Annotated in this window: 410 protein-coding genes, 4 tRNA genes, 2 other RNA genes, 1 pseudogene and 1 riboswitch (1 of these 418 only partly in view); of the genes and pseudogenes, 253 read left to right on the top strand and 164 right to left on the bottom strand. The window is 66.2% G+C overall.

Features of this window, described 5'->3' with window-relative positions; genetic code table 11:
- The 5 genes from PKE80_RS07035 to cobA (PKE80_RS07015) all read left to right on the top strand — a co-directional run.
- On the top strand, positions 1-909 hold the 3' portion of the coding sequence (locus tag PKE80_RS07035) for a hypothetical protein (RefSeq protein ID WP_271181885.1). It extends 312 nt beyond the left edge of the window; the window shows 909 of its 1,221 coding nt (coding positions 313-1,221); its start codon lies off the left edge, out of view; its stop codon occupies positions 907-909.
- 228 nt (positions 910-1,137) lie between these two features.
- A complete protein-coding gene (gene nirB / locus PKE80_RS07030) occupies positions 1,138-3,663 on the top strand; it encodes a nitrite reductase large subunit NirB (protein ID WP_271181884.1) in 2,526 nt (841 codons plus the stop codon).
- A gap of 5 nt (positions 3,664-3,668) precedes the next feature.
- Positions 3,669-4,019, top strand: coding sequence for a nitrite reductase small subunit NirD (gene nirD / locus PKE80_RS07025; protein ID WP_271181883.1), 351 nt, complete (start codon positions 3,669-3,671; stop codon positions 4,017-4,019).
- Positions 4,019-6,628: a nitrate reductase gene (locus PKE80_RS07020; protein ID WP_271181882.1), complete on the top strand. Its 2,610-nt coding sequence runs from the start codon at positions 4,019-4,021 to the stop codon at positions 6,626-6,628. Before nirD ends, PKE80_RS07020 begins: the two co-directional genes overlap by 1 nt.
- Positions 6,615-7,421: a uroporphyrinogen-III C-methyltransferase gene (cobA, locus tag PKE80_RS07015; protein WP_271181881.1), complete on the top strand. Its 807-nt coding sequence runs from the start codon at positions 6,615-6,617 to the stop codon at positions 7,419-7,421. The genes PKE80_RS07020 and cobA (PKE80_RS07015) overlap by 14 nt, the downstream gene beginning before the upstream one ends.
- Here cobA (PKE80_RS07015) and PKE80_RS07010 read toward each other — a convergent pair.
- The 3 genes from PKE80_RS07010 to PKE80_RS07000 form a co-directional block, all read right to left on the bottom strand.
- Entirely contained in the window at positions 7,418-8,617 is a 1,200-nt protein-coding gene (locus tag PKE80_RS07010) for a dicarboxylate/amino acid:cation symporter (protein WP_271181880.1), read from the bottom strand. The genes cobA (PKE80_RS07015) and PKE80_RS07010 overlap by 4 nt on opposite strands.
- A gap of 173 nt (positions 8,618-8,790) precedes the next feature.
- Positions 8,791-10,353 (bottom strand): sensor histidine kinase, encoded by a 1,563-nt coding sequence (locus tag PKE80_RS07005; protein ID WP_271181879.1) that lies wholly within the window; start codon positions 10,351-10,353, stop codon positions 8,791-8,793.
- A complete protein-coding gene (locus PKE80_RS07000) occupies positions 10,353-11,015 on the bottom strand; it encodes a response regulator (protein ID WP_271181878.1) in 663 nt (220 codons plus the stop codon). The genes PKE80_RS07005 and PKE80_RS07000 overlap by 1 nt, the downstream gene beginning before the upstream one ends.
- A gap of 367 nt (positions 11,016-11,382) precedes the next feature.
- Between PKE80_RS07000 and PKE80_RS06995 the strand changes: the two genes are divergently transcribed.
- The 3 genes from PKE80_RS06995 (at position 11,383) to PKE80_RS06985 (ending at position 17,913) form a co-directional block, all read left to right on the top strand.
- Entirely contained in the window at positions 11,383-13,725 is a 2,343-nt protein-coding gene (locus PKE80_RS06995; RefSeq protein WP_271181877.1) for a TonB-dependent receptor, read from the top strand.
- Between the two features lie 16 nt (positions 13,726-13,741).
- Positions 13,742-15,019 (top strand): M20/M25/M40 family metallo-hydrolase, encoded by a 1,278-nt coding sequence (locus tag PKE80_RS06990; RefSeq protein WP_271181876.1) that lies wholly within the window; start codon positions 13,742-13,744, stop codon positions 15,017-15,019.
- A 98-nt stretch (positions 15,020-15,117) separates the two neighbouring features.
- Entirely contained in the window at positions 15,118-17,913 is a 2,796-nt protein-coding gene (locus tag PKE80_RS06985) for a M14 family metallopeptidase (RefSeq protein ID WP_271181875.1), read from the top strand.
- Between the two features lie 11 nt (positions 17,914-17,924).
- Here PKE80_RS06985 and PKE80_RS06980 read toward each other — a convergent pair whose 3' ends face one another.
- Positions 17,925-18,818, bottom strand: coding sequence for an EamA family transporter (locus PKE80_RS06980; protein ID WP_271181874.1), 894 nt, complete (start codon positions 18,816-18,818; stop codon positions 17,925-17,927).
- Positions 18,819-18,902: 84 nt separating this feature from the next.
- Between PKE80_RS06980 and PKE80_RS06975 the strand changes: the two genes are divergently transcribed.
- Positions 18,903-19,385 carry an Lrp/AsnC family transcriptional regulator gene (locus PKE80_RS06975; protein WP_271181873.1) on the top strand — a complete coding sequence of 161 codons (483 nt, stop codon included), beginning with the start codon at positions 18,903-18,905 and terminating at the stop codon, positions 19,383-19,385.
- 1 nt (position 19,386) lies between these two features.
- Here PKE80_RS06975 and PKE80_RS06970 read toward each other — a convergent pair whose 3' ends face one another.
- From PKE80_RS06970 to PKE80_RS06955, 4 genes are all read right to left on the bottom strand, one after another.
- A complete protein-coding gene (locus PKE80_RS06970) occupies positions 19,387-20,796 on the bottom strand; it encodes a hypothetical protein (protein WP_271181872.1) in 1,410 nt (469 codons plus the stop codon).
- A gap of 111 nt (positions 20,797-20,907) precedes the next feature.
- A complete protein-coding gene (locus PKE80_RS06965; protein ID WP_271181871.1) occupies positions 20,908-22,449 on the bottom strand; it encodes an EAL domain-containing protein in 1,542 nt (513 codons plus the stop codon).
- Between the two features lie 94 nt (positions 22,450-22,543).
- The gene (locus tag PKE80_RS06960; RefSeq protein ID WP_271181870.1) at positions 22,544-24,328 is read right to left on the bottom strand and encodes an IlvD/Edd family dehydratase; all 1,785 of its coding nucleotides are present in this window, start codon (positions 24,326-24,328) and stop codon (positions 22,544-22,546) included.
- 139 nt (positions 24,329-24,467) lie between these two features.
- On the bottom strand, positions 24,468-26,039 hold the full coding sequence (locus PKE80_RS06955; RefSeq protein WP_271181869.1) for an aldehyde dehydrogenase (NADP(+)): 1,572 nt from the start codon (positions 26,037-26,039) through the stop codon (positions 24,468-24,470).
- A 264-nt stretch (positions 26,040-26,303) separates the two neighbouring features.
- Between PKE80_RS06955 and PKE80_RS06950 the strand changes: the two genes are divergently transcribed.
- Genes PKE80_RS06950 through PKE80_RS06940 form a run of 3 tightly spaced genes read left to right on the top strand, consistent with a single transcriptional unit; the run spans position 26,304 to position 30,183 of the window.
- Positions 26,304-27,368: a glycoside hydrolase family 95 protein gene (locus PKE80_RS06950; RefSeq protein WP_271181868.1), complete on the top strand. Its 1,065-nt coding sequence runs from the start codon at positions 26,304-26,306 to the stop codon at positions 27,366-27,368.
- Positions 27,329-29,200, top strand: a complete 1,872-nt coding sequence (locus PKE80_RS06945; protein WP_271181867.1) for a hypothetical protein — start codon at positions 27,329-27,331, stop codon at positions 29,198-29,200. The genes PKE80_RS06950 and PKE80_RS06945 overlap by 40 nt, the downstream gene beginning before the upstream one ends.
- Positions 29,197-30,183, top strand: a complete 987-nt coding sequence (locus PKE80_RS06940; RefSeq protein ID WP_271181866.1) for a pectinesterase family protein — start codon at positions 29,197-29,199, stop codon at positions 30,181-30,183. Before PKE80_RS06945 ends, PKE80_RS06940 begins: the two co-directional genes overlap by 4 nt.
- A 78-nt stretch (positions 30,184-30,261) precedes the next feature.
- On the opposite strand, the gene PKE80_RS06935 is transcribed toward PKE80_RS06940, so the two are convergent.
- Positions 30,262-32,769, bottom strand: coding sequence for a putative bifunctional diguanylate cyclase/phosphodiesterase (locus PKE80_RS06935; protein WP_271181865.1), 2,508 nt, complete (start codon positions 32,767-32,769; stop codon positions 30,262-30,264).
- A 167-nt stretch (positions 32,770-32,936) separates the two neighbouring features.
- Between PKE80_RS06935 and PKE80_RS06930 the strand changes: the two genes are divergently transcribed.
- A complete protein-coding gene (locus PKE80_RS06930; protein ID WP_271181864.1) occupies positions 32,937-34,301 on the top strand; it encodes an FAD/NAD(P)-binding protein in 1,365 nt (454 codons plus the stop codon).
- Between the two features lie 7 nt (positions 34,302-34,308).
- On the opposite strand, the gene PKE80_RS06925 is transcribed toward PKE80_RS06930, so the two are convergent.
- Both PKE80_RS06925 and PKE80_RS06920 read right to left on the bottom strand, forming a co-directional pair.
- Positions 34,309-34,974, bottom strand: coding sequence for a peroxiredoxin-like family protein (locus PKE80_RS06925; RefSeq protein WP_211149887.1), 666 nt, complete (start codon positions 34,972-34,974; stop codon positions 34,309-34,311).
- 104 nt (positions 34,975-35,078) lie between these two features.
- The gene (locus PKE80_RS06920; protein WP_036523180.1) at positions 35,079-35,918 is read right to left on the bottom strand and encodes a LysR substrate-binding domain-containing protein; all 840 of its coding nucleotides are present in this window, start codon (positions 35,916-35,918) and stop codon (positions 35,079-35,081) included.
- Positions 35,919-36,209: 291 nt separating this feature from the next.
- Between PKE80_RS06920 and PKE80_RS06915 the strand changes: the two genes are divergently transcribed.
- The 9 genes from PKE80_RS06915 (at position 36,210) to PKE80_RS06875 (ending at position 47,004) form a co-directional block, all read left to right on the top strand.
- Positions 36,210-36,992, top strand: coding sequence for an ABC transporter permease (locus PKE80_RS06915; protein ID WP_271181863.1), 783 nt, complete (start codon positions 36,210-36,212; stop codon positions 36,990-36,992).
- 38 nt (positions 36,993-37,030) lie between these two features.
- Entirely contained in the window at positions 37,031-37,825 is a 795-nt protein-coding gene (locus PKE80_RS06910) for an ABC transporter ATP-binding protein (protein ID WP_271181862.1), read from the top strand.
- Entirely contained in the window at positions 37,822-38,442 is a 621-nt protein-coding gene (locus tag PKE80_RS06905) for a cysteine dioxygenase family protein (protein ID WP_271181861.1), read from the top strand. Before PKE80_RS06910 ends, PKE80_RS06905 begins: the two co-directional genes overlap by 4 nt.
- On the top strand, positions 38,439-39,665 hold the full coding sequence (locus PKE80_RS06900) for a rhodanese-like domain-containing protein (RefSeq protein WP_271181860.1): 1,227 nt from the start codon (positions 38,439-38,441) through the stop codon (positions 39,663-39,665). The genes PKE80_RS06905 and PKE80_RS06900 overlap by 4 nt, the downstream gene beginning before the upstream one ends.
- 22 nt (positions 39,666-39,687) lie before the next feature.
- Positions 39,688-40,776, top strand: a complete 1,089-nt coding sequence (locus PKE80_RS06895) for an LLM class flavin-dependent oxidoreductase (RefSeq protein ID WP_271181859.1) — start codon at positions 39,688-39,690, stop codon at positions 40,774-40,776.
- A gap of 287 nt (positions 40,777-41,063) precedes the next feature.
- On the top strand, positions 41,064-42,398 hold the full coding sequence (locus PKE80_RS06890) for an LLM class flavin-dependent oxidoreductase (RefSeq protein WP_271181858.1): 1,335 nt from the start codon (positions 41,064-41,066) through the stop codon (positions 42,396-42,398).
- A 24-nt stretch (positions 42,399-42,422) separates the two neighbouring features.
- Positions 42,423-43,283 carry a TauD/TfdA dioxygenase family protein gene (locus PKE80_RS06885; protein ID WP_271181857.1) on the top strand — a complete coding sequence of 287 codons (861 nt, stop codon included), beginning with the start codon at positions 42,423-42,425 and terminating at the stop codon, positions 43,281-43,283.
- Positions 43,284-43,286: 3 nt separating this feature from the next.
- Entirely contained in the window at positions 43,287-44,225 is a 939-nt protein-coding gene (locus tag PKE80_RS06880) for an ABC transporter substrate-binding protein (RefSeq protein WP_271181856.1), read from the top strand.
- Between the two features lie 229 nt (positions 44,226-44,454).
- Entirely contained in the window at positions 44,455-47,004 is a 2,550-nt protein-coding gene (locus tag PKE80_RS06875; protein WP_271181855.1) for a TonB-dependent receptor plug domain-containing protein, read from the top strand.
- Positions 47,005-47,007: 3 nt separating this feature from the next.
- Here PKE80_RS06875 and PKE80_RS06870 read toward each other — a convergent pair whose 3' ends face one another.
- Positions 47,008-47,895, bottom strand: coding sequence for a nucleotidyltransferase family protein (locus PKE80_RS06870; RefSeq protein WP_271181854.1), 888 nt, complete (start codon positions 47,893-47,895; stop codon positions 47,008-47,010).
- A 159-nt stretch (positions 47,896-48,054) separates the two neighbouring features.
- Here PKE80_RS06870 and PKE80_RS06865 point away from each other — a divergent pair, with 159 nt between their 5' ends.
- The 3 genes from PKE80_RS06865 to PKE80_RS06855 all read left to right on the top strand — a co-directional run bounded on the left by PKE80_RS06865 (position 48,055) and on the right by PKE80_RS06855 (position 52,422).
- Positions 48,055-50,028 carry an OPT family oligopeptide transporter gene (locus PKE80_RS06865; RefSeq protein ID WP_271181853.1) on the top strand — a complete coding sequence of 658 codons (1,974 nt, stop codon included), beginning with the start codon at positions 48,055-48,057 and terminating at the stop codon, positions 50,026-50,028.
- 178 nt (positions 50,029-50,206) lie between these two features.
- A complete protein-coding gene (locus PKE80_RS06860; RefSeq protein ID WP_271181852.1) occupies positions 50,207-52,252 on the top strand; it encodes a carbon starvation CstA family protein in 2,046 nt (681 codons plus the stop codon).
- A gap of 2 nt (positions 52,253-52,254) precedes the next feature.
- Entirely contained in the window at positions 52,255-52,422 is a 168-nt protein-coding gene (locus tag PKE80_RS06855) for a YbdD/YjiX family protein (RefSeq protein ID WP_271181851.1), read from the top strand.
- 44 nt (positions 52,423-52,466) lie between these two features.
- On the opposite strand, the gene PKE80_RS06850 is transcribed toward PKE80_RS06855, so the two are convergent.
- From PKE80_RS06850 to PKE80_RS06830, 5 genes are read right to left on the bottom strand one after another with little or no spacing between them, the layout of a single operon-like run.
- Positions 52,467-53,252 carry an SDR family oxidoreductase gene (locus tag PKE80_RS06850; protein ID WP_271181850.1) on the bottom strand — a complete coding sequence of 262 codons (786 nt, stop codon included), beginning with the start codon at positions 53,250-53,252 and terminating at the stop codon, positions 52,467-52,469.
- A gap of 12 nt (positions 53,253-53,264) precedes the next feature.
- A complete protein-coding gene (locus tag PKE80_RS06845) occupies positions 53,265-54,023 on the bottom strand; it encodes an SDR family NAD(P)-dependent oxidoreductase (RefSeq protein ID WP_271181849.1) in 759 nt (252 codons plus the stop codon).
- Complete coding sequence (locus PKE80_RS06840; RefSeq protein ID WP_271181848.1) at positions 54,020-54,820, bottom strand: NAD(P)-dependent oxidoreductase; 801 nt, start codon at positions 54,818-54,820, stop codon at positions 54,020-54,022. The genes PKE80_RS06845 and PKE80_RS06840 overlap by 4 nt, the downstream gene beginning before the upstream one ends.
- Positions 54,813-55,595, bottom strand: a complete 783-nt coding sequence (locus PKE80_RS06835) for a carboxymuconolactone decarboxylase family protein (protein ID WP_271181847.1) — start codon at positions 55,593-55,595, stop codon at positions 54,813-54,815. Before PKE80_RS06835 ends, PKE80_RS06840 begins: the two co-directional genes overlap by 8 nt.
- Positions 55,592-57,058: an aldehyde dehydrogenase family protein gene (locus PKE80_RS06830; protein ID WP_271181846.1), complete on the bottom strand. Its 1,467-nt coding sequence runs from the start codon at positions 57,056-57,058 to the stop codon at positions 55,592-55,594. The genes PKE80_RS06835 and PKE80_RS06830 overlap by 4 nt, the downstream gene beginning before the upstream one ends.
- Positions 57,059-57,212: 154 nt before the next feature.
- Here PKE80_RS06830 and PKE80_RS06825 point away from each other — a divergent pair, with 154 nt between their 5' ends.
- Positions 57,213-57,899, top strand: coding sequence for a transcriptional regulator (locus PKE80_RS06825; RefSeq protein WP_271181845.1), 687 nt, complete (start codon positions 57,213-57,215; stop codon positions 57,897-57,899).
- A 1-nt stretch (position 57,900) separates the two neighbouring features.
- Here the strand turns inward: PKE80_RS06825 and PKE80_RS06820 are convergent, their stop codons facing one another.
- Positions 57,901-59,364, bottom strand: a complete 1,464-nt coding sequence (locus PKE80_RS06820; protein WP_271181844.1) for an alginate export family protein — start codon at positions 59,362-59,364, stop codon at positions 57,901-57,903.
- A gap of 38 nt (positions 59,365-59,402) precedes the next feature.
- Positions 59,403-60,722, bottom strand: coding sequence for a dicarboxylate/amino acid:cation symporter (locus PKE80_RS06815; protein WP_271181843.1), 1,320 nt, complete (start codon positions 60,720-60,722; stop codon positions 59,403-59,405).
- A 241-nt stretch (positions 60,723-60,963) separates the two neighbouring features.
- Between PKE80_RS06815 and PKE80_RS06810 the strand changes: the two genes are divergently transcribed.
- The 5 genes from PKE80_RS06810 to PKE80_RS06790 all read left to right on the top strand — a co-directional run bounded on the left by PKE80_RS06810 (position 60,964) and on the right by PKE80_RS06790 (position 69,151).
- Positions 60,964-62,676: a sensor histidine kinase gene (locus PKE80_RS06810; protein ID WP_271181842.1), complete on the top strand. Its 1,713-nt coding sequence runs from the start codon at positions 60,964-60,966 to the stop codon at positions 62,674-62,676.
- A gap of 13 nt (positions 62,677-62,689) precedes the next feature.
- Positions 62,690-64,009: a sigma-54-dependent transcriptional regulator gene (locus tag PKE80_RS06805; RefSeq protein WP_271181841.1), complete on the top strand. Its 1,320-nt coding sequence runs from the start codon at positions 62,690-62,692 to the stop codon at positions 64,007-64,009.
- Between the two features lie 195 nt (positions 64,010-64,204).
- Positions 64,205-65,440 (top strand): CDP-glycerol glycerophosphotransferase family protein, encoded by a 1,236-nt coding sequence (locus PKE80_RS06800; protein WP_271181840.1) that lies wholly within the window; start codon positions 64,205-64,207, stop codon positions 65,438-65,440.
- Complete coding sequence (locus PKE80_RS06795) at positions 65,433-66,587, top strand: glycosyltransferase family 4 protein (RefSeq protein WP_271181839.1); 1,155 nt, start codon at positions 65,433-65,435, stop codon at positions 66,585-66,587. Before PKE80_RS06800 ends, PKE80_RS06795 begins: the two co-directional genes overlap by 8 nt.
- Positions 66,588-66,769: 182 nt before the next feature.
- Complete coding sequence (locus PKE80_RS06790) at positions 66,770-69,151, top strand: hypothetical protein (RefSeq protein ID WP_271181838.1); 2,382 nt, start codon at positions 66,770-66,772, stop codon at positions 69,149-69,151.
- 3 nt (positions 69,152-69,154) lie between these two features.
- Here PKE80_RS06790 and PKE80_RS06785 read toward each other — a convergent pair whose 3' ends face one another.
- The 6 genes from PKE80_RS06785 to PKE80_RS06760 are packed head-to-tail and all read right to left on the bottom strand — an operon-like array spanning position 69,155 to position 74,188.
- Entirely contained in the window at positions 69,155-70,270 is a 1,116-nt protein-coding gene (locus PKE80_RS06785) for an alpha-hydroxy acid oxidase (protein ID WP_271181837.1), read from the bottom strand.
- Positions 70,267-70,947 (bottom strand): Fe2+-dependent dioxygenase, encoded by a 681-nt coding sequence (locus tag PKE80_RS06780; protein WP_271181836.1) that lies wholly within the window; start codon positions 70,945-70,947, stop codon positions 70,267-70,269. The genes PKE80_RS06785 and PKE80_RS06780 overlap by 4 nt, the downstream gene beginning before the upstream one ends.
- Positions 70,948-70,992: 45 nt before the next feature.
- A complete protein-coding gene (locus PKE80_RS06775) occupies positions 70,993-71,979 on the bottom strand; it encodes an FAD:protein FMN transferase (protein WP_271181835.1) in 987 nt (328 codons plus the stop codon).
- Between the two features lie 22 nt (positions 71,980-72,001).
- On the bottom strand, positions 72,002-72,907 hold the full coding sequence (locus PKE80_RS06770; RefSeq protein ID WP_271181834.1) for a DUF4198 domain-containing protein: 906 nt from the start codon (positions 72,905-72,907) through the stop codon (positions 72,002-72,004).
- Between the two features lie 37 nt (positions 72,908-72,944).
- A complete protein-coding gene (locus PKE80_RS06765; RefSeq protein ID WP_051586661.1) occupies positions 72,945-73,445 on the bottom strand; it encodes a DUF2271 domain-containing protein in 501 nt (166 codons plus the stop codon).
- A gap of 14 nt (positions 73,446-73,459) precedes the next feature.
- Positions 73,460-74,188 (bottom strand): PepSY-associated TM helix domain-containing protein, encoded by a 729-nt coding sequence (locus PKE80_RS06760; protein ID WP_370424193.1) that lies wholly within the window; start codon positions 74,186-74,188, stop codon positions 73,460-73,462.
- Positions 74,189-74,358: 170 nt separating this feature from the next.
- On the opposite strand from PKE80_RS06760, the gene PKE80_RS06755 reads away from it, so the two are divergent.
- Complete coding sequence (locus PKE80_RS06755) at positions 74,359-75,144, top strand: energy transducer TonB (RefSeq protein WP_271181833.1); 786 nt, start codon at positions 74,359-74,361, stop codon at positions 75,142-75,144.
- A gap of 44 nt (positions 75,145-75,188) precedes the next feature.
- On the opposite strand, the gene PKE80_RS06750 is transcribed toward PKE80_RS06755, so the two are convergent.
- From PKE80_RS06750 to PKE80_RS06740, 3 genes are all read right to left on the bottom strand, one after another.
- The gene (locus PKE80_RS06750) at positions 75,189-75,572 is read right to left on the bottom strand and encodes a response regulator (RefSeq protein ID WP_271181832.1); all 384 of its coding nucleotides are present in this window, start codon (positions 75,570-75,572) and stop codon (positions 75,189-75,191) included.
- Between the two features lie 84 nt (positions 75,573-75,656).
- The gene (locus PKE80_RS06745) at positions 75,657-79,301 is read right to left on the bottom strand and encodes a PAS domain S-box protein (protein WP_271181831.1); all 3,645 of its coding nucleotides are present in this window, start codon (positions 79,299-79,301) and stop codon (positions 75,657-75,659) included.
- Between the two features lie 112 nt (positions 79,302-79,413).
- Positions 79,414-80,538: a GGDEF domain-containing protein gene (locus PKE80_RS06740; protein ID WP_271181830.1), complete on the bottom strand. Its 1,125-nt coding sequence runs from the start codon at positions 80,536-80,538 to the stop codon at positions 79,414-79,416.
- 433 nt (positions 80,539-80,971) lie between these two features.
- On the opposite strand from PKE80_RS06740, the gene PKE80_RS06735 reads away from it, so the two are divergent.
- The gene (locus tag PKE80_RS06735) at positions 80,972-82,345 is read left to right on the top strand and encodes an ATP-grasp domain-containing protein (protein ID WP_271181829.1); all 1,374 of its coding nucleotides are present in this window, start codon (positions 80,972-80,974) and stop codon (positions 82,343-82,345) included.
- Positions 82,342-83,130 (top strand): sulfite exporter TauE/SafE family protein, encoded by a 789-nt coding sequence (locus PKE80_RS06730; RefSeq protein ID WP_036522392.1) that lies wholly within the window; start codon positions 82,342-82,344, stop codon positions 83,128-83,130. Before PKE80_RS06735 ends, PKE80_RS06730 begins: the two co-directional genes overlap by 4 nt.
- 3 nt (positions 83,131-83,133) lie before the next feature.
- Here PKE80_RS06730 and PKE80_RS06725 read toward each other — a convergent pair whose 3' ends face one another.
- Both PKE80_RS06725 and PKE80_RS06720 read right to left on the bottom strand, forming a co-directional pair.
- Positions 83,134-84,195, bottom strand: coding sequence for an acyltransferase family protein (locus PKE80_RS06725; protein ID WP_271182144.1), 1,062 nt, complete (start codon positions 84,193-84,195; stop codon positions 83,134-83,136).
- A 175-nt stretch (positions 84,196-84,370) separates the two neighbouring features.
- The gene (locus PKE80_RS06720; protein WP_271182143.1) at positions 84,371-86,125 is read right to left on the bottom strand and encodes an acyl-CoA dehydrogenase; all 1,755 of its coding nucleotides are present in this window, start codon (positions 86,123-86,125) and stop codon (positions 84,371-84,373) included.
- 139 nt (positions 86,126-86,264) lie between these two features.
- On the opposite strand from PKE80_RS06720, the gene PKE80_RS06715 reads away from it, so the two are divergent.
- Positions 86,265-86,840 (top strand): TetR/AcrR family transcriptional regulator, encoded by a 576-nt coding sequence (locus PKE80_RS06715; protein WP_271181828.1) that lies wholly within the window; start codon positions 86,265-86,267, stop codon positions 86,838-86,840.
- On the opposite strand, the gene PKE80_RS06710 is transcribed toward PKE80_RS06715, so the two are convergent.
- From PKE80_RS06710 to PKE80_RS06690, 5 genes are read right to left on the bottom strand one after another with little or no spacing between them, the layout of a single operon-like run.
- The gene (locus PKE80_RS06710; protein ID WP_271181827.1) at positions 86,822-87,694 is read right to left on the bottom strand and encodes an acyl-CoA thioesterase; all 873 of its coding nucleotides are present in this window, start codon (positions 87,692-87,694) and stop codon (positions 86,822-86,824) included. The two genes, PKE80_RS06715 and PKE80_RS06710, sit on opposite strands and share 19 nt — an antisense overlap.
- On the bottom strand, positions 87,687-88,106 hold the full coding sequence (locus PKE80_RS06705) for a MerR family transcriptional regulator (RefSeq protein ID WP_008832270.1): 420 nt from the start codon (positions 88,104-88,106) through the stop codon (positions 87,687-87,689). Before PKE80_RS06705 ends, PKE80_RS06710 begins: the two co-directional genes overlap by 8 nt.
- Positions 88,103-89,821 carry a long-chain-fatty-acid--CoA ligase gene (locus tag PKE80_RS06700; RefSeq protein WP_271181826.1) on the bottom strand — a complete coding sequence of 573 codons (1,719 nt, stop codon included), beginning with the start codon at positions 89,819-89,821 and terminating at the stop codon, positions 88,103-88,105. Before PKE80_RS06700 ends, PKE80_RS06705 begins: the two co-directional genes overlap by 4 nt.
- Positions 89,821-91,119 (bottom strand): OmpP1/FadL family transporter, encoded by a 1,299-nt coding sequence (locus PKE80_RS06695; protein ID WP_271181825.1) that lies wholly within the window; start codon positions 91,117-91,119, stop codon positions 89,821-89,823. The genes PKE80_RS06700 and PKE80_RS06695 overlap by 1 nt, the downstream gene beginning before the upstream one ends.
- A gap of 54 nt (positions 91,120-91,173) precedes the next feature.
- Positions 91,174-91,614 (bottom strand): DUF2147 domain-containing protein, encoded by a 441-nt coding sequence (locus PKE80_RS06690; RefSeq protein ID WP_271181824.1) that lies wholly within the window; start codon positions 91,612-91,614, stop codon positions 91,174-91,176.
- Between the two features lie 219 nt (positions 91,615-91,833).
- Here PKE80_RS06690 and PKE80_RS06685 point away from each other — a divergent pair, with 219 nt between their 5' ends.
- From PKE80_RS06685 to PKE80_RS06675, 3 genes are all read left to right on the top strand, one after another.
- Positions 91,834-92,970: a thiolase family protein gene (locus PKE80_RS06685; protein ID WP_271181823.1), complete on the top strand. Its 1,137-nt coding sequence runs from the start codon at positions 91,834-91,836 to the stop codon at positions 92,968-92,970.
- Entirely contained in the window at positions 92,967-95,291 is a 2,325-nt protein-coding gene (locus PKE80_RS06680) for a 3-hydroxyacyl-CoA dehydrogenase/enoyl-CoA hydratase family protein (protein ID WP_271181822.1), read from the top strand. Before PKE80_RS06685 ends, PKE80_RS06680 begins: the two co-directional genes overlap by 4 nt.
- A gap of 190 nt (positions 95,292-95,481) precedes the next feature.
- Positions 95,482-97,272, top strand: coding sequence for an acyl-CoA dehydrogenase C-terminal domain-containing protein (locus PKE80_RS06675; RefSeq protein WP_271181821.1), 1,791 nt, complete (start codon positions 95,482-95,484; stop codon positions 97,270-97,272).
- A gap of 195 nt (positions 97,273-97,467) precedes the next feature.
- Here the strand turns inward: PKE80_RS06675 and PKE80_RS06670 are convergent, their stop codons facing one another.
- Positions 97,468-98,517 carry a Leu/Phe/Val dehydrogenase gene (locus tag PKE80_RS06670; protein WP_271181820.1) on the bottom strand — a complete coding sequence of 350 codons (1,050 nt, stop codon included), beginning with the start codon at positions 98,515-98,517 and terminating at the stop codon, positions 97,468-97,470.
- A gap of 135 nt (positions 98,518-98,652) precedes the next feature.
- Here PKE80_RS06670 and PKE80_RS06665 point away from each other — a divergent pair, with 135 nt between their 5' ends.
- The 6 genes from PKE80_RS06665 to PKE80_RS06640 all read left to right on the top strand — a co-directional run bounded on the left by PKE80_RS06665 (position 98,653) and on the right by PKE80_RS06640 (position 105,646).
- The gene (locus PKE80_RS06665) at positions 98,653-99,114 is read left to right on the top strand and encodes an Lrp/AsnC family transcriptional regulator (protein WP_008832262.1); all 462 of its coding nucleotides are present in this window, start codon (positions 98,653-98,655) and stop codon (positions 99,112-99,114) included.
- A 32-nt stretch (positions 99,115-99,146) separates the two neighbouring features.
- Positions 99,147-100,469, top strand: coding sequence for an MFS transporter (locus PKE80_RS06660; RefSeq protein WP_271181819.1), 1,323 nt, complete (start codon positions 99,147-99,149; stop codon positions 100,467-100,469).
- 321 nt (positions 100,470-100,790) lie between these two features.
- Positions 100,791-101,429: an aldehyde dehydrogenase iron-sulfur subunit PaoA gene (gene paoA / locus PKE80_RS06655; protein ID WP_008832260.1), complete on the top strand. Its 639-nt coding sequence runs from the start codon at positions 100,791-100,793 to the stop codon at positions 101,427-101,429.
- Complete coding sequence (locus PKE80_RS06650) at positions 101,426-102,376, top strand: FAD binding domain-containing protein (protein ID WP_271181818.1); 951 nt, start codon at positions 101,426-101,428, stop codon at positions 102,374-102,376. The genes paoA and PKE80_RS06650 overlap by 4 nt, the downstream gene beginning before the upstream one ends.
- The gene (gene paoC / locus PKE80_RS06645; protein WP_271181817.1) at positions 102,373-104,568 is read left to right on the top strand and encodes an aldehyde oxidoreductase molybdenum-binding subunit PaoC; all 2,196 of its coding nucleotides are present in this window, start codon (positions 102,373-102,375) and stop codon (positions 104,566-104,568) included. The genes PKE80_RS06650 and paoC overlap by 4 nt, the downstream gene beginning before the upstream one ends.
- Positions 104,569-104,740: 172 nt before the next feature.
- The gene (locus PKE80_RS06640) at positions 104,741-105,646 is read left to right on the top strand and encodes a LysR family transcriptional regulator (RefSeq protein ID WP_271181816.1); all 906 of its coding nucleotides are present in this window, start codon (positions 104,741-104,743) and stop codon (positions 105,644-105,646) included.
- Between the two features lie 4 nt (positions 105,647-105,650).
- Here PKE80_RS06640 and PKE80_RS06635 read toward each other — a convergent pair whose 3' ends face one another.
- Positions 105,651-106,637: an aldo/keto reductase gene (locus PKE80_RS06635; protein WP_271181815.1), complete on the bottom strand. Its 987-nt coding sequence runs from the start codon at positions 106,635-106,637 to the stop codon at positions 105,651-105,653.
- A gap of 193 nt (positions 106,638-106,830) precedes the next feature.
- On the opposite strand from PKE80_RS06635, the gene fumC reads away from it, so the two are divergent.
- The 19 genes from fumC to PKE80_RS06540 all read left to right on the top strand — a co-directional run bounded on the left by fumC (position 106,831) and on the right by PKE80_RS06540 (position 127,526).
- Positions 106,831-108,213 carry a class II fumarate hydratase gene (gene fumC / locus PKE80_RS06630; protein ID WP_370424211.1) on the top strand — a complete coding sequence of 461 codons (1,383 nt, stop codon included), beginning with the start codon at positions 106,831-106,833 and terminating at the stop codon, positions 108,211-108,213.
- Between the two features lie 271 nt (positions 108,214-108,484).
- Entirely contained in the window at positions 108,485-108,661 is a 177-nt protein-coding gene (locus PKE80_RS06625; protein ID WP_271181813.1) for a DUF4089 domain-containing protein, read from the top strand.
- The gene (locus PKE80_RS06620) at positions 108,658-110,007 is read left to right on the top strand and encodes an AtzE family amidohydrolase (protein ID WP_271181812.1); all 1,350 of its coding nucleotides are present in this window, start codon (positions 108,658-108,660) and stop codon (positions 110,005-110,007) included. Before PKE80_RS06625 ends, PKE80_RS06620 begins: the two co-directional genes overlap by 4 nt.
- A 5-nt stretch (positions 110,008-110,012) precedes the next feature.
- On the top strand, positions 110,013-111,380 hold the full coding sequence (locus PKE80_RS06615; RefSeq protein ID WP_271181811.1) for an NCS2 family permease: 1,368 nt from the start codon (positions 110,013-110,015) through the stop codon (positions 111,378-111,380).
- Complete coding sequence (locus PKE80_RS06610) at positions 111,380-112,321, top strand: 5'-methylthioadenosine/S-adenosylhomocysteine nucleosidase (protein WP_271181810.1); 942 nt, start codon at positions 111,380-111,382, stop codon at positions 112,319-112,321. Before PKE80_RS06615 ends, PKE80_RS06610 begins: the two co-directional genes overlap by 1 nt.
- Positions 112,322-112,329: 8 nt before the next feature.
- On the top strand, positions 112,330-113,907 hold the full coding sequence (locus PKE80_RS06605; RefSeq protein ID WP_271181809.1) for a gamma-glutamyltransferase family protein: 1,578 nt from the start codon (positions 112,330-112,332) through the stop codon (positions 113,905-113,907).
- Positions 113,901-115,142: an allantoate amidohydrolase gene (locus PKE80_RS06600; protein WP_271181808.1), complete on the top strand. Its 1,242-nt coding sequence runs from the start codon at positions 113,901-113,903 to the stop codon at positions 115,140-115,142. Before PKE80_RS06605 ends, PKE80_RS06600 begins: the two co-directional genes overlap by 7 nt.
- A complete protein-coding gene (gene pucG, locus PKE80_RS06595; RefSeq protein ID WP_507763579.1) occupies positions 115,132-116,379 on the top strand; it encodes a (S)-ureidoglycine--glyoxylate transaminase in 1,248 nt (415 codons plus the stop codon). Before PKE80_RS06600 ends, pucG begins: the two co-directional genes overlap by 11 nt.
- Positions 116,380-116,524: 145 nt before the next feature.
- Positions 116,525-117,412 (top strand): allantoinase PuuE, encoded by an 888-nt coding sequence (gene puuE, locus PKE80_RS06590; protein ID WP_271181807.1) that lies wholly within the window; start codon positions 116,525-116,527, stop codon positions 117,410-117,412.
- Positions 117,402-117,782: an oxalurate catabolism protein HpxZ gene (hpxZ, locus tag PKE80_RS06585; RefSeq protein ID WP_271181806.1), complete on the top strand. Its 381-nt coding sequence runs from the start codon at positions 117,402-117,404 to the stop codon at positions 117,780-117,782. The genes puuE and hpxZ overlap by 11 nt, the downstream gene beginning before the upstream one ends.
- On the top strand, positions 117,779-118,219 hold the full coding sequence (uraD, locus tag PKE80_RS06580) for a 2-oxo-4-hydroxy-4-carboxy-5-ureidoimidazoline decarboxylase (RefSeq protein WP_271181805.1): 441 nt from the start codon (positions 117,779-117,781) through the stop codon (positions 118,217-118,219). Before hpxZ ends, uraD begins: the two co-directional genes overlap by 4 nt.
- Positions 118,216-119,646: an FAD/NAD(P)-binding protein gene (locus PKE80_RS06575; RefSeq protein ID WP_271181804.1), complete on the top strand. Its 1,431-nt coding sequence runs from the start codon at positions 118,216-118,218 to the stop codon at positions 119,644-119,646. The genes uraD and PKE80_RS06575 overlap by 4 nt, the downstream gene beginning before the upstream one ends.
- Complete coding sequence (gene uraH / locus PKE80_RS06570) at positions 119,643-119,975, top strand: hydroxyisourate hydrolase (protein WP_008832244.1); 333 nt, start codon at positions 119,643-119,645, stop codon at positions 119,973-119,975. The genes PKE80_RS06575 and uraH overlap by 4 nt, the downstream gene beginning before the upstream one ends.
- 7 nt (positions 119,976-119,982) lie before the next feature.
- The gene (gene xdhA, locus PKE80_RS06565; protein ID WP_271181803.1) at positions 119,983-121,395 is read left to right on the top strand and encodes a xanthine dehydrogenase small subunit; all 1,413 of its coding nucleotides are present in this window, start codon (positions 119,983-119,985) and stop codon (positions 121,393-121,395) included.
- Positions 121,388-123,694: a xanthine dehydrogenase molybdopterin binding subunit gene (gene xdhB / locus PKE80_RS06560; protein ID WP_271181802.1), complete on the top strand. Its 2,307-nt coding sequence runs from the start codon at positions 121,388-121,390 to the stop codon at positions 123,692-123,694. The genes xdhA and xdhB overlap by 8 nt, the downstream gene beginning before the upstream one ends.
- Entirely contained in the window at positions 123,691-124,614 is a 924-nt protein-coding gene (gene xdhC / locus PKE80_RS06555) for a xanthine dehydrogenase accessory protein XdhC (protein ID WP_271181801.1), read from the top strand. Before xdhB ends, xdhC begins: the two co-directional genes overlap by 4 nt.
- Positions 124,615-124,774: 160 nt before the next feature.
- Positions 124,775-126,043 carry a guanine deaminase gene (gene guaD / locus PKE80_RS06550; protein ID WP_271181800.1) on the top strand — a complete coding sequence of 423 codons (1,269 nt, stop codon included), beginning with the start codon at positions 124,775-124,777 and terminating at the stop codon, positions 126,041-126,043.
- Complete coding sequence (locus PKE80_RS06545) at positions 126,040-127,050, top strand: adenosine deaminase (RefSeq protein WP_271181799.1); 1,011 nt, start codon at positions 126,040-126,042, stop codon at positions 127,048-127,050. The genes guaD and PKE80_RS06545 overlap by 4 nt, the downstream gene beginning before the upstream one ends.
- On the top strand, positions 127,047-127,526 hold the full coding sequence (locus tag PKE80_RS06540; protein ID WP_271181798.1) for a DUF4269 domain-containing protein: 480 nt from the start codon (positions 127,047-127,049) through the stop codon (positions 127,524-127,526). Before PKE80_RS06545 ends, PKE80_RS06540 begins: the two co-directional genes overlap by 4 nt.
- Before the next feature lie 99 nt (positions 127,527-127,625).
- Here PKE80_RS06540 and PKE80_RS06535 read toward each other — a convergent pair whose 3' ends face one another.
- From PKE80_RS06535 to PKE80_RS06525, 3 genes are all read right to left on the bottom strand, one after another.
- On the bottom strand, positions 127,626-128,204 hold the full coding sequence (locus PKE80_RS06535) for an LOG family protein (RefSeq protein ID WP_008832237.1): 579 nt from the start codon (positions 128,202-128,204) through the stop codon (positions 127,626-127,628).
- A gap of 2 nt (positions 128,205-128,206) precedes the next feature.
- On the bottom strand, positions 128,207-128,740 hold the full coding sequence (locus tag PKE80_RS06530; RefSeq protein WP_036522491.1) for a phosphoribosyltransferase: 534 nt from the start codon (positions 128,738-128,740) through the stop codon (positions 128,207-128,209).
- 82 nt (positions 128,741-128,822) lie between these two features.
- Positions 128,823-129,764: a LysR family transcriptional regulator gene (locus PKE80_RS06525; protein ID WP_008832235.1), complete on the bottom strand. Its 942-nt coding sequence runs from the start codon at positions 129,762-129,764 to the stop codon at positions 128,823-128,825.
- Between the two features lie 292 nt (positions 129,765-130,056).
- On the opposite strand from PKE80_RS06525, the gene PKE80_RS06520 reads away from it, so the two are divergent.
- From PKE80_RS06520 to PKE80_RS06505, 4 genes are all read left to right on the top strand, one after another.
- Positions 130,057-131,166 carry a purine nucleoside permease gene (locus PKE80_RS06520; RefSeq protein WP_271181797.1) on the top strand — a complete coding sequence of 370 codons (1,110 nt, stop codon included), beginning with the start codon at positions 130,057-130,059 and terminating at the stop codon, positions 131,164-131,166.
- On the top strand, positions 131,163-132,698 hold the full coding sequence (locus tag PKE80_RS06515) for an adenosine deaminase family protein (RefSeq protein ID WP_271181796.1): 1,536 nt from the start codon (positions 131,163-131,165) through the stop codon (positions 132,696-132,698). The genes PKE80_RS06520 and PKE80_RS06515 overlap by 4 nt, the downstream gene beginning before the upstream one ends.
- 146 nt (positions 132,699-132,844) lie before the next feature.
- Positions 132,845-135,328 (top strand): TonB-dependent siderophore receptor, encoded by a 2,484-nt coding sequence (locus PKE80_RS06510; RefSeq protein WP_271181795.1) that lies wholly within the window; start codon positions 132,845-132,847, stop codon positions 135,326-135,328.
- Positions 135,329-135,395: 67 nt separating this feature from the next.
- Positions 135,396-136,514, top strand: coding sequence for a purine nucleoside permease (locus PKE80_RS06505; protein WP_271181794.1), 1,119 nt, complete (start codon positions 135,396-135,398; stop codon positions 136,512-136,514).
- A 146-nt stretch (positions 136,515-136,660) separates the two neighbouring features.
- On the opposite strand, the gene PKE80_RS06500 is transcribed toward PKE80_RS06505, so the two are convergent.
- From PKE80_RS06500 to accD, 9 genes are all read right to left on the bottom strand, one after another.
- Positions 136,661-137,347, bottom strand: a complete 687-nt coding sequence (locus tag PKE80_RS06500) for a cytochrome b/b6 domain-containing protein (RefSeq protein WP_271181793.1) — start codon at positions 137,345-137,347, stop codon at positions 136,661-136,663.
- Positions 137,348-137,355: 8 nt separating this feature from the next.
- Complete coding sequence (locus PKE80_RS06495) at positions 137,356-137,832, bottom strand: c-type cytochrome (RefSeq protein ID WP_271181792.1); 477 nt, start codon at positions 137,830-137,832, stop codon at positions 137,356-137,358.
- A gap of 31 nt (positions 137,833-137,863) precedes the next feature.
- On the bottom strand, positions 137,864-139,168 hold the full coding sequence (locus PKE80_RS06490) for an ankyrin repeat domain-containing protein (RefSeq protein ID WP_271181791.1): 1,305 nt from the start codon (positions 139,166-139,168) through the stop codon (positions 137,864-137,866).
- Between the two features lie 130 nt (positions 139,169-139,298).
- Positions 139,299-140,636 (bottom strand): DUF1552 domain-containing protein, encoded by a 1,338-nt coding sequence (locus tag PKE80_RS06485; RefSeq protein ID WP_271181790.1) that lies wholly within the window; start codon positions 140,634-140,636, stop codon positions 139,299-139,301.
- Positions 140,633-143,260: a DUF1592 domain-containing protein gene (locus PKE80_RS06480; RefSeq protein ID WP_271181789.1), complete on the bottom strand. Its 2,628-nt coding sequence runs from the start codon at positions 143,258-143,260 to the stop codon at positions 140,633-140,635. The genes PKE80_RS06485 and PKE80_RS06480 overlap by 4 nt, the downstream gene beginning before the upstream one ends.
- Positions 143,261-143,612: 352 nt before the next feature.
- Positions 143,613-144,560, bottom strand: coding sequence for an acetyl-CoA carboxylase carboxyltransferase subunit alpha (locus PKE80_RS06475; RefSeq protein WP_211149935.1), 948 nt, complete (start codon positions 144,558-144,560; stop codon positions 143,613-143,615).
- 148 nt (positions 144,561-144,708) lie between these two features.
- The gene (gene accC, locus PKE80_RS06470) at positions 144,709-146,061 is read right to left on the bottom strand and encodes an acetyl-CoA carboxylase biotin carboxylase subunit (protein WP_271181788.1); all 1,353 of its coding nucleotides are present in this window, start codon (positions 146,059-146,061) and stop codon (positions 144,709-144,711) included.
- 13 nt (positions 146,062-146,074) lie between these two features.
- Positions 146,075-146,536, bottom strand: coding sequence for an acetyl-CoA carboxylase biotin carboxyl carrier protein (accB, locus tag PKE80_RS06465; RefSeq protein ID WP_008832223.1), 462 nt, complete (start codon positions 146,534-146,536; stop codon positions 146,075-146,077).
- Positions 146,533-147,381 carry an acetyl-CoA carboxylase, carboxyltransferase subunit beta gene (accD, locus tag PKE80_RS06460; protein WP_271181787.1) on the bottom strand — a complete coding sequence of 283 codons (849 nt, stop codon included), beginning with the start codon at positions 147,379-147,381 and terminating at the stop codon, positions 146,533-146,535. The genes accB and accD overlap by 4 nt, the downstream gene beginning before the upstream one ends.
- A 449-nt stretch (positions 147,382-147,830) precedes the next feature.
- Between accD and fdhD the strand changes: the two genes are divergently transcribed.
- From fdhD to PKE80_RS06440, 4 genes are all read left to right on the top strand, one after another.
- Entirely contained in the window at positions 147,831-148,703 is an 873-nt protein-coding gene (gene fdhD, locus PKE80_RS06455) for a formate dehydrogenase accessory sulfurtransferase FdhD (protein WP_271181786.1), read from the top strand.
- A 37-nt stretch (positions 148,704-148,740) separates the two neighbouring features.
- The gene (locus PKE80_RS06450) at positions 148,741-149,949 is read left to right on the top strand and encodes a toxic anion resistance protein (protein WP_271181785.1); all 1,209 of its coding nucleotides are present in this window, start codon (positions 148,741-148,743) and stop codon (positions 149,947-149,949) included.
- 6 nt (positions 149,950-149,955) lie between these two features.
- Positions 149,956-150,666, top strand: a complete 711-nt coding sequence (locus PKE80_RS06445) for a hypothetical protein (RefSeq protein WP_271181784.1) — start codon at positions 149,956-149,958, stop codon at positions 150,664-150,666.
- 73 nt (positions 150,667-150,739) lie between these two features.
- Complete coding sequence (locus PKE80_RS06440) at positions 150,740-151,093, top strand: EthD domain-containing protein (RefSeq protein ID WP_271181783.1); 354 nt, start codon at positions 150,740-150,742, stop codon at positions 151,091-151,093.
- A 36-nt stretch (positions 151,094-151,129) separates the two neighbouring features.
- Here the strand turns inward: PKE80_RS06440 and PKE80_RS06435 are convergent, their stop codons facing one another.
- The 3 genes from PKE80_RS06435 to PKE80_RS06425 form a co-directional block, all read right to left on the bottom strand.
- Positions 151,130-151,684 (bottom strand): nuclear transport factor 2 family protein, encoded by a 555-nt coding sequence (locus tag PKE80_RS06435; protein WP_271181782.1) that lies wholly within the window; start codon positions 151,682-151,684, stop codon positions 151,130-151,132.
- The gene (locus tag PKE80_RS06430; protein WP_271181781.1) at positions 151,681-152,490 is read right to left on the bottom strand and encodes an SDR family NAD(P)-dependent oxidoreductase; all 810 of its coding nucleotides are present in this window, start codon (positions 152,488-152,490) and stop codon (positions 151,681-151,683) included. Before PKE80_RS06430 ends, PKE80_RS06435 begins: the two co-directional genes overlap by 4 nt.
- A gap of 175 nt (positions 152,491-152,665) precedes the next feature.
- Entirely contained in the window at positions 152,666-153,565 is a 900-nt protein-coding gene (locus PKE80_RS06425) for an SMP-30/gluconolactonase/LRE family protein (protein ID WP_271181780.1), read from the bottom strand.
- Between the two features lie 166 nt (positions 153,566-153,731).
- Between PKE80_RS06425 and PKE80_RS06420 the strand changes: the two genes are divergently transcribed.
- From PKE80_RS06420 to PKE80_RS06405, 4 genes are read left to right on the top strand one after another with little or no spacing between them, the layout of a single operon-like run.
- Positions 153,732-154,496, top strand: coding sequence for an SRPBCC family protein (locus PKE80_RS06420; protein ID WP_271181779.1), 765 nt, complete (start codon positions 153,732-153,734; stop codon positions 154,494-154,496).
- Entirely contained in the window at positions 154,493-155,362 is an 870-nt protein-coding gene (locus PKE80_RS06415; protein ID WP_271181778.1) for an FAD binding domain-containing protein, read from the top strand. Before PKE80_RS06420 ends, PKE80_RS06415 begins: the two co-directional genes overlap by 4 nt.
- Positions 155,359-155,835, top strand: a complete 477-nt coding sequence (locus PKE80_RS06410; protein ID WP_271181777.1) for a (2Fe-2S)-binding protein — start codon at positions 155,359-155,361, stop codon at positions 155,833-155,835. The genes PKE80_RS06415 and PKE80_RS06410 overlap by 4 nt, the downstream gene beginning before the upstream one ends.
- Positions 155,832-158,543: a xanthine dehydrogenase family protein molybdopterin-binding subunit gene (locus PKE80_RS06405; RefSeq protein ID WP_271181776.1), complete on the top strand. Its 2,712-nt coding sequence runs from the start codon at positions 155,832-155,834 to the stop codon at positions 158,541-158,543. Before PKE80_RS06410 ends, PKE80_RS06405 begins: the two co-directional genes overlap by 4 nt.
- Positions 158,544-158,666: 123 nt before the next feature.
- On the opposite strand, the gene PKE80_RS06400 is transcribed toward PKE80_RS06405, so the two are convergent.
- Together PKE80_RS06400 and PKE80_RS06395 are read right to left on the bottom strand one after the other, a co-directional pair.
- Positions 158,667-159,560, bottom strand: coding sequence for an SDR family NAD(P)-dependent oxidoreductase (locus PKE80_RS06400; RefSeq protein ID WP_271181775.1), 894 nt, complete (start codon positions 159,558-159,560; stop codon positions 158,667-158,669).
- Positions 159,561-159,750: 190 nt separating this feature from the next.
- Entirely contained in the window at positions 159,751-160,221 is a 471-nt protein-coding gene (locus PKE80_RS06395; protein ID WP_008829557.1) for an Lrp/AsnC family transcriptional regulator, read from the bottom strand.
- A 99-nt stretch (positions 160,222-160,320) separates the two neighbouring features.
- Between PKE80_RS06395 and putA the strand changes: the two genes are divergently transcribed.
- Together putA and PKE80_RS06385 are read left to right on the top strand one after the other, a co-directional pair.
- Positions 160,321-163,932: a trifunctional transcriptional regulator/proline dehydrogenase/L-glutamate gamma-semialdehyde dehydrogenase gene (gene putA / locus PKE80_RS06390; RefSeq protein WP_370424160.1), complete on the top strand. Its 3,612-nt coding sequence runs from the start codon at positions 160,321-160,323 to the stop codon at positions 163,930-163,932.
- Positions 163,933-164,110: 178 nt separating this feature from the next.
- On the top strand, positions 164,111-164,647 hold the full coding sequence (locus PKE80_RS06385; protein WP_271181773.1) for a dihydrofolate reductase family protein: 537 nt from the start codon (positions 164,111-164,113) through the stop codon (positions 164,645-164,647).
- Between the two features lie 3 nt (positions 164,648-164,650).
- Here PKE80_RS06385 and PKE80_RS06380 read toward each other — a convergent pair whose 3' ends face one another.
- Positions 164,651-165,853, bottom strand: coding sequence for an MFS transporter (locus tag PKE80_RS06380; protein ID WP_271181772.1), 1,203 nt, complete (start codon positions 165,851-165,853; stop codon positions 164,651-164,653).
- A 177-nt stretch (positions 165,854-166,030) separates the two neighbouring features.
- Between PKE80_RS06380 and PKE80_RS06375 the strand changes: the two genes are divergently transcribed.
- Positions 166,031-166,372, top strand: coding sequence for a hypothetical protein (locus PKE80_RS06375; protein WP_271181771.1), 342 nt, complete (start codon positions 166,031-166,033; stop codon positions 166,370-166,372).
- Between the two features lie 171 nt (positions 166,373-166,543).
- Here the strand turns inward: PKE80_RS06375 and PKE80_RS06370 are convergent, their stop codons facing one another.
- The 5 genes from PKE80_RS06370 to cobA (PKE80_RS06350) are packed head-to-tail and all read right to left on the bottom strand — an operon-like array spanning position 166,544 to position 170,533.
- Positions 166,544-167,362 (bottom strand): phosphoadenylyl-sulfate reductase, encoded by an 819-nt coding sequence (locus PKE80_RS06370; RefSeq protein ID WP_271181770.1) that lies wholly within the window; start codon positions 167,360-167,362, stop codon positions 166,544-166,546.
- 28 nt (positions 167,363-167,390) lie between these two features.
- Entirely contained in the window at positions 167,391-167,825 is a 435-nt protein-coding gene (locus PKE80_RS06365) for a DUF934 domain-containing protein (RefSeq protein WP_008829551.1), read from the bottom strand.
- Positions 167,818-169,452 carry a nitrite/sulfite reductase gene (locus PKE80_RS06360; protein ID WP_271181769.1) on the bottom strand — a complete coding sequence of 545 codons (1,635 nt, stop codon included), beginning with the start codon at positions 169,450-169,452 and terminating at the stop codon, positions 167,818-167,820. The genes PKE80_RS06365 and PKE80_RS06360 overlap by 8 nt, the downstream gene beginning before the upstream one ends.
- A complete protein-coding gene (locus tag PKE80_RS06355) occupies positions 169,452-169,748 on the bottom strand; it encodes a DUF2849 domain-containing protein (RefSeq protein WP_069707433.1) in 297 nt (98 codons plus the stop codon). Before PKE80_RS06355 ends, PKE80_RS06360 begins: the two co-directional genes overlap by 1 nt.
- The gene (gene cobA, locus PKE80_RS06350) at positions 169,745-170,533 is read right to left on the bottom strand and encodes a uroporphyrinogen-III C-methyltransferase (RefSeq protein WP_271181768.1); all 789 of its coding nucleotides are present in this window, start codon (positions 170,531-170,533) and stop codon (positions 169,745-169,747) included. Before cobA (PKE80_RS06350) ends, PKE80_RS06355 begins: the two co-directional genes overlap by 4 nt.
- Positions 170,534-170,740: 207 nt before the next feature.
- Here cobA (PKE80_RS06350) and PKE80_RS06345 point away from each other — a divergent pair, with 207 nt between their 5' ends.
- Both PKE80_RS06345 and PKE80_RS06340 read left to right on the top strand, forming a co-directional pair.
- On the top strand, positions 170,741-171,418 hold the full coding sequence (locus PKE80_RS06345) for a helix-turn-helix domain-containing protein (protein ID WP_271181767.1): 678 nt from the start codon (positions 170,741-170,743) through the stop codon (positions 171,416-171,418).
- A gap of 319 nt (positions 171,419-171,737) precedes the next feature.
- Positions 171,738-172,646, top strand: a complete 909-nt coding sequence (locus PKE80_RS06340; protein ID WP_271181766.1) for a GGDEF domain-containing protein — start codon at positions 171,738-171,740, stop codon at positions 172,644-172,646.
- A 68-nt stretch (positions 172,647-172,714) separates the two neighbouring features.
- On the opposite strand, the gene PKE80_RS06335 is transcribed toward PKE80_RS06340, so the two are convergent.
- Positions 172,715-173,836, bottom strand: a complete 1,122-nt coding sequence (locus PKE80_RS06335) for an acyl-CoA dehydrogenase family protein (protein ID WP_271181765.1) — start codon at positions 173,834-173,836, stop codon at positions 172,715-172,717.
- Positions 173,837-174,003: 167 nt separating this feature from the next.
- Here PKE80_RS06335 and PKE80_RS06330 point away from each other — a divergent pair, with 167 nt between their 5' ends.
- On the top strand, positions 174,004-174,777 hold the full coding sequence (locus PKE80_RS06330; protein WP_008829544.1) for a helix-turn-helix transcriptional regulator: 774 nt from the start codon (positions 174,004-174,006) through the stop codon (positions 174,775-174,777).
- A 308-nt stretch (positions 174,778-175,085) separates the two neighbouring features.
- Here PKE80_RS06330 and PKE80_RS06325 read toward each other — a convergent pair whose 3' ends face one another.
- Positions 175,086-176,720: a GMC family oxidoreductase gene (locus PKE80_RS06325; protein WP_271181764.1), complete on the bottom strand. Its 1,635-nt coding sequence runs from the start codon at positions 176,718-176,720 to the stop codon at positions 175,086-175,088.
- A 171-nt stretch (positions 176,721-176,891) separates the two neighbouring features.
- On the opposite strand from PKE80_RS06325, the gene PKE80_RS06320 reads away from it, so the two are divergent.
- From PKE80_RS06320 to PKE80_RS06265, 12 genes are all read left to right on the top strand, one after another.
- Positions 176,892-177,287 carry a Zn-ribbon domain-containing OB-fold protein gene (locus tag PKE80_RS06320; protein WP_271181763.1) on the top strand — a complete coding sequence of 132 codons (396 nt, stop codon included), beginning with the start codon at positions 176,892-176,894 and terminating at the stop codon, positions 177,285-177,287.
- The gene (locus PKE80_RS06315; RefSeq protein ID WP_271181762.1) at positions 177,284-178,447 is read left to right on the top strand and encodes a thiolase family protein; all 1,164 of its coding nucleotides are present in this window, start codon (positions 177,284-177,286) and stop codon (positions 178,445-178,447) included. Before PKE80_RS06320 ends, PKE80_RS06315 begins: the two co-directional genes overlap by 4 nt.
- A complete protein-coding gene (locus PKE80_RS06310) occupies positions 178,447-179,655 on the top strand; it encodes an acyl-CoA dehydrogenase family protein (RefSeq protein ID WP_271181761.1) in 1,209 nt (402 codons plus the stop codon). Before PKE80_RS06315 ends, PKE80_RS06310 begins: the two co-directional genes overlap by 1 nt.
- A gap of 151 nt (positions 179,656-179,806) precedes the next feature.
- Positions 179,807-180,796: a thiamine pyrophosphate-dependent dehydrogenase E1 component subunit alpha gene (locus PKE80_RS06305; protein ID WP_271181760.1), complete on the top strand. Its 990-nt coding sequence runs from the start codon at positions 179,807-179,809 to the stop codon at positions 180,794-180,796.
- A gap of 17 nt (positions 180,797-180,813) precedes the next feature.
- A complete protein-coding gene (locus PKE80_RS06300; protein WP_271181759.1) occupies positions 180,814-181,827 on the top strand; it encodes an alpha-ketoacid dehydrogenase subunit beta in 1,014 nt (337 codons plus the stop codon).
- A 13-nt stretch (positions 181,828-181,840) separates the two neighbouring features.
- Entirely contained in the window at positions 181,841-183,298 is a 1,458-nt protein-coding gene (locus PKE80_RS06295; RefSeq protein WP_271181758.1) for a dihydrolipoamide acetyltransferase family protein, read from the top strand.
- Positions 183,299-183,418: 120 nt separating this feature from the next.
- Positions 183,419-183,979 (top strand): VOC family protein, encoded by a 561-nt coding sequence (locus tag PKE80_RS06290; RefSeq protein WP_008829536.1) that lies wholly within the window; start codon positions 183,419-183,421, stop codon positions 183,977-183,979.
- A complete protein-coding gene (locus PKE80_RS06285; protein ID WP_271181757.1) occupies positions 183,979-185,178 on the top strand; it encodes an acyl-CoA dehydrogenase family protein in 1,200 nt (399 codons plus the stop codon). Before PKE80_RS06290 ends, PKE80_RS06285 begins: the two co-directional genes overlap by 1 nt.
- A complete protein-coding gene (locus PKE80_RS06280) occupies positions 185,175-186,248 on the top strand; it encodes a phosphotransferase (RefSeq protein ID WP_271181756.1) in 1,074 nt (357 codons plus the stop codon). Before PKE80_RS06285 ends, PKE80_RS06280 begins: the two co-directional genes overlap by 4 nt.
- A 240-nt stretch (positions 186,249-186,488) precedes the next feature.
- On the top strand, positions 186,489-186,833 hold the full coding sequence (gene rpoZ, locus PKE80_RS06275) for a DNA-directed RNA polymerase subunit omega (RefSeq protein WP_008829533.1): 345 nt from the start codon (positions 186,489-186,491) through the stop codon (positions 186,831-186,833).
- A 167-nt stretch (positions 186,834-187,000) separates the two neighbouring features.
- Positions 187,001-187,726, top strand: coding sequence for a ParA family protein (locus PKE80_RS06270; RefSeq protein WP_271182141.1), 726 nt, complete (start codon positions 187,001-187,003; stop codon positions 187,724-187,726).
- Between the two features lie 72 nt (positions 187,727-187,798).
- The gene (locus PKE80_RS06265) at positions 187,799-188,860 is read left to right on the top strand and encodes a DUF3667 domain-containing protein (RefSeq protein WP_271181755.1); all 1,062 of its coding nucleotides are present in this window, start codon (positions 187,799-187,801) and stop codon (positions 188,858-188,860) included.
- An 18-nt stretch (positions 188,861-188,878) separates the two neighbouring features.
- Here PKE80_RS06265 and PKE80_RS06260 read toward each other — a convergent pair whose 3' ends face one another.
- The 3 genes from PKE80_RS06260 to PKE80_RS06250 all read right to left on the bottom strand — a co-directional run bounded on the left by PKE80_RS06260 (position 188,879) and on the right by PKE80_RS06250 (position 192,356).
- Positions 188,879-189,082 carry a hypothetical protein gene (locus PKE80_RS06260; RefSeq protein WP_271181754.1) on the bottom strand — a complete coding sequence of 68 codons (204 nt, stop codon included), beginning with the start codon at positions 189,080-189,082 and terminating at the stop codon, positions 188,879-188,881.
- A gap of 176 nt (positions 189,083-189,258) precedes the next feature.
- Positions 189,259-191,187: an ATP-dependent zinc metalloprotease FtsH gene (gene ftsH / locus PKE80_RS06255; protein ID WP_008829529.1), complete on the bottom strand. Its 1,929-nt coding sequence runs from the start codon at positions 191,185-191,187 to the stop codon at positions 189,259-189,261.
- Between the two features lie 122 nt (positions 191,188-191,309).
- The gene (locus PKE80_RS06250) at positions 191,310-192,356 is read right to left on the bottom strand and encodes a sensor histidine kinase (RefSeq protein ID WP_271181753.1); all 1,047 of its coding nucleotides are present in this window, start codon (positions 192,354-192,356) and stop codon (positions 191,310-191,312) included.
- Between the two features lie 211 nt (positions 192,357-192,567).
- On the opposite strand from PKE80_RS06250, the pseudogene PKE80_RS06245 reads away from it, so the two are divergent.
- From PKE80_RS06245 to PKE80_RS06235, 3 genes and pseudogenes are all read left to right on the top strand, one after another.
- Positions 192,568-193,750 (top strand): annotated as a pseudogene (locus PKE80_RS06245) (aminotransferase).
- Positions 193,732-194,253: a GNAT family N-acetyltransferase gene (locus PKE80_RS25310; protein WP_271181752.1), complete on the top strand. Its 522-nt coding sequence runs from the start codon at positions 193,732-193,734 to the stop codon at positions 194,251-194,253. The pseudogene PKE80_RS06245 and the gene PKE80_RS25310 overlap by 19 nt, the downstream one beginning before the upstream one ends.
- Positions 194,254-194,352: 99 nt before the next feature.
- On the top strand, positions 194,353-195,858 hold the full coding sequence (locus tag PKE80_RS06235; protein ID WP_271181751.1) for an NCS1 family nucleobase:cation symporter-1: 1,506 nt from the start codon (positions 194,353-194,355) through the stop codon (positions 195,856-195,858).
- 4 nt (positions 195,859-195,862) lie between these two features.
- Here PKE80_RS06235 and PKE80_RS06230 read toward each other — a convergent pair whose 3' ends face one another.
- Positions 195,863-196,603 carry an SDR family NAD(P)-dependent oxidoreductase gene (locus PKE80_RS06230; RefSeq protein WP_271181750.1) on the bottom strand — a complete coding sequence of 247 codons (741 nt, stop codon included), beginning with the start codon at positions 196,601-196,603 and terminating at the stop codon, positions 195,863-195,865.
- Positions 196,604-196,752: 149 nt separating this feature from the next.
- The gene (locus PKE80_RS06225) at positions 196,753-198,267 is read right to left on the bottom strand and encodes a replicative DNA helicase (RefSeq protein WP_271181749.1); all 1,515 of its coding nucleotides are present in this window, start codon (positions 198,265-198,267) and stop codon (positions 196,753-196,755) included.
- 235 nt (positions 198,268-198,502) lie between these two features.
- Here PKE80_RS06225 and PKE80_RS06220 point away from each other — a divergent pair, with 235 nt between their 5' ends.
- From PKE80_RS06220 to PKE80_RS06205, 4 genes are all read left to right on the top strand, one after another.
- Positions 198,503-198,985 (top strand): UPF0262 family protein, encoded by a 483-nt coding sequence (locus PKE80_RS06220; RefSeq protein ID WP_008829108.1) that lies wholly within the window; start codon positions 198,503-198,505, stop codon positions 198,983-198,985.
- A 7-nt stretch (positions 198,986-198,992) separates the two neighbouring features.
- The gene (locus tag PKE80_RS06215; RefSeq protein ID WP_370424208.1) at positions 198,993-199,709 is read left to right on the top strand and encodes a glycoside hydrolase family 25 protein; all 717 of its coding nucleotides are present in this window, start codon (positions 198,993-198,995) and stop codon (positions 199,707-199,709) included.
- Positions 199,706-200,149 carry a cytidine deaminase gene (locus tag PKE80_RS06210; protein ID WP_008829106.1) on the top strand — a complete coding sequence of 148 codons (444 nt, stop codon included), beginning with the start codon at positions 199,706-199,708 and terminating at the stop codon, positions 200,147-200,149. The genes PKE80_RS06215 and PKE80_RS06210 overlap by 4 nt, the downstream gene beginning before the upstream one ends.
- Before the next feature lie 137 nt (positions 200,150-200,286).
- Complete coding sequence (locus tag PKE80_RS06205) at positions 200,287-200,898, top strand: RBBP9/YdeN family alpha/beta hydrolase (protein ID WP_271181747.1); 612 nt, start codon at positions 200,287-200,289, stop codon at positions 200,896-200,898.
- A gap of 211 nt (positions 200,899-201,109) precedes the next feature.
- On the opposite strand, the gene PKE80_RS06200 is transcribed toward PKE80_RS06205, so the two are convergent.
- The 3 genes from PKE80_RS06200 to PKE80_RS06190 form a co-directional block, all read right to left on the bottom strand.
- Positions 201,110-202,252 carry a M14 family metallopeptidase gene (locus tag PKE80_RS06200; protein WP_271181746.1) on the bottom strand — a complete coding sequence of 381 codons (1,143 nt, stop codon included), beginning with the start codon at positions 202,250-202,252 and terminating at the stop codon, positions 201,110-201,112.
- Positions 202,249-202,854, bottom strand: coding sequence for a DUF4136 domain-containing protein (locus tag PKE80_RS06195; protein WP_271181745.1), 606 nt, complete (start codon positions 202,852-202,854; stop codon positions 202,249-202,251). Before PKE80_RS06195 ends, PKE80_RS06200 begins: the two co-directional genes overlap by 4 nt.
- A gap of 121 nt (positions 202,855-202,975) precedes the next feature.
- Entirely contained in the window at positions 202,976-203,740 is a 765-nt protein-coding gene (locus PKE80_RS06190; RefSeq protein WP_271181744.1) for a DUF4136 domain-containing protein, read from the bottom strand.
- A 206-nt stretch (positions 203,741-203,946) separates the two neighbouring features.
- Between PKE80_RS06190 and ykgO the strand changes: the two genes are divergently transcribed.
- From ykgO to PKE80_RS06160, 6 genes are all read left to right on the top strand, one after another.
- Complete coding sequence (ykgO, locus tag PKE80_RS06185; protein ID WP_003046794.1) at positions 203,947-204,072, top strand: type B 50S ribosomal protein L36; 126 nt, start codon at positions 203,947-203,949, stop codon at positions 204,070-204,072.
- Positions 204,073-204,157: 85 nt separating this feature from the next.
- On the top strand, positions 204,158-204,799 hold the full coding sequence (locus tag PKE80_RS06180) for an HAD family hydrolase (RefSeq protein WP_271181743.1): 642 nt from the start codon (positions 204,158-204,160) through the stop codon (positions 204,797-204,799).
- Between the two features lie 120 nt (positions 204,800-204,919).
- Entirely contained in the window at positions 204,920-206,356 is a 1,437-nt protein-coding gene (locus tag PKE80_RS06175) for a circularly permuted type 2 ATP-grasp protein (RefSeq protein WP_008829100.1), read from the top strand.
- Between the two features lie 31 nt (positions 206,357-206,387).
- The gene (locus PKE80_RS06170) at positions 206,388-207,335 is read left to right on the top strand and encodes an alpha-E domain-containing protein (protein ID WP_271181742.1); all 948 of its coding nucleotides are present in this window, start codon (positions 206,388-206,390) and stop codon (positions 207,333-207,335) included.
- Positions 207,336-207,347: 12 nt separating this feature from the next.
- A complete protein-coding gene (locus PKE80_RS06165; RefSeq protein ID WP_271181741.1) occupies positions 207,348-208,211 on the top strand; it encodes a transglutaminase family protein in 864 nt (287 codons plus the stop codon).
- A gap of 60 nt (positions 208,212-208,271) precedes the next feature.
- Positions 208,272-209,036 carry a proteasome-type protease gene (locus tag PKE80_RS06160; RefSeq protein ID WP_271181740.1) on the top strand — a complete coding sequence of 255 codons (765 nt, stop codon included), beginning with the start codon at positions 208,272-208,274 and terminating at the stop codon, positions 209,034-209,036.
- A 199-nt stretch (positions 209,037-209,235) separates the two neighbouring features.
- Here PKE80_RS06160 and PKE80_RS06155 read toward each other — a convergent pair whose 3' ends face one another.
- The gene (locus PKE80_RS06155) at positions 209,236-210,531 is read right to left on the bottom strand and encodes a cytochrome P450 (protein ID WP_271181739.1); all 1,296 of its coding nucleotides are present in this window, start codon (positions 210,529-210,531) and stop codon (positions 209,236-209,238) included.
- 191 nt (positions 210,532-210,722) lie between these two features.
- Here PKE80_RS06155 and PKE80_RS06150 point away from each other — a divergent pair, with 191 nt between their 5' ends.
- Entirely contained in the window at positions 210,723-211,988 is a 1,266-nt protein-coding gene (locus tag PKE80_RS06150) for an amidohydrolase family protein (protein WP_271181738.1), read from the top strand.
- A 132-nt stretch (positions 211,989-212,120) separates the two neighbouring features.
- On the opposite strand, the gene PKE80_RS06145 is transcribed toward PKE80_RS06150, so the two are convergent.
- Positions 212,121-212,810, bottom strand: a complete 690-nt coding sequence (locus PKE80_RS06145) for a DUF2490 domain-containing protein (RefSeq protein WP_271181737.1) — start codon at positions 212,808-212,810, stop codon at positions 212,121-212,123.
- Positions 212,811-212,953: 143 nt separating this feature from the next.
- Here PKE80_RS06145 and PKE80_RS06140 point away from each other — a divergent pair, with 143 nt between their 5' ends.
- Positions 212,954-213,142: a hypothetical protein gene (locus PKE80_RS06140; protein ID WP_008829093.1), complete on the top strand. Its 189-nt coding sequence runs from the start codon at positions 212,954-212,956 to the stop codon at positions 213,140-213,142.
- Between the two features lie 4 nt (positions 213,143-213,146).
- Here the strand turns inward: PKE80_RS06140 and PKE80_RS06135 are convergent, their stop codons facing one another.
- The 7 genes from PKE80_RS06135 to PKE80_RS06105 all read right to left on the bottom strand — a co-directional run bounded on the left by PKE80_RS06135 (position 213,147) and on the right by PKE80_RS06105 (position 218,423).
- Complete coding sequence (locus tag PKE80_RS06135; protein WP_271181736.1) at positions 213,147-213,686, bottom strand: nucleoside 2-deoxyribosyltransferase domain-containing protein; 540 nt, start codon at positions 213,684-213,686, stop codon at positions 213,147-213,149.
- A gap of 2 nt (positions 213,687-213,688) precedes the next feature.
- Positions 213,689-214,450 carry a hydroxyacylglutathione hydrolase gene (gene gloB, locus PKE80_RS06130; protein ID WP_271181735.1) on the bottom strand — a complete coding sequence of 254 codons (762 nt, stop codon included), beginning with the start codon at positions 214,448-214,450 and terminating at the stop codon, positions 213,689-213,691.
- Between the two features lie 31 nt (positions 214,451-214,481).
- Positions 214,482-214,883, bottom strand: a complete 402-nt coding sequence (locus tag PKE80_RS06125) for a VOC family protein (protein WP_271181734.1) — start codon at positions 214,881-214,883, stop codon at positions 214,482-214,484.
- A 132-nt stretch (positions 214,884-215,015) separates the two neighbouring features.
- On the bottom strand, positions 215,016-216,728 hold the full coding sequence (gene rpsA / locus PKE80_RS06120; protein WP_271181733.1) for a 30S ribosomal protein S1: 1,713 nt from the start codon (positions 216,726-216,728) through the stop codon (positions 215,016-215,018).
- A 263-nt stretch (positions 216,729-216,991) separates the two neighbouring features.
- On the bottom strand, positions 216,992-217,240 hold the full coding sequence (locus tag PKE80_RS06115) for a hypothetical protein (protein ID WP_271181732.1): 249 nt from the start codon (positions 217,238-217,240) through the stop codon (positions 216,992-216,994).
- 12 nt (positions 217,241-217,252) lie between these two features.
- Entirely contained in the window at positions 217,253-217,381 is a 129-nt protein-coding gene (locus PKE80_RS06110) for a hypothetical protein (protein ID WP_256434545.1), read from the bottom strand.
- Positions 217,382-217,418: 37 nt separating this feature from the next.
- Positions 217,419-218,423 carry a beta-1,6-N-acetylglucosaminyltransferase gene (locus PKE80_RS06105; RefSeq protein ID WP_271181731.1) on the bottom strand — a complete coding sequence of 335 codons (1,005 nt, stop codon included), beginning with the start codon at positions 218,421-218,423 and terminating at the stop codon, positions 217,419-217,421.
- A gap of 217 nt (positions 218,424-218,640) precedes the next feature.
- Between PKE80_RS06105 and PKE80_RS06100 the strand changes: the two genes are divergently transcribed.
- Positions 218,641-219,144 (top strand): Mpo1 family 2-hydroxy fatty acid dioxygenase, encoded by a 504-nt coding sequence (locus PKE80_RS06100; protein WP_271181730.1) that lies wholly within the window; start codon positions 218,641-218,643, stop codon positions 219,142-219,144.
- Here PKE80_RS06100 and PKE80_RS06095 read toward each other — a convergent pair.
- Together PKE80_RS06095 and aroA are read right to left on the bottom strand one after the other, a co-directional pair.
- Positions 219,132-219,758, bottom strand: coding sequence for a (d)CMP kinase (locus PKE80_RS06095; RefSeq protein WP_271181729.1), 627 nt, complete (start codon positions 219,756-219,758; stop codon positions 219,132-219,134). The two genes, PKE80_RS06100 and PKE80_RS06095, sit on opposite strands and share 13 nt — an antisense overlap.
- 4 nt (positions 219,759-219,762) lie before the next feature.
- Positions 219,763-221,085 carry a 3-phosphoshikimate 1-carboxyvinyltransferase gene (gene aroA / locus PKE80_RS06090; RefSeq protein WP_271182140.1) on the bottom strand — a complete coding sequence of 441 codons (1,323 nt, stop codon included), beginning with the start codon at positions 221,083-221,085 and terminating at the stop codon, positions 219,763-219,765.
- A 221-nt stretch (positions 221,086-221,306) separates the two neighbouring features.
- Here aroA and PKE80_RS06085 point away from each other — a divergent pair, with 221 nt between their 5' ends.
- The 8 genes from PKE80_RS06085 (at position 221,307) to PKE80_RS06050 (ending at position 226,801) form a co-directional block, all read left to right on the top strand.
- Positions 221,307-221,630 (top strand): TIGR02300 family protein, encoded by a 324-nt coding sequence (locus PKE80_RS06085; protein ID WP_008829084.1) that lies wholly within the window; start codon positions 221,307-221,309, stop codon positions 221,628-221,630.
- Between the two features lie 418 nt (positions 221,631-222,048).
- A tRNA-Ala gene (locus tag PKE80_RS06080) sits at positions 222,049-222,124 on the top strand.
- 161 nt (positions 222,125-222,285) lie between these two features.
- The gene (gene ffh, locus PKE80_RS06075; RefSeq protein ID WP_036522535.1) at positions 222,286-223,740 is read left to right on the top strand and encodes a signal recognition particle protein; all 1,455 of its coding nucleotides are present in this window, start codon (positions 222,286-222,288) and stop codon (positions 223,738-223,740) included.
- Positions 223,741-223,777: 37 nt separating this feature from the next.
- Positions 223,778-224,212, top strand: a complete 435-nt coding sequence (gene rpsP / locus PKE80_RS06070) for a 30S ribosomal protein S16 (RefSeq protein WP_271181728.1) — start codon at positions 223,778-223,780, stop codon at positions 224,210-224,212.
- A gap of 3 nt (positions 224,213-224,215) precedes the next feature.
- Positions 224,216-224,731: a ribosome maturation factor RimM gene (gene rimM, locus PKE80_RS06065; protein ID WP_271181727.1), complete on the top strand. Its 516-nt coding sequence runs from the start codon at positions 224,216-224,218 to the stop codon at positions 224,729-224,731.
- A 354-nt stretch (positions 224,732-225,085) separates the two neighbouring features.
- Positions 225,086-225,832, top strand: coding sequence for a tRNA (guanosine(37)-N1)-methyltransferase TrmD (gene trmD, locus PKE80_RS06060; protein WP_271181726.1), 747 nt, complete (start codon positions 225,086-225,088; stop codon positions 225,830-225,832).
- The gene (rplS, locus tag PKE80_RS06055) at positions 225,829-226,194 is read left to right on the top strand and encodes a 50S ribosomal protein L19 (protein ID WP_008829168.1); all 366 of its coding nucleotides are present in this window, start codon (positions 225,829-225,831) and stop codon (positions 226,192-226,194) included. The genes trmD and rplS overlap by 4 nt, the downstream gene beginning before the upstream one ends.
- 334 nt (positions 226,195-226,528) lie before the next feature.
- A complete protein-coding gene (locus PKE80_RS06050) occupies positions 226,529-226,801 on the top strand; it encodes an HU family DNA-binding protein (RefSeq protein WP_008829169.1) in 273 nt (90 codons plus the stop codon).
- Between the two features lie 222 nt (positions 226,802-227,023).
- Here PKE80_RS06050 and PKE80_RS06045 read toward each other — a convergent pair whose 3' ends face one another.
- A complete protein-coding gene (locus tag PKE80_RS06045) occupies positions 227,024-227,863 on the bottom strand; it encodes a TrmH family RNA methyltransferase (RefSeq protein WP_271181725.1) in 840 nt (279 codons plus the stop codon).
- 188 nt (positions 227,864-228,051) lie between these two features.
- Between PKE80_RS06045 and PKE80_RS06040 the strand changes: the two genes are divergently transcribed.
- From PKE80_RS06040 to pssA, 3 genes are all read left to right on the top strand, one after another.
- Positions 228,052-228,137: transfer RNA gene (locus PKE80_RS06040), tRNA-Tyr, on the top strand.
- 212 nt (positions 228,138-228,349) lie between these two features.
- Positions 228,350-229,099: a phosphatidylserine decarboxylase gene (locus tag PKE80_RS06035; RefSeq protein ID WP_271181724.1), complete on the top strand. Its 750-nt coding sequence runs from the start codon at positions 228,350-228,352 to the stop codon at positions 229,097-229,099.
- Positions 229,100-229,176: 77 nt separating this feature from the next.
- Positions 229,177-229,953, top strand: coding sequence for a CDP-diacylglycerol--serine O-phosphatidyltransferase (gene pssA / locus PKE80_RS06030; RefSeq protein WP_271182139.1), 777 nt, complete (start codon positions 229,177-229,179; stop codon positions 229,951-229,953).
- A 358-nt stretch (positions 229,954-230,311) separates the two neighbouring features.
- Here pssA and PKE80_RS06025 read toward each other — a convergent pair whose 3' ends face one another.
- A complete protein-coding gene (locus tag PKE80_RS06025) occupies positions 230,312-230,581 on the bottom strand; it encodes a hypothetical protein (protein ID WP_271181723.1) in 270 nt (89 codons plus the stop codon).
- 411 nt (positions 230,582-230,992) lie between these two features.
- On the opposite strand from PKE80_RS06025, the gene rpsB reads away from it, so the two are divergent.
- From rpsB to PKE80_RS06010, 3 genes are all read left to right on the top strand, one after another.
- Positions 230,993-231,751 (top strand): 30S ribosomal protein S2, encoded by a 759-nt coding sequence (gene rpsB / locus PKE80_RS06020; RefSeq protein WP_271181722.1) that lies wholly within the window; start codon positions 230,993-230,995, stop codon positions 231,749-231,751.
- A gap of 121 nt (positions 231,752-231,872) precedes the next feature.
- Positions 231,873-232,796: a translation elongation factor Ts gene (gene tsf, locus PKE80_RS06015; protein WP_036522544.1), complete on the top strand. Its 924-nt coding sequence runs from the start codon at positions 231,873-231,875 to the stop codon at positions 232,794-232,796.
- Between the two features lie 165 nt (positions 232,797-232,961).
- A complete protein-coding gene (locus PKE80_RS06010) occupies positions 232,962-233,501 on the top strand; it encodes a carboxymuconolactone decarboxylase family protein (protein WP_271181721.1) in 540 nt (179 codons plus the stop codon).
- A gap of 192 nt (positions 233,502-233,693) precedes the next feature.
- Here PKE80_RS06010 and PKE80_RS06005 read toward each other — a convergent pair whose 3' ends face one another.
- Entirely contained in the window at positions 233,694-234,302 is a 609-nt protein-coding gene (locus tag PKE80_RS06005; protein WP_271181720.1) for an NAD(P)-dependent oxidoreductase, read from the bottom strand.
- Positions 234,303-234,356: 54 nt separating this feature from the next.
- On the opposite strand from PKE80_RS06005, the gene PKE80_RS06000 reads away from it, so the two are divergent.
- The 12 genes from PKE80_RS06000 (at position 234,357) to PKE80_RS05945 (ending at position 245,387) form a co-directional block, all read left to right on the top strand.
- Complete coding sequence (locus PKE80_RS06000) at positions 234,357-234,788, top strand: winged helix-turn-helix transcriptional regulator (RefSeq protein ID WP_271181719.1); 432 nt, start codon at positions 234,357-234,359, stop codon at positions 234,786-234,788.
- Positions 234,789-234,889: 101 nt separating this feature from the next.
- Positions 234,890-235,609: a UMP kinase gene (gene pyrH, locus PKE80_RS05995; RefSeq protein ID WP_008831813.1), complete on the top strand. Its 720-nt coding sequence runs from the start codon at positions 234,890-234,892 to the stop codon at positions 235,607-235,609.
- Between the two features lie 3 nt (positions 235,610-235,612).
- A complete protein-coding gene (gene frr / locus PKE80_RS05990) occupies positions 235,613-236,170 on the top strand; it encodes a ribosome recycling factor (protein ID WP_271181718.1) in 558 nt (185 codons plus the stop codon).
- A 31-nt stretch (positions 236,171-236,201) separates the two neighbouring features.
- Entirely contained in the window at positions 236,202-236,891 is a 690-nt protein-coding gene (gene uppS / locus PKE80_RS05985; RefSeq protein ID WP_271181717.1) for a polyprenyl diphosphate synthase, read from the top strand.
- Positions 236,878-237,651, top strand: coding sequence for a phosphatidate cytidylyltransferase (locus tag PKE80_RS05980; protein ID WP_271181716.1), 774 nt, complete (start codon positions 236,878-236,880; stop codon positions 237,649-237,651). Before uppS ends, PKE80_RS05980 begins: the two co-directional genes overlap by 14 nt.
- Positions 237,648-238,811 (top strand): 1-deoxy-D-xylulose-5-phosphate reductoisomerase, encoded by a 1,164-nt coding sequence (locus PKE80_RS05975; RefSeq protein ID WP_271181715.1) that lies wholly within the window; start codon positions 237,648-237,650, stop codon positions 238,809-238,811. The genes PKE80_RS05980 and PKE80_RS05975 overlap by 4 nt, the downstream gene beginning before the upstream one ends.
- Positions 238,812-238,824: 13 nt before the next feature.
- Complete coding sequence (gene rseP / locus PKE80_RS05970) at positions 238,825-240,204, top strand: RIP metalloprotease RseP (protein WP_271181714.1); 1,380 nt, start codon at positions 238,825-238,827, stop codon at positions 240,202-240,204.
- Between the two features lie 174 nt (positions 240,205-240,378).
- Complete coding sequence (bamA, locus tag PKE80_RS05965) at positions 240,379-243,039, top strand: outer membrane protein assembly factor BamA (RefSeq protein WP_271182138.1); 2,661 nt, start codon at positions 240,379-240,381, stop codon at positions 243,037-243,039.
- A complete protein-coding gene (locus tag PKE80_RS05960; RefSeq protein ID WP_271181713.1) occupies positions 243,039-243,755 on the top strand; it encodes an OmpH family outer membrane protein in 717 nt (238 codons plus the stop codon). Before bamA ends, PKE80_RS05960 begins: the two co-directional genes overlap by 1 nt.
- Positions 243,756-243,770: 15 nt before the next feature.
- Positions 243,771-244,223: a 3-hydroxyacyl-ACP dehydratase FabZ gene (gene fabZ / locus PKE80_RS05955; RefSeq protein ID WP_271181712.1), complete on the top strand. Its 453-nt coding sequence runs from the start codon at positions 243,771-243,773 to the stop codon at positions 244,221-244,223.
- Positions 244,224-244,368: 145 nt separating this feature from the next.
- Positions 244,369-244,596, top strand: coding sequence for a 50S ribosomal protein L31 (gene rpmE / locus PKE80_RS05950; protein ID WP_008830262.1), 228 nt, complete (start codon positions 244,369-244,371; stop codon positions 244,594-244,596).
- Between the two features lie 221 nt (positions 244,597-244,817).
- Positions 244,818-245,387, top strand: a complete 570-nt coding sequence (locus PKE80_RS05945) for a superoxide dismutase family protein (protein WP_271181711.1) — start codon at positions 244,818-244,820, stop codon at positions 245,385-245,387.
- Positions 245,388-245,409: 22 nt separating this feature from the next.
- On the opposite strand, the gene PKE80_RS05940 is transcribed toward PKE80_RS05945, so the two are convergent.
- Positions 245,410-246,042, bottom strand: a complete 633-nt coding sequence (locus PKE80_RS05940) for a prolyl hydroxylase family protein (protein ID WP_271181710.1) — start codon at positions 246,040-246,042, stop codon at positions 245,410-245,412.
- A gap of 178 nt (positions 246,043-246,220) precedes the next feature.
- On the opposite strand from PKE80_RS05940, the gene PKE80_RS05935 reads away from it, so the two are divergent.
- The 10 genes from PKE80_RS05935 to PKE80_RS05890 all read left to right on the top strand — a co-directional run bounded on the left by PKE80_RS05935 (position 246,221) and on the right by PKE80_RS05890 (position 254,688).
- Positions 246,221-246,297: transfer RNA gene (locus tag PKE80_RS05935), tRNA-His, on the top strand.
- A gap of 134 nt (positions 246,298-246,431) precedes the next feature.
- Positions 246,432-247,166: a heme ABC transporter permease CcmC gene (gene ccmC / locus PKE80_RS05930; RefSeq protein ID WP_008830265.1), complete on the top strand. Its 735-nt coding sequence runs from the start codon at positions 246,432-246,434 to the stop codon at positions 247,164-247,166.
- Complete coding sequence (locus tag PKE80_RS05925) at positions 247,166-247,306, top strand: hypothetical protein (RefSeq protein WP_271181709.1); 141 nt, start codon at positions 247,166-247,168, stop codon at positions 247,304-247,306. Before ccmC ends, PKE80_RS05925 begins: the two co-directional genes overlap by 1 nt.
- Complete coding sequence (gene ccmE / locus PKE80_RS05920; RefSeq protein WP_008830267.1) at positions 247,306-247,776, top strand: cytochrome c maturation protein CcmE; 471 nt, start codon at positions 247,306-247,308, stop codon at positions 247,774-247,776. The genes PKE80_RS05925 and ccmE overlap by 1 nt, the downstream gene beginning before the upstream one ends.
- Positions 247,777-247,789: 13 nt before the next feature.
- On the top strand, positions 247,790-249,757 hold the full coding sequence (locus PKE80_RS05915; protein WP_271181708.1) for a heme lyase CcmF/NrfE family subunit: 1,968 nt from the start codon (positions 247,790-247,792) through the stop codon (positions 249,755-249,757).
- A complete protein-coding gene (locus PKE80_RS05910; protein ID WP_271181707.1) occupies positions 249,754-250,305 on the top strand; it encodes a DsbE family thiol:disulfide interchange protein in 552 nt (183 codons plus the stop codon). Before PKE80_RS05915 ends, PKE80_RS05910 begins: the two co-directional genes overlap by 4 nt.
- Entirely contained in the window at positions 250,302-250,715 is a 414-nt protein-coding gene (locus PKE80_RS05905) for a cytochrome c-type biogenesis protein (RefSeq protein WP_008830270.1), read from the top strand. The genes PKE80_RS05910 and PKE80_RS05905 overlap by 4 nt, the downstream gene beginning before the upstream one ends.
- Entirely contained in the window at positions 250,712-251,392 is a 681-nt protein-coding gene (locus PKE80_RS05900) for a tetratricopeptide repeat protein (RefSeq protein ID WP_271181706.1), read from the top strand. Before PKE80_RS05905 ends, PKE80_RS05900 begins: the two co-directional genes overlap by 4 nt.
- Before the next feature lie 124 nt (positions 251,393-251,516).
- The gene (locus PKE80_RS05895) at positions 251,517-253,469 is read left to right on the top strand and encodes a potassium transporter Kup (RefSeq protein WP_036522556.1); all 1,953 of its coding nucleotides are present in this window, start codon (positions 251,517-251,519) and stop codon (positions 253,467-253,469) included.
- 103 nt (positions 253,470-253,572) lie between these two features.
- On the top strand, positions 253,573-254,688 hold the full coding sequence (locus tag PKE80_RS05890) for a TonB family protein (RefSeq protein WP_271181705.1): 1,116 nt from the start codon (positions 253,573-253,575) through the stop codon (positions 254,686-254,688).
- 119 nt (positions 254,689-254,807) lie between these two features.
- Here PKE80_RS05890 and PKE80_RS05885 read toward each other — a convergent pair whose 3' ends face one another.
- The gene (locus PKE80_RS05885) at positions 254,808-255,473 is read right to left on the bottom strand and encodes an extensin-like domain-containing protein (RefSeq protein WP_271181704.1); all 666 of its coding nucleotides are present in this window, start codon (positions 255,471-255,473) and stop codon (positions 254,808-254,810) included.
- Positions 255,474-255,671: 198 nt separating this feature from the next.
- Between PKE80_RS05885 and PKE80_RS05880 the strand changes: the two genes are divergently transcribed.
- From PKE80_RS05880 to PKE80_RS05870, 3 genes are all read left to right on the top strand, one after another.
- The gene (locus tag PKE80_RS05880; RefSeq protein WP_271181703.1) at positions 255,672-256,817 is read left to right on the top strand and encodes a phosphoserine transaminase; all 1,146 of its coding nucleotides are present in this window, start codon (positions 255,672-255,674) and stop codon (positions 256,815-256,817) included.
- A 180-nt stretch (positions 256,818-256,997) separates the two neighbouring features.
- Positions 256,998-258,581: a phosphoglycerate dehydrogenase gene (serA, locus tag PKE80_RS05875; protein ID WP_271181702.1), complete on the top strand. Its 1,584-nt coding sequence runs from the start codon at positions 256,998-257,000 to the stop codon at positions 258,579-258,581.
- Between the two features lie 139 nt (positions 258,582-258,720).
- Entirely contained in the window at positions 258,721-259,629 is a 909-nt protein-coding gene (locus PKE80_RS05870) for a bifunctional helix-turn-helix transcriptional regulator/GNAT family N-acetyltransferase (RefSeq protein WP_271181701.1), read from the top strand.
- 4 nt (positions 259,630-259,633) lie between these two features.
- Here PKE80_RS05870 and PKE80_RS05865 read toward each other — a convergent pair whose 3' ends face one another.
- Entirely contained in the window at positions 259,634-260,386 is a 753-nt protein-coding gene (locus PKE80_RS05865) for an EF-hand domain-containing protein (protein ID WP_271181700.1), read from the bottom strand.
- Between the two features lie 158 nt (positions 260,387-260,544).
- On the opposite strand from PKE80_RS05865, the gene PKE80_RS05860 reads away from it, so the two are divergent.
- Positions 260,545-261,669: an ATP phosphoribosyltransferase regulatory subunit gene (locus PKE80_RS05860; protein ID WP_271181699.1), complete on the top strand. Its 1,125-nt coding sequence runs from the start codon at positions 260,545-260,547 to the stop codon at positions 261,667-261,669.
- On the opposite strand, the gene PKE80_RS05855 is transcribed toward PKE80_RS05860, so the two are convergent.
- The gene (locus PKE80_RS05855) at positions 261,666-262,529 is read right to left on the bottom strand and encodes an alpha/beta hydrolase (protein ID WP_370424720.1); all 864 of its coding nucleotides are present in this window, start codon (positions 262,527-262,529) and stop codon (positions 261,666-261,668) included. The genes PKE80_RS05860 and PKE80_RS05855 overlap by 4 nt on opposite strands.
- Positions 262,530-262,766: 237 nt before the next feature.
- On the opposite strand from PKE80_RS05855, the gene PKE80_RS05850 reads away from it, so the two are divergent.
- The 7 genes from PKE80_RS05850 to PKE80_RS05820 all read left to right on the top strand — a co-directional run bounded on the left by PKE80_RS05850 (position 262,767) and on the right by PKE80_RS05820 (position 269,832).
- Positions 262,767-264,056 (top strand): adenylosuccinate synthase, encoded by a 1,290-nt coding sequence (locus tag PKE80_RS05850; RefSeq protein ID WP_271181698.1) that lies wholly within the window; start codon positions 262,767-262,769, stop codon positions 264,054-264,056.
- 5 nt (positions 264,057-264,061) lie between these two features.
- The gene (locus PKE80_RS05845) at positions 264,062-264,556 is read left to right on the top strand and encodes a L,D-transpeptidase family protein (RefSeq protein WP_271182136.1); all 495 of its coding nucleotides are present in this window, start codon (positions 264,062-264,064) and stop codon (positions 264,554-264,556) included.
- A gap of 168 nt (positions 264,557-264,724) precedes the next feature.
- Positions 264,725-265,177: a MarR family transcriptional regulator gene (locus PKE80_RS05840; protein WP_271181697.1), complete on the top strand. Its 453-nt coding sequence runs from the start codon at positions 264,725-264,727 to the stop codon at positions 265,175-265,177.
- Complete coding sequence (locus tag PKE80_RS05835; protein WP_271181696.1) at positions 265,174-267,228, top strand: FUSC family protein; 2,055 nt, start codon at positions 265,174-265,176, stop codon at positions 267,226-267,228. Before PKE80_RS05840 ends, PKE80_RS05835 begins: the two co-directional genes overlap by 4 nt.
- Complete coding sequence (locus tag PKE80_RS05830; protein ID WP_271181695.1) at positions 267,225-267,440, top strand: DUF1656 domain-containing protein; 216 nt, start codon at positions 267,225-267,227, stop codon at positions 267,438-267,440. Before PKE80_RS05835 ends, PKE80_RS05830 begins: the two co-directional genes overlap by 4 nt.
- The gene (locus PKE80_RS05825) at positions 267,437-268,390 is read left to right on the top strand and encodes an efflux RND transporter periplasmic adaptor subunit (protein WP_271181694.1); all 954 of its coding nucleotides are present in this window, start codon (positions 267,437-267,439) and stop codon (positions 268,388-268,390) included. Before PKE80_RS05830 ends, PKE80_RS05825 begins: the two co-directional genes overlap by 4 nt.
- A complete protein-coding gene (locus PKE80_RS05820) occupies positions 268,390-269,832 on the top strand; it encodes an efflux transporter outer membrane subunit (protein ID WP_271181693.1) in 1,443 nt (480 codons plus the stop codon). The genes PKE80_RS05825 and PKE80_RS05820 overlap by 1 nt, the downstream gene beginning before the upstream one ends.
- Positions 269,833-269,948: 116 nt before the next feature.
- Here the strand turns inward: PKE80_RS05820 and PKE80_RS05815 are convergent, their stop codons facing one another.
- Positions 269,949-270,116 carry a DUF1674 domain-containing protein gene (locus PKE80_RS05815; protein ID WP_271181692.1) on the bottom strand — a complete coding sequence of 56 codons (168 nt, stop codon included), beginning with the start codon at positions 270,114-270,116 and terminating at the stop codon, positions 269,949-269,951.
- A 54-nt stretch (positions 270,117-270,170) separates the two neighbouring features.
- On the opposite strand from PKE80_RS05815, the gene PKE80_RS05810 reads away from it, so the two are divergent.
- A complete protein-coding gene (locus PKE80_RS05810) occupies positions 270,171-271,403 on the top strand; it encodes an RsmB/NOP family class I SAM-dependent RNA methyltransferase (RefSeq protein WP_271181691.1) in 1,233 nt (410 codons plus the stop codon).
- A 91-nt stretch (positions 271,404-271,494) separates the two neighbouring features.
- Here the strand turns inward: PKE80_RS05810 and PKE80_RS05805 are convergent, their stop codons facing one another.
- Positions 271,495-272,403, bottom strand: coding sequence for a M48 family metalloprotease (locus PKE80_RS05805; RefSeq protein WP_271181690.1), 909 nt, complete (start codon positions 272,401-272,403; stop codon positions 271,495-271,497).
- Positions 272,404-272,519: 116 nt separating this feature from the next.
- On the opposite strand from PKE80_RS05805, the gene PKE80_RS05800 reads away from it, so the two are divergent.
- On the top strand, positions 272,520-273,146 hold the full coding sequence (locus tag PKE80_RS05800; RefSeq protein WP_271181689.1) for a TetR family transcriptional regulator: 627 nt from the start codon (positions 272,520-272,522) through the stop codon (positions 273,144-273,146).
- 34 nt (positions 273,147-273,180) lie between these two features.
- Here PKE80_RS05800 and PKE80_RS05795 read toward each other — a convergent pair whose 3' ends face one another.
- Entirely contained in the window at positions 273,181-274,356 is a 1,176-nt protein-coding gene (locus PKE80_RS05795; RefSeq protein ID WP_271181688.1) for an amidohydrolase family protein, read from the bottom strand.
- Positions 274,357-274,525: 169 nt separating this feature from the next.
- Between PKE80_RS05795 and PKE80_RS05790 the strand changes: the two genes are divergently transcribed.
- Positions 274,526-275,506 (top strand): NAD(P)H-dependent flavin oxidoreductase, encoded by a 981-nt coding sequence (locus tag PKE80_RS05790; protein WP_271181687.1) that lies wholly within the window; start codon positions 274,526-274,528, stop codon positions 275,504-275,506.
- A 20-nt stretch (positions 275,507-275,526) separates the two neighbouring features.
- Positions 275,527-276,309, top strand: a complete 783-nt coding sequence (locus PKE80_RS05785) for an enoyl-CoA hydratase-related protein (RefSeq protein WP_271181686.1) — start codon at positions 275,527-275,529, stop codon at positions 276,307-276,309.
- Positions 276,310-276,446: 137 nt separating this feature from the next.
- Here the strand turns inward: PKE80_RS05785 and PKE80_RS05780 are convergent, their stop codons facing one another.
- The gene (locus PKE80_RS05780) at positions 276,447-277,688 is read right to left on the bottom strand and encodes a CaiB/BaiF CoA transferase family protein (RefSeq protein ID WP_271181685.1); all 1,242 of its coding nucleotides are present in this window, start codon (positions 277,686-277,688) and stop codon (positions 276,447-276,449) included.
- Between the two features lie 144 nt (positions 277,689-277,832).
- On the opposite strand from PKE80_RS05780, the gene PKE80_RS05775 reads away from it, so the two are divergent.
- Positions 277,833-278,615 (top strand): SDR family NAD(P)-dependent oxidoreductase, encoded by a 783-nt coding sequence (locus PKE80_RS05775; protein WP_271181684.1) that lies wholly within the window; start codon positions 277,833-277,835, stop codon positions 278,613-278,615.
- On the opposite strand, the gene PKE80_RS05770 is transcribed toward PKE80_RS05775, so the two are convergent.
- Both PKE80_RS05770 and PKE80_RS05765 read right to left on the bottom strand, forming a co-directional pair.
- Positions 278,612-279,523 carry a GGDEF domain-containing protein gene (locus tag PKE80_RS05770; RefSeq protein ID WP_271181683.1) on the bottom strand — a complete coding sequence of 304 codons (912 nt, stop codon included), beginning with the start codon at positions 279,521-279,523 and terminating at the stop codon, positions 278,612-278,614. The two genes, PKE80_RS05775 and PKE80_RS05770, sit on opposite strands and share 4 nt — an antisense overlap.
- A 128-nt stretch (positions 279,524-279,651) precedes the next feature.
- A complete protein-coding gene (locus PKE80_RS05765) occupies positions 279,652-280,692 on the bottom strand; it encodes a substrate-binding domain-containing protein (protein ID WP_271181682.1) in 1,041 nt (346 codons plus the stop codon).
- Positions 280,693-280,865: 173 nt separating this feature from the next.
- Here PKE80_RS05765 and PKE80_RS05760 point away from each other — a divergent pair, with 173 nt between their 5' ends.
- Positions 280,866-282,053: an acyltransferase family protein gene (locus PKE80_RS05760; RefSeq protein WP_271181681.1), complete on the top strand. Its 1,188-nt coding sequence runs from the start codon at positions 280,866-280,868 to the stop codon at positions 282,051-282,053.
- A gap of 168 nt (positions 282,054-282,221) precedes the next feature.
- On the opposite strand, the gene PKE80_RS05755 is transcribed toward PKE80_RS05760, so the two are convergent.
- The 6 genes from PKE80_RS05755 to PKE80_RS05730 form a co-directional block, all read right to left on the bottom strand.
- Positions 282,222-283,385 carry a thiolase family protein gene (locus PKE80_RS05755; protein ID WP_271181680.1) on the bottom strand — a complete coding sequence of 388 codons (1,164 nt, stop codon included), beginning with the start codon at positions 283,383-283,385 and terminating at the stop codon, positions 282,222-282,224.
- A complete protein-coding gene (locus tag PKE80_RS05750; protein ID WP_271181679.1) occupies positions 283,385-283,789 on the bottom strand; it encodes a Zn-ribbon domain-containing OB-fold protein in 405 nt (134 codons plus the stop codon). The genes PKE80_RS05755 and PKE80_RS05750 overlap by 1 nt, the downstream gene beginning before the upstream one ends.
- A gap of 98 nt (positions 283,790-283,887) precedes the next feature.
- On the bottom strand, positions 283,888-284,892 hold the full coding sequence (locus PKE80_RS05745) for a TIGR03619 family F420-dependent LLM class oxidoreductase (protein ID WP_271182135.1): 1,005 nt from the start codon (positions 284,890-284,892) through the stop codon (positions 283,888-283,890).
- Between the two features lie 70 nt (positions 284,893-284,962).
- Positions 284,963-285,667 carry an alpha/beta fold hydrolase gene (locus tag PKE80_RS05740; protein WP_271181678.1) on the bottom strand — a complete coding sequence of 235 codons (705 nt, stop codon included), beginning with the start codon at positions 285,665-285,667 and terminating at the stop codon, positions 284,963-284,965.
- A 118-nt stretch (positions 285,668-285,785) separates the two neighbouring features.
- Positions 285,786-286,538 (bottom strand): SDR family NAD(P)-dependent oxidoreductase, encoded by a 753-nt coding sequence (locus PKE80_RS05735; protein ID WP_271181677.1) that lies wholly within the window; start codon positions 286,536-286,538, stop codon positions 285,786-285,788.
- Between the two features lie 114 nt (positions 286,539-286,652).
- Positions 286,653-287,141 carry a flavin reductase family protein gene (locus PKE80_RS05730; RefSeq protein WP_271181676.1) on the bottom strand — a complete coding sequence of 163 codons (489 nt, stop codon included), beginning with the start codon at positions 287,139-287,141 and terminating at the stop codon, positions 286,653-286,655.
- 395 nt (positions 287,142-287,536) lie between these two features.
- Here PKE80_RS05730 and PKE80_RS05725 point away from each other — a divergent pair, with 395 nt between their 5' ends.
- From PKE80_RS05725 to mmsB, 6 genes are all read left to right on the top strand, one after another.
- Positions 287,537-288,961 carry an aldehyde dehydrogenase family protein gene (locus PKE80_RS05725; RefSeq protein ID WP_271181675.1) on the top strand — a complete coding sequence of 475 codons (1,425 nt, stop codon included), beginning with the start codon at positions 287,537-287,539 and terminating at the stop codon, positions 288,959-288,961.
- 74 nt (positions 288,962-289,035) lie between these two features.
- Positions 289,036-289,548: a hypothetical protein gene (locus PKE80_RS05720; protein WP_271181674.1), complete on the top strand. Its 513-nt coding sequence runs from the start codon at positions 289,036-289,038 to the stop codon at positions 289,546-289,548.
- 28 nt (positions 289,549-289,576) lie between these two features.
- Positions 289,577-290,719 carry an acyl-CoA dehydrogenase family protein gene (locus tag PKE80_RS05715; RefSeq protein WP_271181673.1) on the top strand — a complete coding sequence of 381 codons (1,143 nt, stop codon included), beginning with the start codon at positions 289,577-289,579 and terminating at the stop codon, positions 290,717-290,719.
- 9 nt (positions 290,720-290,728) lie between these two features.
- Entirely contained in the window at positions 290,729-291,772 is a 1,044-nt protein-coding gene (locus tag PKE80_RS05710) for an enoyl-CoA hydratase/isomerase family protein (protein ID WP_271181672.1), read from the top strand.
- Positions 291,769-292,554 carry an enoyl-CoA hydratase-related protein gene (locus PKE80_RS05705; protein WP_271181671.1) on the top strand — a complete coding sequence of 262 codons (786 nt, stop codon included), beginning with the start codon at positions 291,769-291,771 and terminating at the stop codon, positions 292,552-292,554. The genes PKE80_RS05710 and PKE80_RS05705 overlap by 4 nt, the downstream gene beginning before the upstream one ends.
- A 123-nt stretch (positions 292,555-292,677) precedes the next feature.
- The gene (gene mmsB / locus PKE80_RS05700; RefSeq protein WP_271181670.1) at positions 292,678-293,547 is read left to right on the top strand and encodes a 3-hydroxyisobutyrate dehydrogenase; all 870 of its coding nucleotides are present in this window, start codon (positions 292,678-292,680) and stop codon (positions 293,545-293,547) included.
- Between the two features lie 89 nt (positions 293,548-293,636).
- Here the strand turns inward: mmsB and PKE80_RS05695 are convergent, their stop codons facing one another.
- From PKE80_RS05695 to PKE80_RS05675, 5 genes are read right to left on the bottom strand one after another with little or no spacing between them, the layout of a single operon-like run.
- Positions 293,637-293,873, bottom strand: a complete 237-nt coding sequence (locus PKE80_RS05695; RefSeq protein ID WP_271181669.1) for a hypothetical protein — start codon at positions 293,871-293,873, stop codon at positions 293,637-293,639.
- 1 nt (position 293,874) lies between these two features.
- Entirely contained in the window at positions 293,875-294,423 is a 549-nt protein-coding gene (locus PKE80_RS05690; RefSeq protein ID WP_370424276.1) for an NUDIX hydrolase, read from the bottom strand.
- On the bottom strand, positions 294,420-295,103 hold the full coding sequence (locus PKE80_RS05685; protein WP_271181668.1) for a TPM domain-containing protein: 684 nt from the start codon (positions 295,101-295,103) through the stop codon (positions 294,420-294,422). The genes PKE80_RS05690 and PKE80_RS05685 overlap by 4 nt, the downstream gene beginning before the upstream one ends.
- 3 nt (positions 295,104-295,106) lie before the next feature.
- Complete coding sequence (locus PKE80_RS05680; RefSeq protein WP_271181667.1) at positions 295,107-295,922, bottom strand: TPM domain-containing protein; 816 nt, start codon at positions 295,920-295,922, stop codon at positions 295,107-295,109.
- Positions 295,923-295,926: 4 nt separating this feature from the next.
- Positions 295,927-296,529 carry a LemA family protein gene (locus PKE80_RS05675; protein WP_008830421.1) on the bottom strand — a complete coding sequence of 201 codons (603 nt, stop codon included), beginning with the start codon at positions 296,527-296,529 and terminating at the stop codon, positions 295,927-295,929.
- Positions 296,530-296,729: 200 nt separating this feature from the next.
- Here PKE80_RS05675 and mscL point away from each other — a divergent pair, with 200 nt between their 5' ends.
- The 3 genes from mscL to PKE80_RS05660 all read left to right on the top strand — a co-directional run bounded on the left by mscL (position 296,730) and on the right by PKE80_RS05660 (position 298,070).
- The gene (gene mscL, locus PKE80_RS05670; protein WP_271181666.1) at positions 296,730-297,194 is read left to right on the top strand and encodes a large conductance mechanosensitive channel protein MscL; all 465 of its coding nucleotides are present in this window, start codon (positions 296,730-296,732) and stop codon (positions 297,192-297,194) included.
- Between the two features lie 68 nt (positions 297,195-297,262).
- Positions 297,263-297,626: a transfer-messenger RNA gene (ssrA, locus tag PKE80_RS05665) on the top strand.
- 93 nt (positions 297,627-297,719) lie between these two features.
- Positions 297,720-298,070: a GFA family protein gene (locus tag PKE80_RS05660; protein ID WP_271181665.1), complete on the top strand. Its 351-nt coding sequence runs from the start codon at positions 297,720-297,722 to the stop codon at positions 298,068-298,070.
- Positions 298,071-298,079: 9 nt separating this feature from the next.
- On the opposite strand, the gene PKE80_RS05655 is transcribed toward PKE80_RS05660, so the two are convergent.
- On the bottom strand, positions 298,080-298,355 hold the full coding sequence (locus PKE80_RS05655; RefSeq protein ID WP_271181664.1) for a hypothetical protein: 276 nt from the start codon (positions 298,353-298,355) through the stop codon (positions 298,080-298,082).
- 296 nt (positions 298,356-298,651) lie between these two features.
- Here PKE80_RS05655 and PKE80_RS05650 point away from each other — a divergent pair, with 296 nt between their 5' ends.
- Positions 298,652-300,757: a malate synthase G gene (locus tag PKE80_RS05650; protein ID WP_271181663.1), complete on the top strand. Its 2,106-nt coding sequence runs from the start codon at positions 298,652-298,654 to the stop codon at positions 300,755-300,757.
- A 110-nt stretch (positions 300,758-300,867) separates the two neighbouring features.
- On the top strand, positions 300,868-301,218 hold the full coding sequence (locus PKE80_RS05645) for a hypothetical protein (protein ID WP_008830426.1): 351 nt from the start codon (positions 300,868-300,870) through the stop codon (positions 301,216-301,218).
- Here PKE80_RS05645 and PKE80_RS05640 read toward each other — a convergent pair.
- On the bottom strand, positions 301,215-301,601 hold the full coding sequence (locus PKE80_RS05640; RefSeq protein WP_271181662.1) for a winged helix-turn-helix transcriptional regulator: 387 nt from the start codon (positions 301,599-301,601) through the stop codon (positions 301,215-301,217). The genes PKE80_RS05645 and PKE80_RS05640 overlap by 4 nt on opposite strands.
- 99 nt (positions 301,602-301,700) lie before the next feature.
- Here PKE80_RS05640 and PKE80_RS05635 point away from each other — a divergent pair, with 99 nt between their 5' ends.
- On the top strand, positions 301,701-302,474 hold the full coding sequence (locus tag PKE80_RS05635) for an SDR family oxidoreductase (protein ID WP_271181661.1): 774 nt from the start codon (positions 301,701-301,703) through the stop codon (positions 302,472-302,474).
- 40 nt (positions 302,475-302,514) lie between these two features.
- Here the strand turns inward: PKE80_RS05635 and PKE80_RS05630 are convergent, their stop codons facing one another.
- The 3 genes from PKE80_RS05630 to PKE80_RS05620 form a co-directional block, all read right to left on the bottom strand.
- Positions 302,515-302,958: a nuclear transport factor 2 family protein gene (locus PKE80_RS05630; protein ID WP_271181660.1), complete on the bottom strand. Its 444-nt coding sequence runs from the start codon at positions 302,956-302,958 to the stop codon at positions 302,515-302,517.
- Between the two features lie 13 nt (positions 302,959-302,971).
- A complete protein-coding gene (locus PKE80_RS05625) occupies positions 302,972-303,658 on the bottom strand; it encodes an SDR family NAD(P)-dependent oxidoreductase (RefSeq protein ID WP_271181659.1) in 687 nt (228 codons plus the stop codon).
- Between the two features lie 221 nt (positions 303,659-303,879).
- Complete coding sequence (locus PKE80_RS05620) at positions 303,880-304,575, bottom strand: TetR/AcrR family transcriptional regulator (protein ID WP_271181658.1); 696 nt, start codon at positions 304,573-304,575, stop codon at positions 303,880-303,882.
- 253 nt (positions 304,576-304,828) lie between these two features.
- Between PKE80_RS05620 and PKE80_RS05615 the strand changes: the two genes are divergently transcribed.
- Genes PKE80_RS05615 through PKE80_RS05600 form a run of 4 tightly spaced genes read left to right on the top strand, consistent with a single transcriptional unit; the run spans position 304,829 to position 307,686 of the window.
- Positions 304,829-305,347 carry a nuclear transport factor 2 family protein gene (locus tag PKE80_RS05615; protein WP_271182133.1) on the top strand — a complete coding sequence of 173 codons (519 nt, stop codon included), beginning with the start codon at positions 304,829-304,831 and terminating at the stop codon, positions 305,345-305,347.
- Positions 305,348-305,375: 28 nt separating this feature from the next.
- Positions 305,376-306,701 (top strand): aromatic ring-hydroxylating oxygenase subunit alpha, encoded by a 1,326-nt coding sequence (locus tag PKE80_RS05610; protein ID WP_008830433.1) that lies wholly within the window; start codon positions 305,376-305,378, stop codon positions 306,699-306,701.
- On the top strand, positions 306,701-307,249 hold the full coding sequence (locus PKE80_RS05605; RefSeq protein WP_271181657.1) for a VOC family protein: 549 nt from the start codon (positions 306,701-306,703) through the stop codon (positions 307,247-307,249). Before PKE80_RS05610 ends, PKE80_RS05605 begins: the two co-directional genes overlap by 1 nt.
- 17 nt (positions 307,250-307,266) lie before the next feature.
- Entirely contained in the window at positions 307,267-307,686 is a 420-nt protein-coding gene (locus PKE80_RS05600) for a nuclear transport factor 2 family protein (RefSeq protein WP_271181656.1), read from the top strand.
- Between the two features lie 118 nt (positions 307,687-307,804).
- Here PKE80_RS05600 and PKE80_RS05595 read toward each other — a convergent pair whose 3' ends face one another.
- Positions 307,805-308,167, bottom strand: coding sequence for a putative quinol monooxygenase (locus tag PKE80_RS05595; protein WP_271181655.1), 363 nt, complete (start codon positions 308,165-308,167; stop codon positions 307,805-307,807).
- A gap of 134 nt (positions 308,168-308,301) precedes the next feature.
- Between PKE80_RS05595 and PKE80_RS05590 the strand changes: the two genes are divergently transcribed.
- Positions 308,302-309,060 carry a glucose 1-dehydrogenase gene (locus tag PKE80_RS05590; RefSeq protein ID WP_271181654.1) on the top strand — a complete coding sequence of 253 codons (759 nt, stop codon included), beginning with the start codon at positions 308,302-308,304 and terminating at the stop codon, positions 309,058-309,060.
- Between the two features lie 43 nt (positions 309,061-309,103).
- On the opposite strand, the gene PKE80_RS05585 is transcribed toward PKE80_RS05590, so the two are convergent.
- The 3 genes from PKE80_RS05585 to PKE80_RS05575 all read right to left on the bottom strand — a co-directional run bounded on the left by PKE80_RS05585 (position 309,104) and on the right by PKE80_RS05575 (position 312,896).
- A complete protein-coding gene (locus tag PKE80_RS05585; protein WP_271181653.1) occupies positions 309,104-310,324 on the bottom strand; it encodes a glycosyltransferase in 1,221 nt (406 codons plus the stop codon).
- A gap of 37 nt (positions 310,325-310,361) precedes the next feature.
- Positions 310,362-310,934 (bottom strand): helix-turn-helix domain-containing protein, encoded by a 573-nt coding sequence (locus PKE80_RS05580; protein WP_271181652.1) that lies wholly within the window; start codon positions 310,932-310,934, stop codon positions 310,362-310,364.
- A gap of 177 nt (positions 310,935-311,111) precedes the next feature.
- Positions 311,112-312,896 carry an ABC-F family ATP-binding cassette domain-containing protein gene (locus PKE80_RS05575; RefSeq protein WP_271181651.1) on the bottom strand — a complete coding sequence of 595 codons (1,785 nt, stop codon included), beginning with the start codon at positions 312,894-312,896 and terminating at the stop codon, positions 311,112-311,114.
- A 272-nt stretch (positions 312,897-313,168) separates the two neighbouring features.
- Between PKE80_RS05575 and PKE80_RS05570 the strand changes: the two genes are divergently transcribed.
- The 4 genes from PKE80_RS05570 (at position 313,169) to PKE80_RS05555 (ending at position 315,932) form a co-directional block, all read left to right on the top strand.
- Positions 313,169-313,468, top strand: a complete 300-nt coding sequence (locus PKE80_RS05570; protein WP_008832031.1) for a PepSY domain-containing protein — start codon at positions 313,169-313,171, stop codon at positions 313,466-313,468.
- 104 nt (positions 313,469-313,572) lie between these two features.
- Positions 313,573-314,250 (top strand): response regulator transcription factor, encoded by a 678-nt coding sequence (locus PKE80_RS05565; protein ID WP_008832032.1) that lies wholly within the window; start codon positions 313,573-313,575, stop codon positions 314,248-314,250.
- A 61-nt stretch (positions 314,251-314,311) separates the two neighbouring features.
- Positions 314,312-315,628: a sensor histidine kinase gene (locus tag PKE80_RS05560; RefSeq protein WP_231958208.1), complete on the top strand. Its 1,317-nt coding sequence runs from the start codon at positions 314,312-314,314 to the stop codon at positions 315,626-315,628.
- 100 nt (positions 315,629-315,728) lie between these two features.
- Entirely contained in the window at positions 315,729-315,932 is a 204-nt protein-coding gene (locus tag PKE80_RS05555; protein WP_008832034.1) for a hypothetical protein, read from the top strand.
- A 37-nt stretch (positions 315,933-315,969) separates the two neighbouring features.
- Here the strand turns inward: PKE80_RS05555 and PKE80_RS05550 are convergent, their stop codons facing one another.
- Positions 315,970-316,284: a chorismate mutase gene (locus PKE80_RS05550; protein ID WP_008832035.1), complete on the bottom strand. Its 315-nt coding sequence runs from the start codon at positions 316,282-316,284 to the stop codon at positions 315,970-315,972.
- A 108-nt stretch (positions 316,285-316,392) separates the two neighbouring features.
- On the opposite strand from PKE80_RS05550, the gene PKE80_RS05545 reads away from it, so the two are divergent.
- Both PKE80_RS05545 and PKE80_RS05540 read left to right on the top strand, forming a co-directional pair.
- Positions 316,393-317,409: a polyprenyl synthetase family protein gene (locus PKE80_RS05545; RefSeq protein ID WP_271181650.1), complete on the top strand. Its 1,017-nt coding sequence runs from the start codon at positions 316,393-316,395 to the stop codon at positions 317,407-317,409.
- A gap of 113 nt (positions 317,410-317,522) precedes the next feature.
- Entirely contained in the window at positions 317,523-318,278 is a 756-nt protein-coding gene (locus PKE80_RS05540) for an energy transducer TonB (RefSeq protein ID WP_271181649.1), read from the top strand.
- 3 nt (positions 318,279-318,281) lie between these two features.
- Here PKE80_RS05540 and PKE80_RS05535 read toward each other — a convergent pair whose 3' ends face one another.
- Positions 318,282-320,210, bottom strand: a complete 1,929-nt coding sequence (locus PKE80_RS05535; protein WP_271181648.1) for a putative bifunctional diguanylate cyclase/phosphodiesterase — start codon at positions 320,208-320,210, stop codon at positions 318,282-318,284.
- Positions 320,211-320,366: 156 nt separating this feature from the next.
- On the opposite strand from PKE80_RS05535, the gene hrpB reads away from it, so the two are divergent.
- From hrpB to PKE80_RS05475, 12 genes are all read left to right on the top strand, one after another.
- Entirely contained in the window at positions 320,367-322,817 is a 2,451-nt protein-coding gene (hrpB, locus tag PKE80_RS05530) for an ATP-dependent helicase HrpB (RefSeq protein ID WP_271181647.1), read from the top strand.
- A 45-nt stretch (positions 322,818-322,862) separates the two neighbouring features.
- Entirely contained in the window at positions 322,863-323,141 is a 279-nt protein-coding gene (locus PKE80_RS05525) for an ETC complex I subunit (protein ID WP_271181646.1), read from the top strand.
- 80 nt (positions 323,142-323,221) lie between these two features.
- Positions 323,222-323,318, top strand: an RNA gene (ffs, locus tag PKE80_RS05520) — signal recognition particle sRNA small type.
- A gap of 121 nt (positions 323,319-323,439) precedes the next feature.
- Positions 323,440-325,356, top strand: coding sequence for a DNA polymerase III subunit gamma/tau (locus tag PKE80_RS05515; protein WP_271181645.1), 1,917 nt, complete (start codon positions 323,440-323,442; stop codon positions 325,354-325,356).
- Between the two features lies 1 nt (position 325,357).
- Positions 325,358-325,693 (top strand): YbaB/EbfC family nucleoid-associated protein, encoded by a 336-nt coding sequence (locus tag PKE80_RS05510; RefSeq protein ID WP_008830943.1) that lies wholly within the window; start codon positions 325,358-325,360, stop codon positions 325,691-325,693.
- A gap of 423 nt (positions 325,694-326,116) precedes the next feature.
- Positions 326,117-328,465, top strand: a complete 2,349-nt coding sequence (gene lon / locus PKE80_RS05505) for an endopeptidase La (protein ID WP_370424282.1) — start codon at positions 326,117-326,119, stop codon at positions 328,463-328,465.
- 72 nt (positions 328,466-328,537) lie between these two features.
- Positions 328,538-329,008, top strand: coding sequence for a lyase (locus tag PKE80_RS05500; RefSeq protein WP_271181643.1), 471 nt, complete (start codon positions 328,538-328,540; stop codon positions 329,006-329,008).
- Positions 329,009-329,150: 142 nt separating this feature from the next.
- Complete coding sequence (locus PKE80_RS05495) at positions 329,151-330,545, top strand: DUF418 domain-containing protein (RefSeq protein ID WP_271181642.1); 1,395 nt, start codon at positions 329,151-329,153, stop codon at positions 330,543-330,545.
- Positions 330,546-330,651: 106 nt separating this feature from the next.
- On the top strand, positions 330,652-331,677 hold the full coding sequence (locus PKE80_RS05490; protein WP_271181641.1) for an aspartate-semialdehyde dehydrogenase: 1,026 nt from the start codon (positions 330,652-330,654) through the stop codon (positions 331,675-331,677).
- A gap of 68 nt (positions 331,678-331,745) precedes the next feature.
- Positions 331,746-332,285, top strand: a complete 540-nt coding sequence (locus PKE80_RS05485; protein ID WP_271181640.1) for a DUF1993 domain-containing protein — start codon at positions 331,746-331,748, stop codon at positions 332,283-332,285.
- The gene (locus tag PKE80_RS05480; RefSeq protein WP_271181639.1) at positions 332,282-332,725 is read left to right on the top strand and encodes a GFA family protein; all 444 of its coding nucleotides are present in this window, start codon (positions 332,282-332,284) and stop codon (positions 332,723-332,725) included. Before PKE80_RS05485 ends, PKE80_RS05480 begins: the two co-directional genes overlap by 4 nt.
- A 19-nt stretch (positions 332,726-332,744) precedes the next feature.
- Complete coding sequence (locus tag PKE80_RS05475; RefSeq protein WP_008830018.1) at positions 332,745-333,503, top strand: alpha/beta fold hydrolase; 759 nt, start codon at positions 332,745-332,747, stop codon at positions 333,501-333,503.
- Positions 333,504-333,601: 98 nt separating this feature from the next.
- On the opposite strand, the gene PKE80_RS05470 is transcribed toward PKE80_RS05475, so the two are convergent.
- Positions 333,602-334,060 (bottom strand): cupin domain-containing protein, encoded by a 459-nt coding sequence (locus PKE80_RS05470; RefSeq protein ID WP_036522612.1) that lies wholly within the window; start codon positions 334,058-334,060, stop codon positions 333,602-333,604.
- A gap of 161 nt (positions 334,061-334,221) precedes the next feature.
- On the opposite strand from PKE80_RS05470, the gene PKE80_RS05465 reads away from it, so the two are divergent.
- On the top strand, positions 334,222-336,045 hold the full coding sequence (locus PKE80_RS05465; RefSeq protein ID WP_271181638.1) for a M2 family metallopeptidase: 1,824 nt from the start codon (positions 334,222-334,224) through the stop codon (positions 336,043-336,045).
- Here the strand turns inward: PKE80_RS05465 and PKE80_RS05460 are convergent.
- From PKE80_RS05460 to PKE80_RS05445, 4 genes are all read right to left on the bottom strand, one after another.
- The gene (locus tag PKE80_RS05460; RefSeq protein WP_271181637.1) at positions 335,996-336,784 is read right to left on the bottom strand and encodes a sulfotransferase family protein; all 789 of its coding nucleotides are present in this window, start codon (positions 336,782-336,784) and stop codon (positions 335,996-335,998) included. The two genes, PKE80_RS05465 and PKE80_RS05460, sit on opposite strands and share 50 nt — an antisense overlap.
- Positions 336,785-337,043: 259 nt before the next feature.
- A complete protein-coding gene (locus PKE80_RS05455; RefSeq protein ID WP_271181636.1) occupies positions 337,044-339,827 on the bottom strand; it encodes a TonB-dependent receptor in 2,784 nt (927 codons plus the stop codon).
- A gap of 563 nt (positions 339,828-340,390) precedes the next feature.
- A complete protein-coding gene (locus PKE80_RS05450; protein ID WP_271181635.1) occupies positions 340,391-341,821 on the bottom strand; it encodes an AMP nucleosidase in 1,431 nt (476 codons plus the stop codon).
- Positions 341,822-341,905: 84 nt separating this feature from the next.
- Positions 341,906-342,412 (bottom strand): GNAT family N-acetyltransferase, encoded by a 507-nt coding sequence (locus PKE80_RS05445; RefSeq protein WP_271181634.1) that lies wholly within the window; start codon positions 342,410-342,412, stop codon positions 341,906-341,908.
- On the opposite strand from PKE80_RS05445, the gene PKE80_RS05440 reads away from it, so the two are divergent.
- A complete protein-coding gene (locus PKE80_RS05440) occupies positions 342,404-342,559 on the top strand; it encodes a hypothetical protein (RefSeq protein ID WP_271181633.1) in 156 nt (51 codons plus the stop codon). The genes PKE80_RS05445 and PKE80_RS05440 overlap by 9 nt on opposite strands.
- Before the next feature lie 159 nt (positions 342,560-342,718).
- On the opposite strand, the gene rplI is transcribed toward PKE80_RS05440, so the two are convergent.
- Genes rplI through rpsF form a run of 3 tightly spaced genes read right to left on the bottom strand, consistent with a single transcriptional unit; the run spans position 342,719 to position 343,923 of the window.
- Positions 342,719-343,315: a 50S ribosomal protein L9 gene (gene rplI / locus PKE80_RS05435; RefSeq protein ID WP_271181632.1), complete on the bottom strand. Its 597-nt coding sequence runs from the start codon at positions 343,313-343,315 to the stop codon at positions 342,719-342,721.
- Positions 343,316-343,330: 15 nt separating this feature from the next.
- Entirely contained in the window at positions 343,331-343,555 is a 225-nt protein-coding gene (rpsR, locus tag PKE80_RS05430; protein ID WP_007686754.1) for a 30S ribosomal protein S18, read from the bottom strand.
- A gap of 5 nt (positions 343,556-343,560) precedes the next feature.
- Positions 343,561-343,923: a 30S ribosomal protein S6 gene (gene rpsF / locus PKE80_RS05425; RefSeq protein WP_008832807.1), complete on the bottom strand. Its 363-nt coding sequence runs from the start codon at positions 343,921-343,923 to the stop codon at positions 343,561-343,563.
- A 380-nt stretch (positions 343,924-344,303) separates the two neighbouring features.
- On the opposite strand from rpsF, the gene PKE80_RS05420 reads away from it, so the two are divergent.
- The gene (locus PKE80_RS05420; RefSeq protein WP_271181631.1) at positions 344,304-346,958 is read left to right on the top strand and encodes a M1 family metallopeptidase; all 2,655 of its coding nucleotides are present in this window, start codon (positions 344,304-344,306) and stop codon (positions 346,956-346,958) included.
- Positions 346,959-347,101: 143 nt separating this feature from the next.
- Here PKE80_RS05420 and PKE80_RS05415 read toward each other — a convergent pair whose 3' ends face one another.
- Positions 347,102-348,337 (bottom strand): polyhydroxyalkanoate depolymerase, encoded by a 1,236-nt coding sequence (locus PKE80_RS05415; RefSeq protein ID WP_271181630.1) that lies wholly within the window; start codon positions 348,335-348,337, stop codon positions 347,102-347,104.
- 110 nt (positions 348,338-348,447) lie between these two features.
- Here PKE80_RS05415 and PKE80_RS05410 point away from each other — a divergent pair, with 110 nt between their 5' ends.
- The gene (locus PKE80_RS05410) at positions 348,448-349,107 is read left to right on the top strand and encodes a glutathione S-transferase (protein ID WP_008832804.1); all 660 of its coding nucleotides are present in this window, start codon (positions 348,448-348,450) and stop codon (positions 349,105-349,107) included.
- Positions 349,108-349,551: 444 nt separating this feature from the next.
- Here PKE80_RS05410 and PKE80_RS05405 read toward each other — a convergent pair whose 3' ends face one another.
- Positions 349,552-350,376 (bottom strand): flagellin N-terminal helical domain-containing protein, encoded by an 825-nt coding sequence (locus PKE80_RS05405; protein WP_036522625.1) that lies wholly within the window; start codon positions 350,374-350,376, stop codon positions 349,552-349,554.
- A 173-nt stretch (positions 350,377-350,549) separates the two neighbouring features.
- On the opposite strand from PKE80_RS05405, the gene PKE80_RS05400 reads away from it, so the two are divergent.
- Positions 350,550-351,494, top strand: coding sequence for a DUF808 domain-containing protein (locus PKE80_RS05400; RefSeq protein WP_271181629.1), 945 nt, complete (start codon positions 350,550-350,552; stop codon positions 351,492-351,494).
- A gap of 138 nt (positions 351,495-351,632) precedes the next feature.
- Here PKE80_RS05400 and PKE80_RS05395 read toward each other — a convergent pair whose 3' ends face one another.
- Positions 351,633-353,057: a glutamate ligase domain-containing protein gene (locus tag PKE80_RS05395; RefSeq protein WP_271181628.1), complete on the bottom strand. Its 1,425-nt coding sequence runs from the start codon at positions 353,055-353,057 to the stop codon at positions 351,633-351,635.
- A gap of 58 nt (positions 353,058-353,115) precedes the next feature.
- On the opposite strand from PKE80_RS05395, the gene PKE80_RS05390 reads away from it, so the two are divergent.
- From PKE80_RS05390 to dnaN, 6 genes are all read left to right on the top strand, one after another.
- Positions 353,116-353,925 carry an LD-carboxypeptidase gene (locus PKE80_RS05390; RefSeq protein WP_271181627.1) on the top strand — a complete coding sequence of 270 codons (810 nt, stop codon included), beginning with the start codon at positions 353,116-353,118 and terminating at the stop codon, positions 353,923-353,925.
- Between the two features lie 42 nt (positions 353,926-353,967).
- On the top strand, positions 353,968-354,495 hold the full coding sequence (locus PKE80_RS05385; RefSeq protein ID WP_271181626.1) for a VOC family protein: 528 nt from the start codon (positions 353,968-353,970) through the stop codon (positions 354,493-354,495).
- A 116-nt stretch (positions 354,496-354,611) separates the two neighbouring features.
- The gene (gene fabD, locus PKE80_RS05380) at positions 354,612-355,547 is read left to right on the top strand and encodes an ACP S-malonyltransferase (RefSeq protein WP_271181625.1); all 936 of its coding nucleotides are present in this window, start codon (positions 354,612-354,614) and stop codon (positions 355,545-355,547) included.
- An 82-nt stretch (positions 355,548-355,629) separates the two neighbouring features.
- Positions 355,630-356,394 carry a 3-oxoacyl-[acyl-carrier-protein] reductase gene (gene fabG / locus PKE80_RS05375; protein WP_271181624.1) on the top strand — a complete coding sequence of 255 codons (765 nt, stop codon included), beginning with the start codon at positions 355,630-355,632 and terminating at the stop codon, positions 356,392-356,394.
- A gap of 79 nt (positions 356,395-356,473) precedes the next feature.
- The gene (locus tag PKE80_RS05370; protein ID WP_271181623.1) at positions 356,474-356,902 is read left to right on the top strand and encodes a hypothetical protein; all 429 of its coding nucleotides are present in this window, start codon (positions 356,474-356,476) and stop codon (positions 356,900-356,902) included.
- A 139-nt stretch (positions 356,903-357,041) separates the two neighbouring features.
- Positions 357,042-358,160, top strand: a complete 1,119-nt coding sequence (gene dnaN / locus PKE80_RS05365; RefSeq protein ID WP_008830966.1) for a DNA polymerase III subunit beta — start codon at positions 357,042-357,044, stop codon at positions 358,158-358,160.
- Positions 358,161-358,231: 71 nt separating this feature from the next.
- Here dnaN and PKE80_RS05360 read toward each other — a convergent pair whose 3' ends face one another.
- Positions 358,232-359,536, bottom strand: coding sequence for an FAD-dependent oxidoreductase (locus PKE80_RS05360; RefSeq protein WP_271181622.1), 1,305 nt, complete (start codon positions 359,534-359,536; stop codon positions 358,232-358,234).
- A gap of 170 nt (positions 359,537-359,706) precedes the next feature.
- Between PKE80_RS05360 and PKE80_RS05355 the strand changes: the two genes are divergently transcribed.
- The 6 genes from PKE80_RS05355 (at position 359,707) to PKE80_RS05330 (ending at position 366,597) form a co-directional block, all read left to right on the top strand.
- Positions 359,707-362,430, top strand: coding sequence for an EAL domain-containing protein (locus PKE80_RS05355; RefSeq protein ID WP_271181621.1), 2,724 nt, complete (start codon positions 359,707-359,709; stop codon positions 362,428-362,430).
- Between the two features lie 77 nt (positions 362,431-362,507).
- The gene (lepA, locus tag PKE80_RS05350; protein ID WP_069707550.1) at positions 362,508-364,310 is read left to right on the top strand and encodes a translation elongation factor 4; all 1,803 of its coding nucleotides are present in this window, start codon (positions 362,508-362,510) and stop codon (positions 364,308-364,310) included.
- 188 nt (positions 364,311-364,498) lie between these two features.
- Positions 364,499-365,056 carry a helix-turn-helix transcriptional regulator gene (locus tag PKE80_RS05345; RefSeq protein ID WP_271181620.1) on the top strand — a complete coding sequence of 186 codons (558 nt, stop codon included), beginning with the start codon at positions 364,499-364,501 and terminating at the stop codon, positions 365,054-365,056.
- A gap of 84 nt (positions 365,057-365,140) precedes the next feature.
- Positions 365,141-365,476 carry a hypothetical protein gene (locus tag PKE80_RS05340; RefSeq protein ID WP_271181619.1) on the top strand — a complete coding sequence of 112 codons (336 nt, stop codon included), beginning with the start codon at positions 365,141-365,143 and terminating at the stop codon, positions 365,474-365,476.
- A gap of 39 nt (positions 365,477-365,515) precedes the next feature.
- Positions 365,516-366,046 (top strand): hypothetical protein, encoded by a 531-nt coding sequence (locus tag PKE80_RS05335; RefSeq protein ID WP_271181618.1) that lies wholly within the window; start codon positions 365,516-365,518, stop codon positions 366,044-366,046.
- 62 nt (positions 366,047-366,108) lie between these two features.
- The gene (locus tag PKE80_RS05330) at positions 366,109-366,597 is read left to right on the top strand and encodes a JAB domain-containing protein (protein ID WP_271181617.1); all 489 of its coding nucleotides are present in this window, start codon (positions 366,109-366,111) and stop codon (positions 366,595-366,597) included.
- Between the two features lie 2 nt (positions 366,598-366,599).
- Here the strand turns inward: PKE80_RS05330 and PKE80_RS05325 are convergent, their stop codons facing one another.
- Entirely contained in the window at positions 366,600-368,633 is a 2,034-nt protein-coding gene (locus tag PKE80_RS05325; RefSeq protein ID WP_271181616.1) for a TonB-dependent receptor plug domain-containing protein, read from the bottom strand.
- A 125-nt stretch (positions 368,634-368,758) separates the two neighbouring features.
- Between PKE80_RS05325 and PKE80_RS05320 the strand changes: the two genes are divergently transcribed.
- Positions 368,759-369,292: a homogentisate 1,2-dioxygenase gene (locus PKE80_RS05320; protein WP_271181615.1), complete on the top strand. Its 534-nt coding sequence runs from the start codon at positions 368,759-368,761 to the stop codon at positions 369,290-369,292.
- Positions 369,289-370,242, top strand: a complete 954-nt coding sequence (locus PKE80_RS05315) for a cytochrome-c peroxidase (RefSeq protein ID WP_271181614.1) — start codon at positions 369,289-369,291, stop codon at positions 370,240-370,242. Before PKE80_RS05320 ends, PKE80_RS05315 begins: the two co-directional genes overlap by 4 nt.
- A 4-nt stretch (positions 370,243-370,246) precedes the next feature.
- Here the strand turns inward: PKE80_RS05315 and PKE80_RS05310 are convergent, their stop codons facing one another.
- The gene (locus PKE80_RS05310; protein WP_271182132.1) at positions 370,247-371,227 is read right to left on the bottom strand and encodes a sensor domain-containing diguanylate cyclase; all 981 of its coding nucleotides are present in this window, start codon (positions 371,225-371,227) and stop codon (positions 370,247-370,249) included.
- A 217-nt stretch (positions 371,228-371,444) separates the two neighbouring features.
- On the opposite strand from PKE80_RS05310, the gene PKE80_RS05305 reads away from it, so the two are divergent.
- From PKE80_RS05305 to PKE80_RS05295, 3 genes are all read left to right on the top strand, one after another.
- On the top strand, positions 371,445-373,079 hold the full coding sequence (locus tag PKE80_RS05305) for an alpha-D-glucose phosphate-specific phosphoglucomutase (protein WP_271181613.1): 1,635 nt from the start codon (positions 371,445-371,447) through the stop codon (positions 373,077-373,079).
- A gap of 193 nt (positions 373,080-373,272) precedes the next feature.
- The gene (locus PKE80_RS05300) at positions 373,273-374,580 is read left to right on the top strand and encodes an NtaA/DmoA family FMN-dependent monooxygenase (protein WP_271181612.1); all 1,308 of its coding nucleotides are present in this window, start codon (positions 373,273-373,275) and stop codon (positions 374,578-374,580) included.
- Positions 374,577-375,734 carry an alpha-hydroxy acid oxidase gene (locus PKE80_RS05295; RefSeq protein ID WP_271181611.1) on the top strand — a complete coding sequence of 386 codons (1,158 nt, stop codon included), beginning with the start codon at positions 374,577-374,579 and terminating at the stop codon, positions 375,732-375,734. Before PKE80_RS05300 ends, PKE80_RS05295 begins: the two co-directional genes overlap by 4 nt.
- Here PKE80_RS05295 and malQ read toward each other — a convergent pair.
- Positions 375,724-377,718 (bottom strand): 4-alpha-glucanotransferase, encoded by a 1,995-nt coding sequence (gene malQ / locus PKE80_RS05290; RefSeq protein WP_271181610.1) that lies wholly within the window; start codon positions 377,716-377,718, stop codon positions 375,724-375,726. The genes PKE80_RS05295 and malQ overlap by 11 nt on opposite strands.
- A gap of 195 nt (positions 377,719-377,913) precedes the next feature.
- Between malQ and PKE80_RS05285 the strand changes: the two genes are divergently transcribed.
- Positions 377,914-378,762 carry an arylamine N-acetyltransferase family protein gene (locus PKE80_RS05285; RefSeq protein ID WP_271181609.1) on the top strand — a complete coding sequence of 283 codons (849 nt, stop codon included), beginning with the start codon at positions 377,914-377,916 and terminating at the stop codon, positions 378,760-378,762.
- Here the strand turns inward: PKE80_RS05285 and moaB are convergent.
- Genes moaB through PKE80_RS05270 form a run of 3 tightly spaced genes read right to left on the bottom strand, consistent with a single transcriptional unit; the run spans position 378,759 to position 381,863 of the window.
- Positions 378,759-379,286, bottom strand: coding sequence for a molybdenum cofactor biosynthesis protein B (gene moaB, locus PKE80_RS05280; protein WP_271181608.1), 528 nt, complete (start codon positions 379,284-379,286; stop codon positions 378,759-378,761). The two genes, PKE80_RS05285 and moaB, sit on opposite strands and share 4 nt — an antisense overlap.
- Positions 379,270-381,057, bottom strand: coding sequence for a lytic transglycosylase domain-containing protein (locus tag PKE80_RS05275; RefSeq protein ID WP_271181607.1), 1,788 nt, complete (start codon positions 381,055-381,057; stop codon positions 379,270-379,272). Before PKE80_RS05275 ends, moaB begins: the two co-directional genes overlap by 17 nt.
- Before the next feature lie 59 nt (positions 381,058-381,116).
- Positions 381,117-381,863: a uracil-DNA glycosylase family protein gene (locus PKE80_RS05270; protein WP_271181606.1), complete on the bottom strand. Its 747-nt coding sequence runs from the start codon at positions 381,861-381,863 to the stop codon at positions 381,117-381,119.
- Between the two features lie 91 nt (positions 381,864-381,954).
- On the opposite strand from PKE80_RS05270, the gene PKE80_RS05265 reads away from it, so the two are divergent.
- The 8 genes from PKE80_RS05265 to PKE80_RS05230 all read left to right on the top strand — a co-directional run bounded on the left by PKE80_RS05265 (position 381,955) and on the right by PKE80_RS05230 (position 391,251).
- Positions 381,955-383,601: an electron transfer flavoprotein-ubiquinone oxidoreductase gene (locus PKE80_RS05265; protein ID WP_271181605.1), complete on the top strand. Its 1,647-nt coding sequence runs from the start codon at positions 381,955-381,957 to the stop codon at positions 383,599-383,601.
- 113 nt (positions 383,602-383,714) lie between these two features.
- Positions 383,715-384,152, top strand: a complete 438-nt coding sequence (locus PKE80_RS05260) for an endonuclease domain-containing protein (RefSeq protein WP_271181604.1) — start codon at positions 383,715-383,717, stop codon at positions 384,150-384,152.
- Complete coding sequence (locus tag PKE80_RS05255) at positions 384,149-384,955, top strand: 4-(cytidine 5'-diphospho)-2-C-methyl-D-erythritol kinase (protein ID WP_271181603.1); 807 nt, start codon at positions 384,149-384,151, stop codon at positions 384,953-384,955. The genes PKE80_RS05260 and PKE80_RS05255 overlap by 4 nt, the downstream gene beginning before the upstream one ends.
- Before the next feature lie 30 nt (positions 384,956-384,985).
- The gene (locus tag PKE80_RS05250; protein ID WP_271181602.1) at positions 384,986-385,708 is read left to right on the top strand and encodes an N-formylglutamate amidohydrolase; all 723 of its coding nucleotides are present in this window, start codon (positions 384,986-384,988) and stop codon (positions 385,706-385,708) included.
- 115 nt (positions 385,709-385,823) lie between these two features.
- Complete coding sequence (gene ilvD, locus PKE80_RS05245; RefSeq protein WP_271181601.1) at positions 385,824-387,680, top strand: dihydroxy-acid dehydratase; 1,857 nt, start codon at positions 385,824-385,826, stop codon at positions 387,678-387,680.
- A 416-nt stretch (positions 387,681-388,096) separates the two neighbouring features.
- Positions 388,097-388,462 carry a hypothetical protein gene (locus PKE80_RS05240; protein WP_271181600.1) on the top strand — a complete coding sequence of 122 codons (366 nt, stop codon included), beginning with the start codon at positions 388,097-388,099 and terminating at the stop codon, positions 388,460-388,462.
- A complete protein-coding gene (locus tag PKE80_RS05235; protein ID WP_271181599.1) occupies positions 388,449-389,846 on the top strand; it encodes an NAD(P)H-hydrate dehydratase in 1,398 nt (465 codons plus the stop codon). The genes PKE80_RS05240 and PKE80_RS05235 overlap by 14 nt, the downstream gene beginning before the upstream one ends.
- A gap of 145 nt (positions 389,847-389,991) precedes the next feature.
- The gene (locus PKE80_RS05230) at positions 389,992-391,251 is read left to right on the top strand and encodes a class I SAM-dependent RNA methyltransferase (protein WP_271181598.1); all 1,260 of its coding nucleotides are present in this window, start codon (positions 389,992-389,994) and stop codon (positions 391,249-391,251) included.
- Here PKE80_RS05230 and PKE80_RS05225 read toward each other — a convergent pair.
- The 9 genes from PKE80_RS05225 to PKE80_RS05185 form a co-directional block, all read right to left on the bottom strand.
- Positions 391,248-391,508 (bottom strand): hypothetical protein, encoded by a 261-nt coding sequence (locus tag PKE80_RS05225; protein WP_008828846.1) that lies wholly within the window; start codon positions 391,506-391,508, stop codon positions 391,248-391,250. The genes PKE80_RS05230 and PKE80_RS05225 overlap by 4 nt on opposite strands.
- Before the next feature lie 20 nt (positions 391,509-391,528).
- A complete protein-coding gene (locus tag PKE80_RS05220; RefSeq protein ID WP_271181597.1) occupies positions 391,529-391,753 on the bottom strand; it encodes a hypothetical protein in 225 nt (74 codons plus the stop codon).
- A gap of 89 nt (positions 391,754-391,842) precedes the next feature.
- Positions 391,843-392,811, bottom strand: coding sequence for a threonine ammonia-lyase (locus tag PKE80_RS05215; protein ID WP_271181596.1), 969 nt, complete (start codon positions 392,809-392,811; stop codon positions 391,843-391,845).
- A gap of 319 nt (positions 392,812-393,130) precedes the next feature.
- Positions 393,131-393,778 (bottom strand): inner membrane-spanning protein YciB, encoded by a 648-nt coding sequence (locus PKE80_RS05210; protein ID WP_271181595.1) that lies wholly within the window; start codon positions 393,776-393,778, stop codon positions 393,131-393,133.
- Positions 393,778-394,731 (bottom strand): signal recognition particle-docking protein FtsY, encoded by a 954-nt coding sequence (gene ftsY / locus PKE80_RS05205; protein ID WP_271181594.1) that lies wholly within the window; start codon positions 394,729-394,731, stop codon positions 393,778-393,780. Before ftsY ends, PKE80_RS05210 begins: the two co-directional genes overlap by 1 nt.
- On the bottom strand, positions 394,728-395,906 hold the full coding sequence (locus PKE80_RS05200) for a MiaB/RimO family radical SAM methylthiotransferase (protein WP_271181593.1): 1,179 nt from the start codon (positions 395,904-395,906) through the stop codon (positions 394,728-394,730). The genes ftsY and PKE80_RS05200 overlap by 4 nt, the downstream gene beginning before the upstream one ends.
- A complete protein-coding gene (gene dapF, locus PKE80_RS05195) occupies positions 395,903-396,733 on the bottom strand; it encodes a diaminopimelate epimerase (protein ID WP_008833276.1) in 831 nt (276 codons plus the stop codon). Before dapF ends, PKE80_RS05200 begins: the two co-directional genes overlap by 4 nt.
- A 171-nt stretch (positions 396,734-396,904) precedes the next feature.
- On the bottom strand, positions 396,905-398,515 hold the full coding sequence (locus tag PKE80_RS05190; RefSeq protein WP_211150228.1) for a putative bifunctional diguanylate cyclase/phosphodiesterase: 1,611 nt from the start codon (positions 398,513-398,515) through the stop codon (positions 396,905-396,907).
- 137 nt (positions 398,516-398,652) lie between these two features.
- Positions 398,653-399,588 (bottom strand): isopenicillin N synthase family dioxygenase, encoded by a 936-nt coding sequence (locus PKE80_RS05185; protein ID WP_008833274.1) that lies wholly within the window; start codon positions 399,586-399,588, stop codon positions 398,653-398,655.
- Between the two features lie 98 nt (positions 399,589-399,686).
- On the opposite strand from PKE80_RS05185, the gene PKE80_RS05180 reads away from it, so the two are divergent.
- From PKE80_RS05180 to PKE80_RS05170, 3 genes are all read left to right on the top strand, one after another.
- Complete coding sequence (locus tag PKE80_RS05180) at positions 399,687-400,094, top strand: EVE domain-containing protein (RefSeq protein ID WP_271181592.1); 408 nt, start codon at positions 399,687-399,689, stop codon at positions 400,092-400,094.
- A 120-nt stretch (positions 400,095-400,214) separates the two neighbouring features.
- Positions 400,215-400,397, top strand: a complete 183-nt coding sequence (locus PKE80_RS05175) for a CsbD family protein (RefSeq protein ID WP_008833272.1) — start codon at positions 400,215-400,217, stop codon at positions 400,395-400,397.
- A gap of 164 nt (positions 400,398-400,561) precedes the next feature.
- The gene (locus tag PKE80_RS05170; protein WP_231958197.1) at positions 400,562-400,771 is read left to right on the top strand and encodes a hypothetical protein; all 210 of its coding nucleotides are present in this window, start codon (positions 400,562-400,564) and stop codon (positions 400,769-400,771) included.
- A 117-nt stretch (positions 400,772-400,888) separates the two neighbouring features.
- Here the strand turns inward: PKE80_RS05170 and PKE80_RS05165 are convergent, their stop codons facing one another.
- Positions 400,889-402,202, bottom strand: a complete 1,314-nt coding sequence (locus PKE80_RS05165) for an MFS transporter (protein WP_271181591.1) — start codon at positions 402,200-402,202, stop codon at positions 400,889-400,891.
- Between the two features lie 122 nt (positions 402,203-402,324).
- Here PKE80_RS05165 and pgsA point away from each other — a divergent pair, with 122 nt between their 5' ends.
- Together pgsA and PKE80_RS05155 are read left to right on the top strand one after the other, a co-directional pair.
- Positions 402,325-402,918: a CDP-diacylglycerol--glycerol-3-phosphate 3-phosphatidyltransferase gene (gene pgsA / locus PKE80_RS05160; protein WP_008833269.1), complete on the top strand. Its 594-nt coding sequence runs from the start codon at positions 402,325-402,327 to the stop codon at positions 402,916-402,918.
- 134 nt (positions 402,919-403,052) lie between these two features.
- Positions 403,053-404,216, top strand: a complete 1,164-nt coding sequence (locus PKE80_RS05155; RefSeq protein ID WP_271181590.1) for an MFS transporter — start codon at positions 403,053-403,055, stop codon at positions 404,214-404,216.
- Positions 404,217-404,320: 104 nt separating this feature from the next.
- On the opposite strand, the gene PKE80_RS05150 is transcribed toward PKE80_RS05155, so the two are convergent.
- From PKE80_RS05150 to PKE80_RS05140, 3 genes are all read right to left on the bottom strand, one after another.
- Positions 404,321-405,217: a hydrogen peroxide-inducible genes activator gene (locus PKE80_RS05150; protein WP_008833267.1), complete on the bottom strand. Its 897-nt coding sequence runs from the start codon at positions 405,215-405,217 to the stop codon at positions 404,321-404,323.
- A 187-nt stretch (positions 405,218-405,404) separates the two neighbouring features.
- On the bottom strand, positions 405,405-406,598 hold the full coding sequence (gene rnd / locus PKE80_RS05145) for a ribonuclease D (RefSeq protein WP_008833266.1): 1,194 nt from the start codon (positions 406,596-406,598) through the stop codon (positions 405,405-405,407).
- 65 nt (positions 406,599-406,663) lie between these two features.
- A complete protein-coding gene (locus PKE80_RS05140; protein WP_271181589.1) occupies positions 406,664-406,999 on the bottom strand; it encodes a hypothetical protein in 336 nt (111 codons plus the stop codon).
- A gap of 270 nt (positions 407,000-407,269) precedes the next feature.
- On the opposite strand from PKE80_RS05140, the gene aspS reads away from it, so the two are divergent.
- From aspS to mltG, 5 genes are all read left to right on the top strand, one after another.
- On the top strand, positions 407,270-409,096 hold the full coding sequence (gene aspS, locus PKE80_RS05135; protein ID WP_271181588.1) for an aspartate--tRNA ligase: 1,827 nt from the start codon (positions 407,270-407,272) through the stop codon (positions 409,094-409,096).
- Between the two features lie 51 nt (positions 409,097-409,147).
- Positions 409,148-409,567, top strand: a complete 420-nt coding sequence (locus PKE80_RS05130; protein WP_271181587.1) for a VOC family protein — start codon at positions 409,148-409,150, stop codon at positions 409,565-409,567.
- Positions 409,568-409,652: 85 nt separating this feature from the next.
- A complete protein-coding gene (locus tag PKE80_RS05125) occupies positions 409,653-409,889 on the top strand; it encodes an acyl carrier protein (RefSeq protein WP_007679564.1) in 237 nt (78 codons plus the stop codon).
- A 179-nt stretch (positions 409,890-410,068) separates the two neighbouring features.
- Complete coding sequence (gene fabF, locus PKE80_RS05120; protein ID WP_211150220.1) at positions 410,069-411,328, top strand: beta-ketoacyl-ACP synthase II; 1,260 nt, start codon at positions 410,069-410,071, stop codon at positions 411,326-411,328.
- A gap of 4 nt (positions 411,329-411,332) precedes the next feature.
- Entirely contained in the window at positions 411,333-412,307 is a 975-nt protein-coding gene (gene mltG, locus PKE80_RS05115) for an endolytic transglycosylase MltG (RefSeq protein ID WP_271181586.1), read from the top strand.
- 1 nt (position 412,308) lies between these two features.
- On the opposite strand, the gene PKE80_RS05110 is transcribed toward mltG, so the two are convergent.
- Positions 412,309-412,719: a sugar transporter gene (locus PKE80_RS05110; protein ID WP_271181585.1), complete on the bottom strand. Its 411-nt coding sequence runs from the start codon at positions 412,717-412,719 to the stop codon at positions 412,309-412,311.
- Positions 412,720-412,815: 96 nt separating this feature from the next.
- On the opposite strand from PKE80_RS05110, the gene PKE80_RS05105 reads away from it, so the two are divergent.
- The 3 genes from PKE80_RS05105 (at position 412,816) to PKE80_RS05095 (ending at position 415,281) form a co-directional block, all read left to right on the top strand.
- Positions 412,816-413,379 (top strand): 2'-5' RNA ligase family protein, encoded by a 564-nt coding sequence (locus PKE80_RS05105; protein ID WP_271181584.1) that lies wholly within the window; start codon positions 412,816-412,818, stop codon positions 413,377-413,379.
- 108 nt (positions 413,380-413,487) lie between these two features.
- Positions 413,488-413,564 (top strand) — tRNA-Met (locus PKE80_RS05100).
- 313 nt (positions 413,565-413,877) lie between these two features.
- The gene (locus PKE80_RS05095) at positions 413,878-415,281 is read left to right on the top strand and encodes a phospholipase D family protein (RefSeq protein ID WP_271181583.1); all 1,404 of its coding nucleotides are present in this window, start codon (positions 413,878-413,880) and stop codon (positions 415,279-415,281) included.
- Here the strand turns inward: PKE80_RS05095 and PKE80_RS05090 are convergent, their stop codons facing one another.
- A complete protein-coding gene (locus tag PKE80_RS05090) occupies positions 415,282-415,992 on the bottom strand; it encodes a TetR/AcrR family transcriptional regulator (protein WP_271181582.1) in 711 nt (236 codons plus the stop codon).
- 158 nt (positions 415,993-416,150) lie between these two features.
- Between PKE80_RS05090 and PKE80_RS05085 the strand changes: the two genes are divergently transcribed.
- Together PKE80_RS05085 and PKE80_RS05080 are read left to right on the top strand one after the other, a co-directional pair.
- On the top strand, positions 416,151-417,224 hold the full coding sequence (locus tag PKE80_RS05085; RefSeq protein WP_271181581.1) for a helix-turn-helix transcriptional regulator: 1,074 nt from the start codon (positions 416,151-416,153) through the stop codon (positions 417,222-417,224).
- 218 nt (positions 417,225-417,442) lie between these two features.
- Positions 417,443-418,576, top strand: coding sequence for a tetratricopeptide repeat protein (locus PKE80_RS05080; RefSeq protein ID WP_271181580.1), 1,134 nt, complete (start codon positions 417,443-417,445; stop codon positions 418,574-418,576).
- Here the strand turns inward: PKE80_RS05080 and PKE80_RS05075 are convergent.
- From PKE80_RS05075 to PKE80_RS05050, 6 genes are all read right to left on the bottom strand, one after another.
- Positions 418,562-419,938, bottom strand: coding sequence for an efflux transporter outer membrane subunit (locus PKE80_RS05075; RefSeq protein ID WP_271181579.1), 1,377 nt, complete (start codon positions 419,936-419,938; stop codon positions 418,562-418,564). The genes PKE80_RS05080 and PKE80_RS05075 overlap by 15 nt on opposite strands.
- 5 nt (positions 419,939-419,943) lie before the next feature.
- Positions 419,944-421,893, bottom strand: a complete 1,950-nt coding sequence (locus tag PKE80_RS05070; protein WP_271181578.1) for a MacB family efflux pump subunit — start codon at positions 421,891-421,893, stop codon at positions 419,944-419,946.
- Between the two features lie 8 nt (positions 421,894-421,901).
- The gene (locus tag PKE80_RS05065) at positions 421,902-423,104 is read right to left on the bottom strand and encodes an efflux RND transporter periplasmic adaptor subunit (protein ID WP_008829565.1); all 1,203 of its coding nucleotides are present in this window, start codon (positions 423,102-423,104) and stop codon (positions 421,902-421,904) included.
- Between the two features lie 101 nt (positions 423,105-423,205).
- Positions 423,206-424,060 (bottom strand): SMP-30/gluconolactonase/LRE family protein, encoded by an 855-nt coding sequence (locus tag PKE80_RS05060; protein WP_271181577.1) that lies wholly within the window; start codon positions 424,058-424,060, stop codon positions 423,206-423,208.
- Positions 424,061-424,211: 151 nt separating this feature from the next.
- A complete protein-coding gene (locus PKE80_RS05055; RefSeq protein ID WP_271181576.1) occupies positions 424,212-426,008 on the bottom strand; it encodes an IlvD/Edd family dehydratase in 1,797 nt (598 codons plus the stop codon).
- A gap of 21 nt (positions 426,009-426,029) precedes the next feature.
- Positions 426,030-427,181: an aldose epimerase family protein gene (locus PKE80_RS05050; RefSeq protein ID WP_271181575.1), complete on the bottom strand. Its 1,152-nt coding sequence runs from the start codon at positions 427,179-427,181 to the stop codon at positions 426,030-426,032.
- Between the two features lie 156 nt (positions 427,182-427,337).
- Between PKE80_RS05050 and PKE80_RS05045 the strand changes: the two genes are divergently transcribed.
- Positions 427,338-428,651, top strand: coding sequence for a sugar MFS transporter (locus PKE80_RS05045; protein ID WP_271181574.1), 1,314 nt, complete (start codon positions 427,338-427,340; stop codon positions 428,649-428,651).
- 253 nt (positions 428,652-428,904) lie between these two features.
- On the opposite strand, the gene PKE80_RS05040 is transcribed toward PKE80_RS05045, so the two are convergent.
- A complete protein-coding gene (locus PKE80_RS05040) occupies positions 428,905-429,660 on the bottom strand; it encodes a FadR/GntR family transcriptional regulator (protein WP_271181573.1) in 756 nt (251 codons plus the stop codon).
- 111 nt (positions 429,661-429,771) lie between these two features.
- On the opposite strand from PKE80_RS05040, the gene PKE80_RS05035 reads away from it, so the two are divergent.
- The 8 genes from PKE80_RS05035 (at position 429,772) to PKE80_RS05000 (ending at position 442,858) form a co-directional block, all read left to right on the top strand.
- Positions 429,772-431,301, top strand: a complete 1,530-nt coding sequence (locus tag PKE80_RS05035; RefSeq protein WP_271181572.1) for an aldehyde dehydrogenase (NADP(+)) — start codon at positions 429,772-429,774, stop codon at positions 431,299-431,301.
- 61 nt (positions 431,302-431,362) lie between these two features.
- Positions 431,363-432,358: an AraD1 family protein gene (araD1, locus tag PKE80_RS05030; RefSeq protein ID WP_271181571.1), complete on the top strand. Its 996-nt coding sequence runs from the start codon at positions 431,363-431,365 to the stop codon at positions 432,356-432,358.
- Between the two features lie 3 nt (positions 432,359-432,361).
- Positions 432,362-433,288, top strand: coding sequence for a Gfo/Idh/MocA family protein (locus PKE80_RS05025; RefSeq protein ID WP_271181570.1), 927 nt, complete (start codon positions 432,362-432,364; stop codon positions 433,286-433,288).
- A 21-nt stretch (positions 433,289-433,309) separates the two neighbouring features.
- A complete protein-coding gene (locus tag PKE80_RS05020; protein WP_271181569.1) occupies positions 433,310-434,887 on the top strand; it encodes an alpha-N-arabinofuranosidase in 1,578 nt (525 codons plus the stop codon).
- Complete coding sequence (locus tag PKE80_RS05015; RefSeq protein ID WP_271181568.1) at positions 434,887-435,891, top strand: arabinan endo-1,5-alpha-L-arabinosidase; 1,005 nt, start codon at positions 434,887-434,889, stop codon at positions 435,889-435,891. Before PKE80_RS05020 ends, PKE80_RS05015 begins: the two co-directional genes overlap by 1 nt.
- Before the next feature lie 131 nt (positions 435,892-436,022).
- The gene (locus PKE80_RS05010) at positions 436,023-437,468 is read left to right on the top strand and encodes a glycoside hydrolase family 43 protein (protein ID WP_271181567.1); all 1,446 of its coding nucleotides are present in this window, start codon (positions 436,023-436,025) and stop codon (positions 437,466-437,468) included.
- 338 nt (positions 437,469-437,806) lie between these two features.
- Positions 437,807-440,611 carry a TonB-dependent receptor gene (locus PKE80_RS05005; protein ID WP_271181566.1) on the top strand — a complete coding sequence of 935 codons (2,805 nt, stop codon included), beginning with the start codon at positions 437,807-437,809 and terminating at the stop codon, positions 440,609-440,611.
- 261 nt (positions 440,612-440,872) lie between these two features.
- Positions 440,873-442,858: an MGH1-like glycoside hydrolase domain-containing protein gene (locus tag PKE80_RS05000; RefSeq protein WP_271181565.1), complete on the top strand. Its 1,986-nt coding sequence runs from the start codon at positions 440,873-440,875 to the stop codon at positions 442,856-442,858.
- A gap of 114 nt (positions 442,859-442,972) precedes the next feature.
- Here PKE80_RS05000 and PKE80_RS04995 read toward each other — a convergent pair whose 3' ends face one another.
- Together PKE80_RS04995 and PKE80_RS04990 are read right to left on the bottom strand one after the other, a co-directional pair.
- Positions 442,973-443,746, bottom strand: a complete 774-nt coding sequence (locus tag PKE80_RS04995; protein WP_271181564.1) for an ABC transporter ATP-binding protein — start codon at positions 443,744-443,746, stop codon at positions 442,973-442,975.
- Entirely contained in the window at positions 443,740-444,750 is a 1,011-nt protein-coding gene (locus tag PKE80_RS04990; RefSeq protein WP_370424225.1) for a FecCD family ABC transporter permease, read from the bottom strand. Before PKE80_RS04990 ends, PKE80_RS04995 begins: the two co-directional genes overlap by 7 nt.
- 71 nt (positions 444,751-444,821) lie before the next feature.
- Between PKE80_RS04990 and PKE80_RS04985 the strand changes: the two genes are divergently transcribed.
- Positions 444,822-445,682 carry an ABC transporter substrate-binding protein gene (locus PKE80_RS04985; RefSeq protein ID WP_271181563.1) on the top strand — a complete coding sequence of 287 codons (861 nt, stop codon included), beginning with the start codon at positions 444,822-444,824 and terminating at the stop codon, positions 445,680-445,682.
- Here PKE80_RS04985 and bluB read toward each other — a convergent pair.
- From bluB to PKE80_RS04955, 6 genes are all read right to left on the bottom strand, one after another.
- The gene (gene bluB, locus PKE80_RS04980; RefSeq protein WP_271181562.1) at positions 445,669-446,310 is read right to left on the bottom strand and encodes a 5,6-dimethylbenzimidazole synthase; all 642 of its coding nucleotides are present in this window, start codon (positions 446,308-446,310) and stop codon (positions 445,669-445,671) included. The two genes, PKE80_RS04985 and bluB, sit on opposite strands and share 14 nt — an antisense overlap.
- Before the next feature lie 111 nt (positions 446,311-446,421).
- The gene (gene cobO, locus PKE80_RS04975; protein ID WP_271181561.1) at positions 446,422-447,030 is read right to left on the bottom strand and encodes a cob(I)yrinic acid a,c-diamide adenosyltransferase; all 609 of its coding nucleotides are present in this window, start codon (positions 447,028-447,030) and stop codon (positions 446,422-446,424) included.
- Positions 447,031-447,032: 2 nt separating this feature from the next.
- Positions 447,033-450,854 carry a cobaltochelatase subunit CobN gene (cobN, locus tag PKE80_RS04970; RefSeq protein WP_271181560.1) on the bottom strand — a complete coding sequence of 1,274 codons (3,822 nt, stop codon included), beginning with the start codon at positions 450,852-450,854 and terminating at the stop codon, positions 447,033-447,035.
- 232 nt (positions 450,855-451,086) lie between these two features.
- On the bottom strand, positions 451,087-452,136 hold the full coding sequence (gene cobW, locus PKE80_RS04965; RefSeq protein WP_271181559.1) for a cobalamin biosynthesis protein CobW: 1,050 nt from the start codon (positions 452,134-452,136) through the stop codon (positions 451,087-451,089).
- A 186-nt stretch (positions 452,137-452,322) separates the two neighbouring features.
- A riboswitch (cobalamin riboswitch) is annotated at positions 452,323-452,570 on the bottom strand.
- Between the two features lie 39 nt (positions 452,571-452,609).
- The gene (gene fahA, locus PKE80_RS04960; RefSeq protein WP_271181558.1) at positions 452,610-453,914 is read right to left on the bottom strand and encodes a fumarylacetoacetase; all 1,305 of its coding nucleotides are present in this window, start codon (positions 453,912-453,914) and stop codon (positions 452,610-452,612) included.
- Positions 453,915-454,062: 148 nt separating this feature from the next.
- A complete protein-coding gene (locus tag PKE80_RS04955) occupies positions 454,063-455,364 on the bottom strand; it encodes a sensor histidine kinase (RefSeq protein WP_211150115.1) in 1,302 nt (433 codons plus the stop codon).
- Positions 455,365-455,820: the final 456 nt, after the last annotated feature.

Genomic DNA, 455,820 nt, shown 5'->3' with positions numbered 1-455,820 from the left:
GCGCTCTACATCGCGCAGTTGCAGTACAAGGCGAAAGGCGTGACGCTGACCGCCGGGCGCCAGAAGATCGCTCTGGACGACGAGCGCTTCGTCGGCAACGTCGCCTTCCGCGACAATGCGCAGACCTTCGACGCGGTGCGGGCCGAGGTCACCCCGGTCAAGGGCCTGAAACTGGACCTCGCTTATGCCTGGAGCGTGCGCACGATCTGGGGCATCGACGGCAACGCCGCGCGCCAGCAGGCGGTGGGCGGGGACAATCTGCTCGCCAACCTCTCGTGGGAGACACCGCTTGGGGTGCTGACGGGGTTCGCCTACCTCGTCGATCAGGATGAGGCGGCGGTGCAGGCGTTTCGCCTCTCCAGCCAGACATATGGTGCCCGTTTCGCGGGGACTCATGCGTTCGGCAAGGCGGTGAAACTGGCGTATCAGGCGAGTTACGCGCGCCAGTCGGACTGGCACCGCAATCCCAGCGACTACAGCGCCGAATACTGGCTGGCCGACGCGACGCTCGACGTGAAGGGTTGGAAGGCCAATGCCGGTTACGAAGTGCTTGGCTCCGACAAGGGCGCGGCGCTGACCAGCTTCCAGACGCCGCTGGGCACCAACTTCAAGTTCCAGGGCTGGGCGGACAAGTTCCTGACCACCCCCGCGAACGGCGTGCGCGATCTCTATGTCGGCGGCGGGTATGGCACGAAGCAGATCGGTGCATTGTCCGCCGTCACCCTGCAGGCGACTTGGCATCGCTTCGACAGCGACCGGCTGGACCAGCACTACGGCAACGAAATCAATCTCCTGGCCTCGGCAAAACTGCGCAAGACGACGATCGCGCTGCGCTATGCCCACTATGACGCGAAGACCTTCGCGACCGATACCGACAAGGTCTGGGTCCAGTTCGACTGGGCGATTTGACAGGTTCGTTACGGAATCGCTTGAGCCTTCGGGCGATCCCATTTATGTTGCAGTGCAAAGGGCAGCGTTGTCCTTCCTACATCGCCGAAATGTCCCACTGACGGGGCACGTAGGCACCGAATGATGGCAAGGCCGCCATCCTGACTTCCGGTTTCGAACCGGGGGTCTGGATGGCGGCCTTTTCTCGTTTTCAACTCCCTTTCCCATGACATTGCCGGAGTTTCGAACATGGACTTTCAGGACGGGATCGAACCCAATTCCGACTACGACGACGCGCTGAACGTCCCGTCGGACGATGTGCGCGAGCATCTGGTCGTCGTCGGCAACGGCATGGCGGGCTGCCGCGCGGTCGAGGAACTGCTGGCGCGCGATGCGGACCGCTACCGTGTGACGATCTTCGGCGCAGAGCCGCATGTGAACTACAACCGCATCATGCTTTCGCCGGTGCTGGCGGGTGAGAAGACCTTCGACCAGATCGTCATCAATACCCGCGAGTGGTACGACGAGAACGGCATCGACCTCATCACCGCCGACCCCGTCACCGCGATCGACCGCGCGGCGAAAACCGTCACCTCGCGCTCGGGCCGCACGGTGCATTACGACCGCCTACTGATCGCGACCGGCTCCGATCCGTTCATCATTCCGGTGCCCGGCAAGGATCTGCCCGGCGTGATCTCGTTCCGCGACATGAACGACGTCGATACGATGCTGGCGGCTGCCGAAGCCGGAAAAGCGCAAGGCGGCGGCTCGGCCGTGGTCATCGGCGGCGGCCTGCTGGGCCTCGAGGCGGCGCATGGTCTGACCCTGCGCGGCATGAAGGTCACCGTCATCCACCTCATGTCCACGCTGATGGAGCGCCAGCTGGACGAGGCCGCGGGCTGGCTGCTCAAGTCCGCGCTGGAAGGTCGCGGCCAGACCATCCTGACGGGCGCCGACACCGCCGAAATCTATGGCGAGGGCAAAGTCGAGGGCGTGCGCCTCAAGGACGGGCGCGAGATTCCGGCCAGCCTCGTCGTCATGGCCGTGGGCATCCGTCCCGCCACCGCGCTGGCGCGCGAGGCGGGGCTGGACGTCGGGCGCGGCATCAAGGTCGACGACCACATGGTCACCAGCGACCCCTCGGTGCTCGCGGTCGGCGAATGCGTGGAGCATGACGGCAACGTCTACGGCCTCGTCGCGCCGCTGTGGGACATGTGCCGCAGCCTCGCCGACGGGCTGACCGACCGCCACACCGGCTATCGCGGCTCAGTCACCTCGACCAAGCTGAAAGTCGCCGGGCTCGACGTGTTCTCGGCCGGCGACTTCTCGGGCGGCGAGGGATGCGAGGACATCGTGCTGCGCGATGCCGCGCGCGGGGTCTACAAGCGCGTCGTGGTGAAGGAAGACAAGGTCGTCGGCGCCGTACTCTACGGCGATACGGCGGACGGTGGTTGGTACTTCGACCTGCTGAAGAAGGGCGAGGACGTCTCCGAGGTCCGCGACCTGCTGATTTTCGGCCAGGCCTTCGCCTCGGGAGGAGGCGCGCTGGACCCTAAGGCGGCCGTTGCGGCGCTCTCGGACGATGCCGAGATCTGCGGCTGCAACGGCGTCTCCAAGGGCCAGGTCGTCGGTTGCATCGAGGCGGGTGCCTGCAGCCTCGATGCGGTGCGCGCTACCTGCAAGGCCTCGGCCAGCTGCGGGCAGTGCACCGGCCTTGTCGAGAGCCTGCTGGCGCTGACGCTGGGCGAAGAGGTCGAGGCAGGGCCGAAGACATTGTGCAAGTGCACCAGCTTCACTCACGACGACGTGCGCCGCGAGATCGTGGCGCAGGACATGCGCTCGATCCCCGAAGTGATGCAGAAGCTGCACTGGGCGACGCCGGATGGTTGTTCTTCCTGCCGCCCGGCGCTCAACTATTACCTGCTCTGCGCGCTGCCCGGCGAATACGTGGACGACCAGCAGAGCCGCTTCGTCAACGAGCGTATGCACGCCAACATCCAGAAGGACGGCACCTATTCGGTGGTCCCGCGCATGTGGGGCGGCCTCACCAACCCGCGCGAGTTGCGGGCCATCGCCGACGTGGTCGAGAAGTACGATGCGCCGATGGTGAAGGTGACCGGCGGTCAGCGCCTCGACATCTTCGGCATCAAGAAGGAGGATTTGCCCGCCGTCTGGGCCGATCTCAACGCCGCCGGGATGGTCTCGGGCCATGCCTACGGCAAGTCCCTGCGCACGGTGAAGACTTGCGTGGGTTCGGAATGGTGCCGCTTCGGCACGCAGGATTCGACCGGCCTCGGCGTCAAGACCGAGCGGATGACCTGGGGTAGTTGGATGCCGCACAAGTTCAAGATCGCGGTTTCCGGGTGCCCGCGCAACTGCGCCGAGGCGACGATCAAGGACTTCGGGATCGTCTGCGTGGATTCCGGCTACGAACTGAGCGTGGGCGGAAACGGCGGCATCAAGGTGCGCGCCACCGACTTCCTGTGCAAGGTCGCGACCGAGGAGGAGGCGCTCGAATATTGCGCCGCCTTCATCCAGGTCTACCGTGAGGAGGCGCGCTATCTGGAACGCACCGCACCGTGGATCGAGCGCGTCGGCGTCGACTACGTGAAGTCCCGCGTGGTCGAGGACGAGGCGGGCCGCAAGGCGCTCGCCGCGCGGTTCCTCTATTCGCAGAGCTTCAGCCAGGACGATCCGTGGGCCGAACGCGCCTCGGGCGATCGCACCGACCTGCACCAGCACCTCGAACCCCAAGCCCTCGAAGCGGCGGAGTGACACCCATGACCGACTGGATCGATATCGGAACACTGAGCGACATCCCCCAGCGCGGCGCGCGCACCGTGCGGTTCGAGGGGGAGCCGGAGATCGCCGTGTTCCGCACCGGCGACGACAAGGTCTTCGCGCTCGTCAACGAATGCCCGCACAAGAAGGGGCCGCTCAGCCAGGGCATCGTCCATGGCCACGCGGTCGCCTGTCCGCTGCACAACTGGAACATCGCGCTGGCGAGCGGCGAGGCGCAAGGGGCGGACAGCGGCTGCACCCCGACCATCGCCGTGCGTGAGGAGAACGGGCGCATCCTGCTGGCCCGACCCGAAACCCAGAGCCCCGAAGTGATGAGGGACGCGGCCTGATGCGCGAGGCGGTCCGCACGACCTGCGCCTATTGCGGCGTCGGCTGCGGCATCTCGGCCTCCCCCACGGGTGCGCGCGAGGTGACGATCCGGGGGGATGAGGCACACCCGGCGAATGCGGGGCGCCTCTGCTCCAAGGGCACGCATCTGGGCGAGACGGTCGGACTGACCGGCCGCCTGCTCCACCCGATGATCGGCGACAGGCGCGTACGCTGGGACAAGGCGCTGGACCTCGTCGCCAAGCGCTTTCGCGACACCATCGCGCGTCATGGCCCGGACAGCGTGGCGTTCTATGTCTCCGGCCAGCTGCTGACCGAGGACTACTACGTCGCCAACAAGCTGATGAAGGGCTTCATCGGTTCGGCCAACATCGACACCAATTCGCGCCTGTGCATGTCGAGCGCGGTGGCCGGCCACACCCGCGCTTTCGGCGAGGACGTGGTGCCCGCCGGCTACGAGGATCTGGACAAGGCCGACCTCGTCGTGCTGGTCGGCTCGAACACGGCATGGTGCCATCCGATCGTCTATCAGCGCATCCAGGCGGCTCGTGCAGAGCGGGGCACGAAGCTGATCGTCATCGACCCGCGCCGTACCGAGACGTGCGAGGGCGCCGACCTCCACCTGCCGCTGCGCCCCGGCAGCGACGTTGCGCTGATGAACGGGCTGCTGGCATGGCTCGCCGAGCAGGGCATGGTCGACAAGGCGTTCATGACTGCCCACGTCGATGTGCCCGAGGGTTTCTGGGAGCACCTCGCCACTGGCCATGACGTGTGGACCACCGCGAAGACCTGCGACCTCGACCCCGCGCTGCTGTTGCGGTTCTACGAGATGTTCGCCGCGAACCCGCGCACGGTCACGATGTTCAGCCAGGGAATCAACCAGTCGATCCGCGGCACCGATCAGGTCAACGCGATCATCAACGTCCACCTCGCGACGGGGCGGATCGGCCAGCCGGGCGCGGCGCCGTTTTCGATCACCGGCCAGCCCAATGCGATGGGCGGGCGCGAGGTCGGCGGGCTCGCCTCGACGCTGGCTGCGCACATGGACTTCGCGGCCGAGAACGTCGCGCGCGTCGGCCGCTTCTGGGCCGCACCGACGATGGCGACGAAGCCGGGTCTCAAGGCGGTGGACCTGTTTCGCGCCATCGGCGAGGGGCGCATCAAGGCGCTGTGGGTCATGGCGACCAACCCCTCCGTCTCGCTGCCCGACGCGGGCAACGTGCGCGCCGCGCTGGAGAAGTGCCCCTTCGTCGTCGTCTCCGACGTTATCGCCAACACCGACACCACCGCCTATGCCGACGTTCGCCTCCCCGCCGCCGCATGGGGCGAGAAGGACGGCACCGTCACCAATTCGGAGCGCACCGTCAGCCGCCAGCGTCCGTTCATGGACCTGCCCGGAGAGGCCAAGCCGGACTGGTGGATCGTCAAGGAAGTGGGCCGCCGAATGGGCTGGGGGAGCGCCTTCGCCTATGACACCCCCGCCGACATCTGGCGTGAACATGCGCGCCTCACGGCCTATCAGAATGATGGCGCGCGCGTCCTGAACCTTGCCGCCCACGCCGCGATCGGCAACCTTGCCTATGACGCGATGGAGCCGTTCCGCTGGGGCGACATACCGTTCGCCGACGGCCGCTTCCCGACGCCGAGCGGACGCGCGCGGATGGTCAAGGTCGGGCAGATGGACCTTCAGGCCCCGCTCGCCGACTGGCCGCTGACGCTCAACACCGGACGCTACCGCGACCAGTGGCACACGATGACGCGCACCGGGCTCGCCCCCAAGCTGGCGCGCCACCGCGAGGAGCCGCTGGTCGAGGTCCACCCCGCCGATGCCGCCGCGCAGGACCTGAAGGACGGCGATCTCGCCCGCGTTTCGACCCCGCAGGGCAACAGCACTTTTCGCGTGCTGCTCAGCGACGGCCAGCGTCCGGGCGAGATCTTCACGCCGATCCACTGGACCGACCAGATCTCCACCGGCGGCCGCACCGGCCTGCTGCCGCGCCCGCTGGTCGATCCACACTCCGGCCAGCCCGGTTTCAAGTCCACCCCCGCCGCGCTCGCCAAAGTCGAGACCGAATGGAAGGGCTTCCTCATCCTGCGCGGCGATGAACCCGCCCGCGTGCCCTGCCTGTGGGCGACGCGCGTGGCGGTGCCCGGCGGCGCGCTCTACGAGATCGCGGGCAATGGCGATGCCGCGCGCATCGAAGCCTGCCTGCCCAAGGGCGAGCGCATCGAGGCCATCGACCATACCCGGGGCTCGCGCCGCATCGCGGTGATCGTCGAGGGCAGGCTGGCAGGCGTGCTTTTCGTCACCCGCACCGGCCTGCTGCCTTCGCGCGACTGGCTGATCGGGCAGCTCGCGGCGGGCGACGTGGGCGCCACCGTGCTCGCCGCGCGCGGCCCCGGCAGCCAGCCGGACAAGGGCGCGACCGTCTGCGTCTGCTTCGACATCGGCCTCAACCAGATCGTCGCCGCCATCCGCGAACAGGCGCTGGTGGACGTTCCCGCCATCGGCAAGGCGCTGGGCGCGGGCACCAATTGCGGATCGTGCCGCCCCGCGCTCGCCAAGATTCTCACCCAGACCCACGAGGAGGTTCTCGATGCAGCCGAATGAACTGATCGCCGCCGGTGAAGTCTGGCTGGTCGGCGCCGGACCGGGCGACCCGGACCTGCTGACGCGCAAGGCGGAACGTCTGATCCGGGCCGCCGATGTGGTGTTCTACGATGCTCTCGTCGGCCCCGGCGTGCTGGAGCTGATCCCGGCCGGGACTGAAGCGATCAGCGTCGGCAAGCGCTCTGGCCGCCACAGCAAGGTGCAGGGTTCGATCAACGACCTGCTGCTGGACGCGGCACTGCAGGGCAGGCGCGTGGTGCGCCTCAAGGGCGGCGATCCATCCGTTTTCGGCCGTTCTGCCGAGGAGATGGACCACCTTGCCGCGGCGGGAGTGCCGGTACGCGTGTGCCCCGGCGTCACCACCGCCAGCGCGGCGGCGGCGAGCGCCAATGCCTCGCTGACGCTGCGTGGGCGGGCGCGCGGGATCACGCTGGTCACGGCGCATCTCAAGGCCGGGGAGCCGCTGCGGCTCGACTGGACGGCGCTGGCGCAGGCAGGCGGGACGGTCGGTGTCTACATGGGCCGCGCGGCGGCGGGAGAAATCGCTCGCTCGCTCATCGCGGCGGGGCGCGATCCCGATACGCCGGTGATGGTCGCGGTAAACGTTTCGTTGCCCGACGAGCGGCTGATCCGGGGCAAGCTCTCGGCGCTGTCCTTCCTCGTCGCGACGATCAGCGACGACGATCCGACGCTGCTGCTGATCGGAGAGGCGGTTGGCGCGCGCAACCTTCAGGCCGATGCGCGGACGCTGCTGCCCGAGGAAACCCCTGAAGCAGCGCCCGCAGCGGCCTAAGCCACCTGCATCTGCTGGTCCCGCGACACGGCCGTGGCGACGGCGAGGTCGCCGACCACGTTGACCATCGTGCGGAACATGTCGAGCAGCCGGTCCACGCCGACGACGAGGCCGATGCCCTCGGGCGGCAAGCCGGTCAGCGCGAGCACGGCCGCCACCGTGGGCAGGGAGCCGGCAGGCACGCCGATCGTGCCCATTCCCGCCACGGCGGCCACTGCCAGCACGATGCCCTGCCGGCCGAGCGAGAGGTCCATGCCGAAGAACTGGGCGATGAACAGCACGGTGACGGCGGTGTAGATCGCGGTGCCGCCCTGATTGGCGATGGTGCCGACGCCCAGCACCAACCGGGCCACGCGCGGCGGCAGGCGCAGGTCCAGTTCGGCCGAACGCAGCGCGCTGGGCAACGTGGCGTTGGAGGAGGAGGTGCAGAAGGCGATGACGGCGGGCTCCTGCACGCCGCGCAGGAACGCCGCCGGGGTCACGCCGCCGCGCATCCACACGACCGCGAAGAAGGTCAGCACCACCTGCAGCATCAGCGCCGCGACCACCACGCCGACATAGGCGCTGAGGTAGAGCAGCAAGTGCCAGCCGAACACCAGCGTCAGGTCGAACATGAAGGCGGCGACCGCGACCGGCGCCAGCCGTGCGACATAACCGAGCACATGCATCCCGGCATCGAACACCCGCTCGCTGGTGGCGAGCACGTGGCCGCTGCGGCGCGTGCGCAGGAAAGTCAGGGTCATGCCGACGAGCACCGAGGCGATGATGACGATCATGATCGGCCGTTCCACGGCGGCGTAGGAGAACAGCGCGCCGAAGCCTCTCGGCGGTGCGGAAGAGTGACCCGACGCGAGGAGTTGCTGGCCGATCTCGGCGGGCACCACGTCGCCGGGGCGGAACAGGTTGACCATGGCCAGCCCGATCAGGGCCGCCGCGACCGAGGCCGCCAGCATGTGCGCCAGCGTGGAGAGCAGCAGTCGCCGCATTCCCGCCATGTTGCGCACCCGCGCGATGCCGCTGACGATGGCCGACACCAGCAGCGGCACGATCAGCAGGAACAGCGCGAAGAGGAACGCCTGCTCCACCGGCTTCACTACCCAGCGCATCAGCAACGTGGTGGCGGGCGAATCGCTGGCGAACAGCCCGGCCAGGGTTCCACCGCCCATGCCGAGCAGGAAACCCGCCAGCAGCCTCACCTGCAGGTGAGGGCGCAGGCGCCTGCGCGCATGGTCGGCGGAAGGGGGAAGAGGTGGGGGGACAGTCTCGATCATCGCAGTGACCGAACGAAAGGATTTGCGGACATCGGTGATCCTGTTGCCGTGCCCGAAGGCACCTGGCTCATGATGAGGGTTCTGCCGCGAGAACCCTGTCAGCAAGCTGTCGCGAGCGCGAATTGTTGCGCCTCCGATTGGGTTTCGATGATGTGCTCGTCGCTCCGGTCATCAGGGCTCGGCGGCGCGGCGAAGTCGATGCTGGCGAGCACGCCACGACCATCCGTGCCGGGCTCCAGCCGGACCTCGGCGGCCATGCGTTCGGCCAGCGCGCGGACGATCGACAAACCCAGGCCGCTGCCGCCAGCACCGCTTTCGCTGCGGGCGCGGTAGAACCGCTCGAACACCCGCTCGCGGTCCTGCGGGGCGATGCCGGGGCCGTCGTCCTCCACTTCGATGCGCGCACGTCCGGCGCGGTGCAGCACGCGCACGGTGACGGCGCCGCCGGGGCGGTTGTAGCGCACCGCGTTGTCGAACAGGTTGCCGATCATCTCGGCAGCCAGGATCGGGTGGCCGCTGGCGAGGAGAGCGCCGTGATCCGGGGCCTCGAAGCCGATGTCGAGGCCGTCCGATCCCGGCTGGTCGATGCGCGAGGCGACGAGGTCGGCGGCGACGGCGGCAAGGTCGAAGGTGGCGTCCTCGGCTATGCCCTGCTCCTCGGTCCGGGCGAGTGCGATCAGTTGCAGCAGCAGCCGTTCGAGCGAGAGCACCGCGTTGCCGATGTCTTCCAGCGCCGCCGTGCCGCGCGGGGAGGCGGGGCCGTAGCGCTCCAGCACGTCGAGATGGACGCGCACCACGGCGAGCGGCGTGCGCATCTGGTGCGAGGCATTGGCGGTGAACTGCTTGAGCGAATCCACCGCACGCTCGGTGCGGGCGAGCAGGGCATTGAACGATCCGGCCAGCAGCCGCGCCTCGCGCGGGGCGTCCTCCTCCAGCGCGAGGCGGAACTGCGGCGGCGGTTCGCGGCGGGCAGTCTCGATCTGGCCGGTGAGCGAGGCAAAGGGCCTGAGGCCCCAGGTGATCGCCCAGTAGAACAGCAGCACCGCCGTCATCGCGATCAGCACGCCCGCGCCCAGCACGCGCAGGAAGTAGGTCTGCTGGTAGGCCCAGCGATCATCCACGAAGTCGGCCACCTGCACAACCACCGCGTGGCCGTTGCGGTGGAGACGGCGGATCTCGGTGGCGATGCGCACCGGCTTGCCGCCCAGCGTGCCGTCGCGCAAGTACCCGGGCTGGATCACGCCGTCGGCATCGCGCGGGTCGACGTAGCCGCCGGTCAGCGGAGTATTGCGGTAGGTGCGCGGGAAGCTGGCGGCGGGCAGGCGCTGCGTGGCGCGGCCGGTGCGCGTGTCGTACAGCGGCGGCGGGACGAGGCCGCGCTCGCCCGCGATCAGCTCCGTGCCGTCCCAGATGCTGTAGTGCGTGACGGGCGCGGAACGGCGCTGGAGCAGATGGACGGCCAGCGGCAGCACCTTGTCGCGCACGGCGTCCTCGGTATCGGCGGCGCGGCTGAGCAGGCGCACCGAACCGACGAGGATGCGGTCGGAGGTCGCCGCGCCGGAGCGCTGGATCATCCAGCAGGTGATGCCGCCGAAGGTCACCGCCAGCGCCAGCAGCGGCACCATCACCGCAGCGGTCAGGCGCGATCGCAGAGAGGCCATCAGGTCTCCAGCATGTAGCCGAGGCCCCGGATGGTGCGGATCGTCGGCCCGTCCGGCATCAGCTTGCGGCGCAGGCGACCGACGTAGACTTCCAGCGCATTGGGGGCGACGGCGTCGGCGAAGTTGAACACCTCGGAATTGAGGCGCTGCTTGGTCACGACTTTGCCGGGGCGGCCCATCAGCGTCTCCAGCACCGCCATTTCCCGGCGCCGCAAGTCGAGGACCGAGCGCTTGAGTTCGACGACGCGGGTGGAGCGGTCGAGGCTGAGGTCGCCGACGCGCAGCACCGGATCGGCAGTGCCCTGGCTGCGCCGGATCAGCGCGCGCAGCCGCGATTCCAGCTCGCGCGGGTGGAAGGGCTTGGAGAGGTAGTCGTCGCCCCCCCGGTCGAGCCCGGCGATACGGTCGGACACCGCATCGCGCGCGGTCAGGATCAGCACCGGCGTCGAGTCGCCGCCCCTGCGCAGCGTTTGGAGAACTTCCAGCCCGTCGATGTCCGGCAGCCCGAGATCGAGGATCACGGCATTGTAGGTTTCGGCCGCGAGAACGTCGAGCGCCTCCTCGCCGGTCCCGACGACGTCGACGACGAAGCCGCCCGCGCTCATCGAGGCTTCCATGCCGCGCGCCAGGCGCTCGTCGTCTTCCACGATCAGTATCCGCAACAACTCACTCCCTCACACGAGTTGCGGCATCCTCTTTCCCTGTCCGGGCACTCGTCAGGCGCCCTGAGGTGCCTTTGAGTGCCTTTGTGTGTCGTTGAGTGCCGGCCCTGTCCCGGCGCAATTTCATGCCGTTTGATTCGGCAGTCTGTGAATGGAACCTGTCATCAACCTGTCGCGCCGGGCAAGATTCTTTTTGGAAAAGGGCGTGGCAGTGACAGCTTCGTGACAGGTGAAGGCCCGCAGCTTTCGTGTGTCGGGAGGGGAAACCTCGACAACGAACCGGGTCCAATCCGCAGCGCGCAGGAGATCGCCAAGGCATCGGCGGCATCGCGGGCGGAGCATGGGCCGGCTGCAACAGGGGGCAATCATGGCCACTCACTACGGTCGCGCTGCATTCTTGATTTCCGTATCCTTGTTCGCTCTGCCGCTGGGGGCGCAGGCACAGGAAACGGTTCCGCAACAGGCGGTTAGCGAGGGCGTAGGCGACATCGTCGTCACCGCCCTGCGCCGCGCCACCCGCGTCCAGGACACCCCTGTCGCGATCACCGCGCTGTCGGAGAAGTCCCTCCAGAACCTCGGCGCCACGGGTATCGCCGACGTCGTGCGGCAGGTGCCGGGGCTCAACCTGATCGCCGGTGAATCGGGCCGCACCCGCATCTCCATCCGCGGCATCCAGACTGCGGGCGAAAGCACCGTGGGCCTGTACTACGGCGAGACGCCGCTGACGGGTCCGTCGGGCACCAGCTCCGATCCTTCGGGCGTGACGCCCAACCTCAACCTCTTCGATGTCGAGCGGGTGGAAGTTCTGCGCGGGCCGCAGGGCACGCTTTACGGCTCGGGCTCGATGGGCGGCACCCTGCGCGTGATCTTCAAGAAGCCGGACCTCACCAAGTACGAGGGCGCGACCGAATTCGGCGGCGAGGCGGTGGAGCACGGCGAGTTCGGCTATTCGCTGAAGGGCGCGGTCAACGTGCCGATCATTTCCGACATGCTGGCCGCGCGCCTCGTGCTCTATCGCCAGCAGAACCCCGGCTATGTGGACGATCCGACGATCGGCAAGGAGAATCTCAACCGCTCGACCCTCGAAGGCGCGCGTTTCCAGCTGGGGTTCCAGCCGACCGATACGCTCAGCATGAACTTCATGACGATCGTGCAGACCCAGAAGTTCGACGGCACCTCGCAGTGGGCGCCTTCGGTGGGCGAGTTCGTGTCCGAGCAGAAAGTCGCCTCGCCGGCCTACGACAAGCTGCAGCTCTATGCGCTGGAGACGAAGTGGGAGACCGACATCGGCACGCTGGCGCTGAACAATTCGTACTACCGCTGGGACGTGCGGCAGACCAACGACAACTCGGACAACTACGCCAGCATCGCGGCGTCCAATCGCTATTGCGGGCTATTCCAGAATACCTACGGCGGCTCGCTGCTGCAGGGCACGAGCGCCGGAGCGACGACCAGTTCGAGCACCTGCGCGACCGGCGCGGGGGGGCTGACCTCCGCGCAGTTGCGGGCGGATTACCAGAACTGGGCCGCAGGGCAGCAGCCGATCGGCAACTACCAGCCGCGCTTCGTGCGCAACTACGTCAACGAACTTCGCCTCAGCTCGAACGGCAAGGGGCCGCTGACCTACACCTTCGGCCTGTTCCGCGAGGACCGCGACGACCGCGTCGATACGCTCGTCTTCGCGGGCATTCCCGCCACTGGCGAGCCGCAGCAGCCGACCGTCGATCTCGGCTCGCGCTATGTCACCGACGTGGTCAAGCAGACCGCGGTATACGGCGAGATCAGCTATCATCTCTTCGAGCCGCTGACGCTGACGGCGGGCCTGCGCTACTACGACTACAAGAAGACCGTGGGCGGCGAGAACCTGGGCTACAACTACTTCAACGGGCAGGTTCCCAGCGCCTATGCCGAGGTGTCCGCCAATGCGAACGGGCTGATCCAGAAGTACAATCTGGACCTCAAGATCACCCCGGACGTGATGTTCTACGCCACTGCATCGCAGGGCTTCCGCCCCGGCGGCGCGAACCTGACGCCGGGTATTCCGGAATCGGCGCAGACTTACGCGGCGGACTCGCTGTGGAACTACGAGGCGGGCTTCAAGACGCAGTGGTTCGACCGCAAGCTGACCTTCAACATCGACGCCTATCGCATCGACTGGAACAACCTGCAGACCTCGGTTCGCGCGACGTACGGCAACTTCTCGTATATCGGCAACGTCGGCTCGGCGCGGATCGAGGGCGTCGAGGTCGAGGCCAGCGCGGCGCCGGTTTCGGGGCTCAACCTCAACGCGAGCTTCCATTACGTGAAGCCGCGCCTGACCGCCGATCAGGTCAGCGCCGAGGTCACGGCATCGGGCCTCAAGGGCGACATCCTGCCGCTGATCCCGCGCACCACCGCGAGCGCCGGGGCCGAATACACCTTCCCGGCCTTCAACGACTTCGAGGGGCTTCTGCGCGCGGACTGGACCTACACCGGCAAGATGACCTCGCAGATCCGGCCGACCAACAGCCTCTACCGCGAGTTTGGCAAATACTCGATGGTGAACCTGCGCGCCGGTGTGCAGAACGACCGGATGGGTGTGTTCCTCTACGTGCGCAACCTGTTCAACAAGATCGGCGTGAACTCGATCTCGAGCGCTGCGGGCGTGCCGGACTACTGGGCGACGACTGCCCCGCGCACGCTGGGCGCAACGATCTACAGCAATTTCTAAATCAGGGGATTTGACGATGCGTATCACACTGCTGGCCGCAACCGCCGCGATGGCGCTGGCCGCTCCGGGCGCGCAGGCCGCTACCGCCGAAGACAAGGCCGCCGCCACGCTGCTGGGCGGGGCGAAGTTCGCCAAGGCCAAGGCGTCGCTCAAGGGCGATTACGACAAGATCATCCAGGACATCATCACCCTGACCGAGATCGAGGCCCCGCCGTTCAAGGAAGACGCCCGCGGCGCCGCCTACATGGCGATGCTCAAGGCCGAAGGGCTCACCGACGTCGAGCGTGACGAAGTCGGCAACGTCATGGGGCTACGCAAGGGCACCGGAGGCGGTCCCCTGATCGTCGTCACCGCGCACCTCGACACGGTGTTTCCCGGCGGCACCAACGTGAAGGTGCGGCGCGAGGGCAATGGGCTCTACGCGCCGGGTATCGGCGACGATACCTCCAGCCTGCCGGTGCTGCTCGCCTTCATCCGCGCGATGAACCGGGCGGGCTACACCACCAAGGCCGACATCCTGTTCATGGGCAATGTTGGCGAGGAAGGCCCCGGCGACCTGCGCGGTTCGCGCTACCTGTTCCAGAAGGGCAAGTACAAGGACGCGATCAAGTACTTCATCTCGTTCGAGCCGGGCGAGTCGGGCCGCGTGACCAATGCCGGCACCGGATCGCGCCGCTACAAGGTGACGTTCAACGGCCCCGGCGGTCACTCGATGGGTGACTTCGGCATCGTCAGCCCCGCCTTCGCCATGGCCAATGCCATGGTCGAGTTCGGCAAGATCAAGGCGCCCGTAACGCCCAAGACGGTCTACAACGTCGGCATCCTGGAGGGCGGTACTTCGGTGAACTCGATCCCGTTCTCCACCGCGATGACCATCGACATGCGTTCCAACGGCAAGCCGGAACTGGACGCGGAAGAGAAGCAGTTCCTCGCCCTGCTGCAGCCTGCGGTGGATGCGGAGAACGCCGCGCGCTCGACCGCCAAGGGCAAGATCTCCTACGACGCCAAGCTGATCGGCGACCGTCCGGTCGGCACCACCCCGCTCGATGCGCGCATCGTCAGGGTCGCCACCGCCGTCGCCAAGGGATCGGGCGTGGAGCCGAAGTACGGCGCCGGGTCCACCGACAGCAACATCCCGATGAGCATGGGCGTCGAGGCCGTCACCCTAGGCTCCGGGTTCGACACTTTCCGCGCGCACTCGCTGGAAGAGGGTATGAAGATGAACCCGCCCGAGGACCTCAAGAACATGGCGGTCGGCCTGGCAACGGTCCTGACCCTCGCCGAAGCACGCTGACCCATCCTGACGGGGCGGGCCTCTCCAGCGGTCCGCCCCGGCTTTTTACCGTCTCTCATCCCCCGCCCGTCCGTTCCGCGCCGCGAAGGAGTAACGCCATGTCCCGTCGCAATCTTCTGCTTGCCGCCACGTGTCTTTCGTTCCCGCTCAGCATGCCGGTTCTGGCCCAGGACGCGCTCGCGACCAGCGCTGCGATCACCGCGCCCGAGAAGATCGTCGGCGGCAAGGTCGGCGCCGACTACTTCCTCGCCGACTACACGAAGATTTCCGCGTGGCTGATGCAGGTCGCCAAGGAGAGCGACCGCATCAAGGTCGTCTCCATCGGCAAGACCGCCGAGGGGCGCGAGCAGTACATGGCGATCGTCTCCTCGCCCGATAACATCCGCAATCTGGAGAAATACCGCCGGATTTCGCAGCAACTGGCGCTGGCCAAGGGCCTCGACGACGATGCCGCCAAGGCGCTCGCCGCCGAGGGCAAGGCGATGGTGTGGATGGACGCCGGGCTCCACGCCAGCGAGATCGTCAACGCGCAGAGCCACGTCCAGATCATCCATGAGATGCTGACGCGCAATGATCCCGAGACCCTGCGCCTGCTGGGTGACGACATCATGCTGTTCGTCTTCGCCAATCCGGACGGGCTGGAACTCGTCGCCAACTGGTACATGGCCGATCCGCACAAGCTGACGACGGACTCGATCCCGGTGCTCTACCAGAAGTACATCGGCCACGATAACAACCGCGACAGCTTCGCCTCGACCCAGCCCGAGACGACCAACATGAACCGCGCCGGATACCGCGAGTGGTTCCCGCAGATCCTCTACAACCAGCACCAGACAGGGCCGCTGGGCGCGGTGGTGTTCATTCCGCCCTTCCGCGACCCCTACAACTTCAACAACGAGCCTCTGGTCATCAATCAGACCGACGTGGTCGGCCAGATGATGCATGCGCGGCTGGTGGCGAAGGGCATGGGCGGCTCGGCGATGCGCTCGGCTGCGCCTTATTCGACGTGGTTCAACGGCGGCATCCGCACGATCGGGTACTTCCACAACCAGATCGGCATTCTGACCGAGATCATCGGCAATCCCACCCCGCTCAAGATCCCGTTCGTGCCGGAAAACCAGCTCCCCCGGCAGGACGAGGTACTGCCGATCGCGCCGCAGGAATGGCACTTCCAGCAGTCGCTCGACTACGTGAAGGAGATGGACCGGGCGATCCTCGACTACGCCTCGCGCTACCGCGAGACGATCCAGTACAACCGCTATGTCATGGGCCGCAACCAGATCGCCAAGGGCAGCACCGACAGCTGGGTGGTGACGCCCAAGCGGATCGAGGCGGCGAAGGACGCGGCGAAGACCATGCCCAAGCCGGGGCCGGAGGAAACCGCAGGCACGTTCGGATGGGGCAACGAGAAGATCCTGCCCGCCAGCCTCTACAAGACCGTGCTCAACGCGCCCGAGAAGCGCGCGCCGCGTGCCTACATCATCCCGGCCGACCGCCAGCAGGACATGCCGACGACGGTGCGCTTCCTCAACGCCCTCATCAAGACCGGGATCGAGGTGCAGCAGGCGCCGTCGGCCTTCACTTTCGAGGGCAAAAGCTACCCGGCGGGCAGCTACGTCGTGCGCAGCGACCAGGCGTTCCGCCCCCACGTGCTCGACATGTTCGAGCCGCAGGATCACCCGCAGGACTTCGCCTATGAGGGCGGGCCGCCGATCAAGCCCTACGACGTCACCGGCTACACGCTGGCGCTGCAGATGAACGTCGCCTTCGACCGCGTGCTCGACGCGCCGCCTCCCGCGTTCCCGCTGGTCGCCGACGAGATCGCCGCGCCGCCGCCGGGCCGCGTGCTGGGTTCGGGCGGGGCAGGCTGGATCGTCGATCACGGCGTCAACAACAGCTACACGCTGACCAACCGCTTGCTGAAGGCCGGACTGCCGGTGTTCTGGATGAAGCAGGGCCTGACCGTGGACGGCAAGGCGCTCGCCCCCGGCGCAGTGTGGATACCCGCCTCGGCCAAGGCGAAGGCGATCGTCGATGCCGCCGTCGCGCCGCTCGGCCTCGATGCCCATGCCGTCGCGGCGAAGCCTGCGGGCGAGACGGTCGCGGTCAAGCCGGTGAAGATCGGCCTCGTCGATGTCTACGGCGGCTCGATGGCCTCGGGCTGGACGCGCTGGATCTTCGAGCAGTACGAGTTCCCCTACGAGCTGGTCTACCCGCAGGCGCTCGACAAGGGCGGGCTCAAGGCCAAGTACGACGTCCTCGTCTTCCAGAGCGACGTGCTCGGCCGGGAGGAGGGCATGTCCCGCCCGCAGCCCGCTGCCGCCGACATTCCGGTCGCCTACCGCAAGATGCTCGGCAAGATCACGCCCGAGACGACCTTCCCGCAAGTCGCCGCCTTCGCCAAGGCGGGCGGCACGGTCGTCGCCGTGGGCAACTCCACCCGCATCGGCGAGGCGCTGGGCCTGCCGGTCACCAACCTGCTCGCGCCCAAGGGGCCGGACGGCACCGTGAAGCGGGTTTCCTCCAACAGTTTCTACGTCCCCGGATCGATCCTGAGCGCGCAAGTCGACAGCAGCGATCCCCTGGCCTTCGGCGTCGCACCCACGGTCAACCTGTTCTACAACAACAACCCGGTCTTCCGCGCCGACGGGCCATCGGTGCGCAAGGTCAGCTGGTTCGACAAGGAGGACCCGCTCGTCTCCGGCTGGGGCTGGGGGCAGAAGCTGCTGAACGGCGGCGTGGGCATCGTCGAGGGCGGGCTCGGCAAGGGCCGCGTGTTCCTGATGGGGCCGGAAGTGACCCAGCGCGGACAGCCTTTCGCGACCTTCAAGTTCCTGTTCAACGGCGTGCTGCTTTCCGGCAGCGACGCGAAGCCCGCGGCCCCGGCGGACTGAGGCCGCGGGCCTTATTGCGCTGGTGGCAGATCGGCTTGGGCGTCCCCCAGCAGGACCGATCCGACCGAGGCCGCGACCACCAGCGCCACCGCCAGCCATTGCACCGGCACCAGATGCTCTCCCAGCAAGACGACGCCGGCGAGAGCTCCGGCAGCGGGCTCGAGGCTCATCAGCACGCCGAAGCGGTTGGCCGGGATTTGCTTGAGCGCGATCATCTCCAGCGAATAGGGCAGGGCGCTCGACAGCACCGCCATGGCAAGCCCGACGAGCATCAGTGACGGGTTCAGCAGGGTCGTTCCCGCCTCGACGATGCCGATGGGCACCACCACCAGCGCGCCGGTGGCCATGCCCAGCGCCACGGCCTGTCCGCCGGGAAGGTGCGTCGTCTTCTTGCCGAACACGATGTAGAGACCCCAGCACAGCCCCGCCATCAGCGCAAAACCGACGCCGACCGGGTCCAGCGCATGCGGTGATGCATGGAGCGGAAGCAGCAGCACCAGCCCCGCCGCCGCCATGGCAACCATCGCGAACTGGCCCGGACGGCGCGAATAGAGCAGCGAGACCGTCAGCGGGCCAAGGAACTCGATGGCGATGGCCAGGCCGAGCGGGATCGTGCGGATGGCAAGGTAGAAGCTGAGGTTCATCAGCCCCAGCACCGCGCCGTAACGCATCGTGGCGAAGAGGTCCGCGCGGGTCAGTGGTGCGCGCCACGGGCGGAAGATCAGCAGGAGCAGCAGCGCGGAAAAGCCGACGCGATAGGCGATTGCACCAGTCGCACCGACTATCGGGAATAGCTGCTTGCCGTAGGATGTACCGACGCAGAAGGCGGTCATCGAGCAGATGAGCGCCGCATATGGCGCGGCGCGCAGCAGCGACGAAGCGGCGGGGGCGGACAGGGTGCTCATGGGCTCGATATATCCTCCGCACTCTGGCGAAGGTTGGCGAATTTCGGCATAAGGTGATGAAAAAAGTCATCCATAAGGCGTCGTATGGCGGAAACAGTCGACATCGATCAGTTCGACCGGCGAATCATCGAGATCGTGCGTCGCAACAATCTTGAGCCCGCGCGCTCAATCGCGGCGCAGGTCGGCCTGTCCGAGAGTGCGGTATTGCGCCGGTTGCGAAGGCTGCGGGCAGGCGGGGTAATCGTCGCCGACGTTGCGCTGATCGATCCGGCGCGACTGGCTCCGGCGATCACGATCCACGTGCTCGTCGAACTCGTCCGCTCGGGTCTGCGCATGGAGCAGGCCTTCGCGGCGCGGCTTGCCCGCTGCCCGGAAGTGATCGGGGCGTGGAACGTCACTGGTCGCACCGATTTTCTGCTGATGGTCAGCGTACCCTCGATCGAGGCGTACCAGCGCTTTTCCGACGACGTGCTCGCCTCCGACGAGAACGTGCAGGATTTCGAGACGCTGGTGAGCCTGCGCGAGATCGTCCACTTCGATCCGCTGCGGGCGAGCCTGCCGCTTTGAGCTACCGTCCGATCAGGCCGAGGGCGTGGCGGATGAACTTGCTGCGGTCCAGAACCCATTCCGACCCGGCGGGGAGATCGGGGTCCGAATAGGTCCAGCCCTCGGGCGAATAGACCCGCTGCAGGTTGCCGCCGGTGCCGAAGGCCAGCGAGACGTAGCGCTGCTGCGCGCGGGGCGCCTCGCTGCCCTCGACATGATAGCCGTCGGTGCCGGGCGTGGTGCCGGTGGGCCTGAGCGCGAAGACATAGGGCTCGGTGCGGAAGCTCTTCACCGAGGTATTGAGGAAGACCGAGAGATAGACCTGATCCAGCGCATCGAGCGGCGAGGGCGGCATCCGCCATGCGGGAGAGCCGAGCACCGGCCAGGGATAATTGCCCGGCTCGCCGTAGCGGATGTCGGTGCGCAGGTCGACGAGGGCATCGCGCGAAGACTGCAGAGGCGCGACGCGCTCGATGCGAAGGCCGTCGGACCAGGTGAAGCCGAAGGCGGACGCGTCGATCAGCGGCATCGCCGATGGCGGCCAGTTCGTCGGTGGCCCCTGCGGCACGTTGGAGACGGTGACGTTCTCGTAGACGCGCAAGTACGCCTTGTCCTTCAGCTGATGGCCGCTTGCAGTGTTCTCCCACGCGCGCTGGCCGTGGAACCTCGTGTCCCGGAAATGCGAAACGAGGGTGCCGTTGATGTAGGTGGTGTGCTCCTGGTCGGTATTGGTGCCGACATTGCCGGCAATGTCGCTGTCCTCGATGTAGAGCATGGTCTGGCCGTTGGGCACGAACAGCGCGTTCTTGCCGCCGTAGATCTTCGCGCGGCGCAGGACGGCGGTGAACAGGCCGGGCGCCTGCGTGCCGGTGACTTCCAGATGGAGCGCCCCCTTGGCCTGGATCGCGCCGGGGAAGTCCAGTTCGACGTCGCGCATCTCGAAATGGACGCGCTGGGCGGCGATGTTGAACAGGCGCAGGTCCACTGTCGCCCATTCGTCGCCGGTGCGGAAGGCCACGCGCCTGCCGGGGATCGCGCTGCGCAGGATATACTGGGTGCCCTGGACCCGCTCGCCGATCTGAGGCAGCGATGGTGCGAAGGGGTAGACGCATGGGTTGCCTCGCGCATCCTGCGCTTCGTAGATCAGTTCGTAACCGCCCTCGACCGGTCCGTCGGGACTGTGGCCCTGATAGACTTCGCGTCCCGCCGCGCGCGAGGCATCGCACTTCACGCGATACGTGACGGCAGGCGCGCGCAGTCCGCTCATCGGCAGGTAGAAGGGGTAGAGCCGGTCGCGCTCTTCCGGAGCGGCAGGTTCGGTCGCGGCGGCGGTCCTGGCGGCCAGCGGCACGGCGGCTGCGGCGACGAAGACCGGCAGGCGGGAGACGGGGACCGTCACGTCCAGCAGCAGGGGCATGGCCAGAGCGAGCATGGATTTGGGACGGGTAAGAGGGGGCACTGGTATCTCCGCGCGGCGTGTCGGTACGAGGCGCCTAGCGCAAAAAGGAAAGCAAGAAGTGAACGCGCCTCATGATCGCGCGCCTTATCCGGCGAGCGAGGTCAGGAACGGCGACACCCTTTGGCCGTTGGCGGCTGCCCGGAAGGCAAGAAACTCGGTGGCCGGAAGCGCTTTCGCATAGAGCCAGCCCTGTGCGAAGCCGACCCCGGCGGCGCGCAGGTAGGCTTCCTGCTCGCGGGTTTCGACCCCTTCGGCGACGATTAGCAGGTTGAGGCCGTGGGCGATTTCGATCACGTGCGGGACCACCACACTGGTCGCCGCTTCCCGGCCGATGGCATCGACGAAGGACTTGTCGATCTTGAGTGCGTCCAGCGGCAGCGCGGCAAGCTGCGCGAGGCTGGAATAGCCGGTGCCGAAGTCGTCGATCGCCACCATGTGACCCTGCGCGCGCGCCTTCTCCAGCGTTTCGCGCGCGGCGGCGGCATCCATGAAGCCGCGCTCGGTCGCCTCCAGCCATATCTGCCGGGGCGCGACCCCGGCTTCGGCCAGCGCGCTGGTCAGGATGGGGAGGAAGCGCCCGCTCTGCATGTCGGCGGCGGAGATGTTGATGGCGACGTGGACGCTGCGCTCGCGCCGCAGCATGTCGGCAAGATCGGCGACGACGCAGCCGATCATCATGTCGGTCAGCGGCTCGATCAGGCGGTGCTGCTCGGCGAGCGGGATGAAGACCTCGGGCGAAACGCTGGTGCCGTCGCTGCGCTGCCAGCGCAGCAGCGCCTCGGCGCCGACGCACAGGCCGGTCGTGATCTCCATGATCGGCTGATAGAGCACATGCAGTTCGCGGCGGCGGATGGCGGCCTCCAGTTCGCGCTCGGGTGTCAGGCGGCGGCGGGACGTCCACACGATCAGCGCGATCAGCAGCGCCGAGGTCAGCAGGGCCAGTGGCACGACAGCCCACAGTTCGCGCTCCATGCGCTGCTGGATATAGGCCCTGTCGGTGATCGCGAAGGCGCGGAAATGCCCGTCATGGACGGAGGCGAAGACGCGCGTGCCGATACGCGCGAAGCCGTCGCCCGCCGCGGCTTTGGCAACGGCATCGGATGGTGCGTCGCCGTTGAAGGCAACCACGCGGCCGTCCAGCGTGGCGATGCCGATGGTCATCGGCGTGTCGGTCAGGACATCGACGAAGCGTTCGTGATTGACCAGCGTGTTGTAGTCGCCATGATCCACCGCGATCACCACGCCGCCACGGCTGACTTTGGGTCGAACGTTCAGGTACAGCCCGTAGCCGCCTTCGACCCAGGTATCCGGCGTGCCGCGCCCGACGTTCTGCCGGACCACGCCCCAACTCGTGCAGGCGAGCTTGCCGCCCGCGAAGTAGCCGACTTCTTCGATCGACTGGTTGTCCACCGCGAGTTGGCGCATCCGGGCAATGTGCGCCTCATTGCAAGGCTGCCAGCGTGTCGTCTGCAGTTCCCGGAACACGTCGCGTATCCGGTCGAAATTGCGTTCGGCGCGCCGGAGCGTCCAGTCGCTGTATTCGACGAGATGCGCGCGCTCGGCTTCCACGGCGCGGTGCCGGGCATAAATCACGGCGGCTGCAAGCGGCAGGATCTTCGCGAACACGGCAAGAATGCCGGCGATTAAGACGATCCGATGCCGTTGCATGGGCACACTATGTCACAAAAACTACGTAGTTCTACCCGGAATTACCGGGATTTCAATGATTGTGGCGCGGTGTCTTCGCTGCGATGCCCCGATACTTGACAGCCATTTCCATCACGGCGCCTTCGGCCATCTGTCCGGTCTTCTCGCGGAAGAGTTCTTCCCACGGGGTATGGCTCTGCGGCACGGGCGGCGGGGTGTCTTCGGCCTTTCGGCGGGCGATCTCGGCCGGGTCCACCAGTGCGTTGCAGGTGCCTGTGCGGATATCGATGCGGATGGTGTCGCCGGTGCGCAGCCACGAGAGGCCGCCGCCCGCCGCGCTTTCGGGCGAGCAGTTGAGGATCGAGGGGCTGTCGGACGTGCCCGACTGGCGCCCGTCGCCGAGCGTCGGCAGCCACTGCACGCCCGCCCTGATGAGCGCATCGGGCGGCTGCATGTTCACCACTTCGGCGGAGCCCGGCCAGCCCATCGGCCCGGCGCCGCGCATGACGAGGATGCAGTCGGCGTCGATCTCCAGCGCGGGATCGTTGATGCGGTGGTGGTAGTCGTCGCCGCCTTCGAACAGCACGGCGCGGCCCTCGAACACGCCTTCGGAGCCGGGGCGGGAGAGGTAGCGGCTCTGGAACTCCTCGGAGATCACCGAGGTCTTCATGATGCCGAAGTCGAACAGGTTGCCCGACAGGACGAGGAAGCCCGCCTTCTCGCGCAGCGGCTCGGCGAAGGGACGGATGACCTCGCGGTCGCGGGTTTCGCGGCCCTTGAGGTTGGCGGCCAGCGTCTCGCCGGTGACGGTGAGGCAGTCCTGTGCCAGCACGCCCGCCTGCTGCAGTTCCCACATGATCGAGGGCACGCCGCCCGCGCGGTGGAAACGTTCGCCCAGGAACCGCCCGGCCGGCTGCATGTCGAGGATCAGCGGCAGGCCGTAGCCGTGCTCGGTCCAGTCCGAGGCGGTGAGTTCGACGCCAGCATGGCGCGCCATCGCCATGATGTGCGGCTGCGCGTTGCTCGACCCGCCGATCGCGCTGACGACGCGGATGGCGTTGAGGAAGCTGTCGCGCGTCAGGATCTTCGAGGGGCGCAAGTCTTCGTGCGCCATCTCGACGATGCGGCGGCCGGTCTCGTAGGCATACTGCCCGCGCTCGCGATAGGGCGCCGGGATCGCGGCGCAGCCCGGTAGCGAGAGGCCGAGCGTCTCGGCCACCGCGTTCATGGTCGATGCGGTGCCCATGGTGTTGCAATGCCCGGCCGAGGGGGCGCTGTCGCAGGCACGCTGGAGGAATTCCTCCTCGTCGATCTCTCCGGCCGCCAGCTTGCGGCGGCTGCGCCAGATCACGGTGCCCGAGCCGACTAGGTCGCCCTCATGCCAGCCGTCGAGCATCGGCCCGCCCGACAGGACGATCGCGGGGATGTCCACGGTGGATGCGGCCATGACCTGCGAGGGCGTGGTCTTGTCGCAGCCGGTGGTCAGCACGACGGCATCGATCGGATAGCCGTAGAGTATCTCGACCAGCCCCATGTAGGCAAGATTGCGATCGAGCGCGGCGGTCGGGCGACGGCAGTTCTCGAAGATCGGATGGACCGGGAACTCCATCGCGATCCCCCCTGCGTCCCGGATGCCGTCGCGCACCCGCTTGGCGAGGTCGAGGTGAATCCGGTTGCAGGGCGACAGGTCGCTGCCCGATTGGGCGATGCCGATGATCGGCCGCCCCGAGCGCAATTCCGCCGGCGTGATGCCGTAGTTCATGAAGCGCTCCAGATAGAGCGCGACCATGTCCGAGCGCGCGGGATCGGCGAACCAGTCCTGCGAGCGGAAGCGGCGAGGAGTGGGGGCGTCAGTCATCGTCCTGTGCCTTGTAAGAAGGTCGTCATTTCGTATCCACTTTCGTCATTGCGAGCGGAGCGAAGCAATCCAGGGCGGTGTCCACCGCGCTGGATTGCCGCGGCTCTGCGGGCCTCGCAATGACGAAGCGGGGGCAGGCTCAACCCAGCTTCAGCACGCCGTCGATGCGGCGCGGGGCGTTCCACGGGTTGCCGTCGCGCAGGCCCTCGGGGAGCAGCGCGGAGGGCATGTTCTGGTAGCAGACCGGGCGCAGGAACCGCTCGATCGCCGAGGCTCCGACCGAAGTGGTGCGCCCGTCCGAAGTCGAGGGGAACGGCCCGCCGTGGACCATTGCGTGGCAGACTTCCACGCCCGTCGGCCAGCCGTTGACGAGGATGCGGCCGACCTTGCGCTCCAGCACCGGCAGCAGCTTGGCGACCTCCGGCTCGTCCTCGGCGTCGAGGATCAGGGTAGCGGTCAGCTGGCCTTCCAGCGCGGCGATGACCTTGAGCGCCTCGGCCATGTCGGACACGGTAATGACGAGCGAGGAGGAGCCGAAGACTTCCGCGCCCAGCGCCGGATCGGCAAGGAAATCGGCCGCCGTGGTACGGAACAGCGCGCCCTGCGCCTGGTACGGCCCGGTCGGCTCCACGCCGCGGGCGAGGGTGGTGACGGCGCCGTGGCCCGCCAGCGCGCTTACGCCCTCGACATAGGCCGAGTGGATGCCCGGCGTCAGCATGTCCTGCGCCACACTGCCGCCCATCGCCGCCGAGGCCGAGGCGAGGAAGGTATCGAGGTCCGGTCCGTCGATGGCGATGACAAGGCCCGGGTTGGTGCAGAACTGGCCGGCGCCCATCGTCAGCGAGCCGACGAAGGCCGCGCCCAGCGCCTCTGCCCGCGCGGCAAGGGCGGCGGGGAACAGCACGACGGGGTTGATCGAGCTCATCTCGGCATAGACCGGGATCGGCTCGGGCCGGGCGGCGGCGGTGCGCATCAGCGCCATGCCGCCGGGGCGCGATCCGGTGAAGCCGACCGCTTTGACGCGGTGGTCGGCGACGAGCGCGGTGCCCGCCTCACGCGAGGCGGGGAGGTAGGAGAACACGCCCTCGGGCAGATGGCACAGCGCCACCGCGCGCTGGATCGCGCGGGCGACCAGTTCGCCGGTCCCGGGATGGGCCGAGTGACCCTTGACGATCACCGGGCAGCCCGCCGCGAAAGCCGAAGCGGTGTCGCCGCCCGCGACCGAGAAGGCGAGCGGGAAGTTGCTCGCCCCGAACACCACCACCGGGCCGAGCGCGACCTTGCGCACGCGCAGGTCCGGGCGCGGCAGCGGCGCGCGTTCGGGCAGGGCGGGGTCGATGGTCAGGCCGGCCCAGCTGCCTTCGCGCAGCACTTGCGCGAACAGGCGCAGCTGGCCGGTGGTGCGGCCGCGTTCGCCTTCGAGGCGGGCGCGGGGCAGGCCGGTCTCGGCCATGGCGCGCTCGATCAGCGGTTCGCCGATGCCGACGATCTCGTCAGCGATGGTTTCGAGGAACACCGCGCGGGTTTCCGGCTCGGCCTCGGCGAAGGCGATCGAAGCGGCGTCGGCCAGTGCGCAGGCGCGCTCCACTTCGGCGAGACCCGCCGTGGTGAAGCGAGGCTCCAGCGTCGCCCCGGTCGCGGGGTTGATCGCGGCATAGCCCGCCTGCGTCTGCGCTTCGTCGCGGCCGATGAGAATGGCGCCGGTAATCATGATCGGTGTCCTCTTGAACATGGGAATGGTGATGGCCGTCAAAGCGCAAGCGGGGCGCGGCGCATAATGCGCATGGCGGATCGGATTTCGCCCGGATCGCAATGATCGCCCATCGTCCTGCTCCCTTATCGTTGATAGCGCTATCAAACATCGGCACCGGAAGGTCAAGAGGTTCCGACATGCACCTTGCACATCGCAAATTATAGCGCTAACATTTTGCGTGAGCACTCCGCCCAAGGCGCGCCGACAGGGGGAGATGCGCCAGTGAGCCTTCAGGGTTTTGCCGTTTCCCGCCGTGAACTGGTTGCGGGTGGCTCCCCCCTCGCGGCGCTGTCTCTGCTTGGTGCGCCGGGTGTCGAAGCTGCGGCCGCGCAGGTTTCGAGGGGCGATGACCTGCTGTGGTACCGCCGACCCGCGAAGGAGTGGATCGAGGCTCTGCCGCTGGGCAACGGCCGGATCGGCGCGATGGTCTTCGGCGGCGTGGCCGAGGAGCGGCTGCAGCTCAACGAGGATACGCTGTGGGGCGGCGGCCCTTACGACCCGGCCAATCCGCAGGCGCGTGATGCGCTGCCGCAAGTGCGCAGGCTGATCTTCGAGGGCCGCTACGACGAAGCGCAGGCGCTCGCCAAGGACAAGGTCATGGGCGTGCCGATGCGGCAGATGTCCTATCAGGGCCTCGGCGACCTCCGGCTCACTTTCCCGGGTCTCGGCGAGCCGGAGGCGGGAAGCTATCGCCGCGAACTCGACATCGATGCCGCGCGTCACACCACGCGCTTTCGGATCGGCGGGGTGGCGCATGAGCGCACGGTGGTCGCTTCTCCGGCCGATCAGGTCGTCGCGGTCCACCTGAAGGCCGGGAAGCGGGGCGCGGTGTCGCTCGACCTGAAGATGACCTCGCCGCAAAGGGCATGGTCGGTGCAGGCGCTGCCGGGCGACGAACTGCTGCTGTCGGGCACCAACAACGAGGGGTTCGGCATCGCCGGTGCGCTGAAGTTCCAGAGCCGGGTGAAGGTGATCGCCAGCGGCGGCAAGGTCTCTGCCGGTGCCGACGTGCTCTCGGTGCGCGGCGCCGATGAAGTCACGATCCTGATCGCCATGGCTACGAGCTATCGCGCTTACGCCGACGTTTCAACGGGCGGCGCATCAAGCTCTACTCGGCGATCTCGTGGGGCTATTGGGGTTTCAACGGGCTCTGGCCGCGCCCTGACCTTGCGACCAAGGAAGTCGAGGCGGCCAAGGCGCTCGGCCTCAACTGCCTGCACTTTCACCGCAACGTCGGCAAGCGCGAGGTGCTCGACCGGCAGGACGAGATGGGCCTGCTGCGCGTGATGGAGCCGGGCGGCGGCCGCTTCGCCATCGCGGGCTACGGCAAGAACGGCGAACTCTCCGACGCCGACCGCTTTGCCCGCGACTATCAGGTGGAGAAGTGCGTGGCGATGGTGCGGGCGTTCCGCTCGCACCCCTCGCTGGTGCAGTACACGCTGCAGAACGAATTGGGCGCGGACCTCGCCAACCCCGACGTCCAGGCGGTGCTGCTGGCGATGCACCGCGCCGATCCGAGCCGCACGGTGATCCTCAACGACGGCTTCGTCCAGCGCGGCGCCTCCCAGGCGATGTACGTGCCTTATAGCGACCGTTACTACCGCTCGGACGAGGTCGAGTGGGGTGGCTGGTGGGACAACCACCAGGGCGCGGGCGACCAGTGGTACGACGCCTTCTACAAGAGCCCGGACGACTACATCCACCGCCAGACCGGCAAGCCCTTCATCGTCGAGTTCGGTGAGATGGAAGGCTGCGCCGTCGCCGACGATCACGCCGCCATGGTCGAGACGATCCGCAAGGGCGGCGGCCGCTCCTACGACCTTGCCGACCATGCGGTGATCCTCGCCAATACCGAGGCGTTCCTGGAGCGCTGGGGGTTCCGCAAGGCATTCCCCAGCGCGCAGGACCTGTTCCTGTCGGTCGGCGCCAAGAGCTACGATGCCTGGGCCAACTACATGGAGAACATCCGCATCGGCGACGAGGTGGACGTGGCGGCGATCAGCGGGTGGGAGACCACCGCGATCGAGAACCACTCCGGCATCGTCGACAACCTGCGCGGTTTCAAGGCCGATCCGGCGCTGGTGCGCGCCAGCCTGCTGCCGGTGCGCCCCGTCGCCAAGCAGCGCAGGCTGGCCTACGCGGCGGGGGAAAGCGCGGTGCTCGCCCTGTTCCTGTTCAACGATACCGGCAAGGCCGTGAGCGGCGAACTGGCGCTGTCCCTGCGCGATCCGCAAGGCGCGGTGATGGAACTGGGGCGCTATCCGGTGGGGGCCACGGCACCGGACCGGTTCAGCCAGCTGGTCGCACGCGAAGTCACGACGCCTGCTCTGGCGCGAGAGGGGGAGTGGCAGGTGCACCTGTCCTTTTCCGGCGCTCCGGGCGCGAGCTTCACGCGCAGTCTGTGGGTGGCGGGGCTGCCCGCTCAGGTGGCATCCGGGCGCCGTATCGCCGTCTCCGGGATCGCGCGTAGTCTTCGGGCGCAACTGGAGGCGTTGCCCGGCCTCCGGCTGGAGGAGTTCCGGCCGGGGCAGCGGTACGATCTGGTTATCGCCTCGGGTCTCAAGGCGGACGAGATCGCCCGCCGCCAGATCGGCGAACAGACCGGCCTCGAAGCGCAGCCGAAGAAGGGCGAGAAGCCGAAGCTGGTGCTCGGCGAACTGTCGGCGCAGGTGCTCGCCGCCGTGCGCTTGGGCACACCGCTGCTGGCGCTGGTGCCGGAGGACGGCTTGTCCGAAGGCGTCGCGCGGCAACTCGCGGACCTCGGCCTGCTGGAGTTCAATGGCACCGTGGGCGACATCCGCGCGCCCTGGATGGGCAACTGGAACTACCTGCGCGCGCACCCGCTGTTCGTCGGGATTCCGGCGGACCGGGCGGCGGGGATCTTCCATCAGATCGACGGTCGCCTTTCCAACGGGCTGCTGGTGGACGGGCCGGGCGTCGAGATCGTCGCGGGCTACAGCCGCGATCACGATCGCCACAATGGTGCCGCGACGCTGGTGGCCGCGAACAAGGGGATGCGCGCGGTGATGCACCGCATGCCGGACATGGTGGCGCCGCTGCAGCGCCGTTTCCTCGCCAATGCCATCGAATGGCTGGCAGGACAGGGGAGGACTTCGTGAACCACAAACTGATCTGCGCGGCGCTCGTCGCACCCGCCATGCTGAGCGCGCCTGCCATGGCCCGCACCGTCCACGTCGATCCGGCGAAGGCAGGCGCATTCCACACCGTCCAGTCCGCCATCGACGCGGTGGCGGTCGAGGGCGGCAAAGTGCTCATCGCGCCGGGAACCTACCGCGAGAAGCTGACCGTCAGCGCCGCCGACGTCACGCTGGCGGGCACCGGCAGGCGGCCGGACGACGTCGTCCTCGTCTACGGCGATTCCGCCATGACGGCAGGCGGCACCTTCAAGTCCGCGACCCTGAGCGTGACCGGCGCGTCCTTCACCTTGCGCAACCTGACGGTGGCCAACGACTGGTGGCTCGATCCCGCGCATGCGCCCTCGCAGGCGGTGGCTGTCTCGCTGACGGGCGATGCGGCGGTGGTGGCGAACGTGCGGATGCTCGGCCATCAGGACACGCTGTTCGTCAATGACGGGCAGGGCGGGAAGGAAACCCGCGCCTACTTCGAGAACTGCTACATCGCCGGTCACGTCGACTTCGTGTTCGGCAATGCCAAGGCGTTCTTCCGCAAGTGCCAATTGCACGGCGAGGCGCACGAATCCGTCATGTACACCGCCCAGAGCCGCAACGCGCCGGACGAGGACAGCGCCTTCGTGTTCGAGGACTGCCGCCTCACCGCAGACCCTGCCGCCCGCAACGTCTCGCTGGGGCGGCCATGGCGCGATTATGCCTCGGTCGTATTCCTCGCGCCGGTGCTCGATACGTCGCTCGCGCCGGGCGCGTTCACCGAATGGACGCCGGGCAAGACCAACAAGCTGCCGACGACCCGCTACGCCCTCTACGCACCGAGTGGGACCGGAACGCAGGGGCTGACGCTGGCGAAGGAGGCCACGTGGCTCGATGCCGATGGTGCGGCGGGCTGGAGGCTCGAGCGTTTCTTCGGCAACGAAAGCGGCTGGATCGCGCGCGGCCTGAAACGGTAGCACATGACGACCCTGCTTCGTCATTGCTTCGCTACGCTAGCAATGACGAACGGTGAGGCGCCTCAACTCGATCATGTCCTAGGCCGCGCAGGCCGATGCACCGGCCGGTGCGAAAGTCTCGATCGGGGCAGGGCGGGCGAAGAGGTAGCCCTGGCCGAGCTTGCAGCCCATCTCCGCCAGCTTGCGGCGTTGCTCTTCGGTCTCGACGCCCTCGGCCACGACCTGTTTGCCGAGGCCCTGGCCAAGCCCGATGATGGCGCGGATGATCGCCTCGCTCTGGCCGTCGTCCTCGAACAGGCCGAGAGTGAACGAGCGGTCGATCTTGAGCACGTCGAAGGGCAGGTGCTTGAGGTGGATCAGCGAGGCATAGCCGGTGCCGAAGTCGTCGAGCGCCACTGTCACGCCCGCCTCATGCAGCAGATCGAGCGCCTTGGCGGTCTCGTCCACCGAGCGGCCCAGCACGAAGTCCTCGGTCACTTCGATGCACAGGCGTTCGGGCGCGATGCCGTAGTCGCGTATCCGCGCCAGCAGGCGGGCGGCGGCGTAGGGGCTGTCCAGCTGCGCGGTGATGAGGTTGACCGAGAGCTTCGGGATCCGCTCGGGGTGGTCGCGCAAGGCTGCGAGGCCCATGTCCAGCACGTGCTGCTGGATCGCCAGGCCCAGCTTGCGCTCGTTCAGCATGTCGCCGAAGACCGCCGGGGTCATCAGCCCGTGGACCGGGTGCTGCCAGCGCAGGAGCGCTTCGTAGGAGCCGATCGTGCCGGTCTCGATATCGACGATCGGCTGGTAATGGAGCGAGAACTCGGCGCGCTCGATGCCCTGGCGCGCTTCCAGCCCGAACAGTTCGCGGCTGTCGAGCTGCTCGCGCAAGTGCGGGGCGTAGTCGAGCAGGCGTCGGCGGCCTTCTTGCTTGGCCTGATAGAGCGCGAGGTCGGCGTTCTTGGCGAGCACGTCGGGTTCGGCGGCATCCTGCGGGAAGCAGGCAAGGCCGATGCTGAGCGACAAGGCCCAGCTGCGGCCGCCGTGCGTCAGCGTCGCACCCTGCAGTTCGTCCAGCGCGCGGCGGATGCGCAGTTCCGCCACGGGGTCCCACGGCAGCAGGATCGCGAACTCGTCACCGCCTATGCGCGAGACGTGCGCGGCCGGACCACCTGCGGCCACGAGGCCCCGTCCGACCTTGCCGAGCAGCAGGTCGCCGCCGTCATGGCCGAGGCGGTCGTTGATGTGCTTGAGATGATCGACGTCGATCAGCAGCAACATGAAGGGGGAGCGTGCGGCATCCTCGCACATCGTGCGCAGCGCGGACTGGAAGGCGGCGCGGTTGCCGAGGCCGGTCAGGTAGTCGGTCTGGGCGGCGCGGCGGAAGGTCTCGCTCTCGACCTGGGCGACCTTGCGGGCCTGCTCGGCGGTGTCGCGCTCCTTGCCGAGCAGGCGGAAGCGGTCGGCGATGGCGAGCGACAGGGCGATCGATTCGAACGCGAGCGCGGCGAAAGTGGCCATATCGACCACGTCGTCCTGCACCGTGATCCCGAAATTGCGGCTTACGCGCAGCGCGAAGACCGAGAGCACCGGGGTCCACCCGGCAAGGTAGAACCACACGACACGGCTGCGTGCCCGCAGGGCGATGCCTATGCCGACGCCGACGCTGGCGGCGCTGAGGACGAAGACCACGTTGAGCCAGCGGTCCAGCACGACCGGCGCAGCGACGGGGACGAAGGCGGCGAGAACGCCGACCACCATGTTGAGGCAGGCGCAGATCTTCCCCCACCGCACCAGCCAGCGCGGCAGCACGCCTTCCTCGATGACGGCCAGGAAGAACATGTTCCCCGCCGCGATCAGTCCGGCGACGAGCAGATAGTCGGTCGTCACCGCGAACGGGCCGACATATTCGGGGAAGGCGAAGGCCAGCACGTTGGTCCAGGTCAAGCCGTAGGCGAGGACCAGCAGCGACCACACGAGATACCAGCGCTGGAAGACCAGTCGCTGGCCGGTGTAGATCAGCAGGTTGTAAGCGAACGCGGAGAAGATGGCGCCCGCGAACACACCCATCAGCGCCAGCCAGATGCCCTCGAGCCGCAGCAGGCTCTGCGGGCTCATCGCCGAAAGTTTGCGCATCAGCGAAAGGTCGTCGAGGTTGCGGTAGCCGATGTAGACATCGCGGACGCGGGCGCCCGGCGGATCGACGGCGAAGCGTAACATGCCCCCCAGCGCCCAGTGGTCGCCGACGGCGCCGGGCGCGATAGTGGCGGTGCGGGTGCGGCCTTGGGTATCGACCACCAGCATGGTCATGCGCTCGAACCGGCTCTGGTCGGTCATCAGGAGCCAGCCCGAAGGCAGGCCGGACAGCATGCGCGGATCGCGCAGCTTCAGCCATGCCCAGCCCTTGGCGTAGGCGGGATGGTCAGGCACGCGGGCGCAGTCGAAGTTCAGCCGCGCGACCGAGGCGGCAGTGGCCGGATAGTCCGCCGGCGCGGTGGCATAGCAGACGTCGGAGCGCATCCGGACGATCTCCGCTCGCGCGGAAGACGTCCAGAACAGCGCCGCCAGAAGCAGCCAAACGAAGACGAGATGCGACCTAACCGGCATGCCCCAACCTTGATCAGGGCCATACGTATAAACCGAAGGTCACTAGAAATGGTTAACGGCAGCGACCGACCGAAGCGATTCGGCGCAATCTATGAGGACAAAAAATACCCCGCGGCGGGCATTTCCTGTTAGCCAGCCTCATCAGCTTGCCGGGAACCTATCTTTTCATGATCAGTCACAATGCCGCCCGCGACCTGCCCATCGCGATCGTGGGAGGAGGGTTCAGCGGGACGCTGCTGGCGATCAACCTGCTGCGCTACGGCGTCAAGGTCGCCCTGATCGAGCGTAATTCCGCCCAGCTTGCCAAGGGCGTGGCGTTCGGTACGCGGCGGCCGGAGCATCTGCTCAACGTGCGCGCCTCCAACATGAGCGCGTTCCCCGACGATGCGAAGCACTTCGCCCGCTGGATGGATTTCGCCGACGCCGACGAGGCGAACCGCTTCGTGCCGCGCCTGACTTACGGGACCTACTTGCGTGAACTGCTGGTCGAGGCGCTGGCGAAGGCCGGTCCCGACGCGCAGGTCATCGACGGCGAGGCATGCTCGGTCGATTTCGGCGACGGCGCGGCACACGTGCGGCTGGCCGACGGCGACGTCGTCGATTGCCGCGCGGTGGTGCTGGCCCTGGGCAACTTCCCGCCCGCGCCGCATGGCGTGCTGGAGGGGCTGCCGGGGCACCTCTACAGTCCCGATCCATGGGATCGCTCGGCGATCGAGGGCCTCGCCGCGCTCGACCACGTCCTCGTGGTGGGCAGCGGGTTGACGGCAGCCGACGTGGTGCTGTCGCTGGAAAGCTCGGGGTTCGGCGGCAAGGTCACGGTGCTTTCGCGCCGGGGGCTCAAGCCGCTCGCCCACGCCGAGAGCGGGCCGGTGGTGGTTCCCATTTCCGACCCCGATCTGCGCGGCGCGGACCTCGTCCGGGCCGTCCGGCGCCGGGCGGAGGAGATCGGCTGGCGCGGCGCGGTGGATGCTCTGCGACCCCACACCCAGAACATCTGGCGCCGCCATTCGACCGCCGCGCAGGCCCGCTTTCTGCGGCATCTGCGGCCATATTGGGACATTCACCGCCACCGCCTCGCCCCCTCGGTCGCGCAGCGGCTGGAAGCGATGGAGAGCGCCGGGCGGCTGCAGTACGTGGCTGGCAAACTGTGCGGAGCCGACGAAGCCGGCGGGCAGGCGGTGGTGCACTATCGCCCGCGTGGTCAGGACGGCATCGAGGCGATCGCGGTGGACCGCGTGTTCAACTGCGCCGGGCCGGACGGCGACTTGCGCCGGGTGGAGGCGCCGGTCCTGACGCATCTGCTCGAGGCGGGACATATTCGCGGCGACGCCCACGGCCTTGGGGTGGACGTCGACCATCTCGGCCGGGTGCGCGATGCCGCTGGCATTGCGCAGGACCGCCTGCTCGCGGTCGGGCCGATCACCAAGGGGGAGGCCTGGGAGATCGTCGCCGTGCCCGATATCCGGCGTCAGGTGTGGGGCCTTGCCCGGTTCCTCGCCGACGAGCACTGGGTCGGCGGCGAGGGACTTTGAAGCAAGGTCAGGCGCCGGTGGTGACGGTCTGGCGAGCGGGCAGGGCGGCGAGGATCGTCTCGCTCTCGGTGCGGCTCAGCCAGTCGGGGCTGGCCTCGAAGAACAGCACCGTCGCGTCGGGCGCGAGGGCAAGGATGGCGGGCTGGTCGATCTCGTAGCTGCCTGTTCCCAGTGTCGCGCCGATCCAGGGCTGGCCGTGCGGGACGGCGGGTTGCTCGTCAGGCAGGAAGGTAATGCCAAGTTGGCGGCCGAGCGCATAACCGGGGTCCGAAGCCACGGTGAAGCCCAGGCCATGGCGCGCGATCAGGTCCCGGTCGACCGGGATCTGCGCGCTGACCGCGATCAGGCGAATGCCGCGGGCGCGCAGTTCGGGCAGCAGCGTCTCGTTGTACCACGGCAGCGCGATGTTGCAGGCGGGGCACCCACCGAAGCGGAAGAACACGAGCACCGCCGGGCCATCCGCAAGGATCGTGTCGCGCGTCAGTTCGCGCCCGTCCTGATCGATCAGCGTGAAGGGTTCGACGGTGTCGCCAGCCTTCGGTTGCGCGGACGGATCGTGCCGCTCGACGAGCACCCGGCGCTGCGCTGCATTGCGTTCCAGCTGCTCGGCGCTCCAGGTGCGCTCGCGTTCGGCCTGCAGCGCGGCGAAGCGGTCGTTCAGGGTTTCGGTCATCGGTAAGCCTCATCGTTGATCGCATCCAAAGCTATGGAAAGCCCGGCACCGCGACCAACGAGAAGCCTTGAGAGCCGCTTGAGATTATCGAATAAGCAGCGCCATCAGTTAGGAAGCCCGGCGACCACCTCGCGCGCCAGTGTGGCAAGCTGGTGGGTTGGCCCGTCGAGCCCCGGCGCGGTATGCAGCACACAGGAGACATGCGGCAGCGAGGGCAGGCCGACGTCTCCCAGCGGCGCGTCGCGCAGGAACATCCCGGTGCGGCAGGTAAGGCCGAGCCCCGCATCCACCGCCGCGCGCAAGGTGGTGAGATTGGGCGTCTCCACGGTTATGCGGAACGGGCGCCCGGCATCCTCCAGCGCGCGGATCGCCGCTTCCCGGAAGCGGCAGGGCGTCTCCAGAACGGCGAGGGGGATCGTCTCGTGCGCGGCCAGTTCCTCCTTGCCGAACCACGACATGGGCGCGGTGGTCACCGCATTGCCGTCATTCGGCGCGGCAAATCCCAGCACGATGTCGAGTTGCCGCCGCTCCAGCAGGTCGAGGAGTTCCGCCGTGCCCGCAACCCGCGAGTAAAGTTCGGCCTCCGGGTGCAAGTCCGCGAACTGGGCGAGGAGGCCGGTCAGGAGCAGTTCCGCGAAATCCTGTACCATACCGATCCGCGCCGGCCCGGCGAAATGCCCGGCGGTGACCGCCGCGACCGCTTCGTCATGCAGGGCGAGCACCTTGCGTGCATAGTCGAGCATCAGGTCGCCGTGCGCCGTCAGCGCAAGGCGGCGTCCCTCACGGTGAAACAGCGACTGTTGCAGCAGCTCTTCGAGTCGCTTGATCTGGAGGCTGAGCGCCGACTGGCTTACGAAAACCCGCTCCGAAGCATGAAGCATCGAGCCGGTATCGACGATCGCAACGAAGCTGCGCAGAAGGTTTGTCGGGAGATTCACGGGCATCGGCGGGCTTTCAAGATTCGTGTGATGGCCAGGATTCGTACGATGGCCTGCATGCATCCATGCGTTATGACTTATTCTCAATCAAAATAGTAGAGATTTAGGTAAGGCAAGCAATTCTGTCCCCATGCCCTTTTTCTGCTTTCGGCCCGGTTTTCCGCACGTCCGGGCGTCGGATGAGCGTTTCGAGGCGCCATTATGAGCGTTGCTGATAGGTCGGCACAACATTCTCCATTGAATTGGTAGACATTCAGGTGCCAGTTTCGGTTCATGACCACACGAGGCACTTCGTCCATGTCCCCATTCACCCGATTGGCCCGCTCGCTGGGTACTGCCCGCTGGCTCTCGCCGCTGTTGCTGCTGGCGGTGCTTGAGGCCGGTTCCCGGTCCGGCCTTATTCCCGAGCGGACCCTCGCGGCGCCTTCGCAGGTGCTGGCGACGCTCTGGGCGATGACGGCGTCGGGCGAACTGACCGACAACCTCGCCGTTTCCTTCCTGCGGATCATCGCGGGCCTGGCGATCGGCGTGACCACCGGGATTGTGCTGGCGCTCGTCGCCGGGCTGTCGCGGCAGGGCGAGGTCGCGGTCGATCCGCTCATGCAGATCAAGCGTACGATCCCGACGCTGGCGCTGACGCCGCTGTTCATCGTCTGGTTCGGTATCGGCGAGACGCCCAAGATTGCGCTGATCGCCTTCGCCTCGATCTTCCCGGTCTACCTCAACCTTTACGGCGGTATCCGCGGGATCGACGTGCGCCTGCTCGAAGGCGCGCGCAGCCTGGGCCTCAGCCGCGCAGCGCAGGTCTGGCATGTGATCCTGCCCGGCGCGCTGCCTGCGCTGCTGGTGGGCCTGCGTTATTCGCTCTCGGTCTCGGTGCTGGTGCTGGTCGTGGCGGAGCAGATCAACGCCACTGCGGGCCTCGGCTACCTCATCAACAACGCGCGTGACTTCATGCGCACGGACATCATCCTGGTGTGCCTGATGGTCTACGCCGTGCTGGGCCTTGCCGCCGACGGACTGGTCCGCGCGGTCGAGAGCCGCGCGCTCGTCTGGCGCCCCTCCATCGTTTCCCAATGAACCTGTTGCGTGAACCCGCTCCCCGAAAGGACCCTGCCGTGGATGCTCGCCTGAACCACTTTACCTCGCCCGCCGCGCCCGCCGTGACGTCCGAACCCGTCGTCAGTCTGCGCGATTTCACCCGCCGCTTTGGCGACAACACCATCATCTCGGGTCTGAACCTGCAGATCGCGGCGGGCGAGTTCGTCATCCTCCTCGGTCGTTCCGGCTCGGGCAAGACCACCCTGCTGCGCACGCTGGCCGGCCTCGATCCGGTAGAAGGGCAGGACGTGACCATCCCCGGTTCGCGCGCCGTGGTGTTCCAGGACGCCCGCCTGCTGCCGTGGAAGAAAGTGTGGCGCAACGTCGCCCTCGGCCTCAAGCGCGGTAATGCGCGCCAACTGGCGGAAGAGGCGCTGCAGGAAGTCGGCCTCGGCCACCGTCTCGAAGCCTGGCCGCTGACGCTTTCGGGCGGCGAAGCGCAGCGCGTTGCCCTTGCCCGTGCGCTGGTGCGTGAGCCGCAATTGCTGCTGCTCGACGAACCCTTCGCCGCACTCGACGCCCTGACCCGGCTCAGGATGCACGAACTGGTGTTGTCGCTGTGGCGTCGTCATCGCCCGGCGGTGCTGATGGTGACGCATGACGTCGACGAAGCCATCGCGCTCGCTGACCGCATTGTCCTGCTCGACGGCGGAAAAATCGTTGCACAGGAGCGAATTACCGCCGCGCGCGGCCCCGAGCGTGCGACCGTGGCGGCGCCGTTGCGCAAGCGCCTGCTCGATGCCTTGGGCGGTGTGGTCGAGGAACGGCCTGCCGGGGAGATCGTCGCGCTGCATGCCGGAGCGCGCCCGTGAACGCGTTCTCTCCGATTGCAACCGCCACGGACCTGTCGCCGCTGCGCCGGTTCGTGACGGACTTCGCCGCATTGCTTGAAGGCACAGACGACCTCGACCTGATTCTGAACGATGGCGGCGCCTTGCTGGCCCGGCTGGTCGAGCAGGGCGGCTGGCTGCCGGACGAATATGCCGAGCCGCATCCCGAACGTTACCAGCAATATCTCCTCCACTGTGACAGCGCCGAGCGTTTCAGCGTCGTGTCCTTCGTCTGGGGGCCTGGGCAGGCGACACCGATCCACGACCACCGCGTCTGGGGCCTCGTAGGGGTACTTAACGGTACCGAGAGGGTACAGAGCTTCCTTCACCGCGACTTCGACGGCGCCTTGGTGCAGCACGGCGCGACCCGCACGCTCCATCCCGGCGAAGTCGAGGCGATCGACCCGCGCGAGGGGGATATCCACCGCGTCGAGAACGGCCATGCCGATCGCACCTCGATCTCGATCCACGTCTACGGCGCCAACATCGGCGCGGTCGAACGCGCCACCTACCGCGCCAGCGGCGAGGAGCGACCGTTCATCTCCGGCTACGCCAACACCACGCTTCCCAATCTCTGGGATCTTTCGAGGAAAGCATGACCGTCACCCCCTATCAGGTCCGCAACGCGCTTCTGGCCCGCAGCGAAATCGCGCTGATCGACGTGCGCGACGAGCATCCCTTCGCCGCTGGCCACCCGCTGTTCGCCGCCCAGATTCCGGCCGCGCGCATCGCCGCCGAAGCGGCATGGCGCATTCCGCGCAAGGACGCGCCGGTCGTCGTCTACGATGACGGCGAGGGCCTTGCCGCCGCTGCGGCCGGGGAACTGCGCGGGCTCGGGTTCACGAACGTCGATCTGCTCGACGGTGGCCTGCAGGGCTGGCGCGACGCGGGCTACGAGCTGTTCGAGGACGTCAATTCCTACTCCAAGGCCTTCGGCGAACTTGTCGAGCACCGGCGCGGCACGCCCTCGCTTCCGGCCGAGGACGTGCAGGCGCTGATCGACGAGAAGGCCGACATCGCCATCCTCGACGCGCGCCGTTTCGACGAATACGCGACGATGAGCATCCCCGGCGGCCGCAGCGTGCCGGGCGCCGAACTCGTGCTGCGCGCTCCCGTCGCCGCGCCCGATCCGGACACCACGATCATCGTCAACTGCGCGGGCCGCACCCGCAGCCTGATCGGCGCGCAGTCGCTCATCAATGCGGGGCTGCCCAATCGCGTCTTCGCGCTGCGCAACGGCACCATCGGCTGGACCCTCGCAGGGCAGCAGCTGGAGCACGGACGACAGGAGAGTGTCGAAGTCGGCGGCGACGTGGATGAAGCCCGCGCCCGCGCCCGCGAAGTCGCCTACCGTGCCGGTGTGCGCCGGATCGACGCCGCGCAGCTTGCCGCGATCGAGGCCGAGACGCACCGCACCCTCTACCGCTTCGACGTGCGCCAGCCGGACGTCTACGCCGCCGGGCACCTTCCGGGCTTCCGCAATGCCCCCGGCGGCCAGCTGGTGCAGGAGACCGACCACTTCGCCCCCGTGCGCGGCGCGCGCATCGTCCTTGCCGACGACCTTGGCCCGCGCGCGGACATGACCGCGTCGTGGCTCGCGCAGCTGGGCTGGGAAGTGCTGGTGCTGGAAGCGGACTTCGCCGGTGAACTCGAAACCGGTCCCGATGGCGCGCCTGCGCCGCGCGGACCCGAGGGCCGCTACAAGCGCCCTTACGAGGGCACCGACAATCCCAAGGCGGCCATGCAGGCTTACCTCGATTGGGAATATGGCCTTGTCGCGCAGCTTCAGCGCGACGGCACCCACGGCTTCTTCGTCATCTGAAATCATACCGGAGTTCACGGCAATGACCGTCAAGTTCATCGGCTACATCGGCTTCAACGACACGTCCGAGATCCACGGCGCGGTGCGCACCCGCGTTCTCGATCGCGAATACGTGGACGCCGCCGCGCGCGAGCAGGAGAAGGGTGGTTTCGACCGCGTGTTGATCCCGTTCGGCTCGGCCTCGCCCGAAAGCCAGATCGTCGCGGCCCATGCGGCGGCGATCACCAGCAAGCTCGGCTTCCTTGTCGCGCACCGTCCGGGCTTCACGCAGCCGACGCTGGCGGCGCGCCAGCTGGCGACGCTCGATCAGCTTTCCGGCGGGCGCGTCGCGGTGCACATCATCACCGGCGGCGCCGATGAGGAAATGGCGCGCGACGGCGATGTCGGCACCACCAAGGCCGAACGCTACGCCCGCACCGACGAATACCTCGATATCCTGCAACGCGAATGGAATTCGGCGCAGCCGTTCGACCATTCGGGCCGCTTCTACCAGGCGCGCGGCGCCTTCGCGGCGATCAAGCCGGACAACCTGCCGGTGTTCTTCGGCGGCTCCTCGCCCGAGGCGATCGAAGTCGCGGGCCGTCATGCCGACGTCTACGCCCTCTGGGGCGAGACACTGGAGCAGGTCGGCGAGGCGGTGCGCACCGTGCGCCACGCTGCCGCGCAGCATAACCGCAATCCAGGCTTCTCGCTCTCGCTGCGCCCGGTGATCGCCGATACCGAGGAAGCCGCCTGGAAGAAGGCCGACGCCATCGCCGAGCAGGTGCGCGCCAACCGCGAGGCGGCGGGTCTGCCGACGTCTGGCCACCGTCCGCCCAATGCAGGTTCACTGCGCCTGCTGGAAACCGCCGCTTCGGGGCGCCGCGACTCGCGCCTGTGGACGGGCGTTGCCGCGCTGACCGGCGCTGCGGGCAATTCCACCGGCCTCGTCGGCACGCCCGAGCAGGTCGCCGAGGCGCTGCTGGAATACTACGACATCGGCATCGACCACTTCCTGATCCGCGGCTTCGAGCCGCTGGCAGACGCGATCGACTATGGCCGCGAACTGATCCCGCTGGTGCGCGAGAAGGTGGCAGAGCGCGATGAGCGCAAGGTCGCGCTGGCGGGGTGATCGGCAACTGACCTCCCGCCCCGTTCCCGTCACCCTGAACTTGTTTCAGGGTCCATCGGGCAGCCGGTGCCGGAGGGTCGGTTCGCCAACGGCGCCCTCGGTTCAATGAGCCACAGCACCGGGCCGGCGGCGAAATGGACCCTGAAACAAGTTCAGGGTGACGACTAGTATTGGGCAAAATGAGCCTCCCGAACCCATTGGCACAACTCACTTTCACATCAGCCAATCGCGTTGGTCCGTCCCGCTCCCGCCGCATAGCCTGACCTCACGACATAGGAGGAATTGACATGGCAGACAGACAGCTCAAGCTCGGCTTCATCCTGCACGGCGTCGGCCCCGGCTGGGACGACTGGCGCCACCCCGACGCGCAAGTGGACGCCAGCACCAGCCTGCCGTTCTACGTGCGGCAGGCGCAGGCGGCGGAGCGCGGCAAGTTCGACTACCTGTTCGTGGCGGACAGCGTCTCGATCAACGCGCGCTCCTCGCCGCACTACCTCAACCGCTTCGAGCCGCTGACGATCCTCTCCGCCGTCGCGGCGGTGACCGACAGGATCGGCCTCGTCGCCACCTCCACCGTCAGCTACAACGAGCCGTTCAATCTGGCGCGCCAGTTTGCCTCGCTCGATCACCTGAGCGGCGGGCGAGCGGGGTGGAACGTCGTCACATCGTGGCTGGCCGGCAGCGCCGACAACTACGGCAAGGCCGAGCACCTCGGCCATGCCGAGCGCTACCGGCTCGCCGACGAATACCTCGATGTCGTCAAGGGCCTGTGGGACAGCTGGGAAGACGACGCGCTGGTGCGCGACAAGGCCAGCGGCCAGTTCCTCGACGCCGACAAGCTGCACGAACTGGGCCACAAGGGCGAGTTCCTGTCGGTGAAGGGGCCGCTCAACATCTCGCGCTCGCCGCAGGGTCAGCCGGTGATCTTCCAGGCGGGCTCGTCCGAGGACGGCCGCACGTTCGCCGCGCGCCATGCCGAGGCGATCTTCACCCATCAGGAGGACCTTGCCGAAGGTCAGGCGTTCTACGCGGACCTCAAAGCGCGGGCGCGCGGTTTCGGGCGCGATCCGGAAAAGCTGTTCATCCTGCCCGGCGCGCGTCCGGTGGTCGGCTCGACCGAGGAAGAGGCCGAGCGCCTGCACGGCGAACTGGCGGGCCTCGTCAGTCTGGAGAACGCGCTGCGGGCACTGGGCCGCTCGTTCAACGACCACAACTTCAGCCAGTACGATCCCGATGGCGCTTTCCCCGCGCATGTCGCCGAGGAAGGCCGCAAGAGTAACCAGAGCGCCTCTGAAAAGGTGCTTGCCGCCGCCGCGCAGGGCCTGACGCTCGGCCAGATCGCGCTTCGGGTGGCAACGCCCAAGGGCGGCTTCGTGGGCACCCCCGAGCAACTCGCCGACCGCTTCCAGCTGTGGCTGGAGAAGCGAGGCTCGGACGGGTTCAACTTGTTCGAATCGCTGCCCGGCCAGCTGGAGGTCTTCGTCGATCAGGTCGTGCCGATCCTGCAGAAGCGCGGGATCTACAAGCAGGACTATGCCGGCAAGACCTTCCGCGAGAACCTGGGCCTCGACGTGCCCGTCAACCGCAATACCGCCGCGCGCCTGACCCGCTCGGCCGCCTGAAACGAGAAGAGAGGAGACAAGACAATGGCTACTTCCGCTTCCACGTTCGATACCGCCAACGCGGGCCTCGTCATCCGTCCCGTGCAGCCGACGATCGGCGCCGAGATCGAGGGCATCGACTTGTCCAAACCCCTGACCGACGAATTGCGCGCGGCGATCCGCGCTGCGGTGCTCAAGTGGAAGGTCGTGTTCTTCCGCGACCAGTCCATCGATGACGCGCAGCAGGCGGCCTTCGCGGCGAACTTCGGCCCGCTCTACACGCATCCGACCACCCGGCACGACGCGGCGAACAAGGAAGTCCACGCGATCGCCGCGAAGCATGACCGCGAGTACGAGAAGAAGCTGGGTTACAAGGTCAAGCCGGGCGAGGCCTATCACTCCGACACAAGCTGGCGTCTGGTCCCGACCTGGGGCGCGGTGCTGCGCGACGTGAACCTGCCCGAAGTGGGCGGCGACACGATCTGGGTGGACGCCGCGCTTGCCTATGAGACGCTGCCCGAGGAGCTGAAGCAGCGCCTCGAAGGCAAGCATGTGACGCACAACTTCGTGCCCGCGCTGGAACTTTCAGGCCACGAATACCCGATCGTCGCGCACAAGATCGTGCGCATCCACCGCGAGACGGGGCAGAAGATCTTGTGGGTCAACTTCTCGCAGCAGCCGCAGATCCTGGGCATCGAACTGTCCGAGAGCCGCGAATTGCTGGAAGAAGTGCTGCGCCAGTACAAGCGGCCCGACGCGCAGGCGCGTTTCTCGTGGCGGCCCGGCACCGTGGCGTTCTGGGACAACCGTGCCAGCGTGCACTTCGCGGTGCGCAACTACGGCGACTTCCCGCGCGAACTGCACCGTATCCTGATCGCCGACGAACCTTTGTGGACGGATCTCTGATTGATGCTCGACAGACGTAACCTGCTTGCAGGACTGACCACCAGCCTCGCTCTGGCCGCATGCGGCCGGGGCGGGGCTTCCGACACCGGACTGCTGCGCGTGGGCAGCCAGAAGGGCGGCACCAAAGCGCTGATGCTGGCGTCGGGCGCGCTCGACGGGGCGCCTTACAAGATCGAGTGGTCGGAATTCCCGGCCGCGCAGAACCTGCTCGAAGCGCTCGGCAGCGGGGCGGTGGACGTGGGGCTGGTGGGCGATGCGCCGTTCCAGTTCGCCTATCAGGCGGGCAGTCCGATCAAGGCGATCGGCGCACAGACCACGCAGGAACGCACCGAGGGCGCGCTGGCGCTGATCGTGCCCAAGGCCTCGACCATCCACGGCCCCAAGGACCTCAAGGGCAAGCGCATCGCCACCGGGCGCGGCAGTGTCGGGCATTATCTGGTGCTGCGGGCTATGGCGGCGGCGGGCCTTGGCGCGAAGGACGTGACGATCACCTTCCTCTCCCCCAGCGACGCGCGCGCCGCGCTGCAGACCGGCGCGGTGGACGGTTGGTCGACCTGGCAGCCCTACGTCGCGGCGGCTCTCGCGGAGGGCAACCGCATCGCCGTCGACGGGCGCGGCTTCTCGCAAGGGTACGGCTTCGACATCGCGCCCGAAAGCGCGATCAAGACCAAGCGCCCGCTGCTCGACGACTTCCTCAAGCGCGAGGGCAAGGCGCTGCAGTGGGCCAGCACCCACATCGATGAATTCGCCAAGGTCCTCGCCGCCGAGACGGGTTTGCCCCTGCCGATCGCGAAGGAATTCGCGGGGCGCGGTGCCCGTCTGCCGGTGCCGATCGATCAGGGCGTGATCGACAAGCAGCAGCTGGTGCTCGATACCTTCCGCCAGTTCGGAGAGGTCAAGGGCGAGCGTTCGCTGGCGGCTGCCTTCGCGCCGGTGGGCTGAACACTTTCGTCATTGCGAGCGCAGCGAAGCAATCCAGGGCAGCGCTACGCCGCCCTGGATTGCTTCGCTGGGCTCGCAATGACGAAGGGTAGGCGGCTTGGGCATTTCGGAACGCGGGCTCTGCTGTATCAAGAAAAACTTGAGAACGGATAAGAGATCGCAATTTCTACTAAATCAGTAGACATGTCATGAAGCTCCGGACAGACCACAAGTTCAGGGGCCATTCCAGGTGAAAATTCTCAAGTCCGCCGCGCTTGCCGCCAGCGTATCGTTCGTTCCTTTCGGCGTGGCGCATGCTGACGAGGCGCCCTCCGTGGCGATCCCGGTGGCGACTGCGGATGCCGCCGCGGAAGCTGCCGACGCCGCCGAGGGCAGCGCCATCATCGTTACCGGCGCGCGCGGGCATAGTCAGCGCTCGGTCGCCGACAGCCCGGTTCCCGTCGATGTCATCGGCCCGGCGGAGTTGAAGTCCACCGGCCGCACCGGCCTCAAGGAAATCCTCGGCAATATCATCCCCTCGCTGACGATGCCGGCGCTCGGTGGTGGCGGTACGTCCGCGAGCGTCCGTCCGATCGCGATCCGGGGGCTCTCGGGCGACTATGTGCTCGTCCTCGTCAACGGCAAGCGGCGTCACACGACCTCGCTGATCAACAACCTTTCGCGCGTGTCGGGCGGCTCCACGCCGGTGGACATCGACCTCATCCCGACCAGCGCCGTCGGCCGTATCGAGGTCCTGCGTGACGGCGCTGCGGCGCAGTACGGCTCGGACGCGATTTCCGGCGTCATCAACATCATTCTAGACAATACGAAGCAGGGCGGCGACCTCTCGCTCACCGGCGGGCAGCAGTACGAGGGCGGCGGCGATCTCTACCAGGTCGCGGGTTCCTACGGCGCAGGGATCGGCGACGGTGGCTTCGTGCGGATCGCGGCGGAGGCCAAGTATCACGACCGTGCCAAGTCCGTCGCCGAGGCAATCCCCTACGTCTACCCGCTCGTGAACGGCCAGCCCGACCCGCGCGAGGCCGATGCCGATCACGTCATCGCCGGCGGTTACGGGCGTTCGAACCGGGACAAGATCGTCAACACCAGCTACAACGCCGAACTGCCGCTGGGTGATGACACGACGCTCTATTCGTTCTCGACGCTGAGCTATCGCAACATCAAGGACGCGCGCGGCGCATACGTGGCGTCGCCGACGGGCTACGGCGGGCAGGCGAATGCGCAGGGCTCGTCAGTGCTGCCGGACCTTTATCCGGCGGGCTTCCAGGCCTATCGGCGCATCTGGGAGTGGGACTGGCAGGCGGCTCTCGGCCTGCGCACGCAGCTGGCGGGCTGGGCGGTCGACCTGTCCACCAGCTACGGCCGTGATGCGGTGAAGCTGGGGGCGGAGAACACGCTTAACCCCTCGCTCGGGCCGGACAGCAAGGCCGACTTCTTCATGGGCCGCCAGAAGCAGGACCTGTGGGTCAACAACATCGACGTCAGCCGCGAGTTCGAGGTCGGTTTCGCCAAGCCGCTCAACGTCGCCTTCGGCGTCGAGCACCGCTGGGAGCGCTTCCAGAACGTCGCGGGCGAGCCCGACAGCTACCGCGACGGCGGCTACGTGATCCCCGACGATGGCTCCGCGTTCGGAGACCTCTATGCGGGCCGCTCGCCGTCGCCGGGCCTCGTCTCGTTTACCGGAACCTCGCCCGCCGACGCGACGAGCCTTTCGCGCAACAATCTCGCCGCCTATCTCGATCTTGCGACTGACGTGACGCCGGGCTGGTTCGTGGGTCTCGCCGGGCGGTTCGAGCACTATTCGGACAGTGCGGGCAACACCTTCAGCGCCAAGGCCAGCACCCGTATCGAACTGGCGCCGGGGCTGGCGGTGCGCGGCGGCGTCAACACCGGCTTCCGCGCGCCGTCGCTGGCGCAGACCGGGTTCTCGACCACGCAGAACACCGTGACCGTGATCGGCGATGAGCGTGTCTCGACCACCTCCAAGTTCCTTCCGGTCAACTCCGTCGCGGCACAGGCGCTGGGTGCCAAGCCGCTCAAGCCGGAGAAGTCGCTGAACTTCACCGCCGGCCTGACTTACGAGAACGGCCCGCTGCGCCTGACGGTGGACGCCTACCAGATCCGCATCGACGACCGCATCGTGAAGACCGAGTTCCTTGGGACCGCCTCCAACGGCGGCTCGGCGGTGAAGGCGATTCTCGAGGCGAACGGCGTGGACGATGTCGACAGCGCACAGTTCTTCACCAATGCGATCGATACGCGCACGCGCGGCATCGACGTGGTGGGCGAGTATACGCTGGACACGGCCGCGCTCGGCACGTTTCGCCTGAGTGCCGCCTACAGCTACAATCGCACGAAGATCCTGCACGTCATCGACAATCCGGCTGAGCTGAGCAGCCTCAACGTCACGCTGTTCGGGCGGCAGGCGCAGCGCGACCTTGTCGTGGCACTGCCGCGCAGCAAGGTGGTGCTGACGAGCAACTGGTCGTCCGGCCCGGTCAAGGCGCTGCTGCGCGCGACGCGCTTCGGGCAGTACACCGAGTCCAGCAACGTCGCCGCATCGGACCGGACATTTGGGGCGAAGTGGGTGACCGATGCGGAGGTCGGCTACCAGTTCACCGAGGCGCTCGACCTGGCGGTAGGCGCGAACAACCTGTTCAACGTGCGCCCCGACAAGAACGGCGCGATCGCCTGGGATGGTTCGGGGCAATACGGCGGCTTTGCGCCCTTTGGCCTCAACGGCGGGTTCTGGTATGCGCGGATCGGCCTGAAATTCTGACTATCAACCCAACGCACGATACAGCCGGTCCGGACCCGAAGGGGTGCGGGCCGGCTCGCCGCGCAGGGAAAGCAGGGCCTCGGCTGCGGCGTGGGTGTGATCGTCATCCACGTCGAGCGCCTGCGAGCCGTCGAGCATCACCACCGGCTTCAGGCGCTGCCCGATGCGGCGCGAAACGCGCTCGGTCGCATCGCTCAGGCTGCTGGCGCGCAGGCGCAGCATGATCAGGTTGACGAAGCCGAACGCCCGCAGCACGCCGAGCGCATTGCCCGCGAAACGCCCGCCGCCGCGGAACACTTCCACCGCTCGCAACGCTTCGGGATCGGCGGCGGCGTAGAGGTTGCAGCTGGCATAGGCGCCGTCCGCGAACTCGAGGAACGGGTGCGCATGCTGCGGATGAGCGGCGAGAACCGCGTCACGCGGTGCCATGGCGAAGGCGGCTTCGGAAGAATCGAGCGCCGCGATCATCGCATCGATGGAAGCAGGCGTCAGAAGAGCATGGTCGGCCGTCGTCACCAGCAGCGGACCGTCCCAGCCCTGCGCCGCCGCCAGCACGCTGTCGACGAGGTTCTCCCGCGCCTCGACCAGCTTGGCGATGCCCCGGCCGGGTAGCTGGGAGAGAACGTCGAACAGTCCCTCGAACGCCTCGCGCTCGACGGATATGGCCAGGCTTTCGACTGCCGGGTGGATGGCGGCAGTCTGCAGCACGTGCGCGACCAGGGGGCGACCATCCAGCGGCACGAGGCACTTGTGGCTCATCCCGAAGCGACGGGCCAGAGCGTCCGTCTCGCGCGGGTGTCGACCGGCGAGCACGATCATGCGCACCGGCGGTCCGGCGTATTTCTGCCCTGCCACATGAGCGGCGGACGCGGCGTGCGTCAGAGTATCCATGGCCGGCCCTTATCGATGAGCGATGTGACGTCTCGGTGAACTTCGCCGTTGAAAGCCCGTGAATTTGCCGCCGGATTTCGCCGGCATGATTTGCACTGTCTTCCATCCGACCACCGTGCCAAGAAGCGTGGCTTGAAAATGCAGGCAGACAGGGACGCAATGGCGAACGACACGATGGACGCGCAGCAGGTGGCGGCAAGGGCTTCGGCCAAGGAACTGACGCTGCGCGGCATCCTGCTGGGCGGGGCGATCACGCTGCTGTTCACGGCCGCGAACGTCTACCTCGGCCTGAAGGTCGGGCTGACTTTCGCCACGTCGATCCCGGCGGCGGTCATTTCCATGGCAATCCTGCGCGGGTTCAAGGACTCGACGATCTGGGAGAACAACATCGTCCAGACCGTGGCGAGCGCGGCGGGCACGCTGGCGGCGATCATCTTCGTGCTGCCCGGCCTCGTCATGATCGGCTGGTGGCAGGGCTTCCCGTACTGGACGACGGCCGCGATCACCGGCACCGGCGGTATCCTCGGCGTGCTGTTCTCCGTCCCGCTGCGCCGTGCGCTGGTGGTCGATACCCCGCTGCCTTATCCCGAAGGCCATGCCGCCGCCGAAGTGCTACGCGTGGGTTCGGGCTCTCGTGAAGGTGCGGAGGAAAGCGCGAAGGGCCTCTCCGTGCTGGTCTGGAACGCGCTCGCGTCCGTGGGTTTCGCGGTGCTGACGCAGACCCGGCTGATCGTTGGTGAGGCCGCCGTGTGGTTTCGCACCGGCTCTGGCGCGACGGGGATTTCCGGCGGCCTGTCGTTCGCGTTGCTTGGCGTGGGGCACCTCGTCGGCCTGTCGGTCGGCATGGCGATGTTCCTGGGCCTCGTCATCGGCTGGTGGGTGCTGCTGCCGATCCTGACCGCGCAGAGCCCGATTGCAGGCGACGTCGGCGCCTGGGCGGGCGCGATCTTCTCGCGCGATGTGCGCTTCTTCGGCGCGGGCGTGATCGGCGTGGCGGCGGTGTGGACGCTGCTGCGGATCGCCGGGCCGGTGATCGGCGGCGTGCGCTCCGCCATGGCCGCAAGCCGTGCGCGCCATGCCGGCGAGGCGCTGGCGATCGAGGAGCAGGATCTGCCCATTACCGCCGTGGCGCTCGGCGCGCTGGCGATGATGGTGCCGATCGCGGTGCTGCTGTGGAGCGTCATCGCCGGTGGTCCGCTGGCGGGCAGCGAACTGGTGCTGATCGCGGGCGCGGTCGTCTTCGTCGTCGTCTTCGGCCTGCTGATCGCGGCGGTCTGCGGCTACATGGCGGGCCTGATCGGTGCGTCGAACTCGCCGGTGTCGGGTATCGGTATTCTCTCCGTCGTCGCTGCATCGCTGATGCTGGTCGGGTTGTTCGGGCGCGATTCCGGCGCAGAGACGTCGTCGGCGCTGGTCGCCTATGCGCTGATCGTCACCGGCATCGTCTTCGGCGTCGCGACCATCTCCAACGACAACCTGCAGGACCTCAAGACCGGCCAGCTGGTCGGTGCGACGCCGTGGAAGCAGCAGGTCGCGCTGGTGATCGGCGTGGTGTTCGGATCGCTGGTGATCCCGCCGGTGCTCGATCTGCTCAACACCGCGTTCGGGTTCGCCGGGATGCCGGGCGCGGGGGCGAACGCCTTGCCCGCGCCGCAGGCGGCGCTGATCTCGGCGCTGGCCAAGGGCGTGCTGGGCGGCAACCTCAACTGGACCATGATCGGCTGGGGCGCCGCTGCGGGCGTGGCGTTCATCGTGCTCGACGAAGTGCTCGGCAAGGCCGGACGTCTGCGCTTGCCGCCGCTCGCGGTGGGAATCGGCATCTACCTGCCTATGAGCGCGATCCTGCCGGTCGTGATCGGATCGGTCATCGGCAAGGTCTACGACGGCTGGGCGGAGAAGCGCGCCGATCCCGAATTCGCGCTGCGCATGGGTGTGCTGACCGCCACTGGCATGATCGTGGGCGAGAGCCTGTGGGGCGTCGCCTTCGCTGGCATCGTCGCCGCATCGGGCAGCGATGCGCCGCTGGCGCTTGTCGGCGACGGCTTCGAGGTTCCCGCTTTGGTTGGCGGCACCGCGCTGTTCTTCGCGCTGGTGGCGTTCCTCTACGGCCGCACGCGCAAGCTGGTGGGGTGATCGTCGTCCCGGGCTTGACCCGGGACCGCCGGGTGTCTTTAGCTATGCGCCATGGCGCAGGGGGCTTCGACAAGCTCAGCCTGAGCGGGATCAAGAACAGGTCTTCAAATCCCGCTCAGGCTGAGCTTGTCGAAGCCCCATCGGTTCAAACCGCCAGCGGTCGAACGGAGAGGCAGACTTGAAGCACATCCCCTGGATCATCCTCGCGATTGTCGGCGCGGTCTGCCTTGCGGTGCTGGCCGTATCGCGCGGGGAGGCGGTCAATGCGCTGTGGATCGTGGTCGCGGCGGTGAGCTGCTTCCTCGTCGCCTATCGCTACTATGCGCTGTATATTGCGCGGCATGTGATGCGGCTGGACCCCACTCGCGCGACGCCCGCGATCTACCGCGCCGACGGTCTGGACTATGTCGCCACCGACCGGCGCGTGCTGTTCGGCCACCACTTCGCGGCGATCGCAGGCGCGGGGCCGCTGGTGGGGCCGGTTCTGGCGGCGCAGATGGGCTATCTGCCGGGCACCTTGTGGATCATCTTCGGCGTCGTGCTGGCAGGCGCCGTGCAGGACTTCATGGTCCTGTTCATCTCGATGCGGCGCGACGGCAAGTCGCTGGGCGAACTCGTGCGCATGGAGATGGGCGCGGTTGCAGGCACCATCGCGCTGGCGGGCGCCTTCCTCATCATGGTCATCATCCTCGCGGTGCTCGCGCTGATCGTCGTGCGCGCGCTGGCGGAGAGCCCGTGGGGCATGTTCACCGTCGCCGCGACGATCCCGCTGGCGCTGGCGATGGGCATCTACACCCGCTGGATCCGGCCGGGGCGCATCGGCGAAGTCTCGGTGCTGGGCTTCGTCGGCCTGATCGCGGCGATCGTGTTCGGGCAGAACGTCGCGGCTTCCGGGGTATGGGGGCCGCTGTTCACCTTCACCCCGCAGACCTTGTGCTGGATTCTGATCGGCTACGGCGCGCTGGCCTCGCTGCTGCCGGTGTGGCTGCTGCTGGCGCCGCGCGACTACCTCTCCACTTTCCTTAAGATCGGCGCGATCACGGCGCTGGCGGTGGGTATCGTCGTCATGGCGCCGCCGCTGCGGATGCCAGCGCTGACCCAGTTCGTCGGCGGAGGCGGTCCTGCTTGGTCCGGCGCGCTGTTCCCATTCCTGTTCATCACCATCGCCTGCGGAGCGGTGTCGGGCTTCCACGCGCTGATCGCCAGCGGCACCACGCCCAAGCTGATCGGCAGCGAGACCGACGCGCCGTTCATCGGTTACGGCGCGATGCTGATGGAGGCGTTCGTGGCGATCATGGCCCTCGTCGGCGCCTCGATCCTCGATCCGGGCATCTACTTCGCGATGAACAGCCCTGCCGCCGTGCTGGGCACCGACCCTGCCAGTGCCGCCCATGCGGTGACCGCGATGGGCTTCCCGGTCTCGGCCGACCTCCTGGTCCAGACCGCGCGCGACGTGGGCGAGCACACCATCGTATCACGCACCGGCGGCGCGCCGACGTTGGCGGTGGCGATGGCGGAGATCTTCAGCCACGTCGCGGGCGGCACGGCGATGAAGGCGTTCTGGTATCACTTCGCCATCCTCTTCGAGGCGCTGTTCATTCTCACCGCCGTCGATGCGGGTACGCGCGCCGGGCGCTTCATGCTGCAGGATCTGATCGGCCTTGCGGTGCCCTCGTTCCGCGCGGGAACCTCGTGGCTGCCGGGCGTGGTGGCGACGGCGCTGTGCGTGCTGAGCTGGGGCTTCTTCCTTTATCAGGGCGTCACCGATCCGCTGGGCGGGGTGAACACGCTGTGGCCGGTGTTCGGCATCTCCAACCAGATGCTGGCGGCGGTGGCGCTGATGCTGGCAACCACGGTGCTGTTCCGCATGAAGCAGCAGCGTTATGCGTGGGTGACGGTGATCCCGACCGTCTGGCTGCTCATCTGCACACTGAGCGCCGGTTCGCTCAAGCTGCTGTCGAGTGATCCGACAGTCGGTTTCCTCGCCCACGCGGCGAAGTTCGGCGCGGCTGTCGAGGCTGGCACGGTGCTCGCGCCGGCCAAGTCGTTGGAGCAGATGCGGGCCATCGTATTCAACGACCGCGTCGATGCCGGGCTCTGCGTGATCTTCCTCGCGGTGGTGATCTCGCTGCTGTTCTTCACCGTGCGCACCTGCATGGCGGCGCTGCGTGAAGACCGCCCGACCGTCAACGAGAGCCCCGTGCAGTTGGTCCCGGCCGAATGAGAATGTTGCGCCAGATGCTGCGGCTCATGGTTGGACAGCCGCCGTATGAAGTCTACCTTGCCCACATGGCGCGCGTGCACCCGGACGCTACGCCGATGACCCGCGTGGAGTTCTTTCGCAACCGCGAGCAGGCACGCTTTGGCGGCGCGGGCGGGGGCAAGTGCTGCTAGCCAGGTTCGTCATTGCTTCGCCTCGCTCGCAATGACGGGGGTGCTTACGGCCTCAGCACCCAGCCTCCATCGACGTGGATGGTCTGCCCGGTGATCCAACGTCCGGCTTCCGAACACAGCAGCATTGCCGTGCCGACCAGTTCGTCCGGTTCCCCGCGCGAACGCAGGGCGCAGGTCATGTCGAGAAACTGGATGAAAGGGGAATCGTCGGGCACCAGCAGCTTGCCTGCGTCCGACTTGACGTTGCCCGGAGCAATGGCGTTGCAGGTTATGCCGTCCTTGCCGAATTGCTTCGCCATAGTCGTCGTTAGACCCACCAGCGCCAGCTTGGAGATGCCGTAGAGCCCCGTCGCCGGGAACGCCCCTCCGCTGGTCTGGTTGACGATCCGACCGCCACCACGTGCCCGCATCGAGGGGATCACTGCCCGGGCACAGAGCAGCGCGCCGTTGAGGTTCACCGCGAAGGCCCGGTTCCACGCCTCCAGACTGACGGTTTCGCAATTGTCGTAGCTGACGTCCACCATCAGCGCGGCGTTGTTGATCAGGATGTCGACGCCCCCGAAGGCCGCGGTCGCCGCCGCGCCCATCGCCAGCGTCGAGGTTTCGTCCGCCACGTCCACCTGCACGCCGAGGGCCTTGCCGCCGCTCGCGATGATTTCCTCGGCTACGGCCTGAGCGCCTGCACCGTTGAGGTCGGCCACGACCACGGCCGCGCCCGCTTCGGCCAGCCCGAGCGCATAGGCGCGCCCGATGGAATTGCCGCGCCCGCCCGCGCCGGTGACTACCGCCACCTTGCCGTCGAGCCGGAACTGATCGAGGGAAAATGTCATGCGTTGGGTCCTTCAGCCTGCAGTGATGCCCGCGTCGATCGAGAGGCACGCGCCATGGAAGCCGCGCCCGGCGTCCGAAGCGAGGAGGACGATCATGTCCGCCACGTCCTGCACCTCGACCAGTCCGCGCATTCCCGAGAAGCGTTTGAGCAGGTCGATGTCGCAGCCCTCCGGGGGGACGTAGTTCGCCGCGATGTTCGTCATCATGCCGCCCGGTGCGACGGCGTTGATGCGGATGGCCTTCTTCTGGAATTCCATCGCCAGTGCCTTGGTCATGCCGACGAGGCCCCACTTGCTCGCGCAATAGGCGGCGGCATAGGCCTCGCCGATGTAGGAGGCGCAGGATGCCACGTTGACGATCGCGCCATGGGTTTCCAGCAGGTGCGGGATCGCCGCCTGCGACAGGAAGAACGGCGCGTTGAGGTTGACGTCGATGGTGCGCTCATAGCGCTCGCGCGGCATCTCGGGCGTGTTGGCGAGATAGATCAGTCCGGCGACGTTGCAGAGGGCATCAAGCCGCCCGAAAGCCTCGACAGCCCCGGCGACGGCGGCCTGGCAGGCCGCCGGGTCGGAAAGGTCGGCGGCTTCGCTGCGCACCTCGGCCGAGCCGAGCAGCCCGACCGTTTCGGCAAGGCCGGCGGCGTCGAGGTCGACCAGCCATAATCTCGCGCCTTCCGCAGCCAGCTTCAGCGCCGTGGCACGGCCAAGGCCCGATGCGGCGCCAGTGACCAGGGCGACCTTGCCGGTGAGATTGAGGTTCTCGAAGATCATGGTTTCTCCGTGGTGACGCCGGTGGCGTCGAGAAATGGCATTGCGGCGGCGGCGAGGGCGTTGCCGGGCTGCGCGATCGCGCCGAGCAGGTTGACGTCCTTGAACAGCAGGCCCGCGCCGTGCGCGAAGGCGGGCGGGGAGGGCAGGCGGGCATAGACCTCGAAGCCGAAGCTGCGTCCGCTCGAATGGTTGATGAGGTCGGCCAGTGCAGCGCGGTCCACGCCGATGCCTTCGGCGATCTCCAGCGCGGCGTGGGCAAGGCCCATGTTGGCGGCGAGCAGGGCGTTGTTTACGATCTTGGCCCGCTGTCCGGCGCCGGGCGGGCCGAGCAGCACGATTTTGGCGCCGAAGGTCTGCAACACGGGGAGCGCCTTGGCGAAGGCTTCCTCGCTGCCGCCGCACATGACGGTGAGCGTTCCGGCCTCGGCTGCCGGACTGCCGCCGCTGACCGGGGCATCGAGCAGCAGCACGCCGCGCTCGGCCGCTTTCACGGCAAGCGCCTCGCAGGTCTGCGGAAGGATCGTCGAATGGATCGCCAGTAGCGTCCCGGGCCGCATGGTGGGCAGCAGGCGGTCGCAGACTTCAACCACGTCGGCATCGTTGACCACGCAGACGCCGACATGATCGCAGGCCGCCCCGAGTTCCGCCACCGAAGTCGCCGCCTTCGCGCCCTTTGCGGCGAACGGGGCGAGCGCCTCGGGTCGCCGGGCCCAGACGGTCAGCGCATTGCCCGCCATCATCCGCATGGCGATCGGCGCGCCTTGCGAGCCGAGGCCGATGAAACCCACCTTAGCCATTCCAGGGGAGTCCTTTCTCCACTTTGGCGATCATTTCGATCACGACGGCGTTGATGCGCGAGGCCTTGGGCCAGCCTGCGTGGGTGCCGTACTGGAGGACGAATTCCAGCATTTCCTCGGGCTGGCAGTTGCCGCTCGCCATCGCGGCGTGGATGTGGCTACGGATCGGGATGTCGGCGCCGGATTCGCAGACGCCGACGAGCGTGATCCACCGCCGCGAGGGTTCGTCGAGGCCGCGTCGCCGCCACATCTCGCCGAAGACGAAGTTGTTGATGCCGACCAGATAGGGCGAGTTCGGCGGGCCGGGCGGGAAGGTCATGACTTGCGCGAATTCGGCATGGCCCTGGTCGTTGCGCTCTTGCGCGTCCCAGGGTTCGGCGCGGATCGGCGGCACTTCGGCGGGCGGCAGGCCCAGCGCTTCGGCCACGCGGGTGACGGCCCGGTCGAGCCTGCCGCCGTTGCCCCAGCCCGAATAGACCGCGAGGTGCAGCGCCGCCTCGCGCAGTTCGGCGAGGGTCAGCGCGCCGGTGGCGAGGGCGCCGCGCACGAAGTCCTCGACCTGCCCGTCGGCCAGCCCGCAGGTCGCGGCCGAGGCCATGGCGACGAGGAAGCGGGCGCGACGCGGCAGGCCGGGCCGCGTCCAGACCTCGGCGAAGACGAAGTCGCGCCAGGATTCCTCCAGCAGCGTGGTCGGGGCGTGGGCTTCGCGCCCGGTCACCTCGGCTTGCGTGGCGAGGCCGGCGGCGCTGCGCGCGGCGGGATCGAGCAGGCTCATTGCAGGTTGATCCACACGTTGCGGACCTGCTGGAATTCGCGCAGCCCCTCGATCCCGCCGAGGCGGCCATGGCCCGAGTGTTTCATGCCGCCGAACGGCACGCAGGGCGTCATCGCCTCTCCGGAGCCGTTGACCTGCACTTGGCCCGCCATCATCTGCCCAGCTACGCGGTGTGCGCGGGTGAGGTCGGTGGTGTGGATATAGGCACCGAGGCCGTAGTCGCTGTCGTTGGCCAACATGACCGCCTCCTCCTCGCTGTCGAAGGGCGTGACGACGAGGACCGGGCCGAACACTTCGTTGCGGGCGATCTCGCTGCCGTGGCCGACGTCGGCGAGCACGGTGATCGGATAGAACGCACCGCCCGCGTGATCGCCGCCCATGCGCTCGCCCCCGCACACGATACGCCCGCCCTCTGCTGCCCCGCGCGTGACCATGCCGTGGATGCGATCGAGCGCGGTCTCGGAGATGATCGGGCCCATGATCGTGTCCATGGCGAAGGGATCGCCGACTTTCACATGCGCCGCCATGGCCTTGAGCATCTCGACGTAGGGCTCGTAGATCGCGCGTTCGACCAGCAGGCGGGTGCCGTTGACGCAGCCCTGTCCATTGGCGCTGACGGCGCCGGATAGTCCGCGCTTGGCGGCTTGTTGTAGATTTGTGTCGGCGAAAACCAGCACCGCCGACTTGCCGCCCAGTTCGAGCCCCACGGGTTTCAGCGACTGCGCCGCGCTGGCAAGGATCCTCTTGGCGGTGGCGCCGCTGCCGATGAACTCGATCTTGTCGATGCCGGGATGCTCGACCATCGCCGCGCCGACATCCGGGCCGCCGGTGACGAGGTTGACGACCCCCGGCGGAAAGCCCGCCAGCCGTATCAGTTCGAGCAGCTTCATGATCGACCACGGCGCATTTTCGGGGGCCTTCAGCACCACGCAGTTCCCGGCCGCAAGCGCCGGCGCCATTACCATGGTGGCCGCGAAGAACGGACCGTTCCACGGGACGATGATGCCGATGGTTCCGAACGGTTCATAGCTCACGTAGTCGTGCGCAGGGCCGCCCCAGGTCGGCACGGTACGGCCTTCCAGCTTGTCCGCCCAGCCGCCGAAATAGCGGAATTTCTGCGCCGCATCCGCGCTCATGTGCGGCCCGGCAAGGAGGATGGAGCCGTTCTCCGCGCTCAGCAGAGGGGACATTTCGGCGGCGCGCTCCTCGATCACCGAGGCGAGGCGCAGCATCAGGTCACGGCGCTTGTCGCCGGGCATGGCGCGCCACGCAGGGTGTGCGGCGCGGGCGGCGGCGACGGCGCGGTCGACGTCGTCGGCGCCTGCCAGCCTGATCTCGCGGGTCACTTCGCCGCTGGCGGGATAGACGTGCGCGAAAGTCTCGCCAGTGCCGGCGGTTTCGGCGCTTTCACCGATGACATGCGCGAATTCGGGCAGGGAAACGGCGGGCATGCGGAAGCCCATGGCACTGCTCTCCTCTCTTGCGGCAACTGCTGCGCCGCTTCGATGGGAGAAAGGCTATCGACCTATAAATAGGTGGTCAATTGACTTGAATTACGTATTATGGCGCCGATAATCGATGTGAAATTGACATAATAGGCACATTATTGGGAATGCCATGAGCGAAAAGAAGGCCAGTCTGATCGTCCGCACCACCGAAGTCCTGCGCGAGCGGATCTACGCGGCGCCCGAGGGGGAGCGGATCGGATCTCTGCACGAACTGGCGCGCTCGCTGGAGGTGGGGATCGTCACGCTGCAGCAGGTTGCTCGGGTTCTGGAGCACGAAGGGCTGCTGGAAGTGCGTCGCGGTCCCGGCGGCGGCTACTACGGAGTGCGGCCCGACGCCGCGGCGCTGGAGCGCGGTCTCCACGCTTACATGCGCATGAACCCGGCGTCCTACGAAGAGGCGCTCGACATGACCTCGCTGCTGTTCAACGAACTGGCGACGGCGGCAGCGCGGTGTACCGACGCGGGGTTGCGCGCGAAGCTGGCGGCATTGGCGGAGCGGCTGCCCGCCTGCGTCACCATGATGGATTGTGGCCGCTTCGAGATGGAGTTCCAGGAACTGTTGTTCCGCATGGTCCGCCGCCCGCTTTTCGAGATGCTGACTCGGGTGACGCTCCATTACTCCACCGCGCATACTGCTCCGGACCTCAAGGTCTTCGATGACGACGGTGCGGCATGGCGCGAGGGGCGGGCGAGGATCATCGCCGCGATCCTCGCTAACGATGCAGACCTGACGCGGTTCGAGGCCGATCGGCAGAACCGCGCGGTGGTCCTTGCCTACCTGGAAGCGCGGGACTGAATCAGAACCGGTAGCTCAGCCAGCCGGCGAGGAAGTCGGAACTCTTGTAACCCGCGTCGGTCAGCGCCGGTCCGGCATCGAGATGCTCGTAGCGGCCGGTAAAGGACAGGCGCGGCGTGATCGTCCATACCAGTTGTAGCCGCGCCAGTTCGGCCACCTTGCGCGCCGTGCCGTTCTGGGTTCCAGCGAACGGCTGTCCATTGGCGCGGTAGACCGCGTCTTGGATGTTATCGCGCCAGGCGAACTCGTATTCCGCCAGCACGCGCACGTCCTTGACCGGCGAGAAGCTGAAGTTCGGCGTGACTGCCCGCAGGTTCGAGGGCGTCAGGTAGAGCTGGTAGCTGAAGTAGATGTTGTTTCCGAAAGGTGAGTAGGCATTACGCAGCTTGCCGTTGCCATATCCGCCCCCGCCGCTGGCGTAGTCGAAATGGACGCCGACACGCGGGGCGGTCTTGCTCTTGCCCAGCCTGTAGGTCTGGGCGATGAAGGCCTGCCAGGCGGAAATATCCTGGTCCATGTAGTAGCCCCACTGCCGGTTGACCGACCAGTCGAGGTTTATCGCCCCCACTTCGCCGCGCAGCCAGCCGCCGAGATAGTAGCGCGTAGCCGGGCCTATGCGGCCGCCCCATGCACCGACGTCATTATGCCGCCGCCACAGGAATGCGTCGAAGGCGAGGTTCGCCTTGTTGCCAAGGATCGTCTTGGGCAGCATCACGCCTACCGAGGCGCCGGAGAAGCGGCGTGCCGGATCGTTGACGTCGTCGCCGGTGCCGAGGTCGCCATAGGCGGTGGGGCGAAAGTCGAAGGCGTCGATGCGCAGCTTCGATCCGCGCGCGTAGAAACGCCAGCCGTTCATCGTGTAGCGGATGGTGTTGTTGTCGCGCTGTGATGCCAGCAGATTGGGGCCGTCGACGAACTCTTGCCGGCCGTAGCGTACGCCGACATCGACATCGCCGATGTCGGTGCGTGCCTCGACGAAGGACTGCTGGATGACAACGTCGTTGCGCAGGGTGGCAGCAGGAGCGCCGAGGTTGCGGCCGGAAATGCCGCCATGGGCGACCTCGCCATAGAACCGCAAGTGCTCGCCGATGTGGAGATCCGCGCCGCCGACGATGCGGTTGATGTCCTGTCGTTGGGCCTCGGCTTCGCGCAGGTTCGGGTTGGTGGTCTGGTTGACGCGCAGGCGAAGCTCCCCCGAGAGGGTCAGATAGATATCGCCGTCACTGTCGAGCGGGATGTACTTGAGCCGGTCGAGCGGATCGTCGCGCTTTGCCGGATCGGCCATGGAGGTCCAGTCCTCGGCCCAGCGCGAGAGCGAATAACCGCCGGTTACTGCACCGTCGCCGTTGAAGGCCTGCGGGTAGGCGGCATCTTTGGCTTGGGCCGCTGAAGGGGCCAGCGAGGCGGCCGTCGCCAGGGCGAGCGGCAGGGTGGCGGCGCGAAGCCGCGAAGTAACGGTAGTCATGGGGTGCGACCCTTGTGGCTCTGTAGTCGTTTTTGGTTTTATTCGGCGGGCGCGAGAATCGCTGCGGGGAGCGCGTGGCCGGACAGTGCCGCGTCGAGCTGCGCGTGGTCGAGCTTGCCCTCCCAGCGGGAGACGACGACGGTGGCCACCGCATTGCCGACGAAGTTGGTCAGGCTGCGGCATTCCGACATGAAGCGGTCCACGCCGAGGATCAGCGCCATGCCCGCGACCGGCACGTCCGGCACGATCGAGAGCGTTGCGGCCAGCGTGATGAAGCCCGCGCCGGTGACACCCGCTGCACCCTTGGACGACAGCATCGCCACGCCAAGAAGCAGCAGTTGCTGGCCCAGCGTCAGGTCCACGTTGCAGGCTTGAGCGATGAACAGCGCCGCCAGCGTCATGTAGATGTTGGTGCCGTCGAGGTTGAAAGAGTAGCCGGTGGGAACGACGAGGCCGACGACGGCCTTGGGGCAGCCGGCGCGCTCCATCTTTTCGATGAGGGCGGGCAGGGCGCTTTCCGAGGAGGAGGTGCCCAGAACCAGCAGCAGCTCGGCCTTGAGGTAGGCGATCAGCTTGAAGATCGAGAACCCGCACAGCTTCGCCACCGCGCCAAGCACGAAGACCACGAACAGGATCGAGGTCAGGTAGAACGTTGCCACCAGCTGCGCGAGGTTGGCGAGGCTGCCGACGCCGTACTTGCCGATGGTGAAGGCCATCGCGCCGAAGGCGCCGATCGGGGCGAGCTTCATCACGATCGAGACGAGCTTGAAGACGACGATGGAAATGTCCTCGAGCAGCGACAGCACCTTGTCGCCGCGTTCCCCAATCGCGGCCAGCGAGCAGCCGAACAGGATCGCCACGACGAGCACCTGCAGGATGTTCTCCTGCGCCAGCGCTGAGACCAGCGTGTCCGGGATCATCGCGTTGAGGAAACCGAGCAGCGAGGTCTCGTGCGCCTTTTCGGCGTACTGCGCGACCTTGCCCGCATCGAGCGTGGCGGGATCGATATTGAAGCCCGCGCCCGGCCGTACGACGTTCGCGACGGTCATGCCGACGATCAGCGCGAGCGTCGAGAAGAACAGGAAGTAGGCGAAGGCCTTCGCCGCCACGCGCCCGACAGAGCCGAGATCGCGCATTCCGGCGATACCGGTGACGATGGTGAGGAAGATGACCGGAGCGATCACCATCTTCACCAGTTTGATGAACATGTCGCCGACCGGCTTCAGCGATTCGCCGACCGCCGGGTAGAAATGGCCGAGCAGCACGCCTGCGGTGATCGCGGCGAGAACCTGGACATAGAGGTGGGTATACCAACGCTTCGCAGCGACCGGCTGAATGTGCGACGGATCATAATGCATACGGAATAAGCCTTCGTCATCCTCGTGGCACCGACGACACCCTTGGGGTGATGCTCGTGCCTAGGGTCAGACTGCAATCCGTTTCATTGCGTGCAAAGAAGAATTGCACGTTTGTAAAAATATCATAATTTCAATTATGTAATGAAAGTCTTTGAGACATCATGTCCTAAAATTGGCCCTCGCCCACGCCCTGTAGTGCAGAAACTTGCACATCGCTTCATCCTGGCCTAGGCGGATTCGCGTGGTTCGATCACGCTATCTCTGGTGGCTTACGGCGGCGCTGGTCTGCGCCGTGGCGGTGGCATTCCTGACCGGACTGGCGGTACGGCAGGCCGGCACCACGCGGTTCGCTGCGCAGGCGGCTGTCGACGCCCGGTTGCGTCAGGCTCTGCTGGCCAGCGAGATCGCCCGCTTCCGGCTTCTCCCGCTGGCGCTGGCAGACGATCAGGACCTCGTCGCGCTCGTCGCCGGTCGTCCGGGAGCCGAAGCCGTGATGAATGCCAAGCTCGAACGGCTGTCGCGCGATCTTGGCTCGCCCATCATCTACGTGATCCGCAAGGACGGGCTGACCCTCGCAGCCAGCAACTGGCGCGATCCGCGAAGCTTTCTCGGCAAGGACTACAGCTTCCGGCCCTACTTCCGGGCGGCCCTGCGCAGCGGGATCGGCGAGCAATTCGCGCTCGGAACCGTCAGTCACCGTCCCGGCCTGTTCTTCGCGCGGCGCGCGGCGGGCGGTAGCGTCGTGGTCATGAAGATGGAATTCGACCGCGTCGAAGAGCAGTGGCGCGAGGCGAACGGAGTCACTTTCGTCACCGACCGCGACGGTGTGATCCTCGTCACCAGCCGTCGAGACTGGCGCTATGCCGCTACGCTTCCGCTGTCTTCGGAACGCAGCAGGCGCGAGCGTGAGTTGATCGGGGTCGGCGACCTCGGGCCTGTACCGTTTCGCGAGCACGGCGGCGGCCGAGTCACCATGCGCGGCGAAAAAGGCGACCATCTTCTGACCACCACCGCCGCCGATGGCTTGGGCTGGCGGGTCAGTCTGGCGCTGCCGCTGCAGGGAGCGGTGGATGCCGTGGTGCGGGCTGCGCAGATCGCGGCGGCGCTGCTTACCCTCGCCGTGTTCGCGCTGGTCGCGTTCGTGCGGGAACGGGGGCGTCGCCGCCGTGAGCATACCGCACAACTGGAGGCGGCCGTGGCCGAGCGCACCATCGACCTGCGCCGGGAGATCGAGGAGCGCGCCGCCGCCGAGGCGCACGCAGCGCAGCTTCGCGAGGGTCTGCGGCAAGCCAATCGCCTTGCCACGCTCGGGCAGGTGACGGCGAGCGTCGCGCACGAGACCGCGCAGCCGGTCGCCGCGATCCGCAATTATGCCGCAACCTCGCGGCAACTGCTGGACATGGGCGCCGAGGATGCCGTGCGTGACAATCTCTCGGCGATCGACCGTCTGGCCGAACGGATCGGCGCAGTGACCGCGGAACTGCGCGGTTTCGCGCGCAAGGGCAGCCGTGCGGGCGGACCGATCCCGCTTGTCGAGGTGATCGAGGGCGCCTGCTTGCTCCTGAAGGAGCGCTTGTCGCACGTCATCTTCGTGGTGCCGGAGGTGCCGCCGGGCCTGCTCGTGTTCGGGGGGCACGTCCGGCTGGAGCAAGTGCTCGTCAACATCCTGCAGAACGCGCTCGAGGCACTGGAGGGACAGGCGGATGCCCGGATCGAACTGGTTGTGGAAGCGGGCACGGAAACAGTGCGGATGACGCTGCGCGACAATGGCCCGGGCATCGCGCAGGACGTCGCCGACCGTCTGTTCACGCCTTTCGCCACCAGCCGGCCGACCGGACTGGGGCTTGGCCTCGTCATTTCCAAGGACATCGTCGAGGACTTCGGCGGCACCCTTCAACTCGAGCCCTCCGAGCGCGGAGCCTGCTTCGCCATCGTATTGAGACGAGCATCATGAACGAGCAGGCATCATGAACGATCATGCCCCCGGACAGGCCAGGCGCGTCGCGCTCGTGGAGGACGATGCGGACTTGCGCATTTCCACGGCGCAAGTGCTGACACTTGCGGGCTTCGTCGTGGAGAGCTTTACCGCTGCCCGGCCCGCGCTCGACGCCATCGATGCCGAGTGGCCGGGAATTGTCGTGTCGGACGTGCGGATGCCGCACATGTCGGGGACCGAATTGTTCCGGGCTCTGTATGAGCGTGATCCCGAACTGCCGGTGATCCTCGTGACCGGCCATGGCGACGTGGCGATGGCGGTCGATGCGCTGAAGGCCGGGGCCTGGGATTTCCTGACCAAGCCGTTCGATCCACAGGCTCTGGTCGCGGCTGCCGACCGGGCCGCGATGGCGCGAGGGCTGGCGCTCGACAACCGGCGGCTGAGAGCGGCGGCGCAAGGCGATGCCGCCTCGGGGCTCATCGGCGAATCTCCCGCGATCCGCCGCCTGCGCGAAATGATCCCAACCCTGGGCAATGCTGACATCGACCTGTTCATCGAAGGGGAAACCGGCACCGGCAAGGAACTGCTCGCCCGGCTCATCCATCGTGCGGGCAAACGATCGCGCCAGCGGTTCATGGCGGTTTCCTGTGGCGCCTTGCCGGAGGCGCTGGAGGACGAACTTTTTGCGCCGATGGGCGAGGCGAGCATTGCTTCGGTCGCGCGCGGCACACTGTTCCTCGACGACATAGACCACGCCTCGCGGCGGCTGCAAGCGCGTCTGACCCCGCTGGTGGAGGAGCGCGTGCTCCGCAGCCCCGGCGCGCGCGAGCCGCTGCCGCTGGACTTGCGCGTGATCGCTACGGGCGGGACGGACGAGGGGGACTTGTCCGAGAAGATCACGCCCGGCCTGTTCTATCGCCTTGCGGCGCTACGCCTGCGGATGCCGCCTCTGCGTGAGCGGAGGGAAGACGTGCCGGCGCTCTTCGCGCACCTTGCCGGAGCCGCCGCGACCCGGCTACGACTGCCGCTGCCGATGATGACCGGCACCGTGCGGCATCATCTGTCGAGCCACGACTGGCCGGGCAACGTGCGCGAACTGGCGCATTTTGCAGAGCGTTTCGTGCTCGGGCTGGAAGATGCCGTGCCTGAGGCTCCAGGCGAGCCTTCCGGCGATACCCTGCCGCAGCGTCTAGACGCGTTCGAGCGTGATACGATCGTGGCGGCAGTGCTGGGCACGAAGGGGGAGATCGGCGCGGCGATCAAGCGGCTCGGCATCCCTCGCAAAACCTTCTACTACAAGGTGCACAAGCACGGCATCGACCTGACGACGCTGCGCAAGGGTGGGCGCTGAGAGCGGTCGATGCCGCACTGAAATACCCGGCATGGGCATTTTGAACGGAACTACGTCTCCACCGGCAGGCCGGTCCATGGGGCGCTCCGCCGCGCGATTGTTGCAAGACCGCGACCGCGCTGCGACCTTCTGAAATGCGTTGGCAAACCGATGGGGCCAAGGATCGGATAGCCGAAGCCTGAAATGGAGGAAGCCATGCTCCAAGGAGCGATCGAGCGGCTCGCCGACCCCGCGGCACCGCAGAAACTCTGCTTTTTCTTCAACGCTCAATTGCACCACGTTTTGCACGCGATGCCGCTGGCGATCGAACTCGCTCGCGATCCGCGCTTTGCCGTGGACGTCATGGCGATGACGGCGGAGCATATTGCCATGGCCCGCGACATTGCTCGGCGGCATGGCGTTTCAACGATCCGCTTCGTGCAGGTCGAGGGGGGCATGCTCTCCGCTTTCACACGACTGGTGGGTGTCGTTACTCCGCCCAAGCTCGTTGCTCTTGCGGCGGCGCGCAGTCGGCTTGCGGCATATGACGCCATCGTCGTGCCGGAGCGCACGTCGCTGCTGCTGCGCCATGTCGGTTTGCGGCGTACTTGCTTCATCCACACCTGCCATGGTGCGGGCGACCGGGCAGTGGGCTACGACCGTCGCATCCGCCAGTTCGACTTCGTCCTTCTGGCGGGCGAGAAGCAGCGCTGCCGGATGCTCGACAAGGGCCTGATCCGCGAGGGCCACTATGCGATCGTCGGCTACGGCAAGTTCGACCTCACCGCGGATCGTGCCCCGGCCCGGCTGTTCCCGCAGGATCGGCCGGTGGTGCTGTACAACCCTCATTTCTCGCGCAAGCTGTCCTCGTGGCCGCAGATGGGCCTCGACGTGGTTCGCCAGTTCGCCGAGGATGACCGCTTCAACCTCATCGTGGCGCCGCACATCCGCATGTACGACGGTTGCCGTCGCCGCGAACGCATGGAACGCCAACTCGAGGAATTTGCCCGCCTCCCGCACGTTCACGTCGATCTCGGCAGCGCGTCGAGCGTGGATATGAGCTATACGCGCATGGCCTCGGTCTATCTCGGCGATGTCAGCAGCCAGATCTACGAGTTCGTCGTACGCCCGCGTCCCTGCCTTTTCCTCAATGCGCATGGAGCCAACTGGCAGGGCAATCCGAGCTACCGACACTGGCAATACGGCCCGGTTCACGAGGACTGCGAAGACATTGCCGACAAGGTTGCCCATGCGATCGCCTCGCATGGCATTTACGCTCCGGTCCAGTTGCAGGGCCTTCAGGACACTTTCGACACAGATGGACCTCGTGCATCCGAGCGTGCCGGGCGGGCCGTTGCAGATTTCCTGACCTCGCGCGCAAGGTGGGCCACCAAGGCACGGGCGGTAACATCGTACGGTTTCGGCCGCAGGAGCGCTCTCATCCATGAATGAGGCCGCGAGCATATGGGTGGTCGCGCGCGTCCATGCGCCGGACGAGGGTGGTGTACAGACTTACGTGAGCCAGGTCGCGCGTGCCTATGCGCGTAGCGGCCGGACGGTTACCGTCTTTGCCAAGTCATCAGCCGGGCCGCGTCGCCTTTGTGAAGACGGCATCACCCTGATCGACGTGGGGCCAGCGGCGCACTTGGTGGTCTATGCCCGGCTAGCGATGGCAATGCTGCGGGCATGGCTGGGCGGCGCGCGGCCATCCGCCATCCACGCCTGCACATGGCGCGCGGCGATCCCGGCGCTGCTGTTCCCGCGTTCCTTGCTCGTAACCGTACATGGGCGCGAGGTGGGTCGTCCGTCGAGGGGCGCGTTCAGGCTCATGAACGCGGTGCTGTCCCGGACCACTCGGATACTTGCGGTGAGCGATGCCACGCGCCGCCTGCTGCTCGATCGCGCGCCTGATCTCGCCGGTCGCTGCGTCACGGTCTGGAATGGCGTCGTCCTGCCCGCCGATGAACGGTGCGAGCCCGCAAACGCCCTGCTGCGCGTGATTACGGTTTGCCGCCTCGTCCCGCGCAAGAACGTGCCCGCAGCATTGCGTGCGGTTGCTGCCTGCCGGGGCGAGAGCATTGCGCTCGACTACGCAGTCATCGGCCGTGGTCCCGACGAAGAGGCCATCCGCGCGGCTCTGGAGCCGACCGCAGGTGGACTGGGCTCCACCGTAATGACCGGCTACGTCGATGATGCGGAACTGGCGGAGCGCCACCGGACTGCCGACATCTTCCTCCATCCTCAGATCGCGCTCGAAGATGGCGCGGAGATGGAGGGCTTCGGCATCAGTGTCGCCGATGCGATGGCGCATGGCATCGCCTGCATCGTCGGGCAGGACGGAGGCCCGGGCGAACTGGTGCGCGACGGGGTGACCGGCCTGGTCGTAGATGGCCGCGATCCGGCAGCCATTCGCGCTGCCCTGGCGTTGCTGGCGCGCGATCCGGCCTATCGGCGCCGTCTCGCCGAGAACGGGCGGCGGTTCGCGCGTGAGAACTTCTGCTGGGACCGTCACTGTCGACTTGCCCTCGAAGGTCTGGTGGCCGAAGTGGCCCACGTCGACGGCCATGGACAGGAACAACTCGCGATCTCGTTGAATTAGCATCGACGGGCGCGATTGCGGCTCGTTTCGGACCGTGCAGGCTTGAATGCCGGTATGTGGAGCGGCTAAGGCTTGCCCGGGGCGCCCTTGGTCTGAAACAACGACAGGATTTCGGCTTTTTGCGCAAGAGACCTTCAGAGCGCTGCCTTTCGCGCATTTCTCGCTTCACCGGACTGCTGGTCTTGCCGCTGCTGATCGCTGCTCCGGCGCTGGGCGATCCCGCTCCTTTCGAGCTGGCTGGACCGGACTTGCGCATCGAAGTCACGCGCGAGGGGCAGACCCTGCCGATCGGCCGCGTGCCGAGCCTCGCGCCCGGCGACAAGGTCGTCGTCCATGGCGCCTTGCCGGAGAACCAGAGCGCCCGGTTCGTGCTCATGTCCGCCTTCCTGCGCGGGGCGACCAATCCTCCGCCCAAGGACTGGGTCGATCTCGCCCGAACCTGGAAGGAGAAGGAAAAGGACAGCGCCCTGACCGTCACCGTGCCGCGCGATGCCCGGCAGATGGTGCTGCTCATGGTGCCCGAGACCGGCGGCGCGGAAGGTGTGCTGATGGATGCGGTGCGCGGGAAGCCGGGCGAATTCGTGCGCGCCAGCCAGGACCTCAACCAGGCCTCGCTCGATCATTCGCGCCTCAATGCCTTCATGGCCGCGATCCGCGCGCAGGATGACAACGGGCCGGAATACCTGCGCACGGTCGCACCGGTGCTCGCCCGCAGCCTCTCGATCAAGCTGCAGGAGGACTGCCTCAACAAGGTGATCCAGTCGCAGGCATCGTGCCTCGTGGAGAACCGCGAATCGCTGGTGCTGAACGATGTTCACACCAGTTCGCTGGCGGAGACGATCACCGGTACGCCGACCGATCTGGCGCTGCAGCTCAGCAACACGCGCGAAGCCGGGGCAGGGTATTACAGCGCTTATATCGCGGTGGCGCGGGACGTGGCGAAGATCTTCGGCGCGTTCAACAATCCGACGTTCAATTATCTGCCGACCCTGACCGTCCGCGATGCGGATCGCATGTCGCTGCTGCTCAACGCGGCCCCCTCGTTCCAGAAGCCCAAGTCGGTGATGATCGCGGCCATGCCTGCGGTTGAAGCGGACATTCCCCCGCAACTGCGCAGCTCCGCAAAGGGGCCGATCTGCATGGCGCCCGGCACCGTGCTGCCGGTCGAAGGGGCGCCGCTGGTATTCTCGACCGACTTCGCCCACGACATGAAGGTGCGCCTCACTTCCGCATCCGGACAGACGCTGGAAGTGCCGGTTAAGGCCCGCGCGGACAAAGGCGGGTACGTGCTGGCGGCCGATACGCTGCCTGTCGCCTTTGCGGGAGACGTCCGTGGCCACCTTCATGGTCTATGGGGGTTCGCGCCTTTCGATGGTCCGGATTTCCTGCTCCAGCGCCCGGGCGGCGAACCGTGGAAGGCCACTGGCGATGCCGATGGCCTGATCGTGGGGCGCGACAACGAGGTGGCGCTGGAAGGCGCCGCTCCCGGCTGCGTCGAGGACGTGACGTTGCGGCAGGGCAATGGTGCCGCCCGGCCGCTCGTGTTCAAGGCGCTGGAAGGGCGGCGCCTGAGCGTCACGGTGCCGTTGACCGATGCGGCGGCGGGCGAAGTGCGGCTGGAAATCCGGCAGCGCGGTGCTGCTGCAACGCAGACCGTCGCATTGCGCGCGCGGGTGCAGGCGAGCCGTCTGGAAGCGCTAGAACTCCATGCCGGCGACACGCAGGGTTTCCTGACCGGACAGCGGCTGGACCAGGTTCGCTCGGTCGTGCTCGGCGATGCCGAATTCCGTCCCGACGGGCTGACGCGCGAAGGCGGGACGGACCGGCTGCGCCTGCTCGCGCAGGGAGCGGGCAAGGTCCCCGTCGATACCGCTAAAGCGCCCGACAAGGCGACTGTGCGGCTGGAGGACGGCCGCAACCTGACGCTTCCGGTGCGAATCGGTGGCCCGCGTCCTCAGGCGGCGCTGTTGCAGCGCACGGTTTATCCCGCTCCGGCGGCGCAGGGCGCGAAGACGCTGGACATGGGTTCGGGCGATCTCCTGCCTGACAATGGCGAAATGGTGTTCTCTCTCAAGGCTTCGGGCGAAACGCGGTTCGGTGCCGGTTCCGCGATCGAAATCGCACCCCCATCTGGCGAGCCCGTCACCCGGCTCACGATCGGCAAGGGGCTCAATCTCGAAAGCCTCGAGGTGCTTGTCGCGACCCTGAAGGCCGACGACCTGCCTCCCGGCACCTTCGGGGCCATCCGCCTGCGCCTCGTGAGCAAGGGGCAGGGTGGACGCGAGGACCGCGGGGACTGGATGCCGCTCACCACGGTCGTCCGCCTGCCGCGGATAGAGGGCGCTACTTGCGAAGGGCAGGACGGACCTTGCACGATCACGGGACGGAACTTGTTCCTGATCGATGCGGCTGCGGTCGAGGACGGGTTCGCCAGACCTTCCGCCGTACAGCCGGGCTATACTGGCCGGACCTTGCAGGTCAGCGGCCGGCCGACCGATGGAATGTTGCGCATACGGCTGCGGGACGCCCCGACCGGCGTGGTGAAGCTGCCGCTCGACAAATAGCGCTCAGCGGCCGAGCGCGACCAGTCGGTCAGGGCTGAGCATCGCGCAATTCGGGCATCCGAGTTGTGCCATCGCCGCTTCCAGTTCGGTGCGCAGCAGGTGAATGGCATGCGCTACGCCGGGCATTCCCGCTACGGCCAGTGCATGCATCTGCGGGCGACCGACGAGCACGGCGCGGGCACCCAGCGCGAGCGCCTTGACCACGTCCGTCCCCATCCGCACCCCACCGTCGAGCAACAGCGGCACACGGCCTTGCGTCGCTTCGGCCACGCTCTGGATCAGGTCGACCGGGCTCGGCAGCCCATCGAGGACGCGCCCGCCATGGTTGGAGACGATGAGTGCGTCGGCCCCTTCGTCGACTGCGCGCGCGGCATCGTCGCCCAGCAAGAGGCCCTTGACGAGGATCGGCAGGCTCGTCGTCTTGCGCAGCCACACGAGGTCGTCCCACCCCGGAGCAGCGTTCGCGAGCGGAGTGCCGAGCAGGATCCGGCCGCCGGGCACGGAAGTCTGTGTCGGACGCGGCATTCCGGCCAGATTGACCGCACCGACGCCTTGCGGAAGCGTGATTCCGGCTGGTTTGAGCGCCGCATCGACGGTCAGCACGATGGCTTCGTAGCCCGCCGTTTCCGCGCGGCGGACGAGTTGCAGGCTGTGCTCGCGTTCCGGCTGGAGGTAGAGCTGGAACCACAATGGCGGGGCAATCTTGCCCAGATCATGCGCGAGGGCATGGGCGGCGGCGGCGATGTCCTCCAGAGGCATGCTCGACAGCGTGCTCACGACCATGCCGGTGTCGAGCGCGGTGGAGGCGCGGACGCAGGCGAGTTCGCCCTCGGGGTGGGCAAGGCGTTGGTAGGCCAGCGGGGCCAGCAGGATCGGGGAGGCATGGCGGCGGCCGAACAGCTCGATTTCCGTGCTGCCGTCGAGCCTCGCCATGGCGCGGGGGAGCAAGCCGATGCGGTCGAAGGCGGCGCGGTTCTCGGACAGCGTAATCTCGCGGCCCGCGCCTTCCTGGATGTGCCGCCAGACCTCGGGCATCAGGTGGGCTTCGGCGCGTCGCTCGTAATCGGCAAGGGTGCGCAAGTCCGCGGGAATGGCGGAAAACGGCGGCTGCGGGCTCACGTTGCCGACCACTGGCGCAGCAGGTTGTGGTAGACTTGGGTGAGGGTATCGATCGAGGCATGCTCGGGATGGTCCGTCGCGACAGACTGGATCGCGCCGTCCAGTTCGAACATCAGCCGCCGCTTCTCGGGCGAGGCGACGAAGCTCTGGGTCCAGAAAAACGAGACGAAGCGCACGCCGCGCGTCACCGGCATGACCCGGTGGAGGCTGGAACCGGGATATACGATCAGGCTTCCGGCGGGCAATTTGGCCGTGTGCGTACCGAACATGTCCTCGATGACGAGTTCGCCGCCGTCGTATTCTTCGGGGTCGGAGAGGAACAGGGTGCTCGAAACGTCGGAGCGCAGGTGCTCGCCGGTTCCGGGGATCGGGAAGATCGCGTTGTCGACGTGATTGCCGTAGTGGCCGCGCCCGTCGTAGCGGCTGAAACGGGGCTGCAGGACGCGGGCGGGCAGGGCGGCGGCGATGAACAGCGGGGTCTGTGCCAGGCGGGCGAGGACGCGGTCGGCTAGCTGCTTGGCCAAGGGGTGGTCGAGCGGTAACTGCTCGTTTTCCTTGACTCTTGCAGCGCGGTGACCGGCGGTGGCGCGGCCGTCCGCCCAGTCGGCGGCTTCCAGCGCACTGCGGATTTCGCGCACCTCGGCAGCGTCGAACAGATCGGGTATTTCGATGACCATGGTGCCTCTATTCGCGCAGTCCGGTGATGCTGACAATGACCTGCATCAAGCTGGAACTTCGTCCTCGGCCTCGATCATGGCGGCAAGGGCGGGACTGATCCACTCGGTCAGAGCGGTGCCACAACGGTACACAACGCGCACACAAAGGTACTCACGGGCACCCAAAGCGCTCACAGCGGCAGGCGAAAGCACGCTGAACGCGGTTGCCCAGGCATCTGCGAGCATGGCCGAGGAGTGGATCACGCTGACCGCCATGGCATGCTCGACGGGCATCCCGCTGCGCGGGTCGATACTGTGGAAACCGCGTACGTAATCGCCCGAGGTCGCCACCGCCAACTGGTGCAGCGCAACCCGCAGCGGAGCTACGCCCTGTGTCGGCGTTTCGAGGTCCACCCACCACGGATCGCCATCGGGACGCAGGCCGCGTCCGACCAGTTCGCCGCCGATCTCGACGAGCGCATGGTGACAGTCCATCCCGGCGAGCAACGCGGTCAGCGCATCGACGGCGTAGCCCTTGGCGATGCCCGACAAGTCGAGCCTGAGCCCGCCGGGCTGGCGAAGCCGCCGCGTATCCGGTTCGTAGGCGAGGCGCATGAAGCCGGAGACCGCGCGGGCCCGCTCGATCTCTTCGGTGGTGGGCGCGCGGTCGATCGTTACCGGACCATGACCCCACGCATCGACGAGCGCGCCGATCGCGGGATCGAAGGCACCGGCTGACTGCTCGGCGACGGTAAGGGCGGTTTCGATCACCGTGGCGAAATCCGCAGGTAGGGCGCACCATTCGCCCGCACCTGCCCGGTTGAACCGGCCCAGCACCGAATCCGCACGCCAGTGGCTCATCTGCGCGAGGATGTCCTCGAGCCGAGCCTCGATCGCGCGGCTCGCCGCGTCCCGGTCGAAGCCGGGGGGCGGGGCGAGCCGGATGCGCCATGTCGTGCCCATGGCCTCGCCGCCCAGCGCGATCACCGGCACGCCCTGCCGCCATGTGGCGAGCGAGGCTGCGTCGATTTCAAGCGGAACGGCGAGGCGCATGGGTGGCAGGCTCAGGACGTCGTCAGGGTGCGACGACTTCGAGCGTGGTGGTGAAGGACATGCGGCGGGCGCTGGCCTTCTTGTCGGCGGGCTTGGTGTCTTCTACGCTGGCGTTCAGCCAGTACCAGCCAGCGACCGACCACTTGACCTTGACGACGCCGTCGGGGCCGGTGGTCAGTTCCTGCGCATCTTCGGCCGCGCGGTACTTCTTGCCGCCGGGGACGACTTCGACCTTGATGCCGGCGGCGGGCTTGCCGTCGATCAGGAAGCGGAAGCTGCCTTCCTCGTCCGAGACGAGTTCGTCAGGGTGCGTGACCGGATCGAATTCTAGTCCCTTGCCGGTGAGGGCGACCTTGCTCGGCTCGCCCGCAGTGACGTAGACGAAGTTGCGCGAGGTCACTTCGGTCAGCTTGATGTCGGTGGCGTTGGCGGGGATGTCGGCTACGGTCGGCACCATGCGCGGCGGCTGGCCACCCGGACCTCCGGGGCCGCCGGGACCACCGGCCGGTGCGCCAGCGCCCGGAGCACCCGGACCGCCCGGTGCGCCCTGCGGACGGCCACGACCGCCCACGCGCCATTCCTCGGTACCGACCTTGAAGGTGCCCATCACCGAGGCGCGCTCCATGCCGATCTTCCAGGTGCCCGCCTTGTTCAGCGCGACGTCGAAAGTGCCGCGATGGCGGCCCTTGGACGCGTTCTCGACTTTGCCGTCGGTGCCGTCGGGCGCCCAGACCGAGACTTGCGCCGGGTCCATGGCGACATGGTCGGGGTAGAACAGGTCGTTCGACACGGCGGCATCGACGGTGACGTATTCGTTGGTGCTGGCGAGCGTGCTGGTCGAGGGCAGCAGCCACATGCGGTGGGCAAGCGCAGGCGTCGCCAGCATGGAGGATGCCGCAGCGGCGATCAGGATGGAGCGGAAGCGCATTCGTATTCCCCTGTTATGTAAAGCGAAAGTGATTGGATCAGCGGACGGTGACGGTGCCCAGCTCGGTCTTGCCCGAGACGGAACCACCCTTGCCGCCGACGGTGAACGGCACGGAAACCAGTTCGCGCCCGCCGGTTTCGCGCGCGGCCTCGACCTTCAGGACGTAGTCGCCCTTGGGCAGGTTCGCGGGAATGGCGACGGTGTAGCTGCCGGGCGCGCGGGTCGCGCCGCTGATGCCGTCGGCGGGCAGCTTCAGCGAGCGGCCGCCCTTGCGCCACCAGGTGCGTAAGTCCGCCAGCCACTTGGTGCCCGGTTCCGCGCCGCGCTTCTTGCCGTCGAACCACACGAAGAGGGTGCGGGCATCGCCGCCGGCGACGGGCTCGACCCAGCCTGCGACGTAGGGGCGGTGGTATTCGGCCACCTTGATCTGCGGGACGGTGACGGTGACCGACGCGGCGAGCGCGGGCGTGGCGGCAAGAGCGGTTGCGGTGCCGGCGGCCAGCAGCGGCAGCGCGGGCAGGATCTTGGATCGGGTCATCACGGGCTTTCTCGTCAGTGGATGAAAAGGAGGGCCAGCAGCAGCGGGATCAGCAGGCTCAGGCCGACCATCGGCCAGGTCATCGGCCGGTGCTTCGCATGAAGCTGGAGCAGGAACAGGCCGGTGATCGTGAACACGAGACAGGCCACGGCGAAGAGGTCGATGAACAGGGACCACGCGGCACCGCTGTTGCGACCCTTGTGCAGGTCGTTGAGGTAGGAGATCCAGCCCCGGTCGGTGACTTCGGCCTGCACTTCGCCGGACGCGCGATCGATGCTGACCCAGGCGTCGCGGCCGGGGCCGGGCATGGCGACGTAGACTTCGTCCTCGGCGGTCCAGTCCGCCGCGCGGCCCGAAGGATCGAGCGGAACCGCCGCCGCGATCGCCTTCGCCACTTCTGCGGGCAGGGGATCGGTGCGGTCTCCGGGGGCAGGCAGTTTCGCCAGCAGTGCCACCGGCAGCTTGCCCTGGCTCTGCGTCACCGAAGGCTCCGCGCCGATCGAGGCGGCGTGGTTGAGCGTGATGCCGGTCGCCGCGAACAGCAGCATGCCGACCAGCGAAATCGCCGCGCTTACCCAATGCCAGGTGTGCAGTTGCTTGAGCCAGAAGGCGCGGGCCTTCTTGTTCTTCTTCTTTTTCGCTGCGGCCTTTGGCCTGGCGGGCGGCGTGATGCGGCTCGGAGCGGCTGACGCGGCGTCACGCGCGGTGTCGGCGTGGCGGTCTGGGGCGTCGGCAACTTCCAAGATGTCGCATCCTTAACTCGGGCTTCAAAAATCCGGCGTGATCACCGGGACGGCCCCCTTAGACGGAAACGTGCCGCCACACGTCGTTGCGATGTCGGGTGCCCTCTGGACGACGAGCTGCTTAGTGTATATGAAAATCACTCGCAATAGTGGTTGGCAGGAGATTACAATTGGCGACAGTTGCCGCGCTCGCGCCGGACGAACTCGCGTTCGCACCGGCTTCGGCCGTCGTGCACGAGCCGCTCGTCCTGCCGTATCCGGTCGACGAATCGCCTTCAGGGCAAGGCCCGGGGCGTTCGGTCTACAGTCCCGCCAAGGCGAACCCGGTTGCACTGCTGGCCTCGGCCGGGATGATCCTGGGCATGGCGGCCTGCCTCGCCACGCTTAATATCGTCGCGGCGCACAAGGAGCGGGCGCACCTTACCACGGTCGACGTGCAGGAACTGGACGTCACACCGCCTCCGCCGCCGCCCGAGCCTACGAAGCTGGAGACGCCGCAGGCTGCGATTACGCAGACGGTCGTGCCCAAGCCGATGATCGAGCTGCCCAGCCCTGGCCCGCAGCAGGTCATGGTGGATGCACCGCCGCCGCCTGCTCCGCCCAGCATGACCAGCGAAGGGGTCAAGGTCAGCGCGCCGCCCTCCGTCGCACCGCCCGCCGCGACTACGCTGGAAGGCGGCGATCTTTCGAGCAAGGTGCTGTTCGCCAAGCCGCCGACATATCCGGTGGATGCCCGCCGCGCGCACGAGCAGGGCACGGTGAAGCTGCTTCTGCTGGTCGGTAGCGACGGGACCGTCAAGGACATCCAGGTGGCATCGAGCAGCGGCAGTTCACGCCTTGACGGCGCGGCGCTGCGGGCGGTGAAGCACTGGCGCTGGTCGCCGCTGATGAGCAACGGCGTGGCGACTGCGGTGCGCGGCTACGTCACGATCCCGTTCGTGCTCAAGGCGGCGTAAACCCCGTCGTCATTGCTTCGCTACGTTCGCAATGACGGGTTGGTTCAGTCGCGGTCCTGCAGTGCAGCGTGCAGGGTCGTCATCGCCTGCTCCAGTTGAGTCGCGCTGTAGGGCTTGTCGAGCCGCACCGTCGGGCGATGTTCGAGGTCGGGCTCGAAGCCGCCGCTGGCGATCGCCAGAGGTACGTCGCGGGCGGCGAGTTCGGCGATGATCGGGTCGGCCTTCTCGCCCGCAAGGTTGAGGTCGATCACGGCGACGTCGTATTCGCCCGCGCAGGCTGTCGCGAGCGCGGTCGAGAGCGTCGCGAAAGGTCCGACGACCTCGCAGCCAAGATCGGTCAGCATCTCTTCGAGCAGCATGGAGACGAGGAACTCGTCCTCCGCCACCAGCACCCGCAATCCATCGAATCGAGGGGTTTCCTCAGGCATCGTGCCACCCTGAAATTGCGTTCGCGACAACGCCTTGCGCGGCAAAGTTATTGGCAGCGGTTCGCGGCGCGAGCAAGGGGGGATTCAGCCCTCGATGATCTCTCGGATTCGTCCGGCGAGGAGGTCCATGGCGAAGGGCTTGGTGATCATTTGCATGCCCGGTTCGAGGAAGCCGGAGGCGAGCGCCGCGTTTTCCGCATAGCCGGTCATGAACAGCACTTTCAGGCCGGGGCGGCAGGCGCGCCCGCCGTCGGCGACCTGTCGGCCGTTGAGCCCGGGCAGGCCGATGTCGGTGACGAGCAGGTCGATGCGCTCGTCCGACTGCAGGATGGCGAGGCCGGAGGGGCCGTCCGTAGCTTCGATCGCCCGGTAGCCGAGGCCGTCGAGCACTTCGAGGATGAGCGCGCGTACGACCGGCTCGTCCTCGACCACCAGCACCACTTCACCCTCGCGTGCGGTGGGCAGCAGCAGCGGTTCGTGCGCGTCCTCGGTCGCGGTGTCGGTGCCGAGATGCCGGGGGAGGAACAGCTTGATCGTGGTTCCGACGCCTTCCTCGGAATAGATTCGCGCGTAGCCTTCGGACTGGCGCGCGAAGCCGTAGATCATGGACAGGCCGAGGCCGGTGCCCTGGCCCATCGGCTTCGTGGTGAAGAACGGCTCGAAGGCGCGCACAGCGGTGTCGCGGCTCATGCCGACGCCGGTGTCACTGATCGCGATGCACACGTATTCGCCCGGCTTCACGTCCCGCTCGCGCGCGGCGTAGCGGTCGTCGAGGTGGGCGTTGCAGGTCTCGATGGTCAGCTTGCCGCCCTGCGGCATGGCGTCGCGCGCGTTGATGACGAGGTTGAGGATGGCGCTTTCCAGCTGGTTGGGATCGCAGCGCGTTAGCCACAGCCCGCCCGCCAGAACGAAGCCCAGCTCGATGTGTTCGCCGAGCGTGCGGCGCAGCATGTCCTCCATCGAGGCGATCAGCGGATTGCTGCGCACCGGTCGCGGGTCGAGCGGCTGGCGGCGGGAGAAGGCGAGCAGGCGATGGGTCAGCGCCGCCGCCCGCTCGGCCGAAGTGCGCGCGCCGCCGAGCCAGCGCTCGAGGTCCTGCGTGCGGCCCTGCGTCAACCGGGCGTGCATCATGTCGAGGCTGCCGGTGATGCCTTGCAGCAGGTTGTTGAAGTCGTGCGCGATGCCGCCGGTCAGCTGGCCCACGGCCTCCATCTTCTGGCTCTGGCGAAGGGCCTCCTCGATGGCGCGCTGCTCGGTGATGTCGCGGCCGATCGCGTGGATGCGGCGGTCGTCAGGCACAGCGGTCCAGGCGATCAGGCGGAAGTCGCCGTCCTTGGTGCGGTAGCGGTTCTCGAACGCGATCGTGCGGCGCCCGCTCGCGAGCTTGGCGACTTCGGCGGCGGTCGCCTCGACGTCGTCGGGGTGGACGAAGGAGGCGATGCGCTGTCCGAGCATTTCACCCTCATGCCAGCCCAGCAACCGCTCGCCAGAGGGGTTCACCGCCGTGATCGCGCCCTGGAAATCGCAGACCAGCATGAGGTCGCGGCTGATCGTCCAGAGCCGGTCGCGGTCCTGCGCGTAAGCGGCCTCTGCCTGCTTCTGCGCTTCGATCTCGGTATTTGTGCCGATCCAGGCAGAGATGGCACCATGGGCGTCCTTGAGCGGCATGGCCCGCGAGAGATGCCAGCGATAGAGCCCCTCGCAGTCACGCAGGCGGAGTTCGGTGTCGTAGACCTCTCCGCTCGCGACGGCCTGCGCCCAGCGCTCGACGGCGGTTTGCCGGTCTTCCGGATGGACGAGGCGAGCCCAGCCATCGCCGTCGAGGCTGCCATGCGGCTCGCCCGAATAGGCGTAAGTGCGCTCGTTGAACCAGTCCATCGCGCCGTCGGCCCGCGCGGTCCAGACTTGCGTGGGCATGTTCTGGGCGAGGGCGCTGAACTGCGCCTCGCTCTTTTCGAGGGCCAACTGGGTGCGCGTGCGGTCGGTCACGTCGCGCACCGCGCCGATCATCCGTACCGCGTTGCCAGCGGCATCGAATTCGAATTCGGACTTGCGCGCGATCACGCGCTCCTCGCCGGTATCGGGGCGACGGATGTGATATTCGACGTCGAGTGCCGCGTTCGCCGAATGGCGCCGGGCATGGTTGGATGAAAGATGCCGGTCTTCGGGAATGATGATTTCCTCGAAGACACGCACGTTTGTCTCCCCGCGCTGCGGCACTCCGAAAAGGCGGCAGAATTCGTCGGTCCCGGTAATGGTATTGGCGACGATGTCGACGGAGAACAGGCCCACGCCGCCCGCGACCTGGGCGCGGCTCAGCTGTTCGGCGCTCAGGCGCAGGGCTTCCTGCGCGTCATGCTCGAAGGTGCGATCGCGCATCAGCTTGACGAAGCCGGTCGGGCGGCCCTCGGCATCGCGCAGCGGGGTCATCTCGCTGAGGCCCCAGAAGCGCTCGCCGGTCTTGCGCAAATGCCAGCGTGCGTCATGGGCGCGGCCGCTGTCGAGCGCTTCGCGGCGCTTGGCGGCGGGCCGGCCGGTCGCCCGGTCCTCGGGCGTGAAGAACACGTCTATCGGACGGCCGAGCATTTCCGGCTCGCTCCAGCCGAGCATCGCGGCGGCTCCGGCATTCCACAAGGTGATCCGACCGTCGAGATCGGTGGCGACGATGCCGTAGTCGACCGCACCGTCGAGGATCTGGCGGTTGTAGGCTTCGCGCTCGTGCAGCAGCCCTTCGGCGCCAACGCGCTGGACATGCGCCCAGGACCGCTCGGTCACTTCGCGGATTATATCGAGTTCATAGGGTGTCCAGCGACGGGGTCTGCTGTCATGGATCGCCATCAGTGCGATGAGGCGGCCTTCCTTGACGAGCGGCATGCAGATCGTTGCCGCGATGCCGATGTCCTGGAAGGTCCGGGCCTCTTTCGGCGCGATCTCCGTCGCATTGTCGTTGATGATCAGCGGGCGCCCGGCACGGAGTTCCTTCACTGCAAGTTGCCCGAAGTCGGCGAGGCGATAGTGTCCGACGATCGAGGGGGAGCCGTCGGCGTGCCAGTTGCCCCGGATCGTGAAGCCGTCCTCGTCGCCGTCCATGTCCGCATAAGCGCAGTTGGAGAGGCCGAGGTGTTGCGCGGTCATGCGCGTGGTGATCGCGAGGATTTCCTCGGCCCCGCGGCAATCCGTGATCGCCTGCGCAATGTCGTCGAGGAACCGCAGCTTCGTTTCGCTCTCTTCGAGGGCTTCACGGGCGTGGTGCGCCTCGGTGATCTCGAAGACTACGGCGATGACGCCCGCAGGCCTGCCGTCGTCACCGGGGACCGGCGAATAGTCGAGGTTCAGCCAGATCTGCTCGGGCTTTCCGTGGCGGTGCAGCGTGAGCATGTGGTCGCGATAGCTCAGTGTGCCTCCCGCAAGACCGACCTTCATGACGTTGGCATTGAATTCCGCGACTTCCTGCCAACCGTCGAGCACGTTCGAGCCAAGTAGCCGGCTGTCGCGCCCACCGGCAAACTCGGCATAGGCGTCGTTGTAGAGCATGACGCCCATCGGCCCCCACAACAGCACCAGCGGCACGCGGGAGGGAAGCATCATCGCGACGGTGTGGCGCAAGCTGACCGGCCAGCCTTCGATGGGACCGATCGGGGTGGAGGCCCAGTCGTGCGTGGCGATACGGCGCGCGAGTTCGCCTTCGAGTCCCATGAACCCGTGGCCGTTCCCTACGCTGCGCGTCATGCCCCTAACCGATCCCTTCGCGCCGGGCCGATTTTCCCGTCGATTCACCCCGTCTGTGCACGCGACAACACATCGCGCGTGCAACGGTTCCCCGTCAATGATCGGTAAGTGATTATCCTGCGGCGGCGATGGGATAGGGCAGGATTTCCGCCTGTGTCCCCGTGGCGGAGAGACGGGGCGCCGACGACGCGCGATTGCGGCCTTTGCTCTTCGCATCGTAGAGGCCCCGGTCGGCCTGCAGCATGGCGGGCGAAAGGTCCTGTATACCCGGAGTCACGGGCGCGCAGCCGATGCTGAGCGTGCCGCAGTTGCCTCCTCCCTGCCGCATAGCAAAGCCCGAACAGAGGTCTTCGGCAAGGCCGAGGCTGCGGCCTTCGTCCATTCCGGGCAGCAGCACCACGAACTCGTCGCCGCCGAGGCGGGCGCTGATCGCCGAACCCGGCAGGCGCAGCCTCAGGAATGCGGCGAGATCGACGAGCAGGCGGTCGCCGCCCTGATGGCCGAAGCAGTCGTTGATCGTCTTGAAGTTGTCGATGTCGATGAGGAGCAGCGATCCGCCCGACTGCTGCACGTCGCGCGTACGGGCTTCGAAGCCGCGACGGTTGAGCAGGCCGGTCAGCGGATCGCTTTCGGCGAGGCGGGTGGCGCGTTCCTCGCGGCGGCGTCGCAATGCCCCTGCTACCGACATGGCGAGTGCGACTTCTACGAGAATGCCTTCGAACAGGGAGATGGGGATCAACACGCCGGAATAGGAAGACAAGTCGACGAAGGCGCCCGGTACGAAGGCGCAGCCGGCCTTTACGGCATAGAACGAGCCATGGACCACGAACGTCGCGACGAGGGTGCGGGTTTCCGAACCGGTGGTGCGGCGCGCTTCCAGCAGCACGCCTGCAGCCCTGAGGCAGAACACCGCCACGAACCCGGCATTGAACAGCGACATGACCTGATCACGGTCGCCGAGGCCAGGGGCCGCCATGAGGGCAGAGCATGCCAGCGGCGCGAGGAACCAGACGCGGCTCAGCCTGCGCTGCGCGAAGGATGCGGCACCGTGGAGGAACATGAAGTGCGCGAGAGGGACCATCGAGTTCGACAGCCAGACGCCGAGGAGGAAATCCCCGCTCTGGCGCAGGGGCGCAAGGGTGCAACCCACGACGATGCAGAGGAACCCGAGCGCGAAGCTCAGGAGGAACCGCTCGCGCAGGGACCGCCATTCGATAAGAAGAAACGTCGCGGCCACGAACGCAATTGCGTTCGAAAGCAGCAACATGGTTTGCGCATCGACCGACATGAAGAACCCGGAACCCCCTTGCGCGAGGAAGTTACGCCAATCTCCTAAACAAAAGGTGGATGGGCCGTAAACCATTCGTACGGTTGCTGTTTTTCGGTCATGCCGGAAGCGGGTTGGAGCGTGACGACTTGTCCCTGAATCGTCATTGCGAGCGGAGCGAAGCAATCCAGGGCGGGCTCAAGACTGCCCTGGATTGCTTCGCTGCGCTCGCAATGACGAAGGGTGATGCACCCCAATGTCCTCGCGTTCCGTGCGCGGCGCTGCCATGGATTTGCAACCAAGACGGCCCAATGCCATTCTGTGACCTGACACCCGGCCGAACGCACGCGCGAAGGCCATCTGCAACTTTCGCATTACCGCCAAAACCGGGGAGCATATCGCATTGCGCGGCTGGATTCTCTTTCAGCATCAACTCGATCCGTCGATTCCCGAGGTGCCCGAAGTCTTCCGTTTCCAGGAGGCTGCAGGCGCGCTCGGCATCGAACTGCACGTCCTCCAGCCCCACAGCTTCGAACTGGTGGTCGGCACCGTCGGCGACTGGGCGATCAAGTATCAGGGGCGCGAGATCGAGAAGCCCGACTTCGTCATCTGCCGGACGGGCGCGGAAACGGACTACTTCACGTTGGCCCTGCTGCGCCACTTCGAGCGGCGCGGGGTGCGGCTGGTCAACGGCCCGGCAACGATCGAGACGGTGTCCGACAAGCTGCACACCCTGCAGACGCTGAACCGCGCGGGGTTGCCGATCCCGCGCACGATGCTGGGCACGTTCCCCATCGATGTCGATCTGGTCGAGCGGGAACTGGGCTTTCCAGTCATCGTCAAGACGCTCAAGGGCACGCGCGGCGCAGGCGTCCTCAAGTGCGAGGACCGCAGCCAGTTCGAGGATCTGGCGGGCCTGCTCGAAAGCGCCGAGGCCAAGGCGGATTTCATCCTCCAGCACTACGTACGCGCCAGCCATGGCCGTGACGTGCGCGTGCTGGTGGTCGGCGGGCGAGTGATCGCGGCGATGGAGCGGCGCTCGCTGACCGGCGGGTTCAAGTCCAACGTCTCGCTCGGCGGCGTCGGTGTCGCCTACAACCCGCCGCAGGAGATGGCGGAACTGGCGGTGCAGGCGGCCGACGTTCTGGAACTCGACATCACCGGCATCGACATCCTGTTCGACGAGGACGGCTACCGCATCTGCGAGGCCAATTCCGCCCCCGGCTTCCAGGGGCTGGAGCGGGCGACCGGGCTCGACGTGCCGACGGCGATCCTCGAATGGGTGATCTCCACGCAGGCCGCCGTGCAGGAAAGCAAGCCAGCCCCGGCCGAGAGCACTGCGCTGGCCGACATGGTCTTCGGCGGCCGCACCGGCCTGCGCGCGCTCAGCGACCGCAATGCCGAATTCCGGCCTTTCGCCAATGCGGTGGGCCTGCGCATGGTGGCGGCGGGGATCGGCTGTCTCGTGCAGGGCTCGTTCCCGCAACCGCTGGTGGATCGCCGCAGTCCCACCGGGATCGGCCTTCGCTCCCTCTTCGAAGGGCGCGCCAAGGTGGACCTGACGGGGCTCAACGACCGGGCGCACGAGCGCACGCTGATGGTGGTTCTGGCCGTCGCGATCTGGGCGGCGGTCATGCCGTGGCTCGCCGGGGCCGAGGCGGTGGTGAGCGGGGTGCTCTCCGTCCTCGCGCTCATCTTCCCGGTGCTGTTCCTGCTGACTTCCCCGGCCGGACGGTTCGGAGCCGGTTCCGCGCGCCGACGCAGGAGCAACGGATGATCGACTTTTCCGCGATTCCCTGGGCGGCGCTGGCGCCGTTCATCGTCGCCGGGTTCCTGGCGCAGCTGGTGGACAGCGCGGTCGGCATGGGCTTCGGGGTGATCGGCAACTCGCTGCTGATCCTGCTCGGCCTGCCGCCCGCCGCGGCGTCCTCGGTGACGCATGCGGTCGAGAGCTTCACCAGCGGCGTGTCCGGCGCGGCCCATGCCCTGCAGCGCAACGTCGACTGGATGCTCTTTGCGCGCCTCGTCATTCCGGGCATCGCTGGGGGGCTGACAGGCGTGTGGGCGCTCTCGCACCTCAGCCTCTCGATCCTGCGGCCGGTCCTGCTCGTCTATCTGGCGGCGGTCGGCATTTACCTGATCTGGCGCGGAGCGCGGCGGGCGCAGGCTTATCGCCGGATGCGCGCGGTGGGGCCGCTGGGCTTCGTCGCCGGGTTCCTCGATTCCTTCGGCGGTGCCTGGGGGCCGGTCACGACGGGCAGCCTGATCGCGCAGGGGATGACCCCGCGCGTGGCGGTGGGCACCGTCAACGCCGCCGAGTTCTTCGTGACGGTGACGGTGCTGTCGGCCTTCATCGGCACGCTTGGCCTGCAGTCGTTCTCGATCGCGGCGTCGGGCCTGCTGATCGGCGGGATCGTCGCCGCGCCGATCGGGGCGCTGGTGACGCGGCGTGCCTCATCGCGCGATCTGACGCAGTGGATCGGCGGGGTGATGATCGCGCTCAGCCTGTGGGGTCTGATCTCGCTCGTCTTCGCGCCGATCCCGCTGTTCTCGCGGATGTGAGGGTCAGGCGCTTTTCAGTCGTCCCCCGCTGAGCGTCTCCGCCAGACCCGGCGCCACTATGAGCAACCCCTTGGCGATGGCCACCACCGCGCCGAGGATCAGGAACGGCTGGCCGATAAGATAGACCGGATAGAGCGGCGAGCCGAGCTTTCCGGTCAGCTTGCCGACGACCGGCCCCAGCAGCCAGATCAGGATCAGGTGCGCGCAGAAATAGAAGAACATGTAAGGCTCGATCCGGCGTAGCAGCGGCGCGGCGCGAGTGGCGACGAGGCGCCATGCCAGCCACCACACCGCCAGCGATGCGGCAACGCGCGCGGCTAGGTCCACCGCCGCCGTCGAGGCATCGTCGAACGGCCGGGCATCGCCGATCGAGACGTAGAGATGCAGCGGCATCAGCACCACGAAGGGTGCTAGCGCGACGATGGCGGGCCATGCGGCCACGCGCTCGGCGAGGTTGGCACGGCGGGCGATGATGCCGATGGTGAAGAACATCAGGATCGAGGCGCGCAGGATCACCGGCGGGCCGATGCCCAGTACGTGGCAGGTTCCCGCCGCCAGCGCGAGCAGAGCCAGCGCCTTCGACGGCAACCGCACCAGCAGCGGGGCCAGCACCATGCACAGGAACAGGTCGCGCAGGAATGGCATCTGCACGTTGATGTCGGGCGGGCGGGTGACGATGAACAGTTCCTCGACCAGCCAGCGCACCGATTGCGGCATGGGCGCGGCGAGCCCGAACTGCCATGCCGCGCCCGATACCAGCAGTACCGCCAGCGCGTTCCACAGCACCATCGGCAGCAGGATCGTGCGCGCCTTGCGGGCGACGTGCGGTCCCCAGTGACGGGTGCGCGAGGAGCCCGCGACCAGCCAGCCGGAGATCAGTCCCAGCAGCGGCACCGCGCTGCGGCCGAACCCTTCCATCAGGACCCAGCGCAAGGTCTCCTGCGGCGTCCCGCGCGCCAGATCGAGTTCGTAGCCGGAGAGTCCCGTCCAGGCGTGGACGTAGACGATGCCCGCGATGCAGATGACGCGCGCGATGCGGATCGCATCGGAGCGCCAGCTTTGCATGTCGCTCTTCGGTTCAGCCAAGCCGTGTCCCGCCCATTATCATCCATGCTCCGTATGTGCTTTTGTCATCATAAAGCCTGCGAGGCGCAGTGGTTGCCTCGCGCAGACGATGCCAAGCCTATGCGTCACGCCGCGCGGGCGGCGGGACGAGCGGAGAGGGGCGGGGAAAAGGCTTTCAGAACAGCGCTTCGTCGAGCGCCATGACCGTGGCGGGACCGGCTGCGATGCGGGCCGCGTGCAGACCTGCGCGGGGCAGCACGTAGCTCGCGTAGTAGGCGGCGATGGCGGCGTAGGTGTCGCGGCTGCGCGCATCCTCCAGCGCCGGGGCGGCGGCGAGGATGCGGACCCACATCCAGCCCAGCGACACCAGCGCGAAGAGGTTGAGGTACTCCGTGGCCGCCGCGCCGAGGGCATCGGCATCACCCGATGCGGCCGCGATGGTGGCGCTGGCTTCCTCCAGCATGGCGAGGGCGGCGCGCATCTGCACGGCGAGGTCGCTCGCGTCGCTTTTGTCGATGTCGGCCGCGATTCCGTCGAGGTAGGCGCGCAAGGGGGCGCCGCCGTTCAGCGTGACCTTGCGCGAGACGAGGTCCATGGCCTGTACGCCGTTGGTGCCCTCGTAGATCTGGGTGATGCGTGCGTCGCGGACGAACTGCTCCATCCCGGCTTCGTGGATGTAGCCGTGGCCGCCGAACACCTGCTGCGCCAGCACCGTCGTCTCGAAGCCGAAGTCGGTGAAGGCCGCCTTCACCACCGGCGTCAGCAGGGCGACGTCGGCGGAGGCCGCATCGCGCGTCGCGGCGTCCGGGTGGCGGTCGGCGATGTCCATGCGAATCGCGGTCCATGCGGCGAGGGCACGCGCGGGCTCCACGAAGGCGCGGCAGGCGAGCAGCATCTTTCGCACGTCGGCATGGGCGATGATCGGCACGGGGCCGGGGCGTCCGTCCGAGGCGCGGCCTTGCAGGCGTTCGCGGGCATAGGCCACCGCGTTCTGCGTCGCCGCATCGGCAAGGCCGAGCCCCTGGATGCCGACGAACAGGCGCTCGGCATTCATCATCGTGAACATCGCGTTGAGCCCGCGCCCGGCCTCGCCTACCAGCCAGCCGGTGGCGCCGTCGTAGTTCATGACGCAAGTGGGCTGGGCATGGATGCCCATCTTGTGCTCGAGCGCACCGACCGACATGGCGTTGCGCTCGTCGAAGGCGCCGCTGGCTCCGGGCAGGAACTTGGGGACGAGCAGCAGGCTGATGCCCTTCACCCCGGCCGGAGCATCGGGCAGGCGGGCGAGGACGAGGTGGACGATGTTGTTGCCGAAATCCTGGTCGCCCGAGGATATGAAGATCTTGGTTCCGGTCACCGCGTAGCTGCCGTCGCCGCGCGGCTCGGCGCGGGTGCGCAGCAGGCCGAGGTCGGTGCCCGCCGAAGCCTCGGTCAGCGCCATCGCGCCGCACCACTCGCCGGTGACGAGCTTGCCGAGGTACGTCGCCTTGAGTTCTTCCGAGCCGTGTGCGGCAAGCGCTTCCGCCGCGCCCCGGGTAAGGCCGGGGAACAGGCCGAACGACAGGTTGGCGGCGGACACCATCTCGTCGAGCATGATCTGCACGGTGCGCGGCAGGCCCTGTCCGCCGAACTCGGGATCGCCTGCGAGGCCGGGCCAGCCCGCCTCGACGAATTCCGCATAAGCCTCCGCGAAGCCCGGTGCGGTCACGACATTGCCGTCGACCAGCTTCGTGCCTGCGGCGTCGCCCGGCAGGTTCAGCGGGGCGAGGCGTTCGGCGCACATGCGGCCTGCCATCGTCAGCACTTCGCCTGCCAGTTCGCTCGTCACTTCCTCCAGCCCCGGCAGCGCGGCCATCTGCACGTCGAAATCGAGCACGTGCTCCAACAGGAAGCGCATCGTCGCGACGGGGGGCTGGTAGGTCGAGGGCATGATCGTCTCCACGGTGGTCCTTGCGCGCTTGCGCGGCTTTGGGTGTCAATGTACCAAACGATCGTTACAATCAAGGTGGTGACGTTAGAGACCGTGAATTCCCTTGCCGATCGGCCGTCCGCGCGCCAACGCAGGGCCGATGAACGTACGCCATCCCGACAAGTCGAACCCGTCGCGCGAGGACGAGGTCGTGGCTGCCGCCGCCGCCCTCTTCGCCGAGCGGGGCTATGCCGCGACCAGCATTCGCGACATCGGCGAGCGGGTGGGCCTGCTGGGCGGCTCGCTCTACCACTACATCAAGAGCAAGGACGCGCTTTTCGTGCGCATCCACGATGCGGCGCTGCAGGCGGCGGAAGACCGCATCCGCGTGGCGATCGAGGGGGTGGAGGAGCCCGCCGCCCGGCTGGCCACGGCGTGCCGGGTACTGCTGGCGATCCAGCTCGACCCGGCCTCGCTGACGATGCCGCTGATGAACGACTTTCGCGCGGTGCCCGAAGCCGTGCGCGTGCAACTGGTCGCACGGCGCGATGCGTTCGAGCGGCTGTTCGCGGACCTGATTGATGCGCTGCCATCGCAGCCGGGCCGCGATCCTGTGATCTATCGCATCCTGCTGCTCGCCACGCTCAATTCGGCGAGCGAGTGGTATCGGCCGGGGCGCCTCACCCTCGATGAAGTCGCCGACCAGATCCTCGGGGTCTACGCGGTCGGTTCCTGAGTAGGGACGGCGCGGCAGAGTCCTTCCTGCGCTACGCTGGCGACCAGCGTTCCCGCCCGGTCGTAAAGCGCGCCGCGCGCAAAGCCCCTCGCGTGGCCGGCCCAGGGGCTGTCCATCGCATAGAGCAGCCAGTCGTCCACCGGCGGAGTGGAATGGAACCACACCGCATGGTCGAGGCTGGCGACCTGCATGCCGGGCGAGAAAATGGCCTTCGAATGGGGCAGGATCGCCGTGGAAACGAGTGCGAAGTCGCTCGCATAAGTTAGCACGACGCGCCTGAGCACTTCGTCGCTGTCGATCGGCGCGGCCAGCCTGAACCACAGGAACTGGTGAGGGGTATCCGAGCCCTGCACGGCAGGCGGGCCGGGCCGGATCTCGAACGCGGCGAGGCGGTCGAGCATGGCCTGCGGGAATTTCTGGCCCGTCGCCGCGAGTGCCGTGACGAGGTCCGGGCACTGCTCGGGCGAGGGCACTTGCGTCATGGCGGCGGCGTGGGCGAAGCCGTCCTCGCGCCGATGGAACGAGGCCGCCAGGTTGAGGATCGGCTTGCCGCCCTGCATCGCCACGACGCGCCGGTTGGCGAAGCTGCCGCCGTCGAAGTCGCGCAGCACGCGGTAGATGATCGGCCGCGTCGTGTCCCCGGCACGCAGGAAATAGGCGTGGAGCGAATGGGCCTGCCGATCGCTGCCCGCCAGATCGCGTGCGGCGGCCGCCAGCGCCTGCGCCACCACGAGGCCGCCGAACACGCGGCCGGGCCGTTCCTCCGAGGCGCCGCCGCGGAACAGGTCGGTGTCGATCTCCTCGACTTCGAGGAGGGCGCGCAGTTCGGCGACGGCAGCAGCAGGGTCAGTCATCGACGGGCCTTAGCGGGGAGCCTTCGAGCCACGCAAGGGCCTGCCGCTCGATCGAGAGCAGTTCCTCCAGTGTCTGGTCGATCGCCCGCTTCTGCTTGCGCAAGTCGGCGATACGCTCGCCGACCTTGGATTTGAGGGCGCGGACCTGTTCGTGATGCTCGGGATCGACGTCGTAGAGATCGAGGAACTCCTTGATCTCGCGGATCGAGAAGCCGAGCCGCTTGCCGCGCAGGATCAACTGCATTCGCCCGACCTCGCGCCGCGAATAGATGCGGGTGGTGCCGACCCTCTGCGGCGCGATCAGGCCCTTGTCCTCATAGAAGCGCAAGGTGCGCATCGTCACGCCGAGCAGGGTTGCGGCCTCCTGGATGCCCAGAAGTTGCGGCGGTTCGGGAGCGGGCGCGGCGCTCAAGCTGCGGTTCCGCCCGAGCCTTGGCCAGAGTTTTGGCCCTCACGCTTGGCAGCTTCTTCCGCGACGAGGTCTTTTTTGGACAGCTTGCCTACCATGGTCTTGGGGAGCGAATCCCGGAACTCGATCGAGGCGGGCATCTCGATCTTGTTCAGCCGTTCGCGCAGGAAGTCCAGCAATGTCTCCTGATCCAGGATGTCCCCCCCGTGCAGCACCACGAAGGCCTTGGGAGCCTGCCCGCGATAGGCATCGGGGATGCCGATCACGACCGCCTCGGCGACCATCGGATGCTCGTAGAGCGCTTCCTCGATGATGCGCGGATAGACATTATAGCCCCCGCAGAGGATCACGTCCTTGATCCGGTCGACGAGGAACAGATAGCCGTCCTCATCCAGATAGCCGATGTCGCCGGTGCGCAGGGCACCGTAGATGAAGGTCTTCTCGGTGTCCTCGGGACGGCCCCAGTAGCCCTGCATGATCTGCGGGCCGCGCGCGCAGACTTCGCCCTTTTCGCCGGGCGCGCAGAGGCGGGTGGGGTCGGAGGGATCGCGGATTTCCAGCGCGGTGCCGGGGAAGGCGGGGCCGCAGGCGTTGTCCTTGACCAGTCCTTCGAGCGGGTTGCAGGCGATGATTGGGCTGGCTTCGGAGAGGCCATAGCCCTCGACGACGTTCACCCCGGTCTTCTCCTCGAACTCGCGGCGTATTTCGAGCGGCAGGGGCGCGCCGCCGGAGATGCAGACGCGCACATTGTCGAACTCGCCGTGAAGCTGCTGGTGGTTGAGCGCGGTGTAGAGCGTCGGCACCCCGAAGAACTGCGTCGGCTTCGTGCGCTTGGCGGTGGCGAGGAAGGACTTCATCTCGAAGCGCGGGAGCAGGATCATCTCCGCCGCCGTGTCGACCGAGTAGTTCAGCACCGTCGTCAGCGCGAAGACGTGGAACAGCGGGAGCACACCCAGCGTGCGCTCCTGATGCTCGGGCATGTGGCCGACATGCGCGATCATCTGCGCCGAGTTGGCGGCCAGGTTCGCGTGGCTGAGCATCGCGCCCTTGGGCACGCCGGTGGTGCCGCCAGTGTACTGCAGCACCGCGAGGTCGTTGGGATGGCGTTCGACCGGGTCCGGCTCTGCATCGCGGGCGATCAGGTTGGCCCAGCGCGCATAGCGCAAGTCGTGCGGCTCATGCGCGATGTCGTGGCGCTTGAAGAGCAGGAAGGCGCGGCGCTTGATCGCGGGCAGGGCGTCGGCGAAGGGGCAGACGACCACGCGCTTGAGACAGGTCTTGCCGACCAGCGGCTCCAGCTTGGGCAGGCAGAGCGCGAGATCGGTGGCGATCATCACCTCGCAGCCGGAGTCGGTGACCTGATGCGCCATCTCGCGCTCGGTGTAGAGCGGGTTGAAGTTCACCACGACAGCGCCAATCCGCAGAACCGCGAAATAGGCGACCACGTAGTAGGGCGTATTGGGCAGGCACAGGCCGACACGGGTGCCCTTGGTGACACCAAGGTCCTGCAGGCCGCGGGCGGCACGCTTCGCAAGCGCGCCGATTTCCGAATATGTCCACTTGCGGCCCATGAAGTCGACCGCCGACCATGCTCCATGCGCTTCTACTGCATGGTCGAGCAGGTCGGTCAGAAGACGCGGCGCGATCGGCGGCATCTCGTCCGTCGTTGAGGAGGCAGTGGCGGGAGCGACCCCGCCGATCGTCGCCGCGTCGATCATTAGAAGTGCATCCTTGCGCCGAGGGAGAAGACAAGAGCGGAAGCGTCCTTCAGCTCGCCGTTGGTGATCACCGGCGTCTGCACCGCCGTGCCCGCATAGGCAGCGGTGATGCGGTCGATCGGCGCGTCCTTGAAGGTGATGTACGAAGCCGCCGCGTCGATGGTGAAGGCCGGGCTCGGCGAATAGCTGGTGCCTGCCGAGAAGTTCCAGCGGTTGCTGTCAGGCACGCGCGCGTCGCGATTGCCGTCCTGAGTTGGGGTGATGCCGCGCTGGAAGCCGGTGCGCAGGACCCACTGCGGATTGACCTGATAATCGGCGCCGATCGCCCAGGTCCAGCTGTTGCGGTAGTTCTCGGGGATCGACTGGTTGATCGGCGCGCCGATGTCGATGGTGTCGAACTCGCTCCAGCCCATGCGCACGACCTGCGCGTTGAGGGTCAGGCTCTTGCTCATCTGCGCGCGGGCGCTGCCGATGATCATCCACGGCGTGCTGAACGAAGCCTTGGCGTCGATCGTGCCGTTCTGCGTGGCGAGAGGACCGGCCAGACCTTCGAGCGTCACCGTGCCGTCCAGCTTGTGCTTGATCGAGGACTTGTACGCGAAGCCCAGCGAGACCGGGCCGTCATGGTACTGCACGCCTGCCGACCAGCCCACATCCCAGCCATTGCCCTTGAGCGTCTGGTGCCCATCCGCCAGCAGCGGCGACAGGTTGGGAAGGTAGTTGCCCAGCGTCGCATCGACATATTCGATGTTCGCCGCGCCGCCGATGTATAGGCCCTTGGCCAGTTCCACCGCGATCGAGGGCTGGATGTCGTACGTGCGCAGCTTGGTCTTGTCGGCGCTGTAGCGCGCCCAGCTGTCGGCGTCGTAGTCGGTGGTGAACGAATAGGGTGCCGTCAGCGACAGGCCCACCGCCACGCGGCCGAACCCATAGGCGATCGCTCCCGAAGGCAGGTAGCCGTTATCGATCGGGTTCTTCGCCACCGGATTGCCGCCGACCGAGGCCGGGGCCTGCAGCGGGCGCACGATCACGGTCCCGTTGTCCACGACCTTGCCGCGCGGCAGGATGGCGCTGGCGCGCACGGATGCCTCGCCGCCCTGCATGCCCGCGATCGAAGCCGGGTTCCACCAGAGAGAATCGACGCCGGTATCAGCCGCCTCGCCCGAGAAGGCGCGGCCCTGTCCGCGGACGGACTGCTCCTGAAGGTAGAACGCCTGCGCGCTCGCCGATCCGCTCCACGCGAAGGCGACGACGCTGGCCGCGCTCGCAAGGAAGATGCGGTTGTACTTGGTATGCATTCGGTACTCTCCCTAGGTAATTGCTTTTTGGCAGCTACTTAACTGCCGCGCGGCCTACTTGATCCGCGTCCATGTCTGGGTTTTGCATAGCGGCCAGACGATGCAGCCCTTGAGCTTGAGGGTGTCCGCGCCCGCCGGGGTGATCGTGGCCTTGTAGGTGCCGCCGTCTTCCGGGTTGTAGATCGTCCCGCCCGACCAGGCGTTGCCGTCCTGCTTGAAGCCGCCGAGGATCTGAAGTCCCTTGAGGCGGCGGTCGCGCTTGGATGCGTCCTTGTTGTTGATGTCCTTGAGTTCCGGGTTCTTCAGGATGTTCTCGGAAGACACCAGCTTGCCGCAGATCGAGCCGCCGCAGCGTTCGATCTCGACCACGCCGTGCTTGGCAGGCGTGCGCCACGAGCCTGCCAGCGCGCCCGCATCCGCCGCCAGCACCGGCGATGCGGCGACGATCGCAGCGCTGGAACCCAACGCCAGCGTTGTAAGTTTAAGGAAGTGCATTTGCGACCTCTCCATCTCTCTCGCCCGGATTTCTAAGCTGGAACCGTGCCCCTGACTTCGCAGGTGACGACCGATCCCGACCGGATGGACTCAGCATATCCCAAAATTTGCTTGACGTATAGGGAAAGATTCGCACCTTAAGGGAAGACGTTCGGGAGAACGAGGATCGCTATGGATTCGGCACTCAAGCCGGCCGGGTCCGCCCATGGAGAGGAATGCATGCAAAGCGTCGTGATCGCGGGCTACGCCCGTTCGCCGTTTCACTTGGCCAACAAGGGCGCACTGGCCCGCGTCCGCCCCGACGACCTCGCCGCGCAGGTGATCCGGGGGCTGATTTCCAAGACCGGCGTGGAGCCCGCCGATATCGAGGACATCATCGTGGGCTGCGCTTTTCCCGAGGGAGAGCAGGGGCTTAATGTCGCGCGCCTGATCGGCCAGATTGCGGGACTGCCGCAGTCGGTCGGCGGGATGACGGTGAACCGTTTCTGCGGCTCCTCGATGAGCGCGATTCACATCGCCATGGGTCAGATCGCCGTAGGGGCTGGCGAGGTGTTCATCTGCGCCGGTATCGAATCGATGAGCCGGGTGCCGATGAGCGGCTTCAATCCGCTGCCGAACCCGGCGCTGGCCAGGTCGACCGCCGCTTACATCGGCATGGGCGAGACGGCCGAAAACGTCGCCACCCAGTATCAGATTTCGCGCGGCGAACAGGAAGCGCTCGCCGTCGAGAGCCAGAAGAAGGCCGCCGCCGCGCGCGAAGCAGGCAAGCTGGCCGACGAGATCGTGCCCATCGAAACCAAGGGCGGCACCGTCAGCGAAGATGGTACGATCCGTCCCGAAACCACCGCTGAAGCCCTTGCTGGCCTCAAGCCCGCGTTCGATGCCAACGGTTCGGTGACGGCGGGCACGTCTTCGCCGCTGACCGACGGCGCCAGCGCGGTGCTGGTGACCACCGAGGAATACGCGCGCGCCCACGGCTTGCCGATCCTCGCCCGCATCAAGTCGGTGGCGATTTCCGGCTGCGCGCCCGAGACGATGGGCCTTGGCCCGATCCTCTCCAGCCAGAAGGCGCTGGAGCGCGCGGGGATTTCCGCCGGTGACCTCGACGTCGTGGAACTCAACGAAGCCTTTGCATCTCAGGCACTTGCCTGCATCAAGGATCTGGGCCTCGACACCGCCAAGGTGAACATCGACGGCGGCGCGATCGCCATCGGCCACCCGCTCGGCGCGACCGGCGCGCGCATCGTCGGCAAGGCGGCCTCGCTGCTCAAGCGCGAGGGCGGCAAGTACGCGCTCGCCAGCCAGTGCATCGGCGGCGGTCAGGGTATCGCCACCGTTCTGGAGGCCGTGGAATGAGCGGCTCCATCAAGAAAGTCTGCGTCATCGGCGCGGGCACCATGGGTGCCGGGATCGCCGCACAAGTCGCCAATGCGGGCGTGCCGGTGCTGCTGCTCGACATCGTCCCGAAGGACGGCGCGAACCGCAATGCCGTGGCCGAAGGCGCGGTGGCGAAGATGCTCAAGACCGAGCCCGCGCCGTTCATGAGCAAGGCCGCCGCCAAGCTCGTCGAGACCGGAAACATCGAGGATCACCTTGAAAAGATTACCGAATGCGACTGGGTGATCGAGGCCGTCATCGAACGCCTCGACATCAAGCAGGGCCTTTACGCCAGGCTTGAGGCGGTGAAGCGCGAGGGGACGGCGGTGTCGTCCAACACCTCGACGATCCCGCTGGCGCAGCTGGTCGATGGCCGGTCTGACGCCTTCAAGCGCGACTTCCTCATCACCCACTTCTTCAACCCGCCGCGCTACATGCGGCTGCTGGAGATCGTGACCGGGCCGGATACCGACGCCGGTGTCGCCGCCAAGGTCGAGCAGTTCGCCGACGTGGCGATGGGCAAGACGGTGGTGAAAGCCAAGGACACGCCGGGATTTATTGCCAATCGCATAGGCACTTACTGGATCCAGCTGGGCCTCAACGCGGCCTTCGACCAAGGCTTGAGCGTCGAACTGGCCGATGCCGTCGCGGGCAAGCCCATGGGCGTGCCCAAGACCGGAATTTTCGGTCTCGTCGATCTCGTCGGCATCGATCTGATGCCGCATCTGCAGGCCAGCCTTACTTCGACGCTGCCCAAGGACGACCCCTACCACGCCATCGCGCGCAGCCATCCGCTTATCGAAAAGATGATCGCCGACGGCTATACCGGACGCAAGGGCAAGGGTGGATTCTACCGACTTAACAAGGAGATGGGCCGCCGTAAGGAGACCATCGACCTTGCTACCGGCGAGTACCGCGAGACCATCCGCGCTGCCGGTCCCTCGGGCAAGGCATCGCGCGGCGACCTGCGTGCGCTCGTCGAGACCAAGGGGCCGATCGGCGACTATGCCTGGGCGGTTCTGGGCGGGACGCTGGCTTATGCGGCTTCGCTGATTCCGTCGGCGGCGGACGATGTGGTGGCGATCGACGATGCGATGAAGCTCGGCTACAACTGGAAGGCCGGGCCGTTCGAGATGATCGACAAGCTGGGCGCCGCCTGGCTGGCGCAGCGCCTTGAATCCGAAGGAAAACCCGTCCCTGAAATCTTGAAGGTCGCGGGCGACAGGCCGTTCTATCGCGTCGAAAACGGCGTGCGGCAGGCACTGGCACTCAACGGCACCTACAGTGACATTAAGCGCCCACAAGGCGTCCTCAGCCTCGCCGACGTGAAGCTGGCAGGCAAACCACTGCTCCGTAACGCCTCCGCCGCGTTGTGGGACATCGGCGACGGCGTCACCGCGCTCGAATTCACCGGCAAGATGAACGCGCTCGACGGCGAGGTGATGAAGCTGATCGTCGAGGCGATCCCGCTGGTGGCAGCGAAGTACAAGGCTCTGGTCGTCTACACCGACGCCGACAACTTCTCGGCCGGGGCCAACCTCGGCCTCGCGATCTTCGCGGTGAACATCGCCGCGTGGAGCGAGATCGAGAAGCTCGTCGCCGGTGGACAGATGGCGTACAAGGGCCTCAAGTACGCGCCGTTCCCGGTGGTCGGCGCGCCGGCGGGCATGGCGCTGGGCGGCGGGTGCGAGATCCTGCTCCACTGCGACGCGATCCAGGCCCATGCCGAGCTGTACATGGGCCTCGTCGAGTGCGGCGTCGGCCTTGTCCCGGGCTGGGGCGGCAATGGCGAATTGCTCGACCGCTGGCAGAGCAATCCGATGATGCCCAGGGGGCCGATGCCTGCGGTGGCCAAGGTGTTCGAGACGGTGTCCACCGCCTCGGTATCGAAGTCGGCCGCGCAGGCGAAGGAGATGCTGTTCCTACGCGCCGACGATGCGATCACCATGAACCGCGATCGCCTGCTCTACGATGCAAAGCAGAAGGCGTTGTCGCTGGTCGATGGCTACAAGCCGCGCGAGGCCCCGCACTTCCGCCTGCCCGGCGAGAGTGGCCGCACCGCGCTGTCGATGGCGGCCGAGGGCTTTCGCAAGCAGGGCAAGGCCACTGACTACGACATGGTCGTCTCCGACGCGCTGGCGACGGTGCTGACCGGCGGCGAGGCCGATCTGGTCGATGTGGTGAGCGAACAGGAACTGCTCAAGCTGGAGCGCGAGGCTTTCATGCGGCTGGTCCGCAGTCCGCGCTCGATCGCCCGGGTGGAGCACATGCTCGAAACCGGCAAGCCGCTGCGCAATTGAAACAAGAGAACAACGGGACGCATTGGTGACTGATTACCCCACACTCGTCATTGCGAGGCCGAAGGCCGAAGCAATCCAGGGCGGTTTGCGCCGCCCTGGATTGCCGCGCGGCCCCAAGTGCTTTTGGGCCGCTCGCAATGACGAAGAGTGGGGTGTGAAGACGCAGCGTAACCCGCGAGGAGAGTGACACATGCAAGTCTATGAGGCGCCCCTGCGCGACATGCGGTTCGTGATCCACGAACTCCATCAGGACGACGGCTTCGGCAATCTGGAGGCGCTGGAGGAATTCAGCCCCGACCTCGTCGACGCCGTGCTCGAAGAGGCGGCGAAGGTGGCGCAGGAAGTCCTGCTGCCGCTCAACCGCTCCGGCGACATCGAGGGCTGCGTGCTGGAAAACGGCGTGGTCCGCACCCCCAAGGGCTTCAAGGAAGCCTACGAGATGTTCCGCGACGGCGGCTGGTGCGCGCTGGCGTCCGATCCCGAATGGGGCGGGCAGGGCCTGCCCGAGGCGGTGAACAAGATGACCGAGGAGATGATCTGCTCGGCCAACCTCTCGTTCAGCCTCTACCCCGGCCTGACGCACGGCGGCACCACCGCGATCGAGGCTTACGCCAGCGACGATCTGAAGCAGTTCTACCTGCCCAAGATGGTCTCGGGCGAATGGTCGGGCACGATGTGCCTCACCGAGCCGCACTGCGGCACCGACCTGGGCATGCTGCGCACCAAGGCTGTGCCGCAGGAGGATGGCTCCTACAAGCTGACCGGCGCCAAGATCTTCATCTCGGCGGGCGAGCATGACCTGACGCCCAACATCGTCCACCTCGTTCTCGCGCGGCTTCCCGATGCGCCCGAGGGTGTGAAGGGGATCAGCCTGTTCCTCGTGCCCAAGTACCTGCCCAAGGACGACGGCACGCCGGGACCGTCGAACGGCGTTTCAGTGGCGGCGATCGAGCACAAGATGGGGCTCAAGGCCTCGGCCACCTGCCAGCTCAACTTCGACGATTCCACCGGCTGGATCGTCGGCAAGCCGGGCAAGGGCATGGAGGCCATGTTCAAGATGATGAACACCGAGCGTGTCTCGGTGGGCGTGCAGGGGCTTGGCGTGGGCGAGGCGGCCTATCAGTCGGCCGTCTACTACGCGAAGGACCGCCTGCAGGGCCGCTCGCTGTCGGGCGTCAAGAACCCGAACGGCCCGGCCGACCCGATCATCGTCCACCCCGATGTGCGCCGCATGCTGATGACGATGCGCGCCTACAACGAAGGCTGCCGCGCGCTGGGCGGCTGGGTCAGCCGCGCGCTCGATGCCGAGAAGCACGCCACCGACCCGGCGGTGAAGCAGAACGCCGAGGATTTCATCGCGCTGATGACCCCGGTGGTGAAGGCGCTGTTCACTGACCTCGGCCACGAAAGCGCCAATCTGGCGGTGCAGGTCTACGGCGGCCACGGCTACATCGCCGAGAGCGGCGTGGAGCAGTACGCCCGCGATGCGCGCATCGCGATGATCTACGAGGGCACCAACGGCATCCAGGCGCTCGATCTGGTCGGGCGCAAGATGCCCGCGCACATGGGGCGCTACTTGCGCAGCTTCTTCCATCCGGTGTCGGCCTTCGTCGAGGCGAACAAGGCGGACGCGCAGTTCGGTCCGATGATCGCCGCGCTGGAGAAGGCGTTCGGTGCGCTGCAGCTTTCCACCGGCACCATCGCGCAGAAGGGCATGAAGGATCCCGAGGAAGCAGGCGCTGCGGCGACTGATTACCTGCGGCTGATGGGGCTGGTGGCGATGGCCTACTGCTTCGCGAAGTCGGCGCTGATCGCGTGGGACAGGCTGGGCGAAGGCAGCGAGGACGCGGGCTTCTACAAGGCGAAGCTGGCGACGGCGCAGTTCTACTTCGACCGCATCCTGCCGCAGGCGACGGCAGCGTTCCTGGCGATCAAGGCGGGCAAGGCCTCGATGATGGCGCTGGAAGACGCGGCGTTCTGATGGGGGAGGGGTGGGGGTTGCCCACCCCCTCGTTCTAAAATCCGTCATCCCCGCGAAGGCAGGGACCCATCTGATGCCGGTGCAACAGGCTCTGTCATCAGTTGGGTTCCCGCCTTCGCGGGAATGACGACGTGTAAACGAGAGTGACCTCTCATTCCCCTCCCGCTTGGGGGAGGGGGCAGGGGTGGGCCTCTATTAAGCCGCTACCGTCTCCGGCCGCATCAGTTCCTCGGCCATGCGATCGGCCACGACCGGCGGCGGCAGACCGTCGCTGGCGGCGGTGTCCAGCAGTTCGCGCATGCGCGGACCAATCGCCATGACCCGGCCGCGCACTTCGCTTTCGCTCTCGCCGAGGTATTCGGCCGCGACGTTGATGATGCCGCCCGCGTTGGCGACATAGTCCGGCGCATACGCGATGCCGCGCTCCATCAGCAGGTCCGCGACATGCGGCGCGGCAAGCTGGTTGTTGGCCGCACCGCACACGACCTTTGCGTGCAATGCCTCGACCGTCGCGTCATCGAGCGCACCGCCCAGCGCGCAGGGCGCGAAGACTTCGGCCTCCACGGCGGCGATGCCCGCGATCCCCATGATCCGCGCGCCGGTTTCCTCGGCGAGACGCGCGCAGCGCAGCGGGTCGATGTCGGCAACCACCAGCTTCGCGCCCGCGCCGTGGAGCAGCCGCGCCAGCCCCGCGCCGACATTGCCGACGCCGGAGATCGCCACCGTCACGCCCGCAAGGCCGCTTCCGTAGCGGAACTCGACCGCCGCCTTCATCGCCTCGAACACGCCGAGCGCGGTCCAGGGCGAGGGATCGCCGCCGGCAAGGCCCGGCAGCGCGGTGCGGCCCGCGACATGGCGGGTATGGCGCGCCACGCACTCCATGTCGGAGACGCCGGTGCCGACGTCCTCGGCGGTGACGTAGCGGCCATCGAGCTTCTCGACCGCCTCGCCGAACGCTTCGAACAGCGCGCGGCGGTCGAAGTCACCCGCCGGGCGGCGCAGCACGGCCTTGCCGCCGCCGAGCGGCAGGTGGGCCATGGCGTTCTTGTAGCTCATGCCTTCGGCCAGCCGGAAGGCGTCGCGCATGGCGGCTTCGGGGTCGTCGTAAGTCCACAGGCGGCAGCCGCCCGCCGCAGGCCCGCGCGCGGTCGAGTGGATGGCGATGATGCCGTCAAGACCGGCGGCTTCGTCGGACAGGCGGACATATTCGATCGGCGGCATCATGCGCCGGGTCTGGGCAACCATCGTCAAGGCTCCATGCGGGAGTGGTGTTAGCACCCGCATTATGCCGGGAGAGGCGAGGGCGTTCTGACCTCATTTCGACGCTGGCGGGGAAAATCCGACGCGACGAAGGTGTTCCGCTTGTGATATGCGGTGAAAATGACCGGACTTGATCCTTATGAGCGAAAAATTCTCCGCGAACTGCAGCGCGACGCGAATCAGACAACGGCGCAGATCGCCGAGCGGGTGGGGCTGTCCCCCTCGCCCTGCTGGCGGCGCATCGACCGGCTGGAGCGCGAGGGCTTCATCCAGCGCCGCGTGGCGATCGTCGATCGGCACAAGGTGGGCCTCAACGCGCATGTCTTCGTGCAGGTGAAGCTGAACGCCCACGGCCGCGCGAACCTCGATGAATTCGCCGCCAAGATCCGCGAATATCCCGAGGTTCTGGACTGCTACGTGCTGCTGGGCTCAGTCGATTTCATGATCCGGGTGGTCGCCGAGGACATCAGCGCCTATGAGCGCTTCTTCTTCGAGAAGCTGTCCCAGCTTCCCGGCGTTCAGGAAATCACCTCGACGGTCGCGCTGTCGGAGATCAAGGCGACGACCGCGTTGCCGATCTGATGGGGCCGATTTGAACGAACGAAAGGTATTGGATGTCGCACCCCCTCACGATCGAGCCCACCCCCGAGGCCCCGCAACTGACGGACAGGATGCGCCTCAAGGCCATCGTCGCGGGCTCTGCGGGCAATCTGATCGAGTGGTACGACTTCTACGTCTACGCCTTCACCGCGCTCTATTTCTCCTCCGAGTTCTTCCCCAAGAGCGACGCGCTGGTGCAGGTCATGGCGACCAGCGGCATCTTCGCGGTGGGCTTCCTGATGCGGCCGATCGGCGGGTGGTTCTTCGGGCGCTATGCCGACCGGCACGGGCGGCAGAAGGCGATGGTCGTCTCGGTGCTGATGATGGGTGCGGGGGCGCTGCTGATCGCCGCGCTGCCGACATACGCGACGATCGGCGTCGCGGCTCCGGCGCTGCTGCTGGTCGGACGCATGTTGCAGGGCTTCTCGACCGGCGGGCAGTACGGCACGGCGGCGACGTACCTCTCCGAGATCGCCGGGCCGAAACGGCGGGGGTTCTGGTCCTCGTTCCAGTACGTCACCCTGATCGGCGGGCAGCTGACCGCGACTTTGGTGATCCTGGTGCTGCAGCAGCTGCTGGGCGATGCCGGGATGAAGGCGTGGGGCTGGCGCATCGGCTTCCTGATCGGCGCCGTCGCCGCCGGGTGCATCGTGCTGTTGCGCGATCACATGCACGAGACCGCAGACGCCAAGGACCGTGAAGGCGCCGAGGCTGGAAGCCTTGCGGAACTGTTCCGCCACTCGACCCGCGCCTTCCTGATCGTCGCGGCGCTCACGGCAGGCGGCAGCCTGATGTTCTATTCGTTCACCACCTATATGCAGAAGTTCCTCGTCCTCACCGTCGGCATGGCCAAGGAGACGGCGACGCTGATGATGACGGCGGTGCTGATCGTGTTCATGATCCAGCAGCCGCTGATGGGCCTGCTCTCCGACCGGATCGGGCGGCGTAACAACATCGTCGCCTTCGCCGCGCTGGGCGTGGTGTTCACGGTGCCGCTGTTCAGCGCGCTGGCGGTGACGAAAAGCCCGGTCACCGCGTTCCTGCTGATCGCGGCGGGGCTGACGATCTGCAGTTTCTACACCTCCGTCAGCGGGCTGTTCAAGGCGGAGCTGTTCCCCGTCCATGTCCGCGCGCTGGGCGTGGGCCTCGCCTACGGCGTCGCCAACGCGCTGTTCGGCGGCACGGCGGAGAACGTGGCCTTCGCCTTCAAGCAGATCGGCATGGAACACGGCTTCTACTGGTACGTCACTGCGTTCTGCGTGGTGTCGCTCGTGGCGGCGCTTATGCTGCCGGATACCCGCCGCGAAAATCCGCTGGACCGCGTGGCTGCGGCCTAGAGCCTGCATCGTCATTGCGAGCGCAGCGAAGCAATCCAGGGCAGTCTTGCGCCACTCTGGATTGCTTCGCTTCGCTCGCAACGACGAGAAGAAGTGCAATCCAATATCGACATGCGGGGCGGTACTATATTCTGCCGTGTATAGTTATGCTGTGCACAGTGATGAACATTACTCAACATCGCATGCAATCGTGACGCCGTAGCGCAGGGCAACTTATCCGGGCAGAGTGGGTTGATGGTCACATAGGGCGCGCCTTGGGCAAGGAAGGCGTGAACCGGCTGCGGTTTTGCCGTGGTCGTCCCTTAAAAGAAAGCATCACCCATGACGGAAGGATACGGAGCGATCTCTCGGCGCGACGTTCTCAAGACCAGTGCGACGGGCGCGGCGATCGCCGGTTCGCTCGGCCCGGGCAACGTGGCGATGGCGCAGGCCCAGACCGCCGCGCCGCCGCATGCCGCCGTCAGCCTCAAGATCAACGGCAAGGCGACCCGGCTGGAGCTGGACACCCGCACCACGCTGCTCGACGCCCTGCGCGAGCATGTGAAGCTGACCGGCACCAAGAAGGGCTGCGACCACGGCCAGTGCGGCGCGTGCACGGTCATCGTCAACGGCCGCCGCATCAACTCGTGCCTGACCCTGGCGGTGATGCACGAAGGCGACGAGGTGACGACGATCGAGGGCCTCGGCAGCCCGGACAACCTGCACCCGATGCAGGCCGCCTTCGTCGAGCATGACGGCTACCAGTGCGGCTACTGCACGCCGGGTCAGATCTGCTCGGCCGTTGCGGTGCTGGAGGAAATCCGCGCCGGCGTGCCCAGCCACGTCACGGCCGACGTCTCCAAGCCCTCGCCGATGACGACAACCGAGATGCGCGAACGCATGAGCGGCAACATCTGCCGCTGCGGCGCCTACTCCAATATCGCCGAGGCCATGGCTCAGGTCGCAGGAGTAAAGGCATGAGGCCGTTCACCTATGAGCGCGCCACGAGCGCGCAGGATGCGGCTGCGAAAGTCGCCGCGACGCCGGGCGCGCGCTTCATCGCGGGTGGCACCAACCTGCTCGACCTGATGAAGCTGGAGATCGAGACGCCGACGCACCTGATCGACGTCAACGGCCTCGGTATGGATAAAATCGAAGCCATAGACGGCGGCGGCCTGCGCATCGGTGCGCTGGTGCGCAACACCGACCTCGCCGCCGATGCGCGCGTGCGCAAGGATTACGGCGTGCTCACCCGCGCGCTCGTCGCGGGGGCGTCGGGCCAGCTGCGCAACAAGGCGACGACGGCGGGCAACCTGCTCCAGCGCACCCGCTGCCCGTATTTCTACGACGTCAACATGCCCTGCAACAAGCGCAAGCCCGGCTCGGGCTGCGCGGCGATCGGCGGTTTCAGCCGTCCGCTCGGCGTGATCGGCACCAGCGACGCCTGTATCGCCACGCATCCCAGCGACATGGCGGTGGCGATGCGCGTGCTCGATGCCTCGGTCGAGACGATCCGCCCCGACGGCACCACCCGCGCCATCCCCATCGCCGACTTCCACACGCTGCCGGGCCAGACCCCGCACGTCGAAACCGCGCTGGAGAAGGGCGAGATGATCATCTCCGTCGCCGTTCCCAAGCCCAAGGGCGGCACGCATATCTATCGCAAGGTCCGCGACCGAGCCTCTTACGCCTTCGCGCTCGTCTCCGTCGCGGCGGTGATCGGCAAGGACGGGAAGGGCGCCGTCGCCCTCGGCGGCGTCGCGCCGAAGCCGTGGCGTGTCGAGGAAGCCGACGCGCTGCTGCCCAAGGGCTCGAAGGTCGTCGCCGACTGCCTCTTCGCCGGGGCCACCCCGCGCGAGGACAATGCATTCAAGCTGACCCTCGCCCAGCGCACCATCGCGGCGGTTCTTGCGGAGGCAAAAGCATGAAGTTCGACCAACCCGCAGGGACCAACCCGATCGACCGCATGAAGGTCGTCGGCAAGCCCACCACGCGCATCGACGGCCCGCTCAAGGTCACCGGCCACGCGCCTTACGCCTACGAGCATCAGGAACTGCCGGGGAAACCGGCTTACGGCTACGTCGTCGGCTCGGCGGTGGCGAAGGGCACGATCCGCTCGATGGACACCTCCCGCGCCGAACGCGCGCCGGGCGTGGTCGCCGTAGTCACGCACCGCAACGCGGGCAAGATCGCCAAGGGCAACTTCAACACCGCGATGCTGCTCGGCGGCCCGAAGATCCAGCACTACCACCAGGCCATCGCCGTGGTCGTCGCCGAAACCTTCGAGCAGGCCCGCTCCGCCGCCGCGCTGATCGACGTCGATTATGCGCGCGACGGGGGCGCCTTCGACCTCGCCGCCGCCAAGGTGGATGCGCCGGACGCCACCGGCTCCGACGCGCCGACCGCCGTGGGCGACTTCGCGGGAGCCTTCGCCGCCGCGCCGGTGCAGCTCGACCAGATGTACACCACGCCCGACCAGAGCCACGCGATGATGGAGCCGCATGCCACCATTGCCGCGTGGGAGGGCGACAAGCTCACGGTCTGGAGCGCCAACCAAATGGTCGCGTGGGGTGCGGGCGACCTTGCCCGCACGCTCCAGATTCCCCCTGAGAACGTGCGCCTGATCGCGCCCTACATCGGCGGCGGCTTCGGCGGTAAGCTGTTCCTGCGCTCGGACGTGCTCATGGCCTCGCTCGGCGCGAAGGCGGCAAAGCGTCCGGTCAAGGTCGCGCTGACGCGTCCGTTCATGGGCAACAACACCACGCACCGGCCCGCGACGATCCAGCGCATCCGCCTCGGCGCGACGAAGGACGGCAAGCTGACCGCCATCGGTCACGAAAGCTGGTCGGGCGATCTCGAAGGCGGCGGCCCGGAAAGCGCCACGCAGCAGACCAAGCTGCTCTACGCGGGCGCCAACCGCATGACCGCGCTGCGTCTCGCCGTGCTCGACCTGCCCGAAGGCAACGCCATGCGCGCGCCGGGCGAGGCGCCCGGCCTGATGGCGCTGGAAATCGCCGTCGACGAACTGGCCGAGAAGCTGGGCATGGACCCGGTTAAACTGCGCGTCATCAACGATACCCAGGTCGATCCGGAGAAGCCCGAACGCCCGTTCTCGCAGCGCAACCTCGTGCGCTGTCTGGAGGAGGGCGCCGAGCGCTTCGGCTGGGCGCGCCGCAAGGCTCCGGGCCAGGTGCAGGACGGCCGCTGGCTGATCGGCATGGGCGTGGCGGCGGCGTTCCGCAACAACCTCAACATGAAGTCCGGCGCGCGCGTCCGCCTCAGCCCCTCGGGACAGGTCACGGTCGAGACCGACATGACCGACATCGGCACCGGCACCTACACCATCATGGCGCAGACCGCGGCCGAGATGATGGGCGTGCCGCTCGCCAAGGTGACGGTGAAGCTGGGCGATTCCTCGTTCCCGGTCTCGGCCGGATCGGGCGGGCAGTGGGGGGCGAACTCCTCGACGGCGGGGCTCTATGCCGCCTGCGTCAAGCTGCGCGAGGCGATCGTCAGCAAGCTGGGCCTCGGGCCGGGCGAGGCGGTGTTCGAGAACGGACAGGTCCATGTCGGCAACCGCGTCGCGGACATTGCCGCTGCGGCCAAGGGCGGCGAGATCGTGGTCGAGGACTCGATCGAGTTCGGCGATCTCGGCAAGAAGTTCCAGCAGTCCACCTTCGGCGCGCACTTCGTCGAGGTGGCGGTGGACCGCTACACCGGCGAGACGCGCGTGCGGCGCATGCTGGCGGTCTGCGCGGCGGGCCGCATCCTCAACCCCACGGCGGCGCGCAGCCAGGTGATCGGCGCGATGACCATGGGCGTGGGCGGCGCGCTGATGGAGGAACTGGCGGTCGACAAGCGCTTCGGCTTCTTCGTCAACCACGACCTTGCGGGTTACGAAGTGCCGGTCCATGCCGACATTCCGCATCAGGAGGTCGTGTTCCTCGACGAGGCGGACGACAAGGTCTCTCCCATGAAGGCCAAGGGCGTGGGCGAACTGGGCCTGTGCGGCGTCGGCGCGGCGGTGGCGAACGCGATCTACAACGCCACCGGCGTGCGCGTACGCGACTATCCGATCACGCTGGACAAGCACCTCGACAAGCTGGGCGAAGTGGTCTGAGCCTTTAGCCACTCTTCGTCATTGCGAGCGAAGCGAAGCAACCCAGGGCGGCGTAGTGCTGCCCTGGGTTGCTTCGCTTCGCTCGCAATGACGGGAAAGATGAGAAAATTTGGCAGCGGGCGACTTCCGGTCCTAGAATGCCACCCTCCTCGTATTCGGGATTACCGCATAAATGCCCTTCCGGCGTTCCGATCTTGCCGACCTTTCGTATTTCCTTGCCATCGCGCGGCACCGCAACTTCCGCAAGGCAGCGACCGAACTGGGCGTCAGCGCCTCGGCGCTCAGCCACTCGCTGCGCGGGCTGGAGGAGCGGCTCAAGGTCCGGCTCGTCAACCGCACCAACCGCTCGGTCACGCTGACGGCCGCGGGCGAAGACCTGCAGGCCGCGATCCGCGACCCCTTCGCCGCGATCCACGAAGCCGAGGACCTGCTCAACCTCCACCGCGACGCTCCCACCGGCCGCGTGCGCCTCAACGTCCCGGACGAGGCGGCGATGCGGATGCTGGCGCCGGTGCTGCCCGAATTCGTCACGCGCTACCCCGACGTGGAACTCGATATCAGCGTGGACAACACGATGGTGGACGTGATCGAGGCGGGCTTCGACGCAGGGATACGCTTCGGCGGCACCGTGCCCGAGGACATGATCGCCCAGCGCCTGTCACCGGATTTCCGCTGGGTGGTGGCCGGCGCGCCCGCCTACTTCGCAAAGCACGGCGAGCCGCAGCATCCCGACGACCTCATGCAGCACCAGTGCATCCGCCTGCGGCTCGGCAACGGGCGGATGTACAACTGGGATTTCGACCGGGGCGAGGAGTCCCTCGCGCTGGCGGTGCCCGGCGGCATCATCGTCGACAACGGCAGCGTCAGCCGCGCATTGGCGCTGAGCGGCATGGGCCTGATGTACGCGGCGGAACCGGCCATCGCCCCGCTGCTGGCCGACGGCTCATTGCGCGCGGTGCTGCAGGAGTGGGCCTCGCCGGGGCCGGGCTACTTCATCTATTATTCCAGCCGCCGCCAGGTGCCGAGGGGCCTTCGCCTGCTGATCGACCTGATCCGCGAGATGAAGCCCCTCGGCTGACGCCTCAATAATCCTCGGTGTCGATCGTGGCCTGCATCATCGGCGAGTAGCGGTGACCGCTGACCGTCTGCTGGTTGATGATCTCTCCGGCGCGCGCGATCACCTCCGGTGCGATGTCCAGCGTCATCGTCCCGTGGTTCTGGTCGAAGTGCGCGATCGAGCGGGTGCCGGGGATCGCATGCAGGTGCTCGCCCTGCGCCAGTACCCAGGCCAGCGACAGCTGCGCGGGCGTCGCCCCGGCTTCTGCGGCGAGGGCGGCAAGCTGCTCGATCAGCGCGAGGTTGGCCGGCCAGTGCTCTGCCGAGAAGCGCGGCATGCTCAGGCGGATGTCCTTGCCGCCCAGCTGCTCGGGCGCGGTGATCTCGCCGCACAGCGCGCCGCGTCCGACCGGGGAGAACGCGACCAGCGCGATGCCGAGTTCGCGCGTGGTGTCGAGCACGCCCAGCTCGACGTTGCGGGTCCAGAGCGAATATTCGGTCTGCACCGCCGCCATCGGGTGCACTGCATGGGCCTCGCGGATATGCGCGCTCGACCATTCGGAGACGCCGTAGGACCCGATCTTGCCTGCCTCGATCAGCCGGGCCATCGCGCCGACCGAATCCGCGATCGGCGTGTCGCGGTCGAGCCGGTGCATGTAGAACAGGTCGACATGGTCGGTGCCCAGCCGCTTGAGGCTGGCGTCGATCGACGCGGCGATGCTCTCCGGGCGGCAGTCGGTGCCGCGACGCTCGCCTTCCAGCACAATGCCGGTCTTGGTGGCGAGGAAGAATTCGTCGCGCCGGTCCATGATCGCCTCGCGCAGAGTCTCCTCGCTGACGCCCATGCCGTAGATGTTGGCGGTATCGAAATGGTCGCACCCGGCGTCGAGCGCGTGGCGGAACAGCGAAACAGCATCCGCGCGGCTGGGGGCCTCACCGTAGGCCCAGGCGATGTTCATGCAGCCGAGGCCGATGGCGGCGACTTCGCGGCCGGCGAGAAGGCGTTTGGTCATGGGGTATCCTGTATTCCGGGGAACCGCAGAGGTCGGCCAAATCACCTGGCCAGTCAAGCGCGTGGGACGCAGCAAGCTTGCAGAGATTGCATGTAAATATATGCAACTAAGTCGCAATAGCGATGGACATGATGAACTTGTGCCTTATCTAACCCGCTGACGACATTGCATGAGCGAAGGAGGTCTCGAAGCCATGGAAACCCGCCGCGAATCCGACAGCATCGGTGAAATCGACGTACCCGCCAGTGCCTACTGGGGGGCGCAGACCCAGCGCTCGATCGAGAACTTCCCCTTCGGCGAGACCGAACGCATGCCGATCGCCATCGTCCATGCCCTGGCGCTGGTGAAGCAGGCGGCGGCGCGGGTGAATCGCAAGCACGGGCTCGACGCGAAAGTGGCCGACGCCATCGAGACGGCGGCGCAGGAAGTCGTCTCGGGCAAGCTCGACGACCAGTTCCCGCTGGTGATCTGGCAGACCGGATCGGGCACGCAGTCCAACATGAACGTCAACGAGGTCATCGCGGGCCGCGCCAACGAGATCCTGACCGGCACGCGCGGCGGCAAGTCGCCGGTCCATCCCAACGACCATGTGAACATGGGCCAGTCCTCGAACGACAGCTTCCCCACCGCGCTGCATGTGGCGGCGGCGCGCGCGGCGAACGACAAGCTCTACCCCGCGCTGGCGCAGCTCCATGCCTCGCTTCAGGCCAAGTCCGAGGCGTGGAAGGACATCGTCAAGATCGGCCGCACGCACCTGCAGGACGCGACGCCGGTGACGCTGGGGCAGGAATTCTCCGGCTACGTCCAGCAGTTGCACCTCGCGCGTGGGCGGATCGAACCGGCCGTCTCGGGCGAAGTGAGCGCGCTGGCGCAGGGCGGCACGGCGGTCGGCACCGGGCTGAACGCGGTGCCGGGCTTCGACGTCGATGTCGCGGCCGAACTGGCCAGCCTCACCGGCCTTCCGTTCCGCACTGCCGAGAACAAGTTCGAGGCGCTCGCCTCCAACGATCCGCTGGTGCACCTCTCCTCCACGCTGGCGACGCTGGCGGTAGCGCTGACCAAGATCGCCAACGACGTGCGCTGGCTGGGCTCCGGCCCGCGTTCGGGCCTTGGCGAACTGGACCTGCCCGCGAACGAGCCGGGCAGCTCGATCATGCCGGGCAAGGTCAACCCGACCCAGTGCGAGATGCTGACGATGGTGTCCGCGCAGGTGATCGGCAACCATCAGGCCGCGACCATCGGTGGCCTGCAGGGCGCGTTCGAGCTGAACGTGTTCAAGCCGCTGATCGGCGCGGCGGTGATCCGCTCGATCGACCTGCTTTCGGTCGGCATGGTCAGCTTCGCCGAGCGCTGCGTCGATGGCATCGAGCCCAACCGCGCGCGGATTGCCGAACTGCTCGACCGCTCGCTGATGCTGGTGACCGCGCTGGCGCCCGAAATCGGCTACGACAACGCCGCCAAGATCGCCAAGCACGCGCATGCCGAGGGCCAGACGCTCAAGCAGGCGGCGCTGGAACTGGGGCTGGTGGACGAAGCGACCTTCGACCGCGTGGTGCGGCCCGAAACGATGGTGTGAGTGGCGAAGGGGGGAGGGCGCTTCCCCCCTTTTTTCGTCATTGCGAGCGAAGCGAAGCAATCCAGCGTGGCTTAGTACTGCCCTGGATTGCTTCGCTTCGCTCGCAATGACGAGACTGGAATGGGGTTGGTGCTCTCATTTTTGCAACGATCTGTTCCGATCATTGCGTTTGATCGCGCAGGTCTGGCAAGGCAGTTAGGACCCGGGTGCGGGGCGTGGACTTTGACGGTCGCGCGGCGCACCTTCCTGACCCTTCCGACCGCGCGAGACCATGGCCGAACACCCCGCTAATTCCCCCCGTCCTGAAGTCCCGCAGGGCGAAGCGGAGATCGCCGCCGCGGCTGCCGCGCGCGCCTTGCCGATACTGCCCGAGTGCGCCCCGGGTGTCGCCGCCAATCTTGCGCTGCTGGCGCGCCATGCCCGCACGATGCGCGACGAACCGGCATGAGGTCGATCGCGCAAACCGCCGCTGCCGTGCGCGCCGGGACGCTTAGCGCCCGCGCCATGGTGGAAGATGCGCTGATCGCCCTGGTCGCCGACGAGCATGTAGCCGTCACCCGCGTCCTGCACGACCGTGCCCGTGCCGAGGCCGACGCGATCGATGCGATGGTGGCTGCCGGGCGCGATCCGGGGCCGTTGGCGGGCGTGCTCTATGGTGTGAAGGACCTGTTCGACCTCGCAGGGCTGCCGACCACGGCAGGCTCCACGATCTACGTCGATGCCGCCCCCGCCACGTCCGACGCCGAGGCAGTGGCCAGGCTCAAGGCGGCGGGCGCGATCTGCCTCGCCACCCTCAACATGGACGAGTTCGCCTACGGCTTCGCGACGATCAACGCGGCTTACGGCACGACCCGCAATCCTCACGATCCCTCCCGCCTCGCAGGCGGTTCCTCGGGCGGCTCGGCTGCGGTCGTCGCGGCCGGGCTGCTCGCTTTCGCGCTGGGATCGGACACCAACGGTTCGATCCGCGTGCCCGCCAGCTTGTGCGGGCTCTATGGCCTGAAACCCACGCACGAGGGCCTGCCGCTGGGCGGCGTGTTTCCCTTCGCCGAGAGCTTCGACGACATCGGCCCCTTCACCCGCTCGGTGGAGGATATGGCGCTGGTCTGGCAGGTACTCGCAGGGCGCGAGCCCGCAAGCCGCAGCGAGTTTCGCATCGCCCGCCTCGGCGGCCGTTTCCGCGAGAACGCGCAAGGCGAGCAGCTTGCCGCCATCGATGCCATCGCGCCCGATGCGCCGCTGATCGAACTGCCCGAGATCGCGCGCGCGCGCTCCGCCGCCTTCATCATCACCGCGCACGAGGGCGGCATGCTCCACCGCGAGGCGCTGGCGGCGAACGCAATGGGCTTCGACCCGCAGGTCCGCGACCGCCTGCTCGCCGGTGCCCTGCTGCCCGATGCGCTTTACGAGGAGGCGCAGGCTTTCCGAGCCGAATATCGCGCCCGGATCGAGGCGCTGGTGGCTGACTACGACGTGCTGCTCGCCCCGGCGACGCCGACTTTCGCGCCGCCGATCGCCGATCCGCGCATCCTGATCGATGGCGCGCTGTCTCCGGCGCGAGCGGATCTGGGCATTCATACCCAGCCGATCACCTTCACGGCATTGCCGTCGCTGGCGGTTCCGCTCTACCGGCCGGGCATGCTGCCGATCGGCCTGCAACTGATCGGCGGACCAGGGCGAGAGCCCGACCTGTTCGCCTTCGCCGCCATGCTCGAAGCGAACGGGACGATCGGATTTTCCATGCCGCTGGGGGCGGCGCGTATTATTGCGCCGCCTGTGGCGGCGAGGGGGTAACAGGCGTGACGCAGACCGCAACCACCATCGATGCATCGGAGGTCGTGCCTTCGGGCAAACTGGACCGCTACTTTGCGCTGACCGCGCGTGGCACCACCGCGCGCACGGAAGTGCTGGCGGGCATGACCACGTTCCTGACGATGGCCTACATCGTGCTGGTCAACCCGGCGATCCTGGGCAGCGCGGGCATGCCGGTCGCCTCGGTGGCGGCGGCGACGTGCTTTGCGGCGGCCTTCGCCTCGATCCTGATGGGCTTCGTGGCCAACACCCCGCTGGCGCTGGCGCCGGGCATGGGGCTGAATGCCTACTTCAGCTTCACCGTCGTGCAGCAGATGGGCGTGCCCTGGCCGGTGGCGCTGGGCTGCGTATTCATTTCGGGCGTCGCTTTCCTGCTGCTGACGCTGACGGGCATCCGCCAGCTGATCGTCACCTCGATCCCGCAGTACCTCTTCGCGGCGGTGGCGGGCGGCATCGGTCTGTTCATCGGCTTCATCGGCCTCAAGGATTCCGGCATCGTGGTCGCCAACCCGGCGACGTTCGTGGCGCTTGGCGACCTGAAGGCGCCCGGAGCGGCGCTGGCGCTGTTCGGCCTGCTGGTCATCGGCGCGCTGTCGGTGTGGAACGTGCGCGGAGCGATGCTGGTGGGCATCCTCGCCACCACCGTGGTTGGTTGGATCGCGGGTATGGTCTCGATCAGCCCCGAACCGTACTCGCTCTCGGCGCTGACCGGCACCGCGTTCCAGCTCGATCTTGCGGGCGTCTTCGGGCTTTCGGGCAAGCATGGCCTCGGCCTGCTGGAAATCCTGTTCGTCTTCCTCTTCGTCGACCTGTTCGACAATATCGGCACCCTCGTCGCCGTCACCAAGCGCGCCGGGCTGATGGACGCGGCAGGCCGCATTCCGGGTCTCAACCGCATCCTGGTGACCGACGCTGTCGCCACGATGGTCGGCTCGATGGCGGGCACCAGCACCGTCACCAGCTATGTCGAGAGCGCCGCGGGCGTGCAAGTGGGCGGGCGCACCGGCCTGACCTCGGTGGTGACCGGCGTCTTGTTCCTGGCAATGATGTTCGTCGCGCCTTACGCGCAGGTGATCCCGCTGGCCGCGACCGCGCCCGCGCTCATCATCGTCGGCGGCCTGATGCTGCTGCCGCTGACCGAAGTGGAATGGGAAGACCCGCTCGCGGCGATCCCCGCGTTCCTGACGGTAGCGATGATCCCGCTGACGTTTTCGATCGCCAACGGCCTTGCCTTCGGCATCACCGCCCACGCCGTGCTCAAGATCGTGCGCGGGACCATCACGAAGAAGGACGGCTTCCTGCTGGTCCTGGCGCTGCTGTTCGTCGCCCGTTTCGTGTGGATGGGCGGCGCCTGATGCGCGCCGTCATCGCCTCGGCTCTTGCACTCGTCGCCCCGTGCCTCGCTGGGCCTGCGCAGGCGGACGAGCGGCTGGACCTCATCCCCCGTACCCTGGTAATGACGGCCTATCAGCCCGAATGGAACGCGCTGGTCCATGCCGTGAGCGAGCGGAAGGAATATAGCCTCAACGGCTCGACTTACCTGACCGGTACGCTGGAGGGCAAACCGGTGCTGCTGATGCAGAGCGGCGTGTCGATGGTGAACGCGGCGATGAACACGCAGCTGGTGATCGACCGCTTCTCCGTGAAGCGCATCGTCTTTTCCGGCATCGCGGGCGGCGTCGATCCCTCGCTGACGATCGGCGACGTCATCGTGGCGGAGGACTGGGGCCAGTATCTGGAAGTCAACTTCGCGCGCAAGAACGGGCGCAAGGGCTGGAAATCGCCGGAGGCCGTCCTGCCCGAAGCGCCCGGCAACTGGAACTTCATCTTCCCGCGCGGGGTGACGGTTCCCAACGCGGCGACCCCGCCCAGGCGGTTCTTCACCTTCGCGATGGACCCGGCGCTGCTCGACCTCGCGCGCAAGGTAGCGCCGACGATCGCGATGGAACGCTGCGTCCCGCCTTCGGAGCACCAGCTTCCCGGCAGCGAACTGTGCCTCGCCAAGCCGCCCAAGGTCGTCGTCGGCGGCACCGGGGTCAGCGCCGGGGTCTATGCCGACAATGCCGAGTTCCGAGAGTATCTCTACAAGGCCTGGCACGCCCGCGTGCTCGACATGGAGAGCGGCGCGGTGGCGCAGGTCGCCTATGCCAACCAGGTGCCGACGATCGTGTTCCGATCCTTGTCGGACCTTGCCGGCGGCGACAAACATAAGAACATGGAGGACACGTACGAGCGCCTTGCCTCGGTGAACTCCGCCCACGTGGTGCGCGCCTTCGTGGCGGCGCTTCCGGACTGAGAGGTTCCATGCAGACCGTAACTGCCCAAAACGGCATCGCCACTGCGCCGCACTTCCTTGCCGCGCAGGCGGGCCGCGACGTGCTTGCCGACGGCGGCAATGCGGTGGAGGCGTGCGTCGCCATCGCCGCGACGCTGGCCGTCGTCTATCCGCACATGACCGCGATCGGCGGCGACGGCTTCTGGGTCATCCGCGAGCCGGACGGCACCGTGCACTCGATCCACGGCTGCGGCGGCGCGGCGGCGACGGCCGACCTGTCGCTCTATGCCGGGCTGGAGGCGGTGCCGACGCGCGGGCCTCTGGCGGCGAATACGGTGGCGGGCACGATCTCCGGCTGGGCGGCGGCGCTGGAGGCGGAGTACTGCACGCTGCCGCTGGAGCGCCTGCTGCGCGATGCGATTGCCCATGCCGAGAACGGCGTGGCCGTGACCAAGGGCGGCGCGGCCATCGCGGCAGGGAAGGGCGACGAACTGCGCGGCCAGCCCGGCGCCTACGCCGCGACCTTCGAGCCGGAAGGCCGCCCGCTGGACGAGGGCGATACGCTGCGCCTGCCCGCGCTGGCGCAGACCCTGCGTAAACTGGCCGCGAACGGGCTACAGGATTTCTACACCGGCGAACTGGCCGCTTTGATCGCGGCCGATCTGGAAGCGCTCGGCAGTCCCGTCTCCGCCGCGGACCTCGCCGCGCACACGGCGACCCGGCCGGACCCGCTGCATACGCGCGTCGGTGGTGCGACGCTCTACAACGCGACGCCGCCGACGCAGGGCTTCGCCTCGCTGCTGATCCTGGCGCTGTTCGACCGGCTCAAGGCCGATGCCCCCGAAGGCTTCGACCACGTCCACGGCCTTGTCGAGGCGACCAAGCAGGCGTTCCTGCTGCGCGACGTGCATGTCGGCGATCCGGCGCACACGGACTTCGACTTTCAGGCGCTGCTCTCCGACCCCGCCGCGCTGCACGAACTCGCGGCGCGGATCGATCCGGCCAAGGCGCTGGAATGGCCGCAGCCGCCGCAGTGGGGCGATACCTGCTGGTTCGGCGCCGCCGATGCCGAGGGGCGGGTGGTGTCGTGCATCCAGTCCACCTATTTCGAGTTCGGCTCGGGCCTCGTGCTGCCGCAGACCGGCATCACCTGGCAGAACCGGGGCAGCTCGTTCCGTTTGGCCGAGTCCGGCTGGAATGCCCTGAAGCCCGGACGCAAGCCGTTCCATACGCTCAACCCGGCACTGGCGGTGTTCGAGGACGGGCGCGTCATGGCCTATGGCACGATGGGCGGCGAGGGCCAGCCGCAGACGCAGGCGGCGCTGTTCACGCGCTATGCCCGCTTCGGCATGGACCTGCAGGACGCCATCAGCGCCCCGCGCTGGCTGCTGGGCCGGACCTGGGGGGACGTCACGACCTCGCTCAAGCTGGAGGACGGTTTCGACGAGGGGCTTTACGCGCAGCTCACCGATGCTGGCCACGACGTCGAGCGCGTCGGTGGCCTGACTGCGACGATGGGGCATGCGGGCGCTGTGGTGCGGCTTGCTGAAGGGGCGTTCGAAGGCGCGAGCGATCCGCGTAGCGATGGCGAGGCGGCGGGATGGTGAGCGACATCCCTAGCGGCGCTCGTGCCGTCGCGCGGTGCGACGAACTGCGCGTCGCGCCCTACAGCGACATGGAGGGCGGCCTGTTCCGCGCCTACCTTACCCCGGCTTATGCCGCCGCGCAGGAGCAAGTGGCCGGGTGGATGGAGGCCGCAGGCATGCGCGTCCATATCGACGCCGCCGCCAATCTGGTGGGTCGCTATGACGGCCACCTCGGCCATGCCCCGGCGCTGGTGATCGGCAGCCACCTCGATTCCGTGCGTGACGCAGGGCCTTACGACGGGCCGCTGGGCATCATGCTCGGTATCGAGGCGGTCGCCGCGCTCCATGCCGAAGGGCGTAGACTGCCGTTCCCGATCGAGGTCTATGCCTTCGGGGACGAGGAAGGATCGCGCTTTCCCGCCGCGATGCTGACGAGCCGGGCGGTGGCCGGGACGCTCGATGCCGCCGCGCTCGATATCACGGATACGGCGGGCGTGACGCTGGCCGAAGCGCTCGCCACCACGCCAGACTATCTCACTGCCGCCCGCGCGGCCGATACCACGCTGGCCTACCTCGAGGCGCATATCGAGCAGGGGCCGGTGCTGGAGGCGGACGACCTCGCGGTGGGCACCGTCACCGGCATCGCCGCGCAGCTGCGCTACCGCGTCACCGTCAAGGGCATGGCCGGGCACGCGGGCACCGCGACGATGCGCCTGCGCCGCGATGCGCTGGCGGGTGCGGCGGCGATGGTGCTGGCGGTGGAGCAGATCGCCCGCGCGGACAACTCCGACGTCGTCGCCACCGTCGGCGTGCTGGAGGCGCTGCCTGGCGCCCCCAACGTCATCCCCGGCGAGGTCCGCTTCACTATCGACGTCCGCTCGGGCGCGGAAGAACGGCGCGACGCGGTGGCTGAGGCGATCCTCGCGCGGATCGAGGAAATCGCCGAGGCGCGCGCGCTGGAATTGGCCGTCAGCCTGATCCACGACCTTGCCGCCAGCCCCAGCGACCCTGCGCTGATGGACATGATGGACGATGCGCTCGCAGCCACCGGGCAGCCGGTGCGTCGTCTGGTGTCGGGCGCCGGGCACGATGCCATGAACATGGCCGCGCTGTGCCCCACTGTCATGCTGTTCATCCGGTGCCGCGAAGGCATCAGCCACAATCCGGCCGAGCATGTCGAGCCTGCGGACGCGGAGATCGCGTTGCGGGTAATGCTCGGCTTCATCGATCGTCTTGGAGAATCCTTTGTCGCTTGATTCGCAGCTCTTTGGAGAGATCGACCCGCCCCAGCGCCTGCTGATGGGTCCGGGGCCGATCAATGCCCACCCGCGCGTGCTGCGGGCGATGAGCGCCGACCTGCTCGGCCAGTTCGATCCCGAGATGACCGGTTTCATGAACCAGGTCATGGCGCTCTACCGCCCGATCTTCGGGACGCAGAACCAGTGGACGATGCTGGTCGACGGCACCGCCCGCGCCGGGATCGAGGCGGCGCTGGTCAGCCTCGTCGCGCCGGGCGACGTGGTGCTGGTGGTCAACTTCGGCCGTTTCGGCCTGCTGCTGACGGAAATCCTCCAGCGCATCGGCGCGGTGATCGAGACGGTCGAGGCGCCCTGGGGCGAAGTCGTGCCGATGGATCGCATCGCCGAGGCCATCGCCCGCTGTCACCCCAAGATCGTGGCGACCATCCACGGCGACACCTCGACGACGATGGCGCAGCCGCTCGAAGGCTTCGGCGAACTGTGCCGCCGGGCGGGCGCGCTATCCTACGTCGATGCCACCGCGACGATCGGCGGCATGGAACTGGCGGCGGATCGCTGGGATGTCGATGTGGTCACCGGCGGCCTGCAGAAGTGCCTCGGCGGCCCCTCCGGCTCGGCCCCGATCACGATTTCGGACCGCGCCGCCGAGCACATCGGCAAGCGCCGTCATGTGGAGCAGGGCATCCGCGTCGCCGGAACGGTCGATGGTGCCGGCCCGCGCATCGGCTCCAACTACTTCGACCTCGCGATGATCATGGATTACTGGTCCGAAAAGCGCCTGAACCACCACACCGAGGCGACCTCGATGCTCTATGCCGCCCGAGAATGCGCGCGCATCGTGCTGGGCGAGGGGCTTGAGGCGCGCTATGCCCGCCATGCCTCGGCGGGCCGGGCAATGACGGCGGGCCTGCGCGCGATGGGGCTGACGGTGTTCGGCGACGACCGCTATCGCATGACCAACGTGACCGGCGTGTACATCCCCGAGAGCGTCGATGGCGAGGCCGTGCGCGGGGCCATGCGCGAGCTGTTCGAGATCGAGATCGGCACCGCTTTCGGCCCGCTTCAAGGCAAGATCTGGCGCATCGGCGCGATGGGTTACAACGCGATGAAGCACAAGGTGCTGCTGACGCTGGCAGCGCTGGAATCATGTCTGGTGATGCAGGGATTCGCGTTGCCGATGGGCGAGGCGGTTCCGGCGGCCATCGCGGCGTGGCCCGAAGGCGAAGGCGCATGAGGATGCGTCATCTGGCGTCGTCCCGGCGCAGGCCGGGACCGGTGGCGGTCTTTAGGCACGCTCTTTCGGCGGGGCCGCAGGCGTCCGCAGCGCGCTGGGCTGTTCACGGCCAGCGGTCCCGGATCAAGTCCGGGATGACGACGGTATGACCCGCGACCTCATCGGCTACGGCCAGACCCCGCCCGACCCGCAGTGGCCGAACGGTGCCCGCGTGGCGGTGCAGTTCGTCGTCAACTACGAGGAAGGCGCCGAGAACTCGGTGCTGAACGGCGACAAGGGCTCCGAGGCGTTCCTGTCCGAAATGGTCGGCGCGGGCAGTCACCCGGACCGGGCGATGGCGATGGAGAGCCTCTACGAATACGGCAGCCGCGCCGGGTTCTGGCGCCTGCATCGCCTGTTCACCGAGCGCGGCCTGCCCATCACCGTCTTCGGCGTGGCCAAGGCCATGGAGATGAACCCCGAGGCGGTCGCGGCGATGCTCGCGGCGGACTGGGAGATCGCCAGCCATGGCCTGCGCTGGATCGATTACCAGTACCAGCCCGAGGAAGTCGAACGCGCGCACATCGCCGAGGCCATCGCGCTCCACGAAAAGCTCACCGGCCAGCGCCCGCTCGGCTGGTATCAGGGCCGCACCTCGCCCAATACCGCGCGGCTGGTGGCCGAGGAGGGCGGCTTCACCTACGACGCGGACAGCTACGCCGACGACCTGCCTTACTGGGACACCCGGTACGACAAAGCTCAGCTGATCGTGCCCTATACCCTCGACGTCAACGACATGAAGATTGTCGCGCTCAACGGCTTCACCGAGGGCGAGCAGTTCTTCCGCCACATGCGCGACACCTTCGACCAGCTGCGCGAGGAGGGCGGGCGGATGATGTCGATCGGCCTCCACGCCCGCATCGCCGGCAAGCCCGGCCGCGCGCGGTGGCTGGCGCGGTTCCTCGATCATGTCACCGCCAGCGGCGACGCCTGGGTGGCGCGGCGCATCGACATCGCGCGGCACTGGATGGAGGTGCATCCTTATGCGGATTAATGACCCTGTCCTCCTCGCCGAAGTCACCCACGCCTTCCACGCCTACGAGACGGCGCTGATGGCGGACGATATCCCGGCGATGGACGCGCTGTTCCACGATGCCCCCACCACCAACCGCTACGGCGTGGGCGAAGTGCTCTATGGCATCGAGGAAATCCGCGCGTTCCGAAAGGGACGCGGCGGGTCTCCGCAGCGCAAGCTGGGCCGCGTGGCGATCACCGTCTACGGCGATACCTTCGCCACCGCCGATGCCGAATTCTTCCGCGAAGGCTCCGATCACCGAGGGCGCCAGACTCAATCATGGGTGCGCTTCGCAGACGGCTGGAAGGTCGTTTCCGCTCACGTCAGCCTTGAGGGGAGCACATCGTGACCGCCTTGTTCGAACATAGCCCTTGGGTGGAGGAGCGCGCCGACGCGCGGCCGTCTTCCGGCGATCGTCATGCCGATCTGATGGCGGTGCTGCACGCCGCCAGCCCTGACGAGCAGCTTGCCCTGATCCGCGCGCACCCCGAACTCGCGGGCAAGGCCGCGATCGACCGCACCCTCACCGAGGCCAGCACCGCCGAGCAGGCCAGCGCCGGGCTCGACCGCCTGACCCCTGAGGAATACGCCGAGTTCCACCGCCTGAACGCCGCTTACCGCGCAGCGTTCGACTTTCCCTTCATCATCTGCGTGCGCCTGACCGACAAGGCGGGTATCCTCGCCGCGATGGACCGCCGCCTCGCCAACGACCGCGAGACCGAAGTGGCCACCGCGCTGGAGCAGATCGGCGAGATCGTCCGCCTGCGCCTGAAAGACATGACATGAACGATGCAATCGGCCTTCCCGCCCTCGAGGCGCAGCTTGCCCGCGAGCTGGAGCTGATCGGCTTCGCTCGCCCCGAATGGGTGCGACCGCGCGCGGTAGAGGGCGCGCCGGTGCTCGATGTCGCGGTCATCGGTGGGGGGCAATGCGGCCTCTCCGCCGCGCTGGGCCTGAGGCGCGAGGGCGTGACCAACGTGCGCGTGTTCGACGAGAACGAGGCCGGGTTCGAAGGGCCCTGGGAAACGTATGCGCGCATGGTCACGCTGCGTACGCCCAAGCATCTCAACCCGATCGATTTCGGCGTGCCCTCGCTGACCTACCGCGCCTGGTGGGAAGCGCAGCACGGGCTCGCCGGCTGGCAGGCGGTCGACAAGATCGCGCGCGGCGACTGGATGGAATATCTGCGCTGGTATCGCCGCGTGCTTGACCTGCCGGTGGAGAACGGCGCGAAGCTGCAGCGGATCGAGCCGGTCACGGCGCATGGCGTGCATTGCCTGCACTTCGCTGACGGCAGCGTGGCGCTGGCGCGCAAGGTGGTGCTGGCCACCGGCATCCAGGGCGGCGGCGAATGGCACACCCCGGCGATGGTGCGCGACAACCTGCCCCGGCACTTGTGGGCGCACACCAGCGAGCCGATCGACTTCGCGGCACTGCACGGCAAACGCATCGGCGTGCTGGGCGGCGGCGCCTCGGCCTTCGACAACGCCAACTTCGCCCTGACGCAGGGCGTGGCGGCGGCGGAAGTGTTCATGCGCCGCAAGGAACTGCCCCGCATCAACCCGATCCGCTTCATGGAGCGCGTCGGCTTCACCGCTCGCTACCCGGCGCTGGACGATCAGACCAAATACGCGGCAATGGACGCTTTCCTCGGTCACAACCAGCCGCCGACGAACGACACCTTCGAGCGCGCGGCGGCATGGCCCGGCTTTGCCCTGCACCTCGGCGCGCCTTGGCTGGACGTGAAGGAACATGACGGGTTGGTCCGTGTCACGACGCCGCACGGGCATCACGACTTCGACTTCGTCGTCGTCTCCACCGGTCTCCTCAGCGATCCCGGCCTGCGTCCCGAACTGGCGGACGTGGCCGACCTCATCGCCCGCTGGTCCGATCGCGTGACGCCTCCGGGCAAGCCCAATGCGCTCATCGATGCTCACCCTTATCTCGGCAACGCTTTCGAGTTCCTGCCGCGCGATGGAGTGGACGGCGCGCCGCTGCACGGATTGTTCGCGTTCAACTATTCGGCGCTGGTGAGCCTGGGGCTCTCGGCCTCGGCACTGTCGGGCCTGCACAATGCGCTGCCCCGGCTGGTCAAGGGCGTGGCCGACCAACTCTTCCTCGACGACCGGGAGGCTCTGGTGGCCGACTTTCTCGACTATGACGAGCATGAATTTCTCGGCCAGTGGCCGCGCGAGGAGGAGACGGTCGCATGAGCAGTCTGTCCACGCACGTCCTCGATACGACTCACGGCGCTCCCGCGACGGGGATTTCCCTGTGTCTCGAAACCGGGTCGGGCACGATCCTGTTCACCGGCGAGACCAATGCCGACGGCCGCTGCCCGGGTCTCCCGGCGCTGCCGACCGGCACGTATCGCCTGACTTTCGCGGTGGCCGCCTATTTCCGGGGCAAGGGGATCAAGCTGCCCGAGCCGCCGTTCCTCGATCATGTCTCGATCGATTTTGGCATTGCCGACCCCGATGCGCATTACCACGTACCGCTGCTGGTCTCGCCTTTCGGCTACTCGACCTACCGGGGCAGCTGACGTGCCGGTGCGCTTCCTTCTTGATGGCGAAGTGGTCGAACTGGACACGGTCGATCCGACCGCGACGGTGCTCGATCATCTGCGCTACACGATGCGGCGCACCGGAACCAAGGAAGGTTGCGCCGAGGGAGACTGCGGTGCCTGCACGGTGCTGGTCGGCGCGCTGGAAGGCGAGGGCGTGGCATGGCGCGCGGTCAATTCCTGCATCCAGTTCCTGCCGATGCTGGACGGCAAGGCGGTTATGACCGTCGAAAGCCTCAAGGACGATACCGGCACGCTCAATGCCTTGCAGGAGACGATGGCCTGCAACGGGAGTTCGCAGTGCGGCTTCTGCACGCCGGGATTCGTCATGTCGCTGCACGGCCGCACCATCGGCGCGCGCGGCTGCGATCTGCCGGTAGAGGATGTGATCGCGGGCAACTTGTGCCGCTGCACCGGCTATGGTCCGATCATCGAGGCCGGGGAAGGTGCCGGATCTTGCGAGCAGGACGATACGAGGGTGATCGCCGCGCTCAAGGCGCTGGAGGGCAGCGCTTCGGGCGAGTGGCGGGGCCGCCGCTGGTTCGCGCCGCGCACCTGCGATGAACTCGCTGCATTGCTGGCCGAACATCCCAACGCGCGTTTGGTGGCCGGAGCTACCGACGTGGGCCTGTGGGTCACCAAGGGCCTGCGCGATCTGGGCACCGTGATCTTCCTGGGCGGCATCGCCGAACTCGCGGCGATCGAGGAAAGCGCCGATGCGCTGACCCTCGGTGCGGGCGTGCGTTACGCCGATGCACATGCGGCGATGGCTCGATTGCATCCGGACCTCGGCGAACTCGTGCGCCGCATCGGGGGGCTTCAGGTACGCAACGCCGGGACCGTGGGGGGCAATATCGCCAACGGTTCGCCGATCGGCGATGGCCCTCCGGCGCTCATTGCACTCGGTGCCGAACTTACGCTGCGCAGCATGGCGGGGCGGCGGACGATGGCGCTGGAGGACTACTTCCTCGCTTACGGCAAGCAGGATCGGCAGCCTGGCGAGTTCGTCGAATCCGTGCGTATCCCGCGCCCTCCGGCGGATACGGTGATCCTGATTTCCAAGCTCTCGCGCCGGTTCGACAGCGACATCTCGGCGGTCTGCGGCGCCTTCGCGCTGCGTGTAGAGGACGGCGTGATCGAAGAGGCGCGCGCCGCGTTCGGCGGCATGGCGGCGACTCCAAAGCGGGCCGGCACGTGCGAGGCCGCGCTGATCGGCCAGCCTTTTGCCGAAGCCACGTTCACCGCCGCTGCCGAAGCGCTGAAAGCGGACTTCGAACCCCTGACCGACGTGCGCGGCTCCTCCGCCTACCGCGTCGAGGCCGCTGCGAATCTCCTACGTCGTCTCTGGCTGCGCTCGCAGGGCGTCGCGACTTCCGTGCTGGAGGCTGTCGATGGCTGAGCGCGATCCCGCCTGGAAGGTGCTGCCCAAGCCCTCGCATCCGCACGACAGCGCGCGGCTCCATGTCGCGGGCGAGGCGCGCTATGCGGACGACCTGACCGAACCTGCGGACATGCTGCACCTCGCCTTCGGCCAGTCGAGCGAGGCGCGCGCGCGGATCGTCTCGATGGACTTGTCCGAGGTGCGTGCGTCTCCCGGCGTCGTCGCAGTCTATACTGCCGCCGACATTCCCGGCGCGAACGACGTCAGTCCGGTAGCGGGCGACGACCGGCTGCTCGCCGATGGGGAAGTCATCACCCACGGGCAGGCGGTGTTCCTCGTCGCCGCGACCAGCCAGCGCGCGGCCCGCATCGCCGCGCGTCTCGGCCGCATCGCGTACGAACCGCTCCCAGCCGCGCTCACGGTCGCCGAGGCGCAGGCTGCCGGATCGCACATCGAGCCCGCGCAGCGCATGGCCCGGGGCGATGCTCCTGCCGCGCTGGACGCCGCGCCTCACCGCCTCTCGGGCCGCTTCGCCATGGGCGGACAGGACCATTTCTACCTTGAGGGCCAAGTCTCCGTCGCGACACCGGGCGAGGACGGGCAGGTCCACGTCCTGTGCTCCACCCAGCACCCGAGCGAGGTCCAGCACCTCGTCGCGCACATGTTGCACGTATCGTCCGCCGACGTGACGGTGGAGGTGCGGCGCATGGGCGGCGCGTTCGGCGGCAAGGAGACGCAGGCCGCGCTGTTCGCCGCCGCCGCCGCGCTCGTTGCCAGCAAGACCGGTCGCCCCGCCAAGTTCCGCGTCGATCGCGACGACGACATGGTCATGACCGGCAAGCGCCATCCCTTCGATGTCGCCTACGAGGTCGGCTTCGACGACGCGGGCCGTCTGCTGGCGCTGTCGCTGCACCTTGCCTCGGCGTGCGGGGCGACGGTGGACTTGTCCCCGGCGATTAACGACCGCGCGATGTTCCATTCGGACAACTGCTACTTCCTGCCCGACGTCGAAGTCGTGTCCGAGCGTTTGAAGACCAACACCGTCTCGGCCACCGCCTTCCGCGGCTTCGGTGGGCCGCAGGGCATGCTGGCTATCGAGCGCGTGATCGACGACGTGGCGATGGCGCTGGGCCGCGACCCGCTCGATGTGCGGGTGCTGAACCTCTACGGTCCGGGGCGCGAGACGACGCCATACGCGATGACCGTCGCCGACAACGTCGCCCCGCAACTCATTGCCCGGCTGCGGCAGACGTCGCGCTACGATGAGCGGGTGAAGGCCGTGAAAGCGTTTAACGCCGCCAATCCCGTTCTCAAGAAGGGCATCGCGCTGACGCCGGTGAAGTTTGGGATCAGCTTCACCACCACCCATCTCAACCAGGCGGGCGCGCTCGTCCACGTTTACGCCGACGGTTCGATCCAGGTGAACCACGGCGGCACCGAGATGGGGCAGGGCCTCTACACCAAGGTAGCGCGCGTGGTGGCCGACGTCTTCGCGGTGCCGATGGAGACCATCCGCATCACCGCGACGCGCACTGACAAGGTGCCCAATACCTCCGCTACGGCGGCCAGTTCCGGCGCGGACCTCAACGGCATGGCGGCGCACAATGCGGCGATGACGATCCGCGACCGGCTGACGGATTTCCTCGCCCGCACTTACAGCTTGGAGGAAGGCGAGGTGCACTTCACCCCCGGCGGCGTGATCGTCGGCGCGGAGACGCTGGATTTCGCGCAAGTCGCGCGCAAGGCGCATATCGGGCGCGTGTCGCTGTCCTCGACCGGCTATTATGCGACGCCGGGGATCGAATACGATCGCTCGGTCTTCAAGGGCCGTCCGTTCTACTATTTCGCTTATGGCGCGGCGGTGAGCGAGGTCGTGATCGATACCCTGACCGGCGAGCATAAAGTCCTGGCCGTCGACATCATTCACGACGTCGGCCGATCGCTGAACGCGGTGATCGACAAGGGCCAGATCGAGGGCGGGTTCATCCAGGGGCAGGGCTGGCTGACGACCGAGGAACTGGTCTGGGACGCCAAGGGGCGCTTGCTGACGCACAGCCCCGCGACGTACAAGATCCCCACCGCCTCCGACCGGCCCAGGCATTTCACCGTGACCTTGTGGGACGGCGAGAACGTCGAGCCGACCATCAACCGTTCCAAGGCGGTGGGCGAGCCGCCGTTCATGCTGGCGATCTCGGTTTTCTCGGCGCTGAACCGCGCCGTTGCCGCGACCGTGCCCGGCAAGCGCGCGTTGCCGCAGCTCGACGCGCCCTGTACGCCTGAGCGCATCCTCAAGGCGATCGCGGCGTTTTCGGCATGACGCAGTGGATCGGTTGGCTGCGGCGGCTGGACCGGACGGTCCCGACCGCGATGGTGTCCGTGCTCGCCAGCGAGGGCTCGGCCCCGCGCGGGGCGGGCACGCGGATGCTCGTTACTGCGCAGGGACAGGAAGGGACCATCGGCGGCGGCCAGTTGGAATACCGCGCGGTCGAGCAGGCGCGCGCAATCCTGGGTCATGCGCCGGGCACGTGGAGGGTGCAGGACTATCCGCTTGGCCCGCTGCTGGGGCAATGCTGCGGCGGCCGGGTGCGGGTGCTGGTGGAGCATCTCGACACCGGGGCGCTCGACTGGCTGCATGACGCCGAGCCCGGCCGGATGCTGGTGACCAGCTTTGCCGAAGACGCCGTGGAACGCCGCGTGTTCGAGCGTGAAACGGTCACCCGCCAGTCCGCGCGCGGCGACAGGCCCGAAGTTGGCGCCCGCATCGTCGAGCCAGTGGGCGAGCGGCCGCGCCCGGTCTACCTGTTCGGTGCGGGCCATGTCGGGCAGGCCATCGCGCGGCACATGATCGGGTTGCCGCTGCAACTCGCATGGTTCGACACCCGGCCCGAGCAGGCGCATATCGACGGTGTGACCTTGGTCGCCGAGGAGGACATCGCGCACTGCGTCGCCGAGGCTCCGGCCGATGCCGCCGTGCTGATCCTGACGCACGATCATCCGCTGGACTATCATCTGACGCTGGCGGCGCTGAGGCGTGCCGAGTTGCCGGCTTTCGTCGGCCTCATAGGCTCATCCACCAAGATCGCCCGTTTCCGGTCGCGACTGGCGGCGGACGGAATTTCACCGGAGGCGCTGGAGCGCCTCACCGCGCCGATCGGCGTGCCCGGCGTCTCCGGCAAGGAGCCGGACGTGATCGCCATCGCGGTCTGCGCGCAGCTGCTGCAATTGAGAGGAAAATGATGAGTACCGCCAAGTTCCTCCCCCAATGGGGGAGGGGGACCATGCGAAGCATGGTGGAGGGGCACGCGCCAGACCGGCTGTCCTTGAAGGTCAGTGCGACCCCGCCGGTGCCCCTCCACCACCCTGCGGGTGGTCCCCCTCCCCGTACCGGGGAGGAACGATGATCCGCGCCTATCGCGCCGAACTGCTCTCGGTCCCGCATGACGCGCCCGATGCCGTGCGCCATGAACCCGACGGCCTGCTCGTCGTCGAGGATGGCGTGGTCATCGCGCGCGGCGCTTACCCGGACCTCGCGGACAAGTATCCCGATGTCGAAATGCTGCCCGGCCTCGTCGTGCCCGGCTTCATCGACGCGCACGTCCATTACCCCCAGACCGACCGCATCGCCTCCTACGGGGAACAGCTTCTCGACTGGCTCGACAAGCACATCTTCCCGGCGGAAAAGGCGTTCGCGGACAAGGCCCACGCCGATGCCGTGGCGGCGTTCTTCCTCGACGAACTGCTGCGCAACGGAACCACCAGCGCGCTGGTCTATCCCACCGTCCACGAACAGTCGGTCGATGCCCTGTTCGAGGCCGCGCTGGAGCGGCGAATGCGCATCGTTTCCGGCAAGGTGCTGATGGACCTCGGCCCCGAAGGCCTGCAGGATACCGTCGCTTCGGGACGGGCCGAAACCGAGGCGCTGATCCGGCGCTGGCGCGGGCGGGGCAGACTGGGCTACGCGGTGACCCCGCGTTTCGCGCTCGCCTCCAGCGATGCGCAGCTGGCCGACGCAGGCGCGCTTCTGGCCAAGCATCCCGACGTGCTGATGCACACGCACTTGTCGGAGAACGTCCACGAAGTCGCCGCTGTCGCCGCGCGGTTCCCGGACAGCGCCGACTACCTCGATGCTTACGACCGCTTCGGACTGGTAACGCCGCGCTCGGTCTTCGCGCACGGCATCCACTTGTCCGACCGGGCCTGCTCGCGCCTGCACGAGAGCGGCGCGGGCGTGGCGGTCTGTCCTTCGTCCAACCTGTTCCTTGGGTCCGGACACTTCAACTTCGGACAGGCGGACCGGCACGCGCTGCGGCTGGGCCTGGGCACCGACGTCGGGGCGGGCACGTCGTTCTCGATGCTGCGCACAGCGGGCCTCGCCTACCAGGCCGCGCTGGCCCGCGAGGACCGGCTCGATCCGTTCCGCGCGCTCTATCTCGCCACGGCGGGAAGCGCCTCGCTGCTGCACATCGCCGACCGCGTGGGCGCGCTGGAAGTGGGGCAGGAGGCCGACTTCGTCGTGCTCGACAGCGCCGCCACGCCGCTGATGGAGCGACGGACAGAAGACGCGGACCTTGCCACGCGGCTCTTCGCACTCCAGATCCTCGGCGACGAGCGCGCCATTTCCCGTACTTACCTGCTGGGCGAATGCGCGTACAAAAGGACACCATGACCGATCTTGCCCAGTTTATCGCCGGCCTCCCCAAGGCCGAATTGCACCTCCACATCGAAGGCAGCCTCGAGCCCGAACTGATGTTCGCGCTGGCGCAGCGCAACAACGTCGCCATTCCTTACGCCTCGGTGGAGGAGGTGCGCGCCGCCTACGACTTCTCGAACCTGCAGGATTTCCTCGACATCTATTACGCGGGCGCCGACGTGTTGCGCACCCGCGCGGATTTCCATGACCTCGCGATGGCGTACTTCACGCGCGCCGCGGCGGACGGCGTTGTCCATGCGGAGATCATGTTCGATCCGCAGACCCACACCGATCGCGGCATTCCCTTTGCCGAAGTGATCGAGGGCCTGTTGTCGGCAATGGCGGCGGCCGAGACCGAATTCGGCCTGACGTCGCAGCTTATTCTCTCGTTCCTGCGCCATTTGCCGGAAGAGGCCGCCTTCGCCACGCTGGAGATGGCCGAGCCCTGGCTGGGCAGGATCGCGGCGGTGGGGCTCGACAGTTCGGAAGTCGGCCACCCGCCCGCCAAGTTTGCCCGCGTCTTCGCGGCGGCGCGCGAGAAGGGCCTCAAGATCACCGCCCATGCCGGAGAGGAAGGCCCGCCCGCCTACGTCCACGAGGCGCTGGACCTGCTCGGCGTCGACCGCATCGACCACGGCAACCGCGCGCTGGAAGACGAGGCGCTGGTTGCGCGCCTCGCGGCCGAGGGGATCACGCTGACGGTCTGCCCGCTGTCCAACCTCAAGCTCTGCGTGGTGAAGGACCTTGCTGATCATCCGCTAGACCGGATGCTGGCGGAGGGCTTGAAAGCTACGGTGAATTCCGACGATCCGGCCTATTTCGGCGGATACGTGGCGGACAACTACCGCGCTGTGGCTGAGGCGAGGGGGCTTTCGCGCGATGACCTAGTGACGCTGGCGCGCAACAGCTTCACCGGCTCTTTCCTGCCGCAGGAGATGGTCGCACGGCATGTCGAGCGGCTGGAGGCTTACGCCGCAGGGTGAGCGCGAAATGGCGCGAGGCGGTCGAGCACAGTGGAATACTGTCGGTTCTTGTCGCCTTCGATGCGCGGGTCGCGGGGACGTTTCCGCTCGGCATCGCCGTGCCCGGCAGTGACGTCGATGTCCTCTGCCATGCGCCTGACGCCGGGGAGTTTTCCCGCGTGGTATGGGGTGCTTTCGCGGGCGCTGCGGACTTCGCGATGCATCAGTGGCTGCGTGACGAGCGGGCGGTGGTCGCGGTCTTCACGATCGACGGGGTGCCGTTCGAGCTGTTCGGCTCGCCGGTGCCGGTCGATGCGCAAGTCGGGTGGCGGCATTTCGAGATCGAGCGCCGGCTTCTCGATGAGCGCGGGCCGGAGTTTCGCGCTTCCGTAATGGCGGCGCGGGCGGCCGGGATGAAGACCGAGCCCGCCTTCGCGCACGTGCTTGGGCTGGCGGGTGATCCTTACGCGGCGGTGTTGAATATTACCGAAACCTGAGCCCTTGTCGTCATTGCGAGCGAAGCGAAGCAATCCAGGGCAGTGCTACTCCGCCCTGGATTGCTTCGCTTCGCTCGCAATGACGAAGTAGCGTTTCGTTCAAACGTCCTGCGCGCCGAGCCAGTGCTCGTTTTCGGGCGGGACGAAGTTGACGATCCGATCGATCATCGCCTCGGGGTCCTTCTCGACGATCAGCATCGCGCGGTGGCGCGGCTGGAGGAAGCCTTCCTCCACCACGTTGTCGATGAACTGGCCCAGCCCCGAGTAGAACCCGTTCACGTCAAGCAGGCCCACCGGCTTGTTGTGATAGCCGAGCTGCGTCCAGCACCACGCCTCGAACATTTCCTCGAACGTGCCGATGCCGCCGGGCAGGGTGACGAAACCGTCCGAGAGATTGGCCATCATCGCCTTGCGCTCGTGCATGGTCTTGACGACGTGAAGCTCGGTGATGCCCTGGTGGTCGTGCTCGCGCGCGCGCAGGGCCTCGGGGATGACGCCGATGACTTCGCCGCCCGCCGCGCAGGCCGCGTCCGCGACCACGCCCATCAGGCCGACCATGCCGCCGCCGTAGACGAGGCCGATGCCGCGCTTGGCCAGCAGCGTGCCGAACTGGTGCGCAGCTTCGCGATACAGGGGATTAACGCCCGCAGAGGAGCCGAGATAGACGCAGATCCGCATGATCAGCCAAGCCTCTCGGGGACCGAGCGCGCTTCCTCGACGATGGCGTCCTTGGTGCCGACCGATTCCCACGGGAACACGAACCAGCGCTTGTCCTCGTCACGGTCGATGGCGTCGACGTAGAGTTCGGCGACCGCCTTGGAACGGGTGTTATTGATCAGCACCGCGAAGCGCAGGTTTTCGGCGTCGCAGCCGTTGTCGCCCAGCAGATTGCGGATGTACTCGATGGTGCCGCCGCTGTCGTTGATGTCGTCGACGAAGAGCAGGCGCTTGCCCTCGGCGGTCATCCCTGCGACCTTGCCGAGCAGTTCGTCGGCAAAGCCGGGAACCTTGGCCGAGTGGTCGATCGACAGCATCGGCACTTCGAGCTGGTGCGAGATGTAGACCGCCGGCACGAGGCCGCCGCGGCCGACGCCTATGATGAATTCGGGCTGCCATTCGCCTTCGCGGATCTTGCGCGAGAGCACGCGGACTTTGGCGAGGAAGTCCTCGTAGTATTCGAGGTAATGCAGTTGCGGTTCTTCGGTCTGGCTCATGCGGAGCGAATCCTGTCCGGCGATGTCGGGAAAGGTGTGCCGATAGGGACACTATGGCGCAAGGGCAACCGGGTGAGCAGCATCATGCGTCGTTCTCTTCCGTCGAGAGCATCGATTCCACATAGCTGAGGCCCGCGAACCCGTTCTCGATCTCCGACAGAACGAGACTGGCCGCATAGGAAGGGGTGCGTGCGGAGTTGGTACAGAGCGCCAGCGTCATCGGCCGCAGCAGCGCGTCGGAGATGCGGGTGAAGGATACCTGGCCCGCTTGCACTTCGGTGATCACGTCGAGTGAGGACAGGATACCCACGCCCGCTCCGGCCTGCACCAGCGAGGCGATCATCTGGATGTTGTCGGAGGTCGCGATCCGGCTCATGTCCATGCCTGTCGTGCCTTCGAGGACGGCGATCTGCTGGCTGATCGCCAGAACTTCGGCCGGGACGATCAGCGGCTCGCCGATGGCGGCGGAGAAGCGGGCCTCGGACAGTTCGCCCAGCGGGTGCCCCGGCGGCGTGATGAAGCCGAGAACCACTTCCACGAAGGCGCGTACCGTCAGGTCGCGGTAGCTGTGCGGTTCGAACAGGATGCCGAAATCGACTTCGCCGCTGGCGACGGCTTTGCGGACTTCGTCGTTGGCCTGGACCTTCACGCCGACGGTAATGCCCGGATACCGTTCCTGCACCGAGCGGACGACCGAGGGAATGTAGCCCTTGGCCAGCGCGTCGATGATGGCGAAGTCCACGTGACCGCGTTTGAGCCCGCGCAAGTCCTCTATCTGCGCGCGGATGTCCTGCATGTTCTTCTGCCAGCGGTTGCCCGCCGCCATCATGATCTCTCCCGCCGCCGTCAGGCGCAGGCCGGTGGGCAGGCGCTCGAACAGAGGTGTGCCGATCTCCGCCTCGACGTTGAGGATCTGGCGGGCGATGGCCGAGGCCGAGACATTGAGCTCGTCGGCGGCCTTGCGGATCGAACCGTGGCGGCCGACGACCATGAAATAGCGCAGAAAACGGGAAAAGGCGGGCATGGCGACTTTAGACCTGCTCTAATTTTTGCAACGGACCGTGGGATTCATTGCGTTTGCTAGCACTATCTCCTGTGCCGTACCACCGCTAGCAATACCGGAAGGTGCGATCCGACGAACGCGATTTCCCGATCCTCTCCCTACAGGGGGATCGTCGGTCGCCGGAGCCGCACTTTTGGTAAGGGGGCGCGCCGGTGCCGGGTGAATCCACCGAACCTGCGCGGGTGCGCCCCCCGTTCTCGGGGTTCTAGTTACAATGATTGCTTATCGATCCGGCCGCCCCTTGAGGGCTTCCTTGCGTGCGCTGGCGCTTGCTGCAGCAGCGGGCCTGCTTGCGCCCGTCGCTGCGGCAGCGGCCGAGCCTGCGCTGCCGGAAATTCCCAAGGTCACGCCGATTCCGGTGAAGGTCATCGTCGTCGCCACGTTCGAACCGGGTGAGGACAAGGGCGATGCCCCCGGCGAATTCCAGGCCTGGGCCGAGCGCGAGCATCTCGACGAGGTGATCCCGGTCAAGGGCACGCTCCACCCGCTGCGCCGCAATGCGGACGGGCTCTACGGCATGGTCTGGGGCAGCCCGGACACGATGATCGGCAGCGTGTCCGACCAGCTGACCGCGCTGCTGATGGACCCGCGCTTCGATTTCACGAAGACGTACTGGCTGTTCACCGGCATCTCCGGCGTCGATCCGCAGTTGGCCTCGGTCGGCAGCGCGGCGTGGTCGCGCTGGGTGGTCGACGGCGACAAGCTGCGCGAGTTCGACGACCGCGAAGTGCCGAAGGACTGGCCTTATGGCTTGTTCGCGATCGGCGCCGACAAGCCGAACACTCTGCCCGGAGCCACTCAGGACTTCGCCGGCTTCACGGACACCCGCAAGCTGTCGATGTCGGCCGAGCTGAATCAGGGGCTCGCTTACTGGGCCTATGGTCTCAGCAAGGACATGAAGATCCCGGACTCGCCGGAGCTTCAGGCCGACCGCGCGCGCTGGAAGGGCTGGCCCAATGCGCAGAAGCCGCCGTTCGTGCTGATGGGCGAGACCTTGGGCGGCCTGCGCTACTGGCATGGTCCGAGCCGCACGCAGTGGGCGCGCGACTGGGTCAAGCTGTGGACCGGCGGCAAGGGTCGCTTCGCCATGACCAACATGGAAAGCCAGATCCAGCAGGGCTCGATCCTGATCGCGGCCAAGAACGGTCTGGTCGATGCGAACCGTGTCATGGTGCTGCGCACGGGCTCCAACCCTTCGATGCCGCCTCCGGGCGTCTCGGCGGTCGAGAGCGTCGCCAACGAAGGCGCGGGCCAGAAGGCCGCGTTCGAGGCGAACTATCTCGTCGGCGCGCCGGTCGTGCACGAACTGCTCAAGCACTGGGACAAGTACGAGAACGCGGTGCCGGAGGCCCCCGTACCGTGAGGCGCCTCGTTTCCACCTTGCTGACGACGCTGGCCTTGCCTCTCGCGGCTCCGGCCGCGCATGCGGACGAGGCGGCGGCGTCTGCCATGCTCGACGAAATGGCGGGCAATGCCGGGCGGCTGCGCGTGTTCCTGCAGGCGATGCCCAAGGGCGGCGATCTGCACAACCACCTCGGCGGTTCGGTCTATGCGGAGGACTTCCTCAAGGTCGCCGCCGCCAAGGGCATGTGCGCGGACGAGGGGATTACCCGCATCGTGCCGGGGCCGTGTCCCGCCGAACTCCAGATCGGTCCGATGGCCGAGAAGGACCCGTTCACTTACGCGAAGCTGATCGACGCGATCTCTACGCGGGGCTTCCAGAAGGGCATCGGCCCGGCTCTGGTCTCCGGCCACAACCAGTTCTTCTCCAGCTTCCGCAAGTTCGGTCCTGCGGCGGACGGCGAAGACGCGCGCTGGCTGGCCGACGCCTTCGCCAGCGCGGGCCGCAACAACCTCGTCTACGTCGAACTGATGCACAATCCGGACAGCACGACGCCGTTCATGCTGTCCGCCCCGAATGCACCGCTCGACGTCGACGGCATCGCCGCCGCCTACAAGCGCGACCTTCCGGCGGCTCAGGCGTTGGTCGCGCCGGCTATCGCGGAAGTGGACGAGGAGGAAGCCTTCGCGAAGAAGCGCCTCGGCTGCAGCACGAAGGCGGCCGATCCGGGCTGCGGCGTCGCGATGCACTACATCTACTCGGCCATGCGCGGATTGCCGCGGCAGGTCGTGTGGCGCTCGATGCTCGCGGGCTTCGTGCTGGCGGACAAGGACCCGCGCTTCGTCGGCGTCAACATCGTCATGCCCGAGGACGATCCGGTCGCCTTGCGCGACTACGACCTGCACATGGCGATGTTCCGCTTCCTCGGAGCGAAGTATCCCAAGGTCAACGTCACCATGCATGCAGGCGAACTCGCGCTCGGGCTGGTGCCGCCCAAGGATCTCGAGGACCATATCGGCAAGGCCATCGCCTCGGGTGCCAAGCGCATCGGCCACGGCGTCGACATTGCCTATGAAGTCAACGCCCCGGAAACCCTCGCCCGCATGGCGCGGGACGGGATCGGGGTGGAGATCAATCTCACCAGCAACGCCGTGATCCTGGGCGTGGAGGGCGGCGTCCATCCGCTGCACCTCTACCGCTCGATGGGCGTGCCGGTGATGCTCTCCACCGACGACGAGGGCGTGCTGCGTTCCGACATGACCAACGAGCATGTCCGCGCGGTGCAGCAACAGGGGCTGCACTACGCCGACCTCAAGGAACTGGCGCGCAACAGCCTGGAATATTCCTTCGCGCCGGGCGCGAGCCTGTGGGCGGACCGCCGCTATGGGGCAGTGGTGGCGCCGTGCGCGACGGATTTCGCGGCCGGGTCCTGCAAGACATTTCTCGCAAAGAACGAGAAGGCCACGCTGCAGGCACGGCTGGAGATGAACTTCGACCGGTTCGAGCGCTCGCTCGACCGGTTCAAGGCCAGACAGGGAGCGGCGGGGGACTGAGTTTCCTTGCCGCGATCGCGGATGCTTGCCGTCAAAGCAACGGCACACCGTAAACAGGGACTGCACAGGGAAGTGCGGGAGAGGAGGGACACAACAGCACGCGGCGGGCGGCAAGGACCGTTCCCGCCGTATCAAGGGGGCATACCATGAGGGATATGATCCGTTTCACTGCGCGCAAGACGGTATTGGCCGCGGGCGCGCTGCTTTGTTGCACTGCACTGACGACACCGGCTTTCGCGCAGGCGGCCGCCGATGAAACGACCGAGGACGGCAAGGACATCGTCGTCACCGGTTCGCTCGGCGCTCTGCCGATCGAGGGTGTCGGCACCGTCTTCGGCTTCGACAAGACCGTGACCGAGACGCCGCGTTCGGTCTCCACCATCAGCGCCGAGCAGATGGAACGCTTCGGCATTACCGACATCTACGACCTCGTCGCGCAGTCGCCGGGCACGTTCACCAACTCGTTCTTCGGCGTCGGCGGCGCGCTCGACATTCGCGGTACTCCGGGCGAAATCTACTTCCGCGGCATGCGCCGCCTCGACAACCCCGGCAACTACCCGACCCCGATCGGCGCCTCCGAGCGCATCGACATCGTGCGCGGCCCGGCCTCGCCGATCTACGGTCCGTCGAAGACCGGCGGCTACATGAACTTCGTGCCGAAGTCGGCGCGCGTTCAGGGCGGCTCCTACCTCGCCAGCCCCGAGGGTGAGGTCACCATGACCGGCGGCAGCTGGCGCAAGGCCGATATCAAGGCCGAAATGCGCGGCCCCGGCAAGATCGGCACGCAGGAATTCGGCTACAGCCTGTTCGCGGAAGTCGAGGATTCGGGCAGCTACTACGACAACATGTCGACCCGTCAGACGATCCTGCAGGGTTCGTTCGACACCGACCTGACGCCCAACCTGCGCCTCGAATTCGGCGGCATGTACCAGAACTACAAGGGCCAGCAGAACGGCGGCTGGAACCGCCTGACGCAGGACCTCGTCGACAACGGCACGTACATTACCGGCTCGGCAAAGCCGCTCGACACCAATGGCGACGGCCAGATTTCGCAGGGCGAGATCAACGCGGCGGTTCCCGGCGGCATGTCGATCTTCGGCGGCTTCGCCTGCGGTGGCGGGGTGTTTGCATCGTCGATCACGGACGCATGCTTTACCAACAGCCCCGACGGTACGCCCAACCCCAATACCGCGCTCAACCTGACCAACGTGGGCACCGCCAAGCTCAGCCGCCGCAAGACGCTGACCGGGAAGAACGATCGCCTCGATAACAAGGGCAGTACGCTTTACGCTGACCTGATCTGGAAAGGTGCCGGCGATCTCGAGATCAAGAACCAGTTCTTCTTCGACTCGTACGACAACATCAACGAGAATTCCTACGGCTTCTCGCAGTTCCACGATTCCTATGCGATCGAGAACAAGGTCGTCATCTCGGACAAGTTCGAGAACGATATCGGCAAGTTCGCATTCCAGGTATCGCCGTCGATCCGCTACACCAATTTCAAGCACGGTGACGATTTCAACTACGAATACTTCCATCGCGTCGACCTGACCGTCGGCTACACCCCGGCGTCGGATCGCCTGCTCTCGACCGAGTGCGACTGCGATTACACCAACTATGTCACCGGCCACTACACCGATTACTCAATCGCCGCGCTGGCGGACTTCGACTTCAGTTTCGGTCTCGATGTGACGGTGGGTGCCCGTTACGACTACCTCAAGGCGAAGTCGGCCTACAACATCGGCAAGATGGAAGCGGCGCAGGTCGCATCCAATCGGGCGGACGGCATTCCCGACAGCGCCAGCGGTAACAAGGGCGCATGGTCGTGGTCGGCCAGCGCCAACTACAAGCTGCCCTACGGCCTGATCCCCTATGCCACGATCGCGCGCCAATCGACCGTGATCGCCGGGCAGGGTGCTGAACTCTATCCGGGCGACATCGCCGGACAGACCTTTGTCTCGGCCTCCAAGCTCTACGAAGGCGGCCTGAAGGGAAGCTGGCTCGATGATCGCCTCTATGCGGCGGTGTCGATCTACAAGCAGAAGCGCACCGACTACAACATCCAGTCGGTCACGGTGAACCAGTCGGTCGAGACCAAGGGCCTGGAAGCCGAGTTCCGCTGGTCGGTGGACAAGCACCTGCTGATCACCGGTGGCTACACGCGCACCAAGGTCTACAACCTGACCGCGCTGACCAATGGCACGCTGTTCAGCTTCTTCGGCATCGAGGATCTGGTCAACGTCAGCGATCCGTCGCTCTACCTCGGCGGCCAGCCGATCGGCCTCGTGCCGATCACCAGCAAGAGCGACTCGCGCCGTGCCGGTATCCCGACCAACCTCTACTCGCTGACAGCGACGTATGCCTTCGACAACGGCCTCGCGCTGAGCGCCAGCGGAGTGAAGGTGGACTCGGTCTACTCGGGCCAGTCGCAGGCGGTGAAGCTGCCCGCTTACACCAAGATCGACGCGGCCATCTCGTACGAGACCGGCCCGTGGCTCGCCCGTCTGGTCGTGAAGAACGTCACCGACAAGAAGTACTTCCGTGCCAACTTTACCGAACTGTTCGGTTCCACGATCGTCCTGCCGGAGCTGCCGCGCAGCTTCCAGGCCTCGTTGACGTACAAGTTCTGATGCCCCGAGAGGGAGCGTCGGCGATCGCCGGCGCTCCCTTCTTGCGGTTTGAATAGAAAGGTTACCCATGCGCTCCCAGACGCTCGCGACTCTCATGGCGGGCGCCATGCTCGCTGCGGCCACCCCGGCGTTCGCCGCCGATGCCACGGCATCGCCCCCCACGACTTCCGCCGTCGCCGACTGCGATCCCGGCGCGCCTTGCGACCATCCGCTGCCGGTCAAGGTGGTGATCGTCTCGCTCTTCGAGATCGGCAAAGACGAGGGCGACGTCGCGGGCGAGTTCCAGCTGTGGAAGGCGCGCCGCGGCCTGACCCAGCGTATTCCCTTCCCGCAGTCGTTCCACGACCTCTACTACAATCCCGAGACGCAGGTGCTCGGCATGGTGACCGGGATCGGCACCGCGCGCTCGACGGCGGCGACGATGGCTCTCGGCCTCGACCCGCGCTTCGATCTGAGCCAGGCCTACTGGCTCGTCGCGGGCATCGCGGGCATCGACCCCGAGGATGCTTCGATCGGCTCGGTCGCCTGGGCGCGCTACGTCGTCGATGGCGACCTCGCGCACGAGATCGACGCGCGCGAAATCCCGGCCGACTGGAAGACCGGCTACTTTGCCCGTCACACCAAGGGGCCGAACGACAAGACCACGAAGCCCGATCCCTCGGGCGGCGAGATGTTCCAGGTCAATCCCAGCCTCGAGAAGTGGGCTTATGAGCTGACGAAGAACATCGAGCTTCCCGACTCTCCGGCGATCGCCGTGGAGCGCGCGAAGTTCGTCGATTACCCGCACGCGCAGGAAGCGCCCTTCGTCCTTGAGGGCGATACGCTCTCCGCCATGACCTTCTGGCACGGTGAGAAGCTGACCGACTGGGCCAACGACTGGGTTCGCTACTGGAGCGGCGGGCAGGGCGAGTTCGTGACTTCGGTGATGGAGGACACCGGCGTCATGCAGGCGATGACTTACCTCGACGCCGTGGGCCGCGCCGACCGTGACCGCGTGCTGGTGGTGCGCGCCGGTTCCAACTTCACGATGCCGCCGCCGGGCGTCGATGCGGCGACCTACCTGCTGCGCGAAAACGAAGGCTATGCTGGGCTCGAGGCGGCGGTGGAGAACCTCTACACCGTGGGCTCGAAGGTGGTCGACGAACTGCTCGGCAACTGGGACCGCTACAAGGACGCGACGCCCTGAGGCGCGATCAATCCTGTATTGAAACTTTCGTCGTCATTCCCGCGAAGGCGGGAACCCATCTCCTGACGGTGCCCGTTGCCAGGACATCAGATGGGTCCCCGCCTTCGCGGGGATGACGACGATGTAATTCATTGGGGTGGGAGTTCTCAATAAGCGGGCGCGTTGCCGAACTGGAAGCCGGTCGAGACTACCCATGCGAAGGCCACGGCGATGACGATGCCGATCAGCGCCTTGACCGGCGACCAGCGCAGGTCCGCCACGTCTTCTCCCGCAGCAACCGGGCGCTTGCCGGTCACCATCGGCCGCACGAGGTTCTGGCGCTTCCACGCAAGGTAGAACACCACCGCCACCACGTGAAGCACCACCAGCGCAAGGATCACGTTGAAGATCGTCGAATGCAGGTCCGAAGCGGCCGAGGACTGGTCGAACGACACGTAAGTCGCCAGCGGCCCGTCGTAGAGCATGTCGATGTCGCTGGCGAACAGCCCCGCCGTCACCATCGCGCCGACGGCCAGCAGCATGGCGACCACGCTCCACCCGCCAAGCGGATTGTGCCCGTCGGCATGGCTCGCGGTCCGGTGGCCAAGGCCCTTGAAATAGGCCGCGACCGCACCCGGCCCGCGTACGAAGCTGGAGAACCGCGCGGTACGGGGGCCGAAGAAGCCCCAGTAGACGCGGAACACCAGCAGCGCGAGGATACCATAGCCCGACAGGCGATGGCGTTCGAGATCATGCTGTTCCCCGCTCCACCACGAAAAGGCGATGAGCGCGACCAGCAGCCAGTGGAACAGGCGGATGGTCGGGTCCCAGACGGGTGTAGTGGAGCGAGTCATGCGTATCCTCAGTCGTCGGCGCGGAACTGCTTGTGGCACGAGCCGCAGGCGCCGCCGACGGCCTTGAACTGCGCGCCGATGGCCGCGGCATTGCCGGTCCCCGCGACGGCGACCAGCTTGTCGGCCTGGGCGATATAGGTCTTCATGGCGCCGTCGAAGGCGGCGCGGTTGGTCCAGATCGCGGGCAGGGCTTCGGTCTTCACCCCGGAAGACGGACCCGAGCCGTTAGGGAACAGGCCAACCTGCGCGCGGCCGGTGGCAGCCAGCGTCTTGGCGGCGGCGACGGCCTGGGCCTTGTCGATCGAGCCGCTGGCGAGCTGGTCCTTGAGGACCTTCATGGCGCCGCCCATCTTCTTGAAGTTGGCGTGGCGGGTGGCGATGGCGGTTTCGGCGGGCGAGGCGGCGATGGCGACGGTCGCGCTCACCGTCAGAACGGCGGCGGACACGCCGAGTACGGCAAGCGAGAGCTTGTTGGAAAGCGTCATGGTTTTTCGATCCTGATCGGTTTGTTGGGATTCAAGGACGATTGGTGGCTAACACAGGCGCGGCCGTTTGGCCAAAGACTTGATCGTAGACCGCTTTTACCGTCGCAAGTCCGCCTTCGGCCATCTGCGCGGGCGTTGTGCCGCGCGCATTGGCGAGGGTAGGTTTCGCGCCGTGCGCGGCCAGCACCTTGAGCATCGCGCCGAGTTGGTCGTGCATGCCGCCGCCGATCACCAGGTGCAGCGGCGTGGTGCCTTTCGCGTCGGCGACATTGGCATTGGGGGCCAATGCCAGCGCCTCCTCCAGCGCTGCCGCACTGTGGCCCGAAGCGGCGGCGAGGACGACGTTGACGCCGTTCTCGGCGACGAAAGTGCGGTTCGCTCCGCCTGCGACAAGACGCTTCATCGCTTTGACCCGCCCGGCCTGCGCGGCCAGCAGCAGGGGCGGTGTGGGCGGTACGGGGGCGGGCGGCATGCCGAAGTTCGCCTCCGTCACCCACGTGATCCGCGAAGGGCCGGTGAGGCCGTTCACATCCGCGCCTTTCGCCAGCAGCAGGTCGATCAGCGCCGTGTCGCCGCCCTTCGCCGCGACGTGGAGCGGCTGTTCGCCGTTGCGGTCGCGCTCGGCGAGGTCGAAGTCCAGCGGCGCCAGCATTTCGGCGGCCCGCCAGTTCTTCTGGTAGAGCGCCAGTTGCAGGGCGCTGGTGTTCTCCGGCCCGCGATGGGTTGTATCGGCTCCGGCATCGAGCAGGGCGCGGGTCGCCTCGCCCGAGCCGCTGGTGATGGCGAAGAACAACGGAGTGAAGCCTTCCCCGGTGGCCCGGTTCACCTTCGCTCCCGCCTTGAGAAGCGCGGCGATCGCGCCAAGGTTCCCGGCGGAGGCGGCCCACATCAGCGGCGTCTGTCCGCGCGCATCGAGGCTGTCGGCCTTCGCGCCCTTCGCCAGCATCTGCGTGACGGTCTCTGCGCCCGAGTAGCGCGCGCAGACCGCGAGCGGGGTGACGCCGTCAGGCCCGGGCTTGCGTACATCGGCGCGAGCGTCGAGCAGTTGCACGACAATGGCCGTGCTGCCGCGCTCACAGGCGAGGGAGAGGGGAGTGAGGCCTTCGGCATCGATGACATTCGGCTTCGCGCCATGCTTCAGCAGGACGGCGACGAGCGCGGGATCCTGCGTCTCGATGGCGCGGGCAAGCGGGCTCTCGCCATAGAGCAACGGCGCGTTCGCATCCGCACCCGCCTTCAGCGCGCCCTCGACGGTGATCGGATCGGCGGTGGCGAGGGCATCGGCCAAGGTATCGGCCGGCGCGGGCGTGGCGATAAGGCAAGCCAGGGCGGTCAATGCTCGTCGTCCCGGACTTGCTCCGGGACCGGTGGCGATCTTTAGGCGCGGCGTCGCGTGATGCGCCTTGCCGGGGCGTAGGCCGTTCACGGCCGGCGGTCCCGGAGCAAGTTCGGGACGACGAGGAGGCTCACGCATCGGTCAGTTCCCGCAAGGGCGCCGTACTGTCGCCGAACCTCGCGGCGGGCACGCCCAGCGTCTGCAGGCCCGCCAGCATCAGGTTGGACATGGTGGTGCCCTTCTCGACCCGGCTGTGGCGCCCGCCCTTCACCAGCCCGCCCGCGACGATCACCGGCAGGTCCATGTAGTCGTGCTCGTTGGAATCGCCGAACGCGGAGCCCCGGATCACCAGCGTCCGGTCCAGCAGCGAGGCGTCGCCGTCGCGCGTGTCCTTCATCTTCTGGAGGTAGTAGGCGAAGAATTCCATGTGATAGCGGTTGATCTTCGCCAACTGCGCCATCTTGTCCGGGTTGTTGCCGTGGTGGCTGAGCATGTGGTGCGAATCCGGCACGCCGATCTCCGGATAGGTACGGTTCGACAGTTCGCGCCCGATCATGAACGTGCCGACGCGGGTGATGTCGGCCTGCATGGCCAGCACCTGCAGGTCGATCATCAGCTTCACGTGCTCGGCGAAGTCGTCGGGGATACCTGCGGGTTGCTGCAGATTGGCCGCCTGCGTGGTGGCGGGCGAAGCGGCGCTGCGCTGGATGCGCTTCTCGATGGCGCGGGTGGCGTCGAGGTATTCGTCGAGCTTGCGCTTGTCCTCCATGCCCAGCTGGCCCGAGAGGCGGCGGGTGTCGTCCATCACGAAGTCGAGGATCGAGGACTGGCGCCGCAACTGGGCGAGGCGGCCTGCCTCGTCGGTGTCGCCATCGCCGAACAGCCGCTCGAACACGGCGCGGGGGTTCGCCTCCACCGGCAGCGGCACCGTGGGGGTGAGCCACGAGATGCCGTTGGTATAGGCGCACGAATAGTTGATGTCGCACGATCCGAGCAGGCTGGCGGTGTCGATCCCCAGTTCCAGCGAGGCGAGCGGGGTGGCGTCACCCAGGTGCTGCGCGAAGACCTGATCCATCGATATCCCTGCGCGGATATCCGGCCCTTCGGTCTGCTTGGCGTGCGCCCCGGTGAGGAAAGCGGGGCACGAGCGTCCGTGGCCGGCCGGTCGGTCGCCCATGGCAGCGGCCTGCGGATGGCCGAGGCCGCTGATGACGGCGATCTGCTCGCGGTGAGGGGCGAGGGGTTGGAGCGAGGAGGGCAGGACATAATCCGCGCCGGTCGCGGTGGGCAGGAAGTCCGGCATCGTCATGCCGTTGGGTGAGTAGAATACCTGAAGCCGCTTGGGCCGCGAGGACAGGTCGGCGGCCTTGGCGCTTGGCATCATGGCTTCGAGGAAGGGCAGCGCCATGGCGGCACCGGCACCGCGCAGCACGGTGCGGCGCGAGAGGGCGGGGCGGATCACTCTCATTTCAGGGCCTTCCGGGGAGTGGCGATCAGAGACAGGGCGGCGGGCGTTGCCGACGGGGCTTCGACAAGCGCAGCCCGAGCGGAATTGAGAGCGTTTTTGCCAGAGACATAACCCCAACCCCGCTCACCCTGAGCTTGTCGAAGGGGCAGGCGCGGGGCCTGGCCATAGGCCGCCTTGAACGGCTGCGGCACGCGGCGCAGGGTGAAGGCCGGACTTTGCGCGATCCCGCGTACGATGGTCTGGATGCGGTACTGGTCCGCTGCCGCCGCAGAGGCGATCGCGCGCACCGTGGGCATGTCGTTGGCCGAAAGGCCGCGCGCCACCGCATAGGTCATCAGCCGCTCGGTGAAGGCGCGGGTGAACTCGTCCTTGCGGTCCATTAGCACTTGCTGGAGCCCGGTGAGGCCCTCGAACTTGAAGCCGTCGGGCATCGTCGCGAGGGTGTCGATCGGCTGGCCTGCATCCACTGTGCGCCAGGCGCCGACGGCATCGAAGTTTTCCAGGGAGAAGCCCATCGGGTCCATCTTCACGTGGCAGGCTGCGCACGTCGGGTTGGCGCGGTGCAGTTCGAGTTGCTGGCGCGCGGTGAGCAGGCGGCCGTCGTGGCTGGTTTTGAGCGCGGGCACGTCCGGGGGCGGCGGGGGCGGCGCGGCGGCGAGCATGTTGTCGAGGATCCATTTGCCGCGCTTCACCACGCTGGTGTGGTTGCCATAGGAGGTGACCGTCAGCACGCTGGCCTGCCCCAGCAGCCCGCCGCGATGCCATTCGGGACGCAGCGCCACGCGGCGGAAGGCGGGGCCGGAGACGCCGGGAATCCCGTAGTGCTCGGCAAGGCGCTGGTTGAGGAAGGTGTAGTCGGCACTGATGAAGTCCAGCACCGGGCGGTCGCCGCGCAGCACGTCGGCGAAGAACATCTCCGTCTCGGTCGCCATCGCCGACTTGAGGCGCGCGTCGAACTTCGGGAACACCTCGGTGTCGGGGCGCTGCTGGTCGAGGTTGCGCAAGTAGAGCCATTGCCCGGCGAAGTTCGTCGTCAACGCCTTCGCGCGCGGATCGGCGAGCATGCGGGCGATCTCGGCGTTCAGTACGGTGGGCTGGCCCAGTTTGCCCTGCTCGGCGAGGGTCAGCAGGCGGTCGTCGGGGATCGAACTCCACAGGAACAGCGACAGGCGCGTCGCCAGTTCGAGATCGGAGACACGGTTGACGCTGCCCGGCATCGCGCCTTGCGGATCGCGCTCCACCACGAAGAGGAATTCAGGCGAGACGAGCACGGCCTCCAGCGCCGCCTCGATGCCATGCTCGAAGTCGGATGCCTTGCGTTCCTCGGCGTAGATGCGCAGCAGCGGGGCGACGTCGAAGCCGCCGACCGGGCGGCGCCAGGCGCGGCGGGCGAGGGTGGTGATGATCTTCGTCGCGCAGGCATCTTCCTCGCTGGCCTTCTTCGGGCGGCAGAGGAACACGGCGCGGCGGCTTGCGGTGTCCGGCACGCCTGCCGCATCGAACGGCCCGGCGACATCGACCTGCAGCACGTCGCGCGGGAAGTTCTGCTGCGAATAGCGCTGGTGCATGCGGTAGCTGGGGACGCTCAGCGTCTTCGCGAGCTTGCCGTCGATCCAGACATCGAGGGGGAGCATCTTCGGCTTTTCGAGGGGCAGCGGTACCTTGTCCGTATCGTTGCGCAGCACCTGCACCGCCTCGGACGGGGCGATGGTGCGGCGGAACGACAGCGCCACGAGGTGCGAGCCCGCCTTCATCGGCACGCGGGCGGTGACTTTGTCCTCGGCCAGACGGTCGGTTTCGTTGTTGGTGTTGGCGTTGAGCCAGGCCGAAACGTCGTACTGGCCGTCGTAACGCGCGTAATAGCGCTGCGCATAGCCGCCGCGCGAGGCCAGCGGCAGCATCGCGCCCGCCCGCTCGTTATACGCCGGCACGCCCGAGTTCTGGACCGAGCCGTCCTTGGGCACCTGCCATGTCGTCACCACCTCGCGTCTTGAGGTGAGGCCGGTGGCCATGCGGCCGACCTTGCCTGCCACCGCGACGTAGCGTTCCATCAGCGTGGGCGAGACGGAGAGCACATCGGCGATGTTGTCGAAGCCGAAGCCGGAGTTGTCGGCAGGCAGTTCGCGGCTGAAATCGACATCGAGCGCAAGCAGGTCGCGCACCGCGTTGGCGTATTCCATGCGGTTGAGGCGGCGCAGCGCCGGGCGGCCGGGGTCGGGATTGGCGGCGAGGTAGCCCGCGCGAGAGGTGTCGAGCCAGTTCACGAAGGCGGCGCGCATCTGCGCCGAGGGCTGGGTCTTGCCGTGGGGCGGCATTTCTCCGGCGGCGACGCGGCGCAGGATTTTCTCCCATTCGTCGGCGTGTTTGCCGGTGCGGATGTCGTCGGCGCGCAGGTCTTCCACTGAGAGGTCGGCGATGTTGTCGATGTCGTTGTGGCAGCGTGAGCAGTATTCGCCCAGCATCGGCTCGACGAAGTTCGCGGCCTGCTGCGGGGTCATCGCGGCGAAATCGGGCGTCTGGTCTGGCGCGGCATCCTGAACTGCGGCGTAGACGGTGGCGGCGCTGACGAGTGCGCTGAGCGCGAGCGTCGTCCTGCCGAGGTTGTGTCGCCCGAGAAGGCTCATCGATGTTTCCGACCCCATGGCCGGGCCCGCGTTTTCGCGGGTTTCCGGCACGCCCTGTCCCGCCGAAACGGGTCCTGTTGGGCGGACGGGTTATCGGTTGGGGGTGTTGCGGTCCAACAGCATTAATCGGACATGGCGTGCGAGAAATTGGAGCGGGGTGGGCGTTCGGAGCCATTACGCGCAGGCGGGATAGCATACAACCAACCCATCGTCATTGCGAGCGAAGCGAAGCAATCCAGGACAGTGTAGTGCCGCCCTAGATTGCTTCGCTTCGCTCGCAATGACGATGGAAACTGTCATCATCATCGGTTCACGGCCAGCGGTCCCGGATCAAGTCCGGGACGACGGATGATCAGAGCGAGCCGATCGCCAGGAAGCGGTCTTCGCGCTGGCGGACCAGCTCAGCGCTCGAACGGCGGCTCAGCGCATCGAGTTCGCGGCCCACGGCATCTGCCAGCGCGCGTGCCGTGGCGGCGGGGTCGCGGTGGGCGCCGCCGGTGGGTTCGGGGACGATGCCGTCGATGACCTTGAGACCCAGCAAGTCCTGCGCCGTCACCTTCATCGCGGTGGCCGCGTCGGCGGCCTTGTCGGGCGTGCGCCACAGGATCGAGGACGCACCCTCGGGCGAGATCACCGAGTAGACCGAGTGCTCCAGCATCAGCACGGTGTTGGCGGCGGCGATCGCCACCGCGCCGCCCGAGCCGCCTTCGCCCACGATCACCGCCACCATCGGCACGCCGAGGGCAAGGCAAGCCTCGGTCGAGCGGGCGATGGCTTCGGCCTGGCCGCGTTCCTCGGCCTCGACGCCGGGGAAGGCACCTGCGGTGTCGACCAGCGTGACGACCGGCAGGCCGAACTTGCTGGCCATCTCCATCAGGCGGATCGCCTTGCGGTAGCCTTCTGGCTTGGCCATGCCGAAGTTGTGCTTGATGCGGGTGGTCGTGTCGTGGCCCTTTTCGTGGCCGATGACCATGACCTTGCGGCCGTCCAGCGTTGCGAGGCCGCCGATGATCGCTGCGTCCTCACCGTAGAGGCGGTCACCGCCCAGCGCGACGAAATCGGTGAAGATCAGGCGCAGGTAATCGACGAAGTGCGGGCGCTGCGGGTGGCGCGCCACTTGCGTCTTCTGCCACGGGGTCAGCTTGGCGTAGGTCGCCTCCAGCATGCCGGAGCTTTTCTTGGCGAGCTTGTCGATCTCGCTCTCGATGTCGAGGTCGCTGCCGTCGGCGGTGGCGCGCAGTTCGGCGATGCGCGCTTCCAGCTCGGCGATCGGCTTTTCAAAATCGAGGAACGAAATCATGTCAGTCTCTCAAATACGCTCGGCTTGGTCTTGAAGCCGGCCATTACCCTACATTCGTCATTGCGAGGAGCGATAGCCCCGCGGCAATCCAGAGCCGCCCAAGCCGCCCTGGATTGCTTCGCTTCGCTCGCAATGACGAGCGAAGGGTTCAGTCGGCGGCGCGCTTCGCCAGCCAGTCTTCCAGCCACTTGATCGTGTAGTCGCCCGAGTTGAACTCGGGGTCTTCCAGCAATGCCTGATGCAAGGGAATCGAGGTCTTCACGCCGTCGATCACCATCTCGCCCAGCGCGCGCTTGAGGCGCATGATCGCGCCGTTGCGGCTGCGGCCCGAGACGATCAGCTTGCCGATCATCGAATCGTAGTACGGCGGGATGCGATACCCGGCGTAGAGGCCGCTATCGACGCGCACGTTCATGCCGCCGGCCGCGTGGTAGCCCGTGACCTGACCCGGCGAGGGGGTGAAGTTCCACGGGTCTTCCGCGTTGATGCGGCATTCGATGGCGTGGCCCTTGAACTCGATCTCGTCCTGCTTGAACGAAAGCGGCTGGCCGTCGGCGATGCGGATCTGTTCGCGCACCAGATCGACGCCGGTGATGGCCTCGGTCACCGGATGCTCCACCTGCAGGCGGGTGTTCATCTCGATGAAGTAGAACTCGCCGTTTTCCCAGAGGAACTCGATCGTGCCCGCGCCGCGATAGGCCATGTCGGCCATCGCCTTCGAGACGATGCCGCCCATGCGGTCGCGCTCTTCCGGCGTGATGACGGGCGAGGGGGCCTCTTCCAGCACCTTCTGGTGGCGGCGCTGCAAGGAGCAGTCGCGCTCGCCGAGGTGCACCGCTTCGCCGTTGCCGTCGCCGAATACCTGGAATTCGATATGGCGCGGGTTGCCGAGGTACTTTTCCATGTAGACCGTGGCGTCGCCGAAGGCCGCCTTGGCCTCCGAACGGGCCTGGCCCATCTGGCTTTCCAGTTCCTCAGGGCTGTTCACGACCTTCATGCCGCGACCACCGCCGCCCGAAGCGGCCTTGATGATGACCGGGTAGCCGATCGTCTCGGCCAGTGCGCGCGCCTCGTCGAAGTCCTCGATCGCCCCGTCCGAACCCGGGACCAGCGGAAGGCCGAGGGCACCGGCGGTGCGCTTGGCTTCGACCTTGTCGCCCATCGTGCGGATGTGCTCGGGCTTGGGGCCGACCCACTTCAGGCCGTGCGCCTCGACGATCTCGGCGAAGCGGGCGTTCTCGGAGAGGAAGCCGTAGCCGGGATGCACCGCGTCGGCCTGCGTGATCTCGGCGGCCGAGATGATGGCGGCAACGTTGAGGTAGCTGTCCTTCGCGGCGGGCGGACCGATGCAGACCGCGTGGTCTGCCAGGCGCACGTGCATCGCGTCGGCGTCGGCGGTGGAGTGCACCGCGACGGTCTCGATGCCCATCTCGTGCGCGGCACGATGGATGCGCAGCGCGATTTCGCCGCGGTTGGCAATCAGGAGGCGCTTGATGGCCATGTCAGTCCCGCTCTCAGCCGATCACGACGAGCGGCTGGTCGTATTCGACCGGCTGCTGGTTGTCGACGAGGATCGCGGTGACGGTGCCCGCCTTGGGCGCGACGATCTGGTTCATGACCTTCATGGCCTCGACGATGAGGAGCACGTCGCCCTGCTTCACGGTCTTGCCGACCGAGATGAAGTCGGGCGCGCCCGGCTCTGCGGCGAGGTAGACGGTGCCGACCATCGGCGACTTCACGGCATCGACCGGCGCGGCGGCAGCGACGGGCGCGGCCTCTGCGGCGGCGGCAACCGGAGCAGCAGCAGCGACGGGCGCGGGCGCATAGCCCATCGGCGGCAGGCTGGCGGCCATCTGCTGGACCATCTGGCGCGAGACGCGGATCTTGCGATCGCCGTCCTCGACCTCGATCTCGGTCAGGCCGGTGTCGGCCAGCAGCTCTGCGAGCTCGCGTACCAGGGCGCTATCGATATTCACGCGACTTCCTTTCGTGCAAGATAACCGAGCAGCGTTGCCAGTGTGTCTTTCAGGTCCTTGCGGTGGACCACCATGTCGACCATGCCGTGGGCATGGAGGTACTCGGCGCGCTGGAAGCCGTCGGGGAGTTTTTCTCGGATCGTGTCCTGGATCACGCGCTGGCCGGCAAAGCCGATGAGCGCGCCGGGTTCCGCGATCTGCACATCGCCGAGCATGGCGTAGCTGGCGGTGACGCCGCCGGTGGTGGGATCGGTCAGGACGACGATATAGGGCAGGCCCGCTGCGGCAAGGCGGCGGGTGGCCACGGTGGTCTTGGGCATCTGCATGAGGGACAGGATGCCCTCCTGCATGCGCGCGCCGCCCGCTGCGGTGACGATGACGTAGGCGCAGTTCTCGGCGATTGCCTTCTCGGCACCGGCGACGAAGGCTTCGCCCACGGCCATGCCCATCGAGCCGCCCATGAACTTAAAGTCCTGCACACCCAGCACGGCCCTGGCGCCGTTCATGGCGCCGAAGGCGTTGGTCAGCGCATCGGGGTAGGGGTTGGCGGCGCGGGCGGCCTTGAGGCGGTCGGGATACTTCTTGGTATCGCGGAAATTCAGAGGGTTCTCGGGAACCTTGGGGGTCGGCAGGACGGTGTAGCCGGTGTCGAGCAGCAGGTCGAAGCGGGCCTTGGCGCCGATGCGGCCATGGTGCTCGCACTTCGGGCAGACCGAAAGATTGGCCTCGAATTCCTTGATGAAGAGCATCTCGCCGCAGCTGGCGCACTTCATCCAGAGTTCGTCGGGCGTATCGCGCTTGGCGAGGCTCGATATGGAATTTCGGACTTTGTCGAGCCAACTCATTCGATTTCGTACCAATCCTGCGGAAAAAGGGCCTTCGAGACTGGCCTTCTTCCCCCCTGTGTTTCGGCGCGTCTCGTGCGCGTACGGCGGCGACCCGGGAAACGCGCCGGAGCCGTACGAGGCGCGCCCATTAGAGGAATCCGCGTGATGGTCGCAAGCCAATTCGCCCGGGCCTGTGGGCAACTGCGCGGCGCGGGCATCGCCGGGGCGTAGCGGGGTGGCGATATGACAGCGCAGATTGGATACGAAAACCGGGCGTTATCGGCGTTGATGCCACTCCCGCCCTGCAATCGTATTCATACGCTTTCCCTAAGCGGAAAGGAGCGGTTTTCGTCATCCCGGACTTGATCCTGGACCGTGGGCGGTCTTTAGATGGGGGCCATCGACGGCGCTCTGGCGCAAAGCCGCGCATAAATGCCGCTCTACGCCGGGATGACGAGGAACTGCGATTGACCACCCCCGGCTCCATTCCCGTCGCTGCCCATCGCAATGCCTATGGCGACGAGCCGGGCGAGCCTTTCGAGCTTTCCGTCCCCATCGAGGCGCCCGTCGCGATCGAGACCAATGGCGTGGCTTATGCCGTGATGATGGCGACTCCGCTGGCGCTGGAGGACTTCGTCACCGGCTTCCTGATGGCCGAGGGGCTGGCAGAGGCGCACGAAGTCGGCGAAGTTGCGGTCCATCGAACCGAGGACGCGCAGTGGGGCACGGGCTACGTCGCGCGTGTCAACCTGCCGGTCGAGCGCCTTGGCCCGATCCTGGAGCGCGCCCGGCGGCGGGTGGGCGACAGTTCCTGCGGAATCTGCGGGATCGAGGGCGTGGAAGCGGCGTTGCGCCCGCTGCCATCGGTGCCTCGGGCATCGCAGGCGAGTCCGCAGGCGATCCGCCGGGCGCTCGACGCGCTGGCGGCAGGGCAGGAACTCGGCCGCCACACCCGTGCCACCCACGCCGCCGCGTTCTGCGACGAGGAAGGGCGGCTCGTCGCCCTGCGCGAGGACGTCGGGCGGCATAACGCGCTCGACAAGCTGGTCGGCGCGCTGGCGCGGGCCAATGGCGGACAGGGCGTCGATCTGTCGCTGGGGTTCATCGTCATGACCTCGCGCTGTTCCTACGAACTGGTCGAGAAGACCGTGCGCGCCGGGTGCCCGCTACTGGTGACGATCTCGGCGCCAAGCGACCTCGCGGTGCGCCGCGCACTGGCGGCGGGGCTCAGGCTGGCGGTGGTGGCGCGCGGGGATTCCATGCTCATGGTCGATCCCGGTCAGCGGTTCGTCGAAGGCGAGGGGCCGGTTATCCTTGCAGACGGGGCGGAGCGAACATAGGTTCGCGGACAACCGGGTTTTTCACGAGGATTACTGCATGGCCACGGCCACCGAAACTGCTGGCGAACTCAAGCTGACCCCGCCCGACCCCGTGCCGGTCGTCCAGCCCGAGCGGGCCGCCGGCCTTGTCCCCGTGGGCGACGAGGCGAAGAGCAAGCTGCAGGTGCGCGTCGCCGAGTTCGTCGACGATCTCGTCGCGCAGGATGCCGCCTCGCCCGAATTCGGCCGCCGGGTGGACCAGCTGACCAGCATGGGCCGCAAGGAGATCGCCGAGGCTTCGGGCCATTCCAACCGCTTCCTCGACCGCCCGGTGCGGGCGATGGACAAGGATGCGGGCGTGGGCGCGGACCTTGCCGAACTGCGCCGCACGGTGGAAGACCTCGACCCCAGCCGCAAGGGCAACCTCATGGCGCCGCGCAAGCTGTTCGGGGTGATCCCGTTCGGCTCCAAGCTGCGCAACTATTTCGACGGCTATACCAGCGCGCAAGGGCACATCAGCGCGATCCTCGCGCGGCTTCAGGGCGGCAAGGACGAGCTGCTGATGGACAATGCCGCCATCGACGTGGAGCGGCAGAACCTCTGGGCCGCGATGGGCAAGCTGGAGCAGATGATCTACATGTCCCGCGCGCTCGACCAGGCGCTGGAGGACAAGGCCAACGACCTCGACCACACCGATCCCGCCAAGGCCAAGGCAGTGCGGGAGAGCGCGCTGTTCTACGTGCGCCAGCGCACGCAGGATTTGCTGACGCAGATGGCGGTGTCGGTGCAGGGCTACCTCGCGCTCGATCTGGTCAAGAAGAACAACGTCGAGCTGGTGAAGGGCGTTGATCGCGCCTCGACCACCACGGTCGGCGCGCTGCGCACGGCGGTGACGGTGGCGCAGGCGATGGCGAACCAGAAGCTGGTGCTCGAACAGATCACCGCGCTCAACACGACGACCGCCAACATCATCGACGCCACCGGCCAGATGCTCAAGGACAACACCGCGCGCATCCACGAGCAGGCTGCGAACTCGACGATCCCGCTGGAGACGCTGAGCCGCGCGTTCCAGAACATCTACGACACGATGGATTCGATCGACACCTTCAAGGTCAAGGCGCTCGATTCGATGAAGCAGACGATCACCTCGCTCGAAGGGGAGATCGGCAAGTCCAAGGCCTACGTCGCCCGCGCACAGGGCCAGTCCGAGGGGCTGGCAGTAAGCGACGGGACCGGCGCGAAGTCGCTGCTGGAGGCGCTGGACTAAGCGACGATGGCCCAGGTTCCAGCCAAGAGCGCACAGCGCGTATCGCAGGACATCGTGCGGGCAGCCCGGCGACAGCGGGCCGCACGCATCTACAACGCGCGCAAGGAGCAGTGGCGCTTTCGCATGCGCCGGTTGCGCCGGGCATTCCTGGCGATGGCGGGCATCTACATTGCGGGTCTGGTCGCAGCGCTGGTGTTGGGCGGGGTTTCGTTCACCGCCAGCCTGCTCACTTTCCTGTTGGGGCTGGCGGTCTTCACGGTGCTCTCGATCTTTCCTGCGACCCCGCGCACGCACATCGAGGATCTGAACGCCGCCAGCCTTCCCGAACTCGCCGGATCGACCGAACTGTGGCTGGAAGGCAAGCGAAAGGCCCTGCCCAACGCTGCCGTCGATGCGGTGGACATGATCGGGGTGCGCCTCGAACAGCTTGCGCCGCAACTGGCGGTTCTCGACGAGCGCGGCCCCGCCGCGCGTGAGGTCCGCAAGCTGTTGACGGAGCATCTGCCCGAGATGGTGAACAGCTACACCCGCATTCCGGCGCAGTTGCGTGGCCGTGCGGGCGCGGGCGGCACGTCTCCCTCCGAGCAGCTGGTCGACGGCCTTTGCGTCATCGCCGACCAGATCGAAGCGATGAGCGAGGATTTGTCGCAGGGCGACGTCGATGCACTGGCGACGCGCGGGCGTTTTCTCGAAGTGAAGTACCTCGACGGGGAGTGAGCGTGGCGGAGTGATCGCCCCGGCGGCGCGCTTGCTCTCCATGGGCGGGGCATGGCCATGCTATCGCTGCCGGATGCACAAGATCCTGCTGTTCATGAGGCGGCGTCCTGACATTTCGGTCGAGGCTTTCCGCGACTATTACGAGACGCACCATGCGCCGCTGGCCGCGAAGTATTCTCGCGGAGTGACGCGATATATCCGCCGCTACGTCGATCCTCAGCCACATCCGGAGACCGGAACGTACATCGATGGCCCCGACGTCATCACGGAGCTGTGGTTCGCGGACGAAAAGGTCTACCGCGCAACGCTGGCCTACATCACTACCAGTTCGATGCCGGATGACATCATCGAGGACGAGAACAACCTGTTCGACCGGACATCCTTCCGCATTGCGACCGTAACGGAGCGGGAGACGGATTTCGGGTGAGGGCGCGTGGCCGGCCGCACCGCTGCCGGCCTGGTGCTACCACCGCACGCCTTGTTCCTTCGGCTTCCACGTGATCGGCCGCTCGTAGGAGGGATCTTCCCGGCTCCACTGGTGCTTCAGGAAGCCCTTCACCGCGTCCGAGAATACCCAGCTTGGGTCGGCATCGGCAGTCATCTCGATGGTACAGCGGCGCACCATGATGCGCCATTCACCGCCGCGTTTCTCCAGCCTGTCGAGATAGCGCCCGAAAGCGATCGAGGTCTTCTGCGAATCCTTCCAGAACAGCCCTCCGACTACGTAGCTCTCGCAATTGGCGGTATCGCCGTCGATGTCGCATATGTGGTTGGTGATGTTGTGACTGGTCGCCTGGAAGCCCCAGCGATGGCCTGCGTTGGCCCGTTCCGGGTAATCAGGGGCGAAAGTTACCACCGCCCCATGCTCATCGACACCGTCCTCCCACCAGCAGGAGGCGATCTGCTCGACATCCTGCCGGTCGCGGGCCCGGCATTCCCGGATGATGCAGTCGAGGATGTCCTGCCGGTCCTTCAGATACGTGATGGTCGCGGCAAGGTCGCTCGCGATTTCACTCATTGGCCGCTGCCCTTCGTGTTGAGCAGGCCGATGATCCCGCCATCGACACGAATATCGACGCCGCTGACGTAGGAGGCCGCCGGAGAGCACAGGAATTCCGCGACCGAGGCGATCTCGTCGCCCTGGCCCATTCGCCCCTGCGGCACGATGTCGATCATCTTGCGCAGCTGCTCGTTGGCCTCTGCCTCCGCATTGCCCATGGGGGTCGCGATGAAGCCGGGTGCGATCGAGGCGATGCGCAGGCCCCTTGCACCGAAGGCCGGGGCGTCGCGTTCGACTATGCCGATCACCGCGCGTTTGGAAATCGCATAGGCCATGCCCGGATGATCCATGTAGCCGGCGATGCCGTCGCGTTTGCCGGTGGTGACGAATTCCCGGATCGCGGCAAGCAGTGCTGGATCGCCCAGCATGTATGCCGAGACCGAGGAGATCAGGACCGCGCATCCCCCTTCGGCGAAGTGGGGCAGCAGGCCTGCCACCAGCCTTTCGGTGGCGTCGTAGTTCACCGAGAAGATGCGTGACCCGTCACTCATCGTCGGCGAGAGCCCGGCGGTGTGGAGCAGTGCCGAGATCGGAGCGTCCTCCAGCGTGGCGACGATCCGCGCGGGAAAGTCCTCGGCCGCGATGTCGGCGGCGAGGATGTCCACTTTTCCGGCTGCGGGGCGCAGTTCCTCGGCCAGCGCCTCCAGCCTCACGGGGTCGAGGTCGCACAGCAGGAGCGGGCGGCCCTGCGCGGCGAAGCGCTGCGCAGCGGGACGGCCCATGCCGCCTGCGGCTCCGGTAATGACGACGGTTCCGGTGGTCATGCTCTCTCCCTTCGTGTCCCGGCGCGCGGGTTCGGCAAGCTCAACCTGAGCGGGATCGGAAGTGCTCCATCAAATCCGCCCGGCCAGAGCGTCTCGAAGCCCTCACCCGACCGCACGTACCTAAAGACACCCGCCGCGCCCGGATCAAGTCCGCGGCGAGGTCATCGCCCCCGCGTCAGATGAGGTCGAAGCGCGTCGTTCCCACTTTGACGCCAGGCACCGCAGAGCGCCCGCGCTGCAGGGTGGACGTGCCTGAGAGCGGTCGCCCGGTCCTCAGGCACTCGCCGGCGTCGGCAGGGACAAGGGTGATGTAGACGTCGCGGCCGTCCGCGCCGCCGAAACGCACTTGCGTCGTCGCGCCGGGCGGGGTGGGTACCGGCTCGCGTTCCTCGCCCGAGGGAGATATGCGCCGGATGATGCCGGGTGAATAGACGCCGGGAATCCAGACGGTGTCCTCGATGTCGAGGGCCAATCCGTCGCAGTCGTTGCGGTCGAGCAGGACGCGGCGGTTGGCGAGGCGCAGGTCTGGCGTCACGTCCCACGCCAATCCCTGCCCGAAAGTCTCGGAGCAATAGAATTGCGCCAATTTGGGGTTGTGCGCGATGCCGTTGGTGAACTGTAGTCCGTCCGCGAGCAATTCCGTGTGGCCTTCGCGCGTCAGCCGCCAGAGTTGCGTGGTGCGCGCCGGCCTTGCGGCGATGACGCTCTCGATGTCGAGCGTGCCGAAGAACATGCCGCCCTCGCCATCGGGCCACATCTCGTTGATGCCGTTGACCGGAACTCCGCCGAGCGTGTCGATCAGCCAGCCCGAACGGCCTGTGGCGGGATCGTTCCAGCGCACGCCGCCCTGTCCGCTCGACAGCACTGCGCCGTCCGCGTTGACGAGGATGCCACCGGTCCACAGGCGATCCGGGTCGAGCACGGCGACCTTGCCGCCATCGGGCGTCACGCCGTGGATGCCGCCGCCCACCACGTCGCTGTACCAGATCACGTCGCGCTCGTGATCGACGGCCAGGCCTTCGAGATAAACACCCTGCGCCAGCGCGGCGAATTCCCCCGTCAAAAGCTGGGCCATCGGCTGTCTCTCCCCCGACCGCGCATCTCTTGTGCGCCACGAGATGCTACCAGCCTTGCGCTGGCCGACGAGCCGGGAGGGTAACGCCGGGGCGGTATCGGAAGGCCGGAACCCTGCGTGCAGGTGGGAAATGAGATACACACTCGCTCATAACCTCTTGCATCCGATGCGCTCCGGGCGTTCAATCCAGGGCAACGACGAGACTTGCAACGACAGACTGGGAGAGACCGGGATGCAGATGACGGGCGAGCAGCGGATCGCCGCACCCCGGCGGCAGGTGTGGGAGGCGCTCAACGATCCGGCCGTGCTGGCCCAGTGTATTCCGGGCTGCCAGAGCCTTGAACGGGACGGCGAAAGCGGCTTCCTCGCCGTGGCTGAAGTGAAGATCGGCCCCATAGGTGCGCGGTTCAAGGGCAACGTGACGCTGTCCGACCTCGACGCGCCCAATGGCTACTCGATCACTGGATCGGGCAATGGCGGCATCGCGGGCTCGGCCAGGGGAGGGGCCAAAGTTCGGCTCTCCGACATGGAGGGCGGCGGCACGCTGATTGCTTACGACGTGGAGGCCGAAGTCGGCGGGCGCATGGCGCAGCTCGGCGGGCCGATCATCGATGCGACGGCGAAGAGCCTCGCGGGCAAGTTCTTCGGCCGGTTCGGTGAGGTGGTGGGCGCAGGGGCACCGGTTTCGGCGGCACGAGATGCCGCTGCGCCGCCGGAGGTCGCCGTGGGGGCGATCCCGGCGGTTTCGCATGAGCGCGGCACCGACGCATCGGGCGCATTGTGGGGCTGGGTGGTCGCGATCGTGCTGGCGCTGGTCGCCGGGTACATGCTGGCGGCCACGGGATCGGCAACGATGGTAGTCGTGGCGGTCCTGCTGGTAGTGACGGCCACCGCGGCCTATGAAGCCGGGCGCCGGGGGTGGGGCTCATGAAGCCCGCGCCGTTCGACTACGTCCGCCCTTCCAGCGTAGAGGAAGCCTGCCGCGTGCTCGCCGAGGCGGGCGGGGGGGCTACGGTGATCGCGGGCGGGCAGACGCTGATGCCGCTGCTGGCCCTGCGCATGAGCCAGCCGTTCGTGCTCGTGGACATCAACGGTATCGCCGCGCTGAAAGGCGTGACGCGGGTGGAGGGCGGCATCCGGGTCGGCCCGGCGACGCGGCAGGCCGACGCCTTGCGTGACGCGACGCTGGCGCGGCATCTTCCGGTCTTCGTCACCGCGCTCGGCCATGTCGGGCATTACCAGACACGCAATCGCGGGACGGTTGGGGGCTCGATTGCACTTGGGGAGCCGGCGGCGGAAATGCCCGCGACGGCGGTGGCGCTGGGCGCCCGGGTCGAGATCGCCTCGGTGCGCGGCACCCGCACGGTCCCGGCGGACGAATTCTACCTCGGCCCCTACATGACCGTGCTGGAGCCGGACGAACTGGTGACCGGCGTGGTTTATCCCGACTGGCCGGACGGGCATCTGGTGCTGTTCCGCGAAGTGGCGCAGCGGCCGGGGGACTTCGCGCTCGTCGGCCTCGTCGGGGCGCTGGTGCTGGAAGGTGGTACGGTCTCGCGCGCCGGGATCGGCTGGTTCGGCATGGGGCCGACGCCGATCCGGGCGAGGCAGGTGGAAGCGGCGCTGGTGGGGACCGCGCTCGACCGGATCGACCCGCAAACGATGGCGCGCCTCGCCATCGCCGATACCGCGCCGTTCGACGACCATCACGCCAGCGCCGAATATCGCCGCACGGTCGGTGCACGCATCTTCGCGCGGGCACTTGCCGAAACGCTGGACCTCAGGAGCGCCGCATGAGCGAGCATCGCATCGACCTCACCGTCAACGGCCACCGCCACTCCGCCCGCGTCGAGGCGCGCACCGGCCTTGGCGAATTCCTGCGCGATACGCTCGGCTATACCGGCACGCACCTCGCCTGCGAGCATGGGGTCTGCGGGGCCTGCACGGTTCTGGTGGACGGCGTGGCCATGCGATCGTGCCTGATGCTGGCGGTGCAGGCGGACGGAGCGGAGCTTACCACCGTCGAGGGCCTCGCCGCGCCGGACGGCACGCTGCATCCGGTGCAACAGGCGCTGAAGGACAATTTCGGCCTGCAATGCGGCTTCTGCACGCCGGGCGTGGCGATGACACTGGCGGCCGTCACGCGCGATCATGAGGGGCCGGGACTGGAGGAAGCGCTGACCAAAGCCATGTCCGGGCACTTGTGTCGCTGCACCGGCTATCAGGGCATTCGCCGTGCGATCCGCCAGCTTGCGGGGGCATCGGCATGAACATCGAGGCGAAAATGGATGTGGGGGGCATCGGCGCCGCGCGCTACGTCGGCACGCGCCAGCCGCGCAAGGAGGATGGGCGGCTGCTCACCGGGCGCGGCCAGTTCACCGACGACGTGCGGGTGCCGGGGATGCTCCACGTCGCCTATGTGCGCTCGGCGGTGGCACGGGGGCGGATCGTCTCGATCGACCTCGACGCCGCGCGCGAGATGCCGGGCGTCCAAGCGATCTACACGCAGGCGGACCTCGCCGCCGTGCCGGTGAGCTTCCAGACCTTCTTCTTCACGCCCGTCGAGGCGCCGGTGACCCTGCTCGCCGACGGGCGCGTCGCCTGCGTCGGCGATCCGATCGCGATGGTCGTCGCCGACAGCCGGGCGCTGGCGGAAGACGCCGCCTCTCTGGTCGAAGTGACGATCGAGGAGGAAGCGCCGGTCGTCACCATTGCGGATGCGCGGACCGGTGCGCTGGTTCACCCCGAACGCGACGACAACATCGCCGCCGAGATGGGCGACGAGGACACGCGGCTGGCGATCCAGCCCTTGCTCGATGCCTCGGCCCATGTCGTTACGACCCGCGTGCGTCACCAGCGCATCGCTCAGTCGCCGATGGAGGGGCGCGCCTGCCTCGCCTCTCCCGAGGGTACGAACGAGATGACGGTCTGGCTCGGCTGCCAGAGCCCGCACCTTGCGGCCCGCTGGATCGCGCTGGTGCTGGGGATGCCGACCGAGGCCATCCGCGTCATCGCAAAGGACGTGGGCGGCGGCTTCGGCCTCAAGAACATCCCGTGGAAGGAGGAGATGGCGGTCATCGCGGCGGCAAAGCTGATGCGCTGCCCTCTCAAATGGATCGAGGACCGCTTCGAGGCGCTGACCGCGTCCAGCCATGCGCGCGACCAGGACGTGACGCTCAGCGTCGGCTTCGACGCTGACGCCCGCCTGACCGCCGCGTGGTGCGACTATGCCTGCAACAACGGCGCCTGGCCCATGGGCGAGGACGCCAACATCGCCGTCCACATGTTCATGTGGCCTTGCTACAAGCTGCCCGCCTACGGCTTCGTCACGCGCGGGTGGTACACCAATACCATGGGGCTGGGCGCCTATCGCGGGCCGTGGGCGATGGAATCGCTGGTGCGCGAGACGCTGCTGGACAAGGCGGCGCGGCGCATCGGCGTCGATCCGGTGGAGCTGCGCCGCCGCAACCTGATCTACCTTCCCGACCAGCCGCACACCTCGACGCTGGGCATTCCGGTGGAGGACATCACGCCGGGCGAATGCCTCGAAAAGCTGGTCGCCAACGTGGATTTCCCCGCGTTCCGGCGCGAGCAGGCCGAGGCGCGCAAGGAGGGACGCTACCTCGGCATCGGCGTCGCGACCTATATCGAGCCCACCGGCGCGGCCGGTTCCATGGCGCCGATGACGGGCGAGACGGTCCACTTGCGGATCGAGCCGACCGGCAAGGTCGTCGCCATGCTCTCCACCCATTCGCAAGGCCACGGCACCGCGACGACGATGGCGCAGGTCATCGCCGAACAACTGGGCGTGCCTTACGAGGACGTCGCGGTCTACGAAGGCGACAGCGCCATTGGTGCCTTCTCCCCGGGCGCGGCGGGGAGCCGACAGGGTGTCATCGCGGGCGGCGCCACGTGGAAGGCGGCGCAACTGCTGGCAGAGAAAATCAAGGTCGTCGCCGCGCACTTGTCCAACGCCAGCGTCGAGACGATCACCATCGACGGGGGCATGGTCCACGTCGCCGGGGCGCCCGAGATGTCCCGCCCGCTGCGCGAAATCGCCGAGATCGCCTATGGCGAACCCGGCCGTCTGCCGCCCGGCCTCGCCACCGGGCTGGAGGCGCAGTACCGCTACCAGCCGCCACCGATGACCATGACCAGCGCCGCGCACTGCTGCATGGTCGAGGTCGATGCCGAGACCGGCTTCGTCAGGATACTGCGCTGGATAAGTTCGAAGGACTGCGGCACCGTCATCAATCCCGGCGTGGTCGAGGGGCAGATCGCGGGCGGGCTGGCACAGGCGATCGGGCAGGTGCTGCTGGAGGACATGCCCTACGACGCGCGCGGCAATCCGCTGGCGGCGACGTTCAAGGACTACATGCTGCCGACGATCTTCGACGTGCCGGACTTCGAGTACCTCCACGCCAGCACGCCGTCGCAGACCATCGGCGGCATGCGCGGGGTGGGCGAGGGCGGTTGCATCATCGGCCCGCCGACTTTGGTGAACGCCATCGCCGATGCGCTCAGCCCGTTCGGTGAGATCGACGAACTCGTGCTGCCGCTGACGCCCGCGCGGATACTCGACGTGATCGAGCAGCGCGACGTCTCGGGCACGCGGGCGTCGGAGGTCGTGCCCGTAGCCGAGGTGACCGCGCCGGTCGAGGCCGCGCCCGTGGCTCAGGTTTCCGGGATCGACGGCGACTGGAACATGGTGCTCAAGACGCCGATGGGGCCGCAGGCGATGGTGGCGCACTTCGATTGCGATGGCGACGCGGTCTCCGGCTGGCTCGAAGCGCCGGAGGGCAGGCAGGCCTTTGCGGGCGGGGTGCTGTCGGGCAATCAGCTGAAGTTCGAGATGAAAGTCGAGAAGCCGATGAAGATCACCCTGAAATACGACCTGACGTTCGATGGGCAGACGGTTTCGGGGAAGTGCAAGATGGGCATGTTCGGCTCCGCCAAAGTGACCGGGGAGCGTGGCTAGGAAAGGCCCATCCCCGGCCCCTCCCGCAAGCGGGAGGGGAGCAGGACGTGATTGCCCTCCCGCAAGCGGGAGGGCCGCGAGACCTAGCGATTTATCGCTTGGTCGCAGCGGGGTGGGCCTGCCTCACTTCACCTTGTACCCCGCGTAGACCGGAGGTGCGGCGCCGGTGCCGTCACGCGAAGACGGCGGAAACCGGTCCGCGATATCCGTGATCCCATACTCCCGCCCAAGCTCCGCGCCGATCACGGTGCGCCCGTTGTGCCGCATCATCTCAGGGTCATTCCAGAGCGCCCAGGCGAGGTGCCCGGTATAGCCCGCCGACTCCAGCGTGCCCTCCAGATGCGCGAACCGCTCCGGCATCTGCTCCATCATCTGCATCAGCCGCTCGGTGGTGAGCGAGCCCATCCACACCGACACCGCCGCCACGTTCGCCCCGGCATCGGCGAAGTCCACGCCCATGTCGAAGGCCATCTTGTCCAGCCCCGCCTTGTGCGCCCCGTAGGCCGGGCCGAAGCAGTAGTGCATGGACCCCGGCGAGGACGTGAACAGCACCAGCCCCTTGTCCTGCGCGGCCATATGCCGCGCCGCATGCCATGTGGTGACGAAGCCGCTGCGCACGCCGATCGTGATCATGTTGCCGATCTCGACCGGCTTCTCCCAGAACTGGCCGGGGGCGGAGAGACTGTCGAGCACCGCGCAGGCATTGTTGACGAGGATGTCGATGCGCCCCTGTTCGGCGATGACCTGCTCGATCAGGGCCGCGACTTGCGCATCGTCTCCGCTGTCGCAGGCGACGGCGATGCCCCTGCCGCCCGCCTCGGTCACCTCGCGCGCGGTGGCGTGGATGGTGCCGGGCATGGAGGCGTCGCCCTCTTTCTGCGAGCGACCGGTGACGTAGACCGTGCAGCCGTGCGAGCCGAGCGCCACGGCAATGCCGCGCCCGGCGCCGCGACTGGCGCCGGTGACGATGGCGGTCACGGGGGCGATGGGAGGAGCGGCGGGTGGTTGGTCAGGCACGGCTTCTCTCCAACCCCTTTTGTGTCGTCATTCCCGCGAAGGCGGGAACCCATCTCCCGCGCCGTCGTGTTGCAACGGCGTCAGATGGGTCCCCGCCTTCGCGGGGATGACGAAGATGGGGAGGATGCGGCGCAGCCTATGCGGCGGGGGAAAGCGGTCAATGCGGCCCCGTTCATCACCGCCGCAGCGATCAACTGCTGGCGTCCTTCACCGTCTCCATCGCCACGAACGTGGACGTGCTGGCGACATGCGGCAGGCTGGAAATCTTTTCCCCCAGCACCACCCGGTAGCGGCGGATGTCGGCCGTGCGCACCTTGAGCAGGTAGTCGAAGCTGCTGGCGATCATGTGGCATTCCTCCACTTCGGGAATGCGGCGCACGGCGCGGTTGAACTCGGTCAACGCGCTTTCGCGGGTGTCGGACAGTTTCACTTCGGCGAAGGCGACGTGATCGAGCCCGAGGCTGGCGGGATCGACCACCGCGCGAAACCCCCGGATCACGCCGCTTTCCGTCAGCCGCCGCAAGCGTACCTGGCAGGGAGTTTTCGACATGCCGACCGCCTTGGCAAGGTCGGTCACGGTGATCCGGCCATCGGAGCGCAGGACCGCGATGATCTTGCGGTCCAGTTCGTCCAGTTCGACCGGTTGAGCGCTCTTTGCCATGCGATATGCCTTCAATGGGGAGTCAAAAAAGTCGAACCGGATATTTCCGTGCCGTTTAAAAGGCAGAACGACAAGCGCGAATCGGCTAGCATCGCTTGCATGACCACGCCCGCCCTCTCGCCTTTTGGCCAGTTCGCCCCTGCTGTTCGCCCGATGACCCCGCTGCGCCGCGCCATCGCCGATGCGCGCCGCCGGGATGAGGCCGAGTGCCTTGCCCCGCTGCTGGGCGCGGCGACGCTGGATGCGGACCTGAAGGCCAAGGTACGCGAGACGGCCACCGCGCTCGTCACCACGCTGCGTGCCAATCACAAGGGCACCGGGGTCGAGGGACTGGTGCAGGAATATGCGCTCTCCAGCCAGGAGGGCGTGGCGCTGATGTGCCTTGCCGAAGCGCTGCTGCGCATTCCCGACCACGCCACCCGCGACGCGCTCATCCGCGACAAGATCGCCGACGGCGACTGGAGCGGGCACCTCGGCGGCGGCAAGTCGCTGTTCGTCAACGCGGCCACATGGGGACTGGTGGTGACCGGCAAGCTGGTCGGCTCGGTGGACGACAAGGGCCTCGGCGCGGCGCTGACCCGCCTCGTCGCGCGCGCGGGCGAGCCGGTGATCCGGCGCGGCGTGGACCTCGCCATGCGCATGATGGGCGAGCAGTTCGTCACCGGCGAAACGATCGACGAAGCGGTCAAGCGCGCGAGGGAACTGGAAGCGAAGGGCTTCCGCTACAGCTACGACATGCTGGGCGAGGCGGCCACGACCGCCGCCGATGCACGTCGCTACTATGCCGACTACGAGAACGCGATCCATGCCATCGGCAAGGCGTCTGCGGGCAAGGGCATCTACGAGGGCCCCGGCATCTCGATCAAGCTCTCGGCGCTGCATCCGCGCTATGCCCGCGCGCAGGCGGCACGCGTGATGGGCGAACTGCTGCCCGACGTGAAGGCGCTGGCGCTGATGGCCAAGAGCTACGACATCGGCTTCAACATCGATGCCGAGGAAGCCGACCGCCTCGAACTCTCGCTCGACCTGCTGGAAAGCCTTGCGCTCGATCCGGAGCTGGCGGGCTGGGACGGCCTCGGCTTCGTGATCCAGGCTTATGGCAAGCGCTGCCCCTTCGTGATCGACTGGATCGTCGATCTTGCCCGCCGCGCCGGGCGGCGGATCATGGTGCGGCTGGTCAAGGGCGCCTACTGGGACGCCGAGATCAAGCGCGCGCAAGTGGACGGCCTTGCCGATTTCCCGGTCTATACCCGCAAGGTCCACACCGACGTTTCCTACGTCGCCTGCGCCCGCAAGCTGCTCGCGGCGCCCGACGCGGTGTTCCCGCAGTTCGCCACGCACAACGCGCAGTCGCTGGCGACGATTTATCGGCTCGCAGGCCCGGACTTCGCTGTCGGCCAGTACGAATTCCAGTGCCTCCACGGCATGGGCGAGCCGCTCTATTCGCAGGTTGTCGGGGCCGACAAGCTGAACCGCCCCTGCCGCATCTACGCGCCGGTCGGCACGCATGAGACGCTGCTCGCCTACCTTGTGCGGCGCCTGCTGGAGAACGGCGCGAACTCCTCGTTCGTCAACCGCATCGCTGACCCGGCGGTGCCGGTGGAATCGATGGTCGCGGATCCGGTGGAAGTGGTGCGCGCCATGCCTCGCCCCGGTGCGCGCCATGATCTGATTGCCGCGCCTTGCGGCCTCTATCCGGACCGCCGCAACTCCGACGGCATCGACCTGACCGATGAGATCGCCCTCGAAGCTCTGGCGACGGCGCTGGCAGCTTCGGCAACGGCGCAATGGACCGCGGCACCGAAAGGCGCGAAGGGAGAGGGCCGTCCGGTCCGCAACCCGGCCGACCATCGCGACGTGGTCGGCACCGTGATCGAACTCGCGGCCAGCGAGGCGGCCGCTGCGGTCGCCCGCGCTGCCGCCTCGAACTGGAGCATGGTCCCGGTCGATCAGCGCGCCGCCATGCTCGAACGCGCGGCAGATGCGATGCAGGATCGCATGCCCGTGCTCATGGGGCTGGCCATGCGCGAGGCGGGAAAATCCGCACCCAATGCGATTGCCGAAGTGCGCGAGGCGATCGACTTCCTGCGGTACTACGCCAAAGCGGCCAGGGATACTTTAGGTGCCGTTAAGGCACCTTTGGGTGCCGCCGTGTGCATCTCGCCGTGGAACTTTCCGCTGGCCATTTTCACCGGCCAGATCGCGGCGGCACTGGTCGCGGGCAACCCGGTTCTCGCCAAGCCGGCCGAGGAAACCCCGCTGATCGCCGCGGAATCCGTACGCATCCTCCACGAAGCGGGCGTTCCCGCCGACGCGCTGCAGTTCATGCCGGGCGGCGGAGATCTCGGCGCCGCGCTGGTCGCCGCACCCGGGACGGCGGCGGTGATGTTCACCGGCTCCACCGAAGTCGCGCGCCTGATCCAGCGCCAGTTGGCGAGCCGACTTTCGCCGGAAAACCGCCCGATTCCGCTGATTGCCGAGACCGGCGGCCAGAACGCGATGATCGTCGACAGCTCCGCGCTGGCCGAGCAGGTGGTGGCCGACGTTATCGCCTCGGCCTTCGACAGCGCGGGCCAGCGCTGCTCCGCACTGCGGGTGCTGTGTCTGCAGGAAGATGTTGCCGACCGGACACTGACGATGCTGCGGGGCGCGCTGGCCGAACTGAAGGTGGGCAACCCGGACCGCCTCGCCATCGACATCGGCCCGGTCATCACCGCCGAGGCCCAGGCCAACATCGAGCATCACGTGGAAAAGATGCGCGCCAAGGGCTGCCGCGTCGAACAGGTTGCATTGGGTAAGGGCGCGGAAAACGGCACTTTCGTCGCTCCCACCATCATCGAGATCGCCGGCATCGATCAGTTGGAACGCGAGGTCTTCGGCCCGGTCCTGCACGTCGTGCGCTTCCGCCGCGACGACCTCGGCAAGCTGCTCGAAAGCATCAACGCGACCGGCTACGGCCTGACGTTCGGCCTCCACACCCGCCTCGACGAGACGGTGGCGCGCGTGACCGGCGCGATCCGCGCGGGCAACCTCTACGTCAACCGCAACACCATCGGCGCCATCGTCGGCGTGCAGCCCTTCGGCGGGCGTGGGCTTTCCGGGACCGGACCAAAGGCAGGCGGGCCGCTATACCTCGGCAGGCTCACCCAGCAGGCTCCGCAGGTCCTGACGCCACCCGAAGAAGCGCCCATGTTGCTGACGGTCTTTGCCGACTGGCTGGACAAGCATGGCGAGCCCGCTGCCGCCGGTCGCGCGCGTGACCTCGGCCGCTCTTCGGCGCTGGGTTTCGAGGCCGTGCTTCCCGGCCCGGTCGGCGAGCGTAACCTCTATGCCCTCCACCCGCGCGGCCGCATTCTCCTGCGACCGGCCACCCGTGAAGGTCTGCTGGGCCAGATGGCGGCGGTTCTGGCGACAGGCAACACTGCGACGGTGGAAGGCATGGACTTGCCTGAAGGTCTGCCCGCGAAGATCGCCGCGCGCTTCCATGCCAATCCGGGCGAGTTCTTCGCTGCGTGCCTCGTCGAAGGGGACGTTCAGGCGGTGCGCGGGGCGTGCGACTCGGCGGCGAAACTGCCGGGGCCGATCGTGCCGGTCCACGTCTGGACCGGGCATGACACTGGACCAAACGGGGCGTGGCTGCTGGAGGAAGTATCCACTTCCATCAACACCACGGCTGCCGGAGGCAACGCCAGCCTCATGATGATTGGCTGATTCGGTCGGCAAACTATTGTGAAAACACGTAATGCCCCGCCGCATTTCGGCGGTGGGGCTCGTGCTGTCGTAAACGGGCAACAATCCGCCGGAATCCGCGAAACCTGTACCAAAGACTGAGATTAGTCTCGTTGCGACCACACCGCGTTGGATTACAATGCAGGCGGGAGTAGGACATATGGGCAGACTGATCGTCGATGCCGCCTCGAGCCTTGATGGCTTCTGGGCTGATGCTCGCGGACGGAGCGTGTTTTGCACCTCCGAACTGCATGGTTCGGGCCTGTCCGGCAAACTGGACAAAGTCTGCGGCGCGGTGGTCATGAGCCGCCGGTCCTTCGAACTGTCCGAGGATACCGGATGGATCGCGGATGCCTATTCAGGAAAAACCCCAGTCTTCGTCGTGACCGATGCGCCTCTGGCAATTCCGCTGCTCGGGGAGTTCCACTTCGTCCCCACTTATGCCGAGGCTTTCGCCGCCGCGCAGGATGCAGCCGGGGACAGCGCGGTTCTTGTCGTTGGAGAGGCCGGTGCGGTCAATGCCGCTCTACGTTCCGGCCATGCAGATGAAATCTGGCTGCGGATGATGTCGCGCACGCTGGGTAACGGCGCCGCGCTGTTCGAGGACGACATCCCGGTCGAAAACTACTTCGTGTCCGAACTCGATACCACGGCGGATGCCGTCCACATGCATCTTGAGCGCAAGCTGGAGGCCTGACCTTTAAGCGGGGCAGGGCTGCAGCGTCTCGCGCTTGTGCAGCGAGATGGTGACCAGGAATACCGCAAGACCGCCCAGCGCCAGGCAGGCGCCGATCCAGCCGGTCGAGGTCAGCCCAAGACCGGCCGAGATGGCCATGCCGCCCAGCCACGGACCGATGGCGTTAGCCGTATTGAAAGCACTGTGGTGCGCGGCGGCGGCGAGCGCCTGCGCGTCTCCGGCCACGTCCATCAGGCGCGTCTGCAGGATCGTGCCGAGCCCGCCGCTGAAGCCGATCAGCAGCACTACGATGCACAGGGTCCAGATATTGCCCGCCATCAGCGAGAACAGTGCAAGCGACACAGCGCTGAACAGCAGGGCGCAGATGGCAGCCTTGGTCTGCGCCCGGTCGGCGACCCAGGCCCAGAACAGGTTGCCCACTGTCATGCCGACGCCGAAGATCGCCAGTACGGCGGGGACGAGCTTTTCCGAAACGTGCGTGACCTCGATCATGGTCGAGGCGACGTAAGTGTAGACGCAGAACAGTCCGCCGAAGCCGATCGCACCGGTCAGCAGGGTCAGCAACACTTGCGGGCGGCGAAGCGCGCCGAGTTCGCGCAAGGGGCTCGCGCTCTCGTCGGCGGGCTGGTGCGGGGCGTAGAGCGCGACGAGCGCCATCGTCAGGATCGCGAGGCCGGAAACGACTGCGAAGCCGCTGCGCCAGCCGATTGCCTGCCCCAGCCAGTTGGCGGCGGGCACGCCGATGATCGTCGCGACCGTCAGGCCCGACATGACCATGGCGACCGACTGTGCGCGCTTGTTCGCGGGCACCATCGATGCGGCGACGAGGGCGGCGATGCCGAAGTACGCACCGTGCGGCAGGCCGCTGACGAAGCGGCACAGCAGCAGCAGGTCATACGTCTTGGCCAGCGCGGAGATGCCGTTGCCGATGGCGAACAGTGCCATCAGGCCGATGAGCAGGCGGCGGCGCTCGATCTTGGCGGCAAGCACGGCGATGACCGGCGCACCGACCACCACGCCCAGCGCATAGGCACTGATCGCGTGACCCGCCTGCGGCTCGGTCAGGCCGAGATCGCGGGCGAAGAAGGGCACGAGGCTCATCGCCGCGAACTCGGTGGTACCGATGGCGAATGCACCCATCGCAAGCGCAAGGATGACGAGCGCGGGGTGGGTCGCGCGGGTGGAGGCGGAAGGGGGCTGAGTCATGTTGCGTTGCAACATAGAAATAAAGGCGCGGTCAGGCTAGCTACCTGGCGGTGCAAATTCCGCAACATCGCGGTGAATAAGCTGCATCGCAGGTTGCAGGGGCCGCATTCGGACGTTTGCCGGGACCGCTCCGGCACTGTAGTGGCCTTCGCGATTTCAGGCAATTCAGGCAGACCCATGGCCCGCAAATATTCCAAGCACGGACCCTACGAAGACCTGCATCGGGAGGAGGAGGAAGCTCCGGCCGAGGCCGTGCCGTGCTGGCTTTGCGGCCGCCCCACGGGCGAGACGATCGTGTGGCATCACCCGGTGCCCAAGAGCCGGGGCGGGCGCGACGTCGTGCCGATGCATCCGATCTGCCAGCAAACTGTGATCGCGAACTTCACGAACTCCGAACTCCAGCGTTTCGGTACGGACGTGGACGCGCTGTTGATTTACCCGAATATCCGCAAGTTCGTGGATTGGGTGGCCAAGAAAGATCCCGATTTCAACGCGGCGATTACGAAGAAGCAGCGGTGAGACGGCTGGTGGGGCGTTGCCCACCCCGCTGCGACTAAGGCCTTCGGCCCAAGTCTCGCTGTCCCTCCCGCAAGCGGGAGGGGAAAGGCGCGTCAGCCCTCCCGTGTGCGGGAGGGCTGGGAGGCTTGAACTAGCCGGACGGGGTGGGCTTCGACGGCAACCCCGGCCGCCTCAGAACACCGGATCGAAGCCCGGGGGAAGTTCGCTGGCCGGGCCGCCCTTGTCCTCGCTGCCGGGGACGTGGATGCCGCATTCGGTCTTGTCCCAGCCCTTCCAGCGGCCCGAGCGCGGGTCTTCGCCCGGCGCGACCTTGCTGGTGCAGGGCATGCAGCCGATCGAGGGATAGCCTTCCGCTACCAGCGGATGCGCGGGTAGTTCGTGCTCGGCGATGTAGGCGGCGAGACGCTCGGCCGACCAGTCGATCAGCGGGTTGATCTTCAGGCGGCCCTGCGCGTCCGTCGTGTCGATCTCGAAGCGCGGCAAATGCGAGCGGGTCGAGTTCTGGAACGACTTGCGGCCGGTGAAAGACGCATCGTAGTGCGCCAGCGCCTTGGCTAGCGGCTTGACCTTGCGGATCTCGCAGCAGCCGTCGGGGTCCCACGACCAGCGCAACCCGTTCTCGTCCTTCTTGGCGATTTCCGCCTCATCGGGGACGAGGTTGATCAGGTTGGTCAGGCCGAGGCGCGTGATCAGGGTGTCGCGATAGGCCAGCGTTTCCGGGAAGTGCTTGCCCGTTTCGAGGAACAGCACCGGCACGCTGGGGTCCACGCTCGCGACGAGGTGGAGCAGTACCGCGCTTTCCGCGCCGAAGCTGGAAACGATTCCCACATCGCCCGCCATTCGCTCCTTCAGCAGCGTCTCGAGCATCTCGCTCGTGTCGGTGCCGCGGAACAGGCGGTTGAGACGCACCGCATCCGCCTCGGTGAACCGGGCGGAAGTGTCGATGCGGTCTCGGATACGGTCTTCGTTTTCAGCTTCGGTACGGAACATAGGGATATCCCTTCTGGCCCTTCGGGGCTTACGCCGGGTGGCGCTTGGCCCAGATGGCCTGCCTGCCGTCGATCGCGGTGGCCTGGTATACGTTGTCCCACCGCTCGAAGGCGTTCTTCGCATCGGTGGTATTGAGCGCCTTGTCGGGCGCGAAGGCATCGAAGCCGCAGCGGCGCATGTGATGCAGCATGTCGATCACCAGATCGCCCACGCCGCGCAGCTCGCCGGCATAACCGGCTTCACGCAGGATGCGGGCGGCGGAGTAGCCGCGCCCGTCGGTCCACGCCGGGAAGTTGACTTCCACCAGCGCGATCCGGTCGAGGTAGGGCAGCAGCGCGCGGGCGTCCTCGCCCGGCTCGATGCGCACGGCGGTGGCGTTTGACTGTTCGGAGAACGCATCCACGGTGACGGCGGGGTCATTGACGGCCTCGTCGTCACGGAAGCGGAACTGGACGTCAACCATAGATGGCCTCCTTGAACGGATCCATGCCGATACGGCGATAGGTGTCGAGGAAGCGCTCCTCGCCCTGCTTGTTGGCGAGATAGACTTGCGTAGCCTTTTCGATCGCGTCGACCACGCCGTCCTCGGTGAAGCCGGGGCCGATGATCTTGGCGAGCGAGGTGTCCGCGCCCTCGCTGCCGCCGAACAGGAGCTGGTAGTTTTCCAGGCCCTTCTTGTCGACGCCGAGGATGCCGATGTGGCCCGCGTGATGGTGGCCGCAGGCGTTGATGCAGCCCGAAATCTTGAGCTTCAGCTCCCCGATCTCGGCCTGCTTCTGCGCCGAACCGAAGCGCTCGGAAATCTTCTGCGCGACCGGGATCGAGCGGGCGTTCGCAAGGCTGCAATAGTCGAGGCCGGGGCAGGCGATGATGTCGCCCACGGTGTCGAGGTTGGCAGTGGCGAGGCCCGCTTCGTCGAGCGCCTGCCAGACGGTGTAGAGGTCGGCCTTCTTCACGTGCGGAAGCACGATGTTCTGGGCGTGGGTGACGCGCAGTTCATCGAACGAATACTCGGTGCCGAGCTTCGCCATCAGGCGGATCTGGTCGGCCGAGGCGTCGCCGGGGATACCGCCCACGGGCTTGAGGCTGATCGTCGCGATGACGTAGCCCGGAACCTTGTGTGCGGTGGTGTTACGCTCCACCCAGAGGCGGAAGTCGGGATCGGTGAGGTCCAGATCGTTGGACAGGCCGGTCTCGAAGGCGGGGTCGACGAAGTGTGCCTTGATCCGCTCCAGCTCAGCGAGCGGCGGCTCGATCGGCTGGGTCAGCAGGTGCGCGAACTCCTCCTCGACCTGGCGGACATATTCGTCGCGGCCCAGTTCGTGGACGAGGATCTTGATGCGCGCCTTGTACTTGTTGTCGCGGCGACCGTAGCGGTTGTAGACGCGCAGGCACGCTTCGGAGAAAGTGATAAGCTGGTCCAGCGGCACGAACTCGCGGATCAGCGGCGCGATCATCGGGGTGCGGCCCATGCCGCCACCGGCGTAGAACTGCGCGCCGATCTCTCCGGCGTCGTTACGCACCATCTTGATGCCGATGTCATGCAGGCGCATCGCCGCGCGGTCGGTCTCGGAGGCGATCACGCAGATCTTGAACTTGCGCGGCAGTACCAGGAATTCCGGGTGGAAGCTGGACCACTGGCGCAGCAGTTCCGCATAAGGGCGCGGATCGATGATCTCGTCGGCGGCGGCACCGGCGAACTGGTCCGAGCTGATGTTGCGGATGCAGTTGCCGCTGGTCTGGATCGCGTGCATTTCCACCTTCGCCAGTTCGGCGAGGATGTCGGGCGTCTCTTCCAGCTTGATCCAGTTGTACTGGATGTTCTGGCGGGTGGTGAAATGGCCGTAGCCGCGGTCGTACTTGTCCGCGATGTCACCCAGAAGGTGCATCTGAGCGCCGCTCAGCGTACCGTAAGGCACCGCCACGCGCAGCATATAGGCATGGAGCTGGAGGTACAGGCCGTTCTGCAGGCGCAGCGGCTTGAACTGGTCCTCGGTCAGTTCCCCAGAGACGCGGCGGCGCACCTGGTCGCGGAATTCCTCGACCCGCACATCGACCATCTGCTGGTCGTATTCGTCGTACTTGTACATCAGATCACCCAGTTCAGAGCGGCGGGGTCGGACGGCTTCAGCGTCAGGTCGAGGCGTACGGTCGGCCCGAAGGCGCGGATGCGCTCCTTGATGTGCGCGGGGCGCACGCCTTCATCGGTCTTCTCGCCATCGACGACATAGGCTGCGAAAACGTTCTGCACGCCCTCTTCCCGTGCGATGATCGCAGCCCCGTTGTCGCCGACATCGGCGCTGTCGTTCACGTCGAGCGACCAGCCATGGCCGGTCCACCAGACCACGGCCCCGCTCTTCAGGTCGTTGCCCGTCAGGATTTTCACTGCATTGCCTCCAGCGCCAGGGCGCGAATGGTGTTGTCCGCCGAGTCATGGTCGGCGGCGACCGAGCCGATAACGATAAGCGCGGGGCTTTGCACCTTCTGACTTTCGACAAGATGCGCAAGACCGGCCAGCGGAGAGTGCAGGACACGCATATCGGAGCGGGTGGCCTTCTCGATAATTGCCACGGGCACGTCGGGCGCGAGGCCATCGGCGATGAGCTTTTCGGAGATCTGCGCGGCCGTGGCGATGCCCATGAAGATCACCAGCGTGCGGCCCTTGCCGGCAAGGCCGGACCAGTCCTGCTCGGACAGGCCCTTGCACTGGCCCGCCACGAAGCTGACGATCGAGGCATGGTCGCGGTGAGTGAGGGGGATCTGCGCCGCCGCCGAAGCGCCCAGCGCCGAGGAGATGCCGGGCACGACCTCGACCGGGACGCCCGCCGCGTGGCAGGCCTCGGCTTCTTCGCCGCCGCGTCCGAACACGAAGGGATCGCCGCCCTTGAGGCGCACGACATCGTTGCCGGCCAGCGCCTCGCGCACCAGCAGGGCGTTGATATCCTCCTGCTTCATGGTGTGGCGCGAGCGGGCCTTGGCGACCGAGACGAGCTTCGCCGTAGGCCGGGCCATCGCCAGGATCGCGGGATCGACGAGACCGTCGTGGACTACCAGCGATGCGCTCATCAGCAGGCGCGCGGCGCGCAGGGTCAGCAGGTCCGGATCGCCGGGGCCTGCACCCACAAGGTACACCTTGCCCACGCGGGGCATCTTGGAGGGATTCGCGGTCATGGTGTGGCGCAAATGGGCGCGATGGTCGCCGGATGCCAGCCATAATGGCTTTGAGGGGGCTAAGGGGAGCTTTACGCTGGCCGGATTGCCGCGTTTCCAAGGGAATTCACAGAAAATTACGCATGGCTTCGGTGCTTCATTAGTCCCGGCTCTAACCGAATCTTAACCTAACTTGTGGACGTTCGCCTCACACATGGAGGTGGACTGATGCCCATTGCGGCCCATTTTGAAGCGCCTGAAGCAAATGGTCGCCCGCGTGCGGAGCGTCGACGCCTGTTGCTGGAGACGCAAGGGGCGCTGGAATCGGGCGAGCACATGAAGGTTGTGCTGCACAATTTCTCCGAAACCGGTGTGCTGCTTGAAAGCAAGGTCGAACTCGAGATCGGCGAAGTGCTGGACCTCGACCTGCCGGAAGCGCCGCATGCGCGCGCGCGGGTAATTTGGGCGAGTGGTTCGCTTTACGGCTGTGCCTTCGATGCGCCTATCCCCAGCGCGACCTTGCGGGCGGCGCAGCTTCGCAGCGCTGTGCAGACCGAACTCGGGCTGGGCGCTGCGCCTGCGCCGATGGGCCCGGGTGCGATCGGCGGGGAGAGCCTGGGTGAGCGGCTTCATCGCCTGCGCAAGCTGCGGGGGCTGACACAAGGCGAACTGGCCAGTCGCCTTGGCGTGTCCAAGCCGACCGTGTGGGCCTGGGAGCAGGGGCGTGCCCGTCCGATCGAGGAGCGTCTGGACGCGATCGCCGAGGCGCTCGGGGTCGAGCCCGCGGAATTGCGGCCGAGTCGCACGGTGCCCGGCCTGACCGACCTTATCTCCCGCTGCCGGGACCAGATCGCGGCGGCCGTGGAAACGACGCCGGACAAGGTCCGCATCATGATCGAACTGTAAAGCGGCGTTCTGCCGCTTCATTTCTGCCCGCTGTTGGGCCGCCCAATTCGACGGGTAATACAGCCAACCTACATCGGCAGAATTTCGTATTTCCTATGATACCCTTAAGTGGTAAATAGAATTTTATGAATTTCATGGCGTAAGTTATATTAACTAATAAAACTAACATCCGTTTATAGTTAATAAAATATCTATGGTTAATGATATTAATTTTATCTGCGGAGTGTTTTACTCAAATCTTCAGGCGCAGATTCTAGGTGGCCCAAAGGGTCGCTGAAGGTCAGGTCGAGGCAGGCACCGGGACGTAGTCGGCATGGGCATGAACTTCACATTTCAGGAAAGCTCGGTCCTTTACGGGATGCTCGCCGAGAGTTCGACCGACGTGATCCTCAAGACTGATCCCAAGGGTTTCATCGTCCACGCCACCCCGGGAATCGTCGAACTGGGCCACCGCGAGCCGGCGCGTTCCGATGGAGGAGCACTGGTCGGCCCGCACCTCCTCGACCTCGTCGCGCCTGAGGCCAAGCAGCAGATTTCCAAGGCCCATGCCCGTGCGATGGCAGGTGAGGATATTGACTGGATAGAGTTTCCGGCTCTGACCCGGGACGACCGCAAACGCTGGTTCGAGCTGCGCTTGCGCGCTCTGCTGCGGCATGACGGAGCGCCTTACGGCGTGCTAGGCGTCATGCGCAACGTCGATGAAATGCGCTCGCTCAGCGAACGGCTGTTCACCGCGACCTATACAGATCCGCTGACGGGGCTTACCAACCGCACGGCGTTCATCTCGATGCTGGAGCATATGCTCGATACCCGCATGGAGGGGTGCCTTGCGCTCTTCAGCATCGATTTTTTCCGCACGATCAACATGCAACACGGCCAGAGCGTCGGTGACGAGGTTCTGACGGTGTTCGCCGATCTCCTGCGTGAACTGCTTCGAACTGAGGACATCATCTCGCGTATCGGCTCGGAACGCTTCGCCGTGATCCTGCCGCGGGTAACCGCTGTCGAGGCGGAAGGGATCTGCCGCCGTGTGGTCACGACGCTTTCTGAACTCAAGCAGACGATCGGTGACGGCAGTTTCGCGATGACGGCCAGCGCCAGCGTCGCTCGTGTCGGAACCAGCCTCGATTCTACGATAGAGCGAGCCGAGATGGCGCTGTTCGTCGCCAAGGCCAAAGGTCGCAATCGGCTGGAAATGGAAAAGCCCGTCCGTCTTGCGGTAGGCTGAGAATAACCGGAAAAAAGAGGGGCAGCATCGTTGCCGGTGCCGCCCCTTTCGTCAGGTTGTGGTTACGGTCAGTTCAGCAGCCCGGCATAGCGATCAAGCGCGGCCAACGGCCCTTCCGGCCAGCGCGACAGCACCAGCAGGCGCTTGTGCCCGCCGCCGATGGCGAGCTCGTCGGTCACGCCCATGCCGCCATGGAACTGGATCATCTCGTGCCCCAGCGTCACCGAGGCTTCGGCGATGTAGGCTCGCGCGCCGTGGACGGCGTTTGCGAACTCGTCGCTGCCCCAGGATACGAGCGCAAGGTTGAGCAGCGCGCGGCTCTGCTCGATCACGGCATACTGGGCGACCATGCGGTGCTGGATCGCCTGGAAGGAGCCCAGTGCAGAGCCGAACTGGTCGCGCGTACGCAGGTAATCGATGGTTTCCGCGAAGATCCGTTCCATGATCCCCAGCGCTTCGGCACTGCGGGCAAGGGCGGCGAGATCGCTGGCTGCGGCAATGGCGGCAAGTCCGTCGTCGCTGAGCTTGTTGCCGGAGGGCACGATCACGTCGCCGAGTTCCAGCGAGCAGGCCACGCTGCCGTCCGCCATGTGCCAGTCATGGGCAGAGATGCCGGGGCTGGCCGCGGGCACGAGGAACAGGGCGACACCTGCATTATCGCCGGGCTCGCCGGATATGCGCGCCGAAACGATGTAGCCGTCGGCACCGCCCCCGGCGACGCAATAGGGCTTGGAGCCGGTCAGCTTCCAGCCGTCTCCCGTAGTGGTCGCCGTGGTTTCCACCCAGTCGAGCCCGCCGCGTGCGCTGGCCTCGGCATGGGCGAGTGCCAGGCGCTTGCTGCCGGTCAGCAGATCATCCAGCCAATCGCCCTGAAGCGATGCCGGGGCCGTGGCCGCGAAGAGGCGGCCGGCCATGACCACTGATTCCGCGAGCGGTTCGACCACCAGCCCCCGACCCAGTGCCTCGAAAACGGTGGCAATTCCGGTCGCATCGAGACCCAATCCGCCCATTTCTTCGGGGAAGGGGGCTGCGATCAGGCCGAGTTCGCCGAGCAGTTCCCAGTTGGCGCTCGAAAAGCCGTTGGGCTCCGCCAGAAAGGCGCGGCGGCTGTCATGATCGTAATGGTCGGTGACGAAGCGCTCGGTCAGGGCCTTGAGCATTTCCTCGTCTTCGCTGAGGTCGAAATTCACAGTCCACTCCCGCAGGGATGTTCCCCCTTTGAGTGGCGGTTCTATCACCAGCAGGCCGCCTGTTACCGCTGGGCAAAAGGCTAGTCATAAAAACGCGGTAATTCCGCGCTTCAAGCGATTGTGCCCCCGGAGTCAGGGGGCTAAGGAAGAGCCTCGAGAGGACATCAATGCAACTTCTGTCACAGGAAAACATCGACGCCGTCCGCGTGACGTCGCCGGAAGGCATCCGCCCCGCAGCCGAGGCCCTGCATCGCATCGCCATGGAATGCGGCATGCGGGCCGCGCCCGCGCACGACATTGCCGATAAGCGCACGCCGGTCGATGCCGATGGCAACCTGCTCGCCACGGAAGTCTTCGGGTGGGAAGACGGCGACCGCGTCTGGTGGCGCAATTCTCGCATTGCCCTCGACAGTCCGCTGACCACCGCGTGCCGGTTTGAAAGCCAGCCGTTCTGGGCCAATGCGGAAGGTTTCCGCACGCTGGAGCGCAACGCCTATCTGTCCTCCATCGACATCGCCAATTTCGAGACGCGCTCGCTTACCCGCGCGGCGATTGGCGTGCCGGTCCACCTGCCGTTCGGTCAGATCGGGGCTGTCAGCTTCAACCCGCTCGATCGCGACAAGACCGATCTTTCGGAAGACTTCGCGCGTTATTCGGATGCGCTGGGACTTTATGCGCGCACGTTCATCGCGACCTATGTGCAGGTAATGGGTTCGACGCAGGCGCTGCCGCCCGAATCCCGCCTCTCCAAGCGCGAGGTCGAGTGTCTGCGCTGGGCTGCGATCGGCAAGACCGATCTGGAAATCAGCATGATCATGTCGCGTAGCCGCGCGACGGTGCGCTTCCACATTCACAATGCCGCGACCAAGCTGAACGCGGTCAACCGTAGCCAGACTGTCTTCAAGGCGGCGCAGCTGGGCTACATTTCTCTCCAGAACTGACGTAGCGTTTTGAAATAACGATGATTTATGAATGTCGGCGAGGCATCGCCGGCACGCTTTGCGTTACCCTCTTTCCCAAGCCGAATTTCTTGTTACACTCGGCTTACAACATAACGAGAGAGGGATGCCCGTGGAACGCAAGATGCATACGGCCTTGCTATTCAAGCTTCTGGTGATTTTTGCCGCCTTTGCGGCGCTTTTTGCTCCGCTACGTTCGTGGATACTGAATTCGGTGGGGTTTTAGGCCGTAAAGGGGCGGGCGACGCATCGCGCTGAGCGATGGTCGCCACCTTTGATCCTCTGAAGGATCAGCGTTCTTCCAGCATCAGCTTCGCCCCGCGCAGGCCCACGGCCATGGCCGGCGCGTTCGTATTGCCGGTGACATGCCACGGCATCACCGAGCAATCGGCCACACGCACGCCCTGAACCCCGTTTACCCGCAGGCGCGGATCGACCACGGCCTCCGGGTCCGAGCCCATGCGGCATGAGCGGATGGCATGGAGTCCGCAACTCGACAGGCGGCGGAACATGGCGAGCACATCCTCGTCACTCTCTACTTGCGCACCGGGCACGAGTTCCTCGCCGACCATGTTGGCCAGCGGTCCCGCTCGGACATAGTCGCGCATGGACCGGACGAGGGCGATCGCGGATTTGCGATCATGCTCGGTCGTCAGGAAGTTGTGCAGGATCTCGGGGGCATCGCTGGCTTTGGGACCGGTCGCGCGTACGCTGCTCTCGCTGGTCAGGCGCAGCAGCTGGCCGTAGATGGTGACGCCGGGTTTCGGGTCGATCTTGTCGAGCGGGACCGGGTCTTTGTCGTCGCCGACCTTGAAGGTGTAGCCGCCGAGATAGAACTGCGCATCGGTGCGACCGTCCGGATGGGCGACGTTGCGGAAGGCGCCGACCTCAAAAGGCCCGGTCGCAAGCACGCCGTCGCCGCGCAGCAGGTAACGCAGCATGGCGAAGGCCGCGCCGATGCCGAAGAAGCTCTTGTTGGTGCCCTTGCCATGGTCGAGCCGGAAGGGGATCGAGAGCGAGAGGTGCTCGATCATTTTCTCGCCCACGTCCGGCGAATGCGCGACCAGCGGGATGCCCGCTGCCGCAAGCCTCGCAGCATCGCCTATCCCTGAACGCTGCAGGAGGAGGGGGCTTTCCATGGCTCCGGCGCTTACGACGACCTCGCCCTTTGCCGCCAGCGCAAAGCGTTCGGGCTTGCCGTTGACGGAGGCTTCCAGTGCAATCGCACGGGTGCCGTCGAAGACGATCCGATCGGCCATGGCGCCGGTGACGACGGTGACGTTGGGCCGCTTGCGTGCCACTGCCAGATATGTACGCGCAGAGGAATCGCGCTTACCCTTGCGGATGTTGTGGCTGTAGTAGCCGACGCGCGGGCCGGGGGTGCCATTGAGGTCATCCACCCGGCGCAGGCCTTGCGCTTCGCCGGCCTCGATCATGCTTTCGGCCAACGGATACGTGTAGCAGGCCGGGTCCACCCGGACGAGGCCGCCGCTGCCGCGCATGGGGCTGGCGCCGGCCTTGTGATCCTCCAGTTCCTTGAAAGCCTCGGTCATGCTGGCGCCGTTCCAGCCGGTCGCGCCCGCCTCGGTTTCCCAGGCATCGTAGTCGGCCGGTTCGCCCCGACTCCATATCATGCCGTTGATGGAGGACGAGCCGCCAAGGCCCTTGCCGCGAATCCAGACTTCGCCCGCGCCCTTGTCATTGGCGCCGGGGTCGCGGGGCTGGGCGACGTGGTAGGCCCACATGTGCTCGGGCTTCTTGACCAGCTTGGCGACGCCTTTGGGCAGCGTGACCCAGAAGCTGTCGTTCTCACCGCCCGCCTCCAGCACCAGCACTTGCGAGCGGCCGTCGGCGCTCAGCCGCTCCGCCATGACGCAGCCCGCACTGCCCGCGCCGACGATGATGTAGTCCCACTGCTTGGCCATAATTCGTCTCTCCCGGCGCAGGGTTGTCCCAGTTGCCCTCGAAGTCGCACGAACTAGCGCAATGGCTATCCTATCGTTTTGGTGAGTCACAAATGCTGCGGGGACCGGCTTAAACCGAATCCATGGCCGGACTTTCGATACCGGCCCAAGGTTTCAAGGATCGGGAGCGAGATGAAAGCGATAGCCGAAGGCCTGTTCACCGACGAGACGCCTGCGCGTCTGATCGGCGGCAAGGACCGGGAAACCGGCCGGATCGTCTTCCCGTGCCCGACGGCATCGACTTACGAGCCGGTGCCGCTGGCGAGCGAGGGCACCTTGTGGTCCTACACCGTCCAGCGCTTCCGCCCCAAGTCGCCGCCTTACGCCGGACCGGAGGCGTTCGCGCCGTGGGTGGTCGCCTATGTCGAACTGCCCGGGCAGGTGATCGTCGAGGCGCGGCTGAACGATGTCGCGTTCGAGGACGTGAAGGTCGGCATGCCGGTGCGTTTCGCGCCGTCGCCGCTGAACCCGGACCTCTCGGACAGCCCCTATATCCCCGCCTACGTACCCGCAGGAGGCGCAGCATGAGCGGCGACGTGTGCATCGTCGGCATCGGCATCCACCGCTTCGGGCGCACCGATGGTTTGTCCGGCGTCGATCAGGGCGTCTACGCCGTGCGCGAGGCGCTGGCCGACGCGGGCGTGGAGTGGCCGCAGGTCCAGTTCGCCTATGGCAGTTCGGACGCGGCCGGAAACCCGGACTCGATGGTCGATCGCCTCGGCCTGACCGGGGTTCAGTTCATCAACGTGCGCAACGGCTGCGCGGCGGGTGGATCGGCGCTGTTCTCGGCGCAGATGGCGATCAAGTCGGGCGAGTTCGACCTCGGCCTCGCGGTCGGTTTCGACAAGCATCCGCGCGGAGCCTTCAACGCGCTGCCGAGCGAATACAACCTGCCGGACTGGTACGGCGAAGTCGGCCAGATGGTCACCACGCAGTTCTTCGCCGCTAAGATCATGCGCTACATGAGCCTGTTCGGCATCTCGCAGAAGACGCTGGGCATGGTGTCGGAAAAGGCCTTCCGCAACGCCGTCCACGCGCCGCATGCCTGGCGCCGCCAGCCGGTGTCGCTGGAGGAAATCCTCGAAGCGCCGCTGGTGAGCGATCCCTATACCAAGTACATGTTCTGCTCTCCGGCAGAGGGCGGCGTGGCGCTGATCCTCGCCAGCGAGAAGAAGGCGCGCGAACTGGGCAAGCCGCTGATCCGGCTCAAGGCCGCGACCATGCGCACCCGTCCGCCCGCCAGCTTCGAGGTCTTCGCGCCTTCGGTGGATGTGGTGGCCGATGACACCCGCCCGCGCGGCACCGCCTCGCGCATCGCCTCCGCCGACGCCTATCGCCTCGCCGGGATCGGCCCAGGCGACATCGACGTCGCCCAGCTTCAGGACACCGAAGCGGGCGCCGAGCTGATGCACATGGCCGAGAACGGCTTCTGCGCCGATGGCGAGCAGGAGCAGTGGCTGGCCGAGGGGCGCACCGAAATCAACGGCGCGCTGCCGGTCAACACGGACGGCGGCTGCCTCGCCTGTGGCGAGCCGATCGGCGCATCGGGTCTGCGCCAGGTCTACGAAAACGTCGTGCAACTGCGGGGAGACGGCGGCGGCCGTCAGGTGCCGAATTCGCCCAAGACGGCATACAGCCATGTCTACGGCGCCCCGGGCGTCTCTGCAGTCACCATTCTGGAACGCTGATGGATATCGAACTTTCCCCTCAAGATGCTGCCTTCCGCGACGATGTCCGCGCCTTTCTGCGCGACAATCTGCCTGCCGAGGTGAAGGCAGGCGCGGCGGCTACCCCGTCCGTCTTCGTCGAGCCGGAGATCGGCCAAGCCTGGAACGCGGTGCTGAACAGGCAGGGCTGGCTGGGCTACCAGTGGCCCGCGGAGCATGGCGGCACGGGCTGGACCCCGCTGCAGCGCTACCTGTTCGAGAAGGAATGTGCCGCCGCCGGCGCGCCCAATCTCACGGTGCTGGGCCTCAAGCTGCTCGCCCCGGTGATCTACAATTTCGGTACCGATGCCCAGAAGGCGCAGGTTCTTCCGCGCATCCTCTCGGGCGAGGACTACTGGTGCCAGGGCTTCTCCGAGCCGGGCGCGGGTTCCGACCTCGCCAGCCTCAAGACCCGCGCCATTCGTGAGGGCGACCACTACCGCGTCAACGGCTCTAAGATCTGGACCACCCACGCGCACCACGCCAACCGCATGTTCACGCTGGTGCGCACCAACACCGAGGTGAAGAAGCAGGCGGGCATCTCGTTCCTGCTGATCGACCTCGACACCCCCGGCGTCTCGGTGCGCCCGATCCTGACCAACGCGGGCGACCACGAGGTCAATCAGGTGTTCCTCGAAGACGTCATGGTCCCGGCCGAGAACCTCGTCGGTGGTGAGGGCGATGGCTGGACGATCGCGAAGTTTCTGCTTGAAAATGAACGCGGTGGTTCTTGCCACGCGCCCAAGCTCGGCTACGATCTCGACCAGATCGAAGCCGCCGCGAAGGACGAGAGCGATGGGAAGGGCGGTATCCTCGCCGACCAGACCGACTGGCGCCGTCGCGTGGCGAAGGCCCGTCTCTCGGTCAACGCGCTCGAGATGATCGAACTCAAGATCATTTCGGAGATCGCCAAGGGCCGCAAGGCGGGCCCGCAGACCTCGCTGACCAAGCTGCTGGCGTCCAATCTGCGGCAGGAGATCGACCTGCTGGCGGTGGACCTCTACGGCCCCGCCGGCCTCCAGTTGGAAACCGCGCGCCCGCTCTATGGCGACAACGCGCCCGCCGCCGTCCATTCCAAGGCCGCGCAGGTCGCCTCGGCCCGCTATCTCAACAGCCGCGCGTGGACCATCTTCGGCGGCACTAACGAAGTGCAGAGCACCATCATCGCCAAGTCGGTGCTGGGCCTTTGACCATTCTGCCTCACCCTTTCTCGTCATTGCGAGGCTCGCGGGGCCGCGGCAATCCAGAGCAGCATCGCTCCGCCCTGGATTGCTTCGCTGCGCTCGCAATGACGAACGGGTGTTGTCCCGAAATCCACACCATAACTGAGAGGAATCCCTGATGCAGCTGAACCGCGAGGCGCTGACCCGCGCCTATCGGCAGATGAAGCTGATCCGCGAATTCGAGGAACGGCTCCACGAGGAGATCCAGACCGGCGAGATCGCGGGCTTCACCCACCTCTACTGCGGCCAGGAAGCCGTCGCCGTCGGTGTGTGCGAGCACCTGACCGAGCGTGACAAGATCGTCTCGACCCACCGCGGCCATGGCCACTGTCTGGCCAAGGGTTGCGACCTTGACGGCATGATGAAGGAAATCTGGGGCAGCCAGGACGGCCTTTGCAACGGCAAGGGCGGATCGATGCACATCGCCGACATCGACAAGGGCATGCTGGGCGCCAACGGCATCGTCGGCGCGGGCGCTCCGATCGCGGTGGGCGCGGCGATCTCCAACAAGATCGACGGTCCGGACGAGAACGGCAAGCTGGCCGTCTCGATCGCCTTCTCGGGCGACGGCGCCTGCAACCAGGGCACCACGTTCGAGGCGATGAACCTCGCGGTCGTCACCCAGGCCCCGGCGATCTTCGTCTTCGAGAACAATCACTATTCCGAGCACACCGGCGTCGATTACGCGGTCGGTACCACCAGGGACATCGCCAGCCGCGCCGAAGCGTTCGGCATGAAGGTGTGGCGCGGCGACGGCACGGACTTCTTCGCCGTCTACGACACCTTCCGCGAAGTGCTGGAATATGTCCGCACCCCCGGTAATGGCCCGGCCGCCGTGGAATTCGATACCGAGCGTTTCTTCGGCCACTTCGAAGGCGATCCGCAGCGCTATCGCGGCGATGGCGAACTCGATCGCCTGCGCGCCGAACGGGACTGCCTCAAGATCTTCCGCGCCAGCGTCACCGGCGCCAAGCTGCTGGAAGACGTGGATCTCGACACGATCGACACCGAATCCCTCAAGGCCATCGAGGATGCCGTCCAGGCTTCGCGCGCCGCACCGCGCCCGCAGCCCGAGAACGTCCTTGAAAACGTCTACATCAGCTACTGACGGCAGGAGCGAGACCCATGGCAAAAATGATGTATCGCGATGCCATCCGCAACACGATCTTCCAGGAAATGCAGCGTGACGAGCGCGTCGTCGTGCTGGGCGAGGACGTCGTCGGTGGCAACGGCACGGCCGGCGGCCCCGAGGCGATCGGCGGCATCTGGTCCACCTCGACCGGCTTCTACGACGCCTTCGGTCCCAACCGCGTGATCGACACCCCGATCAGCGAAAGCGCCATCATGGGCGCGGCGGGCGGTCTGGCCCTCGCCGGCAAGCGCCCGGTGGCAGAGATCATGTTCGCCGACTTCATCGGCGTGTGCATGGACCAGCTCTGGAACCAGATCGCCAAGTTCCGCTACATGTTCGGCGGCAAGTCGGTCTGCCCGGCGGTGATCCGCATGCCGGTGGGCGCGGGCTACAACGCCGCCGCGCAGCACAGCCAGATGATCAGCCAGTTCGTCACCAACATGCCCGGCATCAAGGTGGTCATGCCGACCACCCCGGAAGACGCCTGCGGCCTGCTGCGTCAGGCGATCCGCGATGACGATCCGGTCGTGTTCCTCGAACACAAGTTCCTCTACGCGATGAGCGGCGAAGTGAACGAGGATCCGGATTTCTGCATCCCCTTCGGCCACGCCCGCCTTGCCCGTGCTGGGCAGGACGTGACCATCGTCGCCAGCGGCATGATGGTGCGCTACGCCGAGACGGCTGCGGACGATCTGGCGCAGGACGGCATCGGCTGCGACGTGATCGACCTTCGCACCACCTCGCCGCTGGACGAGGAAGCGATCCTCGATTCGGTCGAAGTGACCGGTCGTTTGGTCGTGGTGGACGAGGCCCCGCCGCGCTGCTCGCTGGCCACCGACATCTCCGCGCTCGTCGCCCAGAAGGCTTTCGCCAGCCTCAAGGCGCCGATCGAGATGGTGACCCCGCCGCACACGCCGGTCCCGTTCGCCCGCGAACTGGAAAGCGCCTACCTGCCGAGCCCGGCCAAGGTCGCCGCTGCCGTGCGCAAGACGCTCGAATACCGTTGAGGGGAGCGCTGACATGAGTCGCATCCGCGCATTCACGATGCCCAAGTGGGGCATCGAAATGACCGAAGGCACGATCGCCGAATGGATGGTGAAGGAGGGTGAAACCTTCAAGCGCGGCCAGACGCTGTGCCTGATCGAAACCGCCAAGATCACCAACGAGGTCGAGGCCGAATACGAAGCCACCGTCCGCCGCATCATCGTGGGCGGCGGCGCGGGCGAGGAACCCGTCGGCGCGCTGCTGGCGGTGTTCGACGAGGGTTCGCACTCGGACGCCGAGATCGATGCCTTCGTGGCCGATTTCAAGCCGGCCGAGGGCGGCATCGCCCAAGGTGCAGGTAAGGGGGGCGCCGAGAAGACCAAGACCCAGGAGTCCGCTCCGGCTGCCGCTGCTGCGCCGGCTCCTGAAAAGCAGCGCATCAAGATCGACACCAACCGCCCGATCAGCCCCGAGGCCCTGCGCCTCGCGGAAGAAGAGGGCGTCGATATCGCCGGTATCGAGGGTTCGGGCCGTGGCGGTCGCATCACCCATCAGGACGTGGTGAAGGCGCTGCGCGGCGAGGGTGCTCCCTCGCTCAAGGGCACGGTTCCCGTCGAGGCGGACGACCTCAAGGTCCTCGCCTCGCCGCTCGCCCGCCGTATCGCCGCGCTGCACGGCCTCTCGCTGCAGGGCCTGACCGGCACCGGACCGCGCGGCCGTATCTCCAAGGCCGATGTGCTGGCGCTCGTGCCTGCGCCGAAGGCGTCGGCCGGCGGCATCGGCACGCCTGAATTCGTGGCCGGTGAGAACCGCCCCGAAGTCGTGCCTTTCGACCGCGTCCGCAAGGTCGTCGCTCAGCGGCTCACCCAGGCGAAGCAGGAGCTTCCGCACTTCTATCTGCGCATGTCGGCCAGCGCCGATGCGCTGATCGCGATGCGCAAGACCGCGAACGTCGTGCTGGGCAGCAAGGCTTCGGTGAACGACTGGATCGTCAAGGCTTCGGCCATGGCGCTGGCGAAGCACCCGGACGTCAACCTGCAGGTGCACGGTCAAGAAATTCACCGCTTCCCGCACGCCGACGTTTCGATCGCGGTCGCCAGCCCCAAGGGCCTCGTCACCCCGGTGGTGCGTCAGGCCAATCTGATGCGGATCGACCAGATCGCGGTGGAAACCCGCCGCCTGATCGACAAGGCGCAGGCCGGCAAGCTCAGCATGGACGATATGGACGGCGGCACCTTCTCCGTCTCCAACCTCGGCATGTTCGGGATCGAGAACTTCGATGCGATCATCAACCCGCCGCAGGGCGCGATCCTCGCCGTCGGCGCGGCGCTGCGCCAGCCGGTGGAGACGGATGACGGCGACGTGGCGTTCGAAACGCGCATTTCCTTCACTCTCTCGGTCGACCACCGGGCCATCGATGGCGCTGCGGGCGCGCAGTTCCTGCAGACGCTCAAGGGTCTGATCGAGGCGCCCGAGGGCCTGTTCGGCGCGTGATTGCACACTTCCCCGTCATTCCCGCGAAGGCGGGAACCCATCTCCTGAGGGTGCAGGTTGCACCGTCATCAGTTGGGTCCCCGCCTTCGCGGGGATGACGAAGTTTTGAAGGGACAGAAAATGACCGGAGAGGCCACCCAAACCGTCGTGAAGCCCGGCCCGCTCAAGCGGCTGGGCGACGTGATCCAACTCGCCTATTTCCCGACCGATTTCGATGCGACCATGAAATACTGGATCGAAACGGTCGGCGTCGGCCCGTTCTTCGTCCTCAACGACGTGCGGCTCGACGACATGAAGTACAAGGGCCAGCCCACCGACGCCACGTTCACCATGGCCATCGGCTACTGGGGGGACATCCAGATCGAGCTTATCAAGACCGATTCCGATGCCCCCTCGCTCTATTCGGGCGAGTATGCGGTGCGCGATAGCCTGCACCACGTCTGCGTCTTCGTTGAATCGATCGCCGAAGCCCGCAAGGCCTGCGCCGAAGCCGGCGCCGAGGTGATCGTGGAGGGCAAGGTCGGCGCCGATGGCGAGGTGATCTATGTCGATCCCGGTCAGGGCCCCGGCCACGTAATCGAATACCTTCAGCCGCTTACCGGCACCGAAGGTCTGTTTCAGATGATGAAGGATGCCGCCCGCGACTGGGATGGCTCCGATCCGATCCGGGTGCTGCAATAATGAGCGAGATTTCCCAATACGCCCTCGACATGGCCGACAAGGTCGAGGCTTTCGTCCGCGAAAAGGTCGCGCCCTACGAGAAGGACCCGCGCCGCGATCACCACGGCGCGCCGACCGACGAACTGCTGATGGAACTGCGCGGTCTGGCCCGCGAGGCCGGCGTGCTCACCCCGCACATCCGCGCCGACGGATCGCACCTCAACCAGCGCGAGACGGCGGTTGTGCTCATCAAGTCGGGCCTGTCGCCGCTGGGCCCGCTGGCCTGCAACACCATGGCGCCCGACGAGGGCAACATGTACCTCATCGGCCACGTTGGCTCGCCCGAACTGAAGGAGCGCTTCCTCAAGCCGCTGGTCGAGGGCAAGGGCCGCTCCGCCTTCTTCATGACCGAGCCGGCCGAATGGGGCGGCGCCGGTTCCGATCCGTCGATGATGAAGACCACCTGCCACAAGGATGGCAACCACTGGGTCATCAACGGCCGCAAGACCTTCATCACCGGCGCGCAGGGCGCGATGGTGGGCATCGTCATGGCGGCTTCGGCGGAGGAAGACACCAAGGGCGGCGCCTGCATGTTCCTGGTGGACCTGCCCGACGATGCCATCCGCATCGACGAGGTGCCGAACACCATTGACAGCTCGATGCCGGGTGGCCACGCCACCCTGACGATCGACAACCTGCGCGTGCCGGCCGAACACATGCTGGGCGACCCGGGCGAGGGCTTCAAGTATGCCCAGATCCGCCTGTCCCCGGCGCGCCTCTCGCATTGCATGCGCTGGCTGGGCTGCTGCATCCGCGCGCACGAGATCGCCAGCGACTATGCCTGCCGCCGTATGGCGTTCGGCAAGCAGCTGATCGAGCACGAAGGCGTCGGCTTCATGCTGGCGGAGAACGAAATCCTCATCAAGCAGTCCGAACTGATGATCGACTGGTGCGCCTCGGTGCTCGACACCGGCTCGCTCGGCACAGTGGAGAGCTCGATGGCGAAGGTTTCGGTGTCCGAAGCACTGATGAAGATCGCCGACAACTGCGTGCAGGTGATGGGCGGCACGGGCGTTACCGAACGCACCATCGTCGAGCAGGTGTTCCGCGAAGTTCGTGCGTTCCGCATCTATGACGGCCCCACCGAAGTCCACAAGTGGAGCCTCGCCAAGAAGATCCGTCGCGACTGGCGCAAGGCGCAGGAAGCGCAGCCCGCATGAGCGAGAATGCCTCCGACATTACGGGCGCGAATTCCGGCACCACCGCCGTGCGCGAAGGCTATGCCTTCGACGAGGCGGCGCTGACCGCATGGCTGGAAGCCAATGTCGAGGGCTTCGCCGGTCCGCTGAGCGTCGAGCAGTTCAAGGGCGGGCAGTCCAACCCCACCTACAAGCTGGTGACGCCTTCGCGCAGCTACGTCCTGCGGCGCAAGCCGCCGGGGCAACTGCTCAAGGGCGCCCACGCGGTGGAGCGCGAGGCCAAGGTGCTTTCCGCGCTCCACGGTGCGGGCTTCCCGGTGGCAAAGGTCTATGGCCTGTGCGAAGACGATGGCGTCATCGGCACCTGGTTCTACGTCATGGAAATGGTGGAAGGCCGCATCTTCTGGGATGCGACCGTCCCCGGCGTTTCGAACGCGGAGCGCGCCGCGCTTTTCGATGCGATGAACGCGACGATGGCGCAACTCCATTCCTACGATCCGGACGCCATTGGACTGGGCGATTACGGCAGGCCGGGCAATTACTTCGCCCGTCAGGTCGGCCGCTGGTCGAAGCAGTATTTCGAGGACGAGGCCGCCGGCCGCGACGCGGACATGGACGCGGTGATCGCCTGGCTGGAAGCGAACATGCCGGCGGACGATGGCGCCTCCAGCGTGATCCACGGCGACTTCCGCATCGACAATATGATCTTCCACTCCACCGAGCCGCGCGTTTTGGCGGTGCTGGACTGGGAACTGTCTACGCTGGGGCATCCGCTGGCGGATTTCGCCTACAACGCGATGATGTACCACATGCCGCCGCACATCGTGGCGGGACTGGGCGGTGCGGACATCGCCGCATTGGGCATCCCGAGCGAGGAAGACTACGTCGCCGCCTATTGCCGCCGCACCGGGCGCGAGGGGCTGCCGGACTATCGCTACTACATGGCGTTCAACTTCTTCCGCCTCGCCGCGATCTTCCACGGCATCAAAGGCCGGGTAATCCGCGGCACGGCCTCCAACGCGCAGGCGAAAGAGCGGGCCGAGGCCTTCCCCGAACTGGCGAGGCTGGCGCTGAGCTTCACGCGGGCGTAGCGTCTGGCGATGGGGCTTCGACAGGCTCAGCCTGAGCGGAATTTGAAGACCTGCTTTCAACCCCGCTCACCCTGAGCTAGTCGAAGGGTCAGGCTGAGCCTGTCGAAGCCCCTGCCGATGACACTCACCTCAAGGTAGCCTGCCGGTCGCGGATGAGGCGCCCCATTTCCTTGACTTTCCCCGCCTCTGGCCCTAACTGCCAGCCTTTCCGATCCCACAGATTCTTTACCGGGAGTGCCCATGGCGCGCGTTACTGTCGAAGATTGCGTCGACAAGATCCCCAACCGCTTCGACCTCGTCCTTCTCGCCGCGCAGCGTGCGCGTGAGATTTCGGGCGGCGCGGAACTGACCATCGATCGCGATCGCGACAAGAACCCGGTCGTCGCACTGCGCGAAATCGCCGAGGAAACCGTGGTTCCCAAGAACCTCAAGGAAACGCTGGTCACCTCGATGCAGCGCGTCCTGCCCGACGACGACGACGAGATGGACGATGTGGGCTCGCTCAGCCAGTCGGCCGAGGCCCTGCGCATCACCGCGTCGGCCCCGACCCGCAACACTTCGCTGGGCGGCGATTACGACGGCTGATCGTAACCGTTGACTGCAGCCCTGCTGCAGGCAACGATACGGGCGTGCCCGGAAAATCGAAACTGCCTCGTATTATCGGATTGACCGGGGGACCGCCCAAGAGGGCCGGTCCCCTCGTTGCGTCCGAGCTCCCCTCGGGATCAGCTGTCGAGTGCAGGGGCGCTACGATAGCCATTTACAGCGTCAAGGGCGGGGTAGGGAAGACGACCTTCTCGGCCAATCTCGCATGGTCTTCGGCGGTGCAGAGCTGCCACCGTACTTTGCTGTGGGACCTCGACGCGGCAGGCGGCTCGGCGTTTCTCTATGGTCTTGAACCGCAGGAAACGCGGCTTGCTGAAGAGGTTTTTGCGCGAGAAAGACCCGCAACCCGGCTGATCCAGCCGACAGCGTTCGAGCGGCTGGACGTGCTTCCCGCCGATGAATCGATCCGTGCGCTCGATGCGCAACTGGTGAAGATCGGCAAGCGCAAACGGCTGGCAAAACTGACAGAAGAGCTTTCGGCCGACTACCCCCGAATCATTCTCGACTGTCCGCCTGTCATGAACGAGTTGTCGGCGCAGGTCGTGCGCGCTGCGGATCTCGTAATCGTGCCGCTGCCACCATCTCCACTTTCGTCGCGTGCGTTCGATCTCGTCGTGCGCGAGATTGCTGGGAACACCAAGCGGCACCCGCCTATCCTGCCGGTGCTCTCCATGCTCGACATGCGCCGGGCGCTGCACAAGCAGGCGCATGAGACGAACCCGAACTGGCCGGCAATTCCTTACGCCAGCGTTGTCGAACAATGCGCCGTTCAGCGCCAGCCGGTCGGAGTACTGGCTCCGCAAAGTACTGCGGCTCAGGCATTCGGGAGGCTCTGGGCGGCGATTGAGAAAAAGCTGGGTCAGAGGTGCTGAGCCACGTGCGCGGCCGCATTGCGCGAATTGCGATCCCGGCATAGGTTTCGTTTCCGTTGAACGGGGGCGAACATGAGCGGGATCAGCGAAGGACTGGCGGAGCTTGGGCAGGGTGCCGCCCTGGCGGGGGCGATCGAGCCGGAATATCACGCAGGGCGCGCCGAAAGGCATGATGGGCATACCCACGAGGCGGATTGCCTTAACTGCGGGACGCATCTCGCCGGGTCGCATTGCCATGCTTGCGGGCAGGCGGCGCACGTTCACCGTAGTCTCGGCGCTTTCTTCCACGACCTGCTGCACGGCGTGTTCCATTTCGAGGGCAAGATCTGGCGTACCGTGCCACTATTGGCGTGGCGACCGGGACGCCTGACGCGCGAATACGTCGATGGTCGCCGCGCCAGCTACGTGTCACCGATCGCGCTGTTCCTGTTCTGCGTCTTTCTGATGTTCGCGGTGTTCCACGCGACCGAGGGCCACGAGGAACCTGCCACGCAAACCGGGAATTCGCAGGGCCTCGAAGCCAACATAAAGCGGCTCGAAGGCGAGATCGCCGGGATCGAGGGCACGCGCAAGGCGGCGATCGCGAAAGGCCAGCCGATCGAGAGCTTCGAATCGCAACTGGAAGGAAGACACGCGGCGCTCGACACTTTACGCGATTTGAAAGCCGAGAATGTGGACCTGAAAGTGGATCCCGCCCGCAAGGTCAGTGACATTCCGGCGCTCGATAAAGCGATAAAGAAGTTCCGCTCCAACCCCGATCTGGCGAGCTACAAGCTTCAGACTTACGCCTATAAGTACAGTTGGGCGCTGATTCCGATCTCGGTGCCGTTCCTGTGGCTGCTGTTTCCGTTCAGCCGGCGCTTCCATCTTTACGACCACACGGTTTTCGTGACGTATTCGTTGTGCTTCATGACGCTTCTGGCGATCGTGGGGATGATCGCCAGCACCGTGGGAGCAGGTGGTCTGATTGCCCTGCTGATTCTGACCCCGCCGCTGCACATGTATCGCCAGCTGCGCGGGGCTTACGGTGTCGGGCGGTTCGGCGGCCTGTGGCGAACGGCTGTGCTGTTGGTCTTTGCCGCCATGGCGCTCGGCGTGTTTTTTACGCTGATCATGGCACAGACCAGTATGTAAGCCACTCGGCGGCGGGGATCAGTCGACGATCTTGACCGCCAGGCATGCCTGGAACCTGCCGGCTTCGGGGTCTTCACGGTGCCACACGTCGATGACTTCATAGTAATGGAAGTAATCGTCGGTATTCCTGGCGATCGATTCACCGGCGCGGGGGAGGAAATCGAACTGGCCGGTGAAGAGCAACTCGTCGCCTTCGCCATCATATATCTCGACTTGGGCCATAGCGTCCTCGCATTTCGTGAATGTCCGGCATTGCGATACTATACTTGCGGTGGCGGCGAGGCAGCAAAAAGATCAGATGCAAACTCCGCAATAGGTGCAAACGCAAAGGGGCGTCAGACCTGAGTCTGACGCCCCCTCCTGCATTCTCCTTTTGGGAGAACCTTGTTCTTTCCCGCTCAGGCGCCCTGCGGCGCCGTGCCGGTGAAGCGGCGGCCTGCCTTGGGGATGGCCGAACCGGACAACGGCCGTGCCGCCGAAGGACCGCGCGGCTCCGACGGGCGGTCGATCTGACCGCCTTCGAGAAGCTGCTTGATCTCGTCACCTGAGAGCGTTTCGTATTCGAGCATAGCCTGCGCCAAGGTTTCCAGCGCCACGTTCTGATCCTTGAGAATCTGCGTCGCGCGAGCGTGGGCGTTATCGACCAGAGCGCGGATTTCGCTGTCGATCAACTGGTTGGTCTCACTGGAGCCCATGGTGCGCTGCGTGCCGCCCATACCGAGGTAGCCTTCCTGGCTGTCCTCGTACTGGATCGGGCCGAGCTTGTCCGACATGCCCCACTTGGTGACCATCGAGCGCGCCAGGCTGGTGGCGTACTGGATGTCCGAAGAGGCGCCCGACGAGACCTTGTCGTAGCCGAAGATCAGTTCTTCCGCCACGCGGCCACCCATCGCCACCGAGAGGTTCGCGAGCATCTTGTCGCGGTGGTAGGAATAGCTGTCGCGCTCCGGCAGACGCATGACCATGCCCAGCGCACGGCCGCGCGGGATGATCGTCGCCTTGTGGATCGGGTCGGAAGCCGCCTCGTTCAGCGAGACAATGGCATGGCCCGCCTCATGGTAGGCGGTCATCTTCTTCTCGTCCTCGGTCATGACCATGGAGCGACGTTCCGCGCCCATCATGACCTTGTCTTTGGCGTCCTCGAACTCCTGCATGGCAACGAGGCGCTTGTTACGGCGCGCTGCGAGCAGGGCAGCCTCGTTGACGAGGTTGGCGAGATCGGCGCCGGAGAAGCCCGGAGTGCCGCGCGCGATTACGCGGGGGTTCACGTCGGGAGCCAGCGGTACCTTCTTCATGTGCACGGCGAGAATCTTCTCGCGGCCCTCGATGTCGGGCACCGGCACCACGACCTGGCGGTCGAAGCGGCCCGGACGCAGCAGCGCGGGGTCGAGCACGTCGGGGCGGTTGGTCGCCGCGATGATGATGATGCCCTCGTTCGCCTCGAAGCCGTCCATCTCGACAAGGAGCTGGTTCAGCGTCTGCTCGCGCTCGTCGTTCGAGTTGCCGAGGCCGTGGCCACGGTGGCGGCCGACGGCGTCGATTTCGTCGATGAAGACGATGCACGGCGCGTTCTTCTTGGCCTGCTCGAACATGTCGCGCACGCGGCTGGCGCCGACGCCCACAAACATCTCGACGAAGTCGGAGCCCGAGATCGTGAAGAACGGCACGCCTGCCTCGCCGGCGATGGCGCGGGCGAGCAGGGTCTTGCCGGTGCCGGGCGAACCGACCAGCAATGCGCCCTTGGGGATCTGGCCGCCGAGCTTGGAGAAGCGGGTGGGATCGCGCAGGAACTCGACGATTTCCTCCAGTTCTTCACGCGCTTCGTCGATACCGGCGACATCGTCGAAGGTCACACGGCCCGAACGCTCGGTAAGCATCTTGGCCTTGGACTTGCCGAAGCCCATCGCGCCCGAGCCGCCGCCCTTCTGGACCTGGCGCAGCGCGAAGAAGGCGATGCCGACGATCAGCAGGAACGGCAGGGTCTGCGCAAGGATGTAGAGCAGCAGGCTGCCCTGTTCGGCTTCCTTGCCCGAATACTTGACGTCGTTGCGCTGGAGCAGGTCAGTCAGGGTCTGGTCGTTGGGAACGGGGACGGTCGAGAAACTGTCTCCATTCTTGAGCTTTCCGTCGATGCGGTCTTCGGAAATCTCGACCGAGGCGACGCTGCCTTCGGCCACCTTGCTGCGGAAGTCGGAGTACGGAATCGCCGGGCCGGTGGTGGCGCGCGATCCGAACATCGAGACCACCATCAGGAGCGCGAGGAAGATGCCGCCCCATACGAGCAGGCTCTTGACCCATGGGTTGCCGTTGGGCTGGTCGTCGTTCATTTTGCGGGAATCCGTCCTTTCGCGCTCCAATGTAGGCGCATGGCGCTGAATCACAAGCTAGCGAGGGCAGGAGTAGCGTCGTTTCGGCGCGATATCCGCGATGCCGGGCGTGCCGAGGCGCATCAGGCCGTCTCTGCAAGGCGGGAAAGCGGCAGTTCCAGCGTCATCCGGGTGCCGCGAGCGCCGTTCTCCAGCACAATCTGCCCCTCCAACTGCTGACTGAGAATACGGGATATACGCAGGCCGATCGACTGCGCCGAAGCGGGATCGAAGCCGGGCGGCAGGCCGCGCCCGTCGTCCTCGACCCGTAGCAGCACGCCGTCACCGAAGCGTGCGAGGCGCACGGTGATCGCGCCGCTCTCCTGCTGGGGGAAGCCGTGCTCGAGGGCGTTCGCGATCGCTTCCGTCACGATCAGCGCGACGGGAACCGCGCTGTCGGGGCGCAGGGTAATGCCTTCCTGGGCCTCGACCGCGCAGGTGATCCCGGTGCGGGCGCTGGAGGCCATGGTCTTGGCGCAGACTTCGCCGAGGAAGCGATCGAGCGGAACGAGGCGGCCGTCCTGGTGATAGAGCTGGCGCTGGATATTGCCGATGACCTGGAGCCGGCCCGCCGCGTCCGACAGCGCGCGGCGGGCGACGGGCTCGGTTAGGGTGCGCATCTGGAGCGAGAGAACGGCGCCTACCATCTGAAGGTTGTTGCCGACCCGGTGTTGCATCTCCTGGAACAGGAGTTCGGCACGCTCGGCCAGTTGCCGGCGTTCCTCAGCTAGCGCGCGTACTTCCTCTCGGGCGCGATGGAGGCGGGCGTTGGCGGCCTGCATGAAGTGGACCAACGCGATGTCGACCACCACGACGCCCGTGTAGAACGCCATCGCGGTAAGCGTGCCGCCGTCGAACGCGAAGGCCATGCGCGGCGGGATGAAGACATACCACGCAAAGAGGCTGCACAGGACGGAGGCGACGACGCCCGGCCGCGGTCCGAAAAGAAACGAACTGAGGATCACCGCCGGGAAGAAGGTCAGAAACGGGTAGCCGGGCGGGAAAGCGGCATCGAGGAACCAGCGCAGCCACAGAGCAAACAGGCAGAGTGCGACGGTCACCGTGTAACGGACCAGCGGCCGGTCGGGCAGGAATGGCAGGCGCTCGGTGAATCGGCTCAGGCTGTTCAACGCGGACCTCAATCACCTTTTCACGCGATCCATGCATGGGTTTGGTATCGCATGTGGAAGGCGCGCGAAAGGGAACGTTCATTGGATGCTGGGGATAGCGGCGCTGGGTCCACGGCCCCCTCTTGTCGCTTTTGGCGCGAGCATCGTGCATTTTGCGCAAGATGACGGTATCGGCCGAGCTTGCGCAGCCTATCGGAGCACAGAGCCGGCGATGAAGACCAGACCCCGCATCCATTCCGTCTACGCCGACATGGGCACGACGGTGTTCGAGCGGATGTCGGCGCTTGCCCGTGAGACCCGCGCGATCAATCTCGGGCAGGGTTTTCCCGATAGTCCGCCGCCTGCGCCCCTGCTCGAAGCGGCGGCGCGCGCGCTGCGCGAACAATCGAACCAGTACCCGCCGAGCGTCGGGCTTCCCGCGCTGCGCGAGGCGGTCTGCGCCCACTATGCGCGCACGCAGGGGTTAACCCTTGCGCCGTCCGAGGTCGTTGTCACATCCGGTGCCACCGAGGCCATAGCCGCCGCCGTGCTGGCGCTGGTCTCCGAGGGTGACGAGGTGATCCTGTTTCAGCCTGCCTACGACGCCTATGCGCCGATGGTGCGGCGGGCTGGAGGCGTACCCGTCTCGGTCCTGCTGCAACCGCCGCATTTCCGTTACGATGCGGCGGCGCTGGAGGCGGCGGTGACGCCCCGGACACGCGCGATCATGCTCAATGATCCGCTCAATCCCGCCGGCACCGTGGCGAGCGCCGATGAGCTTGCGATGATCGCGCGGTTCTGCACCAGGCACGATCTTGTCGCCATCTGCGACGAGGTGTGGGAGCAGGTGCGCTTCGACGGCGCGGCGCATCGCTCGCTGATGGCCTGCGAAGGCATGGCGGAGCGGGTCGTGAAGATCGGCTCGGCGGGCAAGATCTTCGGCCTTACCGGCTGGAAGATCGGCTGGATGGCTGCGAAGGGAGACCTCGGTTCTGCGCTCGCGCGGGTGCACCAGTTCCTCACGTTCACGACGGCGGTTCCACTGCAATGGGCCGTCGCCGAAGGGCTGGAGCGGGTGGACATTCTCGATGGATTGCACGCCGACTGGGCGGCTTCCCGTGCCCGGCTCAAGGCGGGGTTGGAGGCGGTGGGGCTAGCCGTCCTGCCTAACGCTGCTACGTGGTTCCTGTGCATCGACCTCGCCGCATCCGGCATCGCTCTGACCGACCGCGAATTCAGCGAGCGGGCGCTGCGCGAGGCGGGCGTGGCGACGGTTCCGGTCAGCGCCTTGTATGAGAGCGGCCAGAATGGGCAGGGCGCCCCCGAGTCATATCGTGCGCCTGTGCTTCACCAAGCCCGACGACGTGCTCGACGAGGCGCTGGAGCGGATCTCCGCATGGGTGCGCGGCCTGTGAGCGTCCTGCGCTGGCGTCCGATGCGCGCCGAAGACATCGACGGCGTCGTGGACGTGGCGCGCACGGCGTTCCCCGACCATTTCGAGGCGCGGGCGTGTTTCGCGGAGCGGTTCGCGCTGTTCGCGCCGGGCTGCTTCGTGCTGGCGGATCCGGTGACGGCAGGCGTGAAAGGTTACCTCGTCGCTTATCCGTGGCCGCTTGGGGCCATACCTCCGCTCGACAGTCTGCTCGGCACGTTGCCGGAGGAGCGGGAGGCGTTCTACCTTCATGATCTTGCCCTGCATGCGGACGCGCGCGGACTGGGACATGCAGGTCCCGCAGTGCGCCGGCTTTTCAAAGACCTGCGCGCGCTTGGCGGGCAGGAGGTTGCGCTGGTTTCGGTCAACGACACCCTGGCGTTCTGGCAGGGTCAGGGCTTTGCGGCGGTCGCTGCGGACGAAGCCTTAGGGCGCAAGCTCGCCAGCTACGGGCCGGACGCGCGTTACATGCGCCGCGCGATCTGAAAGCCCGTCTCCGTCTGCCGGAGAGCGATGAAATCAGGGGCTTGACGCCATGCTGCGCTGCGGCATTCTTCGTCCTTTCCAGACACCGGTGGGGGCCAGATGGATCACGCACAGACGCAGGCGGCCGGGGGCACGGGACGGGATGATACCCTCTGGAACGCGGACCTTGCGCCCACTGACGCAACGCAGCGAAACTGGCGCTGGTGGCACTTCGCGGCGCTGTGGGTGGGCATGGTGGTCGCCGTTCCGACGTGGATGCTTGCCGCCGGTCTGATCGAGCAGGGCATGTCGGCGACGCAGGCGGCGCTTACGGTGGTGCTGGGAAACGTCGTGATCCTTGTGCCGATGCTGCTGATCGGGCATTCCGGAACGCGCTACGGCGTGCCTTTCGCGGTACTGGTGCGGGCCTCCTTCGGCACCGTGGGGGCGCGGCTTCCCGCACTCGCTCGCGCGCTCGTCGCTTGCGGCTGGTACGGCATCCAGACCTGGATCGGGGGCGAGGCGCTGCTGACGCTGCTGGGCATTTTCCTCGGCGCCGACCTGCGGGGGACGCCGCTGCCGTTCTTCGGGATCGGGCTGGGCCAGTTGCTGGCCTTCATGGCCTTCTGGCTGGTGCAGCTGCTGTTCGTGCGCAAGGGGCTGCTGACGATCCGGCGGCTGGAAACCTGGACCGCGCCGCTCAAGATCGTGGCGTGCGTGGCGCTACTGTGGTGGGCGATCGATGCGGCCGGCGGGATTGGCCCGATCTTCTCAGCGCCGTCCGCCTTCGGGCCGGGCGGGGCGAAGGAAGGGCAGTTCTGGGCGGTCTGGCTGCCTGCGATGACCGCCATGGTCGGGTTCTGGGGCACGCTGGCGCTCAATATCCCGGACTTCACCCGTTTCGCCAAGACCCAGCGCGACCAGATGATCGGCCAGACCCTGGGCCTGCCGCCGACGATGGGGCTGATCGCGCTGATCAGCGTCATGACCACATCGGCGACCGTGGTGATCTACGGCCATGCGATCTGGGACCCGGTGGCACTCGCGGGCACGCTGTCGGGACCGTTCGTGCTGCTGGGCCTGATCGTCATCGCGGTCGATACGGTGTCGTGCAACATCGCGGCGAATCTCGTGTGCTCGGCCTACGACTTCGCTTCGCTGAGCCCTTCGCGCATTTCCTACCGCACCGGCGCGTTGATCACGGCGGTGATCGGCCTCGTCATCATGCCGTGGAAGCTGATGGCCAGTACCGATGGCTACATCTTCACGTGGCTGACCGGCTACGGCGCGCTGCTCGGGCCGATCACCGGCATCCTGATCGCCGACTACTGGCTGGTGCGCGAGACAAAGCTGGACGTCGAGGGCCTCTACAGCGAGACCGGCCCTTACGTGTACGGCAATGGCTGGAACCCGCGCGCGCTGATCGCGCTGGCGCTGGGCATCGCGCCGAATGTGCCGGGCTTCCTCAAGGTTTCGGCGCCGGGCCTGTTCGGCGGATTCGGAGAGGTGTGGTCGGTGATCTATACATATGCGTGGTTCGTCGGCGTGGGTGTTGCGCTGGCGTCCTATGCGCTGATGATGCGCGGACGCGTCGCGCCTTCGATGCTGGAGCCGCAGACGGCCTGATATTTCAGGCGTTCAGGCCGCCGTTCACGCTCAGAACCTGCCCGGTCATCCGCCGCGCCCCGTCACCGCACAGGAACAGCGCCAGAGGAGCGATGTCCTCGGCGGTCGGGAGGCCGAGGCCCGCTCGCTGCGCTGCCCTGGCCATGCGTTCGGAACCCATGCGCCGCGCGCTCTCGCTGCCTTCGACATAGCTCGGCGAGATGACGTGAGCGCGGATGCCGTCGCGCGCGGCCTCGACGGCGAAGTTGCGGATGAAGCCTATGGTCCCGGCCCGTGCTGCGCCGATCAGTGTCTGGCGCGGCGCCGCATAGATACCCGCATCCGAAACGAAGGCGATCAGCGTCCCGCCCTGCTGCGCCAGCATATCGTAGGCAGCATGGGCAAGCCGTTCGATCCAGCCGATCGAGACCTTGAGGAAATCGCCGAAGACTTCCGGCGAGGTGCCCGGGAACAGGCCGGTAATACCTTGCGGGCCGGTCGCGGTGCAGTCGATCACGGCATCGATGCGGCCGTATTGCTCGGCCACTTCGGCAACGAGGACTTCGGCGGCGTCTTCCTCCCATATGTCGGCAGCGAAGCCGTCTATCGTGCCAAAATCGGAAAGATCGACCACCATGTCCTGCAGCTTCTCGGGACTGCGGCCGTGAAGCGCGACTTTCCAGCCCTGATCCAGAGCCAGGCGGGCAATGGCGCTGCCGATGGAGCCGGAGCCACCGGCGATGAGGAGAACGCGGGTCTCGGTCATGCGCTCTCGTTCTGGCATCCTCCCCGTTGCATCGCAATGGGGAGGGGGACCGCCGCGAAGCGGGGGTGGAGGGGGAAAGCACTACCCCCTCCGTCAGCGCTTCGCGCTGCCACCTCCCCATCGCTGCGCGGGAGGGAGGATTTGCGCGGTCAGTCGCTTTCGAATGCGGCGCGCATGTCGTCGGGGGCGAGGTCGGAGAACTTGGTGATGCGTGCTTCGAAGCGCAGGCGGACCTTGCCGGTGGCGCCGTGGCGCTGCTTGGCGATGATCAGTTCGGAGAGGCCGGTGACCTCCTCCATCTTGGCGCGCCAGGTTTCCCACTTGTCCTTGACGTCGATGCCGTCGGTGTCGCTGGGGAACTTGGGCTCGGTCGCCTTCACGTAGTAGTCTTCGCGGTAGACGAACCAGACCATGTCGGCGTCCTGCTCGATCGAGCCCGATTCGCGAAGGTCGGACAGCATCGGGCGCTTGTCGTCGCGCTGTTCCACTGCACGGCTGAGCTGCGAGAGCGCGATCACCGGAACGCCCAGTTCCTTGGCCAGCGTCTTGAGCCCGCGCGAAATCTCGGAGATTTCGTTCACGCGGTTGTCGTTGGCGCGGCCCGACCCGGACAGCAGCTGCAGGTAGTCGATGATCACGAGGCCGATGTTGTGGCGGCGCTTGAGGCGGCGGGCGCGGGTGCGCAGGCCGGCGATCGTCAGGCCCGGGCTGTCGTCGATGTAGAGCGGCAGTTCGGCAAGCCGCTGGCTGGCGAAAGACAGCGACTGGAAGTCCTCGCGGCTGATCTTGCCCATGCGCAGCGCTTCGGAGCTGATGTTGGACTGCTCGGCCAGAATACGTGTCGCCAGCTGGTCGGCGCTCATTTCGAGGCTGAAGAAAGCCACCGGCGCGCCCACCGACTTCTCGTGTGGCATGCCGTCGCGCACGGTGTCGTCGACGTAGCGCTGCGCGGTGTTGAAGGCGATGTTGGTGACCAGCGAGGTCTTGCCCATGCCGGGACGCCCGGCAAGGATGATAAGGTCGGAATCGTGAAGGCCACCGATCTTCTGGTTGACCGAGGTGAGGCCGGTGGTCTTGCCCGAGATGTGGCCGCCCGAATTGAACGCCTTTTCGATCGCCTGGATCGCGACGCGGGTGGCGGAGCCGAAGCTCTTGGCCTCGTTCTGCGTCGCGGCGCCTTCGGCCACTTTGTAGAGCGCGGCTTCGGCGTGCTCGATCTGCTCCATCGGTTCGACCGATTCGGAGGTATCCATCGCGCTCTCGACCAGATTGCGACCGACCGAGATCAGTTCGCGCAGCAGGGCGAGATCGTAGATCTGCTCGGCCAGCTCACGCGGGGCGAGCAGGCCTTGGCCGTCCGCCGTCAGCCGGGCGAGATAGGCGACGCCGCCCAGCGCCTTCAGCGATTCGTCGGCCTCGAAATAAGGGCGCAGGGTGACCGGCGTGACCACCGCCTTGCGGTCTAGCAGCTGCAGGATGCGTTCGTAGAGGCGGCCGTGGACGGGCTCGAAGAAATGGAGCGGGGTGAGCGGGGTCTGCAGTTCCTCGATCACGCGGTTGTCGATGAGGACCGCGCCCAGGAAGGCGGCTTCCGCCTCGACGTTCGCGGGCAGGGTTCGGACTTCCGCACCATCGGTACGGGCAAGGGCAACAGGCTGGACCATAAGCGCCGGACAATGCTCCGGCAGCGCTGCGCGAACAAGTCAGGCGGGGAGGGATATTAATCCACAAGCTGTGGATGTGTGTGGGCTGTGTGCGGCGCTGCCCACCCCGCTGCGACTAGGGCCTGCGGCCCAAGTCTCGCTCCCTTCCCGCAAGCGGGAGGGGTTGGGGGTGGGTTTTCTTGGAACTAAGCCCACTTGCCCGCCCATGCCGCAACCGCGTAAAGGGCGTGCCGTAATGGCCGACCCGCGTATCTCCCACATCGAACTCGACGATGCGACCATCCTGTGGCGCAATGCCGATATCGAGCAGGAACGGCGCATCGCCATCTTCGATCTCATAGAAGACAATGTCTTCAAGCCCTTGCGCTCGTCGGAGGCGGGGCACGAGGGTCCTTACCGGTTGCGGCTTTCGGTACAGGACGGGCGCTTGTCGCTGGAAATCACCGCCGATAACGGAGCGGCGCTGGAGACGCTCGTGCTTGGCCTCGCCCGATTCCGGCGGCCGATCCGCGAGTATTTCGCGATCTGCGAGAGCTATTACCAGGCGATTCGCAAGGCGACCGCGCAGGAGATCGAAACCATCGACATGGCCCGCCGCGCGATCCACAACGAGGCATCGGAACTGCTGCTCGAACGCCTGCAGGGCAAGGTCGAGACCGACCACCCCACGGCACGGCGGTTGTTCACGCTGATCTGCGTCCTGCATATCCGCGGCTGAAGGGGACATCGTGGCACGCAAGACAAGGACCGCTTCGGGCGGCAGGGGGCTGTTGCGGCGCGCGCTGGGCGCCCTCGCGCTCGTGGCGATCGTCGCCGGGGCATGGGGCTGGTGGCACTTGCGTCACTGGACGCCGGAGCGCGCCGTCTACCCGCTACAAGGCGTCGAGATCGGCGTCGATGACGGCGAGGTCAGTTGGAAGTCGCTAAAGGCCATCGGCGCCGACTTCGCCTATATCGACGCGAGCGCCAGCGCCTTCGCCCGTGATCCCGCCTTCGTCGACAACTTCGAGGCGGCCAAGGCGGCAGGCATGCAGGTGGGGGCACTCCACCGCTACGATCCATGCCAGCCGGCCGGCACGCAGGCGGCCAACTTCGTCACCACCGTGCCGCGCGACCCCAAGCTGCTGCCGCCCGCGGTCGAACTCGACATGCTGGCCGACAACTGCCCGGTGAAAGTCTCCGACGCCCGGGTCGAGAGCGAACTGATGACCTTCCTCAACCAGGTCGAGACTCACGCGGGCAAGCCGGTGATCCTGAAGGTCACGCCGGCCTTTCAGTCGCGCTACACCATCGCGCACAAGCTCGACCGCAACTTGTGGCTGGTGCAGGATCGCTTCGAGCCGGGCTATGCCGGGAGGCCCTGGACGATGTGGACGGCGAACCATTCGCTCGCCAACGAGGTTGCGCAAGGGGGGCTGCGCTGGGTAGTCGTGCTGCCATGACCACCGGCATGAACGACGACACCCGCGACACCCTGATGGCGGCCGCCCGTAAGGCCGCTGCCGGAGCTTATGCGCCTTATTCCAACTTTCATGTCGGGGCAGCGCTGCTGCTGGCCGATGGTACCGTGGTGACTGGCGCCAACGTGGAGAACGCGAGCTATGGCCTGTCGCTCTGCGCGGAGACGGTCGCGATCGCCGGAATTCTGGCGAAGGGCGACCGGCCGCAGTTGCAGGCCCTTGCGGTCACCGGCGGCGCGCCGGGCGCGGCCGGGCAGGGACCTCAGGTGACACCGTGCGGGCGCTGCCGCCAGATCATCAACGAGATCGCGCAGCTTGGCGGCACTGACCCGGTGGTCTGGTGCGACGGTGCGGAAGGCGTGCTGGAAACCCGGCTCTCCGAACTGCTGCCTTACGCCTTCGGACCTGCGAACCTGGGCTGAACACCCGTTCCCGTATGGCGACGGGCAGGCACCATCCGTCGCATCTCCTATTGTCTATCTTTCAAGTTGAGATAACCTTCAGGCCAGTCGGGACACATAGAGTCGACCGGCGGAAGCTCGATCAACTGGAGATTCCCATGGCAACGCTTCGCAATTTCCCTGAACGCGAGACGCCGCTTATCCTGCTGGTGCCCGGTACGCCGCTGACTGCGAAACACTGGATGAGCCGCTGGGCCCAATGGAGCGAGCACTGCCGCGTGGTGGAACTCGGCCTTTGGGATGAGCCGCACCGCAATACCTGGGTGAACAAGCTGAACCTTGCGATCCGCCGCGCCGATCGGCCGGTAGTGATTGTGACCGACGACATCGCCGCGCTGGCACTTGCCTGGTGGGTGGAGTTCGAGGTGTCCGGGGCAGAAAGCCCGGTAATCGGCGCGCTGATCGTCGATGCGCCCAACGTGGACCTTCCGGGCGCCGACCCGCGCCTGGCAGCCTTTGGTGCCTGCCCGCGCCAGCCGCTGCCGTTCACCTCGTTCCTCGTCGCCGATCTCGACGGTTCTGCCCAGCGCTCGATGCTGCGGCTGGCGAATGACTGGGGGGCTTGCCCGATCGCCGACGAGCCGCGCGGCGACTGGGGCGAGGGCTGGGTACTGCTCCAGTCCATCGTCGGCGCGCTGGGCGTGGAACTCGCCGAGCCGCACTGGGCACGCCGCACCGTGCGCGAGGAGCGTCGCCGAGCGGCGTTCTAGGATGCCTTCGTGCCGGATTTGCTCCGGGACCAGTGGCTGTCTTTAGTACCTGCCATCGGCGGGGGCTTCGACAAGCTCAGCCTGAGCGGCATCGAGATATTCTCTCAAATCCGCTCAGGCTGAGCTTGTCGAAGCCCCCGCTTTATACGCCGTCAGTTCGGCAGTTCACGGCGGGCGGTCCCGGAGCAAGTCCGGGACAATGAAATGACACTCAGGCCGTTTCGCGCTCCACCAGCCATTCCAGCAGCGCGGCCATGCAGTCGCGCCCCAGCTGTGCCGACCGTTCCGGGCTCCAGCCCTGCGCCTTGTCGGCGGCGGGGTTGTGGTCCTTGAATGGCATTTCCAACGTCATCGACACGGCGCCGTAGCGCTCGGCCAACTGGTTGGTGGACATTGTCAGGTTGCCCTTGCCCGGCCGGGTGAGGGGATAGCCCACCTTGGTCTGGAAATCGGGCGTGCGGCGCTCCAGTAAATCCGCGTAAAGGGTGTAGCCTGCCTGCTGCTCCTGCTTGAGCGAGGGGATGCCCTCGAACCCTGCAAGGAATACCGCCGGGATCGCTTCGTCGCCGTGGACGTCCATGGCGAAGTCGACGCCTGTTGCGTCCATCGCATCACGGATCGCCAGCACTTCGGGGGACTTCCCGGCCGTGGGTTCGGCCCACTCGCGGTTGAGGTTCACGCCTACGGCATTGGTCCGCAGGTGCCCCCGGCGCGAGCCATCGGGGTTGGCGTTGGGAACGACGTGCAGGGTGCAGCGCTTGCGCAGTTCCCGGCCTACCGAGCTGGCGGGATCGGCGAGCAGGTCTAGCGCGCCTTCCATCCACCACTCCGCCATCGATTCGCCGGGGTGCTGGCGGGCGTAGAGCCAGACTTGCAGCGGCCCGTCGCCCATGTCGAGGCAGTCGATCGCCTGCCCGTCGAGGGTCAGGCCCAGCGAGCGATGCGACACGCCGTCAGCACCGGCAATCGCGGCGACGAGGTCGTGGTGACGCTCCATCGAATAGGGCGCGAAGTAGGCGAACCATGCGAGGTCGCCGACCGGCTCGTAGCGGATAGTAAGGGTGCCGCCGTCGCGGCTTTCGTCGAACGTGCTTTCCGCGCGGCTCCAGTATTCGCGGTCCTCGGAGACGACGGCGTCATAGTTCGGCCAGCCCATCGGATAGGCCGAGCCGTTGAGGCCGTTGATGCGCAGCACCAGTTCGCGGCCCGCCGCGCCGGAGACGCGGAAGTGGAACCACTGGAAGAAGTCCGATTCGTGATCCTTGCGGATCGCGAGGCTCGCCTCGGGGCCGGAGACGGAGAGGACTTCGATGTTGCCGGAATCGAACGAAGCGGTGATCTGGATGTCGGTCATTTTACCTGAATAGTTTCGCCCGACTGTCCCGGAAACCCCTTGAACAGCGCTTCGGCAACTTTCGCCGAGCCGAGCGGGGCCTGTGCCAGTGGCGAATCGCCGCGTACCACAAAGCCGGCGCGGCCTTCCCACAAGGCGGTGGCAGTGGGCGCGGCGGCGCGATCGCGGATGGAGACGAACACGCGTGTCTCGACCTGCTCCTTGGGCTTGCCGGAAAGATCGAAGCCGATACCGAGGCCCACGCCCGAGCCATAACCGCCGGTCCCGCCGCCGACGCCGACCGACACCGGGCTGTTCGAGCGCTGCGGCTGGTAGGTGTTGCGCTCCAGCGTCAGCAACGCGATTTGCGCGCTGGCTGCCTGTCCGGGAAGCGGTTCGGTATAGCCGATGCGCGTCAGTTCACGCGCCACGGCGGCGGCATAAGTGCGGAATTCGAGGTTGTCGGCCTGCCCGGTTGCGGGCTCGACGCGGATTGTGCCGCGGCCGAGGCGCGACATGTCGGGCGCGTGGAAGCGGGTGACTTCGACCGGGCCGACCGGCGCGACGCAGGCGTTGAGGGCCAGCGCGGCGGTGAGGGCAAGCAGTGCGGGCAGGGTGCGCATGATTTCGAAGTCCTCTTCGCGGGGCCTTATGGTCCAGCCTCAGTGCCCTGCCGAGGGGGCTTCGACAAGCTCGGCCTGAGCGGACATTATGTAACCCGCCTCGGGGTGTTGCAGTTCCGCTTTATCCCGCGCGGCCGACCCCGTCGGGACCGATCGCGTCGGCCTTGGGGAAGTTGTCGAAGAGGGCGCCCGCCAGCTTGGTGGCGATCATGCCGTCGGGCCACTTGTCGTCGCCTTCGCGGGTGGCGATCGTGGCGTAGCCTTCCCACAGCACCTTGCCGCTGGCGCGATCGACGATCTGCGCGTCGAGGCGGGTGGAGACGAGGGCCGAGCGCGGCTTGGTCATGTCGATGTTGATGCCCAGGCCATAGGCCTGCCCGTAAGTGCCCACTTCCATAGCGGCGGTGCCGCTGACCGGGCTGCGCTTTTCCTCGGCCGGGGTGAGCACCTGACGGGAGATACGCAGCTTGGTAATCTGCGGCTGCGGCGTGTCGGGATGGAGCGTGTCGTACCCGGCGCCGACCAGAGCATCGACGATCGCGGCCTCGTAGGCGCGCCGCGCGCCGGCCTCGACCCAGGCACCGTCACCCGATTCCGATTCGACCGAGACAGGACCATGGCCCAGTTCGGCCACCGCAGCGGCGTCGGGCGAGACGAAGCGGCTTACTTCGACATGACCTTCGCGCGAATCTTTGGACCGGGTCTGCATGCGCGGCGAATCGAGCATCGAGCCGCCCCAGCCGGGCCGGTCCCAGCCGCCACCCATTCCGCCGCCCCAGCCGGGGCCGTACTGGGCTTGCGCCGAGGAAGCGAGCAACGAGGCTGCGATCCCTGCGGCGATTCCTGCGCCTTTGAGCATTTTCCCCGAGGCTTCTAGAAATTTCATCGTGTTCCGGTCCGAATTCGGTGGCGTCGCGCCCGAGTTTTATCTTATGCGGGCCACAACTTGCCCGCGCCTGAACGAAGATAGGCGTTGGCACCGGTGCCCGCAACGGCCCGCAACACTTGACTTTGTCGCGGGCTACCACTAACGGCGCCACTTCGAATTTCCGGCGGTCGGTAACCGCCACGATGACACGGACGAGATAGACCATGAAGATTCGCAACAGCCTGAAGTCGCTCAAGGACCGTCACCGGGACAACCGCGTGATCCGTCGTCGCGGCCGTACTTACGTCATCAACAAGACCAACCGTCGCTTCAAGGCCCGCCAGGGCTGATCCTGTCCGCCCGCTTCGGCGGGCGATAACAGGCGGACGGTTTCGTCGCGTGCATGAGGCCCCCGCCGATCGCGGGGGTCTTGTCATGTCTGCTGTCCGTGGAATTGATGCTGTCGTCTTCGACGTCGGCAAGGTGCTGATCGAGTGGGACATGCGCCTGCTGTTCGGCAAGCTGATCGTCGAGCCCGACCGGCTCGACTGGTTCATGGCCAACGTCGTCACGCAGGACTGGCACGTCGAGCACGACGGCGGCCGCGACCTCGCCGAGATGGTCGCCGCCCGCAAGGCCGAATTTCCCGGGCACGACGACCTGCTCGACGCCTACGCCACGCGCTTCGGCGAGACGATCCCCGGCAACGTCCCCGGCAGCCACGAGATCGTGCGCGAACTGGCTGCGGGCGGCGTCCCGCTCTTCGCCATCACCAACTTCGCTAGCGCGTTCTGGCATGAATACCGCGCCGGAGAGCCGCTGTTCGACCTGTTCGGAGACATCGTCGTCTCGGGCGACGAGAAACTGCTCAAGCCCGATGCGCGCATCTTCGACCTTGCCGCGCAGCGCTTCGGCCATGATCCGCGGGCAATGCTGTTCATCGATGACAACGCCGCCAACATCGCCTCGGCACGGGAGCTGGGTTGGCAGGTTCATCAGTTTGACAGCGCCGAGGCGCTGCGGGCAGATCTAACGGCGCGGGGCTTGTTGGCGATGCAAGACACCGCTGCACATTAACGATCGAATCGCTCTGATTTCACCGCTTTCACCGTCGTCTTAAATTTATTTCGCACTTGCAGCGAGAGCGCTTGGCAAGTCCTGATTCCTGTTGCATCAATTGGTCAACAGGGAGTCACAATGGCGACTGCGGGCAGCAAGAACTTCGACGAGATGCTCAACGCGGACGGCTCAGTACGTCCCGCATACGAAGAATTCCGCCAATGGTTCGACGGTCAGGACACCACCTGGCTCAGGCGGCAGGATGCAGAGGCGGAGCGCTTCTTCCGCCGCATCGGCATCACCTTCAACGTCTACGGGGATGACGCGGGCGAGGAACGCCTGATCCCCTTCGACATGATCCCCCGCATCATCACCGCGCGCGAATGGCGCAAGCTGACGCGCGGGATCGAGCAGCGGGTGCGGGCGATCAACGCCTTCCTGCAGGATCTCTACCACCGTCAGGAGATCATCCGTTCCGGCCGCCTGCCGATCGAGGCGCTGCGCAACAACGAGGCGTTCCTCAGCCAGATGATCGGCTTCACGCCGCCGGGCGGGGTCTACACGCATATCGTCGGCATCGACCTCGTCCGCACCGGGCCGGACGACTTCATGGTGCTCGAAGACAACGCCCGCACGCCCTCCGGCGTCTCCTATATGCTGGAGAACCGCGAGACGATGATGGCGATGTTCCCGGAACTGTTCACTAAAGTTCCGGTACGCCCCGTCTCCGACTATCCGCGCCGCCTCGCCCGTTCGCTGCGGGCCTGCGCCCCGGCGGCCTACAAGGGCGGCAAGCGGCCGGTCGTGGCGGTGCTGACGCCGGGCATCTACAATTCCGCCTATTTCGAGCACGCGTTCCTCGCCGACCAGATGGGCGCGGAACTGGTCGAGGGCAGCGACCTGCGCGTCATGGACGGGCGTGTATGCATGCGCACGACCACCGGTTACAAGGCGATCGACGTGATCTACCGCCGGGTGGACGACGATTACCTCGACCCGCTGACCTTCAATCCGAACTCGGTGCTGGGCGTCGCGGGCATCTTCGACGTCTACCGTTCGGGCGGCGTCACCATCGCCAATGCTCCGGGCACCGGCATCGCCGACGACAAGGCGATCTACAGCTACATGCCCGAGATCGTCGAATTCTACACCGGCGAGAAGCCGATCCTCCAGAACGTGCCGACCTGGCGCTGTTCGGAGGCGGATTCGCTAGGCTACGTGCTCGACAACCTTGCGGACCTCGTCGTCAAAGAAGTGCACGGTTCGGGCGGCTACGGAATGCTGATCGGCCCGACTTCCTCGAAAAAGGAGATCGCGGAGTTCGAGCAGAAACTGCGCGCCAAGCCGGGCAATTATATCGCCCAGCCGACGCTCTCGCTCTCGACCGTGCCGATCTTCACCAAGGAGGGCCTCGCGCCCCGGCACGTGGACTTACGGCCTTTCGTGCTCGTATCGCCCGACGGAATCGACATCACGCCGGGGGGGCTGACGCGCGTGGCGCTCAAGAAGGGATCGCTGGTGGTCAATTCCTCGCAAGGGGGCGGCACCAAGGACAGCTGGGTGCTGGACGAATGAGCGCGGTGGATATGAGCAGGGGCAAGAACTGATGCTGGGCCGAGGCGCGAACGGCGTCTACTGGATGAGCCGTTATCTCGAACGCGCGGAGAATACCGCACGGCTGATCGACGTGGGCTTTCACCTCGCGCTGACGCGGGGCAGTCGCCAGTCGCAGGACGAGGAGTGGAAGTCGGTCCTCACCACGACCGGCCAGCTTGAGGCCTATTGTGAAACCCACAGCGAGTTCACCGGCCCACAGGTGTTCAATTTTCTGCTGCGCGAAAAGGACAATCCCGGTTCAGTACTGGCGATGGTCGAGAACGCACGGACCAATGCGCGCGTGGTGCGTACCAGCCTGACCAACGCGGTGTGGGAGACCACCAACGAAGGCTGGATGAACTTGCGCGAACTGCTCGCGCGGCCGGTCCGCGAGACGAGTCTGGGTGAAGTGCTGCGCGAGATCCGCCGCACCGGGACGTTGGTGCGCGGCGCGCTCGAGGGCACGATGCTGCGCAACGAGGTGTTCAACTTCTCGCGCATCGGCACTTTCATCGAGCGGGCGGACAATACCGCGCGCATCCTCGACGTGAAGTACTACGTGCTGCTGCCGAGTGCGGCGTGGGTGGGCTCCAGCCTCGACAACGTGCAGTGGGACACGCTGCTGCGCTCGGTGGCCGGAAACAGAGCCTATTCGTGGCTCAACGCCGGTTCGATGGACCCGCGCGGCATCGCGAAGTTCCTGATCCTCGATGGGCAGTTCCCGCGCAGCCTTGTGTTCTGCTATGACAAGATCCGCAGCAACATGGCGGGGCTCGCCAAGGAATACGGTGTGGAGGTTCCGGCGCACGAACTGCTGCGCGATGCGGGGGCCAGGCTGCATCAGACCTCGATCGAGGAGATTTTCGAGACCGGCCTGCACGAATTCCTGCAGGATTTCATCGGCAAGACCATCGAGATCAGCAGCGCTATCGCCGCCGATTATCGGTTCAGCGAGTAGGAGGGCACAAGGGTGCTCCTGACCGTCAAGCACACCACGCGCTATGCCTTCGCCGGTAAGGTGACTCACGGGCTGCAGCGCCTGCGTCTCAAGCCCAAGTCGACACACGGGCAGGAAGTGCTCGACTGGCGCATGACGCTGGAGGGCGCGGCCACTCAGGCGTCCTACGAGGACCAGCATTACAATCATGTCGATCTCGTCTCGATCGAGCCGGGCGTGCCGGAGGTGGTGGTGACTTGCGAGGGCACCGTCCGGACGGTCGACAACAACGGCGTCGTCGGCCAGAACTTCGGGCTTATGCCGCTGTGGTGCTTCCTGCGGCCGACGAAGTTGACGAAGCCCGGTCCCAAGGTGCGGCAGCTCCTCGCCGGAATCGAGGCCGATCGCTCCGACCTCCTGGGTTATCTCCACACCCTGTCGAGCGTGATCGGCGAGCAAGTGGAGTACGTGACGGGCACCACCGATTCGCAAACGACTGCCGAACAGGCGCTAGCGGCGGGGAAGGGCGTGTGTCAGGATCACGCGCATATCTTCATCGCCGCCGGACGCATGCTCGACGTGCCGATGCGTTACGTCGGCGGTTACCTGCGGATCGACGACCGCGTCGAGCAGGAGGCCGGCCACGGCTGGGCCGAGGCGCATGTGCCCGGGCTCGGCTGGGTGGGCTTCGACGTTTCCAACGCGATCTGCCCGGACGAGCGCTATATCCGCGTGGCGACGGGCTGCGACTATTCAGAAGCCGCGCCCGTCACCGGTATTGCCATGGGGGCGGGAGAAACCCGACTCGACGTTCATCTATCGGTAGATGAGAATCGGGTAGGAATGCAGCAGCAGCAGTCCGCACAAGGCGGGCAGCAGCAGACGCAAGGCAGCTAGACCCTCACTGCACGGTGGGGTACGGGCGGCACGGGTTTGCACGGGGTTTGACGTAGTACCATGACTTATTGTGTCGGCATGATGCTGGATCGCGGGCTCGTCCTGATGAGCGACACGCGCACCAATTCGGGCGTCGACAACATCTCGACCTTCCGCAAGATGGTGCATTGGGAGATCCCCGGCGAGCGGATCATCTCGGTCATGACGGCGGGCAACCTCGCCACCACGCAGGCGGTCATCAGTCAACTGGAAGAGCGCACCAAGGCCCCTTCCGAGCGGCACAATTCGCTGCTCGAGGCACCGACGATGTTCAAGGTCGCCTCGATCGTGGGCAACCTGCTGCAGGACATCATCGAGGAACGCGCCACCGACAACGGCCAGAAGGCGGCCGCCGGCACCTTCAGCGCCTCGATGATCGTCGCGGGCCAGATCAAGGGCATGGAGCCGCGCCTGTTCCTCATCTACCCCGAGGGCAATTTCATAGAGGCCAGCTTCGACACCCCGTTCTTCCAGATCGGCGAGACCAAGTACGGTCGCCCGATCCTGATCCGCGGCTACGACCGCGACATGAGCTTCGAGAGTGCGGTGAAGCTGATGACGGTGTCGTTCGATTCCACCCTCAAGGCGAACCTCTCGGTCGGCCTGCCGCTCGACCTGCTGGTGATCGAGCGGGACAACTTCACGCCCCGTCACGAGCGGCGGATCGATGCTTCCGATCCATATTTCCAGTCCGTCTCGACGAGCTGGAGCGAGGCGCTGCGCAATGCGCTCGACGGGCTGCCCGATTACAGGATGGAGCCGTCGCTGAAGGAAGTGCAGGGCTGACGTTGCGGGACCGTCAGGGGCGGCCGGCTGTGGATGCCTCCAGAGTTCCATCCTTTACCCGTCATCCCCGCGAAGGCGGGGACCTAACTGATGGGCAGGCAACAGGCACTGTCAAGAAATGGGTGCCTGCCTTCGCCGGTATGACGAAGAGCGTCACCGTCAGAGCAGGGGCCTGCTGAAGACCGCCAGCGATCCGGGATCAAGTGCGGGACGACCATGCACCCGCATCCCACACCAGCGGCAGGTTGCGGATTGAGAGCAGCCCCGGAAACACCGTCGTATCCGCCCCCGGTTTCGCCCGGAATTCGGGAATACGGTTGAACCATTCCTCCAGCAGTACCCGCAGTTCGCGCCGCGCCAAGTGCGCGCCGAGGCAGATGTGGACGCCGCCGACGAATGTGAAATGCCGGTTGGCCTTGCGCTCGGGGTCGAACTTTCGCGGATCGTCGAAGCGGGCCGGGTCGAAATTCCCCGCCGGGTTCAGGCACTGGAACGAATCGCCCTTCCGCACCTGAACCCCGTGCCATTCGAAGTCCTTCGTCGCCGTCCGCGTGGACGAGAGGATCGGCTGCGTACGAAGGAATTCCTCCACCGCGCCGTTGATCAGTTCCGGCCGTTCGCGGATCGCGCGCTGGATTTCCGGCTGCAGCGCCATGCGCCGGAACATCTGCGCGATCGTCGCGGCCACGGTATCGAGACCGCCGAGCCACAGGAACCACACCATGCCGATCTTCTCGTCCTCGGTCGGGGCGCGGTCGCCGATCCTGCCATGAACGATCGCGGAGACGAGATGGTCGTCCGGCTCGCGCTCCTTCTCGGCAATGAAAGCGCGCAGAAAATCCAGTACCCCGCGCAGCGCCGCCTGCATCCTGGCAAGGTCGCCCGAGTGCAGGATTTCCCACTCCCAATCGAGGAACTGCTCAAACATCTCTTCGGGAAAGCCCATCAGGCCCATGAAGATGCGCACCGGGTAGACCCGGCCGAAGTCCCAGGCCATGTCCACTTCGCCTTTGCCGGCGACGGCATCGATCATCTCGACGACGACCTTGCGGATGCGCGGTTCCAGTTCGCGGGTGATCCGCGCGGGGCTGAAATACGGCATCAGATAGAGCCGGTACTTCTGGTGGTCCGGCGGGTCGATGGCGAGAGGGATCGACTTGAAGGTCTCGCCGATCAGGCGCTGGAACTCGGCCGTCCCGGCGTTCGAGAAGTGGTCGTTGTCGGTATAGACCCGCTCGATGTCGGCATAGTGCGAGACCACCCAGTTGCCGCGCTGGTTGCCCGAAATCGCGCCGAGGCCATGCCGCATCGGCGGATTGTAGAGCAGACGGGGAATATCCTCGCCGTTGAGCCACGCAAAGGGCTCGTAGGGATCGACGAGGTCGTTAGGCTCGCTGCCGTTCGCGAAGGACAGATCAACGATGCGGTCCTTCGGTACGTTGTCCGGCGCTTCGTAGTCCACGCGGATGTCGTCAAGCGTTCGCGATTGTGGCATGTTCGTCTCCCGGATGAATAGATGCCGGGATGGCCGCTCCGCAACAAGAGGGCCGCAAGCGAGACAAGCGACGCAATCCCGCCGTCTCGCGCCTCGCAATGCCAGTCATCGTCCCGGCGTTGCCCTGCGCGATTGTGCGAACCCGGCCCGGTTGCGAAATGAGAGGCAATTGTTTTTCGGGAGATTGAGTGATGGCCGAGTCTGACGCGCAGGAGATGGCGGCAAACGCCCGCAAGTACTGGTCGGCGGAAGGATATACCGAAGGCGGCGTGATTCGCGAGGTGGACTATGCCTCGCAGTCGGGCGGTCTCGATCCGATGTTCGAAGGTATTAAGATCGTCGATACCGACACCCACATCACCGAGGCGCCGGACCTCTTCACCAGCCGCGCACCGGCGGGCTGGAAGGACAAGATGCCGCGCGTGGAGCGGGTCAATGGCACCGACCGCTGGTTCGTGGGCGACCGTGACTTCGGCACGCTGGGCGGCAACGTCATCCGCGCCGACAATAACAAGCTGCTCGGGCGGCTGGCCTTCCCGAAGCTGGAACAGGCGCACCCCGGCGGCCACGAACTCAAGGCGCGCCTGCAGGCGATGGACGACATGGGCGTCCATGCGCAGATCTGCTTCCAGAATTCGGGCGTGACGCAGGCCGGTTCGCTGATGAGCCTGGGCGACCTCGACCTCGCGCTCAAGGTCATCCAGATCTACAACGACGCCTCGGCCGAGTTCCAGGAGACTTCCGGCCAGCGTATCTTCAACATGGCGCACCTGCCGTTCTGGGACCAGAAGGCGCTGGAAACCGAGGCGAAGCGCTGCCACGACATCGGCCTCAAGGGCTTCGTGCTGCCCGACACGCCCGAGCGCGTCGGCGTGCCCAGCTTCAATTACGATTACTGGACGCCGTTCCTCGAGATGTGCGAGGCGACCGGCATGCCGCTGAACTTCCACCTCAATGCGGCGATCGATCCCAACACCCTGACCTGGGAAGGCTTCCAGTTCGAGCAGACGCTGTCGGTGGTGGCGACGATGTTCTCGATCGGCAACGCGGCAACGCTGGGCAACTGGATGGTTTCGGGTCGTCTCGACCGGCATCCCAAGCTCAAGATCGGCCTGATCGAAAGCGGCGCGGGCTGGGTGCCCTTCGCGGTCGAGGCGCTGGAGCACCAGTTCCGCGAAATGCTGCCGATCAAGCGCGACGTGCTCAAGAAGCAGCCCTGGGACTACTTCCGCGATCACTTCTTCTGCACCTTCTGGTTCGAGAAGATCGCGCCCAAGTATCTGCTGGAGATCATCGGCGTCGACAACGTCATGTTCGAGACCGATTTCCCGCACCCGACCTCGCTCTATCCGGGCGTGCAGGAGCACCTGAAGGACGTCCTGGGCGGTTATGACCACGCCACGCGCAAGAAGGTGCTGCAGGACAACGCGGTGCGTTTGTACAACCTGCCGTTCTGAAGCCGGTGAATCCTCCTCGTTCCGCAGGAATGGGGAGGGGGCCCGCCCGCGTAGCGGGTGGTGGAGGGGGGAAACCCCTCCGTCAGCCCGTGACGGGCTGCCACCTCCCCATCGCTTCGCGACAAGGAGGATTTAGTGCCGGTAGAACAGCGTCACGGACGCCACGTGGTTCATTCGTGTGCGTCCGCGGGTCTGATCGATGGTCTGATTCAGATAGCCCAGTTCCAGCGTCGAGGCGCCGGGAAGGCCCACTTCCGCACCGACGAAGCTGCGCAGCTGGTCGAAGCCGCTGCGTGCGCCCCAGTCGGTGTCGTTGAACGCCACGAAACCTTCGGCATAGACCAGCGCGTTCACCGCATCGCTGCCCGACTTGAGCGGATGTTCATAGCGAATCATCTCGCGCAGTCGCCAGCCCACGTCGCTGCCGTCAGAGCGCCAGCGCTGCTCCAGCCGCGTGCGTGACGACAGTTCGCCGCCGAAGGGCTTGCCGAGCGCGAGGTTCAACTGCTGAAAACTGCGCTCCTCGTTGATGTCGCGGCCGCCGTCGACAGGGGTGATGACATGCGCATAGCCCTGGTAGAGCGTCGCCGACCGGGACAGCTTCACGCCCACCGCTCCGCGCAGCAGCAGCGCGTCGAGGCGCGAGATGCCGTCGCCCATGCGCGGCTGGAACTCGGCGAAATAGACCACGTCGCCGGAGATCGGCCCCATCGCCGTCAGGTTGATCCAGGCCTGCTCGTCCTGCGTCGTCTCTGCATGCGCGAGAGGTGCGCAAAGCGCGGCGGCTGCGATCAGGGCGAGGCGGGCGAGGCACGAATTCATGGCGCGGCGATATGGCTGGAACGTGTCGCATTCGTTGCTGGTGCGTCAGGTCTTATGTCGGAGGCGGCGTCGCGAAGCCCTCTTTCGCGATGAGCGATCCCGCACTAGTCTGACCCTCCAATAATAAGCAGGAGAGGTGTCATATGTTCGTGAAGCTAACCGGGGCAGACCGTACCGCGACCGCCATCAACGCCTCGCAGGTGACATTCGTGTCCCAGGTGACCGAAGGCACCCGCATCCGTTTCGGCGAAGGGCGTTCGGTCACCGTGGTGGAGCCGCTCGACGAAGTGATCGAGCGGCTGAACAAGACACTGTCCTTCCCGGAGACCTGAAGGGCTATTCCGGTTTCCAGCGCTTCAACCGGGCGCGGACTTCGGAGACGAGGTCCTCGAAGGCCGCGACCCGGGTGATGCCGTAACGCTCGGCGGTGATGTCGATGTTGCCCTTGCGCCAGAAGCCGTCGGGGCACAGCAGCACGATCCTGCCGCTGCGTCCGTGAAGGCCCAGTTCGAGCAGGCTGATCGGGCTCTGCGTGCCGGGCGCAAGGTACATGACGATCACGTCGGCACTGTCGAGCGCGGACAGTTCCCATTCGACCTGCTGGCGAAAGTGCGGCTCCTCGGCCACGGGCTTCCAAGCCGGGTCCCAGTCCGGGCGGCGCGGGTTGAGGAGGATCGCGGGCTGGTCGGCGAGCGCGGCGATCAGGTCCGCCTGCCAGTCCCGCGCGACGCCCATCTCGATGCTGCCGCCGAGGAATACGCGCGGCCGGTCATGCGAGGGCGGTAGCGGCGTGGGCGATACGATGACTTCGGCGGCGAGAGCAGGCGAGGAAGCGAGCGGCAGGGCCATGAGCGCGGCGGCGACGCTTTTCAGCACGGTCAGAACGAATCCTTCGCACTGCGCAGCGCTGCGAACGTCGCCACCGCGTCGCCGGAATGTTCCCAGCGCTTCTGGAGGGCGGGGTCGTCGGCGCGCAGGAAGGGATTGGTGCGCAGTTCCCGCTCCAGCTTGGTCGGCACCGTCGGCAGGCCCTTGTCGCGGCGGCGGGTGATTTCCTCGGCGTAGGCCTGGAGGTCGGCGTTGTCGGGATCGGCATGGAGCGCGAAGCGGGCGTTCGACGCCGTATATTCGTGCGCGCAGTAGATCATCGTCTCGCCGGGCAGGGCCTTGAGGCGCTTGAGCGACGCCCAGAACTGCTCGGGGTTGCCTTCGAACATCCGGCCGCAGCCGAGCGCGAACAGGGCGTCGCCGACGAAGGCGATGCACGATCCGGGCAAGTGGTAGGCGATGTGGCCATTGGTATGCCCGCCGACGTCGATCACGAAAGCCTGCCGGTCGCCGATGGTGACGATGTCGCCCTGACCGACAGTGCGATCGACCGCCTCGATCTTGTCCGCGTCCCCGGCCGGAGCGGTTACGCGGCAGCCGGTGACCGCCTTGATCGCGGCATTGCCGCCTGCGTGATCCGGGTGCCAGTGGGTGTTCCAGATCTGGGTGATCTGCCAGCCCTTCCGGCCCGCCTGCCGCAGATATTCATCGGCGTCAGGGGTGTCGATGCAGACGGTTTCCCGGCTCACGGGATCGTGCAGCAGGTAGCCGTAGTTGTCGGACAGGCACGGGAACTGGTGGACTTCGAGCATGTCACTCTCCTTGCGGGAGCGATGTAGGTCCTCAGTCGGGCTCTGGAAAGGGCAGGGAGAGCTGCCAACTGACGCCATGCACATCGCTGAGCCACGTGAACAGAGCCGCGAACTCGTAGCCGTCCAGCGGCATCATCACCTTGCCGCCTTCGCCCAGGACTTTCGCGGCGTGGCGAAGCTGCGCCTCGTCCTCGCAGTCAACGAAGATCGACGTCGCGGGGGTGAAGGTGAAGGCGTGCGGGATCGGGCTGTCGAACACCCGCCACTCGGTGCTGCCGAGCGTGAAGCGCGCGGAGGAGAGCTTGCCCTGCGCCTCGCCGCCGGAGTGGCGCTCCAGTTCCGCAACCTCGATGTGATCGGGAAACGCACGCTTCCACAGGATCAGCGCTTCCTGCGCATCGCCCTGGAACATGAGGAAGGGAGTGGCTTGCATGGTTTTCGATCCTTGCCCGGCTCGCAGGAACAAAGCGGGCGGGGCATCGCGGTTCCCCAAAAGCAAAAGCCCGTCCGGATCGCTCCGGACGGGCCTTCACTGTTTCAGCTTCGATGAAGCCGAAGACCGTTCTTACGAACGCGCCTTCAGAGCCTCGCCGAGGATGTCGCCGAGCGAAGCGCCCGAGTCCGACGAACCGTACTGCTCGACTGCTTCCTTCTCTTCGGCCAGCTGGCGGGCCTTGACCGAGAAGTTCGGCTTCTTGGAACGGTCGAAACCGGTGACCATGGCGTCGAGCTTCTGGCCGACCTGGAAGCGGTCGGGGCGCTGCTCGTCGCGGTCGCGGCCGAGGTCCGAACGCTTGATGAAGCCGGTGGCGCCATCGTCGCCAGCCTGGACTTCCAGGCCGCCGTCGCGAACTTCGAGAACGGTGACGGTGACGACCTGGCCGCGGCGCAGGTTGCCTTCGGCAGCCGAGGAGGCGCCGCCGGCGGCCGGAGCGCCACGCTCAAGCTGCTTCATACCGAGCGAGATGCGCTCCTTCTCGACGTCGACATCGAGAACCACGGCCGAAACCTGCTCGCCCTTACGGTGCAGAGCCAGCGCGTCTTCGCCCGAGATGCCCCATGCGATGTCCGACATGTGAACCATGCCGTCCACGTCGCCGTCGAGGCCGATGAACAGACCGAATTCGGTCGCGTTCTTGACTTCGCCTTCGACCTGCGAGCCGACCGGGTGACGCTCTGCGAACGCTTCCCAGGGGTTCTGCTGGGCCTGCTTCAGGCCGAGCGAGATGCGGCGCTTGTCCGAATCGACTTCGAGAACGACCACTTCGACTTCCTGCGAGGTCGAAACGATCTTGCCCGGGTGGACGTTCTTCTTGGTCCAGGACATTTCCGAAACGTGGACGAGGCCCTCGATCCCGGCTTCCAGCTCCACGAAGGCGCCGTATTCGGTGATGTTGGTGACCGTGCCCTGCAGCTTCGCGCCGACCGGGTACTTGACGCCAGCGCCTTCCCACGGATCGCTTTCCAGCTGCTTCATGCCGAGGCTGATGCGCTGGGTTTCGCTGTTGATGCGGATGATCTGGACCTTCACGGTGTCGCCGATGGCGATCACTTCGCTCGGGTGGTTGACGCGCTTGTAGCTCATGTCGGTGACATGGAGCAGGCCGTCGATGCCGCCGAGGTCAACGAACGCACCGTAGTCGGTGATGTTCTTGACGACGCCGTCGATGACCTGGCCTTCGCTCAGCTTGTCGATCAGCTCGCTGCGCTGTTCGGCGCGGGTCTCTTCGAGCACGGCGCGGCGCGACACGACGATGTTGCCACGGCGACGGTCCATCTTGAGGATCTGGAAGGGCTGCGGCACATCCATCAGCGGGGTGACGTCGCGCACGGGGCGGATGTCGACCTGCGAGCCGGGGAGGAATGCAACGGCACCGTCGAGGTCGACGGTGAAGCCGCCCTTGACGCGGCCGAAGATCACGCCTTCGACGCGCTTGCCTTCGCCGAACTCGCTTTCCAGCTTGTCCCAGGCGGCTTCGCGGCGTGCACGGTCGCGCGACAGCATCGCTTCGCCGTCGGCGTTCTCGACGCGGTCGACGTAGACTTCGACTTCGTCACCGACCTTCAGGCCGTGGTCGTCTTCGCCACGAGCGAATTCGCGCAGCGACACGCGGCCTTCGCTCTTGAGGCCCACGTCGATGACGGCCTTGTCGTTCTCGATCGCGGTGACGGTACCCTTGACGACGCGGCCTTCGAAGCCGTCGTCAGCGACGCCGCCGAGCTGCTCGTCGAGCATCTTCGCGAAATCGTCGCGGGTCGGATTGGCAACAGATGCCATCAACACATTTCCTTCGTTCGATTTTTCCGGCCTGGCGGTTGTGTCCGCCGGTCTTTTCTCCGCTACCTGCACCATGCAGGAAAACGGGCCAAAGGGGCCGAACTGCCGCGGCGGCCGGATGCCGTTCGCGGCGCCCCTGAGGCAGATGCCTTTCGGGACCCGGGGCCATTACGCGCGAGGGGGCGGAAATGCAAGGGATTTGGCATTTTCCGTGACATCGGCGGCCCCGCAACGACCACGGTGCGCAAGCGGCGGCGTCACCCCTATCCGTGACTGATGCGCTGGCCGTCACTGTCCCCGCCTGCCTCGAGCGCGAACTGCCGGGCGATGGCAGTATCGAGCTTGTCGAGCGGGGTCAGTTTGGCGTCGCGCTTTTCGGCCGAGATGGCCTCCGCCTCCCACGCTTTCGCTGCAGCCATCGCGATACCCCGGCGGTTTTCGAGCGGCTCGCTGAGGGCTTTGGCGCGCTGCAGCGCTTCTTGCTCTCTGCAGAAAGTTGCTGACATGCGCATTTTGCTGCTCCCTTAGCGCTTCATGTTTTGAAGACCGGCGACCACGCCCGGCTTTTCGGTCGGCTTCGACGCGTTGGTCTTCGGCTTTGCCGCCTTGGGCTTGCGGACTTCGCGGTTCGATTTCTTCTGCGACTTGGCCATATTCGTTCTTCCTGTGCTGGTTCGATGGAGCGCGCCGTCAGGCGGCGACGGCGTCCGGCAGGCGCGAAAATGCGGCCGCCGGACGGTAGATATTCGCCGCTTCCGAGCACAGATGGCGTTCGAGCAGCGAGAGAATCGTGGTGTCGGTCTCTGCGTCGAACTTGCGCGCGAACAGGTCTGGACTTGCCCGCAAGCGGTCGATGTCGCGTTCGTCGTAATTGCGCGGGCGCAGCTTGATGTCGCCATCGGGGACCCAGTCTATCATCCGCAGATCGTCGTTCATGACGATGCCGTGGCCGCCGCCGTTCATCATCACGGTCTGGAAGAAGGCTTCGTCCGCGATAAAACTGTTGCGATAGAATGTCTTGAACGAGTCGGCTCGCCGATCATGGCAGACATATGCGCAGAAGCTCCGGGTCACGGCCTTCCACTGAGTGCCGATGAAGGGGGTGCTGCCCGCGGGGTAGGGGCGGGCAGCACCCGGCGTCAGCTTGCCATGCTCTTCGGTGAACCGATGACTGATGCGATTCAGGGTGTCAGGCCGTTCCTTGCGCTGATCGAGCGCGCGGATGAACTGCTTGCCCGGATTGGCTGCAAAGAATTGACGGATGTAGTTCTGGCTTTTGAGAGGAAAGTCCTGGCCGGACAGATTTATGTAATGTGTCCAGCGACCGTCCATTTCGAGGAGACGAGCCATTCCGCGCAGTTCCGCATCGACGAGGCTGTAGCCACCCCACAGCGCATTTTGGGGGTCGAGGATTGCGACCCCCTGATAGGGCTGCAGAAAGGACGCAATGTCATTCGCAAGGGCCTCGCCTGAGCTTTTGTCGACATGAATTACGTATTGATTTCCCGCTTGATAGATGGCCTCGAAGAGCCGCTTGAACTGTGCCGGATAGCGGTGAACGAGCAGGAAATAAGCAATCATGCGGTTGTCCATTTCGAGCCGCGCGTGACTGGCTGTCAAAATCCAGGCAATGGCGGCAACGTTTCCTGTCTCAGGAAAGCCGATCGAAAAGTATTTTTGATCGTGAAGAGACACCGCTGGACAGGGTTGCGACGAAATAAATTGCAACAGCGTGGCGAATACATGGCTATTCGCTGGAGATATTACAAGGTTTCCCAAAGGCGATGCTTTCGCTCGATCAGGAGCGGCGCTCGCGGGCAGGGCGGGAAATTCCGTTTCTCGCGCAATCGGGCCGCCAACATCGCTGGCTGAATTTTCTCATGCCGCTATCATGCCGTTCGGGAGAAAAGAGATGTCCGAACGGCTCGTGTGCCATCTGGCGCAATATGCGGCGTATCACCGCGACCGGCGCAACGTCATGACGCACATGATCGGCATTCCGATGATCGTGCTGGCGGTCGAGGTGCTGCTGGCGCGGCCCCGGATCGAGATCGCCGGAATCGGCCTTGCAGCCGTCGACTTCGCCATCGTCGCGGTGTGCTGCTTCTACTTCACACTCGACCGCAGGCTGGCCTGTGGCATGGCCGCGGTGCTTGCGGTGGGCAAGGTGATCGGCGGCAAGCTGGCCGAGCAGGATACCGCGACCTGGCTGGGCTGGGGACTAAGCCTGTTCGTAGTGGGCTGGCTATTCCAGCTGCTCGGTCACAAGTGGGAAGGGCGCAAGCCCGCTTTCCTCGACGACGTGCGCGGTCTGCTGATCGGCCCGCTGTTCGTGCTGGCCGAGGCGGTGTTCCACTTCGGCAGGCGGCCCGAACTGCGCGGGGCAATTGAAAGGCGGCTCTCTCAGGCCGACTGAACGAGCGCGTCCACGGCGGCGATGGCGGCGGCGATCGCTTCCTCCCGCTTGAGGGTGGAGGTGTCGATCACCAGCGCATCGGCGGCGGCGACCAGCGGGGCGTCCTTGCGGCCCTTGTCGCGGGCGTCGCGGGCGGCGAGGTCGGCGGTGATCTCTTCCAGCGAAGCGTCGCGGCCATGCGCCTGCATCTCGAGGAAGCGCCGCTGCGCGCGGGCCTCCACCGAGGCGACGACGAACAGCTTGGCCTCGGCCTCCGGCGCGATGACGGTGCCGATGTCGCGCCCGTCGAGCACGGCGCCGCCGGGCTGGGTGGCGAAGCTGCGCTGGCGCTCGAACAGGGCCTGGCGCACGGCGGGGTGGATCGAGACGCGGCTGGCGAGGCCGCCGGTCGCCTCGGAGCGCAGTTCGGGATCGGAGAGCAATTCGGGCGCGAACGTGCAGGCGGCCAGCGCGTCTGCCGGATCGTCCGGATTGCCGCCGCTCAACGCGCACTGGTGGCCCACCGCGCGGTAGAGCAGCCCGGTGTCGAGATGCGGCAAGTGGAAGTGCGCGGCCAGTGCCTTGGCGATCGTGCCCTTGCCCGAGGCGGTCGGTCCGTCGACGGCGATGATCATGCGGTCAGGCCCCCGTTCCGAGCTTGGCCAGCATCGCCTCGAACACGGGGAAGCTGGTGGCGATCGGGCGCACGTCGTCTACTTCGACGCCCGCACGGCTGGCGAGGCCGGCGACCGCCATCGACATGGCGATGCGGTGGTCGAGGTGGGTGGCGATGGCGCCGTTGGTGCCGACCAGCGGCTCGCCGCCGGAGCCGGTGATGACCAGGCCTTCCTCGGTCTCGCGCACGGTGACACCGGCGGCGGCGAGGGCGGTCGCCATCACGGAGATACGGTCCGATTCCTTGACGCGCAGTTCCTCAAGGCCGGTGGTGGTGGTCACGCCCTCGGCCAGCGCGGCGGCGACGAAGAGGACCGGGAATTCATCCACCATGGCGGGCACGATCGCGGGATCGACTTCGATGCCCTTGAGCGCGGAGTGCCTGACCAGCAGGTCGGCGACCGGTTCGCCGCCGACCTCGCGCGGATTCACTTCCTCGATGAAGCCGCCCATCTGGCGCAGCACTTCGACGATCCCGGCGCGAGTGGGGTTGAGGCCGACGTTCTCGATCAGCACTTCGCTGCCCGGGATCACGAGAGCGGCGACGATGAAGAAGGCGGCGGACGAAGGATCGCCCGGAACCTCAATGGTCTGCGGCTTCAGTTCGGCCTCGCCCCGGATCGAGATAACCCGCGCGCTGTCGGCATCGGTCTCGACGGTGAGGTCGGCGCCGAATCCGCGCAGCATCCGCTCGGAGTGGTCGCGGGTGGGCACCGGCTCGATGACGGTGGTGATGCCGGGCGTGTTGAGGCCGGCCAGCAGGATCGCGCTCTTTACCTGTGCCGAGGCCATCGGCAGGCGGTAGCGGATCGGCACCGCCGGGCTGGCGCCCTTGAGGATGAGGGGCAGGCGGCCGCCTTCCGATGCCTCGAAGCTGGCGCCCATCTCGGAAAGCGGATCGATGACGCGGCCCATCGGGCGCTTGGAGAGCGAGCCGTCGCCGATGAAGGTCGCGGTGATCGGGTGGCTGGCGACGAGGCCCATCAAGAGGCGCGTCGACGTGCCCGAATTGCCCATGTCGAGCGGCGCTTCGGGCTGGAGCAGCGCACCCACGCCGACGCCGTTGACAGTCCAGGCCCCTTCGTCCGTGCGCGTCACGGTGGCGCCCATCGCGCGCATGGCGGCGGCGGTGGAAAGCACGTCCTCGCCTTCGAGCAGGCCGGTCACTTTCGTCTCGCCCACCGCCAGCGCGCCCAGCATGATCGAGCGATGGCTGATCGACTTGTCGCCCGGAACCCGGATTCGCCCTTTGAGCGGCCCGGTCGGCAGGAAGCGGCGGGGGCGCATGTTCAGGGTGTCGTGGCTCACGGGGTTGGACTTTCGGGGCTGGAATGCTGTAAAAACGGGGCGGCTTTTGACAGCGCCTGTCCGCTATGGCAAGGCGCGCGCCCTGATGCGGCCTTGCGCGCCTAATCTCGCGAGACTTGATTAAGTGCGCAGGCTTTCCCATCAAGACACGCAATTTACTTTGCCCGCGCCATCCGGAACGGGCCAGACGAGGACTTTCCATGGCCAAGGCTGAATGGGGCGCCAAGCATGGCTGCCCGAAATGCGGCACCCGCTTCTACGACCTGGGCAAGGATGACCCGGTCACCTGCATCGAATGCGGCAACGAATGGACCCCCGAGCCGGTGCTCAAGTCCAAGCAGCCGATTCCCTACGAGGAAATCCAGAAGAAGAAGGAAGTCGTCGAGACCGAGGACGAGGATCTGGCCGAAGAGGATCTCGACATCGATGACGACGGCGATTCGCCGGACAACGATGTGGACCTCGGCGGTGACGACGATCTCGGCATCGGTGCCGGCGGCGACGACGAAGACCACGACAACTGATCTGACACGGGGCCGGTCCGCTTTATAGCGAACCGGCCCCGGCTGGTTCTGGGGTGCTTGTTCGGTGGCGCGCGCTGCCGCGCTTTCGCTTCTCGCCTAGGCTCCGCCTTCCTCGTCATTCCCGCGAAGGCGGGAACCCATCTCCTGAAGGCGCCTGCCCGCACTGGCATCAGTTGGGTCTCCGCCTTCGCGGGGATGACAAAAGTGTGGAGCAGGACAGTGGTGTGGGGCGGCGAACCGGTCTGCGATAGCGCCTCAAAACTCGCCGCCGAAAAAAATCGACATCACGCAAATTTTCCTCTTGCCAAGTTTTCAGACCGCCCGTAGATGGCGGCCTCCCAAGCGGAGGCGCTTCTTCGAAACGCCGAAAACGAGGGAAACGGGTTGGTCCTCCCAGGGTTAACTTGCTGAAATGATTGGGGCCTTAGCTCAGCTGGGAGAGCGCCTGCATGGCATGCAGGAGGTCAGCGGTTCGATCCCGCTAGGCTCCACCATTTCGCTACATTGAAGTTTCGCATGATTGCGACACGCTGGTTGACGAGGTTTCGTCCACTGGCGTTTTTTGCTATCAGGTCATGCATCCGCCGGTCAGCGAGGTTTCGCCCACCGGCGTTTTTGGCGTGTTTCGCGCCGGATTTGAAGGAGTGAACGGCCTATGTTCGACAGTCTGTCAGATCGCCTTGGTGGCGTCTTCGACAAGCTGCGCGGCCGTGGTGCGCTCAAGGAGCAGGACGTTCTCGATGCCATGCGCGAAGTGCGCATCGCGCTGCTCGAGGCCGACGTCGCGCTCCCGGTGGTGCGCCGCTTCATCGATACCGTCACGGAAAAGGCCGTCGGCCAGAACGTCCTGCGCTCGGTCACGCCGGGCCAGCAGGTCGTCAAGATCGTCAACGACGCGCTGATCGAGACGCTGGGCGGCGAAGAGACCCCCGGCCTTGACCTTGAGGCCGTGCCGCCGATCGTCATCATGATGGTCGGCCTTCAGGGCTCGGGCAAGACCACCAGCACCGCCAAGATCGCCAAGCTTCTCAAGGAGAAGCAGGGCAAGAAGGTGATGATGGCCTCGCTCGACGTGAACCGTCCGGCGGCGCAGGAACAGCTCAAGGTGCTGGGCGAGCAGGTGAGCGTCGCCACGCTCCCGATCATCGCCGGCCAGCAGCCCACCGAGATCGCCACCCGTGCGATGCAGGCCGCGCGCCTGCAGGCCGTGGACGTGCTGCTGCTCGACACCGCGGGCCGCCTCCACGTCGACCAGCAGTTGATGGACGAGATGAAGGCGGTCGCCGCCATCTCGACCCCGCGCGAAACGCTGCTCGTGGTCGATTCGCTGACGGGTCAGGACGCGGTCAACGTCGCGCAGTCGTTCGCGGGGCAGGTGGACCTCACCGGCGTTGTGCTGACCCGCATGGACGGCGATGCGCGCGGCGGTGCGGCGCTGTCGATGCGTGCCGTCACCGGCAAGCCGATCAAGTTCGCAGGCACCGGCGAGAAGATGGATGCGCTGGAGGTCTTCCACCCCAGCCGCGTCGCCAACCGCATCCTGGGCATGGGCGATATCGTCTCCATGGTCGAGAAGGCCGCAGAAGCGGTCAAGATCGAAGATGCCGAGGCGCTCGCCAAGCGCATGGAGCAGGGCAAGTTCGACATGAACGACCTGCGCATGCAGCTCAAGCAGATGCAGAACATGGGCGGTCTCGGCGCGCTGGCGGGCATGATGCCGGGCATGAAGAAGGCCAAGGCGGCGATGCAGCAGTCGGGCATGGACGACCGCGTCCTCCTGCGCATGGACGCGATCATCGGCTCGATGACGCCGAAGGAGCGCAGCAATCCTGCACTGCTCAACGCCAAGCGCAAGATCCGCGTCGCCAACGGCTCGGGCACCCAGGTCCAGGACGTCAACAAGCTGCTCAAGATGCACCTGGAGATGTCCAAGGCCATGAAGCAGATCAAGAAGATGGGCGGCCTCAAGGGGCTGGCCGCGATGTTCGGCAAGGGCGGCCTCGATGCCGCGATGCCGGGCCTCGGCGGTGCCGGTCTCGGTCCCTCGGCCGGGGGCTTCCCCGGGCTTGGTGGCGGCGGTGCCGATCTCAGCAAATTCCTGAAACGATAATCTCAAATATTCCCAGAATTATAGAAAGGTAAGTCTCATGTCCGTTTCGATCCGTCTCTCGCGTGGTGGTGCCAAGAAGCGCCCGTACTACAAGATCGTCGTCGCCAACGCGACCGCGCCGCGCGACGGCAAGTACCTGGAGCAGGTCGGCACCTACAACCCGATCCTCGCCAAGGACGACGAGAACCGCGTGCGTCTGGTCGAGGACCGCGTGCGTTACTGGCTCGGCGTTGGCGCCCAGCCGACCGACCGCGTTGCCCGGCTGCTCGACAAGGCCGGTGTGAAGGAGCGCGCCGCTACCAACAACCCGAAGCAGGCAGAGCCCGGCAAGAAGGCCAAGGAGCGCGCTGAAGACCGCGCCACCAAGCTGCGCGAAGCCGAAGAAGCCGCTGCCGAGGCTGCTGCCGCCGCCGCTGCTCCGGCCGAGGAAGCTGCTCCCGAAGCAGCCGCCGAGGAATCGACCGAGGCCTAAGCCTTGGTTGACGGCAAGAAGGATCGCCCCGTCACGCTTGCCGCCGTTTCCGGCGCGCACGGCGTGATGGGCGAGGTTCGCCTCAAGCTGTTCGGTGAAGGCGTGGCGGCGCTCAAGCGCTACCGCGCCTTCAACGATTCCAGCCTCACCGTGGTGAAGCTGAAGGACGACGGCAAGGGCGGCGCGATCGCCCGCTTTGACGAGGTGAAGGACCGCAACGCGGCGGAAAAGCTACGCGGCACCGTGCTCACCGTCCCGCGCTCGGCGATGCCGGCGCTGGCGGAGGGGGAGTATTACCACGCGGACCTGCTCGGCCTGCCCGTCGTCTCGGAAGAGGGCGAGGCGCTGGGTACGTGCGTGGCGGTCGAGAACTTCGGCGCGGGCGACGTGCTGGAGATCGAGCGCCCCGTGAGCGAGGACGGCAAGCGCCGCCGCTTCATGGTGCCGATGACGCCCGCCGCCGTGCCCGAATGGAACGACGAGCGTATCGTCCTCAACGCGGCGTTCGCGGAAGAATAGCTCGCCAGCGGGCGCGCGCCGGGTCTTGGCGTGACACCTCTTTTCGTCGTCCCGGCATGGGCCGGGACGACCTCGCGCTCAATCTGGACCTCTCTGTCCTACACGGGGCGAGATCGGTATCATTGCGCCGCATGACGCCAATGCCGCGCTTTTCCAATCTGTCACCTTGCGGTTCCGCCAAAGGTCACAGCCATGTCGATGAAAAGATAATCGTATCAAACGCTAACTTGGAAAATCGGCGGTGTTTCACACAGGCTTTCGTGTCAATTAGGCAGGGCCGATGAGCGGGCCTGAGCCCGTTGCCGGCGTCGCCGGCACCTTGATTGCCGCGCCGTGCCGGGCCAAGGGCGAGCGATGACTTTCTCCGCCACCGTGCTCACCCTCTACCCAGAGATGTTCCCCGGCCCTCTCGGCGTGTCACTGGCGGGCAGGGCGATGTCGGACGGCAAGTGGTCTATCGATCCGGTCCACATCCGCGACTTCGCCACTGACAGGCACCGCACCGTCGACGATACGCCCGCGGGCGGCGGCGCGGGGATGGTGCTCAAGGTCGATATCCTCGCCGCTGCCATCGACCATGCCCGTGCGACCAATCCGGACGCACCGGTGATCGCCATGACGCCGCGCGGAAAGCCGATCTCGCAGCAGCGCGTGCGCCAGCTTGCGCAGGGCTCCGGCGTTATCCTGCTTTGCGGCCGTTTCGAGGGCTTCGACGAGCGCATCTTCGAGGGCCGCGAGGTCGAGGAAGTCTCGGTCGGCGACATCGTGCTGTCCGGCGGAGAATGCGCCGCTTTGATGGTACTCGATGCTTGCATTCGGCTGCTTCCCGGCGTAATGGGCGCGCCTTCTAGCGGGACCGAGGAATCGTTCGAGGACGGTCTTCTCGAGTACCCGCACTATACCCGACCCCCTGAGTGGGAAGGGCGCACGATCCCTGAAGTGCTGCGATCGGGGGATCATGCGAAGATCGCCGCCTGGCGGAAACGACAGGCGGAGGACGACACACGGTCACGCAGGCCGGACCTCTGGGAGCGTCACAGGGACGCTCGGGTTCAGCCTGCCTCTGGCGCGCGGCGAAAAAACGAGGATTTGGGTTCATGAACCTGATTCAGCAGATCGAAGCCGAGGAAATCGCCAAGGCTGCGAAGGATATCCCTGAATTCCGTCCGGGCGACACCGTCCGCGTCGGCGTGAAGGTCGTCGAAGGCACCCGCACCCGCGTCCAGGCTTACGAGGGCGTGTGCATCGCGCGCTCGAACCGTGGCATGGGTTCGAACTTCACCGTGCGCAAGATGAGCTTCGGTGAAGGCGTGGAGCGCGTTTTCCCGCTCTACTCGCCGAACATCGATTCGATCACGGTCGTGCGCCGCGGCGTCGTGCGCCGCGCCAAGCTGTACTACCTGCGTGGTCGTACCGGTAAGCGCGCCCGCATCGCCGAGCGTCGTATCACCGACAACGCGTAAGCGAAAGTCAGCGGCCCGGTCTTACCGCCGGGTTGCACGAAGAGGCGGTTCGGATTCGGGCCGCCTTTTTTCGTGTCTCCGATCCATTGCTATCCATGATCAGCGGATCGCCAAGCATCAGTCCTGCAAGCGAGTCGCAATGCCGGGTTTCGTCCGATGCTGCGCCGCACAACGCTTTGTCTCTGAGAAAACGGCGGAAAAACGCGATTAACTGCGAGTTTTGGCTCTATTTGGGCCTTGCCACCCGCAGGAAAAACGGCTCAATTCCGTCCCTCTCGAGGCGAGTAGAATTTCTCAACCATCCGCTCCACTGAAAGGTAAGGGGGTTCCCATAATGAACAAGAACGATCTCATCAGCGCAGTCGCCGATTCCAGCGGACTGACCCGCAGCGACGCCACCAAGGCTGTCGAGTCCGTGTTCGACGCGGTCACCGGCGCGCTGAAGAAGGGCGACGAAGTGCGTCTCGTCGGCTTCGGCACCTTCTCGGTCGCCAAGCGCAAGGCATCGACCGGCCGTAACCCCCGCACCGGCGAGCCCATGGAAATCAAGGCTTCGGCCCAGCCGAAGTTCAAGGCCGGCAAGGGCCTCAAGGACGCCGTCAACTAAGACGGACGACGGCCTGCAACGCCTCGCAGGCCGACCAGAATAAACGCCGCGCCAGCCCGTCAGGGTCGGCGCGGCGTTTGTCGTTTGGGCCTGGGCTGCATGCTTCAGGCGGCACTCAACGGCACTCAAGGTGCCCCTAGCGAGACCAAGCGATACTCCAAGCTGCTGGAGCGCTCGCCTCAGCGCGTACGGCGTCATGACGCCGTACGCGCTGAGGTGGATTTATTCCGTCTCGCGGGTCGCTGCTGCGTAGAGCGCGATGGCAGCGGCGTTGCTGACGTTAAGACTCTCCATGGCCTCGCTGATCGGAAGCTTGGCGATCGCGTCGCAGTGCTGGGTGATGTTGTGGCGCATTCCGTCTCCCTCGGCGCCGAGCACGAGTGCGACCGGGCCGGTGGGAAGGGCCTCTCCGAGCGTCGATTCGGCCGATCCATCCAGGCCGATGCGCCAGTAGCCCGCTTCGGCGATTTCCTCGAGTGCGCGGGCGAGGTTCACCACGCGAATCCAGGGGAGCACTTCGAGCGCGCCCGATGCGGACTTTGCCAGCGTGCCCGATTCGGGCGGTGCGTGGCGGTCCTGCGTGACGATGCAGCAGGCGTCGAAGGCAGCGGCCGAGCGCATGATCGCGCCGACGTTGTGCGGATCGGTCACCTGATCGAGCACCACGACCGGGCGGGCGGGGTCGCCATCGAGCACGTCGGCAAGGAACATGTCGTCGAGGGGCGCGCATTCCAGCACGAGACCCTGGTGCGGCGCGTCCTTGGCGACGAGGCGGGCGAGGTCGGCGGGCTGTGCCCATTCCACCGGGAAGTCGCTGGGCAGTTCGCCGTCGAGCGATTCGACGCCTTCGCGAGTCGCCCAAAGCTTGCGGTGGCTGCGGTCCGGATTCTTGAGCGCGGCCTCGACGGCGTGCCGGCCCCATAGGCGCACCATGCCCGTGGAGGCCCGGCCGCTGCCGCGGCCGTTCTTCATCCGGCCCGCACGGCCGCGCAGCGCCTTACCCCGGCGGGCTTCGCCTTCGTCTCCGCCCTGGGGGCCGACGTGTCCGCCACGCTTGGTCATCTGTAGTCCTTTCGAAAAATCTAAGCGTAAATGCAAAAATCTTGCCCCCTCTGACAGGGAGGGCATTGACAGGCAAGGCTCGCTTCGGCAAAGGCGCGGCTCCTCGGCAACGGGGCACCTTCGGGGGCCTCGACCAACGCCGGATTTCCCGGGTTTTCCTTGGATTTCCAGCCGCCAGCAACTGGTGTGGACAGGTGGCCGAGTGGTTAAAGGCAGCAGACTGTAAATCTGCCCGTGCAAGCGTACGCTGGTTCGAATCCAGCCCTGTCCACCACCAGCTGACCCGGCGAATGAACGCCGGTCCCGTTCGGGTCTTCACATAGAAAATAGATGTCTCTCGGTGCGAGGCGCCGTTCCCGTCTGGCTGTGGTCTACGAAAGATCGTGGTTCGCGGCGAGCGGGTTCTACCCGCGCTTTCCCGTGGACAGGGAACAACGGGCGCGTGGTGGCATTGCGGTACACGTGCACACTGGCTAGACGAGAACGATGCCCGGAAACATTCTAGATAATCAAGGTCGCGGCGAAGCGTCGTGGCAATGGCCCGCCATTCACAAGGAAGGTCGCAAGTTCGGCGCCATCGCGGGCGTCGTCGCTGCGATTGTCTGGATACTGTGGGGGCCGTGGTTCGGCTGGCCGCTGGCGGTCCTGACGGTCTGCGTGCTGGCGTTCTTCCGTGATCCGATCCGCGTCACGCCGCAGGACGAGCGCGCGATCGTCGCGCCCGCGGATGGTCTGGTCACCCTGATCGGCAAGGTTTCGCCGCCGCGCGAACTGACCATGGACGACGGTAGCGGTAATGCACCGATGCCGACCGACCTGGTTACCCGCATTTCGATCTTCATGTCGGTGTTCGACGTCCACATCAATCGCTCGCCGATCAGCGGAACGATCAAGCGGGTGATCTACATTCCCGGCAAGTTCGTGAATGCAGACCTCGACAAGGCGAGCGAAGAGAACGAGCGCCAGCACATCCTCGTCGAACGCGGCGATGGCCTGCGCATCTGCTTCACGCAGATCGCCGGACTGGTCGCGCGCCGCATCGTGCCGTTCGTGAAGCCCGGCGACATCATCGCTTCCGGCCAGCGCATCGGCCTGATCCGCTTCGGCAGCCGGGTTGATGTCTACCTGCCGGTGGGTGTCGAGCCCAAGGTCCTGATGGGCCAGAAGATCATCGCCGGTGAAACCGTGCTCGCCGAACTCGGCAGTGCGCCGCTGATCGAGGGCATCGCCCAGTGATCGACGATCGGCCGGGCAGAGATCTGGACGAAGCTCCCGGCGACGTACCGCGCCGGCGTCTGGCTCCCGGCCTGTCGATGCGCGCGGTGGTGCCCAATGCGATCACGGCGGCGGCGCTCTGCTCCGGTTTGACCGGCATCCGGTTCGCCATTGCCGGAGATTTCGAGAAGGCCGTTCTGGCCGTAATTCTGGCTGGCCTGCTCGATGGTATCGACGGGCGCGCAGCGCGTCTGCTCAAGGCGCAGACGCGCTTCGGCGCCGAACTCGACAGTCTTGCCGATTCGATTTCCTTTGGCGTCGCGCCCGCGCTGATCGTCTATTTGTGGACGCTGCATCAGCTTCCCAGCATGGGCTGGATCGCTTCGCTGGCCTTTGCGATCTGCTGCGTATTGCGGCTTGCGCGTTTCAATGCCCGGCTCGACATGCTCGACCAGCCGCACAAGGCCGCCGGCTTCCTGACCGGTGTTCCCGCGCCGCTTGGCGCCGGCCTTACATTCCTGCCGCTTTACCTGTGGGTGGCGAGCGGGCGGCTGCCCGAATTCGCCAACCCCATCCTTGTAAGCGGGTGGATGGTTCTGGTGGCTTTCCTGATGATCTCAAGCATCCCGACGCTCGCCTGGTCCCGCATGCGTCCACCGCCGCATCTGCGGCTTGGTGTGCTCGCGGTGGTGGGGCTGACGGTGGCGGCTCTGTTGATCGAGCCCTGGTTCACGCTTGCGGCCGTGACGATTGTCTACCTGCTGTTGATTCCGGTCGGCCTTATCACTTACGGCAAGGTCAGGCGGCAAGATCAATCGACGACGTACCCGGCCACTCCAGCCGCGCCGGCGTACGACGGGCAGGACCCTTTCTAAGCGAAGCAAGCGCAGGCAGTTGCACGCGCTCGATTACCTTCCATGTCACGACCAGCGTACCGGGGCAGGCGGCGAGCTGTTCCCGAAAGGTGAGGGCGTTCGGGCCGTAGCGGCGGATCGTCATCAGGATCGAGAATGCCGAAGCCATCGCGGCGAGGGCAAAGAGACAGGCGGCGAATACAGTCATGACCGTTCCTTTCGAACCTTCGCCCGAGCCCGGCGCCTGAACTCTGCAGGGGGGCTGTGGACAGCTTGTGGAAAACCAGAATCTGTTCTAATAATGTTCCGATAGGGGTTAGTTCTCTTTTTGTTCCATTCGAGTCAAGCGCTTTTTGAAGCCCGCAGGCGTGACGTGCTTTCAGGCGACGTGCGTGCGGTGCGGATATTGATGAAGGCGGTGGGTGACCGGCTTGGGGCGCTGCGTGCGGCGGTGGCGCCGGGATGTCCGGGTCTGGCCCTCTGTTCGGGTCGGCAGAGTCCTTACGTGGATGACCGGCGGCGAAGCGTTATCCGATAGCATCGCGTGCAACGCGCGGATGCCCGGCAGGGCAGTCGTCAGGCTTTTCCAGATCGTGAGCACAGCCGCTGCGGCGGCGAGTGTGAACAGGATGGATGCAAGGGTAGTCATGTGCGAGCGACCTTCTTATTCCGGCTTCGCCCCAACCCATCCTGTCGACGCCCCCCTTTTGGCGCGAAACCTGAGCAATTTCCGATGTTTGCTGCGTTAGACAATTTATCACCAGCTTTGCCTTGAGAAAACCGTCAACTGCGGCGAGTTCCTGGGTAAGCCTTGAATAGGGCTGGAATCGGCCTTTTTGACGGTGAACTGACAAACCTTTGCGGCGAATTGGGGCTGGATTTTGATGGCCAAGGCGTCTAAGGGCCCCGCGTTCGCCAAGAGATTGTCCGGATTGTCCGGTTCGACTCGAGGTGAGCAATCCACATGGAAGGCGCACATACCGGTGCTGTTGCGGCCAGAGTCGAAAGACTTCCGCGCGGTTCCTGCCTTCCAGAGGTTCAACCGGAAAGGAATTCTACTATGGCGGCACCTGTCGTCACCATGTCGCAGCTCATTGAAGCCGGCGCACACTTCGGTCACCAGACCCACCGCTGGAACCCGCGCATGAAGCCGTACATCTTCGGCGCGCGCAACGGCATCCACATCATCGACCTGTCGCAGACCGTGCCGCTCTTCGCGCGCGCTCTCGAATTTGTGCAGTCGACCGTCCAGGCCGGCGGCAAGGTTCTCTTCGTCGGCACCAAGCGCCAGGCGCAGGAGCCGATCGCTCAGGCAGCACGCGCTTGCGGCCAGCACTACGTCAACCACCGCTGGCTGGGCGGCATGCTCACCAACTGGAAGACCATCTCAGGTTCGATCAAGCGCTTCAAGGCTCTTGAAGAGCAGCTGGCTGGCGACACCGCCGGTCTGACCAAGAAGGAAGTCCTTCAGCTGACCCGCGAGCGTGACAAGCTTGAGCTGTCGCTCGGCGGTATCCGCGACATGGGCGGCATCCCGGACGTGATGTTCGTGATCGACGCCAACAAGGAAGAGCTGGCGATCAAGGAAGCCAACGTTCTCGGCATCCCGGTCGTCGCCGTTCTCGACACCAACGTGAACCCCAACGGCATCTCGTTCCCGATCCCAGGTAACGACGACGCCAGCCGCGCCGTGCGCCTGTACTGCGAAGCGATCGCCCAGGCCGCGACCAAGGGCGGCCGCGCTGCCGTGGTCGACAGCGGTGCCGACAGCGGTTCGTTCGACGAGCCGGTCGCAGAAGAGGCTGTTGTCGAGGCGTAATAGCCCGGCACGACGACACTTTCGTCACGGAATTGTCGCGCGCCGGGTCCATGTGGCCCGGCGCGCACCTGTTTCAAGGAGCCCGAATAAGGCTCCCCACTCAATCAAGAGGAATTGAGCGATGGCTTACACCGCCGCTGACGTGAAGACCCTGCGCGAGCGCTCGGGCGCCGGCATGATGGACTGCAAGAAGGCTCTCGACGAGACGAACGGCGACATCGAAGCCGCGATCGATGCGCTGCGCGCCAAGGGCCTCGCCGCCGTTGCCAAGAAGTCCAGCCGCACTGCCGCTGAAGGCCTGGTCGGCATTGCCGTGACCGGCACCAAGGGCGTCGCCGTCGAAGTCAACTCGGAGACGGACTTCGTCGCCAAGAACGACCAGTTCCAGGACTTCGTGCGCAAGACCACCGAAGCCGCGCTCGGCGTTGCCGGTGACGACGTCGAAGCCCTCAAGGCCTCGGCCTACCCGGGCGGCGGCACCGTGACCGACGCGCTGACCAACAACGTCGCGACCATCGGTGAGAACCAGCAGGTTCGCCGCATGAAGACCGTCGAAGTCTCGGCCGGTCTCGTCGTTCCCTACATGCACAACGCCGCTGCGCCGAACCTCGGCAAGATCGGCGTGCTCGTTGCTCTGGAATCGGAAGCGCCTGCTGCCGTTCTCGAAGGTCTCGGCAAGCAGATCGCGATGCACATCGCCGCTGCCTTCCCGCTGGCCCTGAACGCCGAAGACCTCGACGCCGAGCTGATCGAGCGCGAGCGCAAGATCGCCCAGGAAAAGGCCGCCGAATCGGGCAAGCCCGAAGCCGTGCAGGCGAAGATGGTCGACGGCGCGATCGCCAAGTACGCCAAGGAAAACGCACTGCTTTCGCAGGTCTTCGTCATGGACAACAAGACCCCGATCCAGCAGGTCGTCGACCAGGCCGGCAAGGAAGCCGGCGCGAAGATCGTCCTCAAGGACTACGTGCGCTTCCAGCTGGGCGAAGGCATCGAGAAGGAAGTCACGGACTTCGCAGCCGAAGTGGCCGCAGCGGTCGCCGGCTGATCTCAAGCCTTCTTCGCTGAAGAAACGTGCGGGCCGCAGGAGCATATGCTTCTGCGGCCCGTCTCGTTTGCAGCCCATAAAAAACATGCACGATTGACTTATTAAAGGGTCGGCGTAGCCTCCCGCATTGACCCGGCCAGATCCGGGCGCAACCGGAGAGGCCCCATGCGCGTAGAACTCGCTCCCCAGCCGCAGAATCCGATTCCCGATCTATCCGTTGAGTATTCGCCCGAAATCGTCCGGGCTTCAGGCGCCTTTGCGATGGCGCCCTACCAGTATTCCAACCTGCCCCTGCGGCTGTTCGAGGCATGCCGCATCGCCACCGCCGTCATCAACGGCTGCACCGTCTGCATGAACTGGCGCGCGCAGAGGGACTTGCGGATTCTGGGCTATGACGGCGGCGTGATCGAGCAGGGCAACGCGCCTGACGAGGCCATGTACCAGGCCGTGCTCGGCGGTGACCTCGGCAGCCTGACCGAGAAGGAGCGTCTTGCCGTGCGGTACTCGCAGAAGATGGGCACCGACCCGCGCGGGCTGGCCGAGGACGACGCGTTCTGGGCGCAGCTCAAGAGCGTGATGACCGATGCTGAGATCGTCGATCTGACGCATTGCACTGCTGCCTGGATGGCTATGGGCAGGGTGGCGCATGTGCTGGGTGTCGATGGGGTTTGCTCGATCGGCGGGCCTTTGGCGGAAGCAGCCTAAGAGGGAGGAGGCAGGGGTTTACCACCCCTGCACCCCGTATACCGTCGAGGTCTGGCACGCGGCTTCGTCATGCGATGACGCTGTGCCGGGAGACCTTCAAAGCCTGCGGCGCGGCGTTGGGTTGAGGCGGCTGCGCGCGGGGCAACGACAGTTCCGGGGTCTGGGGCGATGGCCCCAGGACTCCCCTTTATCTCAATATGCTGCCGTAAACCGTTCCCTGGAATGCTTGTGCGCTTCCAGTTCATCGATCATCGCGATTGCGTAGTCGGCGAAGCTGATTTTGCTCTCGCCGGCATCGTCGGTGACCAGTTCGTCGCCGCCCGAGCGGTAGCTGCCTGTGCGTGGGCCTTCGAAGATCAGCGCGGCGGGGGAGAAGAACGTCCAGTCCACGTCGTCCACTTGTCGCAGTGCGTCGAGGAAGGTGATCCCGCCCATCGCGAAGGTCTTCCATTCCTCGGGAAAGTCCGGTGTGTCGATCAGGCGCTTGCCCGGGGCGACTTCGAGGCTGGCCGCGCCTCCGGTTACCAGCAGCCGGGGCACGCCGGCCTCGCGGATTGCCGAGAGCAAGATTTCGGCGGGGACGTCGAAGTGCAGGGCGCTGATGACGGCATCGCGTCCGGCGATCAGGGCGGCGAGAGATGCGGCGTCCGAGGCATCGCCCGTCACTGCCGTTATCCGCTCGCCGGTTGCGATCTTTTCCGGGTTGCGTGCGATGGCGAGGACTTCGTGGCCGCGCGCGGCGGCTTCCTTCGTGATTTCCGATCCGGCGCGGCCGCTGGCACCGAGGACTGCGATCTTCATTTCCATTCTCCACCAGGTATCCAATGGTGACCAGATGTGGTATTGGCGATGACCATGCAAGAAGGCACTATCACCGCACCGGGTTACCTTGAGGGAACCGCCCGCTTCGCGCCCAACGTCTATGCGGCGGACTGTCCTACGCGGCAGTTGCTCGATCGCATCGCCGACAAGTGGAGCGTGCTGATCCTTACGACGCTTGGGGCTGGTGGGATGCGCTTCAACGGGCTCAAGCGACGGATTGACGGCATTTCGCAGAAGATGCTCAGTCAGACCCTGCGCTCGCTGGAGCGCGACGGGCTGGTGCGCCGCGATGTGGTGCCGACGGTGCCGGTTTCGGTCAGTTATGCGGTAACGCCGCTGGGGCGGGAACTGCTTGATGCGCTGCAGGCGATGATCGACTGGGCGGAGAGGCGGATGGGATCGGTGGCCTCGGCACAAGTTGCTTACGATCGGCGTGAGGAAGAACTGTCCGTAATGGCGCGCTGAACCGGGTTCATCCACAGTCCAAGCCCCTTGGCAATTCGCGCTTGCCCTCCTAAAGCCGGGGCCGTTCCAGTATTCCCGGCCCCCACAGGAGACCCAGCGGCATGTCATCCCCCTACAAGCGCGTCCTGCTCAAACTTTCGGGCGAAGTGCTGATGGGGAGCCAGCAGTTCGGAATCGATCCCGATTTCGTGGCGGAACTTGCCAAGGAAGTGAAGGCGGCCAAGGAAACCGGGCTCGAGATCTGCCTCGTCATCGGCGGCGGCAACATCTTCCGCGGCATGGCGGGCGCTGCGCGCGGCATGGACCGGGCGCAGGCCGACTACATGGGCATGCTCGCGACCGTGATGAACGCGCTGGCGATGCAGAACGCGCTGGAGCAGATCGGCGTGGAAACGCGCGTGCAGAGCGCCGTGCAGATGGACCAAGTCTGCGAGCCGGTGATCCGCCGCCGGGCCGAGCGCCACCTTGAGAAGGGGCGCGTGGTGATCTTCGCCGCCGGTGTCGGCGCGCCGTACTTCACCACCGATTCCGGCGCCGCCCTGCGCGCTGCCGAGATGCGCTGCGATGCTCTTCTGAAGGGCACCAGCGTCGACGGCGTCTACGACAGCGATCCCAAGCGCAACCCCGACGCCAAGCGGTACGATTCCGTCGATTACGACACCGTCCTCGCCGACAACCTGCAGGTGATGGACGCCTCCGCCGTGGCCCTGTGCCGTGACAACAGCATTCCGATCGTCGTGTTCTCGATCCGCGAGCAGGGCAACCTGGCCACCGTCCTTGCGGGTGGCGGCACCAAGACGATCGTTCAGAAAGGAGCCTGAACCATGGCAAAGTACGACAAGGCGGATCTCGAGCGCCGCATGAAGGGCGCGATCGACGCGCTCAAGCACGACCTCTCGGGCCTGCGCACCGGCCGCGCGAACACCGCGCTGCTGGAGCCGATCACCGTGACCGTCTACGGCAGTTCGATGCCGATCACGTCGGTCGCCACGATCTCCGCGCCGGAGCCGCGCATGCTTTCGGTGCAGGTGTGGGACAAGACCAACATCGGTCCGGTCGAAAAGGCGATCCGTTCGGCGGGTCTGGGCCTGAATCCGATCAACGACGGCAACACCCTGCGCCTGCCGATCCCCGACCTGACCGAGGAACGCCGCAAGGAACTGGCCAAGCTCGCCAGCTCCTATGCCGAGAAGGCGCGCGTCGCCGTGCGTAACGTGCGCCGCGACGGCATCGAGAACCTGAAGGCCGACGAGAAGAAGAAGGAAATCTCGGAAGACGACCGCAAGCGCGGCGAAACCGAAGTCCAGAAGCTGACCGACGAGATGGTCAAGGCCCTCGACGAGGTCTTCGCGGCCAAGGAAAAGGAAATCCTCGGCAAGTGAGCCTGTTGCGCTTCGCCGAGAAGGGAGCCTGATGGCCAAGGACGAATCTCTGCGCGCCCGTCATGTCGCCATCATCATGGACGGCAACGGGCGCTGGGCGAAGAAGCGCCTGCTTCCGCGCGCGGTGGGCCACCAGCGCGGCGTGGAGGCGGTGCGCCGCGTCGTGCGCGGCGCGCGGGAAATGGGGCTGGAGGCACTGACCCTCTACGCCTTCTCGACCGAGAACTGGCGGCGGCCCGAGGATGAAGTCTCGGACCTGATGAGCCTGATGAAGCGCTTCATCCTCTCCGACCTCGACGAATTCGCGGCGGCGGGCGTCCGGCTCAAGATCATCGGCGACTATACCGCATTCAAGCCCGAACTGGTCGAACTGGTCGAAGGCGCGATGGCCAAGACCGCGCACAATACCGAGACGACGCTGGCGGTGGCGCTGAACTACGGCTCGCAGGACGAGATCGCCCGCGCGGCGACCAGGGCTGCGGCGAAGGGGCCGATCACGCCCGAGACGATCGCGGCTGAACTCGATACGGCGGACCTGCCGCCGCTCGACCTGCTGATCCGCACGTCCGGCGAGGTACGGCTGTCGAACTTCCTGCTGTGGCAGGCGGCTTACGCCGAAATGCTGTTCACCGACGTGCTCTGGCCGGATTTCACCGCCGATCACTTGCGCGATGCGCTCAGCGCCTTCACCACTCGCGAGCGTCGCTATGGCGGGCGCTGAGCCTCCGGCGAAAGGCACCTCCGATCTCAAGGTGCGGACGCTTTCGGCCATCGTCATGGTTGCGGTCGCCGGGACTGCCTTGTGGCTGGGCGGGCCGGTGTGGATCGCCTTCGTCTGCGCCGTCTCGGTCGGGGTGCTGTGGGAGTGGATCAGGCTTGCCCGTCGCATCACTCCGGGACCGGGTGCGCGGGCGGCGTGGAACTTCGTGGGGATGCTCTATGTCGGCATCGGCGCGGCCATGCTGTTGTTCCTGCATAACGACGCCTTCACCCTCGCGCCGATCCTGACCCTGCTGGGGACGGTGATCGCGGTGGACGTGGGCGCCTATTTCACCGGCCGCACATTGCGCGGGCCGAAGATCGCGCCGTCGATCAGTCCGTCCAAGACCTGGTCGGGCCTGATGGGCGCGGCGCTGGGCGCGACGCTCGCGCTCTTCACCGCCGCGCAGCTTTGGCAGGAAGGCGCGATCCGTCTTACGCCCGACGTCTCGGCGGCGAACGCGGTGTCGTGCTTCGGTACGCAGCCCTGCTGGTACGCGACGGCGGGCGCGGTTCCGCTCTTTGCGACCTGCCTTGCGGCCGGACTGCTGGTGGCGGTCTGTGCGCAGGCGGGCGACTTTTTCGAAAGCTGGATGAAGCGCCGCGCGGGGTTCAAGGACTCTGGCAACCTCATTCCGGGGCACGGCGGTTTCTTCGACCGGGTTGACGGATTGCTGGCAGTGCTGTTCCTGCTGGCGATGGCTATCGTGGTGTTGGCATGACCGGTTCTTTGCGCTCCCTGACGGTGCTTGGCGCGACCGGCTCGATCGGCGCCTCGACGCTCGATCTGATCCGCCGCAATCGCGACGAGTGGCGCGTGGTCGCGCTGACTGCGCATTCCAATGCGGCCGAACTGGCGAAGCTGGCGCGCGAATTCGGAGCCGAGGTCGCCGTCGTCGCCGATGAGGCGCACTTGCCTGCTCTGCGGGAGGCGCTTGCCGGTTCCGGGATCGAAGCTGCAGGCGGTCCCGTCGCGCTGATCGAGGCCGCTGCGCGCGGCGCCGACGTCACCGTCGCGGCGATCGTCGGCTGTGCCGGCCTTGCGCCGACGATGGCGGCGATCGAGCAGGGCGGGATCATCGCCCTTGCCAACAAGGAAGCTCTGGTTTCGGCGGGCGAAGTGATGATGGCCGCCGTCGCGCGGCATGGCGCCACGCTGCTGCCGATCGATTCCGAGCACAACGCGATCTTCCAGTGCCTCACCGGCAACGACCATGCCCATGTGCGCTGGATCACCCTGACGGCCAGCGGCGGCCCGTTCCGCGACTGGTCGTGGGAGCGTCTCAGCGCCGCCACTCCGGCCGAGGCGGTCCGCCATCCCAACTGGGATATGGGCGCGAAGATCAGCGTCGATTCGGCGACGATGTTCAACAAGGGCCTCGAACTGATCGAAGCCTACCACCTGTTCCCCGTCGGCCTCGATAAACTGCGGATCATCGTCCACCCGCAGTCGGTGGTCCATTCGATGGTCGAGTACCGGGACGGCTCGACCCTGGCGCAGCTTGGCCCCTCGGACATGCGTGTGCCGATCGCCTCGGCGCTGGCTTGGCCCGCGCGCATGGACACGCCCTGCGCCCCGCTCGACCTTGCCGAGATCGGCGAACTGACTTTCCGCAAGCCCGACGAAGTGCGCTTTCCCGCCACCCGCCTGGCGCGCGAGGCGGCGCAGGCGGGCGGGGCGATCCCCGCCGTGCTCAACGCCGCGAACGAAATCGCGGTTGCTGCGTTCCTTGGCGGTCAGATTTCGTTCACGCGTATCTCTGCACAAGTGGAAGACGTGCTAGGCTCGTATGCGCCGCCGCCGCCCGGCAGCCTCTCCGACGTCCTCGAAGTGGACACGGAGGCCCGGGCGAGGGCGCGCGTACTCGTGACCAGCACCTGAAGAGAGGCATAGCTTGACCGGTTCACCAGGAATTCTGACGACGATCTTCGCCTTCCTCCTGGTGCTGGGGCCACTGGTCCTGATCCATGAGCTGGGGCATTATCTCGTCGGCCGCCTGTTCGGCGTGAAGGCGGACGCCTTTTCCATCGGCTTCGGCAAGGAACTCGCGGGCTGGACCGACAAGCGCGGCACCCGCTGGAAGCTCTCGGCGTTGCCTCTCGGCGGCTACGTCCAGTTCGCAGGCGACATGAACCCGACGAGCGCGCCGAAGCCCGACGATGTGCGGCTGTCGGCGCAGGAGCGGGCGCAGACCTTCCATTCCAAGCCGCTGTGGCAGCGCGCGCTGATCGTCTTCGCCGGGCCGCTGACCAACCTGCTGCTGTGCGTCGCGATCTTCGCCGGGTTCTTCTCGATCTACGGCCGCGTCGTAAACGATGCGGAGATTAGCGGCTTTACCGCCAACTCGCCCGCGCAGGCTGCGGGTATGCGCGTCGGCGACCGCATCGTCGCGATTGACGGTGACAAGGTTGACGGAGCCACCGACGTGCCGGGCCGCGTCGCGTACTTCCCCGGCAAGACGCTGCCGATCGCGGTGGAGCGGGCAGGGCGCACGCTTGTCCTTCCGGTGAAGCTGGCGACGCAGGAGTTCAGCGACCAGTTCGGTAACAAGGCGAAGATCGGCGATATCGGCGTGCGGATGATGCCGCCCGTCGTCGGCGGCTTCTACGGCGATTCGCCGGCCGAGGACGCCGGGCTCGAGGTGGGCGACCGCATCGTCGCGGTGAACGGCGCCGCAATCACCAGCTTCGAGGACATCCCGGAACTCATCCGCCCGCAGGCGGGGCGCAGCGTCGATCTCTCGGTGCGGCGCGGGAATGAAGTCCGGACTTTCCCGGTCAAGGTGACCGAAGGCTCTATCCCTGACGCACAGGGCAAGCCGCAGAAGGTCGGTCAGATCGGCGTACGCGCGGGCCGCTTCGAGCAGGTCGGCCCGGTCGATGCCGTCGCCCTCGGATTCCAGCAGAGCTTCCGCGCCATGGGCAACATGGTGACCGGCATAACCCAGATCTTCACGGGCGACCGCTCCGTCCGCGAACTGGGTGGTCCGATCAAGATCGCGCAGTATTCCGGGCAGACTTTCACGCTGGGCTGGGAAGCCTTCGTGGAGTTCGCCGCTTTGATCTCGATTAACTTGGCATTCATCAACCTCCTGCCAATTCCTGGCCTCGACGGCGGACATCTGGCTTTCTACGCGGCTGAACTGGTCCGGCGCAGACCCCTGGGTGCACGCAGTCAGGAATGGGCGATAAAGACGGGTGTGGCGCTGGTGCTGGCGCTTATGGTCTTCGTCACGGTCAATGACCTGGCCTCTCTCCCTATTTTCGGGGGATAGCCTGGAGGGATTCACGAGCGATCACAATGTTGCCGGGTTTTGTCTGCTTGATTGGACCGGCTCCATCGGGCAGATGGCTGCGATTGCCTGCGGGTCTGGGTGCGCTCCCGCCGGTGGTCTGTTTTTCATCGCGAAAGCGAATACGGGATTTTGCGTAGAATGATCGGACGGGAAATGGTTCGCGGCACTGGAGCGCGCAGCGCCCGAGGCCTCTGGGGCTCGCAAGTTGCAGCAGTGCTCCTCGGGACCACTATCCTCGCGGGGATGCCCATGGAGGCTTCCGCGCAAGCGGCAAAGGCAGGCAAGCGCGCGCCGGTCCCTGCCGCACCCGCTGCTCCCGCTCCGGCTGTCGTTGCGCCGGTCGAGGAAGGCCAGCCGATTCAGACCATCGTGGTGAAAGGCGCCGAGCGCCTCGAAGCGCAGACGGTGCTGTCCTATATCAAGATGCGCGTCGGTCAGAACTACACCAAGGTTTCCGCCGACGCCGCGCTCAAGGACCTCTACGGCACCGAGCTGTTCAAGGACGCGCAGGTTGCGTTCGACAACGGCGTGGTGACGATCACGGTTCAGGAGAACCCGGTCGTCAACCGCATCATCCTTGAAGGCAACAAGCGCATCAAGGACGACAAGATCCTTCCCGAGATCAAGGTCGCGCCGCGCCAGATCTTCACCCGTTCCAAGATTCGCGCTGACGTCGCCCGCATCATCGAGCTGTACAAGCGCCAGGGTCGCTACGCCGCGACCGTCGAGCCGAAGATGGTCTCGCTCGACCAGAACCGTGTCGATATCGTCTTCGAAATCACCGAGGGCGACAAGTCCAAGGTCCGCCAGATCAACATCATCGGCAACGAGCACTTCTCGGCCGGCGAACTGCGCGGCCAGATGGTGACCAAGCAGGCGCGCTTCACCCGTCTGTTCAGCTCGGGCACCAGCTACGACCCCGACCGCATGGCCTTCGACCAGCAGAAGCTGCGCCAGTTCTATCTGACGCAGGGCTATGCCGACTTCCGCGTGGTCTCGGCCGTGGCCGAACTGACGCCGGACAAGAAGGACTTCATCATCACGTACGTGGTTGAGGAAGGTAAGCGCTACAAGTTCGGCGACGTGAAGGTCGAAAGCCAGCTGCGCGACTTCGACGGCGAGAAGATGGCCGGCAACCTGCCCATGCACAAGGGTGACTGGTACAACGCCAAGCAGGTCGAGGACACCATCGACAGTCTGAACGAGACTGCCGGTGCCTTCGGCTATGCTTTCGCCGACGTCCGCCCGCAGTACGATCGCGACAAGGAAAACCTCACCATGGGGCTGACCTTCGTGATCCAGGAGGCGCCGCGCGTCTATGTCGAGAAGATCGACATCAACGGCAACACGCTGACCCAGGACAAGGTGATCCGCCGCGAGTTCCGTCTGGCGGAAGGCGATGCCTTCAACTCGCTGCAGGTCAAGCGTTCGACTAACCGCATCAAGTCGCTCGGCTACTTCCAGGAGAAGTTCGAGGTCGAGCAGAAGCCCGGCAGCGCCGACGACCGCATTCTTCTGGAAGCCAACGTCGAGGAAAAGCCGACCGGCGAACTCCAGCTTTCGGCCGGTTTCTCCAGTCTCGAGAGCTTCATCTTCCAGGCCTCGATCCGGCAGCGCAACTTCCGCGGCCGTGGTCAGACGGTCGGCCTTTCGGGCAGCATCTCGCGCTATTCGAAGAGCGTGGAAGCCAGCTTCGTCGAGCCGTACCTGCTGGACAAGAACGTGTCGCTCGGCGTCAATATCTACCGCCGCGACTACAACAGCTTCAATTACTACAACTCCGACCGCAACACGACCTATGAGCAGTCGACCACGGGTATCCAGATCCGTGCAGGCGTGCCGCTGACCGAATATCTGACGGCCGTAGGCAGCTATACGCTGAACTACGATGACGTCAGCTTGGACAAGGACACGTATTACTCCACTCGCGTTAACGGCACGCTGCAGTGCGATCCGCTCTATGCCGGCCGCTATCTGTGCGACGCGATCGGTAAGCGCCTTAGTTCGATCGTCGGCGGCTCGCTGATCTACGATACGCTGGACAACCGCATGCGCCCGACGCGCGGAATTACCGCGTCGGTCAATGTCGATTTCGCGGGTCTGGGCGGCGATGTGAAGTATGCGCGCATCCGCGGCAATGCGTCCAAGTTCTTCAACATGGGGCATGGCTTCATCTTCTCGCTGTCCGCTGAAGGTGGCGCGATCAAGGGGCTGGCGGGGCAGGAAATTCGCCTGACCGACCGCTTCTATCTCGGTCAGCCGCAGTTCCGTGGCTTCGCCATTCGCGGCGTCGGTCCGCGCGTGCTGCGTAAGTATATCACTGATGGCGTGGAATCGACCAAGCGCAGCGATTGGTCGGACGACGCGCTGGGTGGTAACTACTACTACATGGGCCGTGCCGAGATGGAGATTCCGCTGGGCTCGGGTGCGCGTGAAATGGGCCTACGCCCGTCGATCTTCGCCGATGTCGGTGCCGTGTGGGGGACCAAGTTCAACAAGAGCGATCTGACCGATTGCAAGAACGGCTGTATCCCGACCTACTATACCAAGGACACGGACGGGAACGACACGACGACCACGACGACGTCCTCGACGGACTCCAGTGGACGTACGCTAACCGCGACCGGCAATTACGCGTACAACTTCAACGAGTATTTCGTTGGCGATACCTGGAAGCCGCGTGTCGCCATCGGCATCGGCGTGAACTGGAACTCGCCTTTCGGCCCGTTCCGCATCGACTTCTCGCGCGTGCTGCTCAAGCAGGACGGCGACGATCCCAAGGCATTCAACTTCAACGTGGGAACCCAGTTCTGATGACTACCAAGACCAAGTTCGTCGCGCTGGCCGCTGGCCTCGCGTTCGCCGCCGTCGCGGCGCAGCCCGCGCTTGCAGCCAAGCCTGCTCCGGCAGCCGCTGCTCCGGCAACCGGCGGTACGATCGTGCAGGGCCTCGGCGTTGCCAGCTTCGATGCGGTGATCGCCAACTCGAACGCGTTCAAGACCGCGGAAACGCAGCGCCAGACCACCTTCAAGGCGCAGTTCGACCAGGCGCAGACCCGGCAGAACGCGCTCAACGCCCAGATCAAGCCGCTGATCGACAAGTTCAACGCCGACCGTCAGGGCGGCAAGGTCACGCAGGCTGCACTTGAACAGCAGGCCGGTTCGATCCAGCAGATCCAGGAGAACGGCAAGGCCGAACTCCAGCGCATCCTGCAGCCGGTCGGCCTGTCGCAGGCTTACGTCAACGAGCAGATCGAAGACAAGCTGAACGATGCGGTCAAGGCAGCGATGACCAAGAAGGGCGTGTCGATCCTGATCTCGCCCGACGCGATTCTCGCGGTCAACGGCGGCGCCTACAACCTCAATCAGGACATCCTGAACGAGCTGAACACGTCGATCCCCTCGGCCCAGCTGGTTCCGCCCGCTGGTTGGGAACCGCGCCAGGTTCGCGAGCAGCGTGCACAGCAGGCTGCCGCTCAGGGCCAGGCTCCGGCCGGCGCCGCTCCGGCGACGCAGCCCTCGGGCCGCTGATCGGACGTCACGGGCATGAGCGATAACGCCGAAGTCGTGTACGACACCGCGAAGATCCTGGCGGCGCTTCCGCACCGCTACCCGATGCTGCTCGTCGACCGCGTGGTCTCGATCTCTGAGGAGGAGATCGAGGCGGTCAAGGCGGTGAGCTTCAACGAGGACTTCTTCCAGGGGCACTTCCCCGGCCGACCGATCATGCCCGGCGTCCTCCAGATCGAGGCGCTGGCGCAGGCTGCGGGCATCCTCGCGATCGAGACCCTCGGCCTTGCCGGGACCGGCAAGCTGGTGTACTTCATGGCGATCGAGGACGCGAAGTTCCGCGCCCCCGTGACCCCCGGGCACCTGCTGACACTGCGCACCGGCTTCGTCCAGAAGCGCTCGCGCGTGTGCAAGTTCTGGGGCAAGGCCTCCATCGACGACAAGGTGACCTGCGAGGTCAACTTCACGGCGATGATCGCGGACGCCTGAGGCGGAACCTCATCATTCCCCTCTCGCTTGCGGGAGGGGCAGGGGTGGGCTTCTTCACCCTTGCATTCCGGCCCGCTTCGCTGTAAGCGCGCCGCTTTCCAAGCCAGGCCGGTCGGAACCGGCCACATGCGAAAGAGATAGACCCATGAAGGCCGATACGCATCCCGACTACCACACCATCACGGTGCAGATGACCGACGGCAGCACCTTCCAGACCCGCTCGACCTGGGGCAAGGAAGGCGACACGCTGGTTCTGGACATCGACCCGACCTCGCACCCGGCATGGACCGGCGGCAAGGCCCAGCTTCAGGACGGTGGCCGCGTGGCCCAGTTCAACAAGCGTTTCGGCGGTCTCACGCTCAAGAAGAACTGATTGGGCGGGGCTTCGCGCTTCCGAACATCAGCTTCACGAAGAAGGCGGTCCCTGGGGCCGCCTTTTTTGTTGCCCGCATAGCGGGCAAAATTTCATTGCCAGTTGCGATTGCCTTTCATGTGCAGGGCTTTAGGGTCGTGAATGTCCACGCGGGGCGGGGGAACGTCCATGCGTGCGGCTGCGTTTCGCAGCCATCCAGCCCGAAAGACCGGAGATACGATATGAAGCGATCCTCCCGCATCCTCGCCGCCTCGGCGGTCCTGCTCTCGCTCGCCGGCGCTGCCGGTGCGGCTGATGACCATACCGGCCACTCCGCAACGACTGCGGCCGCAGCGCCGATGATCCATGCCGACCTGATCGGGCTGGACGGCAAGACCATCGGCATGGTCATGCTGCAGGAGACCCCGGCAGGCGTCCTCGTCAGCGCCGAGGCCAAGGGCATTCCGGCGGGTGAGCACGGCTTCCACTTCCACCAGAAGGGTGTGTGCGACACCGCGACCAAGTTCGACAGTTCGGGCGGCCACTTCACCGGCGGCGATCACCAGCACGGCTACATGGTCGCGACCGGCCCGCATGGCGGTGACATGCCGAATCAGAATGTCGGCGCCGACGGCCTGCTCAAGACGCAGGTGCTGAATTCCGGCGTGACGCTCTCGCCGGGGCCGAAGTCGCTGCTCGACGCGGACGGTTCGGCGCTGGTGATCCACGCAGGCTTGGACGACTACACCAGCCAGCCTTCGGGCAACGCCGGTGGCCGCATCGCCTGCGCGGTGATCGCTGCGGCCAAGTAAAAAGTCCGGGCGGCCTTGGGGATCAGCCCCAGGGCCGCTCGCGATACCATTGCGTGATGACGTACTTGCGGCCCTTGCGCACCTTCATCGCGTGATGAAGCGTCGCCGCGTTACAGCTGCCGTCAGCGCGGCGGTTGTTCCAGCCGATGAGCTTGCCGGTCTCGGGCTGGATCATCTTGTCGATGACCTTGAAGCGAGTCGCGCCCCCGGCCTCGACGTCGTTCAGGTAGATCATGAAGGTCCAGGTCCGCTGGCCGGGAACCTTGCAGTATTTCTCGAAATCGGCGCTGTCGGGCTCGAAATAATCGGTGTGCGCCTTGAACTCCTGCCCGACTTCATAGCGCTGTCCCTGCAGCGGTTCCGCATGGGCAAGGTCGATGCCGGAAAGTCGGGACAGCGCCTGCGCCAGTTCGTCGACCACCGGATAGTCGCGTGACAGGTCGCAGGTCGAACTGGTCCGGAACGCATCGTCTCCGTTGTAGTCGGCGATCGTCGAGGGGCGGTTGTTGGTCTCGATCAGATCGACCAACTGCGCGCAGCGCTCGGCGTCGAGGAACTCGCGCAGGATGAACAGGTCGAGCCGGGACGATGGGAAGCGCTGAACGCCGGGGTGGGATAGCAGTCTTGCAGCCGATGATTCGCCGGGTTCGTCCATGCGCCGACCTTAGCCACGGGCAGGGCGCAGGAAAATCGCGTGCGAGGTGCCGGGCAGGTAAATTTCGCCTCTCCGCATTTTTGCTTTGCAAGAATCCGCGCGCTGTGCAAAAGGCGCGCTCCGCACCGGATGCAGCAGCGTCCGATGCCGGACGCGGCGCCTCTCGAGTGCGCCTGTGGCGATCGTAGCTCAGTTGGTTAGAGCGCCGGTTTGTGGTACCGGAGGTCGTGGGTTCGAACCCCATCGATCGCCCCATTTTCTCCCTTTTACCACAGTGTGATGCTCATAGCGGCATCATGATACCAATGCCCGATTGGCGCATGAAAAGCGCTGTGCTTTGATCTGAGTCACTTGCTCCTTTCAACACGCACTATAGAAGCGCGCCTGTCATGCACGGCTTTGCCAATCCCGCCCGTTTTCTGCGCATCGCCCGCTGGCTGATGCCCCTGTGCATGGGCACGGGACTGGTCGTCGCCTTCGCGGCGCTGGGCTGGGGGCTGTTCGTCGCCCCTGCCGAGCGCCTGCAGGGAGAGACGGTGCGCATCGTCTATCTTCACGTGCCCGCCGCCTGGCTGGGCATGGCCGGGTGGATGGGGATCGCGGGCGCGAGCTTCACCGAACTCGTCTGGCGTCATCCGCTCGCGGCCATCGCGGCGAAGGCCTGCGCGGTGCCGGGCGCGGTTTTTACCGCCGTCTGCTTACTTACAGGTTCGCTGTGGGGGCGTCCTGCGTGGGGGACATGGTGGGTCTGGGACGGACGGCTGACCTCGATGCTGGTGCTGCTGTTCCTCTACTTCGGCTGGATGGCGCTGTCTCAGGCGAGCGAGGCTGCGGACGGCGGCCAGAATCGCGCGCCCGCCATCTTCGGGCTCGTCGGCGCGGTGAACGTGCCGATCATTCATTACTCGGTGATCTGGTGGAACAGCCAGCACCAGCCGCCGAGCATCACCGTGGGCAAGTCCGCGATGTCGGGCGATTTTCTGGTGCCGCTGCTTGCCGCGATGCTCGGTTTCACGCTGATCTTCGCAGGCGTCGTGCTCGCCCGGATGCGTGCGATCCTGGCCGAGCAGCAGGCCGAGGCGCGGCTGCGCAGGAAAGCGCGCGCGGAAGTGGAGGCGTTCTGATGCGTGAAGCGATGGACCCATGGGCCTTCGTGGTCGCGGCCTATGTGGTCGGCGTCGGCGCGACGCTGGCGATGGTCTCATGGGCGCTGCTTTCGATGCGCCGCGCAGAAAAGCGCCGTGATTCCGCGAGGAACCGCTGATGGCGACGGTCGCCAAGAGCCCGATCAAGGCCAAGCACCAGCGCCTCGTGCTGCTGATCGTCGCGCTGGTCGTGCTCATCGGGGCGGCGTTGCTCGCCGCATGGGCGCTGCGCAATCAGGCGAGCTACTTCTACGTGCCGAGCGAGATCGTCGCCAGGCCGCCCGAGCCCGGCCGCGCCGTGCGCCTTGGCGGCATGGTCGAGAAGGGCTCGCTCAAGACGGCGGCGGACGGAGTGACGATCAATTTCGCCGTGCAGGACGGCAAGGCGCGCGTGCCGGTGACCTTCAAGGGCATCGTGCCCTCGCTGTTCGTCGAGGGGTCCGGCGTCGTCGCCGAGGGTAAGATGGGCACGGACGGCACATTCGTCGCCGACAACCTCCTTGCCAAGCATGACGAGAACTACGTGCCTCGCGAGATGCAGGACATGTCCAGGGAACAGGCCCAGAAGGTCATGCAAGAAACCAAATGATCGCTGAACCCAAATGATCGCTGAACTAGGTCTTGCCGCCCTCTGGCTGGCGGCGGCGCTGGCGGCGCTGCAACTCGTTTCCGGTGCGCTGGGGCTGACAGAGCGCGGCGCCGTGCTCGGCGGTGCGGTGCGCCCCGTGGCGGTGGTGCAGGGCGGGCTGGCGCTGCTGGCCTTCGCCTGTCTCATCTACGTCTTTTCGGTCACCGATCTGTCGGTGAAGCTGGTCGCGCTCAATTCGCATTCGATGAAGCCGCTGGTGTTCAAGATCGCCGGCGCCTGGGGCAACCACGAGGGGTCGATGCTCCTGTGGGTGACGGTGATGGGGCTGGGCGGCGCCTTCGTGGCGCTCGTCGAAAAGCGCTTGCCGGAACGCACCATGCTGGCGACGCTGGCCGGGCAGGCTTTCGTGAGCCTTGGCTTCTATGCCTTCCTGCTGTTTGCCTCCAACCCGTTCGAGCGGCTTTCGCCGGTGCCGATGGAGGGTAACGGGCTCAACCCGCTGCTGCAGGACCTTGGCCTCGCGTTCCATCCGCCGACGCTCTACCTGGGCTATGTGGGGCTCTCGATCGCGTTCAGTTTCGCTATCGGTGCTCTGGTGACGCGCGAGGTCGGCCCGGCGTTCGCCAAGGCGATGCGCCCGTGGGTGCTGGGCGCGTGGATATTCCTCACCGTGGGCATCACCGCCGGTTCGTACTGGGCCTATTACGAACTGGGTTGGGGCGGCTGGTGGTTCTGGGACCCGGTCGAGAACGCCTCGCTGATGCCCTGGCTGGCGGCGACGGCACTGCTCCATTCGTGCGGCGTGCTGGCGGCGCGCAATGCACTGCGCGCCTGGACGATCATGCTGGGCGTGGTCGCGTTCTCGATGTCGATGATCGGCACGTTCCTGGTGCGCTCGGGCATCCTGACGAGCGTGCATGCCTTTGCCGTCGATCCGCAGCGCGGCACGTTCATCCTCGCGCTGCTGGCAATCTACATCGGCGGCGCGCTGGTGCTGTTCGGCCTGCGCGCCGCGACCGTGACCGAGGGCGAGCGCTTTGCCTTCGTCAGCCGCGAGGGCGCGTTGGTGGTCAACAACGTGATGCTCTCGGCGATCCTGGGCATCGTGCTGTTCGGCACGCTCTACCCGCTGTTCGCAGAGGCGATGGGAGCCAAGGTTTCGGTCGGGCCGCCGTACTTCAATCCGATGAGCGCGCTGTTCGCGGTGCCGATGCTGGTCGTGCTCATGGTCGGGCCGTTGCTGCGCTGGCGGCGGGACAAGTTCGGGCGCGTCGGCCGCGAGCTGGTGATCCCGGCGATGCTGATCGTCGCGGCGGGGATCTGCGTACTAGTGCTGGGCGGCGTCGCGCTGCTGCCCTGGATCGGTCTTGCGCTGTCGGTCGGGCTCGGATGGGCCAGCCTGCTGCCGCTCAAGGGCCGCAATTTGCGCCGCACGCCGCTGCCGATCTGGGGTATGGTGGTGGCGCACTTTGGCATTGCCGTCGCGCTGTTCGGCATGAGCAGCGAGAGCGCCTTCTCCGTCGAGAAGCTGGTCGCCGTGCGCATGGGCGAGGTCACGCAAGTCGGGCCATGGGGCGTCAAGCTCGACACCGTCGAGCCTGTCGCCGGTCCGAACTGGACGGCGATGGAGGCGCGCCTGCTGGTGCGCTACGGTATCGACGGTAAGGTGACCCGCATGCTCCCGCAGTCGCGCAGCTTCTGGGCGCCGCCGCAGCAGACTAGCGAATCGGCGCTGCTGACGCGCTGGAATGGCCAGCTTTACGCCGTGCTCGGCGGCGAGGCGCCCAAGGTCGATGGCGAGAAGCAATCGCGCTGGCAACTGCGCTTGTGGTGGAAGCCTTTCGCGCCGCTGATCTGGATCGGCGGTCTGCTGATCGCGCTGGGCGGCCTGCTGGCGCTGGTGGGCCGGGTGGCGGCCGACGTGCGGCGGATCGTGGCCAAGGACAAGATCGCCTATCGGCGCGAGAAGCAGGGACGATGAGCGATTTACCCGCAAAAGCGCCACGTTGGGCGATCTGGCTGCCGCTGGCGCTGTTCCTCGGCTTCGTGGCGCTGGTGATCGTGGGGCTCTATCGTCCGGCGGACCGCAATGTCGCCTCCGCGCTCGTCGGCAAGTCGATGCCGCAGTTCGATCTGCCTGCCGCCTTGCCGGGGCGGCCCGGCCTCGACAGCAAGGTGCTCGCCAACGGCAAGCCGCACCTCGTCAACGTGTTCGCCAGCTGGTGCATTCCCTGCCGCGTCGAGGCGCCGCAACTCGGAGCGCTGGCCAAGGCCGGGGTGCCGATCGAAGGCATCTCGGTGCGCGACACGACCGAGAACCTGCAGGGCTTCCTTCAAACGAACGGCGACCCGTTCCAGCGCATCGGCGCGGACGATGACGGGAAAGTGCAACTGGCGCTCGGCTCGTCCGGCGTTCCGGAGACTTACGTGGTCGATGGTAAGGGCACGATCGTTTACCAGCACATCGGCGAAATCCGGCCCGAGCACCTCGGGGTGCTGCTTGAGAAGCTGAAGGAGGCGGGTGAGTGAAGCGCCTGATCGCTCTCGTTGCGCTTGCTCTCGCGGCTCCCGTGTTCGCGCAGGAGGAGCAGTCCACTGCGCCTTACGCCTATCGTCAGCTCGATGATCCGGCGCAGGAAACCAAGGCGCAGGACCTCATGGAGACCCTGCGCTGCCTTCAGTGCCAGGGCCAGTCGATTGCGGATTCGGACGCGCCGATCGCGGGCTCGATGCGCTCGCTGGTTCGCGAGCGGATCAAGGCGGGCGAGACTCCCGAGCAGATCCGCGCCTGGCTGATCGAGCGCTACGGCGACTACGTCAGCTATGCGCCTCAGCTCACCGGCCTGACCTGGCCGCTGTTCGCGGTGCCGGGCGTGCTGCTGCTCATCGCCTTCCTGCTGCTGCGGCGCCGCTTTTCCGCAAAAGGAGCAGGGCAGTGACCTGGGTTTTCGTGATCGGCCTAGCCGTCCTCGTGCTGGCGGTGCTGCTTTTCGTATTCAAGGTGCCGCGCGGATGCCGCGAGGCGGTGGCTTCGGCGCTGCTGCTCGGCATCGCGGGATACGTGACGCAGGGCTCCCCGAGCTTGGCAGGAGCGCCGAAGGATTCGGCCGAGTCCGTGTCCGCCGACCCCGCCGCGCTTGTCGAAGGCCGCGCCAAGGTCACCAATAGCGGCATCCCGACCAGCAACCGCTGGGTGGTGATCGCCGATGGCCTCGCTCGCAACGGTCAGTATGCCGATGCCGCCGAAGTCCTTCGCGGGGCGATCGAGGATGACCCCAAGAACGCCGACGCCTGGCTGGCGCTGGCCAATTCGCTGGTCGCCCACGCAGACAACATGCTGACGCCGCCCGCGCTCTACGCCTACCAGCGTGCGATCGACGCGGAGCCGGATGCGCCGGGCGCACGATTCTTCCTCGGCCTCGCCTATGCGCGCGAGGGGAAACTCGCCGAGGCGCGTGCCTTGTGGGTGGATGTTGTGAAGACCGCACCCGAGGATGCGCCATGGCGCCTGCCGCTCGCCCAGCAACTGATGCGCCTCGACGCCGCGATCGCGGCGCAAAACGGTCAGGCCCCGACCGAATCGGCGCCCGTTCAGCCCGGCCCGGCCAATCCCTGAACGGAACATTGCCGCCGGGCGCGGGGATTGTAAGTATCGTTGCTTGGCCCCATTCATGCTGCTAACGGCGCAAGCCTGCCGCAGCCGCTCTAGCGTGTCTGCGAGTCCATTACAGGACGCATGAATGAGTGATTCTCCAGCAGACACACCTTACGTTCCTTCGACGGCGGGTGAGTCTCACAGTTCGGGCGGCCATCACGGCCAGGGCTCGGGCAATATCACCAAGCTCGCGCTTGGCGCGGTCGGCGTCGTCTTCGGCGACATCGGCACCAGCCCCCTCTATGCCTTCCGCGAAACCTTCGTCGGCCCGCATCCGCTGGCGATCGACGAACTGCACGTACTCGGCGTCGTCAGCCTGATCTTCTGGTCGATGACGCTGGTGGTGTCGGTGCAGTACGTCGGTGTGCTGATGCGTGCGGACAACAAGGGGCAGGGCGGCAGCCTCGCGCTTGTCGCGCTGATTTCCGGCGCGATCCGCAAGTCCGGCTACGGCCCGCTGGTGGTGCTGCTGGGCGTCTTCGCGACCTCGCTGTTCTACGGCGACTCGATGATTACCCCGGCGGTCTCGGTGCTCTCGGCGGTCGAGGGGCTCACCGTCGTCCAGTCCGACCTCGCGCCCTTCGTGCTGCCGATCGCGCTGGTGCTGCTGATCGCGCTGTTCGTCATCCAGAAGAGCGGCACCGCCAAGATCGGCGCGCTGTTCGCGCCGGTCATGGTGACCTACTTCACCGTGCTCGCGGTGCTGGGCATCTACCATCTGGTCCAGATGCCCGAGGTGCTGGTGGCGCTGAACCCGTGGTACGCGATCCAGTTCTTCCTGACCGACAAAATCCTCGGCTTCCTGGCGCTCGGCTCGGTCGTGCTGGCGGTGACAGGGGCGGAGGCGCTCTATGCCGACATGGGGCACTTCGGGCGCGGCCCGCTGCGCCTGTCGTGGTTCGCCTTCGTGATGCCCTGCCTGCTCATCAACTACTTCGGGCAGGCGGCGATGATCCTGGGTCTCGACGACGCGCAGGCGGCGGTCGCGATGGAGAACCCGTTCTTCAACCTCGCGCCCGAATCGCTGCGCCTGCCGCTGGTGATCCTGGCGACCTGCGCCACCTTCATCGCCAGCCAGGCGGTGATCTCGGGCGCGTTCTCGATCACCCATCAGGCGATGCAACTGGGCTTCATCCCGCGCCTCTCGACCCGCCACACCAGCGAGCACGAGGCGGGCCAGATCTACATCCCCTTCGTCAACTGGGCGCTGATGACCGGCGTGATCGTACTGGTCCTGGTGTTCCAGAACTCGTCGAACCTCGCCTCGGCCTACGGCATCGCGGTGACCGGGGCGATGCTGATCGACACCTGCCTGATGGCGGTGATGCTGCTGGTCGTGTGGAAATGGCACAAGGCCCTGGCGATCCCGGTGATCGTCACCTTCTTCGTGGTCGATGGCGCCTACTTCGCCGCCAACGCCACCAAGATCCCCGACGGCGGCTGGTTCCCGCTGATGATCGGCGGCATCGCCTTCACCCTGCTGACGACGTGGAACAAGGGCCGCCGCCTGATGCGCGACCGCATGACCGAGGCCGCGCTGCCGCTCAACGTCTTCGCCAAGAGCGCCCACGGCAGCGCCGCGCGGGTGCCGGGCACGGCGATCTTCATGGCCTCCAGCAACATGGGCGTGCCCTCGGCGCTGCTCCACAACATCAAGCACAACAAGGTGCTGCACGAGCGCGTCGTCGTGCTGACGGTGGAAGTGCAGGACGGCCCCTATGTGGAGCCGGAGGACCGCTTCACCGTCGTCGATCTGGGGCAGGGCTTCTACCGATTGACGCTGCGCTACGGCTTCATGGAGGAGACCGACATTCCCGCCGCGCTGGCCCATGCGCCGATGTGCGGCGGCCCGTTCGAGATGATGAAGACCAGCTTCTTCCTCTCGCGCCAGACATTGGTACCCTCGGAGAAGCCCGGCATGGCGATCTGGCGCGAAAAGCTGTTCGCGTGGATGATGCGCAATGCGGCGAGCGCAATGGAATTCTTCCGCCTCCCGACGAACCGCGTGGTGGAACTGGGCAGCCAGCTGGAGATTTGATGCGTCGACTTCGGCGCAGAACCGGATCGATTGTGGCGCCGATCTGTCCTTGTCCTGTCTTGACAACGTGTTAGCCTGAAATCTCCGGACAAGGAGATCAGGCATGGTGGCGGTTGCTCTGGCAGTTCTGATGGCGGCGGCGGCGCCTCCTGCGGTCCCTCCGCCGCCGGTCGTCGCCGATGAATTCCGCCGTTCCAGCGAACGCGGTCTTGCCGCCTGGACGCCCGGGGACGTGCGCTGCGATGGCAGCGCTCTCGTCTCCGGCGCGCCGCTGCGCCGTCCGCTGAACACCATCGGCTGGCGCGGGCCGAATGCGCAGCAGTCGGTGACGCTGCGTTTCGACATCGACGCCAGTGGCCGACCGGTCTCGATCACGCGCGGGGATGCCCGCTTCGCGCCCAACGACGACATCGCGCCCGCGCTCGCCGCCAGTCGGTTCCCGTCCAAGGCGCACAGCGCCTGCTCGGTGACCTATGCGGTCGCGGTGGAGCCTTTCGCGACTGCGTCGGTGCCCGATCTGGTGTCCTACACGGTGACGCCGCTGAACGGACGGCTGCCGATGCCGGGCTGGGAGCGCATCCGCGAAGGTAGCAACTGCGCCGACGCCCCGCGCCCGCAGCCGCTGGTGCGCGCGCTCCCGGATTTCGCGAAGCTGCCCGGCACCCCAGGCATGAAGGAATGGACGCTGGTGACGTACGACACCGATGCGGGCGGCAAGCCGGTGAACGTGCGGATCGGCACCGGCACCGGCAACAAGGCGCTCGATGCGGCGGCGGTCAAGGCGATGCGCGAATCGCGCTTCACCGGCGGTGCGCGCAAGGGGTGTTCCTATCCCTACTGGCGCCAGCCCGAAGTGCTCCCCGCGCCGCCGATGCCGGAAAAGAGCGCGTTTCCCGCAGGCGACAAGTGCCCGGCCGGGCAGGACTGGGCGAGCCAGCCGGTGCTTCGCTTCCCGCAGGCCTACAACCGCCGCCGGATCGAGGGCTGGGCGGTCGTCAGCTACGACATCGCGCCGTGGGGGGCGGTGGGCAATGCCAAGGTGCTGGCCGCGCAGCCTTCCGACGATTTCGGGCGGCAGGCGCTGCAGGTGATCCAGTCGGCCAAGGCGGCGCCCTCGCAGGAAGGCCGCAGCGGCTGCATCGAACGCATCCGTTTCGCGATCCATCCCGATGCGGGCGACAGCGACGACGCGCCCGATCCGATCATCCTGGGCGGCTGAGCCCCGTTCCTCCCGGGAGCCTCACCTTCCGTCATTGCGAGCGCAGCGAAGCAATCCAGCGCAGTCTTGCGCCGCCCTGGATTGCTTCGCTGCGCTCGCAATGACGAATGGGCGCGTCGTCAGCGGCAGAAATCCGCGCCGTCCGCCTCAAGATGGAAATGGTTCTCGTGCGCGGCGTTGTAACCGGGGCCCAGCGTCGTGCCGAAGCGCTTGCAGGCGCTGTCGTGGACCACGCGCAGGAAGCGGCGTTCTGCCGGGGTGCCGCCGTTCCAGCCGGCCAGCACGGTGATGCGCCGTCCGTCGCCGAGGACGAACCCCGAGACGTCGATGGCATTGGCACTGGCATGACCCGACCGGCGTGAAGTGCCCGCGACGTTGCGGCACGAATAACTGCCGAACGTCTCGATCTTCACCAGTCGGCTGCCGAGGATCTGCTGCGCCGCGCGGTCCACGCCGTAGCGTGCCCAGCCCGCAAAGGCTGTCGAGGTTGCGCAAGTCACGGGGCCGAGCCCGGAAACGGTCACCGTGGCGTCGTCTGTGTTGAGCGCGGCCAGCTTGACCGTCCCCACCGTGGAGCAGGCGCTGCCGTACCAGCGATCTTCGACTGGCGTGAACACGGCCTGCTGTGCGCTCAGCGTAGAGAGGCACTGCCGCAGTTCGGGGTGCGGCGGCGCGGGTCGGGGGCGACTCGCCGCGTGATTCGGCCGCCGGTTCGAAGGCGCCGGACGGTCGATGCACCCGCTGAGCACGGCAAGCAGGGGGAGGGCGAACAAAATTCTATGCATGGGTCCAAGCTCTTGGGGGGAGTGCCTTAACCTGTGCTTATCCGTGCCTTACACGGCGGCAGGGCGCCATATGCATGCGACCGTTTTGCACAGTGAACTGGCCTGCAAGACGATTGACATCCCCGTGGGTGCCACTAGGAGCGGCTCCGGGCCACGCGGTCCCAACGCCGCGCGTGCTCTCTGTAAGGAGAGTCAGAAATGACTGATTTGATTGCCGTTCCCGCGCGTAAACCTGCTCGTCCGCAGTTCTCTTCCGGACCTTGCGCCAAGCCGCCCGGCTATTCCCCCGAAAAGCTCGCCACCGAATCGCTGGGTCGTTCGCACCGTGCGAAGATCGGCAAGACGCGCCTCGCCTACTGCATCGAACTGATGCGCGAAGTGCTGCAGCTGCCCGATACGCACCGCATCGGCATCGTGCCCGGTTCGGACACCGGCGCCTTCGAAATGGCCATGTGGACCATGCTCGGCGCGCGCGGCGTGACGACGGTTGCGTGGGAAAGCTTCGGCGAAGGCTGGGTGACGGACGCCGCCAAGCAGCTCAAGCTCGATCCCACCGTGATCCGCGCCGACTACGGCCAGCTGCCCGACCTCACCCAGATCGATTTCAGCAGCGATGTGCTGTTCACCTGGAACGGCACCACCTCGGGCGTGCGCGTCCCCAACGCTGACTTCATCCCCGACGATCGTGAAGGCCTGACCTTCGCCGACTCGACCTCGGCGGTGTTCGCCTACGACATCGACTGGTCGAAGATCGACGTCGCCACCTTCTCCTGGCAGAAGGTTCTGGGCGGCGAGGGCGGTCACGGCGTCCTCATCCTCGGCCCCCGCGCGGTTGAGCGTCTGGAAACCTACACCCCGGCATGGCCGCTTCCCAAGGTGTTCCGCCTCGTTTCCAAGGGCAAGCTCGCAGAGGGCGTGTTCAAGGGCGAGACGATCAACACCCCCTCGATGCTCGCCGTCGAGGACGCGATCTTCGCGCTGGAATGGTCGAAGTCGCTGGGCGGTCTGGAAGGTCTGAAGGCCCGTTCGGATGCCAACGCCGCTGCCCTTGGCAAGATCGTCGCCGAGCGTGACTGGCTGGGCCACCTTGCGGTGGACGAGGCGACCCGTTCGAAGACCTCGGTCTGCCTGACCGTCGAAGGCGCCGACGCCGACTTCATCAAGAAGTTCGCCGCCCTGCTCGAAAAGCAGGACGCCGCCTACGACGTCGCCGGATACCGCGATGCCCCTGCGGGCCTGCGCATCTGGTGCGGCGCCACCGTCGACACCCAGGACATCGAGGATCTCGGTCCCTGGCTCGACTGGGCCTATGCCACCGTCAAGGCCGAGCAGGTCGCAGCGTAAGAACACCGTCGTCATTCCCGCGAAGGCGGGAACCCAGCTGATGACGGTGCAACCTGAAACAGCATCAGTTGGGTCCCCGCCTTCGCGGGGATGACGAGGATCTTGCTGCGCGATCGAGTTTCACTCAGCGATTTTTCACTCCGCCATGGCCCTTACGGCCAGCGTGAAGGAACCTATTCCATGACCAAGCCCAAAGTCCTCATTTCCGACAAGATGGACCCCAACGCCGCCCGCATCTTCGAGGAGATGGGCTGCGACGTAGACGTCATCACCGGCGAGAACCCGGAACAGCAGATCGCCCGCATCGGTGAATACGATGGCCTCGCCATCCGTTCGTCGACCAAGGTGACCAAGGAAATGCTGGCCGCCGCCAAGAACCTCAAGGTCATCGGCCGCGCCGGCATCGGCGTCGACAACGTCGATATCCCTGCCGCCTCGGCGCAGGGCGTCGTGGTGATGAACACCCCGTTCGGCAACTCGATCACCACTGCGGAGCACGCCATCGCCCTGATGTTCGCGCTCGCCCGCCAGCTGCCCGAGGCGAACGCCCAGACGCAGGCCGGTACGTGGCCGAAGAACGGCTTCATGGGCGTCGAAGTCACCGGCAAGACGCTGGGCCTCATCGGCGCCGGCAACATCGGTTCCATCGTCGCCAGCCGAGCGCTGGGCCTGCGCATGAAGGTCGTCGCCTTCGACCCGTTCCTGACGCCTGAGCGCGCCGTGGAAATGGGCGTCGAGAAGGCGGACCTCGAAACGCTGCTGGCCAAGGCGGACTTCATCACGCTGCACACGCCGCTGACCGACCAGACCCGCAACATCCTCTCGGCCGAGAACCTCGCCAAGACCAAGAAGGGCGTTCGCATCATCAACTGCGCACGCGGCGGTCTGGTGGACGAAGCCGCGCTGAAGGCGGGCCTCGATTCGGGCCACATCGCGGGCGCCGCTCTCGACGTGTTCCAGACCGAGCCGGCCAAGGAATCGCCGCTGTTCGGCACCCCGAACTTCATCTGCACCCCGCACCTGGGCGCATCGACCACCGAAGCGCAGGTCAACGTGGCGCTGCAGGTGGCCGAGCAGATGGCCGACTACCTCGTCAACGGCGGCGTCACCAACGCGCTCAACATGCCCTCGCTGAGCGCCGAGGAAGCCCCCAAGCTCAAGCCTTACATGAAGCTGGCCGAAGTGCTGGGTTCGATGGTCGGCCAGCTGACCGTGGACTCGGTTCCGCGCATCTCGATCCACGTCGAGGGCGCCGCTGCCGAACTGAACCAGAAGCCGATCACCGCCGCCGTCCTCGCCGGTTTCCTGCGCGTGCAGTCGGCCACGGTGAACATGGTCAACGCCCCGTTCCTCGCCAAGGAGCGCGGCCTCGAAGTGCGCGAAGTGAAGACCGAGCGCGAGGGCGACTACCACACCCTGATCCGCGTCTCGGTGAAGACCGAAGCGGGCGAGCGTTCGGTGGCTGGCACGCTGTTCAACAACGTCGAGCCGCGCCTCGTCGAGATGTTCGGCATCAAGGTCGAGGCGGAACTCGACGGTTCGATGCTCTACATCGTCAACGAGGACGCGCCGGGCTTCATCGGCCGCATCGGTACGCTGCTGGGCGAGAACGCGATCAACATCGGCACCTTCAACCTCGGCCGCCGTGCGGCTGGCGGCGAAGCGGTGCTGCTGCTCTCGGTGGACGGCGATCTCTCGGCCGGGCTGCTGGAGCAGGCACGCGCGCTGCCGGGCGTGAAGACCGTCAAGGCGCTGACGTTCTGAGCTGACGCTTTAACAGGCTCCCAACGGAAGAGGGGTCGGTGCCTTGTGGCGCCGGCCCCTTTTTCGTTCGGGAGGCGTCGTTCGCCTCGCGCTTCTCGATATTGTTGACTCAGTCAACATAATCGATCAAGGCTGGCGCATGAACCAGGCCATCGACGCGATCCGCACCTTCAACCGCTTCTTCACCCGGCACGTCGGCGCCATCGACGCGCGCTTTCTCGATACCGACGCGAACCTGCCGGAAGCGCGCCTCCTGTTCGAGATCGCGCGGCTCGGGCCGGTGCTGGCCAATGTCCTGCAGGCGGAGCTGGGCCTCGATCGCGGTTACCTCAGCCGGATGATCGCCCGGTTCGAGGATCGGGGCTGGGTCGCGCGGGACCGGCTCGACAGCGACGCGCGTGCCCGCCCGATCCGGCTGACGCAGGCGGGGCAGGCGGCTTTCGAGGAGATCGACGGGCGCCAGCGCGATGCCGTCGCGCACGATCTGGAACGCCTGAGCGCGACCGAGCGCGACGATCTGGTGCAGGCGCTGACAAGAGCGCGGCTGCTGCTGGATCGCCAGGCGCCCGATGCCTTCACGATCCGCGATGCGCGGGTCGGCGAAGTCAGTCAGGTGGCGGCGCGTCAATCCGTGCTTTACGCCGAAAGCCACAGTTGGGGGCACGGGCTCGAGGTGGTCGAGGCGGAAACCACTGCGGCTTTCCTGCGAAACTTCGATGCGGAGCGAGAGCGCTGCTGGGTCGCGGATCTGGGCGGTGTCATGGCCGGTGCAGTGTTCCTCACCGACGAGGGCGAAGGCACCGCTCGGCTGCGCCTGCTCCACGTAGAGCCTTTCGCGCGGCGGCGGGGCATCGGCGACGCGCTGGTCGCCGGCTGCCTCGATTTCGCGCGGGAGAAGGGCTACCGGCAGGTGGTGCTATGGACGCATACCGTGCTCGAAGCCGCGCGCCGCATCTACGCGCGCAACGGCTTCGAGTGCATCGACACTCAGGTTCACCATACGTTCGGCGAACCGGTTCAGGGCGAGACCTGGCGCGTGCTGCTCTGAAGCATCAGCGCGGCGGCGGGCCGCCCATCGGGCCATTCATGGCGCCGCCGGGGCCGCGCATGCGTTCGCCGTCCTTGCCCTTGGGGCGCAGTTCTTCCATCGACAGGTAGCCGTCGTGGTCGGTGTCCGCCGCGTCGAACAGCTTGCCTTCGTAGGCCAGCAGTTCCGCCAGCGAGACGCCTGCGTCGTAATTGGTGTTGGCGCGGGCGATGACGGTGCCGCTGAGGGGCTCGATCAACCGCGCGAGTGCGCGATCCTCGCCGACGTCGGGCATGACTGCCTCGACGATCGGGCCGCTTCGGTCACCGGTCGCGGCATCGTCGCTGGCGGCGGCCGAGCCCATCTTGCTCTGCCATGCGCTGAATTCCGCCATGGAGATAGTGCCGTTGCGGTCCGCATCGATCGCGGCGAAACGCTCCTTGATGATGACCGCGCGTCGCGCTTCGACGAGGGCGTGCAGTTCGTCTAGGGTCACGGTGCCATCGCGGTTGGTATCGGCGGCACGGAACATGTCGGTGACGATCTTGTCGAAGCGGGCGCGCTTGATGGGCTTGGGCGGCTGCGGCGGTCGGGCACCACCACCGGGGCCACCGGGAGGGCCTCCGCCGCCCATGTCGTCTCCGCCCATGCCCCCTCCCATTCCGCCGCTACCCATGCCGCCATCCATGCCTCCGGGCATGCCTTGGGCGAGGGCGGGCGGTGCGAGGGTCATCAGCAATGCGGCCAGAAGCGGGGTAATCGTGCGGGCAGGGCTCATGGTCGGGCCTTTGTTGGTTGAAAGCGAATGCGTCCCGCCAGACGCATGGCTTCGACTTAGCCGCTGGACCTTCCGGAGCCGACGGAAAATTCGTCGCCAATCGTCGCAGATTTGTACATTCGACAACCGCGCTTGGGCGGGCTAAGGGCGCGGCCATTATGCAGGAAAACGACCGCGATCTTCTGCCCGAGGGCTTGGGCGACCGTCTGCCGCAGCAGGCATGGGCATCACAGACGGTGCGCCGCGCCGCGCATGACGTTCTCGCGAGCCACGGCTACGCGCGCGTCGAGACCCCGGTGCTCGAATTCGAGAAGGCGCTGGCGCACCGCATGGCGGGCGTTCAGGTGCGCCGCATGTTCCGCTTCGTCGATCCGGTCTCGATGCGGATGCTGGCACTGCGGTCCGATATCACCGCGCAAGTCGCGCGCATCGCCGCGACCGGCCTTGCACAAGCGCCGCGTCCGCTGCGGCTGTCCTATTCGGGGCAGGTCGTGACCATCAAGGGCGACGGCCTCGATCCGGCGCGTGAGCGGCTGCAGTTGGGCGCGGAACTCGTCGGCACCGATTCGACCGAAGCCGTGGCCGAAATCGTCGAACTGGCGATCGAGACGCTGCGCGCGGCAGGCGCGACGGGCGTTTCGGTGGACTTCACGCTCCCCGATCTCGTCGATACGCTGAGCGCCGGCGCGCTGCCCTTGCCCTCGATGAACATCGAGGCGGTGCGCCAGATGCTCGACGCCAAGGACGCGGGCGGGCTCGTCGATGCGGGCGGCGAGGCCTATCTGCCGCTGCTCTATGCCGTCGGCCCGTTCGATAGCGCGATCGAGCGGCTGGCTGAATTCGACGTCGGTGGCGTGCTCGCCAGCCGTATCGCCGCGCTGCGGGCGATCGCCGCGCGGGTGAGCGGCAAGGCGCGGTTGACCCTCGATCCGTCCGAGCGTCATGGCTTCGAGTATCAGTCGTGGTTCGGCTTCACGATCTACGCTGACGGCGTGCCCGGCAGCCTCGGGCGCGGCGGTACATATTCGATTCTTGGTCAGACCGGCCGCAATCCGGAAGCCGCGACGGGCTTCTCGCTCTATCCCGATCCGCTGATCGAGAGCCTGTCCGCCGCTGCGGGCGAAGAGCGCCGCCTGTTCCTCCCGCTCGGCCATGACCGCGAGGTCGCCAGTCGTCAGCGGGCGATCGGCTGGGTGACCGTCGCCGCGCTTTCGGAAGCGGACGATGCGCTGGCGCTCGGCTGCTCGCACAAGCTGGAAGGCGGCGAGGCGGTCGCGCTTTAGCCGAACACCCGGGCAAGCCAGCGGTCGACTACGCCGGTCGCGGCATAGTCCGGATTGCCCAGTTCGCGGTTGATCTGCATGTGTCCCGGCAATCCGCGTCCGGGGAAGCCTTCGCGCTCGACCTGCGTGCCCGCCTTGCGCAGCGCGGTTTCCAGTTCCTGGGCTTGCCCCACGCCGTCGGCGCGCTGGACGTGGAGGAGCAGGAATTGCGGCGCGTTGGGCGCGGCGGCCTGCAAGGTGGGCGACAGGGCGCGCTGGCGGGATGCCTCGGTTCCGAAGGCTTGCCGATATGTAGCGCCCATCAGCCGCCCGGCATCCTGCATCTGTTCGGCCACGTCATAGGCGGCGCCGTCGATCGGGATCACGCCGCGAATGTCGGCGTAGGATAGTCCGGCCTTGCGCAGATACTGTGGATCTGTGCCGACCAGTGCCACCAGATGCGCGCCCGCGCTGTGCCCCATCAGCACGACCTTGCCGCGCGCGATACCTAGCGAATCCGCCTGTTTGAGCAGGGCCGCGAGTGCATCGGCGACATCCTGCGCCTGCTGCTCCACGGTCGCGTCCGGGACTAGCCGGTAGTTGACGCTGGCGAAGGCGTAGCCCTCGCCGGTGTAGTGCGCGACCTTGTAGCGGCCGGTGGCGCTGTCCTTGTCGCCGCGCTTCCAGCCACCGCCGTGAACGAAGACGACCAGTGGGGAAGGCTTTTTGCGCGCGGCCCCGTTCTGAGTTCCTGGCCAGAAATCGAGCGTCTGCAGCGCTCCGGTGCCGTAACTCAGCGTTTCCGTTCGCTGCTGCCCGAGGGCGGGCGTAGCTACCGCCAGCAGCAGGGCACCGATCGTGATCATTGGGGTTTTCTTCATGGTCGCATGCTCCCGTGGTATGTCTGCAGGGTCGCAGGCCGGAGCGGGCAGGGGCAAGTCGCCAAGTGTAATGAAGAGTAACCCGTTCGTGCCGGTGACCCTTGACTACCGCCCCCCCTTGCCCTTAGGGCGCCGACCGAAAAAGCCGGGGCCTCCTGCCCCACCGTAAATCCGTATCGTCGAGTCCTGTCGAAGGGCGATACCGGATCCACCGTGGCAGGGTGGAGGAGCATATCCATGGCAAATGTTACCGTGATCGGCGCCCAGTGGGGCGATGAGGGCAAAGGCAAGATCGTCGACTGGCTCGCCAGCCGTGCGGACGCAGTTGTGCGGTTCCAGGGCGGCCACAACGCGGGCCACACGCTCGTCGTCGGCGAGCAGGTCTACAAGCTGAGCCTGCTGCCTTCGGGCATCGTCACCGGCACCCTCTCGATCATCGGCAACGGCGTCGTGCTCGACCCGTGGCACCTCAAGTCCGAAGTCGAGAAGCTTCGCGGCCAGGGCGTCGAGATCAATCCCGAGAACTTCGCGATCGCCGACAACTGCCCGCTGATCCTGCCGGTTCACCGCGAGCTGGACGGCCTGCGCGAAGCGGCCGCCGGTGCGGGCAAGATCGGCACCACCGGTCGCGGCATCGGCCCGGCTTACGAGGACAAGGTCGGCCGCCGCGCGATCCGCGTCTGCGATCTGGCGCATCTCGATGCACTGGAGCCGCAGCTCGATCGCCTCTGCGCGCACCACGACGCGCTGCGCGCCGGTTTCGGCCAGCCCCCGATCGACCGCGAGGCGCTGCTCAACGAACTGCGCGAGATCGCGCCTTTCGTGCTGCAGTTCGCCCAGCCCGTGTGGAAGCGCCTCAACAAGGTCCGCAAGGCGGGCGCGCGCATCCTGTTCGAAGGCGCGCAGGGCGTGCTGCTCGACGTCGATCACGGCACCTATCCCTTCGTCACCAGCTCCAACACCGTGTCGGGCACTGCTGCCAGCGGTTCGGGCCTCGGCCCCTCGGCGACCGGCTTCGTGCTGGGCATCGTCAAGGCCTACACCACCCGCGTCGGCTCCGGCCCGTTCCCGACCGAGCTGGAGGACGAGACCGGCCAGCGCCTTGGCGAGCGTGGCCACGAATTCGGCACCGTCACCGGCCGCAAGCGCCGCTGCGGCTGGTTCGACGCGGTGTTGACGCGCCAGTCCTGCGCGATCTCGGGCGTCACCGGGATCGCGCTGACCAAGCTCGACGTGCTCGACGGGTTCGAGAAGGTGAAGATCTGCACCGGCTACCGCCTCAAGGGTAAGGTGCTGGATTACTACCCGAGCCACGCCGCCGATCAGGCCGCGGTCGAGCCGATCTACGAGGAAATGGACGGCTGGCAGGGCACCACCGCCGGTGCCCGTTCGTGGGCGGACCTCCCCGCGCAGGCGATCAAGTACATCCAGCGCGTCCAGGAACTGATCGAGACGCCGGTGGCGCTCGTCTCCACCAGCCCCGAGCGCGAGGACACCATCCTCGTGCGCGATCCCTTCGTGGATTGATGATGATGCGGGGCGTCCTGAGGTTCGCCCCGCTGCTTCTGCTGCTGGGCGCCACTGAAGCGCCCCGGCCTTTGAAACTGCCTGACATCGACATGATCCGCGTACGCAAGGCGGCGCGGATCATGGAACTCTGGTCCGGCGGCCGCCTCGTCGATGTGATCGAGCATATCCAGCTCGGCGACGAGCCCGTCGGCCCCAAGCGCTTCGAAGGCGACGAGCGGACCCCGGAGGGGCGTTACGTCATCGACTGGGGCAACCCGGCGAGCGCCTATCATCTCTCGCTTCATATCTCTTACCCCAACGCCGACGACCGCGCCTTTGCGGCGGGGCGTGGGCGCTCTGCGGGCGGGATGATCATGATCCACGGTCAGCCGAACGACTGGGCTGCGGGCCGTGTACCCGGCGACTGGACCGACGGCTGCATTGCGGTTTCCGACGAAGAGATTGAGGCTCTGTGGGAAGTCGTGGCCGACGGCACCCCCATCGAGATCGAACCCTGAGCCATCCTCCCCATCGCTCCGTGACAGGGAGGATCACGAGATACCAACGTCCCACTTGCGCGGATTGCAATTTCCGGCATTGCTGGTTTGTAAATCGCAAGGGTAACCCGGTTGCCCGATAATAGTTAGGAGCCTAAGTACCCGCCACCCCCGATCCCCCCAGGACCCATGACCGACCGATCGAGCCTTGCCCATGACCTCGCCACGCAACTCGCGCCTGTCGCGCGGGCGTGGCGACAGCTTGCCGACCGCATCCTTGCCTCGCTGGAGATTTCCAACTCGGCGGGATGGGCGCTGGTCCATCTCGAGCGGCTGGGCGCAGGGGCGAGGCAGGCGGATCTGGCGCGGGCGATCGGCATCACCGAAGCTTCGCTGACCACCACCGTGCGCCAGCTCGAATCGGCGGGCCTCGTCGAGCGGCTCGCCGATGCCGGTGACCGCCGGGCCAATCTCCTCCACCTGACCGGCGAGGGCGCGCGCATCGCCCGCAAGGCGGAAGCGCGGCTGGTGGCGCTGCGGGGGGAATTGCTGGGCGGCATTCCGGACGCCGACCTCGAAGCGGCCGTAAAGCTGATTACCACGGTCGGCAGCCGCGCCGCCGAGATGCGGGGGCGGGCATGAACGGGCCGGTCTTCGCGCGCTGGGGCGTCCCGGCGGCCATCTTTTCGATCAAGGCATTCCTCGCGGCGATCCTCGCGGCGTACATTTCGTTTTCGATCGGGCTGGAGCGACCGTACTGGGCCTTTCTCACCGCCTACATCGTCGCCGCGCCGCTGGCGGGTGCGGTGGTGTCCAAGGCGCTGTTCCGCGTCATCGGCACGTTCATCGGCGCGACCGCCTCGGTGCTCATGGTGCCGCCGCTCGCGCACTCGCCCGAACTGTTGACGCTGGCGCTCGCATCGTGGCTGGCGCTGTGCGTCTTCGTCTCGCTGCTCGACCGGACGCCGCGCGGCTACATCTTCGTGCTGGCGGGCTATACCGCCTGCCTGATCGTGCTGCCGACGGTGAGCACGCCCGACCTCATCTTCGAGGACGCGGCACTGCGCGTTCAGGAGATCACCATCGGTATCCTGTGCGGCAGCCTGATCCATGGCGTCGTCCTGCCGGGCTCGGTCTCGACGTTCCTGCTCGGCCGTGTGGCGATGATGCTGCGAGATGCCGAGCGCTGGAGCCGCGATTCGCTTGAGCTTGAGCCCGATCCCTCGATCGAGGCGGAAAAGCGTCGGCTGGCGCAGGACGTCACCGAACTGCACCAGCTTTCGATTCACCTGCCGTTCGAGACCAGCCGCCTCGCCCCGCGCGTGCGCACGGTGCGGGCGCTGCAGGACCAGCTCTCGCTGCTCATGCCGCTGGGGGCGGCGGTGTCCGATCGCATCGCAGCACTGCGCGAACGTGATGCGATGAGCGACGAGGCCGAGGCGCTGCTGGCGGATACCCGCGCCTGGCTTTCACATATCGAGAACGACCGTGAGGAACGCGAGCGCATAGGGACCGAACTCAAGGCCCGCTGCGTCGCACTGGAGCCGCAAGTGGACGGCGCCTCGGGCTGGAACGACATGCTTGTGCTCAGCCTGGGCTCGCGGCTGGCCAGCCTCATCGAAGCGCACCTCGATTGCCGCGATCTGGCCGACCAGATGGGTACGAGGAATCGCAAGCCGGTTTCCGCGCGCATTCCGCCGCTGCTGGAAGGGCGGCGCAACCGCGAGGTTCATCGCGACTATCGCGGCGCGGTGCGCGGTGCGGCCGGTGCGGCGCTGACGATCATCCTGGGCTGCACGCTCTGGATCGGCAGCGGCTGGAACGACGGTGCTACCGCCGTCATGCTGGCGGGCGTGTTCCTGGCGCTGTTCGCCGCATCCGACAATCCGCTGTTGCCGCTGTGGATGTTCTTCAACGGCACGCTCATCGCAACGATCCTGGGCATGATCTACGCTTTCGCGATCCTGCCACGCGTCGACGGGTTTCCGATGCTCGCGCTGACTCTGGCGCCCCCTTTGCTGGTGCTGGGTTCGCTGATGCATTCTCCCCGCTACGCCGGCGTTGCGCTGCCCTCGCTGCTCGGCATGGGCAGCCCCTTCATCATCGCCGAGAAGTATACCGACAACTTCGCCACTTTCGCCAACGGCTCGCTGGCGCAGCTGCTGGGCACGCTGTTCGCGATCATCATGGCACGTCTGCTGCAGACGGCCGGGCTGGAGAGCGCCATCCGCCGCACCCTGCGCGCGGGCTGGCGCGATATCGCCGAGCGAGCCAACCTCTACGGACCGCCCGACGTGCGTGGCTGGATCAACCGCATGCTCGACCGTATCGCGCTGCTCAATCCCCGCCTTGCGCTCTCCGGCAAGCAGCCGGGCGCGCCGCTCTATGACGTGCTGCGTGATCTTCGCACCGGCGTGGCAATCGGTGAACTGCGCGAACTGCGTCTCGACCTGCCGCCCGCCCGCAGCGCGCCGCTGACCAGCGTGCTGGCCGACGTCGCGGCTTACTATCGCCGTCTCGAGCCCGATCACCGCCCGCCCGCAGCGCCCGAACTGTTGGGTGATATTGACGCGGCGCTCCACGTCTTCATCCGCGACGAGGACCGTTCGGTGCGCCGCAAGGCCGCTCTGGCGCTGATCTCGCTGCGCCGTAACATCTTTCCAGAAGCCGCCGCGCTGAAAGGCCAGCCATGAACGGCGAAGTCTCCATCCTGGGCGTCTACATGCCCGCCCTCCTGCTGATCGCGGTGATCGCCTCGGTCCTGACCATGCTGCTGATGCGTGTGGCGGACTTCGTCGGCTTCTACCGCATCGTCGCCTATCGCGCGCTCGTCGACCTGTGCCTTTATGTCATGGTGTTCGGTGCGCTTTCCTTCCTCGCCACCTGGTCCGGTCTCCACCCATGAAGAACCTGCTTCCCGCCATCGGCCGCAGCGCCGCCACTATCGTCATCGTCCTGCTCGCGGCCTTCATCGCGTACTGGATGTGGATGCATTACGAGCGCAGCCCCTGGACCCGGGACGGCCGGGTGCGTGCCGACGTGGTGCGGGTGACGCCGGACATCGGCGGCCTCGTGACTTCGGTGGCGGTGCGCGACAACCAGGTGGTCAAGGCAGGCGACCTGCTGTTCGTGATCGACAAGCCGCGGTATTCGCTGGCGGTCGAGGAAGCGCAGGCGAGCCTTGCCAGCGCGAAGGCGACGCTGGGGCAGGCGCAGCGCGAGGCTTCGCGCGACCTTGCGCTCGGCGATCTCGTCGCCACCGAATCCCATGAGCAGAACGTCGCCAAGGTCGCCACTGCCCGCGCCGCCGTGCAGGAAGCGGTAAGCGCGGTCGATCGCGCGAAGCTCGACCTCCAGCGCACGCAAGTCCATGCCTCGGTCAATGGCACCGTGACCAACCTCGACCTGCATCCGGGCGACTACGTGGCCGCCGGAAGCCAGGCCATGGCGCTGGTCGATGGCGATTCGATCCGCGTCGAGGGCTACTTCGAGGAAACCAAGCTGCCGCTCATCCACATCGGCGCGCCGGTGAGCGTGAAGCTGATGGGCGAGGGGCAGGTACTCAAGGGTCGTGTCGAGAGCATCGCGGCGGGCATCAACGACGATACACGCAGCGACTCGGGCAACCTGCTGCCCAACGTCGCTGCAACGTTCTCATGGGTGCGCCTCGCCCAGCGGATCCCGGTGCGCGTGCGCCTGACGCATGTGCCGAAGAACGTGCGCCTGATCCTCGGCCGCACTGCGACGGTGACGATCGAGCAGCATGACGGCGAACCGAAGCGACAGGCACGTCCGGTTCCGGCCCCGGCGGCGGCTCCCGCTCCCGCCGCGACGCAGAGCGCGGGAGCCCGGTGATGCGTCCCGCCCGTCTTCTCTGCGCCGCCGCGATGGCGCTGGCGCTGTCCGCCTGCGCCACCGCCGGGCCGGACTATCATCCGCCCGAGAACGCGGTGTCCGGCACGCCTTCGGCGCAGGGGGACTTCGTCGCGGCGCGCGATCCCGCCTTCGCGCAGGCGCCGCTGCCCGACCGCTGGTGGAGCCTCTACGCCGATCCCCGCCTCGACGCGCTGGTGGAAGAGGCGCTCACCGCCAACGCCGACCTGCGCGCCGCCGAGGCGAACATCCGCAAGGCCGAAGCGGTGCTGCGCGAGACGACCGGCGCGCGGGCGCTGAGCACCACCGTCAGTTCCGATGCCGATCTCGAGCGCGACTATTCCACCCAGTCGGGCGGGACCAACATCCCCGGTGTCGTGACGTACGACCTTGGCCTCTCGCTGAGCTATCCGCTCGACCTCAACGGCAAGCTGCGGCGCGCGGTCGAGGGGGCGCAGGCGGACCGCGAGGTGGTCGAGGCGGCGCGCGATGCGGTGCGGATCAGCGTGGCGGCGGCGACCGCCAAGGCCTATGCCGACGTATGCGGCGCCAATTACCAGATGGCGACGGTCCAGAAGGTGATCGTGCTGCAGCAGCAGACGCTGGATGCCACCACCCGGCTGCAGCGCGGCGGGCGCGGCACCGCCTTCGACGTCAGCCGCGCGCGTACCGCGGTGGACACCAGCCGGGCCAGCCTGCCCGCCTTCGTGGCGAAGCGGCAGGGCGCGCTGTTCCTGCTGGCGACGCTGCTCGGCCGGGCGCCGGCGGACTATCCGCAGGACGTGGCGAGCTGCTCGGTCCTGCCGCGCCTCGCCCAGCCGATGCCGGTCGGCGACGGCGCCGCGCTGATCCGCCGCCGTCCCGACATCCGCCAGGCCGAGCGCACCATCGCCGGCGATACCGCGCGCATCGGCGTGGCGGTGGCGGACCTCTACCCGAGCGTCTCGATCGGCGCGGGCGTCGCCAGCAGCGGGCAGTTGCAGAACCTCGGCAAGTCCGACAGCTTCGGCTTCAGCCTTGGCCCGCTACTGAGCTGGAGCTTCCCCAATCGCCCGATCGTCAAGGCGAAGATCGATGCCGCCAAGGCGCAGGTCGATGTCGATCTCGCCAAGTTCGATGCGACCGTGCTCTCGGCCCTGCAGGGCACCGAGACGGCGCTGGAAACTTACGCCCGCGATCGGGACAAGGCCGCATCGCTGGGCCGCGCGAGCGACAGCGCCGGCATATCGGAAGGGCAGGCGGCCAAGCTGTTCCGCTTCGGGCGCAGCGACTTCCTCGACCTCCTGAGCGCGCAGGGCAGCCTCGCCTCGGCGCGGGTGAGCCATGCGGCGGCGGAAGCGGCGCTGGTGGACGACCAGATCGCCGTGTTCCTCGCGCTCGGCGGTGGCTGGGGGCAGGGGGAGGGGCAGGGGCAGGGCCAGTAGAGGCCATTCATCCACCATCGTCATTGCGCGCAAAGCGAAGCAACCCAGGGCGGTTTAATACTGCCCTGGGTTGCTTCGCTTTGCTCGCAATGACGGAAGGCGGTTTTCCAGCCTCCTCAGAAATCGATCGCGATGCCCTTCTGTACCCAGTCGCCGTAGCGGGTGGGTGAAAGGCCGTCGGGGTCCTGCTCGTCCTTGGCCTTCACGGGCGGGGGAGCGGGGTCGTTGTTCCAGTGAGCGGGCTTGGTGAAGGCCGCCGGACGTTCAGTGGCGCGCTTGGTCATGGACCCCATGTGGTGCGGGTGGCGGAAAAAGGCAATCCGGTATAGGGGCCGACGATGGACATACCCGGACTTCCTGCGCGCCGTGCCGCGCTCAACCTCATCGATGCCGTTCTGCGCAGGGGCGAGACGCTCGACCAGGCGGGCGGTTCCGCGCTCGCGCGCATCAAGGGCGATGCCGACCGCGCGCTCGCCCGCGCCATCGCCGGGGAGGTGCTGCGCTGGCGCGCCGACCTCGATGCGCTGATCGACTCCGCCACCCGCCTGCCGCTGGCGGACGACGCCAAGGCGCGCGCCGTGCTGCAGATCATGCTGGCGCAAGTGCTGCGGCTGGAGACGCCCGCGCACGCCGTCATCGCCACCGGCCTACCGCTGCTGATGGGCGGCCCGCGCCGTCTGGCGCACGGCGTGTTCTCGACCCTGACCAAGCGCGCCGTGACGCTGCCCGAAGTGCCGACCCTGCCCGAGCCGGTCATGGAGCGCTGGGGCATCCGGGCTGAGACGATCGCCGCGGGTCTCGCCGTGCCGCCGCCGCTGGACCTTGCGCTGCGCGATGCGGGGGCGACGGCGGAGTGGGCCGAGCGCCTCGGCGGCATCTCGCTGATGCCGGGTCATGTGCGCCTGCCGCGCGGGATCGCGGTGGAGCACCTCGAAGGTTTCCGCGAGGGTGCGTGGTGGGTGCAGGATCTCGCCGCCAGCCTGCCCGCGCGCATGCTCGGTGCGAGTGAGGGCCGGTCCGTGCTCGATCTTTGCGCCGCGCCCGGCGGCAAGACGATGCAGCTTGCGGCGGCGGGCTGGAAAGTGACCGCGCTCGACAACGCCAAGCGGCGGCTGGAACGCCTGCGCGAGAACCTTGAGCGCACCGCGCTGGAGGCGGAGGTGGTGCTCGCGGATGCCTTTACGTGGGAGCCGCAGGAGAAGTTCGACGCGATCCTGCTCGACGCGCCGTGCACGGCGACGGGCACCTCGCGCCGTCATCCGGACGTGCTCCACCGCATCGCGCCGCGCCAGATCGAGGAGATGGCCGAAATCCAGACGCGGATGCTGGCGCGGGCGGCCGAGTGGCTGAAGCCCGGCGGCACGCTGGTTTACGCCGTGTGCTCGCTGGAGCAGGAGGAAGGCGAGGACCGCGCGGCCGACGTCGAACTGACGCTTGCGCCGATCGCGGCAGCGGAACTGCCCGAGGGTCTTTCGCCGACCGGCGAGGGCTGGCTGCGCACCGATCCGGGAATGCTGGCCGAGGCGGGCGGCCTCGACGGCTTCTTCATCGCGCGTTGGGTGAAACCCTAAGTCGTCATTGCGAGCGCAGCGAAGCAACCCAGGGCAGTCTCCAGCCGCCCTGGATTGCTTCGCTGCGCTCGCAATGACGAGGTGTGCGGCTTCAGCGCCGGTTCGGATCGAGCGCCGACCGGCCACGCGTCGCGCTACTGCGCGGCACCGAAGCCATAGCCGGACGCGGGGGCGCCGCCCCGCCGTCCATCGCCATCAGCGCGGCGATGCGCTTCTCGGTCGCCGGGTGAGTCGAGAACAGGTCCGACACCGACGAGGGCACGATGTAGAGCTGCGCCGCCGCCGGGTTGCGCTCGACGGTGGGGTTGCGCAAGTGGGCGGCGGGCCCGGCGATCTTCTGCAGCGCCGAGGCCAGCGCGCGCGGGTTGCCGCTGATCTCGGCGCCCGCCTTGTCGGCGCCGTATTCGCGGGTGCGGCTGATCGCCATCTGCACGATCATCGCCGCGAACGGCGCCATGACCATCGCCGCGATCGCGGCCATCGGATTGGGGCGGTCCTCCGAATTGCCCATGTGGCCGAAGAACATGCCGAAGTTGGCGATCATCGAGATGGCGCCCGCGATCGTCGCCACCATCGTCATCACCAGCGTGTCGCGGTTCTTCACGTGGCCCAGTTCGTGCGCCATCACGCCCGCCACTTCATCGCGGCTGAGCATGTCGAGCAGGCCCGTGGTCGCGGCGACGGCGGCGTGCTCGGGGTCGCGGCCGGTGGCGAATGCGTTGGGCGCCTCGGTGTCGATCACGTAGACGCGGGGCATCGGCAGCCCGGCACGCTGCGCCAGTTCGGCGACGAGGCGGTGGAACTCGCTCTCCGGGCCGACCTCGCGGGCGTTGTGCATCTTCAGCACGATGCTGTCCGCGTTCCAGAAGGTGAACAGGTTCATGCCCGCCGCCACGAGCAGCGCGATGATGGCGCCGCCGGTTCCGCCCAGCATGTAGCCCAGCCCCATGAACAGCGCCGTCAGCGCCGCCAGCAGCATGGCCGTCTTCATTCCGTTCACTTTCAATTGTCTCCTTGAGCGTTTGTCCCGGCGAATCTAGGGTCGGGCGGGAGGGTTTCAATGGCGCCCGCCGTTCCCGACACATGCAGTCACGCAAGCGAAACCGGCAGGAAAGATTGACCGCTCCCGATCCGAAACCGAAACGCCGCCGCCGCTCCTCCGAGGAAGTGGCCGACCGCATCCTCGAAGCCGCCGCCGAGGAGTTCGAGGCCTCGGGTTATGCCGGGGCGACGACTGCCGCCATCGCCCGCCGCGCCGATGTGACCGAGGCGCAGATCTTCCGCTTCCACGACAGCAAGCAGGCGCTGTTCCGCGCGGCGATCTTCACGCCGCTGAACCGTCACTTCGCGGATTTCCAGGCGCGGACCGCCGGAGCGGGCGAGGGCAAGGACGTGGCGCGGGCCTACATCGGCGAACTGCTCGATTTCATGGGCAGCCATTCGAAGATGTTCCTCTCGCTGGCGGTCGCCAACGCCTATTCGCCTGAGGCTTTGGGCGGGATCGAGGCGCTCGACGGGTTGCAGGACTACTTCCGCAAGGGCGAGGCGATGAGCCAGGCGCGGGTCGGCGACGCACCCCGGATCGCGCCGGAACTGATGGTGCGCGTGTCGTTCGCGGCGGTGCTGGCGAACCTGATGTTTCGTGACTGGCTGTTCCCGCCCGGCATGGCGAGCGAGGCTGAGATCAGGGACGCCATCGCGGCTTTCGTGATCCAGGGGATCGAAGCGAACGGGCCGGTGTAGCGCCATTCCCCCCCCGAGCTTGCTCGGGGAGGAATTAGACGTCGAAGCCGAACACCCTTGCCGCGTTCTCCGACAGTGTCGTGCGGGTGTCCTGCGGCGTCAGGTCCGCCGTCATCTTCAGCGCCACGTCGCGAGAATGCGGCCAGATCGTCGCCGAGTGCGGGTAGTCGGACGAGAACATCGTCATCTTCGCCAGCCACGGCCAGAGCCCGGTCCGAATCATCTGGTAGCCGCAGTAGTCGTCCACGTTGGTGGTGAAGACGTTGCGGCCGATAAACTCGGTGGGCGAATGCCTGAGCTTCACCGGATGCCACGAGTTCTGGATTTCCCAGTGATGCTCCATGGTCTGCACCCAGAACGGCGCCCAGCCGCAGTCGACCTCGGCGCCGACCATCTTCAGGTTCGGGTACTGGTCGAAGATCCCTGCGAAGATCAGGTACGAGAACGGCTTGAGGCACGAGAAGTACCGCGTCACGATCCCGCCGATGGAGACCTTGTCCTCCTGCAGCCGGTCCCAGTCGGTGGCATCGGGCGGGCCGCCGTGGTTGCGGTGCATGCACAGCGTCAGCCCCAGTTCGTCCGCCGCCTGCCAGACGGGGTGGTAGTGCGTGGGGTGGTTGTAGGGGATCGTCGGATTTCCGGGAATGTACATCGCCCGCGCACCCTTCCTCGCGCAGCGGCGCATCTCGGCGACGGCGTGCTCGATGCCGAGTTCGGTCGGATTGATGGCGAGGCCGCAGAGGCGCTTGGGGTCGGCGGACTGGAAGTCGTCGAGGATCCAGTCGTTGTAGGCGACGAATCCGGCGGCAGCGACTTCCGGATCGGGATGGGTATAGAACGACGGGCTGAAACCCGGATAGGTCACCGAGGCCCATACCCCGTCGATGTCCATATCCGCGAGATGCGCGGCGCCATCGTAGTTGCCCCGCCTGAGGTCCGCGTGGCGCAGGCCGGACATGCGGTATTCGCTCTTGTCGTAGCCCGCCATGCATTCGAGGCCGTAGGTGCGCTTGGGCGGCGTGCCGTCCATGCTCCAGCCTTCGCCGCCGTCGCGGCCCTCGATCACGCGCGGTGCCTTGTCCTTCAGGTGGGAGGGGAAGCGGTCGATGAACAGGTTGCGGGGTTCGTTGATGTGGTTGTCGGCGCTGATGAGCTTGATGCCCAGTTCCTCGATCCGATCCTGAACAGGTTCCAGAGCGGCGGTTGCCATGGCGATTCTCCCTTCTCGTTTGCAGGGGATCATACGCTTCCGAAATTATGTAGCAAGCGCTTGGTTATTCGCTGGCGCGATGCCCGCTCGCTCCCGCACCCGCTGCTTGAAGCCCCGCGCCGCATGACATAGCCCCGCATGCAACCATCGATAGGGAGCAGCGAGAACCATGCCATTCAAGACCCGCGTGACCGAGATGCTCGGCATCGAACATCCGATCGTCCAGGGCGGCATGCAGGGTGTCGGCTATGCCGAACTGGCGAGCGCGGTGTCGAACGCCGGCGGCCTCGGCACCCTGACCGCGCTGACCCAGCCCAGCCCGGAGGCGCTGCGCGAGGAGATCGAGCGCTGCCGCTCGATGACCGACAAGCCCTTCGCGGTGAACATCACCGTCCTGCCCACGATCCTGCCGCCCGACTACAAGGCTTACGCGCAGGCCGTGATCGACGGCGGCGTCAAGATCGTCGAGACCGCGGGCACCCAGCAGGTGCGCGAGATCTGGGAGATGGTGAAGCCCCACGGCGTCACCGTGCTGCACAAATGCACCGCCGTGCGCCACGCGCTTTCGGCCGAGAAGCACGGCTGCGACATCATCTCGATCGACGGCTTCGAATGCGCCGGGCACCCCGGCGAGGATGACATTCCCGGCCTGATCCTGATCCCCTCGGCGGCGGACAAGGTGAAGATTCCGATGCTGGCGAGCGGCGGGATCGGCGACGGGCGCGGCCTCGTCGCGGCGCTGGCGCTGGGGGCGGAGGGCATCAACATGGGCACCCGCTTCTGCGCCACCAAGGAAGCGCCGATCCACGACAACGTGAAGGCCAGGTACGTCGAGAACGACGAGCGCGGCACCAACCTCATATTCCGCAAGTTCAAGAACTCGGCGCGCGTCGGCAAGAACGACGTGTCCGACGAAGTGGTCGCGATTTCCGAACGGCCCGACTCGACTTTCGAGGATATCCGCCACCTCGTCGCGGGCGCGGTGGGCCGCGAGCTACTGCAGAGCGGTGATCTTACCAAGGGCATCTTCTGGGCCGGGATGGTGCAGGGCTTGATCCATGACGTGCCCACCTGCAAGGAACTGATCGAAAGGATCGTTGGCGAGGCCGAGGCAATCGTGAAGGAACGCCTGGGCGCCATGCTCGCCTGATCGACGGAGAGGGAGATTCCATGAGTTACGAGCACATCCTCTATTCGCTGGAGGACGGCGTCGCGCGCATTTCCCTCAACGATCCCAAGACCATGAACGGCGTCACCGAGGCGATGGGGCTTGAGATGGTCCACGCCCTCGACGTGGCGGCGCGCGATGCCCGCGCGGTGCTGCTGACGGGGGAGGGCAAGGCGTTCTGCTCGGGCGCGAACCTTGCGGCGGCGCAGGATATGCTGGCCGATCCCATGCGCGATATCGGCGGCCAGCTCGACCGCGCGTTCAACCCGGTCATCATGCAGATCAAGACGATGGAGCAGCCGGTCGTCACCGCGATCCGCGGGCCGGCGGCGGGCTTCGGTGCGGGGCTGGCGGCGGCAGGCGACGTGGTGCTGATGGCGGAAGGGTCGTACTTCTTCTGCGCCTTCTGCCACGTCGGCCTCGTGCCCGATGGCGGCGCGACCTACCTGCTGGCGCAGGCGGTGGGCCGGGTGCGCGCCGTGCAGATGATGCTGCTGGGCGAGAAGGTCGATGCCAGGACCGCGCTCGACTGGGGCCTTGCGACCAGGGTGGTGCCCGAGGACGACCTCGACGCCGAGGCGATGAAGCTGGCGAAGCGGCTGGCCACCGGCCCGCGCTCGCTCGGCCTCATCAAGCGCATGGCGTGGGACGCGCTGGATTCCAGCCTTGAAACCGCGCTTCAGGCGGAACGGCGCGGCCAGCGTGAGGCGGGGCGGACCGAGGACTTCCTCGAAGGTGTCAATGCGTTCCTCGAAAAGCGCAAGCCCGCGTTCAAGGGACGCTGAGGCTATATCCTCCCTGTTGCGCAGCAATGGGGAGGGGGACCGCCGCCGAAGGCGGTGGTGGAGGGGTAGCAGCCCCCTCCGTCAGCCCTGCGGGCTGCCAACCTCCCCATTCCTTCGGAACAGGGAGGATTGGGCGTTCACACCACCTTCGCGTCCCGCAGCGCGGCGACTTGCGCCTCGTCGTAGCCCAGCTCCGAAAGGATGGTGTCGGTATGCTCGCCCAGCATCGGCGGGGCCATGCGGATCGTCGCCGGGCTCGCCGACATCTTCGCGAGCGGGCTGGCGATGAGATCGACCGAGCCGCTTTCCGCCCATGCATGCGGCGTCGTCGCCTTCAGGCCGCGATGTTGCACCTGCGGGTCTTCCCAGACGTCGGCCAGTTCATTGTAGCGCGCCGCCGGAATGCCCGCGCCGTCGAGCATGGCCTGAACCTCCAGGGTCGGGAAGCGGCCACTCCAGTCGTTGATGATGGCCATCAACTCGGCGCGATTGGTCTTGCCGCGCTTCAGGTTGGAATCGAAGCGCGGATCGTCGTTCAGTTCGGGCTGATCCATCAGCACCGTCAGGCGGCGCCAGTGCTCGTCGGTGCCGGCGGTGAGGTAGATGATGCCGTCCGCGCAATGGATCAGGTCCGCCGGGCCGCCGCCGTTGCCGCCGTTGCCGAGGCGCGGCGGGGCGTTGCCGCTTATCAGGTAGTCCTGCATGATGTGGCTGACCATCGCCACCGAACTGTCGAGCAGGGCGATGTCGATGTACTGCCCCTCGCCGGAGCGGGTGCGGTGCATCAGCGCGCCGAGGATCGCCAGCGCGGTGTTGTGGCCGGTCACGAAGTCGACGAGGCTGGGGCCGGTCTTGAGCGGGCCGGAGCCCGGCTGGCCCTCGGGAATGCCGGTCACCGCCATCATGCCGCCGGTCGCCTGGAACAGCCCGTCATAGCCCGGCAGCGCCGCCATCGGCCCGGTCTGGCCGAAGCCGGTGACCGAGCAGTAGATGAGGCCCGGGTTGATTGCGCGCAGGCTCTCGTAATCGAGGCCGAAGCGCTTGAGGTCGCCGACCTTGTAGTTCTCGATCAGCACGTCGGCGTTCTTCACCAGATCGCGCAGGATCGCCTGCCCCTCGGGCCGGGAATGGTTCAGCGTGATCGAGCGCTTGTTGCGGTTGGACACGGTGAAGAAGCTGGAGTGCCGCGTCTCGATCCCGTCCTTGCCGGGCACCCACGAGAAGCCGTAGCCGCGCCCGTCGTCGCCCACGCCCGGCCGCTCCACCTTGATGACGTCGGCGCCGAGGTCGCCGAGGATTTGCGCGCCGACGGGGGCGGCGAAGACGCGGCTCATGTCGATGACGCGGATGCCTTCGAGGGCGGCCTTGGGTGTGCTCATTGTGCCTGTTCGCTCGTTGTCTGAGCCTTCTGACTACCCCCGTGCGTCAGCGGGGCAAGGCGGGCTCAGGCAATACCGCCCGGGCGGTTCGACGCCTGCCGGAGCGGCGGCTAACACGGCCTTGCAACGGTGGAGGAAGTCGAAGTGAAGGTAGCGATCATCACGGGTGCGGGCAGCGGCATCGGCCTCGAAACCGCGAAGATCCTGCACGGCGTGGGCTTCGCGATCGTCGGTGTCGGCCGCTCTAAGGACAAGCTGGCGGCGCTCGAGGCGGCGATCGGCAATCCCGACCACGTCCTTGCCATCAGCGCCGACCTGACCGACCCGGCTGCGCCCGGAGCCGTCGTCGCGCAGGCGCTGGCCCGCTTCGGCCGCATCGACGCGCTGGTGAACAACGCGGGCGTCGGCAGCCCCAAGCCGCTCGACGAGACGGACGACGAGACGCTCGACGACTTCCTCGACATCATGCTCGTCGCCCCGTTCCGGCTCTGCCGCGACGTCATCCCGCATCTGGGGGAGGGCGCCAGCGTGGTCAACGTGACCAGCACGTTCGCGCATATCGGCGGACGGCGCGGCGGCGCCTATTCGGCCGCCAAGGGCGGCCTCAAGTCGATGACAGAGCACATGGCCTGCGAATACGGCCCGCGCGGCATCCGTTCCAACTGCGTGGCGCCGGGCGTGACGATGACCGACATGGTGCGCCACCGTTTCGAGGATGAGGGCTTCAAGCGCGCCAACGTCGAGACCACGCCCTATCCGCGCCTGGCGCAGCCGGAGGACATTGCCTCGGTCATCGCGTTCCTGTGCCTGCCGGGGAGCGAGATGATAAACGGCCAGTCGATCGTCGTGGACGGCGGCTGGACGGCAACGAAGTATCTCTCACCCCGCGTTACCCGCACGACATGGGTGGAGCCGGAGGGGGCTTAGGCCGCCACCCGCAGCACGTTGCGGCCGCTACGCTTGGCGGCATAGAGGGCGGCGTCGGCGGCTGCGAAGGTGGCCTCCGGCGACCCGCCGATGAAGGCCAGACCGGCACTGACTCCGATCGGGATCAGCGTGCCCTGCCACTCGACCCGGGTGACGAGGCGGTTGATGCGGCGGCGCACGGCGCTTTCCAGCGTTGCGGCGGGCATCGTGGCGGGCAGCAGCGCCGCGAATTCGTCTCCGCCGATGCGGGCGATCAGGCGGGCGCCGGGGAAGGCGGTGGCCAGCCGCTCGCCGAAGCGGGCGATGCAGGCGTCTCCGGCGGCGTGGCCCCAGCGGTCGTTGATGCCCTTGAAGTCGTTGAGGTCGAACATCGCCAGCGCACCGATGCGCGCGAGTCGCTCCGATCCGGCGGGAAGGTCGAGGAACTCCGACTGGAACCGCGCGCGGTTGCCGAGCCCGGTGAGCGGGTCGTTCTCGGCAAGGCGGCGGAGCTGTTCCCATTGCAGGCGCTCCTGCGTGATGTCCTGCTTCATGCCGTAAAGCTGCACCGCGCGGCCGTTCTCCACTCGCGTATTGGCGGCCAGCCGCAACCAGCGCGTCTCGCCGCCCGGCTGGACTATCTGCGCCTCCATCGAGAAGCCGGAGCACGCCTCGATCGCCTGCGCGCGCAGGCGGAGCATGATCTCGCGCGATTCCTCGTGATAGAGGGCGACGGTGTCGCGGCGTTCGAAGTGCATGTCGTGGCTCAGGCCGAAGATGTCGAACACGCCTTCGGTCCATTCGAGCTGTTCGGTCGCAAGGTCACAGCTCCATGCGCTCAGGCCGACCAGCGCAGCGGCCTGAGACACGAGGCGACCGTCGGTCAACGGGCGAATGGCGGTGCGATGCCGGTCAGTCTGCAGATACAAGATTGGCCCCCTTGCGCCATCCATCCGCCAAATGGATCCACAATGGTTTAATCTCTTATGGTAAAATGTTGCCTAACGGAACTGCCATTCATTCGAGCGCTTTGCCCGTTGGGGCAAAGTCGGGAATTTCATCCGATTGGGCCGAGCGAAGCACGCTCCATCAGGTGCGGTTCGAAAGGTTCGAGCGAGGCGGAACTTTCTGCCAGTATCCACTTCGCGGCCTCTTCGCCGATGCGGTTCCACGGCACGTGGACCGAGGCGAGCGGCGGGAGGAGGCGGTGGGCGAGGGAGGTATCGTCAAACCCGACAACGGACAGTGCTTGGGGAACCGGCACATCGTCCTGCGCCGCGGCGTGGAGGACGCCGGCGGCCATCTCGTCGTTGCAGGCGAGGATGGCGGTGGGGCGAGGGCTTATTTCCAAGAGCAGCCGTCCGGCCGCGATGCCGGATTCGAAACTGTTGTCGCCCGGTACGATCAGAGCGGGGCCACGATCGAGCCCGAGTTCGGCCATGGCGTCAAGATAGCCGAGCTCCCGCTGCCGGGCTCCGGCCGAGCTTTCCGGGCCGGCGACGAGACCGATCCGCGTATGGCCGAGCGTCACGAGGCGGCGCACGACAAGTGCTGCGCCGCCGCGCTCGTCGCAGGACAGGCCGGGCTGGGCGCCGACCCGAAGACAGCGCGCCTGTGCGCGGAGGCACAAGTCGGCCAGATCCTCGCGTGCGGAAAGGGGAGGCATCAACACCACGCCCGCGGGCCGGTGCCTTGCCAGTAGCCGTGCGAAAGCTGCGGGGATCCCGTCAGGCTTCATGGCATTCGCGCCCAGAACATGTGGGGCGAACAGATGCGTCCCGGCCTCCACGGCGTTTGCCATGGCTTTTGCCATCGCATCCTGCACGGCGTCCCGGATGGCGTGCTCGCTTCCGTCATGCACAAGCAGCACGAGGGCATGGTTCGCAGGCACCGGATCGGCGCATTCCGGCGAGCGTAATGGCCCGCGAAAGTCGGGAACGTAGGCAGCTCGTTCCATCCCGGCCCGTTCTGTCACGCACGGTTCGATAGCGGCGCGTTCGATCGAACTGGCGGGGCGCCTGCGGGTCGGCCGGGTGGCTACGGTCGTTTCGGGGGACGTCATGCCTGCGATGTTCGGCGTTTCGGCACGGCGTACCAACCACAGTTGCCTCCGGAACCGACGAAATGCGCGGCGGCATCCCGGATACCCTCTGTTACAAGCGCGCGATTGCAGAGCGGTGACAACGCGCCTAATGAGCCCCCGACAATTATACGCCGCTGCATGCGGGCACCCCTGACCCGCGTGGCGGGCCGAAGACTTGACGGATTGCGATGAACCCCGCCCCCAGCCAGCGCCACTACGGAATGGATTGGCTGCGCGTGGGCGCTTTCGTGATGCTGATCTTCTACCACGTCGGATTTTCATTCACGCCCTGGGGCTACCAGACGCCCTCGCGCGGGGTGGTGTGGTGGGCCGAAATCCCGCTGCTGGGACTGAGCGCCTGGCGGCTGGCGCTGCTCTTCGCGATTTCGGGATATGCCAGCGCGGCGCTGTTCGCGAAGGAGCGGGACGCCGGGGCCTTCCTCAAGAGCCGGTTGCTGCGGCTCGGCATACCGCTGCTGTTTGGCCTGACGGTGATCGTGCCGCCGCAGCCATACATGGGACTGCTCAACAGCGGTTACACGCATGGCTACGGCTACTTCCTGTTCCATGATGCCTTCAGCTTCCGCCGGGTCATTCACGAGAACCTGCCGGCGATCATGCACTTGTGGTTCGTGATCTACCTGCTCGCCTACACGGTGGTGCTCTGCGCGGCGCTGATGGTGCTTCCTGCACACTGGCGCGCGGGACTGGCGCGTGGGGCGGAGAAGGTCCTTTCCGGGCCGTGGCTGCTGCCGTTCGGGTGCCTTGCCGTCTACGCCGTGCGCGCGCCGGGTGATGGCTGGACCGACACCCACAGCGTGCTGACCGACTTCTGCGCGCATCTCCATTATGGCGGCATGTTCCTGTTCGGCTACCTCCTGCGCGGGTCCGAGACCTTGCGGCAGGCGATCGCCCGGAAGTGGAAGGCCGCGCTGGTCGTCGGGCTGGCCGGTTACGCCTTCGTGGCGCTGGAAGCGTGGTACTTCCCCGGCAACGTGCGGACGCCGCGCGCGTGGATGGAACCGCTGGATTTCGCCAAGTCGGTGCAGTGCTGGGGCACGGTGATCGCCCTGTTCGGGATCGCCGACCGCTTCTGGAACCGCGACGCGCGCTGGCGGGGCACTCTGGCGGAGGCGGTGTTCCCGGTGTTCATCGCGCACCAGACCGTCATGGTGCTCGTCAGCTACTGGCTGCGCGACAAGGGGCTGACGGCACTGCCGGAATTCCTGGTGCTGTGCGCGACGGTGGCGGGCGGTTCCTGGCTGTTCTACCTCGTCGGGCGGGAAGTCGGCCCGCTGCGCCCGCTGATCGGCCTCAAGCGCGCCAAATCGGTGAAGCGGCCGGGTGCGAAGACGCTGCCGTCGACGGTAGTGTGACGTCGCATTGTAACTTCAATCGTCATTGCGAGCGTAGCGAAGCAATCCAGGGCAGTTTTGAGCCGCTCTGGATTGCTTCGCTACGCTCGCAATGAAGAAGCGTGTCCACGAAAAATGGAAATGCCATCCCCGGCCCCGCAGGAGGAGAGCCCGCGAGGCCGGAGCCGTTCAGTCCTTTGCCAGCAGCAGCGCTGCCGCCAGCGGTCCACCGCCGGACGTAGCCACTGCCACCTTCGGGTCGCCCGGGATTTGCCGTTCGCCCGCATTGCCCCGCAGCTGCGTCACAGCTTCGTGCGCGAAACCGAAGCCATGCAGACGCCCGGCGCCCAACTGGCCGCCCGCCGTGTTGAGCGGCAGTTCGCCGTTTCGCGCGATACGCGTGCCGCCTTCGATGAAGCGGCCGCCTTCGCCCTTCTCGCAAAAGCCCAGGCCCTCCAGCCAGGTAATCGGCAGGTACGCGAAGCCGTCGTAGAACTGCACGGTGTCGACATCGTCGATGGTGTAGTCGGTATGCTGCCACAGGTCGCGGCCCGCATCGTAAGCGGCAGGCCACTCGACCTGGTCCCACGAATAGCGGTCCACCGAGCCTGACATCGCGGCGATGCGGATCGGCTCGCACTTGATCTCGTCGAGGGCGTCGCCCGCCGAGACGATCACCACCGTGGAGGCGTCGGAGAAGCGGTCGCAGTCGTAGAGGCACAGCGGGGTCGAGATCATCCGTGCCGACATGTAGGTGTCGAGTGTCAGTTCCGCCTTGGTGATCGCGCGCGCGCGCGGGTTGAGCATGGCGTTCTTCGAACCGTTGATGGCGATCTGGCCGAGTTGCTCGCGCGTCAGGCCATACTTGTGGACGTGGCGCGCGGCGTATTGCGCGGTCCAGCAGGCGGCCGACGTCGCCCAGAACGGGCTGGTCCACTGCGAGGCTCCCGAGACGGTGTCTGGTCGCGGCGGCATATAGGTGGCGGGGTCGGCCATGCCGCCCGCCTCGTAGACGGTGCGAAAGCACAGGACGTGGCGGCAGATGCCCTGCTTCACCGCCCAGGCCGCCATGCCGATGGCGGAAAGCTGCGCGGGCTGCTCCATGCCGCCCATCTGCCACTTCGACTTGATGCCCAGCGCCTCGATCACCTCGTCGGTGCCGACAGGCGAGAAAGCGAGGTAGCCGTTGACCTTGCCGGGGAAGGAGAACACGCCGTCGATCTGCCCGAAGGTGAGGCCCGCCTCGGCGATCGCCTCCTTCGCGGCGTCGAGCGTCAGCAGCAGCGGATGGCGCGTCAGGCGAACGCCGACCTCGGACTGGCCGACGCCGGTGATGTAGGCTTCGCGTGCCATCAGATCGCTCGCTCGAAGAGGGGATAGAATATGCCGTCCTGTTCCTCGAACAGGACGCGCACGGGGTCGCCGAACGCCACGGCATCGACCGGGCAGTTGACGATGTTGGTGGTGAGGTAGACTCCCGGCACCCCGTCGAGCGCGACGCGGGCGATGACGTAGGGGACGGGCAGATCCTTGGCCCAGGGCTGGTGGTTGATCGTGAAGGTATCGATCACGCCGGTGCCCGCCACGGCGCTGGCAGCGATGTTCTCCGACTGGCAGTGACGGCACAGGACGCGCGGAGGATGGGTGTACTGCCCGCAGTCGCCGCAGTGTACGATCCGCAGTTCGCCCTCGGCGCCGCCGGTCCAGAACGCAGTGTTCTCCTGATCCAGCTTGGGCCTTGGCCTTGGTGGGCTCATGATCATCTCTCCCCGGCCTTTGTGCCGTTGTGTGCCGTTAAGTGCCGCTGTGTGCCTGAGGTCAAGCATGCCCCGTCAGGCATCGCGGCGACGTTCGCTCAGCGGATGGCGGGCATGATCTCCTCGGCGATCCACTGGGTGTAGTCGTAGTAGGCCGCGATCGCGGGGAGGGCCGGAATGGGTACGGAACTCCATGTAATACCAAGGGATTTCAGCCATCCGAGCCGATCGATGATCTCTTGCTTGGTCTGTCCGGGGCGGGCCGTGGGATCATCGATCACCGCATGACCCTCGCCGACACGGCTGGTGGACATGCCGTAGTAGACGTCCGCCAACTGGCCATTGTAGTCGGGCCGCGATCGGATGAAGTCGATGCGCGCAGGAATGTCCTCGGGCTTGGTCAGGAACGGCCACCAGCCCTGCGCGTAGCGGGAGACGCGCTTGAGGACCGCATCGGCGTCGCCGCCGAACCACACGGGAAGATGGGGTTTCTGCACGGGCTTGGGTTCAAAAGCGACATCTCGGAAGGAAACATATTTTCCTTCGAATTCAGGATTTTCCTGAGTCCACAGGACGATGATCGCCTGGATGTACTCTTCCGCCATGGCACCGCGTTCGTGGAATGGAACGCCCAGCAGTGCAAACTCCTCCTCCAGCCAGCCGACCGCGAAGGTGATCGTCACCCGGCCGCTGGAAAGCCAGTCCATCGTCGACAGCGCCTTGGCCGTGACAATCGGATTCTGGGCGGGCAGAATCGCGATGCACGAATTGACCCGCACCCGCTCGGTCGCTCCGGCGATATAGGCCATCGCGGTGTAGGCGTTGAAGTAGAACGGGCCCGAAAGCTCGATGTGCTTCCGCGGGATGATGTGGTGCTCGGGCACCGCGATCATCTCGAAGCCCAGCTTTTCCGCCCATTTCGCAAGGCGGGTCTGGTCGGCGCCGGTCACTTCGGTTTCCCATGGCTGCATCGTCGCCTTGAGCCGCAGCATGTGTGGCATCGCGAAGCCCAGCTTCATGTCTTTTGCTCTCCTCTCCGCCCTTGTGCGCCGCCGGCCAGTTTGGCTCCGGTCGATCACAATTCGCGCGAGAAGAGTGTCCATTCCCAGCAAGGGCGGCAACGCGATGGCGTCTCCGATCGCATGGGCGATGCGATTGCCGCAGTTTCATTCGTCAAATGAGGAACCGCTCGATCTCCCTTGCAATGACTTCCGGGATTTCGAGGTTCAGCATGTGGCCAGCGCCTTCGTGGTCGATGCGGGTGACGTCCTGGCCCATGGCGGCGATCGCATCGCCGATCATGCGGAAGTCGGCGGTGTCGCGCGCACCGGTCAGCAGCAGGGTTGGGATGGAAAGCTCGCCCAGTCGCTCGCTGTCGGGGAGGGCAGGGTGCTGTTCGTCGAGAACCCACTGGCGACCGTGGAATGCCTCGATCGATGCGCGCATGACGGCTGCGGCAGAGGTGTCACGTAGCGCATCGAACAGCGGATGGCTCCACCACAGGTCTCTCGCCCGCTGCATATCGCCAGCGCGCGCGGCGCGGCCGATGGTCTTCCAGCGTTCGATCCACTCGCTCGTCCATGTCCAGCCGACCATCAGCGGGCTCACCAGCACCAGCCGCCTTATCCGCCTCGGGTGATCGAGCGCGAAGTTGAGGGCGGTCGCCCCGCCCAGCGACATGCCGCAAAGATCGGCCTCGGCGATATCAAGTGCGTCGATCAGGGCGAGCAGGTCGTCGGCGTGGGAGTAGGGACCGCCTTCTGCTTCGGAGGCACCAAAGCCGCGCTGGTCGTAGGTGATCAAAGGGCGGTCGGGGGCAAGCCCGGCAACCAGCTGGTCCCAGTCGCGCCGCGATCCGCCGAAGCCGTGGGCCAGCACCAGAGGCGGGCCTGGACCCTCGCGTCGCTCTCCTGAAAGTACGGCGCCATCTACGGCTATGCGAAACGGAATCGGCATCCCGGCACGCTAGCGCGCGGGGATGCCGTAGCAAGCCCCCTCAGGCCGAGCCCATGTATCGGCCGCCGTTGGTGCTGATCGTCTGCCCGGTCATGTAGCTGGCTTCCTCGGAGGCCAGGAACGCCGCCGCTGCGGCGATGTCCGCCACTTGCCCCAGCCGCCCGACCGGCAGCGAGGCGCCGTAGGCATCCGCGTCGATCGGTGCGCCGCGAAGCATTGGGGTGTCGATCGAGCCGGGCGGAATCATGTTGGCGGTGATGCCGGTCTTGCCCAGTTCCATCGCCAGCGCCTTGGTGAGGCCGAGCAGGCCGCCCTTCGAGGCGACGTAATGGCTTTGCGCGAAGGAGCCCGACTGCGTGGACGAGGAGGTGATGTTGATGATCCGCCCCCAGTTCGCGGCCAGCATGTCCGGCACGATTTCCTTTGTGACCAGCCAAGGGCCCTTGAGGTTCACGCGGATGACTTTGTCGAACTCTTCGTCCTCCACGTCCATGAACGGCGTAAAGGGCGCGATACCGGCGTTGTTCACGAGGATGGTGATGGCGCCGAACTTGCCGCGTGTCTCGTCGGCGGCAGCCTTGATCGCGGCCTTGTCGGAGCAGTCGACGGTGATGGCGAGAGCCTTGCCGCCCGCTGCCTCGATCTGGCACACGGTCTCGGCGGCGCCTTCGGGGTTGAGGTCCCACACGGCGATGGCCGCCCTGTCTTCGGCCAGCCGCAGCGCGATGCCCCGGCCGATGCCCGAACCCGCGCCGGTGACCACGGCGACCTTGCCGTCAAGCGAACGTGTCATGTGAAATACTCTCCCGGATCGTAATGCTGAACATGTGAACAGCATGTAGGTCGGGAAAGTCAAACCGCCGAAGCGATACGTCGTCCCGGAGCGAGGCCAGGACGACGAAAACCCTTACATCTTCTCCGCGAAGCTGCCGTAGCGGCCGCGGTGGAACAGCATCGGTTCGTCCTCGCGCACGGTCTCCATACGCAGGATCTGGCCGAGCACGAACCAGTGATCGCCCGCTTCGGTCACCGAGTAGAGCTTGCACTCGATCGCGGCGATCGAGTCGGCGATGACTGGCAGGTTGTGCTCGGAAACCGCATATTCCACACCGACGAACTTGGCGTCACCCTTGGCGCTGACGGCCTTGCAGACCGGCCCCTGGTCGCTGGCCATGACGTTGACGCAGAAGTGGCCAGCCTTCTCGATCAGCGGCCACGAAGTCGACGACTTGTCGGGGAAGAAGCCGACCAGCGGCGGGTCGAGCGAGACCGAAGTGAAGCTGCCGACGACCATGCCGGCGGGCTTGCCCTCGTCCAGCGCGGTGATGACGCAGACACCGGTGGGATAGCTGCCGAGCACCTTGCGGAATTCTGCCGGATCGATCGTCTCACTCACGCGCCTGTCACCTTTTCCATTGCCCCGGCGGCGACCCCCGCCCACCCGGCTATCTTGGTTGTGTCGAAATCGGGCGGGCATCTCCGGTCTGGAGCGCCTCCGCGATATTGCGGCCCTCTACTGCCCGGAACCCCTGTGCCGGGCAAGGGGCGACGACTATTCTCGGGCAAATCCTCCGGCCATCGATCATTGCGTGATCTGCGCATCAAGATGATGTTTTTGCAACCTTACGATTTAATCGCTCGGTTAATTAAACTTGCGCAGGCCTCGCCAAAGGTGCAGGTGAGCAAGGTGTGTCGGATCGCCTAACTCGGGGAACGAGGGGTGATCCGGATGCCAGCGTAAACGCAGGGTCTGCTGGGCACCTGCGCGCAGAAATCTAAGGGAAGATGCACATGGCTACTGCCGAACTGATCGCCGAAACCCCCGTCGCCGCCGAAGTCGCCGAACTGGTCGCCCGTTCGCGCGCCGCGCAGGCGCAGATCGAGAACGCCACGCAGGAGCAGGTCGATACCTGGATCCGCGGCATGGTCTACGCCGTGTGCAAGCCCGGCATGGACGAGGAAATCGCCCGCGAGACCGTCGAGGAAACCCAGCTCGGCAACTACGAGGGCAAGTTCAAGAAGATCTCGGTCAAGACCCGCGCCACCCTTTACGACATCATCGACGACAAGTCGGTCGGCATTATCGACGAGATCCCCGAGCGCAACATCGTCAAGCTGGCGAAGCCCGTCGGCGTGATCGGTGCGCTCTCGCCCTCGACCAACCCCGAGGCCACCCCGGTCATCAAGGCGATCAGCGCGGTCAAGGGCCGCAACTCGATCATCATCTGCCCGCACCCGCGCGCCAAGTTCATCAACGCCAAGATCTGCAACCTGATGCGCGATGCACTGGTCAAGATGGGTGCGCCCGCCGACCTCGTGATCCCGATCGAGCAGCCCTCGGTCGAAAAGACCAACGAAGTCATGAAGCAGTGCGACCGCATCCTCGCCACCGGCGGCACGCCGATGGTGAAGGCGGCCTACTCCTCGGGCACCCCGGCGCTGGGCGTCGGCGTGGGCAACGCGGTCATCACCGTCGACGACACCGCCGACCTCGATGACGCCGCCGCCAAGATCCTGCTGTCGAAGACGCTGGACTATGCCGCTTCGTGCTCGTCGGACAATGCGGTGATCCTGCTCGACGCGATCTACGACACCATGCTCGAAAAGCTGAAGGCCAAGGGCGGCTTCATCATCGAGGGTGAGAACAAGACCAAGCTGCAGAACGCGATCTGGGAAGACGGCGAGCACATCAACGCCAAGGTCGTCGCCCAGTCCGCGCAGTTCATCGCCGACTATGCCGGCTTCGCGATCCCTGAAGGCACCGCCTTCTTCATCGTGCCCGAAACCGGCTACGGCCCGGACTACAAGTTCTCGGGCGAGAAGATGACCGTCACCATGGCGCTCTACCGCGCCAAGGACATCGACGAGGCGATCCGCCTGACCAACGCCATCCAGGGCTATCAGGGCCAGGGCCACTCCTGCGGCATCTATTCGCAGAGCGACGCCAACATCATGAAGCTGGCCGAAGGCACCAAGACCAGCCGCGTGATGGTGAACCAGCCGCAGTCGGCCTCGAACTCGGGCAACGTGTGGAACGGCATGCGCCAGACCTTCTCGCTGGGCTGCGGTTCGTGGGGCGGCAACGGCACCAACAACAACGTGACGTGGCGCGATCTCATCAACGAGACCTGGGTGTCGAAGCCGCTGGCGCAGCACAAGGTGATCCCGTCGGACGAAGCGCTGTTCGGCAAGGATATCATCGCACTGGTGGGCTGATCTTCGTGCGGCAACCGGGTAGAGGGGTGGAGCGTTCCAGCACCTTTATCCGGTGCCGCGCATGGAGATGACCGATGACCCGCACGCTTCCCTTTCTTGCCCTGACCGCCGCGCTGGCGCTGGGTGCCTGCTCGAAGCAGCCTGACGCCACCGCCACCACGGCGGCGCCGACCGAGACCGAGGAAGTGTTCCAGGAATCGCCCGCCCCGGTCGAGGCGAGCGAAGCGGGGCTCGATGCTGGCGGCCTCGGTGCAGATAAGGGGGCGAGCGCATCGGAAATCCCCGAGACGATCCGCGGCCGCTGGGGCCTCGTCCCTGCGGACTGCACCAGCACCAAGGGTGATGCGAAGGGCCTGCTCGAAGTCTCGGCCGACCAGCTCAAGTTCTACGAGTCGGTGGCCAAGCTGGGCGAGATCAAGGAAGCCGGCGAAAGCCGCATCCGGGGCACCTTCGACTACACCGGCGAAGGCCAGAGCTGGACCAACGACGTCGTCCTCGACGTGCAGGACGATGGCAAGACGATGATCCGGCGGGACTACGGCAAGGACGCGATGCCGGGACCGCTTACATACACCCGCTGCGGATGACAGCGCCCATGACGAAACAGGGATAGAGATGACCGAACAGTTTGGCCTCACCGAAGACCAGCTCGCGATCCAGGAAACGGCGCAGCGGTTCACCGCCGACCGGATCACCCCCTTCGCGGCGGAGTGGGACGAGAAGCATCACTATCCCGTCGACGTCTGGAAGGCCGCGGGCGAACTGGGCTTCGGCGCGATCTACGTGTCCGAGGAAAGCGGCGGCATCGGTCTTGGCCGCCTTGACGCGGCGCTCATCATGGAGGCCATGTCCTACGGCTGCCCGGCGACCAGCGCCTATATCTCGATCCACAACATGGGCGCGTGGATGATCGACAAATTCGGCGACCAGCAGCTCAAGGACCGCTACCTGCCCGATCTCGTGTCGATGGAGAAGATCGCGTCCTACTGCCTGACCGAACCGGGCTCGGGATCGGACGCGGCGGCGCTCAAGACGACGGCGCGGCTGGATGGCGACCACTACGTCCTCAACGGCACCAAGCAGTTCATTTCGGGCGCCGGCGTCAACGACGTCTACGTCGTCATGGCCCGCACCGGCGAGCACAAGTCGCGCGGCATCTCGTGCTTCGTGGTCGACAAGGACACCCCCGGCGTCAGCTTCGGTGCGCCGGAGAAGAAGCTGGGGTGGAACAGCTCGCCCACCGCGCAGGTCGTCTTCGAAGACGCGCGCATCCCGGCCGAGAACCGCGTCGGCGCCGAGGGTGACGGCTTCAAGTTCGCGATGGCGGGCCTGGACGGCGGCCGCCTCAACATCGGCGCCTGCTCGCTCGGCGGAGCGCAGCGCTGCCTCGACGAGGCGGTGCAGTATGCCAAGGACCGCAAGCAGTTCGACCAGCCGATCGCCGAGTTCCAGAACACCCAGTTCCGCCTCGCCGACATGGCCGCCGAACTGGAGGCCGCCCGCGCGCTGCTCTACCTCGCCGCCGCCAAGGTGACGGCGGGAGCGCCCGACAAGACGCGCTTCTCCGCCATGGCCAAGCTGATCGCGACCGACACCGGCTCCTCGGTGGTGGACCGCGCACTGCAGGTCTTCGGCGGCTATGGCTATCTCAAGGACTATCCGATCGAGCGCTTCTGGCGCGACTTGCGCGTCCATCGCATCCTCGAAGGCACCAACGAGGTCATGCGCATGATCGTCGGCCGCGAACTCGTCAAGTAAGGGGCCGTCATGACTGACGAAGTGCTGTTCCGGCGCGAAGGCGTCGCAGGGATCATCTCGCTCAACCGCCCCAAGGCGATCCACGCGCTGACCCTTGCCATGTGCGAGGCGATGAGCGCGCAGCTGGCCGCGTGGGCCACCGACGACGCCGTGGAAGTCGTCCTGATCGACCACGCCGAAGGGCGCGGCTTCTGCTCGGGCGGCGACATCAACCTGCTGCGCCATTCCGCGCTGAACGACGGCGGCGTCGAAGGGCGCAGGTTCTTTTTCGAGGAATACCGCCTCAACCACCAGCTGTTCACGTACGACAAGCCGATCGTCGCCTTCATGGACGGCATCACCATGGGCGGCGGCGTCGGCATCTCGCAGCCCGCCAAGTACCGCGTGGCGACCGAGAACACCCGCTACGCCATGCCCGAGACCGGGATCGGCCTGTTCCCTGACGTCGGCGGCGGCTGGTATCTCTCGCGCCTCGACGGCCGCGTGGGGCAGTTCCTGGCACTGACCGGCGCGCGCTTCGACGGCGCGGAATGCCTTTGGGCTGGCCTTTCCACCCATTACCTACCCTCCGAAGCGCTGGTCGAGGCCAAGAGCCGGATCGCCGTGGGTGACGACATCGCGGAAGTCCTCGCCGCGCTCTCGGTCAAGGCGCCCGAACCGAAGGTTGCCGCCAATGCGGGCGCGATCCGCAAGCACTTCGCCTTCGACACGCTGGAGCAGGTGCTGGCCTCGCTCGAAAGCGATGGCGGCGAATGGGCGGCGAAGGAACTCGCCACCCTGCGCACCAAGAGCCCGCAGGCCTGCAAGGTCTCGCTGCGCCAGCTCGAAGCCTCGCTGGGGCTGGAGACGTTCGCTCAGAACATGGCGATGGAATACCGCCTCGGCGGCCGCGTGCTGGTCCTGCCCGACTTTGCCGAGGGCGTGCGTGCGGTCATCGTCGACAAGGACCAGAACCCGCAATGGAACCCGGCTACGCCCGGAGGCGTGACCGAAGAGATGCTGGACGCGATCTTCGCGCCGCTTTCCCCCGAAGAGGAATGGAAGCCCCTATGAGCACTTACGAAACGATCCTGGTCGAGCAGAAGGGCGGCGTCACGCTCATTACGCTCAACCGTCCGCAGGCGCTCAACGCGCTGAACTCGAAGGTTCTGGTTGAGCTGATCGAGGCGTTCGCCGCCTTCGAGGCCGACAAGTCGCAGGGCTGCGCGGTCATCACCGGTTCGGGCGAGAAGGCCTTCGCGGCGGGCGCCGACATCAAGGAGATGTCCGACAAGCCCAGCGCCGAGTTCTATTCGGAGGACTTCTTCGCCGGCTGGACCAGCCAGGTCGTCAAGACCACCCGCAAACCCTGGATCGCGGCCGTCAACGGCTTCGCGCTGGGCGGTGGGTGTGAGCTGGCGATGATGGCGGACTTCATCATCGCTTCGGAAAACGCGAAGTTCGGCCAGCCCGAGATCAAGCTGGGCGTTGCTCCCGGCATGGGCGGATCGCAGCGCCTGACCCGCGCCGTCGGCAAGTCGAAGGCCATGGACATGTGCCTCACCGGCCGCATGATGGACGCCGCCGAGGCGGAGCGTTCGGGCCTCGTCAGCCAGGTCGTGCCGCTCGCAGACCTCTTGGAGACGGCGCTGAAGTCGGCCGCGACGATCGCCGCGATGCCGCCGCTCGCCGCGACCATGAACAAGGAAATGGTCAACCTCGCCTTCGAGACCACGCTCGACACCGGCCTCGTGCTGGAGCGCCGCATGTTCCAGGTGCTGACCGCGACCGAGGACAAGGCCGAAGGCATGGCCGCCTTCGTCGAGAAGCGCCCCGGGGTGTGGAAGGGCAAGTAACGTCGCATTCCCCTCCCGCTTGCGGGAGGGGGCAGGGGTGGGCCTGATTTAGACAGGTCCACCATTAGTTTCGGGAGAAGGCCCACCCCCGGCCCCTCCCGCAAACGGGAGGGGAGATATTCCATGAAGATCGCATTCATCGGCCTGGGCAATATGGGCGGCGGCATGGCCGCAAACCTCGTCAAGGCGGGCCACGAAGTCCACGCCTTCGACTTGTCCGCCGACGCGCTGGCCAAGGCGGCCGAGAACGGCTGCGCCACCTACACCGCCGTCCCCGACGCGGTGAAGGATGCCGATGCCGTCGTCACCATGCTGCCCAACGGCGGCATCGTGAAGGCGGTCTACACCGCCGACGTGATCGGCAAGGCTCCGGCGGGCGCGCTGTTCCTCGACTGCTCGACCATCGACCTCGCCACGGCGCGCGAAGTGGCCGAGCTGGCGACGGCTGCGGGCTACGAGATGGTCGATGCCCCGGTCTCGGGCGGCATCGCGGCGGCCAACGGCGGCACGCTCACTTTCATGGTGGGCGGTCCGGCAGCCACGTTCGAGAAGGCGAAGGTGGTGCTCGAACCGATGGCCAAAGCCGTCATTCTCGCGGGCGAGAGCGGCGCGGGCCAGGTTGCCAAGATGTGCAACAACATGCTGCTCGCGGTCCACATGATCGGCACCTGCGAGGCACTGGCGTTGGCCGAGAAGGCGGGCCTCGATCCGCAGAAGTTCTACGAGATCAGCTCGAAGTCCACCGGCTACTGCTGGTCGCTCAACGACTATACCCCGGCACCGGGCGTCGGCGCGGCCAGCCCGGCGGACAATGGCTATGCGGGCGGTTTCGCCTCGGCGCTGATGCTCAAGGATCTGCGTCTCGCCATTGGCGGCGCTGAGACGGCGGGCGCCACTGTGCCGATGGGCGAGCACGCGACGAAGATCTACGAAGCCTTCGTCGATGCCGGCAACGGCGGCAAGGACTTCGGCGCGATCTTCACGACGCTGTGAGGAAAATTCCTCCCCGAGCTTGCTCGGGGAGGGGGACCACCCGCGCAGCGGGTGGTGGAGGGGGCGAGTTCCGGAAATGCCCCCCTCCGTCAGCCCTTCGGGCTGCCACCTCCCCGAGACAAGCTCGGGGAGGAATTACTCGATCGCCTCTCCAGTTCGAACTTTGGCAGCTTCATGCCCTTGGTCCGGCTGGTGAGGTGATACTTGCGGCACAGCCCGCACTTGTACGGACGCAGGAGGAAGGGCGCCCGCGCGGCGACGTCCAGCGCCTCGGCCTCGCTGGCGTGGCGCGCTTTGCGCTGGCAGACGCCGGGGCTGGTGCGCATGTCAGCCGAGGATGGAGGGGCCGAGCAGCGTGAGCATCTTCACGTCGATCGCGTAACCTTCGCCGCGCCACGTTTCGAGCGCCTGTGCAAGCCCCGAAAGCGGCACGCGGTGCACCACGATGTCCTCGCTATCGACGCCGCCACCTTCGCCGACCTTCACCAGATCGTGCGCGCGGAACAAGGTGAAGCTCTCCGACACCATGCCGGGCGAGGAGTAGAACTCGCCTACCGTTTCCATGCGTCCGGCGTGGTAGCCGGTTTCCTCTTCCAGTTCGCGCGCGGCGGCGATGCTCGCGTCCTCGTCCGCATTATCGTCATGGTCGCCGACGAGCCCTGCAGGCAGCTCGATGCAGCGCTTGCCGAGCGGCACGCGGTACTGGTCGACGAGGATGACGTGATCTTCCGGGTCGATTGCCAGGATCACCGCCGCACGGATGCCGCGCGCGCGGCCGACGTATTCCCAGCGGCCCTTCTTCTTCGCGGTGATGAAGCGGCCTTCCCACATCGTCTCGACGGGGTGGTCGGCATCGTAATGATCCGGCATGCTCATAATTCGATGGTTCCGTCGGGCAGTTCATTGACGTCGTCCGGCAGGCGCGGGACGTGCAGGGAGAGGATCGCGCCGACTTTGCCGACGCCGGCGATCATGGCGTCGGCGGTGCGGCCCTCGCGAAGTTCGCCCAGCATCGCGGCGATGGCGTCGGCCCAGGTGCCGGGCTCGACTTTGCTGGCGATGGCCTCGTCGGCGAGGATCTCGACGCGGTGTTCGCGCATCGAGATGTAGATGAGGATGCCGGTGCGCCCGGTGGTGCGCCGCTCCGCGCTCATGCGGAAGGCGCGGGTGGCCTGGCCGTGGACGCGGGTGGTGCGGATGGGCGCCGGGATCAGGAAGAACTTGAGCGGCTGCCACAGCTGCAGCAGCGTCATCCCCGCGAACTTGATCGTCGCCACGCCCAGCGCCAGCGAGAGGATCATTCCGGGCGACCACTCATGGCCCCAGTCGGCGATCAGTGCGTCGTAGAGGCCCATGTAGAAATCAGGCGCGATCGCCAGCGCGGAGAGGGCCAGGAACGCCACGAAGGCCGACCACGCCAGCGCGACGTCGGTGTAGCCGTCCGATCGGTCGGTCAGCATCGTGACGATCTCGCCCGAGCTGAGCAGTTCGGCCTCGGCCACGGCGGCGCGGATGCGCTCGTGGTCCTCGGAGGTGAGATATGTGGGTCTTGCCATGGCCTACCAGTCCCCGCTTGCGCCGCCGCCGCCGAAATCGCCGCCGCCTCCGGAGAAGCCGCCGTCTCCGCCGCCCCAGCCACCGCCGCCACCCCAACTGCTACCGCCGGAATTGGTGGGGAACCAGATGATCGGTGTGTCGATGCCGCCGTAGCGGCTGCGCCGTCCGCCGCGGCTGGCCGCGCGCATGATCGGCAGGACGAAGAAGAAGATCACGAAGAGAATGAAGATGACCGTGCCGGGCGAGATGTCGTCGCCCTGATCGGCGCGCGCCTTGTCGGCCTGGGCGGCGATCTTCTGCGCCTCTTCGGGGGGCAGGGTCAGTTGCCTGATGATGGCGTCGGTGCCTGCCTCGATCCCGCCGGGGTAATCGTTGGCCTTGAAGCGGGGGAGGATCTGCTGGTTGATGATGAGGAAGCTCATCCCGTCGGTCAGCGTGCCTTCGAGGCCGTAGCCGACCTCGATGCGCACCTTGCGCTCGTTGGGTGCGACGATGAGGATGGCGCCGTTGTTGTCGCCCTTCTGCCCGATGCCCCAGGCGCGGCCGAGTTGGTAGCCGTAGTCGGAAATCTCGTAGCCATCGAGCGAAGGGATCGTCGCCACCACCAGTTGGCGATGCGACTGCTTCTCCAGCGCCTCCAGCTTTTGCGTCAGTTGCGCTTCCTCGGCGTCGGGGATGATGTTCGCGGCATCGACGACGCGCCCCGTGAGTTTGGGGAACTGCAGTTGCGCGGCCTGCGCCCATGCGCTGCCAGCCCCCGAAACGAGGGCCAGCAGGCACAGAAGCGCGGCCAGCGGGACGGCCCGGATGCGGGCCATCGGATCAGAGCTTTCCTTCGAGGCTCGGGGCGGCTTCGGCGCCGGGCGTAACGGCCTTGTAGGGCACCAGCGGATCGGCTCCGCGCAGGCGCGCGCCGATCATCGAGGGGAAAGTGCGGACTTCGGTGTTGTAGTCCTGAACCGCGCCGTTGTAGTCGCGGATGGCGACGCGGATGCGGTTTTCCTGACCCTCGAGCTGGCTCTGCAGCATCTGGTAGTTGGTGCTGGACTTGATGTCCGGATAGGCTTCCACGCTGGCGAGCAGGCGGCCGATGCCGGCGCCAAGGTTGGCTTGCGCCTGTTGGAACTGCTCCATCTTCTTCGGGTCGCCGAGGTCGTCGGCGCTGATCTGCACCGAGGTGGCCTTGGCGCGTGCCTCGGTGACGCCGACGAGGATCGACTTTTCCTGCTCGGCCGCACCCTTGGCGACGGCGGCAAGGTTGGGAACGAGGTTCGAGCGTTCCTGGAAAGCGGCCTCGACATCAGCCCATTTGGCCTTGGCAGCCTCCTGCTTGGTGGGCACCGAGTTGAAACCACAAGCGGACAGCGAAAGCGCGGCCGCGAGAACCAGGCCGGTCTTTGCCGAGCGGGCGTTGAAGAGCGTCATCGGACTTCGTTCCTCCACTGCACGCCGGGCGAACCGGCGGCTTCCACGCGATAGATAGCGCTCCGCGATGGCGGATCAAGGACGCCGGGCGGGCTCGGTGGAAACCCGGTCGGTTAACAAACGTTTGAGGGGCCGGGTGGAGTGTGTCAAACAGCACTCAGATTTATTTCCATTTGGCCGGCAGAAGGGGAACCAGGCGCATGGCAATCGTAGACGAATTCAAGAAGTTCATTGCACGCGGCAACGTGCTGGACCTCGCAGTCGGTGTGATGATCGGTGCTGCCTTCGGCAAGATCGTGTCGTCACTGAACGAGAACATGATCATGCCGGTGATCGGCTGGCTGTTCGGCAGCATCGATTTCTCGAAGTATTTCTTCCAACTGGGCGACGCACCGGCGGACTACAAGGGCAGTCTTACCGACTATGCCGCGCTGAAGGCGGCCGGCGTGCCGATGATCGGCTACGGCGAGTTCATCACCCAGGTGGTCAACTTCCTGATCATCGCCTTCGTGCTGTTCCTGCTGGTCCGTTCGGTCAACAAGATGATCGATTCGGTGAAGAAGCAGGAGGCCGAGGCCGCAGCAAATGCACCGGCGCCCGAGGCTCCGGTCGATCCGCAGTTGATCGCGCTCAAGGAAATCCTCGAGGAACTGCGCAAGAAGTAATCTGAAAATCCGCCGCAGCCGCAACGGGAATGCCCAGCATGGGCATTCCCCAAACAACTCATCCACTTTCACTTCACATTCAGGCGGGAGCCCCTATATGGGCTCCTGCTGGTTTCGACCGGCTATGAGGATAAATTGCGCCGTGCAATAGACGCAGCGGACCCGGGGGCGGTACCCGGCGGCTCCACCATCACCCGTTTCCTTTGGGAAACAACCCTGTTGTCGCAGGGGTGATGACGGGGCCGAACTAGGATCGACGTGTGTTGAAAAGCGGTGTTTTCTTCCGGGCTGAGTAACCCGTTCAAGGCTCAAAACTCATAAGTGCCAACGACAACGAAGCACTTGCTCTCGCGGCGTAATTCTAGGGGCTAACGCCCTGAAGTTACAAAGTTAGAACACGGTTGGACCCACCGGGTAACAGAAGCGGATTCCGGGGGCTGGGGGCGAGCCTATCAACAGAATCGCCCCACCTGCCACCGCTCGGTTCCCGATTTTCGGCCGCTATAGGGAAAGGACGGGTCAGTGATGACATTTTCGGGCAGCTGCCACTGCGGCAAAGTGGCGTTCACGGTGATGGGCGAACTTCCGCACGAGGCGATGAGCTGCAATTGCTCGCACTGTCGTCGCAAGGGCTTCCTGCTCGCTTTCATACCGCATGACGCACTTGCGATAGAGCGCGGAGCCGACGAACTCACCGAGTATCGCTTCTACAAGCATGTGATCGGGCACAAGTTCTGCCCAACATGCGGGGTGGAGCCTTTCGCACAGGGCGAGGCGCCGGACGGAACGAAGATGACGGCGGTGAACTTGCGCTGCGTGCCAGCGGCGGACCTCGATGCGCTTACGATCACGAAAGTCGACGGCGCGCGATTCTGACGATCTGGTCTAGGCGGCTTTTCGCTCGAGGTCTTCTTCGGGGGATGGGCCTTCCGCCTTCGCCATCAGGGCGGCCTTCTCATACTTGATGCAGTCGAGGATCTTGGCACCCGCCATGAACACGGCGCCGGTGCACGCGAGGAACAGCAGCTTACCGCCGAAGCCCGGAAAGCGTGTGAGATAAACGCTGCCACGCTCGATCGCGCCGAGGGCAAGCGCGTAGATCACCATGTAGGCTTCCCAGTTGCTCTTGATCACGAACAGGCGACCGACTTTTCGGAGCATTTCCATCCCTTTGCAGTGGTCACAGATTAGCAACGTTCGTGCCAGTTCCGCGTTCCCGCCGAGTCTCATGCTTAACGTGAGCTTGAATGTAAGGGTTTCCGACGGTTAAGGAAATCCGGGAAAGGTCCGGATCCCGTCCCGGTCTGCAACCGTCTGATCCATGACGATACTTTCGGCGCAGTTGCCAATCGCGCGCGCATCGGTCATACGGCGCACATCCTTCCCCAGGGCAATTTGGTTTTTGACGTGGACGTGGCACGATGTTCGTGTGCGTTCGAACCAGTGCGAGGAAGGCAATGACTGACAGGGTTGATCGTTCGGGGCTGCAGGTCGATGCAGGACTGGCGAAGTTCGTGGAGGAGCAGGTCCTGCCCCCCATCGCGCAGGACGTCGCCGCGTTCTGGGCAGGCTTTGCCGCGCTCGTGGCCGAATTCGCCCCGCGCAACCGCGCGCTGCTCGGCAAGCGCGATTCGCTGCAGGCGCAGATCGACGCATGGCACGGCGAGCGGGCAGGCAGGCCCATCGAACAGGACGAATACCAGGCGTTCCTGCGCGAAATCGGCTATCTCGTTCCCGAGCCGGCGGCATTCACCATCGGCACGCAGGGCGTCGATCCCGAAATTGCGACGATGGCAGGGCCGCAGCTGGTCGTTCCGGTACTCAATGCCCGGTTCCTCCTGAACGCGGCGAATGCGCGCTGGGGCAGCCTCTACGATGCATGGTACGGCACCGATGCGCTCGATGCGGCCCCCGCTCAGGGACCGGGCTACGATGCGGCGCGCGGCGCGGCGGTTATCGCGGCAGGACGCGCGTTTCTCGACCGGGCGGTGCCGCTCAAGACTGGGTCGTGGGCAGACCTTGCCGACCTGGACGGTGTCGAACCCGCCGATGCGGCGCAGTTCGTCGGGCGCACGAGCAAGGGCCTGCTGTTCGTCAACAACGGCCTCAACATCGAGGTCGTCGTCGATGCCGCGAGCCAGGTCGGCAGCACCGACAAGGCTGGCATCGCCGACATCTTTCTCGAAGCGGCGCTGACTGCCATCGTCGATCTGGAGGACTCGGTCGCGGCTGTCGATGCAGAGGACAAGATCGCGGCCTATGCCAACTGGCTGGGCGTGATCCAGGGCGACCTGACCGACACATTCGAGAAGGGCGGGCGCACGCTCACGCGCGAACTGGCGGCCGACAAGACGGTGACGCTTGCTGATGGGGCTGAGAAGGCGCTGTCCGGCCGCTCGCTGCTGTTCGTGCGCAATGTCGGTCACCTCATGACCAACCCGGCGATCCTGCTGCCGGACGGCTCGGAAATCCCCGAGGGCGTCATGGACGCGGTGATCACCAGCGCAATCTCGACGCAGGACGTTCGGGGCCTCACAAAGTACGGCAACAGCCGCGAAGGCAGCATCTACATCGTCAAGCCCAAGATGCACGGGCCTGAGGAGTGCGCCTTCACCAACGCGTTGTTCGATGCGGTGGAGGACCTGCTGGGCCTCTCGCGCTGCACCATCAAGGTCGGCGTGATGGACGAGGAGCGCCGGACTTCGGCCAACCTCGGTGCCTGCATCGAGGCGGTGAAGGACCGTATCGTTTTCATCAACACCGGCTTCCTCGACCGTACCGGCGACGAAATCCACACTTCGATGCGGGCGGGTCCGATGATCCGCAAGGCCGCCATCAAGGGCTCGGCGTGGATCGCCGCCTACGAGAAGCGCAACGTCGCCATCGGCCTGCGGCATGGCCTTTCGGGCGTGGCGCAGATCGGCAAGGGGATGTGGGCGGCGCCCGACATGATGCGCGACATGATGGAGCAGAAGATCGGCCACCCGAAGACCGGCGCAAACACCGCCTGGGTGCCGTCGCCGACCGCTGCGACACTCCACGCGATGCATTATCACCAGGTCGATGTCTTTGGCCTGCGCGAAGGCATCGCCAATGAGGACATTCCCGGGCTTGACCTGCTACTGTCGGTGCCGCTGGCCGAAGGCATCAACTGGTCCGAGGAGGAAGTGCGCGAGGAACTCGACAACAACGCGCAGGGGCTGCTGGGCTACGTCGTGCGCTGGATCGACCAGGGCGTCGGCTGCTCCAAGGTGCCGGACATCAACGATGTCGGGCTGATGGAGGACCGCGCGACGCTGCGCATCTCCAGCCAGCACATGGCGAACTGGCTGCTGCACGGTGTCTGCTCGAAGGAGCAGGTCATGGAATCGCTGCAGCGCATGGCCGCCAAGGTCGATGCGCAAAATGCGGGCGATCCGCTCTATGAACCGATGGCGGGCAACTGGGACACCAGCATGGCCTTCCAGGCGGCCTGCGACCTGGTGTTCAAGGGCGTCGAGCAGCCGAGCGGCTATACCGAGCCGCTGTTGCATGCCTGGCGCCTGAAGAAGAAGGCGGCCTGATCCACGTTCCCGGCCCGCCGTGAAGGCGGGCCGGGATGTTAAAGGCGATTTAACTCCGTTTTAGGCATTCATCCCGTATAATCGGACCCGGTTCTTTGCAGGGAGCGGGCATGTTCATTCACCGTCAGCGGATGGAAACGCGCACGATGCTGGCCATCAAGGCCAACATCCGCATCGGTAGCCGCGTTGCCGAGGCGACGCTGGCTAATGCCTCCTCGCGTGGTGTGCTGGCGCTGGTCGATGCACCTCCGGCACGCGGCGTCGCTGTAGAGCTTGTCGTCGGCGATCAGGTGATCAAGGGGCAAGTCCGCTGGCGCGCGCATGACCGCTGCGGCATTGCGCTCAAGGAAACCATCGACGTCGCCGAACTGATCGAGGGCAAGGCCGTTCCGGTCGTCTACGTGCCGGAGCGACTGGCCCGGCGCAGCGCGATGGAACTGCTGCGCAGCCTTCTGAATTAACGTGCGTCGAATTCTTCTCGCGCGCGTTCGACGCGCTCGAGGTTCGCTTCCGCCCACATCCACACGCCGCAGAACGCTTCGCTGAGGGTTTCGCCCAGCGGGGTCAGGGCATAGTCCACGCGCGGCGGGACCACGGGATGGACGGTGCGCGTCAGCATCCCGTCCCTCTCCATGCGGCGCAGCGTCTGAGTCAGCATCTTCTGGCTGATGTCGGGCACGGCGCGGGCCAATTGGGTGAAGCGCTGCACGCCGTTTTCCTCGAGCACTTCGAGCAGGATCATCGTCCACTTGTCTGCCACCCGCCCGATCAGCTCGGTGACGAGCGCTTCCACGCGCGGGTCGATGTGCTCGCAGTTCTTCTCGGGGGCGGGACGGGCAGCCATTGGATCACTCTCTTTCGGGTAAGTATAAATCTTTTGGGTGCCTTCTTTCGAATAGAATGTGGAGTGCTAGATCGATGGCGTCAACCAAGGAGTGTCCCCATGAAGACCACCGGAAACACCATCCTCATCACCGGCGGCGGCTCGGGCATCGGCGAGGCGCTGGCGCAGCGCTTCCACGACGCGGGTAACACCGTGATCGTTGCCGGGCGCCGCCTAGACGCGCTGGAAGCCGCCTGTGCGGGCCGCGAGAACATGCATGCGATCAGGCTCGACGTGGAAAGCGCAGAAGGCGTCGCCGCCTTCGCCGCAGAAGTGCTGGAGAGGTTCCCGGCGCTCAACGTGCTGGTCAACAATGCCGGCATCATGCGCTACGAGCGGCTGGACCGCGCCCGCGACTTGTCGGACGCCGAGGCGACGATCACCACCAACCTGCTCGGCCCGATCCGGCTCATCGACGCGCTGGTGGATCATCTCGTGGCCAGGGGCGACGGGACGATCGTCGACGTCACGTCGGGCCTCGCCTTCGTGCCGCTGCCGGGCACGCCGACCTACAATGCGACCAAGGCTGCGATCCACAGCTACACGATGTCGCTTCGCGAGATGCTGCGTGACAAGGTCGAGGTTATCGAACTGGCACCGCCCGCCGTGCAGACCGACCTCACCCCCGGGCAGAGCACGCGCGAGGGTTACCAGCCGCTCGGCGAGTTCGCCGATGAGGTCATGGCACTTTTCGCGCAGCAGCCGACGCCCGAGGAAGTGCTGGTCGAGCGCGTAAAGCCGCTGCGCTTCGCGGAAGTGCAGGGCACCATTGCGCAAGTCATGGCTCACATGAGCGCGATGACCCGCAAGATGTTCGAGCAGTTGGGGCTGTGAAGCCGTCGTCGTCCCGGGTTTGGCCCGGGACGACGGGGCATCAATCCTCGCGTGCGTCGAAAGTCGTGTATTCGCGGCGGGTGAAGCGCCACTGGCCGTCCGCTTTCGCAAGTTCGTCCACGTAGCGGCCGCGAAGGCGCATGGTCTTGCCCGAGGCCGGGTCCTCGAAGATTTCCGAGGTGTAGGAGATCGCCGAGGCCCGGTCGCCGTCGACGCGGATTTCGCCGGGGTGGGCGACGTAGACCATGGGCTTGGCGGCGTTTCCACCGAGGCCGTAGTTCTTCATCGATTCCACCCATGCGGAAACGATCGTTTCCTTGCCGGTGAAGCCGCCGAGGTCGGGAAATTCGGGCAAGGCCCAGTACGAATCCTCCGCCCAGGTCGAGGCCCATGTCTCGGCATCGCGGGTCATCACCGCGTGGGCGTAGGTATCGAGCAATTCGCGGATGAGGATGCGGTCCTCCAGCGGTCCGGTGAACGCCATGGTCGGGGTCTCCTTACCAGGCGTGCTTTTCGCCGTTCCACTTGTAGAATTCGCCGGTCTCCTCGATCGCCCAGCCGTCGGTCAGGGCCATGATCGAGGACGCGCTTTCCTGCGGGGAGATGTCGGCGCCGGGGCCGCTCATGTCGGTGGCGACGTAGCCGGGGTGGATGACGCCGACCACGATGCCGCGTTCCTTCAGGTCGAACGCAACCGAGCGCATCATGCGGTTCAGGCCTGCCTTGACCGCCGCGTAAGGCCAGTAGCCGCCGTAAGGCCAGGTCGATGCGCCGAGCTGGCTGGAGAAGTTGATGACCTTCGAACCGTCGTGCAGGCGCGGCAGGAAGGCGCTGAGCACGCGCAGCGGGCCTTTCAGCATGATCTCGATCGAATTGTCGAAGTCGTCCCAGTCGATCCCGTCGAGCTGCGGTTCCGCCTTGCCGGTGACGCCGGCGACATTGTACAGCACGTCGACTGGTTCGCTGCCGGTATCCGCAGCGCCCGAGGCGACCGAGGCATTGTCGCCCACGTCCATCGCGTGGACCGTGATCCTGCCGTCCGAGGAGGCTGCCAATTCGTTGAGCGCGGCCGCGCCCGAGGGATCGCGGGCGAGGGCGTAGACCCGGTCGCCGCGCTCGGCATGCTGCTTGACGAGTTCGTACGCGATGCCGCGCGCTGCTCCGGTGATTGCCACTGTCGCCATCGGGATATCCTTTCCTTCGATGCCCGGTTTTCGGGATTCGTTATCGGGAGCAAGTCTGGAAGAGGGATGGCCGCAGCGACACCTGTGACTTTTGAGAGAAGCGCGGTGCCTGAGAGGTCGTCGTCCCGGACTTGATCCGGGACCGCTGGCCGTGAACAGCCTACCTTACAGTATGGCGCCTTCCTGCAAGCGTCCGCCTAAAGACAGCCGCCGGTCCCGGATCAAGTCCGGGACGACGGTTCCTCACTCAGCTTTTGCATCGTGCGTGCGGCGAAGCGGCGCAGGCGGTCGATCCGCGTGTCGTCGAAGATCGGCTTGTGCAGGAGCATCCCGGCATGCATCGCGCTGGTGAAGTCATGCGCGAGCTTCAGGTTGTCCCAGTCCTCCCGCCATTGCGGGAAGGCCTCGATCATCTCGCTCGCCCAGATGGCGTCGTAGCGGCGCGCGGCGGGTTCGAAGATCGCCGCCAGTTCCGCGTCGGTGCGGGCCGCGACGGCCAGTTCGAGCCATGCCGCATAGTCCCGCGTCTGGACCGAGCGCCAGTGGGCATCGCAGGCCAGTTCGATCATCGGCTCGTCCGTGCGGCGCGAGACCGCGTCGAAGTAGTCGGCGAGGAACGTGCGCATCCGGTGGTAGACGACCTGATCGACGACGGCGGAAACGAGTTCCATTCTGGTCTGGAAGTGATGGTGCATCGTCCCGCGCGACACCTCGCTGGCGCTCGCCACCGCGGCGGTGGTAAGGCCGGGGTAGCCGCTCTCCACGAGGCAGTCGATCGCTCCGGAAACCAGCCGCTCGCGCATCATCGCGCTCTTGCGCTGCTGCCACTTTTCGGGGACGCCATTCTCCGGCAGGCGGGCATGCAATTCGGGCATGAGCGCGCTGAGCATCCGGTCTTGCAGTGCCTCGGCCTTCATCGTCCTTCCCCCGTATCCCTTTGTTTCCCTGCGCTATCAGCGGGTTCGCCCGAACCTATCCTAAGTCGCAGGTTAGCAGATGCGCCGGAGCGTAGCATAAAAACCGGCAGTTGAGCCGGTTTATTTATCGCCGGCCGCACTCAAGGCCAGAGGCGCGCAAGAAAACAGACGCGCCCTGTCCGGGAACGGGAGAGTGAAAGGCCATGCCCAGCGCACGCGAGCAATCTGTCCGGAGGCCAGCCTCTTGGACACTATGACGACCACCCGCTTCGACCTCGAGGCTGAAGTCCGCGACCTCGCTGCGCGGCGCGACATCGCCGATGCGGCGGCGCGCTACATGCGCGGTCTCGACCGGCTGGAACCGGACCTGCAGCGCAGCGCCTTCCATGACGACGCCGTCGTCGACTGCGGCCTGATGAAGGGCAGCGCCGACGAATTCGTGGCCTTCGCGCAAGGCTTCCTCGCCGACATGAACGCCACGCACCACCTGCTCGGCCAGTCGCGCATCGCCGTCGACGGGGATGGCGCCACCGGCGAGTGGTACTTCCAGGCGTGGCACTCGGTTTCGAGCGAGGACGGGGGCGTGCGCGACCTGTTCATCTCGGGCCGCTACCTCGACACTTATGCCTGCCGCGATGGCGAATGGCGCATCGTCAACCGGATGCTGGTGACCGACTGGGTCAAGGACGATCCGGGCACCCTCGACTTCTTCGCCGCCAATCCAGGAGCGCCGCGCGGCGGCCGCCGGGGCGACGATCCCAGCCAACGATAACAGCGATAATCACAGGATACCTGAAGCCATGAACATCCAGACCAAGGTTTCCCGCTACTCGCAGGAATTCGATCCGCCGGTGCGCGGCGACACCATCACCGCCGACCGCTATACCACCAAGGAGTGGATGGACGGCGAGATGAAGAACCTGTGGCCCAAGGTCTGGCACCTTGGCGGGTTGCTGGCGGAACTGGAGGAGCCGGGCGACATCATCCGCCACAACTTCGCCAAAGAATCCGTCATCATGGTCAAGCAGGAAGACGACTCGATCAAGGCGTTCTACAACTCCTGCCCGCACCGGGGTAACCGGCTCGTGCTGGGCGAGATGGCCAGCGTGCCGCGCATCGTCTGCGGCTATCACAACTGGACCTTCGACCTCGACGGCACCCTCGCCAAAGTGCAGGACCCCGACGATTTCGAAGGCGGCACGCCCTGCGGTAAGGTCCACCTTTCCGAACTGCGCTGCGAGACATGGGGCCCGTTCGTGTTCTGGTGCATGGACGACGACGTCGCCCCCTTGCACGAATGGCTTGATCCGTTCCCCGAGCGCCTGAAGGGCTACGGAATCGAGAACTGGGTGCGGGTGCTCAACGTCTCGGCCGATGCGGACTTCAACTGGAAGATCATCCGCGACAACTTCAACGAGAGCTACCACCTCCCGACCATCCACCCCGAACTGGCGACCTTCATCAACGACGGCCTGCCCGACACCCTGTTCGAGATGTACCCCTCGGGCCACAACTCGATGTGGATGAAGGGCCATCAGGCGACCACCCGCGTCGATTACCACACCTCCGAAGTGCCCGCTCCGCTGGGCGAGGCAGCGCGGGCGTGGGGCATCGATCCCGAGGAATACAACGGCCGCACGGGTGATCTGCGCGAAGCGATCATCGAGGCGAAGCGCCGCCTCGGTCCGGGCCGGGGCTACACCAATTACGACAACATGAGCGACCAGCAGCTGGTGGACTATTTCCACTGTACTCTGTTCCCCAACCTGACGCTCACCATGAGCCCCGAGCAGCTGCAGGTCCTGCGTACCGAGCCGCACCCGACCGACCCGGAAAAGTGCGTGTTCCAGCACTGGTGCCTCTATCCGCCGGTCGAGGGCATGAAGGAGGTCTTCACCCCGCTGGGCATGCTGCCGCTCCAGCATGACGCGGTGGCGCGCCACTCGGTCTACGGCGACGGCGTTTCGGTGGGCTACGTGGCGGATCAGGACCTGTCGATCGGCACCAGCCAGCAACAGGGCCTGAACTCGCGCGGGTTCAAGGGCTGCATCCTGCCGGGTCAGGAAAAGCGCATCCAGCGCTTCCACGAACTGCTCAACGATTACGTGAAGGGCGCGCCGGAATAATGGTCGCGCCCGGCGTTCCGGGCTCCCACGTTATGCAGGTGGCCTTCATGGTCGAGGACCTTGAGGCCGCCTGCATGGACTGGGTGCGTACCACCGGAATCGGGCCGTTCCTCACCGTGCCGCATGTGGTGCTGGAGGAATATTCCTATTGCGGGCGGCCTGCCTCGGGTCTGGATTTCTCGGTGGCGATCGCGCAGTCCGGTGGCGTGCAGATCGAGCTGATCCAGCAGCATTGCGACAACCCTTCCGCCTACCGCGATACGGTGGCGAAGGGGCAGGGCGGCTTCCACCACCTCGCGATCTACACCGATGATTACGATGCGGTGCATGCGCGCTATGCGCAGCAGGGCTTCGTGACGGCGGTGGATGGCAGCTTCGGCGGCTTTCGCTTTTCCTACATCGACACCTCGGCGACGCTCGGCTGCATGATCGAGCTGATCGAGGAAAACCCGCTGCAGGGCGAATTCTTCGCCCGCATCGCCGGCGCTGCGCAAGGCTGGGACGGCTCCGACCCGATCCGCCCCGGCTTTCCCGTAACGACGCAATAAGAGAGGATCTTGCTTCAATGACAGCCTGCCCCATCGAGGATCGTCTGGCGATCCAGGACCTGCTTGTGTCCTATGCCCATGCCGTCGACAGCCTGCATGACCTTGACGGCATCTGCGCCGTCTTCGTGGAGGACGCGGTGTTCGATCTATCGGGTATCGGGTTTCCCAGCCTCAATGGACACGGCGAGATCCGCAAGTTCTTCGAGGGCACCTTCGCGGCGATGGCGGCTCACGCGCATTACCTGACGAACTTCGCGATCACCGCCTACGACGGCGATACCGCGTCGATCCGCGCCTATGTGATCGGCATGGGCAAGTACAAGGCGGGCGGCGGGATCACCGTCAACGGGCGCTACTACTTCGATGTGGTGCGCACGGATGAGGGCTGGAAGGCCAGGCGCTACACGATGGATTTCCTGATCCCGATCGAGGGTTGAGGAGAAACGTATCTCCTACCTTCGTCATTGCGAGCGCAGCGAAGCAATCCAGGGCGGTTTGCGTTGCCCTGGATTGCTTCGCTGCGCTCGCAATGACGATGATTGAGGGTTGCGCGGTTTACGCTTCCAGCGTCACCCCGAAAATCTCCTTCCGCGGCCAGCCGTCATCCGCATAGACCGCCTCCGGCATGCCCGCGCCGTAGAGCTGCACGCCGAACCCGGTGATCTCCCACTGCTCCAGATGCGCGCGCATGTCGGCGTAGGGCGGGTCGGCGAAGTGCTGGAGCAGGTCCTTCTCGCTCTCCCATTCCTCGTAGACCTGGATTACGCCGGGATCGATCGGATCGACCGCCCAGGTATAGGCGAGGCAACCCTTCTCCTCCCGCGCGGCGAGGATATGGTCGCGGCCCGTGGTGATGATCTCGGCACAGGTGCTCTCGTCGCCCGCGTAGCGCAGCCAGCCGGCCACGATGATGCGCATGGATTTGTCCTCTCTTGGTTGTGTTGCGAAGGCTAGGGGCGCTCTGCGCGCCGCGCCGCTCTCACTTTGCACAGGTGGTCCGGCGCGGCGCGGCGGGCCAAGTCCCCTGGCAGAGAAAAAACGGAGAGAGCGGCATGACGGGACGGATCGAAGGCAAGGTGGCGCTGGTCACCGGCGGCGCCTCGGGGCTGGGCGAGGCGATCGTCCGCCGTTACGTGGCCGAGGGCGCGGCGGTGCTGGTCGCCGATATCGACGCGGCTGCGGGCGAGCGGCTGGCCGCCGACCTCGGCGCGGCGGCGCATTTCGTCCCCCTCGATGTGACGCAGGAGGACCAGTGGATCGCCGCCTTCGCACGGGCGGAGGAACTGCACGATCGCCTCGATGTGCTTGTGAACTGCGCCGGGATCACCACCGTCGGTTCGGTGGAGGCGCTGACTCTGGACGCTTTCCGCCATGAACTCGACGTGGATCTTGCCGGGCCGTTCCTTGGCTGCAAGCATGTCGTTCCGCTGATGAAGCGCACCGGCGGTTCGGTCATCAACATCGCCTCGATGGCCAGTATCCGCGCGAGGGACTATCTGGCCGCCTACAACGCCGCGAAGGCGGGCGTCACCCACATGACCAAGTCGATCGCGCTGCACTACGCGCACGAGAAGTATGGCATCCGCTGCAATTCGGTGCACCCCGGCGTGATCCACACGCCGATCCTCGACAAAGTGTTGGCGCAATCCGACCAGCCCGAAAAGCTCTATGCCGAATGGGTCGCGGGCCACCCGATCGGCCGCCTCGGCAAGCCGGAGGAAGTGGCGGCGCTGTGCCTCTACCTCGCCAGCGACGAAAGCGCCTTCGCCACCGGCGCGGAGTTCGTGCTGGACGGCGGCTCGTCGCTCTGAAATCCGTCATTGCTTCGCTGCGCTCGCAATGACGAAGCAAAAGTCAGGCGGTTTCCTCAAGCTCCGGGGCGGGTTCGTCCTGCCCCAGCACGCCCTTCCAGAAGTGCACGATGTTCTCCGCATTGACGCCCCACGAGAAGCGGCTGACGTGCTCGGCCACTTGCGCCTGCGTCGGCGGATCGGCGAGGATGTCCTCCACCGCCGCGGCGATGGCGTCGGGGGTGCGCTCGGCGATGCGTCCGGCGCTGGCGTCGCTGACAATCTCGCGCGCGCCGCCGATGTCGGGGATGACGATCGGGGTGCCGCAGGCGAGGCCCTCCACCCACACGTTCGCCAGCCCCTCGCTGGCCGAGGGCAGCACCAGCACGTCCGCCGCGCACAGGACGTGCGGCAGCAGTTCGTGATCGACGAGGCCGAGGAACTGCACGCGCTCTGCCACGCCTAGGCGCTGGGCGAGGGCTTTCAGCCGTGCCTCGTCCTCGCCGCTACCAGCCAGCGCAAGGCGGGCTTCTGGCAGGCGACACAGCGCCTCGATCACCAGCGCCTGTCCCTTGCGCGGGATCAGCGCGCCGGGCGTCACCAGCAGCGGACCTTCCGACCAGATGCCAAGGTTCGGCATCGCCGAGACGAGAGCGCGGGCGGCGCCGCGCTCGATGGGATGGAACTTCTCGCGGTCGAGGCCGGTGTAGTGGATATCGATCCGGTCGGCGGGCATGCCGAGCTGGATCATGTCCTCGCGCAGCGCCTGACTGACCGCGAGCAGCCCGGCGGACTGGTGCGCCGCCTCCAGCATCTGTTTCAGCGCATGGGGGCGCTGGCCCCAGAAATGGATGTCCGCTCCGCGCGACTTGATTGTCAGCGGAATGCCCAGTTCGCGCGCGACGATCGCGGCGGCCGGGCCGTCCGGGAAGAAGAACTGCGCATCGACGAGGTCGAAGGGCTTCTCCTTGTGCAATTTGCGCACCAGCGGCAGCACGGTGCGGGCGATGCGCCCCGGATTGGTGTCACCGCCGACTTTCGGGAACGTGGTGAACTTGGGGTAGTGGACCTTGAGGCCCACCGCGTCGCTCACCTCCGGAATGTCCTTTAGCCGCGCGTAGGGCTCGCGCGTGGAGAGTGGCCAGGGCGGGATGCCGATGGGGCTCACCATCGTCAGTTCCACCTGACCGCTGGCGACGACTGCGCGCATCTGGTTGCCGACGAAGACCCCGAACGAGGGCTTCACCGGGTTGGGAAACAGCGTGGCGATGGACAGGACGTGCATGGATTTCCCGTGGCGGCCGAGAGTCAGAGCTTGCGGATCAGAGCTTGCGGACCAGCATTTCGGCAACCGCGAGCCAGGCGGGTTGTTCCACCGCGACCGGGCTTTTGCCAGCGGCGGGCGGCAGGAGGGTGACGGCCTGTGCACTACCCTCGGTAAGCCGACCGAACGCGAAGCGTCCGCCCTGCATGGGCGCGAGGACGTCGCGGTTGAGCAGGTCGGTGGCCTCTTCCGGACGGTGCTGGCGCAGCCACAGCTGGTCGCCCTCGCGGTATTCGCCGACGGCGGCGTCCACTGAAACCACGACCCATGGCGCATCGGCGGAGAGATCGTTGGGCAGCACGGCATCGACCGGCTTCTTCAGCGCCTCGGCGCCCTTGGTGCCCAGCGTGGCGACGAGGCGGGCGGGCTCGGCGCCTTCGGAGCGCAGAAGCGTTTCCGGCTCCACCTGCAGCGCGGCGGCGATGCGGTTCATCCATACCAGCGACAGGTTGCGCATGCCGGTTTCGAGGCGACCGATGGTCTGCGCGGTGGTCGGCGGATCGCAGGCCAGCGCCACGTCGGCCAGCGTCATGTTCTTCTGGCGGCGGATGTCGCGGATGCGGTTTATCATGCGGAGCCTCTGTAACCGATTTGGTTTGAGAGGGCTATCGGCCGATTGGCGGGTCTTGGCAAGACGGCATCAGATACTTCGTCATTGCGAGCGCAGCGAAGCAATCCAGAGTGGCGTAAACCGCCCTGGATTGCTTCGCTGCGCTCGCAATGACGAACGGGGGGCAGAACAAGGGCCTCAGCTCTCGACCTGCTCAGCCAGTTCCAGCCAGCGCTCCTCGGCGTTGTCCTTCTCGGTCCGCGCCTTGGCGATGGCGTCGGTCAGCGCGGCGAACTTCTTCGGGTCGTGCGTGTAGAGCGCCGGGTCGGACAGTGCCGTCTCGTCGCGCGCGATCAGGCCCTCCAGTTCCTCGATCCGCTTGGGCAGCAGTTCGTAGTCGCGCTGGTCCTTGTACGAGAGCTTGGCCTTCTTCGCGGGCATCTGCGGCGCGGCGGCTGCGGTTTCCGCCTTGGCCTTCTTTGCCGCGCCCACGGTACGCTCGCGGCGCTTGGCCTCCCAGTCGGCATAGCCGCCCGCGATCACGTCGATGTGGCCCGAGCCGTCGAGGCCCAGCGTGATGTTCACTGTTCGGTCGAGGAAGTCACGGTCGTGGCTGACGATCAGCACGGTGCCGTCGTAGTCCGAGATCACTTCCTGCAGCAGATCGAGCGTTTCCAGATCGAGATCGTTGGTCGGCTCGTCGAGCACCAGCAGGCTGGAGGTGGTGGCGAATTCGCGCGCGAACAGCAGGCGCGAACGCTCGCCGCCCGAGAGGGTGCCGACCTTGGCCTCGACCAGACCCGGATCGAACAGGAAGTCCTTGAGATAGCCTTGGATGTGCTTGCGCACCCCGCGTACGTCGATCCAGTCGCTGCCTTCGGCCAGCACGTCGCGGATGCGCATTTCCGGGTTCATGCGGCTGCGCTGCTGGTCGATCACCGTGGGCTCCATGCTGGCGGCCTGCGTGATCGTGCCGGAATCGGGCTGCATCTCGCCCATCAGCAGCTTGAGCAGCGTGGTCTTGCCCGAACCGTTGGCGCCGACGATGCCGATGCGATCGCCGCGCTGGATACGCAGGGAGAAGTCCTTGATGACCGTGCGGTCTCCGAAGGCCTTGGTCACCTTGTCGGCGACGATCACCGACTTGGTCTTGCTGTCGTTGGCGACGACTTCCAGCTTGGCCGCGCCCTGCGGGCCGACCATCGCGGCGCGGGTGGCGCGCATTTCCCACAGCTTGGCCAGACGACCCTGGTTGCGCTTGCGGCGCGCGGTGACGCCGCGTTCCAGCCAGTGCGCCTCGATCTTGAGCTTGGCGTCGAGCTTCTGCGCGGCGCGCGCTTCCTCGGCGTAGACTTCCTCTTCCCACGCCTCGTAGCCGCCGAAGCCGATGTCCTTGCGGCGCAGGCCGCCGCGGTCGAGCCACAGCGTCGCGTTGGTCAGGCGGGTGAGGAAGGTGCGGTCGTGGCTGATGACCACGAAGGCGCCGTTGTAGCGCTGCAGCCACGATTCCAGCCAGTCGATCGCGGCGAGGTCGAGGTGGTTGGTCGGCTCGTCGAGCAGCAGCAGGTCGGGCTCCATCGCCAGCGCACGGCACAGCGCGGCGCGGCGGCGTTCACCGCCCGATGCGCTGGCGGCTTCGCGCGAGAGGTCGATGCCGAGCTGGTCGGCGATCGCCTCGACTTCGTGCCGGGCAGGCGCATCATCGCCGTGGATCGCGAAGTCGAGCAGGGTGTCGTAGCCGGTGAAGAACGGGTCCTGCTCCAGCGTGACGACGCGCGTGCCGGGCTGCACCGAGCGGGTGCCCTTGTCGGCATCGACGATGCCCGCCAGCAGCTTGAGCAGCGTGGTCTTGCCGGCGCCGTTGCGGCCGATCAGCGCCAGCCGGTCGCGCGGTCCCACGTTGATGTCGAGGCCCTGAAAGAGCCAGCCATTGCCCTGGACGAGGCCGAGGTTTTCCCAGCTGAGGATCGGTGCGAGTGCCATGGGCCGCGCCCTACAGGGGAGCGGCGGGGAAGGGAAGGGCCGCAAATCCTCCCTGTCGCGCAGCGATGGGGAGGGGGACGGCCGACGCAGTCGGTGGTGGAGGGGGAATACGCGACCCCTCCGTCAGCCCTGCGGGCTGCCACCTCCCCATCGCTGCGCGACAGGGAGGATCAGGTTTGCGTTGCCCATCGGCCACACCGGAAACCTGTCTGCCACCTTCCCGCCACATTCAGGACTTGTTCAAGCCTTCAACTTTAGGCACCGAAGCCGTGATGAAAAGGATTTCGACCCTCCTTGCGGCGCTGGCCGTGCTTCCCGCTCTGATTGTTCCGGTGGCGCATGCTTCCGGCGGCGAGCAGGGCGAACTGCGGCGCGAGCGCCGCGCCGGCAACGTGCTGCCCCCGCGCGAGATCGAGCGCGAAGTACTGCCCCGCATGTCGGGAATGCAGTACATCGGGCCGGAGTACGACCCGGCGGCGATGACCTATCGCCTCAAGTTCATCAAGAACGGGAAGGTATATTTCGTCGATGTGGATGCCCGGACGGGGCGCATCATCGGCCAGTCGCGCTAGAGCGCTCGTACGGGAACGGGCCGGGAACTTAGCGACGCCCTGTTGCTTGACCGTTTCACCCTTTCGGCCCATCTCAACCTCGTTCATGTTAGGAGGACGGTACATTGCGCATCCTGATCGTCGAGGATGAGCCCACCCTGGGCAACCAGCTCAAGACCACGCTGGAGCAGAACGGCTATGCCGTGGACCTCTCCGCCGATGGCGAGGATGGGCATTTCCTCGGCTCTACCGAAGACTACGACGCGGTGATCCTCGACCTCGGCCTGCCCGAGATCGACGGACTGACCGTGCTGGGCATGTGGCGCCGCGAGGGCCGCACCTTCCCGGTGCTGGTGCTGACCGCGCGCGACAGCTGGTCGGACAAGGTCGCGGGCCTCGATGCCGGCGCCGACGACTATCTGGCCAAGCCGTTCCAGACCGAGGAGCTGATCGCCCGCCTGCGCGCGCTGATCCGCCGCGCCTCGGGCAATACCTCCAGCGAGTTGACGGCGGGGCCGGTGCGCCTCGACACCCGCTCGGGCCGCGTCACGCTGTCTGGCGAGCCGGTCAAGCTGACCGCGCAGGAATACAAGCTGCTGTCCTACCTGATGCACCACAAGGGCAAGGTGGTCAGCCGCACCGAACTGATCGAGCACATCTACGATCAGGATTTCGACCGCGATTCGAACACGATCGAGGTCTTCGTCACGCGCATCCGCAAGAAGCTGGGTGCCGATGTCATCACGACGATCCGCGGCCTTGGATACAGTCTCGACGATCCCGCCGAACCCGGCCGCGGCTGACGCCGCCCCATCTCAGGCGCCCGTGAAGCGGGCCGGTAGTACCGGCTCGCTCGCGCGGCGCATGATGCTGATCGCGGCGGGGTGGATCTCTTTCCTCCTGCTCGCGGGTGGACTGGCGCTCGACCACACCGTCACCGGCATCGTCACGCGAAACTTCGACGAACAGCTGGGCTATATGCTGACCGGCATGATCGGCTCGGCCGAGATTTCGCAGGACGGCGAGGTTTTCTTCCTGCGTCCCTTGGGCGACCAGCGGTTCCTCGAACCCAATTCCGGCCTCTACTGGCAAATTCGCGCCAAGGGGCACGAGGATTTTCCCTCGCGTTCGCTGTGGGACCGCAGCCTGAACGTGCCGGACGGCCACTTCGACGCAGAAACCCACGTCTACGATAGCTTCCAGTTCGAGGGCGAGCCGCTTCGCGTGATGGAGCGCTCGATCATCCTTCCGGGCAGCGATGCCAAGTGGATGTTCACCGTCGCGGCCAGCCGCAAGGACCTCGACGACCAGATCAAGATGATCCGCTCGATCCTGGTCTACAGCTTCGTCGCACTCGGCGTCGGCCTGCTGCTGATGGCGGGGATGCAGACATGGTACGGCCTGTTTCCGCTTCGCCATGTGCGCCGCGCGATCCAGAAGCTGCGCACCACCGGCTCCAGCCGCGTCAACGATCCGCTCCCGCGTGAGGTCGAGCCGCTGGTGAACGAGTTGAACGCGCTGCTCGCCCATACCGAGCGGCAGGCGGAGGAGGCGCGCACCCATGCGGGCAACCTCGCCCATGCCCTCAAGACGCCGCTGACGGTGGTGATGAACGCCGCAACCGCGCAGGCGCCCGACCTTGCCGACACCGTGATTCGCGAGGCGGCGGTGATGCGCCGTCAGGTCGATCATCACCTTGCCCGCGCCCGCGCCGTCGGCCGCCGCGCCGTCGGCCAGTCGCGTGCCGAAGTCTGGCCGAGCCTCGAGGCGGTGATGCGCGCGGTCGAGCGGCTCTACGACCAGACCCGCCTCGATCTCGACGGTAACCACGACGCCATCGTGGCGATGGAGAAGCAGGACCTCGAGGAAATGCTCGGCAACCTGATCGAGAATGCGGCCAAGTACGGCGGCGGCAGCGTCTTCGTCACCGTCGATGCGGCGAAGAACGAGCGGTTCTGCGAAATCTGGATCGAGGACGACGGCATGGGCATCCCCGAGGCCGAGCGCACCCGTATCTTCGATCGCGGCGCGCGGCTCGATACCGGAAAGCCCGGCACCGGCCTGGGGCTTGCGATCGTGCGCGATGTGGTGGAGATCTACGGCGGCACCGTCGAACTAGACGAGAGCGAGGATCTGGGCGGGCTGCTGGTGAAACTGAAGCTGCCGCGGACTGGGGCGTAAGACGTTTCCCGGCACATTTTTCGGGGTAACCGCTCCTGTCACGGCTTGCGGTCGCGGGCAGGGCGGCTATCTGCGCCGCATAGCCAATTCAGGAGCATTCATGAGCAAGCCCATCAACGTCCCGCTGACTTCGGACGAGATCGAAATGCTGGTCGACGCACTGGAAGTCGATCTCGAGGGTTACCTCGAATCGGCCAAGGAAGCGCGCGGCAACGGCAACCGCGATGACGTCGCGACCTTCACCGAGGCGGCGACGCGCATCCAGACGCTGATGGCGCGCCTGCAGGGTCTGGTGGAAGAGTAAGCCGGTAATTCCTCCCCGAGCTTGCTCGGGGAGGAACTCAGCCCTCGTTCTTTGCCCGCTCGTGGTGACGGATCACTTCGTCGATCACGAAGCGGATGAACTTCTCGCCGAAATCGGGGTCGAGATGCGCGTCCTCGGCCAGCTTGCGCAGGCGGGCGATCTGGCGCTCCTCGCGGCCGGGATCGGAGGCGGGAAGGTCGGTCTTCGCCTTGTATTCGCCCACGGCCTTGGTGATCCGGAAACGCTCGGCGAGCATGTGGATCAGCGCGGCATCGATGTTGTCGATGCTGGAACGAAAGCCCGCGAGGACGGGGTCGACGGTGCCGACGGTCGAGGAAGTCTGCTGAGTCATCGCAGCGCCCGCTAGCACGGGTTTCCCACTTCTGCCAATCCGGTTACGGCCACGGTTGATACCGTTTGCACTTGCGTTGCGGTCGCCTTGAGCCCAAAGCGCGCAGCGATGAGCGCAGATATCGTCCCCCTGCAGACGCGCAGGCAGCAACCCTCCCTGGCTCCCATGCTGGCGCTTACCGCGTCCGGCATGAACAGCGTCAATGCCGTCATTCTCGACCGCATGCAGAGTGAGATTCCCCTTATTCCGGCCCTTGCCGGGCACTTGATCTCGGGCGGCGGCAAGCGCATGCGCCCGATGCTGATGGTCGCGGCTGCTGAGCTGTGCGGCTACCAGGGCAACCGCCACCACAAGCTGGCCGCCGCCGTGGAATTCCTCCACACCGCCACGCTGCTTCACGACGACGTCGTCGACGGTTCGGACATGCGCCGGGGCAAGGCTGCCGCGAACATCGTGTTCGGCAATCCGGCGACAGTGCTGGTGGGCGACTTCCTGTTCACCCGCGCCTTCGAACTGATGGTCGAGGACGGCAGCCTCAAGGTTCTGCGGGTCTTTTCCAAGGCCAGTTCGATCATCGCTGCCGGCGAGGTCGACCAGTTGACCGCGCAGCGCCGGATCGAGACGAGCGAGGACCATTACCTCCAGATCATCGGCTCCAAGACCGCCGCGCTCTTTGCCGCCGCCACCCGCATTTCCGCGCTCGTCGCGGAAAAGAGCGAGGCGGAGGAAATGGCGCTCGACGCCTATGGCCGTAACCTCGGCATCGCCTTCCAGCTGGTGGACGATGCGATCGACTACGATTCGGAAGTGACCGAATCGGGCAAGGACAAGGGCGACGATTTCCGCGAGGGCAAGATGACCCTGCCGGTGATCCTCGCCTACGCGCGCGGCAATGCCGAGGAGCGCAAGTTCTGGGAGGACGCCATCGCCGGTTTCCGCACCGAGGACGAAGACCTCGCTCATGCGGTCGAACTGATCAACCGCCATGGCTGCGTCGAGGCGACCCGCGAACGGGCACGGCTCTACGCCCAGCGCGCGATCGACGCGATTGCAGGCTTCCCGGCGGGCGAGGCACGCAACGCCATGGCCGAGGCGGTGGAGTTCGCCGTCGCGCGGCGGTATTGAGCTGAGGCTCGCTCCTCCGGACGGGCGCCGGAGCCACAGTCCACAGAGATTGCGACACTCTGCAACAAAGCCGTAATTGCAGCGCGAGCACGGCTCGCTTAATGAGGCGCGCCATGCCCTCCTACGCCGACAGGGGCGGATACCAATCCGGTTCGCCTCGCCAACGCCTGATCTCCTCACTGCTGTCGGCGGCGATCATCGTGATCGCCTTGCTGATCGCGATCTATCAAACGGCGGTGGCCCCTCTGCGCGAGAAGGCGAAGAACCCCGTCACCTTCAACATCGAGGGTGAGGATGCGGATACCGGCGCTAAGTCTCCCGAACCCGCCAAGAAGGCGGAAAAGGTCGAGAAGGATCAGGTCGAACAGCCCAAGGTCGCGGTCGAGACTCCGGTACAGCCGATCGAGAAGCCGACCCAGACGGCCGAGAAGCCTGCCTTCAGCTTCCTCAAGCTCTCTAAGTCGGACATGGCGGCGGCGGACATCGGCGGCATGAAGAGTTCGGGCAGCGGTAGCCCCTCGGGCGGCGGCAACAGTGGCTCCACGTATGGCCCCGGCGAGGGGCCGGGCGGCGCCACGCTCTATAATGCAGACTGGTTCCGCAGGCCCACCGATGCGCAGCTCGGCGGCTACATGCCCGCCAATGCTCCGCCCGAGGGCTGGGGCATGGTCGCCTGCCAGACGATCGATCACTATCACGTCGAGAACTGCCAGATCCTCGGCGAATCGCCACGCGGTTCCGGCTATGGGCGCGCGGTGCTCAATGCGGCGTGGCAGTTCCAGGTGATCCCGCCGCGCATCAACGGTAAGCCGCAAGTCGGCGAATGGGTCCGCATCCGCATCGATTACGGCGTGCGCCGCCCGACCTGATCCTTACCCGGCGACGGCATTCCAGCGCGCGCTGCCCGGCTGGGCGAGGCGATCCAGCACCCTCTCCAGCGTCATGGGCCGTGCGATGAAATAGCCTTGCGCCAATGAGAAACCTGCCAGCCGTGCGCTTACGAGCTGGTTCTCTGTCTCGATACCTTCGATCACGCATTCCAGCGAAAGCGAGCGGGCGAGGTGGCGGATAGCCGTGATCAGGCGACGGCCCGAGGCCTCGTCCAGCCTTACCGCGAAGCTGCGGTCGATCTTGACCATGTCGAGCGGCAACTGGTGGAGCGACGACAAACTGGAATATCCCGTGCCGAAATCGTCGAGGGCGATACGCATTCCGGTCTGTCGCAGCCTTTCGAGAGCGGCGCTGGCGATGGCGAACTCCGAGATCAGCGAGGATTCGGTGATCTCGATCAGCACGCGGCGCGGATCGCAGGCGGAGGCCGCGACGCGCTGGAGCAGGGCATCGATCGTCTGCGGGTTGCAGATGTCGTTGCCCGACAGGTTGAACGACAGGCGCAAGCCCGCCGGCAGCCGCGCCAAGGCATCGAGTGCTTTGCCGAAGAGAGTCAGAGTGACTTCGCGAGCGCGGCCTACGCGCTCCGCCGAGGCGATCAACAGTTCGGGCGCGATGTGGCCCAGTCGCGGCGAGTGCCAGCGGGCAAGGCATTCGACGCCGATGGTGTCGAGGTCGTCGGTTGCGACGATCGGTTGGTAGTTGAGTGACAACTCGCTTTCGAGGTCAGCCAACTGCAGCGCAGCGTCCAGCGATTGCTCGCTGCGTATCAGTCTTTCCAGTTCCTGCGAGAACAGCACGCACTGGCCGCGCTTGTGGTTCTTTGCGTGATAGAGCGCGAAGTCGGCGCGGTCGAACAGCAGGTTGGCACTGGCGGCGGTCTCCGGATACACCGCGAGGCCAGCTGAACAGCCGACCGAGACCAGGATATCGCCGATGCGCGCGGGTTCGCGGATGGCGCGGCACAAGTCGTTGGCGACGCGCTCGGCTTCGGGCGGGCCACTCATGACGATCAGCCCAAACTCGTCGCCGCCGAGCCGGGCGACGATGGCGTCGGCGGGGCAAGCGGCGTTCATCCGAGCGCCGATGATCTGCAGCAGCCGGTCGCCGTGGGCGTGGCCATGAGTATCGTTGATCGGCTTGAAACGGTCGAGGTCGATGAGCCCGACGCTGAAGCGGTCCTCGGGCCCGGCGTGCTCCAGCAGCCCCTCGAGCGTCGTGAAGAAGAAGCGACGGTTGGGCATTCCGGTCAGCGCGTCGGTCTGGGCGAGGCGGGCGTTCTCCTCGCCGAGCGCCTGTGCCTGTTGGCGCTCTATGGTAAGAGCGCGCTGGGATGCCTCGAGATCAACGAAGGAATGGTAGGAATCACCCAGGATCTTGAGAATGCCGATGGCCACGAGGGTAATGTTGGCGGCGATGGCGATCAGCACTTCGCCGCCCGTGATCAGCGAATAAGTGAGGAAAGTGCCCAGAACCGTGACGCAGACCGCAAGCGCCGCGCGCGGCAGGAAATTGAGGCAGAACACGCAGCCCAGTACGGTCACCGAGACGAAGACGGCGACGTGGCCATGCTCGTAGGGTCCGCCATACTGGTCCAGCGTCAGCGACCAGGCGACGAACGCCATCGAGAAAATCACGGCGAAGGCATGCGTGCGGCGCAGTCGCCGGTCGACCGCTTCGAGTTCCAGATCCGAAGGCCTGACGGGGCGGGTCCAGAGGATCATGCGCAGAACGCACGCCGTGATCAGGATGCCTGGGATGGTGTAGACCAGCAGGGGCGGAGCAAGATGGCGATGGGTGAAGGCCAGAACGGCAGCGTTGATCGAAAGCAGTCCATAGAGCGGTGGTATGTGCTCTCGCAGGCGCAGATACTGCGCGACGCGAAGGGGATACTGACCGGCAACGTTCATGGTGTGCGCGTCTGCAATTCGAGAACGGGGGGCTCGCAAGCGGTCTCTGATACTATCCAAGTCTTTATGAAAAGTGCACATGTCGGGCGAAATGATCCCGTATCACAACCGATCCGGTGATTTTACGCATGGCAATAATGCTCTAAGGGCGCGTCTGTGAGCACCTTGCCGATCCATGCCGTCCTGCCTGATCTCCTGGCCGCCTTGCGCGCCGGGACGGGCGCCGTGCTCATCGCTTCGCCCGGTGCAGGCAAGACGACCGCGCTCGCGCCGACCCTGCTGGGCGAGGAATGGTGCAAGGGCACCGTGATCCTGCTCTCGCCGCGCCGTGTCGCCGCGCGGGCCGCCGCCGAGCGTATGGCCGGGCAGCTGGGCGAGGCGGCAGGCGAGACCATCGGCTACGTCACCCGTCTCGATGTCAAGCGCTCGGCCCGCACGCGTGTGGTGGTGATGACGGAGGCGATCTTCGTCTCGACGATCCTCTCGGACCCGGAGCTTCCCGGCGTGTCCGCCGTGCTGTTCGACGAGGCGCATGAGCGCCATCTCGACAGCGACCTCGGCCTGGCGCTGGCGATCGAAAGCCGCGCCGTACTGCGCGAGGACCTGCGGGTGGTCGTCATGTCCGCTACCATCGATGGGACCCGCTTCGCCCGGCTGCTGGGGGAGGGCACTCCGGTGATCGAGAGCGCGGGCAAAGCCTGGCCGCTCGACCTGCGCTGGCTCGGGCACGCGCCGGACAGGCGGATCGAGGACGCGGTCACATCGGCTGTCCTCACCGCCTGGCGCGACGCCGATGGCGATGTGCTGGCCTTCCTCCCCGGCGTTCGCGAGATCGAGCGAGTGACCGAGGGGCTGGCGCAGAAGCTGCCCTCTGCGCTGGTTCTACCGCTTCATGGCCAGTGCGAACCCGCCGCCCAGCGCGCGGCGATCCGGCGCGATCCCGAAGGCCGCCGCCGGGTAGTGCTGGCGACCGCGATCGCGGAGACTTCGCTGACGCTCGACGGCGTTTCGGTGGTGGTGGACGCGGGCCTCTCGCGCCGTGCCGAGTTCGACAAGGCAGCGGGCGTCACCCGCCTCGTCACGCACCGGGCAAGCCGGGCCTCGGCCGCCCAGCGTGCAGGCCGCGCGGCCCGTCAGCAGCCCGGCGTCGCCTATCGCCTATGGGAGGAAGCCGCGCATGCCGGGCGGCCCGAGTTCGATCCGCCGGAAATGCTGACCAGTGACCTAGCGCCGCTGACGCTGGCGCTGGCGCAGTGGGGCACGGGAGATCCCGCAGTGATGGCCTGGCTCGACCCGCCGCCCGCCCCGGCGCTGGAAGCGGCGCGCAAGGGCCTCGTCGCCCTGGGCGCGCTCGACGAAGCGGGGCGCATCACCGGTTTCGGCCGCAAGGTCGCCAGCCTGCCGATGGACCCGCCGCAGGCGGCGATGATCCTGCGCGCCTGCGAACATGGCGCCGCCGATGTGGCGGCGAAACTCGCGCTGCTCCTGCAGGAGCGTGGGCTAGGTGGTCGTAGTGACGACCTGACGCAGCGCCTTTCCCGCTGGGATGCCGACCGCGCGCCCCGCGCGCAGGCTTCGCGCAAGCTCGCGGTGGGCTGGGCTCGGCGGGCGGCGGGGCTGGTCGCTGCCGGTGCCGCGGAAGAGGTGCCCTTTGGCGTGCTTCTCGCCCTCGGCCGCCCTGACATGCTGGCGCGTCGCCGCGACGGCTCGGGCGAGACATGGCTGAGCGCGGGAGGGAGGGGCTACGTGCTCGATCCCGCCTCGCCGCTGGCCGCTCGCGAGTGGATGGTGATCGGTGACGCGCAGGGGCAAGCCAAGGGCGCGCGCATCCTTTCGGGCGCCTCGCTCGAAACGGCCGAGGTCGAGGCGTGGCTTGCCGATGCTATCGAACGCCGCACCGTGCTGCGCTGGAACGAGGCCGACTGCCGTGTGGAGGCGCGGCTGGAGCGTCGCCTCGGCGCGATCACGCTGGCGAGCGGACCTGATCCGTCGCCAGACCCGCAAGCGATCCGCGCCTTCCTGATCGAGCGCATCCGCCTCAAGGGCCTGCCCCTGGTGCCGCTGGGCAAGGGGGCCCAGAACTTCCTGCGTCGCGCGCGCTATGCGGGGATTGCGGCGTTGTCGGAAGAGGCGCTGCTGGAGGACCTTGAGGAATGGCTCGGACCGCTTCTGGGACGACGGCTTGATCAGCTCGACGGGGGCGCGGTGACGCAGGCCTTGCGCAATCGGCTGAGCTGGGATGACCAGCAGGCGCTCGACCGCCTCGCTCCCCCCGAGTTCCGCAGTCCCGCCGGTTCGACGCACCCGATCGACTATGAGGACGAAGGCGGCCCCTCGGTGGAAGTGCGCGTGCAGGCCTTGTTCGGGCTCGACCGGCACCCCGGCTTTGGTCAGCCCTCGCAGCCGTTGCTGCTCAAGCTGACCTCGCCTGCCGGCCGCCCGATCCAGACCACGCGCGACTTGCCCGGCTTCTGGCGGGGATCATGGCGCGACGTGCAGCGCGACATGAAAGGACGCTACCCGCGTCACCGCTGGCCGGATGAACCTTGGACCGAAGACCCTAGCCTCAAGACGCGCAATGCCTTCGAAGCAAGTCGCAAGGCGTGATTCGCGCTTGATTTCGGCAGCGATTCGGAGGCAAAGCGCTGGCTCATGAGCGCACGCATTTATCAACGCCCGAAGAACGCCATGCAGTCCGGCAAGGCGCTGCTCGACCAGTGGACCCTCGAGTTCACACCGTCGGAGGCGAAGAAGCCCGATCCCCTTATGGGTTGGGCCGGCTCGGGCGACACGCAGCAGCAGGTCATCCTGCGCTTCCCGACTTCGGAAGAGGCCAAGGCCTATGCCGACAAGTACGGCATCGAGGCCGAGATCCACACCACCCCGCCGCGCCGCCTCAAGATCCAGGCTTACGCCGACAACTTCCGCTGATCGTCCATCGCCCCGGCCCATGTCCGGGGCGACGTCGTTCTAACTGCTTGCATTCCCGTCAAACCATCGCCATAGGGCGCTCCGGGAGTCGGACGGGCGTTTGCGTCCGCCAACTTGGTCAGGTCCGGAAGGAAGCAGCCACAACGGGTTGCGGCGGGTCGTTCGGCTCCTTCATTTTTCTACATCGCTGAATTTTCACGTCTTTGTGTCCTTCTGGACGCGAAGGCTGTGGAACATGCCGATAAGCGTGCCGCTTTCCTCCTGACATCCCGGGCGCGAACCCCTAGTTTGAGCGACGATGGACGATTCACGCGACATGTTCGGCGACACGCCCCCCTGGGACGAAGACGACGCTGACGACAAGCCCGATGCCGCCGAACTGGAGGCCGCGGGGCAGCAGTCGATGTTCGGCGATCCTGAGCCGGAAGCGACGCCGGAGCCAAAGCCCGAATCTCGACCCTCCGCCGCCGAACTCGAAGCAGCCGGGCAGAGCGCCATGTTCGCCGAGGCAACCGAACCTGCCGCCGTTCCTACTCAGGCTAAGCCTGTCGAAGCGCCTTCGGCCAAGTCTACTCCTGCCGGAACCGCCTCGCAGCCCTACCGCGTGCTCGCACGCAAGTATCGCCCGCAGACTTTTGCCGAACTGATCGGGCAGGAGGCGATGGTCCAGACCCTCGCCAACGCGATCAAGCGCGACCGGCTGGCCCATGCCTTCCTGATGACCGGCGTGCGCGGGGTCGGCAAGACCTCGACCGCGCGCCTCATCGCCAAGGCCCTCAACTGCATCGGCCCGGACGGGCAAGGCGGCCCGACGATCGACCCTTGCGGCCAGTGCGAACCCTGCGTCGCCATCGCCGAGGGCCGCCATATCGACGTCATCGAGATGGACGCCGCCAGCCACACCGGCGTCGACGACGTGCGCGAGATCATCGAGTCGGTGCGCTATGCCGCCGTCTCGGCGCGCTACAAGATCTACATCATCGACGAAGTCCACATGCTCTCGCGCAATGCGTTCAATGCGCTGCTCAAGACGCTCGAAGAACCGCCGGCGCATGTGAAGTTCCTCTTCGCGACCACCGAAGTGGACAAGCTGCCGGTCACGGTGCTGTCGCGCTGCCAGCGCTTCGACTTGCGCCGTATCCCCGCGCCGATGCTGGCGGGCCACTTCGCGCACGTCTGCGCGAAGGAAGGCGTCGAGGCCGAGGCTGAGGCACTCGCGATGGTCGCCGCCGCCGCCGAGGGTTCGGTCCGCGACGGCCTCTCGATTCTCGACCAGGCGATTGCTCACGCCGACCTCGACGGCGAAGGCCAGGTCCGCGCCGACAAGGTGCGTGACATGCTCGGCCTCTCCGACAAGGGCGTGCAGCGCAAGCTCATCGCCGCGATCCTGGACGGCAAGGGCGGCGACCTGCTCGACCTCGTCGCGCACCAGTTCGCGCTCGGTGTCGAGCCGATCGCGCTGATGCGCGGCCTCATGGACCTGACCCACCGCGTCGCCGTGGCGCAAGTCAGCGGCAGCGCCGAAGCGCACTCCACCGAGGAGCGCGAGGCGATCGAGGGTTGGGCTAAGTCGCTGCGGGCGGGGCAACTCCATCGCCTGTGGCAACTGCTGCTCAAGGGGCATGATGAGGTGAAGTCCGCGCCCGATCCGCTCGTCGCGGCGCAGATGGCCCTGCTGCGGATCATGCACGCCAGCGACATGCCCGATCCCGGCGCACTGGTCCGCAAGCTGGAGGAAATCGCCTCCCGCGCGCCTGCGGCTCCCGTGGCCGAGCAGGGAAGTGCCGCGTCCGGCGCGCCTGTCGCAATGTCACCGGCTGCGATCTCGCCGCGCTGGGAAGCTCTGGTCGATGACGTCGAGCATGCGGGTGAGATGTCTGCCGCGAACACCATGCGCATGCAGGTGCGGGTGGTCGAGCTTTCGCCGGGCCTGCTGCGCTATGCCCAGCCGCCGGGCTTCAACGAGGACATCGTTGCGGTTCTGCGCGGCGGTCTGCAGGCGGCCACAGGCGAGCGTTGGCAGGTCGAGAAAGTCGCTGGAGAAGGCGCGCCCACCCTCGTCGAAGTGCATCAGGTAAAGAAGACTGCCGACGCAGAGGCGCTGCGAACCTCACCATTGGTCGAGGCGACGCTGGCGGCATTCCCCGGCGCCGAACTCATTCAGGAAGATCGCCAGGCCGCCATCGGCGGGGGCGGCCGCAATTGGAGACGTTGAGATGAAGTCGATGGAAGAGATGATCCAGGCCGCGCAAGCCGCCGCCGAGACCATCCAGAAGCAGATGAACGAAACCCAGGGCAAGCTCGACCAGCTTGAGGTCGAGGGGCTGTCGGGCGGCGGTCTCGTCAAGATCCGCTGTTCGGCGAAGGGCCGCGTGATCGGCGTGGCCATCGACGACAGCCTGATGGTGGCCTCGGAAAAGCCGATCCTCGAAGACCTGATCGCGGCCGCCTACAACGACGCGCGCGTCAAGGCCGACTCGGTGGCGAACGAGGAACTCGCCAAGGCGCAGCAGGGCATGGGCCTGCCGCCGGGCTTCAAGCTGCCGTTCTAAAGCGCGTTTGCCTTTTCGGGGCTTCGACAAGCTCAGCCTGAGCGGTGGTTCGGGCTGGGCTTTTTTATCTCGTGCCAAGCCTGTCCGGTGGTTTGCTCCAAGTCCGCTCGCCCTGAGCCTGTCGAAGAGGACGCGCGCCTTTTCCCGTAGCTCTGAAACGGTGACGAATCGCCGCCCTATTACTCGAAATCGGACCCAGCTACTGGTGCCCTCGCAACGTGATGAGGGTAATTTCCTGTAGCGAGCAGGCGGGTTTCCACGGCCTTTCGCCTCGAAAAGATTGCAAGGTGGCCAAAACCACCCATATCCTGCGGGAATATGCCGGGGTTGGGCCAAGATGCAGTCCCCGTGCGAGATGATTGGACAAGTGCATTGAACCTGCTTCCGCTTCTGCCGCTGCGTGACATCGTCGTTTTCCCGGGCATGGTCGTGCCTCTCTTCGTGGGCCGCGAAAAATCCGTGGCGGCACTCGAAGCGGCGATGGCCGGCGACAAGGACATCTTCCTGCTCGCCCAGCTCGATCCCAGCTGTGACGACCCGGATCGTGACGACCTCTACGACACCGGCGTGATCGCCAGCGTCCTGCAGCTGCTCAAGCTGCCGGACGGCACCGTGCGCGTGCTGGTCGAAGGGCAGGACCGCGCCCGCCTCGAAACCCTGCGCTCCGAAACCACGGATGAGGGCGAGATGCTGGTCGCAGGAGTTGAGGCGATAGCGCCGACCGAGGCCGAGGGCACCGAGGTCGAGGCGATGATGCGCACCGTCGTCGATCAGTTCAACGAATACGCCAAGCTCAACAAGAAGCTCAGCCAGGACGCGGGCGAACAGCTCGGTGATATCGAGGATGCGGCCAAGCTGGCCGACACCGTCGCCGCGCAGCTGTCGGCCAAGGTGTCCGACAAGCAGGCGGTGCTGTCCGAATCCGACCCGCTCAAGCGACTGGAAATGGTCTACTCCTTCATGGAGGGCGAACTCGGCGTCCTGCAGGTGGAACGCAAGATCCGCGGCCGCGTGAAGCGCCAGATGGAAAAGACGCAGCGCGAATATTACCTCAACGAACAGCTCAAGGCGATCCAGTCTGAACTCGGCGGCGGCGAGGGCGACGAAGGTAACGAACTGCAGGAACTGGCCGAGCGGATCGAGAAGACCAAGCTCTCCAAGGAAGCCAAGGAAAAGGCCGTCGGCGAGCTGAAGAAGCTCAAGTCGATGCAGCCGATGAGCGCCGAGGCGACCGTCATCCGCAACTACCTTGACGTGCTGCTGGGCCTGCCCTGGGGCAAGAAGAGCAAGCTCAAGCGCGATATCTCCTCGGCGCAGGAAATCCTCGACGCCGATCACTACGCGCTCGACAAGGTCAAGGACCGCATCGTCGAGTATCTCGCGGTGCAGGCGCGCACCAACAAGCTGAAGGGCCCGATCCTGTGCCTCGTCGGCCCGCCGGGCGTGGGCAAGACCTCGCTGGGCAAGTCGATCGCCAAGGCGACGGGGCGCGAGTTCATCCGCCAGTCGCTGGGCGGCGTGCGTGACGAGGCCGAGATTCGCGGCCACCGCCGTACGTACATCGGCTCGCTGCCGGGCAAGATCGTGACCAACCTGCGCAAGGCGGGCAAGTCCAACCCGCTGTTCCTGCTCGACGAGATCGACAAGCTGGGTCAGGATTTCCGCGGCGATCCGGCATCGGCGCTGCTCGAAGTGCTCGATCCCGAACAGAACGCGAAGTTCCAGGATCACTATCTGGAACTCGACATCGACCTGTCGGACGTGATGTTCGTGTGCACCGCGAACAGCCTGAACCTGCCGCAGCCGCTGCTCGATCGCATGGAGATCATCCGTCTGGAGGGTTACACTGAGGACGAGAAGGTCGAGATCGCCGAGCGGCACCTGATCCGCAAGCAGGTGGAGGCGCACGGACTCAAGAAGGGCGAATTCACGCTGACGCAGGAAGGCCTGCGCGACCTGATCCGCTACTACACCCGGGAAGCCGGCGTGCGCACGCTGGAGCGCGAGATCGCGCGGCTGGCGCGCAAGTCGCTGCGCCAGATCCTCGAGGGCAAGGCCAAGTCGGTTACCATCACGCCGGAAAACCTCGACGAGTTCGCCGGCGTCCGCAAGTTCCGCCACGGCGTCGGCGAGGAAGAGCACCAGGTCGGCGCCGTTACCGGCCTCGCCTGGACCGAAGTGGGCGGCGAACTGCTGACTATCGAGAGCGTGACGGTGCCCGGCAAGGGCAACATCAAGGCGACCGGCAAGCTGGGCGACGTGATGAACGAGTCGATCTCGACCGCGTTCAGCTTCGTGCGTGCGCGCTCGCCCGCTTACGGCATCAAGCCGAGCGTGTTCCACAAGAAGGACATCCACATCCACCTTCCCGAAGGTGCAGTGCCCAAGGATGGTCCTTCGGCGGGTATCGGCATGGTGACGTCTATCGTCTCGACGCTGACCGGGAATCCGGTGCGCAAGGACGTCGCCATGACCGGCGAAGTCACCTTGCGCGGCCGGGTGCTGCCGATCGGCGGCCTCAAGGAAAAGCTGCTGGCGGCCTTGCGTGGTGGTATCAGCCTCGTGCTGATCCCTGAGGAGAACCGCAAGGATCTGGCCGAGATTCCGGACAACGTGAAGCAGGGCCTGGAAATCATTCCGGTTTCCCATGTCGATGAGGTTCTTGCCAAGGCGCTGACCGAACCTCTCACCGCGATCGAGTGGACCGAGGCGGACGACCTCGCCGCGGCTCCGCCGCCGCACACCGCGGCGCAGGGGGCGACGGCACACTGACCTGGATCGTCGCTCCCCTTCCTTGGGGGGGCGACGCCTTGCGGCTGGACGATATGCCGGGAGGTCATCTGCATGACCGAGCGTTATCTTCCGCCTTCCGAATTTCTACAGGCTGTAATCGCCGACGAGCTCGCGTTTGGCGAAGGTCCGTTCGGTGAGGCGAACCTCGGGCGTCTAATCTATATGACGCAAGATGCCGTCACGGCCAATCGTGACTGGGCGGTCATGCTGCTTTCGCAGCTTGAACTGGATCGTCCCGGCATTCGCAAGGCCCTGATCGCCTCTTCGATCGACCCGGCTTATGAGGTGCGGGCCGAAGCCATTCTCGGGCTGGCGCGCCTCGACCCCGTTGCGGCATTGCCGTTGCTGGCGCGGGAGTTGGCGGGAGAGCAGGTCTCCATGCCCTTGCTCGAAGCGGCGAGGATTGTCGCGGACCCGTCGCTGTTGAGCGATCTGTACGAGTTTGCCGGACCGTCGGACGATGGCTTCCTCGACGAATGGGTGCAGGATGCGATTACTGCATGCCTTTGCCAGTCAAATTAATACGTTCACCTGATATTTTTCCGAAAACCGAAGTGAAAGTACTTCCATCATGGCGGTAATTGTCATGAATTGGTCGGATGCATTCGATTGACGTCATTATCGCCGTCAATTACCTTCATCATAAATACAGGTGAGGGTAATCATGGCGGGGGAATTGGCTCAATTCGGTCCGGTACGTGGACGGGCGCGGATTGACGCGATCGACGTGCTGCGCGGGATTGCGATCCTGGGTATCCTGTTCATGAACATCCCTTTCATGGGCTCCAATGTGTCGTCGTGGATGCACGATTTCCGTCGCTTGTCGTGGAGTGCGGCCGACCAGACGACTTGGGCGACTATCCAGATTTTCTGGGACGGTACGCAACGCGGGCTTTTCGAACTGCTGTTCGGCGCCGGGGTGATGGTCTTTACTGCCAAGGCCATGAAGCCCGACGATCCGGTGCAGGTGGCCGACCTTTACTATCGCCGCAACCTGCTGCTCATCCTGTTCGGGCTGATCGATATCTTCGTGATCGGCTGGGTCGGCGATATTCTGCTGGCTTACGGACTGGCGGCGCTGCTGCTGTTTCCGTTCCGCAAGGCCTCACCCAAGGTGCTGCTGGCGATGGGCATGGCTTTCGCCGCCTTCGTGGCTGTCAGCGGGGTCTTCGCCTGGCAGGAGCGGGTCGAGCGCATCCACAAGGTCGAGGTCTTGCAAAAGAAACAGGCCGCAGGCGCCAAAATGTCGGCCGAAGACAAGAAGACGCTCGAGACCTGGCAGGAAAAAGTCGACCAGCACGACCTCTCCAAGCCGCCAAGCAAGAAGGACCAGATCGCGATCGACGCCGAACGCAAGGCGCGGGAAGGATGGCCGCATCAATACGTGATGTTCGCGTGGTTTATCTGGAACAAGGTGTTCGGCGATGGAAACGGGCTGTTCTTTACCGTGCTGGAGGCTGCGCCGGCAATGTGTCTGGGCATGGCGCTGTTTAAGTGGGGTGTAATCCAGGGGGACAGGTCCGGGGGCTTCTATGCGGGGCTGGCACTGGCGGGCTATGCCATCGGTTGTGGGCTAAGGGCATGGGATGTCGTTGAAATCTTCAAGTTCACGCCCTGGCCGACGCCGGGACTGATCTCGGCCGAATTCGCGCGCTTGTCGGTAACGCTTGGGCATGTCGGGCTGTTCAACCTGCTGATGAAGACCGCTGCAGGCCGAACCGTGCTTTCGCCTTTCAAGGCAGCGGGGCGCATGGCGTTCTCGATCTATATCCTGACCAGCATCGCCGCGATGTGGTTCGTCTTCGCGCCCTGGGGGCTCGCTTTGTGGGACAAGCTGGGCTGGGCGCAACTGATGGTGGCGGCCACGGTGATCGATCTGGCCATGCTGGTTTTCGCCAACGTGTGGCTTCGCTTTTTCCTGAGCGGGCCGCTTGAATGGAGTTGGCGTTCGCTGACCTACTGGAAGCGTCAGCCATTCCGCCGCCGCGATTCCATGGCGCGCGGAGCCGAGGAGCCCGGTGCAGGACTTGTCGCACCTATGGGACCATTGCCCGCGTGACTTCCTGCATTCCGGCCTTGCGGCGCTTGCCCTGAGGGGCGTGGGCGGGTAACCCGCGCGGCGTGTCTGCGTCCGCTTGCCCGGGCGCCTTTAAAGGGAATTTGCCATGGGTTACCGGGTTGCCGTCGTCGGTGCGACGGGGAATGTCGGCCGCGAAGTACTCAACATCCTTGCCGAGCGCGAATTCCCGGCGGACGAGATCGCCGCCGTGGCTTCCTCGCGCTCTGTGGGCACCGAAGTCGAGTATGGCGATACCGGCCGCATGCTCAAGGTGAAGAACCTGGAACATTTCGACTTCACGGGGTGGGACATCGCGCTGTTCGCCGCGGGTTCGGACGCGACGAAGATCTATGCGCCCAAGGCGGCCTCGCAGGGTTGCGTGGTCATCGACAACTCGTCGCTCTACCGCATGGACCCCGACGTGCCGCTGATCGTGCCCGAGGTGAACCCCGAGGCGATCGACGGGTACAAGGCCAAGAACATCATCGCCAATCCCAACTGCTCGACTGCGCAGATGGTCGTCGCGCTCAAGCCGCTGCACGACAAGGCGACGATCAAGCGCGTCGTCGTCGCGACGTACCAGTCGGTGTCCGGCGCGGGCAAGGCGGGCATGGACGAACTGTTCGAGCAGAGCCGCGCGATCTTCGTCGCCGACCCGGTCGTGCCGCGCAAGTTCACCAAGCAGATCGCCTTCAACGTGATCCCGCACATCGACGTGTTCCTCGACGACGGTTCCACCAAGGAAGAGTGGAAGATGGTGGTCGAGACCAAGAAGATCCTCGACCCGAAGATCAAGGTGCAGGCCACCTGCGTGCGCGTGCCGGTCTTCGTCGGCCACTCCGAAGCGCTGAACATCGAGTTCGAGAACGAGATCAGCGCCGAGGAAGCCCAGGACATCCTGCGCGAGGCGCCGGGCGTGATGCTCGTCGACAAGCGCGAGGACGGTGGATACGTCACTCCGATCGAGGCGGTGGGTGACGGCGCTACCTACGTCAGCCGCGTGCGCGAGGACCCGACCGTGGACAACGGCCTGGCGCTGTGGTGCGTGTCGGACAACTTGCGCAAGGGCGCGGCGCTCAATGCGGTTCAGATCGCGGAACTGCTGGGCCGCCGCCACCTCAAGAAGGGCTGAGGCGCGCGCTTGCAATCGGCTCGGCGGTAGCCACCTAACCTTCACCTGACACCGGGATGGAGGATTGCATGGACGCCGCCGAGACGAAGAACGCCCTCAAACTGCTGGCCGCCCGGCTGGAGACGCTGTCGGCGGTGCTCGACAAGGCCGAGGAATGGGCGGCAGAGGCGGATGTCGCGCTTGACGAACTGGCGGCGGCGCGGCTGGCCGGGGACATGCATCCGCTGGCCTGGCAGGTCGCGGCAACCTGCACGCAGCCGCTGCAGTTCGTCGTCTGGAGCCGGGGCGCGGACCTGCCCAACGAAGTGCAGCCGGTGGTCGACTGGGCAGAAGCCCGCGCGGTGCTGGCGGACACGATCGCGCTGCTGGCTACGGAAGTCGCGGCCGTCACGCCCGAAGCCAAACGGATCGTGCTGGAGCGGATGGGCGTCTACCTCGAACTGCCCGCGCAGCGTTATCTCGACGACTGGATCCTGCCCAACCTCTATTTCCACCTGACCACGGCTTACGCGATCCTGCGGATGAAGGGCGTGCCGCTCGGCAAGGCCGACTTCATGCGGCACATCGGCGGCGATATCCGGCCGCTGGCGCCCGAGCCGGCGTCATGACGCGGGCAATGACCGGCGGCTGCCAGTGCGGCCGCATCCGCTACCGCGCCGAGGTTGAGCCCGACAAGGCATACTTGTGCCATTGCCGCATGTGCCAGCGGGCGACCGGCGGGGTGTCTATCGCGTTCGTCAATGCGCCGCAATCGGCCGTGCGGTGGGAGACGGAGCCGGACTGGTACGCCTCATCGCCGATCGCGCATCGGCCGTTCTGCTCGCAGTGCGGCACGCCGCTGGGCTTCGCATTTCTGGACGGGGATAACATCGACCTGACCGTCGGCAGCTTCGACGATCCCGCGCCGTTCCGCCCCAGCCAGAACTATGCGACCGAAAGCATGTTGACGGCATGGACCGACGTGCGGCACTTGCCCGGCATGACGAGCGCCGAGAACGCGAGCGTCATGGACCGATGGAAGGCCGCCGGTCTCGAGCCGCCTGAATGACCGGAAAGCGAGTTTGCCTGTGAGCGATGTGAAGACCGATTTCGTCGAAGGTTTCGGCGGGGCGAAGCTCGCCCTGCACACCATGGGCGATACCGGCGGACGGCCGTTGGTGCTGCTGCACGGGCTGTTCTCCAGCGCCGAGGTGAACTGGATCAAGTTCGGCAATGCCAAGATACTCGCCGATGCGGGCTTCGAGGTGTTCATGCCGGACTTGCGCGCTCACGGGCAGAGCGACGGCCCGCACGATGCGGATGCCTATCCGTCCGACGTGCTGGTGCGCGATCTCAAGGCGGTGATCGGCTCGCTGGGCCTTTCGGAATACGACCTCGGCGGCTTTTCGCTTGGCGCGCGGACGGTGGTGCGCGGCGTGCTGGCGGGGCTGGCGCCGCAGCGGCTGGTGCTGGGCGGAATGGGGCTGACGGGCCTGTCGGGCTGGGCGAAGCGCAGCGCGCATTTCGTCGACGCCATCGACCGCTTCGGGACCATCGAGCGCGGCGACAAGGCGTTTGTGGCGCAGGCTTTCATGAAGTCGATGAAGATCGACCGCGTGGCCGCGCGCCTGCTGCTTGGCTCGGTGGACGACACCGCGCCCGACGCCATCGCGCAAGTGACGATGCCGACGCTGTGCGTGTGCGGCGCGGACGATCACGACAACGGCTCGGCGCAGGACCTCGCCGCGGCACTGCCGCAGGGCACTTATGCTGAAGTGCCGGGCAATCACATGTCGTCGGTGACGTTCAAGGATCTCGGCAGGGCGATCGCTGGGTTTCTGGGCTGACCGCGCCTATCGTCATTGCGAGCACAGCGTAGCAATCCAGGGCAACACCGAGCGGCTCTGGGTTGCTTCGCTGCGCTCGCAAAGACGGTGAGGATGTTTCAGGCGAAAGGCACGGCCTCTTCCGGCCAGCCGTCGAAGGTTTCGGTGAGGGCGGCCCAGTCGTCTGCGAAGCGGATATTGATCGCACGCAAGGTGGCGTCGTCCGGGCGGGAGGCCTCATGGCCGTCACCGGTCGTGTCGACGAAGACGAAGGCGTCGCCGGGGCCGCCGGTCACGCGGCGCAGGTCTCCATCCGTCACGGTGATGGTGAGGCGGCCTTCAAGGATCGTCTGGAGGCTGCCGAAGCCCTGCGCGGTATGGAAGCTGTCGGTGAAGGCAGGGCCTTCCCAGATCACCGTGCGCCAGCCCAGCGCGGGGCGCGGCGGGTCGAGGTAGGACAGGCCGCCCGCCATGGTCACGGGCTTCATGCGGGAGCGGCCTTCCGGCGTGGCGTAGACGACATGGATCGGCATGTGGAGCGAGCGTCCCCCTTGCTTGATGGAAGCAGCCCGCAGCATGGTCGCAAAACCTCGCTTCAGTGTGCCCGGCCACTCCTTTGATCGCATGGCGGCGATGCGTTGCTGCACTCGTGGCCGAGGATATTCGTCCGCCAGCGGTTGATCCCGCGCGAGGGGCGACTAGTCTCGCGGCCATTCAAAGGTTCAGAGAGGTTCCCCCCATGAAATTCGCCTCCACCGCGCTTGCCGCATTGGCTGCAAGCCTTTCGTTCGCCGTCGTCCCGGCCCATGCGGAGGATTACCCGCAGACGGCGGAGGGTGCCGCGAAGTTCGTCGCCGATGCCGAGAAGGACCTGTTCGACTTCTCGCTGGGTAACAATCAGGCGAACTGGGTCAATTACACCTACATCACCGAGGATACCGACGCGCTGGCGGCGAAGTCCAACGGCGACCTCACCGAGAAGCAGGTGAAGTACGCGGTCGAAGCGGCGAAGTTTGCGAAGGTTTCCGGTCTCGATGCGGACGTGTCGCGCAAGCTGGGCATCCTGCGTCAGGGCATCGTCCTGCCCGCGCCCAACACGCCCGGCGCGGCGGCGCAGTTGAGCGAGATCACCACGCGGCTATCGTCGGCCTATGGCAAGGGCAAGGGCACGCTCGACGGCAAGTCGATCAACGGTTCGGACATCGAGGCGGAGATGGGCAACCTGCAGCATAGCCCGGCCGAATTCGCCGAAATGTGGACCAGCTGGCACGACAACGTCGGCGCGCCGATGAAGGCGGACTACGCGCAGATGGTCGGCATCGCCAACCAGGGCGCGAAGGAACTGGGCTATGCCGACGTCGGCGCCATGTGGCGCTCCGGCTACGACATGACGCCCGAGCAGTTCGCCGCCGAAACCCAGCGCCTGTGGGAAGAGACCAAGCCGCTCTATCTGGCGCTGCATACTTACGTGCGCCGCAAGCTGAACGAGAAGTACGGCGATGCCGTGCAGCCGCGCACCGGCCCGATCCGCGCCGACCTACTCGGCAACATGTGGGCGCAGGAATGGGGCAACGTCTACCCGCTCGTCGCGCCGCAGGGTGCGGGTGATCTCGGATATGACATAGGTGATCTGCTGAAGGCGCAGGGCAAGAAGCCGCTCGACATGGTTAAGGCGGGCGAGGGGTTCTATTCCTCGCTGGGCTTCGATCCGCTGCCGGGCACGTTCTGGACCCGCTCGATGATCACCAAGCCCGCCGACCGCGAGGTGATCTGCCACGCCTCGGCATGGGACGTCGACAACAAGGACGACATCCGCATCAAGATGTGCACGAAGGTCAATTCCGAGGACTTCGTCACGATCCACCACGAACTGGGCCACAACTATTACCAGCGCGCCTACAACAAGCAGCCATATCTCTACCTGAACGGCGCCAACGACGGCTTCCACGAGGCGATCGGCGACTTCATCGCGCTGTCGATCACGCCGCAGTACCTCGTGCAGATCGGCCTGCTCGACAAGAGCAAGGTCCCCGGCGCCGACAAGGACATCGGCCTGCTGCTGCGTCAGGCGATGGACAAGGTGGCGTTCCTGCCCTTCGGCCTGATGATCGACCGCTATCGCTGGGGCATCTTCGACGGCTCGATCCAGCCCGCCGACTACAACAAGGCGTGGACGAAGATGCGCCTCGACTATCAGGGCATCACCCCGCCCTCGGCGCGCTCGGACGACGGGTTCGATGCGGGCGCGAAGTTCCACGTTCCGGGCAACACGCCTTACACCCGCTACTTCCTCGCGCGGATTCTGCAGTTCCAGTTCTATCAGGCGGCTTGCAAGCAGGCCGGGTGGAAGGGGCCGCTGCACCGCTGCAGCTTCTACGGCAACAAGAAGGTCGGCGAGAACCTGAATGCGATGCTGGCGATGGGCATGTCGAAGCCCTGGCCCGAGGCGCTCAAGACGTTCACCGGCTCGCCGCAGATGAGCGCCAAGCCGATGCTGGACTACTTCGCGCCGCTCAAGAAGTGGCTCGACGCGCAGAACAAGGGCGAGACTTCAGGCTGGTGACCCGCATGGCGCCGCGCCACAGGGCATAATCCCCGGCGTAGAAGTCCTCGATGAAGGCTTCCTGGCTGGGATTGAGCCGGATCGGCGCGGCGGCTTTATTGCTGCGGTTGAGGCGGGGCAGGGCGTCGAGTTCGTCCAGCCCCATGATGGCGCCGAGGCTGTCGATCTCCTCGTAGGGGATCAGGTTTTCGACGCGGCAGTCGCCCCTGGCGTCGGTCAGATACCAGGACTGCGGGCGGAAGATGTGGTCGATGTCGAACGGACTGCGCGCGGTGGCGAGGTGGTCGATGGCGTCGTCCACGCTTTCGAACGCGCGGTAACGCGCGTTGAAGGGGCGGGCGACCTTGCGATCGCGGGTGCCGCCGTTGCTGGCATAGGTGAAGGCCGAAAGGAACCGGCACACCGGGTCGCGCAGGATGGCGAAGCTCGGCAGGTCGAGCACGCGCGGGGCGACGCTGGCGTAGTAGCGCACGGTCTCGTGCTTGATCTGGGTTCCGTAGAGCTGGTGGCAGACCGAGGTTCCGGCGTTCTTGGGCACATGGATGAACAGCACGCCGCGCCGCTGGATGGTCGTGATGCGCTCGCGCCGCTTGGCGTTGGGCCGGTAGGGCAGCGGAGAGCGCGCCAGCCTTTCGGGCACGTCGCTGACGAGGCGGACGCGAAAGGCGGAGGCGATCAGGCGGTTGATCCCGGCAGTGCCGGTGGCGCCTGAAGTCGAAGTCTGGGAGGGCTTTGGCATGCCCCGGACGCTATGGGGCGAACTTGAACCTGCAATTTCATCAATATTTCATTCAGGCGAGCGGAAGCGCCCCTGCGGCGAGTGCCGCAAGGACGCTTTGGGTCGCCCGCGAATCGCGGTTCCTCACATCGTCATTCCCGCGAAGGCGGGAACCCATCTCCTGAATTGTCGTGTTGCACGATCATCAGTTGGGTCCCCGCCTTCGCGGGGATGACGGAAATTGGGTGGCAGCGATCGCCATCACCAGCACCCAGTTTCATCAGAAGTCGACGGTGATGCCGGTGAAGAACGTCCGGCCGTAGACGTCGTAGGTCGACGGATAGGTGTTCGACTGCTCCTGGTTGTCACCAAGGACAGGCGGCTTCTTGTTGAACATATTGTTCATGCCGATGTTCCAGGTGAAGCGCTTGGCCACGTCGACGCTCGCGCTGAGGTCGAAGTAGTTATAGGCCGGGATATGGTCGACCGCATAGCCGCCGGTGTCGTCGTCCACCGCCGAGAGGTGGCGCCATGCCAGCGACACGCTCAGGTCCTCGGTCGACCAGGTGGCGCGGCTGTTGAGGCGCCACTTGGCGTAGACGTTGCTGCAGCTCAGGCCGAACTTGCCCGCGCAGTCGACCACGAGGTCGGGCAGCGAGGCCATCGGGCGGAACGTCCAGTTCATCAGGTAAGACCCCGCGACGCGCAGGTTCAGCTTGCTGGAGTTGTTGCGGCCGAACGCCAGCGGGATGGTGTACTGCGCGTCGAAGTCGATGCCGTCGGTTTTGACCCCGCCGGTGTTGCTCAGGTTGTCGATGGCGCCGACGATGGTGCCGGTGCTGTCGCGCGGCAGCAGCGAACAGGTGCTGCTGTCGTAGGACGTGTAGTTGTTGCCTGCGTCGCCGTAGCAGGCCGTGAGCAGGTTGGCGGTGCCGACGGCGGTGATGAAGTTGTCGATCTTGATGTGATAGTAGTCGGCCGTGATCGACAGGCCCGGGATCATCTGCGGCTGGAGCACGACACCGAAGGTGTAGGTGTTCGCGGTCTCCTCGCGCAGCTTGGTGTTGCCGCCGTTGTAGCTTTCGATCTGGGTCGCGGCGGCATTGTACTGGTCGTTACCCACGTCCGCAGCGGCGACGCCCGAGGCGACGCAGGCGGCGTAAAGGTTGGAGTAGCTCGTCGCGTCCGGCGTCGAGCACGGATCGGTCGCAGTCTCGAAGTTCTGCGAGCTGCCGCTATAGAGGTCGTTCACCGTCGGCGCACGCACCGCGCGGGAGAACTGGCCACGGAAGCTGATGTCCTTGATCGGCGCGTAGACGAGCCCGGCCGAGAAGGTGCCCACCGACTTGGCCGCCGTCGAGTAGTACGAGTAGCGGGCCGCGCCGTTGAATTCGAGGCGCTCGATGAAGGGCTTGTCGGCGATCAGCGGCACGTCGATTTCGGCGAACAGCTCCTTGACGTTGTAGCCGCCCGAAGTCGCGTCGCTGGCGTTGAAGCCGACGACGTCGCCGGAGGACAGCAGTTCGTCCGGGTTGTAGCTGCCGTGCTCGGAGCGGTACTCGGCGCCGAACGCGAAACCGGCCGGGCCTGCGCCGAGGTCGAACAGGTTGTTGTTGCTGATCGCGCCGCTGACGACCTTCTCGGTGATGGTCGAGCGGTTGACGGTGTCGATCGACAGGAAGTCGACCGCCGCGTCGCTGATGTTGCCCTCGCCGAAGATGTTCACGGGCACGCAGCCGTTGCTGGTGTCGGTGCACACGAGGTTGCCGTCGGCGTCATAGGTCGTCAGCAGGCCCTGCTGCAGACGGCTGCGCGAGATGTTGCCGTACTGGTACTCGGTCCGCCGGGTGCGCGAGAAGCTGGCGTAGACGTCGTAGCTCCAGTCGTGGCCGATGTCGCCGCGCGCGCCGATCAGGCCGCGCACCGCCTTGCTGTCGGTGACCTGTACGCGGTCGCCGATCTCGCTCAGGCGGCGGTAGATGTTGGCGGTGGTGTAGCCGTCGCCGTCGGTGTCGTAGCCCTGCAGAAGCGCCTGGCTGTCGGCCGAGAGGAACGAGCTGTCGTTGTCGATCGAGAAGCTGCCGGTCACCGGGGTCGGCGCTAGCTGGTTCTTGACGCGGTTGTGGACGTACTGGCCCTCGGCATAGAGCGTCAGCGCGTCGCTGACGTCGAAGTGCGCCTGCGCGAAGACGAGTTCGCGCTTTTGCGGGACCTGCAGGTAGTTCTCGGTCGCGTAGTTGTAAGCGTCGGTGCTGCTGTCGTAGGCCGAATAGCTGCCGTCCTGCCCGAACTTGTAGTTGGTGCCGCCCAGATTCATGCGCGTCGCCGGGATCGACGAGGAGCCACCCGCGACGAGGGTGCCATCGTCGCCGTCGGTCATGGCCGTCTTGGTGTAGCTGCGCGATGCCTGCGTGATCGCCTTGCGCTGGCTGTACTCGCCGTAGACGGTGATGTTGCCGCGCCCGTCCGCGAAGTTCTTGCCCGCCAGAATGCCGCCCGTGTACTGCGCGCCGTCGCCCGCGTCGGTCAGGCGGTAGTTGGCGTTGGCCTGGATACCGTCGTAGTCCTGCTTCGTCACGAAGTTGACGACGCCGGTGACCGCGTCCGAACCGTAGACGGCCGACTTGCCGCCGGTCACCACGTCGACGCGCTCCAGCAGGGCGGTCGGGATCGTGTTGAGGTCGACGATCTGGTTGGTGTCGTACGAGACGTAGCGGCGGCCGTTGACCAGCACCAGCGTGCGCGAGGCGCCGAGGCCGCGCAGGTTGGCGGTGGCGACGCCGTCACCCGGGTTGTTCGAGGCGCCGGTCTGGTCGGGGACCAGCTGCGGGATTTCCTTCAGAACGTTCTCGACGTTGACCTGGCCGGTCGCCTTCATCTCGGCGGCGGTCACGGCCATGATCGGCGCGGCCTGCTCGAGGTTGGCATTGCGCAGGCGCGAGCCGGTGACGATGATCGCGTCGCCGGTGTCGGCCGCGTCCGTGGCGGAGGGCGCTTCGTCCTGCGCGTGCGCTGCCGCAGGCAGGCCCATCAGCAGGGTCGAAGCCAGAAGCAAACGCTTCATGTGGGGGGTCATTGATGCTCCTTTCGCAGATTCCGGCGGTGCGAAATCCTCGACGCCGGAAGCAGGCGAATGCGTCTGCTCCCGTAAGGATCAGGCTGTCATCATATAATCATCGATGTGCGGATAATGAATTGATGGCGTTGTATATCGATCACATCTATTTCAATATTGGAAATAAACGTGAAATATACCTGAAATTCATTTCACATATGTTTCATTGAAAATAAGTTAATCGAATTCAGTTTCTATATTGAATGCAGGATTATTCGCGAAAGTAAATGTTCTGTGGCCGTTTGGAAGGCTTGCGATGACATTGGGAATAAGATTGCGCTTGAGCCTATCGTCGTTTCGGAATGCGGGCATAAAATTACCAACCACCAGAACATTCGCGCGAGTGCGCGTAGCGAAATTCTGCAGGCTCTCTGCGTGTTAAGCGGCGTATCACGAATATATCCCGCGAGGGAGAGTAGCCGTCCGCCGCTTTTCTGCAGGCGCAACGAAAAAGCCGACCGCCGCTCAGGTCGCGACGGTCGGCTTCGTGTTCTGGCCCGGTAGGCTGTTTCCTACCGGAACGGCGGCTCGTTGAACGCGCGCAGCTTGCGCGAGTGCAGGCGGTCACCCTGTTCGCGCAGCAGGTCGCAGGTGATGAGGCCGATCTTGAGGTGGCTGGCGATCGCCTCTTCATAGAAGCGGTTGGCCTGGCCCGGCAGCTTGAGTTCGCCGTGCAGCGGCTTGTCCGAGACGCACAGCAGCGTCCCGTAAGGTACGCGGAAGCGGTAGCCCTGCGCGCTGATCGTGGCGCTTTCCATGTCGATGCCGATCGCGCGGCTCAGCGAGAAGCGCTTGGCGGACTCGGTGTAGCGCAATTCCCAGTTGCGATCGTCGGTGGTGACGATGGTGCCGGTGCGCATCCGCTTCTTGAGGTTCGCGCCGCCTTCGCCGCTGACGACCTCGGCCGCCTGCGCCAGGGCCAGCTGCACTTCGGCGATGGCGGGCAGCGGGATCTCGGGCGGCAGCACCGGGTCGAGCACGTGGTCGTCCCGCAGATAGGCATGGGCGAGCACGTAGTCGCCGATGCGCTGGCTTTCGCGCAGGCCGCCGCAGTGGCCGATCATCAGCCACGCCTCGGGGCGCAGCACCGCGAGGTGATCGGTGATGGTCTTGGCGTTGGACGGGCCGACACCGATGTTGACCAGCGTGATGCCCGAACCGTCCTTGCGAATGAGGTGGTAGGCGGGCATCTGGTGGCGGCGCCATGCGGTGTCGGACAGGCGTGCGCGCGCGTTCTCAACCGGCGCGTCGAGATAGAGGCCGCCGGCGCCCGAAAGCGCGACATAGCCGTCCGAGCCGACTTGCGTGCCCGCCCAGTCCACGAACTCGTCCACATAGCGGTGGTAGTTGGTGAACAGCACGAAGCGCTGGCAGTGGTCCGGGCTTGTGCCGGTGTAGTGCGCCAGGCGCGCGAGGGAGAAGTCGGTGCGCAGGCCGTCGAACAGGGCCAGCGGGTGCGGTTCGTCCTCGGCGGCGAGGAAGGTGCCGTCGGCGATCTCGTCGCCGATCATCGCCAGTTCGGTGCTGGGGAAGTGGCTCGCCAGTTCCTGCGGGGTGACTGTGCCGACCGATACGCCTTCGAGCACGTAGGGGAAGGGGATCTCCTGCGTGGACGCGGCTACCTCGAATTCCACTTCGTACTCGGCCTCGATCAGTGCGAGCTGTTCCTCGAGGTAGGAGGCGAAGAGATGCGGGCGCGTAACGGTAGTGGCATATGTGCCAGCCATCTCGAGCCGCCCGAACGCGCGCGAGGCGCGGGCGTTGAGTTCGGTGCCGCGATACGTGATCCGCAGCTCCGGATATGTCCAGAGCCGGTTCGCGCGGCGATCTGAAGGGGGGAGGATGCCGTTCTCTACGAAGGCGGCGATATCGGCCTTGAGAGTGGAAACGGCGGCTTCGTAAACGCGGACCAATTCCGCGATGGTTTCTTTCATCTTCTGCATGGCCATCTATTACGCATTCCGTGCTGCGGCGCAATAGGGGGCGATATGGGCAGGGTGATGACGGTGTCGTTGCGTCGTCCCGGATCAAGTCCGGGACGACGACAGCTCCAGCGAGAGATACGTCACCGTCTTGCCGTTCTCCAGCAGCGCCTCGCCGATGGGCGTGAAGCCGAGGGCGGCATGGAAGGCGTCGGAAGCCGGGTTGGGAGGATCGGAATTGACCTCGCAGACCACGCGCTCGTGGCCTGCAGCGCGTGCGGCGTCGAATAGGTGGGCGTAGAGCTTGCGGGCCAGACCCCGACCGCGCGCTTCCGGAGCGACGACAACGCGGTCGACGTAGACGAAGCTGGCATAGCGTTGTTCGAACCAGCGGTAGTTGGCGCTGTCGTATGCGGCTCCGGGCGCGAAGGCGAGGAGCAGGGCGTCCACGCTGCCGACCCGCGCGGCGAGGAATGCCTCCTCCACCAGCATCGCCATGCGCGCTTCGTCGGCGAAGGAGAGTTCGACGGCGTGGGCGTTGTTGAGCGCCAGCATCGCGCGGCGCAGGGCTGCGTCGGCGCGGTAGTCGGCGGGGGTGACGGGATGGATCATGGTTTTCCGCGTCTGCCCGGTCGAGGGGGCTTCGACAAGCTCAGCCTGAGCGGGATTTGGATTTTCATTGATCGTCATTGCGAGCGCAGCGAAGCAATCCAGAGCGGCGCTGAATTGCCCTGGATTGCTTCGCTGCGCTCGCAATGACGAAGGGGGCATCGGATGCTCTGAGAGCCTGCTCTCAACACCGCTCAGGCTGAGCTTGTCAAAGCCCCATCGGCACAAACTGCTCGACCCAAAAAGGAAAAGCCCCCGTTCCGCTTGGGAACGAGGGCTTTGCTATTCCTCGGTAACCGAAGGAAAGGCTCAGGCCTGCGCCTCGCCCTCTTCCTCGGTTTCCTCGACCGCGATTTCGCCGGGTTCGGCGTTCGGGTCGTAGGCTTCGGTGAAGCCCGAGACGTCCTGTTCGAACATCGCGGCCATCACGTCCACGCCCTGCGACTGCAGTTCGGCTTCGTCGGGCGAACGGGCGACGTTCACCTTGACGTTGACCGCAACTTCGGGGTGCAGCGAAACCTTGACGTCGAAGATGCCGAGCGTCTTGATCGGGCGCTCGAGCACGATCATCTGCTTCGACACGTTCGCGCCTTCGGCGTTCAGGCCATCGACGATGTCGCGGACCGAAACCGAACCGTAAAGCTGGCCCGAGTTCGACGAGGCGCGGATCAGGACGATCTGCTTGCCTTCGACGTTGCCCGAGTTGGCTTCGGCAGCCGTACGACGCTCTGCGTTGTCGGCTTCGATCTTGGCGCGGTTGGCTTCGAAGACCTTCTTGTTCGCGTCGTTGGCGCGGAGGGCCTTCTTGTTCGGAAGCAGGTAGTTACGGGCGTAACCGTCCTTGACCGAGACGACGTCGCCGATGGCGCCGAGCTTCTCGATGCGTTCCAGGAGGATGATCTGCATGGGTAGGTCCCTCCCTTACTTCACGATGAAGGGAAGCAGGCCGATGTGGCGGGCACGCTTGATAGCCTGGCCCAGCTCACGCTGCTTCTTTGCGGAAACCGCGGTGATGCGGCTGGGGACGATCTTGCCACGCTCGGACATGAAGCCCTGAAGCAGACGAACGTCCTTGTAGTCGATCTTCGGCGCGTTCTTGCCCGAGAACGGGCAGGACTTGCGGCGGCGGAAGAATGCACGTGCCATGGAAATCAGTTCCCTTCACGTTCGCGACGGCGAGTACGCTCGCGGTCGGTCTTGCGCATCATGACCGAAGGGCCTTCCTCGTGCTCGTCGACGCGGATGGTCACGTAGCGGATGACGTCTTCGTTGATCTGCGTCTGGCGCTCGAGCTCGGCGACGACGTCGCCCGAAGCCTCGATGTTCAGCATCACGAAGTGAGCCTTGCGGTTGCGCTTGATCTTGTACGCGAGATTCTTGAGGCCCCAGGTCTCGGTCTTGACGACCTTGCCCTGGTTCGACTCGACGATCTCGGTGGCGGCGGCAGCAAGCGCATCGACTTGCGCCTGGCTGAGGTCCTGGCGTGCCAGGAACACGTGCTCATATAGAGCCACGGCAGCTTCCTTTATCTAGTCTAACCGATCGCTGGCGACTCGCGGGATTGCGAGGCCCCTCCGGCTTTCTTTGGGTTTCCCTGTGTCCTCGGACTTTGGGGAAGGGGCGCGCTTAGCGGATTTTGGACGGAATGCAAGCGCGGTGTGGGCAGAGAAGGGGGAAGCCCACCCCCGGCCCCTCCCGCAGGCGGGAGGGGAGAAGTGAGGTCAGCCTTCCCGCTCGCGCGAGGGCCGGAAGGCTTGGCAGCTTGCTGCCTAGCCGGACGGGGTGGGCCCTGTGACTCCCGCAGCGTTTAAAATTGCACACAACAGGTAAATTGTTGCGCGCTCACGACAGGACGTTAGCAAGGCGTCATCCCCCCATCTGGTGTGAGTCGTCCATGAAGAAACCGTATCGTCGCGCCGCGCTGGCGCTTCTCGCCGGCGTTGCCCTTCCGTTTTCCGTTTCCGCGCAGGAAGTTGGCACTGCTTCCACAACCAAGGGCGCAACGGCGGAGACGGTGACCACGCAGCTTCCGCGCAGCGTTCGCCCCAGCCACTACGACATCACCGTCACTCCCGATGCCAAGGCGATGACCTTCGCGGGCAAGGCGGCGATCACGGTCGACGTGGTCGAGGCGACGCAGACGATCACGCTGCAGGCGGCCGAACTGACGATCGCCAAGGCGGCACTGACCAAATCGGGCAAGAAGGCCGGTACGCCCACCGTCTCGCTCGACGAGGCCGCGCAGACCGCGACCTTCACGTTTGCCAAGCCCATCGCGCCGGGCAGCTACGTGCTGTCGATCGACTATGCGGGCAAGATCAATACGCAGGCCTACGGCCTCTTCGCGCTGGACTACAAGGCGGCCGACGGTTCGGCCAAGCGCGCGCTGTTCACCCAGTTCGAGAACTCGGACGCGCGCCGCTTCATGCCCTCGTGGGATGAGCCGTTCTACAAGGCCACCTTCAGCCTCAAGACCGTGGTGCCGACCGAGGAAGTCGCCGTCGGCAACCTGCCGGTGGAAAGCCGCAAGGACCTGGGGGGCGGCAAGGCGCTGGTGACCTTCGGCACCAGCCCCAAGATGTCGACCTACCTGCTGTTCTTCGGCCTCGGCGATTTCGAGCGCAAGACCAAGATGGCGGGCGACACCGAAGTGGGCGTGCTCACCAAGAAGGGCGATCTGGCGCAGGCGGATTACGCGCTGGGCGCCTCGGTCGACCTGCTGCCGTGGATGAACGAATACTTCGGCGAGAAGTACCCGCTGCCCAAGCTCGACCACATCGCGGCGCCGGGTCGTAGCCAGTTCTTCTCCGCCATGGAGAACTGGGGCGGCATCTTCTACTTCGAGAACGCGATGCTGCTCGATCCCAAGATCGCGTCGAACGCGCTGCGCCAGCGCATCTTCACGGTCGTCGCGCATGAAATGGCGCACCAGTGGTTCGGCGATCTCGTCACGATGTCGTGGTGGGACGACCTGTGGTTGAACGAGGGCTTCGCCTCGTGGATGGAAAGCCGCGCGGCGGCCAAGTTCCACCCCGAATGGCACCCCGAACTGACCGCCACCGGCGAGCGTGAGCGCGCCATGGACCAGGACGCCTACGTCACCACCCACCCGATCATCCACCACATCGCCACCGTGGAAGAGGCCAGCCAGGCCTTCGACAACATCACCTACGCCAAGGGCGAGGCGGTGATCCGCATGCTCGAAGCCTATGCCGGTTCGGACGAGTGGCAGAAGGGCGTGCAGGCCTACATGGCGCGCTACAAGCACTCCAACACCGTCACCGACGACCTGTGGCGCGAGATCGACAAGGCTTCGGGCAAGCCGATCAGCCAGATCGCGCACGACTTCACGCTGCAGCCGGGCATTCCGCTGGTGAAGGTGACGTCCTCGTGCGCAGCCGGCTCGACCACGCTGGCGCTGGAGCAGGGCGAGTTCACCCGCGACCGCGCCGACAAGCAGCCGCTCGCCTGGCGCGTGCCGGTCAGCGCTGCGGGCACGGACGACACCAGGGCCGAGACGCTGCTGCAGGGCAAGGGTTCGCTCAAGGTCGCGGGCTGCGGTCCGGTCGTCGTCAATGCGGGCCAGTCGGGCTACTACCGCGTGCTCTATGATGCGAAGACCTTCGCGGGTCTGGTCAAGGGCATCGCTTCGGTGCAGCCGGTCGACCAGCTCGGCATCCTCAACGATGCGGTGGCGCTCGGCTACGCGGGCAACCAGCCGATGGCCGACATGCTCGACGTGGTGAAGAACCTGCCCGCCAATGCCTCGCCGCAAGTGATGGAGCGCGCGGCGAAGGTGATCGGCGGCCTCGCCGACTTCGCCAAGGACAACGCGAAGCGCAAGGCGGCTCTCTCGCGCTTCGCCACGAAGCGCCTGCTGCCGGTGCTGAACACGCTCGGCTGGGAGCCGAAGGCGGACGAGCAGGCCACCGCCGGCGACCTGCGCGCCACGCTGATCGATACACTGGGCACGCTGGGCGAACCCTCGGTGGTCGCCGAGGCACGTCGCCGCTTCGCCGATCCGGCCTCGATCGATCCCTCGGTGAAGGTCGCGGTGCTCACCGTCGTCGCGAAGAACGCGGACGCGGCGACCTGGGACAAGCTGCACACGATGGCGCAGGAAGAGACCTCGGCGCAGGTCAAGACCACGCTCTACTCGCTGCTGGGCCGCGCCAACGACAAGGCGCTGGCCGACAAGGCGCTGGCCCTGTCGCTCACCGACGAGCCGGGCGTGACCACCAGCCCGGTGATCGTCAGCGCCGTCGGCGGCGAGCATCCCGAGCAGGCGTTCGACTTCGTCCTCGCCAACTACGATGCGGTGATGAGCCGCGTCGATAGCTCGGGTGCGACGCGCTACGTCGGGCGCCTGGCCACCGGCAGTTCCGATCCGGCGATGCCGGCCAAGCTGGACGCCTATGCGAAGCAGCGCCTCGCGGCCGGTTCGCGCCGTCCGGTGGACGAGGCGATCGCCAAGATCCAGAACCGCATCCAGGTCGGCCAGACCCGCATGCCGGAAGTGGACGCCTGGCTGGCGAAGCAGGGGTATTGAGGAGCGCTTCACCCTCCCCGTCGCGTAGCGATGGGGAGGGGGACAGCCGCCGCAGGCGGTGGTGGAGGGGGAGATGACGCCCCCTCCGTCAACCCTGCGGGCTGCCACCTCCCCATTGTTTCGCAACAGGGAGGATTTGGCTTTCACGCCATTGCCAGGATCATGCTGCGCACTTGCGGATAGACCTCGCGCTCCCACTTCGAGCCCGAGAACACGCCGTAGTGGCCCACCCCCGGTTGCAGGTGGTGGCGCTTCAGGTGCGGCCGCAGGCTGGTGCACAGCAGGTGCGCCGCCGCCGTCTGGCCCACTGCGCAGATATCGTCGCGCTCGCCCTCGACGGTGAGCAGCGCGGTCTTGCGGATCGCCGCGCAGTCCACCCGGCGGCCGCGGTGCACCAGTTCGCCCTTCGCCAGCTGCGCCTGCTGGAACACCCGGTCGATGGTTTCGAGGTAGAATTCCGCCGTCATGTCCAGCACCGCGAGGTACTCGTCGTAGAAGTCCTCGATCTTCGCCGCTTCGTCCATCTCCAGGTCGGCGAGGTGCTGGTAGAGCTTGCGGAACTGCGCATTGTGCCGCCCCATGTTCATCGACATGAACGCGGTGAGCTGGATGAACCCCGGATAGACCTTGCGTCCACCGCCCTTGTAGCGCCACGGAACGGTGTGGATGAGGTTGTTTTCGAACCAGTCGTAGCTCTGCGCATTGGCAAGCTCGTTCACCACCGTGGGGGATTCGCGTACGTCCACCGGCCCGCCAAGCAGCGACATGGTGCGCGGCTGGCACGGGTCGTCGTCCTGCGCCATGATGGCCACCGCCGCCAGCACCGGCACGCAAGGCTGGCACACCGCCAGCACGTTGGCGCCGCGCCTTGCCGCCGGATCGCCGATCTCCTGCAGGAAGCGAATGACGTAGTCGATGTATTCGTCCAGCCCGAACTTGCCTGCGGAGAGCGGCACGTCGCGCGCGTTCTTCCAGTCGGTGATGTAGACGTCGTGGTCGCGCAGCAGCGTCGCGACCGTATTGCGCAGAAGCGTGGCGAAGTGGCCCGAAAGCGGCGCCACCACCAGCACTTTGGGTTGCGGCGTGGTCACCTCCGGCTTGGCGAAGTGGAGCAGATCGCCGAAGGGCAGGGCCAGCGCCACGTCCTCGACCACCGGCGTCATGGTATTGCCGCAGAGCACTTCATCGATGTCGTAAGGCGGGCGCTTGTGGGTGATCGTCGATTTGTCGAACGTCTCGGCCAGAGCGAAGAGGCGGCGCGCCATCGGCATCGTCTTCGCCCCGCCCAGGAACTTGTCGCGAAAACCGGTCGCCGCGCGTGCGGTCAGGCGCGCCGGGGTCAGGACGTCGCAATAAGCCTGGTAGGCGTCATAGAGCATCCGCAATATCCCTCAGGCACCTCGCGATTCGGCGAGTGTGCACGCAAACGGTTGTACAATCATGCTGCGCTGCATCATAACCCGATGCAAGCTGAATGAAGGGGCAGGTCATGGTCGATTCCGGTGCTACGCTGACGATCTCCAGCAAGACCTATTCGGCATGGTCGCTGCGCGGCTGGCTGCTGTGCCGTCTTGCCGGGCTGGAGGTGACCGAGAAGATGGTCGCCAACGATGCCGCCAACCGCGCGGAACTGCTGCTGCTCTCGCCCTCGGTGCTGGTGCCGCGCCTGACGTGGCAGGGAGCGAGCGTGTGGGACACGCTGGCGATCGCGGAGTTCCTCAACGAGCGGTTTCCCGATGCGCAGATGCTTCCGGCCGACCCGATCGCACGAGCGCATTGCCGCTCGATATCGGGAGAGATCCACTCGGGCTTCACCAACTTGCGCTCGGCGCTGCCGATGAACCTGAAGGTGCGCCATGCGAAGTTCCCGGTGTTCTCCGGCGCGCGTCCCGACATCGAGCGGATCGAGGCGATCTGGCTCGAGTGCCTCGATCGTTACGGCGGCCCGTTCCTGTTCGGGGCGCAGCCGACCGTGGCGGACGCGATGTATGCCCCGGTGACGACGCGCTTCGTCAGCTACGCGGTGGCGCTGCCGGAACCGTGCGAGGCCTATTGCCTGACCATCGCCGAATGGGACCCGATGCGCGAATGGATCGCCGCCGCCAAGGCCGAGCCGGAAGAGATGGAAGAACTCGACGTAGAGTTCTGAGCATCCTCCCTGTCGCGAAGCGATGGGGAGGGGGACCGCCCGCGAAGCGGGTGGTGGAGGGGTTGATCCCCCTCCGTCAGCGACTGCGTCGCTGCCACCTCCCCATCGCTGCGCGACAGGGAGGATATGCCTGGTCCGCTTTCCTACACCAGGCGGCATCCGATACATTGCGCCCCATGCCCTGCCGAACCGCCTCGCACTCCACAAGGTTACACCACAAGGTGACACTTCCTTCGCGTAAGGTGACACATCGTCCGCAAAATGTGTCACCTTACGCTCCTAAGGTGACACATTCCGGCCCTAAGGTGACACCTTTGCCCTCTGGACCGTGTAAACCGTGTAAACCTGTCACCTTGTGCAGACACGGAAACGCCCGACGGTCGGGGGAAACGACCGCCGGGCTTCCGGGCCTTCCGGGGGACGGGAAGGCTTGTATCCAGTCTCTTAGCGCAGCAGCGAGAGGACGTTCTGCTGGCTCTGGTTGGCCTGTGCGAGCATCGCGGTGGATGCCTGGCTGAGGATCTGCGCCTTGGCCATCGCGGTGGTTTCGGCCGAGTAATCGGCGTCCTCGATGCGGCTGCGGGCGTCGGCCAGGTTGGTGGTGGTGTTGGTCAGGTTGTTGATCGCCGATTCGAGGCGGTTCTGGCCGGCACCGAGCGAGGCGCGGGTGGCGTTGACGTCCGACAGCGCCGCATCGACGTTGGTGAGCGTGGTCGCCGCCTTGGTCGCATCGGTCACGTCGAGGGCAGTCGCCGAGACCTTGGTGCCGTCGATCGCCTTGGAGGTCAGCACGACCTGCTGGCCGCCCTGCGAGCCGGTCTGGATGTTGAAGGTGAGGTCGGCGCCCGCGGTGGTCGAGATCAGCGTGTTGCCGTTGAACTTGGCCTGCGTGAAGCTGTCGTTGATCTGCGTGGTGAGCGCGGTCACTTCCTGCTGCATCGCCGCGCGGTCCGAGGTCTGGTAGGTGCCCGAGGCCGACTGGATCGCCAGTTCGCGCACGCGCTGCAGCATGTTGCCGACTTCCGACAGCGTGCCTTCGGCGGTCTGCGCCAGCGAGATGCCGTCGTTGGCGTTGCGGATGCCTTGGCTCATGCCGCGGATCTGCGAGGTCATCGAGGTCGAGATGGCGAGGCCCGCCGCATCGTCCTTGGCCGAGTTGATGCGCTTGCCGGTCGACAGGCGCTCCATCGCGGTGCCGAGAGCCTTGTTGGCCGAATTCGAAGCGTTCGAGGCGCGGATCGCGCTGATGTTGGTGTTGATGACTGACATGTGTTGAACCCCGGTAAGCCTTTCGAGCGGCCCCGGAAGTGGAGCGCTCTTCACATGTCGAGAAGAACGGCGGGTGCGCGCAGGATTTAAGTCCGTTTCGCTTTCGCTTGATCGCAGACTGATTACCCCGCATGCAGCGGCTTCGTTCGCACTTGCAAACAAAAGGAAATAGAATGCCTTCCGGCCTTGTCGCCCTGCTTGACGACGTTGCGGTCATCGCTCGTGCCGCTGCCGCCTCCATGGACGACGTGGCGGCGGGGGTGGCCAAGGCCGGGACCAAGGCGGCGGGCGTGGTGATCGACGATGCGGCGGTGACGCCGGGCTACGTCACCGGCTTCACGCCCGATCGCGAACTGCCGATCATCTGGAAGATCACAAAGGGCTCGCTGTTCAACAAGCTGGTGATCCTGCTGCCGGTAGCGCTGCTGCTGAGCGCCTTCCTGCCGATGGCGATCACCCCGATCCTGATGGCGGGCGGCCTCTACCTCGCGTTCGAGGGCGCCGAGAAGGTGCTGGAGAAGCTGGGCGGCGAGAAGCACGGCGAGACGCTGGACGATCCGGTGAGCGATGTCACCACTTTCGAGAAGACCCGCGTTGCCGGGGCGATCCGCACCGACCTGATCCTCTCGGCTGAGATCATGGCGATCGCGCTGTCGCAAGTGGAGGATTCCAGCTTCATCGCCCGCGCTGTGGCACTGGCGGTGGTGGGCATTCTCATCACCATCGGCGTCTATGGCGCGGTGGCGCTGATCGTGAAGATGGACGACGTCGGCCTGCACCTGACCAAGAAGCCGGGCGCGAGCGCGCAGGCGCTGGGGCGCGGGCTGCTGAAGGCCATGCCGATCGTGCTCAAGGTTCTGGGCAGCGTCGGCACGGTGGCGATGCTGTGGGTCGGCGGCGGGATTATCCTCCATGGGCTCGAGGAACTGGGCGTCCCCGGGCCTGCCCATGTCTCGCACGGTATCCAGCACGCGCTGGCCGAGGCAACCGGGCCGGTGGGGCCGGTGTTCGGCTGGCTGGGCTATGCGCTGGCTTCGGCGGTGGTCGGGCTGGTGCTCGGCGCGGTGGTGGCGGTGATCGTCCACCTCGTCGCCAAGGCGCGCGGCAAGGGGCACTGAGGCGGCGTTTGCAGGCGGTGTCGTCCCGGACTTGATCCGGGACCGCTGGCCGTGGACAGCCCGGAACGAAGCGAGGCGCCCCGCTGATAGCCCTCGCCTCAAGACTGCCACCGGTCCCGGATCAAGTCCGGGACGACGTCAGGGCAAAGCTGCCAGAACATCCTTCGCAAACACCGTCAGTGTATCGTCGCGTGCGCCCATGATGACCACGCGGTCGCCGGGACGGGCGATCTCCGCGATCCTCGCGGCGCAGTCCTCGCGGGCAGGGACATACTCCGCCTTGCCGCCATGGCTTTCGATCAGCCGGACGATCCGCTCAGAGCCTTCGCTGCGATCCACGGTGCCGCCGAAGTAGACCGGGTCGCACAGGATGGTCAGGTCGTCCGGGCCCAGCTTGCGGGCGATGACTTCGGCCAGTTCGGCGCCCATCTGCCGCAAGGGACCATAACCGTGCGGCTGGAAGAGCGCGATGACGCGGCCCGGATGTACCTTGAGCGTCGAGAGCGTCGCCGAGACCTTGTCAGGATTGTGCCCGAAGTCGTCGATCACCGCGATTCCCGAGGGCGAGATGCCCACCACGTCGAAGCGCCGCGCCAGCCCTACGAAACTGCCGAGCGCGACCACCGCCTCGGCCACCGGCACGCCTGCGGCATTGGCGGCAGCGATCGCGGCGAGCGCATTGTAGAGGTTGTGGCGGCCGGGCACCTTCAGTGTCAGCGCATGCTCGGTGCCCTCGCGCCTGTCGAGGATCGTGGCGGACAGCGAAGTCGGCTCCTCGACCACGTCGATCGCGGCGATCTGGGCGTCGGGCGAAGTGATCCCGAAGGTCACCAGCGAGCGCGCCCGATGGGCTAGTGCGGCGGTTTCCGCATCGTCGAGGTTGATCGCCGATACTTCGGCGCGGGCGAGGAAGTCGCCGAACAACTCGCGCAGTTCCTCGAGGCTCTTGTGATCGAGGCTGACGTTGCCCAGCACCGCCACCTTGGGGCGATAGAGCGCGATCGAGCCGTCGCTCTCGTCCACCTCTGACACGAAGGCATCACCCTGTCCGACGCGGGCACTGGCAAAGGGCGCATCGGGGCTGACGAAGTTCTTCATCACCGCGCCGTTCATGATCGTCGGATCGCGACCTGCCGCGGTCATGATCCAGCCGGTCATGCCGGTGACGGTCGATTTGCCCGAGGTGCCGCCAATGGCCACGCCGAAGGGCGCGGCATTGAACAGTGTCGCCAGCAACTGCGCGCGGCTCATCCGGGGGCACCCGAGCTGCGTCGCCCGTACCACTTCGGGCACAGTGTCCTCCACCGCAGCCGAGGCCACCAGCGTTTGCTCGGCCGAGGTCACGCCGCTGCCGTCCTGCGGGAACAGTTCGAAGCCCAGCGATTCGAGCCAGGCGAACTTCTCGGGCGTCCGGCCCTGGTCGCGGCTGCGGTCCGAGCCGCCGATGCTCGCGCCGTGGCCCTTGAGGATCAGCGCCAGCGGCAGCATGCCGGAGCCGCCGATGCCGCAGAAGAACCAGGGGTGAGTAGTGAGGTCGCTGGAGGGCGTTGGCAGGTCGGTCATAGACCGCAAGCCGTATGCGGCCTTGCCCGCCGTGACAACCTCGATAGGAATGCATGGCATGACACGTATCGCCGTCTGCGCACCGTCCACCCCGATCACCCGCGAGGATGCCGAGGCCGTGCTCGCGCTCGCCGCTGCCGAGTTTCCCGGCATGGAACTCGTCGTTCACGAGCAATGCTTCGCGCAGGAAGGGCACTTCGCCGGAACTGACGAACAACGCCTCGGTGCTCTGCTGGAGTGCGCCAACGATCCATCCGTCGATGCCGTGTGGTTCGCGCGGGGCGGCTACGGTGCGTGCCGGATTGCGGAGGCCGCGCTGGAGCAGATGGGTCATGCGGCGGTCGGCAAGACCTACCTCGGTTATTCGGACGCAGGCTATCTGCTTGGCGGGCTCTATCGCGAGAGGATCGGCAAGCCCGTCCACGGCCCCATGCTGGCGGACATTCGGCGCGCAGGTGGCGCCGACGCGGTTCGCCGTGCGCTTGCCTATCTTTCGGGCGAAAGGGACGGCCTGGAACCCTCGCTTGGCGGCGAGCGCCACGCCGTCGCCGCCTTCAACCTGATGACGCTGGCCATGCTTGGTGGCACGCGGCTGATGCCGGGGCTCGCCAACCACGTGGTCATGGTGGAGGAAGTCTCGGAATATCTCTACGCCGTCGACCGCCTGTTCTTCCACGCGACCGCGCATCTCGGCGGTATCGCGGGCCTTCGCCTCGGCCGCGTCAGCGACGTGCCGGAGAACGACCGCCCCTTCGGCACCGATGCCGAGCAGATCGCGCGCTACTGGTGCGAACGCCACGCGATCGCTTTCCTTGGCGCGGCGGACATCGGCCACGATGCCGCAAATAAGATAGTTCCCTTCGGCTGACGAAGACGCCACTCTCCGGCTCAAACAGAACGGGAGAGACTGATGGCGCCCTTGCCGATCCGCCAGATCGCCTACTTCGTGCCGGATGTGCGCGCCGCCGCGCGGGCCCATTCCGCGGCCTTCGGCTCCGGGCCTTACTACGTGGCCGACCATATCGCGCTGACCCGCGCTGTCCATCGCGGGGTAGAGCGCGAACTCGATCACTCCAGCGCCTACGGCCAGTGGGGCGAAGTGATGATCGAGTTCTGCCAGCAGAACAATCCCGGCCCTTCGGCCTTTCATGACCTCTATCCGGAAGGCTCGGGGAGGGAGGGACTGCATCACGTAGCCTTGTTCGTCGATAATCTGGATGCAGCCGTCGCCGACTTCACCGGGCGAGGGGCTACGCTGGCGCTAGACGCGCAGATGACCGACGGGTTCCGTTACGTTTTCCTCGATACGATAGCAACTTACGGGCACATGCTCGAATTGTACGAGCCGACCGACAACCTCAAGGGCTTCTACGAATACGTGCGGCGCAAGGCGGGCGACTTCTCGAAGGGCGTCACCCAGGACATCGCTTTCGGGTGACGTGCGTGTCTCAGGGCTTGCCCTGAGCGGCCAAGGTCAATAACCCGCCGCGCCACAATCGATTCGCAATCGGCGAGAGGCTCGCGCCCGCCGTGCAAGCCAAGGAGCGGTCGCAGATGCGTGCATTCGTTTTCCCCGGACAGGGTAGCCAGAAGGTCGGCATGGGTGCCGAACTCGCACAGGCCAGCGCCGTCGCGCGCGAGGTCTTCCAGGAGGTCGACGAAGCGCTCGGCCAGAACCTCTTCCGCATCATGAGCGAAGGCCCCGAGGACCAGCTCACCCTCACCGAGAACGCCCAGCCTGCGATCATGGCCAACGCCATCGCGGTGCTGCGCGTGCTGGAGAAGGAAGGCGGCATCAGCCTCGCCGACAAGGCGGACTTCGTCGCCGGTCACTCGCTGGGTGAGTACACCGCGCTCTGCGCCGCAGGGGCCTTCAGCCTCGCCGACACCGCGCGCCTGCTGAAGCTGCGCGGCCAGTCGATGCAGGCCGCCGTGCCGGTTGGCGTGGGCGCCATGGCCGCGTTGCTGGGCGCCGACATCGAGAAGGCCACTGCGCTCGCCGAAGCGGCGGCCGAAGGTCAGGTCTGCACCGTAGCCAACGACAATGACCCCACGCAGGTCGTGATCTCGGGCCACAAGGAAGCGATCGAGCGCGCCATCGCGCTGGTCAAGGATCACGGCATCAAGCGCGGCATCGCGCTGCCGGTCTCGGCACCGTTCCACTGCCCGCTGATGCAGCCCGCCGCCGACGCCATGGCCGAGGCGCTTGCCGCGACCCCTCCGGGCGCGCTGCGGGTGGCGCTGTTCGCCAACGTGACGGCTTCGGTCGTGACCGACCCGGCCGAAGTCCAGCGCCTGCTGGTGGAGCAGGTCACCGGCCGCGTCCGCTGGCGCGAGAGCGCGATCGCGATGCACGCGGCGGGCGTGGAGCGCTTCGTCGAGATCGGCGGCAAGGTCGTCGGCCCGATGATCAAGCGCTCGGCGGGCGAGGTGGACGTCGTGGCCGCGATCTCGATGGCTGAAATCGAGGAGCTGGCCAAGAGCCTCTGATTTTCCGCATGGCCCCGGGCTTGACCCGGGGCCGCACGCCGTCAGATGAAGCATCGCCGGGATGGCGATCTAGGAGTTTCTCATGTTCAACCTCAACGGAATGACTGCCCTGGTGACCGGCGCAAGCGGCGGGATCGGTTCGGCCGTGGCCCGCGCGCTGGCGGCGCAAGGTGCGCGCCTCGCAATCTCGGGCTCTAATGCCGACAAGCTGCGCGCCTTCCGCGAAGAACTCGACGAGCACACCCCGCAGCATCTGCAGGAAGTCGACCACGTCTCCATCGCCTGCAACCTGGGCGATGCCGAGCAGGTCGAGAAGCTGGTCCCCGCCGCGCTCGAGTCGCTGGGCCAGATCGACATTCTCGTCAACAATGCCGGCATCACGCGCGACAACCTCGCGATGCGCATGAAGGACGAGGAATGGGATCAGGTGATCCGCATCAACCTCGAATCGACCTTCCGCCTGATGCGCGCCGTGACTAAGCCGATGATGAAGGCGCGCTATGGCCGCATCATCAACGTGACCTCGGTGGTCGGCACCACCGGCAACCCCGGCCAGATGAACTACTGCGCGGCCAAGGGCGGCATCACCGCCATGTCCAAGAGCCTCGCGCAGGAAATCGCCAGCCGCGGCGTGACGGTGAACTGCATCGCACCGGGCTTCATCCGCACGCCGATGACCGACGTGCTGCCCGACGCGCAGAAGGACGCGCTCAACGCCCGCATCCCGATCGGCCGCATGGGCGAGGGCGACGAAATCGCCGCAGCCGCCGTGTACCTTGCCAGCAGGGAAGCGGGCTACGTCACCGGCCAGACCCTGCACGTCAACGGTGGCATGGTGATGGTGTGATCTGATGCAACGGTGGGCACGGTTTTCGGCGCTTGCGGCTTTGCTCGCGGCGTTGGGATCGTGCTCGTCAGAGCATGAGATGACGGCCCGGATGATCGGCGGGCGGCTGGCCTTCGATGCCTTGGGCGGCTGGTGGTCGCGCGCTGATTGCTTCTATTCGATCGATGTCCGAGCACAGAGCGGACCTTCTGCGAATCTAGAGGTCGGCGATGACGAAGATCGAGTCACGTCCGGAACCTACTGGTTCGACTGGCGCGATTCCTGCGAGAACGCTTATCCGGTGTTCTACGGTCAAGTTCTCAAGGGCGGGCGCTATCGTGGCCAGAATGGAGCGGTATGGCCACATGTGTCGCCCAAACCCTTGCTTGCCAACGTCATCTACAGTGCAAGTACGCTGAGTCCCGGCTCCAGTTATGGCTCGGTCTACTTTCGGCTCGATGGCCATGGCGGCGTGCAGGTGCTCGACTGGAAGGACGTGGAACGCTCCGCCTCGCCAAGTTCTCCATAAGAACCCTTGATTTATCCCCAGATTCGCGGTTTTCCGCCCACATCCGGCTTGCCGCGCTCCGGACTCCCGTTAGAGATAGTCGTCCGAATTTAAGGGATATCCTTATCCCGTGCCCGACCAAGGGGGACTTGAGGCTGTCATGAAGGCCACTATCGAACGTTCCACGCTGCTGCGCTGCCTTTCCCACGTGCAGTCGGTCGTCGAGCGCCGCAATACCATTCCGATCCTCTCGAACGTGCTGATCGAGGCCGCCGCCGGCGGTGCGCTCAAGATCATGGCGACCGACCTCGACCTGCAGGTCGTGGAAACGCTGAGCGCGGTTTCGGTGGAGCAGGCGGGTGCGATCACCGTCTCGGCGCATCTGCTGTTCGACATCGCGCGCAAGCTGCCCGAGGGCAGCCAGGTCAGCCTCGATTCGGCGGACAACCGCATGGTCGTGAAGGCCGGTCGCAGCCGCTTCCAGCTGCCGACGCTGCCGCGCGACGACTTCCCGATGATCGCGGAAGGCGAACTGCCGACCAGCTTCGAGGTGCCCGCCGCCACGCTGGCACAGTTGATCGACCGCACCCGTTTCGCGATCTCCACCGAAGAGACGCGCTACTACCTCAACGGTATCTTCCTGCACGTCAGCGACGAGGAACTGAAGGCCGCCGCCACTGACGGTCACCGTCTGGCGCGCTTCACCATCGCCCGTCCGGACGGCTCGGAAGGCATGCCCGACGTGATCGTGCCGCGCAAATGCGTAGGCGAACTGCGCAAGCTGCTCGAAGAGGCGCTGGACACCAACGTGCTCGTCGATCTGTCTGCCAGCAAGATCCGCTTCACGCTGGGCGGCGAGCACGGCGTGGTGCTGACCAGCAAGCTGATCGACGGCACGTTCCCGGACTACACCCGCGTTATCCCGACCGGTAACGACAAGCTGCTCAAGGTCGATCCCAAGAGCTTCTTCCAGGGCGTGGACCGCGTGGCGACGATCGCCACCGAGAAGACCCGCGCGGTGAAGATGGCGCTGGACAGCGACCGGATCACCCTGTCGGTCACCTCGCCCGACAATGGCACGGCAGCGGAGGAAGTGCCCGCGCAGTACGCCGCTGAAGGCTTCGAGATTGGCTTCAACGCCAATTACCTCAAGGACATCCTCGGTCAGATCGACGGCGACACGGTGGAACTCCACCTTGCCGACGCGGCCGCGCCGACGCTGATCCGTCAGGACGACAAGAGCCCCGCGCTCTACGTGCTGATGCCGATGCGCGTCTGACCTTCGCGGCAGGCAAGAGAAAAGGGCCGGGGCGAAAGCTCCGGCCCTTTTTCTTTGTCATGGCTAAGGGTTCAGGCCCGTCCGGTGGCCTCGATCATCTTTTCCAGTTCGACGAACTTCTCGCGCGGGGCGCCATCGCGGGCAGCGGCGACTTCGGCTTCGTCGATCTTCTGCCAGTCGGTGAACTTGACGACCTGGATGCTGCGTTCTTCCGCGAGGGCATCGAAGCCGGGGCGGCCCGGTTTGCCGGAATCGCCCTTCATGTCCGCCGCGATCTTCTCGACGATGGCAAAGCCGTCCGGTCGGTTGGTGCCGATCGTCCCGGTCGGCCCGCGCCGTGCCCAGCCCACGCAGTAGAGACCGGGGGCGATGCGGCCTTCGATGTTGGCGAAACGGCCGCCCTGCTCGTCATAGGGCACGTCGGGGATCGGCGAAGTCTGATAGCCGATGCAGGCCACGACGATCCCGGCAGGGATGCGATAGGTTTCTCCCGTGCCGATGGCCTTGCCGTTCTCCAGGCGGGTGCGCTCCACTTCCACCGCTTCGACATGGGTGTCGCCGAGGATGGCCTTCGGGGCGGCGAAGAAGTCGAATTCGACCGTGACGTCATCGGCGCGCGGGTTCTGGTTGGTCGCGAAGGCGCGCAGCAGACCGAGGGATTTGCGAAGCCCCGTATCGAGGCCCGCGTCGGCTTCCAGCGGAGGCAGGTCGGCGGCATCCACTACGGGGTGCGCGCGTTCCAGCTTGGCGAGTTCGCCCAGTTCCTTGGGCGTCATCGCGATCTGATGCGGTCCGCGCCGCCCGAGGATCACGATGCGCCGCACCGCCGAATTGTGCAGGGCGGCGAGGGCATGGGCGACGATGTCAGACCCCGCGAACTCCGCCTCCGACTTGGCGAGGATACGCGCCACGTCAAGCGCGACATTGCCGTTGCCGACGATGACGGCGGTGTCGTGGCCCAGTTGCGGGTCGAGTCCGGTGAACTGCGGATGGCCGTTGTACCAGCCGACGAAGGCGGCGGAGCCGAAGACGCCCGGCAATTGCTCACCGGGCAGGCCGAGCTTGCGATCGTGCGGCGCGCCGGTGGCGAGGACCACGGCGTCGTAAAGGTTCTGCAATTCGGCGACCGTCACGTCCCGGCCCAGCATCACGTTGCCGACGAATCGGACGTTGCGGGTGAGCGCCGTGTTTTCATAGCGACGGGCGACCGCCTTGATCGATTGATGGTCGGGCGCGACGCCGGTGCGGATCAGACCGAAGGGCACGGGCAAAGTGTCGAATATATCGACGTGCACCTCATCGCCCCACTGCTTGAGTGCGGCTTCGGCGGTGTAGTAGCCCGCCGGGCCGGATCCGACGATGGCGATGTGCCGCATGGCTATGTCTCCCGTATCTGGCCGACTTCGTTGCCGGCCGGTTGAATGGAAGCAAGCACGGCGACGAAGCGGTATCAAGTGAAATGCTTCGGATTCCGGATCGTTGCCCGATCGATTGCGGTCGCCTCGCTTAACGGTTTCGCAACGGCGGCAAAGGCATGGTCGCGGGCATGAAGAAACCGGGTCTGCGTGGCGAACGACAGGCGGCGCATTCGGGCGCCGAGCGAGGGCTCCTGCCCGCAGCGCAGGAGGCGAAGAACGATTCGCACGGCGATGCCGCTCCCGCTGCGTCCTCCCCCTTCGCCGGGTTCGCTCGATGGAGCGGGCGGCCCGATGCCGGAGACTGCCTCCATTATTTCACGTGTCGCCGCTGGGTCCTGATGGGGCCGGCGCTGCTTGTCAGTGCGCTACTGATGGGCCTTATATCCGGGACATTGCCGGACATGGTGGCAGGCCTGTGCATGGCCCTCGGCATGGCGCTGTGCCTGCCTGCTTCGATCTATGCGCGCATGGAGCGCAGGGTGGTTCACAATGGATGGCAGCGCTATCCGCTGCTGTTCGTCGCGATCCTGCTGCCGATGATGCTGTTCGGCTTCGGAGCGGCGCGCTGGACGAACCTGCACCCGCACCTTGGCTGGGAGGTGACGGTCAACATCTTCGTCATCGTCGTGCTGATGGCGACGGCGTTGCTGGAGAATCGACTGACTTCGATCATTGCTGCGACGATCGGGCTATGGGGTGGCGGCTCGCTCCACGCTGGCTCGATGGCCTCGTTCACACTGCTGACGGTAGGCACGGTGATCGGCCTGCTCATGGCGATCCGGCAGGCGCGTACCGCGTCGTCGCAATCGAATCGCCACGCAGAGCGCGAGCGCGAGCAGCGCCGCGCCGAACAATTGCTGCATGAGTACGAGCAGACCGGGCAGGGCTGGTTCTGGGAGACCGACCGTCAGGGCAAGATCACGTATGTGACCCGGAGCATCGCCGCCTTGTTGGGCAGCACCGTGTCCGAGATGGAGGGCAAGCCCTTCACCGGCATGTTCATGCTGGAGGCTGCGGGGCAGGAGGGGGAGCGCACGCTGGTGTTCCATCTCAACACGCGCTCCTCGTTCCAGGACCTGGGCGTGCGTGCTGCGACGGGCGAGAAGGACGAGCGCTGGTGGTCGATCTCCGGTCGCCCCGTGCTCGACCAGTTCAACAATTTCATGGGCTTCCGTGGGTCGGGCACGGATCTGACCGAAAAGCGTCGCTCGCAGGCACACGTCACACAGCTAGCCCGGTTCGATTCGCTCACCAAGCTTGCCAACCGCTTCCAGATGTCGGAGTGGCTGGAAAAGATCCTGACCAGCCCGCGCATAGAGACCCGCGCCTGTGCGGTATTTCTGCTCGACCTCGACCGCTTCAAGGCGGTCAACGATACCATGGGGCACCCGGCGGGCGACGCCCTGCTCAAGCAGGTCGCCGAACGACTGAGCAATACCGTGGGCGATCGCGGCCGTGTCGGGCGCCTCGGTGGCGACGAGTTCCAGGTGATCCTCCACGGCGCGCAGAACCGCGAGGGTCTGGCTCATCTGGCGCGCCGCATTATCGAGAACCTGTCGCAGCCCTACACCATCGAAGGTGCGCGGGTGACCATCGGCGCCTCGGTCGGCATCGCACTGTGCCCCGATGACGGCATGACCTCGGACGCACTCATCCGCAACGCGGACCTCGCGCTTTACGCGGCCAAGGGCGGCGGACGCGGGCGGCATCACTTCTACGATGAGGACCTGCACTCCGACGCCAAGGAGCGCCAGCAGCTGGAGCAGGACTTGCGCGACGCCATCGCCAGCGGGTCTCTCGAACTGCATTATCAGCCGCAAGTGCGCACCACGAGCGAGAAGATCACCGGTTTCGAGGCGCTGCTGCGCTGGAACCATCCGGTGCACGGCTATATCTCGCCGGCCAAGTTCGTGCCGGTGGCCGAGGAGACCGGCCTCGTCGCGCAGATCGGCGAGTGGGCCTTGCGCACCGCCTGCGCCGATCTTGCAAAGTGGCCGGAAGAGGTGCGCGTCGCGGTCAACGTCTCGCCGCTGCAGTTCGCCAACCCCGCACTGCCGGCCATCGTCACCAGCGCGATCGCCGCTGCAGGCGTCTCGCCCGGTCGCCTGGAACTGGAGATTACCGAGAGCGTGTTCCTCGGCGACGACAGGACGACCGAGGCGATGTTCTCCGCGCTCAAGAACCTCGGCGTGCGGCTGGCGCTCGACGACTTCGGGACGGGCTATTCCTCGCTCGGCTATCTGAAGAAGGCGCCGTTCGACAAGATCAAGATCGACCAGAGCTTCGTGCGGGGCGCCACCATCCAGGGCAGCCGCAACGGGGCGATCATCTCCTCGATCGTCAACCTTGCCGAGGCGCTTGGCATGGAGACGACTGCGGAAGGCGTCGAAACGCTGGACGAACTGGACCTCGTGCGCATGCTGGGCTGCAGTCACGTGCAGGGCTACATCTACGAGCGACCACTCAATGCACAGAGCGTTCTAGCGCAATTGGCCGACGGCCTCGTAGCCGTGGCGAAAGGCCCGCGTTCGGCCCGCGCGACGCGGCAGACGATGCTGCGCAAGGTCGCGCTGGAACATGGACCGCACAGCTACGAAGGCACCATTCGCAACATCTCGCAGCACGGCGCGATGATCGAGGGCCTGTGGAACGTGCCGGTGGGAACGACCTTCGGTGTGCATCTGGCGGATGACTATGTCGTCATGGCGACCTCGCGCTGGTGCAAGGAGGACCGCATGGGGCTCGAGTTCGGGCAGCCGCTGGAACTCGACGGCAATGGCGCGGTCCTGTTCACGCCGGTCCGGCCGAGGCGCGAGAAGTCGGAGACGGCACCGCTACGTCGTACCGCGTGACGCCTTGCGTACTTTTTCGCATTTTCCCGCGCCGGAGGTGATTTCACACCGGCGTAAAATGCTCTAACGGCGCTTCCATGACCGAACTCGCGCAGATCCGTAACTTCAGCATCATTGCCCATATCGACCACGGCAAGTCGACGCTCGCCGACCGTCTGATCCAGACCACCGGCGGCCTGTCCGAGCGCGAGATGAGCGCGCAGGTGCTCGACAACATGGACATCGAGAAGGAACGCGGCATCACCATCAAGGCGCAGACCGTGCGCCTGAACTACACCGCCTCCGATGGCCTGACCTATGAGCTGAACCTCATGGACACGCCGGGCCACGTCGATTTCGCTTACGAAGTCAGCCGCAGCCTTGCCGCCTGCGAAGGCGCACTGCTGGTGGTGGACGCCGCGCAGGGCGTGGAAGCGCAGACGCTGGCGAACGTCTACCAGTCGATCGAGCACAACCACGAGATCGTGCCGGTCATCAATAAAATTGACCTGCCCGCCGCCGAGCCGGAAAAGGTGCGCAACGAGATCGAGGAAGTGATCGGCATCGACGCTTCCGAGGCGGTCATGGCCAGCGCCAAGTCGGGCATCGGCATCGCCGAAGTGCTCGAAGCCGTCGTCAAGAAGATCCCGCCGCCCAAGGGCGAGCGCGACAAGCCACTGAAGGCGATGCTGGTCGATTCGTGGTACGATCCGTACCTCGGCGTCGTCATTCTGGTCCGCGTCATCGACGGTGTCATCAAGAAGGGCCTGCCGGTCAAGTTCATGCAGGGCGGCACCGACCACCTCGTCGATCGCGTCGGCTGCTTCACGCCCAAGCGCATTGACCTTCCCGAATTGGGTCCGGGCGAGATCGGCTTCATCACCGCGCAGATCAAGGAAGTCGAGCAGGCCAAGGTCGGCGACACCATCACCACCGTGAAGGGCGGCGCCACGCAGGCGCTTCCGGGATACAAGGAAGTGCAGCCCGTGGTGTTCTGCGGCCTGTTCCCGGTCGATGCCAACGACTTCGAGAAGCTGCGCGAATCGATCGGCAAGCTGCGCCTCAACGACGCGTCGTTCAGCTTCGAGATGGAATCGAGCGCGGCGCTGGGCTTCGGCTTCCGCTGCGGCTTCCTCGGCCTGCTGCACCTGGAGATCATCCAGGAGCGCCTGAGCCGCGAATACGACCTCGATCTCATCACTACGGCGCCTTCGGTGGTCTATCGCCTGACGATGACCGACGGGTCGATCAAGGAACTGCACAACCCGTCCGACATGCCCGATCCCGTGAAGATCGACTTCATGGAGGAGCCGTGGATCAAGGCGGTGATCTACACGCCCGACGAATACCTCGGCTCGATCCTCAAGCTGTGCCAGGATCGCCGCGGCATCCAGAAGGACCTCACGTACGTCGGCGGCCGTGCGCAGGTGACCTACGACCTGCCGCTGAACGAAGTGGTGTTCGACTTCTACGACCGCCTCAAGTCGATCAGCCGCGGCTACGCCAGCTTCGACTACGAGCAGACCGGTCTTCAGGAGGGTGACCTCGTGATGATGAACATCCTCGTCAACAACGAGCCGGTCGATGCGCTCTCGATGATCGTCCATCGCAGCCAGGCCGAACCGCGCGGGCGCGCGCTGGTGGAACGACTCAAGGAACTGATCCCCCGGCACATGTTCAAGGTGCCGATTCAGGCCGCCATCGGCGCCAAGGTAATCGCGCGCGAGACGATCAGCGCCATGCGCAAGGACGTCACCGCCAAGTGCTATGGCGGGGACATCAGCCGCAAGAAGAAGCTTCTGGATAAGCAGAAGGAAGGCAAGAAGCGCATGCGCGAATATGGCAACGTCCAGATTCCGCAGGAAGCCTTCATCGCCGCGCTGCGCATGGGCGAGGAATAAGTCTCACCTGACGGAGAGGCCGCGAAAAGGCCCGGCAACCGCCCCGGCGGTTGTCGGGCCTTTTCGCGTCGTTACCTCGGAACCCGATGTTTTTATGGTAAATTTTTGACTAACTATGTTTATGATTGCGACCGCGTAGTATCGCTCTGTAACGTTTAGATTAGAGCCGGGTGGGTCGCTGGCAGGATATGGCAGACAGGAATCTCAACGAGCATGGGTCGAATCGCGCTCTGGGCGCAGGGATTCTTCATGTCTTCCCCGGATTGACGTCCAAGCAGCATGAAGTGCTCCGCTTCGTATCCGAGAATCGCACCAGCAAGGAAATCGCGTGGGAACTCGGTATTTCCGAAAGCGCCGTGAACCAGCGGATCGAAGGTGTGCGCATTCGCGCTGGCTCCCCGCCGCGTGCCGAGCTGGCGCGGTCCTACCGGCAATATCTGCTGGATCAGGATGTGACCTGTAATCGGATACCAGATAAGATTCCTCAGGTTCCGGACGTGCTACCCGATGCACCAGTCAGGGCTCAGGACGAACCGGGTGTCAGCCTCGCTCTCTCGGATGCCATGACGTATACCGTCACGGCGCCGTGGCAGCGCGAGACTTACGAACGGATCGTCCCGGAGGTGCTCGATGGGGCAAATGCCGGGTTAAGCCGGACAGCCGCCATGGTCGCCATCGCCGGGGGTATGCTACTGGTGGCGATGGTGGGTCTTGGCGTCGTTCGTGCGCTGGCCGATCTGATCTGATCGGCACGGTCTTGTTTCAGCCTTCTCGAACCTGTGTTTGTGGCGCGCCCGTCGAGCCGGTCCCGCGTCAGGGGGAATATTGCCATGTCGATGACCATTGCTGCTGCTACTGCCCGGATCGCCCGCCAGCTTCCCGAGGCCGAACTCTCGCTCGATTCCGCTCTCCTTGCTTCGGCGCGTCTGATGGAATCGATGCTGCTGGCCCGCCAGGCGGACGGTATCGAGACCTTTACCGGTCAGACCGCGCTGATGCGTCTAGCCAAGGCGCAGCGCACCCTGATCGAAAGCCAGAACGACATGATCCGCGTACATCAGGAACTGCGCGGCGTCGGCCTCGAAGTGAAGGCGATCACCGACGACAAGGACTCTTGCCCGCCCAGCGGCATGCTCGACGCCGAACCGCTGCGCCGGATTGCCTGACGCGCGAACTCGTCCAGTCGGGACCGGGAGGGCATGTTCATGCCTGACCAGTCCTGGTTGGCGTTCACGTGGTCGAACAAGGATGTGGCGCAGTTCGCCATTTATGCCCTGCTGTTCCTCTACTGCCTTGTCCGCAAGCTACCTGGGCCCGAATGCATTCTCTCGGGCCTGCTGGTCGCCATGGGCACGATCGACCGGGCGTACCATTTCGCCGTCGATGGCTCGATTTTCTGGCACAAGACGAACCTTGGGCATCTGCTTATCGATGTGCTCGCAATGGTCTGTGCCTTCGTCGTCGCGCTCCACGCGAACCGGGTGTATCCACTATGGATAGCTGGAGCGCAGATCATCGCGATGTTTGGGCACATCTATCGGCTGCTGCTGACGGAGATCAACGCCTTCGCCTACGCCGTGATGTCGATCACGCCTTCATACATTCAGTTGGTGGCGATCGTTATGGGTATCATGTTTCACATGTCGCGGCGCAGGAGGCTGGGCAGCTATCCGTCCTGGCGCCGCTCTTCGTACCTTGCGCGGGCAGCAGAGCCGAGAACATTGCCCGGCGGCTGATTAGCCGTTTCGGCTCGCTGCGCACGATCTATTCGGCTTCTGTTGAGGCGCTACGCGAGGCATTGTTCGAGGCTGGCCAGCATGACGGCAGGGATTTAGCGGACGAAATCGCGCATGCGATAGCGGCCGCCCGGCGTCTTGCCGAAGCTGCCTCACGCGAGGCGATGTTGGGAGCGCCGCTCCAGACCGAAGCTTTCGCCTTCCGTCAATATCTCGTCAATAGACTTGGCAGCCGGCGCGAAGAGTGCGTACTGGTGTTCTTCTTCAATGGCGAAGGTGTCTACATCGCCGAGGACATCTACGCTGGCGGGAAACGGACCGAATGTCTTATCCCGCTTCGGCGCACGGTGCGCCGCGCTTTCGATCTGGATGCGAGGCGTATCGTGCTGGCGCACAACCATCCGTCCGGCACTGCCCGTCCAAGCAGTGACGACATCGTTGCCACGGCGAGGTTTCGGCAGATCGTCGAGCCGCTGGAAATACGGCTCGACGATCACTGCATCGTTGCGGGAAACGCGGTTGCCAGCATGAAGGCAATGGGGATTTTCTAGCCCTAGTTCTTTAGGCGCAGGCTGACGAAAAGAGTGCGCCCCTGTTCGGGATACCCATCGACGGTGGTGTAGTTCTCATCAAGCAGATTGCGCCCACCGAGGCCCAGAGTTGCCCAGTCGGTCACGTCGAAATCCACGCGCAGGTTGGCCAGCGCGTAGTCGCCGGTCTGGTAATAGCGCGTTCCCGCGGTGTTGACCGTCCAGCGCTTCGAGGCGATGTCGATGCTGGGCAGGATGCGCAGAGCTGGGATCGGCGACCACTCGGCCCACACGAAGCTCGAGTGCTCGGGAACGCCGGTGATGTGGAACGAGGCGATCTTGGACAGCGTAGGATCATCCAGCTTGCGATGTACCCAGCCGTAGTTGGCGCCGACCCGCAGCGTTTCCGCGATCTGCGCGGTCGCCGAGATGTCGGCACCGTAATAGTCGCCCGAACCGACGTTGCGGCTTTGCGCGGTGGACTGGCCCTGGTAGATGAACGGGAACGAGACGATCGCATCGTCCACCTTGGCATACCAGCCCGAGGCTTCGACGCGCAGCGGACCGAACTGGCGAGCGCCGCCCATTTCGACTTGGGTGGCACGCTCGGCCTTGAGGTCGGGGTTGGAGGTGGCGCCGCCGAAGCGGGTGCTGAAACGTTCGAAGATGGTCGGGAAGCGTGCGCGTGACGAGACCGAGAGGTGCATCGTGGTCGCCTCGTCGGGCGTCCAGAGCAGTTGCCCTTGCGCATTCCAAGCATCGCCGTTGCGCAAGTCGTAATAGACGAAGGCTCCCGAAGTATAGTCCTCGGCCCGGCGCAGATCGCGCCAGTCGTAGCTGGCGCCGACTACCAGTTCCAGCTGCGGCGTCAGCTTGTAGCCGTTCTCGATCGCGGCGCTGTAGGTTTCCTCGATCGTGGTTTGCCACGGCTCCCAGGTGCCCGAAGGGAAGCTCTGCTGGATCTCGCGGTGGCGGTCGTTGCGGAAGTGGAACGAGACGCTCAGTCGCTCGGCATCGCTGGGGTTGAGGTCCAGCTGGGCGGAGCCGCCGTAGGCACGATCGCTGTAGGCGCTGTTGAACGAACTGCGAGCGGTCTGCGTGTCTAGGTTTGCATTGTCGAAGCTGTCGAGGCTGTTCTTGAAAGTATTGTAATAGGCCCGCGTGCGCAGCGTTGCGATCTCTCCCAGCCGGGTGGTCGAGAGGAAGTAGACGTTCTGCAGGTTCCAGTACGGCCAGGTCCAGTAACGCAGGCCGGTCAGGTCAGAGACGTGCAGCGGGGCGAGCTTCTCGCCTTCCTGCCGGGTGAAGCTGATCGCATATTCGTCGGTCGCATTCGGGGTGAAGCCCAGCTTGGCGTTGACACGCCAGTCTTCCGAGCGCGACAGGTCGCGTTCGCCGCCGTCCTCGTTGTTGGTGGCATTGAACTTGTTCGGGAGGTCCCAGTGGTCGGTGAAGTTGCGCGCGTAGCTGGCCTGCGCGTACCACTTGTCGTGCCGCGTGCCGAGCGAAACGAAGCCGGTGTAGCCCGCATAGTCCGCGTCGTTGTCGAGGTTCAGGCTGAAGCGTGCTTCCGCGTCCAGTTCCTTATGCGGCTTGCGGGTGACGAGGTTAACTGCGCCGCCCATCGCACCGGGGCCGTTAAGCACCGAGACATAGCCCTTGGCGACCTGAATCTCGGCGACGTCGGGGGTCAGGAAGCGGCCATAGTCGAGCCGCCCGTCGGCGGGCAGGTAGACGCGGATACCGTCGATCGACAGCGGCACCTGATAGCGGTCGAAGCCGCGCACGTAGATCAGCCGTTCGTTGCGCGAATTTCCGGAAAGGCCGGAAGTGACGCCGGGGATCAGCTTGACCGCTTCATCCAGGGTATCGCGCGAGAAGTCGTAGATCGCCTCGGCGTTGACGGTGGACGCGGTGATGTCGCCGTTCTCGCTGCGCGGCGCGGTGACGACGATCTGGCCTAGCCCGAATGCGCTATTGGTGTCGTCCGCGGCGAATGCAGGCACGGTCGCACAGACCAGCGACGCGGCAAGCGCCGTAGTGATCGCATACTTCATGTTATCCCCCTTGAACCTTCTGTGGATTCGCGCTTGGAGCGAATCTGTATCCCGCCGTACATAATTCTGCTCGGCAGAATATAAATATATTCCTAGAGGCATAGATCGAGCACGGAGCCATGAGCATGAGACAAATCCTGGGTGCAATTATGCTCGCGATGGCAACGACCGGTTCGGCGCAAGCGGCCGAGCCGATGAGCGGGCATGATCAGGCGGCCTGCACGGCACCCGCGGCCGTTCCCGCCGATCTTGCGGGTTGGAGCGCGGCGCATCGTTCGATGAAGGCCGCGATCAAGGTCGATGCAGCATCCAGGGCGCTGCTAAAGCAGGGTGTTGCGGCCGATGCCGCGCTCGTCCCGACGCCGAAGGTGGCTTACGCGATAGAGCCCGGAAAGCCCGGCGGTTCGGTCAGCTTCGGCGGTCTATTCGCTTTCGATGTCGCGACGGCGGGACGCTATCGCGTGGCGCAGAGCGGACGTTCGTGGGTCGACGTGATCGTCGACGGCAAGGCGGTTCCCTCGGTCGCGCATGGCCGCGGGCCGGATTGCTCAGGGATTGCCAAGATAGTCGAGTACGACCTTCCGGCGGGTCGACACTTGCTGCAGATCGCGGCCAATGGAGAACAGGCGCTGACGGTGATGGTCGCGCCCGTACGATGAGCCGATCGGGCGGTTGGGCGCTGCTGCTGTCCAGCCTCGTTCTTGCGACCGGGGTGGGGGTTGCCCATGATGCCGGGAACAGCCTTGACGCACAAGTCGCGCTCGGGCGACGGCTATTCCACGACGGCGACCTCTCGATCAACGGCACACTGTCCTGCGCGACTTGCCACGATCCGCGGCACGCTTTCGCCGATGGCGTGCGGGCGCATCCCGGCGCCCATGGAGAGCCGGGGCTGCGCAACGTGCCTTCGCTGTTGAATGTCGGGAGCTTCTCGCCACTGACATGGGGCAATGCTTCCCTGACCACACTGGAGCAGCAGGCGATCGTGCCGATCGCGGGTGAGGATCCGGTCGAGATGGGCATGAAGGGGCAGGAGGCGGAACTGGCGCGCCGCCTTTCGACAAATCCTTGTTATCGGAAGCTGTTCAAGGCGGCATTCCCGGCGACGCGCGGTCGGATCGACTTTACTTCGGTTTCCGCGGCGCTGGCGGCCTTCCAGCGCACGATCGACAGCCATGAGACGGCTTGGGATTATGCAGCGGCAGGCGGTCCCGCATTGAATACGGCCGCCACGCGAGGTGAGGCGGTGTTCGCGCGCGAGTGTGCCGGATGTCATCGCGGGCGGGAATTCACCGACCTCGCGTTCCATCGCCTGCCGGGCGAGCCGGATGTTCCGGCTAACGGTGATTTCGGCCTCGGCCGCGCTACCGGGCGGCAGGAGGATCGCGGTCGGTTCCGTACGCCATCGCTGCGTAACGTGGTGCTAACCGCACCTTATCTGCACGATGGCAGCGCCGATACGATCTCAGAGGTGATCGCCCGTCACGGGATCATGCTGTCACCTGCGGAAACGGCCGAGGTGGAGGTCTTCCTGAATGCCCTGACCGATACGGCGGTAGTCGCCGATCCGCGCTATGCCCGGCCAGGCAAGGCCTGTGAGGTATCCTGAGGTCTCAGGCCACGGCGCAGCGGTTCCGACCGCCACGTTTGGCGTCGTAGAGCGGGCCGTCGGCGCGCGCGATCCATTCCTCGGCTACGGTGATGCCGCTGTCCAGCATCGCGATGCCGAAGCTGGCCGTCACTGCGATCGTGCGTGTCGGGGCGACGACGATGGGACGGGCCTCGATCGCGGCGCGGAAGCGTTCGGCGGCGGCAAGCGCTTCGGACACACCGGTTTCGGGCAGCAGCATTGCGAATTCCTCGCCGCCGAGACGTCCAAGCATGTCAGCGGAGCGCCCGGCCGTCCCCAGCGTGGCGGCAAGGTCGCGGAGCACCGCGTCACCGGCGGGGTGGCCCCATGTGTCGTTCACGGACTTGAAGTGATCGACGTCGATCAGCACCAGCGAGGCTGCCCTTCCGTAGCGATGGCAGCGGGCGATCTCCTGGTTGACCTTCTCGATGAAGCCGCGTCGGGTGAGAGCGCCAGTCAACTGATCGCGCTCGGCGATGCGACGCAGTTCCATCTCGTTGACGACGATGCGCGCGAAGTTGCGCAGGATGTCGAGTTCGCTCTCGGTGAACTCGCGCGTCTTGGTGTCCACCGCGCAGAGTGCACCCACGTTGTAGCCATCCGAGGTGACCAGCGGCACGCCCGCATAGGCGCGCACGTGCGGATCCTGAGTGACGGCAGGGTAGTCGGAAACGCGCGAATCCTGCGTTGCGTCCGGTATGAGGAGCGGGGCGTCTTGTCGGATGGCATGGGCGCAGAACGACTCGCTGCGGGGTGTCTCCGTGGCGTCGATACCCTCGATCGCCTTGAACCACTGCCGATCTTTATCGATTAGTGTGACGGCAGAGATCGGTACACTGAGGACAGTTCGCACGAGGTTCACGACATTGTCGAACGCCTCCTCGCGCGGAGTGTCGAGAATGGCGAGGCGCTGAAGTGCAGCGAGGCGGGCGGGTTCGTCGGCCAAGGCATTATGGGCATGCATCCGGCAAGTACTCATGCGGCACGCCGACGTCCTCGGCGCAAAGTCGGAGGTTCGATCCTCGCACATCTACATAGCAGATAGTTAACGAAATCGGAACGTCTGCAACCCTGCGGTGGTTGCGGCATTAGTCGAGCTATCATTTGACAATGCGCGCCATGACACGAAAGTGTCGCTTATTGCGCACATGCCTGCAGTATACCCATTGGAGACGCTTTCCTTGACCCAGATCGTCACGGTCCCGACCACCCCCTTCGACGGACAGGCGCCAGGTACTTCCGGCCTGCGCAAGAAGGTCAAGGTGTTCCAGCAGCCGGGCTATGCCGAGAATTTCATCCAGTCGGTGTTCGACGTTGTGGAGCGGGAACCGGACGCGGCGCTGGTGATCGGCGGCGACGGGCGCTTCCACAACCGAACAGTGATCCAGCAGGCGATCCGCATGGCCGCCGCCAATGGCTATGCGCGCGTGCTGGTGGGGCAAGGAGGTATTCTATCCACCCCGGCGGCAAGCCACGTCATCCGCAAGTACGGGGCCAGCGGCGGGCTGGTGCTCTCTGCGAGCCACAACCCCGGTGGGCCGGACGAGGACTTCGGTATCAAGTACAACATCGCCAATGGTGGCCCTGCGCCCGAGAACGTCACCGGCGCGGTGCTGGATCGCACGAAGACGATCGACCGCTGGCTCACGGTGGAGACGTCCGACATAGATCTCGACGCCATCGGCGAAGTGCAGGTGGGCGCGCTGATCGTCGAGGTGATTGATCCGGTCGCGGACTACGCTGACCTCATGGAGGAACTGTTCGACTTCGACGCGATCCGCAAGGTCGTCGCCTCGGGCTTCACCATGCGCATGGATTCGATGAGCGCGGTCACCGGCCCATATGCCACCGAAATCCTGGAGCGCCGACTCGGCTTTGCTGCAGGCACAGTGGTCAACGGCTTGCCGCTGGAGGATTTCGGCGGGCACCACCCGGATCCTAACCTGATCCACGCAAAGGAACTCTACGATCTCATGATGTCCGAGGATGCGCCGGACCTCGGCGCGGCGTCAGACGGGGACGGGGATCGCAACCTCATCATCGGACGCGGGCGCTTCATCACTCCGTCCGACTCGCTGGCGATGCTGGCCGCCAATATCGAGATCGCGCCGGCCTATCGCGGACGGCTGGCGGGTATTGCCCGCTCCATGCCGACCAGTGGCGCGGCCGATCGCGTCGCCGAAGGGCTGGGCGTGCCCGTGTTCGAGACGCCTACAGGGTGGAAGTTCTTCGGCAACCTGCTCGATGCGGGCAAGGTCACCATCTGCGGCGAGGAGAGCGCTGGCACCGGCTCCGACCACGTGCGTGAGAAGGACGGGCTCTGGGCGGTGCTGCTCTGGCTCAATATCCTCGCGGTGCGCGGGATCAGCGTCGACGACCTCGCGCGGGAGCATTGGGCGCGCTACGGCCGCAACTATTACGCGCGGCACGACTTCGAGGGTATCGCCACCGAAGGCGCCAATGCGCTGATGGATGGCCTCAAGGCGCAACTCGGCACTCTGCCGGGCAAGGTGTTCGGTCCGTTGACCGTCCGCCATGCGGACAGCTTCTCCTATACCGATCCGGTGGATGGCTCGGTCAGCTCTAACCAGGGCATCCGGGTGCTGTTCGAGGACGGTAGTCGCATCGTCTTCCGCCTCTCGGGCACCGGTACGCAGGGTGCGACCTTACGCCTGTACCTTGAACGCTACGAGCCGCGCTTCGGAAACCTCGATGCGGAGACTTCGGCGATGCTGGAGCACCAGATCGCCGCCGCCGAGGAAATCGCCGGGATCGTCGCGCATACCGGGCGGACGGCTCCGGACGTGATTACCTGAACTATGCCCTGAGCAGCACTTTATCCCGGGCTTGATCCGGGACGACGATACGCTCCGGCGATGAATTGGATATGATGCTTTCCAGATTTGGCTGAAATTCGCGGATCACCCTGCTTGGTATCCGCTCATTGTATACATTGACCTTGCGACCTCTTTCTGCCCGCTCCATCACGCGTGCAGGAGAGGCACACGCATGAGCAAGCACATTCATTTGGTCAGCTTTCTGATCAATTCGCCTATCAATCACACCGTGCTGAGCTGGGCGCAGCCGGGCGACAACCGCCTCGACGCGCTGCACGGCCTCAGGCTATGGCAGGATCTTGCGCGAACACTGGAGCGCGGTCGCTTCGACGGCATGTTCTTCGCCGACACGCCCGGCGTCTTCGACCGTTACCGCGACAGCCACGAGGACGCTGTGAAGTACGGCGTGTGCTGGCCATCGCTCGATCCGGTCGTGCTGCTGTCGGCGCTAGCGGCTGTGACCACGCACCTCGGGTTGGCGACGACGATGTCGACCAGCGCTTACCAGCCCTGGACCATCGTACGCCAACTGGGAACCATCGACTACCTGTCCGGCGGCCGCGTCGGCTGGAACATCGTCACCGGGCACTTGCGCGGCGAGCATCGTGCACTCGGGCTCCAGCAACTCGACCACGACCGCCGCTACGATCGCGCCGACGAATACATGGAGGTCTGCTACAAGCTCTGGAATTCGGTGAAACCGGGGGCCATCCTGGCCGACCGGGATGCCGGGGTGTTCGCCGACCCGGCCAAGGTCGAGTTCATCGACCATGCGGGCGAGTTCTTCTCTTGCCAGACCGTCGCGCCGGTGCCGCCTTCGCCGCAGGGTCGCCCGGTGCTGTTCCAGGCCGGCAGCTCCGGGCGGGGGCAGCAGTTTGCGGTGAGCCACGCCGACGTCGTTTTCTCGATCCAGCCCAATGTCGCAGGGATGAAGCGCTTCATGGCCAACCTTGCTGATGCGGCGCAGGCGGCGGGCAGGGTGACGCCCGGGGTCAGCTTCGGCATCCAGCCCATCGTCGGCGGCACCGAGGAAGAGGCAAAGCGCAAGCTCGCCGACCTCGTAGAGAAGCTGCCTATCGACGGCTGCCTCGCCCGTCTCTCTGGCACGATGGGCGTCGACTTTGCGGGGATGGACCTGGACCAGCCGCTCGCCGAGATCGAGACGCAGGCCTCGCAGGGATTGATGAAGGCCTTCGCCAAGATCGAGGGCGATAAACCCCTGACCCTGCGTGAAGTCGCGATCCGCTGGGGCCTGGCGGTGGGCAAGCCGCAGATCGTCGGTACGCCGGAACAGGTCGCCGCCGAAATGGAGCGAATCTGGCGCGAAACCGGGTGCTATGGCTATAACGTGACACCGACGGTCATGGCCAGTTCGGTTACCGATTTCGTCGATCAGGTCGTGCCGGTGCTCCAGAAGAACGGCGTCTATCGCACCGATTACGAAGGCACGACCTTCCGTGAAAACCTGGGTCTGGCGTGAGGGGCAAGTCTCACAACATCGCGCAAGTACGGGAACTGGCGAAGCGTCGCCTGCCGCGCGCGATCTGGGAGTTCATCGAGCGCGGCACCGAGGACGACCTGCTGATCAAACGCAACGTCGCGGCGCTGCAGGCGGTTCAGCTCCTGCCCCGCACCTTGTGCGACGTGGCTCGGCGCTCGGCCGAGGTCGAGCTGTTCGGCCGCCGCCAGCCCCTGCCGCTGGTTATCGCGCCGACCGGGGTATCCGATCTGCTCTGGCACCGAGGCGAGCGAGCGATTGCACGGGCAGCGGCCTCGGCGGGGATACCCTTCACGCAGACGACGAGTTCGACCACCAGCTTCGCCGACATCGCGAAATGCGCGACGTCTGGCCACTGGATGCAGATGTACTTGTGGGAACGGCGCGACTTGTCCTGGCGGGTGGTCGAGGCCGCGCGGGAGAACGGGGCGGACGTGCTGGTACTTACGGTCGACACGCCGATGTGGCCGCTGCGGGAATTCAACAAGCGAGCGGGCATGTCCAACCCGATCCGACCGAACGCGACGCTTGTGTCGGACTTCCTGAAGCGGCCCTCGTGGTTCACCTCGGTGATCTGCCGCTATTACCTGGAAGGCGGGCTGCCGCAGTTTGCAAATTATCCGAGCGAGGTCGGCGGCAAGCTGACCGGCACCGTCAGCCGCGTAGCGAATTCGGCTTCGGTGTGCTGGGACGACGTCGCGCAGCTGCGCCGCCGCTGGCCGGGCAAGCTGGTCGTGAAAGGCGTGCTGAGCGTTGAAGATGCGCGCATCGCGATCGATTACGGGGTGGATGGCATCGCGGTGTCGAATCACGGCGGGCGCAACTTCGACAGTTCGCCTCCCGCCATCGATGTGCTTGCGGGCATCGTCGATGCCGTCGGGGACCACACCACGGTGCTGTTCGACAGCGGCGTGCGACGAGGGGCGGACGTGCTCAAGGCGCTGGCGATCGGCGCGAAGGCTGTATTGGTCGGGCGCGCAACGCTCTACGGCTGTGCGGCGGGTGGAGAGCACGGCGCGCGGCACGCGATTGATCTGCTTGCCAACGAGATCGACGTTGCCATGGCTATGGTCGGCGTCAGCCGACTGGAGGAACTGGACCGCGGCTACCTGATGCCGGGGACGTTCAGGAGCTAGGCGGTCCCTTCCTTGCTTCATCTAGCGCTCGCAAGCGTCCGGCTGTCGCCGGTGCCTGCAGCAGTTCCGATAGCGGAGCGGTCAGGCGGCGGCGCCAGTTGGGATGCTCGGTAATCGTTCCGGGCAGGTTTGGTTGCTCGGGCTCGGCGAGAAGGTCTTCCAGCGGCGCGATCGCCAGGCCACAGGGAGTGGCGCCAATATGGCGCAAGGCCGCTTCGATCACGGGAGCAGGATCGTCAGGGGAGGGGCGCGGGGCGGCGTTGCGGGTCAGTGAAGCCCAGAGCAACCCGCGATCCCAGGCACGCCGGGCCTCGGCTTCTTCCATGGTCATGTCTTCAGGCAGACGGCCGAGGCACTGCGCCCATTGCAGGTCGCGCCCGCTCCACCAGCCGGCGACGGTGGGCGTGTCGTGTGTGCCGGTCATCGCGACAGCCTGTGCATCGTAATCCGCCGAACCGATGAAGCCGTCGTCGGCTGCGCGCTCGAACCAGAGAACGCGCATGCCCAGCATCCCGCGCGCGGTGATCGCAGGGCCGAAACCATGCGGCATCGTGCCGAGGTCTTCCGCGACGATGAGCGCGCCCGCCAGATGCGCCTCGAGCGCGACGAGGCGGATGAGGTCCGCGAAGGGGTAATGCAGGTAGGCCCCCGCGCTCGACGGCTGGCCCTCCGGCACGACCCATAGCCGCGCGAGGCCGAAGGCATGGTCGATCCGCAGCGCGCCCGCAGTGGACAGCGCCGCGCGGATAGTTGCGATCCACGGCGCATAGCCGCTGCGCGCGAGCCCGCGCGGCGAGAAGCCGGTCAGCATCCAGTTCTGCCCCAGCGGCCCGAGCGGATCGGGCGGCGCGCCGATGGTCAGGCCCTGCAGCAGCGTGCCGCCCATGGCCCATGCATCCGCACCGCCGGTATGGACGCCGACCGCGAGGTCCGCCAGCAACCCCACCGCCATGCCAGCGTCGCGGGCGCGTCGTTGCACTTCGCGAAGGCTCTTGTGCGCCAGCCACTGGGCGAAGAGGTGGAACTCGACCTCGGCGGCGTTGTCGCGCGCGAAGGCGGCTACGGCTTCACCCTTCGGGTCATGGAATTCGCGTGGCCAGTTCTGCCAGCCCTTAGCACCTTGTTCGCGCAAATGGACGTCGAGCGCATCGTAGAGCGCCTGTCGCTGCAAGCTTTCGCCTTCGCGGGCATTGTCGCGGGCTATCCGGTTCCGTGTCGTTGCATCAAGAGCCGCGAAGAGCACCCGCATTTGCGCGAGGCGATGGGACAGGGCCTTTTCCCAGTCTATCAGCGGCCCGTCTTCCGGCTGATCGGTGGGCAACGACGGAAGGCCAACAAGCCCCGGATCGCCCATGGCTGCGTTCAGGTAAAGGCGGCTCGAAGGCGAGTAGGGGCTGAAATCCCGTCCGTCGCCCGCGAAGAGGGCATGGACCGGGTTGATCGCGAGAGCATCCGCTCCCTGAGCGGCGAAGGTTTCGACCGCTTCGGCCAGTTCCGCGAAAGTCCCGAACGCATCGGGGCGCTCGCCGCGCAGGGCGGGGATTTGGACCGCCGCGCCCCAGATACGGCCCTTGCCCAGCGAGGCGACGGTCGGGCAAGAGTGCGGCGCGACCGCCAGCGTCAGGACATGGCCGCTCACGGTCAGTGGATAGTAACCGGGCGTGTCGATCGCCGGCAGCGTCCAGCGCGTGGTATCGAGGCGTTGGACCGAGCCGTCCGGCAAGGTGAGTTCGGCGCCTGCGAGACTGGGCGGCAACGGCGTTTCCATGCCGACGTCGGTGACGATCATGGCGGGAGGGCTTTCAGCTTCGGCCTTAATCCGGCCGAGGCTGGCAGCGATCTCTGCAGAATTTTCGGCCGGGTAACTCAGCGCCGCCGCTATCGCGCGCAGCGAGGCGTCGGTTACGACCTGCTCTCTGCCGTCGACGTCCCACCATATCCGTTGCAGGCCGATCGCCTCGGCAAGTGCGTGCAATTCCTGCATCCGTCGGGCGGCTCCTCGCTGGTAGCGGGAGGCTAGCGTGTGCACAGCACGGCGGCAATCACGCCTTTGCGCGAGCCACGCGATCAGGTGGAGATGAAGGGATGTTATCCCGGCCGTTTCCCATGTTCTGCGCACTATATCCCAGGCTTATCCACAGGCTTGCTCGCATCTGCCGGGAGCGGGTAGGGCGCAATGATGGACATCGATCGCTACCTCGCCCGCATCGGCCTTTCGCACACACCGTTGGCGGATCCGGACGGGCTTGCCGCCCTGCAGCAGGCGCATCGACAGGCGATCGGGTTCCAGAACCTGGACATTTCGCTTGGGCGCGGCATCCGCATCGACTCCGCGAGCGTGTTCGACAAGCTCGTGGTGCGGAGGCGCGGCGGATACTGTTTCGAGCAGAACCGGCTCTACGGCGATGTGCTGGCAGCGTTGGGCATGGCCAACCGCCCGCTTCTGGCGCGTGTGCGGATGGGGCTGGCCGAGGATGCGCCGCCACCGCCGCGTACGCATGTGCTGCTTTTGGTGCGCGCGGAGCCGGGGCGGGCATGGATTGCCGATGCCGGTTTCGGCGGGAGCTACGTGCCGCCGCTGCCGCTTGAAGACGGCGCAGAGGCGCGGACGCGAGATGGCGCGGCGCACCGCCTGCGGCGGATCGGCGAAATGGGCGGACAGCACGGCGAATGGCTGCTCGAACGCGCCGGGCCGGTGGAGGCGACCGACGGTCGCGCTGCGCCGCATGGCGAATGGCAGGCGCAGTACACGTTCGACCTTGCCAAAGTGGTGCCTGGCGATCTGGAAATGGTCAACCACTGGACTTCGACCCGACCCGACACGCGCTTCACCATGCTGCATGTGGCCAGTGTGGTGCTGCCCGAGGGCTTCGCGGCGCTGAGCGAACGAGCGTTGCGCATCCATCGCGGTGGTATTACCGAAACGCGCGAAATCGCAGATGCGGCTGACTATGCGACGACATTGCGCGATTTGTTCGGCATCGCCCTGAGCGAGGCGGAGGTCGCAAGGCTGCCGCTGTTCGCTTAGCTTTCCAGCAGGCGCGGCATCAGTTCCACGAAGTTGCAGGGGCGGTTGCGGCTGTCGAGCTGTTCGGCGAGGATGCCGTCCCAGCCGTCCTTTACCGCTCCGTTGGAGCCAGGCAGCGCGAACAGATAAGTGCCGCGCGCGACGATGGCCATGGCACGGCTCTGCACCGTGGAGGTGCCGATCGTCTTGTAGCTCAGCCAGCGGAACAGTTCGCCGAAGCCGGGAATTTCGCGCCCGCCCAGCTTACCGAGCGCTTCGGGGGTAACATCGCGCCCGGTCAGGCCCGTGCCGCCAGTGGAGACGATCGCATCGACTTCGGCGTCGTCGATCCATTCGTTAAACAGTTCGGCGATCCGGTTCGCATCGTCCCGTTCGATCGTACGACGCGTGAGCTTATGCCCGGCATCGACGATACGCTGGGCGAGGATATCGCCTGAAGTGTCGTTCTCGGCGGTGCGGGTGTCGGAGACGGTCAGCAGGGCTATGTTGATGGGCTTGAAAGTACGCTCAGGGTCGATGGCCACGCAATATCGCTCCGTTCGCGGCCATGCGAACGCCTTCCGATCCGGCGAGGCCGGGAAAGGTCGGCCACATGCCCTGCACCAGTTCCATGCGGCTCTCCGAAGCGCCGCCCGCCTGGCGTTCGTACATCCAGTAGTTGCGCATCACAATGTTCACGTAGCCGCGCGTCTCCCAGTAGGGGAGCGATTCGATCCACAGCAGCGGGTCGCCCTGGCAGTTCACTTCCGTGGCCCAGCGGCGCACCGGCACCGGCCCGGCGTTGTAGGCGGCCATGACCTTGGGCAGCAGGCCCTGCGTGCCCGGATCGTTCTTCAGCGTTTCAAGGTGGCGCTGGCCGAAGGCGAGGTTGACTTCTGGCTTGTTGAGGTCGGAGGCATTGCCGTTGTAGCCCAGCGATCCGGCATGGTCCTGCGCGGCGGCGGGCATGATCTGCATCAGGCCGCGCGCGCCAGCGGGGCTGACGGCTCCGGCGCGGAACACCGATTCCTGCAGCGTATGCGCGTAGACCAGCGCGGGATCGACCTTCCAGCCGCCCACTGGGGTCCACTTGGGCGTGGGGAAGCGCGTCGCGGGTTCGGGCTTGCCGCCGTACGGCGCGTTGTAGGCCATCCACAGCTGGGTGCCGGGCAGGCCGAGATCGCGCGCGAGGCGGGTCAGCGGGGCATATTGCGAGGCATCGCCGATGCGGGCCTGATGGCGCAGCACTTCGTCGGCAAGGCCGTCCTTGCCGATCTCCGCCAGTTCGACGGCGGTGCGGACATTGGGGCTGGCGCGCAGGGCCTGCCAGTCGGCCTGCGTAAAGTCAGCGGCGGCGTGCTGCTCGGGCAGCTTGAGGCCGAGCTGCTCGGCGGCCAGCATCCCGTATAGCGTCTCGTCGCGCGCGGCGGCAAGGCGCAGCGCGGCGCTCGCCTGCTCGGGCTTGCGGCAGCGCACCAGCGATCGGCTGTTCCAGTAATGCGAGGCGGCGGTCAGTTCGGCATTGTCGGACGAGCGTGCGGCCTTGGCGAAAGCATCGGCAGCACCGTCGCAGTCGCCCAGACGCCATGCGGCGAGCCCGGCAGTCCACCATGCCTCGCCCACCCACGGGCCTTGCCCCAGCGCGGCGATCTGCGCCATCTGGTATGCATTGGCATCCTGGTTCTCGATGTAGAAGCTCCACGCCACCTTCTGGCGCCACTCGGCCTGCGAGGAGGGCGAGAGGTTGGCGTCGATCCCGTCGAGCAGCAGGCGCGCGCCCATCGGATCGTCGTTCTTGATGCGGTCGTTGATGCCGTTCGCGATCCCGGCGGGCATCGTGCCGTCGTCGATCGAGGAGGGGCGAACCCGCTTGGCGATGGTCGGCAGGCGCGCGAAGCTCTGTTCGGCTGGGAGCGAGGGGAGGCCGACAGCGCCGCGCTTGAGCGCGAGGCGGCTGATCTGGTCGGCGCCGGGCAGTTCGGTGCCCTGCGAAAGCCATGTCTGCAGGTCGTTCAGCTGGATCTTGGGCGATCCGGACGCGAGGTAGTATTCTGCGCGGGCCTGCTGGTGTAGCGGGCCATCGGGGCGGTCGGCCAGCATCTTCTGGACGGTGGCCCAGTCCTTCGCGTCGATCGCGTCGAACATCGACTTGTAATAGGTTCGATCGTCCTGGCTGAGCAGCGAAGGGACGGCGGTACGGTCGGCGCGGGTGCGGAAGTAGTCCACAGCAGCGCTGTTGGCGAAGGCCGGTGCTGCCGATGCGCAGGCGGCGATACACGCGCCCGCAAACAGTCCGGCCCTGATAAATCGTTTCAAAGGTATTCCCCGCGATCCTGTGCGATTCGCCTGCTCCGGCTGACCGATGGCCGCATCTCTCAGGACGCGGTCCAATCCAGCCAGGCCCTCCAGAGCACCGGCTTTGCACGCGGCTGCGCGAGCAAGGCAGGCAGCGCCCAGGAGGCGAGCAGGGGTATCGATCCCCCTTCATGATCGAAAGTCCTTAACATGGCAGGACGATGCGGCGATTCGTGGCCGATTAGCGGCAGGACGTTTCCACCAAGGACAAACAGCCTCTTCGGAGCCACCAAACTCACGTGATGCCGCAGAACCTGCCCGATTCCGCGCTCGCTCATTGCCGCCCAGTCTGCGCCCGGCGTATGGCGGGGCAGGGCGCTGGCAAGGTAAACGTCCTCGCGCCCGGTGCCGAACGCGGTAAGGATGGCGTCCAGCAGCTTGCCTTGCTGGCCGGAGAGCAGTGTTTCGCTGTCCTCGGCCTCGGGTTCCTCGACGACGATCATCAGTTCGGCACCGGCCTTGCCCTGCGGCGCCACGCGTGCGGCGGGGCCGCCTTCGCACAGCAGCGGTTCGCACAGCCACCACGGTGCGAAAGCCGCGAGGTCGGCGGGCAGGCTGGCGGGATCGAGCTTGGCGGGCGGCGGCGGGGCATCCGGATCGGGCTTCGGATCCGGGCGGCGGCGCGGCGGCGAGGCGCCTTCCAGTTCGGGCGGGGCGAGCCATTCGACCGGCTCGTCGAGAAAGTCGCAGTCCACCCCGGCGTCCCGCCACCAGTCGAGCGCACCTGTGATATCGTCCAGAAATTGCGGATTTGGCGGTTGATCCATCGCGCGGGTCTTGACCTTATGCGCGGGAGCAATCAAGGCATTCGTGAATTTAATCGCTCGACTAAACACGAAAAGAATGCACGGGGCTACCATGATCGAACGCGAAGAGATGCCTTACGACGTTGTCGTCGTCGGCGGTGGACCTGCCGGTCTGGCGACCGCGATCCGCCTCAAGCAGGTGGACCCGGAACTGCAGGTCTGCGTGCTGGAGAAGGGCTCGGAGATCGGCGCGCACATCCTTTCGGGTGCCACGATCGACCCCAGGGCGCTCGACGAACTGCTGCCGACCTGGCGCGAGGACGGCTGCCCGCTGGCGGAAACCCCCGTGACGGACAACTGGCACTGGCACCTGACGAAGAAGGGCAAGTTCTCCCTTCCGCACATCATCCAGCCGCCCTTCATGTCGAACAAAGGCAACTACACCGGCTCGCTGGGCAACTTGTGCCGCTGGCTGGCCGAGCAGGCCGAGGCGCTGGAGATCGAGATCTTCCCGGGCTTCCCCGCCGCCGAGATACTCTATGACGATGCCGGCGCCGTGATCGGCGTGCAGACTGGCGACATGGGCGTCGACCGCGAGGGTAATCCCAAGGGGGACTACCAGCCGGGCATGAACCTGCTGGGCAAGTACACCGTGTTCTGCGAAGGCGCGCGCGGCCACCTGACCAAGCGCCTGAAGGCAAAGTACAACCTCGAAGCCAACAGCGAGCCGCAGATCTACGGCATCGGCATCAAGGAACTGTGGGACATCCCGGCGGACAAGCACGTCCCCGGCCGCGTGATCCACACCCAGGGCTGGCCGATGAGCGAGAACGACGCCTGGGGCGGCGGTTTCCTCTACCACCAGGCCAACAACCAGGTGGCGCTCGGCTTCGTGACCGCGCTCGATTACAAGAACCCGTACATATACCCGTTCGAGGAATTCCAGCGCTGGAAGCAGCACCCGGAAATCCGCGCGATCCTCGAAGGTGGCAAGCGCGTCGCCTACGGCGCGCGCGCGATCAACGAGGGCGGCTGGCAGTCGGTGCCGCAACTGGCGTTCCCCGGCGGTGTGCTGGCGGGCTGCTCGGCGGGCTTCGTCAACGTGCCGCGCATCAAGGGCACGCACACCGCGATGAAGAGCGGCATGCTGGCGGCCGAATCCATCGCCGCCGCCATCAAGGCGGGCCGTGAGCAGGACACCCTGCAAGACTACGACGACGCGGTGCGCTCCAGCTGGATCGCCAAGGAACTCAAGCTCGTCCAGAACGCCGAGCCGATGGTGGCGAAGTGGGGCGGCGAACTGGGCACGATTCTCGCGGGCGCTGACATGTGGCTGCGCACGCTGTTCGGCTTCGGCCTCGCCAAGCCGATGAAGCATCACACCGACGCGAGCGAGACGCAGCGCGCCGACTTGTACAAGCCGATCGCCTATCCCAAGCCCGACGGCGTCATCAGCTTCGATCGCCTGACCAGCGTGTCGTATTCGTTCACCAACCATGAGGAGGACCAGCCGGTCCACCTCAAGCTGAAGGACCCGAGCATCCCGACTGCGGTGAACCTGCCGGTCTATGCGGGGCCTGAGGCGCGGTATTGCCCGGCGGGGGTCTACGAGTTCCTCGACGCGGGCGATGGGCCGAAGCTGCAGATCAACGCGCAGAACTGCGTCCACTGCAAGACCTGCGACATCAAGGACCCCACGCAGAATATCGAATGGGTCACCCCCGAAGGCGGCGGCGGCCCGAACTACCCGAACATGTAAATCCTCCCCGAAACGGGGAGGGGGACCATGCGAAGCATGGTGGAGGGGCACAGGCGGCTTACGTGACGCGAATTTAACGCGCCACGCAGCCGCCACCCCGATAGCCTCGGCCTATGATTACCGGCCCGCGCCGCAGCGTAAGGCTCGCCCGCAAGCTGCGCGGCGAGATGACGCTGCCCGAAGTCCTGCTCTGGCATGAACTGCGCAAGCGCCCGGCAGGCTTCAAGTTCCGCCGCCAGCATCCGGCGGGAAACTTCATCCTCGATTTCTACTGCGCCGCCGCTTCGCTTGCCATCGAGGTTGACGGTTTCGCGCACGACTCTATGCGCGCAGCAGACCGGGACGCGGCCCGCTCGCACTTCCTGCGCTCGCAGGGCGTGGCGACATTGCGGGTTCCCGCGAAGGTCGTGCTGGAGGACGTGAACGTGGCGATTATACGCATTGTCGAGGTCTGCCGGGAGCGCTTGCGGCGAGGGCGCGAGGTGCGGCCTGTGCCCCTCCACCATCCTGCGGATGGTCCCCCTCCCCCGCAGGGGGAGGATGGCGCGTGAACGAAACCGCCTATGCCAAGATCAACCTCGCGCTGCATGTCCGTCGTCGGCGTGAGGACGGGTATCACGAACTCGAAACGCTGTTCGCCTTCGTCGATGACGGCGACCGTCTGAGCGCCTCCCCGGTTGAGGCTGACCGCCTCTCCACCCATGGCGAGTTCGCAGCCAAGATCGACGATCCTTTCGGCAACATCGTCGCCAAGGCTTTGTCTGCATTGCCGCACGGAAAAGGCTGGGCCGTCGACCTCGAAAAGCGCCTCCCCGTCGCGGCTGGCCTCGGCGGTGGTTCCGCTGACGCGGGCGCGGTGTTCCGCATGGTGGAGCGCAGCCACGGCCTCCCCGACGACTGGCAGGCCCGCGCCGCGAACCTGGGTGCCGACGTGCCCGCCTGCGTCCTGTCCACCACCTGCATCGGCACCGGCACCGGCACCGACCTCCAGGCTATCGAGAGCGACCTGACCGGCACACCGGTCTTGCTGATCAACCCGCGCGTGGGCGTGCCGACCGGCCCGGTCTTCAAGGCCTGGGACGGCGTCGACCGCGGCGAAATGCCGACAGGGTCCGTCCGCAAGATCGCGCTGGAAGGCCGCAACGACCTGGAGGCTCCGGCCATCGCGATATGCCCTCCGGTCGCCGATGTGCTGGCAGCTTTGCGGGCGACCGAGCCGTTCCTCGCCCGCATGTCGGGCTCGGGCGCGACGTGCTTTGCGCTTTACGACAGCGAGGCGCAATTGCAGGCGGCGTGGGATAAGCTGGCCGAAACTCAACCCCACTGGTGGAAAATGGCGGGCAAGTTGCGGTAAGGTCGCGGCGCGCAACCTTCGGAGGCAGACTTGGAAACCGAATACCACCGCCTGCTCGGCACGCCCGTTACCGGCGGCGTTCTGGTCGTATCGGACCATGCCTCCAACCGCGTGCCGGACGACATCGACCTCGGCATAGAGGACGCGCTGCTCGACGAGCACATCGCCATCGACATCGGCGTCGCCGCCATCGCCGAACGCATGGTGCAGGCCGGAACCGCCGCGTGGCTGGGCAACGTCAGCCGCCTCGTCTGCGACTTCAACCGTACGCACGACGTTCCCGGCATGATGCCTGAGATCAGCGACGGTTACGTCATCCCCGGCAATGTCCTCACCAAAGAGGAGCGGCAGGCGCGGGTGGACCGGCTGTTCGATCCCTACCACCAGGCCCTTGCCGCGCAGCTGCGGGAGACGCCCCCGGCGCTGATCCTCTCGCTGCACAGCTTCACGCCGGGCCTTGCCACCTGCACCAAGCCGCGCCCATGGCAGGTCGGCGTCCTCTACAACCAGGATGAGCGCGCCGCGCGCATCGCCATTCCCTGGCTGGAGGGGCAGGGCTTCGTTACCGGCGATCAGGAGCCGTACTCGGGCAAGCTGCTCAACGCCTCGATGAACCGCCATGCCGAACCGAACGGATTGCCTTATCTCAGCATCGAGATCCGCCAGGACTTGATCGCCGAGGAAGAGGGGCAGGCGGAGTGGGCCGACGTGATGACGCGGCTCTGCGCGGCAGTGGTCGAGAAACTCGCATGAAATATAATTGCAAAAACTCACGTTGAATTGAAATCAATCACCGTGTAGGGGCGGCTCCAACATAGTGTGAAAACTTGCGCGAAAACCCGCGCCCATGACTGCTGGAGTTCCGACAATGCCCGCCCTTCGTTCACGCACCTCGACTCACGGCCGCAACATGGCGGGTGCGCGCGGGCTCTGGCGCGCGACGGGCATGAAGGACGGCGATTTCGGCAAGCCGATCGTCGCGGTGGTGAATTCGTTCACGCAGTTCGTGCCCGGCCACGTCCACCTCAAGGATTTGGGCCAGTTGGTCGCGCGCGAGATCGAGGCGGCGGGCGGCGTCGCCAAGGAATTCAACACCATCGCGGTCGATGACGGCATCGCCATGGGCCATGACGGCATGCTCTATTCGCTGCCCAGCCGCGACCTCATCGCCGACAGCGTCGAGTACATGGTCAACGCCCACTGCGCCGACGCGATGGTCTGCATCTCCAACTGCGACAAGATCACCCCCGGCATGCTGATGGCCGCGATGCGCCTGAACATCCCCGCCGTGTTCGTCTCAGGCGGGCCGATGGAGGCAGGCAAGGTGGTGCTGCGCGGCAAGGAGCACGCGCTCGATCTGGTCGATGCGATGGTCGCCGCCGCCGACGAAAGCTATACCGACGAGGAAGTGAAGACGATCGAGCGCTCGGCCTGCCCGACCTGCGGGTCGTGCTCGGGCATGTTCACCGCGAACTCGATGAACTGCCTCACCGAAGCGCTGGGCCTCTCGCTGCCGGGCAACGGCTCGACGCTGGCGACTCACTCGGACCGCGAGCGCCTGTTCCTGGAGGCGGGCCGCGTCGCGGTGGACATGTGCCAGCGCTATTATGAGCAGGACGATGCCTCCGTGCTGCCGCGCAACATCGCCAGCTTCGAGGCGTTCGAGAACGCCATGAGCCTCGACATCGCGATGGGCGGCTCGACCAACACCGTGCTGCACCTGCTGGCTGCCGCGCACGAGGCGGGCGTGGACTTCACGATGGCCGACATCGACCGCCTGAGCCGTCAGGTGCCGTGCCTGTCGAAGGTCGCTCCGGCCAAGGCCGACGTCCATATGGAGGACGTCCACCGCGCCGGCGGCATCTACGCGATCCTCGGCCAGCTGGAGCGGGCGGGCCTGCTGCACACCGACCTGCCGACCGTCCACACCCGCACGCTGGGCGAGGCGATCGAGCGCTGGGACACCAGCCGTACCACCGAGGCTTCGGTCCAGGAATTCTACAAGGCCGCGCCCGGCGGCGTGCCGACGCAGACCGCGTTTAGCCAGTCGGCGCGCTGGAAGGAACTCGACCTCGACCGTGAGAACGGCGTGATCCGCTCCAAGGAACACGCCTTCAGCCAGGACGGCGGCATCGCGGTGCTCTATGGCAACATCGCGCGCGACGGCTGCATCGTGAAGACGGCGGGCGTGGATGACTCGATCCTGAAGTTCACCGGCACTGCGCGGGTCTACGAATCGCAGGACGCGGCGGTGGCGGGCATCCTCGGCGGCGAAGTCGTGGCGGAAACCGTCGTGGTGATCCGCTACGAGGGACCGCGCGGCGGGCCGGGCATGCAGGAAATGCTCTACCCCACCAGCTACCTCAAGTCGAAGGGACTTGGGAAGGCGTGTGCGCTGCTGACGGACGGGCGCTTCTCGGGCGGCACTTCGGGCCTCTCGATCGGCCACGCCTCGCCCGAAGCGGCGGAAGGCGGCGAGATTGGGCTGGTCGAGAACGGCGACACGATCGAGATCGACATCCCCGGCCGTACCATCAACCTGATGATCTCGGACGAGGTCATGGCGCACCGCCGTTCGCAGCAGGAGGCGCGCGGCGCCGATGCATGGTCGCCGGTGCACCTGCGCCCGCGCAAGGTTTCGGCGGCGCTACAGGCTTACGCGGCGATGACCACCAGCGCCTCGAAGGGCGCGGTGCGCGACGTGACGCAGCTCAAGCGGGGTTGAGGTCGCTGCGCCCGTGTTTGGTGCGCGGGGACATTTTGGGGTTGGACCGTTTGTGGTTATCGGGGCGTGCGAACGATGACCCCAATGGCAGGAATGGGTAGAAAGTTGCCATATATCCTCCCTGTCGCGCAGCGATGGGGAGGTGGCAACCCGCAGGGCTGACGGAGGGGTTTCCCCCCTCCACCACTCGCTGCGCGAGCGGTCCCCCTCCCCATTGCTTCGCAACAGGGAGGATGCAACAAGGCCCGCAACGGGGCGCATCCGGAAAGGCCGGTTTCGGCTCAGCATTGAGGATGGCGGACGAAAGGGCCTGCGAGGGAGCTTGTTCGGGATGCCTGAGCCGGCTGTGCAATGACGATGTGGTGATCTCGCAGCCTGACATTGCCCCGCGCGTTTCGGGCGTTATGATTTATGCCATGACCGCCAAGCTCCCGCCGCTGGCCTGTGCCGTCCTCCTTCTCGCCGCCTGCTCGCGCAGTGACGAGCCCGCTCCCGTTGCCGTAGCGCTCGAGCACATCGACTGCGCCGTGGGAGGAGAGCCCGAACTCAAGCCCGCCTGCTCGGTGGAGCGGGTCGAGAAGGACGGTGCGCTCACGCTTGTCGTGCACCACCCCGATGGCGGTTATCGCCGGTTCGCGGTCGCGAAGGGCGGTGTGGGAGTGACCACCAAGGACAGCGCCACGCCGCCGAAGGTGCGCCTTGCCGGCGACCGGCTCGACGTTACCGTGGGCACCGATCGCTACCTCTTTCCCGCGACGGTGAAGCACGATGTCCCGCGATAGACAGATCCTCAAAGCCGGGCAGATGCGTGCGGCGGAGCAGGCGTTGATCGACGCCGGCACCAGCGTCGATGCGCTGATGCAGGTGGCGGGGCGTGGCGCCGCCGAATGGATCTGGCGCATGGCGGGGCGGCACAAGGTGACGGTGCTCTGCGGCCCGGGCAACAACGGCGGCGACGGCTACGTCATTGCCGAGGCCATTCGCGAGCGGGGCGGCCATGCCGTCGTCGTCGCGGCGGCCGAGCCTGCCACCGACGCCTGCCGCAAGGCGCGCGCGCTGTTCGGCGGAGACGTGGTCGAGACCGATTCCGAGGCGAAGGGCGAAGTGCTGGTCGATTGTCTTTTCGGCACCGGACTGACGCGGCCGTTGTCTCAGGAGCACCTCGCCTTGCTCACGCGGCTGGCCGAAACGCATCCGCGCCGCGTGGCGGTGGACATGCCGAGTGGGGTACAGTCCGATTCGGGCATGCTGCTGGGTGAGGGTTTGCCCGCCTACGACCTGACCATCGCGCTCGGCGCATGGAAATTCGCGCATTTCCTGATGCCTTCTAGCGCCCGGATGGGGCGGCTCCAGCGCGTGCCGATCGGCGTCGACGCGGTGCGGGGGGCTGCCCTCGCAGTCGCGCGACCGCAGTTGCGCGCTCCGGCGCCGGATGCGCACAAGTACCGGCGCGGGCTGCTGGCGGTCGTCGGCGGGGCGATGCCCGGCGCGGCGGTGCTCGCAGGAATCGCGGCGCAGCGGGCAGGGGCGGGCTACGTGAAGCTCTTCGCCGAGAGCAAGCGCAATGTGCCCGCCGACCTCGTCGTCGATCAGGGTGCGCTGAGCGAGGTGTTGGCCGACGATCGCCACACGGCGGTGCTGGTCGGGCCGGGCCTGGGGCGCGATGCGACCGCGCGCGAACGGCTGGCGGTGGCTCTGGCGGATGGGGTGCCGGTGGTGGTCGATGCCGATGCGCTGGTTCTGCTGGCGCCGCGTCACCTCGCAGGGCGCGAGGCCTCCGTCATCGCCACGCCGCACGAAGGCGAACTCGTCGCGCTGGAGCGGGCTTTCGATCTCGACGGTGCGGGGACGCGGCCCGAGCGTGCTCTCGCGCTGGCGGAGGCGAGCGGGATGGTGGTCGTGGCCAAGGGGCCGGATACGGTGATCGCCGCGCCCGACGGCAGGCTCGCTTGTGCGATGCGGGCAAGCTCGTGGCTCTCAACTGCGGGCACCGGAGATGTGCTGGCGGGGGTGATTGCCAGCCGTCTCGCCACGGGACGGGAGGCGTTCGACGCTGCCTGCGAGGGCGTCTGGCTGCACGGTGAGGCGGCGCGGCTCTGCCCGCCTGCGTTCACGGCGGGGCAACTGGCCGAGGCGGTGCCGCTGGCGCTTGCTGCGTGCCTGTAGGACAAGCCCACCCCCGGCCCCTCCTGCAAGCGGGAGGGGAGCAGGTAGCGCGCTCTTTCTCTCCTCCTGCTTGCGGGAGGGGCTGCCCCATATTCTCCCCTCCCGCTTGCGGGAGGGGCTGGGGGTGGGCATACGCGCGGGAACCATGACCGAATCCGAAGAGATCCTGCGCATCGCCTCCAAGGGCGACGGCGTCACCGCGTCCGGCCGTTTCGCCTGGGGCGCCGCGCCCGGCGACAAGCTGCGCATCGACGACACGCTCGAATGGGGGCCGCATCATGTCGAGCCGCCTTGTCGCCACTTCGGCCAGTGCGGGGGGTGCCAGCTGCAGCAGCTCGACGAAGAAAGCCTGACGGCCTTCGTCGAGGCGCGGGTGGCCAATGCCGCCGCCTCGCAGGAATTGGGGACGCAGGCGCTCGCCGCGCCGCATCTCTCGCCGCCGTCGTCGCGCCGCCGGGCCTCGCTGCGCGCGGAAAGCTCGGGCGGGCGCGTGGTGATCGGCTTCCGCGAGGCGAAGTCGCACCGGCTGGTCGAAGTGCAGGAATGCCACGTCCTCGTGCCCGAGATCGTCGCGTTGCTGGGGCCGCTGCGCAAGCTGCTCATCACCATGGGCAAGGCCGCGCCCGTCAAGAAGGGGCGCCATGGCAGGCCCGCGCCTGGCAAGGTGCAGGCGCGCATGGCCGCCGACATCGAGATGACGCTGGTGGACCAGGGCATCGACCTCGGCGTCAAGGGCCTCACCGCCGAGGGCCTTGCGGCCACCGAGGCGATGCTGGACTTCGCGCGCGAACACAAGCTGGCGCGCCTGACGATGGACGGCGGCTACGGCTTCGAGACGGTGTGGGAGCCGGTGCCCGTCACGGTGACGCTCGGCGGCGTCAAAGTGCCGTTTCCCCCCGGCACCTTCCTGCAGGCGACGCTGGATGGCGAGGAGGCGCTGGTGGGCGCCGCGCGCGAGTGGCTGGCGGGCGCGCCGACGGTGGCGGACCTGTTCTCGGGGCTGGGCACGTTCGCCTTCGCGCTGGCCGGGCCGGAGACCAAGGTGCTGGCCGCCGAAGCCGCGCGCGACGTGCACTATGCCTGCAAGGCGGGCGCCGACCGCGCGCAGCTGCCGGTGTTCAGCGTCCACCGCGACTTGTTCCGCAACCCGCTGCAGCCCGACGAACTGAGCCGTTTCGCCGCCGTCGTGCTCGACCCGCCGCGGGCCGGCGCGCGCGAGCAGGTGGACTGCATCGCCGATTCCACCGTCAATCGCGTGGTCTACGTGAGCTGCAATCCGTCGAGCTGGTCACGCGATGCCGCGCGGCTGGTCGAGGCGGGCTTCCGGCTGGTGGAACTGCGTCCGGTCGGCCAGTTCCGCTGGTCCACTCATGTAGAACTGGCGAGCTATTTCGAGCGCGGTTAATCCGCGCCCATTTGCGCCATCATGTCCATGAAATCGCGCGCGGCGTTGCGTTCGTCCTCGGTCTCGAACGCGACGTCGAGGTCGGGCGCGGAGCCGAGGATGTACATGAAGGTCCAGAGCGCGAAGCGGCGGCCCTTGTCCTGCTCCATGCCGAAATCGACCTTCATCCGCTCCACCCCGGCCTCGATTGCGGCGGGGGTGACGGTGGAAAGGTCTTCGGTGGCGAAGTAGCGGCGCAGCTGGTCGTCGAAATCCATGGTGCCGTACTAGCAGGGGTTCAGCTGCGGTTCCAGCCGCAGCACCCGCAGAACACCGGATAGGCGACCGCGCCCCAGGCACTGGCGATGAAGCCTATGAAGAACACGCTCCAGCCCAGTCCCCAGTTTTCGCCGAGAACGACGTCCGCCAGCGCTGCCAGCGTGATGCCGATGAAGAACAGTTCCACGCCGATGAAGACGATCTTGAACGGCTTCAAGGCAGGGACGGGCAGTCCCTTTTCCATGGCTATACTCCCGAAGTTTCTTATCCTTGTATCGGGAATATATCGCGCAACCGTTGCCGGTTCCATCGGGAGTTTGCAGCACCGGGCGTTCAATCCCGGGACGAAAGGACTTTGGCGAAGGCCGCCGCATCGGTATTTCCGCCCGAGAGGATGACGGCGCTACGCTCCCCCAACTCCACCTTGCCCGCCAGCACCGCCGCCAGCGCCGCCGCGCCGCCCGGTTCGAGGACGAGGCGCAGCTTCGCGAAGGCGAGGCGCTGGGCCGTGCGGACTTCGGCAGGCGTCGCGACCAGGCCGAACGGGCAACGGTCCTTGAGGATCGCGAAGTTGATCGGCCATGTGGCGGGCGTCTGCAGCGCGTCGCAAGCGGTGGGCGGCGCATCGGGGCCGACCGGCACGATAGTTCCGGCGGCGAGGCTGCGGCACACGTCGTCCCAGCCTTCGGGCTCCACCGGCACGATCCGGGCATCGGGGCAGGCGAGGGCGAGCCCCGCCGTCAGCCCGCCGCCGCCGCAAGGCGCGACGATCAGGTCCGGCCCGGCAAGGCCCTGCTCGGCCAGTTGCGCCGCGATCTCGAGGCCCGTGCTGCCCTGTCCCTCGATCACCCACGGGTCGGCATAGGCGTGGACCAGCGTGGCGCCGCGCTCGGCGCAGAGGGCTTGCGAGACTTCGTCGCGGTCCTCCCCGCCGGGGCGGTCGTAGAGCACGACTTCGGCGCCGAGCGCGCGCGTGTTGGACAGTTTCACCTCGGGCGCGTCCACCGGCATTACGATCGCCGCCCTGATGCCGAGGCGCCGCGCGGCCCAGGCGACGCCCTGCGCGTGATTGCCGCTGGAGACGCCGACGACGCCGCATGCGCGTTCCTCGTCGTTCAGCGCGGACAGGCGGTGCCAGGCGCCGCGGATCTTGAAGGCTCCGACCGGCTGCAGGCTCTCGGCCTTGCACCAGATCGTTCGGCCATCGACCTCGAGCGGGAGCAGCGGCGTGCGGGGCAGGATTTCGGCCACCTTGCGGGCGGCGAGGGCGATGCCTTCGGGCGTGGGGATGCGCTGAGTCATGCTGCCGGTGTTAGCCCGCGCGGCGGCGGGGGCAAGGGTCAGCCGATTCGTCGCTTACGCTTCCTTGAACGACCTGGCGTTTTGCCCAGCCCCTGCGACTAACTTAGGGCTAAGCAAGCTAGCTGTCCTTCCGGCAAGCAAGAGGTGAAATGCCTACTCAGTCAGACTGCAAGGACGAGAGGTTGGGAGCTTAGCGCGCTAATCCAATGTCCGTTGTGCAACTCTTTCCGTCATTCGCGCGAAGGCGGGAACCCACCTCCTGACAGGGTTCGGGTGGCGCGCGCCACATTCCCAGTCTTTGCAGGGATGACGCAGCCGCTCAATCGTGCGGCGGGTTCTCGACCAGTTCTTCCTTCGCGCTCTCGCCCATGCCGTGCTTCAGTACCATCGGCAGCTGCGAGAACGTGAACAGGAACGAAAGCACCGTGAAGCCCCAGAGCTTGGCCTGCAGCCACGTGTCGAAGCTGACGGTATAGACCAGCACCGTGTTCAGCACCGCCAGCACCAGGAAGAACCACGCCCAGTTGCGCGACAGGATCATCCAGCCGGCGTCGTCCAGCCCCTCGAAGGCGGCCTGCAGCAGGTACTTGAGCATCGCCTTGCCGCGCCACAGCCCGAAGAACAGCACGGCCGAGAACATCAGGTAGACGGCGGTGGGCTTGAGCTGGATGAAGATCGCATTGCGGAACACCACCGTCAGCGCGCCGAAGCCGAGGATCAGCACCGTCGTCAGCCACAGCATCGGCGAGACATGGCCGAGCCGCCACTTCGACACGATCAGCGCCGCCACGGTCGCTACCATGAAGGCGATCGTGCCCTTGATGACGGCGGTGACGGTGGCGATCGAATTGCCGTCACCCTCGGGCGAGAAGTGCCGGTAGGCGAGGAAGAACACCAGCAGCGGCCCGAAATCGACGACGAGGTTCAGCCAGCTGGATTTGGGCTTCTTGGCAGCATCGGCGCTCATCACGCGATCCCCGCGATGACCCGCGCGAGCAGGTCGGGGTTGAAGGGGCGCAAGTCGTCGATCTTCTCGCCGACGCCGATGGCATGGATCGGCAGGCCGTACTGCTCCGCCGCCGCGACGAGGACGCCGCCGCGCGCGGTGCCGTCGAGCTTGGTCATGATGAGCCCGGAAACGCCAGCCACTTCCTTGAATATCTCGATCTGCGAGAGCGCGTTCTGGCCGTTGGTGGCGTCCAGCACCAGCACCACGTCATGCGGCGCGGCGGGGTTCAGGCGGCCGAGGACGCGGCGGATCTTGGCCAGTTCGTCCATCAGTTCGCGCTTGTTCTGGAGGCGCCCGGCGGTATCGACGATCAGCGCGTCGATGCCCTGCTCGGTCGCGGCCTTGAGGCCGTCGAACACGATCGAGGCGGGGTCGCCGCCTTCGGGGCCGGTGACGATGGGGATCGACAGGCGATCCGCCCAGACCTTGAGCTGGCCGATCGCGGCGGCGCGGAAGGTGTCGCCCGCCGCCAGCATGACCGAATAGTCCTGCTCCTGGAACAAGTGCGCCAGCTTGGCGATCGTGGTGGTCTTGCCCGAGCCGTTGACGCCGATGACGAGGATCACCTGCGGGCGCGGGAAGGCCACGATGTCGAGCGGCTTGGCGACCGGGCGCAGGATCTCGGCGATCTCGCGCGCGACGACTTCCATGATGGCGCGTTCGTCGGCGTCCCGCTCGAAGCGTTCCTCGGCCAGCCGGTCGCGGATGCGGGCGGCGGCGCGGGGGCCTAGGTCGGACATGATGAGCGCATCTTCCAGCGCGTCGAGCTGCGCCGGGGTCAGGCGGGTGCCGCCTCCAAGGCCGGCAAGATTGCCCGCGAGGCGCTGCGAGGTCTGGCGAAAGCCTCCGAAGAGACGGTCGGACCAGTCGCTTGATGCCCCCTCGTTCTGCTGGGGGTCAGGGGTACTCATGCTTCCAGCATTCCTTCGACAATTCGGGTCGGGGTCACTTCCACCAGCGCGCCGGGCGGCGTGCCGGGGGGAACCCGGACGGGCGCGAAGTCGGCCGCGTGGCCGCTCCCGCCCTTTTCGGCGAGCACCCATAGCGGCAAGCCCAGATGCGCGGCAAGCCAGGATGCGCGGGTTTCGGCTACCTTTGCGCGCAACTGCGCGGCGCGGGCGCGGATCGTCGCGTGCTCCACCTGCGGCATGCGCGCGGCGGGAGTGCCGGGGCGCTGCGAGTAGGGGAAGACGTGGCCGTGGACGACGCCCAGCGCCTCGATGATCGACAGGTTGGCGGCGTGCGCCTCGTCGTCCTCGGTGGGGAAACCGGCGATGAGGTCGGCACCGATGGCGATCTCGGGGCGGCGGGCGCGCAGGGCTGCGACGACGTCCACCGCATCGGCGCGCGAATGGCGGCGCTTCATGCGCTTGAGGATCAGGTCGTGGCCGTGCTGCAGCGAGAGGTGCACATGGGGCATGACCCGGGCCTCCGAGGCGAGGAGGTCGAACAGCAGGTCGTCCACTTCGGCGCCGTCGATCGAGGAGAGGCGCAGGCGCGGCAGGTCGGGGAACCGGGCGAGGATCGCTTCGGCGAGCGCGCCGAGGCGGGGTTCTCCGGGAAGGTCGCCGCCCCATGAGGTGAGATCGACGCCGGTGAGGATCACTTCCTGCACGCCTGCGTCGAGGTGGCGGACCACGTCGTCCAGCACTTGCGCCACGGTGCGCGAGCGGCTCGGGCCTCGGCCTTGCGGGATGATGCAGAAGGTACAGGCGTGGTCGCAGCCGTTCTGGACCTGCACGAAGGCGCGGGTGTGGGCGCGGGTGTCTGGCGCGCGGGTGGCCAGCGGCACGTTCCAGGCGCGCGGGTCGAGCTTGGCGGTGTTGGCGATGAGGCCGTCCACCTCGGGCATCGCCGCTAGCGCCTCGCGCTCGACTTCGGCCGCGCAGCCGGTGACGAGGAGGCGCGCGTCGGGACGGGCCTTGCGGGCGCGACGGATGGCCTGGCGGGTCTGGCGCACGGCTTCCGCCGTGACCGCGCAGGAGTTGATGACGACGAGGTCGTCCGCCTCACCCAGCATCCCGCGCAGGGACTCGCTTTCGGCGAGGTTCAGGCGGCAGCCGAGCGAATGGACCTCGACGGTCAAATGGCGATCCTGATGTGCGCTCCGAAATCGGCGGCGTCGAAGGAGCCGCGGAAGGCTTCGGTCGCGGGGCCGGTCATGACGATCTCGTTGTCCTCGCGCCACTCGATCACCAGCGGGCCGCCGGGCAGCGTCACGGTGACGCGGCGGTCGACGAGGCCGCGCTTCATCGCGCCGATCGCGGTGGCGCAGGCGCCGGTGCCGCAGGCGCGCGTGAGGCCCGCGCCGCGCTCCCACACGCGCAGGGTGATCGCGTCTCGCGCGGTGATGCCAGCTACGTTGACGTTGATGCGCTCGGGGAACAGCGGGTCGGTCTCGATCATCGGGCCGATGCGGGCCATGTCGATCGCGTAGGGATCGGCGACGAAAAAGATGACGTGCGGGTTGCCGACGTTGACCGCGATCGGGTTCACCAGTTCCTCCCACGCGACGGGCATGGCGTGGGTGTCCATGGCGTAGGCGAGGGGGATCGCGTTCCAGTCGAAGCGCGGCTTGCCCATCTGGACGCTGATGCCGCCATCGGTGGGCGTGGAGATGACGAGCCCGCCGAGCGTCTCGATCCGGGCGGGTTCACCGTGCAGCAGGCCGACCGCGCGCGTGGCGTTGCCGCAAGCCTCGACCTCGCTGCCGTCGGCGTTGAAGATGCGCATGCGGAAATCGGCGTCCATCGAGGGTTCGAGGACGATGAGCTGGTCGCAGCCGATCCCGGTGTGGCGGTCCGCCAGCGCCGAGGCGAAGGCGGCGTCCACCGGGGGCAGCGCGTGCACGCGGCCGTCGAGCACGATGAAGTCATTGCCCAGGCCGTGCATCTTGGTGAAGTCGATCCGCATGCGCGCGATTTAGGTGGTGCGGGGGGGAAGGTCAATTTCCCCTGCCGTTTTCGTCGTCCCGGACTTGATCGGGGACCGGTGGCTGTCTTTAGGCGGATGCGGTCGGCGAGACGCCTTGCCGAGAGCAAGGTCGCTCAAGGCAAGCGGTCCCGGATCAGGTCCGGGACGACGTCAGGCGCGCTTCACTTCCGGTGTATCATCCGGGGCGACTTCGGTCTTGGGTTCCTCACCCAGCCATTCGCCGAGTTCGGCCGCGGGGCGGGGGCGGCCGTACAGATAGCCCTGGCCGGTGATCCCGCCGTACTGGCGCAAGTGGTCGAGCACGGCCTGCGTCTCGATCCCCTCGGCCGTTACCGGCATGTGCAGCCCTTCGCCCAGCGTCGCCACGGCGCGGACGATGGCGGCGCTGTCCTCGTCGTCGAGCATGCTGGAGACGAAGCTGCGGTCGATCTTGATGCGGTCGAACGGCAGCTGCTTGAGCTGCCCGATCGAGCTGTAGCCGGTGCCGAAATCGTCGAGGCTGATGCGGATGCCCTGGTTCTTGAGGCTGGTCACCAGCGTGCGTACCTGGCCCAGGTTCTGGTGGAGGCAGCTTTCGGTGATCTCGATCTCCAGCCGCTGCGGCGGGAAGTTGGCCTCCACCAGCATGCGCAGGAGTTTCTGGGCGAACCACGGGTCGCGCAGCTGGATGGGCGAGATGTTGACCGCCAGCGTCAGTTTCGGGTCCCACAGCTTCGCGTCTTCCAGCGCCTGTGCGATCACGCTGCGCGAGAGTTCGGTGATCGCGCCGATCTCCTCGGCGACGGGGATGAAGATGTCAGGTGCAACGATGCCGAATTGCGGCGAATCCCAGCGCGCCAGCATCTCGAAGCCGGTCAGTTCGCCCGTTTCCAGATCGACCTGCTGTTCGTAGAACGGCACGAATTCGCCGCGCGGAATGCCCTGGCGGATGCCTGCCTCAAGGTCGGCGCGGAAACGCATCTCGTGCGCCATCTGCGGCTCGAACCACGAGAACTGGTTCCGGCCCTGTCGCTTGGCGTGGTACATCGCGACGTCGGCCATCTCCAGCAGCGCGGGCGAGGAAGTCGTGCGCGATTCGGCGCGGGCGAGGCCGATCGAGGCGGTGACGTCGATCGTCGCGTTGCTGATGCGCGAGCCCTCGGCGATGGCCTGCACCAGGGCCGCGGCGATGCTGTCGACGGTTTCGCTGTGACGGGGCTCGAACGGAACGGCTACGGCGAATTCGTCGCCGCCGATGCGGCCGACGATGGTGCCTTCTGGAAGCGCGGCGGTGATGCGGCGGGCGCATTCCACCAGCAGGCGGTCGCCGGTGGCGTGGCCGTTGTAGTCGTTGACCTGTTTGAAGTTGTCGAGATCGATCATCAGCACCGCCACGGCCCGCCCGGCCGTCGCGCTGCGATCGATCAGCGCGTCGACGCTCAGGTTGAAGCTGCGGCGGTTGTGGAAGCCGGTGAGCGAATCGGTTTCGGCAAGTCGCCGCGCTTCACGCTCGGCGGCGCGGCGCAGCATGATCTCGTCGCACAATTCGCGGTAGCGGCTCCAGCCGAAGATGATGATCGCGATGTTGAGCAGGAAGGCGTTGAGCAGGAAATGGTCCGGCCCCGGCCCTTGTCCGGTAAGCGAGTTGACGACCGCCGGGCCGATTTCGCTGCCGGTGGCGACGAAAAGAATGATCGCCGCGGTAACGATGCCGAAAGCGACGATGTCGACCTCGCTGCCTTCCGTGTCACGCCGGGAGGAAAGGATACTTGCTGCGTGCACGAAATGGCCCCTCCAAGGGCGTGGCTTGTAAGCCGTTGGAGCTACGCAGTTCCTCTGAAATATCAGTTAACGAAAAAGCCCCGGCCTGCATCAGCGGGCCGGGGCTTGGGCTATTACAGAGTTTTAATCGGCGCCGTTCACATCTTCAGACCGATCTCGCGCAGGCGCTCCTGCAGGTAGTCGTCGGCGGTGATCGAGACCGGGTAGCGGTCCGGGTTCTCGTCGCTCACGCACTCGGGCAGGGTGACGAAGCGGAAGTCGCTGCGCAGGTGGAGGAAGAACGGCATCGAGTAGCGGCTGTGCCCGGCACGCGCGCCCTCGGGGTTGCGGACGCGGTGCGTGGTCGAGGGCAGCACGTGGTTGGTCAGGCGCTGCAGCATGTCGCCGATGTTGACGACGATCGCGCCCTCGGGCGGCGCGACCGAGAGCCAGCGACCGTCCTTGCTCAGCAGTTCGAGGCCCGCTTCCTGTGCGCCGAGCAGCAGGGTGATGAGGTTGATGTCCTCATGCGCGCCGGCACGGATGGCGCCTCCGGATTCAGCGGAAACCGGCGGGTAGTGCAGCAGGCGCATCACCGAGTTGCCGTCCTCGATCCCTGCGTCGAACCAACCCGCATCGAGGCCGAGGTCGACGGCGATCGCTGAGAGCACCTTGGCGCCGGCCTCGTCGAACTGGGCGTAGAGTTCGCGGAAGGTCTCTTCGAAGCCTTCAACCTCGGTCGGCCAGATGTTCGGCGGCATCGAGGCGGCGAGCGGCGAATCGGCGGGAACGTCGCGGCCGACGTGCCAGAATTCCTTGAGGTCCTTCTCCTTGGCGCCCTTGGCGACTTCGGTGCGGAACGGCGTATAGCCGCGCGCGCCGCCTTGGCCGGGGATGAAGTATTTCTGCTTGGTCTCGACCGGGAGGGCGAAGAATTCCTCGGTCCTGGCCCAGGCCTGGTCGATCAGCGACTGGTCGATGCCGTGGTCGCGGATCATCGCGAAGCCGAAGGTGCGGAAGCTCTCGCCGATGCGCGCGGGCAGGTCGGCACTGTCGGCCACGAGGCTGAGGACGGGGATTTGTGCGAGGTCCATGGTAGTGCAATCCGTAACGAGTCGGTATGCCGCCCCTTTAGGCGCCCCGGCCGTCACAGTCTAATTCGGGCCGGAAATTTACGATGGAAGGTGCGGGCATGGCATACTGGCTGATGAAGTCTGAACCCGATGCTTACGGCTGGAACGATCTTGTGAAGGAAGGCGAGGGCACATGGGACGGCGTGCGCAACCACCGCGCCGCCAACAACCTGCGCGCCATGGAAGTAGGCGACGAGGTGTTCTTCTACCATTCCAACATCGGCAAGGAGATCGTCGGCATCGCTACGGTGAGCAAGGCCGGGATCACCGATCCCAGCGATCCCGAGGGCAAGTGGGCGGCGGTCAAGGTGAAGCCGGTGCGCAAGCTGAAGCGGCCGGTGACACTCGCGCAAGTGAAGGGCGATCCCAAGCTGGCGGAGATGGAACTGGTGAAGTTCTCGCGCCTGTCGGTGGGTGTGGTGACGCCGCAGGAGTGGGACTACGTGCTGGGGCTGGCAGGGGAGTGACGACATATCGCCGCTAAGGCACGCCTCGGCGCAGGCGTACGAAACTTAGCGACGGAGCAGCGTGTTCTCTTCACGTGACGGCAGCGAGATGTTTCGCCGCCGAGCTAAGGAGATACCGCCGTGGGTGAACTCAAGGACACCGTGAAGGGACTGGGCAACGAGATTGCCGGTAACGTCAAGCAGGCCGCAGGCAAGGCGCGCAACGACCCGGCCCAGCAGGCAGAAGGCAAGGCCCAGGAAAAGAAGGGCGAGCTTCAGCAGGGCATCGGCAAGGTCAAGGGCGCGCTCGGCGACCGGGTCTGACCTGACCTCTTCCTGACGGAAACCAGCGAGAGGGCTGCCTTAGGGCGGCCCTTTTTCTTTGGGTTTCCGATGCTTGCAAGAACGAATCGTCCCGTTTCGGGAAGGGTTCGCCAAGCGCTTTGCGCAATGGTAAACAAATCGTTAATGCGTGACTTATGCGAAGCATGACACGTCGCGCACTCGTCCTCACGCAGGAGTCGGCCGGGCACTGGTTCCGCCGCTCACTGCCGCCCCACGTCTTCACCGAATCGCTTGAGGAGGAAGACGAAGATGTGGAGGCCGCGCGCAAATGGCGCCTCAGCGGCGGCGACTGGCGGGGGTTTCTGACCGCCTACTGCGCCAGCTTCGTGGCGATCACGCTGTTCATCGCCTGATACGGCGAGGCGTCGCCATTTACCTGTAGCGTCATTGCGAGCGTAGCGAAGCAATCCAGGGCGGTTTAAGCTGCCCTGGATTGCTTCGCTACGCTCGCAATGACGAAGATAAGAGGCTCAGCCCGCCTTGGGGCATTTCTCGGCGCGGAACAGCAGATAGCCCAGCCAGGCCGAGGCTACGCAGCACAGCGAGACGACCAGTAGCTGCTGCGCCACCGCCACGCCCATCAGCGTCATTACGCCGGTCGCCAGTGAGCCGACGACCATCGCGCCCGAGTTGACGATGTTGTTCGCGGCAATCGTGCGCGCGGTCTGCGACTTGGGCACGAAGGTGGTGAGGAAGGCGTAGAGCGGCACCACGAACATGCCGCCGCAGATGGCGATGCCCAGCAAGGTCAGCATCAGCGGGATCGCCAGCGGCTGCACCACGAAGATGCCGACGTCCATCAGCGTGCCCGTCCCGCTATGCGGCGGCCAGATGCGGCAGACCTGCTGGAAGGCGACGAGGAACACGCCCATGCCGATCACCGAGATCGGCGACCAGCGCGCGGAAACGGTGCCCTTGAGCAGCGCATTGATCGCCATCGACCCGATCGCGACGCCGACCGAGAAGATCACCAGGAACAGGCTGGCCACTTCCTTGCTGGCCATCAGCATGTTCTTGGCGAGCGGCGGGAACTGCACGAACAACACGGTGCCGATCGCCCAGAAGAAGCTGATCGCGCAGATGGCAAGGAACACGCGGCGGTCCTGCATCGTCGTGCGCACAAGGCGCACGGAAGCGCGGATGACGTGGTAGTCGAGCGGCTCGATCTTGCCGAGCGGCGGGGCGGAGGGGACCTGTCGCCCGGCGAACCAGCCGATTATGGCGACGACGATCACCCCGATCGCGGCGGCATCGACGCTGATCCAGCCCGCGACGATCGTGCCTGCGAGCACGGCGATGTACGTACCCGCTTCGACCAGCCCGGTGCCGGACAGGACTTCACCGTCCTTCAGGTGCTGCGGCAGGATCGCGTACTTGATCGGTCCGAAGAAGGTCGAGTGCACCCCCATCGCGAACAGCGCCAGCAGCATCAGCGGGATCGCCACGGCGTCGAGCGCCTGCCCCTGCCACGCAAGGGCAAGGCCCGCGCCGCCGACCAGCATGATGCCGATCTCGCAGGCCTTGATGATGCGAATCAGCTTCGCCTTGTCCCGCATGTCGGCCAGCTGCCCAGCCAGCGCCGAGAGCAGGAAGAAGGGGATGATGAAGATCGCCGAGGCCATCGCGCTGAACCGCGCCTCCTGGCCTTCCGAGTGATACACCTCGTAGACGACGAAGAGCACCATCGCGTTCTTGAACAGGTTGTCGTTGAACGCACCCAGAAGCTGGGTGACGAAAAGGGGGAGAAAACGTCGCGCCCGGATGAGTTGGGTCGTCGTGGTCATGATCTAAGTATGCCGCCGGCCTTGCTCATTGGTCGTCGGGACACTTAATGGCATGGGGCGGGGGCACAAGCCCTGTTCACCACTTTATTCCCGTAGCGATTGCGGGCTATGGCATTCCCATCATGCTGACTCTGCCGAACATCCTGACGCTTTCACGCATCGTCGCCCTTCCGTTGCTCGCCTTCCTGCTCTGGTGGCCCAGATGGGAATTCGGCTACGGACTGGCTTTCGGGCTTTACTGCCTGATGGGACTCACCGACTATTTCGACGGCTATCTCGCTCGTTCGAGCGGGACGGTGTCGAAGCTGGGCGTATTCCTCGACCCCATCGCCGACAAGATCATGGTGGCGACGGTGATTCTGGTGCTGACCGCGCAAGGCATCCTGCGTGGGCCTTTCGTGGGCGACATGCACGTGATCGCGGGCCTCGTCATCCTCGTGCGTGAGATCGCCGTGTCGGGCCTGCGTGAGTTTCTTGGGGGGCTGCAGGTTTCGGTGCCAGTCAGCCGCCTTGCGAAGTGGAAGACGACGTTCCAGCTGATCTGCCTGGGGGCGCTGATCCTTGGCGTGGCGATGCCGTGGTGGAATCTCGACCTCGGCGCGCTGGTAATCAACGTGCCGCATACCGTGGGCCTGACGACGCTGTGGGCGGCCGCCGCACTGACGGTGGTGACGGGCTGGGACTATCTGCGGGTCGGCCTCAAGCACATGGACTGAACCCCTTGCGCTTGCGGTGCGGGCAAGCGGACTTGCGTTCCCCGCACTTGGTCTGACGCGGCTCGAGGGCCATTTGCGCTCGGAGCGGGGGCTACAGCACGAAGGATTTCACCATTACCGTCGCGTCCAGCACCATGTCGGCGTCCAGTGCCGTCAGCGGCCCCAGCCGCCCGGTCGTCTTCTCGCTGGCCGTCGCTGCCGGGCTGACCGTCGCCAACATCTACTACAACCAGCCGATGATCGGGCTGATGGAGCGCGACCTTGCGGGTGCGGCGGCGACTTACGTGCCGACCGCGACGCAGCTCGGTTACGCCTTCGGCCTCGTCGTGTTGGTGCCGCTTGGCGATCTGGTGGAGCGGCGGAGGCTGATCGTGCTGCAATGCCTGGCGCTGACCGCCGCGCTGGCTCTCGTCGCCATCGCGCCGAGTGCCGGGCTGGTGCTGGCCGCATCGTTGCTGGTCGGGCTGCTCGCTTCGGTTGCGCAGCAGATCGTGCCGTTCGCGGCGAATCTCGCCCCTGACGAGAAGCGCGGCGCAATCGTCGGTACGGTGATGGCCGGTCTCCTGTGTGGTATCCTGCTCAGCCGTACGCTGGCAGGCTTCGTTGCCGGAACGCTCGGGTGGCGGGAGATGTTCTGGCTCGCGGTTCCACTGGCGCTTTTGACCGCACTGCTCATGGCGTTCCAGCTTCCGCGCAGTCGTCCGCAAGACACCGGACTCGGCTATGTCGGCCTGCTGCGCTCGCTCTGGAGTCTGTGGCGCGAATTTCCCGCGCTGCGGCTGGCGACTTATACCCAGTGCTGCCAGTTCGGCGTCTTCAGCGTGTTCTGGACCATTCTTGCCCTGCGCCTGCAGGAGCACTTCGACCTTGGGCCGGAAGCTGCGGGACTGTTCGGTATCGTCGGTGCGGCGGGCGTGCTTGCAGCACCGGTCGCAGGACGACTCGCCGACCGTCGCGGTCCGCATCCGGCTATCGTGCTGGGCACGGTGATGACGCTGGCGGCCTGGCTGATCTTCGGTTTCTGGCACTCGATCGCCGGGCTGATCGTGGGGGTACTGGTGCTCGACGTGGCGGTGCAGCTCAGCCAGATCTCCAACCAGAGCATCATCTACGCGCTGCGGCCTGAGGCGCGCTCACGCATCAACACCGTCTACATGGCGATGATGTTTCTGGCCGGGGCAGCCAGTTCGGGCGCGGCGACGGCGACATGGCATCAGTGGGGCTGGGGCGGGGTCTCGGCGCTCGGGATCGGCATTTCGGTGCTCGGCGTGGCGCTGCAGGTGCTGCGGCGGCGCTAGGACGCCGGGGCTTCGACAAGCTCAGCCTGAGCGGAATTGAGAGCTAGTTCTTGATCCCCGCTCAGGCTGAGCTTGTCGAAGCCCCCTCAGGCTACAAAGCCAGGTCAACCAGCCCGCAACTCGTCCGCCAGCATCCGGAATTCCTCTGCACGCGGGGAATTCTTGCGCCACACCAGCGTGATCTCGCGATTCGCGTTGGGCGAGATCAGCGGCCGGGCGACGACGTTGGTTCCATTGAGAATCCCTGCGTCGAGCGCCATTTCCGGCAGCATCGTCAGGCCCAGCCCGTTGTCGACCATCTGCACCAGCGTATGCAGCGAGGTGCCGATCATCGTCGCGCTGGCCCGCAGTTCGGGCCGGTTGCAGGCGGCGAGGGCATGGTCCTTGAGGCAGTGCCCGTCCTCGAGCAGGAGCAGGCGGTTCTCGTCGATCACGTCGGGGCTGACTTCGGCGGGCGGATCGCGCGGATCGTCGCGGGGGAAGGCGACGAAGAAGGCGTCGAGTTCGATCGTCTCCTTCTCCACCTCGCCGGTCGCATAGGGCAGGGCGAGCAGCACGCAGTCGGCGCGGCCATGGTGGAGCGATTCCATCGCCGCCTGGCTCGGTTCCTCGCGCAGGAAGAGCTTGAGATTCGGGCGTTCGCGGCGCAGGCGTGGCAGCATCCGGGGCAGCAGGAACGGCGCGATCGTCGGGATCACGCTCATGCGCACTTCGCCCGAGAGCGGCTTGCCGCTGGACTGGACGAGTTCGGACAGTTCCTCCGTCTCGCGCAGGATGCGGTGGGCCTTCTCGACCACGGCATTGCCCAGCGGCGTGAAGCGGACGGCGCGCTTGGTGCGCTCCACGAGGACTACGCCAAGCAGCGTTTCCAGATCGCGCAGACCCGCCGACAGTGTCGATTGCGACACGAAGCAGGCATCGGCGGCACGGCCGAAATGGCCGTGCTCGTGGAGCGAGACGAGATACTGGAGCTGCTTGAGCGTCGGTTGGTAGACGGTCATGTGGTGGCTATTGCACGGTGGGAGCGGTTCGCCAAGCGGCGTTGTGCAATGCGGAAGAAGGAGGAAGGGAGCCCACCCCCGGCCCCTCCCGCAAGCGGGAGGGGAGGAAAAATCGCAGCGTTGCCCCTCCCGCTTGCGGGAGGGGAGCGAGACTTGGTCCGGAGGACCTAGTCGCAGCGGGGTGGGCTTATTCGGCCACCGTATCGTCGACGACGTCTTCCACGCGCGTCATCTTGAGCTTGCCGTTCTCCACCGCGAAGGCGAGCTTGCCCTCGACGAGATCGAGCGCATCGCGGCCGAACACGTCGTAGCGCCAGCCCTGCAGCAGGCTGAGGTTCTTGCGAACGCCCGCCGCGAGCAGTTCCAGTTCGTCGCTGCGCGCCAGCAGGCGGGCCGCGGCATCGATTTCACGGGCACGGATCTTGAGCAGCAGCTTGAGCAGGTCGGCGACCAGCGAGCCTTCCTTGCCGAGCGGCGCGCCGCGCGGGGCGCGGGCGGGCATCTCGTCGTCGGTCAGTGGCTCCGCCTTGGCGATGGCGGTCATCAGGCGGCGGCCGATTTCGTTATCCTTCCAGCCTTGCGACAGGCCGCGCACTTTAGCCAGATCGGCCTGGCTCTTGGGCGGGTGGCTGGCGATGTCGGCCAGCGTCTCGTCACGGGCGATGCGGCCGCGCGGGATGTTCTTGCCCTGCGCTTCCAGTTCTCGCCATTCGGCGATCGCGCGCAGGCGGCCAAGCACTTGCGGGTTGCGGCCCGGCGCCTTGATCCGGTGCCAGGCTTCCTTGGGGTCGTTCCGGTAGTTCTCCGGATCGGCCAGCTTTTCCATCTCCTGGTCCAGCCAGGCACCGCGCCCGGTCTTGATCAGGCGCTTGAGGATCTTGGGGAAGATCTTGGAAAGATGCGTGACGTCGCCGATCGCGTATTCGATCTGGCGGTCGGTCAGCGGGCGGCGCGACCAGTCGGTGAAGCGGGCGCCCTTGTCGATCGTCAGGCCCTGCCACGATTCGACGAGGTTGGAATAGCCGATCTGCTCGGACTGGCTGATCGCCATCATCGCGATCTGGGTGTCGAATATCGGGTGCGGGGTGCGGCCGGTGAAGTTGAAGATGATCTCCACGTCCTGCCCGCCCGCGTGGAAGACCTTGAGGACGTCCTCGTTCTGCGTCAGCAGGTCGAGCAGTGGGGTCATGTCGAGGCCGTCCGCCAGCGGATCGATCGCCGCCGCTTCCTCGGTATTGGCGATCTGCACGAGGCAGAGTTCGGGCCAATAGGTGTTCTCGCGCATGAACTCCGTGTCGACGCTCACGAAATCGGACTTCGCGAGACGCTCGCACAGGGCGGCAAGATCTTCGGTTTTCGTTATCAGCGGGTGAATTTTCATTGAACGAGGGCGTTACGCCTAACCGCGCGGGGGATCAACGCCCCGTGTTACCGTTTTGTCGCAGTTTATTTCCGACCGAGGAGCCGCTGCCACAGGCTGGGCTTCTTGATGTCGGCCAGTTCGGCAATGCTCTCGGCCGTCACGAAGCGGTGGCGCAACTGCGATCCGGTGGTGTGACCGTAGGGGAGGGGAAGGTACAGGCCCTCGGGTTCATATCCCGGGTCCGCTTCCGGATCGGCGAGTTCGCGCAAGTCGAGCATGGCCGGAAATTCGGCCTCGACCGAAGCGCTCGCAGGCGCGGAAACCGGTGCGTCGGCCCATTCCTGGTACTGCGCCGCTTTCCCTTCGTCGGTCGGGTGGAAGATGGTTTCGTCCAGCTTGCCGTCAGCAAACATCTGCATTTCCCGGTTTTTTGGTGTGGCGACCCGTGCGCGGGAGCATAATCGCCAAATGGTTTATTTGGAGTTACCGCCGTCATCCCGGCGCGGGCCGGCACCTCTGGCGATGAACAGCCCACCTTGCATCGAGGCTCCCGGCCAATGCCTGAAGACCGCAAGCGTTCCCGGCCTGCGCCGGGATGACGGGGATTTTACGCGAATCCCCATCTGGCAATCGCTGCGGCACTCCTTTAGTGGGGCCGCAACTATTCCATTCGACCAAAAGAGCCCGTCATGACCCATCCCTACCGCTCCCACACCTGCGGCGCCCTGAGCGCGGCCGAGGTCGGCCAGACCGTGCGCCTCTCGGGCTGGGTCCATCGCAAGCGCGACCACGGCGGCGTCCTGTTCGTCGATTTGCGCGACCATTACGGCATCACCCAGGTCGTGACCGACAGCGACAGCCCGGCGCTCGCCGTGCTCGATTCGCTGCGCGCGGAGAGCGTCGTGACGGTCGAGGGTACCGTGAAGGCGCGTTCGGAAGGCACTGTAAACCCGAACCTCGCCACCGGCGAGATCGAAGTCTACGCCCGCGTCGCCACCGTGCTGGGCAAGGCCGAGGAACTGCCGATGCCCGTCGCCGGCGAGCAGGAGTACCCGGAGGACATCCGCCTCAAGTACCGCTTCCTCGACCTGCGTCGTGAGACGCTGCACGCCAACATCGTCAAGCGCACGCAGATCATCCGCGACATGCGCCGCCGCATGGAAGACACCGGCTTCACCGAATATTCGACGCCGATCCTGACGGCTTCCAGCCCCGAAGGCGCGCGCGACTTCCTGGTGCCGAGCCGCATCCACGCCGGCAAGTTCTATGCGCTGCCGCAGGCGCCGCAGCAGTACAAGCAGCTGCTGATGGTGGCCGGCTTCGACCGCTACTTCCAGATCGCGCCGTGCTTCCGCGACGAGGACCCGCGCGCCGACCGTCTGCCGGGCGAATTCTACCAGCTCGACCTCGAAATGAGCTTCGTGACCCAGGAAGAAGTCTGGGAAACGATGGAGCCGGTGCTGCGCGCAACCTTCGCCGAGTTCGCGGGCGACAAGCCCGTCACCCCGGCCGGTGAGTTCCGCCGCATCCCGCACGCGCAGGCGATGCTGGACTATGGTTCGGACAAGCCGGACCTGCGTAACCCGCTGCTGATCAAGGACGTGACCGAACACTTCGTCGAATCCGGCTTCGGCATCTTTGCGGGCATCGTCGCCAATGGCGGCACGATCCGCGCGATCCCGGCTCCGGGCGCGGGTGCTGGCAGCCGCAAATTCTTCGACGACACCAACGTCTGGGCACGCGGCGAGGGTTACTCGGGCCTCGGCTACATCAACATCAAGGACGGCGTCCCCGGCGGCCCGATCGCCAAGAACCACGGCGAGGAAAAGACCGCCGCGCTGATCGCGGCGCTCGGTCTCGGCCCGAACGACGGCGTGTTCTTCGCCGCAGGCAAGGAAGAGCAGGCCGCCAAGCTGGCGGGCCTCGCGCGTACCCGCGTGGGCGAGCAGCTGGGTCTGATCGACAAGGACCGCTTCGAGCTGTGCTGGATCGTCGACTTCCCGTTCTACGAATGGGACGAGGACAACAAGAAGGTCGACTTCGCGCACAACCCGTTCTCGATGCCGCAGGGCGGCATGGACGCGCTGGAGAACCAGGACCCGCTGACGATCAAGGCGTACCAGTACGACCTCGTCTGCAACGGCTTCGAGATCGCCTCGGGCTCGATCCGCAACCAGTCGCCGGAACTGATGGTCAAGGCGTTCGAGATGACCGGCCTAACGCAAGCGGACGTGGAGGATCGCTTCGGCGGCCTCTACCGCGCGTTCCAGTACGGCGCCCCGCCGCACGGCGGCATGGCCGCCGGTGTGGATCGCATCGTGATGCTGCTGTGCGGTGCGCAGAACCTGCGCGAGATCACGCTGTTCCCGATGAACCAGCGCGCCGAGGACCTCCTCATGAACGCGCCGAGCCACGCCGAGCCCAAGCAACTGCGCGAACTGCACTTGCGTGTGGTGGAGCCGGTCAAGCAGGGTGCTCCGGCAGCAGCCAAGACTGCTGTGCCCGACGCGGGGTGATCTACCTGGGAGCGGGAGGAACCCGGCCGCGCGGTCGGCGTTCTCCCGCTCATGCAGCAGCAGATTTCCGTCATCACCCTCGGCGTCGCCGACATGGCCCGATCCAGAGCGTTCTACCGCGACGGCTTTGGCTGGGAGCCGGTGTTCGAGATCGATGAGATCGCATTCTTCCAGATGAACGGGCTGGTGTTCGGCATCTGGAAGAAGGAAAAGCTGGAGGCGGACATGAACCGTCCCTGCGCACCGACAGGCAGCTTCGCTCTGGCGCACAACGTCGAAAGCGAATCTGCGGTGGACGACGCCATGACCCGTCTTGCGGCGGCGGGCGGTATCGTTCTGCGCCCGGCCGATCGCCCGCCACATGGCGGCTATCGCGGTTATATCGCCGATCCGGACGGCCATGCGTGGGAAATCGCTTGGAATCCGGCATGGACCGTGGATAACGCGGGACATGTCACATTCGGGGCCTGATCCAAGGCTCTTGCCAGCGCGCCGCCCAGTCTTTAGGGCGACTAGCGTAATTCAAACCCGCCTATTTTCGAAGGGGTCTATACAAATGAGCGATACCGCCGATCGGGTTAAGAAGATCGTCGTCGAGCACCTCGGCGTTGAAGCCGAGAAGGTCACCGAGGACGCCAGCTTCATCGACGATCTGGGCGCCGACTCGCTCGACATCGTCGAGCTGGTCATGGCGTTCGAAGAAGAATTCGGCGTCGAGATTCCGGACGATGCCGCCGAGAAGATCAGCACCGTCTCCGATGCCATCAAGTACATCGAAGAGAACAAGGGTTAATCCCTTCGGTCTGATTTCGGGCCTGCATTTCGGCGCTCCGCTCGTGAGGAGTGGGGCGTGAATGCAACACCGGATTGAAATCGGCAGGCTCGCCCTTTAAGGGGGCGGGCCTGTCGCCGTTTTCGGGCCGTCGGTTTCGCGACGACCGGATGCGGCTATTTGAGATTTTCGGAGAGCATATGCGTCGTGTCGTCGTAACCGGACTTGGTCTCGTCACCCCCCTGGGCGCTGACGTGGAGACCGTTTGGGCCAACATCCTCGCGAGCAAGTCGGGCGCAGGTCCGATCACCAAGTTCGACACGACGGGCCAAAAGTGCCTGATCGCGTGCGAAGTGAAGCCCGCCGATCACGAATACGGCTTCGACGCCGGAAAGCGCGTCGACCACAAGATCCAGCGCCAGGTCGATCCCTTCATCGTCTTCGGCATCGACGCCGCGGGCCAGGCGCTCGAGGACGCGGGCCTGACCGACATGAGCGAGGAAGACAAGCTCATGGCCGGCTGCTCGATCGGCTCGGGCATCGGCGGCCTGCCTGGCATCGAGAGCGAATCGCTGGTGCTGGCCGAGAAGGGCCCGGGCCGCGTCTCGCCGCACTTCGTCCACGGACGCCTCATCAACCTGATCTCGGGCCAGGTCTCGATCAAGTACGGCCTCAAGGGTCCGAACCACGCGGTCGTCACCGCCTGCTCGACCGGCGCGCACTCGATCGGCGATGCCGCGCGCATGATCCGTGACGGCGACGCCGACATCATGCTGGCAGGCGGCGCCGAATCGACCGTCTGCCCGATCGGCATCGCCGGTTTCGCGCAGGCCCGTGCGCTCAACTGCAGCTATAACGACCGCCCGGAACAGGCGAGCCGCCCCTACGACAAGGACCGCGACGGCTTCGTCATGGGCGAGGGCGCCGGTGTCCTCGTTCTGGAAGAGTACGAGCACGCCAAGGCGCGCGGCGCCAAGATCTACTGCGAAGTGATCGGCTACGGCCTGTCGGGCGACGCCTACCACGTCACCGCCCCGCACCCGGACGGCGACGGCGCCTACCGCTCGATGCAGATGGCGCTGAAGAAGGCCGGCATGACGCCTGCCGACATCGACTACATCAACGCCCACGGCACCTCGACCATGGCCGACACCATCGAACTGGGCGCCGTGCGCCGCCTGTTCGGCGACGCCATCGGCAATGTCTCGATGAGCTCGACCAAGTCGGCCATCGGCCACCTTCTGGGCGGCGCGGGTGCGGTCGAATCGATCTTCTGCATCCTTGCGCTGCGCGACCAGATCGTGCCGCCGACCCTCAACCTCGACAACCCGGACGAGGGCTGCGAGGGCGTCGACCTCGTGCCGCACGTCGCCCGCAAGCGCGAAGTGCGCGCGGTGCTCAACAACAGCTTCGGCTTCGGCGGCACCAACGCCAGCCTCGTGATGCGCAAGATCGACTAAGCCCATGATCTCCCGGCGCGGATGCGGCCTGGCGGCAGTCGTCGCCGTACTCTTCGTCGGGAGCCTCTGGGCCTTCTTCGGCGGCTGGTACGGCTCCGGCCCGCTGGAAGAAGACAAGCACTTCGTCGTCCCCACCGGCGCCAGCCTTGGGGACGTTGCGGACAGGCTGGAGAAGCAGGGCATGATCGCCTCCGCTTCCGGCTTCAAGCTGCGCGCGCGGGTGTTCGGCGGCGGCAGCGGGATCAAGGCGGGCGAGTTTGCCATTCCCGCCCATGCCAGCCCCTCGGCCGTGCTGGCGATCATCTCCAGCGACGAGATCATTCGGCGCTTCGTGACGATCCCCGAAGGCATGCCCTCGGTCATGGTCTATGATCGCCTCAAGGCACAGACGGCGCTGACCGGTGACGTCGCGGTGCCGGAAGAAGGCTCGATCCTGCCCGACACCTACAACTTCGAGAACGGCGAGGCGCGCGAGGAACTGGTGCGGCGCATGCAGGCGGCGATGAGCCGCACGCTCAAGGAACTCTGGGCGAACCGCGCCAAGGGCCTCGTCGTAAAGACGCCGGAGCAGGCGATCGTCCTCGCCTCGATCGTCGAGAAGGAAACCGGCAAGCCCTCCGAGCGGCGCATGGTGGCAGGGCTCTACTCGAACCGACTGCGGACCGGCATGCTGCTTCAGGCCGACCCGACGATCATCTACCCCATCACCAAGGGCAAGCGCCTCGGCCGCCGCATCCTCCAGTCGGAGATTCAGGCGGTCAACGGCTACAACACCTACACGATGGTCGGTCTGCCCAAGGGGCCGATCACCAACCCCAGCCGCGAATCGATCGCGGCGGTGCTGAACCCGGCCAAGACCGACGCGCTCTACATGGTCGCGGACGGCACCGGTGGCCACGCCTTCGCGGGCACTCTGGCCGAGCATAACCGCAACGTCGCCAAGTGGTTCGCCATTCGCCGCGAGCGTGGGGAACTGTAAGCTAGCTCAGAGTTCCGTCCTTCGCCTTCGCCCGCGCATAGAGCAGCGAGGTGAGGGCGATGGCGAAGATCACGGCCGGGAACACCGCCGTCGACCACCCCTTGGCCGCGATCATCCCGAAGCCGAGGAAGCTCCAGCCGAACTGCACCACCACGCCCGCCAGCGAGGCCGCGAAGAACACCCACGCGATCTCGCGGCGCATCAGGAGCAGGATCGCGCCCAGCGTGCCGCCCCAGACCGCCACGGCATAAGCGGCCCACGCCCATGCGGGCATCGAGCCGAAGGCCTGTGCGGTGACCGGGTCCGTCTTCGCGACATCGTCGAGATCGGCGTTGACCTGCATCAGATAAGCGGCATCGCCGATCAGGTTCCAGATCAGGATCAGTATCGAGATCACGCGGAACGTTCGCATCTGCTTCCCCCTTCATGCACTCCCGGCGCGAACTTTGCCCTGCGTCGCTCTTTCTGGCAATCGGGGCGGATTCGGGACGGGCAGCGGAGTTTCACGATGACCGAACAATCGCCTGACTGGCCCGCCAAAAACTGGGTCGCGACCGGCCCGCGTAAGGCGGGCGCACCCTTGCTCGTCACTGCGGAACTGCCGTCCGACGTGCTGGGCTGGGCGGACGCCCTCAGGCGTGCGCATTACCCGCCCGAGCGTAATCGCCTGCGCGCCCATGTGACGCTGTTCCATGCGCTGCCGCCCTCGGTCGAAGAGGAACTGATCGACCTTCTGAGCGACCTCGCCCGTGCCGCGCCGCCGCCAGCGCGGATCGAGGGGCTGATGAAGCTGGGCACTGGCACGGCTCTTTCCATCGAAAGCCCGGAAATGGTGGCGCTCCACGCGGAGATCGCCGAGCGCATGCACGGCCTGCTCACCCAGCAGGACGCACAGCCGCTACGCCTTCACGTGACGATCCAGAACAAGGTGACGGCGCAGGCGGCGAGGGCGCTGCAGGCGGAACTGGCGCAGCAATTGCAGCCGCGCACATTCCGTTTTCGCGGCTTCGGACTCTATGCCTGGGAGGAGGGCCTGTGGCGCCCGATCCGCCTCGTATCTTTTCGGCGTTGAAGGTGCTTTTTCGGTGTTGACCGATGCGAACCTTGCCCCTAGAGGACGCGGCCTGCCCCGCAGCAACGGGGCACCAGATCGGAACCGCTGTTAGCAGCGGAATGGTATGGCGGAGTAGCTCAGTCGGTTAGAGCAGCGGAATCATAATCCGCGTGTCGGGGGTTCGAGTCCCTCCTCCGCTACCATAATTCCTGAATCATCACATATAATCTGTTAGCGGCCTCACGCTATGAGGCTTGGGTTTGCATGTCCTCTCCCCTACCACGGCGTGGCGGGTGAGATCGAGGTATGTGAATGGCCCTTATGCGGCAATGGCAGGTAACGCTGCTTACAATGACCGGCCTGGGCGCCGCAGCTTTCGGACTGATTCGCGCCAATCGGCTTCCTCGTCGCCGTGCTTCTCCCGACTTGCCGTCTCCTGCCAATGCAGAGACCACGCTTTGGCGCGTTGCGCGAGAGCGGGCAGCCCGACGTCCAGGGCTATCGGGCTTGCATCTCTTGCCTGACGCGGTCGATGCCTTTGCGGCGCGTCTGCTGCTACTGAAGGCGGCCGAGCGCACGATCGACCTGCAATATTATATCTGGCATGGTGATCGCACCGGGACGTTGCTGCTGGAGGCCGTGCACGAGGCCGCCGAGCGTGGGGTGCGGGTGCGGCTGCTACTCGATGACAACGGCATCGCCGGGCTCGATGGCGTGCTCGCAGGGCTCAATATGCATCGCAATATCGAGGTGCGCCTCTTCAATCCTTTCCGTATCCGCTATCCCAAGGCGATCGGTTTTCTTGTGGATTTCGGCCGGCTTAACCGACGAATGCACAACAAGAGCTTCACGGTCGATGGCGCGGTTACGATTGTCGGTGGCCGCAACATCGGCGACGAATATTTCGGAGCGGGCGACGGTGCGCTTTTCGCCGACCTCGACGTTTTTGCCATCGGCCCCGTCGCGCGCGACGTGGAAGCTGACTTCGAGCGCTACTGGACCAGCGAATCGGCCTATCCCGCGCGCCAGATCCTGCCGATCGTAGGGCGCCACAAGCGTGCGAAGCTGCGCTCGCGAGCCTCGGTGGTGGAGAGCGATGCGTCCGCTCGCCGCTATGTCGAGCGTATCCGCAGCCTGCCGCTCGTGAAGGAGGTGGTCGAAGGCACGCTCACGTTCGAATGGGCGCAAGTGCGGATGATCAGCGATGATCCGGCAAAAGTCGTGCGCGACATCGAGTACCGCAATCTGCTGGCGGGAAAGCTCGACGAGGCGATTGGCCGGCCCGCGCGGGAAATGACAATCGTATCAGGCTATTTCGTGCCGGGTGAACAGGGGTCACGTCAGTTGGCGGATTATGCCCGTTCGGGTATAAAGGTGACGGTCCTGACCAACGGCTATTCCGCGACCGACGTAGCGTTGGTCCATGCTGGATACGCACCCTGGCGCAGGCGGCTTTTGCGCGCGGGTGTGCGATTGTTCGAGACGGTGGCGGAAGTGCGAGATGCGCCGTCGAAGAAGCAGCGGCGGCAAGGTAACCGTCTCGGTATCGGTAGCCGTCTGCGACCAAGCGGGAGCGGCTCGTTCGCGGCTCTGCGCTCGGGCGCGGCGACAATCCATGCCAAGACGATCACTGCGGATCGAGAGCGGTTGTTCGTCGGCTCGTTCAACTTCGACCCGCGTTCGCTCCGGCTTAATACGGAATTGGGCTTCGTGATCTACAGCCCCGTACTGGCCGGGCAGGTGGCGGAAGCGTTCGAGACGATCGTTCCTGGCGCGGCCTATCAAGTTACTCTCGACGAGCGGGACAGGCTGCACTGGACAGGCGAGCGGGGCAGCGGCGCGCGTGAGCCGGGGCTGGGCTTCCTAGACAGTCTGCTCATCGGCTTTGCATCGCGTTTGCCGATCAGCTGGTTGTTGTGATCACGGTGCGCGGAGGCTTTCGAGTCCACCGGAGAAGAAGCGTAGGGCGGGACCTGCCATGTCTTCCAGGCGCGCGACCGAGTGGTGACCCTGGCTGATGTCATCGAGAAAACCGGGATCCTGGACCATGAACACGAGTGCTGCCTCGATAAGGTAGGTTCCGGCCAGCAGTTCGCGTTCGGGGATGTCGGGACGGTACTTGCGCAGGCGGTCGATCAGGAGCTGCGAAACCACCGACAGCTTGGCGAGGATCGGGCGCAGTTCAGGCAGGCGGTATGAACTCATCAAGTGCGAGGTCATGACAATGTAGTTGCGCAAGGGGTCGTCGGAGCGCGAGGCGGACTGCAGGAAAGGCAGGATGAACGCTGTGACGATCTGTTCCAGCCCCAGCTTCGGCCCGAGCCCCGGCTTGTCAGATTCGTTCGCGACCTTTTCCCTGGCCCCGTTTTCCTCGGCGCGTGCGAAGCTGGCAGCGATGGTGTCACGCAGCAGATCCAGCTTGCGCTCCAGCACTGCATCGAGGACCAAGTGCTTGTTGCCGAAATGGTAATGCACAAGTCCCATGCGCACGCCCGCTTCCTGGGCGATGTCGCGCAGCGAGGTGCCAAGATAGCCGCTTTGGGCGAACAGCACTTCGGAAGCGTCGAGAATCTGATTGCGCGTCGCTTCTCCCTTGGCGGAAATGCGCTGCGTCTTTGCGGGCTCGATCATATTGCGCATTATGCCCGGTACAGAGCAGTCAGCCAGAGGGCAGAAGACAAAATGTGGGGCAAATTACCCACAGAGAAACAGGTGGGGCGGGTCGAGGCTCGACAATTCCCGTACAAGCGGCAAACTGGAGGTATCGTCCCGGGTTAACAGGGTAGGGCATGGCGTTCGATATCGGGGAAATTTACGACGCAGCCTTTGATCGTACGCGCTTTCCCGGACTGATCGAGCGGCTTGGCGTCGCAATGGGGGCGCAGGCAGGTTTTATCGGCTGGAGCGATCCGGACCGGCAGGTCGGGTTTCAGTTCCAGTACGGCAACGATCCGGTCTGGTTGAACCGCTATGTCGAGACTTATGCGGCGCAGGACGTATTGTTGCCGCACCTTCATGCCATTCCGGAAGGCGAATGCCAGTCGGCCTGGGACTTGCTGCAGATGCCTGAAGTGCGCGATAGCGCGTTCTATCGCGAATATCTCGCTCCGCAGGGCATCGTCGACAACCTGGCTGTGAACCTTATCAAGCGGCCAGGCATCGTTGCCAGCCTTGCGCTGCTGCGCCGCATGCCGTCAGAGCGTTACACTAGAGCGGAATGCGCGAAGCTTGCGGTGCTGGTGCCGCACTTGCGGCGCGCCATCTATATCCAGAGCCATCTCGTGCGTGCACAGGAACATGCTGCGGCCGATCGTGCCTTTGCAGGAAGTGCGGGGAGTTCCGTCATGCTGCTGAGCGCTGAACACGTTCTGCTTGAGGCGGCCCCGGCGCTCGTACCCCTGCTGCGCCTGCGCATCGGAGAGCCGGTGGGCGAGGGCGTCCTGGGCAGCGCCATCGCGCGGACGATCAAGCACGAGGAGCCGGTCGCGGCGGAAGTCGTACTCGGGGACGACGTATCCACGGTTCGTGTGCTGCTCGAAGCGCGGCGGCTCGACACGACTCGCTTCGGCGATCTTGCGGATGGGCCTGCGGCGACGTTCGCGGTGCATGTGACCCGCGTGGATTTGCCCCGCGCCATCGCTTTCGATGCGATCGGTAGTCTTTACGGACTGACTGCCACGGAATTGCGGGTGCTGAAGGATGCTGTCGATACTGGCGACATCACCGCGATCGGCGATCGACAGGGTATGGCGCGCGCGACCGCGCGCACGCATCTCCATCGAATTTACGAAAAGACGGCAACACGTAGTTTCGCCGGACTTTCCAGTCTGGTGCATCGTTTCGGGACGATTTCTCCGGTCTGAAAAGATGCCGGGCCTAAACAGATGGTGGATGCGGTGTTCGGGATTTGGAGCCTAAACATTTGGTGGAGGGCATCAGGGGGTGCCCCGAAAGCGAAATGGTGGGTTCCATGATGAACGTGCCGTCGATGCGAACCGGTTCAGGTGGGGGCACCAGGGCAGGTGTCGCAAACAATACAGCGTCGCCGGGGAATTTGCCTCCGCGCGAATCTTCCGATGACATGCCGGTATCCGCACTGCGTCCTTTTGCGGCTTTCGAGGGCGTGCTGATGGCGGCGGCGTTGCTTGCCGCGGCAGGCATGTTCATGGCCGCTGCGAGCAATACGTACACGATAACCGGAAGTGCCTCGGCGGCGACGGGCGTTCCTTCGGAATTGCCGTCCGACCCGACCATCGGCGGACGGTTGCTGGTGGCGCAGGATCTTGTCGCTGATCGGGAGACAGCCGGGCTGGAACGGGCCATCGGGCTGCTCGAAGGGGTGACGGCGCAGGCTCCTGGCTTCGCGCCGGGTCATGCAGGTCTTGCCGAAGCGCTGATCCTCTCGCGCGAGTTTGGGGGAAGGGCGGATGCGGATGCCTTCAGGCAGGCGCGGGAAGCTGCTGCGGCGGCGGTGCGCTTGGATCCGGACCTAGCCTCCGGGCATCGCCTGCTTGGATTTATCGCCTATTGGCGGGATCGCGATTTCGCGCTGGCGCAGAAACGTTTTGCGCGGGCGCTTGCCCTCGATCCGAACGATGTGCTGTCGCATTTCTGGTACGGTAATATTCTCAGTGACCATGGCGACCATGGTCCGGCGCTGGCGCAACTGGAGCGCGCGGCAATGCTGGAGCCGGACTCGATTGCAATCCGCACTGATCTTGCCTGGGCGCGGTGGTCGGCAGGACAGGATGCGATCGCCACCGCGACGCTGAAGGAGATCGCTGCAAGCCATCCTGAATTTCCGGTTGCCCAGGATTGTCTGGCAGTGATTGCCCTCGTCGATGGAGACGGTGTCGGCTACGTGCGTCACTTTACCCGGTTCGCGCAAGTACGGGCCGATGATCGACTGCTCACCAAAGCAGCGGAACTGGTCCGTGCAAGGCAGGGGCGGCTGCTGGATGTAGTCTACAAGCAGGCACTGGCCGACGTAGCCAACGGGTCGCGCAGCCGGGCATGGCCGGTGCTCGTCGCATCTTTGCAACGCGAACGAGCTTCGGTTGTCGATCTCCTGCAAGCGGCCGATCGGGCGGAAGAGGCGTGGGGCGACGCCGCGCTGATCCCGCGGATTCGCGCCGTGTGGAAGGATGATCCGGAAATTGCAGCGATGATAGACCGGCGGGTGGGCGTAAAGGCGCTGCGCCTAGCTTCCCGCTGAGGGAATCTGACCGCCGAGAGCCTGGTAGACCTGCACTTGGGCGACAAGCCGGTTGTAGCGGTTTTGGATGAGGCCGCTGCGCGCACTGCGGGCACGTTCCTGCGCGTCGAGCCAATCGCGCAGGGGAATAAGTCCGGCGCGGTACTGGCGTTCATATAGCGCCTCTGCATCGACGGCGGCTTCGTAGTTCTGCGCTGTGAACTGAGCCTGCCGGATGTACTGGTCGCGTGCCGAGAGTGAGACCTGCGTGTCGCGCAGGGCATCGTAGAACGTCTGGCGGAAGTCCTGCACGGCGATGTCGTAGTCGGCCCGCGCGACGCCGGTGGCGAGGCGCACCTTGGCCGGGTTCAACTCCGCCAGCGACAGCGCGCCGCCGAAGCTCGCGACCGGGTTGGTGAAGAACTTGAGCAGCGAGGAACTGGCCGTGCCGAGCGCGCCGGTCAGGCTGAAGCTGGGGTAGTAGCTCGCCACCGTGGCGTCGCTCGTTGCGAGCGTGAAGCGCAGGCGCAGTTCGGCTGCGGCAAGGTCTGGGCGGTTGGCGAGCAGCGAGGCCGGGACGCCCGCCGCGATGGCGGGCAGGTCGGCCTGAGGCAGCGCCTGCGGTTCCTGCCCTTCGTAATCCTGCCGGGCGAGCAGCGCGGCGATGGTCTTGAGCGCTTCGACGCGGGCCTGCACCAGCTGCGTTTGCGCGGACTCCTGCGACGCGACGGTCTGCTGCGCGTCGCGCAGTTCGAGGCGGGAGACGGCGCCCGCATCGTATTGTCGCTGCACCAGTTCCAGCGCCCGGCGTACATAGGCAAGGCTTTGTTCGCCCAGCGCGATCTGTTCGTTTGCATAGGCAAGCTGCCACCATGCCTGAACCGTGGTGCTGACGAGTGCGAGGCGGGTTTCGGCAAGGTCCTGCGCGGTGGCTTGCGCTTCCCAGCGGGCGGCGTCGGCCTGGGCATCGAGGCGGCCGAACAGGTCGATCTCCCAGGAGACGCCAAGCGTGGCGGAACTGCTCTTGTTCCATGCCGACCCGCCTTCCAGCGCCTTGGATGCGTCGGATGAGGCGCTGGCGGAGAGGCTGGGCAACAATGCCTGCCGTGCGAGGTCCGACGACAGCTTCGCGCGCTTGAGGCGTAGCCCGGCGGCGGCGAGGTCGGCATTGTCGGCAAGGACCCGGTCGACGAGTGTGGTCAGCGCGACATCGTCGAACTCGTTCCACCACGGTGCGCCGACCTTCTGCGGCGCGCCCAGTACACCCGCATCCCAGTTCGCGGCGACCGGCACGGCGGGCGCGGCATAGTGTGAACGGACCACGCTGCCGCAGCCTGCGGTCAGCGGCAGCAGGGCCAGCGCGGCAAGGAGGTGAGGGCGCATCGTCGTCAGTCTCTCGAAAGGGCGTCGACCGGATCGAGCCGGGCCGCACGGCGCGCGGGCAGGAAGCCGAACACGACGCCGATGAGGGTGGAACAGGCGAAGGCGGCGACGATCGAGGTAGTCGAATAGGCCATCGCGAAGTCGGAGGCGAAGTAGGAGAACACCACGCCCAGCGCCAGCGACAGGCCGACGCCGATGACGCCGCCGATCAGGCAGACGAGGATCGCCTCGATCAAGAATTGCTGGAGGATGTCGGACTGGCGCGCGCCCACCGCCATGCGCACGCCGATCTCGGCGGTGCGTTCGGTGACCGAGACCAGCATGATGTTCATCACCCCGATGCCGCCGACGACCAGCGAGATGACCGCGATCGCGGCGACGAGAAGGGTCATCGTCTGCGTGGCGCTGGTGATCGTGGCGCGGATGTCGTCGGAGTTGCTGATGAAGAAATCGACGGTGCCGTGCCGCTGGGTCAGCAGCTGCGTCACGGCGTCCTGCGCCGCCGAGGTCGAGACGTTGTCGCTGATGCGCACGGTGATGCTGGAGACGTAGCTCTGGCCCAGCATCCGGCTCATCGCGGTGGTGTAGGGGACATAGGCGGTCAGGCTGTCGCTGCCGCCGAAGCCCTGCTGCTGGGTGCCGACGATCCCGACGATGCGGACGGGCACCTTGCCGAGCAGCACGACTTTGCCGAGCGGGTCCTCGCCATCGGGGAACAGGGTCTTCTGGGTGTTCTCGTCGATCACCGCGTCCTGCGCCAGTTCGCGCACTGCCTGCGTATCGAACAGGCTCCCGGAATTGAGCGTCAGGCCGCGCACGCGGAAGTAGTCGGCGCCGACGCCGCTGACCTGTGCGGTCGCCGCGACGTTGCGGTATCGTGCGGTCACGCTGGTGGAGACGCTGGGCGTCACGCTGTCGATGTAGGAGAGCTGGCCGAGCGCCTCGGCGTCGCTGTCCTTGAGCGTCTGGATCTTGCCCGATCGCATGTCGCCGAAGCTCTTGCCCGGATAGACGGTGAGCGTGCTGGTCCCGAGCCCCGATATGTCGGAGAGGATCTTGGCCTGCGAGCCGTTGCCCAGCGCCACCACCGAGACCACCGAGGCGATGCCGATGATGATGCCCAGCATCGTCAGGAAGGTGCGCAGCTTGTGCGCCGACATGGCGAGCACGGCCATGTGGAACGCCTCGCGGAAACGGTCGGCCAGTTGGCCGAAGCCGCTGGCGCCGGTCGGCGGTGGGGCGAGGGCGGGCGCGGTCTTGGGTTCGGAGGTGCGGCGATCGTCGATGATTGCGCCGTCGCGGATCTCGATGATGCGCTCGGCGTGCTCCGCGACGTGCATGTCGTGCGTGACGATGATGACCGTGTGGCCTTCGGCGTGAAGTTCGCCGAGGATCGCCATGACTTCGACGCCGCTGGCGGAATCGAGCGCGCCGGTGGGTTCGTCGGCGAAGATCACCTCGCCTCCGTTCATCAGCGCGCGCGCGATCGAGACGCGCTGCTGCTGGCCGCCCGAAAGCTGGCCCGGCCGGTGCCCGGTCCGCTCGCCGAGGCCGAGACGGGACAGGATCTGTGCTGCGCGCGACGCGCGTTCGCCGCGCGGCTTGCCCGCGTAGATCGCCGGAACCTCGACGTTGCCGAGCGCCGAGAGGTCGGTCAGCAGGTGATAGCGCTGGAAGATGAAGCCGAAGTGCTCGCGGCGCAGCGCGGCCAGTTCGTCGGGCTCCAGTTCTGCGGTGTCCCGGCCGTTGACCCGGTACGATCCCGAGGTCGCCCGGTCGAGGCAGCCCAGGATGTTCATCAGGGTGGACTTGCCCGAACCGGACTGGCCGACGATCGCGACCATCTCGCCGGCCTCGATGGTCAGGTCGATGTCCTTGAGCGCCGCGAAGACGCCGTCACCCGAAGGATACTCGCGCCGGACGTGCGAGAGCGAGAGGAGCGGGGCGGGTTCCATCACCCGCCTCAGAAGCCCGGCGGCCCCATGCGGCGGCGACCGCTCGTTCCGCTATCGGCCTTGGCCTCGCCGATGACGACGTTCTCGCCTTCCTTGAGGCCTGACAGGACCTCGACGTTGACGTTGTTGTTGAGGCCGATCCTGACCTTGCGGCTCTCGATTGTCCCGTCTTCTGTCTTCACGCGGACGGCATAGGTGCCATCCTTGCCCTTCGCGCCGAGCGCGGTGGCCGGGATCGTCAGCGCATTGGCGCGGCGGTCGAGGACGATGGTGACCTTGGCGGTCATCAGCGCGCGCAGGCGGTTGTCCTCGTTGGGCACCTCGAACAGTGCGTTGTAGTAGATCGCGGTGCTGGACGACGAACTGCTCGACGAGGAACTGCTGGAACTGGAGCTGACTTCATCGACTATCGATTCCGGCGCCGGTTCGATCATGCGCAGCTTGGCTTCGTAGCGCTTGTCGGGATCGCCGAGGATGGTGAAGTAGACCGGCAGGTCGGGCTTCACGTTGATGACGTCGGCTTCGGAGACCTCGGCCTTGATCGTCATCACGTCCAGCTTGGCGAGGATCACGATCGTCGGTGCCGACTGGTTGGCGTTGACGGTCTGGCCCTGCTTGGTGACGACGGCGACGACGACGCCGTCCATCGGCGCGGTGATCTTGGTGTACCCCAGCTGCACTTCGGCGGTGTTGACGCTGACGCTGGCGGCGCGGATCTGCGCTTGCAGGGCGTCGTAGCTGGCCTGGGCGGACTGCAGTTCCTGCCGTGCCGTCTCGAAGTCCTGCTGCGATGTCGCCTCGCCGGCGCCAAGCATCTTCTGGCGGTTGAAGGCAAGCTGCGTGCGCGCCAGCGTGGCCTTTGCCGATGCGGCCTGCGCCTGCATGTTGGCAAGGTCGGCGCGGGCGGTCTCCAGGCTGTTGGTCTGGGTGCGCGGGTCGATCAGGCCGATGAGGTCGCCCTTGTGGACCACGTCGCCGATCTCGAAGTTCAGTTCGTCGAGACGGCCGGACACCTGCGCGCCGACGCTGACGAGTTCCTTCGGCTCCAGCGTGCCCGTCGCCTCGACGGTGCGTTCGAGCGCCCCGCGCGCGACCTTCACGGTCGCGACGTCAGGCTCGGCCGGAGCGGCGAGGAACAGCTTCCAGACGAGAAGGAGAACGCACGCGCCGAGTACGACGCCGCCGATCACGATGCGACGAGTGGTGAACATGCTGCTTCGTATGGCCGCTGGAAGGCAGCTTGTAAGCAGGGATTTTGGTAGCAATGTGTAACGGTTGCGCCAATCCCTGCGACAAAGAGCAGCCTTGGGGATCAGCCCTGATAGATGCCGGAGGGAAGACCCGTAACGCCCGCATCGACCTCGTAGAGCGCGCCGTCGAATTCCGATTCCGGCAGGCCCGTTGCCGCAGAAGTCACGAACATGCGGTCGAGGTTCTCCCCGGCAAAGGCGATGTTGGTGATGCGCCTGGCGGGCAGCTCGATCGAGCGGTCGCGGGTGCCGTCCGGGGCGAAGCGGCTGATGCGGCCGCCGTCCCAGTGGGCGACCCAGAGGAACCCTTCCGCATCGGTGGTCATGCCGTCGGGATAGCCGTCGTCCTCGGAGAAGCGGATGAATTCCTGCCGATCACGGGCGCCGGTTTTGTCGAGGGCTAAGCGGTAGATGGTACGGCGGCCGGAATCGGTGTGGTAGAGCCAGTTCCCGCACGGCGAGAACGCCGGACCGTTGGTCACGGTGTAGCCGGTGTCGACGACCTGCCATTCGCCCTGCGGCGAGAGGCGGTAGAACGAGCCGGAGACTTCCTCCTCGGCCATGTCCATGGTGCCGCACCAGATGGCGCCGTGGCGGTCGGCCTTGCCGTCATTCATGCGGTTGCCGGGCAGGTGCGGTTCGGGATCGGAGCGCTCGCCGATGGTCAGCGGATCGAGGGTGATCGCGGCGACGCCGTCGCGGAAACCGCCGAGGAAACCGCCCGAGGCGCGCGGAGCCACCCAGCCGAGCGGCGCGGGCATGTCCCAGCGTTCGATGGCGCCGGTGGCCAGCGTTAGCCGGTTGAGGGCGGGGGCAAGGATATCGACCCAGTAGAACGCGCGGTCCCGCTCGCACCACAACGCGCCTTCGCCTAGGGTGTCGCGCGTGTCGCGCTCGATCTTGCGCCAGAGGGTCATCGTTCTCTCTCCCATGTCGAGGCCGCTGATCTGTCGGCCCATAAAAACCTCGTCATCCCCGCGAAAGCGGGGACCCATCTGACGTCGGTGCAACAGGCACTTCCAAGAGATGGGTCCCCGCCTTCGCGGGAATGACGAGGTTTATGCTGGATCAGTGGTTGTCGCGCGGCAGGCCCATGGTCTGGGCGATGCGCTGGTACTTTTCCGCACCCTCGAGGATCGCGCCGGTATCCATCTGGCCCACGAGGGCGCGCTGGATTTCCTGCCACGGCGTCTGCGAGGCGGGGTACTGGTAGCCGCCGGCGGCTTCCAGTTCGGCACGGCGCGTTGCCATCTCCTCGTCGGAGATCAGCACGTCCACCTTGCCCGCCTTGAGGTCCATGCGCACCCGGTCGCCGGTCTTCAGCAGCGCCAGACCGCCCATCGCCGCCGCTTCCGGAGAGGCGTTGAGGATCGAGGGGCTGCCCGAAGTGCCCGACTGGCGGCCGTCACCGATGCAGGGCAGGGCGCTGACGCCCTCGGTGATGAGGTAGGCGGGCGGGCGCATGTTCACGACTTCGGCCGCGCCGGGGTAGCCGATGGGCCCGGCGCCGCGCATGAACATCAGCGTCTCGGGGGTGATGCCGACCGAGGGATCGTCGATGCGGTGGTGATAGTCCTCGGGACCGTCGAACACCACGGCGGGGCCTTCGAAGGCGTCCGGGTCGGCGGGGTTCGAGAGGTAGCGGTCGCGGAATTCCTTGGAGATCACGCTGGTCTTCATGATCGCGGCGTCGAACAGGTTGCCCGACAGGACGAGGAAGCCCGCCTCCTCGACCAGAGGCTGGTCGAAGGTCTTGATGACCTTGTCGTCCTCGATCGTGGCGTCGCGGCAGTTGTCGCCGATGGTCTTGCCGTTGACGGTGAGGGCGCTCTCCTGGATCAGTCCCTGGCCGATCAGCTGCGCGACGACGGCGGGGACGCCGCCCGCGTGGTAGTAGTCCTCGCCGAGGTACTCACCGGCGGGCTGCAGGTTCACCAGCAGCGGAATCTTGTGGCCGAGGCGCTCCCAGTCCTTGAGCGGCAGGTCCACGCCGACGTGGCGGGCCAGCGCGGCAAGGTGGATCGGCGCGTTGGTCGAACCGCCGATCGCGGCATTGACGACGATCGCGTTGTGGAAGGCGTCGAGCGTCAGGATGTCGGAGGGCTTTAGGTCCTCCCGCACCATGTCCACGATGCGCTTGCCGGTGTGGTAGGCACATTCCTGGCGGTCGCGGTAAGGCGCGGGGATCGCCGCCGAACCGGGCAGCATCATGCCCAGCGCCTCGGCCAGCGAGTTCATCGTCGTCGCCGTGCCCATGGTGTTGCAGTAGCCGGTCGAGGGTGCCGAAGACGCGACGAGCTTGATGAAGCCGTCCGCGTCCAGTTCGCCCGCCGCCATCATCTGGCGGCCCTTCCACACGATCGTGCCCGAACCGGTGCGCTCGCCCTTGTGCCAGCCGTTGAGCATCGGGCCGACCGACAGCGCGATGGCGGGGATGTTGACGGTGGCTGCAGCCATGAGCATCGCCGGGGTCGTCTTGTCGCAGCCGGTGGTCAGCACCACGCCGTCGAGCGGGTAGCCGTAGAGCGCCTCGACGAGGCCGAGGTACGACAGGTTGCGGTCGAGCCCGGCGGTGGGGCGCTTGCCGGTTTCCTGGATCGGGTGGACCGGGAATTCCAGCGCGATGCCGCCCATCTCGCGAATGCCTTCGCGGATGCGCTCGGCCAGCACGAGGTGATGGCGGTTGCACGGGCTAAGGTCGCTGCCCGACTGGGCTATGCCGATGATCGGCTTGCCCGAACGCAGTTCCTCAAGGCTGAGGCCGAAGTTCAGGTATCGCTCCAGATAGAGCGAGGTCATGTCGATGTTGTCGGGATTGTCGAACCAGGCGCGCGAGCGCAGCTTGGGAGCAGGGGTTTCGGTCATGGTTGTTTTCTTTGGTCCGGTTCAGCGCGGAGAAGTGGTGACGCGGTAGATCATGACGTGCCGGTACGGCTTGCCGGGATCGACGCGGGTGCTCGGGAAGTTGGCGTGGTTGGGGCTGTCGGGGAACTTCTGCGGTTCCAGCGCGATGCCGTCGCCCATGCGGTAGAGGTGGCCCTGCTTGCCGATGAAGGTGCCGTCGAGGAAATTGCCGGAGTAGAACTGGACGCCGGGCTCGGTCGTCAGCAGTTCCAGCACGCGGCCCGAGACCGGGTCTTCGAGGCGGGCGGCGAGTTCGGGGGTCTTGGTCTGGCCCTTATCTAGCGCGAAGTTGTGATCGAAGCCGCGGCCGTAGACGATCTGCTGGTCGTTGCCGTCGCGCAGGCCCACGGCGACCGGCTTGCCCTTGCGGAAGTCGAACGGGGTGCCCTCGACGGGGCGCAGTTCGCCGGTCGGGATCAGCTTTTCGTTGACGGGAGTGTACTTGCTCGCCGGGAGGGTGAGCACGTTGGTCATCGCGTCGCGCTCGGAGCCTTCGCCCGCCATGTTGAAGATGGCGTGGTTGGTCATGTTGAGCACGGTCGGCTTGTCGGTCGTCGCGTCGAAGACGATCTGCAGGTTGCCGGATTCGTCGAGCGAATACGTCACCTTGGCCTTCACGGTACCGGGATAGCCGGAATCGCCGTCCGGGCTGACGAGCGAGAACACTGTGGTCGCCACCTTGCCCGACTTCACCGATTCGAGCTTCCAGTTCTGCACGTCGAAGCCCTTGCCGCCGCCGTGGAGTGACTGGCCATGATCGTTGCCGGGCAGCTGGTAGGTCTTGCCGTCAAGCGTGAACTTGCCGTCGGCGATGCGGTTGCCGTAGCGGCCGATGGTGGCGCCCCAGAAGTTCGGGCGCGTATCGAAGTCGGAGAGCTTGTCGTAGGCGACGAGGACGTCGGCGGTCTTGCCGTCGCGGTCCGGCGCGTTCAGCTTCCACAGCGTCGCGCCGAAGGTCAGGATAGTGGCGGAAACGCCGTTGCCTGCCGTCAGAGTCACCGCGGTGACCTCGCTGCCGTTCGACAGCTTGCCCGCGCTCGCCTGCGTCGCTTCGGTGGCCAGCGCGGCATTGGCGCTAAATGCCAGTGCCAGAACGGACGCTGCCGTCGTGATGGCCTTGACCGGATTCCTCATTCCCTTAGCTCCCGCATTTCGGTGAGATTTCGATTCTTGTACGAAGACGCGCCCCATTGACGACGCCGCTTCGCGCATATAGTCCGACAAATAGAAAGAGCGCAAGCCGGTTCACGGTACAAGTGGTCGTCCGGCGTCGCTATCGAGAGGAATGTCATGCCCCCAGTGGTCTCATCCACCGACGCCCCGGTGCTGCACGCCCAGCCCGCCGGCGTGCGCTACGGTCCCGCGCTTACGCTGCTCGCCAGCCTGTTCTTCATGTGGGGCTTCATCACCGTCATCAACAATACGCTGCTGCCGCACCTGCGCAGCGTATTCGAGCTGAGCTACACCCAGACGACACTGATCGAATCGGTATGGTTCATCGCCTACTTCGTGGCCTCGATCCCGTCAGCCAAGCTGATCGAGCGGATCGGCTATCAGAAGTCGCTCGTCGCGGGCCTGCTCATCATGGCTGCAGGCGCATGCGGCATGATGCTGGCAGCCAGCATCCCGTCCTACGGCGTCACGCTCGTCATGCTGTTCGTCATCGCCAGCGGCATCACGCTGCTGCAGGTGGCCGCGAACCCCTACGTCGCCGTCGTCGGCAAGCCCGAGACCGCGTCCTCGCGCCTCAATCTGGTGCAGGCGCTGAACTCGATGGGCACGATGCTGGCGCCGCTCTTCGGGGCCTACCTGATCCTCGGCCGCTCCAAGGGCGGCACGGCCACCGCCGGGACCGTCCTGACCGAAGCCGAACGCATGGCGGACGCCCACTCGGTGATCCTGCCTTACGCGCTCGTCGCCGTGGTGCTGGTGATCCTCGCGGTCATCATCGCCAAGTTCCCGCTGCCCGCGATGGGCTCGGCCGGTTCGCGCGTCGCCAAGGAACAGCGCAAGCACCTCTCGCTCTGGAACCACCGCAACCTGGTGTTCGGCATTCCGGCGATCTTCATCTACCTGATTGCGGAAATCGGCGTCGCCAACCTCTTCGTGAACTTCGTCAGCCAGCCCGACATCGCCAACCTGACGCACGAGCAGGCGGGCAAGTACCTGAGCTTCCTGTGGGGCGGCATGATGGTCGGCCGCTTCGCCGGCTCCGCCGTGATGCAGCGCTTCGATGCCGGCAAGGTGCTGGCGTTCTTCTCTGTCGGCGCCTTCGCGGTGATGATGGTGACGGTGTTCGCCCATGGCGAAGTGGCGATGTGGTCGCTGATCCTCGTCGGCCTGTTCCACTCGATCATGTTCCCGACCATCTTCACCCTCGGCATCAAGGGCCTCGGCCCGCTGACCGAGGAAGGCTCCGGCCTGCTCGTCATGGCGATCGCAGGCGGCGCTCTGGTCGTGGTGCAGGGCTGGCTGGCCGACAACTACGGGCTGCAGACCTCGTTCCTGCTGACGGCGGCTTGCGAACTCTACGTGCTGTTCTACGCGCTGTGGGGCAGCAAGGTCACCAACGCGGTGCCGCCGCCGGAAGCGACTTTCGAATAAGCGCGCGGCAGATAGGAAATGAGCCCCGGCGAGAGATCGTCGGGGCTTTTTTGTTTAGAAGGGAAGAGAAGGGCAGGGGTTTACCACCCCTGCACCCCGTGGACTTGGCGGCGTGATGCGCGCAGCAGTCTCGGTGCTCTATTGCGCCGCAGGCTATTCAGTCTCCCGGCTCGCCGTTGTGCCTGAGGAGGCGGCGCGCGTGCCCTCGACGATTACGGGGTGCAGGGGTGGTAAACCCCTGCTTTTCCCCTGTTCAATCTTCCATCGAGCTACGCGTATCTTCCAGAGCCAGATCCACCAGCACGTTCATCGCCTCCGCAGCGGCAGCCGCATCCCCTGCGGCGATCGCGTCGTAGACCTTGACGTGATCCGGGATCGGATTGCGCGGCAGGGCGCGAGCGCGTTGCTTGAACTGCGTGGTCCAGTTCACCGCCGCGCCGATTGAGGCGCTGAGCGTGAGGAGCGCGTCGTTGCGTGTCGCCTGGAGGATCGCCTTGTGAAAATCGCGGTCAGCGGCGCGTCCGGCCTCGGTGGTGAGGGTGTGGCGGCGCATGGCGGCGAGGGCGTCCTTCATCGCCTTGAGGTCCGCCTTGTCGCGGCGCTGGGCGGCGAGGCGGGCGGCGGCGGGTTCGACGATGGCGCGCAGTTCGAACAGGCTCCGGACGAATTCGATGTCGGGCTCGCCCGCGAAGGCCCAGCCGAGCACTTCGGGGTCGAGCAGGTTCCAGCGATCACGCGGGAGGACGCGGGTGCCGGCCTTGGGGCGGCTCGCGACGAGGCCCTTGGCGGTCAGCACCTGGATCGCCTCCCGATAGGCGCTGCGTGAAACCTGCAGTTCCTCGGCGAAGGCGACTTCGCCCGACAGAATGTCGCCGGGAGCATATTTGCCTGACAAGATGGCAGTACCGAGCTTGTGTGCAATGGCTCCGTGCAGTCTGCGGCCGGGGCCTCGGGCTTCTTCGCCCTGTTTGGTGTTTTCGTCGGCGGTCGTCAAATCGGCATCTGGCACAGGTAAGGGCTCCTCCGGGAGCGAAACTAACAGCGGTTTGCGCGAGAAGGAACGACAAACATTGCGTTTCGCTCGCACAGGAAATATGTCGGAGTAAATAGGGAGTGCCCAATGACTGAATTTCGTTCCATCGTCGCTGCTACCGGTGAGCCTCAGGGTGAGCCGCTCGCCATCAGCACCACCGCCGATGTGGCCGCTGCCTGCGCTGCCGCGGCTGCTGCGTTCGATACCTATCGCGCGACCGATCGCGAGACGCGCGCTGCGTTCCTCGAGCGAATCGCCGACGAGATCATGGCGATCGGCGAGCCGCTGATCGAAGCCTACATCGCCGAGAGTGGCCTGCCGCGCGGGCGCGGTGAGGGCGAGCGTGGCCGTACCTGCGGCCAGCTGCGCCTGTTCGCCGACGTCGTGCGCAAGGGCCAGTGGCAGCAGCTTCGTATCGATCCCGCGCTGCCCGACCGCGCGCCGCTGCCGCGTCCGGACCTGCGCCTGCGCATGATCCCGGTCGGTCCGGTCGCAGTGTTCGGCGCCTCGAACTTCCCGCTCGCGTTCTCGACGGCGGGTGGTGACACCGCTTCGGCGCTGGCGGCGGGCTGCCCGGTCGTCGTCAAGGGCCACCCGGCGCACCCGGTCACCGGCGCGCTGATCGCTGCCGCCATCACCAAGGCGGTGAAGGATGCGGGTCTGCCCGAGGGCGTGTTCCAGCACCTCGTCGGTCCCTCGAACGAACTGGGCGCGGCGCTCGTGCAGCACCCGGCGATCATGGCGGTCGGCTTCACCGGTTCGCGTGGCGGCGGTCTTGCTCTCGCCAAGGTGGCGCAGGCGCGCGAAGTGCCGATCCCGGTCTATGCCGAAATGTCGAGCATCAACCCCGTCCTGCTGCTTCCCGAGGCGCTTAAGGCGCGCGGCGAAGCGCTCGGCGCGGCTTTCGTCGGCTCGCTGACGATGGGTGCAGGCCAGTTCTGCACCAACCCCGGCCTGATCCTCGCCGTCGAGGGTGAGGGGCTGGACGCCTTCGTGACCGCCGCAACCACTGGCGTGTCGGAAGCCAAGCCGCAGACCATGCTGACCACCGGCATCGCCGCCGCGTACGCCAAGGGCGTCGCTGCGCTCGAAGCTCTTCCCGGCGTCGAAACGCTGGCCAAGGGCGAAGAGGGCAGCGTCACCACCGGCGGCGCGATCCTGTTCCAGACCTCGGCCGCGCAGTTCCTTGCGGACAAGGCGGCGGGCGACGAAGTGTTCGGCGCCTCCTCGATCGTCGTGCGCTGCAAGGACGAAGCCGAGTTGCTGACCGTGCTGGAAGGCCTTGAAGGCCAGCTGACCGCCACCCTGCACATGGACGGCGCTGACGAGGGCGCCGCCGCCCGCGTCCTGCCGGTGCTGGAGCGCAAGGTCGGCCGCATCCTCGTCAATGGCTGGCCCACCGGCGTCGAAGTGTGCCACGCGATGGTTCACGGTGGCCCGTTCCCCTCGACTTCCGACCCGCGCACCACGTCGGTCGGCAGCATGGCGATCGACCGCTACTTGCGTCCGGTCAGCTACCAGAACTTCGCGCAGGGCCTGCTTCCCGCTGAACTGCGTGACGATGCCTTCGGCGACGGCGCCCCGCGCCTGATCGACGGCACGCTGACCCTCAACTGATCTGATCCATCCATCCGGGCGGCGCGCTCTCAAGAAGCGCGCCGCCTTTGGGAGAGTACCCATGACTTATCTTCGCCTGCTCCAGCACCTGAGCGCCGAGGGCGTTCGTTCCGTCATTCTCGCCGACGGTGATGCCGCGCATTTCCTGCCGGGCGTCGCTTCGGTGCGTGAACTCGCGCTCGGCGCGATCGCTGCAGGCCAGACGCTTGCCGACGCCGCGAAGGATGCCGGGCAGGGCGAAGCTGTCGACATCGCCGCCGAGTTCGCGGCTGGCCGCCTGCTCGCGCCGATCGATCACGAGGACGGCGCACATCTGCTGCTCGCGGGCACCGGCCTGACTCACCTCGGTTCCGCCGAGGGCCGCGACAAGATGCACAAGGCGGCCGCTTCCGAGGAGAAGCCGACCGACTCCATGCGCATGTTCCTGGAAGGCCTCGAAGGCGGCAAGCCCGCGCCGGGCGAAGTCGGCCAGCAGCCGGAATGGTTCTACAAGGGCGACGGCTCGCAGCTCGTCGGCCCGACCGACGATCTCGAAATGCCCGCCTTCGCCAAGGACGGCGGCGAGGAGCCGGAACTGGCAGGCATCTACCTGATCGGCGAGGACGGCACGGCCTACCGCCTCGGCCTTGCGCTCGCCAACGAGTATTCGGATCACGTCACCGAGCGCCACAACTACCTGTGGCTGGCCCACTCGAAGCTGCGTCAGGCCGCGCTCGGCCCGGAGCTGCTGCTCGGCACGCCGCCCTCGCACATCGAGGGCACCAGCAAGGTCATCCGGGGTGGCGAGACGATCTGGGAAAAGCCCTTCCTCTCGGGCGAGGGTAACATGTCGCATACGTTCGCGAACCTTGAGCATCACCACTTCAAGTACGACCTGTTCCGCCGCGCGGGCGACGTGCATGTCCACTTTTTCGGCACCGCGACGCTTTCGTTCAGCGACGGCGTGCAGACGCAGGAAGGCGACGTGTTCGAGATTTCGGCCGCGCCCTTCACGCTGCCGGTCGCCAACAAGCTGGTCCGCGTTCCCGAACGCGCCTTTGCCGTGAAGGCGCTCTGATCGATGGACCCGATCCGCATTGCGGTGGTGGGCGTGGGCAAGATCGCCCGCGACCAGCACCTTCCCGCCATCGCCGGGAACAAGGCGTTCAGCCTCGCCGCCACCGTCAGCCCGCGTGATCCGGGCGTCGAGGGCGTGCCCCACGCGAAGAGCCTCGACGAACTGATCGCGAATGGTCCGGCGGTCGATGCGGTGGCGCTCTGCACGCCGCCGCAGGTGCGCTACGACCTCGCCGTGCAGGCGCTGTCGAAGGGCATGCACGTGTTCCTCGAAAAGCCGCCGGGCGCGACGCTTTCCGAAGTCGTGGCGCTGGAAAGCCGCGCCGAGAAGGTCGGCGCGACGCTGTTCGCCTCGTGGCATTCGCGCTTTGCGGCAGGCGTGGCCCCGGCGCGCGCGTGGCTGTCCGACCGCAGAATCGAGAAGGTCTCGATCGTGTGGCGCGAGGACGTGCGCGTGTGGCATCCGGGCCAGGCCTGGATCTGGGAGCCGGGCGGCCTTGGCGTGTTCGATCCGGGCATCAATGCGCTCTCGATCGTCACGCACATCCTGCCGCGCCCGATGTTCCTGCAGGGCGCGACGCTGGAAATCCCGGCCAACCGCGCCGCGCCGATCGCCGCCGACATCGAGTTCCGCGACACCGCAGGCGCGCCGATCCACATGGACCTCGACTGGCGCCAGACCGGCCCGCAGTCGTGGGACATCGTCGTCGAGACGGACGAAGGAACCCTCAAGCTGTCGAACGGCGGCGCGGTGCTGACGCTTCCGAGTGGCACCGAGCATGCCGAGGACATGGAATATCCGGGCCTCTACGCGCGCTTCGCCAGCCTCATCCGGGGTGGCCGCAGCGACGTGGACGTGGCGCCGCTGCGCCTCGTCGCCGACGCATTCCTGCGCGGCCACCGCAAGCTGGTGGACGAATTCCACGATTGATTCCCTAGGGAGGGGACTGAAATGACCAAGTTCTTCCGCCGCACGTCGCTCGCCATGCTGATGGCAGCGACGGTGCTTTCCGCGCCCCTGAGCCAGACGGCTTCGGCCGATACGGGCGGCCAGCCCACCACCGCCACGATCGAGGGCGGCAAGCCCGGCCCGGTCTACAACAAAGACGTCTTCACCCAGTTCGCCGAGCATCTGGGCGAGGGCATCTACGGCGGCCTGTGGGTCGGCAAGGGGAGTAAGATCCCCAACACCAACGGCTTCCGCAACGACGTCGTCAAGGCGCTGAAGGACTTGTCGGTGCCGGTAATCCGCTGGCCGGGTGGCTGCTTCGCCGACGAGTACAACTGGCGTGAAGGCATCGGCCCACAGGCCAAGCGCCCGGTCAAGATCAACACCCACTGGGGCGGCGTGACCGAGCCCAACGCGGTCGGCACGCACGAGTTCTTCGAGCTGATCCGCCAGGTCGGCGCGGAGGCCTACGTCGCGGGCAACGTCGGCAACGGCACGCCGCGCGAAATGGCCGAATGGGTCGAGTACATGACCTCGCCCGCCGGTTCGCTGGCCGATGAGCGCGCGAAGAACGGGCACAAGGAACCTTGGAAGGTCAAGTACTTCGGCGTCGGCAACGAGCTGTGGGGCTGCGGCGGCAACATGCGCCCCGAGTTCGCGGCGGACGAGACGCGCCGCTACGCCACCTTCATCAAGCCGCCCGCCGGGACCAAAATCCTGAAGGTCGCGGCCGGCGCCAACGTCGATGACTACAACTGGACCGAGACGATGATGCGCGTCGCGGCGAACCAGCTCGACGGTGTTTCGCTGCACTATTATGTCCACCCCGCCGGTGGCTGGCCCCCGCGTGCGCCTGCCGTCAACTTCGACGAGCATGGCTGGGCCGATGCGCTGAACGGCGCGCGGCACATGGACGAGCTGATCACCAAGCACTCGGCGATCATGGACAAGTACGATCCCGAAAAGCGCGTCTTCCTCGCGGTCGACGAGTGGGGCTCGTGGTATGCGCAGGACGAGGGTACGCACCCCGGATTCCTGAGGCAGCAGAACACCTTGCGTGATGCGCTGATCGCCTCTGTGCACCTCGACATCTTTGCCAAGCACGCCGACCGCGTGCGCATGACCGCCATCGCGCAGATGGTGAACGTGCTGCAGGCGATGATTTTCACGCAGGGCAGCAAGATGGTGCTGACCCCGACCTACCATGTCTTCGAGATGTACAAGCCCTGGCAGGACGCCACCGTTCTGCCGCTCGAGATCAAGTCGCCGTGGTATTCCAAGGACGAGTTCACGATGCCTGCGGTCAGCGGTTCGGCGGTGAAGGCGAAGGACGGCAAGGTGCATGTCGCGCTGTCGAACCTCGATCCGAACCAGTCGAACACGGTGACGATCAAGCTCGACGGCGTTAGCGCAACGGCGGTTTCCGGCCGTATTCTGACGGGCTCGGCGATCAATTCGCACAACACTTTCGACGCGCCCGACGTCGTCAAGCCCGCCGCCTTCACCGGGGCGAGCGTGCAGGGCGGCCAGATGGTCGTGACGCTGCCGGCGAAGTCGGTTGTGGTGCTGGAACTGCAGTGATGAAGGCGGCCTTCCTTGGGCTCGCGGCGCTGGTTCTTGCCGGTTCCGCGAGTGCCCAGCAGGTCGGCGAGAAGGGGGCCGGGACGCTGAATTCGCAGCTTTCCGGTGACCTTGTCGTGCATGATCCGGTCATCATCCGCGAGGGGGACACGTATTACGTGTTCAGCACCGTGGGCAAGTATATCGGCATCAAGACCTCGACCGACCTGAAGGTGTGGAAGGATGCCGGTTCGGTGTTCTCCGAAATACCGGCGTGGGCGAAAGATGCGGCTCCCGGAACTGAAGGTATCTGGGCGCCGGATATTTCGTATGTGAACGGCGAATACCGACTGTACTATTCGGTCTCGACCTTCGGCTCCAACCGTTCGGCGATCGGTCTCGCGACCAGCAAGACGCTGGGGCCGAAGGCGAAATGGCAGGATCATGGCCTCGTCGTCATGTCCACGAAGGACGATGACTTCAACGCCATCGATCCCAATTTCGTTGTCGACGCACAGGGGCGCCAGTGGCTGTCGCTCGGCAGTTTCTGGAGCGGTCTCAAGCTGTTCCCGCTCGACGCGAAGACCGGCAAGGTCGTGCCCGGCACCGAGCCGTACGCGATCGCACGCCGCCGCGCGCCTGCGGGAGCGGCGGCGCCGGTGGAGGCGCCGTTCATCATTCCGCACGGCGGATGGTACTTCCTGATCGCGTCCTACGACTATTGCTGCAAGGGCGTGAACTCGACGTATTACACCGTCGTCGGTCGCTCGAAAAAGATCACCGGCCCTTATCTGGGCCGTGACGGCAGCTCGATGATGGAGGGCGAGGGAACTATCCTGCTGCGCTCCGACTTGCAGGAAAAGCAGCGTTTCCGCGGGCCTGGCCATGCCGGAGCCTTCACCGACAAGGACGGCACGACCTACCTCGTCTACCACGCCTACGACAAGGAGGCCGACGGCCGCCCCACGCTGCGCATCGCGCCGCTGCGGTGGGACGCGGACGGCTGGCCTGTTGCCGAATACTGAGAACACCCACCTGAATACGCCCCGGCCGCCTATCGATACTTGGCCGGGGCGTCTTTTTCGGGTGGCACTGAGCGGCACCTAACGTACCCCTAACGCTACCACAACGCACCAGAACCGCCGGAGAGGCCATGATGAACTTCCCCCTGTCGCGCCGCAGCTTCGCCACCAGTCTTGGCGTCGGCGCATCGCTGCTTCCGATCGCCTGCACCGCGCCGGGCAAGAGCGTGATCGGCACCTCGAAAAGCCCGCAAGCACCCGCCGCGAGCAACCCGCTCATCAAGCAGCGCGCCGACACCCAGATCTTCCGCCACGACGACGGCTGGTACTACGCGATGGGCTCCGTGCCCGAGTACGACCGCCTCGCGCTGCGCCGGTCGAAGACGCTGGCGGGCCTGACCGATGCCGAGGAGCGGGTGCTCTGGCGGCATGAGGCGAGCGGGCCGATGTCGGGCTTCCTGTGGGCGCCCGAACTGCACTACGTCGACGGCAAGTGGATCGTCTACTTCGCGGCCGGCCCCAGCGGCGGCGGCGAGGACGTGTTCCGCATCCGCACTTTCGCCGTGGTCTGCGATGGACCCGATCCGATGACCGGCAACTGGTCCGTCCTCGGCGAGTTCAAGGCGCCGTGGGACAGCTTCAACCTCGACTCGACGATCTTCACGCATCGGGGCGTGCGCTACTTCTCGTGGGCGCAGCGCGAGCCGGGGATCGAGACCAATTCCAACGTCTACATCGCGCCGATGAAAGACGCGCTGACGCTCGCCTCGGCGCCCGCGCGGCTGACGGTGCCGACGCTCGACTGGGAAGTGCGCGGCTTCAAGGTGAACGAGGGCTCGGCCTTCCTCAACCGCAACGGCCGCCTGTTCATGACCTACTCGGCCAGCGCCACCGATGCGCGCTACTGTATGGGCCTGCTCAGCGTGGACGAGACCGCCAACATCATGGACCCGCGCAACTGGGTGAAGTCTCCCCGGCCGGTCTTCGAAACCTGCCGTGAAACCTCGGTCTACGGCCCCGGCCACAACAGCTTCACCGTGGACGAAGAGGGGCGCGACATCCTCGTCTACCACGGCCGCGACTACGAGAAGATCGAAGGCGACCCGCTGTTCAACCCTGACCGCCACACCCGCATCCAGCGCATCTATTACGATGCGGACGGTGTGCCCGACTTCGGCGTGCCGGTGGGCAACGGCGCGATCCCCGAGCGCTTCATCCCGGCCGTGCGTCGCACCGTGCGGATGGCCTGCGACGGCATGACCCTTTCGGTGAGCGATGCCCCGCTGCCGCAGACCCAGTTCCGTTCGATCGAGGCGGGCGAGGGCACCGTGCAGCTCGTGCCGATCCTGCGGCCCGAACTGTGCCTGGCCGCCGGCCCCGACGGAGCGGTGCGCCTCGCCCCGCGCGACGTGGTCAGCGACGTCGCCGCCGAGGACCGCTTCCGCCGCGAGGTCGGCCCCGCCACCGGCACCGTGCGCTTCGCCTCGGTGGCTTACGAGGGCAGGGCGCTCGCGCATTCGGGCGACCGCGTGGTGCTGGCCGACGACTACGACGCCAGCGTGGCCTGGCTGGCGGATTGAGGCCCTGGGGTGATCGGAGCGCCACGAGCCGATCACCCTCCATCTCGTCATTGCGAGCGAAGGGAAGCAATCCAGAGCGGCGCAACACTGCCCTGGATTGCTTCCCTTCGCTCGCGATGGCGATCGATAGGGGGAGGCTTATTGTCTGATTAATTGGGTGGAAATCGGCCAGCACGTTCAGGAGATGCCGCCAAGGTGCGCCCCATATGCCACATATCCCCGCCCTTTTTGTCGGAGCAATGCATTTTCCGCTTGCGCCTAAATAGTCCGACTAATAATCAGGCGCCACAGTTTATCGGGGCATGGTAATCGGCCAGCCCCCATGGGAGGGTTGATCCATGGCGCTCAAGCCATTTGCATTCTGCACCGCATCCGTTCTCGCACTCGGCCTTGCTACCGTGGCGCAGGCCCAGGACGCTGCGCCTCAGGATACCGCGCCTCAGGCCGCCGTCGATGATGCGAGCGCCGAGGACATCATTGTCACCGGCGTGCGCGCCTCGATCGTCGGCGCGCTCAACGTGCGCAAGAACAGCGTCCAGATCGTCGACTCGATCGTCGCCGAGGACGTCGGCAAGCTGCCTGACAACAACGTGGTGGAGGCGCTGCAGCGCGTCACCGGCGTGCAGGTGACCGACCGCGCCGGCGGCGAGGCGGGCACCGTCACGATCCGTGGCCTTGCCGATCCGCTGACCACGCTCAACGGCCGCAACATCTTCACCGCCGCGGGCCAGTCGTTCGCGCTGCAGGATATCTCGGCGAACCTCGTCAAGCAGGTCGACGTCTTCAAGACCCGCTCGGCCGACCAGATCGAAACCGGCCTTGCCGGCCAGATCGACGTCCAGACCCGCCGCCCGTTCGATTTCGACGGCTTCGCGATCTCGGGCCTCGTGCGCGGCATCTACAACGAGCAGGCGGACAGCTACAACCCGAACGCCGCGCTGCTGGTGTCCAACCGCTGGGAAACCGGCATCGGCGATATCGGCCTGCTGGTGAACGGTTCGTGGAGCCGCACCAAGTACCGCAACATGTCGACGACGGCAGGCGCGCTGGTGCCGTTCGCCACCGAGAACCCGGCCGACGGCACGGGCCTGTCGCCGCTGGAGCGCATCTTCCCCGGTCCCGACAACGAGAACTGGACGCCTGGCCTCAACGCCGGCCTTTCGACCGCGCCGGGCTCGACGCTGAACATCAACGGCGTCGATACCCCGTACTACCTCTCACGCGATGCGGTGTTCTCCTCGGACCTCTACGGCAAGCGTGAACGGCCTTCGTTCAACGCCGCGCTGCAGTGGGCGCCGAACTCCAGTTCGGTCTACACCGCCGAAGTGTTCTACGCCGGTTTCCGCGGCGAGACCTTCAACTCGCTGCAGTTCAGCTTCGTCGACTACTGGGCCGATCCGCAGTCGCCCACGCTTTACGACGGCACCAACATCGTGAAGTCGCGTACTGCCAACAGCGTCTACGGCTTCAACTCGGGTGACTACACCAAGAGCAGCACCGACAGCTACGTCTATGCCCTGAACGGCAAGTGGGATCTGGGCGATCGCGGCAAGATCATCGGCGACGTTGCGTACCAGACCAGCGTGAACAAGTCTTCGTTCATCGCCATGCGTACCGACCGCGTGGCCGACCAGATCAACGTCGATTTCAACGCCGGTGGCGGCGTGCCTTCGTACCACTTCAATGACGATTCGCAGCTGAACGACACCAGCCTGTGGAACGTCGCGCAGCTCTACGACAACGCCGACCGCAACAAGGGCGATGCCATCACCGGCAGCCTCGACGGCTACTATACCTGGGACGAGGGCTTCCTGCGCCGCATCAAGGCGGGCCTGCGCATCGACCGTCGCACCGCCACCAGCTACACCCGCACCCAGAGCGCCAACAACCTCGGCGTCAGCCTCGCCTCGCTGGGTGAGGATGCGGCCTTCACCAACTCCGACTTCATGTCGGGCGTCGCCGACGTGCCGCGCAGCTGGACGCTGGCCAACGGTTACTGGCTGCATGACAACGCCGATTACGTGCGCGGTCTCTACGGGTTGCCGACCTCGGACGCGCTCTCGCTGGCGAAGACCTTCGACATTGAGGAAACCACGATGTCGGGCTACCTGCTCGCGGACGGCCAGCTGACGATCTTCGGGCGTCCGCTGGATATCCAGGGCGGCGTGCGCTTCGTTTCGGTGGTGACCAACTCCAGCTTCTTCGACCGTTACGCCAACGGCGCCCTGACGCGCGGCGGCAGCCAGTCGGAGAAGTTCCTGCCGAGCTTCACTGCCCGGTACGAGATCGAGCCGAACCTGCGTGTGCGCTTCAACTACGGCGAGACGCTGCGCCGCCCGAACTTCGGCGACATCAACCCGACCTATGCGCTGACCGGCGACCTCACCAATGTCGGCTACGGCAGCGGCACGGTCGGCAACGCCAGCCTGAAGCCCACGCATTCGAAGAACTTCGACCTTGCGCTGGAATGGTACTTCGAGCGCAATAGCGCGATCACCGTCACCGCGTTCCGCCGCGAGATCAGCGGGCTGGTGGTGCCGCTGACCTCGATGGACTACATCCCGAACAACGGGATCGAGGCGGGCGCGACCGACTACTTCTCGGTCACCCGTCCGGTGAACGCCTCTGACGGCGTGCTCAAGGGCGTGGAAGTGGGCCTGACCTATTACCCGACCTACTTCCCCGGCCTGCTCGACGGCCTCGGCTTCCAGGGCAGCCTGACCGTTCTGGACTCGAGCCAGAACATTCCCGAGGCGGACGAACTGGGCAACATCACCCAGACGCAGTCGCCGTTCTTCAACGTCTCGAAGCTGTCGTACAATGCGACGCTGGCCTACGATCACGGCCCGGTCAGCGCGCGCCTGTCGTACATCTGGCGCAAGGGCTTCCTGCACAACAACGAGGCGCGCCTCTTCGCCAACCCGATCGGCGTGTGGTACAAGTCGGAAGAGAGCCTCGACTTCCAGCTGACGCTGAACGTCATGGACAACGTCGGCATCACCTTCGACGCGGTGAACCTCACCAAGTCGAAGCAGCAGAACTACTACAAGTACGGCAGCGCGGGTAATGCCGAGCAGTTCAACCTGGGTACTTTGCAACTGGCCCGTACTTTTGCGGTGGGTGCACGCTTCACGTTCAAGTAATTGCCACTTCGGCCGATCCCGGTGCGCTTGCCATTCTGCGCGCCGGGGCCGGCTCAGGGCGGCCGCGTCCGGTCGGGATACTTCCTCTCCCAACACCCCGGCCTCGCGCGGCCGTCCATTTGACTGTGCCTGACAGTGTCTTCAGGCGGGGGCTTCGACAAGCTCAGCCTGAGCGGGTTTGAGAGCAGGTCTTTAAATTCCGCTCAGGCTGAGCTTGTCGAAGCCCCCTCAGCTTGGGCCGTTCACGGAAGGACCGTTGACGTGCGCAAGAAACTGGCCCTCGCGGCGCTGCCCTTTATGGCGCTGCTTGCCGCTGCCGCCAGTCCGCCGATGGACCACGAGGCCATCGCCGAGGCCCGCTACGGCAACGATGCGGCGTGGTACGAGGGGCGCATTCCCTTTTTCGAATCCTCGGACGCGAAGATCGACGCGGTCTACTACTACCGCTGGGGCCTGTTCCGTGCCCACCAGCGGGATCTCGGCAAGCAGGGCTATATCACCACCGAGTTCGCCGACGACGTCGACTGGCAGCGCGAACCCTACGCCAGCCTCAACGACGCGAGCGGCTTCCACATCGCCGAAGGCCGCTGGCTGAACGACCGGCGCTTCACCGACGACTACATCAACTTCATGTACGAGGGCGGCAACGACCGCCACTTCACCGACCACATGGCGGACTCGGTATGGGGCCGCTACTTGGTCGACGGCGACCGAGAGGCATTGCTCGCGCACCTGAAGACGATGCGACACGTCTACCGCCTGTGGGACGAGAAGTTCGACTTCGACAAGGGCCTGTATTTCGTCGAACCGCTGCTGGACGCGACCGAGTACACGGTGTCCTCGATCGACGCCTCGGGCGGCAAGGACGGGTTCCGCGGCGGCGATGCGTTCCGGCCTTCGGTCAACGCCTACATGTTCGCCAATGCCCGCGCCTTGTCGCGCATGGCGCAGATGGCGGGCGACGCGGCGATGGCGAAGGACTATGCCGCCCGTGCCGAGGCCTTGAAGGCGCGTGTGCTGGCGGACTTGTGGAACCCGAAGCTGCAGCATTTCACCGACCGCCACCAGATTACCAACGAACACGTCAAATACTGGGAGCCGATCCGCAATCGCGAACTGGTCGGCTACCTGCCGTGGATGTTCGATCTCGTCCCCGACGATGCGCAATATGCTGCAGCATGGGGGCACCTGACCGACCCGCAGTCGCTGGCGGGCAAGGCCGGGATGCGCACGGTCGAGAAGAGCTACGAATACTACATGCGCCAGTACCGCTACCTCGGGCCGGATCCTGAGTGCCAGTGGAACGGCCCGATCTGGCCTTACCAGACGACGCAGGTGCTGACCGCGATGGCCAACCTGCTCGACCATTACGAGGCGCACGGTCCCGTCTCCCGTGCCGACTGGATGGCGATGCTGCGCCAGTACACCCAGCTTCACTATCAGGGCGACAAGCTCGACCTCGAGGAAGACTACGACCCGGAGACCGGCAAGCCGATCGTCGGGCTGGACCGCAGCCACCACTACTTCCACTCGGGCTACATCGACCTGATCCTGACCGGCCTCGTCGGCATCCGCCCGCGCAGCGACGATGTGCTGGAGGTCAATCCGCTGCAGCAGGGTCTCGACTGGTTCCGCATCGAGCGGGTACCGTACCACGGGCACGAAGTCTCGGTGACATGGGATGCGAAGGGTACGCGCTACGGCAAGGGCCTCGCCGTCATGGTGGACGGGGTGGAAGTGGCCCGCCGCGCCGACCTTGGCCGGATCGAGGTGCCCGTTACGCGCAAGGCCAACGCGCCGATCGTGCGTGAGGAAAACCTTGCGGTGCAACTCGTGCGCAGCGGTTTCCCCAAGGCCAGCGCCTCGTCCGGCAACGATGCGGAGAAGTTGCACGATGCGGTCGATGGCCGCGCGTGGTTCTACCCGGAACTTCCCAACGGGTGGGATTCGGACGCCTCGGGCAAGGCGCAGTGGTACGCGCTGGACTTCGGCAAGGCGGTTTCGCTGGGCAGCGCCGAGCTGGCGTTCTTCGCCGATGCTGCACGCTTTGCTGCACCTCGCAGCGTGAGTGTCGAGGTCTGGCGCGAGGGTCGCTGGCAGCAGGTCGGCGCGCCGGTGAAGCCGCTTGCCAACGGGGTGACGCGGGTGACGTGGCCTGCGGTCGAGACCGGGAAGTTGCGCGTGTCGATGATTCCGGCAAAAGGCCGCGCGATCCGTCTGGCGGAGGTGAAGGCTTTCGCGCGCTAGGCCCCAAGTTTCGTCATTGCGAGCGTAGCGAAGCAATCCAGGGCGGCGCTCAACTGCCCTGGATTGCTTCGCTACGCTCGCAATGACGAGGGGTGGTGCCTCTGGGCAGGTGGTTCAAACCCGCTCCAGCGGCACCACCATCGCCGAGCCGCCGCCGAACTCGATCCGCCCGGTCACGCCGTAGACCGCGCGCAGCCGGTCGCTCGTCAAGACCTCCTGCGGCGATCCTTGCGCCACCAGCATGCCGCGATCGACCAGCAGCAGCCGCTTGCAGTAGCGCGCCGCCATCGTCAGGTCGTGCAGCACCGTCACCACCAGCGCGCCCGAATTAGCCTCGGCGGCAAGCAGTTCCATCACGTCGATCTGATGCCCCGGATCGAGCGCGGCGAGCGGCTCGTCCGCGACCAGTCCCGGCGCGCCCACCGCCAGCGCCCGCGCCAGCATCACCCGCGCCCGCTCGCCGCCCGACAGTTCGGTAGCGGTGCGCCCGGCAAGGTGCAGCACGTCGGCCCGCTTCATGGCGGCATGGACGGCGGCGAGGTCGTCCGCGCCCAGCCGCGACATCGGGCCGAGTCCCGGCAGGCGGCCGAGCGCCACCAGTCGCTCGACGCTGAGCGGCCAGTGCAGCGCCTGTCCCTGCGGCAGGTAACTGACCAGCCGCGCCAGCGCCTTCGGCGTCATCCGCGCGATGTCGTGCCCGTCGATCTCGACCGCGCCCCGCGTCGCCGGGATCAGCCCGAGCAGCGCGCGCACCAGCGTCGACTTGCCCGCGCCGTTGGGGCCGATGATCCCGGTCAGTTCACCGGGGCGCAGCGTGGCGCTGATCCCGTGCAGCACCGCGCGGTCGCGCAGGTCCACAGAGAGGCCATTGAGGGTCACGGTCACCACAGGCGGCGCTCCTTCAGCAGATGGACAAGGAAGACGGGGACGCCGAGGAACGCCGTCACTACGCCCAGCTTCAACTCGCCCGCGGTCGGGATCAGCCGCACGAGAATATCGGCGCCGGTGAGCAGCGCCGCGCCGCCGAGGAACGAGGGCAGCAGCACGGCGGAAGGGCTGCGGTCGGTCAGCGGGCGCACCAGATGCGGCACGATCAGCCCGACGAAGCCGACCGAGCCCGACACCGCCACGGCGCCGCCGACGCCGATGGCGACGCCCAGCAGCAGCCGCGCGCGCGTGCGCGCCAGGTCCACGCCGAGCGAGCGCGCCCCGTCCTCGCCCAGCGACAGCGCGTCGAGCGCGCGCCCGTCCCACAGCAGCAGCGCCGCGCCGCCGACGATGCAGGGCAGGGCGATCCAGACGTGGTCCATCGCCCGGTTCTCGATCGAGCCGAGCAGCCAGGCCATGATCTCCATCGCCGCGAAAGGATTGGGCGAGAGGTTGAGCGCAAGGCTGATCCCCGCGCCCGCCAGCGTCGAGACGGCGATGCCCGCAAGGATCAGCGCCAGCGGCCCCTCGGCCCGGCCCGCGAGCACGAACAGCAGCGCGAGGCTCGCCAGTGCCGCGAGGATCGAAAGCACGGGCAGCACGGCGGGGCTGTAATCGCCGATGCCGAAGTAGATCGCTGCGACCGCGCCCAGCGCCGCCGAGTTCGACGCACCGAGCACCGAAGGTTCCGCCAGCGGATTGCGCAAGTACCCCTGCAGGGCTGCTCCCGCGAGGCCCAGCATTCCGCCCACCATAAGCGCGACGAGCGTGCGCGGCAGGCGCAGTTCGAGCAGGATCGCGCGCACCACCGGATCGCCATGGCCGAGCGCAGCATCGAGCAGTCGCGCGGTCGGGATCGGCACCGCGCCCAGCATGAGTGAGGCGATCGCCACCAAGGCGATACCCAGCAGGAGAAGCGGAATCAGCGCCCGGTTACGGGCGCGCAGGACGGGAATTTCGGGCACGAGCACCTCTGGCTGGATCGGCTCCCCGTCACGCTTGTGTCCCGGGGTCGTGTTGCTATGGAAACGCGCATATGGCGCTTTCGACTACTCTTCGTTCGGCTTCGGTCGGCCTGCTTGGACTGGCTGCAGTCTGCGGCGTTTCCGCGTCGTCTCCCCCTGTATCGAGGGGGGCTGTAGCGGCTCCGAAGCGGATCGTCTCGCTGAACTTGTGCGCCGATCAGCTGGTGCTGGCGCTGGCCGACCGCGAGCAGATCGCCGGGCTCACTCGCTATGCCGCCGATCCCGCCATGTCGGCCGAGGCGGTGCGGGCGAAGGGCCTGCCGATCCTGCGCGGCGCGGCGGAGGAGATCATGGCGATCGACCCGGACCTCGTCGTCGGCATGCCCGCGCGGCGTAACCCCGCGATCAAGGCGCTCAAGACGCGTTATCCCGCCGTCGATCTCAAGTCCGCCGATGGCTACGACGCGATCCTCGCGTCGATCCGCAAGGTGGCGCTCGCGGTCGGCCATCCCGAGCGCGGCGAGGCCCTGATCGCGGGCATGGAGCGCGACCTTGCGCATATCCCGCGCGCGCGGAAAGGCCCCAAGGGCAAGATCGTCGCCGCGTACTGGCAGCGGCGCGGTTATCTCACCGGCACCGGCACGCTGATCGACGACCTGATGACCCGCGTGGGCGTGACCAACCTTGCGGGCAAGCTGGGCAAGCCCGCGCTCTCGCAAATGGGGATCGAGGAACTGGCGGCCGCGCGTCCCGACGTGATCGTGGTCGATGCCGCGACCGACAAGGTGGTCGATCAGGGCACGGCGATGATGCACCATCCGGTGCTGGACGGCATTCCGCGCGTCGCCATTCCGCAGGCCTGGACGGTCTGCGGCGGCCCCGCCTACGTCAAGGCGGCGCGGGCGCTGGCGAAAGGCGTCAACGCTCGCTGACATGCGCGTGTCCGTCGAGCCGGGCTTGCCAGCCCTTGCGTTCGAGTTCGGGTACGTCGTCCGGTTCCTCGGGATAGCCGAGGCAGAGCAGGGCGACGAAGCGCCATGATGGCGGCGTTTGTAGCAGGTCGGTGACCGTTTCCGGTTTGACGATCGACACCCAACCAAGCCCGAGCCCTTGCGCACGGGCGGCGAGCCACAGCGTGTGGATCGCCATGACCACCGACCATTCGCGCGTCTGCGGCATCGTCGCCGCGCCAAGGCCCATGCCGATGGGGGTGGCCTCGTCGCAGAACACCGCGATCACTTCGGGGGCGTGGTCGAGCGCGTGGAGTTTCAGCGCGGTGTAAGCGGCGTGGCGCTCGCCCTCGTAGGCGGTGTCGCCCGCGCGGGAGACTTCGCCATCGGCATGCGCGGCGAGCACTTCGCGCAAGGCGGGAGAGCGCACGCGCACGAAGCGCCAGGGCTGCGAATTGCCGACCGAGGGCGCCAGTTGCGCGGTGGCGAGCAGGTCGGCGACGAGACTCTCGTCCAACGGATCGCGCCGGAAATGCCGGACGTCGCGCCGCCATGCGAGCAGCGCGGCGAGATCGCTCTGGAACGAGGGGGAGAAGGTGGGAGCGGTCATGCAATCAGAGACCAAACCAAACCTCGTCATTGCGAACGTAGCGAAGCAATCCAGGGCACCGCAAACCGCCCTGGATTGCTTCGCTACGCTCGCAATGACGAGGAGGGAGCATCAGAACTCGATCCCCGTCTGCGCCTTCACGCCCTGCTCGCGGAAGGGGTGCTTCACCAGCGTCATCTCCGTCACGAGATCCGCCGCGTCGATCAGCCCCTGCGGCGCATTGCGCCCCGTCACGACGACGTGCTTCATCTCCGCACGCGCGGTCAGCACCTCAAGCACTTCCTCAAGCGGCAGGTAGTCATAGCGCAGCACGATGTTCAGCTCATCCGCCAGCACCATGTCGTAGGCCGGATCGGCGACCATGCGCTTCACCTCTTCCCACGCTTCACGAGCGAGGGCGATGTCGCGGGCGCGGTCCTGGGTGTTCCAGGTGAAGCCTTCGCCCATCGCCTTGAACTCGACGTTGTTCGGGAAGGCGTCGAAGACGGCCTTCTCGCCGGTGGTCATCGCGCCCTTAACGAACTGGACGACGCCCACCTTCTTGCCATGCCCGATCATGCGCACCACCATGCCGAGCGCGGCCGTGGTCTTGCCCTTGCCCTTGCCGGTGTTGACGATCAGCAGGCCCTTTTCCACGGTCTTGCCCGCCATGATGCGGTCATGCGCGGCCTGCTTCTTCTTCATCTTCTCGGCGTGCTGTTCGTCGGTGCGTTCGGCCATCATCATGCTCCTGAGACTTGGGCGAGCAGCAGGCCCGCGCTGTTCGATCGGGGTTTCCAGAGGCCGCGCTCCAGCGCCTCGGCCAGCCGCGCGGCGGTCTCGCGAAGCGCGGCGGGGTTGGCCTGCGCCATGAATTCCCGCACCGCCTCGTCCTCAATGAAGGCGGCGTGGACGGCATCGAAGTGGTGGTCCTTCACCGCGCTGGTCGTAGCGGCGAAGGCGAAGAGGTAGTCCACCGAGGCGGCGATCTCGAACGCGCCCTTGTAGCCGTGACGCATCACGCCCGCGATCCATTTGGGATTGGTCACGCGCCCGCGCACGATGCGGCCGATTTCGTCCGCCAGCGTACGGATCACCGGGCGTTCGGGGCGCGAGTGGTCGTTGTGGTAGCTGACCGGCGCGCGGCCCTTCAGGTGCTCGACCGCAGCGGCGATGCCGCCCTCGAACTGGTAGTAATCGTCGCTGTCGAGCAGGTCGTGCTCGCGGTTGTCCTGGTTCTGGACCACCGCGTCGGCCTGGGTCAGCCGCGCGGCGTAGAGATCGCGTTCGGCATCGCCCTCGACGCCCGCGCCATAGGCGTAGCTGCCCCAGTCGAGGTAGACCTGCGCGAGGTCGGCGCGCTCGTGCCACAGCTTCTCGTCGATCATGGCCTGAAGGCCGGCGCCGTAAGCCCCCGGCTTGGAGCCGAACACGCGGGCTCCGGCGCGGCGGGTGGCGACGGTCTCGTCCTGGCCTTGCGCTGCGAGCATCGCGGTTTCGGCGCGGTGGCGGGCGGCGGCGGGATTGTCCTCTTCGCTTTCCTCCAGCGCCATGACGGCGCGGGCGGCGCTGTCGATCAGGTCCATCTGCTCGGGAAAGGCGTCGCGAAAGAAGCCGGAGACGCGCAAGGTCACGTCCACGCGCGGGCGGCCCAGTTCCGCCAGCGTCATCATCTCGAACCCGGTGACGCGGCCCGAGGTCCATTCCCAGCGCGGCCGCACGCCCATCAGCGCGAGGGCCTGCGCGATGTCGTCGCCGCCGGTGCGCATGTTGGCGGTGCCCCATGCGGAGAGCGCGATGGCCCTTGGGTATTCGCCTTCGCGCTGGAGGTAGTCCTCCACCAGCAACTCTGCGGAGCGCTGGCCGAGATCCCAGGCGACGGCGGTGGGCACGGCGCGGGTGTCGACGGAGTAGAAGTTGCGGCCGGTGGGGAGCACGTCCGGGCGGCCGCGCGTGGGCGCGCCGGAGGGGCCGGGGGTGACGAAGCGGCCGTCGAGCCCTGCGAGCAGGGCGGCGCTTTCGGCGGGGCCGCAGGCGTCCACGCGCGGGGCGAGGTCGGCGGCGATGGCGTGGAGGACGGCGGCGGTGCGCGGCAGGTCGTCGTCCCGGACTTGATCCGGGACCGCTGGCAAGACTTGGGGCGGGACCTTGCCGGGCGCGCCGATGAGTAGGCTGTTCACGGCCAGCGGTCCCGGATCAAGTCCGGGACGACGGGATACCCATTCCGCCGCCAGCAGTTCCAGCCGCTCCACAGTATCGCCGAGCGTGCGCCAGGGCTCACCCGAAACCGCCGCCAGCACTTCCGGCCTCGGGCCATCCCAGCGGTCCGCCATACGGCAGTCGAGCGGGTCGAACCCCAGCGCGAAATCCTCCGCCATCGCCCGCAGCAGCGAGGCTTGCCCCGGCCCGTCATACCCGCGCGGCGTGCGTGCCAGCGCCACCAGCAGATCGCGCCGCAAGCGCCCCTCCGGCGATTGCCCGAAGACATGCAGCCCGTCGCGGATCTGCAGTTCCTTGAGTTCGCACAGATAGTTGTCGATCGCCGACAGCGCATCGTCGCCGTCACCCTCGGCACCGGCGTCCTTGTCCAGACCCTGCGAGCGGGCGAGATCGATGATGTCGCGCCGCAGCCGCTCCAGACGGCGCGGGTCCATCCCGGCGGCGAGGTAGTATTCGTCCACCAGCGCTTCGAGGTGCTTGAGCGGTCCGTAACTCTCGGCGCGGGTGAGGGGCGGGGTCAGGTGATCTACGATCACCGCGCCGATGCGACGCTTGGCCTGCGTGCCCTCGCCGGGGTCGTTGACGATGAAGGGGTAGAGCTGCGGCAGTGGCCCGGCGCAGATCTCGGGGAAGCACTCGGCCGAGAGCGAGATCGCCTTGCCGGGCAGCCATTCGAGATTGCCGTGCTTGCCCACATGCACCAGCGCTTGCGCGCCGAACCGCCGCCCCAGCCAGACGTGGAAGGCGAGGTAGGCGTGCGGCGGCGGCAGCGCCGGGTCGTGGTAGGTTTCCTTGGCGTCGATGTTGTACCCCCGCGCCGGTTGCACGGCGACGCAGACATTGCCGAAGCGGTGGACTGCCAGCCGGAACGCGCCGTCCTTCACGAAGGGATCGGCAGAAGGCGCACCCCAGCGCTCCAGCATCTTCTTGCGTGCGCTTTCGGGCACTCCGGCGAAGGCGGCTTCGTAGTCGGCCAGCGGCAGCGAAATCTCGCCGGGTCGATCCAGTGATGTGAGGTCGTTGGTCACCCCGCCGGTCATCAGCCGCATCAGCGCCTGCCCGTCCTCGGGCGCGCCGCCGGTATCGTATCCGGCGGCACGAAGGCTGGAGAGGATCGAGGCCGCGCTGGCGGGCGTGTCGAGGCCGACGCCATTGCCGATCCGCCCGTCGCGGTTGGGATAGTTGGCGAGCACCAGCGCCACCTTGCGCTGCGCGGGCACGGTACGGCGCAGGCTCGCCCAGTTGGCGGCGAGGTCTGCTACGAAGGCCACGCGATCGGGCGCGACGCGGGGGACGACGATGCCGCACTTCGTCACTTCGTCGAAGCGTTCGGCGGCCTTGAAGGCGACGGCGCGGGTGAACAGGCGGCCGTCGAGTTCGGGCAGCGCCACGTTCATCGCCAGATCGCGCGGGCCTAGGCCGCGTGCGGCGGCCTGCCAGTCGGCTTCCTCGACACCCGCGAAGGCGACCTGCAGGATCGGGCAGTCGGCGCGTTCGAGCACGCCGCCGACGCGCGGTTCTCCCGAGGAAGAGGAGGCGAAGCTGGTGGCGTTGACGATCACGTCGGGCGCAATCTCGGCCATCAGGCCGCCGAGCCAGTCGATGGCGAAAGGCTCTCGCAGCGCGCGGACATGGACGGCGGCGACGTTGAACCCGCGCATTTGCAATGCGGCGACCATCGCGTCCACGGCGTCGAGCGTGCCCGCGATCATCAGCGCGCGGTAGAATACCAGCAGCACGACAGAGGCGTCGGGGCGCCATGATGCGCGCAAGTCGGCCAAGCTCGGCCGGTCCACGCCTTGCAGATAGAGCCCCGCGTCGGCCACCGGCACCGGGTCGTCCGGCTGGCCGCAGTCCTCGCCGATCAGCCGCGCGGCGGTGCGGAGGAACGACAGGGCATTCGCGCTGCCGCCCTGCCGCAGATAGTCGCGGAGGTGCTCGACCGTCTCGGCGGGGAGGGTGGAGGCGACTGTCAGCGTCGGATCATCCTCGCGCCCGTCGGCGATGGCGGCGAAGGCGATGCCCTTCTCGCGGGCGATCAGGGCGATTTCGTCGATGCCGTAGGGCCAGTAGCTCTTGCCGCCGAGCAGCACCACGCACACGAATTTTGCGTGGGCGATCACCTTCTCGACGTAGAGATCGACCGAATACGGGTGCCGCAACTGCAGCAGGTTGGCGAGGCGGACGCTGGGCGCGCCCTCCGGCAGCCCTGCCGCTGCCTTGGCGAAGCAGGCGAGTTCGCTGTCCGCCACCGTCAGGATGACGATGTCGCCCGGAGGCTGGTCGAGGTCGATCGCCTCCTCGCCGTTGGAGATCGTGCCCGGGGTGGCGGAAAGCAGGTGCATTAGGCGGCGCTCGCCGGGCTGACGGCAGAGCTAACCGCCCTGGATTGCTTCACCCGCTGCGCGGGTTCGCAATGACGAAGGAGGGGGTAGAGCCGGAGGTCTTCGTTCAACGCCCGTCCGCTTCCCAACCGCTCGTCATTGCGAGCGCAGCGAAGCAATCCAGGGCGGTTCGCGCGGCTCTGGATTGCCGCGCGGCTGCGCCGCTCGCAATGACGAAGGGAGAGAGAAGGAATCACGCCGGGACCGAACCCAGCACGCCTGCCAGCGCGGCTTCGATGGCGGCCTGATCGAGCCCCTTCTGGCCGATCACCACCAGCTGCGTGCGGCGCGGTTCTTCGGGCTTCCACGCGCGGTCGAAGAAGTGCTGGATGCGCGGGCCGACGCCCTGCAGCACGAGGCGGCTGGGCTTGCCCGCCAGCGCGACCATGCCCTTCACGCGCAGCACGTCATGCGCGGCGATCTGTTCCTTCATGCCCGCCAGCAGCGCGTCGAGATCGGCCACTTCGCCGCCGTTCAGGATGAAGGTGTCGAAGTCGTCATGGTCGTGATCGTCGTCGAGGCCGTCGATGTGCGACTTGCGGCTGTCGAGGTCGTCCTCGGCCGCCGCGACGATGCCGAGCAGCGCGGCGATGTCGACCGCGCCGTGGTCCGCGCGCACGATCTTGACGCCGGCGCGCGTCTCGGCGGCGACGGTCTTCTCGACTTCGGCCAGCACGTCCGCATCGACGAGGTCGGTCTTGTTGAGCACCACCATGTCGGCGCAGCCCAGCTGTTCCTCGAACAGTTCCTCGAGCGGGCTGTCGTGGTCGAGGTTGGGATCGGCGGCGCGGGCGGCGGCGAGGGCTTCCTCGTCCGTGGCGAAGCGACCGGCGGCGACGGCATCGGCGTCGATCAGGGCGATCACGCCGTCCACCGTCGCGCGGGTGCGGATGTCCGGCCACTGGAAGGCCTTGACCAGTGGCTTGGGCAGCGCGAGGCCCGACGTCTCGATGATGATGTGGTCGGGCGGGGTCTCGCGGTCGAGCAGCTTCTGCATCGTCGGCAGGAAGTCGTCGGCCACGGTGCAGCAGATGCAGCCATTGGCGAGTTCGAGGATATCGTCCTCGGGGCAGGCCTCGTCGTTGCAGCCCTTGACCAGTTCGCTGTCGACGCCGACGTCGCCGAACTCGTTGATGACGAGGGCGAGGCGGCGGCCCTTCGCGTTCTGCAGCAGGTGGCGGATCAGCGTGGTCTTGCCGGCGCCGAGGAAGCCGGTGATGACGGTGGTGGGTACTTTGCTCAAGGCTCTCAACTCCCGCGCCGGCGACTTCTCGCGGCGGGGCGTACCGGCGCTTTCGCGCCGGCGCGGGGCAGGGGCGACGGACAGGCGCGAAGACGCCCGGCGACCTGCTCCGCTGCGGCCCCTAAGCCGCATGCGTGTCGTCGCTCAGACGGTGAACCGTGCCGCAGCCATCCCCTGGACCAAGGCAAGAGCGACCAGACGCCGGCAGGTCTCCTGGCTCGCGGGTCAACGCATCGATGCACGGCCTTCCCGAAGCCTCGCATGTCGCAGCGTCCGGCCTCAGTGGCTGCCTCCCCGCACGGTGAGGGGGGAAGCGATGTGCATCGCGCTCGCCGCTTACAGTTGCAGGGACAGCTGCGGATTCGAACGGCGAACCGTTCCCACCGCCTTCCCTTTTAAGCCCCTTGCGGGGCACCGGCGCGATCTTGTTCCCGGCGGATACCGGGAGGCAGGGGTGGGCGCAAGTGTTGGTTTCAGCGTGCCGGAAGGATGCGGGCGCGGCATTCTCCGAAACCGATGGAAACGAAGCCCTCAGCGGCGGCGGTGGCGGTGATGGAGATTTCGTCGCCGTCCTCCAGGAACGTGCGGGTCTCGCCACTGGCCAAGGTGAGGGGCGACTTGCCGCCCTGCGACAATTCCATGAGGCTGCCGAAACCCTCCCGCTCGGGAGCGGAAATCGTGCCGGTGCCGAGCAGGTCGCCGGGCGTCAGGTTGCAGCCGTTGGATGCATGGTGCGCGACCATCTGGTTCACCGTCCAGTACATGTTGGTCGCCGGGCCGTGGCTGAGGCGATGGGGCGGAAGCCCGGCCTTGCGCATGGCCTGCGTGGTCAGGTGGACCTGCAGCATGACGCCCAGCGCGCCGTGGGCCTGATCATCCGCGTCAGACAGATAGGGCAGGGGCTGCGGGTCGCCTTCCGGTCGGGGCGGCTGGGCCGCGCGGAAGGGCGCGAGGGCTTCGGGCGTGACGACCCATGGCGAAATCGTCGAGTGGAAGTTCTTCGACAGGAACGGGCCGAGCGGCTGGTATTCCCACCCCTGCACATCGCGCGCGGACCAGTCGTTGAGCAGGCAGAAACCGGCGATATGCTGCGCAGCATCGGTGATCGGCACGGGCTCGCCGAGGTCGTTGCCGCGGCCTATCCAGACGCCCATCTCCAGTTCGTAGTCGAGCCTTGCAGTCGGCGCGAAGATCGGCGCATCGGCCTCGGGCGGCTTGCGCTGGCCGGTGGGGCGCACGACCGGAACACCCGAGGGACGGATCGAGGACGCGCGGCCGTGGTAGCCGATCGGCACATGCTTGTAGTTGGGCAGCAGCGGGTTGTCCGGGCGGAACTGGCGGCCGATGTTGTTGGCGTGATGGATACCGACATAGAAGTCGGTGTAGTCGCCGATGCGTGTCGGCAGGTGCAGCATGCAGGCTTCGACCGGGTGCAGCATGGGCTCGATGACCGGGCGGCGGGTTTCGTCGCAGAGCAGGTCGGAGAGGGCATGGCGCAGGGGGCGGCGGTCTTGCGCGGGGATGGCCAGCAGGCGGGCCATGTCCGCATCGCTGCAGATTTCGGCGAGGTTTGCGGGGACGAGGCCTGCTGTGGCCAGTGCACGGATGTCCAGGATCTGGTCGCCGATCGCAACACCGATCCGCGTCGGTGTCTCTTCTGAGGTGGAGAACACACTGAAGGGCAGGTTCTGGACCGGGAAGTCGTGGTGGCCGTCGGCGCTGTCGACCCAGCTTTTGCGGGCAGGGTCATGGGTTTCGTCGATGGTCCACCAGTTCACAGGTCGCTCTCCATATTCTCTCATCGTCCCGGACTTGATCCGGGACCGCTGGCCGTGAAAAGCCCACCTTTCGATGGGCCGTCCCGCGGCAAGCTCGCATCTAAAGACTGCCAGCGGTCCCGGATCAAGTCCGGGACGACGATCTTCGTCAACCCATTGGCGGCTGGGGCACATCCAGGCGCGCGATCAGGCCGCCTTCGGGCGCGGCGGCGAAGGAAAGCTGGCCGTCGAAGCGCGCCATCAGCCGGTGCGCGGTCGGGATGCCGAGGCCGAAGCCCTTGGTGTCCCGCGCCCGCGCCGCGTCGAGGCGGAAGAACGGGTCGAGGATCGCCTCGAAATAGGCGGAAGGGATGCCCGGTCCGGAATCGGCGATCTCGATGCGCCAGTGCCCTTCGTGGCGGAGCACGGCGACCTGAGCCTCGCCGCCGAACTGGATGGCGTTCTCCACCAACGCCGCCAGCGCCAGTTCCACCGGCTCGCGGAAGGTCCGGGCGAGGGTGGGGACGGAGGCATCGAAGCGGGCGCGCGTCCCGTAAGGGTGCAGCACGTGCGCGACCACTTCGGTGAGGTCCAGCGTCTCGGGCTCGGCGTCGAGATGCTGCGCGCGCAGGAAGCGCTGCAGCGAGGCGAGCAGGGCCTCCATCTCGTCCACGCTGGCAAGGATCACCCCGCCCAGTTCGGCATCGTCGATGAGTTCCGCCGCGACCTTCTGGCGCGAGAGCGGCGTGCGCAAGTCGTGGCTGATCGCCTCGAACGACCTGGCCTGATCCTGCAGCAGCCGCGCGATGCGCTCCTGCATGAGGTTCATGGAGTGGGCGAGCTGGCGCAAGTCCGGGGTGCCACCCTCGGCGATGACCACTTGCCGGCCCCGACCGATGGCGTCGGCGGCATCGCTCATGCGGCGCAGCGGGCGGGTCAGCACGTGCAGCGCAGCGAGGCCGATGGCGAGGAAGGCCACCGTCGTCGCAAGCGTCAGCACCGTCGCCCGCAGCGCCACCGGCCACATCGCGTTGATATCGCGCGAGCGGAAGTTGAGCCAGTGCCCGTCCGCCAGCCGGATCGCGCCGACGAGATCGCACTTGCCTCCCGGCGGTCCCTGCATGGCCAGCCGCAGCGAACGCCCGCCGAGCGAAGGCTCCCACTCGATGATGCGCCGCTCGATGCGGATGAGGGATTCGTCGGTCGTGGCGGTCGCCACGCTGGGCGCATTGCCAACGGCGGCGGCGAGGTGACGCGTGCTCATGGTCGGCGCGGTCAGGCGCGGATCGGCGGAGTGGATGCGGTCGCTGACGACGAGCAGTTCGCCGATGCGGCGCGCGTGGTCCTCGTTCAGCGTCTGCCGGTCGATCGACTGGTAGAACACGAGGCTGGCAGCCAGTTGCAGCACGCCGAGTAGCATGAACACCAGTGCGACATAGACCGCGAAACGCGGCGCGAAGGGACGGGCCACCTCTTGATCCTCTCCTGCAGCATACCGCCCGGCCGCACGGTGCCGATATGCCTCTGCGGATTTTGCACACACCCGCCCGGCTCCCGCGTCAACTGGAGGAGGAGGTGTAGCAATGATTTGATACGCAATCGGACGGATGCGCAACGGTTGCCCGGAGGTAAGGAGCGCTTTTGGCACCTGTTTTATCTGACAGGCATGGCCTTAAACCCGCCGCGCTAGTCTTCCTCCCGCAGCGCCGAGTCCCCGCGAACCAATCGCGGCGCGGGCGCGATAGGGGAGAGACCGATGATCCGTCACGTCGTGATGCTCAAGTTCAAGAAGGATGCCGATCCGGCCAAGATCGACCTCTTCATCGAGGAGGTGAAGAAATTGTCGCATCTCAACCGCGAGGTGCGTGACTACAGTGAGAACGGCGGTGGAATAGTCGGCCACGGTAGCGGCGGGATAGGTCCGCTG

This window comes from Novosphingobium resinovorum (genome assembly GCF_027922145.1).
GTDB classification, from domain to species: domain Bacteria; phylum Pseudomonadota; class Alphaproteobacteria; order Sphingomonadales; family Sphingomonadaceae; genus Novosphingobium; species Novosphingobium resinovorum.
This window is presented reverse-complemented; position numbering and strand designations above follow the sequence as displayed.

Coding starts and splice junctions, on each gene's coding strand:
- PKE80_RS05790 (WP_271181687.1), top strand. CDS start 274,526: ATGCCATTCAAGACCCGCGTGACCGAGATGCTCGGCATCGAACATCCG.
- PKE80_RS06720 (WP_271182143.1), bottom strand. CDS start 86,125: ATGCCCTCGACCTACCAGCCCCCCGTCGCGACGATGCGCTTCCTGTTG.
- PKE80_RS05340 (WP_271181619.1), top strand. CDS start 365,141: ATGTCGATGACCATTGCTGCTGCTACTGCCCGGATCGCCCGCCAGCTT.
- PKE80_RS06370 (WP_271181770.1), bottom strand. CDS start 167,362: ATGTTCCGTACCGAAGCTGAAAACGAAGACCGTATCCGAGACCGCATC.
- PKE80_RS06970 (WP_271181872.1), bottom strand. CDS start 20,796: ATGCTCGCTCTGGCCATGCCCCTGCTGCTGGACGTGACGGTCCCCGTC.
- PKE80_RS06050 (WP_008829169.1), top strand. CDS start 226,529: ATGAACAAGAACGATCTCATCAGCGCAGTCGCCGATTCCAGCGGACTG.
- PKE80_RS06900 (WP_271181860.1), top strand. CDS start 38,439: ATGACCGTCACCCCCTATCAGGTCCGCAACGCGCTTCTGGCCCGCAGC.
- xdhC (WP_271181801.1), top strand. CDS start 123,691: ATGACGCAGTGGATCGGTTGGCTGCGGCGGCTGGACCGGACGGTCCCG.
- PKE80_RS06375 (WP_271181771.1), top strand. CDS start 166,031: ATGGCCCGCAAATATTCCAAGCACGGACCCTACGAAGACCTGCATCGG.
- PKE80_RS06290 (WP_008829536.1), top strand. CDS start 183,419: ATGACCGGAGAGGCCACCCAAACCGTCGTGAAGCCCGGCCCGCTCAAG.
- ffh (WP_036522535.1), top strand. CDS start 222,286: ATGTTCGACAGTCTGTCAGATCGCCTTGGTGGCGTCTTCGACAAGCTG.
- PKE80_RS06765 (WP_051586661.1), bottom strand. CDS start 73,445: ATGACCCGATCCAAGATCCTGCCCGCGCTGCCGCTGCTGGCCGCCGGC.
- PKE80_RS06835 (WP_271181847.1), bottom strand. CDS start 55,595: ATGAGCCTGCTCGATCCCGCCGCGCGCAGCGCCGCCGGCCTCGCCACG.
- PKE80_RS05850 (WP_271181698.1), top strand. CDS start 262,767: ATGGCAAATGTTACCGTGATCGGCGCCCAGTGGGGCGATGAGGGCAAA.
- PKE80_RS06830 (WP_271181846.1), bottom strand. CDS start 57,058: ATGGGCTTCCGCATGCCCGCCGTTTCCCTGCCCGAATTCGCGCATGTC.
- PKE80_RS06495 (WP_271181792.1), bottom strand. CDS start 137,832: ATGACGCTTTCCAACAAGCTCTCGCTTGCCGTACTCGGCGTGTCCGCC.
- PKE80_RS05620 (WP_271181658.1), bottom strand. CDS start 304,575: ATGAAGGCCGAGGCACTGCAAGACCGGATGCTCAGCGCGCTCATGCCC.
- PKE80_RS06000 (WP_271181719.1), top strand. CDS start 234,357: ATGCAAGAAGGCACTATCACCGCACCGGGTTACCTTGAGGGAACCGCC.
- PKE80_RS05155 (WP_271181590.1), top strand. CDS start 403,053: ATGTCGGCGTCCAGTGCCGTCAGCGGCCCCAGCCGCCCGGTCGTCTTC.
- PKE80_RS05080 (WP_271181580.1), top strand. CDS start 417,443: ATGCCGGTATCCGCACTGCGTCCTTTTGCGGCTTTCGAGGGCGTGCTG.
- putA (WP_370424160.1), top strand. CDS start 160,321: ATGACCACGCCCGCCCTCTCGCCTTTTGGCCAGTTCGCCCCTGCTGTT.
- PKE80_RS06840 (WP_271181848.1), bottom strand. CDS start 54,820: ATGGCTAAGGTGGGTTTCATCGGCCTCGGCTCGCAAGGCGCGCCGATC.
- PKE80_RS05725 (WP_271181675.1), top strand. CDS start 287,537: ATGGCTACTGCCGAACTGATCGCCGAAACCCCCGTCGCCGCCGAAGTC.
- PKE80_RS05560 (WP_231958208.1), top strand. CDS start 314,312: ATGATGCTGATCGCGGCGGGGTGGATCTCTTTCCTCCTGCTCGCGGGT.
- PKE80_RS05840 (WP_271181697.1), top strand. CDS start 264,725: ATGACCGACCGATCGAGCCTTGCCCATGACCTCGCCACGCAACTCGCG.
- PKE80_RS06920 (WP_036523180.1), bottom strand. CDS start 35,918: ATGCCCGTGAATCTCCCGACAAACCTTCTGCGCAGCTTCGTTGCGATC.
- PKE80_RS05660 (WP_271181665.1), top strand. CDS start 297,720: ATGACATTTTCGGGCAGCTGCCACTGCGGCAAAGTGGCGTTCACGGTG.
- malQ (WP_271181610.1), bottom strand. CDS start 377,718: ATGCAGGAATTGCACGCACTTGCCGAGGCGATCGGCCTGCAACGGATA.
- PKE80_RS06140 (WP_008829093.1), top strand. CDS start 212,954: ATGTTCGTGAAGCTAACCGGGGCAGACCGTACCGCGACCGCCATCAAC.
- PKE80_RS05165 (WP_271181591.1), bottom strand. CDS start 402,202: ATGACCACGACGACCCAACTCATCCGGGCGCGACGTTTTCTCCCCCTT.
- PKE80_RS06100 (WP_271181730.1), top strand. CDS start 218,641: ATGTCCGAACGGCTCGTGTGCCATCTGGCGCAATATGCGGCGTATCAC.
- ilvD (WP_271181601.1), top strand. CDS start 385,824: ATGCCCGCCCTTCGTTCACGCACCTCGACTCACGGCCGCAACATGGCG.
- PKE80_RS05450 (WP_271181635.1), bottom strand. CDS start 341,821: ATGCAGAAGATGAAAGAAACCATCGCGGAATTGGTCCGCGTTTACGAA.
- PKE80_RS06430 (WP_271181781.1), bottom strand. CDS start 152,490: ATGACCACCGGAACCGTCGTCATTACCGGAGCCGCAGGCGGCATGGGC.
- PKE80_RS05415 (WP_271181630.1), bottom strand. CDS start 348,337: ATGCTCTATGACGCCTACCAGGCTTATTGCGACGTCCTGACCCCGGCG.
- PKE80_RS05460 (WP_271181637.1), bottom strand. CDS start 336,784: ATGCCAAAGCCCTCCCAGACTTCGACTTCAGGCGCCACCGGCACTGCC.
- PKE80_RS05125 (WP_007679564.1), top strand. CDS start 409,653: ATGAGCGATACCGCCGATCGGGTTAAGAAGATCGTCGTCGAGCACCTC.
- PKE80_RS05110 (WP_271181585.1), bottom strand. CDS start 412,719: ATGCGAACGTTCCGCGTGATCTCGATACTGATCCTGATCTGGAACCTG.
- PKE80_RS06420 (WP_271181779.1), top strand. CDS start 153,732: ATGCGCTCCGGGCGTTCAATCCAGGGCAACGACGAGACTTGCAACGAC.
- PKE80_RS05035 (WP_271181572.1), top strand. CDS start 429,772: ATGACTGAATTTCGTTCCATCGTCGCTGCTACCGGTGAGCCTCAGGGT.
- PKE80_RS05865 (WP_271181700.1), bottom strand. CDS start 260,386: ATGAGCCCTGCCCGCACGATTACCCCGCTTCTGGCCGCATTGCTGATG.
- nirD (WP_271181883.1), top strand. CDS start 3,669: ATGACCGACTGGATCGATATCGGAACACTGAGCGACATCCCCCAGCGC.
- PKE80_RS05575 (WP_271181651.1), bottom strand. CDS start 312,896: ATGGCACTCGCACCGATCCTCAGCTGGGAAAACCTCGGCCTCGTCCAG.
- PKE80_RS06035 (WP_271181724.1), top strand. CDS start 228,350: ATGCCCGGAAACATTCTAGATAATCAAGGTCGCGGCGAAGCGTCGTGG.
- uppS (WP_271181717.1), top strand. CDS start 236,202: ATGGCCAAGGACGAATCTCTGCGCGCCCGTCATGTCGCCATCATCATG.
- guaD (WP_271181800.1), top strand. CDS start 124,775: ATGATCCGCGCCTATCGCGCCGAACTGCTCTCGGTCCCGCATGACGCG.
- PKE80_RS05860 (WP_271181699.1), top strand. CDS start 260,545: ATGCAGGAAAACGACCGCGATCTTCTGCCCGAGGGCTTGGGCGACCGT.
- PKE80_RS05545 (WP_271181650.1), top strand. CDS start 316,393: ATGAGCGCAGATATCGTCCCCCTGCAGACGCGCAGGCAGCAACCCTCC.
- PKE80_RS06220 (WP_008829108.1), top strand. CDS start 198,503: ATGGCCGACCCGCGTATCTCCCACATCGAACTCGACGATGCGACCATC.
- PKE80_RS05580 (WP_271181652.1), bottom strand. CDS start 310,934: ATGATAAACCGCATCCGCGACATCCGCCGCCAGAAGAACATGACGCTG.
- PKE80_RS05625 (WP_271181659.1), bottom strand. CDS start 303,658: ATGGCGACAGTGGCAATCACCGGAGCAGCGCGCGGCATCGCGTACGAA.
- PKE80_RS06700 (WP_271181826.1), bottom strand. CDS start 89,821: ATGATCGACGCGGCGACGATCGGCGGGGTCGCTCCCGCCACTGCCTCC.
- PKE80_RS05395 (WP_271181628.1), bottom strand. CDS start 353,057: ATGACCGACCTGCCAACGCCCTCCAGCGACCTCACTACTCACCCCTGG.
- trmD (WP_271181726.1), top strand. CDS start 225,086: ATGACTTTCTCCGCCACCGTGCTCACCCTCTACCCAGAGATGTTCCCC.
- PKE80_RS06925 (WP_211149887.1), bottom strand. CDS start 34,974: ATGACCGAAACCCTGAACGACCGCTTCGCCGCGCTGCAGGCCGAACGC.
- PKE80_RS05890 (WP_271181705.1), top strand. CDS start 253,573: ATGGTGGCGGTTGCTCTGGCAGTTCTGATGGCGGCGGCGGCGCCTCCT.
- PKE80_RS06680 (WP_271181822.1), top strand. CDS start 92,967: ATGAGCGGCTCCATCAAGAAAGTCTGCGTCATCGGCGCGGGCACCATG.
- PKE80_RS06365 (WP_008829551.1), bottom strand. CDS start 167,825: ATGGTTGACGTCCAGTTCCGCTTCCGTGACGACGAGGCCGTCAATGAC.
- PKE80_RS05515 (WP_271181645.1), top strand. CDS start 323,440: ATGGACGATTCACGCGACATGTTCGGCGACACGCCCCCCTGGGACGAA.
- PKE80_RS06545 (WP_271181799.1), top strand. CDS start 126,040: ATGACCGATCTTGCCCAGTTTATCGCCGGCCTCCCCAAGGCCGAATTG.
- PKE80_RS06235 (WP_271181751.1), top strand. CDS start 194,353: ATGGATCACGCACAGACGCAGGCGGCCGGGGGCACGGGACGGGATGAT.
- mltG (WP_271181586.1), top strand. CDS start 411,333: ATGATCTCCCGGCGCGGATGCGGCCTGGCGGCAGTCGTCGCCGTACTC.
- PKE80_RS05170 (WP_231958197.1), top strand. CDS start 400,562: ATGACACGTCGCGCACTCGTCCTCACGCAGGAGTCGGCCGGGCACTGG.
- hpxZ (WP_271181806.1), top strand. CDS start 117,402: ATGCGGATTAATGACCCTGTCCTCCTCGCCGAAGTCACCCACGCCTTC.
- PKE80_RS06620 (WP_271181812.1), top strand. CDS start 108,658: ATGAGGTCGATCGCGCAAACCGCCGCTGCCGTGCGCGCCGGGACGCTT.
- PKE80_RS06175 (WP_008829100.1), top strand. CDS start 204,920: ATGGCGACTGCGGGCAGCAAGAACTTCGACGAGATGCTCAACGCGGAC.
- PKE80_RS05240 (WP_271181600.1), top strand. CDS start 388,097: ATGACCGCCAAGCTCCCGCCGCTGGCCTGTGCCGTCCTCCTTCTCGCC.
- PKE80_RS06715 (WP_271181828.1), top strand. CDS start 86,265: ATGAACGTACGCCATCCCGACAAGTCGAACCCGTCGCGCGAGGACGAG.
- PKE80_RS05925 (WP_271181709.1), top strand. CDS start 247,166: ATGCGTGAAGCGATGGACCCATGGGCCTTCGTGGTCGCGGCCTATGTG.
- PKE80_RS06650 (WP_271181818.1), top strand. CDS start 101,426: ATGAGGCCGTTCACCTATGAGCGCGCCACGAGCGCGCAGGATGCGGCT.
- lepA (WP_069707550.1), top strand. CDS start 362,508: ATGACCGAACTCGCGCAGATCCGTAACTTCAGCATCATTGCCCATATC.
- PKE80_RS05410 (WP_008832804.1), top strand. CDS start 348,448: ATGGTCGATTCCGGTGCTACGCTGACGATCTCCAGCAAGACCTATTCG.
- PKE80_RS06320 (WP_271181763.1), top strand. CDS start 176,892: ATGAAAGCGATAGCCGAAGGCCTGTTCACCGACGAGACGCCTGCGCGT.
- PKE80_RS07005 (WP_271181879.1), bottom strand. CDS start 10,353: ATGGCCTCTCTGCGATCGCGCCTGACCGCTGCGGTGATGGTGCCGCTG.
- PKE80_RS06205 (WP_271181747.1), top strand. CDS start 200,287: ATGGCAACGCTTCGCAATTTCCCTGAACGCGAGACGCCGCTTATCCTG.
- bamA (WP_271182138.1), top strand. CDS start 240,379: ATGGTTCGCGGCACTGGAGCGCGCAGCGCCCGAGGCCTCTGGGGCTCG.
- PKE80_RS06975 (WP_271181873.1), top strand. CDS start 18,903: ATGGCGGAAACAGTCGACATCGATCAGTTCGACCGGCGAATCATCGAG.
- PKE80_RS05220 (WP_271181597.1), bottom strand. CDS start 391,753: ATGGAAAAGGGACTGCCCGTCCCTGCCTTGAAGCCGTTCAAGATCGTC.
- PKE80_RS05105 (WP_271181584.1), top strand. CDS start 412,816: ATGACCGAACAATCGCCTGACTGGCCCGCCAAAAACTGGGTCGCGACC.
- PKE80_RS06795 (WP_271181839.1), top strand. CDS start 65,433: ATGAATGAGGCCGCGAGCATATGGGTGGTCGCGCGCGTCCATGCGCCG.
- PKE80_RS05310 (WP_271182132.1), bottom strand. CDS start 371,227: ATGCATGCCCATAATGCCTTGGCCGACGAACCCGCCCGCCTCGCTGCA.
- PKE80_RS05500 (WP_271181643.1), top strand. CDS start 328,538: ATGACCGAGCGTTATCTTCCGCCTTCCGAATTTCTACAGGCTGTAATC.
- rplI (WP_271181632.1), bottom strand. CDS start 343,315: ATGCAGATCATCCTCCTGGAACGCATCGAGAAGCTCGGCGCCATCGGC.
- PKE80_RS06125 (WP_271181734.1), bottom strand. CDS start 214,883: ATGCAAGCCACTCCCTTCCTCATGTTCCAGGGCGATGCGCAGGAAGCG.
- PKE80_RS05870 (WP_271181701.1), top strand. CDS start 258,721: ATGAACCAGGCCATCGACGCGATCCGCACCTTCAACCGCTTCTTCACC.
- paoC (WP_271181817.1), top strand. CDS start 102,373: ATGAAGTTCGACCAACCCGCAGGGACCAACCCGATCGACCGCATGAAG.
- fabD (WP_271181625.1), top strand. CDS start 354,612: ATGCGTGCATTCGTTTTCCCCGGACAGGGTAGCCAGAAGGTCGGCATG.
- PKE80_RS05525 (WP_271181646.1), top strand. CDS start 322,863: ATGAGCGCACGCATTTATCAACGCCCGAAGAACGCCATGCAGTCCGGC.
- PKE80_RS05235 (WP_271181599.1), top strand. CDS start 388,449: ATGTCCCGCGATAGACAGATCCTCAAAGCCGGGCAGATGCGTGCGGCG.
- PKE80_RS05605 (WP_271181657.1), top strand. CDS start 306,701: ATGGTCGCGCCCGGCGTTCCGGGCTCCCACGTTATGCAGGTGGCCTTC.
- frr (WP_271181718.1), top strand. CDS start 235,613: ATGGCAAAGTACGACAAGGCGGATCTCGAGCGCCGCATGAAGGGCGCG.
- PKE80_RS06660 (WP_271181819.1), top strand. CDS start 99,147: ATGTCGCACCCCCTCACGATCGAGCCCACCCCCGAGGCCCCGCAACTG.
- lon (WP_370424282.1), top strand. CDS start 326,117: ATGGTCGTGCCTCTCTTCGTGGGCCGCGAAAAATCCGTGGCGGCACTC.
- PKE80_RS05750 (WP_271181679.1), bottom strand. CDS start 283,789: ATGAGCCCACCAAGGCCAAGGCCCAAGCTGGATCAGGAGAACACTGCG.
- PKE80_RS05360 (WP_271181622.1), bottom strand. CDS start 359,536: ATGCGGCACATCGCCATCGTCGGATCCGGCCCGGCGGGCTACTACACC.
- ccmC (WP_008830265.1), top strand. CDS start 246,432: ATGCACGGCTTTGCCAATCCCGCCCGTTTTCTGCGCATCGCCCGCTGG.
- rnd (WP_008833266.1), bottom strand. CDS start 406,598: ATGAAAATTCACCCGCTGATAACGAAAACCGAAGATCTTGCCGCCCTG.
- PKE80_RS05880 (WP_271181703.1), top strand. CDS start 255,672: ATGACTGATTTGATTGCCGTTCCCGCGCGTAAACCTGCTCGTCCGCAG.
- PKE80_RS05960 (WP_271181713.1), top strand. CDS start 243,039: ATGACTACCAAGACCAAGTTCGTCGCGCTGGCCGCTGGCCTCGCGTTC.
- dnaN (WP_008830966.1), top strand. CDS start 357,042: ATGAAGGCCACTATCGAACGTTCCACGCTGCTGCGCTGCCTTTCCCAC.
- PKE80_RS06600 (WP_271181808.1), top strand. CDS start 113,901: ATGGTGAGCGACATCCCTAGCGGCGCTCGTGCCGTCGCGCGGTGCGAC.
- PKE80_RS06855 (WP_271181851.1), top strand. CDS start 52,255: ATGTTGCGCCAGATGCTGCGGCTCATGGTTGGACAGCCGCCGTATGAA.
- uraH (WP_008832244.1), top strand. CDS start 119,643: ATGAGCAGTCTGTCCACGCACGTCCTCGATACGACTCACGGCGCTCCC.
- PKE80_RS05260 (WP_271181604.1), top strand. CDS start 383,715: ATGATTACCGGCCCGCGCCGCAGCGTAAGGCTCGCCCGCAAGCTGCGC.
- PKE80_RS05045 (WP_271181574.1), top strand. CDS start 427,338: ATGCCCCCAGTGGTCTCATCCACCGACGCCCCGGTGCTGCACGCCCAG.
- PKE80_RS05940 (WP_271181710.1), bottom strand. CDS start 246,042: ATGGACGAACCCGGCGAATCATCGGCTGCAAGACTGCTATCCCACCCC.
- accD (WP_271181787.1), bottom strand. CDS start 147,381: ATGAGTTGGCTCGACAAAGTCCGAAATTCCATATCGAGCCTCGCCAAG.
- PKE80_RS05590 (WP_271181654.1), top strand. CDS start 308,302: ATGACGGGACGGATCGAAGGCAAGGTGGCGCTGGTCACCGGCGGCGCC.
- PKE80_RS06895 (WP_271181859.1), top strand. CDS start 39,688: ATGACCGTCAAGTTCATCGGCTACATCGGCTTCAACGACACGTCCGAG.
- PKE80_RS05050 (WP_271181575.1), bottom strand. CDS start 427,181: ATGAGGAATCCGGTCAAGGCCATCACGACGGCAGCGTCCGTTCTGGCA.
- PKE80_RS06730 (WP_036522392.1), top strand. CDS start 82,342: ATGATCGACTTTTCCGCGATTCCCTGGGCGGCGCTGGCGCCGTTCATC.
- PKE80_RS06280 (WP_271181756.1), top strand. CDS start 185,175: ATGAGCGAGAATGCCTCCGACATTACGGGCGCGAATTCCGGCACCACC.
- PKE80_RS05075 (WP_271181579.1), bottom strand. CDS start 419,938: ATGCGCCCTCACCTCCTTGCCGCGCTGGCCCTGCTGCCGCTGACCGCA.
- PKE80_RS05470 (WP_036522612.1), bottom strand. CDS start 334,060: ATGCTGCGGGCTGCTTCCATCAAGCAAGGGGGACGCTCGCTCCACATG.
- cobA (WP_271181881.1), top strand. CDS start 6,615: ATGCAGCCGAATGAACTGATCGCCGCCGGTGAAGTCTGGCTGGTCGGC.
- PKE80_RS05230 (WP_271181598.1), top strand. CDS start 389,992: ATGACCGAATCCGAAGAGATCCTGCGCATCGCCTCCAAGGGCGACGGC.
- PKE80_RS06295 (WP_271181758.1), top strand. CDS start 181,841: ATGAGTCGCATCCGCGCATTCACGATGCCCAAGTGGGGCATCGAAATG.
- PKE80_RS06085 (WP_008829084.1), top strand. CDS start 221,307: ATGGCCAAGGCTGAATGGGGCGCCAAGCATGGCTGCCCGAAATGCGGC.
- PKE80_RS06415 (WP_271181778.1), top strand. CDS start 154,493: ATGAAGCCCGCGCCGTTCGACTACGTCCGCCCTTCCAGCGTAGAGGAA.
- PKE80_RS05780 (WP_271181685.1), bottom strand. CDS start 277,688: ATGAGCACACCCAAGGCCGCCCTCGAAGGCATCCGCGTCATCGACATG.
- PKE80_RS06225 (WP_271181749.1), bottom strand. CDS start 198,267: ATGGTCCAGCCTGTTGCCCTTGCCCGTACCGATGGTGCGGAAGTCCGA.
- PKE80_RS05695 (WP_271181669.1), bottom strand. CDS start 293,873: ATGCGCACCAGCCCCGGCGTCTGCCAGCGCAAAGCGCGCCACGCCAGC.
- PKE80_RS06780 (WP_271181836.1), bottom strand. CDS start 70,947: ATGGTCATCGAAATACCCGATCTGTTCGACGCTGCCGAGGTGCGCGAA.
- araD1 (WP_271181571.1), top strand. CDS start 431,363: ATGACTTATCTTCGCCTGCTCCAGCACCTGAGCGCCGAGGGCGTTCGT.
- PKE80_RS06635 (WP_271181815.1), bottom strand. CDS start 106,637: ATGACCAAACGCCTTCTCGCCGGCCGCGAAGTCGCCGCCATCGGCCTC.
- PKE80_RS06800 (WP_271181840.1), top strand. CDS start 64,205: ATGCTCCAAGGAGCGATCGAGCGGCTCGCCGACCCCGCGGCACCGCAG.
- PKE80_RS05140 (WP_271181589.1), bottom strand. CDS start 406,999: ATGCAGATGTTTGCTGACGGCAAGCTGGACGAAACCATCTTCCACCCG.
- PKE80_RS06510 (WP_271181795.1), top strand. CDS start 132,845: ATGAGGGATATGATCCGTTTCACTGCGCGCAAGACGGTATTGGCCGCG.
- PKE80_RS06195 (WP_271181745.1), bottom strand. CDS start 202,854: ATGCGCACCCTGCCCGCACTGCTTGCCCTCACCGCCGCGCTGGCCCTC.
- PKE80_RS06500 (WP_271181793.1), bottom strand. CDS start 137,347: ATGACTCGCTCCACTACACCCGTCTGGGACCCGACCATCCGCCTGTTC.
- PKE80_RS05975 (WP_271181715.1), top strand. CDS start 237,648: ATGACCGGTTCTTTGCGCTCCCTGACGGTGCTTGGCGCGACCGGCTCG.
- PKE80_RS05090 (WP_271181582.1), bottom strand. CDS start 415,992: ATGATCGAGCCCGCAAAGACGCAGCGCATTTCCGCCAAGGGAGAAGCG.
- PKE80_RS06675 (WP_271181821.1), top strand. CDS start 95,482: ATGCAAGTCTATGAGGCGCCCCTGCGCGACATGCGGTTCGTGATCCAC.
- PKE80_RS05885 (WP_271181704.1), bottom strand. CDS start 255,473: ATGCATAGAATTTTGTTCGCCCTCCCCCTGCTTGCCGTGCTCAGCGGG.
- PKE80_RS05720 (WP_271181674.1), top strand. CDS start 289,036: ATGACCCGCACGCTTCCCTTTCTTGCCCTGACCGCCGCGCTGGCGCTG.
- PKE80_RS05980 (WP_271181716.1), top strand. CDS start 236,878: ATGGCGGGCGCTGAGCCTCCGGCGAAAGGCACCTCCGATCTCAAGGTG.
- PKE80_RS05300 (WP_271181612.1), top strand. CDS start 373,273: ATGAGCAAGCACATTCATTTGGTCAGCTTTCTGATCAATTCGCCTATC.
- PKE80_RS06505 (WP_271181794.1), top strand. CDS start 135,396: ATGCGCTCCCAGACGCTCGCGACTCTCATGGCGGGCGCCATGCTCGCT.
- PKE80_RS06345 (WP_271181767.1), top strand. CDS start 170,741: ATGCCCATTGCGGCCCATTTTGAAGCGCCTGAAGCAAATGGTCGCCCG.
- PKE80_RS05655 (WP_271181664.1), bottom strand. CDS start 298,355: ATGCTCCGAAAAGTCGGTCGCCTGTTCGTGATCAAGAGCAACTGGGAA.
- PKE80_RS05510 (WP_008830943.1), top strand. CDS start 325,358: ATGAAGTCGATGGAAGAGATGATCCAGGCCGCGCAAGCCGCCGCCGAG.
- PKE80_RS06610 (WP_271181810.1), top strand. CDS start 111,380: ATGCGCGCCGTCATCGCCTCGGCTCTTGCACTCGTCGCCCCGTGCCTC.
- PKE80_RS06625 (WP_271181813.1), top strand. CDS start 108,485: ATGGCCGAACACCCCGCTAATTCCCCCCGTCCTGAAGTCCCGCAGGGC.
- PKE80_RS05055 (WP_271181576.1), bottom strand. CDS start 426,008: ATGACCGAAACCCCTGCTCCCAAGCTGCGCTCGCGCGCCTGGTTCGAC.
- PKE80_RS06890 (WP_271181858.1), top strand. CDS start 41,064: ATGGCAGACAGACAGCTCAAGCTCGGCTTCATCCTGCACGGCGTCGGC.
- ftsH (WP_008829529.1), bottom strand. CDS start 191,187: ATGAACGACGACCAGCCCAACGGCAACCCATGGGTCAAGAGCCTGCTC.
- PKE80_RS06200 (WP_271181746.1), bottom strand. CDS start 202,252: ATGACCGACATCCAGATCACCGCTTCGTTCGATTCCGGCAACATCGAA.
- PKE80_RS05465 (WP_271181638.1), top strand. CDS start 334,222: ATGAAATTCGCCTCCACCGCGCTTGCCGCATTGGCTGCAAGCCTTTCG.
- PKE80_RS05820 (WP_271181693.1), top strand. CDS start 268,390: ATGCGTCCCGCCCGTCTTCTCTGCGCCGCCGCGATGGCGCTGGCGCTG.
- cobN (WP_271181560.1), bottom strand. CDS start 450,854: ATGCACCTGCTTTCCGCCACCCCGGGCACGATCTCCAACGGCGAGGAG.
- PKE80_RS05810 (WP_271181691.1), top strand. CDS start 270,171: ATGGACATACCCGGACTTCCTGCGCGCCGTGCCGCGCTCAACCTCATC.
- fumC (WP_370424211.1), top strand. CDS start 106,831: ATGGAAACCCGCCGCGAATCCGACAGCATCGGTGAAATCGACGTACCC.
- paoA (WP_008832260.1), top strand. CDS start 100,791: ATGACGGAAGGATACGGAGCGATCTCTCGGCGCGACGTTCTCAAGACC.
- pssA (WP_271182139.1), top strand. CDS start 229,177: ATGCGCGCGGTGGTGCCCAATGCGATCACGGCGGCGGCGCTCTGCTCC.
- rpmE (WP_008830262.1), top strand. CDS start 244,369: ATGAAGGCCGATACGCATCCCGACTACCACACCATCACGGTGCAGATG.
- PKE80_RS05785 (WP_271181686.1), top strand. CDS start 275,527: ATGAGTTACGAGCACATCCTCTATTCGCTGGAGGACGGCGTCGCGCGC.
- aroA (WP_271182140.1), bottom strand. CDS start 221,085: ATGCGCCCCCGCCGCTTCCTGCCGACCGGGCCGCTCAAAGGGCGAATC.
- rpsP (WP_271181728.1), top strand. CDS start 223,778: ATGTCCGTTTCGATCCGTCTCTCGCGTGGTGGTGCCAAGAAGCGCCCG.
- xdhB (WP_271181802.1), top strand. CDS start 121,388: ATGGCTGAGCGCGATCCCGCCTGGAAGGTGCTGCCCAAGCCCTCGCAT.
- PKE80_RS05645 (WP_008830426.1), top strand. CDS start 300,868: ATGTTCATTCACCGTCAGCGGATGGAAACGCGCACGATGCTGGCCATC.
- PKE80_RS06180 (WP_271181743.1), top strand. CDS start 204,158: ATGTCTGCTGTCCGTGGAATTGATGCTGTCGTCTTCGACGTCGGCAAG.
- PKE80_RS05830 (WP_271181695.1), top strand. CDS start 267,225: ATGAACGGCGAAGTCTCCATCCTGGGCGTCTACATGCCCGCCCTCCTG.
- PKE80_RS05710 (WP_271181672.1), top strand. CDS start 290,729: ATGACTGACGAAGTGCTGTTCCGGCGCGAAGGCGTCGCAGGGATCATC.
- PKE80_RS06575 (WP_271181804.1), top strand. CDS start 118,216: ATGAACGATGCAATCGGCCTTCCCGCCCTCGAGGCGCAGCTTGCCCGC.
- PKE80_RS06915 (WP_271181863.1), top strand. CDS start 36,210: ATGTCCCCATTCACCCGATTGGCCCGCTCGCTGGGTACTGCCCGCTGG.
- PKE80_RS06010 (WP_271181721.1), top strand. CDS start 232,962: ATGCGCGTAGAACTCGCTCCCCAGCCGCAGAATCCGATTCCCGATCTA.
- gloB (WP_271181735.1), bottom strand. CDS start 214,450: ATGCTCGAAGTCCACCAGTTCCCGTGCCTGTCCGACAACTACGGCTAC.
- PKE80_RS05945 (WP_271181711.1), top strand. CDS start 244,818: ATGAAGCGATCCTCCCGCATCCTCGCCGCCTCGGCGGTCCTGCTCTCG.
- PKE80_RS05065 (WP_008829565.1), bottom strand. CDS start 423,104: ATGTTCACCACTCGTCGCATCGTGATCGGCGGCGTCGTACTCGGCGCG.
- PKE80_RS06310 (WP_271181761.1), top strand. CDS start 178,447: ATGGATATCGAACTTTCCCCTCAAGATGCTGCCTTCCGCGACGATGTC.
- PKE80_RS05020 (WP_271181569.1), top strand. CDS start 433,310: ATGACCAAGTTCTTCCGCCGCACGTCGCTCGCCATGCTGATGGCAGCG.
- ftsY (WP_271181594.1), bottom strand. CDS start 394,731: ATGAGTACCCCTGACCCCCAGCAGAACGAGGGGGCATCAAGCGACTGG.
- PKE80_RS06045 (WP_271181725.1), bottom strand. CDS start 227,863: ATGACCAAGCGTGGCGGACACGTCGGCCCCCAGGGCGGAGACGAAGGC.
- PKE80_RS05370 (WP_271181623.1), top strand. CDS start 356,474: ATGACGGCCCGGATGATCGGCGGGCGGCTGGCCTTCGATGCCTTGGGC.
- PKE80_RS06325 (WP_271181764.1), bottom strand. CDS start 176,720: ATGGCCAAGCAGTGGGACTACATCATCGTCGGCGCGGGCAGTGCGGGC.
- fabF (WP_211150220.1), top strand. CDS start 410,069: ATGCGTCGTGTCGTCGTAACCGGACTTGGTCTCGTCACCCCCCTGGGC.
- PKE80_RS06820 (WP_271181844.1), bottom strand. CDS start 59,364: ATGACTACCGTTACTTCGCGGCTTCGCGCCGCCACCCTGCCGCTCGCC.
- PKE80_RS05690 (WP_370424276.1), bottom strand. CDS start 294,423: ATGAGCATGCCGGATCATTACGATGCCGACCACCCCGTCGAGACGATG.
- PKE80_RS06870 (WP_271181854.1), bottom strand. CDS start 47,895: ATGGATACTCTGACGCACGCCGCGTCCGCCGCTCATGTGGCAGGGCAG.
- PKE80_RS06115 (WP_271181732.1), bottom strand. CDS start 217,240: ATGCGCATGTCAGCAACTTTCTGCAGAGAGCAAGAAGCGCTGCAGCGC.
- pgsA (WP_008833269.1), top strand. CDS start 402,325: ATGCTGACTCTGCCGAACATCCTGACGCTTTCACGCATCGTCGCCCTT.
- dapF (WP_008833276.1), bottom strand. CDS start 396,733: ATGCGGATCGACTTCACCAAGATGCACGGCCTGGGCAATGACTTCATC.
- PKE80_RS06265 (WP_271181755.1), top strand. CDS start 187,799: ATGAGCGGGATCAGCGAAGGACTGGCGGAGCTTGGGCAGGGTGCCGCC.
- PKE80_RS05400 (WP_271181629.1), top strand. CDS start 350,550: ATGCCTTCCGGCCTTGTCGCCCTGCTTGACGACGTTGCGGTCATCGCT.
- PKE80_RS05755 (WP_271181680.1), bottom strand. CDS start 283,385: ATGGCACGCGAAGCCTACATCACCGGCGTCGGCCAGTCCGAGGTCGGC.
- PKE80_RS06865 (WP_271181853.1), top strand. CDS start 48,055: ATGGCGAACGACACGATGGACGCGCAGCAGGTGGCGGCAAGGGCTTCG.
- PKE80_RS05225 (WP_008828846.1), bottom strand. CDS start 391,508: ATGGATTTCGACGACCAGCTGCGCCGCTACTTCGCCACCGAAGACCTT.
- PKE80_RS06315 (WP_271181762.1), top strand. CDS start 177,284: ATGAGCGGCGACGTGTGCATCGTCGGCATCGGCATCCACCGCTTCGGG.
- PKE80_RS06210 (WP_008829106.1), top strand. CDS start 199,706: ATGACCACCGGCATGAACGACGACACCCGCGACACCCTGATGGCGGCC.
- PKE80_RS25310 (WP_271181752.1), top strand. CDS start 193,732: ATGGGTGCGCGGCCTGTGAGCGTCCTGCGCTGGCGTCCGATGCGCGCC.
- PKE80_RS06815 (WP_271181843.1), bottom strand. CDS start 60,722: ATGCATTATGATCCGTCGCACATTCAGCCGGTCGCTGCGAAGCGTTGG.
- PKE80_RS05325 (WP_271181616.1), bottom strand. CDS start 368,633: ATGAAGTATGCGATCACTACGGCGCTTGCCGCGTCGCTGGTCTGTGCG.
- PKE80_RS06150 (WP_271181738.1), top strand. CDS start 210,723: ATGGCCGAGTCTGACGCGCAGGAGATGGCGGCAAACGCCCGCAAGTAC.
- PKE80_RS06395 (WP_008829557.1), bottom strand. CDS start 160,221: ATGGCAAAGAGCGCTCAACCGGTCGAACTGGACGAACTGGACCGCAAG.
- PKE80_RS06260 (WP_271181754.1), bottom strand. CDS start 189,082: ATGGCCCAAGTCGAGATATATGATGGCGAAGGCGACGAGTTGCTCTTC.
- PKE80_RS06410 (WP_271181777.1), top strand. CDS start 155,359: ATGAGCGAGCATCGCATCGACCTCACCGTCAACGGCCACCGCCACTCC.
- mscL (WP_271181666.1), top strand. CDS start 296,730: ATGGCAATCGTAGACGAATTCAAGAAGTTCATTGCACGCGGCAACGTG.
- PKE80_RS05555 (WP_008832034.1), top strand. CDS start 315,729: ATGAGCAAGCCCATCAACGTCCCGCTGACTTCGGACGAGATCGAAATG.
- PKE80_RS05315 (WP_271181614.1), top strand. CDS start 369,289: ATGAGCCGATCGGGCGGTTGGGCGCTGCTGCTGTCCAGCCTCGTTCTT.
- PKE80_RS05595 (WP_271181655.1), bottom strand. CDS start 308,167: ATGCGCATCATCGTGGCCGGCTGGCTGCGCTACGCGGGCGACGAGAGC.
- PKE80_RS05215 (WP_271181596.1), bottom strand. CDS start 392,811: ATGACTCAGCGCATCCCCACGCCCGAAGGCATCGCCCTCGCCGCCCGC.
- PKE80_RS05715 (WP_271181673.1), top strand. CDS start 289,577: ATGACCGAACAGTTTGGCCTCACCGAAGACCAGCTCGCGATCCAGGAA.
- PKE80_RS05355 (WP_271181621.1), top strand. CDS start 359,707: ATGAAGAAACCGGGTCTGCGTGGCGAACGACAGGCGGCGCATTCGGGC.
- PKE80_RS06425 (WP_271181780.1), bottom strand. CDS start 153,565: ATGGCCCAGCTTTTGACGGGGGAATTCGCCGCGCTGGCGCAGGGTGTT.
- aspS (WP_271181588.1), top strand. CDS start 407,270: ATGACCCATCCCTACCGCTCCCACACCTGCGGCGCCCTGAGCGCGGCC.
- PKE80_RS06440 (WP_271181783.1), top strand. CDS start 150,740: ATGCACAAGATCCTGCTGTTCATGAGGCGGCGTCCTGACATTTCGGTC.
- PKE80_RS05015 (WP_271181568.1), top strand. CDS start 434,887: ATGAAGGCGGCCTTCCTTGGGCTCGCGGCGCTGGTTCTTGCCGGTTCC.
- PKE80_RS06665 (WP_008832262.1), top strand. CDS start 98,653: ATGACCGGACTTGATCCTTATGAGCGAAAAATTCTCCGCGAACTGCAG.
- PKE80_RS06475 (WP_211149935.1), bottom strand. CDS start 144,560: ATGATTTCGTTCCTCGATTTTGAAAAGCCGATCGCCGAGCTGGAAGCG.
- PKE80_RS06750 (WP_271181832.1), bottom strand. CDS start 75,572: ATGCCTGAGGAAACCCCTCGATTCGATGGATTGCGGGTGCTGGTGGCG.
- PKE80_RS06960 (WP_271181870.1), bottom strand. CDS start 24,328: ATGACTGACGCCCCCACTCCTCGCCGCTTCCGCTCGCAGGACTGGTTC.
- PKE80_RS05745 (WP_271182135.1), bottom strand. CDS start 284,892: ATGGACACTCTTCTCGCGCGAATTGTGATCGACCGGAGCCAAACTGGC.
- PKE80_RS05285 (WP_271181609.1), top strand. CDS start 377,914: ATGGACATCGATCGCTACCTCGCCCGCATCGGCCTTTCGCACACACCG.
- PKE80_RS05735 (WP_271181677.1), bottom strand. CDS start 286,538: ATGACACGTTCGCTTGACGGCAAGGTCGCCGTGGTCACCGGCGCGGGT.
- PKE80_RS05490 (WP_271181641.1), top strand. CDS start 330,652: ATGGGTTACCGGGTTGCCGTCGTCGGTGCGACGGGGAATGTCGGCCGC.
- PKE80_RS06775 (WP_271181835.1), bottom strand. CDS start 71,979: ATGCGCCTCGCCGTTCCGCTTGAAATCGACGCAGCCTCGCTCGCCACA.
- puuE (WP_271181807.1), top strand. CDS start 116,525: ATGACCCGCGACCTCATCGGCTACGGCCAGACCCCGCCCGACCCGCAG.
- PKE80_RS05320 (WP_271181615.1), top strand. CDS start 368,759: ATGAGACAAATCCTGGGTGCAATTATGCTCGCGATGGCAACGACCGGT.
- rpsB (WP_271181722.1), top strand. CDS start 230,993: ATGGCGGCACCTGTCGTCACCATGTCGCAGCTCATTGAAGCCGGCGCA.
- PKE80_RS05420 (WP_271181631.1), top strand. CDS start 344,304: ATGAAGAAACCGTATCGTCGCGCCGCGCTGGCGCTTCTCGCCGGCGTT.
- PKE80_RS06285 (WP_271181757.1), top strand. CDS start 183,979: ATGAGCGAGATTTCCCAATACGCCCTCGACATGGCCGACAAGGTCGAG.
- PKE80_RS06930 (WP_271181864.1), top strand. CDS start 32,937: ATGATCAGTCACAATGCCGCCCGCGACCTGCCCATCGCGATCGTGGGA.
- PKE80_RS04985 (WP_271181563.1), top strand. CDS start 444,822: ATGGCGCTTTCGACTACTCTTCGTTCGGCTTCGGTCGGCCTGCTTGGA.
- PKE80_RS05180 (WP_271181592.1), top strand. CDS start 399,687: ATGGCATACTGGCTGATGAAGTCTGAACCCGATGCTTACGGCTGGAAC.
- PKE80_RS05265 (WP_271181605.1), top strand. CDS start 381,955: ATGATCGAACGCGAAGAGATGCCTTACGACGTTGTCGTCGTCGGCGGT.
- PKE80_RS06025 (WP_271181723.1), bottom strand. CDS start 230,581: ATGACTACCCTTGCATCCATCCTGTTCACACTCGCCGCCGCAGCGGCT.
- PKE80_RS06670 (WP_271181820.1), bottom strand. CDS start 98,517: ATGGTTGCCCAGACCCGGCGCATGATGCCGCCGATCGAATATGTCCGC.
- PKE80_RS06525 (WP_008832235.1), bottom strand. CDS start 129,764: ATGCCCGCCTTTTCCCGTTTTCTGCGCTATTTCATGGTCGTCGGCCGC.
- PKE80_RS05640 (WP_271181662.1), bottom strand. CDS start 301,601: ATGGCTGCCCGTCCCGCCCCCGAGAAGAACTGCGAGCACATCGACCCG.
- rplS (WP_008829168.1), top strand. CDS start 225,829: ATGAACCTGATTCAGCAGATCGAAGCCGAGGAAATCGCCAAGGCTGCG.
- PKE80_RS06300 (WP_271181759.1), top strand. CDS start 180,814: ATGGCAAAAATGATGTATCGCGATGCCATCCGCAACACGATCTTCCAG.
- PKE80_RS06110 (WP_256434545.1), bottom strand. CDS start 217,381: ATGGCCAAGTCGCAGAAGAAATCGAACCGCGAAGTCCGCAAGCCCAAG.
- PKE80_RS05130 (WP_271181587.1), top strand. CDS start 409,148: ATGCAGCAGCAGATTTCCGTCATCACCCTCGGCGTCGCCGACATGGCC.
- PKE80_RS06985 (WP_271181875.1), top strand. CDS start 15,118: ATGTCCCGTCGCAATCTTCTGCTTGCCGCCACGTGTCTTTCGTTCCCG.
- nirB (WP_271181884.1), top strand. CDS start 1,138: ATGGACTTTCAGGACGGGATCGAACCCAATTCCGACTACGACGACGCG.
- PKE80_RS06605 (WP_271181809.1), top strand. CDS start 112,330: ATGCAGACCGTAACTGCCCAAAACGGCATCGCCACTGCGCCGCACTTC.
- PKE80_RS06160 (WP_271181740.1), top strand. CDS start 208,272: ATGACTTATTGTGTCGGCATGATGCTGGATCGCGGGCTCGTCCTGATG.
- PKE80_RS05650 (WP_271181663.1), top strand. CDS start 298,652: ATGACTGACAGGGTTGATCGTTCGGGGCTGCAGGTCGATGCAGGACTG.
- PKE80_RS06170 (WP_271181742.1), top strand. CDS start 206,388: ATGCTGGGCCGAGGCGCGAACGGCGTCTACTGGATGAGCCGTTATCTC.
- PKE80_RS05270 (WP_271181606.1), bottom strand. CDS start 381,863: ATGGATCAACCGCCAAATCCGCAATTTCTGGACGATATCACAGGTGCG.
- PKE80_RS05440 (WP_271181633.1), top strand. CDS start 342,404: ATGGATCATGGTTTTCCGCGTCTGCCCGGTCGAGGGGGCTTCGACAAG.
- PKE80_RS05085 (WP_271181581.1), top strand. CDS start 416,151: ATGGCGTTCGATATCGGGGAAATTTACGACGCAGCCTTTGATCGTACG.
- PKE80_RS05685 (WP_271181668.1), bottom strand. CDS start 295,103: ATGGCAAGACCCACATATCTCACCTCCGAGGACCACGAGCGCATCCGC.
- PKE80_RS05480 (WP_271181639.1), top strand. CDS start 332,282: ATGACGCGGGCAATGACCGGCGGCTGCCAGTGCGGCCGCATCCGCTAC.
- PKE80_RS05760 (WP_271181681.1), top strand. CDS start 280,866: ATGAACCCCGCCCCCAGCCAGCGCCACTACGGAATGGATTGGCTGCGC.
- fabG (WP_271181624.1), top strand. CDS start 355,630: ATGTTCAACCTCAACGGAATGACTGCCCTGGTGACCGGCGCAAGCGGC.
- PKE80_RS06850 (WP_271181850.1), bottom strand. CDS start 53,252: ATGACATTTTCCCTCGATCAGTTCCGGCTCGACGGCAAGGTGGCGGTA.
- rpsR (WP_007686754.1), bottom strand. CDS start 343,555: ATGGCACGTGCATTCTTCCGCCGCCGCAAGTCCTGCCCGTTCTCGGGC.
- PKE80_RS05185 (WP_008833274.1), bottom strand. CDS start 399,588: ATGGACCTCGCACAAATCCCCGTCCTCAGCCTCGTGGCCGACAGTGCC.
- PKE80_RS06145 (WP_271181737.1), bottom strand. CDS start 212,810: ATGAATTCGTGCCTCGCCCGCCTCGCCCTGATCGCAGCCGCCGCGCTT.
- rpsA (WP_271181733.1), bottom strand. CDS start 216,728: ATGGCATCTGTTGCCAATCCGACCCGCGACGATTTCGCGAAGATGCTC.
- PKE80_RS06230 (WP_271181750.1), bottom strand. CDS start 196,603: ATGACCGAGACCCGCGTTCTCCTCATCGCCGGTGGCTCCGGCTCCATC.
- PKE80_RS05495 (WP_271181642.1), top strand. CDS start 329,151: ATGGCGGGGGAATTGGCTCAATTCGGTCCGGTACGTGGACGGGCGCGG.
- PKE80_RS06450 (WP_271181785.1), top strand. CDS start 148,741: ATGGCCACGGCCACCGAAACTGCTGGCGAACTCAAGCTGACCCCGCCC.
- PKE80_RS05345 (WP_271181620.1), top strand. CDS start 364,499: ATGGCAGACAGGAATCTCAACGAGCATGGGTCGAATCGCGCTCTGGGC.
- PKE80_RS06880 (WP_271181856.1), top strand. CDS start 43,287: ATGCTCGACAGACGTAACCTGCTTGCAGGACTGACCACCAGCCTCGCT.
- PKE80_RS05825 (WP_271181694.1), top strand. CDS start 267,437: ATGAAGAACCTGCTTCCCGCCATCGGCCGCAGCGCCGCCACTATCGTC.
- PKE80_RS06485 (WP_271181790.1), bottom strand. CDS start 140,636: ATGAGAGTGATCCGCCCCGCCCTCTCGCGCCGCACCGTGCTGCGCGGT.
- PKE80_RS06805 (WP_271181841.1), top strand. CDS start 62,690: ATGAACGATCATGCCCCCGGACAGGCCAGGCGCGTCGCGCTCGTGGAG.
- PKE80_RS06360 (WP_271181769.1), bottom strand. CDS start 169,452: ATGTACAAGTACGACGAATACGACCAGCAGATGGTCGATGTGCGGGTC.
- PKE80_RS05455 (WP_271181636.1), bottom strand. CDS start 339,827: ATGAAGCGTTTGCTTCTGGCTTCGACCCTGCTGATGGGCCTGCCTGCG.
- tsf (WP_036522544.1), top strand. CDS start 231,873: ATGGCTTACACCGCCGCTGACGTGAAGACCCTGCGCGAGCGCTCGGGC.
- PKE80_RS05150 (WP_008833267.1), bottom strand. CDS start 405,217: ATGACCGTCTACCAACCGACGCTCAAGCAGCTCCAGTATCTCGTCTCG.
- PKE80_RS05855 (WP_370424720.1), bottom strand. CDS start 262,529: ATGAAGAAAACCCCAATGATCACGATCGGTGCCCTGCTGCTGGCGGTA.
- PKE80_RS06825 (WP_271181845.1), top strand. CDS start 57,213: ATGAGCGAAAAGAAGGCCAGTCTGATCGTCCGCACCACCGAAGTCCTG.
- PKE80_RS06885 (WP_271181857.1), top strand. CDS start 42,423: ATGGCTACTTCCGCTTCCACGTTCGATACCGCCAACGCGGGCCTCGTC.
- PKE80_RS05795 (WP_271181688.1), bottom strand. CDS start 274,356: ATGGCAACCGCCGCTCTGGAACCTGTTCAGGATCGGATCGAGGAACTG.
- PKE80_RS05610 (WP_008830433.1), top strand. CDS start 305,376: ATGAACATCCAGACCAAGGTTTCCCGCTACTCGCAGGAATTCGATCCG.
- ykgO (WP_003046794.1), top strand. CDS start 203,947: ATGAAGATTCGCAACAGCCTGAAGTCGCTCAAGGACCGTCACCGGGAC.
- PKE80_RS05680 (WP_271181667.1), bottom strand. CDS start 295,922: ATGGCCCGCATCCGGGCCGTCCCGCTGGCCGCGCTTCTGTGCCTGCTG.
- PKE80_RS06990 (WP_271181876.1), top strand. CDS start 13,742: ATGCGTATCACACTGCTGGCCGCAACCGCCGCGATGGCGCTGGCCGCT.
- ccmE (WP_008830267.1), top strand. CDS start 247,306: ATGGCGACGGTCGCCAAGAGCCCGATCAAGGCCAAGCACCAGCGCCTC.
- PKE80_RS06935 (WP_271181865.1), bottom strand. CDS start 32,769: ATGCCGGTTAGGTCGCATCTCGTCTTCGTTTGGCTGCTTCTGGCGGCG.
- accC (WP_271181788.1), bottom strand. CDS start 146,061: ATGGCCATCAAGCGCCTCCTGATTGCCAACCGCGGCGAAATCGCGCTG.
- PKE80_RS06770 (WP_271181834.1), bottom strand. CDS start 72,907: ATGCGCTTCCGCTCCATCCTGATCGCCGCTGCGGCATCCTCCATGCTG.
- PKE80_RS05485 (WP_271181640.1), top strand. CDS start 331,746: ATGGACGCCGCCGAGACGAAGAACGCCCTCAAACTGCTGGCCGCCCGG.
- rpoZ (WP_008829533.1), top strand. CDS start 186,489: ATGGCGCGCGTTACTGTCGAAGATTGCGTCGACAAGATCCCCAACCGC.
- PKE80_RS05025 (WP_271181570.1), top strand. CDS start 432,362: ATGGACCCGATCCGCATTGCGGTGGTGGGCGTGGGCAAGATCGCCCGC.
- bluB (WP_271181562.1), bottom strand. CDS start 446,310: ATGACCGCTCCCACCTTCTCCCCCTCGTTCCAGAGCGATCTCGCCGCG.
- PKE80_RS06980 (WP_271181874.1), bottom strand. CDS start 18,818: ATGAGCACCCTGTCCGCCCCCGCCGCTTCGTCGCTGCTGCGCGCCGCG.
- PKE80_RS06095 (WP_271181729.1), bottom strand. CDS start 219,758: ATGATCATCGCCGTCGACGGACCGACCGCCTCGGGCAAGGGCACGATC.
- PKE80_RS05835 (WP_271181696.1), top strand. CDS start 265,174: ATGAACGGGCCGGTCTTCGCGCGCTGGGGCGTCCCGGCGGCCATCTTT.
- PKE80_RS05630 (WP_271181660.1), bottom strand. CDS start 302,958: ATGGCGTTCACCGGACCGCTGGAGGACCGCATCCTCATCCGCGAATTG.
- PKE80_RS06435 (WP_271181782.1), bottom strand. CDS start 151,684: ATGAGTGAAATCGCGAGCGACCTTGCCGCGACCATCACGTATCTGAAG.
- PKE80_RS06405 (WP_271181776.1), top strand. CDS start 155,832: ATGAACATCGAGGCGAAAATGGATGTGGGGGGCATCGGCGCCGCGCGC.
- PKE80_RS05910 (WP_271181707.1), top strand. CDS start 249,754: ATGAGCGATTTACCCGCAAAAGCGCCACGTTGGGCGATCTGGCTGCCG.
- PKE80_RS05390 (WP_271181627.1), top strand. CDS start 353,116: ATGACACGTATCGCCGTCTGCGCACCGTCCACCCCGATCACCCGCGAG.
- PKE80_RS05845 (WP_271182136.1), top strand. CDS start 264,062: ATGCGGGGCGTCCTGAGGTTCGCCCCGCTGCTTCTGCTGCTGGGCGCC.
- PKE80_RS06190 (WP_271181744.1), bottom strand. CDS start 203,740: ATGAAATTTCTAGAAGCCTCGGGGAAAATGCTCAAAGGCGCAGGAATC.
- pyrH (WP_008831813.1), top strand. CDS start 234,890: ATGTCATCCCCCTACAAGCGCGTCCTGCTCAAACTTTCGGGCGAAGTG.
- PKE80_RS06690 (WP_271181824.1), bottom strand. CDS start 91,614: ATGCACTTCCTTAAACTTACAACGCTGGCGTTGGGTTCCAGCGCTGCG.
- cobO (WP_271181561.1), bottom strand. CDS start 447,030: ATGGCCGAACGCACCGACGAACAGCACGCCGAGAAGATGAAGAAGAAG.
- cobA (WP_271181768.1), bottom strand. CDS start 170,533: ATGACCGCGAATCCCTCCAAGATGCCCCGCGTGGGCAAGGTGTACCTT.
- PKE80_RS06155 (WP_271181739.1), bottom strand. CDS start 210,531: ATGCCACAATCGCGAACGCTTGACGACATCCGCGTGGACTACGAAGCG.
- PKE80_RS06685 (WP_271181823.1), top strand. CDS start 91,834: ATGCAAAGCGTCGTGATCGCGGGCTACGCCCGTTCGCCGTTTCACTTG.
- PKE80_RS06005 (WP_271181720.1), bottom strand. CDS start 234,302: ATGAAGATCGCAGTCCTCGGTGCCAGCGGCCGCGCCGGATCGGAAATC.
- PKE80_RS06340 (WP_271181766.1), top strand. CDS start 171,738: ATGAACTTCACATTTCAGGAAAGCTCGGTCCTTTACGGGATGCTCGCC.
- serA (WP_271181702.1), top strand. CDS start 256,998: ATGACCAAGCCCAAAGTCCTCATTTCCGACAAGATGGACCCCAACGCC.
- PKE80_RS06305 (WP_271181760.1), top strand. CDS start 179,807: ATGCAGCTGAACCGCGAGGCGCTGACCCGCGCCTATCGGCAGATGAAG.
- PKE80_RS05600 (WP_271181656.1), top strand. CDS start 307,267: ATGACAGCCTGCCCCATCGAGGATCGTCTGGCGATCCAGGACCTGCTT.
- PKE80_RS06445 (WP_271181784.1), top strand. CDS start 149,956: ATGGCCCAGGTTCCAGCCAAGAGCGCACAGCGCGTATCGCAGGACATC.
- PKE80_RS05635 (WP_271181661.1), top strand. CDS start 301,701: ATGAAGACCACCGGAAACACCATCCTCATCACCGGCGGCGGCTCGGGC.
- PKE80_RS05335 (WP_271181618.1), top strand. CDS start 365,516: ATGCCTGACCAGTCCTGGTTGGCGTTCACGTGGTCGAACAAGGATGTG.
- PKE80_RS06535 (WP_008832237.1), bottom strand. CDS start 128,204: ATGCGGATCTGCGTCTATCTCGGCTCCTCTGCGGGCGTTAATCCCCTG.
- PKE80_RS06845 (WP_271181849.1), bottom strand. CDS start 54,023: ATGATCTTCGAGAACCTCAATCTCACCGGCAAGGTCGCCCTGGTCACT.
- PKE80_RS05915 (WP_271181708.1), top strand. CDS start 247,790: ATGATCGCTGAACTAGGTCTTGCCGCCCTCTGGCTGGCGGCGGCGCTG.
- fabZ (WP_271181712.1), top strand. CDS start 243,771: ATGAGCGATAACGCCGAAGTCGTGTACGACACCGCGAAGATCCTGGCG.
- PKE80_RS05550 (WP_008832035.1), bottom strand. CDS start 316,284: ATGACTCAGCAGACTTCCTCGACCGTCGGCACCGTCGACCCCGTCCTC.
- PKE80_RS06480 (WP_271181789.1), bottom strand. CDS start 143,260: ATGAGCCTTCTCGGGCGACACAACCTCGGCAGGACGACGCTCGCGCTC.
- PKE80_RS05060 (WP_271181577.1), bottom strand. CDS start 424,060: ATGACCCTCTGGCGCAAGATCGAGCGCGACACGCGCGACACCCTAGGC.
- PKE80_RS06530 (WP_036522491.1), bottom strand. CDS start 128,740: ATGAGCCAGACCGAAGAACCGCAACTGCATTACCTCGAATACTACGAG.
- mmsB (WP_271181670.1), top strand. CDS start 292,678: ATGAAGATCGCATTCATCGGCCTGGGCAATATGGGCGGCGGCATGGCC.
- PKE80_RS05705 (WP_271181671.1), top strand. CDS start 291,769: ATGAGCACTTACGAAACGATCCTGGTCGAGCAGAAGGGCGGCGTCACG.
- PKE80_RS05570 (WP_008832031.1), top strand. CDS start 313,169: ATGAAAAGGATTTCGACCCTCCTTGCGGCGCTGGCCGTGCTTCCCGCT.
- PKE80_RS05005 (WP_271181566.1), top strand. CDS start 437,807: ATGGCGCTCAAGCCATTTGCATTCTGCACCGCATCCGTTCTCGCACTC.
- PKE80_RS05210 (WP_271181595.1), bottom strand. CDS start 393,778: ATGAGCGCCGATGCTGCCAAGAAGCCCAAATCCAGCTGGCTGAACCTC.
- PKE80_RS06995 (WP_271181877.1), top strand. CDS start 11,383: ATGGCCACTCACTACGGTCGCGCTGCATTCTTGATTTCCGTATCCTTG.
- PKE80_RS05070 (WP_271181578.1), bottom strand. CDS start 421,893: ATGGAACCCGCCCCGCTCCTCTCGCTCTCGCACGTCCGGCGCGAGTAT.
- PKE80_RS05585 (WP_271181653.1), bottom strand. CDS start 310,324: ATGCACGTCCTGTCCATCGCCACGCTGTTTCCCAACCCGGTGAAGCCC.
- PKE80_RS06745 (WP_271181831.1), bottom strand. CDS start 79,301: ATGACGCGCAGCGTAGGGAACGGCCACGGGTTCATGGGACTCGAAGGC.
- PKE80_RS06330 (WP_008829544.1), top strand. CDS start 174,004: ATGCAACTTCTGTCACAGGAAAACATCGACGCCGTCCGCGTGACGTCG.
- PKE80_RS06725 (WP_271182144.1), bottom strand. CDS start 84,195: ATGCAAAGCTGGCGCTCCGATGCGATCCGCATCGCGCGCGTCATCTGC.
- PKE80_RS05535 (WP_271181648.1), bottom strand. CDS start 320,210: ATGAACGTTGCCGGTCAGTATCCCCTTCGCGTCGCGCAGTATCTGCGC.
- PKE80_RS06385 (WP_271181773.1), top strand. CDS start 164,111: ATGGGCAGACTGATCGTCGATGCCGCCTCGAGCCTTGATGGCTTCTGG.
- PKE80_RS05895 (WP_036522556.1), top strand. CDS start 251,517: ATGAGTGATTCTCCAGCAGACACACCTTACGTTCCTTCGACGGCGGGT.
- PKE80_RS05405 (WP_036522625.1), bottom strand. CDS start 350,376: ATGTCAGTCATCAACACCAACATCAGCGCGATCCGCGCCTCGAACGCT.
- PKE80_RS05385 (WP_271181626.1), top strand. CDS start 353,968: ATGGCGCCCTTGCCGATCCGCCAGATCGCCTACTTCGTGCCGGATGTG.
- PKE80_RS05540 (WP_271181649.1), top strand. CDS start 317,523: ATGCCCTCCTACGCCGACAGGGGCGGATACCAATCCGGTTCGCCTCGC.
- PKE80_RS05675 (WP_008830421.1), bottom strand. CDS start 296,529: ATGACGCTCTTCAACGCCCGCTCGGCAAAGACCGGCCTGGTTCTCGCG.
- PKE80_RS06710 (WP_271181827.1), bottom strand. CDS start 87,694: ATGACTGACCCTGCTGCTGCCGTCGCCGAACTGCGCGCCCTCCTCGAA.
- PKE80_RS06695 (WP_271181825.1), bottom strand. CDS start 91,119: ATGCATACCAAGTACAACCGCATCTTCCTTGCGAGCGCGGCCAGCGTC.
- PKE80_RS06380 (WP_271181772.1), bottom strand. CDS start 165,853: ATGACTCAGCCCCCTTCCGCCTCCACCCGCGCGACCCACCCCGCGCTC.
- PKE80_RS05815 (WP_271181692.1), bottom strand. CDS start 270,116: ATGACCAAGCGCGCCACTGAACGTCCGGCGGCCTTCACCAAGCCCGCT.
- PKE80_RS06640 (WP_271181816.1), top strand. CDS start 104,741: ATGCCCTTCCGGCGTTCCGATCTTGCCGACCTTTCGTATTTCCTTGCC.
- PKE80_RS05615 (WP_271182133.1), top strand. CDS start 304,829: ATGACGACCACCCGCTTCGACCTCGAGGCTGAAGTCCGCGACCTCGCT.
- PKE80_RS07020 (WP_271181882.1), top strand. CDS start 4,019: ATGCGCGAGGCGGTCCGCACGACCTGCGCCTATTGCGGCGTCGGCTGC.
- PKE80_RS05010 (WP_271181567.1), top strand. CDS start 436,023: ATGAACTTCCCCCTGTCGCGCCGCAGCTTCGCCACCAGTCTTGGCGTC.
- PKE80_RS05445 (WP_271181634.1), bottom strand. CDS start 342,412: ATGATCCATCCCGTCACCCCCGCCGACTACCGCGCCGACGCAGCCCTG.
- PKE80_RS06955 (WP_271181869.1), bottom strand. CDS start 26,039: ATGATTACCGGCGCCATTCTCATCGGCCGCGACGAAGCGCAGACGCAG.